Genomic DNA, 461,373 nt, shown 5'->3' on the forward strand with positions numbered 1-461,373 from the left:
ACTTTAAAGAGGTAAGCTTAAAATAAAAATAGAATTCAATAAAAGAGCTTCTTTAAGAAGCTCTTTTTTTATTTTGAGTTTATACTAAAGTTCTATAAGTCAAAAACTAATGATAATATAATATCTGTATTTTCAATATCTAAATTAGCAGTATTAGTTAAACCTATATTGTATAGACTATTACTTACAGATTGTTCAGATCTTTCAAAAGATAAATCTAATTTAAAATCTCCAAAACTGTAACCCAAACCTAAGGAATAACCTGTTAGATCACTCATAATATCTTCATCTAAATAAGGGCTGCCTTCAACTCTGTAACCACCTCTTAAACTAATTTGTTTAATTCTGTATTCACCACCAATACGGTAAGAATTTGCAACTGTTAAGGAGGTTCTTATGATCTCATTTTGAAATGCAAAATAGCCATCATTAGTAGGTCTAAATTCAGTATTAGCATAGTCTTTTCTTGAGTAATCAAGACTAATAAGCCCTTTTTTAGCAAAAATAAAAGCTAAACTACCTGTTAATTTACCAGGTGTTCTTAGCCTATACTCAGGATAAATATTAATGATATTAGGATCAATAATTTGAGATATATTAGAGCCGTTATCATCTCTAACGGTACCTAAAAATTGAGTAGTTTCTTCAGTAATTCTATACCAAGTAGGAGAGTCATAAGTAAAACCAATTCTCATTCCTTCATGTAATTTTAAAATTCCACCCAGTTGAAAAGAAACGCCTGAGCCTGTTGTAAGTAAACCATTGTCGAATTGAATTTGACTTACAGTAGCGTCAGAATTATTATTCGTTTCATCTAACAAGGTTGCACGTTCATAATTAATGAAGTGAGTATTTACGTTAATACCTAAAGATAATTGATTTTGGTATTGTGCAGCTGCATTAAAACTAAATTTACCATTATAACCAGTAGCTATATAGTTGTAGGTTTGATTAAACCCTCCAGTGCCAGTATTAGTGGTGTACAAGGTATTATCATCAGAATTCATATCAGGTTCTAAGATATAAGATTCGTAACCTAAGAATGCTTGTTGATGACCAAAACCATAAAAATTACCGATATCCGCATAAGCTTCACCAATAGTTTCTCCTGGAAATGCTGATATTTCATCGAGTCTTAATCCCTGTGCGTATGCTAAAAAGTATTCACTTATAGAATTAATATTATTATTGCCAGATGCTATCCATTCATCATCATAATTAGCTGTTTTATCATAGGCAATAGATAATACAAATTTATTCCATGAAGAATTATCATTATCATTTTTAAAAACAAATGAAGCTCCAGCTTGGTTGATGTCAAATTTAGAATCCGAAGTGTTACTAAGTCCATTAAAATAGGATACTTCATTATTTCTGTTAAAGCTAGCAAATGAAACGGAAGCATGACTTGTGCTAAATACAGCAGACCCAGCAGGATTGATACTTACAGCAGACATATCTCCACCTAAGGCTCCAAAGGCACCACTCATTGCCCTAAATCTAGCTGTTCCTTGTACTTCATTAAGGGAATACCTTACAGCATCTGTTATATCTTGAGCGTTACATATAGACATAGCAATTACTGCTATGAAAGTTAAACTTAACTTTTTCATACTTTAAATTTCTATAAAAATCAATTATTTATCTTCGACCACCTCTACTACTTCCACCTCTGGATGATGAACTTCCGGATGACCTAGATGATCCTGATGATCTAGACATGCTAGAACCACTACTTCTTGAAGAACTACTTCGTACTCCTGAAGACCTTGTTGTTCTAGTCGTTGATCTTGTTGATCTTGTTGATCTTGTTGTTGATCTCGTTGTTCTAGGTCTTGTCGTACTTCGTGTAGTATTTCTACCAGAATTTCTAGTTACATTTCTAGTGTTTCTTGTAACGTTTCTAGTGTTACGAGTTACATTTCTACCTGTGTTTCTAGTAAGCCCTGTATTTCTTCTCACCTGAGACCTGCTAGCTAGGCCAGTATTTCTTGTTGCAGTTCTTCTATTTAAAGCAGCGCTAGTTCTTCCTAGTCTAGAGTAACCATTGTATAAAGATCCACCTCTACGTCCATAATTATATGCTAAATTATTACCGTAAAAGTTGTTTCCATAAAAAGGAGGGCACCAAAAATTGTTCCAACCCCAACCGAGGCCTCCACCCCAACCAAATCCATTATTCCAACCCCAACCGAAGCCTCCGCCCCAGCCAAAACTATTATTCCAGCCCCAGCCAAAACCGTTATTTATTCCAAAGCCCCAACCCCAATTATTCCAATAAGGACCAAAAGCTCCCCAACCAAAATTGTTAAACCTCCAGTTGTGCCAACCCCAAGATCCAATCCAACCTGGTCTTGCCCAACCAGCACCAGCACCATAATAAATATTGATTTCTGTTGGTGCATTATAATCGTCGCCCCAACCACTAGTAACATATTCAACTGAGTCTACTTCTTGTTCAGGGTAACCTTCATAAGAATCTATATCAGTAAATATCTCACTCTCGTTAGCAATAGCATCATATTCATCTGATTTTTCAGAAAAATAATTTTTGAAATAGTTTGCGTCAGATACTGAAGATTCTCTTACAGTTTGTTCGTTAGTTTGTACAGGTTGTTTTTCTGAACCATAGATACCATCATTATCATAACCAATGTATTGGTATGATCCACAAGAAGCTAACACAAAAAGTGCGCTTAGTGCAACAAAAAATGGCAATTTCGATTTGAAGTAGTCTTTGAATTGCATATCTCTTTGGATTTAATTGTTGAACATTACAAAAATAACTAGTTTTGCTGAACTAATTTTTTATTTAACATAATCACAATTTTTGTGCCAAAACATTATAAATGGGTAAAAATCTTACAAAAAGAGCTGAAGATTATTCTAAATGGTATAATGAGCTAGTCGTAAAGGCAGATTTAGCTGAGAACTCAGCTGTTAGAGGATGCATGGTTATTAAACCTTATGGTTATGCTATTTGGGAAAAAATGCAAGCGGAATTGGACAAAATGTTTAAAGAAACAGGTCATCAAAATGCCTATTTCCCCTTATTTGTGCCCAAAAGTTTGTTTGAAGCCGAAGAAAAAAATGCAGAAGGCTTTGCAAAAGAATGCGCAGTTGTTACCCATTACAGATTACAAAATGATCCTGATAATGAAGGAAAACTTCGTGTTGACCCTGAAGCAAGGTTAGAAGAAGAGTTAGTGGTTAGACCTACTAGTGAAGCTATAATTTGGAACACTTATAAAGGATGGATACAAAGCTACAGAGATTTACCAATTTTGATAAATCAATGGGCAAATGTTGTGCGTTGGGAAATGCGTACACGATTGTTCTTGAGAACTGCAGAGTTTTTATGGCAAGAAGGTCATACAGCCCACGCTACCGAAGCTGAAGCTATTGCTGAGACTAAGCAAATGAATGATGTTTATGCAAAGTTTGCAGAGAATTTTATGGCTATCCCTGTTATTAAAGGGGTGAAAACGGAAAGTGAGCGTTTTGCTGGTGCCATAGATACCCACTGTATAGAAGCTTTAATGCAAGATGGAAAAGCATTGCAGGCTGGAACATCTCATTTTCTCGGACAAAATTTCGCAAAAGCATTTGATGTTAAATTCACCAATAATGAAGGTAAGCAAGATTATGTTTGGGCCACATCTTGGGGAGTTTCTACACGATTAATGGGAGCACTTATTATGACACATAGTGATGACCAAGGACTTGTATTGCCACCAAATTTAGCACCTATTCAAGTTGTTATTGTCCCAATTTATAAGAACGACGATCAGTTTAACGCTATTACTGTTGTGGTTAATAAAATTGCAGATCAATTGAGGGAATTAAATGTTAGTGTGAAGTTTGATAGTAGAACTACTCATAGACCAGGAGCAAAATTTGCGCAACATGAATTACAAGGTATACCATTAAGAATAGCCATAGGGCCAAAGGATTTAGAAAATGAAACAGTTGAACTTGCAAGAAGAGATAATTTAACAAAGCAAACTATTGCTATTGATGATATTACTAATGTCATTCCTCAATTACTTGCTCAAATTCAAGAAGATTTGTATACGAAAGCACTCAATTACAGAGATGATCATATTACAGAAGTGAATGATTTTGAAGAGTTTAAAAAAGTTTTGGAAACAAAAGGTGGTTTTATTTCGGCACATTGGGATGGAACTCCAGAAACTGAGCAAAAAATCAAAGAGTTAACAAAAGCTACAATTAGATGTATTCCTAATGATGGTATTGAAGAGGAAGGGAGATGTATTTACACTTCAACTAATTCAGCTCGTAGAGTCCTATTCGCAAAGGCATATTAAAAAAAATCAAAAAAAATTAGTTTGCAGTTGCAACATTTAAAAATAGTTGTATTTTTGCATCCGCAATGATAAGTTGCAAGTTCATTAAGTAATGGAATAAACAAAATGGCCCGTTCGTCTATCGGCTAGGACGCCAGGTTTTCATCCTGGTAAGAGGGGTTCGATTCCCCTACGGGCTACAATTTAAAAAACAAAGAAAAGACATGGCAAATCATAAGTCAGCTTTAAAAAGAATTAGAAGTAACGAAAAAAGACGTATCCTTAACAGATACCAGCACAAAACAACACGTAATGCTATTAAAAAATTACGTGAGTTAACAAATGCTAAAGAAGCACAAAAAATGTTTCCTTCTGTAGTTGCTATGATTGATAAATTAGCTAAGAAAAACGTAATACATACTAATAAAGCTGCTAACCTAAAATCTGGTTTGGCAAAGCATATTGCATCTTTATAGTATAGAGTTATAGAAACTTTAAAAGCCTTTTCATTGAAAAGGCTTTTTTTATGGTCTAACTTATTAAAGGAAAAGAAATGTAAAAACAAAACCCTCTAGACTTCTAGAGGGTTTTTTATAAGTTAAAGATGTTAATATTATCCATTCATTGAGATAAGAAACTCTTCATTATTTTTTGTTTGTTTAAATCTATCATTAATAAACTCCATAGCTTCAACCGGATTCATATCAGCAAGATACTTACGCATTACCCACATTCTTTGTATGGTTGTTTCATCTAATAAAATATCATCGCGTCTTGTACTCGAAGACGTAAGATCAATTGCTGGGAATATTCTACGATTAGAAATCTTACGATCTAATTGTAGTTCCATATTACCAGTTCCCTTGAATTCTTCAAAGATGACTTCATCCATTTTAGAACCAGTCTCAGTTAATGCTGTAGCAATAATGGTTAATGATCCTCCATTTTCAATATTTCGAGCAGCTCCAAAGAAACGCTTTGGTTTGTGTAAAGCATTCGCATCAACACCACCGCTTAATATTTTACCAGAAGCAGGTTGAACAGTATTATAAGCTCTAGCTAAACGTGTAATCGAATCTAGTAAGATAACAACATCATGTCCACATTCTACTAAACGTTTTGCTTTCTCTAAAACGATATTGGCAATTTTTACATGCTCGTGTGCTTCCTTATCAAAGGTAGAGGCAATTACCTCACCACGAACATTGCGTTGCATATCTGTAACTTCTTCAGGACGTTCATCAATCAATAATATCATTTGATATACTTCAGGATGATTTGCAGCAATAGCATTGGCTACGTCTTTAAGCAACATGGTTTTACCAGTTTTAGGTTGCGATACAATCATACCACGTTGACCTTTACCAATTGGAGAGAATAAATCCATAATCCTAGTAGATATAGTACTTTGCCTTTCGGCTAAGTTGAATTTCTCTCTTGGAAATAAAGGTGTAAGATGTTCAAAAGATACGCGATCTCTTACAACTTCTGGCTTTAAACCATTAATCTTACTCACTTTAATAAGAGGAAAATATTTTTCGCCTTCCTTTGGAGGTCTTACATGACCAAGAACTGTGTCACCAGTCTTTAAACCAAATAAGCGAATCTGAGATTGGGATACATAAATATCATCTGGAGAGGATAAATAATTGTAATCCGAAGATCTTAAAAATCCATAACCATCTTGCATAATATCTAACACGCCTTCACTTTCAATAATGGCATCAAATTCAAAATCGGGTTCTCTATAACGGTTTCGGTTGTCCTTATTACCATTGTTTTTATGATCCTTATTTTGGTTGTGTTGACGGTTCTGATTTTTATTTTGATTGTTTTGCCTGTTTTGATTATTGTTCTGATTTCTAGAATGATCCTTTTTTTGGTTAGAAGCACTGTCGTTAGATTTTGCTTCAGGTTCTTTATTTTCATTCTTTTCAGAGTTAGATTGGGTTTGCTGCCTTTTTTGCTCGTTTTGAGCAGTGTTTGGTGTTCGCTCTCTTCTCTGACGTTGTTGTCTTTGTTGTGGTGCTTTTGGCTTTTCCTCTGTGGCGCTTTCCTTTTTAACAACTGAAGGATTTGCTGCCTGATGATCTAAAATTCTGTAGACAAGGTCTAATTTTTTTAAACTCTTGTATTTAGTCATGTTTAGCTCTTTGGCTATATCCTGTAACTCAGGAAGCTTTTTTTCTTTTAATTCTGAAATTTCAAACATTGATATATAAAGTAGTATTTGATAATAAAATCTGAAAATGATTTAAACCGAAACTTTCAAAAGAAATTTAAGGGGAAAATCGTGTGATTAATTTTGAAGATTAACAACCTGAAAACCTTAGTTGTAACTGATTGTTAATGCAATAATACTAATTTTATTTTATAAATACGATTATGTTTTTAAAAATAAACACTTAATTTTGTCGTTCGATTTTAAAAAGAGATATGTTACAACGTATACAAACGGTTTACTTATTCATTGCTGCAGGAATTTCTGCAGGTTTAACCTTTGTATTTAATTTATGGACTACCAATGATAATGTATTGGTTTTTGCTAAAGACGATATGTTATTTCTTGGTTTGTTTTTAGGTTCTGCGTTATTATCGTTAATTTCAATTTTTAGTTTTAAAAATAGAAAGTCCCAGTTTATTCTAGGACGACTCAACATCATATTAAACTTTATTTTACTAGGAGTATTTGTGTATCAATCCCTAAATTTATCTGGAGAAGCAAAAGTTTCTGAGAAAGGTATTGGGATTCTTCTTCCTATTTTTTCTATCGTGTTTTTGGTTTTAGCTAATAAAGCCATAAAAAAGGATGAAGATCTTGTAAAATCTGTGGATCGTTTACGATAAACCTAACATCTTAGTAGTATTAGTGCGTAAAACCCAAAGTGAAAACTTTGGGTTTTATTTTAATAGTAATTTTTACTTTAGCAATGGTTTAAATTATCTCGGGAATTCAATAACTTCAAGGTTTTCAATTTTTTTTCCTTCTACAATAAATCTAAGCATTGTTCTTACCTTATGAAAACCATGCTTACCAACAGCACCTGGATTCATGTGTAAAAGGTTATATTTTTTGTCTGACATTACTTTTAAAATATGAGAATGCCCACAAATAAATAACTTTGGAGGATTTGCTTTAATATCTTCTCTAAATCTAGCGTTGTATTTTGGAGGATAACCACCAATATGAGTTATCCAAACATCGACACCTTCACACATAAATCTATTGTGTTCAGGAAATTCCACTCTCGCTCTGGCATCATCTATATTACCATAAACAGCACGTAATGGCTTTAAAGCTTTAATTTTATCGGTTACAACTAAATTACCTATGTCGCCAGCATGCCAAACTTCGTCAGATTGTTTTACATAATCTAAAATTCTATCATCGATATAACTATGTGTATCAGAAAGTAAGAGAATTTTAGTCATGTCTACCTTCCGCAAAAGCGGAAATCTTTTAATTATGTTAATCTAAAGCTGATTCCTGTAAAACTATTTACCTTTGTATATTAATAATTTCAAAAGTACAATTTCTTGCGTTATTTTATTGAGCTGAGTTATAAAGGAACTAATTATCATGGTTGGCAAAATCAGCCAAATGCTATATCTTTACAAGAGGTTATAGAAAATGCTCTCTCTACTCTCCTCAATTCAAAAATTCCAATAGTAGGAGCTGGAAGAACTGATGCTGGCGTCCATGCCAGACAAATGTTTGCTCATTTTGATTTTGAAACAGAATTTGATTATAAACAATTAGTCTTTAAACTCAATTCGTATTTACCCAAGGATATTGCAATTATAGATATTTTTCCTGTAGATAATGATACTCATGCACGTTTTAGCGCTACTGCAAGATCTTATATTTATAAAATAAGTAATGTAAAAAACCCTTTTAGCAATGAGTTATCTTACCAAATGCAATTACCTTTAAATATAGAAGCTATGAACATGGCTTGTAAAAAACTATTAGGTTATAAGGATTTTCAATGTTTTTCTAAGAGTAATACAGATGTAAAAACGTATAATTGTGATATTAAATATGCCTTATGGACTCAAAAAGATTCAGAATTAGAATTTAAAATTGAAGCTGATCGTTTTTTGAGAAATATGGTACGTGCAATAGTCGGAACTTTACTTAACATTGGTTTAGGTAAATTAGAAGTAAATGATTTAGATAGGATTTTAGAATCAAAAAATAGAAGTGAAGCAGGTTATTCGGTTCCAGCTCATGGATTATATTTAACTAAAGTAAACTACCCAGAATCTATTAAAACATAATATGGCAAAAGAGAAAACGAGTGTGTTTGATGTAACACTTTTTAAACGCTTATTAAAGTTTATTAAGCCCTACAAAACTGTATTTATTGGATCTTTATTTTTAGTGGTAGGACTTGCCATTTTTGGTGCTTTACGACCATATATATTACAGCAGGCAATTGATGTAAAAATAAAAGAGAAGATATACGATGGTTTCCTATTATATATGGCTGTTATGGTCGGCTTGTTGATTTTAGAAGTTATTTTTCAACTCCTTTTTATTTATTATGCCAATTGGCTTGGGCAAAGTGTTGTAAAAGATATAAGAGTTAAACTTTTTGACCACATGCTCGCTTTTAAAATGAAATACTATAACGATTCTTCTGTTGGTGTGCTCATTACTAGAGCAGTTACAGATATGGAGCGTATTGCAGATATTTTTGGACAAGGCTTATTTATGATATTTAGTGATATCCTAAAAATGTTGGTAGTTGGAGCTATTATGTTAGTTATGAATGTAAAGCTTAGCCTTATTGTTTTTACTACGCTTCCCATCATCATCTTTGCAACTAAGATTTTTCAGAAGTATATGAAAAAGGCTTTTGAAGATGTAAGAACAGAAGTATCCAATCTAAATTCTTTTGTACAAGAACGTGTTACAGGAATGAAAATATTACAGTTGTTCACCAGAGAAAATACAGAGTATAAAAAGTTTAAAGCTATAAATGAGCGTCATAAAAAAGGTTGGCTAAAAACAGTTTGGTATAACTCTATTTTTTTTCCAATTGCTGAATTGTTATCCTCTTTAACCTTAGGTGCAGTTGTTTGGTTTGGTGGATTGAGTGCGGTTACTTCTGGTATAGCTACAGAAGGACAATTATTTGCCTTTGTAATGATGATTCCTATGATGTTTAGACCATTAAACCAAATAGCTAATAAGTTTAACACACTACAAATGGGTATGGTTGCCGCAGATCGTGTCTTTAAAGTATTGGATACTACATCTCAGATAGATGATTCTGGACATAAAGAAAAAGCACAATTTCGTGGTGATATAGCATTTAAAGATGTTAGATTTTCTTATGTAAAAAACGAAGAAGTTTTAAAAGGCATCTCTTTTGAAGCTAAAACAGGAGAGACTATTGCTATTGTTGGCGCTACTGGAGCAGGAAAGTCTACCATAATTAATTTATTGAATCGTTTTTATGATATAGATTCGGGTGAAATTGCTATTGATAACCAAAATATTAAAGATTTTACTTTAACTTCATTAAGATCTCAGATTGCTGTTGTATTGCAAGATGTATTTCTTTTTGCTGATACTATTATGAGTAATATAACGCTTAATGATACTTCAATCTCTAGAGAGCAAGTCATTAATGCTTCAAAGGAAATAGGTATTCATGACTTTATATCTTCCTTGCCAAATGGTTATGATTACAATGTGAAAGAGCGTGGTGTTATGCTCTCATCAGGTCAGCGCCAGCTTATTTCATTTTTAAGAGCTTATGTTACTAATCCCAGTATTTTAGTTCTGGATGAAGCTACTTCTTCCGTAGATTCGTATTCAGAACAATTAATTCAAGATGCTACAGATAAAATTACAACAGGAAGAACCTCAATAATTATAGCTCATCGTTTAGCTACTATTCAGAAAGCAGATAAAATTATTGTCATGGATGCAGGTAAAATTGTAGAGCAAGGCACACATAATGAGCTTCTTAAAAAAGAGGATGGTTATTACAGAAATTTATATGAAGTACAATTTTTAAAGGCTGATGTAGCTTAATTAACTGAAGTACTATCTTTCAACGCTCTTTGTGCTTCAATCATTTGTTCCATATCACCATTTAGGTACATAAGTACTCCAACTAAAATACTAAAGAGTACAAACGCAACTGTAAGCACACCTAAGAATAGTATTGTTCGTAATGCGATTTGTCCTGTACTGAGTTTATAAATGCGCTTTAAACTATATATATAATAAAAGAATTGTATAGGTAAAACTACCATTCCTAAAGTTGTAAAAGACATTAAGTCTAATGGAATTACTATTGCTGTTAGTACTGCCAAACAAATAGATATTTGTGCTTGGGTATAAATAAAGATTACCAAGGTTTCTACATAGTTAAATAACTTAGTACCTAGAAAAACCACTCTTGCCATTAAGGCATAAATTGGAATATATAGCATAATCACCAGCGATTGATAATCATTACTGAATTTATAGATCTTTTCAAACATTGCTTGTTGTTGCTGGCCTATAGCAGTAGACGTATCATAAAACGTGATATCGGTTTGAAATTTCTGAATAATAAAGATTTGAATACCAGAAATCGTAAGTGCCAATGCGAAATAGCTAAACACATTAACATATCGTTTTCTTACACCATTAATATAGCCAACGATAACCTCTTCAGGTTTTATAAATAAATCAATAAATGTTCTAAGAAGTTTATTGTCATAGTTAAAGAAGGTTTCACTAACATGTTCAAATAAGTTTTTGAAAGTTAGCCTGTTTCTAATGATTTTCCCTCCACAGAGATTACAGTATTCGCTGCCATCAATTAATATATTATTACAATTCTTACAAGTCATTGTATAGGTTTAAATAGTTCAGGATGAAGCATACCATAGACTATACCTACTGCAAATACAAGTATTGTAATAATAAGTATTTGCATAATTAGAGCCAAAAGAATCCTAAAAAACGAGTTCAGAATAGACATATCATAGATTTTCATAAAACCATAAATCACATAACCATAACTAAATAAAGATGTAAATGTTATTAACCAGGTGAAAGGTAATCCTAAACTTAAGCCTACAATAGTTATTAAAGCTGTAGTAATTGTATATTGAGATGTTATGTAAATATTCATAACAATATGCTCTGTAAAATTATAATTCTTGTTACCAGAAAATAATAAATAGGTGAAAAAAGCGAGAATAGGAAGGGTTACTATTGTTATTATACCTAAATAATCAAAAACATATTCATTAATTTTTGCATTAAACTCATCAATTTGAGCATTTCCAGTTTGTGTAAAATCGGTTGTCATTACTTCAGGAAAGAACTCTTTGAAAATTAAGAATTGAAACCCTAAAAGTGTAATAGATAAAGCGAGATAAGGAATAGCATCTACATATTTTTTTCTTAAGCCTTCAATGTATCCAACGATAACATTCTGTGGTTTAATTAATAAATCAATAAATGTTCTAATTAATTTATTGTCTAAACTCAAGAACTCTCGATTTAGTTGGGCAAATAAAGTTTTTAGTGTCAGTCTATTTCTAATAACTCTTGCACCACATTGAGGACAATAACGTTCATTGCTTAAAGCTGTATTACAATTTTCACAGATCATCAACTGAGGTCATTTTTAATTTTTTCAATGAGCTCTGTAGTATCTTTATATAACTCAAATTCGCCATTTTTAATGTAAGAGGTCTGTCCTGTTTCTTCACTAACAACAATAGCTAAAGCATCTGTTTTTTCTGTTATGCCAATGGCTGCTCTATGTCGCAACCCAAAACGTTGCGGAATATTTTTCTCATTATTTACTGGTAAAATAACACGTGTGGCTTTTATTGTGTTATTATCAATGATAACAGCACCATCATGTAAAGGGCTATTTTTAAAAAAAATACTTTCAATGATAGCTTGCGAGACATTCATATTAGTTTCATCACCAGTTCCGGTTAAAAAATCCAAGTTATTATTACGTTCTAATACCATGAGAGCACCAGTATTTGTTATTCCCATCTTCATACAAGCTGCTATGATAGCATCAACATCTGTTTCGGTTTCAACTACTTTATTCACAAAGTTAAAACGCTTAAAAAAGCCACTTCTATTACCAATATTTGTGGAGCCTACCATAAGAAGGAATTTTCGTATTTCGGGTTGGAAAACAACAATAAGAGCAATAATTCCTACTTTAATAAATCCATCAAAAATACGATTAAGCATGTGCATATCTAGTAAATCTGTAATCCACCAAACACCATATATCACTAAAATACCAATGAAAATATTAACAGCAACTGTACCTCTTATAAGCTTATAGACATAGTACATAAGGATTGCGACCAAGAATACATCAATGAAATCTATAACCTGGAAATCTAAAAAGTTGAAGTTGTCCAAAAGCTTTTGCTATTTCTGTAAATTTAAAAAAATATGATTAATAATTAACTACTGGTTATGCAATGCATTATAAAGGGTGACACATTCCATGGCTTCTTTGACATCATGTACACGTAAAATCGATGTACCTTTCTCTAACGCAACCATATTTAGAGCTGTAGTTCCGTTTAAAGCCTCATTTGCGGAAAATTCTAAAGTATTATAAATCATTGATTTTCTAGAAATTCCAGAGAGGATAGGAAGATCCAAGCTTTTAAAGAGCTCAAGGTGGTTTAAGAGCTCAAAATTTTGAGCTTTGGTTTTAGCAAACCCAAAGCCTGGATCACATATTATATCAATAATACCATAAGATTTGGCTTTAGTAATGCGTTCAGAAAAATAGAACAGTATATCTTTTATTAAATCGTTATAATCCGTAAGAGTTTGCATGGTTTGTGGTGTGCCTCTCATGTGCATCATAATATAAGGCACCTTAAATTTAGCAATAGTGGAGAGCATGTTATTATCTAGTAATCCTGCAGAAATATCATTGATTATTGCAGCTCCAGCCTCGATACATTGTTTAGCAATTGAACTCCTAAAGGTATCGATAGAAATAACAATTTCAGGGAAACTATTGACTACCAAGTTAACAACTGATAGTATGCGACGCATCTCTTCATCTTCGCTAACATGTTTAGCATTTGGTTTAGAACTGTAAGCTCCAATATCTATAAAAGTAGCACCATCTTCAAGCATTTTATCCACCTGTCTCATCACAGATGAAGAATTTCTAAAGCGTCCACCATCGTAAAACGAATCTGGAGTAAGGTTTAAAATACCCATTACTTTAGGTGTGCTAAAATCAATAAGTCTACCGTTACAATTTATGGTTTTCAATTGGTACAAGATTCTAAAATTTCAATTCAAAGTAGTACTATATTCTGTTAAATCTTGAATTTAGAACTAAGAACTTTGAACTCTTAACTATTTATGCGAAATTTACGGAAATTTAAAGAGATTTAGATGCAAGATACTTCAAAACAGTATGATGCTGTTATAAAGACCTGTAGAGATTTGTTTACCAAAAAAATGAAAGATTATGGCTGTGCTTGGCGTATATTAAGACTTCCTTCATTAACGGATCAAATATTCATCAAAGCTCAACGTATAAGAGGATTGCAACAAAATGATGTGCATAAAGTGGACGAAGGTCAGGAAAGTGAATTTATAGGTATTATTAATTATTGCATCATGGCTCTTATACAACTAAAAAAGGGTGTTGTTGAGCAACCAGATTTAACTTTAAACCAAGCTATTGAATTTTATGATGTAGTAGTGGCAACTACTAAACAACTTATGGAAGATAAAAATCATGATTATGGTGAGGCTTGGCGAGATATGCGTGTAAGTTCGTTAACCGATCTAATCCTTCAGAAATTATTACGTGTAAAGCAAATTGAAGATAATGCAGGTAAGACTATAGTAAGTGAAGGTATTGATGCTAATTATCAGGATATGATAAATTATGCAGTTTTTGCCATGATTCATTTAAAAGAAGAAAAAAACTAGTTTGTCATTCCCACTAATGCGGAATCCTTATAGTACTAATAATTAATTAGATTAAAATAGCGGTCACTGAGGCTCTCGAAGTGACTGTAAATTAAATTAATGTGGCTTCGAGAGCCTCAGCCACAAATGATTTATGAAATATATAGTTCAAATAAGCAGAATATTCGTCGGTGTATTATTTATTATCTCAGGTTTTATAAAGCTTAATGATCCTTTAGGGTTCTCATACAAGCTTCAAGAATACTTTGGTGCTGATGTTTTAAACCTAACGTTTTTAGAACCTTTTGCTCTAGGAATCTCAGTATTTGTTGTGATTTTTGAAGTTGTTCTTGGTATGTTTCTTTTACTTGGATATAAACCAAAATTTACGATTTGGAGTTTATTGGGTATGATTGTATTCTTTACATTTTTAACGTTTTATTCAGCGTATTTTGATAAGGTAAAGGATTGTGGGTGTTTTGGAGATGCTCTAAAATTAACGCCATGGGAAAGCTTTACAAAAGATCTGATATTGTTAGTGCTAATACTTATAATATTTGCTGGTAGAAAACATATTAAACCCATCTTTGGAAAGCTAGGTTTAAGCGTTACAGCATTGGTAAGTTTTATTGCTTGTTTAGGGTTTGCTTATTATGTGCTTATGCATTTACCTGCTATAGATTTTAGAGCCTATAAAATTGGTAATAACATTACTGAAGGCATGAGTACACCAGAAAATGCGGCAAAGCCAGTGTTAGAGTATACCTGGACATTTAATGTTAATGGCGAGGAACAAGAATTTGTTACCAATGGCAGTTATCCTAGTGTTGATGGTGAGTATGTAGGTGTAGAAACTAAAACTTTAGATGAAGGCTATATTCCACCAATCCAAGATTTTTCGATAGAGTCTTTAGAAGAAGATTTAACACAAGACTATTTATATAAAGAAAATCTCATTATAGTTGCCATGTATGCTATTGATAAAGCAGAAGAGGAAGGCTTGCAAAAGTTAAAAGCATTCACGGATTCTGCAATTAGTAAAGACTATGTAGTAATCGGATTATCGTCTTCAGGTGAAGATGCTAAAATCTATCTAAAAGAAGAATACAATTTAAATTTTGATACGTACCTCTGTGATGAAAAAGCTATTAAAACTATAGTGCGCTCTAATCCAGGAATAGTTATATTGAATAAAGGTACTGTTATAAATAAAGCACATTGGAACGATATTGAAGATCTAGAATTGTAAGTGTTAAGAGCAAGTTATAAGTTGATAAATAAGAAGTGGTAAATTTTAAATATAAAGAACAATTTCATCTAACATCTAACATCTAACATCTAACATCTAACATCTAACATCTAACATCTAACATCTGCTAAACTACATCTTAAATAAAGCTTTTTACACTATACTCACTTTGTTTGGGGTAGTTACTGTTATTTTCTTTTTGTTTAACGTATTACCTGGAGATCCTGCACAAATGATGTTAGGTCAAAATGAAGATACTGAACAGCTAGCCATAGTGAAAGCCAAATATGGATTTGACAAACCTATATTCACTCAGTATTTGTATTACTTAAATGACCTGTCACCAATTTCATTTCATTCTAACTCTAAAGAGGATTATACCTATTTAAGTAATAATAAATATGATGCAGTTTCATTATTTAACATTGGTAACACCACAACAGCATTTAAATTTCCATACCTAAGAGAATCTTTTACAAAACAAGGAAAAAAAGTATCGCAAGTTATTGGAGAAACTTTACCAAACACCTTTGTTTTAGCTGTTTCAGCCATTATTATTGCATTAATTATAGGTTTAGCTTTAGGCGTTATTTCAGCCTTAAAAAAAGACACTTGGTTAGATAAGCTTATACAAGTGGTAAGTACATTTGGTATGAGCGTACCTTCATTTTTTAGTGCTATTCTTTTTGCTTGGTTATTTGGCTTTGTATTACATAAATACACCAATTTAGAAATGACAGGTAGCCTTTATGTTCTGGATGATTTTGGAGAGCGTATGCAAATACAATGGAAAAACTTGATCTTACCAGCTATCGTTTTAGGCATAAGACCCTTAGCAGTAGTTATTCAGTTAATGCGTAATTCCTTGTTAGAAGTAATGAGTCAAGATTATATTAGAACAGCAAGAGCTAAAGGCTTAAATGAGCTTAAGGTGATTAAAAACCATGCTCTTAAGAATGCTTTAAATCCTGTTGTTACTGCAATTTCCGGTTGGTTTGCATCGATGTTGGCTGGTGCGGTTTTTGTAGAATATATTTTCGGTTGGAATGGTTTAGGAAAAGAAATTGTTAATGCGCTTAATACTTTGGATTTGCCTGTTATTATGGGTTCTGTTTTAGTTATAGCCACATTGTTTGTAATCATTAATATTTTTGTCGACTTAATTTATAGATGGTTAGACCCAAAAGTTAAATTAAATTAATTATTGTTGTTGTAAATGCAGAGCACATTACAAATTCATTAGATTCATGAAAAAGATAATATTTCTATTTACAATAGCTGTGTTAAGTTCTAGTTGCGTGGAACCGCCTTTACAATTTACTGAGGCTGCTTTAAACGAAAAAGTCGTTACCATAAAAGGCTCGAAAACTACTCTTGGAGAAGTGATTAGGAAATCAAAAGGCAAAAAAATATTTATCGATGTTTGGGCATCTTGGTGTGCCGATTGTATTGAAGGAATGCCACAGGTTAAAGAAATTCAAAAAAAATACTCTAATACTGTGTACGTATTTCTATCAGTAGATAAAACTAAAGAAGCATGGAAAAGAGGTGTTACAAAATATGGTTTATCTGGCAGACATTATTTTTTACCACAAGGGCAAAAAGGCCCTTTTGGAGACTTTTTAAATTCTAATTGGATTCCTAGATATATGGTTTTAGATACCGATGGTTCAATAAAACTTTTTAAAGCAAAAAAAGCATCAGACGAGCGTATTGTAGAAGCATTGAAATAGTTATTTTTGTTATTCTTAAAACTATACTATGAGAAAGCATATTGTTGCAGGTAACTGGAAAATGAATAAAACAGCTGAAGAAACACTTCAGTTAATAAAAGATTTAAAAAGCAAAATAAAAACTTCTAATGCTGAGGTAATGATAGCACCAACAGCGGTAAATCTTTTAAGTGCTGTAAATTCTTGTAAAGACTCAGAAATTGAAGTTATTGCGCAAAACATGCATTTTGCTGAAAATGGAGCATACACAGGAGAAGTAAGTGCAGAAATGCTAAAATCTGTTGGTGTAAAAACAGTCATTCTTGGTCATAGCGAGCGTCGCGCCTACTTTAATGAAACTGACGAAAGTTTGGCTAAAAAAGTTGATCAAGCACTTAAGCAAAATATGCGAATCATTTTTTGTTTTGGAGAAGAATTGAGTGATAGAAAAGCTGGAAATGAAGAAACTGTTGTTGAAAGCCAGATTAAGAATGCTTTATTTCATTTAGATGCTTCCGCTTTTAAAAATATAGTTTTAGCTTACGAACCTGTTTGGGCTATTGGAACAGGAGAAACTGCATCTCCTGAGCAAGCGCAAGATATGCATGCGTTTATAAGAAAAACTTTAGGTGATACATATGGTAATTCAGTAGCTGATGATATGACGATTCTTTATGGAGGAAGTGTAAAACCTGCAAATGCAAAAGAAATATTTGGTAAGCCTGATGTTGATGGTGGACTTATTGGAGGAGCTTCTTTAAAGGCCGAAGATTTTTTTGCTATAGTTAATGCATTTTAAATTCTGTATCTTTTACTTTTTAAATCAAAGTAATTGAATTTTAATATTTTTAATAGTATAATTCTTGCTGGAGTTATTCAAGGAATAATTTTTGGTGCTGTTGTACTTTGGTCTAAAAAATACAAACACAAAAGTGTTTTTTTTCTTGCCTCACTAATTATTACTTACTCTTTAAGTAATTTTCAGTTTTACCTTCAAGACATAAGCTATTTAACTTACGAAGAACTCTTTAGAACTATTTATATGCCTTGGGCAGATTTAACACCTGCTCTTTTGTATTTCTATGTTATTTTTTATTTATATCCTAAACGTAAAATTTTAAAAAAAGAATATCTTTTGTTTTTGCCTTTTTCTTTTACAGTTGTTCTAGGAGTTTTATATAAAGTTTTTATTAGAGTTGAAAATAAAAGTGAACCTTTAATTTACGTTACAGCTTTTATTAGAAATTATGTTGCTTATTATACCGAAATAATTTCTGCAATTCTTTCGATAATAGTTATTGTAGTTTTATTGAATACTTTAAAAAAGTATAGGCAAGAGTTTAAGTATTTAGAATCAGAGAGCATACAGCTTCAATTAAGTTGGCTGAAAAACACACTTTTCATTTTAATGTTTATGGTTGTACTATGGATAACATCTGTACTTGTTGATTTGTATATAGATGAAATTTCATTTTACCCAGTTTGGTTAGGTGTTGCATTTTTAATTTACTGGCTAGGACATTTAGGAGTCTATAAATATGGTGTTTTCGAAGAACGAAAAGAAATTAGAAGAAGAAGAAACTCTAAAGTTGATTCAGTAAATTTCTCAAATACAAAACACATAATAATTGAACGATTAAAAATATTTCTTGAAGAAGAGAAACGTTTTCTTAATCCAGAATTATCACTAGAAAAAACAGCTGAAGCAATTGGTTTAAGTCAAGGTCATTTATCAAAAATTATTAATAGAGAGCTACAGATGAGTTATAAGGATTATTTGAATTCATTAAGAGTAAATGAAGCAAAATCATATCTCAAGAACTCAGAATTTTCAAATTATACATTAGTTGCTATAGGATTAGAAGCTGGTTTTAATTCAAAGTCGGCTTTCAATTCATCCTTTAAAAAACTTACAGGAGAAACGCCTTCTCAATTTAAAAAGCGACATATAAATTAGTCTTGTTTTTTCATAATCACATAAAATAGAACAATTAAGATTTCCATAGCTTTTAAATTTAAAATATAAATCTAGTTTATAGTTATGAAACAATTATTCATTCTTTTTTTTAGCCTCTTTTTTTGTGTTCAAAATTCTGTATCTCAAGGTTGGGGACAAACCCAAAAAATCACACCAGATGATAGGGCTTTAGCAGATGAATTTGGCTGGTCTGTTGTCATACAAGGTGATATTGCAGCCATAAGTGCTAGGTCAGAAGACGGAGCCAGTAGTGATTATGGTGCTGTTTATATTTTTGAAAAGGACGCTACTGATAATTGGATACAAACTCAAAAACTTCGCAATTCTGACGTTAGGCAATTTGATCGATTTGGACAATCTATAGACATGGAAGGCAATACTATGATCATTGGAGCACGTAGTCAAGATTATGACGAAAATGGAGGAGGTATGTTCTATGATTCTGGAGGTGCAGCTTATATTTTTGATAGAGATGTTAATGGTAATTGGATACAAACTCAAAAATTGGTATCGTCAGACAGAGGTGAAACCTTTCAAGCTTTGCTGGGAGAAACAGTAGCAATTAGTGGAGATTATGCAGTAGTTAATGCGCCTAGAGAGATTACAGGTTTAGATGGACAGCCAGACTTAACAAATGCAGGAGCTTGTTATATTTTTGAACGAGATACTAATGGTGTATGGAGCGAGGTGCAAAAAATTGTTTCTAGTGAGCGTTATGCTGAAGATAAATTTGGTGATTTTTCATTAGCAATTCAAGGAAATACAATAGCAGTTGGAACGTTTCGTCATGACTTTGATGAGAATGAGCAAGAAGAAGTTTTGAGCGCTGGAGCTGTTTATATTTTTGAGCGAGATATCAATGGAATATGGAATGAAATCCAAAAAATAGTTGTATCAGATAGAGAACAAGGTGAATGGTTTGGACGTTCTGTTGCTATAGAAGGTGACTTATTAATAGTAGGTGCATCCAATGAATATTTACAAGGTAATGTTAACACCCAATATGGAGCTGTCTATGTTTTTGAGCGAGATGGTAATGGAGTGTATAATGAAATTCAAAAAATAAGGCCAAATGCTTTATATCACCAATCTAAATTCGGACATTCAATTGATGTATCTGGAGATCGATTAGTAGTTGGAGCACCCCAAATGGACATAGGTAGTGTCTCTTTTGGAGGTTCAGCGTTTATTTTTGAACGAGATACTAATGGAATTTGGAATCAAACAGCAATTATGTATGATGAGCAAGTTAATTCAGGAGATGATTTTGGCTATAATGTTGCTATTAGTGGAGATTTTGCCTTTGTTGGTGCTTACGAGCAAGATGAAGATTCAGAAAGTCTAAACCCTTTATCTCAAGCAGGTGCAGCTTATGTGTTTAATATTAATGAACCAAACACCTTAGATCCTTTGTTAAGTATTCAAGAAAGTACAAATGCTATTATTCATGTGTTCCCAAATCCAACAAACGGCATCTTAAACCTCAATTTAGGGCAAACCTTTGAGCATTTAACAATTGAAGTGCATGATGTGTTAGGCAAGAAACTCTTCGATAAAATATACCATCATGTTCAAACTATTCAGTTAAATATTGATGTTCCAAAAGGCATCTATTTGCTAAAAGCTACCACAAATAATCAAGCAACTTCTATTTTTAAAATTGTAAAACGATAACAAGAGATAAATTACATGTAACTTTGCACTATAATAAAGTTTCATGTCCAACTCTGTATATCTTGGTTTTTATTTTAAGGTAAAACCACTAATTCCTGCTGTTGAAATATTAATTGCTGAATTGGGTAATGCTGGTTTTGAGAGTTTTGTAGAAACTCATGAAGGCGTTACAGCATATATTCAAAAAAAGGAATGGCGAGACGATATTCTTAAGGCTATTAATTGCCTAAAATCTAAAGAATTTAAAATCTCATATATTTCAGAAGAGATTGCACAAACTAACTGGAATGCCGAATGGGAAAAAAGCTTTCAGCCTATAGTAGTTGATAACCTTTGTGTGGTTAGAGCACCTTTTCATCCTAAGCAAGGTTCAAAATATGATATTGTTATAGAGCCAAAAATGAGTTTTGGTACAGGTCATCATGAAACTACACATATGATGATTCAGCATATACTTAAGAATGATTTTAATGGAAAATCAGTTTTGGATATGGGCTGTGGTACTGGTGTTTTAGCTATTCTTGCAGAAAAAAGAGGTGCTTCTAAAATAGACGCGATTGATATTGATAATTGGTGCTATATAAACAGTCTTGAAAATGCAGAGCGAAATGATTGCACAAATATTTCTGTTTTTGAAGGCAATGTTAGCTTACTCACTAATAAATCTTATGATACAGTGATAGCGAATATTAATAGAAATATATTACTTCAGGATTTAGAAGCATATATTCATTGTCTCAAACCTAATAGTGAATTGTATTTAAGCGGATTTTATAAAGATGATATACCTCTAATTAAAGAAAAATGCAATAGTTTAGGTTTTAAACACGTTGAAACTTTAGAAAAAAACCATTGGGTTGCCCTAAAATTTATAAATTAGTATTAGAATTGTGGCTATGATAAATACTAAAGAGAAAATTCAAGAAGAAGTATCTGTCTTAGAAGATGTTTTAAGACAGAATGAAATTGTATTGTACAATGATGATGTTAACACCTTTGACCATGTTATTGAAACTTTAATGCATGCTTGTGATCATACTCCAGAACAAGCTGAGCAATGTTCTATAATAGTACATTATAAAGGAAAATGTACAGTAAAAACAGGTGTTTATGATGAGTTAAAACCAAGATGCTCTATGCTATTAGATGCTGGTTTAAGTGCTGAGATTGTTTAATGCGTCGATGGGCAAACAAAATCTGTGGTAGCTAAATCTGTTTTTTTAATGGCACCAAAACCACCCGCAATATCCACTAAATTATGAAATCCTCTAGCCTTTAATATAGAAGCCGCGATTACCGAACGATAACCACCAGCGCAATGAATGTAATACGTGTTGTCTCTGTTTATTTCATTCATTTGGTTATTAATAAAATCTAATGCAAAATGCTGTGCATTTTCTAAATGCATTGCTTGCCATTCACCATCTTTTCTCACATCTAAAATATCTAGAGATTTTGTTTTGGATCGTTGTGCAAATTCTTCAGCAGTAATAGATTCTAGAGTATCAATATCTCTATCTGAATTTTCCCAAGCTTCAATACCTCCTTCCAAGAAACCTAAAGTGTTATCATAGCCAACACGAGATAACCTGGTTAACGCTTCTTCAGCTTTTTCTTCAGGAACAACGAGTAAAATAGGTTGTTTAATGTCTGTAATTAAAGCACCTACCCAAGGTGCAAATTGTCCGTTTAATCCAATAAATATAGAATTTGGAATATGACCTTTTATGAAGTCACTCTGAGGCCTAACATCGAGTATAAGAGCAGATTCATGATATACTAAGGTCTCAAACTCTTCAGGATTTAAAGCATTATTACCTTTTGATAGTATGTTATCAAAATTATCATAGCCCATTTTATTCATCATAGCATTTTTTGCAAAATACTGTGGAGGAGGAGCTATACCATCCAAAACTTCTTTTACAAATTCATCTTTTGTCATATTAGCTCTTAGAGCATAATTAGTTTTCTTTTGTTCACCTAAAATGCCTATGGTCTCCTTGCTCAAATTTTTACCACAAGCTGAGCCTGCTCCATGTGCAGGATAAACAATTACGTCATCAGCTAAAGGCATTATTTTATCACGTAAGGAATCGTAAAGCATTTTCGCTAAGTCTTCTTTAGTTAAATCAGATTTTATAGCCAAATCTGGTCTTCCAACATCACCAAGAAACAATGTGTCTCCCGAAAAAATAGCGTGGTCTTTTCCGTTTTCATCTATTAATAAATAGGTTGTAGATTCTAAAGTGTGTCCTGGAGTGTGGAGTGTTTTGATAGTTACTTTTCCTAGCTTAAACTCTTCGTTGTCCTTTGCAGAATGGATATTGTAGTTAGTTTCGGCACTAGGTCCAAAAATAATTTTTGCTCCAGTTTTTCTGGCTAAATCAACATGACCAGAGACAAAATCGGCATGAAAATGAGTTTCAAAAATATATTTTATTGTTGCATTTTCGGTAATAGCTTTGTTGATATATTGTTGTGTTTCTCTTAAAGGATCTATGATAGCAACTTCACCTTCAGATTCAATATAATAAGCACCTTGTGCTAAACATCCTGTATATAATTGTTCTATCTTCATCTTATTTTCCCATGAAATAGGGATTCTTTTTAATTCAACGTTTAATCTGATTCACAAAGGTACAAAACCCTTCAAATTTTAATTTATCATTCTAGACATTAAAGGAGCTCTTTAAAAATAATATAAATGGCCATTATTAAAGTGAACCAACCAAATCCTTTTTTTAGTTTTTTTCCACTAATAAGTTTACTCAAATAAATACCAAATAATATTCCTAAAATTGAGATAGAGGTAAAAGTTAAAAGAAATTTCCAGTCTATTGTAAGTGTTTGCACATCACCTAAAAAGCCAATTAACGATTTTACTGCAATAATAAGTAACGATGTGCCAACGGCTTTCTTCATAGGAAGTTTAGCTAATAAAACTAAAGCTGGAATGATTAAAAAGCCGCCTCCTGCACCTACAATACCAGTAAGAATTCCAACGCCAAAACCTTCAATAGCAATCATTGGATAATTATAAGTAATAATCTTTGGTAGTTCGTTTTCAGCTTTATGTCTACTAAAAATCATAGAGATACTTGCTAATAGCATGATAATAGCAAAGAAAATCATGATAAAAATATCTTTAGAAACTAGAAATGAATTTATTGAAAATAGTTCATCAGGAATTGCTGGTACAAGCCATCGTCTTGTTACATAAACTGCCATAAATGCTGGTATTGAAAAAATGATAGCCGTTTTTATATCAACTAATTTTTTTCTAAGATTTTGGAACGCTCCAATGGCTGAGGTAACACCAACAACAAAAAGAGAATAAGCAGTTGCAATTACTGGGTTTAATCCGAGCAAGTAGACTAAAATTGGAACCGTTAATATAGACCCACCACCTCCAATTAGACCTAAAACCAATCCAACAACTAGTGCGCCTAGATATGCTAAGATTTCAGAACCATCCATTAATGAGGAAGTTTATCTTTTAAAATACCATAGACATATGTTCCAAAAATTGCAGATGCAATAACAATAAGTATTGAGAATGCTCCTGTACCAATAAGAATATACATTGGTCCTGGACATGCTCCAGAAAGCGCCCAACCTAATCCAAAAATTAATCCTCCTAAAATATATCTTGTAAAACCTTTGTCTTTTTTAGGAACTTGAAGTTGTTCTTTTTCTAGAGAGTTTAGCTTAAACACTCTTGCTAATTGCAATAATAAAACTCCTGTGGCAATTGCTGACCCAATAATACCATACATATGAAAGGATTCAAATCGGAACATTTCGTAAATGCGATACCATGAAACGGCTTCTGATTTCACTAAAACAATTCCGAAAAATATGCCAACTAATAAAAATTTTAAGTATTTCATGGGTTTAAAAAATTAACGGAAAAATTAAATGAATCATAGCTAAACCTCCAGTAAAAAAACCAATAACAGCAATTAAAGAAGGTCTTTGTAAACTACTTAATCCTGTTATTGCATGACCAGAGGTACAACCTCCAGCATAACGTGTTCCAAAACCAACTAAGAAACCTCCAAGTATTAGTATGGCCAAACCTTTTATAGATTTTAATGCATCTAATCCGTAAAGTTCATCTGGTATTAATGACTTTCCACTATTTGCAAAGCCATAATGTTCTAATGATTCTACTGTAGTTGGATTTAATGTAATATTAGTTGGATTAGATAAATAATGATGTGCAATAAACCCACCAATAATGGCTCCGAGTACCACAACTAAATTCCAGCGTTGTGCTTTCCAATTGAAATTAAAAAATTCTGTTCTTTTACCTGCTCCACCAATAGCACACATGGTTCTAAGATTAGAAGACATACCAAAGGTTTTACCAAAGTAAAGTAGTAGGTACATAACCAATGCAATAAGAGGTCCTGAGATGTACCAAGGCCAAGGTTCTAAAATAAATTCCATTTTAAGTTAGTTTGAAGAACCTCAAAAATACGGATTTAGAAATTTGGAATAAATAGTTTGGTGGTTTTTTAATAAATGCCCTATATTTGCACCCAATTTTTAGGCCATGTGGCGCAACTGAATAGCGCACTTGATTACGGCTCAAGAGGTTGCAGGTTTGAATCCTGCCATGGTCACGATTAGACATAAAAAGCAAGCTAAATTAACGCTTGCTTTTTTTATTTACTTTTTTAAAATTTTTGAATCTCTGTAATAGATATAAAAAGATTTGTTACACGAGATGATTTTTAATCCAAAGCATTTTTAGTTACAAACGTCCGCCAACCAATAATTGCCATCTGTAGTTTGCTGGCTTTGGTTAGATCTAATTGTTTTTTAGAATAACTGGGAAGAATTACCTTATTAATTTTAGCTAGGATTTTGAAGAATGTTTTTTTCATTTAATAATTAACTACACTATACAAAAATAGTAAAACTTATTCTAGACTAAATTTTACTGTTTTTGAGTGTAAAGAATATTATTATCCAAGTAATATTCCAATTAATAATTTTGCTAATGTCATCATAACGTTTTGGTTTAATGGGTTAATATTTTACTTCGTTTTTTAATTGAGTTTTCAATATATGTCTAGGAGTAACTTTCTACCAAACAAAATGAATTAAAACAATATAATTGCATATTAATTTATAAGTAAAAAAGTAGATTGTATTACAGATATTTGTGACTTCTCTTGTTTAAAGTTTTAATATGTAATTTAATAATAGTAATTAAATTATAAAATGTAATAATTGAAGGGCGTTTTTTATGCATTTTTTTAAAAGCAAGGAGAAATCTATTTAAAAATGATGCTTTTTTTAGGATTCTATCTTTTATGAGTTGATAACCTGTTAATTATTACTTTACCATACCTTAACTAAGAATAAGACCAAATTATAGGTATTTTTGTAAAAATTGTAATCAGATGAAATTACACCTTATATTATGTTTCTTTTGCTTTAGTTTAGTTAGCTTTTCTCAAATACTTGTTATTAATGAGATAGACGTAGATACTCCAGGAATAGACGATAAAGAATTTATTGAACTAAAATCTGAATCACCAAACTTTGCCTTAGATGGTTATATACTAGTGTTTTTTAATGGTTCTAGTAGTGGTGACGATCGTAGTTATATGACTATAGATTTAGCTGGATCAGTAACTGATAGTAATGGATTGCTTCTTATAGGAAGTGCTAATGTTATTCCGTTTCCGCAATTTTTAATTTCAGAGAATGTAATTCAGAATGGTGCAGATGCTATTGGTATATATGAAGCTAGCATTTTTGATTTCCCTGAAGAAACTCTTGCAACGCAAACCAATTTAATTGATGCGCTCGTTTACGATACAAGTGATAGTGATGATGTTGCTCTCATGAATTTATTAGGTGTCACTGAGCAGATTAATGAAGGATCTAGTAATAACACAAATTCTATTCAACGTAATAATGATGGAACTTATTTTTCTGGAACACCATCACCAAGACAACTCAATGACGGAAGTGGAATAATTTTTAATGGTGTAACAATTGGTATTACAGAAAATCAATATAACGAAGGAGAATCTCTAAATATTACCTTCACTACTAATACCAATGTAACTTCAGATTTAAACTTTACAATTAATTTAGATAATAACGGATTTAATACTACTGACTACACTGGTAATATTTCGTTAACTATTCCTTCAGGAACTAATACAACAAGTACAATACTTAGTTTAACCGACGATTCTGATGATGAAGGTGATGAGGTGCTTATTATAAAACTATTAGACTTAGTAGAGCCTATTATTCCTTCAAATAATAATATAGCTGTACGCGTAGTTGATAATGATTTTACAATGGCACCTTGGGGAAAACCAATAACTCCAACATTTGGATTAGTGCAAAGTACACAGCCAGGAGGTTATTATGATAGCTTGGATGGTTTAGCAGATAGCGAATTAAGACAAGCATTACAAGATATTATTGCAGACCCAAATACAGTGCGTGCGCAAACTTATAATGATGTAACTGATATTTTGAAGGCAGCTGATCAAAATCCAGAAAACAGTAATGAAGTTTGGTTAGTATACACTGAACAAGGACGACCTAAGTTAGATTTTCAAACCACTTCTGATAATTCTGGTAAATGGAATAGAGAACATACATATCCAAGATCTAGAGGAGGATTTTTTAATATTGAAGAAGATGATGTTGTTGATGGTCCTGATATATTCTGGACTACTAAAGCAGATTCTCTTCGTCATGGAAATTCAGATGCACACGCGCTTAGAGCTGCTGATGGTGCTGAGAATAGTTTAAGAGGTAATCAGCATTATGGAGAGTATACAGGACCTTCTGGAACACTAGGTAGCTTTAGAGGTGACGTGGCTCGCAGTGTTTTGTATATGGAAATACGTTACAATGGATTAGAGGTTGTTAATGGGTTTCCTTCAACAAATAACGAACCTTTAGGCGATTTAGCAACGCTTTTAGATTGGCATAGAAACGATCCTCCAGATGATTTTGAAATGAATAGAAATAATGTGGTTTACACATGGCAGTTAAATAGAAATCCATTTATTGATCAGCCAGATTTAGTTGAATATATTTGGGGAACTAATGTTGGGCAGCAATGGGTACAACCATTAAGTGTTGTAGATAATTCATTAAATAATGTTCAAATTTTTCCTAATCCAATAGAAAACACCATTACAATTAATGGACTTACCCAAGACACTCAAATTACTATTTTCTCACTTCAAGGTCTTAAGGTTTACCAATCTAATGTAAATAATAATACTCCTTTTACTGTAGATTTGTTTAGCGGATTATACCTGTTGCAATTGAATGTAAACGATAAAATTTCAACTAGAAAGATTATCATTAAATAATAAAATCAATTTAATAACATCTAAAAACCCAGAGCCTAAGCTCTGGGTTTTCTAATTTAATAGCTATACATTAACACTAACCATCAACTATTATGTTAGCTATTAAATATTTTTTTATAGAAATCCTCCACTTCCAGATTTTTCATCATTATCTCTTTGCTTACGAGATTTTGCTCTGTACTTTCCTCCACCAAATCTGTATGCCAAACCTGCTAAAATAGTTCTGCTCTCCCAATTAAAATCTCCCGATTGTGGAAACGGTCTATCACCATCAAATCTAAACTGCATAGTGTTAAAAACATCATTGAAGCTTAAGCTAAAAGTGGCTCTATTATCTTCTAAAAAGTTATATCGCATTCCTAAATTGACAAAAGCGAAAACATCTTGTGTAAATTGAATTCCTTTATTTCTGCCTCTATATAATCCAAACACTGAGAATGATAAATCTTTATTTACTCTAAAGTTGTTAAACATCCTTAAGTTCCAAACCACATTTTCTACATTAAATTCTGCACTAGTTACATCATTCTGAGATGTAGGATTAGAAGCATTAGGGCTTAAAACTTCAGAAAAACTTCTTTGTGTTTGAGAGTACAAATCAAAACTACCGTTAATACTCCACCACTTTGTTGGTCTATAATTAGAACTTATTTCCACTCCATAGGCTGTAGTATTATCAAAATTGTCAAATGTGAGTAAAATTCCTACTAATTCAGGTTCGCTTCCTAAAGTACTAGGATCTATAAATACTGCTCTATTAATACCATCTTCTATAATTCTGTAAAACACTCCACCAGTAATACTTCCTTTTTCTAGTTGCCTTGTGTAATTGACTTCTAATGAGTTGGTAAATTGTGGTTGTAATTCTTGATTTCCAAAAGACGAAATAAGTGGTGTATTCCACTCTGGCAGAGGATTTACTTGGCCAACTCCTGGTCTATCTACACGCCTGCTATAACTTAATTGATACGAGTTTTTTTCAGAAGGATTATAGGTGAAAAATGCAGAAGGATAAACTTGTGTGTAATCATTTTCAAAAGGAATAGCAATAGCTTCATTGGTGTCTGTATTCGTTTGTAAAGCATCAGCTGTAACATCAACCGTTTCGGCTCTTAAACCTAATTGATAAGACCACTTTTCAAATGTTTTTCCATAAGTAACATAGGCTGAATAAATATTTCTTGAATAATCAAAATCGATTAAACCAGGAAATGGATTTCCAAATTGATCTCTTAAACGTGCATCAGAAAAATACGTAATATCATTATTAAATAAACGTGCTTGAAGACCTAATTCTAGTTTAGATTTTTCGGACAAAGGATTGACGTAATCTAGATTTATTGTAGTTCTATCCCGATCTGTTTCGTTGTCTTCAATAAAATCGGGTTGTATATTGAAATCATTATCTGTAAATGACTCAGAATCAAAAATATTATAATCCACTTCTAGTTCAATATTGTGTCCTTCTTTATCAAAATCGAGTTTATAATTAAAATTATATTGTCCTGATAGGTTTTTATTCTCATTAAATGCGGTTTGATTAATATTACCAATATTATTTGCAAATACCACATTAGTTCTAGAGTCTGTACCTCCATCAAAAAATGTTTGATTTGTAAATACTGATAATGTGTTTTTATCATTAATATAATAGTCAATTCCAAATTTAGCAAGGTTAGAAATATTACTAGTTTCACTATTAAAAAATTGAGCAGAATTAATATCTGATCTCAAAAGATTACCATAGTTTTCAACCGTTATGGAGCTATTATTATAATTACCATAGAAATTAAGTTTTCCATTTCTGTAGTTCATATCTATAGAACCGTTAAACTGAGGATTATCTTGATAGGCAAGGCTAACATTGGTATTTCCGTTAAAACCTATTTGTGTATTCTTGTGTAGTATAATATTAATAATTCCGCTTAAACCTTCAGGATTGTATTTAGCAGAAGGGTTGGTAATAAGTTCAATTTTCTTTATTGAGGTAGAAGGAATTTGCCTCAAAAGTTGCGCAGCAGGAATGTTTGAGAGTTTACCATCTACCATAACTTGTACGTTCTGATTACCTCTTAAACTGATTCCACCTGTTTGTTGATCCACGCTTACTGATGGCAAATTGTTCATAATATCACTAGCAGTTGGTCCACTAGTAGTTAAGTCCTTACCAACGTTTATAACTTTACGATCTACTTTTTGTTGAATTGTAGACACTTCGGCAACAACGGTAACTTCATCTAAAGCTTCAGCATCTTCTTCAAGATTGATATCACCTAGTTTTACATTGTAGCTATCTTTTCCTATAACAACATCTCTGGTAATCGTTTTATAGCCAATGTATGTTATGCTAACATTTACTTTGCCTTCAGGTATATCAACGACCTTAAACTTTCCATCATCATCTGTAATTCCGCCAGTAATAGTTTCTCCAGCAGAATTTAAAATGATAATATTGACGTAAGGTAGAGGTTCATTAATTTTTGCATCTATAACACGTCCAGAGATAGATCCATTTTTGATGTTGCTGTCTGCTAATGGTTGTGCAGAAATTAAAGAGCTGAAAAGTAAAGCTGCGATTAATGCTATTGTTTTCATTATTTTTTGATTGATTAATTGGTTGTCTAAGGATAGACGACTACTTTTATCTAATGTTACTCATTTTAACACTACTTAACATCACTTTAACAAAACACTAAAATTGAAGAAAAAAACCTTAGTAATTGGTGCTTCATTAAACCCAACAAGGTATTCGCACCTTGCCGTAAAACGGCTTATAGACTTTGGTCATAATGTTGTAGCATTTGGTTTGCGATCAGGTACTATTGAGACTGTTTCTATTGATACTGATCTTAAGGTATATACAGATATTAATACAGTTACACTTTATGTCGGACCTAAGCACCAAGATGCTTACATGGATTATATTGTAAGTCTTATACCAAAACGTGTCATTTTTAATCCAGGTACAGAAAATCCTAAATTTTATAAGTTGCTAAAAGAACACGATATTAACTTTGAAGAGGCTTGTACTTTGGTGCTACTTTCTACGAATCAATACTAAACCAATAAAAGTTAAAAGGCCATTAATTGGGAGTAATTCATAACCAACTTTATAACCATTTAAATATTCAGGTGGAATATTTGCAATCAAGGCTGTAATAATTACAGAGACAAGTGTAACAATCCAAACATAATTATCTTTAATTGGATATTTTGTAAATATGCCAAAGGCAAACAATCCTAGAAGTGGACCATAAGTATATCCAGCAACAGTAAGCAAGCTGTCTATGACATTTCGGTCTAAGACATGTTTAAAAATAATAATAACCACAACTAACAATAAACTCATTCCTATATGAACACGTTTACGTAAGGTTTTTTGAGTGTTACTTGGCTTCTTATCAATATCTAAAAAATCTACGCAATATGATGTAGTTAAAGAAGTAAGTGCACTGTCTGCACTGCTGTAAGCTGCTGCAACAAGACCTAACATAAAGGTTATGGCAACAGTAATTCCTAAACCACTATTAAGTGCAATTTCAGGAAAGAGTAAATCCGTTTTAGGTTTACCATCCATTAATGGTGTAGCAATATTAAATTTTTCAGCATAAATAAATAATAAGGCGCCTAAAAGCAAAAAGATGAAATTAACAACAACTAATACTAAGCTAAACGAAACCATGTTTTTTTGAGCGTCTTTTAAAGATCTACAAGTTAAATTCTTTTGCATCATATCTTGGTCTAAACCAGTCATACAAACAGCAATAAAAAGGCCACCAATAAAGGACTTAATAAAATGATTTTTTTCTAGGAAACTATCTGTGAAAATCATTTGGTTATAACTCTTTAACTCCTCAGAGGATAAAAATTCATTAAAACTCCAACCTAACTTATCATTAATAAAGTATATGGATAATCCAACAGCAACCAACATAAATAAGGTTTGTAACGTATCTGTCCAAACAATGGTTTTAATACCACCTTTAAAGGTGTAAATCCAGATGAGAAGAATTGAGAGTATAACAGTGACCTCAAATGGTATATTCCAAGCATTGAATACAAATTGTTGCAATACTATGGCAACTAAGAACAACCTAAATGAAGCACCAAGAACACGAGAAATAAAGAAGAAGAAAGCTCCAGTTTTATGACTTACGCTACCAAAACGTTGCAGCAAATATTCATAGATTGAGGTGACGTTAAGTTTGTAATAGATAGGCATTAAAACGTAAGCAATAATAAAATAACCAATTAAATAGCCAAATACTACCTGCATATAACTAAAACTCGCACCTTCTACCCATCCAGGAACCGAAATAAAAGTAACACCAGAAAGTGAAGCGCCTATCATCCCAAAAGCGACAACATACCAAGGTGCAGATTTGTTGGCTTTAAAAAAGGCATCATTTGTGTCTTCTTTACCAGTAAAATAAGAGATAAGAACTAGTATACCAAAATATCCAGCAATTAGTAATAGTATCATTAAAGGCGTCATGCTTTTAAGCGAATTTTAAGATTTAAGCTGAAAGTAGTATTTTTGGTAATGTTAAGAAAGAAAAAGAAAAATAAATTATGAAAAAGTTCTACATTTTAGTAGTTACGATATGTCTTAGTATAGCTTCTTGGTCTCAAGAATATCGTAGAATGATCGCTGTTGGAACGTACTCAGTGCAAGACATCCAGGCTGAAGCTGAAGCCTATTTTGAAACCGTTGGAAAAGAACGCGGAACAGGCTATAATCCATACAAGCGTTGGGAGTATTGGGCAATTCGTAAGGCCGATGAAAATGGGATGTTAAAATCACCAGAATTTTATTTTGAGGAATTAGAACGTTACAATGCATACATTAATGCTAATATAGATGAAGCAGCCAGAACCACAACAGGTGCATGGGAAGAGATGGGACCAACCGATTGGAATGGGACTAGTGGATGGAATCCTGGTGTAGGAAGAATAACATCTATTGCCATTGAAGAAACAGATACTAATCATATGATTGTTGGTGGAGAAACTGGTGGTGTTTGGAGAACAACAAATGGAGGTTCTAACTGGACTGTACTTACAGATAACTTATCTAATATGGTAGTATACGCATTAGCTATAGATCCAACAGACAATGAAACCTATTTTTGGGGAAGTTCTGGCGGTGTTATTTTTAAGTCTACAGACTCTGGTGCTACTTGGAATCCCCTTGGTAATGCAGGAGGTGGAACAGTAAATAAAATACTTATTGATCCTAACAATACTCAAAAAATGTATGCAAGTGTGCAAGGTAGTGGCGTTTATAAAAGTACTAATGGAGGTTTATCTTGGTCAAAAATTAATAATAATTCTACCACTGGTTATGATATTGAGTTTAAGCCAGACGATACTAATGTGATCTATGCTTCAGGAACAAGATTCTTCAGATCTGGTGATGGAGGAACTTCGTTTACCGAGTCAGTAAGTGCTTTTAATGGTGGTCCTAAAATGATTGGAGTCTCAGCAGATGATCCTTCAGTTGTTTACGTGCTAGAGTCTTCAGGTGGTTCGTTTAGTGGATTTTATAAATCTACAACACAAGGCCTAATTTTTACCGAATTAAATCATAATGGTAAAAACTATCTAGGCTACAGCTCTGATCCAAATGATCCAGGTGATGCTAACTCTGGTCAGGCTCCAAGAGATATGGATATTGTGGTTAACCCTAATAACGTCGAAGAGGTTCATATTGCTGGTATTAATACATGGATGTCTACAAGTGGAGGAACAACATTTAGTATTACGTCGCAATGGACACCAGGCGGTGCACAAAGTCAAAACATTGGCTATTGCCATGCAGATGTTGATATTTTAAAATACGTTAATGGTGCGCTGTATGTAGGTAGCGATGGAGGTGTCTTTAAAGCTGAAAATCCTATATTGGTTTCTTCAGATTATTACACAGATTTAACGCAAGGTATTGGTGTTAGACAATTTTATAAATTCGGTGTAAGCCAAACAATACCAGCAGTTGTAACAGGTGGATCTCAAGATAATGGTACGTCTTTTATGAACGGAAGCGGAGAATGGTCTGATTGGTTAGGAGCTGATGGTATGGAGTGTTTTGTAGATAAAAACGATGAAAAAATTATCTATGGAACTATTTATAATGGCAACTTGTACAAGTCATTAAATTCTGGTCAAACACTTACTTTTATTAGCTCTCCGCAAAATGACGGAAACTGGGTAACTCCTTTTGAACAAGACCCAATAGAGCAAGATGTCATTTACGCTGCTTATGATGAGTTGTATAAATCTGAAGATGGTGGTCAATCTTGGGTTTCTATTTCTAATAGTTTTGGCGAAAATATAGATAACCTTAAAATTGCTCCTTCCAACAATGATCATATTTATATGTCAATCAACGGTACTTTCTTAGCTTCAATTGATGGAGGTGATAATTACTTTCAATCCCCTTTTACAACGAGTTTTATAACTGAAATAGCAGTGCATCCTACAGAACCTAATCGTGTTGCAATTACAACAACAGACAGTGAAAGAATATATGTAAGCACAAATTCTGGTATTTCATTTACATCGTACAAAAACGATTTGCCTAACTTTAGTGCATCTGGTATTGCTTGGGATAGTAATGCTGATCATGGTTTGTATGTTGGTATGAACTATGGTGTTTACTATTTAGATGATACAACAAACAATCAATGGCAACCATTTAATAATGGATTACCAAATGTGTTTATAAGTGAATTAGAAATCAATTATATAGAAGGGAAGCTTTATGCTTCTACTTATGGTAGAGGTTTATGGCGAACTAATTTATTTAATCCTTTAAGCGTCAATGATTTTGAACTCAATGGAATTTCACTATATCCAAATACGGCTTCTAATCAATTTTTCTTGTCCTGGAACAAAGCCGATGAGGTTTCTGTTAGAATTTATAACACTGAAGGTAAGTTGATGCATTATGCTAAGAAGATACAGATTAACCAGCCTTATAAAATGGACATTTCTAATTATGCGTCTGGATTATACTTTGTAAAAGTAAATAACAGTAAGGGAGAAATTACCAAAAAACTCATAGTAGATTAAAGTTTAAATCATATAAAATAAAAAGTCCAGTAGTATAATCTCACTGGACTTTTTATTTTAAACCTTATTTTCGCAGTATGGAATTATCCTCAAAATTATTAGAGCGAGCTGTAGACGAAATGTCTCAATTACCTGGAATTGGTAAACGAACAGCATTACGCCTTGTATTGCACCTACTTAGACAGCCTAAAAGTCAAACCTATAGACTAACCGAAGCTTTAACAACAATAAAAGACCAAATAAAATTTTGTAATACATGCTTTAATATCAGCGATGCTGAGATTTGTAACATTTGCAATAATGTGCACAGAAATGATAAGATGATTTGTGTTGTTGAAGATATGAGAGATGTTATGGCAATTGAAAGCACTAGCTCCTACAGAGGATTGTACCATGTCTTAGGTGGTAAAATTTCACCTATGGATGGTATTGGTCCTAACGATTTAAACATTGAAGCTTTAGTACTGAGAATAAGAGAGTCTCAAATTGAAGAATTAATTTTTGCTTTAAGTCCAACCATGGAAGGCGATACGACTAATTTCTATATCTTTAAACAGATTCAGGATTTAGGTATAAAAGCCTCTACCATTGCCAGAGGAATTGCAGTTGGTAATGAGTTGGAATATGCTGATGAGGTAACATTAGGCAGAAGTATAGTCAATAGAATTCCTTTTGAAATTTCCTTGAAGTCTTAGCGCGTTTGAAACTATCCATTGTCATATTAAATTACAACGTTGAACATTTTTTAGAATTGTGTTTAAGTAGTGTTCTAAAAGCTACAACGCTTATTTCATCAGAGGTTATTGTGGTTGATAACAACTCATCGGATGGAAGTTGTGCTATGGTCAAACAAAAATTTCCTCAAGTTAAACTCATTGAAAATAAAGAGAATTCTGGTTTTTCAAAAGGTAATAATATAGGAGTAAATAATGCTAAAGGAGAATTTGTTTGCATCCTTAATCCAGATACAGTTGTAACAGAAGATACATTTACCAAATTAATTGACCATGCTGAATCCCTTCCAGATTTAGGGATTATAGGCTGTAAACTTATTGATGGTAAAGGACAATTTTTACCAGAAAGTAAACGTAACATACCAGTTGTAAAAGTTGCTCTTCAAAAAATGTTAGGCAATTCTAAACATTATTATGCTAATCATTTAAAGCCTACAGAGACAGGAGAAGTTGATATTTTGGTAGGTGCATTTATGTTTTTGAAAACAGAAGTTTATAAAGCTGTTGGTGGATTCGATGAAGACTATTTTATGTATGGAGAAGACATCGATTTGTCCTATAAAATTCTAAAAGCTGGCTATAAAAACTATTATTTTTCTGATTGTACTATTATTCATTTTAAAGGTGAAAGTACTTTAAAGGATAAGTCCTATGCTAAACGCTTTTTTGGTGCCATGCAACTCTTTTACAAAAAGCATTTTAAATCTAATGTCTTATTTGATACTATAGTGTCTATTGGAATTAAATTGGCCTATGTCTTTAGAAAAGAAGCTTTAGAGATTAAAAGTAGCCCAAACCATTACCTATTAGTTTCTGAAAATTTAGACTCTAAATTAGAAACGATTTTAAAGATTCCAATAATACTAACCAATGACATAACAGAAGTTGAGGCTAATTCTGAAATTATTTTTGATGCTAGTTTTATTACTTATAAGTCAATGATACAGATTATGTCTCAACCTAAAATTAATTCTAAATCTACCTTTAAGATTATTCCAGATAACTCAAAATTCCTAATAGGAAGTAATGACTCTAAGAATAGAGGAGAAGTAATTCACTTTTAGTCGAAATATTGAAAGTATCGCAATAGAGTTATCTATTTTTAATTAATTTTGCAACCGATAACCTAATTTACGGTATTGCACTAACAATATGGCAAAGTTTGAATTGAAGTTACCCAAAATGGGAGAGAGTGTTGCTGAAGCAACAATTACATCATGGTTAAAAGATGTAGGAGACATTATTGAAGCTGATGAAGCAGTTTTAGAAATAGCTACAGATAAGGTTGATAGTGAAGTTCCTAGTGAAGTTGATGGTGTACTTGTAGAAAAATTGTTTGATGTAGATGATGTTGTACAAGTTGGTCAGACCATAGCTGTTATTGAAATAGAAGGTGAAGGAACTGTAGAAGTAGAAGCGCCAAAACATGAAACTCCGAAAACTAAAGCTGAGCCTCAACCAGCTGTTGCTGAAGTAGCTAACACAGTTGTTGCAGCCAAAGAATCCGTAGCTTCTGTGTCTTCAGGAGATCGTTTTTACTCACCTTTAGTTAAAAATATTGCTAATAAAGAAGGTGTTTCTCAAGCTGAATTAGATGCTGTACACGGAACAGGTAAAGATGGTCGTGTAACTAAGAATGATATTCTAGCATATATAGAGAATAGACCTTCTCAGCCAACTTCTGTAGCCTCTATTAAAACATCGCAACCATTAGTTAGTAATTTAGAGTCATCAAAACCAAAGGAGAAAACTCCAGTAGTAGTCTCAGGTGATGACGAGATTATCGAAATGACAAGAATGGGTAAATTGGTTGCGCATCATATGGTAGAATCAGTGCAAACGTCTGCTCATGTTCAAAGTTTTATAGAAGCTGATGTTACCAAAATTTGGAATTGGCGTAAAAAAGTAAAAGATGAATTCTTTAAACGAGAAGGTGAGAATTTAACTTTTACACCAATTTTTATGGAAGCCGTTGCTAAAGCACTTCGCGATTTCCCAATGATGAATATCTCGCTTCAAGGTGATAGTATTATAAAAAAGAAAAATATAAATCTTGGAATGGCAGCAGCTTTACCAGATGGAAACCTTATTGTGCCAGTCATTAAAAATGCTGATCAGTTAAACCTTGTTGGTATGACCAAGCAAGTTAACGATTTAGCAGCACGAGCAAGAGAGAATCAATTAAAACCAGACGATATACAAGGCGGAACTTATACTGTAACCAATGTTGGAACCTTTGGTAGTATCATGGGAACTCCAATAATTAATCAACCACAAGTTGGTATTTTGGCACTAGGAGCTATTAGAAAAGTACCAGCTGTAGTAGAAACTGAAGAAGGCGATTTTATTGGAATTCGTTATAGAATGTTTATGTCGCATTCTTACGATCACAGAGTGGTTAATGGTGCTTTAGGAGGTATGTTTGTAAAAGCTGTTAAAGATTATTTAGAGGCTTGGGACTCTGATAGAGAAATATAATCTATTCTATTTCTGTTATACTAAAATCATTGTATAAAACACTCTCATCTCTAAGATCTTGTTCATTTATTAAACTCCTGTAAATTCCCCATTTTGGTCTCACAAATTCTGCATTAGGTCTCCAATTTATTATTGAAGAATTTGTATACGAAAATAAAACACTATTATCACTTATCTTCTTTATTTCTATCGCATAAGAACCAGAACTACTATAGGTAATTGTTTCTGTTACTTCAAGCCAAGTATCAATAAATGGTTCCAATTCAGTCTCTTCTAAAGTAATTTGACTGTCAGTTTCGGCGTAACGTAACTGAAGTTTGTCTGGTGTTCCTTTCCTTGTTGTAAGCGTATACATTGGCATACTTTCTAAATCTCCACCTACAGATTTTAACTGATGTATATGTGTAAAATTTGGTGAAGACTGGAAGCCAGATGGTAATTTAAACTTCCATGTGTAGACCACAGTTTCATTTTGTATTCCTAATAAATTATCTGGAGATTGGTTATATGATTTTATCTCATTTCGTTGTCGATCAAAATTTATACAACGATCATTATCAGGTAAAACATGGATGTGAAATCTAAATACATTATCATTAAGTTCTGAGTCGAAAAATTCATCTATATGCTCACCAAATGCCTCATGGCTACAATCTGGAGCCTCAATAGGATTATGGCCTGGAGCTAATACAGAATTGATTAGTTCATAAGTGTTACCTGGTCCATCAGCTTTTAATTCAATACCTTGAGGTGGAGCTTCCTCTTTGTTTAAATTTATAGTAACTGAATTATTTAAAGGGTTTAAATCTCTGTAGACATCTTGAAATTCAGTTTTAAATGCTATCGTAGCATTGACTTCTGAGGAGTCTATATTAAAAACCTGTTGTTTTTCTGTTTCGCTTTCTGAAGCCAATCCGTAACTGTAATTTAGTGCAGATTCTATAGATTGATTTAAATCTAAAGGTGTAACCCAACTAATTGAGTTTACAGATGTTGATACAGAAATATCAGTTGAAATTTGATTTGATGTTACTTCATCATTTTGATTACAACTACTCATAAAGATTGTAAGAGTCAATATTAAACTCAGATGAACGTAGTTTTTTAATTTAGAACACATAATTACTAGTTTAATCAGTAATAGCTGAAATTTTAATTGTTATTTACTCTAAAAACTCAATTTAAAACAAACGAAGTTAAATTATTAATGGCTTAAAGCCAAGTAGCATTACATTTTATCTCCATATCTTTGTTGTCGTTAAAAGTAAATTATGCAGTTAAACTTAAAAAAACCTATCTGTTTTTTTGATCTAGAAACCACAGGAATTAATATTTCTAAGGATAGAGTCGTAGAGATTGCTATCCTTAAAGTACATCCTAATGGAAAAGAAGAAAGCCATCGTTGGGTAGTAAATCCAACTGTGCCAATACCACCAGAAGTTTCTGCTATTCATGGTATTTGGGATAAAGATGTTGTTGATAAACCTACATTTGCTGAAATAGCAAAAGATGTTAATAGCATTATTAAAGATTCAGATTTAGGTGGTTTTAATTCCAATCGTTTTGATATTCCCTTATTAGCTGAAGAAATGCTTCGTGCAGATTTAGATTTTGATATGAAAAATAGGCTATCTGTAGATGTGCAAACCATATATCATAAAATGGAACAACGTAATTTAAGTGCTGCATATAAGTTTTATTGCGATAAAGATTTAACAGATGCTCATACTGCTGAAGCAGATACTTTGGCAACCTATGAAGTATTGAAAGCACAGGTAGAAAAATACGAAGATTTAGAAAATGATACCAAGTTTTTGGCAGAGTTTAGTTCGCGCAGAAAATTCGCAGATTTTGCTGGTTTTATAACCTTTAATAAAGAAGGTGAAGAATGTTTCTCTTTTGGAAAACATAAAGGAAGATTAGTTACCCAAATCCTAGAAAAAGAACCTGGTTATTTTGGATGGTTACTTAATGCCGATTTTCCGTTGTATACTAAAAAAGTGTTAACTGCAATTAAGCTTCGACAGTTTAATAATAAATTAGACTAGTTTATGAAACTCATTTGTATAGGAAGAAATTACACCAAGCATATTCAAGAATTAGAAAACGAAAGACCAGAAGAACCTGTAGTATTTTTAAAACCAGATACAGCTATTCTTCTAAAAAAGCAACCGTTCTTTATTCCTGATTTTTCAGACGATGTGCATCATGAGGTTGAGGTATTAGTTAAAATTAATCGTGTTGGCAAGCATATTGATAAGAAATTTGCACATAAATATTATAATGAAATTGGATTAGGTATTGATTTCACAGCTAGAGACCTACAAGCTAAATTAAAAGAAAAAGGATTGCCATGGGAACGTGCTAAAGCGTTTGATGGTGCTGCAGTCATTGGCAATTGGATAGATAAATCAGACGTAGAAAATATAAATGCTTTTCATTTTTCTTTAGAAAAAAATGGAGTTCTTGCGCAACAAGGTAATACAAGTCATATGCTGTGGAAGATAGATGAGCTTGTTGAATATGTTTCTAAATATTTTACATTAAAGATTGGAGATATTATATTTACAGGCACACCAGCAGGAGTTGGCAAGGTCATTGTTAATGATAAATTAAAAGGATTTATAGAAGACAGAGAAATGTTTTCAATAATAGTAAAATAAATGGAACAACATTACAAATTACATCGCGTTAAAGAATTAGCTGATAACGATGAGGAGTTTATTGCTGTGCTTGCAGCTACTTTTTTAGAAGAAGTGCCAGAAGATGCTGAACGTTTAAAAAATGCTGTCGCAGAGAACGATCACTACACAACATATCAAGCTGCACATAAAATGAAACCAACTATAGATTTATTTGAATTAGGTGTTTTAGCAGATTTAATTGAAGTGCAAGATTGGGGAAAATTTGAACAATCTCATGATATTAATGACAAACTATCCATTGTCTTAGAAGCTGTAGAAAACGCTTCTGCAGAAATCCGCGTAGATTTTAATCTGTAATGTTTGCAGAAATTATAACCATTGGCGATGAAATTCTCATTGGGCAAATAGTCGATACCAATTCAGCTTTCATTAGCAAAGCTTTAAATAAGATTGGTGTTTCGGTGTATCAAATTACCTCTGTTCAAGATGATAAATCACATATTTTAAAAGCGCTCAAAGAAGCAGAACAAAATGCTGATATAATAATTATCACTGGTGGACTAGGACCAACTAAAGATGATATTACAAAAAAAACTATAGCAGAATATTTTGATGATCATTTAGTACAAAGTAATGAGGTTTTAGATAATATTAAACGTATTTGGAAAGACTATATTAAAAAGCCCTTAGAACAAGTCAATATAGATCAGGCTTTAGTACCTTCTAAGTCTGAAGTTTTAATGAATCTTTATGGAAGTGCTCCAGGTATGTGGCTCAGAAAGGGCAATAAAGTATTTGTGTCATTACCTGGTGTGCCTTTTGAAATGAAAGGTTTAATAGATAACCAAGTAATTCCAAAGCTTAGACATTCTTTTAAGTTGCCTTTCATTAAGCATAAAACTATATTAACGTATGGTTTAGGGGAGAGTTCACTGGCAAAGCGCATTGAAGGTTGGGAAGATAGTTTGCCCAATTTTATAAAGCTTGCGTATTTACCCAATTTAGGTAGAGTGCGGTTAAGACTCTCAGGTAAGTTAGATCACAAGGAAAAATTAGAAACAGAGATAGAAAATCAAGTTAAAAGTCTATTACCTCAGATAGAGGATGTTTTTGTAGGATTTGAAGACGATGAGTCCATAGAAGTCATAATTGGTAAACACTTAACCAATCTTAATAGAACACTGGCCTTAGCTGAAAGTTGTACAGGCGGAAAAATTGCACAGTCACTAACGGCAAATCCAGGTGCTTCCAAGTATTTTAAAGGGAGTATTGTAAGTTATTCTACAGAGACAAAAACCATTGCTCTTAATGTAAGTAGTGATCTTATAAATAACTATTCTGTGGTAAGTGCAGAAGTTGCTGAAGCTATGGCAAAGAATGCATTAACGCTATTTAATACGGATTACGCTTTATCTACAACAGGTAATGCAGGTCCTACAAAAGGCGATTCAGATGTAGAGGTAGGTACTGTTTTTATTGCTATAGCTACTAAATACACAGTCTATTCTAAAGAGTTTAGCTTTGGTAACAACAGATTCAGAGTCATTCAGAAAGCCACTAATAAAGCCTTTGAAATGCTTCTAAAAGAAATTTCAAAAAAGTAGCAAATTGACTTGCTGGAAAGCCAAACTATTCTTAAATTTGCAGCCTGTTTTAAAATAATAGAATTAAAAGTAGAGAAGATGTCAAGAGTTTGTGAACTTACTGGAAAAAAAGCAATGGTTGGAAACAATGTATCTCACGCTATGAATAAAACTAAGCGTAAGTTCGATGCTAATCTTATTAAAAAACGTTTCTACATTCCTGAGGAAGATAAATGGGTAACGTTAAAAGTTTCTACTTCAGCTTTAAAGACTATCAATAAAATTGGTATCTCTGCAGCAATCAAAGAAGCAAGAGCTAAAGGGTTTTACAAATAATAGCCACATAATAAAAGATATTAAAAATGGCAAAGAAAGGAAATAGAATACAAGTGATTTTAGAATGTACTGAGCACAAAGCTTCTGGTCAGCCAGGAACATCGCGTTACATTACAACAAAAAATAAAAAGAATACGCCAGACAGAATGGAGATTAAAAAATTTAATCCTATCCTTAAGCGTATGACAGTTCATAAAGAGATAAAATAATAAGTCATGGCAAAGAAATCAGTAGCGTCGTTACAGACAGGATCAAAAAGATTAACAAAAGCTATTAAAATGGTAAAGTCACCAAAAACAGGATCTTACATGTTTGTAGAATCTGTAATGGCACCAGAATTTGTTAATGACTTTTTGAATAAAAAATAATCAATTTTTTAAATTGAATACCAAAACTGCTTTCATTTGAAAGCAGTTTTTTTATATCTATATTTGAAGCTAGACATGACAACATAGCAGTAAATTATTAAAGGCAAGATTGTTGTAATGAGCTAGCTGAATGTAATACAATCACACTGAGCTGTCACACTGAGCCTGTCGAAGTGCTGTCTAAGTGTTGACTGATAATTAAAAATAAATGAGTTTTTTTAAAAAGATATTTTCTTCAGAAAAGAAAGAAACACTAGATAAAGGGTTAGAGAAATCTAAATCCTCTTTCTTCAATAAATTAAATAAAGCGGTTGCAGGAAAATCTAAGGTAGATGATGATGTTTTAGATAACCTAGAAGAAGTCTTGGTAACAAGTGATGTTGGTGTAAATACAACCTTAAAAGTTATTGAGCGTATAGAAGAGCGTGTTTCTAAAGATAAATATTTAGGCACATCTGAACTCAATAAAATTCTAAGAGAAGAAATAGCAGGTTTACTTTCAGAAACCAATACTGGAGACGAGACTGAGTTTACGGTTCCAATGGATAAAAAGCCATATGTAATTATGGTTGTTGGTGTAAATGGTGTTGGTAAAACCACTACGATAGGAAAGTTAGCCTATCAGTTTAAAAAACAAGGTTTAAATGTAGTTTTAGGTGCTGCAGATACTTTTAGAGCTGCAGCCATTGATCAGTTACAAGTTTGGGCTGATCGTGTGGATGTTCCTATTGTAAAACAACAAATGGGAAGCGATCCTGCTTCTGTAGCTTTTGATACGTTACAAAGTGCGGTTAACCAAGAGGCTGATGTTGTCATTATAGATACTGCAGGGCGTTTACATAATAAAGTTAACCTTATGAATGAATTGACTAAGGTAAAACGCGTGATGCAAAAAGTGGTTGATGATACACCTAATGATGTATTATTAGTTTTAGATGGTTCTACTGGACAAAACGCTTTTGAACAAGCTAAACAATTTACAGCTGCAACTGAAGTAACATCATTAGCAGTAACAAAACTAGATGGTACAGCAAAAGGAGGTGTGGTGATTGGAATTTCTGATCAATTTCAAATTCCTGTAAAGTATATAGGTGTTGGTGAAGGTATTGAGGATTTACAGGTCTTTAATAAATATGAGTTTGTAGATTCTTTTTTTAAATAATAAACTAAAGTCTTATCAGGCTGAATTTATCAGCATTTTATTGATTTATCATACCTATTTTAGAATAGCAATAGCATTTCGTATTTTTATAAAAAATACTGACCATGCGATATTTCCTATTATTCCTTTTTTTCTCTTGTTTTTTGTCTTGCAAAAATGATACAGCTAAGCCTGTAGTTAAAGATGAATCCTCACAAGAGGATAAAGTCACAGAAAAATTAAAACCTGCTGACGACAAAAATGATATAAGTGCCATTTCTACAAAAGATTTTAGAGAGTTTAAGGTCTTAGACTCAAAATATTTGACTAATAAAGATATCTGGTCAGAATTAGCTTCGGAAATGGTTGATTTCACTGAAGAAGATTACGAAAGGCTCAAGCCTTACATATTAGAACAAGATATTCCTACTATACAGAAAAGCATAAGTGATGGTTATTTAAGCTACGAGCAACTTGCTAAATTCTATTTACATCGAATTAAAGTATTCGATAGAGAAAACCCAAAGGCACTTAATTCCGTAATTTCTTTAAATCCAGATGTTTTGAAACAGGCTAAAGCAATGGATTTTAATAAAAGTAATGCAGATCATCCCATTTACGGAATGCCAATTCTATTAAAAGATAACATCAATGCGTCAAATATGCCAACAACTGCCGGTGCTGTGGCTCTTCAGGATAATTATGCAGAAGATGCATTTATTGTAAAACAATTAAAATCTAAAGGTGCTTTAATCTTAGGAAAAGCTAACCTTAGTGAATGGGCTTATTTTTTCTGTGGCGATTGTCCAAGTGGTTATAGTGCCATTGGTGGACAAACCTTAAATCCGTATGGAAGACGTATTATAGATACAGGAGGATCAAGTTCAGGTAGTGGAGTGAGTGTTGCTGCTAATTTTTGCGCAGCAGCAGTTGGTAGTGAAACGTCTGGTTCTATTTTGTCACCAGCTAGTCAGAATTCTGCAGTAGGTTTAAAACCAACGGTTGGTCTGTTGAGCAGAAGCGGAATAGTACCAATTTCTTCAACGTTAGATACAGCAGGTCCAATTACTAAAAATGTAATTGATAATGCCATTATGTTAGACGCTATGTTTGGTGAGGATACTTCAGATTCTAAATCTTTGATGATATTATGGGAATCAGGTTTTTATACATCAGATTTAGAACAGTCTAGTTTACAAGGAAAACGTTTTGGCGCTCCAAAACGATTACTTTCAGACACTTTATATGCTCAAGCTCTAGAGGTTTTAAAACAGCAAGGAGCCGAAATTATTGAGATAGAAGAGCAACAACTTGGGTTACCTAACTTCCTTAGATTACTCAATATAGATATGAAAAATGATCTACCACAGTATATGGCAAATTATGCTAACAAAGATATTGAATGGCGAACGGTATCTGATATCATGGAGTTCAATATTAAAGATTCCATAAACAGTATGCCCTATGGTCAGAAATTATTTAAAGGAATAGCTGAAGATAGAGGTGATGCAGAATTCTTAGAACGTATAAAAGATACCCTTAAATTAAATGGGAAGCAATTTTTTGATGTACCAATGAACACTCAAAACTTAGATGGTTTTTTATCCATTAATAACTATCATGCTGGTTTTGCTGCTACTGCTGAATATCCTGCTTTAACAGTTCCAATGGGATATACTGAAGAAGGTGTGCCTAAAGGGCTTACGTTCATTGGAAGACGTTTACAAGAAAAAATGTTATTACAATGGGCTTATGCTTATGAAAAGGCTGCTAATATAAGAGTAGCTCCTACAGCTTACAACTAGTTAATTAGTGCATTAATTCGTAACCATAATTGATTATCAAAATCGGATAGTGCAAAGTTTACATTATCCGCTGCAGCTCCCATTCTAATAACTACTAGATTTTCACTAGGAACTATATAAATTTTCTGGTCGTCTCTACCAAGAGCACAAAATAAATCTGCTGGAGCATTTGGGATGAGTTCTCCGTTAAATTGAATCTGACTTTGAGGTAATCTGTATGTTGATTTACCGTTCAGCCACCACATATAACCATAAGCTTCATTAAGGTTTTGAGATGTGTTTACAGCATTATCTAAATAACTTGAAGGTATTATTTGATCTGTATTCCATTTACCATTGTTAGAAACTAATAAGCCAAAACGAGCCATACTTCTAGTCGTACTCCAATACACATTAAAATCATTATTCTGAATCCAAGCACCAGTCATACCAATTCTATTTTTTAATTTAGAATTGAAATAGCTAGTCCATGATTGATTACTAGCATGTGCAATGACATCTTGAAGTTTTACGTACACATTATGATAAGCCCAACGTGTGCCTGCATCAGCTATGTATTGTAAATTTTCGGAAGAAACATTATCACCCAAACTATCATCTAATCCAGAATTCATAGATAAGAGATTCTTACATGTAATTAAATTTTCTTTCTCAAGATTAGCGCTGGTCCAATTTGTTCCAAGATAATCAGATACTTTGTTATTAATACTAATTAAGCCCTCGTTTTCAGCAATGCCAACAATAGCAGTAGTTAATGTTTTTCCTGCACTAGCCCAATACCAAGGTGATGAGTCTGTATGACCATCAAAATAGGATTCAACAACAATTTTTCCGTTGTGAAGAATCATGAAGCTTTTAGAATTTTTATCTTCTAAATAATCCAGTAGGGGTTGAAGCTGATTTTCGTTCCAGTCTAACTCAGACACTGATTTATTTTCCCAAGTATTGGCATCTATAGGCGGAAAGTATAATTCTTCGCCAGAAGGATTCTCATCTTCTAATTCATTGATGTTATTGGTACTACAGGATAAGATTAATAGTAAACCAATGAGTATATAGTTCCGGAGCTTTATCATATAATCACATTCTTATTTAAGACACATAAATATACTAAAGGTTTAATTTAGATTGTATCTTTGCCAACTCATTTAAAGGCAGATGCGTACAAAATCACTAAAGAAGAATAAAATTAATGTTGTGACTCTTGGCTGTAGTAAAAATGTTTACGACAGCGAAGTACTGATGGGACAACTTAAAGCCAATGGCAAAGAAGTAGTCCATGAAGAAGAAGGTAATATTGTAGTTATAAACACATGTGGTTTTATAAATAATGCAAAAGAAGAAAGTGTAAATACCATTCTAGAATACATGCAGAAAAAGGAAGAAGGAGACGTTGATAAAGTCTTTGTTACTGGATGCCTTTCTGAACGTTATAAACCGGATTTACAAAAAGAAATTCCTAATGTAGATCAGTATTTTGGAACTACAGAATTACCAGGATTACTTAAGGCTTTAGGTGCTGACTATAAACACGAATTAATAGGAGAACGTTTAACAACAACGCCAAAGAATTATGCTTATTTAAAAATAGCAGAAGGATGTGATAGGCCTTGTAGTTTTTGTGCCATACCATTAATGCGAGGAAAGCACAAGAGTACACCTATAGAAGAGGTGGTTATAGAAGCTGAAAAACTAGCAGCTAATGGTGTAAAAGAATTAATCCTTATCGCTCAAGATTTAACGTATTATGGTCTCGATTTATACAAGAAACGTAACCTAGCAGAATTATTGGAGCGTCTAGTGAAAGTTGAAGGCATTGAATGGATTCGTTTGCATTATGCATTTCCCACGGGTTTTCCGATGGATGTATTGGATATTATGAATCGGGAACCCAAGATTTGTAATTACTTGGATATTCCTCTACAACATATTTCAGATAATATTTTAAAGAGTATGCGTCGTGGAACAACACAAGAAAAAACAACAAAATTGCTAAAGCAGTTTAGAGCTGCTGTGCCAGAAATGGCTATAAGAACTACACTTATTGTTGGTTATCCAGGCGAAACAGAAGAAGATTATGAAACCTTAAAGCAGTGGGTTACAGATATGCGTTTTGAGCGCTTAGGTTGTTTTACCTATTCTCATGAGGAAAATACGCACGCTTATAATTTAGAAGATGATGTGCCAGAAGAAGTAAAGCAACAGCGTGCCAATGAAATTATGGAAATTCAATCTCAAATTTCTTGGGAATTGAATCAAGAAAAAATAGGAAAAGAATTCAAAGTGGTCATTGATCGTAAAGAAGGCAATTACTTCATTGGTCGTACAGAATACGATTCTCCAGATGTTGATAATGAAGTTTTAATATCAGCAGAAAACACCTATTTAAAAACAGGTGATTTCTACACAATTAAAATTACAGACGCTGCAGATTTTGACCTTTATGGTGAGGTTGTAAACTAAAACGTTGTTTATTTAGCAACCATCTCTTGGGCCAAATGTAAATGCGAATTCTTGATCTATTTTTACGCCTTTAGCAGTTTCTGCAGGAATCCACTCTCCAGGTATGTTTTTCAAAAGCGTCATAAGTTTTTTGTCAATAGATTGGTAACCAGTCGTCATGGCATCATGTTTTACGTTTTTAACGATACCCTCTTTTGAGACAATAAATGATAGTTTAATTGCTCCAAGTTTATCACCTTTAATAACCTTCATACTCTCTTTACTATTCACTTTTAGATATTCGATTAATGCATCCTTCCCTTCAGAGTAAATAGCTTGCTTTTCTGGAACTACAGTGATATGTGGACCAAAAAAGCGTTCTTCTAATTTACCCGTTTCTTTGTTTTTTGCTTTAAATTCGGTTCGTACCGTAAAATGACTAAAATAATCTGTTGCTCTTAATATTTCCAATTGTGTATTAGTAAGTTGTTCGTTTGTACCATAGGCTTCTACATGAGAAAGTTGATTGTCTTTTACTATAGTGATTCTAACAAAATTGATATGTTCTATTTGATCCTTCTCTCCATCATTCAAGAAATCATAAATTGTTGATGCATTATGAACATCTACTTTTTTTACTGCTGCAAACCGAGTGTCTATACCATAGTATAAATCTGGAATTGAATTATCTTTTACAGCAATAGTAATAACTTCTGAAGATCTAATGTCACTTGTATTACTACTATTTAAATTTGTGAATCCGAAAATTAATACACAAATAATAAGAAGTGTAGTTACTATAATAATACGTTGCTTTTTCATATTTGATTTGTTTTAGATTAATGATAATCAAATATATTATAGCAGGAGTGTTAAGTAATTAAGTTAAATGTAAAAAAAGTGCAAAATTTGTGTGAACGCTGTTTTGTACTTAATATAATTTTGAAACTTTAAAACTTTATAGGTGTTTTGGATCTAACATATTATTCTATTATTATCAATCCTTGTTAATAGGTTTAGAGTTAATAAGTACAGGTTTACCAAAGCCTAAATCTTCTAATTTATCTAATTGTGTTTCTGCGTCACCAATTACTAAATAGATCATTTTATTCGGATTAATATATTGTTCTGCTAACGCCTTCACATCTTCAATAGTCATATCTTTAACTAATGCTTCACGTTGTTTAGCGTAATCATCATCTAATCCGTAACTGCTAATATTAGATAGCATATTTAGTTTTGCTCCTAAAGTTTCAAAAGCTCTTGCATTACTTTTAATCATGAAACCTTTAGTAACTTCTAGGTCATTTTCATTATAGTTTATCCCGTAATTTTCTAAAATCTCTTTAACTAAACTTGCAGATTCATAAGTAACATTAGAACGAACACCACTAGATATTGTAAAAGGGCCTTTGAATTCAGATCCAGAAAACCCAGAACGAATACCATAAGTATACCCTTTGCCTTCTCGTAATTGTTGTGTGAGCTGAGAGGCAAAGCCGCCACCTCCTAAACGATAGTTCATTACTTGAGCAGCATAATAATCATCATCTGTTGCTGCAAGCGCAGGATAGCCAAACCTAATCACCGATTGTTTTGCTCCAGGAACATCATAAAAATAAACTTTAGAAGTTTGAGGCTTATTTGGCTCAGGAACTTCAGGGAAAGCAACATTTACAGCGTTCCAGTTGTCGTTAATAACAGCTAAAGAGTTCTTAACCATTTTTTTAGAGACTTGCCCAACAACCTGATACTTTGTAATACTTGGAGATATTTTAGTACTGTAATAATCCTTTAAATCCTCCATAGTAATACTATTAACAGAAGTTTCTGTTCCTCTATTATCATGCGATAGTATGTGATTTTCACCATAAATAAGTTTTGCATATTCTTTGGCTGCAATACTATTAGGATTAGCTTGAGCACGCTGAATTCTACTAATTGTACTTTGCTTTAATAAATCAAACTCCTTATCATCCCAACGTGGCTCTAAGAGTATTTCGGTTACTAAATCCATTGTTGCATCATAATTTTTGGATAATGTATTGCCAGAAATAACAATAGACTCATCCGTAGCATAAGCATTTATAGAAGCACCCAAAGTTTCAATAGCATTTTCTAAAGTTTCTGGAGTTTTGTTTTTTGTGCCTTTAGTCATAAGATTTGCTAACAAATTAGAGACTCCTATTTTATTTTGATCTTCTAATAGTAAACCACCTTTAATTTCTAATTCAAATTGTACTAAAGGCACTTCGTTATTTTCAATACCGAAGACTTTAATACCTGAAGACAATTCATCTTTCCATACATTAGGTACAACCAAATCAGGGCTTTCACCATAAGGTGGTTCTATACTTCTATCAAAACTAGACTGCGTTTTTTCATAATTGGCAGCGATACTTGCATCAAATATTTCTTCTGCACCTTCAATAATTTTTTCTTCAACAACTTCTGCAAGTTGAGATCCTTCAAGTATTACATCTACTTTTCCTTTTGGTACAAAGCTCGTAGCTACATAATGCTTTTCTTTGATGTACGTATTGTAAACACGCATAACATCCTCTGGAGTTACTGCAAGAATCTTCTTAACATCTTCATTAATATAGCCAGGATCTCCTGCAAAAATCTCATATTGTGCTAACTGAAATCCTTTACCAAGAACACTAGACAAACTGTTATAAAAATTAGTTTCTTGTCCTGCTTTAATTCGGTCTAAATCTTCTTGTGAAATTCCATTAGCTTCAAAATTTAGCATAGCTTCATTAATAGCATCCTTAACAGTATTTAAATCTACATCATCATAAGCTGTAACAGAAAGCATAATTTGCCCTGCTAATTCAGCATTGTATTGATACATACTCGTATTATCTGTAACTTGTTTATCTTCTACCAAAACTTTGTAAAGAGGTGCTTTTTTACCTTGTGATAAATATTGCGATAATACAGCTAGAGCATAGGAGTCTTCATGATATTGATAAACGCCTGGCCAGGTCAGTGTTAATTGTGGTAATCGTGCAAAATTATCTTCGTAGTATAGTTTTTTTGTTTCTGAAAGTACTACAGGCTGTTTTGGCATATTTTCAATGGTTTCGCCACGCGGAATTTCATCAAAGTATTTTTTTACCCAATCTTTTGCCTGTTCCGTATCAAAATCACCAGCAATAGTTAAGGTTACATTATTAGGTACATACCAACGGTTATAAAAATCTTTAACATCTTGTAATGTTGCATTTTGTAAATCTTCGAGAGAACCAATAACAGTCCAACTATAAGGATGACCTTGAGGGTATAAGTTTTTGCCAATAACATAAGACGTATGACCATAAGGTCTGTTGTCCACACTTTGTCTTTTTTCGTTTTTAACTACTTGCTTTTCTTTGGCTAAAACAGGTTCAGTTACTGTATTTATAAAGAATCCGAGTTTATCTGCTTCTGCCCAAATCATTTTCTCTAAAGCATCCTTAGGAACCGTTTGATAGTAATTAGTACGATCTCTACTTGTAGAACCATTTGCACCAGAGCCTCCAATACGAGCACTCATTTTATCTAATCCACCTTTGCCCAAATTTTCAGATTCTAAAAACAAAAGATGTTCAAATAAATGTGCAAAGCCTGTTCTGCCTTCTTTTTCTCTAGCAGAACCAACATGGCTTGTTAAAGCAACAGCTACAACAGGATCAGAACGATCTATATGAAAGATAACTTGCAAACCATTGTCTAAAGTGAATTTTTCAAATTCGACATTAAATTCTTGTTCTTGAGCTATTTCTGACTGTTCAGTTTTACAACCTAAAAGTGTGATTAATAAAATTAGAATTAGAGAAGTTGATTTATGTAACGGTTTCATAATTTGTATTAGAGGTTTAAAGAAACATTTGTTAGTGGTATAAAGATAAGCATCTGTAAGACCAGGACGTATAATATAACAATATTTTAAGACTATAAATAGTATCTTTGATGCCTTTAAGACAATAACTATATATGCCAACGGAATCCATTTCATATAGAGACACAGGTTATTTTTCTGAGTTCATTTGTGATTATCTAGATGAAAATGAATTATTACAACCATTTTATAATAGATATCCAAGCCTTGAAAATTTTAAAGCTCAGATAGATGAAAAACAAATATCCGTTCGAGCGCAGTTGAGAACTACTTTGGTAGAGGTTTTAAAAAAACAATACTTTGAATTAGAAACATCAGAATTAACACTTCAAAACATTGAAGCTTTACAAGATCCTAAAACCTTTACAATTACTACTGGTCATCAGTTAAACTTATTTACTGGCCCGCTTTACTTTTTGTATAAAATTGTGTCTACGATTAATCTTGCTAAAGCATTAAAAGAAGCTTACCCAGAGTATAATTTTGTACCTGTCTATTGGATGGCAACTGAGGATCATGATTTTGAAGAGATTAATTATTTTAATTTTCGAGGTAAAAAAATCCAGTGGAATAGAAAAGCCTCTGGTGCTGTTGGTCAATTATCTACAGAAGGATTAGATGAGGTTTTAGAGGTGTTTTCTAAAGAGTTAGGTAACTCTCAAAACGCTAATACACTCAAAACACTATTTAAAAAGGCTTATGTAGAACATAATAATTTAGCGGACGCAACATTATTTTTGGCTAATACATTGTTTAAGGCTTATGGATTAGTCATTGTCGATGCCAATACCTCAGAGTTAAAGCGTCTGTTTATTCCATATATTGAAAAGGAATTAGTTAGTCAAGTATCTTATAAAGCGGTTTCTGAAACTTCGAACAGGCTTGATAAAGTTCAGGTTAATCCTCGAGAAATTAATTTGTTTTACATAAAAGATGGCTTGCGTGAGCGTATTGTGCTAGAAGGTCATATTTATAAAGTAAACAATACAAATATTCAATGGAGTTTGAGTGAGATGCTAAAACATCTCAATGAGATGCCAGAACGCTTTTCTCCAAATGTGATTATGCGTCCTTTGTACCAAGAAATTATTTTACCAAACCTCTGTTATATTGGAGGAGGAGGAGAGTTGTCGTATTGGTTACAACTCAAAGATTATTTTGATGCTGTAGATGTAACTTTTCCTATGTTGCTATTACGTAATTCTGTATTTATACAATCACAAAAGCAAAGTAAAAAGTTAGAAAATCTTCATATCACTACCCAAGATGTTTTCCTAAAACGAAATGCTTTTATCAATAAAAAGGTTAGAGAAATATCTAACATAAATATTGATTTTTCAGACCAAGAAAAGCATCTTCAGCAGCAATTTAAAGCTATGTACGATTTAGCTGAGCAAACTGATAAATCATTTTTAGGCGCTGTGAAAGCCCAAGAAATGAAGCAAATAAAAGGTCTAAAGCATCTAGAAAAACGCTTATTAAAGGCTCAAAAGAAAAAATTAGCAGATGAGGTTAATAGAATGACTGAGCTTCAAAATCAGTTATTTCCTAACCAAAGTTTACAAGAACGCTATACTAATTTTTCGGAATTGTATTTGGAATATGGAGAGGAATTGATACCAATTTTAGTTGAGCAATTAAATCCTTTATCATTTAGTTTTTCAGTGTTAACAATTTGAGATAAAAATTGCTAATTTCTTTTCGTAAATCTTAATTCCAATCTTTATTTTTGCGCATGCAACACGACAAGATTTTAATTCTAGATTTTGGCTCCCAATACACACAGCTTATTGGACGTAGAGTTAGAGAGCTCAATACCTATTCAGAAATAGTTCCATTCAATAAAATTCCTGAAGATATAGATAGTTATAAAGCTGTTATTTTATCTGGTAGCCCAAATTCAGTTAGAGGCGATGATGTACTTCATCCAGATTTATCTAAAATTAGAGGTCATAAACCTTTATTAGCGGTTTGCTATGGAGCACAATATTTGGCTCATTTTTCTGGTGGCGAGGTAGCACCTTCAAATACGAGAGAATATGGCAGAGCAAATCTTTCATATATTAAGAAAAATGAAGATTTTTTAAGTAATATTTCATTTGATAGTCAAGTTTGGATGAGTCATAGTGATACGATAAAACAACTACCGGAAAATGGTGTATTATTAGCCAGTACAAATGATGTTGAGAATGCAGCATATAAAATAGAAGGAGAACCGACCTTTGCCTTACAATTTCACCCAGAAGTATATCACTCTACTGATGGTAAAAAATTATTAGAGAACTTCTTAGTCAAAATAGCAGGCGTAAAGCAAGATTGGACGCCAAATGCTTTTGTTGAAGAGACCGTTGAAGGGCTTAAAACTAAACTAGGTGACGATAAAGTGGTGTTAGGTTTGTCTGGTGGTGTGGATTCTTCAGTTGCAGCTATGTTATTACACAAAGCAATTGGAAAAAACCTGTATTGCATCTTTGTAAATAATGGGTTACTGAGAAAAAATGAGTTTCAAGATGTGCTAGATCAGTATGAAGGTATGGGCTTAAACGTTAAAGGTGTCGATGCTTCGGCACGCTTTTTGGATGCTTTAGCAGGAAAGAGTGACCCTGAGGAAAAACGCAAAACGATAGGTCGTGTTTTTATTGAAGTTTTTGATGATGAAGCTAACGAGATTAAGGATGTAAAATGGTTAGCACAAGGTACTATTTATCCAGATGTGATAGAAAGTGTTTCGGCAACTGGTGGACCTAGTGCCACAATTAAGAGTCATCATAATGTAGGAGGTTTGCCAGATTTTATGAAACTTAAAATTGTTGAGCCTTTAAAAATGTTATTTAAAGACGAAGTAAGACGTGTAGGTGCATCTATGAATATGTATTCACAATTGCTTGGTAGACATCCTTTTCCTGGACCAGGATTAGCAATTAGGATTCTTGGAGATCTAACTGCTGAGAAAGTTCGTATATTACAAGAGGTGGATGCTATTTTTATAAATGGATTACGTGAGTGGGATTTATATAACAAAGTTTGGCAAGCAGGAGCAATACTATTACCAGTAAACAGTGTTGGTGTTATGGGAGATGAACGTACTTATGAAAAATGTGTTGCACTAAGAGCTGTTGAAAGTACAGATGGTATGACTGCTGATTGGGTAAATTTACCCTACGAGTTCTTACAAAAGGTATCTAACGATATAATAAACAAGGTTAAAGGCGTTAATAGAGTAGTCTATGATATTAGCTCCAAGCCACCTGCAACTATTGAGTGGGAATAGTGACTCTTAAATAGATAAAAGGGTCTTAATATTAAAATATATAAATGAAAAAAGTTGTATTAATAGCAATCCTGTTTTTTATAAATACGCTTGTTGCATTAGCACAAGGTCATAAAACTCATAAGGTTAAAGCAGGTGAGACTATTGAGTCTATTGCAAGTAAATATTTAGTAACTCCTTTTGATATTTTTGCTCTAAATCCTGATGCTAAATCTAAGTTTCAGGAAAATATGGTTCTTATTATTCCAAATTCTAGAGTTAAAAACTCTGATATTCCTTCAGAAACTAAAGAAGTAATTGGTTATAAAAATCACAAAGTAAAGCGTAAGGAAACCTTGTTTAGTATTTCTCAAAAATATAAGATTGAAATTGATGAGATTAAAAAATACAACACCTTTTTATATGCTGAGAATCTTAGAAAAGGCGATAAGCTCAGAATACCAAGATTTAAAACTATAGTTAATAAGGTAAGCTTAAAAAACACAGTAAAAAAGTATACTGTTTTACCTAAAGAAGGCAAATGGCGTGTTGCTTATAAATTCGGAATTACAGTAGATGAATTAGAAGCGCTTAATCCTAATATTAAAGAGCTGTTACAGCCTGGCGATGAGCTTAATGTTCCTAACATTGCAGATAATGAAGAACTTGCTACAGAGGAAAGTTTTAACTATTACGAAGTTTTACCCAAAGAAGGATTTTATCGATTAAAAATTAAGCTGGGTTTAACAGAAGAAGAATTAACCGCTTTAAATCCACAATTAAAAGACTTGGGTTTAAAAGCAGGTATGGTTTTGAAAATTCCAAGCTCTATAGAAAATGAAGGTGTTATAGATACAGCTGATATTGATAATATTAATCTAGTAAGCTCGCTGTCTAACTTTAATGAAAAGAAAATTGCAGTGTTATTACCATTTAAGCTCAATAGATTAGATATAGATACAATTGCTGAGGTTAAAGATATTATTAGAAAAGATCGTATGCTGTCTGTAGCTTTAGATTTTCATTCAGGTGTTTTAATGGCATTAGATTCTGCAAAACAATTAGGCATTTCAACTAGACTTAAAGTGTTTGACACTCAAAACCAAATTAGTAAAGTCTCTAACATATTAGATGCTCATGATTTTTCTCAATACGATGCTGTTATAGGTCCGTTAATGTCTAATAATTTTGATCGTATGGCAAATGCGCTCAAGAGTGATGGTATACCTGCTATTTCTCCATTAACATCACCAAAGAAGTTGTATGATAATGTTTTTCAAACTGTACCATCGCAAGAACTTTTAGAGCGTAAAATGGTTGAGTTTGTTCAAAACGATTCAACCAAAGTAGGTGTAGTAATTATTGCAGACCAAAACCACAGAGCTGTAAGTAATAGATTGAAATCTAAATTTCCAGAAGCCAAGCAATTATTTTCAAGAAAAAATAAAGAAGGCCAAGATAAATATCATATACTTATTAGAGATATAGAAGGTGTCTTCAAAAAAGGAAAAACCATTGTGTTTATTGAAACTGAAAATGAAGCATTTGTATCCAATATTACAAGTATGCTTAATGGTTTGGATTTTGAGTTATCTGCTAATTTAGCTCTCAAAAAAGATATAGAAGTCATACTTGTAACAACAGATAAAAATAGTGCTTTTGAAGGTCAGAGTGTATCTAACGTTCACTTATCTAATTTAAAATTTCATTATCCTTCACCAAACAAGGAGTATGACAATGAATCTAATGGTTTTGTTACTGCCTATAAGAAAATTTATAGTGTAGCACCAAATAAATATGCAGTACGTGGTTTCGATTTAACTTTAGATGTCTTATTACGCTTAGCCTCTAAAGAAAATTTGTATGAAGCTTCCGATAGCTCTATAGAGACTGAATATTTAGAAAATAAGTTTAGATATTCAAAAAAATTATTTGGAGGTTACTATAATGAATCAGCTTATGTTGTAAAATATGACAATCTAAAACTAGTAGAAGCAAAGCAATGACCTCTAAAGTAATATATCAAGGTAATCTCAGAACAGAAAGTACTCATCTTAAATCTGGTAATTCTTTTATTACAGATGCACCTACAGACAATAATGGTAAAGGCGAAGCGTTTTCACCTACAGATACTGTAGCCTCAGGATTAGCAAGTTGTATGTTAACGGTTATGGGAATTAAAGCACGCTCTTTGAATGTTGATATGACAGGAACTGTAGCACATGTTACTAAAACAATGACAAGCGATCCAAGACGTATTTCAAAGATTAAAGTTGTTATAGATTTACCATTTGAAGCTGATAAAAAAACTAGAGCTATCCTAGAGCGTACTGCAAATACTTGTCCTGTGCATTACAGCTTACATCCAGATATTGAAAAGGATGTTATGTTTAACTGGAAATAAACTAATTAGACTTATGATTTCACTAAAACATGTTTCGGTTTTACTATGTTTTGTGATGCTCTTAGGAAACACAGAACCTGAAACGATTTCATGGCAATCTTCTAGGAAATTAACGTGGTCAGATTTTAAAGCCAAACCTGTAACAGGAACCTCTGCTGTTGCATTAACAGCATCTGGTATAACATTTGGCTATTCTGTAGAAACTAGAGGTGATGATATCATTACTTTTGAAACACACGTGTTTTCTCATTTTTATCCCGAAAAATCTTGGGTAATTAAAGAAGATGCTAATGATCATATTTTAGGTCATGAGCAGCTTCACTTTGATATTACAGAATTATACGTTAGAAAATTTAGAGAAGGTATTTCCAAACTACAAGTCTCAAATAACATTAAATCACAATTAGCTGAACTTCATAAGCTAGTTAATGAGAAATTAAATGAGACTCAAAAAAAATATGATGCTCAAAGCAATCATTCTATAAATAAGGAAGCTCAAAAGCAATGGGAAATTTTTATAGATGTAGAGCTAAAAAATTTAGAGCACTTTGCTTCTAGATAAAGACGTCACTTCGAGTGATTCTGACCAAGGGGAAAGAATTGTATCGAGAAGTTATTAGTCTAAGTTCAAGATACGTTTTACGTTGTAAAATACTCGAACTGACAAACAGAAAATTAAATGCAACCTAACAAAGAAAAACTCATAGAGTTAGCACATTACAAGATGCCATTTGGTAAGTATAAAGGCGATTATCTTATAGACATACCAGAATATTACTATACATGGTTTAAGCAAAAAGGGTTCCCAGAAGGTAAGTTAGGTTTTATGATGCAACAAATGCATGAGATTAAAATTAATGGACTAGAAGAATTGATTTATACTATCAAGAAACAATTTTCTAAATAAACTTAGTTTAGTTCAATTTCTTCTGAGATTAATTGCTTTAGTTTTTTAGATGCTTCAACAATACCTTCTAGCTTATGTACCATCATGTTGCTATGACCTCTAACATAACCAATGTATTGTTTAAAAAATAGATAGTCTTTAGAGCTAGGATTAAAGATCCAAGGATTAATGGCAATTGCTCGCTCTTTATTCTGGCGATACAAAGCATTAAAATTAAACCAACCTTCAATACATTTTTCTTCTCTAATTAATATATCCTTACTCAATTCTAAATTATAAAAAGATTCTCTTTCACAAAGTTGATAATAATTTTGAATTGCACTTACCAAATTATCAGAGCCAATAGCATAAAGACTTCCCGTATTTTTTAGTTCTTCAAACACAGATGTATTGAGGTTAAGTGTAGCTGTGTAATAAATACGTTTACTGGTTAAGAAATCTAAATCATCAGCTGTGATGCCTTTATTTAAAATCACAAGAGCACTATCAGTAAATTTTAGTCGATCTTTAAACCCATTATTAACGGTATCTATAATATTACAACGCGCAATATTTTGATCTAGTTCTTTAGAGAGTTTAACTAGTAGTTCAGCATTACGTTGCTTATTTAAACGATTGCTATTCCAATTACTAATAGCAAGAGCAATGAGTATGCCTATAACCACTAGTATTATTTCGCCTATGGCATATTTAAAATATTTAGAGGATTTGTTTGTGCTCATAAGATCATAACGTATGCGTCTAAAGAATTTTAGCATCTTAGGATAATTAATAAACCTAAAAATACTAATTATGAATGTAAGTTCTTATTAAGAGTTTAACACATTTTTAAATGCAACAAGTATTTTCGTATTATCTTTAAGCTTTTAAAGCTAACTCATGAAATGAGAATAAATAAATTTATTTTTTTGCATACCAACCGAGAATAATTAATTTTTTGTGCGAAAGTGCAACGGTTGATCTAAGCATAAAATTTTTATTTATTTGATTCTCAGTAAAATAAAAATTTTCAAATAGATGAAATATTTACTATTATTTTTCTTGTCATTAAGTTTAACAATTAATGCGCAATCTGACGAGGACGTTCTAAAAATAATCTATTACCAAACACTTACTAACGGTAAAAGTTACCAATGGTTAGATTATTTATCCAATCAGATTGGTGGTCGATTATCTGGTTCGGTTAATGCTGAACTCGCTGTAGAATATACCAAAAAAGAACTCGAAGCCCTTGGCTTAGACAAAGTTTGGTTACAACCAGTTATGGTACCAAAATGGGTTAGAGGTACAAAGGAGTATGCTTACATTGAGGGAGCTTCAGGCAGAACAACTACAGTAAATATTTGTGCATTAGGAGGTTCTATTGCTACCAATCCAACTGGTCTCAAAGCAAATATTATTGAGGTTATGAATTTTGAGCAGTTAGAAGAACTTGGAAAGGAAAAAATTGAAGGCAAAATAGTATTCTACAACAGACCAATGCAACCCGATTTAATTCACACCTTCGAGGCTTATGGTGGTTGCGCAAATCAACGTTATGCAGGTGCTAGAGAAGCTGCTAAATATGGAGCAGCTGGTGTTATTGTGAGATCTCTGAATTTACGATTAGATGATTTTCCGCACACAGGAAGCATGTCTTATGGCGATATTGCTCCTCAAGATCGAATTCCAGCTGCAGCAATTAGTACCAATGATGCTGAGTTACTAAGCAGTATGTTGTCCTTAGATAATAATCTAAAGTTTTTTTTCCGTCAAAATTGTAAGCAGTTTCCAGATGTAGAATCCTATAATGTCATTGGTGAAATGACAGGTAGTGAGTTTCCTAATGACATTATTATTGTAGGAGGCCACTTAGATTCTTGGGATTTGGGAGATGGTTCACATGATGATGGTGCAGGAGTAGTACAATCGATGGATGTAATTCGTTTACTTAAAGAGAGTGGAATAAAACCAAAGCGCACTATACGAGTGGTTTTATTTATGAACGAAGAAAATGGCTTACGTGGAGGTCGTAAATATGCTGAAGAAGCTAGAGCTAAAGGTGAGAATCATATTTTTGCATTAGAAAGTGATTCAGGTGGTTTTACACCAAGAGGATTTTCTTTTGATTGTAGTGATAATAATTTTACTCAAGTAAAAGCCTGGGAACCCTTGTTTAAACCGTATTTAATTCACTACTTCGAAAAAGGTTATGGTGGTGCAGATATTAATCCATTAAAGGTTGATGGTACTGTTTTAGCTGGATTAAGACCAGATAGTCAGCGTTATTTTGATCATCATCATGCCAGTAACGACACGTTTGAACATGTTAACAAAAGAGAGCTGGAGCTCGGAGCAGGCACAATGACCGCTTTAGTGTACTTATTCGATAAATATGGTGTAAACCCAATTATGAAAACTAAGGAAGTGAAAAACTAAAAAGTATGAGATTTCCTATTTTCGTTTTTTTGGCTATAATTATTTGTTTTTCCTGTAAACAGGAAGACGTAATTACCTATGATGAGGTTGTATTAAAGTTTAATGAAACTTCTAATTCAATTCAAAAATTATCCTATAATGTAAGACGAATAGATAGTTTTCCATCTAGAGATGGAGGAGCTATAAATGTTTGGGATAATAATGGTAGTTCATTAATTGAAATTAATAATAAAGATGAGGTCTTTGGTTTTAATTTCTATGGTAAAATGAATAATAAACCTTTTACTACGATATATGATCAAGGCAATGTCTTTTATTTAGATGATGAAGAAAAAACCTATGAGCAAGACAAAGGAGGATATTTTGTCTTAGGGAGTCCTGGAGGTCAAATGGTATCCACATCTTTTTTTAAACTCGATTCTATTTTTGAAACTATCAAAGTTACGCCAAACAAATTGGGCTATAAAATTAACTACACTTTTGCTGATGATACAGTCTATTTAGTAACCAATAGAATTAAAATCGTACAATTAAACGAAGAATTTATACCTATTCATGTTCGAACTTCGTCTTATTCCCAAGGTGAGAAGCAAACAGGTGATTATGTTTTTACTGATATTAAAGTTAATGACGCTGTATCGGAAAACATAAGCGAAAAAAAAATGATACTAGCCTCTTACGAAAAAGAGGTACAAGAAGAAAGCTTACCTAGTCCGCTTTTAAATAAAAAGTTACCAGAACTAATTTTTAAAGATATTGTTACAGATGCTAATATTAAGTTGAATACTGATAAACTATTATTAATAGATTTTTGGGAAATATGGTGTGGATGGTGTATCAAAGCCTTCCCAAAAGTTGATGCATTAAATAATACATATTCTAAAGATCTTCAAATAATAGGTGTTGTTACAGAAAGTAGAGATAAGGCTATAGAGATGATAGAAGCTAAGCATAGTAAAATATCACATGGTTTTATGGATAAGTCTATTTTAGATAAGTTTCAAGTTAATTCATTTCCGAGATATTTTCTTGTAGATAAAAAGGGCATAGTACGTAAAGAATATTTTGGTTTTTCAGAAAACATAGAAAACGATATTAAATCATTAATTAATGAAACTAAATAATAGCATAGTTATCATTGCCTTACTTTTTACAATAAGTATAAACGCGCAAAAAGATAAGTTACTATACTACGAAATACCAGAAGCCTCAGAGAATTTTACAGCTGGTACAGTTGCAGCACGTTTAGTTGATGGTTTAGGATTTAGATATCATCATGCCTCAGAAGGTTTAACGGAAAAGGATTTAAAATTTTCGCCCAGTGAAGGAGCGCGTTCTGCTGAAGAAACTTTGCAGCATATTTATGACTTATCCAAGATCATAGTAAATGCGTGTTTACATAAACCTAATAACAGAGAAAAAGAAGCCCTTACTTACGCACAACTTAGAGCCAAAACACTTCAAAACTTTAAAACTGCAGCAGATATTCTAAGATCTAGTGACGATATTTCTGAGTTTACGCTCAATTTTGGTGACAATAAAATTCCGTTTTGGAATAATATAAATGGACCAATTGCCGATGCTATTTGGCATGCAGGACAATTGGCAACGATAAGACGAATGTCTGGCAATCCAATAAATTCTAAGGTTAATCATTTTAATGGAACAGTAAGGCAATAATATTATGAATAAAGCTTTTTTAAAACATGTTCATCCTGTGCTTCCTGTTAAGAATGTTACAGAAGCGATTAATTATTATATTGATCGTTTAGGTTTTAATTTAGCATTTAAAGATCTAGGAGACGATCCTAAATATGGAGGTGTTGTTAGAGATGGTATTGAGTTACATTTGCAATGGCATAGTGATGAAGAGTGGAAAGAAGGTTTAGATGCATTATCACTCAGAATTTATGTAGATGAAGTCGATTTACTTTTTGAAGAGTACCAAAACAAAAATGTTTTTCATGAGCATACATCTCTAAAAAATACACCTTGGAGAACGCGAGAATTTGCTTTTTACGATCTTAGTAAAAACGGACTTACTTTTTATAAAGATTTATAATTTACGTCTATAATATTTACCCTGTCTCAAAGGTTTTTTAGGATAGTCTATAAAGTATATTGGTATGGCTTCACTGCCATATTTCATGACTACAAAATGTAAATGAGGTGTTGTTGTAAACCCAGTAAACCCAGAAATTCCTATCGCTTGTTGAGCCTTAATGGAATCACCAACTTTTATAAGTACACCTTTATAATCTAAATGCACGTAATGTCCAAAAGTACCATCATCATGGTATACTATTATTTTATTGGCTTTACTCATAGCTTCGCGTCCTCCTCTTTCTTTAGAGTCATCTTTTGTGAAAATAACTACACCATTTCTAGCCGCAACAATAGTATCACCAATTTGAGTGCTAAAATCGTAAGCATATTTAGAGTGCTTTGCACTATGAGAAAATCGACCGTTAAATCCTTGAATAATTTTATATTTTTTACCTTTTGTCCATGGTAAAGTATAGCGATATTTTAGATTGGGTTTTGATTTTGGATCACCATATTGTCCACTAAAATTAATATACTTTTTACCTTCAATCTTTGCAGTATCCTTAACTATCTTCATAGGAATGCACATAACGTTAAAAATGGTATCATTTGGATACATTAAACCGTAGCTTTTAGCTTTTATTTTACCTTTCATAGAATCCTTAATACTCATCTTAATTTCTATAGGAGCCTTGAAGGGATTGATATAGCTTACATATAAAGTATCATCTTTAACTGTTTTAAACTGCTTTATTTTTTGAGCATAAACACCAATACAACTAAATAAACAAATAAGAAGTAACTTAATTTTCAGCATTTAATCGTTGATCAATAAGTTCTAATAAAGAAATCGCATCTTGTCTATATTGTTTTAAGACCGCTTGGTGGTTAGAGGTAGCTAAGATGTTGTTACCAACCACTCTATTTTTATAGTCTACACTTTCTCCAAAAAATGTTCTCATTGGGTTATTCAATTTGCCTTGCGACCAATCTACAAACCAAGGTTGTTTTTTAAAATGATTCAAATTTTCTAAAACTTCAGATTTAACCATGTCATTATTATTAGTGATAATGGCATCATATGCAGCATAAAATTGACTTAAATCTGTGAGCAATGAATCTGAAGATGAATTTGTAAATTCAGAATAATTTTGAAGTAAATTAAAGCCTTTCTTTTGCATGGTCATAGGTCTATAAATAGTAACTAGACTTCTACATATTGGAAAGCTATCGATATTGGTTTTTGTGATCTGACCCTTAGCGTACATTTGGCTGTACTTATTAACACTGTCATAAAATCTAATGATTTGAGCTGATACTAATGTGTCTGCTTTTAAATCTGCAGTAATGGCTTTTAGTGTTGTGTTTAATTGGCCTTTTACCTTTCGCTTTTCATTCCAATTATTAACTTGTAATGCTAATAAAATTCCTATCATCACAAGAACTATTTCTCCAATAGCATAAAGGAGATATTGTGTTTTTCTTCCTTTCATAAACGTGTTTTTTCGCAGATTTCTAAAGATTTTTATCATCTGAAGTTTCTTGGTTTTGGTCTTTTTTTAATTTAATATAACCTGTAACCAATCGTACACCTAATCTAGCAAATAGTATAATGGCAATGACCATTACAATATCAAATCCGTTCATTGTAGTTCTTTTTATATAGGTACAGTTTACAGCCTTAAAGTTACATAACAATTGGTAATGTTTTGTTAATTTGTTGTAAAGACCTCTACACTTAAATCTATAATCGATTTTGGAATAAGATTTTTGTAATTTAGTGATTCTAAACTGCTACTAAGTGAAATGGTATAGCCTGCTTTTATGGTGTTGTATAATTACTTTCCCTTTACAATTATTTTCTCAAGATGTAACACTCTACCAGCAATTTAATGGTAGATTCGATTATTTGGCTATTGGTAACACCATGAATTTAGTAGAGAATGGTCTGTTTGCGCCTTGTAAGATTAACACATCGTCTTCTGCAGATTTAAATCTTACAACTTCGCAAAATATAGAAGCTGCTTATTTGTATTGGGCAGGATCAGATAATGGTGATTTTGAAATATCATTAAATGGTATTGAAATTAATGCAGAACGTACTTTTAGTGACGCTATTGATGGTAATCGCAGTTTTTTTGCTGCTTTTGCTGATGTTACAGAAATTATTCAAGATCAAGGAAATACAACGTACACAGTTTCAGATTTAGATCTTTCCTCAGTTATTAGTTCTTACTGTCCATCTGGCACTAACTTTGCAGGTTGGGCTATGACAATAATCTATCAAGATGATAACTTGCCACTCAATCAGTTAAATGTTTATGATGGATTGCAGAGCGTTCCTGATGTTTTAAATATAACGCTAGATAATTTAAATGTATTAGATACTAATGGTGCAAAAATTGGTTTTATAGCTTGGGAAGGTGATTCATCTTTAGCGGTTAACGAGCAATTAACCATTAATGGTAATGTTATAGGTAATGCACCTTTAAATCCAGTTAACAACGCTTTTAACGGAACTAATAGTTTTACTGGACAGAACAATTTGTATAATATGGATATCGATGTATATAATATTCAAAATAACATCAATATCGGAGATACAACGGCTACCATTTCTCTAACTTCTGGACAAGATTTTGTAATGATTAATAATATCATCACTGTACTTAATAGTCAGTTGCCAGACGCTACAGTGGTTATAGATGCTACAACTAACAATTGTGGAGAAAATACTGTTAGCTTAGATTATACAGTTTTTAATCTAAATGCTACTGAGGTTTTACCAGCAAATACGCCAATATCATTTTATGTTGAAAATATGCTTATAGCTCAAAGTGCAACTACTGATATTATTTTAATTGGCGAATCAGAGTCTGGATCGATAAATCTTTTAATTCCTGATAACTTTCCGACAAATCTAGATATTGATGTTGTGGTAGATGACGATGGTACAGGATTAGGTCTTGTTACTGAGATTAATGAAATGAATAATTTTGATACCATTGAAATTGAACTTTTAGTTTTACCAGAAATTCAGACACTTGATGACGACTTACAATGCGATATTGGTTTTGATCGTGCTGAGTTTAATCTCGAAACCTTGGTCACAGATCAGATAAGTGTTAACCTAAACGATGTTACATTTTATGAATCTTTAGAAGATTTACAAACCTTTTCAAACACTATTCTAAATACACAAACTTTTGAGAATACTGTAAATCCACAGACAATTTATGTTCGTGTTGAGAGTAATCCTTGTTATTTTACTTACCAATTAGAGTTGAATGTTGAAAACTGTCCACCAACAGTACCACAAGGATTTTCGCCCAATTTAGATTCTAAAAATGACTGGTTTAATATACAAGGCTTATATGATATTTTCGAAGAGCATCAACTCCTTATTTTCAATAGGTATGGTGTTTTGATTTTTGAAGGTGATAATTCCAAACCTTGGTTAGGTAAAACCAATAGAGGCCTTAATCATAGAGGAGAATTAGTACCAGTTGGCACCTATTTTTATATTCTGAAGTTAAACGACCAAAATTTTAGCAACATACAAGGTTGGGTTTATGTGAATTATTAGTGGCTACTTTAATATTTTAAATGTTAAAATAAATTGCATTTCATCGATAATAATTGCATTTAATCTATTTAAAGTTTAGGTTTACAACTAATATTGAAGTTAGTTTTATTAGTAACCGTTTATAACGCTTCAATTTAGCCCTAAATATGAAAAGATTTAACCGCTACCTCGCTTTACTGTCGTGCCTTTTTGCCTTTGCTTTACAGGCTCAACAAATTACAATAGACAATACACAATCACCACAAAACCTTATTGAAAATAATCTAATTCAAGGTTGTGTTGAAGTTTCCAATATATCATCTGCTGTTAACGGATCTGTTAATGGTTTTGGTAGTTTTGGGTATTTTGATAGAGCCTCATCTAATTTCCCTTTTGATAATGGTATAGTCCTATCAACGGGTAATGCAACTTCTGGAGGGAATGGAGTTAATGATGCTATCCTAAATGAAGGTACATCAGCTTGGGGAGCAGATGCAGATTTAGAGACAGCTCTTGGATTGATAGGAACTCAGAATGCTACATCTATTGAGTTTGATGTCGTTTCTAGTGCTAATCAAATACAATTTAATTACATTTTAGCCTCAGAAGAATACTTTGGTAATTTTCCTTGTGAATATTCCGATGGTTTTGCATTTTTAATTAGAGAAGCAGGTTCTTCTGATCCCTATACTAATATTGCTGTAGTGCCTGGAACTTCAATTCCAGTTAATACAAATACCATACACGATGAAATTGTTGGGTTTTGTGATGCAGAAAATGAGCAATTCTTTGGTGGTTATAATGTAGGTGATACAAATTATAATGGTAGAACTACTGTTTTAACAGCCTCAGCTTCAATTACGCCAGATGTACTATATCATATTAAATTAGTCATAGCAGATGAACGCGATACAAACTATGATTCTGCTGTTTTTATTGAAGGTAATAGTTTTAGCGCTTCAGTAGACCTAGGAAATGACATTTCTACTTGTGCAGATGAAGTCACTTTAGATGGTGATATTGGTAATCCTAATGCAAGTTACTCTTGGTTTTATAACGGAACAGAAGTTTTAGGAGAAACGCAAAGTAATCTTTTAGTAACGCAATCTGGTACATACCAAGTGGTTATAGATTTACCTTTAGCTGGTACAACATGTACTATTGATGATACAGTAGAGGTCACCTTAAGTTCTACTCAAAACGCAGGACCAATAACAGATTTTGAACTCTGCGATACTAATATGGATGCTTTAGAAACCTTTGATTTGTCTACAAAAACAAATGAAATTTTGGCAACAGTTCCTGCAGCTAATTATAGTGTAACCTATCATTTAACATCTGCTCAAGCCCAAAATAATGTAAATGCAATTACTACTCCCATTCAGAATAGTACAAGTTCACAAACCATTTTTATAAGAATTGAAGACGTAGATACAGGTTGTTTAGCCTTTATAAGTTTTAATATCGTTGTTAATCCTCTGCCAATACTCACAGATCCAACACCTTTAGAGGTTTGTGATGATGGTTTAGCAGATGGTGTTACATCGATAGATCTGTCAGAAAAAGATGATGAAATAGTTAATGGTCAGCCTAACCTTAATGTTACGTACCATACATCTCAATCTGATGCAGATTCTGGAGCTAATCCAATAAGCTTGCCTTATACTAACACAACGCAAACTGAACTATTATTTGTAAATGTAACTCATACAGAAACAGGATGTGTTAGCACTACAACTTTAGAAATTAGAGTGCTTGATAATCCAGTAATTAACACCGAAGATTTATATATAGATGCTTGTGATGCAGACCATGATGGTTTTGCAACGTTTAACTTAAATGATAGGTTAAATGATATTTTACAAGGAATAACAGGAGTTACTGTAACTTACCACGAAACATTTGAGGATGCAGAAACAGGAGAGAATCCAATTCCTAATCCAGAAAACTATGCGAATATAGATTTTGAAGAACAACTCATCTATGTTAGAGTAGAGGATGACATTACTGGTTGTGCTTCAATTGCACCTATAGAAATCCATACAAATCTTCTGTTAACTGAAACAAATATTACTGATTTTGATCGTTGTGATGCAGATAATGATGAAATAGAAGTATTTAATCTAGAGGATATTGAGATTATTATTGCTAATCAATTACCAGATATTATAATTGAGTTTTATCTCACTGAAGAGGATCGTAATTTAGGAGTAAATGCTTTGGATAAAGCAGAGTTATTTGAGCCTGTATCTTATCCAACAACATTGTTTATTACAATTAGTAATACCACCTGTTCTGAAAATGCTCAGTTTGAGATTGATCTTAACCCAGTAATTCAATTTCCTGCAATTCCAGATCAGACTGTTTGTGATGCAGACCAAGATGGTTTAACTACTGTAGATTTATCTCAGTACGATGGTGTATCTACTCAAAGTACACCAGGATTTGGTGTAAGTTATTTTTTAACTGAGCAAGATGCTATTGATAACATTAATGTATTACCAACCTCTTATGTTAATTCAACCAATCCGTTTACTGTTTTTGCCAGAATCCAATCTCAAAACACAAATTGCTCTGATGTTAATTCATTTCAAATTGAAGTATTACCTGCACCAATTAGTACTGAACCTTCAGATATTGTTATTTGTGATGATGACCAAGATGGACTTTTTATAGTAGACTTAGATTCTAAAATTAATGAGATCGTTAGTTCAACTTCAGATAGAGTCATTACCTTTCATGAAACTTTAAACGATGCTAATATTAATGTATCTTCAATAGCAAACTCTAATGCATACGAAAGTGATACGCAAGATGTCTTTGTTAGAATTGAAAACACAATTACTGGATGCCACAGTACAGAAACACTTCAGATTATTGTAAATACATTGCCAGTATTTTCACAAATAGATAATTACAAAGTTTGTGAAGACAATAGCAATGGCTTTGCAGATTTTATATTTAATACAAAAGATGTTGAAATTTTAAATGGCCAAGTTGGAAAACAAGTTTTATATTTTGAAACTCAAAATGATGCTGATAACAGAGCAAACGTTATAGACAAAAATACAGCTTACCAAAACACAAGTAATCCACAAACTATCTTTGTTAGAGTAGAAAATTTAACTGATCAAAATTGTTATGGTACATCTAGCTTTACGATAGAAGTTGGCTCTAATCCAATGTATAATCCACCAGCAGATTGGTTTGTTTGTGATGATATTTCTAATGATGGTTTAGACACCTTCGATTTAAGTTTAAAAATTTCCGAAATAACAAATGGTATTACAGAAGCTTTAGATGTAACATTCTATACAACAGAAGATAATGCTATAAATAAAACAAATGCCATACCATTAGAATTTACCAATACAGTTAATCCACAAACAATTTTTGTTAATGTAGATAATGGAACTATTTGTGATGGTATTTCTTCTTTTGAACTTAATGTGGTGCAATCTCCAGAGGTAAGTCCTGCACAGCCTTTAGTATTGTGTGATGATAATTATGATGGTATTGTTCAAGTAGATTTAACCATTGTTGAAGTAGATATTTTAGATGTAAGACAAGATGATATTGTAGTCACTTATTTTGAAACAGAAGCAGATTTAGTTTCAGATTCTAATGCTATTTCAGATCCTGAAAACTATAGCACTATCACTAATCCTCAAACTGTTTTTGTTAAGATTACGAATACTATATCTAATTGTTACATACTCACACCAATTGATATTAGTATTAACCTACCACCTTTAGTTAACGATTTCCAAGTCTATGATACTTGTGATAATGCAAGTAGTAGTTTTGATTTAACTGAAATAAATGATGCTATCGTTGATGACAATACTGATGTATTATTTTCATATTATACAAATGATGCTGATGCACGAGCAAGTACTAACACATTAAATACAGATTATACTTATACAACCACAAACGATCAGATTTTTGTTAGAGTAGAATTTAGTACAACAGGTTGTTTCTATGTATATCCTTTCAATCTTAATATTAATCCATTACCACTAGCAATTCAGCCTAATGATATTATTGAATGTGATGATGATTTTGATGGTATTTTAGAAGTGGTTTTATCTCAACAAGATATGCAAGTTTTAGGAGGGCAAAACCCAACTAATTTCCAAGTTACCTATCATAGTTCTCAGGATGATGCCGAAACCAATTTTAACACTTTAGAACATAATTATTTTGCGCTCGATGGAGATGTTATTTTCGTTAGAGTAGAAAACTTAACTACAGGATGTTATAGCGTAACATCATTTACCATTACTATTAATCCTAGACCAGATGTAGATATTCCAGATCAGGTTATATGTTTAGATAATTTGCCATTATTGGTAAGTGCCAACACCAATATCATAGGAGATTCTTACATATGGTCAACAGGATCAGGAGCATCTGAAATTGAAATTACAGAAATTGGTGAATATTGGGTAACTGTAACCTCAGAATTTGGTTGCGAAACAACCTCGTTATTTTCTGTTATTGAATCTGAAGCAGCTACTATTGAAGTCACTGAAACCGTAGACTTTTCAGATCCTAATAATATTACAGTAACCATTAGTGGTATAGGGAACTATTTATATGTTTTAGACAATGGTCTTCCGCAAGAATCACCTGTGTTTGAAAATGTTACACTAGGTTATCACACTATAACCATTATAGATCTTAATGGCTGTTCAGAAGTTACTAAAGATGTCGTTGTTGTAGATGCACCTAAGTTTTTTACACCTAATGACGATAGTTTTAATGACACTTGGCATATTGCGGGTGTTGAGACATTACCAGGAACTACAATCTTTATATACGATCGTTACGGTAAACAAATTGCCTATTTAACGAGTGATTCTGAAGGTTGGGACGGAACCTATAATGGTGCTCTAATGCCATCTAATGATTATTGGTTCTCAGCTAACGTTGTTAAGGATGCTATAGAATTTGAAGTCAAAGGGCATTTTACTTTAAAAAGATAAGAGAATAACCCTTTTATCCTTGCAAAATAACTCTTTATCTTTAATATCGTTTAAGATCATATTTTTTTCATATTTTAATAGATTATAAATGGCTGTGCTGTGAGTCATTAATCTGTAAATGAAAAAGAAATCGTTATTACTTCTTATTAGTACGTTCTGTTGTGCATTATTATCTTATGCGCAACAAATATCAACCACTACTAATACCAGTTTACAAGAGCTTATAGAAAGTAATTTTGGTCAAGGTTGTGTTGAGATTTCAAATATTTCGTCTTCTATTAATGGTAATGTTATAGGATTATCTAGTTATGGATTTTTTGAAAGAGCTGGTTCAGAATTTCCATTTCAAGATGGTATAGTCTTAACTACAGGAAACGCTAATTCAGCTGGTAATGTATTAACCACTTCACCTTTAAATGATGGCGATTTATCTTGGGGAACAGATACAGACTTGGAAACAGCATTAGGTATTGATCAAACATTAAATGCTACGTCTATTCAATTTGATTTTGTCTCTGTGGCTAATCAGATTCAATTTAACTACATACTTGCATCAGAAGAATACCAACAAGAGTTTCCTTGTTTTTACTCAGATGGTTTTGCCTTTTTAATACGAGAAGCTGGTACTAATAATCCGTTCACCAATATAGCTTTGGTACCAGGAACAACTATTCCTGTTAATACAAATACTGTTCACGAAGAAATTGTAGAATTTTGTCCAGCTGAAAATCCTGAATATTTTGATGGATATAATGTTGGTGACACCAATTATAATGGTAGAACTGTTGTGTTATCTGCAACAGCAAGCATAGAGCCAAATGTTCAATATCAGATAAAGTTAGTTATTGCAGATCAAGGCGATCAAAATTACGATTCTGCGGTGTTTATTGAAGGTAATAGCTTTGAAGCGGTTGTAGATCTTGGTCCAGATATAGAAACTTGTGCGTCATCAGTAACCTTAAATGGAGATATTGAAAATGATATAGCGACTTACGAATGGTTTTTAAACGATACATCTATAGCAGGAGAAACTAATACAACGTTGGTTGCTGAAACCTCAGGAACATATAAAGTTGAAGTTTCAATTCCTATAAATAATTCGGTTTGTATTATTGAAGATGAAGTCGTTATTGCTTTAGAATCTGAACAAGCTATTGGTGAAATCACAGATATAGTTACTTGTGATGATCCTTCTAATGATGGAGTGGACTTCTTTATTTTCACTGATAAAACAGACGAAATTATTGCGTTGTTACCTGTATCTGATTATACGATCACTTACCATAGTTCAGAGACAGATGCCGAAAATGGAACTAATGCAATAGGTAACTTTTATCAGAATGTAGAAAATCCGCAAACTATCTATGTTAGAGTAGTAGATAACACAAGTGGTTGTTTGGCCTTTGGTGAGTTTAATCTTATTGTTAATCTACTTCCTGAGCCTTTAGACTTAACACCAATACAAGTCTGCGAAGCAGAAGATGCTACAGGAGCTGCATCCTTTTTCTTAGAGGATATTACTACGCAAGTAACAGCCAACAATCCTAATCTAATAGTCTCATATCACTTTAGCGAAACAGAAGCAGAGTTTGGTTTAAATCCTATTCCTTCACCTTACGATGGTATAAATCCTACACAACAACTTTTTGTAAGAATTATAAATTTAACTACAGGATGTATCTCTGTTTCAAATATTACTCTTGCAGTAATCTCTTTACCAAATATTAATACTGAAGATTTACATTGGATTGATGCTTGCGAGATTGATGATGATGGATTTGAAGTTTTCGATATAACCTCAGAAATAGATGATATTTTGCAAGGTACTACTGGTGTCAATGTTTCATATCATGAGCTATTCGTAGATGCTCAAACAGGTGATAATCCTATTCCAAATCCGGAGAATTTTCAGAATAATACACTTAATCTTCAGATTATATTTGTTCGTGTAGAAGATCAGAATACAGGTTGTGTTGCCATTGTACAAATAGAATTACATACAGATGTTACCGAAACAGGTTTTAATTTAGGACCACTGAGTATATGTGATAATCCACCCTTTGATGATATAGCTGATGTAGATTTAACTAACATCACAGATCGTATTATTGGTGAATATACAAACGACTATACTTTTACATATTATTTAACTGAGAATGATCAGCTGAATGATACTAATGCTGTAGATACCAGTATGCTTTTCACAGTTACTGATACAGAAACCTTTTTTATACGCGTTGTAAGAGATGGTTGTGAACAGTTTATAACGGTAGATATTGAGGTTAACCAAGCCATAGATATAGAACCTTTAGACCTTGAGTATTGTGATGATGAGACCAGTGATGGTATTGTGAGCATAGACCTTAATAGTTTTAACTTAGAAGTTATCCAAGGAACACCTGCAGCAAGTGTAAATTATTATCTTACAGAAGATGATGCTATTGCTAACGAAAACGACTTAGATCAATTTTTTACTAATTTTAGTAACCCTCAACAATTATGGGTTAGAGTTGTAAATACCCAAACAGACTGCTCAGACGTTGAGCCTATTTCTATCACTATTGTTCCTCTACCAGAAGTTACGTTACCAACAGATATTTTTGTTTGTTTAAACCATTCTAATGACATAGCAATGGTTGATTTAGAAGAAAATAATGAAGACATAGTTACTGATCCATCAAACTTTAATTTTACCTACTACGAAGATTTTTTCGATGCAGAAATTGCTGAAAATGAAATTTCTTCGCCATCAAATTTTAACGCAATAACTCAGACGGTCTATACTAGAGTAGAACATATTACTACAGGATGTTTTAGTATAGTTGAACAAAATATCATAGTTAGTACCTTACCTACTATTAATGTAATTTCAGATTTCGAAAACTGTCAGGGAAATATTGCCAATGTTACAGAATTTCTGTTTAGCGAAAAAGATGACGAAATCCTTAATGGCCAAATAGATATGGAAGTGCTCTATTTTGAAACTGAACTAGATGCTGAGAATAATACCAACCCAATAGATAAATTTACGGATTATCAAAATACATCAAGTCCTCAAACTATTTATGTGAGAGTTCAAAATGTGTCAGATGAAAATTGCTTCAATACTGCCTCTTTTGATATTAGAGTAGGATCGTTACCAATTTTTAATCCTCCTTCTGATATATTTGAATGTGATGACCCTTCTAATGATGAATTGTTAACGGTTGATCTTTCAGAAAAAATAGATGAAATTTCTAATAATACACCTTTGCCACTAGATATATCGTTTCATGAGTCTTTAATTGATGCTGAGGATAATACTAATGCTGTTCCGTTAACCTATACCAATTCTGTAAATCCGCAACAGTTATTTACTCGTATAGATAATGGTACAAATTGTGTAGCTATTGCGTCATTTGAAATTAACGTTATTCAAGTTCCAGTAATTAACGAGGCTTTACCATTAGAAGTTTGTGATGTAGATTATGATGGACAAGTGGTTTTTGATATTACACAGATTGAGTTTGAAATCCTTAACGTAAGACAAGATAATATTGTAGTAAGCTATCATCTTTCACAAGATGATGCAGAGGCTAATGAAAATGAAATACCAAATCCTGAAAATTATGCTAATATTTCAAATCCACAAACAGTTTATATAAGAATAACGAATACAATTTCTACATGTTATAGAGTTGTGCCTTTAGACTTAATCGTTAATCTACCACCAGAAATAAATACGTTTAGCGTTTATGAAATTTGTGATAATGATACCAATACATTTGATCTAACAACGATTAATAATGTTATAGTTAATGATAGTTCCGACACAGTATTCTCTTATTATTTAAGTGAAGATGATGCTCAAAATCAAGTCAATGCTTTAGATACTAACTATACTTATATAACGTCTAATGATCAACTTTTTGCTAGAGTAGAATTTAGCACTACCAATTGTTTTATTACGTACCCTTTTGAATTGATGGTTAATCCTCGTCCTGAAGCAAACCAACCTCCTAATCTTGAGGCTTGTGATGATGATTTTGATGGCTTTTTAGTATTTGATTTAAGTGCTCAAAACACCACAGTTTTAGGAAGTCAAAACCCTTTAGAATTTGCCATTACTTATCACAATACTGAAGCTAACGCTATAGACGGAATAAATTCATTAGATACTAATTATTCTAGTGCTGATGACGAAGATATCTATGTAAGAGTTACTAACAATGAAACAGGCTGTTTTGAGATTACTAATTTCTTAATTACAGTAAGACCAAGACCAGATGTGGCAATTCCAGATCAAGTCATTTGTTTAGATAACTTGCCATTAATAGTTAGTGCTGATACAGGCAATGTAAATGATGTTTACATTTGGTCAACAGGTTCTGGTGCTACCGAGATTCAGATTACAGAAATTGGTACATATTCAGTAACAGTTACCTCAGAATATGGTTGCCAAACAACCTCGACGTTTAATGTTATAGAATCTGAACCTGCTATGATTAATGTTGTAGAAACTGTAGATTTTTCTGATCCTAATAATATTACGATAACGATCAGTGGTATTGGAAATTATCTGTATCAGTTAGATGATGGTGTTCCACAGGAATCTAATGTGTTTCAAAATGTAACATTAGGTTATCATACCATTACCATTATAGATTTAAATGGCTGTTCAGAAGTCACAAGAGAGGTTGTTGTCGTAGATGCACCAAAATTCTTCACACCTAATGGTGATACCATCAAAGAAACTTGGCATATTGCTGGAGTTGAGACTTTACCAGGAACCACGATATATATATTTGATAGATACGGCAAACAAATTGCGTATTTAACCAGTACGTCTCGAGGTTGGGATGGTACCTACAATGGAAATAATATGCCAGCAACCGATTATTGGTTTTTAGCCAACGTGGTAAAAAATGGTATTCAGTTTGAAGTTAAAGGTCATTTTACATTAAGACGCTAATTATAGCCCTTTAACACTTTTTTCTAATATTTAGCCTTAGCTATCTCTATCTTTGCAGTTCCAAAATTGTAATGAAAAAATACATTCTTTATTTAATATTAAGTTGTAGTTATATATGTGCTGCCCAAAATGTTGTAGTAGATAGTCAAACCTATTCACCACAACAGCTTATTGAAGATATCTTAATTGATAGCGATTGTATTACAAACGTTCAAATTACCAATGTAGTAGGAGGTGATTTTGGAGGCTCAGATCAGAGTTATGGTTTTTTTGATGCGTCTGGTACAACGTTCCCTTTTCAAAGTGGCATCGTAATGAGTACAGGACGCTTGCAAAACGTACAAGGTCCAAATACGTTTTTAAGTGACGATGATGCTCCAGGTTGGTCTGGAGATAATGATCTTGAAGTTATTCTTAACGAATCAAATACTATTAACGCTACAATTTTAGAATTTGATTTTACGGCATTAGCTTCACAAGTAAGTTTTAGATATATTTTTGCTTCAGAAGAATACCAAGAAGGCAATCCCAATACCTGTCAGTTTTCAGATTTATTTGGGTTTTTAATTAGACCAGTTAATGAAACTCAGTATACCAATATTGCTTTAGTACCAGATACGCCAACACCAGTAAAAGTTACGACAGTGCATCCTGATATTCCAGCAGGTTGTGAAGCAGAAAATGAATTTTATTTTGAAAGTTTTAACGATACTACAGCACCAATTAATTTTAATGGACAAACTAAAGTACTAACTGCAATTGCTGACATTATTCCAAATGAAACCTATCATGTAAAATTGGTAATTGCAGATGAACAAAATTTCAGATATGATTCTGCTGTGTTTTTAGAAGCTGGAGGATTTCAATTAGCTACAGATTTAGGACCAGATCGTTTACTGTCTAATAATACAGCATTATGTGAAGGAGAGACTCTATTATTAAATGCACTGGTGCCTAATGGTCCTCATGTCTATTCTTGGTTTAAAGATGGTGTTTTGGTTGAAACCTCTCCACCTAATTGTTTAAACTGTAGTTTATTTACAGTTTCTGAGCCAGGAATTTACTCAGTAGAAGTTGATGTTCAAGGAAATTGTATTGCATATGGAGACGTAGTAATTGAATATGCCGAAAATCCTGTGGTAGTAGACTCAAATTTCATACAATGCGATATTGATATGGATGGATTAACCACTTACAACTTAACATCTACAGTCTTAGACATTGCTATAACAAATGGAGATAGTACGCTATTTATTATTGATTTTTTCTTAGCAGAAGAAGATGCAGAACACTATAACACGCCAATTAGTGATCCAGAATCATTCCAGAATACAGTTCCAAATCAAATGGTGTATGCTAGAGTAGAAAATCAGAATGGTTGTTATGCAATTGCCGAAGTCTCATTAGAAATATCTAATGTGAGCTTGTCTGTTCCGCCAGTTGAGGTTTGTGATGATGAGATTGTTGATGGTATAACTACATTTTCTTTATTAGATGTAAGAAACCAAATAGAAACTTTAGTACCAGATGATACATTAATTAGTTTTTACGCAACAGAAGAAGACGCCTTAAACAATGGTACGCAACTAGGAAATACGATTCAGAACTTTGAACCTTTTTCTGATACGATTTATGCTTACGTCTTTAACGATAATGGATGTTATGTTTTATTTCCAATTGAATTAAATGTACTGTACACACCACAATTATTGCCAGATGAAGAGGTCTATTATTGTTTAAATTCCTTTCCTGAAACTATTGAAATTCAAGGTGGTGTTTTAAATGATTCTCCCAGTAATTATTATTATGAATGGCTTTTTAATGGTGCTACAACAGAGGTAAATACATCCTTTAACATCATAAATGAAGCTGGAACTTATACAGTAATAGTCACAGATCCTAATGGTTGTAGCTCGCAACGAGATATTACAGTAGTAGCTTCAGATACTGCTACCATTGTAACTATTGGAATAGAGCAAAATAATTTAGGAACTATAGTTACTGTGAACATCTCTGGAGATGGTAATTATGAATATGCTCTAGATAATCCTGATACTACATATCAAGATTCAAATAGTTTCACAGAAGTAAGTTCTGGATTCCATACGGTTTACGTAAGAGATACCAATGGCTGTGGTGTGGTAGAAACGTTATTTTCAGTTTTAGGGTTTCCTAAATATTTTACACCAAATGATGATACTTTCAATGACAGATGGAAGCCAAAAGGCGTTAATGGCGATTTCAATTCTGGTATGAAGATTAAGATTTTTGATCGCTATGGTAAACTCCTTTCAGAACAAACTAGTGAAAGTCAAGGTTGGGATGGTACGCTTCAAGGTAATCCTATGCCAAGTACAGACTATTGGTTTTTAGCAACATTAGCAGATGGCCGAATGGTAAGAGGACATTTTGCTTTGAGACGATAAGTTCTCCAAATAAATATGTAACATATGTAATATCATATGCAACATATAATATATCACTTTTGTAATGGAGCGCATAGCTTTGAATCAACTAATTCAAAGCTATGCGCTTTTTTAATTTCTTAACTCATGAAAACATTTATCATTTTAATCATTTTAAGTATTAGTTGTCAAATAGACCTTTTGGCACAAACACCAGAACAAAAAAAACAGATAGAAGAAGCGAAGCGAAAAGCTGATAGCATCATGAACTTACCACATATAAAAGAAATGATGAAAAAAGCTAAAGACGCTGAAGCTGAATTTGAACGGCTTGAAAAAGAACGAAAAGCTAAAGAAAAACTTAAGCCAAAACCTAATAATAAGCCGAAAGTTGAAACTGCAAAAAGTAAACAAAGTGATTTTTACTGGTACAAGACTATGGCCTCAAATACAGATGGAATGTTTAAAGATTGGAACTATGGTGCTGCATCGTTGAGAGCAGGTTTCTATGATAGAAAAATACGAGACTATGTGTATGTGTCATTTGGTTCAATTTCTAAAGATGGTGAAGTAAATATAAACCTACCAACCTTAGATGAGGAAGCACTTCCTTTTAAACCAATTACAACGCCTTATAGTGATGGAGACATGCTATTTTATTTTAAACATTTAAATCTTGATAATGTCAAAACAGAATGGATATCAACAAGATTTATGTTAGAAGTACATCAAGGATATACTGTTTTGGGAACCATTAAAATGGGTAATGCTATCAAACCAGTCGTAAATCTTAATGCGCCATGTTGTACTGATAAAGCAGGTGATGGTTATACAGCCTCATACATTTATGTGAAATCACCAACTCAGGTAAGTGGTTCTGTAGATTCTAAAACAGGTGGAAAAATTACGCATGAAATTAATCTAAAAACAGGTTGGAATCTTATAAAAATAGAGGTTTCTGGTACAGTTGGAAATAATCAATGGAAAAATATGAAGCACACCTCACTATCGAGTATGCCAACAGATGCTAAGTATTATTTTTTAAAAAATTAGTCGAATGAAAACAATAGTAATTAAATATTTCATTTTTATAAGCTGTACTTTTTCATCTTTAGCTCAAACCCAATTGGGTAATGATGTTGATGGCGAAGCTGCAAGTGATTTTTTTGGATGGTCTACCGCTATTTCTTCAAGTGGTGAGACTATAATTGTCGGTGCACCAAATAATGATGAAATAGCAGATGAATCTGGTCATGCACGTATTTTTAGATGGAATGGTTCCAATTGGCAACAGCTAGGCAACGATATTGATGGCTCAGCAGACGATGACGCATTAGGTTGGTCTGTGGCTATATCTGCAGATGGAAACCGTTTTGCGGTTGGTGCAAAACAAGCGTTTGCATTTGATGTTGGTTATGTAAAGGTTTTTGATTGGGATGGTACATCGTGGAATCAAGTAGGCTCAACATTGACTGGAGATAATAATGGTGATGAGTTTGGCTATGCTGTTTCACTTTCTAGCGATGGTAATAGATTAGCCATAGGTGCAATAGGCACAGATGTAAATGGAGGCAGTTCTGGCGAGGGTAGTGTGTATGAATGGAATGGTAACAATTGGCAACAACTTGGTCAAAATATTAATGGTTCAAGTGTAGGTGTAAGACTTGGTGTTGCAATTGATATAAATGATATTGGAAACACCTTAATTGTTGGCGCAGAAGAATCTGACGGAAAAGGTTCTGTACAAATTTATGATTTTAATGGTACTAATTGGATTCAACGCGGAACTAAGCTTGAGGGAGATGCAGGTTTCAACCTTTTTGGAAGTACTTTAGAATTAACTGGTGATGGAAATCGTTTTATTGCCGGAGCATTGTTTAATGATGCAGCAGGTACTGATGCTGGTCAAGCCAAGATTTTTGAGTGGAACGGAACTAATTGGGATCAAGTAGGTTCAGATTTATTTGGAGAAAACTCTGAAGACCAATTTGGTTCTGCAGTTTCAATATCTTCAGATGGAAGTCGTATTGCTATTGGTGCACGATTTCATAGTACTATGGATGGTAATTTCTTTGGCAAAACATATACATATGATTGGAATGGTAGTTCTTGGTCACTATTTGGGAATACTATTCTTGGAGAAGCAGCTGGAAATGGTTCTGGTAATGCAATAGCCTTATCAAGTGATGGCAATCGACTTCTTATAGGAGCTACTGGTAACAGTGATGCTGGTAATCTAGCAGGTCATGTTAGAATATTTCAATTTTCAACACTTGCTATTGAAGAGTTTGATCAGCACTCTATTTCTGTTTATCCAAATCCTGTAACTAATAAGTTATATATAGAAGGATTTAAAAATACAATAGCGCGTATTTACAATATTCAAGGCCAACTCATTATATCCTCAAAAATATTGAGCAATTTCCTTGATATGTCAAACCTACCATCTGGACAATACTTGCTAAAACTTGAAAATAATGAGCAAGTTAGTATGAAAAAAATAATAAAAAATTAAGAGATGAAAAAAATAATATCACTAAGTATATTTTTACTATTAGTTTTAAATGCATCAGCACAAACCATCGTGTATGTAGAATCACATACAACTACTAAAGATAATTTAGCAGCTAAGATGGAACCATTAATTAAGCAAGGTAATCCTGATTATTGGTTTTTAGCAACATTAGCAGATGGCCTAATGGTAAGAGGACATTTTGCTTTGAGACGATAAGTAGCTTTTAGTTCATATATAATATTATAGCTACCTTTAAAGTGCTAAATCTTAAGTTTGAAAAAAATACTAAGCATTGCTCTTATTTGTTTGCCATTACTAAGTAATGCGCAGTATAATATTAATAAAGATAGCCTTAAAACTTATGTAGAAAAAGCACATGCCTTATACGATGCAGGTAAACGAGATAGTTCGTATTACTATGCTAAAATAGTATATAATTTAGCAAAGTCCAATCAGATAGATTCGATACAGACACGAATAGTTTCAACTTTAAGTTATCTAGAAGCAGATTTATCCAAAGCATTTTTTTATTTAGACGAATCTGAATTAGTTGCCATTAAAAACGGTAATTGTAAACGGTTGGCAATGATGTATCAAATTAGAGGTGCAAGGTATGGACATAATAATGATGATAAAAACGCACTCATTCATTTTTTAAAATTAGATTCTCTACTTAAAAAACACCATTGTAATCATTTTTTAGACGCGATGAACAAAGTAAATATTCTCAAGATTTTTAATGAATCTCGGAGTGTTAATGATACTAGTATATTTCCACAAATGGATAGACTGATTGATAATGGCTTAAAAATTAGTGATTCTTTTAAGTTAGAAGTTCCTGCCGCAATTCTTTATGAGTATAGAGCCAATTTATTTGAAGAACGTAAAGATTATAAAAACGCATTACAAAATTACGATTTAGCTCTTCAAAATACTTATACAAATAACAACCATTTAAGGCAATCTTCAATTTATTCAGGTATTGCTGCACTTTATGAAAAATTGAAACAACAAGATTCGGCCTTAGTATATTATGTTAAGCAGCTAGAATCTATGGAAAAGACTGTTGATACTATGCAAATGGGAATTGCAAATTTTAAAATGGCTGCGTTCTATAGTAAAACTTCTAAACCAAAATTGGCTATTAAGCATGTTAATAGATCCCTGAAACTTTTGGATGAGGGAGAATATATTAGAGATGAATATTTATACGAAATTAATATGACGCTATCTAGAGCTCATAGTGATTTAGGAGATTTTAAAACAGCTTTTGAAGCTTCACAAGAAGCTAATAGATTAATAGAAGCTATACAAGCCAAAAATAATGACGAAAACGTTTTTGAATTAGAAGCTAAATACGAAACCGAAAAAAAAGAACAAGAAATTAAGTTACTCAATTCGCAAAATCTACTTATAGAAAAACAGAAGAAAAACCAGCGAATTATTTTGCTCAGCGGACTAACAATCTCAGCTTTGGCAGCGTTATTTTTATTCTTTTTGTTTAAAAGCCGAAGAAAAGTCAATAATAAACTTCGAGAATTAGATACCGCAAAATCACGCTTTTTTGCTAACATATCGCATGAGTTTCGCACACCATTAACTTTGATCTCTAATCCTGTTAGTGAAGCTGCAGAAGATGAAACACTCCCTGAAGAAAAAAGAAAACAATTTGTAGTTGCGAAGCGTAATTCTAATAGGTTGTTAACCTTGGTAAATCAGTTGCTAGACTTGTCTAAAATAGATGCTAATCAATTAAAACTACATATCGAAAAAGGTGAGCTCTTAGCATTTATTGCAGCTTTGGTTGATACGTTTTCATACAGTGCACAGCAAAAGAAGATTAATTATCTGGCAGACACAAAATGCAATACTATTGAAGCTCACTTTGATAGAGATGCCGTAGAAAAAATAATAACCAACCTAGTAGCAAATGCGGTAAAATATACACCAAATGAAGGTGAAATTGTTGTAAGCTCTGCCATAATAGATGAGCAATTTTTGTTTGAGATTAAAAATTCTGGGTCGCATTTAACCCAAAAAGAAGTGGATGCTTTATTTAATCGTTTTTATCAAACCAGTGAAGATAATAGTGGTTCTGGTATTGGTTTAGCATTGGTTAAAGAATTGGTGGATTTGCACAAAGGCAATATTGAAGTTACTATTCCAGAAAATGGATGGATACGCTTTTTAGTCACACTTCCTGTGGATTACAATACTTACAAAAATGAAACCATTATAGAGGCATCAGAAAATTTGGTATTTCCAAAGCCAAATCTAGATGAAACAAATGATGAAGATGAAGCGGTTCTTCCAGCAGACAACGATGAGCCTATACTTTTAGTGGTAGAAGACAATAAAGATATTAGACATTTATTAAAGACTGAATTTAAATCTAGCTATAATATCATCACAGCTGCAAATGGAGAAGAAGGCGTAAACTTAGCAATTGAGCATGTGCCAGACATTATTATTTCTGATGTAATGATGCCCATAAAAGATGGTATTGCCTTAACACAACAGCTAAAAAACGATGTACGTACAAGTCATATTCCTTTAGTATTATTAACAGCTAAAGCAGGCGATGAAAATACATTACTAGGAGTAGAAGTAGGAGCAGATGACTATATCACCAAACCATTTAACTCTAAATTGCTTCAAGCAAAGGTGAGAAAGCTCATTGAGAATAGGCGATTATTACAAGAACGCTATAGCCAAGAGTTGGTATTGCTACCAAAAGATGTCGCTGTAACAAATGTTGATGAGCAATTTTCAGAAAGACTTCAAGTAGTATTAGATAACCATTTGGTAGAACCATCTTTTAATGCGTCTAATTTTTGCCAAGCATTAGGTATGAGTCGTATGCAACTACACAGAAAATTAAAAGCGCTTACTGGTTTGACAACCTCAGAGTTTATACGCTCACAACGTTTAAAATTGGCAGCGCAACTTTTAAAAAAATCTAATACTAATGTCTCTCAAATAGGATATAGTGTAGGCTTTAATAATCCTGCATATTTTAGTAAGAGTTTTAAAGAACTTTATAATTGCACACCAACGCAATATGCTAATACGAATTAGGCCTTGGAACGATTTACCCTTCTAATTTATTAAATGTAACATGTTACATTAGTTATTAACCTTGTTACAATATTGATATCCTTCTTTTTTAATTGCATCTACATTTACACAAAACAATTAGGCATAAGACTATGCGTATTGAACTATTGTGAAAAAAAAAGCCTATTCAGGACATATTGATAGTATAGGTGTAAAACAGATTTACATCAACATCAATCATCTAGATAAAGGCTATTATAAACTAAAAATTGTTTACAAAAATAAAGTTATTAAAAGCACACATTTTGTAAAAAAGTAAGTCATCATGAAATATCTAATTACACTTTTTGTAGTAACAATCTGTTTAATGCCATGCTTTGCACAAAATAGCACCATTAATTACAAAGCAATTATTAAGGATGATATTGGTAATGTTATTGCTAATCAAGAAATTAATGTGCGTTTTATAATTCGCAAGACTACAGGCAATAATTTTTATATAGAAAATCATACTACAACCACAGATTCTAATGGATTAATAATACTTAGCATTGGTGAGGGAGTAGCTGCTTTAGGTGATTTTGAGGAATTTGATTGGAGAGCCAATAATTATTCTCTTAGAGTTGGATTAGATATAGAGCAAGATGGTAGTTTTATATATATAGACGACGCTGAGTTTAAATCGGTTCCATATGCATTGAGTTCAGCAGATAATTTATGGCGAAAAAACGGAGACGATGCATACATTTTAGCAGATAAAATAGGTATTGGGACTCAGGAACCCAGTGCCCAATTATCAATACAAGATTCACTCATTTCTTCTATTAAATTGGTAACACCATTTTTTTATACAGAAGGAGAAATAGCTTTTGAAAATGGCTCTAAGGATGCAGAGTATACTTTTTTTAAAATTTCGAATAAGCAAGACCGCTTTTATATAGCTGCTGACAGTGATTTAATATCAACTACGGATTATGAAAATATTTTTGAGCTTTCACCACAAGGTAACATAATAACTCAAGGTTCACTAAGATTAGATAATGGCGTTTCAGTAAATGAATTTTCAAATGATGGTACATTATCTGGTAATAGTGATACTGTTGTACCTACAGAATCAGCCATTAAAGCTTATGTTGATAATGCAACAGCAACAGAAATTAGAAAAATTGCAATCCCTGGATCAGCTTTCCATTTACATCGAATAGATGATGAGTCTGTAGATGAAACCAAAATATTTTTTCCATTAACGGGAGGTGTAAATTTTATACCTCGAGAATTTAATATTATATCTCCTGATGCAGAGTATTATATATTGGCACCTCTCATTTTGCCTGCAAATAATATACTCACAAGTGTAAAGTATGTATTTAAGGATGATTTTCTTGGCTACAATTATAGATTTTCAATTATAAAGAACTGTAGTGTTACATCAGATTTATCAATCATTGTTAACTCGAGTTCATTTGAAATAAATTCTAATGAGGTTAATTTTAGAGATGTCAATTTTTTAGAACCAATTGATCCAGATTGCTCATACTCAATAATAATTGAGATGGAAGAGAATGGCATGCTCACAAATGGCGGAAATACGTATACAGAAACTTTTTATCATGCTATTATTACCTATATAGAAAACTAATCATCTTTGCAATGAAAACAAAACTTACGTTATTAACACTCTTAATTACTATAACAACCGTAGCTCAAAACGGCATTAACTATAAAGCATTAATTAAAGATGATTTGGGTAATTTGGTTGCAAGCCAAGATATAGATATACGATTCACCCTTCAAACTTTAGTTGGGCCAAATTTTATTCCTTCATATATAGAGATTCATCACACTACTACAGATGTTAATGGAGTTGCTATTGTAAATATAGGTGAAGGTGATGAAATTATAGCTGGAGACTTTCCAGATGGCTTTTGGTTTCCAAATATTACACTCAATATAGAGATAGATATAGAGCAAGATGGCACTTTTGTTGATTTTGGAGAATCAAGTTTTTCAAAAGTACCAATGGCAATACATGCAGATAATGTGTTTAGTGGAGATTATAATGATTTAACAAACCAACCTGCAACACCTACAGGTTTAGAAAAAGTAACAGACAGTATAGATTCTGCAACTAATCTTCCAATTTATGGTTGGAGAATGATTGGAGTAAATCCAGAAAGAAGAGGCAATATTGGTGAAAACTCTGTAGACTTAAGCCACTCTTTATTTATTTCTTCTACACATGGTCCGACTGGAGAAAATTCACTTACTACTGGTGAATCTACAAAAGCTTCAGGAGAAAATTCAACTGCAATGGGATTACAATCAACTGCTTCTGGAAATCGATCTGTTGCTATGGGATATGTTACAAAAGCAATTGGCTCTAATTCATTTGCAATGGGTAGTTTTTCAAACGCATCTGGAAACACTTCAATTGCTATTGGAAACTCTTCTAAAGCTTCAGGACTTGTTGCTACAGCTTTAGGTACAGGTAATGAAGCTAGAGGGAATTACTCAACTGCTATTGGTCGTAATACATCTGCTAGATCTTTTTCTGAAACTGTCATTGGCTCACATAATACTGATTATATTCCAATAGACTCTTTAGCTTGGGCAGAAACGGATCGTTTATTTGTTGTCGGTAATGGTATAAATGGATCTTTTAAGAGGGATGCCTTAACGGTTTTAAAAAATGGAACAATCACTGCACCAAGTTTTGACATTTCTGAAATTACTGATGATAAAGCGTTAATTACAAAGGAATATTTTGACAGCAATTATGAAGTCTCTTCTGGCCTAGAATATATTGATGAAACAGATGATAGTACAGATAATGGTGGTTGGCGATTAATAGGAGTAGATGCAGCTAATTATGGACCCATCGGTTTAAATGCTATTGATTTTAGCTCACAAAGTTCTAGTATGGACCCTAAAGGAGCAACTGGTAGCTATTCTACTTCATTTGGATCAGGTACAGAAGCTTCGGGTTCTAGGTCTTTTTCTGCCGGGTTTTCTTCAATTTCTACTGGTGATTACTCAATTGCAATTGGTTTTGGATCAACAGCTTCAAATACTTCTACAATAGCCATGGGTAATCAAGCTCAATCCTCTGGATTTGCTTCAGTTTCAATGGGAAATAATACGGTTTCAAGTGCCGATTATGCCTTGTCTATTGGTAATGATACTTGGGCCTCAGGAATATCTTCTACGGCTTTAGGTGAAAACACAAGAGCAATTGCATCAAATTCAACCGCAATGGGCTATAATACTTTTGCAGTGGTAAATTCAGGATTAACCATTGGTAGATATAATATTAATGACTTTGATGGATTATTTGTAGTTGGTAATGGACCTAATGATAGTAATAGAAACAATGCCTTTGTAATAAAGGAAAATGGTGATGCTAAATTTGATGGAGAAGTACATACTACTTTCACTGGCAATGCAAATATGATCCCTATTGCTTATGGTAGCTTTGATGGTGATGATGGTACAAATCCAAATGATATATTAAGTGGTACAGGAAACTTTACTGTAACCAGAGAAGTAGACTTTACCTATACAATTTCTGTCAATGGAGAGACCTTGAGTGCTTCTAATTCATCAGCTTCAGTAGTTGTGAGTACAGATTTTTTTAGAACAGCAAATGTTACCTATTCTGGTGGAGATATGAAGGTGCATATATTCAGTAGTACTTTTAATAAAGTACCAGCACCTTTTCAATTTATCATCTATAAAAACTAAGATCATGAAAATAAAAATACTACTGCTTATTATCTTGTTAACATCAATAACAAGTTACAGTCAAAACGGCATTAGTTATAAAGCGTTAATCAAAAACAATTTGGGTAATGTGGTTGCAAACCAAACAATCGATATACGCTTCACTATACTTGTAGATGGTGCTGCTGGAGATTATATTGAAAAGCACTCGATAGCTACAAATGCAAATGGTATTATAACAGTAACTATTGGGCAAGGAGATATGGTTTTACAAGGTGATTTTCTAACTATTGATTGGACGACTAATATCACCCTTTTAAAGACTGAAATTGATATAGAACAAGATGGTACTTATTTAGAAATGGGAATTGAACCCTTTAAGTTTGTGCCATATGCCATACAAGCCATTAGTGCCATAGAAGCAGATGTTGCTAAAAATGTTACTGGTTTAGAATACATAGACGAAACTGATGATGATGTAGATAATGGAGGTTGGCGTTTAGTAGGTGTTAATTCTGGATCACATGGCGATCTTGGTATTAACGCAGTTGATTTGAGCATACAATCGGTAGGCACTAACCAAGGCGCTACGGGAAATTATTCATTTGCTTTTGGAATTCATACCGAAGCATCCGGTTCTAATTCAGTTGCATTTGGAGACGCTTCAAAGGCTTTGGGCAGTAATTCTATTTCATTTGGATTAAGTAATGAAGCTTCAGGTTCAACTTCTATAGCTATTGGAAATAACTCTAAAGCACTTGGTTTTCACTCAATAGCTTTAGGTACTAGCGCTGAAGCTACAGTAAACTATGCAATTGCTTTAGGCAGAAATACAAAGTCAACAGGAACTCATTCAACAACCATGGGCAATGATACTGAAGCTTCGGGATTTTCATCTACTGCAATGGGTGAAAATACAATAGCTTCTGGAGATTATTCTACTGCTCTAGGACGTAATACAGTTGCTTTTGATCTTGAAACATTTGCGTCCGGAACAAGTACAATTGCGAGTGGTCCTTCTTCAACTGCTTTAGGAAACAATACTACAGCAGTAGGAACTAATTCAACAAGTATGGGAATCCATACTATAGCTACTGCTTACGCATCAACTGCTATTGGTAAGTTTAGTGAGGTTGATGCTAGCGGCTTATTTATAGTTGGTAATGGCACAAGTGAAGCAATAGCAGACAGACATAATGCATTTATTATAAAAACAGATGGAAAAGTTGGTGTTAATACAACAAATCCAGCAAGTCTTTTTGAGGTCTTACATGATAACGTACTGCCTACACCAGGCAATAGAGCCAATGCTTTAAGTATAAGAAATTCGAGTACAGCTAATTCAGTTCAATTAGCAACACACTCTAACGGCTCCTTAACATTGTATACTAACGGTAATTATTTGGGTTATTTTAATAATACGAGCGGAGCATATGTTGCTGTTTCTGATAGAAAATTAAAAAAAGACATTATAGTAATAGAGAATGGTACTCTTAATAAAGTACTGCAACTTAATCCAGTTACTTACCTTATGAAAGACCAAACTGATACTAATCGTAACCATGGCTTAATCTCTCAAGAAGTTAGAGAAATCTTTCCAAGTATTACTCACTATGTAAAAGAAAGTGATTTACTCACCTTGTCGTATACAGAATTGATACCAATTTTAATAAAAGCCATACAAGAGCAACAGGAGATTATTGAAACTCAACGTCTTTCAATTTCAGAAGAAAAGAATACAAATAAAAAGCAAAACGAAATGCTTCAAGCGCTTTTAACACGTATTGAAGTTGTAGAGAATAACATCTCTAACTAAAACGCATCTAAAAAATCATTTTTTTTGCGCACTGAAACTGGCAGACTATCGCCATTAGACATTACAAGGGTGCCACCTCGTCCTTTTAAATACTTTTTCACAAAGTTGATATTGACTAGGTACGAATTATGCACACGTACAAATTGGGAATCATTTAATTTCTCTTCTAAAAATTTTAGTTTTCTGGTCACAAGGATTTTCTGATTATTATCGAGATAAATTTCGGTGTAATTACCATCACTTTTGCAGTAAATAATAGCTTCTGTTTTAACAAAGTCTAAACCTTCCATAGAAGGCAGGCCAATTGAAGTAATTGATTTAGTATTCTTTTGTAAACGCTCAAATAGATCGGCAATATAATTTTGAGTATCATCACTTTGTAGTTGTTCACTCACCTTTATTACTGCCTGCTTTAACTCATCAGGATCAATAGGTTTAAGAAGATAATCTGCTGCTGCAGTTTTAAAAGCTTGTAGTGCATACTCATCATATGCAGTAGTAAAAATAACTTGAGACTTTTTATAACTAACTGAATTAAGAAGTGTAAACCCATCCATTCGAGGCATTGCTATATCTAAAAATAGAATTTCAGGTTTTAGATTGTTAATCAAATCAACAGCTTCTTCAGGATTTTTGGTTTTTCCTATAATTATAATATTAGAACAATGTTTGGTTAACATACGTTCTATAGCACTTAATGCCATAGGTTCATCATCAATTAAAAGTGCGGTAATCTTTGCGTCAATCATGCTTACTGTTGTTTAGGTAAAATTAGTTTAACCAAAGTTCCAGTTGCTTTTTCATTGTTGTATAAATCTACAATTTCTACACGTGCTTCGTTTCCATGAATACTTTTAAGAAGTTCTAATCTACGTTCTGTAAGTCCTACACCTTGTGATTTATGATTCTTTTTATGCACATTTTGTTTTGCACTAGCAACTCTACCAATACCGTTATCTACAATCTCACAAATTAAACTGTTGTTTTTTTCAAAAAAGCGAAGGTTTAATTTTCGATCACCATCTTTGGCCATTAATCCATGCCAAATGGCATTTTCAACAAATGGCTGAAGCATCATTGGTGGAATTAGCATTTCTTCTAAATTAATTGAATCTTTAATATTAAAAGTATAATCAATAGAATAATAAAAACGTAAACTTTCAAGCTCTAGGTATAATTTTAAAAGGTCTATTTCTTCTTTTAAAGTAACAAGTTTTCGTTTAGAATAATTTAGTGTAGATCGCATTAATCGAGAAAATTTCACCAAATAATTTGAAGCATCTTCACTGCTGTCATTTTGTATAAACTCATTAATGGAGTTAAGCGAGTTAAACATAAAATGCGGATTCATTTGCGAGCGTATTGAATTTAGTTCTGCTTCTATAGCTATACGCTCTTTATTACTAAGTTGTTCTTTGTACTGGCTAATTCGAAGTTTTTCTTTTTGATTTTTTTGGTAAAAAAAGAGACCTGTTAAAATAGCAATTATTAAAAAAGAATAAATGAGAATATTTCTAGTTTTTGCCGATTTAAAAACTTGTTGATTCAAAGCTTCGTTGGATTGTGTCAATTCTTCATTTTTATCAATGTAGCTGTCAATATCTAGTTCTATCATTGCTAAGGCAGCTTGCCTTTTAGCAATATTTCTATTCTCTGAAGCTTTTGATTTTTCTGACTTAGAAATATAATAGAGTGCCGAATCTAGAGCTTTTTTGGCTTCAAAAGATTTTGAGAGCCATAACTCAATTCTTCCTGTATAAAAGTTTCTTATACTACCTCTTAATTTATATGAAGAGGTGAGAAAGGTTAAGGCTTTGTCGGGTTCACTTTTATTAAGGTGAATTTTTGCCAATTCAATTGAAGACATTACTTCAATACGTTTGTTATTATGTTTTTTGGCAAGTTTATATGTTGTTAAAAAAACGTGCTGAGCCTCTTCGATTTTATTAGATTCTAATAGAATGGTTCCTTTATCAAAACTCTTGCTACTGTAGAAATAAAAATCACCATTAATACTATCAATCTTAAGACCTAAATTATTATAATATTTAGCTGAATCGAGTAGCTTAGAATTAATATATGCTTCGGTAGCCAGTTCGTAGAAATTACCAGGCGGGAAGCCTAAAGAGCGGTGACTATTTAGTAGAGGTTGTATGCGATTCCATATTTTAATGGCATTTTTACTATCATCAAAAGAATTAAACTCCACCATTAATTTTTTTAATGACATAATCATGTCAAGGGTATCATTATTTTTTTTTGCTATCTCAAAAGCTTTTTTATTATGGTAGAAGGATTCTTTATAGTTTGCTAACATGGCATTGTAATATTCAATATTAGAATGATAGTCTCCAATATATTTATCTACTTTGCTTTTTTCAGCATAATCTAAGCCTTTATATAAAACTTTGAGACCTTCTTTAAAACTAAAATTCTCTAAAGAAATATTGAGAGTGCTGTAGAATACTGTAGCAGACAATAATTCATAGTCAATAGGATGTACATTTAAGATATCTTGTTCTAGTTTTAAGTATACCTTGACTGCTTTATGGTATTTTTTGGTAACACGCAAATGTTCAGCTAGAGCAAATTGAATTACAAAATTGTTTTTATCTGCTTTCAGTATAGCATTAATTGAATCAATATGTATCTGCTTAACATGTTTATTTAATGTTTTTAGATATTCATACCTTTCATTATCTGTCTTTAAGCTTTCATAAATCTTGAAATGATCTGATATATTTGAAGTCGTTTTTTCTTGCCCAATTGCTTTAAAGAAAGTCAATAAGATAAAACTAATAGTCAGTATTTTTTTTATTTGTCTTAACAACAAGGATTAAATTAATTAAGAATTAGAAGGTAATTATAAGCATAAGGTTTCTTAGTTCATAAATGAAATGTATAAGTGTGACATTTCTTAACCGAAATGTATCCTTTTTTACACAATCTGAAAAACCTAAAAACATATCAATTAAAAGTATTTACACCTATACACTCAAATTTACGTATTCTGTAATAAAGAAACACACTTTTACATTCTACCTTTAAAATGTTAACCCAATAGAATAGTTTTATTCATAACATTAAATAATCAATTTGTTATGAGAACTATATATATAACTCTTTTTGTTTTTTTTAGCGTCTTTGGATTTGGGCAAGGTGGCATTAATTATAAAGCCATAGTAAAAGATAGTAATGGTAATGTTTTATCAAACGATTTAGTTACAATACAATTTACATTAATCCAAACCACAGAAAATGGTACAATTGTCTATCAAGAAACCCATACTCCTGCAACAGATGATAATGGTTTAATTATTGTAAATATAGGAGAAGGGACACCTTCTGCTGGGAATTTTGATATTATAGATTGGGGCGCCACATCTTATTTTTTAAACGTTCAAATAAATACAGGAAGTGGTTTAATTGATTTAGGAACTACAGCATTTAAGGAAGTACCTTATGCCAAACATGCGCTAGTTGCCAGTGAAGCTCGAAATTTATCCGGATTAGAAGCAATTGATGAAGGGAATAGTGATGGTTGGCGGCTTATTGGAGCTAACCCAAATAATTATGGTAACATTGGAGGCTTAGCTGTGGATTTGAGCAGAAATGATTTTGCTTCAACTACAGCAGGTGCAACTGGTTCTATAGCTATTTCAACTGGATTTAGAACCACAGCTTCAGGCGATTTTTCATTAGCCTCAAACTTTAGTACTAATGCTAATGCCTATGCCTCTACATCTTTTGGTCGCTATAATGTTGGAGGAGGTAATAGTGTTCAGTGGGAAGAAACAGATAAACTATTTGAGATTGGAAACGGTACTAATGATGCTAATAGGAATAATGCCTTTACAATATTAAAGAATGGCAAAGTTGGTATTAATGATGCTACTCCAGTTTATTTAATAGATATTGAAAATGATGATTTAGCATCAAGATCAATATTTATTGATCATAATAGTACTTCTTCAGGATCAGCACAATATGGATTATATATAGATTTAGATAAAAATAACTTTTCAAGTGTTCCTGCCTATGGAAGCTATAGTAGTGTTTTAAATACTGGTGGTACAAGTTATGGATCATATTCACGTGCAGATTCTGATGCAATTGATGACTCTGATGCTTATGGAGTTAGAGCAATAGCAGATAATGATAATGGCACAGGAAATACTTATGCTATTTATGCTTCTTTACTAGCCTCTAATGCTTCAGGAGATAAATACGCAGGTTACTTTGCTGGAGATGTATTTACAACTGGATCATATTTACCGTCTGACGAAAATTTGAAAACCAATATACATCTTACTCAAGACAGCGCTTTAAGTAAATTAATGGATTTGCCGATTGAAAATTACATATATAAAAATGATACTTATTGTGATATTAATTTACCAAAAGGTTTTCGTACTGGCTTTACAGCACAAAATGTTGAGCGAATTATGCCTGAACTAGTTAAAACTGCTACTCAACCAGCTCCAACAAAAGAAGAAATTGAAGCTGGAGCGCAACCAATGGATGATATTCAATTTAAGGCTGTGGATTATACAGGTATGGTACCTTATTTAGTAAAAGCCATACAAGAGTTAAAACGAGAGAATGATCTGCTAAAAGCTAGGGTCGAGGCTCTAGAAAACAACTAATGTTACATCTGTTATACATTTTGGTACATATGTTAAATCAGCTTTAAACCTAATTTTAGAATTTTGAAATATCAAATATTTAATGTTTACCTGTAATTACTCTAGACACTAATTAATATGAAGACAACATCAATCACATTAGGTTTATTACTGATAACTTCTTTTCTATATAGCCAAACCATAGAAAAATACAGTATTGATTCAGGAGGTGCATCAGCGACAGCTGGAGGCATAGAAGTTTTATATACCATTGGCGAGGTTGCTATAGCTGAGCGTTCAGTTTCTGGAGTCTCCCTCTCTGAAGGTTTTATCAATCCAGAATTTAGATTGCAGATTAATGCTCAGGTGCTCTTGCAAGGTCCAATACTTAATCCAGATACTGCTGGACTGATGAACGACGACCTAAGGAGCGGTGGATTGTTGCCGACCACGACACCTTATGCAGATGCAGCAACCTGTAATGCTTCTGTTCTTAATGCTACTGGCAATAATGCCATAGTGGATTGGGTGTGGATATCTATACGTTCTAATAACGACAATCAAAGACAAATACAAGGACGTTCTGCACTATTGCAACGAGATGGTGATATTGTAGATATAGATGGTACTTCTAATGTAGCCCTAAGCATTCCGCAGAACACCTATTACATTGCCATACAACATCGCAATCATTTGGGTGTGATGAGTGAAAATCCTGTTCAGTTTAGTGATGCCTCTGCTGTAACTATTGACTTTAAGGATTCAGGATTCTCAACCTTTGGTGCTAATGCACAAGTAGTGTTGGGCTCTGGTGATACAGCACTTTGGGCAGGTGATGCTAATGGTGATAAGTCTATACAATTCTCTGGAGGTTTAAGCGATGCTAATGCTATTAAGGATTACATCTTAGCAGATGTTGCTAACCTTTTCAATTTCATTACGTATTCATCAAGTGGTTATTTATCCTTTGATGTGGATTTAAGCAGCTTATCTAGATTCTCTGGAGCACCAAATGATAGTAATATTATTAAGGATAATGTACTAGCGTTTCCTGGTAATTTTTTCAATTTCCCAACCTATATCATAAACACTACAGTACCAACAATCAATAATTAAGAATTAAGAATTAAGAAAAATATTTATTATGAAAAAAAATTACACTTTACTGGTTTTTATGTTAATCTCCAGCCTTGGTTTTTCACAAGGTTATGAGTTTGCTCTACAGCACAATGGAGGCTACACCTTTTCTGTCATTGCTACACCAGATTTTGATGCCACAGATACTGACATATCAGATATAGGCTTTGCACTGATGCTACCTGCTGGTAATGCAGATGTAACCAATGTTAGTGATTTTAATGCTCGTGTTTGGGGAACAACAGAGTTCACTGCAGCACAGCTCACAGGTTTAGGCTTAGGTGATGGTACAAGAGATGGGTTTTTAATGAATCTGCCTCCAGGACAAACCATACTATCGCACAGTAATGGTGTACCTTTTACTTTGGTTAGCTTTGAAGTTAGCAACATGCCAACAGCTGGTGTATTAGAAATATTACTTAACACAGACCCAATTGCACAAGGCTTAGGTGGTGCTGTGGATAGTTTTTATAATGCTAACATAGATATGACTACGACGCAAAACTACTTTGCAGGTATAACCTCTGGTATGGAAAGTTTTATGTTCTCGCTATTAAACGTGGAGGAGGTTACCAACAACCTAGAGCTTAGTGTTTATCCTAATCCTACAAAAGACAGGGTAACCATACAAACCGAAATGTTACTCGATCATGTAGAGCTCTACGATATTACCGGAAAACGAATCGCTATATTTTATACTAAAGACATTAATGTATCTAACTTAAACTCTGGTGTATATTTAATGAAAATACGACTCGAAAATGCAACTGTAGTTAAACGAGTAGTGAAAGAGTAGTTATTGTTTAGTCAAAGGTAACTATGAAATAGTTTAGTTAGATGAAAGGTATATATGATTTAAAGTATATACCTTTTGTCTTATATTTAAGAAATCAATTTAATGATTAATAGTAATAAAACATTTTATAATATAGGGTTGTAACTATATGATTAAAAAACTATTGTTTTTATCTACTTTGTTGTGTTCAAACCTTATTCAAGGCCAAGCAGACATTGAGCCTACTTTTCAAAATTTCAATGAAATAAAACAAGAAATTTCTGGACAATGGATTTCTTCATTACTTCAAGATAAAGATGGCTTCATTTGGGTTGGTTCACAAGATGGATTATATAAATATGACGGAAAAAATTTTAAAGCCTTTCGTTATAATCCTACCAATAAAAATTCATTACCTGCAAACTGGGTACGCTCAATGCACCAAGATGAAAATGGTGTATTTTGGCTTGGAACTCATGGTGCAGGATTAGTGAAATTTGATGAAAAAACTTCAAAATTCACTAAAGTTGATATGTCTTCTACAGCAGAAAGTGATAGTCCTGTTTTGATTTTTGATGTTTTCACAACAAAAGCATCTACAATTTGGGTGGTCAGCGGAAGTGGATTATTTAGAAAGTCTCAAGAAGATTCAGAATTTTTAAAAATTAAAAAAGCAAGTCAAACAACGCGTGTTTATGAGCTAGATGATGGAACTGAAATTGTGGTTTTTGAGAACAAACTTTTTTCTTTTAATAAATCAACTGGTAGGCTTGATGAAGTGTTGAACAGTTTTTCAATAGATCAACTCATAGTCACAGGTGAAAAATCAATTATGTTTATTTCTGATGGTAAGTTATTTTATTATGATTTTAATAAAAATCCTTCAGAAATTAAAATGCCTAATAATGACATTATCACCACAATGTCTAATCTGCAAAATGGCAAATGTATTATCATAGGTGAAAAGAAAAATTACAGTTTTGATTCAGAAGCTAAAACCTTTGAAATTTACAATTATAACCTACAACAATTTCAACGCATAGGAATTAATAAATTACTTATAGATACCCAAAACCTATTATGGATAGCTACAAGCAGAGGTTTGTTTAAAGAAAGTTTATTGGGCAAAGTTTTTACAGGTTCAATAGATTATCATGCGAGGAAAATCTTAAAATACTCAGACACCATTTACATAGGTGGCGGAAAAGGCTTACATAGGATTATTAAGAATTCAAACAGAATCCTAAAGCAAGAAACACTTAATGATACCAGAGTAACTTCACTTTGTAAAACTAAAGATGGTTTGTGGTTTGGTCATTATTATGGTCGTGTTTTTTTTATTGATAAAAATGATAATATAACCTCTTTTGATTTGAGAAAAAATGGTAATGACGAATCACTTAGAATCTATGGTATTGTTGAAGATAAAAATAACAGAATTTGGGTTAGCACATGGAGAGGACTATACATGCTTAGTGCTAGCGGTGAAATTCATAACATCTATCGTTTAAAATCTAAGCATGATGGTAAAGACGTTAAAATACTAAGGTTGCAGATTGATAGAGATGACAATTTATGGGCAATTACTGTTGGAGATGGATTGTACAGAATTCCTAATGTCTCTAATATAGATGATGCAAAAGATGTATTCAATTATAAACATTATGCGCATAACAATACAACTAAAAATTCTATAAATTCTGATGTTGTTATGGAGATTCATCTCAATCAAAAAGGTGAAATTTGGATTGGTTCAGATTTTGGAATCAACGTTTATAACAGAGAAAAAGATAACTTCTTACCACTTATTGTCAATGGAAGTTTTTTTGATAAAAAAGTAATGGCAATAGAAACTGATGCTAATAATTTAATGTGGATTAGTACTATAACAGATGGTATTTATATATACGATAAAGCAAATAATAGATTGCTTAATCTTAGGGAAGAAGATGGTTTAATTTCTAATGCATGTTTATACTCATCAAGTACTAGAGATAACAATATACTCTATTTCGGAACAGATAAAGGTGTGCAGATTATTGACGCATCACGTTTTTCGTATCCAGAAGTTTTAAGCTTCCCAAAATTTACATCATTACAAATTATGGGAGAAAATTCTGAAGAAATTTTAGATTTTTCCAAAAAAAATCAACCAATTACTATTAATCATAATCAACCTAATTTTTCGGTAAGCTTTGCGATAACAGATTATCGTTTTCCTGATAAAATAAAATATTATTATAAACTAGATAATCATACTACGTGGACAAAATCTGACGACAACACTATTAATTTTAATAGCCTTAATTATGGGAATCATACGCTTTCAGTAAAAGCGGCATACCAAGCTAATGATAATGTGCCGATCACATCATTAGCATTAAAAATTAATCCACCCTGGCATCAATCCATCTTTGCATATATACTCATTTTTTTAGTACTGGCTTCGATCTTGTTCTATTTCTTTCAATTACGATACAGGCAAAAAGTAGCAACCACTAAGCTGAGAGCTATTGAAGAATTAGATGCAATAAAATCTAATTTATTCACCAATATTTCTCACGAACTAAGAACACCACTAACTTTAATTTCAGGGCCAATTGAGCATCAATTAACCAAAGAGCACATTAAACCAGAAGATAAAGAAGAACTACATTTAGTGAAGCAAAATGCAGATCGTCTTTTAGATCTGGTCAATCAACTTATGGATCTAGCTTTGATTGATTCTGGCCAATTAAAGTTAAACATTACTGAGGCTAATCTAAGCCTGCTTTTAAAACAATCGGTTGATGTGTTTCAATATCAAGCAGAAAAGAAATCACTCAAGATAGCATCGAGTATTAATCAGCTAGAATCTGTTTGGTTTGATAGTGATAGCGTAGAAAAAATTGTTTTTAATTTACTCTCTAACGCCATTAAATATGCCACACCAAATTCTACTATTTTATTTCAAGCGAGTCAACAAAATCAATCTTTTGTGCTATCAGTAGTAAATAAAACATATAAAAACGATAAAGATTTAACGGTTCTTTTTGATAGGTTTTATCAGCAAGATGCTTCAGCGCAAGGTGTTGGTGTTGGTTTAGCATTGGTAAAAGAGCTGGTGCAACTTAATAATGGAACCATATTAGCAAATAAGCTTGAGGATAATAAGATTCAGTTCACTGTAACCTTACCAATAACAGCAGCTGCTTTTTCTGCATCTGAGGTGATTCAAAAAGAGATTAAGACAGCGATTGCAGAAGAAAATACAGTTGAAACTACCAATGATGTTACCGTTATACTAGTTGTTGAAGATGATCATGATATTAGAAAGTTTGTAACTAAAACCTTTCAAAATCATTATAAAGTAATTGAGGCTAGTAATGGAGAAGAAGGCGTAAACCTAGCGTTGCAACACATTCCAGATTTAATCATTAGCGATGTCATGATGCCAATAAAAGATGGTGTTAGTCTATGTGAAGATTTAAAAACAAATCAGTTAACCAGTCATATACCTATTGTATTATTAACTGCAAAAGTAGGAGGAGACAACGAGATTAAAGGCTTAGAAATAGGAGCTGATGCCTACATCACCAAACCATTTAGTGTTGATCTACTCAAAACAAGAGTAAAAGCGTTGCTTGAGATTAGAAAACAACTGCAAGCATATTACAGTAATGGTTTTGCCCTAACTCCTAATGTTAAAATCACGACCACTGAAACAGATTTTTTAAAGCGTCTAAAGGAAATTCTTGAAATCAATCTCACAAGTTCAGAGTTTACTAGCGAACGTTTTGCTGAAGAAATGCTCATGAGCCGAACGCAATTACACAGAAAATTAAAAGCTATTGTTAACATGACGGCTTCAGAATTTTTGCGCCTAGAGCGTCTAAAATTAGCTGTTCAGTTTTTAAAAGAATCTGACAAAACAGTTACCGAAATTGCTTATCAAGTTGGCTTTAATTCACCTTCCTATTTTAGCCGATGTTTTAGAGAAACCTACGGCACATCGCCAAACGAATATCTTGCAAAAGCGTAAGTAAACCCTTCCATATTCTTCATTTCAGAAATTTTGACACATATTTTCATGACTCTGGAACATATTTAATAGTCACCAATATCTTGCTTAAATACATTTGTATTAGTTAAAAACACGTTGTGCGACAATGATAAAAAGTGCTAAAAAAAACACTGAGGATACAACCTCTAAAATATATATAAGCATAGATCACCTTAAAGAAGGATTCTATCAACTCAACGTATTAAAAGACAATAAAGTGATAAAGAAATTAAGTTTTAAAAAGTAAATATTATGAAGATTAAATTAACCCTTTTAACGCTATTTATACCTATAATGATTATAGCTCAAGTAGGTATTAACTATTCTGCCTTAGTCAAGGATACAAATGGTAATGTACTTAATAACACCAATATTATTGTACAATTTACTGTTGAAATTAGTGGTATTGCACAATATCAAGAAATACATAATACAACAACAGATGCTAATGGTATTATAAACTTAACTATAGGTTTTGGATCTGCTACTTTAGGAACTTATAGCGCAATTGATTGGGGTTTTGGGTTGGTTGACCTGAATGTTCAAATTGATTCAGGAAATGGATTTGAAGACCTTGGCACAACACTCTTTAAAGAGGTACCTTATGCTATTAAAGCTTCTAGAGCAACTGTTGCACAATCTGTTGAAAACATTGAAGGTTTAGAATATGCTTTAGAAAACGGGAATTTGGGTTGGAGATTGGCCGCAAAAGATCCTGATACTGCTGGAGACATTGGTGATAATGCTATTGATCTTTCATTTGCCACATTTGATAATACAACCTTAGGAGCAACAGGTAATTCTGCTATAGCATTAGGGGTAAATAGCGAAGCATCTGGATACTCATCCTTTGCCATGGGAGAAATAGCAACTGCCAGTGGAGAACAAGCCTTTTCCTTTGGTGATCAAAGTAGAGCAACGGGTGATTTTTCGGTTTCAATGGGCTTTAATAATGGAGGCTTTGGAGATTATACAGCTGCGTTTGGGCGTAGCAATTTGGTCTATGGAGATTACTCATTTTCCGCTGGTTCTAGCAACCAAATATCTAGTTCAAGTGAACGAGCTTTTGCTTTGGGTGAATCTAACTACATTGATGGATCAAGATCAGGAGCTTTTGGTTTTGATAATCGAGTTTTAGCATCTTCAGCTTATGCTTTTGGGAATGACAACTTAGTAGAATATTCTTATTCAGCTGCTTTTGGGCAAGAGCATACAATTTCAGGCTTTAATTCTTATGCTTTTGGTTATAATAATATTGTAGATAGATCAAGTTCTACTGCTTTTGGTTCTAGTTGTGAACTGTTAGGAAGATCGTCATACGCTTTCGGAGATAATTTAACGACTTATTCAGAAAATGAGATTGTTGTAGGGCAATATAATACATCATATAGCCCAGTTTCGGGCACTACAACATGGTCAAACTCAAATAGGTTATTCGTAGTTGCTAATGGATATAATGTCTTTGGATCAATTATTCGAAGAAACGCCTTAACAATTTTAAAAAATGGTAATGTTGGCATTGGTACAGATACACCACAAGCAGATTTGCATGTAGCTGGTGTTTTTAGAATAGGTACAGAAACTATTGAAGATGGTGGTAATAATAATTTACGTTTTAATGCTAGTTTATTTCCTGATAATGATGATGCAATGGGTTTAGGTAGTCCTAATTTACGATGGATTGGAGTTTGGGCTACAGATGGTACTATTAATACTTCAGATAGACGTGAAAAGAAAAATATTATTGAATTAGATTATGGTTTAGATGAAGTCTTACAAATGCAACCTGTAAGCTTTAATTGGAAAAACAGAGACAATAAAGACAAAAAGTTAGGCTTAATAGCACAAGATTTATTAAAACTAGTTCCAGAAGTTGTAAAAACCCACGACTGGGAAACTGATGAAGCTGGAAATAAAATTAAAACGGAATTAGATAGAATGGGAGTGTACTATTCAGATTTAGTACCAGTACTCATTAAAGCTTTGCAAGAACAGCAACAACTTATCAATAGCCAAAAAGTAAAAATTAACGATTTATCTGCTAATGTTGATAGCTTAAAAAATTTAGAAGCAAGAGTCAAGTATTTAGAATCCCTAATACAAGCCGCTAATAAGTAATCCCTAAAATGTAGTTAATGGCGTGAGGAATAACAACAATTAGCGTTGGCGTTATTCCTCTTATAAATGAGTAGTTAATCTCTTTTTTGATTTATACCTAAGCATTCAATAACTTTACTCAATGTATAAGCATCTTGTAAAGTTATGTTTTGTTTTACTATTTGCATGTTTTGAATTTGTAATTGCACAAAATCAAAAGCAGTATGCTTTCCGTAACCTAACCGTTAATGATGGTCTTTCACAAAATAGTGTAGTAAGTATTGCTCAGGACTCTGTTGGGTATATTTGGTTTGCTACTCAAGATGGATTGAATAAATATCAAGGTCATTCGTTTGAGTATTTCAATAAACAATTTCAAGACATTACAAGAGCAACCTATGCACAGTTAGGTCAAGTATATAGTGATAATTATGGCGATTTATGGTCCTATGCTTCAAAAGAAATAATAGAGCGTTATGACTATAATGCAGATGCTTTTGATAGTTTAGCTTCAATTAAAAATGGAACAGTTTTCTTCAGGAAAAATGAAAGGGAACTTTGGATGGGAACTTTGGATAACGGAATCTTTAGTATTGATTTAAGTACAAAGCAAACAAGGAAAGTCCATCAAGATAGTTTTAATGAACTGAGTGTTTTTGACATTCAGTATATCGATGATTCAATATTTGTTGGTACTTCTGACGGATTATTTAAAATAGAAAGTAATGATATTATTCATCATTTCAGCAATACAACCAGCTATAATATTAGTAGTATAGCTCAACAAGGTGTAGACCTTGTGTTAGGTACTTTTCAAAATGGGATTAAGATTTTTGATATTCAAAAAAACGAATATAAAGGAAGTTTTAGTGATCTACCATCAAACCTAAATATTCAGGATGTTTTTATGGATTCTAAAAATCGTCTATGGATAGCAACTTATGGTAGTGGTCTTTATTTAATTCAAGAAAATAGTGAGGTGCTACATTTCAAAGCAAATAAAGAAGATCCTTATGCATTACATTACAATGATATTTTAAAGATATATGAAGATAATACTGGAAACATTTGGTTTGGATCTGATGGTGCAGGATTGAGTTATTATGACGAGCACTTAGTAAAATTCAATGTATTAACCAGTAAACAAGTTCCTGAAGATATTCATGTAGATGTCACGAGAGCAATAACAGTCGATTCTCTAGATCAAGTGTGGCTTGGTACTTCAGGAAAAGGACTTTCTCGATTGGATTTAGATAGCAGAAACTATAAAACCTTTACACCATCCAACTCAAATTTGGCAAGTAATCGTATTATGAGTTTACTATATGATCAAGGTGCTATCTGGATTGGTCATCAAACAGAAGGCTTACAGATGTTAACAAATAACAACAAATTTCAGTCGTTTCCAGAACTGAAGGATTTAGGAATTTGGAAAATTTATAAAGATGACAGAGGTTTAATTTGGTTATGCACGCGTACTTCAGGATTGCTTCAGATCAATAAAAGAGGTGCAATCATAAATCAATTTAACACCAATAATTCTGGGCTTACTACAAATAATATTAGAACTGTTGAACAAGGAGATAAGAACAGCTTATGGATTGGTACAGAAGAAAACGGACTGTTTAAACTTGATAAGCAAAATTCTGAAATTGAAAAAATCACTCCTGTCAATGACAAAATAAAATCACTTAGATATTACAAGAACGACTTGTGGATAGGTACCAATGGTAACGGAATTAAGAAACTAGATGTACAATCACTAGTAGTGACTAGTTATGATGGCGATTATAGATTACCCAATAATGTTGTTTATGGTTTACTTCCTGATGACAATGGTAATTTTTGGGTAAGTACAAATAAAGGGGTTTCAAGATTTTCACCAGAACATCCAAGAAAGCAGTATGTGGAAGATTATACGCTTATAAATGGTTTGCAAGCCTATGAGTTTAATACTGGTGCGTATTACAAAGCACCTAACGGAACGTTATATTTTGGAGGAATTGAAGGAATAAACTGGTTCAACCCTTCAACAATAACCTACAATGAAGTAGCTCCCAAAACGGTGATTTCAAAATTTGAAGTATTCAATCAAGAATACAATATGAGTAGTTATCGCGAATTTGAACATACTGACAATACAGTGACATTTACCTTTGCTGGACTACATTTTTCGCATCCTGAAAAGAATTTTTATCGCTATCAATTAGAGGGTCTCAATGACAATTGGACTTCTCCTGAATATAATAATGTTGCGCGATATACTAGTTTGCCTCCAAATGAGTATACATTTAAAGTATTGTCTAGTAATTATGAAGGTATTTGGAATAAAGTACCTGCTACATACAGTTTTACTATTTTAAAACCTTGGTACAAAACTAATATAGCATATAGTATTTACCTGTTACTTTTTCTGTTAGCACTATATACGATTTATAGCTATTTTAAATTTAAATGGAAATTAGAAACCGATTTACAATTAGAGCACGCAGAAACAGAACGCTTAAAGCAATTAGATGAGTTTAAAAAGAAGCTTTACACCAATATTTCTCATGAATTTAGAACACCACTAACGCTTATTTCTGGACCTATAGATAAGCAATTGGCAAATGCAGATTTAAATGTAACTGAGCGTGATGCCTTAGAATTAGTCAAACAAAATGCCAATCGTTTATTAGGTCTAGTAAATCAAATGATGGATTTATCATTGCTAGATGCAGGACAGCTCAAACTGAAAGTAATTCAAGGTAATTTGGGTATTATCTTAAAGCAACTAGTGGCTGCTTTTCAGTTTAAGTCTGAAGAGAGAAATATAAAAATCATATCATCCATCGATCCATTAAAAAATTGTTGGTTTGATCAGGATATTATGGAGAAAATAAATTCAAACCTATTGACCAATGCCATAAAATATGCACCTGAAAATTCTGAGATTATCTATAATGTGAAGCAACAAGAGACTCAAGTTGTGATTTCTGTTATTAATCAAAATAATGAGATAAAAGCTGATAAATTAGGAAAACTGTTTGAACGATTTTATCAAAAAAATGAAGCATCAGATGGTATTGGTGTAGGTTTAGCCTTAGTAAAGGATTTGGTAACCCTTTCTAAAGGAACCATTTTAGCCAATACACTTGATGAAAATAAAATTCAGTTTAACGTAACTCTTCCATTACATCAAGAGGCTTTTGAAGCTTTTGAAAAAGTATCAAAGCATGTGTCTAAAATAGATGAAAATTTTAAAGGAAAGGTAACTAATACGAAAGAGGAGCCTACCATCTTAGTGGTTGATGATGAAGATGATATTCTAGAATTTGTAAGCTCATTATTTAAAGATACCTATCAAGTCTTTGCTCTTAACGATTCTCAAAAGGCTATGGAGATTGCTAAACAATCACTTCCAGATTTAATCATTAGCGACATTATGATGCCAGAAATTAGTGGCTTAGAACTCTGTAATCAGTTAAAAAAAGATCCTCTAACCAGTCATATTCCAATAATTTTATTAACGGCAAAAGTTACAAAAGACCAGCAAAGAGACGGCTTAGAAACTGGAGCTGATGCTTATGTAACAAAGCCTTTTGATACCGAGACTTTAAAAATTAGAGTTGCTAAACTCATTGAAAATAGAGAGCGCTTAAAACAACGTTTCAATGAGCAACCTATACTCACAAAAGCACTTGAAGTTACTACTGTAGAAGCCGAGTTTATGAAACGACTCAAAGAAGTACTTAATGAGTATTTAACCAATCCTGAATTCACATCAGATGCTTTTAGCAAATATATGCTTATGAGCAGAACGCAACTTCACAGAAAATTAAAAGCTGTTGTTGGTATGACCACATCAGAGTTTATTCGTTCACAACGTCTACTCTTGGCAAAAGATCTTTTAAAGAAACAGAAAGTAAACTCTTCTGAGGTAGCTTATCTGGTTGGTTTTAATTCCCCAAGTTATTTTATTAAGTGTTTTAAAGAGACTTATAACCAGACACCTTCTCAATTCCAATCTTCTAATTAACTAAAAATCAGTTGTTAATTACTAGTTGTAACATATGTTTTACCAATTGAAACATATGTAGTATAACTAAATCTACAACTAAAATAGTTTTGTAGAGGCAAGATCATAATTACATGCTAATGACTGAAAATAACACAACTACTGAAGTGGAGAATACACTGCCTTCACAACTTTATATAGCAGTAGACCATTTAAAAGATGGTATGTATCAATTAAACATCATGAATAATAATACAATAGTATCCTCAATACAATTTAAGAAATAACCCTATAAATAACATTATTATGAAAACATTAAAATCAAATTCAATTAAATTAATCACAGTGTTTTGCCTATCAGTTTTATTAAGCGCTTGTAGTAACGATGATGATTCATCATCTGGTGATCAGCAAACTACCTTAGAATTACTAACTTCTGACACTTGGTATCAAGAATCTAGAACACCAGGCACATTTACCGATTGTGAAAAAAACAGCTCATTTAAATTCAATAGCAATAATACATTAAATGTAGAATCTTTTGAAGATGATGCTGGCACATGTGAATCAACTGGTATGGTAAGTGCAACATATACATTAAGTGGAGATGATTTAACCATCATGCTGGGACCAGATACCATAATGGCAACGATAAATAGTGTTTCTGAAACAACGCTAAGTGTTACTGATGATGAGGGTGAAACGGTTGTTTTTGATAAAACACAAGGATAAACACCATGAAAAAATTAGTTTCACTTTTATTTATAATAGCTTTTACCTCTGTTGGCATTGCTCAAAACGGCATCAATTACAAAGCCCTCATTAAAGATGCTAATGGTAATGTGTTGTCTCAACAGCAGATTGACATAAAGTTTACGATTCAGTATGATAGTGGCTCAGTTTTTGGAATTGTAACAGAATATAGTGAAATACAAACCGTAACAACGGATCAAAATGGCATAATAGTAGTTGTTATAGGTCAAGGCAATGTAATAGCAGGTAATCTTTCAAATTCAAATTGGGGCGAAAATTTATATATGATTACTGAAATTGATATTGAACAAGATGGATCGTATATTAACTTTGGTAATGAATTTCTTAATACCGTACCTAAGTCGTATAGATCACAGATTTCGGATAGAGCAATTACTGCAATAACTGCTGAAAACATGAGTGGTTTAGAAGCTATTGATGAAGGGAATGGTATTGGTCATAGACTTATTGGTAGGGATCCAAATAATTATGGCAACATAGGTTTAGATGCCGTTGATTTGAGTATTAGTAGTTTTTCTTCAAATATTAGAGGTGCTTCAGGAGCAGCATCATTTAGTGTAGGTGATGCAACTATTTCTTCTGGTGCATACTCGTTAGCTGGTGGACAAAATAGTGTAGCTGAAGGTAATGTATCAATGGCATACGGTTTGTTTGTTAGGGCAGAGGGTCGATTTTCAGTGGCCTTTGGAGATGAAACACGCTCGGATGCAAGAAATACATTCACGATAGGTAGATTTAATATTGGTGGTGGTAATTCAGAATCTTGGATTTCTACAGATCCGCTTTTTGAGGTAGGCAATGGTACAACTAACGGTCTTCGCAATAACGCTTTAACCGTTTTAAAAAACGGAAATTTGGGTGTCAATACTGCTGAGCCAGAAGTTAAGCTTCATGTTACAGGTGGTACAGATGCAGGCTTAAATCAAGATGGAGGATATGTGGTGTTAGGAGATACCAATGGAAGACATATGGTATTTGATAATAATGAAATCATGGTTAAAGAAGGTAATCAACCCGAAACACTTTTTTTAAATAATGATGGAGGTTTTGTAAGTGTTGGCGGAACCATAATAAACAGTAGTGACCGCAGATTAAAAAAGGAAATAGAAAAATTGCCTTATGGATTGAATGAGGTACTTCAATTAACGCCAAAACAGTACTATTGGAAAAATCGTGGTGAACAAAACTACAAATCAATAGGTCTAATTGCCCAAGAAGTGCAACCTATTATAAACGAAATTGTACATAAAGCAAATAATGAAGATAAAACCCTAAGCGTAAGCTATATTGAATTAATACCAGTTTTAATCAATGCCATTCAAGAGCAACAAGAAATTATAAACAGTCTAAAAAATGATAATAAATTGCTGCAAGAAGAACTTCTTCAAGTCGTTAGTAATTATAATAATTTTTTGTCGCGCATAGAAAAATTAGAGGCACAATCATCAAATTAAAACACTATGAAAACCAATAATCTAATAGTCCTATTCCTCTTAATTTTTGGAATTGGTACTTCACAAAACGGCATCAATTACAAAGCACTTATAAAAGATGCCAATGGTAATATCATGCCTCTTAGCACTGTTGATATAGAATTTACGATACTAGAAAATTCAAATGTCGTCTATAAACAATTACAAAATTTATCTACAGACCAAAATGGAATTGTCATTACAACTATTGGAACTGGTTCACCAATTCTAGGTGATTTTAATGCGATCAATTGGTCAGAAGGCAATCATTACTTAAATGTTAAAGTGGATACAGGAAGTGGCTTTGTAGATATGGGAACAACCCAATTTACGCATGTACCTTATGCGTTAAATTCAGAAAAAGCTAGTAATGTTGCTCTTGAAATAGTTGAGGGAGATAATGGTTATAGAATTGCTGGCAGAGATCCAGATTTTTATGGAGACTTAGGACTAGATGCTATAGATTTTAGTTATTCAGTTCTCAATGACCAAGATTATGGAGCTATTGGAACTAGATCATTAGCAGTAGGAGCGCAAATTATAGCTTCAGGACAGGAGTCTTTTGCTACTGGAAGTGAGGCAACAGCTTTTGGAGACCAATCTATAGCTATGGGAAATAAGGTTGTAGCCACTGGAAATACATCTGTAGCTATGGGTAAAAATACTACAGCTTCAGCTTTAAATGCATTCGCAGTTGGGCAAAATACAGAAGCACTAGGAGAATCGTCATCAGCCTTAGGAATTTATACTAATGCAGAAGGCAAAGCTTCAGTGGCTTTAGGAAATGCTACAACGGCTTCTGGAGAGGCATCCATAGCTGTTGGTGATGGTACAACAGCGTCTGGTAATGCTTCTAGCGCAATTGGTAACCACGTAACTGCGCGCTCTTTTTCAGAGACTGTAATTGGAAGTTATAATAGAGATTACACACCAAACTCAGCTACGTCTTGGAATGCTAATGATCATCTCTTCGTTGTTGGCAATGGTACTGCTTCTGCTTCTGATAGAAGCAATGCCTTAACAGTACTTAAAAATGGAAAGATTGGTATTGAAACAATTAATCCTCAAACCAAGTTGCATATAACAGGTGGTAGTGATGTAAGTCTAGCTAATAACAATGGATATCTTTTATTGGGTGATACCAGCGATGGCAATATGGTAATAGATAACAATGAAATTATGGCTAAAAATAATGGAGCTGTTGCCAATTTATTATTACAAATTGAAGGTGGTGATGTTTTGGTTGGTGGAGAAATTAGAGTTAATGAAGTTGAAGATACTGGTGTTGCCATGCGTGTTAATGGTGATGAAGCGTTGTGGTATAATGGCACCTATTTCAGCTATGGCTTTGGAGGTGAAGCCAATTATTTTGCTGATAATATTGGTATAGGTACAACTACACCAGATTCTAGATTGCAAATTGTTGGAGGTTCAGATGTTCAGGTAGATAATGGTGCTGGATACTTAATTCTTGGTAATACAGATGGTAAAAATATAGCTCTTGATGAAAATGAAATTATGGCTAGAGATAATAATGGATTTTCCACGCTAAACCTTAATATTAATGGAGGTACAGTAGCTACAGGAAATAATCTTAGAATCGGAGAAACAGAACTTCTCGCAGTAAGCGATATATACCTTCGTACATCAACGACATTTACACCTTTGGGAGGAACCTCCCCAAGTTTAGGGAGTCAGCAACATCAATGGTGGGATGTGTGGGCTTTTTTTGGTTTTGCTACCACATCAGATAAGCGTAAAAAAACCAATATTCAAAAATTAAACTATGGTTTAGAGGACGTTATGAAGTTAGAACCTGTAAGTTATAATTTAAAAAATCACCCAAATACACCAACCAAAATAGGGTTTATTGCTCAAGATTTACTGGAAGTGTTACCAGAGGTTGTGGCTACCAAAGATACCAGCCCATTGACCTCACGTTCTAAGTCTAAAGATGCTTCTGACACCATGGCTGTTTACTATTCAGATATTATTCCTGTTTTAACAAGAGCTATTCAAGAACAACAGAAAATCATTGAATCGCAAAACGCTCGTATAAACAAATTAGAAACTCTAAGTAATGAATTAGCTGCACTTAAAGCAGAAATTGCTGCTATAAAAAAGAGTTTATAAAGACATTAAAGACGCTATTAATCATGTGGAGATTGAGGAAGCAACAAAAACTTTGGTTGGCGTTGTTTCCTCTTTTAGCTTCAGGTATGTAATAGTGCTACATTACTTGTTTTATCTATAAACCTAAACTATATCTCTAAGAGAAATTAAGAGATTCCTTAATGCGTTCGGAATGACAAATACATTGTCGTAACTTTGCCAAATGCGCTTTAATATTGAATCAGAATTTAATCCAACCGGAGATCAACCACAAGCTATTAAACAATTGGCTCAAGGCATAGATTCTGGCGAAGAATATCAAACCCTTTTAGGTGTTACAGGTTCTGGTAAAACTTTTACAGTTGCTAATGTAATTGAAGCAGTACAACGACCAACTTTGGTGTTAGCGCATAACAAAACTTTGGCAGCACAGCTCTATTCTGAGTTTAAACAGTTCTTTCCTAATAACGCTGTAGAGTATTTTGTATCGTATTATGACTATTATCAACCAGAGGCCTACATTCCAGTTTCAGGCGTTTATATAGAGAAAGACTTATCAATTAACGAAGAGATTGAAAAAATGCGATTAAGCACAACATCGTCTTTGCTTTCTGGTCGAAGAGATGTGTTGGTTGTGGCTTCAGTATCGTGTTTATATGGTATCGGAAACCCTGTGGAGTTTCAGAAAAATGTTATTTCTATAGAGCGTGATCAAGTTATTTCTCGTACCAAGTTATTGCATCAGTTGGTACAGAGTTTATATTCTAGAACAGAAGCCGATTTTAATAATGGAAACTTCAGAATAAAAGGAGATACAGTCGATGTGTTTCCAGGTTATGCAGATCATGCGTATCGCATTCACTTTTTTGGTGATGAGATTGAAGAGATAGAGGCATTTAATGAGCAGACCAACCAAATTATTGAAACCTATGATCGTTTGAATATTTATCCAGCCAATATGTTTGTTACTTCTCCAGAAGTTCTGCAAGGTGCTATTAAAGATATTCAGGATGATTTGGTAAAACAGCATGATTATTTTAAAGAAATAGGAAAACATTTAGAAGCAAAGCGTCTAAAAGAACGTACAGAGTTTGATTTAGAAATGATTCGCGAGTTAGGCTATTGCTCTGGCATTGAGAACTATTCTCGCTATTTAGATGGTAGAGCACCTGGAACACGACCATTCTGTTTACTAGACTATTTTCCGGATGATTTTTTAATGGTTGTAGATGAAAGTCATGTCACGATTTCCCAAGTACATGCAATGTATGGAGGCGATAGAAGTAGAAAAGAAAATTTAGTAGAATATGGTTTTAGATTGCCAGCTGCTATGGACAATAGACCATTAAAGTTCGAAGAGTTTGAAGCACTTCAAAACCAAGTTATTTATGTCAGTGCTACACCAGCAGATTACGAATTACAGAAAACAGATGGTGTTTATGTAGAGCAAATTATTAGACCAACAGGGTTATTAGATCCAGTTATAGAAGTAAGACCAAGTTTAAATCAGATTGATGATCTTATTGAAGAAATTCAGCAACGTGTAGAAAAAGATGAACGCACTTTAGTGACGACATTAACTAAGCGTATGGCTGAAGAACTAGTGAAGTACCTTACCAGAATTTCTATTCGTTGTCGTTATATTCATAGTGATGTAGATACTTTGGAGCGTGTAGAAATCATGCAAGATTTACGCAAAGGATTGTTTGACGTTTTGGTTGGCGTTAACTTATTACGAGAAGGTTTAGATTTACCAGAAGTCTCTTTGGTTGCTATTTTAGATGCTGATAAGGAAGGTTTTTTACGCTCAACGCGTTCATTGACACAAACCGTTGGTAGAGCAGCCAGAAATCTTAACGGTAAAGCGATTATGTATGCAGATAAGATTACCAAAAGCATGCAGAAAACAATTGATGAAACGGAGTATAGACGTGAAAAACAGATTGCCTACAATACAGAGCATAATATTACACCTACAGCATTGAATAAAAGTTTAGATAATGCGTTGACGAAAAACTCTGTAAGTACTTACTACTACGAATTAGAAGCTCAAAAAGCTGCAGAGCCAGAATCGGAATATTTAAGCAAACCTGAATTAGAAAAGAAAATTCGTGATAATAGAAAACACATGGAGCATGCAGCCAAAAACCTAGATTTTATGGAAGCTGCAAAGTTTAGAGACACCATAAAGATGTATCAAGATAAGTTAGAGAAATTAAAAGTGTAGTTTTCTAACTACTAACTACTAACTACTAACTACTAACTACTAACTACTAATTATACTGTACCTTAAAAATATCAATTAAAAAATCTGGCGGAACTACCTTATTAGGAAAACTCTCCATAAGGTCTAAAACTCTATTAATGGACTCGTGACTTAATCCCATTCTTAATCCAAAATTATGAAGTTTTACTAATTGTTTTGGTGTAATGTGTTTATCAACATTCATTAATAAGACTAACCTATGAAATTGTACAATACGTTCGCTATGAGATTTTAAGTGGACATAAGTCACTGGATGTTCAAAAAGATAATCAAAATCTTCTTGTGAGATATCTAACTGTTTAGCAACACCTAATAAAAATCTATATTCAATGGATTTTATGTTTTCGTCTGTCATTGCGAAAGCTATCATCTCTGATAACAAACTCAATTTTTCTACACGATTAATCATAGCGGAAGGGATTAAATTCTATGGTATAAAATTAAATAGAACAAATCGGTTGTTATCGTAGTTATAATGCGGCTTATCGAAAAATAATTAGTATTTAATCGGTTAAATTCAACAGTTATCAAAATGAAACTATGTAGTTGGTCGATGTTTTTTGAAATAAGTAATTGATTATTAGATATTTAGTAAATTAGTTTTAAACTATAAATTAACATAACCCTAAAATTCTAGCTGCATATTAATACTAGAATTTTTTGAAAGAAAATTCTAGTATCTTTAAATTATCATTATTTAATGATGACTTATTAATATGAATTCGATGTAATACTATAAACCCACTATGCTATTAATTAGGGAATATTTAGTGAAGGGTTAATAAACTGAGAGCTGTAATTTAAGCAGCTCTTTTTTTATTAATAATTATTCCGAATAATAAGATGAAGATAAATCCTAAAATCCAAAATACTAGATGAGATGATGTTTTAAAATTAATAGGAGAAGCATCACCTATTAAAATTAATCCAGCCCAATATTGTGGTACAATAGTTCGGCCTTCAGCACTAGCCATATAATTAAGTTTTGCTTGGCGTAGCGCTTCATCTTTTGGTAGTCCGTCATTTAGACCATTGTAAAACAACTCAATAATTTCTGTGCTAGATTGCTCATCTATTTTCCATAGGCTTGTGAGTATACTCTCGCTTCCAGCATAGTTAAATGCATGTGCCAAAGAAATCATGCCTTCACCTGCCTGATAGGTTGGTTTACCTGTTTCACAAGCGGTAAGAATGGCTAAATTAGCGTTTAGGTTGAGGTTATAAATTTCATAAGTATGCAGATAATTGTCATCTCTATTTGCACTTTTAGCAAAAATTAAACGAGATAATTCAGGTGATACATTATTAGATTCGGCATGTGTGCCAATATGAATAATCTTATGCTCATTAGCTTCGTTAGTAAAAACCTGTTTTGTTGCTTTGTCGTTTAAAAAAGTATGCCCTCCAAAAACACGAGAATATTCCTTGGCTAAATCTACACTTAAGGGTTGAGGTAATAAGGTTAGATAGATTTTATCAATAGTTACAGAATCTGAAATAGCTAATTTATAATCGTTTTTCATATCATCATTAAACTCTGGAGCAAATGCAATAAAATCATTGGAATAGTTAATAGTATTTTTGGATTCATCTAAAAGTAATAGACTATAATTATAAGAGATTTTGTGTTTTGCTAGTAAACTATTAATTGCTAAATCTTTAAAACTCTGTATTGGTTTTGGCGTAAGAGTTTCAAAACTTAGATTGAATAATTCAGCATCAGGAATTATAATAATTTTATCTGTCTTAATGTAACTTTCAAATGGTTTCCATATCTGGTTGTAAAGTTTATAATAGATCTTTGATAACTGTGTAATATTCTGTTGGTTTTCTGATAGTGTTTTAATTTGATCACTTAGACTAGTTGAATTTAATCTGACTAATGCTTTATCTGTTTTAGTAACGATAAAAGCATAAAGATTTTCTTCAATATATAAGTAACGAATTATGGTTGAATTATCTGGAATATTGTTTTGCAAATTGGCTGATGATTCTTCTAAAGTTGAATAACGCATTTGATAATATTTCGGATAATTTGTGCGTAATGAATCTCTAAAATTAACCCAGTTAGTTTGTGCAGAGAAGAAATCATCAATAGTATAATTGTTGCTTAAAGAAGAAGATAAGGTTCTTTTTAAGTCCTTTTCTCTTTTTAAGACGGATTCAGGAATATTGGCAAATGCAATGTCATCCTTTAAATTTAATCTAGATCTAATTCTGTTGTACAAAGCAGATTCGTGTAGTGTAATAATATCATCTAAATATCTTTTCTCTTTAGTGAGTTCATATAATTTAAGACGTAATTTTTTAGCAAAATTAAAGAGATCATTATGTTGAGAAATGAGTAAACTTACATCTTCATGTGATCCAATAATAGATTTCCGTTTTGCTATGAGCTCAATGCCATCTTCAATCTTTAATAATTCTTTTTTAATATCTTCTACCTTAGGATTTTCTAGTAATTCATAATTTGATTTTGCATTGATTAGTATTGCCAATGGTTTAGAATAATCCATAAGAACAGCATCTGCTGTTTGGCTGTTTTTAAGTATATTGTTATTAAAATTAATAACTTCATTACTGTATCTAATTGCAGCTTCATAGTTCTTTAACTTATAATTTATTTTTGCAATTGCAGTAGTAGATATTAAATCTTGCATAGTGTTTTTAAAGTCACCTTGCTTAATTTGAGTATATACTTCTTCTGCAAGTTCTAAAGCTTTTTCTTTGTATCCATTATCTGAATATGCTACAGCCATTGAGCTTAACTCATCTAGAAGATCTTTATTGTAATTGCCTTTATAATAAGAACGCATGTAACGCTCTCCAGTTTTGGTATAAGATAATGCTTCATTAAACCTACCTTGATTGCTCAATACCTTAGCTAGAGTACTATTGGCAGACATGTACCAATAAAGTACACGTTCTGGGTTGTCCTCCGAGCTTTCTATTGCACTTTTTAATAAAGTTTCAGCACCTTTTAAATCTTGTGTATTAATTTTTGCTTGCGCCAAAATTATTTTTGAAATAATAATATTTGGATCGTCTTCATTCAAGTCTTTTTTCTTCTGGTTAAACGAATACGTAATTAGCTCCTCAGCTTTACTAAATTCACCAATAGAATTGTAGAATACTCCAAGATTATCAATAGCAGCTAGTTGACTGCGTTTTGCACCACGTTTTTTTTGCTCATCCTTTCCTGTTCCTTGATAACGCTGAAAATTAGTAATGGCTTCTTTAGAATAAGAAATTGCATCAGAATTTTTACCCAAATTATTAGCTACTATAGCTAGATTCATACTTACCAAAGCAGGACGATAATAGAGATTAATAGGAGTTGGATCTGTTTTTTCTAATGCTTTTTTAGAGGCTTCAAAGTAATATAAACAGCTATCCATTTTAGCTTGATTCCACATAACACCACCAAGAGAATTATAGATTTGTTGATAAAACTCATAGTCTTGCTTATCACTTTGCTTTAAAAAAGCAAGGCTTTTTTTGTAGTGTTTATTTGATGCGGAAAAGTTCCCCATTGAAGACGCATAATAGCCAAGATTGTATTGTACTTCTGCTGTTACTTCATTTTTTCTCTCTGATAGTTGATTCGCAAACGTAAGTGCTGTTTCACTAGCTTTATATGCTAGGTCAGGATGACCAGCGTCTGAGTAAATCCAAGCTAAATTTTTATAAGCATAAAGCGAAATCTTAGGCGAGTTATACTCTATTAATTCCTGAACAAAAGCTTCAGAATTTTTTACAGCAGTATTCCAATTATCATTAGCTAGTACTTTGTGTCCAATATATTCTATGTATTGTGGTAAGGTATCGTAATCCTTAATACTTTTAAAATATTCAATCTGCTTATATAGCTCTTTTTTAGCTTCCTCAACGTTTTGCACTTTTAAAAGTGCATCTATTTTTGCAGGACCAACTAGAGTATCACTTTGAGCAAAGGAATTGAATACAATAAGTATTGATGTTAAGAGCAACATGTAAAAAGAATAGCAAGATATCTTCATTGTAAGGACCAGATTTTAGTCGTTGAGTTCAGATAGAAGGGCTTTACTATTAGCAATGGTACTCAAGTTAAGATATTTTTTAGCAAGTTCCATATTATTGGCTTGTAAATAAGCCAAGCCAAGGTAATAGTATGCTTCATTTTTAAAAGCGCTCCCTTCAGTTGTAGTAACATGCTCTAAGAGAGGAATTGCAGAATTAACATCCTTGTTAGCCATTTTTGCAACACCAACAAAATAATTTAATGTATCATTTTCTGTTTTGGTTTTAAGTAGTGCATTCCATTTAGAAATTGCAGTGGCATAATCACCTTGCTTGTAATTTACCATAGCATCATAAAACTCAAAATTAGTATCCTCAGTACCCATTAGAGTAGGTAAACCTGGATCAGCTTTAAAGTAGTTGGCATATAACGTTTCATGAGTATTTATATTAAAATACCACAAGCTACCAAGTCCCAATAAAATCACAACTGAAGCCGCTACACCGAATTTCCTATACCAAGGCAGCTTAATAACTTTAGTTGTATGTATATCATCATTTGTAAGAACTAAGTCTTCATAGAAAACATCTAATTTATCTTTTAAAGATTCTATTTCAATGCCATCCATAAGCGTTTTTACATCCTCTAGTTTTTGTTTTAAATTATTATCAATGGTTAGTTTTCGTTCAAAAACTTCCTTATCTCCACTTGGCATGGTATTGAGCAAATACTGCTCAATAGTGTTAAATTCTTCTTGCGATATAGTATTATCTTGGTTCATTTTTATTTAGTATTAAGATTTTGGGCTAGTTGTCTTAATTTTTGCATGCATCTGTATTTTTTATTTTTTACTGAGGCTGCATCAAGATTTAATTCTTCAGCCAAATCTTTCATTGATTTTTTATCAAAATAAAACGCTTTTAATAAGGATTTACAAGGCTCGCCTAACTGATCAAATGCAGACATAGCTAGTTTTAATTTTTCTTCAAACCTATGATCTTCCGTTGAAGGATGTACATGAAGCTTTGAGTCCTTTAAATCAAATAACTCGGTATTTCTAATGGTTTTTTTATATGTGTTAGATCGTAAATAATCCATCCATTTATGCTTTGCTATGGTATATAAATATCCATGTATTGACGATTCATTTTCTGGTATAAACTTATCCTGTTTTATGTTTTTCCAAACGGCTAAAAAAGCCTCTTGGTAAATGTCTTTTGCTTGGTCTTTAGTACCATTATTTTTAAGTACTAGAGTTTCTACCTTAAAATAATTATGATTATATAAAGACTTAAGCGTATCATTGTCATTAGCTTTTACCGCATTGATAATACTCGATTCGGTTGTGGGATGGTTAGATTTTAAATCGACCTTTTGCATATAACCAATAAAGATATATTAAAGATTCGAAGATTACAACCTATTTGGTTTTAGTAATGACTAGCTATTTTTAAATTTCTTTCATTCTAATATCTGCTTGTTTTTTTGAACATCGTAATTTTTATAAAAAAGTCATCATAGGTTTTTAATACTATCTTTGCAGTCTAAATTTAGATAATGCACAAAGCAGGTTTTGTAAATATTATTGGTAATCCTAATGTAGGTAAGTCAACGTTAATGAATGCCTTTGTAGGCGAGAAGCTATCCATTATTACCTCTAAAGCACAAACGACGAGGCATCGAATTCTTGGCATTGTAAATGGTGATGATTTTCAAATAGTTCTCAGTGATACACCAGGAATTATTAAGCCTGCCTATGAGTTGCAAGAAAACATGATGGACTTTGTAAAGTCTGCTTTTGATGATGCAGACGTTCTTGTTTACATGGTTGAAATTGGAGAAAAGGAATTAAAAGATGACGCTTTTTTTAATAAAATAACCAATTCTAAGATTCCTGTATTATTATTACTTAATAAGATTGATAAATCCAATCAAGAGCAATTAGAAGAGCAAGTTTCTATTTGGCAAACTAAAGTCCCTAATGCTGAAATTTTTGCTATTTCTGCATTACAAGGATTTAACGTTAAAGAGGTATTTCAGAGAATTATAGATATATTACCAGAGTCACCTCCTTTTTATCCAAAAGATCAATTAACAGATAAACCAGAGCGTTTCTTTGTTAATGAAACTATCAGAGAGAAAATACTAATGCATTATAAAAAAGAAATTCCGTATGCTGTTGAAGTAAATACTGAAGAATTTTTTGAAGAGGATACTATTATAAGAATGCGTTCAGTAATCATGGTAGAGCGCGATACCCAAAAAGGTATTATTATTGGTCATAAAGGTTCTGCATTGAAACGTGTAGGTGTCGAGGCAAGAAAAGACCTTGAAAAATTCTTTGGTAAGCAGATACATTTAGAGCTTTATGTCAAAGTAAATAAGAATTGGAGAAGTAACCTTAATCAACTCAAACGATTTGGTTACAATAAAAAGTAAAGTGATATCTTTGCGCGCTTAAATTTTTAAGAATATGAGTAATATCGTAGCCATTGTAGGTCGTCCAAATGTAGGGAAATCAACATTTTTTAATCGTCTAATTCAAAGACGAGAAGCTATCGTTGATGCTGTTAGTGGTGTAACGAGAGATCGACATTATGGAAAAAGTGATTGGAATGGAAAAGAATTTTCTCTCATTGATACAGGAGGCTATGTTGTTGGTAGTGACGATATTTTTGAAGCTGAAATCGACAAACAAGTTGAGCTAGCTATTGATGAAGCAGATGCTATTATTTTTATTGTTGATGTGGAAACTGGTGTTACAGGAATGGATGAAGATGTAGCACGATTACTTAGAAAAGTAAAAAAGCCAGTATTTTTAGCCGTAAATAAAGTAGATAATGCTAAACGTGCTGAAGATGCTGTAGAGTTTTATAACTTAGGTCTTGGCGATTATTATACGATAGCAAGTATTAACGGAAGCGGAACAGGAGATTTATTAGATGCACTTGTAGATGCTTTGCCTGAGCATGAAGATAAAGAAGAAACTGAGTTGCCACGTTTTGCAGTAGTTGGTCGTCCTAATGCAGGAAAATCATCTTTTATAAACGCATTAATTGGAGAAGATAGATATATCGTTACAGATATTGCAGGTACAACAAGAGATTCCATTGATACCAAATACAACCGTTTTGGATTTGAATTTAATTTAGTTGATACAGCAGGAATTAGACGAAAATCTAAGGTAAAAGAAGATCTTGAGTTTTATTCTGTAATGCGAAGCGTAAGAGCTATTGAGCATGCAGATGTTTGTCTTTTGGTTATGGATGCAACTAGAGGTTTTGATGGACAAGTACAAAACATATTTTGGCTCGCAGAGCGTAATCGAAAAGGTGTTGTTATTTTAGTGAACAAATGGGATTTGGTAGAGAAGGACAATAAAACTACCAACGAATTCGAAAAAATGATTAGAAAGCAAATAGAGCCCTTTACAGATGTACCCATAGTTTTTATTTCTGCATTAACCAAACAGCGTATTTTTAAAGCCATTGAAACAGCAGTAGAGGTATACAAAAATAGATCTAAGCGCATTAAAACAAGTGAACTTAATGATGTATTGTTACCAATCATAGAAAATTATCCACCACCAGCTTACAAAGGAAAATTTGTTAAGATTAAGTATATTATGCAGTTGCCAACGCCTCAACCGCAGTTTGCATTCTTCTGTAATTTACCGCAATATGTCAAGGAACCATACAAACGTTTTCTAGAAAACAAACTAAGAGATCATTTTAACTTTTACGGTGTTCCTGTAACGGTTTATATGCGAAAAAAATAGCTATCTTCGTAATTCTGTTTGCTAGAAAAAGAATTACGTTTTGAAACACAAGGTATTCATAATCATCTTATGGGTTTTACCATGGCTTTGTTTTAGCCAAGGCTCTAATTTAACACCTTCAATTACAGCTGAGGGTTTAATAGAGTTTTGTAGTGATAGCCCAATGCCAATTGTTACAAACGTATCGATAACACCTCCAACAAACTCTAATTCTTGGGATGAGGTCATCATACAAATTTCAGAAGGATTTACCTTAGGTCAAGACCAACTTCAACTTACAGGAATACATCCAAATATCTCAGGAACATGGAATGCAGCTTTAGGTCAATTAGTTTTAACAGGTCCTGCAACTTTTTCAGAATTTGAGGCAGCAATATTAGAGGTTGTGTATATAACCACACAGACTAATTTTACAGAAGATAAGCAGTTTTCAATAAATCTTGGTATAGCTAATTATTTACCATCTACAGGACATTATTATTTCTACATTCCTAGTGTTGGGATTACTTGGTCGCAAGCCTTTGCTGAAGCAGAAAGCCAAGAATATTTTGGCTTACAAGGCTATTTGGCAACAGTCACTACTATTGAAGAAGCACAATTATTAGGACAGCAAACAGCTGGTACAGGTTGGATTGGAGCTAGTGATGAAGAAACTGAAGGCATTTGGAAGTGGGTTAGTGGACCAGAGGATGGTACAGAATTTTATAATCAGAATACAGGATCACCAATAAATGGCGAATTTAATTTTTGGAATGTTGGTGAACCCAACGATTTTGGAGGAGAAGATTATGCTCATATCACTGATCCAAGTATTGGTAATTTAGGATCGTGGAACGATCTTGGTAACGAAGGAGATGCTGTAGGTTCTCCTTATCATCCTCAAGGCTATATTGTTGAGTTTGGAGGTTTGCCAGGAGAAGAGGAATTAAATCTATCGGCTAGTACAACTATTATTACACCTAAAATTGAATTTGAAATCCCAACAGTTTGTGGAGAAGAAAGTATTACAATTGAAGTCACTACAAATACACCTAATCTAGCCTGGTTTGAAACACCTTCTTCTACAGTGCTTTTAAGTACTGAATTATCGTATACTGTTACCTTATCAGAAACCACAACGTTTTGGGTAATTCCTTTATTTGATGGTTGTTCTGGTGGTGCCAGAACTCCAATTACAATTCAAGTTAATGATATTCCTGAAGTTATATCGACCAATCTATTTCAATGTGATGATATTGAGATGGATGGTATCACATCGTTTAATTTAAACCAGTCAATTCCATCAATCACTGGAGGAAACCCTAACCTAAGTGTGGACTTTTATGAAGATATTCAACTTAATGAAGTTATAGAAGATACTGATAACTATATTAATACATCTAATTTTCAGACAGTATTTGCTTTAGTTACCAATATACTTTCGGGTTGTCATAGTATTTCAGAAGTTACGCTTCAAGTAAGTGTTGCGTCTATGGTTAATACAGGAGTTCTAGAAGTCTGTGATGATAGCACTGAAGATGGCATTGGATTTTTTAATCTGTCAGATGCAGATAGCATAATACTTCAAGGCTTACCAACTGACTTAGAGGTTTCTTATTTTGAAAGCTATGATGATGCTTTGTTAGAAAATAATAGCTTAGGTCCTGGTTACAGTAATACTCAACCCTTTGAGCAAATTATTTATGCCAGAGTAGAACAGAATAACGCATGCTTTGCCATTACAGAACTAGAGTTAAATGTTGCTTCTGTACCTGGAATTAGAGAACAATCTGTATTGTATTGTCTCAATGAATTTCCTAATCCTATTACAATAAGTCCTGGAATAGCAGATAATATATCAAGCAATTTTTATTACAATTGGTCAACTGGAGAAACTACTAAGGATATAGAAGTTAATGAGCCAGGCACATACACTGTTATAGTTACCACTGTTTATGGTTGTTCTCAAACCAGAATCATAAAGGTAGAACCATCTAATATAGCTACAATAGAAACTGTTGAAATTGAAGATTTGACCTCAAATAATACCATTTCTATTTTAGTTACTGGAGAAGGCGAATATGAATATGCTTTAGATGATGAGTTATTTTATCAAACATCTAATACCTTTACTAATCTTCAAGCTGGACGTTATACTATATATGTAAAGGATATTAAAAATAATTGTGGTGTGGTCACCAAAGAGGTTTTTGTTGTAGGCTATCCTAAATTTTTCACACCAAATAATGATACAGTAAATGATGTTTGGTCTTTAAAAGGTATAGCTCCAGAATTTAGAGCATTTGTGAGTGTTAATATTTATGATAGGTATGGCAAATTGTTAAAAACACTTTGGTCTAATAACGATTTTTGGGATGGTACGTATAATGGTCTAGCTTTGCCTGCTAGTGACTATTGGTTTGTTGCAACCTTGCAAGATGGAAGAACGTTTAATGGTCATTTTGCGTTGAGGTTTTAGTGTAAATTTAAGTTGTTACCAACTACCAGAAGCGCCACCGCCTCCAAAACTTCCACCTCCAAAGCCTCCAGAAAAACCACCACCAAAACTACCACCTGAAGAAGAACTTCCACCACTAGACCAGCCACCAAAACCACCAGAGCTCCTTCTGTAACTCCCTTTTCCCATATTACTGAGAATTATCGCTTCTAAGATATCATTGGCTCCAGAATGTCTTTGACCACCATGTCCATTGCCTCCTCTTCTGTTTTTGGTTATGGCAATAATGAAAATGATGAAGAAAATAAATAAGACGATAAATACTTCTATAGGAAAACGAACTTCGTTATTAATTTTATCATTTTTAAATTCACCATTTAAGACCTCAAAAATAGCATCAGTTCCTTTATCTAAACCACCATAAAAATCACCTCTTTTAAACTCAGGAATTATAATTCTATTAATAACGCGCTCTGCCAAAATATCTGTAAGCCTATATTCTATACCATAACCTGTACTGATATCAATTTCGCGATCATCTTTAGCGAGTAAAATTACAATGCCATTATCTTCAGTAGCTTGACCAATTCCCCAACGTTCTCCCCATTCTGTTGCAACTAACGAAATATCATCGTTGTTTGTAGATTTAATAATAGCTACAAATATTTGTGTAGATGTAGAATCACTATATCTAATGAGCTTTTGTTCTAAGGCATTGTGCTGAGCCTTAGACAGAAGGTTAATATCATCGTAAAGACTAGTCTGATCTTCAGTACGTTTAGGTTTTTCAGGAATATCAAACTGTGCAAAGCTAAGTTTGCAACAACAAATCAATAGAATGAAAAAGACAATCTGTTGTTTCATTCTCCTTTAGATATTTGGTTGGGTAATTCATTAATATCTGTATGTTCCCAAGGAAAATGTTGCTCTAATTGTTTACCTGATTTTATAATACCTTCTATGAGTCCTTGCTTAAAATTACCCGAAATAAAATGGGTTTGGATTGCCTCTTTTGTGCTGTTCCAAAATTCCTTAGAAACGACCTTGTTAATACCTTGGTCACCATAAATCGAAAACTGTCTGTTGTTTACTGCAACATAAATAAGTACACCATTTTGCAGTTTGGTATTATCCATCTTAAGATAATGAAAAACGGCTTTAGTTCTATCTTCAATAGACTTATCGCAAGAGTTCTCTAAGTGTACTCGTATTTCTCCAGATGTATTTTTTTCAGCCTCGCGTATAGCTGCAATAACTTCTTGTTCTTCAGTGTATGATAAGAAGTTCTCTACTGCAGACATATCTTAATTTGATCTGTAATCATTGACGTCTACGCCATTTTCTGCACCTTTAACAGCGTTAAAACGCTCTTTTTTATCAAAACCAAAAATCATAGCATAAAGGTTATTTGGGAATGATCTAATCATCGTGTTGTAAGGTGTTATGGATTCATTAAAACGATCGCGTTCAACTTTAATACGTTTCTCAACACGATCTAATGAGTTCATTAATTCTTTGTAATTTTCATTAGCTTTTAAGTCTGGATAGCGTTCAAAAACAGCTAATAACCTTGATAAAGCAGAGGTCATTGAGCCTTGTACTTTTTTAAATTGCTCTAACTGTTCTGGTGTTATATTAGAAGGATCTATTTGTATACTAGTAGCTTTAGATCTGGCATCAGTAACAATTTTAAAGGTTTCTTGTTCGTATTCTGCATAACGTTCAGCTACTTTCATTAAATTAGGTATTAAATCTAATCGCAGTTGATAGGCACTTTCAACTTTAGACCATTGTTCGCTAATTTTTTCTTCTTCAGTAATGACATCATTATAGAATCCTTTACCACTAAATAATGTTATTGCTATAATAACAGCTAATATTAATAATACAACAAGCCCTTTTTTCATGATATAAATTTTATAGTTGATCTTTAATTTTCAGTAATTGATGCTTAACGCCTTCTAACTTGGCTATAATTTCAAAATTACTAAGTGTTTTTTTTCGTCCTTCCTTTAGGTGAGTTTTTGCACCTTCTAAAGTAAAGCCTCGTTCTTTTACTAAATGGTATATAAACTGAAGATTTTTAACATCATCTGGTGTGAATTTTCTATTACCTTTCGCATTTTTCTTAGGTTTAAGAGCATCAAACTCTTTTTCCCAAAAACGAATTAAAGATGTGTTTACGTTAAATGCCTTAGCAAGTTCACCAATACTATAATATCGTTTTTCAGGAAGATCTAAATGCATATTAATCTAAGGATTGGTTTTCTAAGGAAGCTTTTTGTAATAAACGTTCGTATTCTTTAGCAGAAAGGTTTCCGTAATAGAAGTTAATAGGATTTATACGTTCACCGTCTTTAAATACTTCGTAATGTAAATGTGGTGCTTCGGAGCGTCCTGTACTACCAACATAACCAATAAGGTCGCCACGCTTTACACGCTGATTTTTTCTAACATTGTACTTATATAAATGTGCGTATAAAGACACGTAGCCATAACCATGATCTATTCTAATATGCTTTCCGTAACCAGATGCGCTATTATCTGCTCTAGTAACAACACCATCTCCAGAGGCATAAATAGGTGTACCTCTTGGTGCTGTAAAATCCATACCATAGTGGAATTTTCTAACCTTGGTAAAAGGATCTGTTCTGTAACCATAACCAGAAGCCATACGAGTTAAATTCTCATTATTAACAGGCTGTATTGCAGGTATAGCTTGCAGAAATTTTTCCTTATCTGCTGCTAAGATTTTAATTTCGTCTAATGATTTAGATTGTACTACTATTGCTTTTTCTAAAATATCTAGTCTTTTATTACTTTCTCCAATGAGTTTAGAATTATCAAATCCTTCAAACTTTTTATATCTATTAATACCACCAAAGCCAGCACGTCGCTGTTCTTCAGGAATTGGGTTGGCTTCAAAATATAAACGATAAATTGCATTATCACGTTCCTCAACATTTTCAAGTGCAGCAAAGGCATCTTCCATACGTTGATTTAAAATATCGTATTGTAAAGCCATGTTCTGTAATTCTCTTTTAAGCTCTCGTTCTTTTGGAGACTCTATAAACTGGCTGGCAAGGATTACAAAAAAGAAACCAAACAGAGCAGAAGCCATAAGAAACAAAGCAATATACTTTACTGTTGTTCGTTTTTTTCGCTCAATTTTTCTGTAAGACAGTGTCTCGGAGTCGTAATAATATTTTACCTTACTCATGTTTTAAAATATGCTATTTTTGCTGAGAATTTTTCAAGATTATAATAGCAAACGAACAAATATAAAAATTGTTTCTCATTAAATGTTATTTATTAAGAAACAAGATACTAGATTAAACAGAATGAAATCTCAAGATATTCGTAATAAATTTTTAGAGTTTTTTAAATCCAAATCACACTTAATTGTGCCATCTGCTCCAATGGTGACTAAGGACGATCCTACCTTAATGTTTGTTAATTCTGGAATGGCACCATTTAAAGAATTCTTTCTTGGTCATGGTGAACCCAAAAAAAATAGAATAGCAGATACGCAGAAATGTCTCAGAGTATCTGGTAAGCATAATGATTTAGAGGAAGTTGGTTACGATACGTACCACCATACTTTGTTTGAAATGTTGGGTAATTGGAGTTTTGGTGATTACTTCAAAAAAGAAGCAATTGCTTGGGCTTGGGAGCTGTTAACCGAAGTCTATGGTATTGATAAAAATATACTATACGTTACTGTTTTTGAAGGTAGTGACGATGCTGATAATTTATCTATGGATACTGAGGCTTATGATTTCTGGAAGGCAATAATTCCTGAAGATCGTATTCTCATGGGAAATAAAAAGGATAACTTTTGGGAAATGGGAGAACAAGGACCTTGTGGACCTTGTAGCGAGATACATGTCGATATTCGTTCTGATGAAGAAAAGGCTAAGGTTGATGGTAAATCTCTTGTAAACATGGACCATCCACAGGTTGTAGAAATCTGGAATCTTGTTTTTATGCAATATAATCGTAAAGCAACAGGTGACTTAGAAATTTTACCTAACAAGCATATAGATACAGGAATGGGTTTTGAGCGTCTTTGTATGGTATTACAAGGCGTTACCTCTAATTATGATACTGATGTTTTTACACCAATTATTAGAGAAATTGAAGCCATTACTTATAAAGATTATGGTGAAGACGAAAAGGTCGATATTGCTATAAGAGTTATATCAGATCATTTAAGAGCTGTCGCTTTTGCCATTGCAGATGGTCAGTTACCTACCAATAATGGTGCAGGTTATGTGATACGTAGAATTCTAAGAAGAGCAGTTCGTTACGGATTTACATTTCTAGATAGAAAAGAACCATTTATTTTTCGTTTGGTTGATGTGCTAGCAAAAAAAATGGGTAAAGCTTTCCCAGAATTAAAAGCGCAAAAGCAGCTCATAGAAAACGTCATTAAAGAAGAGGAAGCCTCTTTTTTAAGAACATTAGAGCAAGGTTTAGTATTATTAGATCGAATAGTAGAAAATACCAAAGGTGAAACTGTATCTGGTGAGAAGGCTTTTGAATTGTATGATACGTATGGATTTCCTATAGATCTTACCTCTTTAATTCTCAGAGAAAGAGGATTGCAATTAGATGAAGAGGGTTTTAAATCTGAAATGGAAAAACAGAAAACCAGATCGCGTTCTGCGAGTGAAATGTCTACTGATGATTGGACTGTACTCCTAGAAGATGATATACAAGAGTTTATTGGCTATGATGCTTTAAATGCTAATGTTAAAATTACGAGATATAGAAAAGTAACGTCTAAAAAAGATGGCAAATTATATCAATTAGTGTTTAACCTTACACCATTTTATGCGGAAGGTGGAGGACAAGTAGGTGACAAAGGCTATTTGGAAGATTCTAAAGGTGATGTTGTTTACATTTTAGATACAAAAAAGGAAAACAATATCATTGTACATTACACCAAAAATTTACCTAAAAATTTAAAAGAGACGTTTAAGGCAACAGTAGATCAAAAACAACGAGAGCGCACAGAGAGTAACCATACTGCAACACATTTGTTGCATCAAGCTCTAAGAGAAGTTTTAGGAACTCACGTAGAGCAAAAAGGAAGTGCAGTGCACTCTAAATATTTGCGTTTCGATTTTTCGCATTTCTCAAAGTTAACTGTAGAGCAACTTAGAGATGTTGAGAATTTTGTAAATGCTCGTATCGATGGTAAGATACCTCTAGAAGAACAACGTAACATTCCTATGGATAAAGCTATAGAAGAAGGCGCTATGGCGTTGTTTGGAGAAAAATATGGCGATACTGTACGTACGATTCGTTTTGGGCAATCTATTGAATTGTGTGGAGGTACTCATGTAGATAATACCTCAGATATTTGGCATTTTAAAATTACATCTGAAGGCGCTGTTGCTGCAGGTATAAGACGTATTGAAGCGATTACAAAAGATGCTGTAAAAGATTTTTATTTTGAAAATAATAGAGCCTATTTTGAAATCAGAGATTTATTAAATAATACCAAAGAGCCTGTAAAAGCTGTTAAAGCTTTACAAGATGAAAACACAGATTTAAGAAAACAAATTGAGAGCTTATTAAAGGATAAGGCTAAAGTTTTAAAAGGTGAGCTTAAAAATGAAATCTCTGAAGTGAATGGTATTAATTTCCTCGCCAAAAAAGTAGATTTAGATGCTTCAGGAATTAAAGATTTATGTTTTAAGCTAGGAGGAGAATTCAATAATCTCTTTTTATTATTTGGAGCCGAACACAACGGAAAAGCTATTTTGTCCTGTTACATTTCTAAAGATTTAGTCGCTGAAAGAAACCTAAATGCAGGACAAATTGTTAGAGAATTAGGGAAGTATATTCAAGGTGGAGGTGGAGGACAAGCATTTTTTGCTACAGCAGGAGGAAAGAATCCAAATGGTATTGATGATGCCTTAAAAAGTGCAAAAAGTTATTTATAATAAGTGCCATATATGACTATGAAACTTATTGATTAATTATGAATCTTCAAACCAATATACCATTTTTAAAACAGCCGCATCATCAGATAGATTATGATTCTAATATCTTATTATTAGGCTCTTGTTTTTCAGAGCATATTGGAGAAAAGTTTAAGTATTTCAAATTTAAGTCTACAGTTAATCCGTTTGGTATAGTGTTTCATCCTCTTGCTATTGAGACATTAATTACTAATGCCATAAATGAACGTAAGTATTCAGATGAGGATCTTTTTCAACTTAATGATCAATGGTATTGTTTTGATACTCATTCTAGATTGAGTTCATCATCCAAAGAAAGCTTATTACATAATCTTAATGCTACAATCAATTCAACAGCTCAGCAACTACGTAATTCAACTCATATCATAATTACACTAGGTACAGCTTGGGTTTATAGACATATAGAAACAGATGTTATTGTTGCTAACTGTCATAAAGTACCACAAAAAAAGTTTTTAAAAGAACTATTGAGCGTTGAACAAATTGCCCAATCACTTGATGCTATTGTGACTCTATTACGAAATATAAATACTAAAGCGAACTTCATTTTTACGGTTTCACCAGTAAGACACCTCAAGGATGGTTTTGTTGAAAATACGCAGAGCAAAGCACATTTAATTAGTGGAATTCATCAGACTATAAAAGAAAATAGTTCTCTAAGCGAAAATGAAGTGTATTTCCCAGCATATGAAATTATGATGGATGAATTACGTGATTATCGTTTCTATACAGAGGATATGATTCATCCTAACATAACAGCTATCAACTATATATGGCATAAGTTTAAGACGCAATGGATCTCTAAGACTACCGAAGATATTATGGAGGATGTAGAGGCTATTCAAAAAAGTTTAGCTCACAAGCCTTTTAATCTAACTTCCGATAAGCATCAAAAATTTCTGCAAAATCTAAAACAGAAACAAGAAGCATTACAAAAAAGGGTGCCTCAAATACAATTTTAGATAATATAAATTATTAATTATCAATAAGTTGTATAAATATACGTAATATGCCGTATTGTTTGCTTAGTGCATAAACTACACTTTTGTTCTCGTTATAAATCAAATAAATAATTCAACAATGAGAACTTTAAAGAATTTTATGTTATTAGTAATGACGATGTCATTAGTATCATTAACATCATGTAAAAGTGATGATGATGGAGGAGGACCAGGAACTGCAGCTTCAGGAACTTTAGTAGCAACTGTAGATGGTGTTGCATATCAATCAGTAGATATAGCATCTTCTGCAACAATTGCAAACAGTGGACAGAATCTTATTATTATCGCTGCAAATAGTGAAGGTAATTCTTTTTCTATGACAATTGCAGGTTACAGTGGTCCAGGAACGTATCCATTAGGAGGTGGAGCTAACATTTTTAACGTAGGATCTTACCAAGAAACTATGGTAGATTTAGCAAATCCACAAAACTCTACAACAGAGATTTGGCAAGCACCTTATGATGACACTCAAGTAGGTGAAATCAATATTTCTGATGATACTGATAATGTCATTGGAACGTTTGAATTTTCTGCGCAAAATGTTGCTGGAGATCAGTCTATAAAGACTATTACAAACGGATCTTTTGATTTAACTAAGCAAGTAGTAAACTAAGATTGTTTATTATGAAAACGCTATTAATTCAAAGTAAACTTTTAGTGATGATTGTACTTTTATTAAGTACATCATCACTATTAGCACAAAAAGCAGAAACTCCAGATTACCAATATAATCTTGGAGCTAAGATAAATGATATGACCATCACTGAAGGTGGTACAATGGTTGTTGCTACTAACGATGGATTGGTAGGTGTTAAACCAGGAAGCAATGATTTACTATTTAACTTCACAGATTATGGAAAAGTAAAACCAGAAGAATTAAACTTTATACCAAGAGCACCATATGTGGTTGTTGGTCAAACAGGATTTGGAGGATTGCAAACAAAAAGTGCTGTTATAGATTATATGTCTGGTAAAGTATTATTTAGTACAGAAAAAAATGGTTGGAAAGCCATAGGAATGTCTAGAGTTCTTATGCCAGCGAACAAGTTAATTGTTAGTGGACAGAGAAAAGCTAAAGAAAAGTATGCCCAGGCCGTAGCCATTTACGATCTAAATACTGGAGAACAAATAAGCTTTTACAAATTTAAAGGATCAAGAACAGCAATGGGTACACCATTAGTCTTGTCAGATGGTGTTATTATACCAACTACCAAAGGTTTAATGAAAGTAAATATGTCTTCTGGTAATATACTTTGGGAAAATGAATTAAAATATATTGGTTGGATGGTTGCAAGTGAAGATGAAAAAGATATCTATGCCTTTGCTTCAACATCTAATAAAAAGAACACGAAAATTTATAAAATAAACGCTAATGGAGCTTCTGCTTGGGCAGATGAGAAAAAGGTGAAAGGAAATATTTCAAACTTTCAGATTTTACCTCAAGGTATTGCAGTAGTTAGTGATGTTACTGGAGGAAGTGGAACATTTGCTGCTAAATCTGAATCTAAAATAACCTTGCTAAGTGCAGCTACAGGAGATGATCTTTGGGATAAAGCACCAAAAACTAAAGGATACGTTCAGCATTTTTATATCATGGAGGATGGTATCTTATTTGGTATTAGAGAAGGTGGTATTAATAAAGTATCTTATGATGGTAAACCTTTATTCAAAAAGCCTTTAAAAACAGGTGAGAATATTTTAACGATGGCTTCCACACCACAAGGTCTTATTTACATTACATCTGAAGATGCTAATATTGTGAATCTTGAAACAGGTGATCAGGTATGGAAAAAGCCATTAAAGTTTAAAAGAGCAAATGTGGTTAGCTCTGATTATGATAAAAAGAATGATCGTTACTTAATAGCTGCTGATGAAAAATTATTTGCTATCGATGCCAATTCTGGAACATCAGAATTACTTATGGAAGCCGATTTTGAAGGTAAAGAAGATCCGACTTCAGTTGAGGTAAGAGATGGTGGCATTTTATTAACCTCTGATCAAAATATGATGTTTTTAGATTGGGAAGGACAATCTACTTGGCATGAGTACAAAAGAGCACCAGGAAAAAGTGCCTTTGGTGCTATTTTAGCTGGAGTTACAGCAGTAGCTACAGCAGCTGCTTCTGCTTCTGCTGCTTATGAAGCAGGAAGAGAGCGCAACTATCTTGGGCAATACACCGCAAGAGGTGATCGTCTTAATAATTTATCAAAAGGAATGGCTGCAGCCTCTGGAGCTTCAATTGCAGAAATGTTAAAACGATTTAATGCAACTTCTGCTACTCAAAATGCTCAATTTATACTTACCAAATTAGAAGATGGTGTAGGTTTAGTAAAATTGAATAAAGATACTGGAGCTTTAGAAAAAGAGATAGTTTTAAAAGACAAAAAGCCAACATATAAAGTTGATGAGTTTGGTGGTATATTATATTACAAACCAAATGATAAGACTATATATGCCTACGATCTTAACAAATAATCTTGTTGTTGAGATTTGTTGATTAGGCGTAATTTTATAGGGATTACGCTTAATCTTTTTTAATTGCCACTTATCGAAAAAAAAGAATTAGAACTCTGATATCGTTTATATTCGTTATGCTATTAATCAATTTTTTTAAAAAGGCGTCAGTGCATCAAATCACAGTACAGTGTGTTTTGTCTCTGATGCTTTTTTTGTTTCCTATCATGAAAAAACACCTTTTATTTATAAGTTTAATAACTTCTTTTTTGACTTTTAGTCAGGACAATATTAAAATTATTGATAGTATTATTAAAGTGGCTAAAAATCAGTCTAATGATTCTCTAGCTATTGAATCTTTGCATAAATCATTCTTTAATTATTGTTATGCTAAACCAGAAATCTCAAGAGCTATAGGCGATCAAAGTATCGCTTTAAGTAAGGACTTAAAAACAGATTATTTATTAATAAGATCTTACTTAAGAAAGGGAATTTACTATGATATAGTAAGCAAAAAGGATAGTGCTCTTTTAGTATATGATCAAGCCTTTAAAATTGCAGAGAAGAACAATGATTTACAGGCTATGGCATCGGTTTACAATAATAGAGGTTTAATTGATTGGGATAGAGAAAATTTTGAAAAGGCAATGGAAAATTACCTTGAGTCCTTAAAAATTTTTAAAACCCTTAGACAAGATAGAGGTCAAGCTAATAATCTCAATAACATAGGATTATTACTAACAGAGTTAGATCGTGTGAAAGAGTCTAATAATTATCACAGATTAGCTTTAAAGCTAAGACAAAAAATAGGTGATAAATATGGCGTTGGTGCTTCTCTAAGTAATTTATCTAAAAATTTTGGACTAGTTAAGCAGCATGATTCTAGTATATATTATTCTCATAAAGCTATTAAGGTTAAAGCGAATATAAATGATTTGAGAGGTCTTGGAATTACTTATAACCATTTGGGTTTAGATTATAAACGTTTAGAAGTATATGACTCAGCAGTTTATTATTTAAAAAAGGCAGATAAAATTTATACAGACTTAAAGAACAAACGATTAAAAAGCTCTAATAATTCAGCCTTAGGGTCTGTCTATGATAATATTGGACAATTTAAAAATGCAGCTGATCAGTATCAAATTGCTCTAGAAAATCTATCTGAAGAAGAAATTCTTTCTCAATACAAGATGCAACGATTAATAGCATTTGCTTATAAAAATTTAAATGAATACAAGGCTTCAAATGAACGTTTTGAAATCGCACTAGCATTAAGAGATTCTATAGCTAATGAAAATGAAAAAGTTGCAACTCAAGAGGTTTTTGAGAAATATCAATCTGCTGAAAAAGAAAAAGAAATTCTAATTCAGCGTGCCGAAATTGCAGAACAAAACGTTTTAATTCAAAAACGTAATTATCAAGTTTATGGTTTAATTGGATTAGCACTTATTCTGGGTTTAATTGGTTATTTGTTTTACAACCAGCAGAAGCTTAAAAATAATCAGCTTAAAAAAGAAAATGAACTCAAAGATGCCTTGCTAAAAATAGAAACCCAGAATAAACTACAAGAGCAACGTTTAAGAATTAGCAGGGATTTGCATGACAATATTGGCGCACAGCTTACGTTTATTATTTCGTCTTTAGATAATTTAAAGTATGCGTTTAATATTGAAGATAAAGCACTTACAACCAAATTAGAAACGATTAGTCAATTTACTTCTGGTACTATTTATGAGTTGCGAGATACCATTTGGGCCATGAATAAAGACACTATTAGTTTTGAGGATTTAAAATCTAGAATCACCAACTTTATTGATAAAGCAAACGAAATTTCTTCAGAAATCAATTTTGATTTTAGTATAGTCAATACAATAGATCAAAATAGAGAATTTACTTCGATTGAAGGTATAAACATCCATCGCGTTATACAAGAAGCGGTTAACAATAGTTTAAAGCATGCAAAAGCATCTAATATTTCTGTAGATATTGATAAGTTAGGCTCGGCAATTCAAATTAAAATAGCTGATAATGGTTCTGGGTTTGATGTTGCTGCAACAGAAAAAGGTAATGGGCTTTCTAATATGGAGAAGCGCATTAAATTATTAAATGGTAGCTATAATTTAAATTCTAAGCTTGGGGAAGGAACAACGGTTTTAATTACCATCTAAAGAAAATATAGTATCTTCCTGTCCATTATTCAAAGCTTATTTTCTTGGTATGAGAAATATTTTTTCAGGTATTTTGAGTCTGTTTCTAACAATCTCATTTGCACAAAATAACAACTCGGAGTTAGTAGATTCTATAATTGATCAATATCGAAAAAACCCTAAAGAATCCATTCCTTTAGTAAAAGAAAAGATTGCAAATTTAGATTCTAAAGACGCTTACCTCACAGCTAGATATAAAAGTTATTTGGCTGTTTTATATAGAGATTCTGGTTTGTTTACAGACTCCAAAGAATTATCTAATGAAGTTATTAATTCTACTAAAGATTCAATAATTCTTGGTTCTAGTTTTAATAATCTTGGAGCAGTGAACAGAAAATTAGGTGCTTATGAAGAAGCACTAGATAATTATATTAAAGCTTTAGCAATTTATGATCATCTTAATTTTAAACCAGAACAAGCTACAGTTAATAATAATATAGGTTTGGTTTATAGTTATTTGGGAGCAAATAAAAAGGCCATAGAATATCATTTAAAAGCCAAAGAAAGCTTTGAGTCTTTAGATAATAAGAAAGGAATTTCTGAGGTCTATAACAATATCGCAATTGTTTATGCCAATGATGGTGATTTAGAAAAATCTCTGGATTACTTTAAATATTCTTTACAAATAGAAGAGTCACTAAACGATATAAAAGGTATTGCAGAATCACAAAATAATGTTGGTGCAGTATTTTATTATCTACAAGAAATAGATTCAGCTTTAGTATATTTTAATAAATCTGCTGCTTTAGAACGAAGACTTAAAAACTTCCCTGGTGTTGCTGATAGTTATAATAATATAGCGCAAACACTCATTGAAACCAACAGAGTAAACGAATCAAAAGTATATATAGATAGTGCCTACTATTATTCTGAAAAGTACAATTTGGCAACAGGCTTGGAATCTGCCTTATATAATTACTCTAGTTATTTTGAAGAAAAAAATGATAATAAAAAAGCACTTCAATACTACAAAGAACTCACCAAATTTAGAGATAGCTTAGTTAGTGTAGAAACAGCGAGTAAAGTTGCAGAGATCGATGTAAAATATCAAACTGAAAAAAAGGAAAAAGAAATTTTAGCGCAGCGAGCAGAGATAGCAGAGCAAGAATTAGATATTAGTGAAAAGAAAAGTCAGATGTTAGGATTAGGTATTTTAGCTGTTGTACTCGGATTGCTAGGCTTTTTGTTTTACAACCAACAAAAACTGAAAAACAGACAATTGCAAAAAGAAAATGAGCTCAAAGATGCTTTGCTAAAAATTGAGACTCAAAATAAATTGCAAGAACAGCGCTTACGTATTAGTAGAGACTTGCACGATAACATAGGAGCACAATTAACCTTTATTATATCATCTTTAGATAATTTAAAATACGGTTTTAAGCTTCCAGATAAATTATCTAATAAGTTAAGTAGTATAAGTTCATTTACATCTAGTACTATTCAAGAATTAAGAGATACAATTTGGGCTATGAATAAAAATGATATCTCCTTTGAAGATTTAAAGGTACGTCTATCAAATTTTATTGAAAAAGCAGATAAAGTAAAAGATACTGTAGTTTTTGATTTTAAACTATCAAAAGCATTACCAGATCAATTAAGTTTTACCTCAGTAAAAGGGATGAATATTTATAGGATAATTCAAGAAGCGGTTAATAATGCCTTAAAGTATTCTGAAGCTTCAAAAATTAAAGTTTCAGTTGATAAAACTAAAGATGAGTTGTTATTTTCGGTAAATGATAACGGTAAAGGTTTTGATATAGAGAAGACGGATTTAGGCAATGGTTTAAACAATATGAAAAAGAGAGCAGAAGAGATAAAAGGTGTCTTAGATATTAAATCAAAAACTTCTGAAGGAACTGAAATTTTACTCAGATTTCAATATTAAAATAAGACATTTGCCTTAGTCTTTAATGATATACTAAGTTGTAAATTGTTTGCACTAATTTTAAGCTGATGAAAATAAAAATAGCCATAGTAGACGATAATACCTTTTTAATATCTGCAGTTAAAGAGAAACTATCATTTTTTGAAGATTTAAACTATAAGTTTTCTGCAATGCATGGTTCTGATCTCTTAGCTAAATTGGAAGATAATCACAATCTAGACCTCATTTTAATGGATATAGAAATGCCTGTACTCAATGGAATTGAGACTACAGAAATAGTGAAGCAAAAGTATCCACATATTAAAATTATAATGCTTACTGTCTTTGATAATGATGAAAATATTTTTAATGCTATTAGAGCTGGAGCAGATGGTTATTTGCTTAAAGATGTCGATGCTAAAACATTACACGATGGTATTGTTGAGACTTTAAATGGTGGTGCAGCAATGAACCCTTCAATTGCTTTAAAAACATTAAAACTACTCAGAAATCCAATAGATATAGAAAACCCTAAAGACAAAGAAGATATTCAATTAACCAATAGAGAAACTGAAGTTTTGGAGCATTTAAGTAAGGGCTTAAACTATAAACAAATAGCTGATAATCTTATTTTATCACCAAGTACAGTGCGTAAACACATTGAAAATATTTACAAGAAATTACAAGTCCACAATAAGCTTGAAGCTGTCCAAAAAGCAAAACGCAATAATTTAATTTAATCTCTTAGTTTTTAATTAGTTTGAGATTTTTTGTCTTTCCTTCTAAGGCAATGGAAACAACATAAAAACCATCTTGTAATTTTGAGATATCAATCGTTTCTGATTTGTTAAGTGAAGGAATATTTAAAACTGTTTGTCCATTAATACCTCTTATAGTTACTGAAATATTATTGTAATTAATACCATTAATTGTTACAAATGTTTTAGAAGGATTTGGACTTAATTTTAAATCTATAGTACTTAATTCAAAATCATTATTACTTAAAATATCATTTTCATTAAGCCTTGCAATTCCTGCTAATAGTCTAATATATGCTGCCTGATAGTATATGGCAGGTTCACTAATTTCCCAAGAATTATCTGGGTTACTCGTATTAAAATCTAAATAACTTTTTTGTAATGGCTGACCATAAGGAGGTGTAAGGTTTGTATTTGCAGTATAGTTTTGATTACATCCACCAGAAAGATATCCAGGTGCAGGACCATAAGCTGTGGTATCTTCATTATCCCATTGAGAACCATCTGCAAACCAAAAATGATAAATTTCTTTAAGACTATTTTCTGCTCCATAATCTTGCATAGAACTTAAATACACAATATCTAATGGATTTACTCCATGGAAATAATGAAGAATTTCCTTGGCTCTTAACCCAAAACTAGAACTTGCAGTAGTATTAATATTGTAATGTTTAAAAATTAAATTTAGATTACCCATTGACGCTCTAGACGAGTTGCTTCCCCAATGATAAGTCCAATCATTACAGTAACCTCTATATAAGTCTAAATTGTTAAACTGAAAGTAATTATTGTAGTTGTTAGAAGATGCAGTTTGTGCGGAGTTGAGAATCAAATTAACTGTAGAGTTATCTGCATTGTTAAGCGTGGTGTAGTGCAGCAACGCATCAATTTCTCTGATTGCATAATTTTCCCATTGATTATTATTAATTACCTCAGTATCGTTAATGTTATTAATGATATATTGGTTGTAAGAAGAATTTCCGGTAATATCGTAAAGATATATAGCAGCTGTTAATGCCATCTTTCTTTGGTCTGCTGAAGACCTGTCTGCATCTCCAGCGACTACTGAGCCATCATCACAATGTTCTTGTAAGGTATTGTTGTTTAAGAAAGGTAAAACCCATTGCCAACATAGCTCTGCTTTTTCTTCTAAAGTTTGAGCATAATTTGAAAGTGGTGGAAATTCTTTAAACACCCTGGAAGCATGTGATAGCATTGAAGCATTGGCAATAGCTGATGAGGTACAAACTGGAGCATAATAACGTATATCATTATTTAAACTTGGAGGTGTATTTACATTTTCTCCATAATTTCTATTACCAACTTTTATATGTACAGAACCATCAGCATTAATCATTTTTAATAACCAATCTGTTTCCCATTTAATTTCATCAATAATATCTGGTATTCCATTTCCAGATTCAGGAATATTAAAATCATCGCCAAACATATTAGGATTAATGGTGTAAGCCCAAAGTAAATCGTGTACAGCAGTTTCGGCAAAAGTAACATACTTGTTATTGTCACCAGCATCAAACCAACCGCCTCGCATATCTTTTGTTGTCAAAGTATTAGTTTGGTCGTAAACATCTCTAGCAAACTCATCTTGAGTAAATGATATTCCATCTACATATTCTGAGGAGACATAAGGTGTAGTTTTTTCAATATTAGCTCTATTGTAATAGAACATTTTGGTAGTAACTTTCAGAATATCATCATAAACAGCATCATTAATTTCAAAAATTGCTGAAGATTCACTAGTTGAAGGATCAAAAATATAATAACTACCAGGATTTGTTACAGACGAAAAATCAAACCACCAACCATTATCTCCAGATTGTGAGTGTACTCCACCATTATTCCAAGATGAAATTAAGCCTGTGAAAATAACAGTATTGGTATTTGCATCTCTAACTTCTAGACTGTTATTTGGTGTGTAGTTTAATGCGCTATTAAACCCAATTTGCGGATTGCTAATTACAGCAACCTTGGTGTTATTAACTCTGTAACCAAATTGGTCAACATGAATAAAATCACTGTGCTGCGCCAAACAAAATAGTGGTAAAAAAAACTGAAGTAGGTAAATCTTTTTCATTGTAGGTAGGTTTAGAAATGAGACTATACCTAAATATACGACAAGAATTAGATTTTAGATGTTTTAAACTGATACACTTTTAGGTACAAGTTTCGTGTAATCACCATTATGACGTATAACATCTCTTACAATTGAGGACGAAATATAAGATGTACTAGCTGCTGTTAAAAGAAACACAGTTTCTATAGGTGCAAGATCTCTGTTAGTATGTGCAATAGCCTTTTCAAATTCGAAATCTGCTGGATTACGAAGACCTCTAAGGATAAAATCTACATTATTTTTTTGACAAAAGTCAACGGTTAAACCTTTATAAGTAACCACAGAGACTTTGGGTTCATTTTTAAAGGCATTTTCAATAAATGCTTTACGTTGTTCTAAAGAGAACATGTATTTTTTATCAGCATTTATACCAATAGCTACGATAACTTCATCAAAAAGCTGTATACCACGTTTAATAATATCGTAATGTCCTAATGTAATGGGATCAAAAGAACCTGGAAAAACAGCACGTTTCATCTGTAGTTATATTTGATTATTGTTTCAAATATAACTATTAATTCTAGAAGTTTAGAACTAAAATTGAGATGTTACAACGTCAATATCTACTTAGTGCTAGAGAATAAAACAGTAGCAATAATTAATATGGTTAAGAAAGAAAAAAGATAATTAACGTATTTCAATTTTGCGTACGAAAACGTTCTAATAAAATTAGATTTCATAGTTTGTAGGTTAAGATTTGGTATCACTAATATAGAAATTATTTTTTAAATGCCTCTTCTATAGCATTTTCAAAGAGTTTTTTTAAGGAAATTCCAGCAGCTGCAGCTTGTTGTGGTAAGATACTTTCTTTAGTTAGCCCAGGCACTGTATTCATTTCTATAAGGTGTGGCTCACCATTTTTAAAAATATATTCGCTCCTGCTAAATCCAGTCATTTTTAAGATGTCATAGACGCGTTTGGCTACCTCATTAGCTTTATTTTCTAAATCCTTTGAAAGTCTTGCAGGTGTAATTTCTTGAGATTTTCCTAAGTACTTAGCTTCGTAATCAAAAAAATCGTTTTCACTAACAATTTCAGTTATTGGTAATACTTTAGTTTCACCTTGGTATGTTATAACACCTATAGATACTTCTGTGCCATCTAAAAATTCTTCAATAATAATCTCATTATCTTCTTTAAATGCAAAAGTAACAGCTTGTTGTATATCTTCTTTTTTAGATACTTTACTGATTCCAAAACTACTGCCAGCTTTATTAGCTTTTACAAAGCAAGGTAATCCTACTTTGGCTATTATAGCATCTTCATTAATAACATCTCCAAGATTTAGGTAATAACTCTTGGCCATTTTAATACCATAAGGTTTTAAGGTGGATAACAAGTCTCGTTTATTAAAGGACAATGCTGCATTGTACATACTGCAACTTGTATGTGGAATTTGTAATAACTCAAAATAAGATTGCATATAGCCATCCTCACCAGGAGAGCCATGAATGGCATTAAAAACACAATCAAATACTATTTTTTTTGATGCTATAGTTACGGAAAAATCATGTTTATCAATATCAAACTCGGTATTATTATCATCGACATAAACCCATTTATCTTTGAAAATATGAATCCTATACGTATTGTAGAGCAACTTATCTAAAGTTTCATAGACGACATTACCACTTTTAAGCGAAATTTTAAACTCGCTAGAGTAGCCTCCCATGATTATAGCTATATTTTTTTTCATAGTTTGCTCTGCAAAAGCAGGTGTTTTATTGTATTAAGTGTAACTCTAGTAATCTAAAGTTTATAATATTTCGTAAGTATATTGAGTTATGTTAAACTATCAACCCGAAAGCAAAACGATAAACGCATAGCTTTTTATATATTTGTCGAGAACTAAAGTACTAAATGAGTCTAATAAAATTCCTAACAAGTAAAGTTTTTTTTAAACAAGTTGCATTAGCCTTTGTGGCTGTTATTGTAATTTGTTTTTTATTGTTGCAATGGTTAAAGTCTACCACAAATCATGGTGAGTTTATCGTTGTGCCAGATCTTACAGGTAAATCTTTAGAAGTTGCAGATATAGAGCTAAAGGATAATGATCTAAGAATGGAGATACAGGATTCTGCTAATTATAATCCTAAATATCCCAAGTATTCTGTTATTGAGCAATACCCACTTGCTGGTGCAAAGGTAAAAGAAGATCGTAAAATTCAATTAATTTTAAATCCATCAGGTTACAGAAAAGTAGCTGTACCTAATATAGTTCGTAGAACATTTAGACAAGCCAAACCAACGCTTGAAGCTTTAGGGTTTGTGGTTGGTGATATAAGCTACCAAGATGATATAGGTAAGGACGAAGTACTCGCTGTAAGATATAAAGGAAAACCTATAAAAGCAGGTGAAAAACTACCTTTAAAATCTACTATAGATTTGGTGCTGGGCAATGGGAATAGATAATACAATATTTCCACTTTAAACCATGGAAGACCAACATAAAGATCAAAATCAACGTTATGAGCATCATTCGTTTATTGTAGAGCAAGGACAGCAACCTTTACGAATAGATAAATACGTCTTAAATTTTATTGAAAACGCTAACAGAAGTAAAATCCAAGCTGCTGCAAAACTTGGTAATGTATTAGTTAATGGAAATCCTGTTAAGCCTAGCTACAAGGTAAAAGCCAATGACAATATTAAGATATTATTTGAACATCCTACTCATGAAGGTTTGTTGGTAGGTGAAGATATTGCTATAGATATTGTTTATGAAGATGACGATTTATTGGTTGTAAATAAACCAGCAGGAATGGTTGTACATCCTGGCCATGGAAATTATTCTGGCACATTGATAAACGGATTAATTCATCATATTGCAAACCTTCCAAAAAACTCTAGTGATCGTCCTGGATTAGTTCATAGAATAGATAAAGATACCAGTGGATTATTAGTTGTTGCAAAAACGGAGCATGCTATGAATCATTTATCTAATCAATTCGCTGAAAAAACCAGTGAAAGAGAATATGTAGCTTTAGTTTGGGGAAATGTTGTAGATGATGAAGGAACTGTAAAAGGTAATATTGGTCGTCATCCTAAAAACCGATTACAGAATACAGTATTTTTAGATGATGAAGCAGATAAAGGAAAACCAGCTGTAACGCACTATAGAGTATTAGAACGATTTGGTTATGTAACCTTATTGAGTTGTAGATTAGAAACAGGTCGTACACATCAAATACGTGTACATATGAAGCATATAGGTCATACCTTATTTAATGACGAACGCTATGGAGGAGAAAAGATTTTAAAAGGAACAACGTTTACTAAATACAAGCAATTTGTAGATAACTGTTTTAAAATTTTACCACGACAAGCATTACATGCTAAGACCTTGGGTTTTGAACATCCTTCAACCAAAGAATGGAAATCTTTTACTTCTAAAGTTCCTAATGATATTGAAGCTTGTATTGAAAAATGGCGTAATTATGCCAAACATGTTAATGAATAAATTGTAATATGAAAATAGACTTAATTAAACATATACTATTTGCCTTTGTGCTCATCTCATGTGGTAATAATGATGATGAAACAGCTGTTTTAGTAGAAACTTGGAAGCTTCAATCCTTAGAAGCAGGAGATTTTTACGATTTTAATGGTGATTTAAATTTTTCTGAAGACATTGTAAATGAATTGAACTGCATGGATTTTGACACCTATTTTCTATACAGCGATGGAACTGGAGAGGAACAAGTTACTAAGAATATAGCTTTGTTTTTTGATGCTTCAACCAGCAGCGTGCAAGGTATTTGTGAAAACCTTTCAGAAACACAACGCATCCCTTTAACATGGTCTGTAAATGATAATACAAGAACATTCAATTTCCAAGGGCTTTCTGCAATGGGAACCATTATTGATAATCAACTTATTTTTGAGCAAATAGATTTTCCGTTGTACACAGATAATACGCTTACTAGTATAGAGTTATTTCAGTCTGCAAAATTTACGTATATCTTACAGGAATAGTCTTAATATTGATAGTGTTTATATAACTATCAATAATAGTTTTTATATTGAATATATCTATGTATTGTAACATTGTATTTTTGTACTATTAAATGTCCTTTTCCAGAAAAGAATAAAGAACTTATGAAACTAGTATTATCTCCAGCAAAATCTCTTAATTACGAAAGTGAATTACCAACCAATATTACCACAGAAGGTTGTTTTTTAGCAGAAGCAGAGCGTTTAAATAAATTGCTAAAAAAGAAATCAGCTAGGAGTTTATCTAAGCTTATGAAGATTTCGGACAATTTGGGTCAGCTAAATTATGAACGTAACCAAGATTGGAGTTTGCCCTTTAATAAAGATAATGCAAGACAAGCTGTGTATGCATTTAATGGTGATGTATATAGAGGATTAGACATTTATACTTTACCAAAAAACAAAATTGATAAACTTCAAAATACTGTTCGTATTATCTCAGGATTATATGGTGTATTAAAACCAATGGATCTAATACAACCTTATCGTTTAGAAATGGGAACTAAATTTCCGGTTGGTAAAACTAAAAACCTCTATCAGTTTTGGAAAACTAAAATTACTAAAGCGTTAAATGAAGAGTTAGCAGATGATGAGGTGTTCTTAAACTTAGCATCCAATGAGTACTTTAAAGCTATAGATACTAAAGCATTAAAAGTCCCTGTTATTACTGCAAATTTTAAAGAGTTTAAAAATGGTGAATACAAGATGATAGCCATTTTTGCAAAGATTGCTCGTGGTTTAATGGCACGATATGTTTTAGATACTAATGCCAATACAATTAAAGATATCAAAGGATTTAATTACGAAGGTTACGGCTTTAGTGATGAACTCTCTTCTGAAACTGAATTAGTATTTACGAGATAAATCAACTATTCTTCTCCAGTTATTTTTAACTGTCTCTTCAACAGAACTAATAAAGCTATACATGCCAAACATATACCTGTAATAATAAACCAAGTATTGTCATAGCCTAATGCATCTACCATTTGAAGTCCTATATTATGTCCAAAAATATGAGCAATAGAAAACGAAATGGTATATGCAGCCATATATTCTCCCATTTTTCCTTTTTTAGATAAATCTATCACTAGCGCATTAGAAAATGGAAAAGCGACCATTTCACCGAGAGTCATTAATAACATTGCAATAACTAATATACCAGACCAAGAACTGTAATTTAGTATAATAAAGCTTAATCCTGTGAGTAATGTACCTAACAAAATGAGTCCTGTTTTAGAATGTTTTTTGCCTTCTAGCCAACTTATAAGAGGCATTTCTAGTACAAAAATTACTAAACCATTCATTCCTAATAATAATCCAATCTCAAATTCGCTTAATTCATATCTGTCTCTATAGTACAAAGGCATTGTTGAGAAATATTGCAAGAAAGCTATACCAAATAACACCATAGCAAAAAAGAATATCCAAAAGGCTTTGTCTTTAAAAACCGACTGCGGATTTTCATTAATAACAGAATCTACAGCTTTTGCCTTTTTAGGATGTAATACATTGATTAAAAATAGTGTTGCTAAGAGGCAGGTAATACCATCTACCCAAAATAAACCATCATAACCTATTGTAGCAATTATTAATCCTCCAATAGCTGGTCCTGCAGAAAACCCAAGATTTATAGCCAAACGTATAAGTGTAACAGAACGTGTTTTGTTTTCTGGTTTACTGTATGCGCTCATAGCTACAAAAATGGCTGGTCTAAACATATCTGCTACGAGCATTACGAGAAAAATCCCAAGGCATATTAATTCAAAAGTTTTTAGGTATTGCAAACCAATAAAAAGAAAACCTGTGGTTAATAAACTTCTTACCATAACTTTATAATAGCCAATCTTGTCTGTTAGTTTTCCACCAAGCCAAGAGCCTACTACAGATCCAAGTCCAAAGGCAGACATAATCCATGCAACATTATTAAAGCTAAAGTTTAAATCTTCGGTTAGATATAAGGAGAGGAAAGGAATAACCATAGTACCAGCTCTATTAATAAATGTTATGAGAGCTAGCCACCAGATTTCTTTAGAAAGGCCTTTAAAAGTGTCTATATACGTATTAAATAATCGTTTCATAATCTTTTAAGTGGTTTATAACCAGGTGATTTATTTTAGTGTCGATTATCGACTAAAAGTAAAAAGTCCGACTGTGAAGTCGGACTTTTTTATATTGTTAGATTCTATATTTATATCATCATATCGTATAACAAGTCCGACCTCTAAATTTTGAGGTAGTACATTGTGAATATCTTACGATGATGTTGCGCATGTCTTATTTAATTTTACTCAAAACTAGGTAAAATATCTGTAAGTTGTATTTTTGAGAACTAAATATTTAATAATGAAACAATTTATAGTCTTTTTTTTGATGATTTCTACTCTAAGCTGTGCTCAGGATAAAACAGATATTAAAGTTGAAACACAATGGCAACGCGAAATAAATACTAACTTTAAGGATGCTTCAAAATCACCTTTAACAGCCAAAGGTCTTAAAAAGTTTAAAGGTTTGGATTTTTTTAGTTTTGATTCTTCGTATGTGGTAACAGCCAAGTTAAAATTAACACCAGACTCTAAACCTTTTAAGATGAAAACAACTACTGATCGTAGGCCATTATATCGTATTTTTGGTATTGCTACCTTTGAGTTAAATGGGAAAACACATCAATTAAATGTCTATCAGAATCTTGGATTATTAAATAAAAAAGGATACGAAGATTATTTATCTATTCCGTTTTATGATGATACTAATGGCGAAACTACTTATGGAGGAGGACGTTATGTAGAAGCACGAATCCCTGAAGGAGATCATTTAGTTATTAATTTTAACCAAGCTTATAATCCATATTGTGCTTATAGTGATCGCTATTCATGCACTTTGGTTCCAAGAGTTAATTATTTAGAAACTGCTGTAGAGGCTGGAGTAAAGGCTTATAAGAAGCCATAAATTACTTAGCCAAAGGACTGATAATTTTTACGTTAGAAAACGCAATAGCACCTCTTATTATACCAGATATCTCATTAAAAAGAGCATCAATGATATGCATTTTTAGTTCGCTTTTATGATATATTACACTAACTTCTCTGGCAGGAGAAGGGTCTTCGAAATGTATAAGATTAGATTCTAATTTATGTTGTACGTCTAAGGTGTGTAAATAAGGTAACAACGTCATACCAAGTCCTTCATTAGATAGTTTAATTAGTGTTTCTATACTACCACTTTCTAATTGAAAATTATCATCTATATGATCTTTAAATACTTTACATAGATTTATAACACCATCTCTAAGACAGTGACCATCTTCTAGAAGAAGCATGTCGTCTAAATCTAAATCACTTACACTTATAGCTTTTTTGTGTTTTAGTCTATGATTATTAGGTACATACGCTACAAATGGTTCGTAATACAATACACGTTCTTTTATAAATTCGTTCTCTAAAGGTGTAGCTGCAATAGCTGCATCTAGATGACCATCTTTTAGTCTTGAGATAATTTCTTCTGTGGTAAGTTCTTCTATTTTTAGTTTTACCTTAGGATATTTCTTAATAAAATTTTTTAAAAACATAGGTAGTAGTGTAGGCATAATTGTTGGGATGATTCCAAGTTTAAATTCTCCACCAATAAACCCTTTTTGCTGATCTACGATATCTTGAATTCTGTCAGATTCATTAACGATATTTCTAGCTTGCTTAACAATTTTTTTACCAACATCTGTAAGCTCAATGGGTTTTTTAGAGCGATCAAAAATTAAGATATCTAGTTGATCTTCTAGTTTCTGAACTTGTGTACTTAATGTAGGTTGTGTTACAAAGCAGTGCTCAGCTGCCTTAGTGAAGTTTTTATGCTCAGCAATAGCTAAAACATATTGTAGTTGTGTAATCGTCATTAGTATAAATTAAGACTATAAAATTACTAAAAACGATTTAGAAAACCTATTATAGGTTAAAGCCAAAAAACCTTCAGGTTTTGGCCTGAAGGTCTTTGCTAAATTAACCAATTTTTATTGTAAAGTTATTAATTAAAACCAATTTTAACTCTTAATTAATCACAGACTTTAGTTCCTAAGTAAGACTGGTCTATTGCTACTATGATTTCAGCATCACAATCAAATAAATTATAGGTATTGTTAAAATCATTGAATTCTTCAGTAATAGTTACTGTGTATCCTCCTGTAATAGGATCGATACCAATATTCCAATTGCCATTAGTAGTAAAACTCTCATCTTCATTTACTATTGTCAAAGTACCATCCTCAGTAAAGGTTAATAAATAAGGCTCATTAGAATTATTAGAAGCTAATATCCAAGGACATTCAACTAAGTTTTCTATGTAGTCTTCTTCAGAACAGTCGTTTCCATTATCATCTTCACACTCTACAAAACTTGTAAAGCCTTCACATTCTGCAATACATGCATTAAAAAACTCTATAACTTCACTTCCATTAGGTGTTTGTACTTCTACACAAACAGGATCATATTCTGTTGGGCAATCATCACAACCACCAACATTATTACAGTCTACAAAATTATTTTCAGTGAAACCTTCACATAATGCATAACATTCATTAGGGAAGACAATGACAAAGGTTTGTCCATCTTCTTCAATTTCAACACAAACAGGCTCACCATCATCTTCACAATCACAACCGTTATTATAATCATCATAACATTCATCAAGGACCTCATAAAAATCTTCAACATTGTTTATGGTAACAACTTCGCCATCTTCCGTGGTTACAGATAATGGATATTCAAAATCAAAGTAATAGGAGTTGTAAACTGCAGTATTTAATTCTTCATCAGAATTTACAGTAACACTAGTTCCGTTATCTGTTATAATAGTAATTGGATAATTAAACTCAAAGCATTCAAAACCACCATTTCCATTATAATCGTCTCCACAGTCGTCTAAGAAATCGTTTTCAGTAAAACCATCACATTCTGCCCAACATGCATTAGGATAGGTTAATGTAAAACTAACACCAGAAGGATCAGTTACTTCAACACAGACTGGTTCGTATACTTCATAACACTCACAATCTGGCACATCAAAATCACAACTTTCTATAATTGCAGCAAACTCCTCTTCGTTATTTACAGTAACTATTTCAATAGCATCTGTATCTTCATTGAAGACTTCAACATCAAAAGGAAAAGCTATACCATTAACGTATAAATCATCAGAAAAATTAATTAATACACTAATTAATTCGTCTAAGCTATTAACACTAACAGTTGTTCCGTTGTTGTAAGATAGATCTATTGGATAAACAAAATCAAAACAGAAATCGAAAACGATATTTCCGGCAGGATTTTGTGTAGACATTACATCTCCTTGAGATCCTAAACGAGAACCTAGTTCATTTAAAGCTGTAGTTATAGATTCACTTTCTTCTATTTGCTGTTCTTCAAAAACAGGTTCGTTATTAGTACAGGCGGAAAAGGCAAGTACGAGTAGTAAACTTAGTAAGGCAATTTTTATCTTTTTCATTTGGTATAAGGTTTAATTATTAAATTTTTCTTGATCAATTACTCTTTAGACAACTCCATTTTAAAAAACCCTACTTTTTTGTAAGTTTTTTTTTTGCTTAGTTTTGATTGCAGAAATTTTAAACTAACTAATGCTTAAAGATCTTAAAAAGATATGTGATCCAGAAGTATTTGAAGATGTATTCAATCTTTACGGAAAAGATTTAAGACGTTTTCTTTTTTTTAAAACTAAGGATATTGATACTGCTGAAGATATACTTCAAGATACTTTCATAAAATTATGGGAGAATTGTGACACTGTTAATTACAGTTCTGTTAAAGGATTTTTGTATACAGTAGCAAATAATTTATTCTTAAATTCAATAAAGAGAAATAAAGTTAAGCAAAACATTATAGCTCAATTAGGAAGTAATTACAATTTAGAAAGCCCTGATTTTGTCTTGGAAGAAAAGGAGTTTTTAATAAAAATAGAGCAAACCATTGCCTCTTTACCAGAAAAACAACGAGAGGTCTTTTTAATGAATAGAATAGAAAAAAAGAAATATAAAGAGATTTCTGAGCTTTTAGATATTTCTGTAAAAGCTGTAGAAAAACGTATGCATCAGGCTTTAATTATAATGCGAAAAGAAATAGGAAATGTATAACTTTAAAATTTAGGTAGGGTTTTTACAATTATAATTGTTTTTAGATATAGAAGATCATGAAAGATCAAAATAACATACATAACGACCAATATTTAGCGCAATGGATTGAGGGCCTAATTTCTGACTCAGAACTAAAAAAGTTAGTTTCTGAAGAGGAGTTTACAACCTTATTTAATATGCGCGAAAAGCTAAATACATACATTGAGCTTCAACAGCCATTAGATAGTATATTTGATTCTATTAAAAATAAAATTGGCCTAAAATCAAAACCACGCAAAGTAAAATGGAATTGGGCATTAGCTATAGCTGCTATTATAGTTTTATGTTTAAGCCTAGTAACGCTTCTTAATCCTAATGATAGAGTTTTTGAAACAGGTTTTGGTGAACAGAAATTAATAGCACTTGCAGATGGCACTGAAGTTATACTTAATGCTAAATCTTCGATAACATACAATGAGTCAGATTGGGAAGAAGAGCGTACCCTAAACTTAGTAGGTGAAGCTTATTTTAAAGTAAAAAAGGGAAGCACCTTTACAGTTAATACGCAGCGAGGTTCTGTTGAGGTTTTAGGTACAGAATTTAATGTTAATGTCAAAGATGAGTTATTAGAAGTCGTCTGTTATGAAGGCAGTGTTTTGGTTTCTCAATATGGTAAAAAAACGACTCTAAAATCAAATGATAATATTAGAAAGGTAAATGGTAACAATATAGAAACATGGACATCATCATTATCAAGACCTAATTGGGTTGATGGTGAGAGTACCTACAAAAGTATGCCTTTAAAATATGTGATTTTAGCTTTAGAAAATCAATATAACATAAAATTTGAAACAGATTTAATAGACAACTCAATGTTGTTTAGTGGTAGTTTTACACATACCAATCTAGAGATAGCATTACAAACAGTATTTGGTGCTCTAGAGATACATTATTATGAAAAAGAAAAAAATGTAGTAACACTAACGTCCAATTAATGAAATGGATTTATAGTATTATTATGGTATTACCACTAATGGCCTTTTCGCAAGAAGAGGCCACTTTTTATGTGCAATTAGATGATTTACCATTAGATGAAGCTTTGGTGATTATTGAAAAAACTTTTGATGTTAGATTCTCCTATCAAGATAAAGTTATTGACGATAAAACTTTTAATGTAGAAGGTGATTTTTATTCAATTTCAGAAATTCTTAATTTATTAACCACTAACACATCGCTTAAATATAATAGAGTCGATAATAGATATATTATTATAACAAAATCAAAGATTTTAAATATTCAAAAGCTCGAGGATATTATCATATATGGATTTTTAACTCAAGGAATTACCAAGAATAAAGATGCAAGCTATTCTATTTCACCTAAAGAGTTAGGAAATTTGCCAGGCTTAATCGAGCCAGATATTTTAGAAAGTATTCAACAATTACCAGGTGTTATAAGTCCTAATGAAACAGCAACAGGTTTAGTGGTAAGGGGAGGAACTGTAGACCAAAACCGATTAATTTGGGATGGTATTAATATGTATCATAAGGGACATTTGTTTGGAATGATTTCACCATTTAATCCAAATGCAGCTGATGATGTTGTCTTTATAAATAAAGGTACTAATCCAAGATTTGGAGAGCGTGTCTCTAGTGTTATTAATATAAAATCAAAATCTGAAATATCTAATACACTTAAAGCAAGTATTGGAATAAACGCATTAAACGCTGATGCATATCTGGAGTTGCCAATCATTGAAGATAAACTAAGTATTCAAACATCTGTTAGGAGAAGTTATACCGAATTATTTGAATCTTACACCTTCAATCAACTAGGAGATAAAGTATTTCAGAGCACAAAAATAGATTCTGAAAATAATACTGATGACGACTTTAGTTTTTTAGATTATAATATAAAAGTTAATTACCAGCATAATTTAAAAAATAAGTTTAGTCTTAGTTTAATAGCCATTGATAATAGATTAGATTTTTTCAATAGTGAATCCAATACTAATACAGATGTTAACGATATTTTAGATATTAAAAATGTAGGCTATAGTGCAACTTGGGATCGTATTTGGAGTAATAAATTATCACAGTCTACCAAGTTGTTTTTTTCAGATTATCAATTAAATTATAATCTCATTACCTCTAATAATGGTTTGCAGATTTCAGATTTTGATAAAAGAAATAAGATATTTGATTCTGGCGTTCTTACAGAATTCAATTTACAAACTAACTCTAGAGATGTTTTAAGTTTTGGATATGAATTTAACCTTAAGGATGTTAATTATGCTTTTATCAATACTACAGATTTATCATTTGTTTTAGATGCAGACAAAAATGTGGAAAGAACTCATAGTGTATTCGGAAATTATAACTTTAAAACATCTTGGTTAGACCTTAATTTGGGTTTTAGGACTAATTATTACAATGCATTAGATGCATTTAGATTTGAACCAAGACTTTTAGCTTACATTCCAATATGTAATCAATTGAAACTACAAGTTTCATCAGAACTAAAAAATCAGATCATTAGCGAAATAGATGAAACTGTTTTAAGTGATTTAACATTAGAGAATAGATTATGGAGATTGGCAAATGGAGAGGCCTTTCCAATAATAAATAGTCTTCAATCCTCTTTCGGCTTTATTTTTTCTAAAAATGGATGGCGAATAGATGTAGATAATTATTACAAACGTATTACTAATATTTCGGCTTTATCTTTAGGGTTTTTAAATCCAGAAAACAGTGGATTTAATATTGGAGATCGAAATATTATTGGTTCAGATATAGTTGTAGAAAAGCGTTATAAGAGATTTAAAACCTGGTTATCCTATTCTTATACATTTACAGAAAATAAGTATGATGGTATTAATAATAATGAATACTTTACCTCTAGTACTAATGTTAGACATGCCGTTAATCTCTCATTAACCTATAGTCATAAGCAATGGAATATTGCTGCAGGTTGGAGATTACAATCAGGAAAACCGTTTACAGAATCTATCATTAATACTAATGATGTGGAATTTCTTGGAGTAAATCAAGGTAGACTAAAAACATATCATCGACTAGATCTCTCAGCGACCTACAATTTTAATTTTTCAAAATTTAAAACTTTAAAAGGTAAAATAGGATGCTCAATTAGAAACGTTTATAATAGAAATAATCAATTGAGTAGAGAATATACAGGAAATAATAGCTTAAATGATCCTATTGAAGTTGTAGATAAATTTTCATTAGGCTTTACACCTAATATATTATTTAGAATATATTGGTAAATAAATCCCTAAAGCAATAAGCTTTAGGGATTTGATTGATTGATTGATGAAAGTGAACTTAAAACCTAATATTAAGATCTAAAGTTTTACCAGTAAATTCAAATTTAGCGTCAGAATACATTGGTGGTCCATAACTCATAGGATTGTTAGACATACCATAATTTTCTTTTGGCATTCCATTGTTTTCAAAATCCATTCTGTTGTTCTCGTTTTCATCATGTAACGCCATGATTGCATATTCTCCAGGTTTAACGTTTTCAAAAGTTATTGTTACTTTTCCGTCCGTAATTTTAGATTCAGAATTCATAATACCTTGACCTTTCATAAACGTATCTTTAGAATGTAAGGATAATAAAACCTTTCCGTTATTATTTTTAATGTTTTCAATAGTAACAGTAATCGAGTTTACGTCTTCATTTTGTGAGAATCCAAATGTTGTTGATAATGCTAATACAACTAAAAGTGCTAATGTTTTCATAATATTTGTTTTTATGGTTTTGTTTGTTTGATGAGACAAATATCATTCAGGTTCCTCAATTACAATAATTCATATTACCGAATTGTAGATTTTTATTACTGAAATGTAATTTATTTGCCATTAGTTTAAAATTATCCATGAGTCTATTTAAAATAACAGGGCAAGTTATACTTGGATTAAACATAATATCGTAAATTTGCTTGCGTTTTAAAAACGCATCATGACAACTACAACTAAATACATCTTTGTAACAGGAGGTGTAACATCTTCTCTAGGTAAAGGAATCATAGCAGCATCTCTAGCAAAGCTTTTACAGGCTCAAGGTTACAGAGTTACTATCCAAAAATTAGATCCTTACATTAACATAGATCCAGGGACTTTAAATCCTTATGAACATGGCGAATGCTATGTTACAGATGATGGTGCAGAAACCGATTTAGACTTAGGACATTATGAACGTTTTTTAAATGTACCTACAAGTCAGGCAAATAATGTTACAACAGGACGTATATACCAAAGCGTTATTAATAAAGAACGTCGTGGTGAGTTTTTAGGTAAAACAGTACAAGTTATTCCTCATATAACTGATGAGATTAAGCGTCGTATTCAAATTTTAGGAAAATCTGATGATTATGATATTGTTATTACAGAAATAGGCGGAACTGTCGGTGATATAGAGTCGTTACCCTATATTGAAGCTGTACGTCAGCTAGAGTGGGATTTAGGTGAAAATAATACATGTGTTATTCATTTAACCTTAGTACCTTACCTTTCTGCCGCTGGTGAGCTCAAAACCAAACCAACTCAACATAGTGTAAAAACTTTGATGGAGAGTGGAGTCCAAGCAGATGTTTTAGTATGTAGAACAGAACATCATTTAAGTGATAGTATAAAAACTAAATTAGCTCGTTTTTGTAATGTAAAGAAAGATGCTGTTATTCAATCTATAGATGCTTCAACGATATACGATGTGCCAAATCTTATGTTAGATGAAGGCTTAGATACTGTTGTGCTTAAAAAGCTAAATTTAAAGAGTGCAAAGCCTAATTTAGATCAATGGAATGCATTTTTACAACGTCATAAAAATCCAAATAACGAGGTCACAATTGGTCTAATTGGTAAGTATGTAGAACTTCAGGATTCCTATAAATCTATTTTAGAGTCCTTTATTCATGCTGGTGCAGCAAATGAAGTTAAGGTAAAAGTAGAGTCTATACATTCAGAGTATATTACTACAGATAATATAGAAGACAAATTAAAGCATTTGCATGGCGTTTTAGTAGCTCCTGGATTTGGTGAACGAGGAATTGAAGGTAAAATTTCTGCCATACAATACGTGAGAGAACATAATATTCCGTTTTTAGGAATTTGCTTAGGTATGCAAATGGCAGTGATTGAATATAGTAGAAATGTCCTTGGTTTAACCAATGCAAATTCTACCGAAATGAATGAAGAGACGGATCATCCAGTAATTAACTTAATGGAATCTCAAAAAGCAGTGATCAATAAAGGAGGTACTATGAGATTAGGATCTTGGGATTGCCAACTTTTAAAAGGAAGTATTACTCATAATGTCTATAAAACACAAAAAATAGAGGAGCGACATAGACATCGTTACGAGTTTAATAATGAATACTTAGAACAAATTGAAACGTCTGGAATGAAAGCAACTGGTATTAATCCAGATACAAAACTTGTTGAAGTTATTGAAATTCCAGATCATATGTGGTTTGTAGGTGTCCAATATCACCCAGAATATAAAAGTACAGTAGCTAATCCGCATCCTTTATTTGTAGCATTTGTTAAAGCTGCTTTAAATCACAGCAGTCAGCAAAACAGTGTCAGTTTGGCACAAAATTAATTTTGGACAACAATTTGATATAATAAAGTAAGCTCTCCAAAAAGAGTAACCAACAGTATATGGAAGAAAAAAAACTAGACTTAAACTCAATTATAGGATTCGTACTTATCTTCGGAATTCTATTATATATGTTCTATCAAAACGAACAAAAACGACAAGCTGAAGAGTTAGAAAATGCAAACCAAGAGCAGGTAGACCAAAATAGTCAGGTAAAAGCAGATTCACTAAATATTGCAAATGACACTAAATTAATACAAGAGAGTTCTGTAGAAGTAGTGTCAGATTCTATAAAGGCATTAGAGCTTCAGAATAAATTAGGTGCTTTTGCTTATGCGTCAACTTTACCATCAGCGCAAGACGATATAACAACTGTAAGTACTGATGTTTTTGATCTCAAATTCAAAAATAAAGGTGGATTTCTTTCAGAAGTAAAACTCAAACAATATGTTGATTACAAGGCTGAGCCTGTATTTCTTATTAAAGATGATAACACAGCATTTAACATAAACTTTGGTACAAGCGATAATAGAATCTTAAATACCGAAGATTTATTTTTTGAGCCATCTGTAACAAAAAATGGTGATAATACTGTGGTTTCTATGAAGCTCAAAGTGTCAGAAACTAGATACTTGGAGTATAGATACGAACTGAAGCCCAATGATTATATGATTAATTTTTCAATTAATTCTCAAGGGCTAAGTAATGTTATAAATAGCTCACAGGATATTAATTTAGATTGGTCACTTAAAGGTCTAAGACAAGCTAAAAGTATTACATACGAAAACAGATATACACGTTTAACATATCAGCACGATGGTGATAAAATTGATAAGTTAGGCCAAATGAGTGATGATAATGAAACAGAACAAGATGTTGCTTGGTTGTCTTTTAGACAACACTTTTTTAGTAGTATTTTAGTCCCCGATCAGCCTATAAAATCGGTTAACTTAACTTCTACAGATTTAGTTAAGGATGAAGAAGTTGATACAGTTTATACTAAAGCTTACAATTCTAAATTTGCTCTAGCAGTTAGTAATGGAGAATTAAAAAACAATTTTGGTTTTTATTATGGCCCAACAGATGCTAAGGTCTTAAAAACGTACGATAAAAATCTAGAGGAAAGTATACCTTTTGGATGGGGAATTTTTGGTTGGATTAATAAGGCTGTATTTATTCCTTTATTTGGGTTTTTGAGTGGGTTTTTACCTTATGGTATTGCAATTATTGTGATGACAATTTTGGTAAAAATATTACTCTCTTTTGTTCAGTATAAGCAGTTTTTATCACAGGCTAAAATGAGAATATTAAAGCCAGAATTAGATGCTATACGTGCAAAATATAAGGATAACAAACTTAAAGCTCAGCAAGAGACTATGGCTTTACAGAGTAAAGCAGGAGCAAGTCCTATGGCTGGCTGTTTACCTGGTTTAATGCAAATTCCTGTGTTTTATGCGTTGTTTATGTTTTTCCCAACAGCATTTGCATTACGACAAAAAAGTTTTCTTTGGGCAGAAGATCTATCTTCATTTGACTCCATTTATGATTTTCCTCCAGGTGTAAATATTCCATTCTATGGAGATCACGTTAGTTTATTTCCAATATTAGCAGCTATTGCTATTTTCTTCTATATGAAAATGACGACTGGACAACAAATGGCGAGCCAACCTACACAAGAAGGAATGCCAGATATGGGAAAAATGATGAAATACATGATTTATTTCTCTCCATTACTAATGTTAGTGTTTTTCAATCAGTATGCTTCTGGTTTAAGTTTGTATTACTTTATTTCAAACTTAATTAGTATTGGTATTATGTTGGTCATCAAAAAATATATTATTGATGAAGAAAAAGTTCTAGCTAAGATTGAGGTTAGTAAAAGCAAACCTAAAAAGCAGAATAAGTTTCAGAAAAAAATGCAACAAATGATGGAACAAGCTGAGCAGCAAAAACAAGCACAACAGCGTCGTAAAAAATAAATACTATTTACCTTCAAAAAAAAGCCTCTGAAATTATTTCAGAGGCTTTTAACAATTAACCAATTTATATATGAAGGGTATAAATTCTGTTTTAATCTGCAGCAGCTGGCCTGATAACTCTATCTACTACGTGTACTACACCATTAATACCTTGTATATCTACTAAAGTTGAAATAATACCAATCTCTCTGTCTAAGCTATCTGTTAGTGTTAATGTTGATGCATCAAGCGTAATGTCTCCACCTAAAGTTGGTACTGGACCAGAAGATAATTCACTAGAACGTACATTATCACCAACAACATGTACAAGTAATACAGCTTCTACAGTAGCAGGATCTAAATCTCCTAATCCTGTATTACCTGAAGGATCTAATTCTAATAGCAAAGCTCCAAAAGCATCATCAGTTGGTGCAAAAACTGTAAATGGACCATCACCAGATAAAGTTCCGATTAAATCTGTTCCAGGCTGAGAATCTGCAGACTGTAATGCTGCAACTAAATTAGATAATGCAGGATTTGCTAGTGCAAAATCTACGATAGTAGGTGGTAACAATACTTTATTTATTACGTGTACTGTACCATTTGTAGCTTCATTGTCAGGATCTGTAACATTAGCGCCTTTGTCAGCATTCATTCCACCATTCAATTCTACTGCGCCATTATTTACATTAAAATATAGACTTAGATTAGCATTATCAGGACCAATTGCAGCTGTTGACTGGTATCCTGAACCAGCAGTAATCAAAGTTGATGCATCAATAGTGTCTCCAATAATAACATGGTTTAATAAAATGTTTCTAACTAAAGCTTCTTCATCAGTAGACAGATTGTCTAAATCTAAACCAGTTGCATTTAGCAAAGCAGTAAATGCAGCATTATCTGGCGCAAATACAGTAAAAGGTCCTGTTCCCTGTAAAGTTGTAACTAAGTCTGTAGCTTCTAGGGCAGCGGCTAAAGATGTTAAGTTGTTTGCCAATGCAATGTCAACTACTGTTGTAGTCATTGCAACTGGTCCATCGTTGTTGTCATCATCGCTACACGCAGATAAACCTAAAACCAATAGAAATACTGGTAGCAATTTGATTGTTTTTGAAATAATTTTCATTTTTTTGAGTTTTTAAATTAATATAAAGTTCAAATCATTAATTTGTTTAACAAAAATATAAAATGATTAAACAAAAAAGACAAACAAGTATATACTTTAAAATAATTTTAACACTTTTTACCACAGCTTGTTTTTCTCAAGTATCTAAAAATCAGTTAGATATTAATGGGAAACGTCATGGTTATTGGTCTAAAAATTTTCACAAAACAAACCAGCCTAGATACGAAGGTCAGTTTAATCATGGTAAGGAAGATGGTTTGTTTAAATTTTACACACTTTACAAAGGTAAAAGTATACTTAGTGCTACTAAGCTTTTTTTAGAAGAATCAGATTCTGTAGATGTTAAGTTTTTATCCTCTAAAAGTAAGGTGCTTAGTGAAGGTAAAATGATAGGTAAGCTATTTGTAGGTAAATGGGTTTACTACCATAAAAATACAGATGCTGTAATGACAGTTGAACACTATAACGATCAAGGACAGTTGCATGGTGAGAAAGTAACTTACTACGTAAATGGTAAAATAGCTGAACTTATTAATTATAATAATGGAAAAAAAGAAGGCATTTCTAAAGTCTATTCTGAGGCTGATATTTTGTTAAAAGAAGTTACTTTTAAAGATGATGTCTTGGAAGGTAAAGCCATATATTATAATGCCTCTGGACAAAAAGCTTCAGAAGGCGAATATAAAGATGATAAGAAATTTGGGATTTGGAAACTTTATAAAAACGGGAAAGTAGATAAAGAAGAAGACTTTTCAAAAATACAAGTAAGACGCTTACCAAAAAAGCAACAATAGAACTTACCTATTTACATTATATGCATTAGTAATAGCAACAATTTTTTGTTGCTATTTTTATGATTAATTTTGCAGAATGAAAAGAGTAATCGTCGGACTTTCAGGTGGAGTAGATTCTAGTGTTGCAGCTTATTTATTAAAAGAGCAAGGCTATGAAGTTATAGGTTTGTTTATGAAAAACTGGCACGATGATTCTGTAACTATTTCAGATGAATGTCCTTGGTTAGATGATAGTAACGATGCAATGCTCGTAGCTGAAAAATTAAATATTCCTTTTCAAACTGTAGATTTAAGTGAGCAGTACAAAGAACGTATCGTTGATTATATGTTTAATGAATATGAAAGAGGGAGAACACCAAATCCAGATGTCTTGTGTAACAGAGAGATTAAGTTTGATGTTTTTATGAAAATTGCTTTAGATCTTGGTGCAGATTATGTCGCTACAGGTCATTATTGCAGAAAACGTATTTCAACTCTACATATTGAGCAAGAGGGTACTTCTAAAGAAATTTATAGTTTACTATCTGGAGTAGATACTAATAAGGATCAATCATATTTTTTGTGTCAATTGTCACAACATCAATTAGCAAAAGCACTATTTCCTATAGGTGAGTTGACAAAACCAGAAGTAAGAGCAATTGCTTCAAAATTAGATTTAATTACTGCTGAGAAAAAAGATAGTCAAGGTCTATGTTTCATTGGAAAGGTAAGATTACCAGAATTCTTGCAACAAAAGCTAAAACCAAAACAAGGTGATATTGTTGAGGTTTCAGATTCGAGCGAATTATACCAAAGAGAGATTTCAGAATTTCAGAATAAAACTGAAGAACTCATATACTTATCAAGAAAGTTAGACTATAAAAAAGAACATGGCTACGTTGTAGGACAACATCAAGGTGCACATTATTTTACAAAAGGTCAGCGCAAAGGATTAGCAGTTGGTGGCACTCCAGAACCACTTTTTGTTATTGACACTAATGTAAACGATAATATTATTTATACAGGACAAGGGAAAAACCATCCAGGTTTATTAAAACGAGCCTTATTCATCAAAGATGATGAGTTGCATTGGATTAGAGAAGACTTAGAGCTTAATACAGACGAAACTATGGCTACTAAAGTTAGAATTCGTTATAGACAACCCTTACAAGATGCTACACTTCATAAAGTAGAAGGTGGTTTATTTATTGAATTTAACAAAGTTCAGTCTGCAATAACCGAAGGGCAATTTGCCGCTTGGTACTTGGGTGATGAGTTGGTAGGTTCGGGAGTTATTTCGTAACTTGCAATATGAAAAAGACATTACTACTATGCCTAGGAATATTTTTAATTCCTATTATATCTTATGCACAAGAGCAAGATGCTTGGGTGTTTTTTACTGATAAGGAAAACGTTGATGCATCTATTTCAAATCCGATATCAATTTTAACACAACGTGCTATTGACAGAAAAACTAATGATGGTATTGCAATAGATGAACGCGATGTTCCTGTTAATGAAGTTTACATTACGCAAATAAAACAACAAACAGGTATTACTGTATTCGCAAAATCCAAATGGTTTAACGCATTACATGTTCGCGGAACAGAATCGGATATTACAGCCTTAGAAAGCCTTCCTTTTGTAAATAATATTGATTTTGCGGATAAAAGTTTAAATACATCTTCAAGAGCACAAGCAATTCAAGATAAATTCCAGATAGAAGATACCTCAGTAGTATTTAATTATGGTAATACACAAAATCAAGTAGAAATGATTAATGCAGATGACTTACATCTAGCAGATTACACAGGAGAAGGCGTTTTTGTTGCTGTTATGGATTCTGGATTTAGTAATGTAGATACTATGGATGGTTTTCAGCGATTAAGAAGTAATGGCGATTTATTAGGAGGTTATGATTTTGTTGATAAGACCAGTGATGTTTATGCATTTAATGGTAATGATCATGGTACAAAAGTATTAAGTGATATGGCAGGATTTGTTCAAGATGAATTTGTTGGAACTGCTCCAGATGCATCCTATTATTTATTTAGAACAGAAGATATTTTTAGTGAAAACCCTTTGGAAGAAAGCTACTGGGTTGAAGCTGCAGAACGTGCAGATAGCCTTGGCGTAGACCTTATTAACACATCCTTAGGCTATAGAGTTTTTGATAATCCTGCTTACGACTACACACCAGAACAAATGGATGGTGAAACCGCTTTTATTACACGTGGTGCATCTATTGCTGCAGAAAAAGGCATTGTCGTTGTAATATCTGCAGGTAATGCTGGAGCTACTGCTTGGTTAACAGTTGGTGCTCCTGCTGATGCAGCTAATGTGCTATCTATTGGTGCTGTTGATGCTGATGAAGTTTATGCTTCTTTTAGTTCTCAAGGATCAATTGCGCAACCAACTCAAAAACCAGATATAGTTGCCAGAGGAAGAGATACTTATGTTATTGCAGATAACGATGCCATTGTCCAAAATAATGGCACATCGTTTAGTGCACCAATAATGACTGGAGGCATTGCCAGTTTAATGCAAGCTTTGCCAGATGCAACACCTATGCAAATAAAACAATTTGTTATAGAGTCTGGTTCACAATTTTCAAATCCAGATAATTTATTAGGTCATGGCATACCAGATTTACAGTTGGCTTTAGATATTGGATTATCTGTGTTAGAACAAGAATTACAAGATTTTGAATTGTATCCTAACCCAGTTGAGAGTAACTTAACTGTAAGATTTCCATTTGGTATAGAAGCAGCTGAGTTGAGACTCTTTGATGTTTTAGGTAAACAAGTATTAAGTCTACCTATTACTAATTCAACTAATAGAATAAATACTTCTGCTTTTGCTTCTGGAATTTATTTGTTACAGATTAAGTCGGCTACAATATCAAAAACCATAAAATTAATTAAGTCTTAAATGACTAATAGAATCACAGAACTTTTTAAGATAGATTATCCTATCATCCAAGCTGGCATGATTTGGAATAGTGGTTGGCGTTTAGCATCTGCTGCAAGTAATGCAGGAATACTTGGTTTAATTGGTGCAGGCTCAATGTATCCTAATGTACTTAGAGAGCATATTCAAAAATGTAAAGCTGCTACAGATAAACCTTTTGGTGTTAATGTTCCTATGTTATATCCAAACATAGAAGAGATTATGAACATCATCGTTGACGAAGGTGTGAACATTGTATTCACTTCTGCCGGAAACCCTAAAACATGGACTTCTTGGTTACAAGATAAAGGTATCACAGTTGTGCATGTAGTAAGTAGTGTAAAGTTTGCTTTAAAAGCTCAAGATGCTGGAGTTGATGCTATTGTAGCTGAAGGTTTTGAAGCTGGTGGACACAACGGAAGAGATGAAACAACAACACTGACTCTAATTCCGATGGTTAAAGAACACTTAAAAATACCCTTAATAGCTGCAGGAGGAATAGCAACAGGAAGAGCAATGTTAGCAACAATGATTTTAGGAGCTGATGCTGTTCAAGTCGGTAGTCGTTTTGTAGCAAGCCATGAATCCTCAGCTCATGAAGCATTTAAACAAGTTGTAGTAGATGCTAAAGAAGGTGATACACAATTAACTTTAAAAGAATTAGCACCTGTACGTTTAATAAAGAATAAATTTTATAATGAAGTCCAAGAACTTTACAAAAAAGGCACTTCAGCAGAAGAGTTAAAAGAACTTTTAGGAAGAGCAAGAGCTAAACGGGGTATGTTTGAAGGCGATTTAGAGGATGGTGAGTTAGAAATCGGACAAATCTCTGGCTTAATACATAATGTTAAATCTGTACAAGATATTGTTGATGATATGCTAACAGAATTTGTTTTGGCAAAGAATTCCGTTAGTTTATTATAACTTAATAAAACAACTGTTATTAAACATAAAGAGGAGCAAAATGCTCCTCTTTAGTTTTAGAAACCAGAACTTATATTTATAATCCCTCTAAAATAATAGCTAAAGTTTCATTATGTTAATTTAAGTAAGTTGTTTATATCTTAATCAATTAACTACGTTAAAATTAGTAATAAAGACTTGTTAATGATAACATTATACTAAATTTTTATTAACAATTTTAAACTACAATAGATGTTTGATTATCCTTGAAACCAAACTACCTTTGCTCTTGAAATAATACTGCCTTGTTACAACAATACACTAAAGAATTTAATTACAATCTAAAATTAGCTACTCCAGTTATTTTAGGAATGCTTGGTCATACGTTTGTTAGTTTCATTGATAATATTATGGTTGGGCAGTTAGGTTCCGCAGAATTAGCAGCAGTCTCACTTGGTAATAGTTTTATTTTTATTGCAATGTCTTTAGGAATTGGTTTTTCAACAGCGATTACTCCATTAATTGCTGAAACAGATGCTGAAGGTAATTTTGTAAAAGGTAAATCATCTTTTAAACATGGTTTGTTTTTATGCACAGTGTTAAGTTTAGCCTTGTTTGGTTTACTACTGCTCTCTAAACCTTTAATGACTGTTATGGATCAACCTGAGGAGGTGGTAAAGTTAGCAATTCCGTATTTAGATTTGGTGGCTTTCTCATTAATTCCACTCATTATTTTTCAAGCTTTTAAGCAATTTAGTGATGGTATGTCTATGACAAAATATCCAATGTATGCAACCATTTTGGCTAATGTAGTTAATGTAGCGCTCAACTATATTTTAATTTTCGGAAAGTTTGGATGCCCTAAGCTAGGAATTGTTGGTGCTGCTATTGGTACTTTGGCTTCACGAGTAATAATGCTTCTGTTTTTATGGTATTTATTGGTAGGACATAAACGCACAAAAGCTTATGTAACCAATATTAATATCTTTGTTTTAGAATCTTCAATGCTAAAAAAAATATGGAATTTAGGTTTTCCAAGTGCTATGCAAATGTTTTTTGAAGTCGCCATATTTACTGCAGCTATTTGGTTAAGCGGTATTTTGGGTAAGAATCCACAAGCTGCAAATCAGATTGCTTTAAACTTATCTTCAATGACGTTTATGGTAGCTATGGGATTAGGTGTTGCTGCTATGATTAGAGTTGGTAATCAAAAAGGATTACAGAAATTTGTTGACTTAAAACGCATTGCTGTTTCTATCTTTTTATTAGGATTTATTTTTGCTGTTGCGTTTGGATTACTCTTCCTTTTGTTTCGTGAGCAATTACCTCATTTATATGTAGACGTAAACGATCCTAAAAATGCATTAGATAATGCTGAAGTTATTAAGATTGCTGCAACATTATTACTAGCTGCTTCGATTTTTCAGATAAGTGATAGTATACAAGTTATTGTACTTGGAGCATTGAGAGGTCTTCAAGATGTTTATATTCCAACCTTAATAACATTTATTGCATATTGGTTAGTTGGTTTTCCTATTAGTTATTATTTAGGAAAAGAAGATGCTTATGGAAGTCTAGGTATTTGGCTTGGATTATTAGCTGGTTTAACAACAGCTGCTATTTTGTTGTCTATACGATTCTATTATTTAACTAACAAATTGATCAATAAAAGTCATTCTGTAGATTAATATTTGATTAAGACACTAGAATTCATTTTAAGTATATTTGCTTTACTAATTTATTAAAGAATGCAACTTCCAAAATTTATATTAGGCGATAATACAGATTATCCTGATGCTATTTATATTGTCCATACAGAGTTTCCTAGATTTATCATTAATTTAGAAAATGATGAGGTAGAGTGGTTTGAAGAGTTTGATGATCACGATCAAAAAGAAATAGAAAATGAAATGGAAAACTTAGTACAATTAGCTACAGATTTTTATGATAGAGAAGTAAAACGATACGACGGTTAATGCTAGAGCAGCTCTTACAATATGATACAGAGTTATTTGTGTACCTTAATGCATTAGGTTCAGAATCTTGGGATGGCTTATGGTTGATTATTACTAATAAATGGTCATTTGTTCCATTATATACGATACTATTATTTTTAATTTATAAGAAAATTGGTCTAAAGCCAATGCTAATCATGATTGTGATTATTGTGTTAATGATAACCTTTACAGACCAAATTACTAACGTAGTTAAACGATCTGTTTTACGTTTTAGGCCTTGTGCATGTGATGAAATAAAAGAGACAATCAGATTTATTGCTGACTATTGTAGTACAAATCGTAGTTTCTTTTCTGGTCATGCATCTAATTCTATGGCAGCAGCTGTATTTGGAGGTTTAGTGTTACGTCCATATTTTAAGAATCTTATTTTCTTATTATTATTTTGGAGTTTTTTAGTGGCTTACAGTAGAATCTATGTTGGTGTACATTTTCCTTTAGATATCTTCTGTGGAATGAGTTTTGGTGCTTTGTCTGGTGTGTTATTTTATAAGATAAATAAAAAAGTTCAGAACAGATTTATTTCCGAGTAAGCTTATAAAGTTTGTTAACTAATCTATCTTTATATCCTCTGGTATCTTTTGATGGGAAATTAAGATCATAAGTTTCGATATATTCAATAGTGTAAATATCTCTTAGACGTCTAATTTTATTAGGATCTTCGATATTGGTAAGTAAGTGAAAGCTGTTTTCACTAGGTAATGCAATTCCATCTTCTTCTTTAATACTAGGAATTTTATTTCCATAATTATAAATAACCTCAGGAGCTAAATAATCCAGACTATATAAAGTTAAACTACTATACTCTGATAATTTAGATATAGGATTATAGTCAGATTGTGCTTGCATTCTAAGTAATGGTAAACCTAGCAATCCAATACTCATCATAAATGCCATAGTTACATAGAATACTGGTTTAATATTTTTAGCCTTTAAGTGTTTAAAAATGAAAATTCCAACACTTACTATAACTATAGAAGCTATTAAAAATTGTACTAAAACCAAACCTGTAAGATGATTACCTAATAAGAATCCTACCATAGGAAATAAAACAGCTAAAAACCCTACTAAACCAAATTGAACATAAACAGCAATAGATTCTGTCTTACTCATAGACGTTTTGAAAGCTCTAAAGATGTATTCAACATAAAAACCAATAGTTATAGCCAATGGTATTAGAACTGGCATGAGGTAACGCGATTTCTTTTCAGGAATTAAGGATAATAGAATCACAGCGATTAATGTCCAAAATAAACTAAACCTGTAAGCTTTTAAGTTAGAAACTCTAGACTTCATGTACGGATAAAGAAGGCTAATAAATGCAAATAAAGTCCATAAGCCACTTTGAGTAAAAAAGCTCCAATAGTAGTAAAAAGGTCTTACATTATAACTACTCCAGTTTGAAGTTTCTTTGGTAGCAATTTTTAAAAAAGTTTCAGGATCAGCACTCCTCACGTAGAGGTACCACCAAGCTCCTGTAGTAATTCCCAAAAGCAGTAAACTAAGCAGTTTTAAATGTTTTACAATACCTCCTTTAAATGAATATACAATACCATATGATATGATAAAAGGTAAAAATAAGGCATACAGTGATACAGGACCTTTGGACAAGATAGAAGCCGCAATGAAAATGATAAATAATAAGCTTCTTAGACTATTTAATGATCTGTTTTTAAATAATATAAAGAGTTGGTATAATGCCATAAGCATAAAACCATGTGTGTAAATATCCCAAGTTCCTTCTATGGTAATTCCGATAACATAGAAGGAAGTAAGTACAATAAAGCCATTAGCAATGCTTTGAGAATTATGATCTGTTATTTTTTTGGAGAGTAAATACGTAAAAACACCAATAGAGGAAGCGAAAAGTAAAGCAGGCCAACGCAATGCTAAAACCGATTTAATACCAAATATTAATCCAAAATAAGCTGTTATCCAAGTTGGTAAAGGTGGTTTTTCGTAACGTGGATGACCGTTCATTGTGGTAAGAATCCAATGATCATCCATAAGCATTTCTCTTGCCGAAATAAAATTTCGGGCTTCCATAATACTCACAGGAATAACATCTATTGTAAATCCAAGCATTAAGACTACAAATAATACTAAAGACGCTATCGGATATTTTTCAATGTATTTAAGCATCTTGCTTGTGGAGTATTACTAAGTTTCTAATATAGATGATGGTGCCAAATCCATGACCTACAAATAATACTGGATCTTTTCTAAAAACAGCATAGGTTAAAATCAATAATGCTCCTGTAACACTTAATAACCAAAATCCTAGAGGCAAAGACGATTCTTTTTTGTGTTCAGAATACAACCATTGGTAAACAAAGCGCAACGTAAAAATAACTTGAGAAATAATACCTAACCATAAGAGCCATTCTGGTATAGCCTCATTTTTAAATAAAACATCTCTATCTATAATATTATTATTAAAGTAGTAAACTACGATTCCGACAGGTATTACAAATAATGCTAATTGCAATATCTTAGGGAACTTTGCCCATTCACCTTGTAATTGAAGATTTCTTATGTATATAAAATAGGTTAAACTTTGCCCAAGCATAATGGCAAAATCGTCTCTTAAATAGCCATAAACAAATAATAGAAAAGACGCAATAAGACTAAGCGTCCAAAACAATGTTGGTGTAATAACTTTGCGTTGTTTCTCTGAGGTTATCCATTGAATAACTAAACGCGATGAGAAAAGTATCTGAGCAATAAAACCTATGCTATATATTATCCAATTACTCATTAACCTTTTTTAGCAACCTCGTAATTTATATACTTACGTTTCATCCATAAGTATGCAAAACAATCACTTAATGGACCAAGTAATCTATTCCATAAGCCAAACTTGGCTTCACCAGCTAATCTTGGGAAGTGTTGAACAGGTATTTGAGTAATTCTTCCATTTTGAAGAAGTATCATTGCAGGTAAAAAACGATGCAAGCCTTTAAACATTGGAATACGCTTAGCATATTCCGTTCGTATTACTTTTAAAGGACAACCTGTGTCATCCATACCATCTTTTGTAAAAGCTCGTCTAATGCCATTAGCTATTTTTGAGGACATATTTTTCACAAAGGAGTCTTTTCGATTTGCTCTAACACCTGTAACTAATTCAAAATTATCAATCTGTTCTAATAGTAAGTTAAAATCTTGTGGTGCAGTTTGTAAATCAGAATCTATATAACCAACTAAAGGTGCAGTAACATGATCAAAACCAGCTTTTATAGCTGCACTGAGACCTCTATTGTCTTTAAAGGAAATAAAATTAAAAGCTTCATTTCTATTACAAATGTCCTCAATTAGATCTTGGCTACTATCTTTTGAGCCATCATTTACAAAGAGAATTGATGTAGACATAATGGCTATGTCTAAATAATTACCAAGCTCTTTTTCAACTCGTTTAAGGTTATCTTCTTCATTATAGACAGGTACAACAATAGTGAATTGGTATATCATGACTTTGTTTGCTTTTGTTGTGCAAAAATATTCTTTTTATTGTTTACCTATTATAATTGTATTTGATAATTAAAAAAGATATTAACTTGCACTTATAAAAAAATAAGATCGTTTGAAAGTTTTAGTTACAGGAATTGCAGGATTTATTGGCTCGCATACAGCAGAGCGATTTGTTTCCCTAGGTTATACAGTTGTTGGAGTCGATAATTTTTCGCCATATTATAGTGTAGAATTAAAACAGCTTAATTGTAAAGATTTAATCGCTAAAGGTGTTACCATTATTGAGCACGATTTAAGAGAGCAAAATTTAGAAGATATCTTACCCTTAGATATTGATTATATTTTTCATTTTGCAGCACAACCAGGAATCTCTGCAACTTCTTCTTTTGAGGATTATTTTACAAATAATGTAATTGCTACAAAAAATCTTATTGATTATGCTTTACAATGTGATGATTTAAAGTTGTTTGTTAATATAGGAACCTCATCCATTTATGGTTTAGAGGCAACCTTTACAGAAGATATTGCACCAAAGCCTGCATCACATTATGGTGTTACAAAATTAGCAGCAGAACAATTAGTGCTTCAAAAGTCTAGAGAGCAACAACTTAAAGCTTGCTCATTGAGGTTGTATTCTGTTATTGGTCCACGAGAGCGTCCTGAAAAAATGTACACTAAACTCATTGCTAATGGTCTTAACAATAAGTCATTTCCGCTTTATGAGGGAAGTGATAAACATTTAAGGAGTTTTACCTATGTTGGTGATATTGTAGATGGTATAGTGAGTGTTATTGGTAAAGAGGCTATTGTAGATGGTGAGATTTTTAATCTGGGAACAGAAGTAGAGCATACCACACAAGATGGAATTGATGCTGTTGGTAAAGTTTTAGGAAAAGCTGTGACTACAGAAGTTGTGCCAAAACGTGCAGGAGATCAGTGGCGAACAAAAGCTAATATAGATAAAGCTAGGAGGTTATTAGGTTATAACCCTCAAACCACGTTATTAGAAAGTGTAAAGTCTCAAGTCGCTTGGTATAAAGAGAATTTTTAAAGTCCTAATAAATATTCTGCAGCTGCAAAAGGCGTAGTTTCTCCTTTTTCAATTAAGCAAAGCTGAGCTTTTACTCCCTTTTTAAATTCTGGTCTGTTATAAAAATCGGTTTTTAAACGGTCTTCAATGGTTTGTAATAGCCAATACTTTTGTTGTTCTAAACGTCGCGTATTAAAATATGAGTTAGCTTTTGTTTTAGATAAATAATCTTCAAACATTAGCCAAACCTCTTCAATACCTTTTTTATGAAGTGCACTACAAAGCTTAACTTTTGGAGACCAACCTGAGTCTTTTTCAGGATAGAGGTGTAGTGCTCTATTAAATTCTACTTTAGCAGTTTTAGCACGTTTAATATTATCACCATCAGCTTTATTTATAACTATAGCATCAGCCATTTCTATGATACCACGTTTAATACCTTGTAATTCATCACCAGCTCCTGCTAATTTTAATAACAAAAAGAAATCAACCATACTATGCACAGCAGTTTCACTCTGTCCAACACCTATGGTTTCAATAATAATTGTATCATAACCTGCAGCCTCACAAAGGATAATACTTTCACGAGTTTTTCTGGCAACACCACCAAGTGAACTCCCAGAAGCCGAAGGTCTAATAAAAGCGTTAGAATCTTTTACTAAATCGTCCATTCGTGTTTTATCTCCAAGAATACTCCCTTTACTTAGACTGCTGCTAGGATCTATGGCCAAAATGGCTATTTTATGTCCTTTACCAGTAAGATAAGTACCAAAGGCTTCAATAAAAGTACTTTTACCAACACCAGGAACTCCAGTAATTCCAATACGTTTAGATGGTTTGGTATGAGCTAGGCAACCTTTAATAATAGTTTCTGCTTTTTTAGAATGCTTAGGATTAGTACTCTCAATTAAAGTAATTGCTCTACTTAACGCAGTAACATCGCCTTTAATAATAGCATTAATAAGTGATTGGGCAGAAGGCTGTTTTTTACGTTTGTTCTTAATGTCTAAAATAGAACTAGAGCTTATACTTTCTGGTTCTATTATACCATTAATTTCTGTTAATGCAGAAGTTTCTTTATGTTCTTTTTTAGACAAACTTTAGTTGTTTTTGTCATTCATAACATTTAAAGGTACTGCAATTTTTATTTTATCCCAAGCCATGGTTAGTTTCAGATTATCTGTAGAGTTATCAAAAGCTATAGTAAACTGCTCAACAACATCATTTAAATGTTCTACTGGGACGTCAATTTCTAAAATATCATAATTTGGATCCCACATTGGCTGCATTTCCTCATCAACTCCCCAAGCATATTGCTTGGTATTAAAAATAACGTTCCATGTAGAATCTTGCGGAACAGTCCAAAGTGTGTATTTACCTTTTGGTAGATAAATACCTTGAATCATTAAATATTTATTGGTTTCAAAAGTCGTTGCCTCATTTGCACCAGTACGCCATACCTTATCGTATGGTACTAAACCACCAAAGATATCACGCTCCTTTTTAGAAGGTCTGTTGTAGAACACCTCAAGTTTTAAATCATTTAACCTAAACACAACAGTATCTTTAGGGCTTAATCTTGAAGAAAAAATATTTTCAACAAAATAAGAATAACAAAAAAGTCCTAACGCAATTAAAGCAAGTAAAACTATTGTTCGTTTTAAGAAGGTATTCATAGTAAATAGTTAAAGCTGCAAAGATATATTAAAAAGAAATTTATCTTAGAATCTTAACGATGATTTAGTAGAAATTCATATTCAGAATTTTTTTTTTCTAAATTATGCAACACATTAAAAAAAGTATCGTCCTTTAAAGGAACACAATCAAACCAAAAGACCACCAATCAAGATGTTTCAAGTTGAACTGATTGAAAAATGTAAACAAAACAATAGGCAAGCACAATTGCAACTGTATAACCAGTATTGTGATGGTATGTATGTTGTAGCTAATCGTTTTGTTAAAAATACCATGGAAGCCGAAGATATAGTGCAAGAGGCCTTTATAAAAGCCTTTACAAAACTAGATCAATATAAAGCTGAGGTAACTTTTGGAGCTTGGTTAAAACGTATCGTTATTAATAAAAGTATCGACCTACTAAAGTCTAAAAAACAATATTTTGACGACTTAAACGAGGTGCACCTTAAAGTAGTAGATACTCATTATGAAAACGAATGGTTAGTTGAAGATACAATAACTCTAGCGCAAGTAAAAGAAGCTATAAATGAACTTTCTGATAAATATAAGTACGTCGTTATGTTGTATTTAATTGAAGGTTATGATCATAAGGAAATATCTCAAATATTAGGTATTACTGAGGTAGCATCTAGAACACAACTCTCTAGAGGGAAAACTAAATTGAAAGAACTCTTAATTTTAGAAAGCAATGGCACAAGACATTAGAAAATTATTTAAAAACGAGGATAAACTCACCAATGAGAAAATGCCTCAAGGACATGAAGCACGATTTTTAAATAAACTAGATGAAGCATTACCAGAAACAAAACATGAAGGTTTCCGTTTTAACCTAATGAAAATTGCTGCAAGTGTTGTTATACTATTTGGATTAGGCTATGGAGCTTTTAAATTTATGAGACATCCAATTGAGAATACTGATCAACCACAAGATATAGTGCAACTTAAAACCTTAGGTGATATATCTCCAGATTTAAAAAAGGTGGAAGATTATTATTTAGCCAATATTAATTTAGAGTTGTCTAAAATTAAGCTTACACCTGCAAATAAAGAATTATTTGATAGTTATGTAAATCGTTTACAAGAGCTTAATGCAGAATACAAAGTACTATCTAAAGAACTAACAGAAGATGGGCCTAATGAGAGAACCGTAGACGCATTAATTAATAACTTAAAGTTTAGATTGGATTTATTGTATCGATTAAAAGAACAATTAAAAGACATCAGTAATGCTGGAATTTCAGAAACATCAGCATAGATCATCAAAAAACGAATTTTATCATAGGATTATGAAAACAAAATTGAAATTAATCTTGCTATGTATAGCCTTTACAAGTTTTGCAGCAGCACAGAAATTAAGTAAGATATCTAAATCTGTTAATGTTACTAAAGATGTAGCCATAGATTTAAATACGAGTTATGTACAGATTGAAATTGAAACTTGGGATAAAGATATCATTGAAGTAGAAGCTTATTTGGAGAGTAATAAATTGTCTAAAGAAGAGCTAAAAAAAGCCTTAGAAAATTGGGATATTGAAGTTGCAGGCTCTGGTGATTATGTATCCATTAACTCTAAAGGTTCTAGAAACTCTTGGAATAACATTGCAGGAGTTTATGTTACAGATTTAGATTACAGCGATGTACTTAAAGATTTAGAGTTACGCTTAGCAGAGATGCCAGAGATGCCAGAGATGCCAGAACTACCAGCCTTTGTTTTACCAGAAATTGCAGAGATGCCAGAACTACCTGCTCTCGCTGAAATGCCAGAATTTCCTGAGTTACCAGAATTACCTAAAGGTACTTATTCCATAAATTTTGATTACGATCAATATAAAAAGGATGGTGAAAAGTACTTAGAAAAATGGAGTAAAGAATACGAAGAAGAAGGTGGTAAAGAACTACAAGACAAAATGAAAGATTGGGCTAGACGTTTTGCCGAATCTGGTTACCATGAAAAGATGGAAAAATGGGGCGAAGAATTTGGTCAACGTTTTGAAGGTAAATGGGCTAAAGAAATGGAAGAATGGGGAGAAAAATTTGCTGAACAATGGGATAATGAAAATGGTGAAAAACTATCAAAAGAATGGGCAAAAAAAATGGAGAAATGGGGCCAAGAGTTTGGAAAACGTTTTGATACGAAATGGCAAAAAGATATGGAGAAATGGAGCAAGGAACTTGAGCAAGAACTTATAGATAAGTATGGAGAAGATTACAAAACTGATCTAAAGATTAGAGAAAAGCGATTAAAAGAAAGAGAAAAACGTAAGCAAGAGCTAGAACTTCTATTACAGGAGCGTAAAGAAGAACAGGCAGAACGTAGAGAGCGTTTAGATGAGCGTTTAGCCGAACGTGAAGCAGAAATGGCGAAACGACAAGAAGAAATCGCTAAGCGTTTGGAGCATGGAGGAGAACGTAATGTTAAGAAAACAATTAAGATTAAAATGCCTAAGGAAGCTAAGCTTAATCTTAACGTAAGACATGGAGAGTTAAAATTTAGTTCTGTTATTTATAATCTAAAAGCAGATGTATCGCACTCAACCTTATTAGCTAAAAGCATTGATGGAAATGACACTTCCATCAATGCTTCATATTCCTCTATTTTAGTGAACGATTGGAAATATGGTACATTAAATCTTAACTATGTAGAAGATGCATTACTTAAATCTGTAGATGCTTTAATGCTTAACGCTAATTCTTCAAATATTAATATCGATAACCTTAAGGGTAATAGTATTATTGATGGTAGTTTTGGAGAGTTAACAATACACAATATTTCAGATTCTTTCAATAATCTAAATATTATTTTGGAAAACAGTGAAGCCTTAGTTAAGTTACCAAAAACAGATTTTAATTTACAGTATAAAGGTAATCGCTCTAGGTTAACACATCCAGAAAACGTTAAAGGTAAATCTGTAGAAAGTTTTAGTTCTGGAGTTTTAAATAGTAACAAAACTATTATTGTAAATGCTAAGTTTAGTGATGTTATTATGCAATAAATTAATTGGTAATTTACTAGCTTTGTTGTATGATAACAACGCTAGAAAATGTATTAAAACGCACAACTTCTCACCCAGTTATTGATCCTTCAATAGAACACGAGTTTTACACACCATTAGATCTTTCAATAGATAATCCAAATCTTCTTTTAGTAGATGTTTCTTCTCCAGTCGGAATCCAAAATTATATAAATTCTCAATTGCAAAAACACAAGGCCAAGCTTGCCTTTGGTGGTTATTTAGAAGAACGCAGTATCTACAATCGCAGCAAATATTTTAATAACTCTGTTTTAGCGGTAAATCGTAATATACATTTAGGACTAGACCTTTGGATTTCAGCTGGTACAAGAGTGCATTCACCTTTAGATGGTATATTACATAGTTTTAAAAATAACACCAATTTTGGTGATTATGGACCTACTATAATTTTAGAACACAAATTAGAAGGTTATGTGTTTTATACTCTTTATGGTCATCTTAGTTTAGAGTCTTTAGAAGATAAGCAAATAGGCCAGGAAATTAGACAAGGACAAAATATAGCAACCTTAGGCGAAGCCTCTGTAAATGGAGAATATGCACCACATTTACATTTTCAGATTATTAAAGATTTACAAGGTAATAAAGGCGATTATCCTGGTGTTTCATCTAAACAAGATGTAGACTTTTATAAACTGAATTGTCCAGATCCTCAATTTTTATTGTTTTAATTTAATCTTTTTTAAACTGTACAGATCGTATTTGAATTTTTTGTCCTTCTGGCCCAGAGAAAATTAATGCAAGAGGAACCATGATAGTTTTCATATCAGCAGTTTTAAATTTGCTTGTTTCAATTTCATAAGTTTTCCAATCCTTGGTTAATTCTATATTAACTCTAGATTCTGACCCATCAGTTGGGTCATCTTTATCCTTTATGGTTATATCAAATCTTTCGTTTCCAACAGTACCTTTCATTTCTATAACTAATTTTGTATAGCCGGAAAAATCCATATCATTAACGCGTCCACCTAAAGCACTGACTTCAAAATAAGGTGAAGCCCAATCATATTTGTTTTCAGGATAATCAATATCAATAAAACCTTCTTTTTCAGTAATAAATTCTTCCCATAGATCTGAAGCAGCTGTTTTAATGGTAAAACCAGTAGGTAATTTACCATTTATGAGAATACTAATAATATCTGCATTTGCAAAAGAGTAGAGGATACCACTGAATTTAAGTTTAGTTTCTTCATCAAAGGAAGTTTCTGATTTTTCAATCATATCTACTATGGTATTACCCATTAGTATTTGTTCTTCGTAATAATCAATCATATAACGTTCGTAAAATCCAGAGCCCAAAACATTGCGAGTCGTTACATCTCGTAAGATCTCAAGGTATCTTTTTTCAAAAGAAGAGAATTCATCAAATGCATTCCATGGTCTTAGAAAAAAATCTTGATCATTTGAGTTGTTTCTATATTTATCAAACCATTCCTTATTTCTATTTTCTAATTGTTCATTATACTGCTCTTCATAATTTTTAATTTTTTCAGCATTTATATAATATGCACTTAATAAAGAGGCCAAATCTGTATTCTGAATCTTTCTATAGTATGTAGAGCTGCTTAATGAATTATAGGCGTTGAAATTTGATTTAAAATAGATTAAATTATTAATATCTTGTAAAGCAAATGCTATATAAGCTACTTCTTCTAGGCTGATAGAATCTCGTTCAGAATTAATTAAGTTTTTAAATATTTTATCGCTTTTTTCACCAATATTTGCTCTAGCAGTAATTAATAAATTTAGTTCTTTAATATCTGATTGTACGTTATTGCGAATGTTCTGTAATATGCCATTAATATCTAAGTTTTGTGCACGTTCTTCGTTCCAATTATTAATTTGTAATGCTAATAAAATACCAATAACAACAAGTATGATTTCACCTAATGCATAAAATAAATATTTGCTAAGTTTGTTTTTAGACAGAAGTCGTTTGCGAATATTTCTGAAGATTTTTATCATATATATGCCTTACGAAAGTGAGAGAATATAGAATTGTTATTGTTTCTGTGGTAACTTTATTTAGCACCAAATTTATGTCTTTTCTACTCGTAAAATTTTCTCTATTTTACGACCTTTTGCCAATTCATCGATAAGTTTTTCCATCTGCCTACATTGCTTATACACTTCAAATTCATCAGCTATATCTTCAATTCTATAACCACAAACTACACCTTTTATCATGTGCGCATTAGGGTGGATTTTTGCTTTCTCAAAGAACGTCCTAAAGGTTACTTTCTCATCAATAAGTGTTTGTAATTTATCTTCATCAAAACCAGTGAACCACTCTATTACTTTATGAAACTCTTCTTTTGTTCTATTATGCTTTTCTAATCTATTCCAGTATAGAGGATAAATAGATGCAAAGATCATATTAGCAACTTTTTCATTTTTTTCGGTTGTAACTTCCATTTTACTAGATTATAAATTAAGTTATGGCAAAGGTATTTAATAAGATATGTAACATATTTTAATTACTAAATTTAACAATAACTAGCCGAATAAAAAATCCATTTAGTCAATAAATATATCAAAATGAGTATTATTGAAAGTAATAAAATGGGCTTAGGTCACTTAGATTGCTTGAAGCGGCCGAAGTTTAGACGAGCACTAGTATTGAGTAACTAGTATTTATTATGATATTTCGTTTAATATTATTGAATCGTAGCTGAAATCTGTAAGTCAAGGAATATTTTAAGGGAATAAAAATTTTGTAGATGTGTTATATAAGTTATTTACAGTAAGTTTTTCATCATATCATTTGGTGTTAAGAATAGCTTTGGTATTTGCAATTAATTCAGAAATAAGTGTTTCATTATAGGCATCAGGATGTGCCTTACTGAACGTTCCTTTCGGATTTCCTTTATCATTATCAAAATAGGCTCCAGTAATGTCTTTATATTCATCTGAAATCGCCAAATCATATAAGATATCAGATCCTTTAGACGCTGGCGACCAATGTTGTCCATAAGCTTCATTAGCCATTCGTGTGTTCAATAACGACCCTGGATTCACAGCTATAATTGACATATCTTTAAATTGTTCAGCTAAATAAAAGCTCCACATGGTCAATGCCAATTTACTTTGCGCATACGCTTCACTTACATTTACCGAAGCTTCTCCATTTAAAGCTCCAATTCTAACCGTTGCTTGTGCTGCAGAGCTTAAATTAATGATTTTCTTATCATGTCCAGCTTCTAACAAAGAGAGCAATGCATTTGTTAAGATGTATGGTGCAAAATAATTCACTGCAAATCGAATATCCAATCCGTCATTAGTGGTATCAATCGGACTTTTAAAAATACCTGCATTATTTATTAAGATGTCAATACTTGATAGTTTGTTCAATACGTCTTTTGATATATTTTTTACAGCCTTCAGGTCTGAAAAATCTGCTACAAAACCATCAATATTACTATTATTTGAAGCGTCTTTCACTTCTGAAATCACCTTAGCCAGCTTTTCAGAATTACGTCCATGCAAATAGATGCTATGCCCTTCTTTAGCTAATTTGATGGCAGCTAATTTTCCGATGCCATCTGTACTTCCTGTTATTAGTATTGTTTTGCTCATGTGTTTATATTTTGTGTCATTTCAGAATGAAAATGTGGTACTATTTTTTCTGATAACTCCCTTAAAGTATCTTCTATTGTACGTGTATTAAACCGTAAATTAATGGCAACATGATTCACTCCAATATCTTCTAAATGCTGAAAATAATTCACCAAATGTTTCGCTCCAATTTTAAATCCGAGATGAATGGGTTCTGGCCGAAAGTCATCATCCTGATGTAAATCTACGTATAAAGGTTGCATAAAAGGTTTACTATGCTCTTGCGGAATGAGTTCGCGCCATTGTCTAATGGTATATTGCTGCTGATATAAATTTCGAGGATAATACATCCAACCATCACCATGCTCGGCATTCCATTCTAACTTTTGCTGACTATAACCTGTTATCAACATCGGATTTTGTGAGTTGTTGCTTTGGGTAGCACATCAATATGACCTGTTATCTTTCCGAAGTGATTATCTTCCAAAACAGGAAACTCCTCTTGAACCGTTCTCATATAATCAAAAGCGTCACGAAATAATTCGCCACGTTGTTCATAATTAACATTCATTGCTGGATATTCGTCATGACGATCACCAGAGGCAACTCCCAAAATAAGTCGACCTCCAGACAACTGATCAATTGTTGCCACAGATTTAAACGTATGAACAGGATGATGTAAAGGCAAGGCAATACTCGAAATACCCAAGGCAATTTTTGAGGTCTGTCCTGCCAAAAAACCTAAATAGGTAAACGGATCATAGGTTTGTCCTGCATCTCCAAATGAAGGCACGTGAAACGGCACATCTCTAACCCATAAGGCTTTGAAACCAAGCGTTTCTATTAGCTTTACACGTTCTAAATGATGTTGCATTGTTGGCACTGTACTATTGGCATAATTTTCAATAGGAACCACCACTCCAATACTCAACTTGTTTGGTTGAAACGTATTGTTAAATCCTTTATTTATGGTTTCAAAAGATACCATTGTTACAACTATCTTGTTCTAGAATTTATTTCCAAGTTACGATATCTTCTAAAGGTCGTCTTGTTTTAGCATGAGGTGGTTCAGCTTTACGATACCCAAAAGCTACCATATAAGAGAGTCCGTATTTATTCGTATCTATTCCAAATTTTTCTTGTAGCAAGGCGTTTACCTTATCTTCATGGAACCCTTCTATCGGACAACTATCAATGCCATTTAAAGCAGCAGATGTCATCATATTAGCTAAGGCAATATAGGTTTGTTTAGACGCCCAATCAAATAGTTTTTTATCAGAATCTAAATTGAAATCACGTTCTTGAAACTCTCTATAAAACTTAGAATACATCTCAATGACATCTTCAGGAAATTGCTTGACGTCTTTCATCATGTGCATGATATAGTCTGAATCCCATTTGGTCATTGGTGCTTTCATACTTAAACCCAAAATAAAATGACTCGCTGTATCTAATTTCAAAGGCGCTCCCCAAGCTACTGGTTTTAAAGCTTCACGCAATTCTGGATCTTGAACTACTACAAAATGCCAAGGTTCAAAACCAAATGAACTTGGTGATAAATTTGCAGTGCTTAAAATAAAATTGATGTCCTCATCTGTTAATTGTCGTGAGGCATCAAATTCTTTTGTTGCATGTCTGTACTGAAATGCGTTTAAAATAGCGTCTTTAGAAATGTTTGGAATGTTCATATATTTATAATTTTTAATTAACTATACTTTTTATAGTAGCAAAACTAAGTATAGTTTTTTATCTTTGCAATAACGGTCAAAAATGATAGTACTCATTTTAACAAACATTATGATGAAAGATACACTTCAGAATACATACACCTACAATGGCAAAGCATATCCTTGTTGCGCCAGTCTAACCATGGGAGTTATTGGTGGCAAATGGAAAACGGTCATTCTTTACCATTTAATTAATGGGAAGTTGCGTTATAACGAATTGCGTAAACTCATGCCTACAGTTACTGAGCGCACTTTGAGTTTACAACTCAAAAAATTAGAAGACGATCACATTATTGAACGCAAGGTTTTTACAAAAAAACCACCTTTAAAAGTCGAATATAAACTCACTGACTTAGGCGAAACTTTAATTCCGTTGATAGAATCGATTGCAAAATGGGGCGATTTTGTGGTTCAGAAATATTCCTAGATAGCTATCACTTTAATTAAATATGTTCTCTTGGTTTAGTTTCCATTTTGGCAGAAAATTCAATTCATTAATTCTAGTCTTTTAGTCGCTCTTTAAGTTTTTTGTTTAGTACATCTCATTTCCATATTAAAAAATCAAAGCTTTCAATGTTTGTAAGTGCATTATTTGCATTGTTTTTTTGCACGTATCCAAGTATTAAACATATTTGTCTTTAATCACTTTCATGTGATGTATTTCGTGTCCTGCAATGATAAATGCCAGCGCTAAAGGCGACGCTGGAGCATTACTCGCAGTACCTATCCTAGACAAGGCTTCATCATCTAAATTTTCAAATAAAGCTATGCTTGCCATTCTTACGACTCTATACTCACTCATAACGGATTCAGGGGAGCGATTAGTTGCATTCATAAAAGGAGCAAATTCATCTTGATCAAATCCTGGTAATGCTGTTGCATCATTTCGTGCAATACGAAGCGCTCTATAGGCCAAGATACGTTCTGCATCCATCATATGAATGAAGAGTTCTTTTATGGTCCATTTTCCTTCAGCGTAAGCATAATCCCATTTATTTTTAGGCCATGCTTTAAAAAACTGTTTTATATCTGTTAATTGATATTTTAAAGCAGCTACAATATTTTGGGTTTCCACCAAATTAATATAGCGTTTAAAATAGTCGCTAGATTCGTTAGCGTTTAGTTTTCTTGGTGTCATTATGTTTAGATATCGTGTACGTATAAGGTTTGTTTTTATTGGAGATCTAAGTTAACAAATACAAACCGAATAGAAAATTTCAAAGGATTTTCCTATATGAAGCAATGAGCTTTCAGAAGTTTATAAAAGTACATGTATTGAGCTAGCTTTTTACGTTACTGGCAGTGTGTTTTATAATTCCTCAACAAGTTGAATATTATTACCACATGTATCATTAAAAACCACAACTTTTACAGTACCCATTTCAGTTGGTTTCATACTAAATTCTACTCCAAGTTTTGTTAATCTTTCATATTCTTCTTCAACATTATCAACATCAAATTGCGTGTAAGGATATCCTGCTTCCATTAATGCATCTTGATAGACTTTACAAGGTTCAAAATGATTAGGAGCTGGTTCTAATAATAACTCGGGTCCATCTTGCCATTCTGCAGAAACTAAGGTTATCCATCTGTTGCCACCACCTAGTGGCAGATCTTTCTTTTTTAGAAAGCCTAATTTTTCTGTATAAAATTTTAAAGCTTTTTCTTGATCTCTAACGGGAATACTAATAAGTGTTACTTTCATATTAATTTAGTTATATTACAAATCTCAGAATTTTAAAGCTATTTTACTTCTTGAAAATTGCTCTTTTTTTGAAATTCTGTAGGTGATTTACTTGTTTTGGTTTTAAATAATGTACTAAACGAACTTAAACTTTCAAATCCAACAGCAAAACATGTTTCAGTCACAGATAGTCCTCTTGCAAGAAGCTTTTTAGATTTTTCAATTCGTTTATCAATTAAGTATTGTCGTGGTGTTTGTCCATAATATTTTTTAAACAATCGTAACATGTGATACTTTGAAACAAACTGAGTATTGGATAATACGTCCAAGTCTAATTTGGTATGATAATTCTTTTCGATATAGTTTCGAATTCTTATTACAGTACTAATTTGTTTGTCATTAGAATACACAATATCACGAATTCTAACGAGTTCTTTTTCGTAAAATGTCATCAGGTCTATTTCTTACTTTATACCAGCTTGTACTTTAAGTAGCTATTTTAATTAAAGATAGTAATCTATCACAAACTGAGTACAAATAGAGTAATTTTTAAACATGTTTTTGATTTTTCTTAAAACTCTAAATCCTCATAAACATACTCTTGAAAAATTTCTTTCACATTCCCAATATATTCTTTTCCTCTAAGTTTTCTTACGGTATGAAATTTTAACTCTTCTTCTGGAAATGATTGAATTAGTTTTTTAATTGATTTTTTATCTAATTCATCTTGTATAGGATTTAACCATTCATCTTCTAACTCTTCATTTAAAATCAGAGGCATTCTTGGGCCTTTTAATTTTGGGTTATTATGTATTTTTGTAATTAATGGATTTCCTTCAGTGGTAACTATGGAAAAAGAAATTATCGTACCATTAGTTACTGGGTTTTTCCATTCACTCCATAAACCACCTAAAACAATTGGTTTTTCGTCTTTGCGTTGAATAAAGAAAGGATAAGTTTTTTTATTGAAATGATGATGTTCGTAGAAACCATTTATATAAATTAAGCAACGATTGTTTATAGCTGATTCTCTAAAGGATGGTTTAACAAAAATAGTTTCTCCACGTGCATTAAGAGTATTATTCCAAATTTTTTTCATTTGTTCTTCATCATTGATCCAATGAGGAATAAGTCCCCAAGTTGCAACTTCTGGAAAATCTGGAGACCTGTCTGTATAAATTAATAATTCAGGATGACTAAATCCTGAGGTATGAAAGAGCGGTAAATCTGTAAATTCTTCAAGATTTTCTCGGATTTCATTTACCGCACTTAATCCAAACTTTCTGAATGCTCTTAAAGCTTGTGTTTGAGTACTTGTATTTATATCGTAGCACATATTGTTTTAATGTAAACTATTGGTTTTGACTATGATTTTCTAAGCCAGTTCGCTTTGCTCGAGTTGTTTCGAGTCTAAGCGCCTAATTTAGTAAATACAAACCGAATAGAAAATCCATGAGGATTTTCAGAAGTAGCTGACAACAAGCAATTACTTATAGCCATTGTTGTATGGCGTCTTTATTTTAATTTAAATTTCTGAACTCTATTTCCCAAAATATCTCCAACATAAATACTTCCTTCATCATCAATTTTAATATCGTGATATCTCGATATTGGACCTTCATAAAATCCAGTTCTACCAAACTGCATTTGTAGGTTTACATCTAAATCAAAGCGAAAAATATCAGAACCTTTAACAATAGTATCATTATCAATCCAGTAATCTATTCCAAAAAGATGGTTTTTCTGATTATCAATCGTTACGGAATACAATTGGTCAGTTGATTGGTTTTGCCAGAGCGTGATAAATTTTCCCTTACTATCAAACTTTTGAATTCGATTATTTTCTCGGTCAGCAACATAAACAAATCCATTTTTATCTAGATCAATTCCGTGCGGAATATTGAATTCCCCTTGTTTATTTCCGAATTTGCCCCATTCAAATAAGTATGTTCCGTCTTTTGAAAATTTAATAACTCTACTGTTGCCATATCCATCGCTTACATAAAAAGAGCCATCTGCAGACACAGCTACATCTGTAGGAAGATTGAAATGTTCTTTATCATTTCCAGCGACTTGAGCTTCTCCTAAAGTTAAAAGTAGAGTACCATCCGAACTGAATTTAAAAATTTGATGAAGGGCAACATCTGTTACCCAGATATTATTGTTTTTATCAATTTCTAATCCGTGTGGCATTATAAATAAATTCGCTCCCCAACTATTTAAGACTTTGCCTGTTAGTTTATCAATAACCGTAATGGTGTTTTCTTGAATTTTATCTTCCGGCATTGGTTCTTGCCAAACTCTACTGGCTCTATGAAAAACCACAATATTGTTGTCAGAGTTAATCCCGAGTCCAGTTGGATTTCCTAAAATGAGATCACTTGGTAAATTTGGCCATTCACGAACCAAAACATAAGAGTCAGATTTTTTAGTTTTTTGTTCCGGTTTGTTTTTTTCAGAGTCCTTACACCCTAAAAACACAAGTGCTAGAAGAAAAAAAAGAACAGTATTTTGTTTAAATTTCATCTTTTGGTTTTGGTTGGGTTAATTGGAGCATAGCGACAATGTAGCAACTTGAGTTCACCTTTAGGTGACCCGAGCGAAGCGAACAGATGAATACCTATATAATAAAAAATAAATTAATGAATAATTGTACATCATCGTGTTCGTGTATGAGTAGTAACGAGCTTATATGCCATACTTTTCGGAAAGTAAAATACAAAATAAAAAAAAGAATAGCGACTTGAATTAAGATTCAAATCGCTATTACTTATAAACGTTGTTGGCAATAGTTATTGGACTTCAACTTGACTCCAAATTCCTGTTTTAGCAGTTTTTTGTGCATATTCTAGAAATGTTTTTGATTTTCTGCCTAGAACTCGTTCAATATCATTAACCACTAATTGATTTTTAGGATTGGTTAAAACATGACTAAATAAATACTCAATTAACCATACTACATCACTTGGTATTTGCATTTGCTTCATACCATCAATATACTGTTCTAATGTGATGTCATAGAAGTTTAATTTTCTGTTACTAGTTTTTGAAATTATATTGATAATATCCTTGAAGGTGATTAATTCTGGACCAGTTACCTCAATAATTTCTCCGTTATAAGTGTCATCAAGTAAGACAGTTGCAGCTACTTCTGCAATATCATTGGCATCTACAAATGGAATTAAAACATCAGACATTGGTAATGCCACTTCTCCAGACAATATAGGATCCAAAAAGAAACTTTCGCTCCAATTCTGATTAAACCAAGATGCTCTAACAATTGTATAATCCATGCCAGAATTCATCACAATTTGTTCACAAGCTTCGGCTTCAGTTTCACCTTTTCCAGAGAGCAGTACCATTTTTTTAACACCTAATTCTTTTGCTAAATACGTTAAACTCTCTATAGCTTCTTTGGCCCCAGGAACAGCAAGGTCAGGATAATACGTAACATACATTTTTTCGATGCCACTTAAGGTTTCTATCCATGTTTCTTTATTATCCCAATCAAAGCTTGGTGATGAATTTCTTGAACCAATTCTTGGCTCAATTCCTTTGTTTTGTAATTGCTCTACTACTCGGCGACCAGTTTTTCCAGTTCCTCCGATTACTAAAATGTTTGTTTTCATAATGAATCGTTTTAAAATGTTTTTTGAATAAATATTGATATCAGTAATAGTATGAATGAAACTACACTTGAAATGGTTCTAATACTATGGTAATAATTCCAAGCACTTTCATAATAGGATCTAAAATTCTTTAGTTCTATTGCGTTAAGATTGGTAATAGTTAATGCTTCTAGTTCATTGTTTAAGGGCACATTTCCAAAAGCTGTAACACCAAAAGTGCCAATTAGATAGATGATTGTTGATGCCAATACTAACACAAAGACAGTATTGTTGTTGAACTGCAAAAAAGTAGTTGTTCCCAATGCAACTAAGCTTCCTAAGAACACAATGAAGAACACTGGATTCAAGATTTCTCTATTAATATTTTGCATGGTTTCCAAATAGGTTAAATGACCTACTTTGTTAGTGCCCAATATGACTGAAACAGACCAAGCGAAGAAAAAACCTGTGGAAAGTGCATTCAATAAAACCGTCATAAAAAAAACAATAGTTTTCATGCTTTGATTTTTTTATTGGTTAAATGTTTTCCGAAATAGTATACAATGAAATAAAACTCAACGACAATTGTGTAAAACATTGGATCTCCGAAAAATTCTGAATAACTTCCACCATTTGGAATTATAAATACAGGAACTGTAATTATTACATCTAGAAGCGTAGCCACCATAACGAAGGTAAGCCCCAATTTAGATGGTTTTATGTAACTTTTCGTATAGAACAGATATGTTCCTATATATGAGCTAGGTATAATGCCCAAAGCCAATGCGATATTAGATTGTAGTTCCGGATTTTCTAATATGGGAACATAAAAGGATAAGAGGTAAAAGCTAACACCTAAAATCCAAACGAGTATACCACATGCAATGCTAAATAAATTTTTACTGATCATAATCTTTAGTTTTTAAATTATGATACAAATCTATAGTAGCTGTCTTCCAGCGACTTATTCAGAAAGAATTATGATTTATTCGAAAAGAATTTTACACTTGGCTAGGTCTGTAGCCGAACTTTTTTTCAAAAGCGTTAGAGAAAGAACCCAAACTATCGTAACCTACAGTCCAAGCGGCTTCTTGAATTGTTTTCTGTTCGTTTTTAATCAAACTGTAGGCTTTTTTTAAACGTTCGTTTTGTAAGTATTTGAAAACAGGAACGCCAAATTGTGCTTTAAATTCTATTTTAAGGGTATTTGTGTTAGTACCAATTCTGTTGGCCAATTCTGTTAAGGAAGGTGGATTTTCTAAATCGGATAATAAAATGTCTTGAGCAAGATTGATTTTTTCTATTTGCGAAGTATCAAGTTTTGTGTTTTGTTGTTTTGCCAATTGTCCAAAATAATGAGAAAGTAAAGCTGTGATATGGCTTTTATAAAACATCATTTTAATCTCACCTTCGTAAGTATTGCTGAAGAACTGTTCAACTAATTGAAACATTTCTGGGCTCATATTAAATACAGGACCTTCAACATAATGGTCTTTTGGGTGAATTAATTGATATAAAAATTGTTCCAAGAATTGACCTTCACCATGAGGCAATTTGTCTATGTTTCTTAGTGTTGTAGCGATTACTAAACATTGCAGCGATTTTAGTTTAGAAACATGATGTTCAAACTCTACCATATTATCCGCATAAAATGATAGTACCATACCTTTGGTGTGATGGAACTCTTTGGTTTTTCCATCAAATTTTACGTTAAGACCAACATCACCTGCACCATAAAAGGCGATAGCTATTACAGGCTCGTCAAAAAAACATGAATCTATTAAATTATTTTCGGAGGAAGCCTCTTCCAACAAGATTGTGTAATCATTTATATCTATTATTTCACGATTCATTCTTATGAATTTATTAATCGAGTTTAATTATTGCAAACGGTTTTATATATCATTACACCGTAACCATAAATTTAGCAAAAAGACTCGAAATGCCGATCAGTAATTTAGCCACAATGGGCTATTCATGTTGTTGTGCTTTCGTTTATTTTTCATATTATTTAACTAAGGTTAATCTACTGAAGTTTCAAGAACTATTCGATTTATTAGTTGCTTAGCTTCGATTGAAAGAGCTTGCGCTTCGTGAAGAACAAATAGTTTATCGCCAATATAATTTTCGAATTGTGGATTCTGTAAAAGAGATAAATTGTCGATATTCAATTCAGAACGATCGTACGGAAAACTATCATTTAATGCATCGGCATTTCGCAATGAACCATGAATCTTTACAAATTTAATGATATCTAGGCTTCTTTCTTCCGTATGCATAGCTGTTTCTTTCATCTGATTATAAAAACGAGTCCATTGGAATAGTAATTTCTTCAGCTCCTTATTATTCAGTTTTGATAGTCCACCTGAGTTTTTAAGGTCATTTAAAACAAACTCACTTGGTCTCCATGTTTCGCTTGAGAACACTTTACCTAACAGACTGTCTAACGTTTTTGAAGCATATTGATTCTCTTCTTCACTAAACATCGAATACAAATGCTCCAAAGCATCTATTTGATTAGACAATCTCTCGTTAATGGAATCAAGATCCTTTAAATTATCTTGAAACTCATCATTAAGATTTGACAGTGTTATTTTTTCTTGGTTGGCTTCTTGTCGTTTTTCATTCCAATTATTGATTTGTAAGGCAATCAGAATACCGATAACCACTAAAACTATTTCACCAATAGCATATTTGAAATACTTTCCAGTTTTTCCTTCTGAAAGTAGAGATTTTCGGATATTTCTAAAGAACTTAATCATGTGTAGAACTATTGTTTTTTCCGCAAGCGGCTATCTCAACCAAATGTCCACAGGACATTTGATTTTGCTTAGCAAAATTGAGTTTCGATAATCTAAAGAATTTTATCATTGGTTAGCGGTTTCGGATAATTGAACACGTTGTTGGTTGTTCGTTTTTTAATACCTAAATACTTTGTCCAAAAGTCAATAGGTTACTATCTGGGTCAAGTAAGGCAAACTCTCTTTGTCCCCAAGGCTTATTCTCCAAAGGTCCATTTGGATGAATTTCTATTTTATTTTCAAGCATAGATTTATACAAATCGTCTATATTATCAGTTCTGATATAAATCATTCCATAATTCTCTTTTGGATTAAGTTCTTTATATTCAAAGAAGTGAATTTCTATGTCATCCTTCTTAACCATTAAATATCCTTCGTAGTCACCTAATTCTTGAAAACCTAGTTGGTTTACATAATAATTTCTTGTTTTAGATTTATTACGCATTGGTAATTTAGGGTTAATATCTGTTAACATAAATTTACTTTTAAATAGCACGTTTTCTTAAATGAGTGCTAACGGTCTAGTATAAGAATAGTAGCGAATTTTGAAACACGAACCATTCTGATTAAACCTGATTTTAAATATAAAAAAACGATTTAGATTAAGCACCTAAACCGCTATTATTTTTATACATTGATAGGTATAGTTATTTTTAATTTTTTAAATCCAGCTTATTTTCATTTTCTTTAATATGTTGTTTTTCTCGTTTCCAATTTCCTTTAAAATACTCAATCAACGGTAAGAAATTTAGTTTAATAGGGTTATTACTGTAAAATCCAGTTGTAACTCCATATTTTACTTTTTCAGTCTCTTTTTGATATGTACCAAATAATCGGTCGAAAATAATGAGTGTTCCACCATAATTTTTATCAATATATTTTTCGTTTGAACCGTGGTGAACTCGGTGAGCCGAAGGTGTATTGAAAAGCAACCCTTCAAAAACTCCCAATGTTTTCACAGCTTCTGTGTGCAAAAAATATTGGAAAAATAAGCCTGAAGTTATGCAGATTATAAGTATTTCAGGAGAAAAACCAAGTAAAACAAAAGGGATGTAAATAATTGGACTTACAAAAGCCCCAATCCAGTTTAACCGAACTGCAGTACTTAAGTTCATGTGCATACCAGAATGATGTGTGTGGTGCAATGTCCATAATAATGGTGTTTCATGGCTTAGGCGATGATACCAATAAAAACCTAATTCAGCAGCAAGAAAAGCTAGAATTATCGTAAATGCATTAGTAGGAATACTAAAAAAATGGTATTCTGCTACCCAGCCGAATACTAGATATTTCCAACCTAAAGAAATTGGTTTCATAATATTGTTGCCAATAAAAATTCCAAGATTACCCAGGCTTTCTTTTAGATTATAAACCGATTTGTTTTTAGTTTTCGACCAAATTATTTCAATGACTAAGGCAACCAAAACGATAACTGCAAAATAGTATTGAATGTTATTTATATTCATCTTAATTTTGTTTTTTCCATTCAACAGTTTTCTTCATCAATCCTGAATAAATGGTAATAATTAGTATGTTACTTTTTAGCTCAAATTTAGCCTTGTACCATTTTTTCTTTTTTACAACATATATTTTTCCTTCGTAAAAGCCATCACTTTGCTTAATGTCTTTGATTAGAAGTTTACCGATGGGTGCTTTTTTATTATCTGAAGAATCTAGAAACCCTTCAAACAAATCACCTGTTTTTATAATTTTAACGGTTGTGTTTTCTTTTCCTGTATTCCACAAGCTTTCAAAAGATTGTGCGTTCATGGCAATTATTCCAAAAAGGAGAAAAAAAATTGTTGCTATATTTTTCACTGTAAATGATTTTAATAGCACAAAAATAAAATAGATGAATTATACAACCACTTAACAAAAGATAAGAAATGAATAAGGGTTAGTCGTTCTTTGATACTATTCTAGATCTTATTCTACTCAAAGAAACTGGAGTTATACCAATTATATTAGCGATATACATGTCTGGTATTCTGTTGACAATATTTGGGTTGTCTTTGACAAATTTTTTGTAGCGTTCTTCTGGAGAAAGAAAAACAAATGATTCTGAGCGTTGGAATGCCCGCTTAATGATTCTTTTACCAAAATAGGTTCGATTCAATGCTAAAAGGTTTGGGTTTTTTGAAGTAATTTCCAAAAATAAATCATAATCAATAACATAAACTTTGGTCGCTTCTATAGCCTCATAAGTAAATTTCGAAGGTTCATTGAATAAAATAGAATGAACATTGGTAAATATGTTAGTTTCGGCATACACTTGAAATGTAACTTCTTCACCTTTTTCGTTAATAATATAACTACGTACTATTCCTTTTCGAATAAAAAAGATATTCTTTTCTTTAGAATTTACAGCAATAATTGCATCCTCTTTATCAAAGGATTTTATCTTAGAATTTCTGAATAACTTATATAAATTTTTCAGGTTCAAAATTATCTAAATCAGTTATTGGATTGTGGTTTTACAATTGTACATCGTGTTCGTGTATGGTTAGTTGCGTGTTTAAGCAACTAATTTAGTAAACAAAAAGAACGCGAGAAAATTCAGAAGGAATTTTCCAAATAAGCACATGCCAAAGCAATTAATTATACACATTGTTGGCAACTTTTTATTTTTCTTTGATTTTTATTTTTCCATCAACCCAATCTGGTAAATAAAAATTCATTCCTGTTTTTACTTCTATATCTATCAATTTATTTCTCAATTCCACAGACCTTAATCCAATTGCTTTTCTTGTTTTATTTATTTTGGAAATATTTGATACGTTAGGAGGGTTAAGGTAACCATAGGGAGATTCGTTCCACTCTGACGTAACTGTTTTTTTCCAATCTTCGACTAGAGCAATTTCATATGGAGATATATATCCTTTCTTTAAGGATTTAATCAATTCTGGTTTTATGAAATCGTACAAGGTGTCTTTTCTAACATAATCAGCTCCTTGGGAATTGTGATGACTTAAAATCGTTGAAACCCAGAAATCATTACCAATAAGAAATTCTCCTGGATAATCATTAATCTCCATAATTTCAATTAGATTAATCAATTGTTCTTCACTGTGTTTAGGGAAATTTTCTGAAATAAATTTTTCTTGTTCTTGTTCGTCTTCGATAATGTAGGCTTCATATGCGAGTTTCTGATCTTTTTCAATCATCAAGTTAATTCTATTTTTAAGTGTCGAATCAATTCTATTTAAGAACAGACTACGCAAATCTTTGTAATGGTTTTCAATGTTTTTCCAATCAGAATCAAGTAGATTTTCACTTAAGAATTTTTGTTCTTTTAGTTTTGTTAATCCCCAGCCATTGGATATAGCCTTCTTAATATAAATCAGCCCTTTTTCCTTTTCTCCAATTAGTAAAGAAATCTGAGAAGCGACTTTATAGTCACGAAGAAAAATGAAGTCATATTCGCTAAATAATTTTTCATATTTTAGTAATGCATCTTCAAATTTTTCTTGGCTAATTAATTCTTCTGCCAATATAGTTGCTGAATGGTATTTATTGTAATCAGTATCCTCTTTTATACTTTTGTCGCAAGCCGTTAAAGAACAAAGAAAGCTAGAGAGAATAATTAAGAATCTAATTTTCATTTTATTGAAATTGTTGCCAACGTGTTAGTGTATGGTTTGTTGCGGAAAATTAGTTCAAATTTTCCAATGAAATATAAATACGAATATTATCTAGATTTTCCACTTAACCAGCTTGCGCAGCAATTGACTATACACGTTGTTGTACTTAGTTTATACTATTTGAAATGCTCAATTAAAATGGAAGTATAAGCTAAAGAATCAATTAATAAATGTCCAATTATAGTAATAGTCAAATTTCTATATTTTATATAAAATAATTGGAATAAGGTTCCGACTATTATTACTAAAATCATGTGCTCAAATCCTTTTCTATAGTGCATTAAAACGAATGCAATTAGAGGCAAAAGAAAAACTAAAAATTTATTAGCTTTTAGCATTAATAATCTTTCAGTTGCATATCCTCTATAAATAACCTCTTCTGCTACTCCAGCAGTGATAACATTAAATATACCATAAACAAATATAAATTCAGGGCCAACAGTATCTATTCCTAAATTGTCATTTTGAGGAAAAGATTCGAAGCCAAATTCAAAGTAAGAAGCTAAAAATAATTTATGGATTACGATGTAAATCATACTCAATCCACCTAAAGCCATTCCTAATGAAAATGATTCAGAATTGATTTTTTTAATATTTAATGTGGATAGTTTATTTTTTTCTCCAAAGAGAATAAAGCATATGATTAGACCAACAAAAATCCAATCTACAAACTGCATCGAATAGTTCCTTAATTCAAAATCTTGCGATAAAACAGATTTATACACTGGTGGAAACCAAAATAGTATTGAGCCAATTAAAACTATGAATAGTCCTAAAATTATAGAATTTTTAGTCTTATTTGATTTTAGTTGATTCATTTAAATTAAGTACAACGGTTTCGTGTATGGATTAGTTACGCGAAAGGACGCGAGTCATTTTCCGATTAGTAGCTAAGTTAATTAATTAGTGTGGATTTCCGATTAGGAAATTCAGAAGTAATTAATTATTCACGTTGTTGTCTGCTGTTATTATTTTAATAGTCTTTCCTCAATCAAATAAGGCGCTTTTACATGATAATCCAAAGGTTTGTCTGTTTTCCATCTATGTGGCAAAAATTCCGAAGCATTTATTCCGAGTGCATTTATTAATTCGGGTTCATTCCATCTATACCACGTTCCGTTTACTGGGATATACACAGTATCCATTATTATAAAATCAAATGTCGTGGTGGTAATTGAAAAACTTGCACGCAATTCAGTCCCATTTTTTAATATTATCGTTCCTGCACACTTATATTCTCTTCCGTCAAGAGGAATTTTTCGTTTTTTCCAAGAAGATGCTGAACAAGGTCCAACAATAACCCAAGTTTCTCCTTTTTTATCACAAAAGGAAATTGGCAATTCATCTAAATCTTTTGGTGTAAATGGCATTATTTGTTTTCGGTTTTCTCTAATTGCATACAACGGTTTGGCTATGCGCAGTGTCCCGCAGGGCATTGCGTATAGGTTTTGTTGTGAGTAGTTGTTCGCTTCAACAAGGCCAGCTTATTTGATCTTGGCAGCACTGATTTCTGAGCCTTTGAAATGGATTGTCAGGCCTACAGGATTATTCTCACCGTTCATATCAAACTCACATCGGACTTCCTGACCTTCGATCCAAAACTTGGTTTGCTCAAACGGCAGAAGATTCATTCTTCTTCCAGATTCTTCCAAACTTTTTGTGCGCTCCAGAATAAGATTCTGGCCTGTTAACTCAATTTTTATAAAACTTTCAACATTGATTTTGTACGAACCAACATACCGCATCATTACGTCTTTTCCAAGTAAAATGGTGTCAACTCGGGTAAGTTCTTCGTTTGCATACTCCGCTTCGAATATCTTTTCACGCCCTTCATAGTAGCCGTCTTCATTAACGTTATACCAAATAGTCTTCGTGTCTTTCCCATAGGCAGGGGTGAATACATCTACTAATTGCGTGAAGCCATTTGGCATGATGGAATGGATGTTTCCTTCATCGGAAGTTAGAATACTGACATCGCCCCTTGAAATGATCGTGTTACTTGTTTCTATAATTGTAACTTTTTGCATTACTTCTTTTCGCCCATTGCTTACGATCTCTCGTGTTTCGGGCAGCAGCTCCTCTATTGAGTAATTCTTGGTCAGTGCATTTCCAGATACCACATTGATCACGCCCGTCATATCAGGGTGATCATGATGTGAGATGTACTCGCCATTCTCAAACTGAAACAAGCCCACTTGAAAATCTATTTCATTATGTAACCCTGTCGCTTCAAACATGTTGGGGTTTCGATTTTCATATGAATCCATTGCCTTTCTGACGTTCTCGAACTCGGGAAAATTGCATTGCAGAAGTAATTGCTTAACCTGGTGAGTATATATGTTTTGATCCCATGGCAATTCGTGTTGGGTCTTTGCTAATTGAGTTAGTTTCTCTAAAAAGGCGTCCCAATTTAGTTCGGTATCCGCATTCCATTTTCCAAAATGGCCATTGGCCTTTTGGGCATAAGCTGATATTGAATTAAGCTGCAAGGCAATGCCAGCAAAACCTAATGCGCTAAGCTTAATGAATTCTCTTCGTTTAAAATCGTCCATTTTTTATGCTACTGGTTTAATTACACACAACGCAGGGCTATGTGAAGCCACGTTTTGGATTTTAAATTTATGCAATTTATTGCATATAATTTACAAATACAGAATAAACGTGGACAGGTTGCATATAGCTAATGATATGTACAGTTATCCTCGAAGGCACCTCAAGGTGAATTTTACATCATCGTGTTCGTGTATGGTTTCGTTGCGATTCCACTAAGATAGCAAATAAACAGAAACCCATTGTTCAGAAGCGACAGAAATTCCGATAGGAATTTCCGAGCAATGAACTATACAAATTGTTGTACAACGTTTTTATTTAGGAAAATTTAATGTAAGTTTTTTTGATGATGTAAAACTCTTAATTAAAAAAGAAGCCTATTTTTCTAACCACCACATTCAGAACATATTAACTCTATATCAGAAAATGTACCACCACTTGCAGAATTATTTCCATTTGTAACATTAAAACTTCCAGAAATAATAATTGTATTAGAATTCGGTGATTGTAAATCATAATATGATATGCTTACAGTTCCAGATGATGCTTCATACAATGCAGTGTTATCCAAAATAGTTAAAGTTGCGTATACATTGTTCGATTGTGTATTATCGATTGAGAGCGTATTTCCAGATTGTATAGCTTGAGTATCGATGTCATTGTCAACTAAATTGATAGTTACCGTTATATCATTTGAATTATTTGTTGCAATTATTTGAGCAGATTCGGTATTCCCAGCTTCATAATTACTACCATTAACTGGACCACCAACATTCTCTAATATAATTTCTGGCACACCATTTACATTTAATGTTAAGTTTGGTTGGGATTCATTAGAAATTTCTGAACTATCATCATTAGAACAAGAAAAAACTCCGATTAGTAAGATAGCAAGTAAAATAAAATTTGTTTTCATAATTGTGTATTTTAACATACATCGGAAAACTAAGAATATGTCATCAAATTTTTTTATGGTAGGATTTAGCCGTAAATGTTGTACAACGGCTTCGTATAAGAATAGTAGCGGATTTTACGCACCTAGTTTTCAGATAAACACAGACCCTTTTATATTTACTTACTTTCGTTTTAGCGACTAAGCAGCTATTATTTTTATACATTGTTGGCGGTAGTTATTGTTTTGTAAAAATACTTTTTAGCACGATTTCTCTTATTTCTTTTTCGAAATGATAGACTATGTTCGGGTCTTCGTCATAGACGTTTTCCAATACAATAACATTTAACTGTTTGTCAGGCACGGAAAACTTGATGTTGGCAAATCCAATTCCTTTACCTGCGTGCCCAATAACCTTTAAAACCTCGCTATCATCAATTCTCACTCCATATCCATAACCTATCTTTTCTGTTCCAAATGCAGCATGAGGTCCTTTGATATTGTAGTTGGTCATTAATTCATAGCTTTTTGGTTTTAGTATTTTTCCGTTATGAAGTTGATGGTCCCAAATGTTTAAATCAATAGCGTTTGAAATTATGCCTCCAGTTGGAATAAAGTTCTGCCATCCCTCTGTTGTAATTCCACGTGAATAAAAATCAACTAATTCGTATCCATTACTCGAATTCAAATAGCCGTTTATTAGGTCTTGTTGGTTTTCACCAAATTCGTAGCAATAAGAATTGTTCATTCCCAAGTCTTTAAAGAGTCCATTTGCCAATTCCACATAGTTTTGTCCTGAAACCTTCTTTAGAATTTTGCCCAATAAACCATAACCAGCATTGCTATATCTGTAATCGCTACCTGGTTCAAAAGCCAATGGTTTATCAAGAGTGATTATTCCAGAAGACATATTTAGTAATTGATGAACTGCGACTGAATCTGCCCAAGATTGTTTTAAGTCAGGCAAATATTCCTTTATTGGGCTTTGAAGATTAATATTGCCTTTTTCTACTTCTTTTAAAATTAATACTGCGGTAATTTGCTTACTGTTTGATTGAATTCGGAAGTTTTCATTCAGACTAATTGGTGTTTTCTTCTCGAAATTTGAATAGCCATATTCTTTTGAATACTTGATTTCTCCATTCTGGGTTATCAAAATAACACCGTTAAATTTTCTTGGGGTTGTGGTTTGAATTAAGCTGTCAATTTTAGCAGAATAATCATCAGCAACTTCCTTTTCACTATCAGTATTCGGCTTGCTTTTTTTCTCGCCACAACCAAAAGTTATTAGCAAGGTTAAAAAAAATGAGATTCTGATTGCTTCTTTCATTAAAAAAATGTTTGGTCCTTTGTCTCTAATTACCGCCAACGGTTTTGTGTAAGCGTCAGTAACGGGAAAGTGCGCGAGTACTTTCCGCTGACATACCTAATTTAGCAAAACGAGTTGAATTTCCGATTAGGAAATTCAGCCGTTATTGCGCTTACACGTTGTTGGCATTAGTTTTTTATTCTTTTCGTTAATACTTCAATTTCCAATTCAGAGTTAATTCCTTTTTCAAAATGTTCATTTAACCAAAATTCAGCCGATTTGATATCTCCATTCCGTTTGTATAGAAAAGCAAGAATATATTCAGACGAGATTATTCTCTGTCCGATTTCAAATACAGGATTTTTTACATCATAAAGAAGTCCATTAATATTTTCTTCCAATGTTGATTTTCCTTCGAACCAACTTTTAATCTTCGGAACATTATTAAAAAGAACTCGTTCTAAACTATCTCGGAATTTTTGCTCATTAATCGTACTTATTCTGTCGGGATTAATTGGCTTGTTTTTCTCAAAACTTTCTTGCCATCCTTCTAAACGTTTGAAATAAATGATTTTTGTTGATTTGTCTGTTCGGTGATTTACAAGCTTTTTTCCAGAAATTGTAGGAACGAAATCAAAGCAATTGCCAAACGAAAATGAGCCTCCGAATCCTTTTAAAACATTGTATTCAACTACGTGTTTTATTCCCTCATTGTTGAAGTCACTAAACCAAATATATTTTCCATTCCAGTTTTTAAGTCCGATTTTAGATAACCTTGGCGAGACTACTCCTTGAAAAATTTCCAATCTTTTGTCCAGAAGAACTTCATCCAAATTCTCAACATCATCATAGAACTCATCTATGGCTTTTTGTCTGTCGATTAGGTTCTTTATTTTGTCAAAAATGTTCATTCTTCAAATTAATGCCAACGTGTTCGTGTATGGCTTGTTGTGGAAAATCAATATGATTTTCCGATTAAGGAAACAAGATAGCAAATTGCGCAAGAATTTCCGAGTAGGAAATTCAGAAGCAATGAGCTATACACGTTGTTAGGCAACGTTTTAGTCATACATAATGTTTTCCAAGTCACTTTTTTGTCCACTGTATAATTCAAAGAAGTCAATTGGTTTATTTGTAATTAATTTCACTCTTTCGTCGTGGTCGTGATTCAGTCGATAAATATTTCCTTTTTTATCCACTGCGATATAATTTCCATCTTCCATGTCCAAAATTGTATAGAAAAGCTTTTCATCATATTCGATTTCAAAACAATAGTCTAATTCCAAAAGTCCAAGTTGTTCTTTGGATAATGATTTAAGTGCTTTTTCAGCAATCTTTTGGTCTGGGTTTTCCATTTTCAGATGTTCCAATTCAATTCCGTTTTTCTGAATACGGTTCAAGTCAAATGTCTTGTGAAAAAACTCCGGATTTTCTATTTCAATTTTTGTCAGAGTATCGTAGTGATAATTTAGTTTGATAGGTTCGTATCTTTCTGATTTCCGATTCCAAACTGAAATTCCTGTTAAATTAAAAAGGGTTTTATGGTTTCGGTTTATTTCCTCAAATTGCTTTGTGTTGTAACCTCTCGAAATAAAAATTCCACTTGGTTTATTCATGAAACTTATTCCATGAATTCTTGAAATTCCAAGTGCAACTTTCAATTGAGGTAATTCGGTTTCCAAAAGGTTGGCGATTTTCAGGCCAAAATTGACAATGTGTTTCGTTTTTGTTTTTCGACTGAAAATGTTCATTTCAAATGTTGCCTAACTTGTTTGTGTATGATTTGTTGCGTTTAAGTGCGCGATTATTTTTCCGTTATGTAATATAGTGAATTGTAAGAAAAAATCCTGCTCTTAACCAGCAAACCGCAATTAATTATACACGGTGTTGTGCATAGTGTTTTTCACGTTCAGCTTGGTTTTCCGATGTTTGTTATTTAGTTCAAATGTGAGCGTTGGCAAGACATACTCTTTTACAGTTTGGGCGAAGCGTGGAAGATGCGACTGGAAATGTGTATGGCTTTTTGCGTTGGCAATTTTCTGCTAATTATTAAATCCATCGTCTCACTTTTTCTCTGTATTCAACATATTCATTTCCGAATTCACGTTTTAAAAATTCTTCTTCCAATCGTATTTGTGTATTTACACTTAAAGTAGATAATGAAATTATTAGTAATGTAAATGCATTAGGAATTACAAGGAATAACCCAATATTCGTAATCATTATTCCTAAAAATATAGGATTTCTTGAAATTGAAAATACTCCTTTTGTTACCAATTTGGTTTTGTTGTTTTCATCAATTCCGATTCTCCAAGAATTTGCCATTTGGCTTTGAGAATACCAAACTAAAATCAGCGATACCAACAAAAGTACCCAACCAATTTTCTGTAAAGTTTGATTTTCCAAATACCAAAAAGGAAGTAAATAGTCGTACCATTCATTTTTAAACGCATAAATTCCAACAACAATTAGTTCAAAAATTGTGATAAATGTAAAAACCTTTCCATTGTAATCGTGTGCATTATCTGTTTTTTCAAATGTAAATGGATTTATTCCAGTTTTTTTCCAAAGTAATACAGACCTTAAAACAAAGACCAATAAAAAGTATAATATGAGATAAGCGAATAATAACATAATTTCTAATTTTATGTAAAAATGCTACAATAACCAATGCAATGGAAGTGCATTTATTGTCCGCTACATTTATCGCAAATGCCTTTTACAACCAAGTTTACGTTTTCTGAAACAAATCCATCAGGCACTTTTATTTGAGGGATTTTATGTTCAGTTAAACAAATGGTTTCATTACAGTTATTACAATGAAAATGCAAATGCAAATCGGTTTCAATCTCACAATTACAACCCTTTTCGCACAAAGCATATTTCGTAATTCCTGTGCCATCGTCTATTTGATGCACAATCTCTTTTTCTTCAAATGTTTTAATAGTTCTGTACAATGTTGTTCTATCTGCTTTCTCAAAAGCATTTTCTATATCGCTTAACGTAACTGCAACTTGTTTTTCGGCAAGGAACTTATAAATTAATAAACGCATTGCAGTTACTCGAATATCTTTTGACTCTAAAAATTCTTCAATTGTTTTCATAATTAATCGTGGTCTTCGTTTCCAAACGGTTTAATAATAATACCAACGCTAAAAATAAAACCGTCTGTTGGTGCATAGATTTCTGGAAATTCTGGATTTTCGTGTGGTGGTAAAACCAAAGGTGAAAACCTACTTTGTCTTCTGTCTGTAAAATTTTCAAAGTTCACAAATGCACTACCAAATTTAAAATTACGCATTAATAGTAAACCCATAGTTACAAAATCTGTCGTTTCTGTTCCGTTTGATAAAAACTGTTTTCCTGTATAAAATGTTTCGTAGCCAATTCTCCATTTATCAGATTCGTACATCAATACACTTCCTGCGTTATGTTTTGCGGTTAGTGGTTTTTGTGGATTTCCTGCCAAATAGTTCAATTTAGTGTCTATAAGTGCATAATTTAAAAACCATCTAAAATCTTTATAAGTAAACTTTATATTTGTTTCTGCGCCTTTGCTTAAAATTTCATCAGTTGCATTTTCAAATGCAAACATTCCGCTGTCTGTACTATTTAACAGCAAACCGTTGTTTATAGCAGTAACGTAAAAAAGTTGATTAATAGAAAAACCTATGGTTTCAAATAAACGTGTTTGATAATTGAAATCTAAATTTACACCATAAGAACGTTCTGCTTTTAGTGAAGATTTGTTAATGCCAAGTACATTTTCAAAGTTTATAAATTCAGCCTCTTCTGTAAAAATATCTGGAATTTTGTAACCTAAACCACCACCAATTCTACTTGAAAATCCATTAGTATTTTTATAAAGCACAGAAATTCTTGGAAGCGGAAAAAAGCCAAAGTCAGTATTGTAATCTGCTCGTAAACCAGTTTCTAAAATCCAATTATCGGAAAGGTCGTAAATGTTATTAGCAAACATTCCATAAGTGATGTCTTTTTGGTCACGTTGCAAAGTTGCTTTATCATTTTCATCAAAGTTGGAAGTGTATAAATTTGCTCCAAAAATCCAATCCGCTTTTGAAGTTTCTCTTTGATAAGTGATTTCCGTAAATGTGTTGGTTTGCTTACCATCAAAACTAAAATCGGGAATCGTCAATTTTCTATCAAAAAAAGAAATACTATTTTTAATGTTGAAAGAACTTATAGAATCTATTTGAGTTTTATAAACTGCTTGACTGCTCAATCTTTTTGAAATGTTTTCCTCTGTATATTGATGAATTCCGTTTTCTCCACTTTCTATCTTTGTAATATCTCCACCAATTCTATCATCATACGTTCCGTTTAAACCAAACCAAAATGTTGTTTTGTCTGAAGGATAATAAAAGAATTTTGGGTTGAATGAAATAGAAGTCGTTTTCGGTAAATTACTAAAGCCATCATCTTCTGGGTCATAAGCTTTTTGATAGTGACCTGAACCGTAAAGCGAAATACCAAACTTTTCATTTCGTTTGCTGTAAAATACATTTGCAGTACTTCCCAATGCTTGTGTTTGTGTAAGCATAATGTCTAAAGCAGGTTCTTCGTCAGGTGTTTTTGACACCATATTTACCAATCCAGCGATTGCTCCACCACCATAAAGTGTTGAAGAACTTCCTTTAATAATTTCAAATTGTTGTAAGTCTAAAGGTGGAATTTGTAAAATACTCAAACCACTTGAAAAACCTCCATAAAGTGGAAATCCATCTCTCAAAAGTTGTGTGTAACGACCGTCAAGACCTTGAATTCTAATGTTTGTACTTCCACTACTTAAAGATGTTTGTTGCATTTGTATTCCTGTACTTTCTCGAAGCACCATAGAAATATTTGTTGGATTCATTATGGCTTTTTCTCCCAATTCCTCAACTCCAATAAATTCAATTCTTGTTGGAATTTTTTTTACGGTTCTTGTACTTCTTGAAGATTGTAATACAACTTCATCCAATTCATTTCCTCCGCTTTTTAATTTGAAAATCAAGTCTGAATTACTTGGGATTTTAATAGTTGTTTTTAGAGTTTCAAAGCCTAAAAAAGAAACTATGATAATATGTTCGCCATTCGGAATTTCGTTAAAAGTTGCAATTCCGTCAAAATCGGTTACTGCTCCTTGTTCTAATTCTTCAAAATAGACTGTTGCACCTAATAATGGCTCGTTTTCAGTTTCTGAAACTACTTTTATTTGTATGTTAGATGTTTGCGCTTTTATAGAAAAGCACGTTATAATTGTGAGCATTGCGCTCAATATGTATTTATTCATTGAAAATGTAAAAATTAATTAACTAATTTTTTTTGACTTTTGGTCGATAATTTTAGCTAATTAATTGTGGCGGTTGCCAGATATTGGAATGAAAATCAAATCTATAGATTGTTTGATAAACAGATAGGATTTCTGTAGAAATTTGATTGTTAATACCTAATTCAAAAGTTTGAATTGGTTGATATGTAATTGCGATTCCGCAACAATTACAAATACAAGTAATTGGACAAGTATCATCACTATCATGTTGATTGTGTTCAGCAGATATTTCGTTTTGGTGTTGGTCTTCGGCATTATTTCCGTCAGAACAAGGTTTGATTGATAAACCAAGAATTAATAATGATAGTATGATAGTTATAAATTTCATTGGCACAAAGATAAATAAATTTCAATGCAATGGTGTTGCAAAGTTTTTCATTCCGATTGGCAAGAACGGATTTAGCGTTTGCAAAGAAACAGCTCTTTTGTTTTTTTAAGCGTTGGCTTTTCGCATTGGCAAAAAAAATAAATGTGCTGTTTGCGCGTTGGCTTTTTTAGTTCAAATGTTGATGTTTAGAGCGATTTTCCGCATTATGCCCAACGGTCTCGGCTATGAGTAGTTGCGTGGTTTAGCACTAAACCTTGCAAGTACACACCAAACTGAAAATCCGCGAGGATTTTCAGAAGTAGGCGAGAACAAGCAATTACTTATAGCCATTGTTGTGTGCTGGCTTTTATTCCATAATGTTCCAACCAAGCCAGCGGTTCAGTCAGATTATGTTTATTAAATTCTAAATGTATTACTCGTCTTTTTTTTCCGTTCGTTGTTCTGTTCGAAGCGTGTAAAGTCAGAGGTTTCATTAGCATTACTCCGCCTTTTTCTACTTCACAAACATATTCGTCTTCTATATTCCAATCTTTCGAGTCAGCACGAACTATTCCTTTCATATGAGATTTCGGAATTACTTTTAGTGCTCCATTGCTTTTGTCTGTTTTGTCTAAATGAATTCGTACTGTTATTGTATCTTGTAAAATCTCAATTGGTGGTTGAACTCCATATTGTCCTTTTTTAAAAGTCCAATTTGTATAATTTTCTAATTCCGTTTTTTGGTCAACCGAAATGCTCAAATCTTGATGATAAGCAACGAACCAATTCGATTCGCTCGGTTTGTCAAAATAGATTGCTTTAGTCAAGAAATATTCGGATTCGGAAAGGTCAGAGATTAATTCAGTCAGTTTTTTATTAAACAACAAATCGGTCAATTCAGGCACATTTTTGATTAATTGTCTAATCGCAAACAAGTCTTTTGTTTTCATAAACGAATTTCCGCTTTGTTCAGCATTCTCGATACAAGCTATAATTTGACTTATTTCAATGTCCGAATACAAGTCGGCTAAAACGGAATATCCATTTTTTTCAAGTTCTATTTTGTTCTTTTCGTAGCTCATTTTTCAGCTTGCACACAACTTGTTTGTGTATGGTTTGTTGCGTTTAGGTATGCGATTATTTTTCCGCAGTAACAATATAGTAAAAAGTACGCAAAGTTCTTCGTCTGAGCCAACAGTAGCAATTGACTATACACGTTGTTGGCAACTGGCTTTTATTTAATCAGACGGCATTTTTGACGTTACGTAAATCAATTCATCATAATTGTCCGATGTAAATTCTTTTATTGCGCTCTGTTCCGTTATTGTTCCAACTCCAATTATTTTGCTTTGGTCAATTTTTTTATATTCATCGACAGATATTATTTCTCCGTCAAGAACATATAAAGTTTTCTTGTCCGACTTTGTATTTGCTATTTCTCTTTCTTGTAATTTGGTCGTTAATAAAACAACTCCGTTTTTACCTTTTCCTCCGTATATTTTTTCAGCGTTTTCTTTTTTCAAATACTTAACCTTTGAAATATCCTCTTCAAGTAACAGGAACCAACCGTCATTCATTGTTTCATATTCAACTGCATATCCATCGATAATTAGCAAAGGGTTTTCCGTAAGCGAATTATCGACTTTCACGGAATTAATATAATTCGCCAAGTAAGTTTTGTCAGATTTCTTTTGGTTGCAGGAAATACACACAAAAATCAGAAGTAATATTATGTTTTTTGTTATTCGGTTCATTTTTCAGCGTAATGTTTTTAGCTTGTTGCCAACTAGTTATATGATAATAAATATATACTTTTTTTAGTGATAATCACGGGATAACATAATATTTTCCTGATGTTTATCAGGATTTGAGATACGTTGTATCGCAACATCTAAAGGGTTTTCAATCTTCATTAAATCTTTGCGCTTTACATGCGTATAAATCATCGTAGTCTCTGGTCTTGAATGGCCTAGTAAAGATTGTATATAACGTATATCTACACCATTTTCTAATAAATGTGTAGCATAACTATGTCTCAAAGTATGTGGCGTAATCTGTTTGTTAATATTGGCACGCTTACAACTGCGCTTTAAAAATTGCCTAACAGAAGCAGCACTATATTTGTCGCCTTCTTGTCCTTCAACAAAATAAACTTTTGGGTTATAACTCATGTAATAATTAGATAATAAAGGCATAAAACTATCTGCTAAGCTTACATAACGGTCTTTACGACCTTTTCCTTGTCTAATAATAAGTTGTTTTCGTTGAATATTAAAATCTGTTAGCTTTAGATTTATCAGTTCACCTATTCTTAGACCGCAAGAATATAATAAAGCAATTATTGCTCTATGTTTTAAATTCTTAGTATGTCTTAGTATTAATATTATTTCTTCATAAGATAAAACTAAAGGTAATTTTTTAGATTTCTTTGGGCGCTCTAGTTTTAGATCATCAATAGATGTATTAGTGAAAAATTGTGTAAAAAGCTTTAAAGCACTAATAAACTGTCTATGCGAACTTATTGAATACCCTTTTTTTGCTAAAACATCTTGAGCAAAGCGTTCAACATGTGTGTTAGTGAAATCTTCTGCTTCTATATCGTTATTGTATGACACAAAATCTGCCATAAAACTAGTGTAAGTATGTATGGTACTTTGGCTATATCGTTTACCTTTTAAGTATTTGTAGTAGTTATTTAGTAATGTTTTTTGATGTGGCTTAAAATTATATGATTTTCGTACACCAAGACTTGTGCTGTCTTTAATTGATTTATCGAAGTTGATATCGTTTATAATTGCTTCTCCTGCTAAAATTTGTTTTAGGTTATATAAGTTAAAATGAGTATGCTTTATATACCAAGTTTTTTTAGAAGTACTCCATTTAGCATTAAGTTTTTCTTTAAGTAAAGATTTAATGGCATAGTTAAACTTAAAATCTATACCTATTTGTTGATGACCTCGATGTTTAAGGTTTTTTAAAGTTACTGTGATTGAGTTTTGCATAACGTTGATAATGAAAAAATTAACCATGTAAAATAGCTAAAAAAATCATCATTTCAAAACAAGGTTAACTCTTATTATACTATTTTGAAAAAATCAAGAAATACAAAACGTCCACTTTATACTTACAATAAAGCAGACGTTTATGACTTAAAACCAAATATGTATTTTTTAAAATTCTTCTGCTACCAAATCGGCCTGATTTCTAAATACTAAGGTATCATCGAAGGCATCTAATAGTATAATGCTATCTGTAGTTACTTTACCAGCTAATATTTCTTTACTTAAAGCATTAAGCACTTCTTTTTGGATCACTCGTTTTACAGGTCTGGCACCATACTCTGGTTCAAATCCTTTTTCGGCTAAATACGCTATGGCTTCTGCTGTGGCATCAAAAGTAATACCTTGTTGTGCTATCATCTTTGTAAGGCCTTTTAATTGTAAGCCTACAATAGCAATGATATCTGCTTTGCTTAATGGTGTAAATAGTATGGTATCGTCTATTCTATTTAAAAACTCTGGTCGTACACGCTGTTTTAGTAAGCCTAATACATCTACCTTAGAAGCCTCCATTGCAGTATCTATATCGTTTGTGGCTTCAAAGCGTTCTTGTATAATAGAACTTCCTATATTAGAAGTCATTATAATAATAGTGTTTTTAAAGTCGGCAACGCGGCCTTTGTTATCGGTTAAATGACCCTCGTCTAATACTTGTAATAAAAGATTAAAAGTATCCGGATGCGCTTTTTCAATTTCGTCTAACAATACCACTGAATAAGGCTTTCTGCGCACAGCTTCTGTGAGTTGTCCGCCTTCATCATAACCAACATAACCAGGAGGTGCACCAACCAATCTACTTACGGCATGGCGCTCTTGGTATTCGCTCATGTCAATCCTGGTCATAGCGTTTTCATCATCAAACATATAGTCTGCAAGAGCTTTGGCTAACTCTGTTTTACCAACACCTGTGCTGCCCAAAAACAAGAAAGTTCCTATGGGTTTGTCAGGGTTTTGTAAGCCAGCTCTAGAGCGTCTTACAGCATCACTAACAGCTACAATAGCGTCCTCTTGGCCTACAACACGTTTGTGTAGTTCCTCTTCAAGGTGTAGTAACTTTTCGCGTTCGCTCTGTATCATTTTGGTTACTGGTATACCAGTCCACTTAGCCACAACATCTGCAATATCCTCATAGGTTACTTCTTCTTTAATCAAAGCTGTTTCTTGTTGTGCTGCCAATTGTTTCTGATACCTTTCTAGCGCTTCGCTGGCATCTTTTATTGTACCATAGCGCAGTTCGGCTACCTTGCCATAGTCACCTTCACGCTCAGCACGTTCAGCCTCTAACTTGTAGTGTTCAATATCTTGTTTTATAGTTTGAATTTGGTCTACAACTTCTTTTTCAGATTTCCACTTAGCATTAATGGCGTTACGCTCTTCTTTTACATTGGCTAAATCAGCTCTAAGACTTTTTAATTTTGATTCATCCTTCTCACGTTTAATAGCTGCAATTTCAATCTCTAATTGCATAATTTTTCTATCTAATACATCTAACGCTTCGGGTTTAGAGTTGATTTCCATACGTAATTTTGAAGCGGCTTCGTCCATGAGATCTATAGCCTTGTCTGGAAGAAATCTATTGGTAATATACCTGTTTGAAAGTTCTACTGCACCAATAATAGCGTCATCCTTAATACGTACTTTATGATGGGTCTCATACTTTTCTTTAATGCCTCTTAGTATAGAAATAGCACTTTCTGTATCAGGTTCGTTGACTATTACGTTCTGAAAACGGCGCTCTAAGGCTTTATCTTGTTCAAAGTATTTCTGATATTCATCTAAAGTCGTAGCACCAATAGCTCTAAGTTCGCCTCTGGCTAAAGCTGGCTTTAAAATATTGGCTGCATCCATAGCACCTTGGCCACCACCAGCACCAACTAAGGTGTGTATTTCGTCTATAAATAGCACAATATCACCTTCGCTTGTAGTAACTTCCTTTATAACCGCTTTTAAGCGTTCTTCAAACTCACCTTTAAATTTGGCTCCAGCGATTAGTGCACCCATATCTAAGGCAAAAATTTGTTTGTCTACTAGGTTTTCAGGAATATCATCATCTATAATTCTATGTGCTAAACCTTCTGCAATGGCTGTTTTTCCAGTACCTGGTTCACCGACTAAAATGGGGTTGTTCTTTGTTCTCCGCGATAAAATTTGAAGAATACGTCGTATTTCTTCATCTCTACCAATAACAGGATCTAGCTTACCATCTTTAGCCAATTGGTTTAAATTTTTGGCATACTTGTTTAATGAGTTATAAGTCTCTTCCTGATTTTGTGAGGTAACCCTATCGCCTTTACGCAAATCCTCAATGCTACTAGTAATGGCGTTCTCTGTAACACCTTGATCTTTTAAAGCCTGAGCTATATTACTTTTAGACTTAAAAATGGCAAGAAATAAATGCGCTATAGACACAAAGTCATCATTCATTTTCTTTGCTAGGACTGAGGCATTGTTCAATGTTTGTCCAGCCTCTCTAGAAAGCATAATTTCTGTACCAGATACTTTAGAAAAACTTTGTAGTGCTTTGTCTAAAACCTGTTCTAACATAGCAGTGTTTACTTGCAGTTTTTTTAGCAAAAAGGGTAGTACGTTGTCATCAACCTCTAAAATACCTTTAAATAGGTGTTCGTTTTCTATCTGCTGATGTTCTAAGCTTTGAGCAAGCTGCTGTGCTTGTTGCACAGCGTCTTGTGATTTTATGGTATAAGTATTAAAGTTCATAATATGGCCACCCCTTTAGCGTGGTATCTTTTAATTGTTTGAATTCAGTTTATTTTCTTTTCCAAACACCTCAGTTCAACAATCCTACCAAGCAATGTTCTCAGACAAAATGTCTATAAAGCCTTGATTAATAGTGACTTTTTGTCAATTTAAAGCTGTGCAATTAATCAATTTAAGATCGTGTTGTGTCCTTGTATTGGTCACCAATTAGAAAATATCAACTATAGGTCGTATTTTTAAAAAAAAATTGCAATGCGTTTTCTGTGCTTACTTTTAGTCTTTTTATTGGCCTGTAATACAAATGCTCAAAATGTGCTTGATGATTTTGAAGGTAGTGGAGGTATTACAACCTGGTATGGCGATAACTGTTTAGTTAATACCAACAGAAATAATCCTTATCCTCAAGGTATTAACACCTCTAACAAAGTTTTAGAATACTTTGATAATGGAGGCCAATATGCTAACGTACGTTTTGATATGAGTACTAATTTAGACCTCATAACCAAAAACTCGTTTAGTATTAAAATATATGTACCATCTTCAGATATAACAGGTAGTCAGCCCAATCAGGTCTCTTTAAAATTGCAAGATGGTTCTTTGGCCGAACCATGGATTACCCAAACCGAAATTATTAAACCCATTGTTTTAAACCAATGGCAAGAACTCACCTTCGATTTTGAAAATGATCCTTTTATGAATTTAGACGGATCATCACCTGCACCATTGTTTAGAACAGATTTTAACAGAGTATTAATTCAAGTTAATGGCGAAAATAATAACGATAATGTTAGAGCCTACATCGATGATGTATCTCATTATGATACGGTAATAGATGATCCTATTTTTGATACCTTGGTATGGTCAGATGAGTTTGATGGTGCTTCTTTAGATGCTTCAAAATGGTGGCGACAAACGCAATTACCTCCTGGAGGAAGTTGGTATAACGGCGAAATACAGCATTATACCAATAGAGACGTTAACTCTAGTGTTAACAATGGTATTTTATCCATAAACGCTATAAAAGAGTTAGGTTATACTGATCAAGGATACTCTAAAGATTATACCTCGGCTCGTTTAAACTCTAAATTTGCATTTACCTACGGAAAAGTAGAAGTTAGGGCTAAATTACCAACAGGACCAGGGACTTGGCCAGCAATTTGGATGTTAGGAAAAAATATTAATGAAGATGGTGCCTATTGGGATAATCAAGGCTATGATACTACAGGTTGGCCAGCTTGTGGCGAAATTGATATTATGGAACATTGGGGAACAAACCAAAACTTTATACAAAGTGCCATGCATACACCATCTAGTTTCGGTAACACTGATAATAAAGGCGGACAAGTTATTCCAACAGTATCTAATGGTTTTCATGTATATTCTGTAGAGTGGACTCCAGAAAAAATGGTTTTTAGAGTAGATGGAGTAAAGCATTACGAATATAATCCTGCTATTAAAAACGCTAGTACTTGGCCTTTTGATGAGGAACAATATCTTCTTTTAAATGTAGCCATTTTACCCGAAATACACTCTAATTTTACCTCAAGTGCTATGGATATTGATTACGTTAGAGTATACCAACAAAGTACACTATCTAATCATGAGAATGGCTTAGATAGGGTAAGTATTTATCCAAACCCTGTGCGTAATGTGCTTAATCTGAAATTAAAAAACACAAGCCTGGCAATATCTAATTTAAGCATTACAGATCTTAATGGTCGTATTGTCTATGAAAATAATACTTATAATGCCATTCAAAATATGAGGTATAATTTAAGTGCTTTGCAATCTGGTGTTTATATAACTCAAGTGTCTTTTTCAAATGGCACAAAAGAAACGCATAAATTTATAAAGCAATAAAAAAAGCGACCAAATGGTCGCTTTCTTTTTAATTAGAGTTATACTTATTTGAATAGCGTTTCCAGAGTTTAGTCTGATGGGTTTCTAAACTAACATCTCTACCATCTATAAATGCACGTGTCAGTATATTCGTCCTCATATCTAAAGCATCACCTTCACTGATAAATAAAGTAGCACTTTTACCTTCTTCTAAGGAACCATACTCACTATCTATACCTAAAATTTTAGCTGTATTCAGTGTTATTAGCTGCAAGGCTTGTTCTTTAGTTAAACCATAAGCAACGGTTGTACCAGCATAAAACGGAAGGTTTCTAGAGTTCATTCGTTCCATTTGTCCATTGGCTTGTAAAGCTACTAAAACGCCTTGGTCTACTAATAGTTTAGCTAGTTTAAATGGCATATCGTAATCATGGTCTTCGTTACGTGGTCTACTATGTACTCTAGTTAATAGTACCGGAATATTATTAGACGTTAATAGGTTGGCAACTTTATACGCTTCATAGCCACCAACAACAACCATAGATTTAACACCTTGGGAGTTTGAGAAGTTGATAGCATCTGTAATACCTTTTTGATCGTTAACATTGATGTAGAGCTTTTTAGAGCCATCAAACAATCCTTTTAATGCTTTAAATGGTAGGTTAGTGGCACTGGTTTGGTTTTTAGCATCTACTTTACTCATGTTAAAAAAATCTGCTAATTCTGTAACCTGTTTTTTATAGTTTTTGTTTGGTTTTAAGCCAGGATCCTCACCAAGCCACCAACGTCCTCTGCTAAAACTATTGGGCCAATTAATATGTACACCATCATCTACTTTAACTACAGCATCTTCCCAGTTCCAAGCGTCAAATTGTACTACTGAAGAAGTACCAGAAATTCGTCCACTACGCGGTGTTACTTGTCCTAATAAAACGCCATTAGGTCTCATAGATTCTACGACTTTAGATTCAGAATTATAAGCAATAATACTTCGTATGTGTGGATTGTAACTTCCAGTTTCTGCATCATCATCAGTAGCTCTAACAGCATCAATTTCTACTAATCCTAATGTAGAATTAGGCACAATAAATCCTGGATATACATGTTTGCCATTAGCAGAAATAACTTCCATACCATTCAAATCCATTTTTACAACGGTACCATCTACAATGGTTTGTATTTTTCCATCTTTCAGAATAATAAGACTATTATCTATAATCTTTCCATTTCCTATATGTGCTGTAGCACCTACAATAGCAATATCCTTAGTTTGTTTAGGTGCTGGAGTTTGTTGTGCATAAACAGTAAAACAAACTGTTAAACAAAGAGCACCAAGTATATTATATAATTTTTTCATGTCTTTAATTTTTAAAATTGATGATCTTCGCTATCACAATGCATTAATTCTTTTGCTTTCTTTTTTATGGGTTGTGTTTTTAACCCTTTATTTTTTGCAGTCATCATCATATTAATAATTTCGGCTTTCTCTTTCTTAATCGTTGCTCTCATAGCACGATCTCTTTCAATATCAAAATAAGTAACCCCTTCAATAATAGTTTTTTCTGCTTTAGCATAAATAGATAACGGATGATCACTCCAGAGAACTAAGTCAGCATCTTTACCAACTTTTATACTACCAACTCTATCATCGATATGTAATAACTTTGCTGGATTTAAGGTTACAAACTTCCAAGCATCTTCTTCATTAACACCACCATATTTTACAGATTTAGCTGCCTCTTGGTTAAGACGCCTAGACATTTCGGCATCGTCACTATTAATTGCTGTTACCACACCTTGGTTATGCATAATGGCAGCATTGTAAGGAATCGCATCATTTACTTCGTACTTATAAGCCCACCAATCACTAAAGGTAGAACCTCCAACACCATGGGTTTTCATTTTATCAGCAACTTTATAGCCTTCTAAAATGTGTGTAAATGTATTAATGTTAAAATTGAAACGCTCTGCCACTTTCATTAGCATATTAATCTCACTTTGTACATAGGAGTGGCAAGAGATGTAACGTTCTTTATTTATAATTTCTGCCAATACCTCTAACTCAATATCTTTTCGGTAAGGTTTGCCACTTTTCTTTAAATCGTCATAGGCTTTTGCTCTACTAAAGTAATCCACATAGACTTGTTCTACTCCCATTCTGGTTTGAGGAAATCTATCGGTTTCTAAATCGCCCCAATTAGATTGCTTAACATTTTCACCTAATGCAAATTTTATAAACTTAGGACTGTTATCATAAACCAATTCTTGAGCAGATTGGCCCCATTTTAATTTAATAATGGCAGAGCGTCCACCTATTGGATTTGCCGAACCATGTAAAATTTGAATAGAAGTAACACCACCTGCCAGATTTCTATAAATATCAATATCTTCAGGATCTAAAACATCTTCAATAGATACTTCTGCCGTAGAATTGTGTCCAGATTCGTTTATGGAAGTTGCAGCAATATGAGAATGCTCATCTATAATCCCAGCTGTTAAATGTTTGCCAGTGGCATCAATGACTTTAGCACTAGAGTCTGATATATTTTTCCCAATCTTAGAAATTTTCCCATTTGTTACTAAAACATCAACATCATTTAAAATACCATCACTTTCATTAGTCCAAACGGTTGCATTTTTAAAGAGTAGATTTTCAGCTTTAGGAAGCGTGCTAAAACCATAAGCCATATTAGGATACGTTACAGGGAAAATTTTCTGATCCTTGTGGTCTTTAGATGTCTTAGCATTTTTTTCTTTAGACTTAGCCTCAGCCGTATCTTTTTTAGCCATAAAAGACATTTCGTTTCCGTTAGGATGTAAGGCTTTCCCTTTTAAATAACCATTATCTAAAACATTAGCAGTAACTCTAATAAACTCTTGTTTTGTAGAATCTTCAGTAGTGAAAGCTAAATTAATCCAATCGTTAGCAAAGGAGAGTTTAGAACCTCGTTTCTTATCATTACTTACAATTTCAGATTTTGGTTTGCTTGATGTACCACTAACCTTAAGCGTATAAGATTTACCACTGAGTTTAAATGTGTAAGCTCCTGTAATATCTTTAGTGCTCATGTCTTCGATTACATTTTTTTGACCTTGAACCCAATTTTCATATAGTTTAGTTTTAGAATCAAAAATATCACCAGAGGTAATTAATAAGTTAGCATAATTACCATTTTTAAGGCTTCCAATACTGTTAGATTTGCTTAGTATTTCAGCAGGAATTGTAGTAAGCGCTTCTAAAGCTTTAGTTTTATCAAATCCAAGAGTTATGGCTTGCATTAACTTAGATTTAAATTCTTTAGTCGATTTTAAAGCGTGTGTAGTTAAAGCAAATTTCACATTATTATCAGCCAGTACTTTAGGGTTGGTTGGTTCCTGATTCCAAGCTTTTAAATCTGCAAGAGCAAGAGAAGAACTTAAAAAAGTATTATCTACATCATAAGCTTTCCTGAAGTTTATAGGAATAATATAGGTGGCATTAGTAGATTTGATATCATTAATATTTTCGTATTCGTCACCACCACCAAGAATGATGTATTGAATGCCATACTCATCGCCAACTTTATCTGCTCTTAGTGCATTCATTTTACTACCTGCTGCAAATATTTGGGGTAAGGATTTGTTTTTGTTTAAAGCTTCTAAAGACATATCTTTTGTTGTTGAAGCACCAGTGGCATACCAATCGGCATCTAAATACATTTGTCTTAGTAAGGCCATACTTCCCATCATAGAGGTAGGATAGGATTGTCTAGAGGCAGCACTTTTACTAAAGGATAAGTATTGCGCAGAATTGGCATCAATTATTCTATCAGAGTTGGTTCCAGAAGAGTTAAGTGCAACTAAAACTCCAGAACCACGTACAATACCATCTTGCATGTGCGTATTTACAACTCCAAAACCAAGTTTTCTAAGTTCTGTTGCTTTTTTAGAATCAAATTGAAAGCTAGATATCCCTTTTTGTTCTGGCATAATATGGTCATTCCAATAATAACCAGATCTACTAGCATCATATTGAGGACCATTACCACGTTTGCGTTCCGGTTTTTTTATTCCGAAGTCCGTAAAAATATCAATAAATGAAGGGTAAATTGTTTTACCTTCTAAATCAACTACTGTACAATTTTCTGGTAAGTTAACACTTGTTCCTGAGGATACAACTTTTCTATCTTTAATAAGTAGTGTTCCTTTTTCAATAATAGAGGTCGGAGACACATAAATCTTAGCATTGGTAAATGCTGTGTAGTTAGTATTAGACGTTTTAACGCCTGTATTTTTTGGAAAATAGTCTTGTGCAGAGACTAACATAGTTCCAAAAAACAGAACTACAATACATAAAAATCTTGGCATAAAGGGTTAGTTAATAAGTTAAAGTCTTTAAAGATAGTAATTCTCTTTGAAGCTACATTTTTTAAAAAGATATTTAACGATTTAGAAGCTTAGATTGTTCAAAATAGTTAACATATAATGCAACGACATAACTATAACTTTTAATACCAGCAGACTGATTATTGGCTTTAAGAAAACCACTATAAGTTGTTTTAAATAAAGGTTCTAAAGGGTTTTTATAGCGCTCCCAAAACAGACTTACATCATTATAATTTTTTAAGACACCTGTATTAATTTGTTCTATGAATTTATCATACTGTTTTGGTGCTCTTTTGTAGAGTTCTCCAAGACAATGATTTAAAGCAAAAGCATAACCAGAATATCTGAAGTAAATATCTGGATGATGAATGGCAGCAAGGCTTCCAATAAAATTAGCTTCATTCTCTGCAGCATAACCTAATTGATGTGCTACCTCATGACTAGCTGTAGAAGGATACTTAAAACCAGGAATTAGACCATCAATTTGAGCCTCATTAGTAAATGGATTTAAGTAACCAGAAAAACCCATATACGTTAATGGAATACTATATAACGATCGTTTTATACTTTTTGTGTTGTAAGCTAAATGACTGTATTGTTTTGAAAGTTCTTGATAACCTAAAGGCACTTTGTTTAGCAACTCAGTTTTGTCAAAGTTATACTCTATTTTGAGTGTGTCTGAAAGACTTAAACTATTATGAATGCTATTAGTTCTATCAATTAAATTTTGTGTAACGTGCATTAAAGATTCAGTTGAGTAGGTAGCTTTTAATTGAAGGGATTGATGTAGCGGCAACCTGTAATAATTGAAAGCCCAAAGCGCATGAAAAGCAAAATATAAAATAGATATCGTAGATAAAATATCTATACTCCAATTAACAGTGTCTTTAAAAATTCGTTTTCTATGTAATATGAGCCATCGTATAATTAAGATTCCACCAACCGTGTAAAATAAATCACCAAACGAAAAAGGGAGCCATCCAAAGGCGTAATGCATTAATTGCGAAATCCATTTATAAATGCCATTACTGTAAACCGTCTCTACAAACTCCGGGAAATATTTTAAAAAACGTAATCCAATGATTTGTGCTACTAAACCAAAAGCTAAAATTATTTTAAGACGTTTGCTCATGGTTCAAATGTAGGAAATGTTTAAGACAATGATTTCTTAAAATAGAATCTCGTTTTTTACCTTTGCACTTCACTAAAATAAAAGTATGAGTTCAGAAATAAGAGCACTAGAACCAAAAGCCCTTTGGAATAAATTTGCAGATTTAAATGCTGTACCTAGGCCTTCAAAAAAAGAAGAGCATGTTATTCAGTTTATGCTAGACTTTGGTAATAACCTTGGATTAGATACTATGGTCGATGGTGTTGGAAACGTCATCATTAGAAAACCAGCTACATCTGGAATGGAAGATCGTAAAACTATTGTGATGCAATCGCATTTAGACATGGTGCACCAAAAAAATAATGACACTACATTTGATTTTGATAAGCAAGGCATCGAAATGTATGTAGAAGGCGATTGGGTAAAAGCAAAAGGTACAACGCTAGGTGCTGATAATGGATTAGGTGTTGCTACAATCATGGCAATTTTAGAAAGCGATTCTATTGCGCATCCTGCTATAGAAGCCTTATTTACCATTGATGAAGAAACAGGGATGACTGGTGCAATGGGACTAGAAGGTGGTATATTGAAAGGTGAAATTCTTTTGAATTTAGATACAGAAGAAGACGATGAAATTGGTGTTGGTTGTGCTGGTGGAATTGATGTTACGGCAACGCGTTCTTATAATGAAGAAGCTACACCAGAAACTAAAATTGGTTATAAGATTAAAGTTAAAGGCTTGCAAGGAGGACACTCTGGTATGCAAATACACGAAGGACTTGGCAATGCTAACAAAATTATGAATAGGTTACTATTTGATGGTTTCGAAAACTTTGGACTGAGAATTTCTGAAATAGATGGAGGAAGTTTAAGAAATGCTATTCCAAGAGAGAGTGTTGCTGTGGTAGCTTTAGATGCTATGCATGAAGATGTATTTAAAAATGAAACTCAGCAGCTTGCACAGACGATAAAGTCTGAATTTAAAACCATGGAACCAGGTTTAGATATTGAATTAGAACCAATAGATACACCAATAATGATTATGGATTTAGGTGTGCAAGAAGGCTTAACAAGAGCGATTTATGCAGCATGTAATGGTGTGTATAGAATGAGTGCAGATATTCCAGATTTGGTAGAAACCTCAAATAACATCGCTAGAGTAGTCGTTAAAGATGGTCATATAAAGATTGGTTGTCTTACACGCTCATCTGTAGAAAGTTCTAAACTAGATTTGGCAAATACGCTGAGAGCAACGTTTGAGCTCACTGGTTGTGAAGTTGAGTTTTCAGGTAGTTATCCTGGTTGGAAACCAAATATGGATTCTGATATTCTAAAAGTAATGGTGCCACTCTATAAGCAGCTCAATAATGGTGAGAAACCTCATGTTGCTGCATGTCATGCAGGATTGGAGTGTGGTATATTAGGAACTAATTATCCAGATATGGATATGATTAGTTTTGGCCCTAATATAAAAGGTGCGCACTCACCAGATGAACGCGCTCAAATCTCTTCAGCACAAAAGTATTGGAGATTTGTATTGGAGATATTAAAGAATATTCCTAAATCTTAAGTATAAAAAAAAGCAGCTCTTTGAGCTGCTTTTTTTATGTATTTACATTTTATTATTCTACTATTTCAAGCATTTCTATAATAAATACGACATCTGCATTAGGTGGAATAAAACCACCACCAGCTCCGCGTTCTCCCCAAGCAAGGTGAGAAGGTAATAGTAAATAGGCTTTATCACCAACACTCATTTGTGCAGCACCTTCTTTAAAACCTGCAACAACTCTTGCATCTGGTGAAATTTTCAGATCCATTGGTTTGTACATGCCTCTGGATACTTTTTGTGGATTTAACTCACCATAATGTTTCTTTTCAACATCTTCAAGGTTACTATCAAATAGACGACCATCAGTAAAATGACCTTGATAATTCAGTTTAACATTAGCGCCTTGAGCTGGTTTTGCACCTTCACCTTTGGTTATATAATGCATCTTTAAACCAGATGGCAATTCTATTAAATCTTTATTATACTCATCAAAAAGAACTTTCATATCAACACCAGCTAAGGCATTGGTCTCTTCTCTTAGTTTTTCAGCTTCTTCTGCTTTAGCTTTAGCTTCTTCTTTAAGTGCATTAAAATGATCTTCTACTTTAGGCATTTCCTCTTCAAAAACTTTAGGTGCATTAAAGGATTTGGCCGCAGAACCTTTTCGTATAATATTTAGATCTGTAATAATAACATCTTTAACTGGTTTGTGGTTTCTTGCTTGCGGATTTACTACTTCTACATTAGAAATAGAATCTTGTATTTCAATACCTTTTACTAATTCACCAAAAACGGAGTGACAACTAACACGTGGCTGATCACAAGGTTTTAAATTGCCATTGGCATCATAAATGTCTAAGCTTGGATATGGAACCTCTGTAATAAAAAATTGACTTCCGTTAGTGTTGATGCCACCACTATTAGCCATAGACAATAATCCAGGTCTATCGTGTTTTAAATCAGGATGAAAATCTGCTGCAAATCTATAGCCTGGTGTTCCTCCTCCTGTTGCAGTTGGATCACCACCTTGAATCATAAATTGATCCATAACTCTATGGAACGTAAGACTATCATAGAAAGGTTTCCCCTTGTATTTTTCATCAACCATAGGATGATTTCCTTCGGCTAAAGCCACGAAATTGGCTACAGTTACTGGTACTTTATCGTAAAATAGTTTAGCAACCATCGTACCTTTATTAGTAACGATTTCTGCATATATACCATCGTCTAAATCTGGATGTTGCGCTTTACATGAAGACACTAAAACTAGTGCAGCAATAACTAAGAATTTTAAGCTTTTATTAATCATTTTTGTTTTTGGGTTATTGAGTTTAAAGTTACTTTACAAACGAGAGGAATATTGGTTCCAATCTTATTGGTATCACCATAATAGCCATAGGCTTTTTGAGATGGAAATATAAAGATTACAGTTTCTGAGGGTTTCATTAATTTTAAACCTTCTCTTAATCCTGTAAATAATTCTTCTTGATCCATAGTGTATTGTTGTACACCAATTTCATTTTCAGAATAGATTTCTCTACCATCTAAATCTTTTACATTGTATTTAAATTGAATTAAATCACCAAAAGAGGGTTGGATAGAGTCTGCTTCAATTCTCGTATGGTAATAATACCAAAAACCACTTTCTGAAGCAATATAATTGTGTTCTGTATCCTTGTCTATGAGTTGCTTAATGTAGCTACGTTCTTTTTCATTTAACTTTTTGTTACGTTCTGCAGATTCTTGTATAAATGAACCAGAAGAAACGCTAATAGGTAAACGGGCTTCTGGTGGTTTGCATGATACCATAATTAAAGCAATGATTAGTAAGTTAAGGACCTGTTTCATGGAGTTAGGGCATTTTTATAGTCAGGTAATATACTAATAAATTTTTCAATGGTTTTAGTTAAAGTTAATTCACTCTTTCCACCAGCTGCATTGGTATGTCCACCTCCATTAAAGTGTGCTCTAGAGAATTCATTAACCGAAAAATCACCTTTACTTCTTAATGAAATTTTGATAATACTTTCTTGAGAGCTTTCAATAAATATGGCAGCAAACACTATTCCTTTTAATGATAAGGCATAATTTACTACACCTTCAGTATCTCCTTTTTGAAAATTAAAGGTGTCTAATTCCTGTTGAGTTAAACTTATATATGCTGTATTGTATTCAGGTAAAACCTTCATGTTGCTCAAGGCTGTGCCTAACAATTGTAAGCGCTCGTATCTATTAGTATCGTAGATAGCATTATGTATTTCAGAATTATGAGCACCTTTATCTATAAGATTAGCAATAACTCTGTGTGTTCTACTTGTTGTTGATGGAAAACGAAATGATCCTGTGTCTGTCATTATTCCTGTATAAAGGCAAGATGCGATAGCACTATTAATTTGTTCAGAATCTCCTAAAAATTCAATAAAATTATAAACCATTTCACAGGTTGAAGACATACTAACATCAGAGTACATATATTTAGCATAATCAGCTGGTTGTTGATGATGATCTATCATTATTTTTAAACCGTTTGAAGTATTGAGCACATCTTCCATGTCACCAGTTCTAAATAAGGCGTTAAAATCTAAAGTAAATATAAGATCAGCATTATGTATTAATATATCTGCTTTATCCTTATTAGTATCATAATGTAGAATTTTGTTTTCACTTGGCATCCATTTTAAAAACGACGGATAGTCATTAGGAGCAATGATTGTAATGTTATGCTTGTATTGGAGCAAATAATGATAAAGTCCTAAGCTAGATCCTATGGCATCACCATCAGGATTTTTATGAGGAACTATAACTATAGATTTGGGTGAACTTAAAAGTGCTTTTATTTCTGAAATTTCAGTCTTTGTCATAGGCAACTAAGATACAATTTTTAATATGCTTTAGCGTGGTTTTTTATACATAAAAATGTTACTTTTGCACGCAAATTCGCTAAGTCGAGAAAAAACAATAAAACAAAAACATGGCAACGAACAGAACATTTACAATGCTAAAACCAGATGCAGTTGAAAAAGGGCATATTGGTGCAATACTAGAAAAAATAACAGCTTCAGGTTTTAGAATAGTAGCAATGAAGCTCACACAAATGACAACAGCAGACGCTCAGACATTTTACGCTATTCACAAAGAACGTCCGTTTTTTGGTGAGTTAGTAGAGTATATGACTAGAGGTCCAATAGTTGCTGCAATCTTAGAAAAAGAGAATGCTGTAGAAGATTTTAGAACTTTAATTGGTGCTACAAATCCTGCAGATGCTGCTGAAGGAACTATCCGTAAATTATATGCTGCTTCAATTGGTGAAAATGCAGTACATGGTAGTGATAGTGATGATAACGCTGCTATTGAAGGAGCTTTTCATTTTTCAGGAAGAGAGCAATTCTAAAATAACGTTTCATAATACCATTCAAAGCAACTCTTACGAGTTGCTTTTTTTTGCTTAAACACATAATTAATAAAGAATATTACAGATTATGTAATGTATTAACAGATTTGTTGACAAAAACAGTGTTTTTTAATGAGGAAATTTTAAATATCAGTTGTTATATGTATAATTGCACACCTTAAAAAGAAGAATTCATGAAAAAGATCTTAACCATCATTACTTCCCTATTGGTCTTCTGTACAGTATTTGGACAGAATAAATCAGAAAAATTATCTCAGTTATTTAGACTTACCAAAGCTAAAATAACACTTAACCAGAGTACGCAAGTTCCAAACTTTATAAAATTTAATCCTAATAGCTCATTACAATTAAGAGGGACTAGTGTACAAGATAAGGCCTTATCGTTTTTAGAAGATTATAAAGCCATATATGGTATCTCAGAGGTGAGTGCTAACTTGAGGTTAGCTGACGTTAAGGTTGATAATTATGGTATGAAAAGGGTAATCTTAAAACAAGAGCATGATAATGTACCTGTTTTTGATTCAGAATTACGTTTTCACTTCAATACTAATAATGATTTAACAGCTATTAATGGAAACTTTATGCCTAATATTAAACTTAATGCTACACCTTCAATACCTAAAAGTCAGGCTAATACCATTGCTTTAAATACCATTAGTGGCACCAATTTAGAAGTTTACAAGAGTACATTATTTGTGTTTCCTAAGGGCTTAGTAGAAGGTTATGTTTCTGGTTATCATTTAGTATATGAAGTTGAGGTTGTGAATTATTCAGATGTTAGAGAATTTATTTATGTAAATGCTCATAATGGTTCTATTGTTCAGCAATTTACAGGAATAGCACATGCTTTAGATAGAGTAGTGTCTGAAAATAACGATGGTAATGTTGTGTGGGAAGAAGGTGATGCTTTTCCTGGTATATTAGATTTATGGCAGCAGAATGAAGTCGTGGTATCTGCTCACATGTATAACTTCTTTAAAAATGCATTTAACTATGTATCATATGATGGTGCAGATGCGCAAATGCGAACTGTAAATAATAATGTTAATATACCATGTCCTAATGCGACTTGGAATGGGTTTACAGCAAATTTTTGTGATGGTACAGCCTCTGATGATGTTATTGCGCACGAATGGGGACACGCTTACACTCAATTTACTAATAATTTAATATACGCCTTTCAGTCTGGTGCAATTAACGAAGCCTACTCTGACATTTGGGGAGAAACCATTGATATTTTAAATAATTATGAAGATGATGATGAAGATTTATCATTAAGAACAGGATGTAATAGTTCTGAACGTTGGATTATGGGTGAGGATGCTACAGCAATTGCTGGTGGTAATGGTTTAAGAGACTTATGGGATCCAACCTGTAGAAATGATCCAGGTAAAGTCACAGATGGTGAGTATTCTTGTGGTAATTTTGATTTAGGCGGTGTACATATTAATTCAGGAATACCAAATCATGCTTATGCGTTATTGGTAGATGGTGGAAACTTTAATGGTTTTGATGTTGGTGGAATTGGATTTACAAAGACAGCACATATTTTTTGGAGAGCTCAGAGCACCTATTTAACTGCTACTAGTGATTTTGAAGATTTAGCTGATGCCTTAGAAGCATCTGCACAAGATTTATTAGGTATAAACTTAGAGGGTTTAACAACAGAAGAAGTTCCTGCAGGTCCTTCAGGAGAGGTTATTATTCCTAGAGATATAGATCAAGTCATTGCTGCAATATTTGCAGTAGAAATGCGCATAAATCCAGATGCCTGTGGCTATGAACCTTTACTTGGTCCTACAGATCCTTTATGTGGAGCAGCGTCAACAGGTCAGATTTTCTTTGAAGATTGGGAAGCTGGTATAGGTTTATGGACCGTAGAGCAATTACCAGTAAATGCTAGTACTTGGACACCAAGAGATTGGGAAGTAGTTTCAGGTTTACCAGATGGAAGACTAGGTAGCGCAATTTTTGCAGCAGATCCTATTATTGGAAATTGTGGTAGTGATCTAGAAAATGGTCTTATGCGTTTGAACAGTCCTGTTATGACAATGCCAGATTTTAGTGATGGAATCTACGAAATGGCTTTTGACCATTATGTGCTTACCGAATTTCTTTGGGATGGTGGAAACATTAAATATAGTTTAGATGGAGGTGATTGGACGCTTGTACCAAGTGCTTCATTTTTAACAAACCCTTACAATACAGATCTTAATGCAGCTTCTGCAGGTAACGATAATCCTATTGCTGGTGAACCTAGTTTTACAGGCCAAGATGGTGGAACCGTTTCTAGTAGTTGGGGACAAAGTAGTATAGATTTATCATCTTTAGGAGTTACAGCAAATTCATCTATTCAGTTTAGATTTGAGTTTGGATCAGATGGTTGTAATGGTCGCTTAGGCTGGTTTGTGGATGAGATCGTCGTTTACAATTGTGCTTTAGAAAGTTTATCTGTAGATGAAGAAAACCTTTTAGCGAGTACTTTACAAGTCTATCCTAATCCTTCAAACGGATTGTTTACGCTAAAGAAAACTACTTTAATTGAACTAGAACGTACTGAGGTTTATGATATTAATGGCAGAGTGGTTAAAGCCCTAAGTTTAAAAGGAATGGGTTCTGAGAAACAAATTGACTTAACAAATGCTGCTTCTGGTATTTATTTTATGAGAGTACAAACCGAAACTGCGAGTAAAACGTTTAAATTAATTAAACAATAAGTATTTAATATATAAAAAAAGCCTCTCAGAAATGAGAGGCTTTTTTTATCGTAGTACTATTTTTTTAATGATATCTTTTTTCAAGGCTTCATTAAGCATGGTCATTATTTTTTCTTTACCATAACTTAATTCTTCTCGTAACACAGAAGAGCTGAGTTGTACATATAAGATATCTCCTTTTAATTGAATATCTGTGGTGTAATTATTTACGCCATTTCCCATAAGGTTTTGCCAGGCTTCTTTTACGTTAACCTTATCTAAGCCATGTTCTAGTTTATTAGATTCTACAAAGGCTTTTAGGAGATCTTCCATGGAAGAGTGGTCGTTATGTCGTTTACTCATTCGTTTATGTTTATACCTTCAAAACGTTTGTAAATATATTGAGTGCCTAAGTCATTAACAATAATCATTTGCGTTTCATTAGCAGAAGCAATGGTTTCTTGCCATTCATCATAAAGCGTTTTATAGTTAATCATTATTTCACCTTCATTAACTAGTAATGTAAAGGGTTCTTTATCATCTGAGGTTTCGTAACCACCATTAAAATTTGGTTTTAATTTTTTTCTAAATCCCTCTAAACTATCATTAACAATAAAATAATCTATAACTTGGTTAACAGTGTAAGTCCTTTCCTCGTTATTAGCATTAATTACTTTTTCTATTTCCCAATAACCAGTTATATGCGGAATCATGGCCTTGGCATCTTTTTTACAGCTAAAAACACATGCAATAATTACAAAAAGCAGAGTGTATTTTGTTAGTTGATGCTTCATGTTGTTTATAGTTTAAATATTTTGTAAGATTGATGCGTTTCTTTAACAACGGCTTCTGTACGTTCAGCATGTGTGTCGCTAATAAATAATTGTCCAAAATGAGCATCATCTACTAATTTAATAATTTGCGCTACGCGATTTTCATCTAGTTTATCAAAAACATCATCTAATAATAAAATAGGAGCAACACCACTTTGTTGTTTCAAAAAATCAAACTGTGCGAGTTTTAAGGCTACTAAAAATGATTTTTGTTGCCCTTGACTTCCAAATTTTTTAACAGGATAATCTTCAATTAAAAATTGTAAATCGTCTTTATGGATACCAACAGACGTGTATTGCAGTGCCTTATCTTTATTAATGTTATCCTCTAAAAGTTGTTTTAGGCTGTTTTCAAATAAATCGCTCTTGTATTTTAACTGTACTGTTTCATTAGCATTACTGATGGCAACATAATGTTCTTGAAATATTGGAATAAATTCCTTTAAAAAAGCATCTCGTACTTTAAATAGTTCTGAGCCAAATACTTCTAATTGCGTATTGTAAATATCTAAAGTCTCAGCATTAAAGGTGTTATTTAGTGCAAAGTATTTTAATAATGCGTTGCGTTGCGATAGTATTTTATTGTAATTAATGAGGTTACTTAAATACGTTTTGTTACTCTGAGAGATAACGCTATCTATAAATTTTCGCCTAGTATCACTGCCTTCAATAATGAGATCTCTATCAGCTGGAGAAATAATAACTAATGGAATAAAACCAATATGATCACTAAATCTGTCGTAGGCTTTAGCGTTTCTTTTAATTATTTTTTTCTGACCACGTTTTAAAGACACAATAATTTTTTCTTCATTTTCATGCTTGTTAAAAACACCATCTACAACAAAAAAATCGGTATTATGCTTAATATTCTGGCTAGATATAGGATTAAAATAACTCTTTCCAAAAGCTAAATGATAGATAGCATCAAGGACATTGGTTTTACCAATACCATTAGCGCCAACAAAACAATTTATCTTCTCATCGAAGCTAAAAGTCTTGCTTTCAAAATTTTTATAATTGATCAAAGAGAGTTGATCGAGTTTCATAGTATTATAACGAGATTCTTAGCTATCACTTAAAGAACCTGCAAATTATCGAAAAATATCAAATAATAAGCCTTTTAAATCCCAATAAATATTATATTTTTGCGGCGCATAAATTGAGAATGTATGGCAACGTATAAGAAAAGAGGATATAAAAAACCAACACCTAAAGTTAAAGGTGAGAAGGAAGAAATTTTTGATGGAGAGTCAACTACTAAAGAAGTTTTTGAAACCTTAGATAATACAGCATCTAAAGCAGAAGACTTCGTTGTAAAAAACCAAAATGTAATTTTTGGAATTATAGCAGTAGTTGCTTTGGCTGTTTTAGGATATCTAGGTTATGAGCGTTATATAGCTACACCAAAACATCAAGAAGCTATGAACGAAATGTTTACAGCGCAACAATATTTTGATCAGGCAGTTAATGGAGCAGATAAAGATTCGCTTTACACGTTATCTTTAAAAGGTGGTGAAGGAAAATTAGGCATGATTGATATTATAGATCAGTACAGTGGTACAGATGCTGCTAATATTGCTAGTTATTATGCTGGTACTGCTTATTTGAATTTGAAAGATTACGAAAATGCAATTAAATATTTAAGCGATTTCTCTAGTGATGATAAAATGTTGGGTCCTATTGCACTTGGTGGTATTGGAGATGCATTTGTGCAGCTTAATCAACCTAATGAAGCCTTAGAATATTACGAAAAAGCGGTTAACCATAATACTAACGATTACACAACACCAATGTATTTGTTAAAAGCGGCTAATGTAGCAATGACAGTAGAGGATAACTCTAAAGCTTTAAATTATTTAAAGCGTATTAGTGATGAGTTTTCAAAATCTACAGAAGCGAGCCAGGTTGAAGTACTCATTGGTAAAGCGGAAGAAAGTTTATAAGATATGGCTACGGCTAACCATAATTTATCTAATTACGATAAAACAACAATCCCAAATGCAGCTAGTCTGAGATTTGGGATTGTTGTTTCTGAATGGAATGAAACCATAACAGAAGGTCTCTTTAAAGGTGCAAAATCTACACTAATTGATTGTGGTGCTAAAGAAGACAACATTATACGTTGGAATGTTCCCGGAAGTTTCGAGCTTATTTATGGCTCTAAAAAAATGATGGAACAAGATGTTGATGTTGTTATTGCTATTGGTTGTGTTATCCAAGGAGAAACCAAGCATTTTGATTTTGTTTGTGATGGCGTAACTCAAGGTATCAAGGAACTAAATTTACAAGGTACTAAGCCTGTGATTTTCTGTGTACTAACAGATAATACCAGAGAACAATCTTTAGCACGATCTGGAGGAGAACATGGTAATAAAGGTGTAGAAGCTGCCATTACAGCGATTAAAATGGCTTTTTTAGGTTAAGGCTGAAATTGTAGACCAAGTCGAACTTGAAATAGAATTCGAATTTAATATCTAGAATTTGGATTTGTTAATCGGTTTTTATTTTCCACTAACCACTAAAACTGTTAACATTTTTTAGGAGATGACCACCTGTAATGTCTTGTATTTTCTGTATTTTTGATAGTGTAACAGCAATTTAAGTACGTGCCTTTATTTCATCAAAGAAAACCCAAACGATTTCGATATAAATCTAGAAGAGATCAAGACAATTTGCCAGATAAAGAACGCTTTGAGGAACAATGGCAAAACTTAAGAGGCGAACGTAAATCTAAAAAAGGAAAACTGTCAAGTATGTCAGTTTTAATGATACTTTTCATTATGGTATTAATATTGATGTATGTTCTAAGAAGTTATGAATAAGTTAAGCTATGGGATTATTTAAACAGCGTGCAAATAAACGATTCGATTACAAACCAAGATATTATAAAGGTGATGGTAATCCTTATGAAATTAAACACAAATTCGATGAGTTTAGAACTACAGTAGGTACTAATTCTGGCATTAAGAATAAGTTTAATAAGGCTATGGATGATCATAAAAATAATCCAAATGAATCTGCAAATAGAAGAGTAGCCATTATTATTGGTTTATTAATCCTTATTTTTTTAGTTATTATTGAATTTGATTTATCTATATTTCTCTCTTAAAATTAATGGCAGATATCATTCAATTATTACCAGACCATGTTGCCAATCAGATAGCAGCAGGTGAAGTTGTGCAGCGTCCAGCATCAGTAGTTAAAGAGCTACTAGAAAATGCTATAGATGCTCAGTCTGATGCTATTACATTAATTATTAAAGATGCTGGTAAAACGCTTATACAAGTTATTGATAATGGTATTGGAATGAGCGAAACTGATGCACGACTCAGTTTTGAGCGTCATGCAACATCTAAGATTAAAACTGCTGAAGATTTATTTCAACTCAATACCAAAGGCTTTAGAGGAGAAGCTCTAGCAAGTATAGCAGCTATTGCACATGCAGAGTTAAAAACTAAAAAAGAGAATGCAGAACTAGGTGTAGCCATTACTATAGAAGGTAGTGAGGTAAAATCGCAAGAGGTGGTGGTTACGCCAAAAGGAACCTCTATTGCTGTTAAAAACCTGTTTTATAATATACCAGCTCGACGTAATTTTTTAAAGTCTGATGCTGTAGAGTTACGACATATTATTGATGAGTTTCATCGTGTTGCTTTAATTCACTATGGAATTAATTTTAAATTAATCCATAACGGAAGTGAGTTATTTAACCTACCTGAAAGTAATCAGCGACAACGTATCGTTAATATTTTTGGCGGAAAAACGAATGAGAAACTAGTACCTATTAACGAAGACACTGAGGTGTTGAAACTCTCAGGGTTTGTTGGTAAGCCTCAGTTTGCCAAGAAGACCAGATCAGAACAGTTTTTCTTTGTAAATAATAGGTTTATTAAAAGTGCTTATCTAAATCACGCGGTTAATTCGGCCTTTGAAGGTTTAATGAAGGATGGTTATCATCCATCGTATTTTTTAAATTTACAAGTTGATCCAAAAACTATTGATATTAATATTCATCCTACAAAAACCGAAATAAAATTTGATGATGAACATACGCTTTATGCTATTATGCGTTCTGCAATTAAACATAGTTTAGGACAGTTTAATATTTCACCTGTTTTAGATTTTAATAGAGATCATAATTTAGATACACCTTACAGTTACCAAGAAAAACACGCTAGTACACCAACGGTTGAAGTAGATCGTTCATACAACCCTTTTAAAGCAGACGTGGATGTTGCTTCAAAATCTAGAGGATTTCACTCCAAAACCAAAGGCGCAAAGTCTTGGGAAAGTTTATATGTTGGTTTAAAAGATGATTCTGAAAGCACAGATAAGATTAATATTGAAAACGAACAGCAAGTACAATCTTTGTTTTCTGAAAGCTCAGACATATCCCAAAATCAATCCACATTTCAGCTTCAAAATAAATACATAGTTAGTACTATAAAATCTGGATTATTAATCATAGATCAGTATAGAGCGCATCAGCGTATCTTGTACGAAAATTTGTTAAAGAGTATTACCATCAGTGAAGCTGTAAGCCAACAATTGTTGTTTCCGTTGCAATTACAATTTTCTAAACAAGAGCTCATTATTCTTAAAGATTTGAAATCAGATTTGGAGTGTACAGGATTCGTGTTTAAAACATTTACAGAAGACAGTGTTGAGGTTACAGGTGTTCCAATGCACGTATCTGAAAGCGAAGTATCTATTGTATTAGAACAACTTGTAAGCGATGTAGAACACCAAATACCAGATCATAGCTTTAGTGTTACAGATTTGGTAGCAAAATCCTTAGCAAAAAGTTTAGCCATTAGACGAGGTCAAAAATTAACTCATGAAGAGCAAGACCATTTAATTAATCGATTATTTGCCTGTAAAGAACCATCAGTATCACCAACCAATAAAGCCACTTTTGTAATGATGGATGCAAGTGAGTTAGATAAGAAATTTATTTAAATTATGAGACTAGGAATTACAGATGCTGTAAAGCATTTACTCATTATTAACGTTATTATGTTCATTGGTAAAATTTACATTGGACAGGGTTTATTGTTCGATGAGTGGTTTACTATGTATTTTCCAAGTAATGATTTATTTAAGCCTTGGCAAGTTATAACACATATGTTTATGCATGGTGATGGTATGCATTTGTTGTTTAATATGTTTGCGCTTTGGATGTTTGGAACTCCTGTGGAGCAAAGACTTGGAACAAAAAAGTTTTTGTTTATTTATTTTTCTGCAGGTTTTGGAGCTTTGTTATTTCAATTGGGATATTACTACATAGACTTTTTCCCTCAAATGCAAGAGATAGCAAGTTTAAATATTAATAAAGATTTGCTAAATGATATATTGAATATAGATGCTTTTAGGAATAATGCGTACCAACCACAAATTTTTATAGATGCTGCAAATGAAAAATTTAGATTAGCAAACTTTACTGGATCCACGCTTACAGACCCTCAAACGTATGCATTAATTGAAATGAATATTACAACTCAATCAGGTATGTTAGGTGCATCTGGTTGTATCATGGGAATATTGGCAGCCTTTGGAATGATGAACCCTAATGCAAAACTCATGATGATATTTTTGCCAATACCTATAAAGGCAAAATATTTTATACCAGGAATTATCATCCTTGATATTATTTCTGCCTTTACAGGACAATCATTCTTTAGTCCAAGTAATACTGCTTACATGGCTCACGTTGGTGGCGCTGTTGTTGGTTTCCTTATTATGTGGTTTTGGAGGAAAAACAGTATGGATAAATACCGTTGGAACTAAATGACATCTCTAACCCAAGACATACAAGATAAACTTAAAAGGCTCAATGTTTTTGAAAAAATAATTGTCCTTAATATTCTCATATATCTTATTGGTTTTATCCTTCAACACATCGTTAAGATTGCATCACCTTTGCATTGGTTTAGTTTACCAAGAGAGTTTATGGAAGTCATCATGATGCCATGGACCATACTTACGTATGGCTTTGTACACTACGATTTTATACATATTTTATTTAATATGTTGGTGTTATACATGATCGCTAAAATGCTACTCAATTTATTCTCCACTAAGATGTGTCTTAATATTTATTTTCTTGGTATAATCTGCGGAGGCTTAGCATTTGTTTTGGTTTATAATCTATTACCAAGTTCTTTCTTAAAACCTGCTGGAGTATTAGTAGGTGCTTCAGCTGGAGTAAGAGCGTTGCTTATTTTTTTATGTGCTTATTTCCCATCTAAAGACATTAGGATTATAACTTTTAATATACAACTCATGTATATTGGTTTGGTGCTTGTTGCTATAGATATTTTAGGATTATTTTCAGATAATCAAGGAGGAAATGTAGCGCATTTAGGTGGTGCCTTATTAGGATATATCTACGCTGTTCAGCTTAAAAAAGGAACTGATATTGGTAAAGGATTTGAAAAACTAATGGATAAAGTAACAAGTTGGTTTAATACAAGCGGCAACTCACCATTAAAAACTGTACACAAAAAGAAAACAACATCTAAGTTTGCTGGTCATACTAAAACAGAATTCAACGAGTTTAATAAACAGAAACAAATAGATCTCATATTAGAGAAGATAAGTAAAAGTGGCTACGAAAGCCTTACTAAGGCTGAAAAAGAATTTTTGTTTAAGGCAGGTAAAGATTAATCCATAATGAAACGACTAAAGCTTTTTGATAAGGTTTTGTTTTTTGTAAATAGTGTTGTAGCAGCGATGTTATTACTATCATATTTACTGCCTTATTTAGAGCCTAAAAAATTTGCTGCGCTCTCAGTATTGAGTTTGGCTGTTCCGGTTTTAATTATCTTAAATGTTTTATTTGTAGTCTATTGGTTACTCAAAGTTAAACGCCAATTAACATTGTCTCTTATTGTACTTATTGTTGGCTATAGCTATGTATTTTCATTGTATAAATTTTCTTCATCAAAACAGATAAAAGACGCGGCTAATATTTCTGTGATGAATTATAATGTGCGTTTATTTAATTTGTTTAATTGGATTGAAAAAGGCAATGTAAAAAATGAGATTGCTAGTTTTATTACAACCGAAAGTCCTGATATTATATGTTTTCAAGAATACCATTCTACTGAAGAGCTAGTTTTAGAAGGGTATTACAAGTTTGAAGATCTTTCAGGAGATAAAGTAAAAAGTGGACAAGCCATATATTCTAAGTTTCCTATCCTAAACTCTGGATCAGTAGAATTTCCTAAATCCTCTAACAATGCTATTTTTATTGATGCATTAATTGCAGAAGATACTCTTAGAATTTATAATGTTCACCTACAATCTTCTGGTATAAATACCAAGGTTGAGAACTTAAAAAAAGAGTCTTCAGAAAACCTTTTTAAACGTGTTAGGAAAACCTTTAAAACGCAACAAATGCAAATGGAATTGTTCTTAAAACATAAGAATAAAACCCAACATAAAATGGTTGTATGTGGTGACTTTAATAATACGGCTTACTCTTATGTCTATAAAGAGATAAAAGATGATTTACAAGATACTTTTGAAGTAGCTGGTAATGGATTTGGTAGAACCTTCGATTTTAAATTATTTCCTGTACGTATAGATTTTATATTGGCTGATCCTTCATTTACTGTTAATAGTTTTAAAACCTATGATGTAGAACTTTCAGATCATTATCCTATTAAAACTGAATTAAAACTTAACTAGATTTACAGATTGTCTTTCTAAATATGTTAGTGTGTTTGGACCCTCGTTGCATAATAAATCTATAATACTCAAATTAGGAATAAAGCCATATTTAGCATCAAAAACTTGAGTATAAGTTTCAAATTGCTGAGGTATCTCTTTCTTACATTGTACTAATGGTCTAAAATCTTGTACTGTATTAGCTGAAGTGTTGTACTGCTTAGTTTTTGTATAGTTTAAGCTTAACTGTAAGCATTCAATAATAGTTTCTAAACACTTAAAATTAAAGTCCATAAGATATTCTATTTTCACCTCAAATAAAGGTTTAAGTTCATCTTCATAATACTCAAAAAATGGTGATGTTTTATAAGCCGATTCTAAGGATTTAAAATGTTGTATTTGCCACTTGTAATCGTTAGCAATCTTAACATCTTTGTATAGCTGTCGCTCTTTTTGTGTATGGTTAACAGGTATGTTGAGCTGTAATTTACCATTGGCTCCATAAATACAAGTCCTATTTCTATAGGTTTGTTTGGTATAATTATCACAAACTTCAAATACCGAAGATTTACCTTGTACTAATGCTGTAAAATGAGCAATGTTTGGGAAGTAGGCTAGATGAAGAATCGATTTCATTACAATCCAAAATCCCAATTAAGTATCAAATTTAATGAGTTTGTCTTTAGAGAACCATCATCAACTATCTCTACTTTACTAATATTATTTAAGCCCAAATTATTTCTCAGCTCTAGGTTGATAGTACTGTTGTCATTAACAGGAAAACTCATTCCAATTCCTGCAGAAATACCAAAATCACTGTTTTGAAATAATGAATCACTCTCGTTATCGTCAACTGTATTGCCATCAACCTTTGTTTTTACGTTTCTGAAAGCCGCATAGTAAGGTCCACCATTTACAAAAAAACGTTGGTCTTTACCAAAACGATATTTGAGCATTACAGGAATGGCAACATAGTTTAAGGATAATGATAATGAACTTGTTTCTAGCAAGGGATCAAATCCACCTAAATTGCTAAATTCGTTAGTTACTCTTTTAGATTCAAAATTAATATCCATTTTTAAAGATAAACGATCTTTAAGTGGTAGTTCAAAGGATGCACCAAACAGTATATCTAAAGCAGCTTTATTTTCTTCAGCTACAGGATTACCTCTGAGGCTAGAGTAGGTACCTCCAATATTTATACCAATTCTAAATTTGTCTTGTGCCATAACAAGTTGCGAGATGCATAATACAGCAATGAGGCAGTAGGTTAGTTTTGTAGTTTTCATAGATTAGTTTTATTTAGCTTTTTTTCGTTTTCTTATTCTGCTAAAAATATTCCATCCTACTAGGAGTACTAAAAACGGAATTAGGTACGATACTCGCTCTCCAGAACCATGTACTGTGGTGAAAATTCTGCTCCAACGTGGTCGCCAATTTTTGAAGCCATCATTAAAATTATCTATACTCATCCAAATAAAAACAGGTTTACCAACCACATGATTATAAGGTACAAATCCCCATCTTCTTGCATCAATAGAATTATGCCTATTATCTCCCATCATCCAATAATAATCTTGCTTAAACGTGTAAGAGGTTGTTGGTTCTTCATTAATAATTATTTGATTACCTCTAGTAACCACACTATTGCCTTCATATTCCGTAATTAAACGATTATATATAGGCAAATTATCTAAAGTGAGTTCTATAGTTTTACCAGCTTCAGGAATGTAAACAGGACCAAAAAAATCAGTATTCCAGTTAATGCTTGGATCTTGTGGAAAAATAGCATCTTCTCGCTCTCCTTTAATTCGAGTTAACTTTGTAATAGATTTAATATTACTATCATTAGATAATTTATTGAAAGCATTATCAGTAATGTTTAGAGTATATTGATTTGTTGTTTTTAGTCCATATCGAGCTATTACGCTTCTTGCAATATTTTTATGAGTAGGAAATACTAACATTATTTGAGCGTTAATATTATCACCTTCTATTGCAGACAAAGGGAAATTATCAGATAGATATTTGTCAATTTTACTTCTTTCTATTTTATAATAACGATAATATTCAGTACAGTTTAATGATCTTATAAAGTCATCGGTTAAATAATTAATTGATTTTACATCACTCTGAAATAATAGCTCAGCTCTATCTGGTAAGACATTTTTCTCACCATTAATATATACATAACCACCTTTTACTTCTAAGGTATCACCAGAGATACCAACACAGCGTTTTACAAGATTAGTTTTTTTATCTATGGGTTTATAATAATTACGATCTGGATGAAAGTTATTCATATCCAATAGCGTATCTGCTGGCTGGTTAAAGACTACAATTTCATTTCGGTCAATATTATCCCAACCAGGTAATCTAAAGTATGGTAATTGTAACTTATTTTTCCATGATGTTTCTCGTTTATCGTGCTCATCGCTGAATAGATAAGATTTTTTCTTTAGTAACGGAATAGTATCATGGACCATTGGTGCAGCAACTGTAGTCATTGGAGTACGAGCTCCATAATGCATTTTACTTACTATTAAAAAATCACCTATCAGCAACGATTTTTCTAATGATGAAGAAGGTATAACATAGGGTTGAAAAAAATACGTATGCACAATTGTAGCAGCTACGATAGCAAATAGTATAGAGCTTATCCATTCACCAGCTGATGTAACAGGATTTAAGTCTCTTTCTTTAACGTATTCTGCGTTTGTAGCATAACTTATGTAGTAACTGTAAAAACCAAATGTAATCACTGCCAACAGCGTATCTACTAATGAGTTTTTACCAAAACTTCTTGCGGTTTCTACCCAAACTGCAGGTAACATTATTAGATTTACAATAGGAAGAAAAAGAAGAATAGTCCACCACCAAGGTCTATTTATTATTTTCATTAGTATATAAGCATTATATACTGGTACAAATGCTTCCCAAGGTTTTCTGCCTGCTTTAACATATAATTTCCATGTACCTAGTCCATGAATAACTTGAATTATAAGAAAGAAAATTAGCCACTGTGTCCAATTCATAATATGATGTTTAATCTAGTGTAAGTTGTAATATGTTGTAATTTGTTTCAAATGTTTAGCAAATTAACCAATGTTTAACACATCGTTCATAGTAAAAACGCCTTTTTTTGTAGCAATCCATTCTGCTGCAACAATAGCACCTAATGCAAAGCCTTTTCTATTGTGAGCTGTGTGTTTTATTTCTATAGAATCTATTTTAGAATCATAAGTAACAGAATGTGTTCCTGGAACATTTTCAATACGTTTGGCATTAATCTTAATTTCTGATAAGGCTGGTTTTTTTAAGGTCCAATTATTATAGTCAGTTTGTCCAATAATAGTATTAGCTATTGTAATTGCTGTTCCGCTTGGCGCATCTAATTTTTGGGTATGATGAATTTCTTCTAAGGATACCTTATAATCAGATCTTTTAGCCATGAGCTGACTCAATTTTTTATTAAGCTCAAAAAAGATATTGACACCTAAACTAAAATTTGAAGCATATAAAAATGTGCCATTTTTTGCATTACATAGTTTAACAATGTCTTCATAGTTATGGAGCCATCCTGTTGTACCAGAAATTACAGGTGTGTTTTGTTCTATGCATGTTTTTATATTAACGTATGCTGCACTTGGTATACTAAAATCTATCGCAACATCAGCTTTGGTTAAATCAATAGTATCATCACTACTTGTTGTTTTAAGCACAACAGTATGATTACGCTCTTGGGCAATTTTTTCAATTGTCTTTCCCATTTTGCCATAACCAAGTAATGCAATATTCATGCTTAGAATTTGAAATTTAGTGTTAATCCAACATCAGAAGAATTTTCTAATTCGTTGTATTGATAGTGTGGTCGTATAGCTAAATTATCATCGACATTATATTGCAGTAAATGGGCATCAACATTAGCGTCTATAATATTTAAGGCATAGAGTCCTATAGTTATTAATAGGGAGAGTTCTTTATTTTTTCTGAACTGTTCTTGAGCACGCTGAAGACCATCGTTTGAAACTCTTGGTGATGCTAATGGATTACCGTCAATATCAACACCCCAAAATTCATCTGTATTAAACCCTGCTAATCGACTTTTAAAAGCACTTCTGTAACGTTTAAACTGATTGTTATTGTTGATGTAAAAATAAACTCCTGTACCAATAGCAGCATAAACGATAGGAATTTTCCAATACTTTTTATTGTAAGCCTGTCCTAAACCAGGTAAAATAGCAGAAAAGAAAGCAGCTTTAGATGGACGTAAGGGATCTATTGGTCCTCTTGCAATAGTATCTTTAATTATGATTAAGTCATTATCTGTTTTTACAGAGATACTGTCCTTTTTATTTTGAGTAAACCCAAAATTAATTGACAACATGCCTAAACAAAAACATAATAATTTAATACTATTTGGCACTACGTATTAGTTTTTTTATACGATTAAAATCTTCTTCAGAATGAAAAGGGATAGTGATTTTTCCACTTCCGTTTTTAGATACTTTAACGTCTATTTTATGCCCAAAGTATTCAGAAAACTCTTTTAACCCTTTCTTAATATGTTTTGGTAACGACGCTTCTTTTTTTGAAGACTGAGAAGGCGTTTCTGTTCTGTAGCTTTTAACAAGGGCTTCAGTGGCTCTTACAGATAGTTTATTGCTTAAAATTTGTTCGTAAATATCAAGTTGATTGTCTTGGTTTTCTATAGTGATTATTGCTCTGCCATGACCCATTGATATGAAGCCATCTCGCATTCCTGTTTGTATTATTGGGTCTAATTTTAGGAGTCGTAAATAATTGGCAATGGTAGAGCGTTTTTTACCAACACGCTCACTCATTTGCTCTTGTGTTAAATTAATTTCTTCAATTAAACGCTGGTAAGACAAAGCAATTTCAATAGGATCTAAATCTTGGCGTTGAATGTTTTCAACCAAAGCCATTTCTAAAGATTCTTGATCATTTGCTGTTCTTATATATGCAGGAATTGTAGTATTACCAATAAGTTTAGAGGCTCTAAAGCGTCGCTCACCAGAAACTAATTGGTAGGTGTTATTTGTAAGCTTTCTAACGGTTATAGGTTGGATAACACCTAGCTCTTTTATTGAACTCGCTAGTTCTCGCAAAGTTTCTTCATTAAAGCTAGTTCTTGGTTGGAAAGGATTAACCTCAATCGTATTAAGATCTATCTCTACAATACTTCCAATAACTTTATCTGTAGTATTATGAGAAGATTTTATGTCTTTATCAGGATCCTTAAGAAGTGCAGAAAGCCCTCTTCCTAAAGCTTGTTTTTTTGTTGCCTTCGCCATTACATATCATTTTTACTAATGATTTCTTTTGCCAAACTTAAATAATTTGAAGCACCTTTACTGCCAACATCATAATTTATTATACTTTCTCCAAAACTTGGTGCTTCTCCAAGTCTTACATTACGTTGTATTATAGTTTCAAAAACCATATCGTTAAAGTGTTTCTGTACTTCTTCAACAACTTGGTTAGATAAGCGTAACCTAGAATCAAACATGGTGAGTAAAAGCCCTTCGATATCTAAATTTTCATTATGAATTTTTTGAACACTTTTAATAGTATTCAGTAATTTACCAAGACCTTCGAGAGCAAAATATTCACACTGAATAGGAATGATAACAGCATCTGAAGCGGTTAAAGCGTTCAAGGTTAATAAGCCAAGAGAAGGAGCACAATCTATTAAAATATAATCGTATGTATCTTTTAAATTTTCAATAGCCTTTTTGAGCATATACTCACGTTCTTCTTTATCTACCAATTCTATCTCAATGGCAACAAGATCTATGTGAGCAGGTATAATATCAACGTTAGGAGAATTGGTCGAAATAATACAGTCTTTACTCGTAGCAGTATGCTCTAAAAGTTGATAACTGCCAACTTCTACAGCATCTACATCGATGCCTAATCCAGAGGTAGCATTAGCTTGTGGATCTGCATCAATAAGTAGAACTTTTTTTTCTAAAACACCAAGTGAAGCTGCGAGATTCACAGACGTTGTTGTTTTGCCAACTCCTCCTTTTTGATTGGCAATTGCAATGATTTTACCCATTAAATGATTTGGTTTTTATAGAAGTTAAAAATACGATTATTTGCGAGAGAATAAAGTATAACTTGTTAACATTTGGTCAACAAAATAGGTCATAATTATTTATTCTTTTTAGCTCTAATCATAGCTTCTAGCTGATCCCATAGTTCTTCAGGAATTGCCTCAAGTAAGTTAAACTCACCAGCGCCTTTTAACCATTCTCCACCATCTATGGTTACTACTTCTCCATTTACATAGGCTGAGAAATCAGATACTAAATAGGCGGCTAAATTGGCTAATTCTTGGTGTTCTCCAACACGATTAAGAGGTACTTTTTTAGCCATATCAAACTTATCTTTGAGGTTTCCAGGCATTAATCTATCCCAAGCACCTTCTGTAGGAAATGGACCAGGTGCAATGGCATTAAAACGCATACCATATTTAGCCCATTCTACTGCTAAACTTCTCGTCATAGCCAGTACACCAGCTTTTGCAGCAGCACTTGGTACAACGTAACCAGATCCTGTCCAAGCATAAGTTGTTACAATATTTAAAACTGTGGTATTGGTGTATTTGGTATCAATCCAATGTTTACCAAAGGCAAGCGTGCAGTTTTTTGTACCTTTTAATACAATATCAATAATAACATCAAAAGCATTGGCAGATAATCGCTCAGTTGGTGATATAAAGTTTCCTGCAGCATTATTGAGAAGCACATCCACTTTTCCTAAAGTGTCAATTACCTGTTTGTGCATAGCTTCTACTTGGTCATAATGTCGCACATCGCATTGTAGAGGCAAACAGGTTCCGCCAGTGTCTTGTTCTAATTCTTGAGCAGTATTTTTTAGTTTATCTAAATTACGAGACGAGATGGCAACTTTTGCACCAAGTTCTAAAAAGTATTTAGTCATGGCTTTTCCTAAACCACTTCCGCCTCCAGTAACAACAATTACTTTTCCTTTTAAAGCGTCTTCACGCAACATTTTTTGGGTATGCATCATAGTTATTTTGGTTTTAGGTAAAGTTAGGTATTTCTAGATATAAGAATGTGAATTTTTTAACATCAATTTAAAGTCTTAATCTTTAACTTTACATCTATAAACAATTTAACAACAAACATGAAAACTAATTTGCGCACAACATTAATTTTAATGCTTGCTTTATGCATGTCAGTCTTAGCAGAAGCACAGCCTAAACAGACTGCTTCAGTCGAAGGTATTACGGAGTATATGTTAGATAATGGTTTAAAGGTGTTATTATTTCCAGATAATTCATCTCAAACTATTACGGTAAACATTACCTATAAAGTAGGATCTAGACACGAAGGTTATGGAGAAAAGGGTATGGCTCATTTACTAGAGCACCTAGTTTTTAAAGGCACACCTAATCATCCAGATATTCCTAAAGAGCTCACAGCTCGTGGAGCAAGACCTAACGGAACAACTTGGTATGATCGTACTAATTATTTTGAAACGTTTAATGCCACAGATGATAATTTAGAATGGGCTCTAGATTTAGAAGCTGATCGTATGGTTAACTCATACATTGCTAAAAAAGATTTGGATTCTGAATTTTCAGTAGTTAGAAATGAGTTTGAATCTGGTGAGAATGATCCTACTGGAGTTTTGATGGAGAAGGTTATTAGTTCTGCTTTTTTATGGCATAACTATGGTCAATCTACTATTGGTAATAAATCTGATATAGAACGCGTACCTATTGAAAACTTAAAGGCATTTTACAAGAAATATTACAGACCAGATAATGCGGTCTTAATGGTTACTGGAAAGTTTGAAACAGATAAAACTTTAGATTTAATTGAAAAGAAATTTGGAGTGCTAAAAAATCCAGCTACTCCTTTAAATGATGTGCCAACTGTTGAGCCACCTCAGGATGGAGAGAAGCGTGTTGAGCTAAGTAGAGTAGGTGATTTGCAATTAGTTTCTGCATTATATCATACACCTGCAGGATCTCATGTAGACTATGCACCAATGGCACTTGTAGAAAATATTTTAACAGATCAGCCATCTGGTCGTTTATATAAGGCCTTAGTTGAAGGTGAAAAAGCATCTTCTATTTGGAGTTTTTCTCCGTTTACTAAGGAACCTGGCTTTATGTATTTTAATGTTGATGTGCCTTCAGATAAATCTTTGGCTGATGCAGAAACAACACTTCTAAATGCTTTAGATGGTTTAAGACAAAATCCAATTACCGAAGACGAATTAAAACGTGCTAAGGCAAATATGGTAAAGCAAATGGATCAGATTATGAGAAATTCCTCATACCTAGGAACCTTTACTAGTGAGTTTATTGGAGCAGGAGATTGGCGTTTAATGTTTATTCATAGAGATCGTATAGAATCTGCAACATTAGAGCAAGTTAATGATGTTATGAGTCGTTATTTTATAAATACAAACAGAACGGTTGGAAATTTTGTACCAACAAAAACACCAATGCGTATTGAGATTCCTCATACTGAAGGGTTAGAGGATTTAGTGACATCATATAAAGGAAAAGAAGCTATGGATGCTGGTGAAGCGTTTGATGTGTCTTATGAAAATATTCAAAACAGGCTAGAATCAGGAATGCTTTCAGGAGCTAATATTGAATATGGTTTTATCAATAAAAATAATAGAGGTGAAACGGTTAATATATCCTTTACTTTCAGAAATGGAAGCGTTGATGATTTAATGAACAAAGGAAGCGTAGCCAATTACACAGCAAGAATGCTTAATAAAGGAACAAAAACTAAAACAAGACAAGAGATAGAAGACAAGTTGAGCGAACTAAAGTCGTCTATTAGTTTTAGTGGCTCTAATGGTCGAACTTCTGCTTATATAGGTTCTACTAAAGAGCATCTTATGGAAACTATAGCCTTAATGACTGAGATGCTAAAATCACCAGCTTTTGATCAGGCTGAGTTAGATAAATTAAAAACACAAGACATTGCTAATATAGAGCGTAATAAAACTGAACCTCAGTATTTAGTACAAAAACGTTTAGGAGAAATTAATCAGAATTTCAAAAAAGGCCATCCAATGTATAATATGACCATGGAAGAAGAAGTTGCAGCAATTAATAATGTGACTGTTGCAGATATGCAAGCCTATTATGATGAATTTTATGGTATTTCTAACAATGCCACTTTAGTAGCCATTGGTAATATGGACCAAAAAGCTGTAATGGCTTATTTTGAAAAAGAATTTTCTGATTTTAAATCAGACTTAGCTTATTCTGAAATTAAAAACCCATATTCTGGAAACAAACCAACAAACGAGAAAATTAAAACTCCAGATAAAAAGAATGCCTTTACACTTGGATTCTTAAATTTTGAGTGTAGCCAATATGATAAAGATTATGCAGCGTTACAAGTTGCTGGTTCTGTGTTTGGAGGTGGATTTTTAAACTCTCGTATAGCAACACGCTTGCGTCAGCAAGATGGTGTAAGCTATGGTGCTGGTGGAGGTGTTAATGTAGATAGTGATAAAGCCGATAAAAACTCCGTCATGTATATCTACGCTATTTACGCACCAGAGAATGAAGTTAAAGTGCAAAAAGGATTTAAAGAAGAAATTGCACGTTTTATTGAAGGCGGAATTACACAGCAAGAACTAGATGATGCTGTAAAAGGTTGGGTACAAGCACAAAGTGTATCTAGAGCAAAAGACAACGAATTAGCAAGTACAATTAATAACAACTTGTATTTTGATAGAGATATGATGTTTCAAAAGAACATTGAAGAACAAGTTAAAAGTTTAACTGTAGAGGATGTCAATAGAGCTATTAAAACGTATTTTAAAACCGTAGAAAATTGGTCTGTTGTTAATGGTGGTGATTTTGAGAACTATGAGATTAAAAAAGAAGATAAGAAAGTTGATGATTAATTCTCTTTCATTTTAAATTATAAAGCCCTTCAATGTTGAAGGGCTTTTTTTATGGTTAATTACCAATCTTTTGTTTGCTTACAGTTAAGATTTTATTTAAAGTTCATGTGCAAGCATGAACTATACACGGTGTTGTAGCACGTTTTTTATTCATTATGGTAATACTTTTGGTCCAATTATATACATCCAAAGGACAAATCCACTTATTCCTCCTATAAATCCACTTAGAATAAAAGTCAGGCGAATTTTTTTAGGCAATATTCTAAATATTACATAAAGAGAAAAAACGAAACCTATAGTTGCTAAAATTAAAGGAATTGTTCCATCCCAAAGATTCAAACTTTGTGAAATACCTAATTCATCTCCACCAAACCAAGTTCCATTTGGTGAAATTAATTCTCCAGAAATTGAAGTAAATATGTTAAAGACTTCTCTTAACCAAAACAGAGATAAGAAAACGGCAAGCCAATCTATAATCTTTAACCCAATGTTGTAAATAGACTTTCTACGAATAAACAATATTATGAGTCCGATAGTTCCTGTTACAATGGTTTGTAAAGGACCGCCAATTGTAATCAGTATGTTACTTTTGGATTCATTATAAGGATATCGTTCTGATAGAATTTTAGTGTAATGTTCCACTTTTTGTTTTGCTGCTTCTGACCAATTATTATACTCTGTAGACTTATATTCGAGAGATAATTTATTTAGAGCTTTATAATTTTCATCTTCCAAATAGCCTTTTGGATAATAGCTCATTGCTCCATAATGCAAAACTGTATCGTAACCATTTAGTTTGGCTGCAGCAATATGTCCATATTCGTGACTTAATGTTCCGATTACTGTGAACATTGCAAATCCGATTGTTAGAATTAAAAGAGTTTTTATATTTATCGAGAGGTTCATTCAAATGTGCTACAACGGTTTTGTGTATGGCTCGTTGCGGAAAATCAGCTATGATTTTTCGCCGTAACCGAAAGATAGTAAATTGCAAATGATTTCGTTTAAGGAAGCCGCTCGCAATTAATTATACACATTGTTAGCCTTGCGTTATTTATTTAGTTCTTCATTAATCAGTTCCAGAATTCTTTGACTTTCCATATAATGTCTTTCCATTATATTTGAGAACCATATTCTTTGAACGTCCGTTTTATGGATAAGTGCTATGAAATATTGATTTTTTAAAAGACTTTCCAGATCAAATGCCTTGTAGGTTATTCCTCCCTTATTCGGTATCTGAATAAAGTTTTCGTCCACAAATTTCTCTCTGTTTACCCTATCAATTGTTCCCCAGTTTAAATCAGCTTGTAGGTGTGGTTGGGTATCTTCAAAAAAAACCATCATTTCTTTTTTTAAGACTTGGTTTTTGATAATTTCAAACCCATTATTCTTTATTACATTATAACCAACTTCTGATAGTCCAACATCCGATGTACCCATTAAAGCTTGATGAAAGTAATTCCCCAAAGAATCGCGTTCAATCAACTTGGTTTCTATGGCTGAAATAATGATGGATCCCGATTTACGATAATAATCAATTGATTGGATTCGCCTTTTTAGCTTATCGCAGTTTTGTTCCAGATTCTCAGCTAAATTCTCCAGCATGTATTTTTCAAGCGCCTTGTTTTTCTGATCTTCATTCCAATTATTAATCTGAAGTGCAATCAAAATTCCAATAACAACAAGAATGATTTCGCCAATGGCGTACTTTAAATACTTTCCTGTTTTACCCTCTGAAAGCAAATTTTGTCTAATTTTTCTGAAGAATTTTATCATTGGTTTTTATTTGTTCTAATGAAGGCTAACGCAGGGCTATGTGAAGCCACGTTTTGGATTTTAAATTTATGCAATTTATTGCATATAATTTATAAATACAGCTTAAACGTGGACAGGTGGCATATAGCTAATGATATGTACAGTTATCCTCGAAGGCACCTCAAGGTGAATGTTAGCTATAATCCTAACTCATACACCTTATGCAAACTGGCATAGCCCTGCGATGATGTACAAATCTCAAGGGGTGAGAATTGGAGCATAGCGACAATGTAGCAACTTGAGTTCACCTTTAGGTGAATTGTACATCATCTTGTTTGTGTATGGTTAGTTGCGTTTAAGTACGCGATTGATTTTCCGTTATACAATATAGTGAATTGTAAGAAAAGATCCTTCGTTTAAACACTAGCGAAGCAATTGACTATACACGTTGTTGGCAGTAGTTATTCATTGATTTTACGGGTTAAAAATTGTACAAAGTTTTCATTATTGGAATTATCATACAAAATCGGATTCCCATAAATCGTTATATTGGGTACACCTGCAGCGTCAGCAAATTCTTTAATTTCTCTCGCGTGGAAAGGATGGTGATTAAAACTACTTGTTGTCATAGGTTCGTTGTTGTGTCCACCTGTATTTTTTACCCACATTTCTGGGTCGTCTGCTGAAAGTAAAGAAAGCATATCTACCTCTTGACGGTATGTTTCAATTTCAGTAGTTTCATATTCGGCATGATTGCTAACTCCATAAAAACTATATACAGTTCCAGTTCCGAATTCTTGAATTATATCATCTAGAGTATTTCCAAATTCTATGAAAACATCTCCAAGCCATCGTGTTTCAATATCCAAACTTGATTGTGTAGCGTTTAAAGCAATTCCTTTTACTCTTGTACTTTCTTGAAATACTGCATCCGAACTATTTATGTGCTTTAAATCATCGTTAGTAGCTAACCATAATGCTGTGGAAGCTCCGGCAGAAGAGCCAAACAAACAAATTTTTTCCTTATTTATATTCAATTCGTTATGTATATATCTTATGTATTGTAACGCTCTTTTAGAGTCGTGCAAGCTTTTCAATACGCCTTCATTATCATTGGTGGATATGAGTCTGTAATTAATCGTCGCAACTGCAATATCGTTACTTAATAGCTCAACAATTTCATTTTTGTAATTATCATTGTATATAAATGTTTTATCACCTCCTGTGAATCCACCACCGTGAATAAAAATAACTAAACCTGTTGGTGTAGTACTGCTAGGTAAAAAAACATCAAACTTGGTTTTATCATACTCGTCATATGGTATGTTGGACGCAAACATGGCTTGTATGCCTTGAAGTTCAATTGGTGAGTTGGTGAATTGTAACTCTACTAATGGTTCTAAAGAATCTATAGGCTCCACCACTGAATCATCTTTACTGCAAGAAACAATTGTCATGAAGACTAATAAGTAAAATGCTAATAATTTATTCATTTTTGGTTTTTCCTTTTTTGACTACTATAAATACAAATAGTTTAATTGAGTCTAATTACTGCCAACGGTCTCGGCTATGATTTCGTTGTGGAATCATCCGCAGGATTATTCCGCCTAGAAATCAAGCTTTTTTTATAAATTAAACTTTGTTTTAACTCTCTGCCACAATGAATTATAGCCATTGTTAGGTGCAGTTTTTTTCTCTCTAAACTTTTCAACCACTTCCTTAGTCGAAAGCCCCATTGCTTGCGTTGCGTTATATGCAACTAAATAATCCTTATGTTCTCTATAACCATTCAGCATTGAGTCAATTCTTTCGTCTTTGAATATTGGTAAAAGATAAAGCATATGTATAATTTCAGTCCAATGTTTTAGTTTAGGCATTTCTGTCAGGACGATGTCTGTCATTTCCTCATCTTCTGATATTTGAAAAATTGAATGTGCTATTGAAATTTTCATTCCTTTTTTACTCTTTTCAAGTAAGTCATAAAGTTTTGGTAGTGCCTTTTTAGATTTTATATGTCCAAGTCCATTAATTGGCCAGTCATCTTTTAAATCCAAATTTTCTATTAACTCGTTTTCCGCAATTTCAAGTTCTTCATTTGTCAAATTGTCAAGAAGGTCAAGAGGTACTCCGTCTTTTCTTTGAGCCCAAGAGTTGGCGTTCAAAAATTCCTTTCTAAATATTTCAAGTTTATTTGACGGCATTGTTAATTTCGTTCTAATTGCACCTAACGGTCTCGGCTATGAGTAGTTGCGTGGGTTAGTACTTAACTTGACAAGTACACACCAAGTTGGAAATTCCGCAGGAATTTCCAAAGTAGGCGAGAACAAGCAATTACTTATAGCCATTGTTGTGCTTTCGTTATTTTTTATTTCTAAAGTTTAATTTTTCTCGTTCCAAAAGACTATCTAAACTTCTCATTTGTTTTTCTAAATTCTGATAGTTATTTAATTGCCCTTGAAAATTGTACAGCTTTTCTCTAATTATATTAATAATAAAGAGGTCCTCTTTATAATCTTGTAAGGTTTTGGCTGGAATTGCAAAGCTTTCTATATCTGCTGAATAAAACTCAGAAATATTGAATTTATCAGCACTTAACTGGGCAACTTCAGACTTTTGTTTATCTGGCACAAAATCAAACTTTAATAAGTAAGGGGCAATTATATTTCGGGTATATTCTCGTTGTGCATTGTCCCAGCCTTTATAATCAAATGTGTAGTAATTTACAATACTATTAGATAAAGATTTGTTAGTGATAAGTTCTAGTTTTCCAGAAGATACCAAGTTGTTAAATGTGGTTTTATTATGGTCAAAATAAGTAAGAGCTAAGATGCTTGAGAATTTAGCTATGAACTCTTCTTTGGTCGCTGTTTTCTTGTTGCCCAAGACATCCAAACAGTAGATGTAATTTTTAATTTTTAGTTGTAAGCCTTTTTGTGATATAGCGATATTTTTAATATCTGTTGCGATATCAGATTGTAACTTATTTAAGATAAAATACTGTTCTTTTTCATTCTTACGATTTTCATTCCAGTTATTAATCTGTAATGCAATCAAAATTCCAATAACGACAAGAACAATTTCTCCGATTGCATATTTAAAATACTTTCCAGTTTTATTTTCCATTAGCAAGTTTTGTCTAATTTTTCGAAAGAATTTTATCATTGGTTAGAGGTTGGTTATAATGAAGCACAACGTGTTTGTGTATGGCTCGTTGCGGAAAATCAGCTATGATTTTCCGCCTTAACCGTAAGATAGCAAATTGCAATGAATTCCGATTAGGAATTCAGCCGCAATGAGCTATACACGTTGTTGTGCTTTCGTTATTTTTTGATTTCATTATCAATTGAAATTTGAATCTTTTTACAACTCACTAAAACTTCATTGATAATTGAATTAATACTATTATTACTTAATTTTAAAATTTTGAGGACGTTGTATAATTCTAAATTGGTTTTCAGTTCTTCAGTATTATTTGGCTCCATATTCCCAAGTTCTCCTTTAACTTTAAATTTTGTTCTTGCTATTGGTCTCCCATAATCGAGAATGTTTTGTCTGTAGTTTTCATAGACAAAATTTAAATGCGAATATTCAATATTATATAAATTCAAAATTTGATTCTTTAAACCGTCATTTGAAATCAAATCAATTCCTTTCGATTCCAATACTCTGAATGTTGAATTTTGAGGCCTAAATATTTTAGATTGCCCAGTTCTTGTTATGATAGGGAAATGATTAGTCAATGTGTCATTGTAAATTACTTCGCTATCAAGCCAGTTTATTAAGATGTCAGCGCTTACAATATCTTCTTCGCCTTGCATAAAGAGGGAATTGAGCTGTTGTATGTCTTGCGATATGGAATTCTTAAGTTCCTTAAGCAGACTAATTTCTTCTTTTGCCATTTTTTGTTGCTCATTCCAATTATTAATTGATAATGCAATTAAAATTCCAATAACGACAAGAATAATTTCTCCTAATGCATATGTAAAATATTTTCCGAATTTGTTTTCAGAGAGTAGATTCTTTCTGATTTTTCTAAAGAATTTTATCATTGGTTAGGGGTTTTTCATAATGAAGCACAACGTGTTTGTGTATGGTTTGTTGCGGATTGAGCCGAAGCTATTTTTAGCTTTGGTGAGACAGATTTGTACAATCTGGCGAAAAATCCGCGGGAGAAAAATAGCAAGGCTCTGACTTGTAATTTTTCGGTTAGTTAAAGTTACAAATATTATCTCGATCTTCCACTTAACCAGCTTGCGCAGCAATTGACTATACACCTTGTTGTGCTTTCGTTATTTAATATTTTTTAATTCTGGATAGTTATCTTCCATATAATTAATCAATTGAATTGCTTCTGCTGATAGATCCTCAAAAAAATTAGTATTGAATTGACAAGTTTTTAAAATAGATAACAGATGTTCATAAACCTCATCATTATTTAAATACTCCCTAATATACGCGGCAGTTAATTTGGAATTTTCATTTTCATATTTAAAGTCATTTGCAGTTCCTAATGGGAACGCAGCTCTTCGTAAATCCATTCTAATTTGAAGAGGGAATTCTTTGAAATTCAAGATTCGAATATCAAAATTTTTATAAAAATTGTCTAACAAGTTAGATAAAGAATCATTTTTGAGTAATGCACTCTGCCCTGAACTTTTTAATTTATCGAATGTGTTTAGATCTCTGTCTATAATAAATAATCTAGTGGTAGCCCATTGATTTTTAGTAAACTGGACAGTATCTCTTATTTCTTTAAATTCTGATTCAAAATAAGACAGTACATCTTTAGTAGCGTTATATTGATTTTGTAAACTTAGAAGAATATCATCAATATTTGAATTCTCAATTTTTAATTCTTTATATATTTCATTAACATACTCTTTACCCTTATTCTCAACTTTTCTCTTCTCATTCCAATTATTTATTTGCAATGCAATTAAAATTCCAATTACTACAAGAATTATTTCACCAATTGCATAAATTAGGTACTTACTGAATTTGTTTTCAGATAGTAGTTTTTGACGAATTTTGCGAAAGAACTTTATCATTTAATATTTGATTCTATGAGTTTTAAAGTGTCATTTAGGTAGGCCTCTATTTTTTTATAATTATCTAAAATATAAACTATGTTCAAGGCGTTGTTATAAACTTCATTTTCAAATTCGAGTGTCCTAAGAGTTTTATTATAATCTAATTTAAATTTTGAACGGGAAACTTGAGGTATATCTAACCGTTTCATTAAGAAACCAGGTACAGCTGTATTTCTTAAAGTGGTTTTATTTGATAATGACGGAATTAAAAAATTGAACATATAGTCGTAGTAAATTTCAATATCGTCTTCTGTATCTGCCACGATGAAAGACCAATTAGAAATATGCTCTCTTAGTTTCACATCCTTTATAATATTAAGGGACCCAGTGTTTATTATTTCATCTATTGAGGCCGAATAAAGATCTAACGAAAAAAAGCCATTGATTATAGAATTGAGAAGCAATTCAATTTCTTCAGAATTAATTGGGCTATCATCTTTAATAATTTCTAAAAGGCGTACCGATGATCTATACGACTCTTCTGAGCCGTCATAAATTCTTTGTAACTCAGTTAAATTATCATTAAATTCTGTAAGTAAATTTTTTAGGATGGTTTGCTCCCGTTTAGCTTCAAGTCTACTGTCATTCCAGTTGTTTACTTGTAAGGCTAATAAAATACCTATCATAACAAGAAGTATCTCACCAATGGCATATCTGAAATATTTTCCAGTTTTTCCTTCGGAAAGTAACTTTTGTCTAATCTTTCTATAAAATTTCATCATTGGTTAGCAGTTCTAATAATGAAGCACAACGTGTTCGTGTATGGTTAGTTGCGTTGGCTAGAACTAAATTAGCAAAAAGAAACGAACCAGAGGGAAATCCGTAGGATTTTCCGAGTACACAACGAACTAGCAATTGGCTATACACGTTGTTGTGCTTTCGTTATTCTTTAATTTCGAATTCTAATTGTTGGAATAACTCCTGCATGCTTAATTCCAGTTTTTTATATTCGAACATTTGGCCTTCCATAGTGTTTATTTTACTTCGAAGCATGTTTAAAATAAATAGATCATTTTTATAATCGTCAATAGTTTTAGGTTTAATTCTTGATTTGGCTATATCTACCTGAGTAAAAGGTTGAGAGACTTGGCCTCGATGACTCGTATTCGGGATATTTGGTTTATGGTCAAATTGCATTATGTATGGTCCATAGAAGTTTCTAGTATAATTAATTAAAGCAGTATCCCAACCTATATCGCTTCCCTCATTATAATACTTAATAATGTTATTAGTTAAATCCTTATTTTGAAGCAAATCCATTTGACCAGAGGACACAATATTATCAAATGTCGTACGGTTTGGTTTATAATATAATATGGTAGTTATAGAACTAAAGTTATCCATAAACTCTTCTCTAGTTGCCTCTCTTTCATTTAATAGTACTTCAATACAGAATACATATTGTTTTCTAAATGTTTCAGATTTTTCCATCTGATAAGAAATTAATTCAATATCTGAAGCTAAATCGTTTTTAAGACGTTCAAGAATAAATTGCTCTTGGTTTTTATCTTTTCTTTGCTGGTTCCAATTATTAATCTGTAACGCAATTAAAATTCCAATTACTACAAGAATAATTTCTCCAATTGCATACTTAAAATACTTTCCAGTTTTACTTTCAATAAGTAAGTTTCGACGAATTTTTCTAAAGAATTTTATCATTGGTTAGCGGTTTCTGATAATGAAGCACAACGTTCAGTATAAGAAATCGTAGGGCAGGTGATAAGCACTATCGTTTCGGTTTATTACTTAGCTAAATATAAATATTTTGCTTTTATCTTTTTTACTATAAATGCCAAATTTTATATTTAGCGGAATTTGTAATAGACACAGACCTTTCGGTTTAGCACAAACGCCCTATGTTTTTTATACATTGTTGTGTTTTCGTACTTTATTTTCCGTTTTGCTGTGAGCGTTGGCAAGACATAATCTTTTGCAATTTTTGGCGTAGCGTTGGCTTTAGCGAATTGCAAATGTGTATGGCTTTAAGCGTTGGTTTTTAGTATCCTTTTCTTAAAAACTTCCGCTCTCTTTCCCTATCTCCACTTTGTAAACAGTTTTCTATTTGTTTGTTAATGTAATTTTTGATTGGGATTAGTTTTATTCCCAAAGTAGATTTATTTGCAATTGATAGTAGGTTTCTCCATTCTGAAGCTTGAATATCTCCAATTATTACATCTCCTGAATATGTTCCTCCATTTCCTCTCCACATTAATTTTCCAAAAATCTCAATATCTTGATTTAATGAAATAAAAAGCAAAAAGATTTCTTCAAATAATTCTTTCCTTGAGTGTCGTATCAAATCTACAATGATTTGCATTTTATTATAATCTTGATTGTTGTCAATCACGTATTGTCTAATAAAATCATCTGCTCTTTTTTTCTGCTCTTCTTCCTTTGGGTTTCTAAAGAAAACATTACAATAATGCTCCAAAATGCCAAAATATAAGTCTTTTTCAATTATTAAGTCGAATACTTGGATTAACGTCTCTTCAATATTTTCGATATTCCAAACATAACTCATATCACTATGGTCGCCTCCAAGACTATGTCTATCAGTTGCAGAATATAAACTCTCAACAAATTCTATTAAGAAGTTTTTATCAATTTTCAATATTTCTAGAAACCCTTTTCCTTCATAGTCAAAATGATTTTGAATCAAGTATTGTTGGATGTAAGCTTTTTTAATCAACTCTATATCGTCTCCAAGATTTTCAAAATGCTTACTAAAGAAATCCATCCAAACTTGTAATCGTGTATTTTGTCTTTCATTTTTATCTGTAATGGTTTTTAAAATTATTTGAAACAAGTTTGGTTCTATAGTTAAAAAACGTTTAAGTCTGTCAAAATGAATAGTATTAGGATTACTCATCTTTGTTATTGTATTCACTAATGATAAGGCAAAATCTTTGTTTATTAGAGTATCATCTATATACTCATAGAATGACAATTCCCAAAGTTCTTTTAAGTCAAACTCTTTTCCTTGAATAATTCCCCAAATTTGATTTGCCTTACTATCAGTTTTTATTTGATTTTTAAAAACATTTCTTGGGATATATTTTATTTCATTTCCTTTTTCTATGACTTTATTGAGCAAAGCAAGTCCAATATCAAAATCTCTTAAGCAATTCTCATCAATAACAAAATCGAGTGTATTGTTATAGTTCCAATTATTCTTTGCTGAATTTTTTAGTAAAATAAAAGTGTCGTAAAATTCATTAATTTCTTCAATATTGGTCAATATGAAAGAGGTTCTTATTTCAGCTTCTTTTAATCTCTCATACTCTCGAAAATCGTCAAATTCATACATTTCTTTATCTCTAAACCTATCCCAATCTATTTTTAGGAATGTCAAGTATATTTCGTTAACAAACCTATTTGTGAAATTTGAAAATTCTGGTAAATCAAAATCGTGTCTTTTGAACCATCTGATTTGGTCTTGAACATACTTACAATGTTCAAAATTTTCATTGTTTAAATGTTTGTCAATAATATTTAGAACAAATGGGATGTCGAATTCCATTATTTCATTATTAACGTCTGGATGAACTCGCGAATAATTTTTTAATAATCTGAAAGCCATTTCAGGACGAGATGTAAAACTATTATCTAATGTATCCCATATTTTTGTTCTAAATTCTTGAATAGTTTTATTGTTGGGAACTGGATATTGATAGTGAACAAAACTGTTATTTCTACCTCCTTTAAATTGCTGAAATTTATACGACAAGAAAGTTTTTGATAGTTCATAAAATGATGTAGAAAGTAATTTGTCATCATTGTTCACACCACTAATTAATATGTCAAAAAGAGTCTTTTGTCTATAAAAATCAAAGCGTTCATCATCTCTGTCGAAAATTAATAATTCTCTAATTTTATGAATAAGCTCTGGTAATTTTTCAGGTTTTCGAGTTGCATATTCAAATAATAATTCAATTGAATCTTTAAGGTATTTGCTGTTTAGACGAAAAAAATTACCCAATAATTCAATTAAATTATCCTTGTTATAATTGAATTGATTGTTTTCGTATGACGTGTCATAGTCAGCTTTTTCTGTCTTTGGGAATGTTTCTATTTGCTGATATGTAAATTCTAAAGTTTGGTCTTGTAAATAAAACCAAAATGAATTGAGGAAGTCAAAAGATTTATCATTTCCTACTTGGATAATGTTCCAATAATTAACTAAATCAGGTTTGATTTTGTCCATTACATTTTGTGGCCCAAATGTATTATTAGCAGGAACAATAGTATCTGTGAACCTATTTTGATAATTTTCAAAATAGTTGTTTAATAGGATTTGAAAGGACAGTAAGTTGTCTTTTATAAATGCTTTGTAAAAGAAAAATGTAGCAAGATTTTGTTCTGGTACTTTTACGTGTTCAAATTGAATTTCTGCTAATTCTAATTTATCAAGTTTATCAATTGTGTCTATAAAATCGTTGTATGATATTTCAAATTTTTCTAGAATCGATTCTGTAACTTCTTTATTCTTATATGGAATAGTATAGAAGAAAGAAATAATTCCTAGACATCTAATGTTTAAGGGATTTTCGAACTCACCATCATCTTTGATGAACGTTGAAAAATACTTTTCAAATAAATCGGAAACATTATGTAAAGCATATAAATTCTGTTCCTTTTTAGCTAAAAGTGAAGTCATTATAGCTAATCTTGGGTTTCCATCTGAGATTCTAATTATTTCTTTATGGTAATCAGGATTTAGAATTTCAAATGGTTCAGACTTTATTATGTCAATAATTTGTTCATCTGTAAATTTATGTAAATCTATTCTTTGAGTAGAAAACTCTTGACATTTTCTTCCTATTTCTTGAAATGCATAATCTCTTACAGTAATTATTATTTTTAGTTTACCATTTCTATTAGCTTTAAAAAAACCTGTTATTTGTTCAAATGCATCAATTCTATTTGCATCATCAACAAAAAGTAAATAGTCTTTTTCTACATCAAAATATTGATACAAATCTTCAAGTAAAGTATGACTTTTATATGAAACACAATATGCTTGGTACGATTCATTGTTTGCTAAATAATTATTGATAATTTCAATTGCCAACTTTGTTTTTCCAACTCCAGGAGCTCCTGTAAGTATTATAAAATCGTGACTATCTATAGCATTACTTAATTGTTCTAATTCTGTTTCTCTGTGTAAAAAAGTGTTGTTCAAAGGAGTAGCAATACCTTTAGAAGCTCTGTCATATTCTTTGATAAAGTTGTCAATTGAAACTATTTGACCAGTATCTAAAGGTAAGCCCAAATAATGATGTGCTAAATCTCTATGATGTATGTGAAGTTCTAATGCCAATTCTTGTAGCATTAAATAGCGGATTCTAATATCAGCGTTAAAACTTTGGGCTAATGTATTTAATTCATTTATTTTTTCTTGGTCTATGTTCCAATTGAAACAAAGAACGATTTCTTGAATTTTTTCAATAGGGATTTTAGTCTTATTTGGGTCAAAACAAGCTCTTATATCATTAGCTAACTTATTTTTTGTACTCGTATCAGTTGTAATTTCTGAATATAAAAAGTTGCCGTTTGGCAATTGAAAGAATGTGTCAGGAGTTCCTTTTTTTGTTTTTTGTTTTCCCGTTTGGCTTCCTGTTCTAGATATAGCCAAATAGTTATTATCTCTAATAGTTAAATAACTATCGCAAAGCTCTTGAAAAACAGTTCCATTTATTTCTTTTAGTCGATTTTCTATTGTTTGGAGTCTGCTCATATTATTCAATTTCTTCAAGCGTTGGCAAAAAACAGCTCTTTTGGTTTTTCAGCGTTGGCTGTTGTGTCGGAAAAAACCAAATGTGCTGTTTGTGCGGTTGGCTTTTTTGGTATGAAACACAACGGTTTTGTGTATGGCTCGTTGCGGAAAATCAACTATGATTTTCCGCCATAACCAAGAGATAGCAAATTGCAATGAATTCCGATTAGGAATTCAGCCGCAATGAACTATACACGTTGTTGGTGGTTCGTTTTTCCTCTCTGGATTTTAAATAATTTAGTTTCGATTTATGCAAAATTAACGATATATAGAACTTACTACATTTGAAGGATGAATATGCACTATTTTCCATGTATCATTGTTTTTCCCAAGAACAATAGTTCTCCTTGAAAGTGATTTACCATTTTCTAAATGAAAAGTTACTATTGCTGCTTCTTTAAGCATTGTAATTTTTAAATCTTTAGGTTCGAGTTTCATAAAAGGTGGTTGTTTTCCACTTTCACGTATGCTATTTATAACCTGTTTCATTTGAGGGTCTAGCCCATTTATTCGCCTATAATTAACATTATCAATAGGTCCTAATGAATCATTTGACATTATAGCTCTTGGAAAAATATATGCGTCATTAGTCATTGAAGCCTCCATTGTTTCAAAATCTCCGTTCTCAAAAGCGCGGAGAAATTTATCGAGTGCAGCCATTACTTCTTTTTCCTCATCTACGCTTTGCCCAGTTGAATTACAAGAAGTTTGAAAAATACCTATTGTGAACAATGCACTTATAATTATCAATATTTGGATTTTTTTCATAATTCTACTATTCAAATGACTTATAAGTTTTATCATATGTTTCGTTTTTTTTTAAATGACCACCAACGGTTGCGTGTATGATTTTTGCGGAATGTTCCGAAGGATTATTCCGATGGAAATCATATTTGATTAAAAGTAAGAAATTTTCCTTGTCTTAACCAACTCAAGCAATTAATTATACACGTTGTTGTACACTGGCTTTTTACCATTTTTTAATTCCGTATTTTTTATTTTCAGAGTTCTTTATTTTAAATTTTAATCTATCAACTCTTTGGCTCGTACAGGCAATTCCAACTGTATCAACTAATTTTAGATATATTGAGTCATTTTTAATTTCAATATCTCCAGCATATTGTCCACAAGCATTAACTATAGACAAGTAAGAAATATATATAAAGTCATTTTCAAATCGGATCGTGTCGGTTTTCAAATTAAATTTTTCCAAATTTAAATTCTGATAATTTTCCTCTCCAGAATCAACTAACTCATCCATATCCATTATTGTTTGTCTATGAAATTCAATCAGATTTTCATTGGGAATAAATTCCGTTTTCTTGACACAAGAGGTCAAAAGTCCGATTAATAATATAAGTCCGATTTTTTTCATCGATTGTAAATTCAGAATTGAGTTTGTTTTCAGCTTGTGTACAACGGTTGCGTGTATGGATTAGTTACGGAAAAGGACGCGAATCATTTTCCGATTAGCAACTAATTTAATTAAAAAGTATGAATTTCCGTTTAGGAAATTCAGAAGTAATTAATTATACACGTTGTTGTGCGTAGGCTTATATAGTTATTATATACTTCTTTGTACTTAATAATAGTCTTTTTCATCATCTTTATAAATTCAGGAATGTGTTTAATCAAAACGTGATTTTGGTCATATTGATTTATAGGGTTACTTTCATTTTCGATTGAAGGATATCTTGTTGATTGTTCATGAGGTGAAGTTATCAAAGACAAATTAATCCACACATAAGAAATATATCCAAATTTTCTTTCTCTAATTCTCTCTTGTTTATGGATTTTGACCTTATTTTTTGCAATTTCATTACTGTTTTTAATCAAGTCTTCTGATATTGATTTAATATTCTCATCTCCTTTAAAATATTCAATCATGTGTTCATGAGTTTTAACAAAATCATCTTTTGTTTCAGCGAAAAGTTTGTCGTCATCAAAAGTTGGTTCGGCCTCAAGCTCTTCTGAACTCTTAATGAATTTTTTAATATCTTTAATCTCAACTAGATTTTTTTTATTCAGTTCTGCGAAATTTAGTATTTCAGAGCGCATTTTTTTTAAACTTTCTACATTTTCTTTCACCTTACTTTTTCCTCTCTGATGTGGCGGAACCATATCGGGAATTAATAAAGGTGTTCCGCTATATTTAGATAATTCATCTATTTGTCTTTGATATAGTCTAGTAAAAACTTTATGTGGTAAATGATTAATTTTCTTTGCAATATCTTTTGATTCAATAACTTCTGTTTTAAGACCAAACGATTTTACAAATTTTTCTACTGATTGTTGAAGCTGAAATAAGGCAAGATTGTATTGTCCTGAATTGTACAACAATTCAACAGAATCCAAATCTTGTTTTGCTGTCTCAAATAATCTTTCGGAAATAGTCACTTTATAGGTCGAAATTTTTTTTAGCTTACGTACAACGGTCTAGTGTATGATTTCGTTGCGTTTTTAAGCCTTAAAGTTAGCAAATAATCACGGATAGAAAATTCCAGCGGAATTTTCGTAAGTAAGCTTTTACTAGCAATGAATTATACACATTGTTGTGTGTAGTATTTTGTAGGCTTAGAGGTAAATAGGATTATCATCATGATCTTCTAAAACTTTATTGTCGTCTAGACTATAAGTTTCTCCAACTGCTGTAGCTTCTCCAAGAATTCCAATTGCCTTAATAGTTGTAAGCGTTTTAGCTTCATTCCAGCATCTTGATAAAAATTCGCTTAAGAACTGAACTTCAGAATTATAAAATTCTGTTCGGTCGTCAAATAGTTCGTCATCAATTAATGATTCAATATCTAATTCATCCCATAATTCCTCAAATAAATCATAAAGTAAAAGATTCAAATCTCCTGAATCAGCAGTTTTTAAACCTAAGTTAGGAAAAGACTCATATTCATGATATGGTTTAATACCAATTGAAAAATATTGTAGTATGTAGTAATAAACAAAGTATATTTTTTCATTAAACTTTGAAGGCTTTTTTAACTTAAAATCAGTCTTTAAAGCTTTTACAAAGGCTTCAATAATATCATCTTTAATTGGGGTCAGAACAAATTTCGGGTAGACATTGTTCCAATGTTTTAAAGTAACATCATAAAGTGAATAAAAAAATGTTCGAGAGTCAATTTCATCTTCTGTTTCCAGTTTTAGATTATAATCAGTAATTAGTCCTTTATAGGATAGATAGGTTGGATAAATTACATCGAAATTGTTATTTAGTAGTTCAGATTTAAACTTAAAATTTTCCGATTTTTCCATATTCTAGGTTAATATTACACACAACGTGTTTGTGTATGATTTCGTTGCGTGATTAAGCATTAAATTTAGCAAATACAAACCGAATAGAAAATCCGCGAGGATTTTCGTAAGTAGGCGAGTACTAGCAATGAATTATACACGGTGTTAGCCATAGTTTTTTATTTCCTAAATATTACTTTATGTACTTTTAATTCAACTTTCGTTCCGCCAATTCCTGTTCTTTCCATAAAATGCGTTCCCATTGGTTTTCCAATGTCAATTTTTTCAATTCTCGAAAAGTAATACTCAGCGTCTCTTTCCGAAAATCTCGAAAGAGAACCTAATTTTAAATCACGAATTTTTTTCGCAAACTCTTTTCCATTTATCGGTTCTATTTCTTTTACAATTCCAATTTCAGTAGGCAATTCCGATTCAGTTCCGTTAAAGAAGTGCATACTTTTCCTAACTCTCTTTTTTGGTTTAAATCCAAATGGTGCTGGAATTAATAATTCTCCATTTTTCGTGTAATTATTATGGTCGTATTCAGAACTCGAAAATAGTGCTTTTGTATAAACTTTATTTTCGGTCTGTTGAAAATTCAGCGGTATTTTGAAAGGATTTTTAAAGTCCATTTCTTTGTTTTCGGACTCTAATTCTAAATCACAACCTTCCGGTAAATTAAATGTTACTTCGCAATCACAAAATCCACCATTCGATTCCAAAACGTCAATTAGGTCAGACTTATCAATTCCATTTTTTTCAGCCCATTCAAAAGTGTATTTCAACGAGTGGTCACAACCGATTTTTTCTATTCGATTTTCTATAAAAACACAAAGTTCAGTTACTTGATTTTCTGTTAATATTGTCATTTCTTAAATTATGGCTAACGTGTTCGTGTATGGTTAGTTGCGTTGGCAAGAACTAAGTTAGCAAAAGAAAACGTACCAGAGGAAAATCCGTAGGATTTTCCGAATACACACAGACCAAGCAATTGATTATACACGTTGTTGTAACACGTTTTTTATATTAATTTCGAGATTCGTTCAATTTCATCTCTCATATTTGATTTAGTATTTTCCTCTATTAAATAATCCTCTGCAACAATTTCAAAACATCTATCGTGGAAGAAGAATATGAAATGCTCGTATTTCTCAAATAGCTCATCTTTATGGTATGGATGAACAGAATTCATTTTTGTAAGTTCCTTAATCCATTCTGAATCGATTACTTTTTGAATAGAATATGGTTCAAGACCCAATTCATAGAGTGGATGTCCATTAATCGCTTCATCATTTGGACTTCCAAATTTAAATTGCTCAAATCGGTCAAATTTGATAGTTACAATTCCGTCATCTTTGTCGGTTCGCATATGTACTGATGTTCCGTCCCAATTCGGGTCAACATTACTCACGTAAAAAATTAAATACAGATTATGCTCGTTTGAGAGAATTGTTGGTGTTGGTGCACCAACGTCAATTTGAAATTTTTCTGTTATCTGTTCAATTCTCATTATCCTTTTAAATCTTTTATATATTTCAAGAAATTCACAAGATGTTGCTCGGAATGAATTCTCATTAAATCACAAAAATGCCATTTTGCGTTTTTCTCGTTTGTATTATCAAATCTCCATTTAACTTCGAGTAAATCCTTTATAATATCTGTTAAATCGTCAATCGAGTCTTCAGTTACTAAATCCGCATCAGAAATTATTTTATGAGATTCCCAAACGGAATGATACCAACCAAATTCAGGAAAATTAGCTTCGACATTTTTCTTTATCGATTCATAGTCAAAATTTGGTTCTTCATCAAAATCAGAGTCGTCAAATTCAGCACTCAGATTTAGATATTCAGAGTAGATTCCTACAAGTAATTTTTGGATTTCGTCCGTTTTATTTTCAGATTCCACATTTGGATTTATTCCAAATTCTGTAATTCGATTTATGAGGTTTTTTAGTTTGCTCAAAGTTTGTTCTCAAATGTGTTACAACTAGTTTTATGAGTATAAATATAAACTATAACCACTTATTATTTCGGGATAACAAAACATTTTTATGTGGTTTACCCTTTTCTGGTTTAGCATGGCCTAATAATGCTTGTGGATGCCGCAACCCAACGTTGTTCTCTAGCAAAAGAGGGTATTCAGGTCAAACCCAGAGAAAACTAAGGTCTAATTCAGGTCTAAGCCAGGTCTAATTCAGGTCAGGCATCGAAAATTCCTACAAACAGGTGAAGGATAAAACACCATAACAAAAGAAAGACACTAATCAATTAAAATCTCTAGGATTTGTATGGCAGCATCGCTAATTTTTGTACCTGGTCCAAAAACAGCTACTGCTCCAGCATCAAATAAAAATTGATAATCTTGTTTTGGGATCACGCCACCAACTATAACCATAATATCATCGCGTCCATAAGACTGTAATTCTTTAATGACTTGTGGCACCAATGTTTTATGTCCTGCTGCGAGTGAGGATACACCAAGAATGTGCACGTCATTTTCTACGGCTTGTTTTGCAGCTTCTTTAGGTGTTTGAAACAATGGTCCTATATCTACATCAAAACCTACATCTGCATAACCTGTAGCCACGACTTTAGCACCACGATCATGGCCATCTTGTCCCATTTTTGCAATCATAATACGAGGTCTACGACCATCTTGTTCTGCAAAGGTATCTGCAAGCTCTCTTGCTTTTTTAAAGGAACTATCGTCTTTTATTTCTTTACTATACACACCAGAAAAGGATTTTATTTGCGCTTTATAACGTCCAAATTCGGCTTCTAAAGCATCACTTATTTCGCCTAATGTTGCACGTTTACGAGCTGCATCTACTGCTAAAGCTAATAAATTTTCTTGACCAGATTTAGCTGCTTCAGTTAATTTTTTAAGTGCAGCATTAACTAGATCATTATCTCTTGAGCTTTTAATACGGTTTAAACGTTCTATTTGTTGGTTACGAACGGTTTCGTTGTCTACCTCTAAAATATGAAGCGGATCTTCTTCTTTAAGTCTGTATTTGTTTACACCAACAATGATATCTTGCCCAGAATCTATTCGTGCTTGTTTACGAGCTGCAGCTTCTTCTATACGAAGCTTTGGAATACCAGCTTCAATGGCTTTGGTCATTCCGCCAAGCTCTTCAACTTCTTCGATAAGTGACCAAGCCTTTTGTGCTATATCATCTGTTAGTTTTTCTACATAATAGCTACCAGCCCAAGGATCTACTGTCTTTGTAATATGTGTTTCTTGTTGTAAATATATTTGTGTATTACGAGCTATACGTGCAGAGAAATCTGTAGGTAAAGCAATGGCTTCATCTAAAGCATTAGTATGTAAACTCTGTGTACCTCCAAAAGCAGCAGCAGTGGCTTCTATGGTGGTTCTTGCAACATTATTAAATGGATCTTGTTCTGTTAAACTCCAACCAGAGGTTTGGCAATGCGTACGTAAGGCTAGTGATTTTGGATTTTTTGGATTAAACTGTTTTACTAATTTAGACCAAAGCATACGAGCAGCTCGCATTTTTGCAATTTCCATAAAATGATTCATGCCAATAGCCCAAAAGAAGGACAAGCGTGGTGCAAAAGTGTCTATGTCCATACCAGCTTCCAATCCTTTTCTTATGTATTCTAATCCATCAGCTAGTGTGTAAGCCAATTCAATATCACAGGTGGCACCAGCTTCTTGCATATGATATCCAGAAATACTAATGCTATTAAACTTTGGCATGTTTTTACTGGTATATTCAAAAATATCTGAGATAATTTTCATGGATGGTGTAGGAGGATAGATGTACGTATTCCTAACCATAAATTCTTTTAAAATATCATTTTGAATGGTACCTGCTAGTTGTTCTGGCTTTACACCTTGCTCTTCTGCAGCTACAATGTAAAACGCCATTATTGGTAATACTGCACCATTCATAGTCATGGATACAGACATTTTATCTAACGGAATTTGATCGAATAGAATTTTCATGTCTTCTACTGAATCGATAGCAACTCCTGCTTTACCAACATCGCCTTCTACACGTTCGTGATCAGAATCATAACCACGATGTGTTGCCAAATCAAATGCTACAGATAATCCTTTTTGTCCTGCAGCTAAATTACGTCTGTAAAATGCATTACTTTCTTCTGCTGTAGAGAAACCAGCATATTGTCGTATGGTCCAAGGTCTTCTAACATACATGGTTGAATAAGGACCTCTGAGATTTGGCGCAATACCTGCTACAAAGTTGAGGTGTTTACAATCTTCAATGTCTTTTTTGGAATATTGAGATTTAATAGTAATATCCTCTGCTGAGGTAAAAGTCTCATGTTTGTGAACAGTGGTTTCTTCTGTTATTTTTTTTATAGATATGTGTTGTAGATCTCTTCTGGACATTACAGAATAAATTTTTTGAAATAAGGATCAAAATCTACTTCATAACCCGTTGTGAGTTTTATAAAAAATGTTTTACTATCTGTACTTACAAAATAATTACTCTGATAGGTTTCGGTATTGTCTTTAGGATTAGAGATCTTGAAGACACCTTTAAATACTTGAAGCTTCGTGGTTGAGCTATAACTAGCTTTTAGTTTTTCGAACTTTAAGTTTGTACCTTTTAACATGGTTTCATTAGATTGGCGTACTATGCCTAATAACATTTGAGCATCTTCTTTTTGCAAAGGCATAAACGGTAAGGTATTAACCGTGAATGTTGAACGAGTAACGTCATCAAAATAAATGTAAAAATTCCCTTTTAATTCTCTTAAAGTTTTGAGTCTATTAATTTCAGTTTCAAAGTCTTTTTTACTAACTAAGGAGTCTAATACATTTTCATATTCTGCAGTAGAATAGCGTTTAAATACTTCAGGAAGAAATACTTTAATACCATCATTCTCAAGAATATGATAGGAGCCAAGCACCTCTGAAGTTTCATCAACGTCTACCCAACTTTTTACTTCGGTTGAAATATCTTTACAGCTCATTATTATTAATAAAACTGAAAGTGTTACAGTAAGCTTTATATATGGTTTATTCATGTTTTAATCGTTCTAGTTCTATAGCTTCAGACAAACGTCTTTCTATGATAGGTTCAATTAGTGTTTTACGAGTTTTCTTTTCTAAAAAAGGGTGTAATTCCAAATCTTGTTTCATTTTATCATTAGGATTTGGATGTTTATTTGTGCCTAATAATACTATGTCATTAGCATTAAATTGTTCTTGTTCTTTTTGTGCCGATTCCTTTATTTTTTTTTGAATGACACCATCTTTTAATTGCTTTAAAAATCCACCAGCCTGTTCAATTGCTTTAAAAACATCTAGTGCTTTATGGGCTAATTGATCTGTTAGGCTTTCTATATAGTAAGCACCATCAGACGGATTAGAAACCTTATCAAAATAGCTTTCGTGTTTTAAAACTAATAGTTGATTTCTAGATATACGATCGCCAAACTCATTTTGGTTGTGATACAGTACATCATAAGGCAAATTAAAGACTTCATTGGCTCCACCTAAGACTGCGCTCATACACTCGGTTGTGGTACGAAGCATATTGGTGTTGTAGTCGTAAATTGTTTTGTTTCGTTTAGAGGGTTCTGCTACGATGATGCAGTTTGTGTTAAATTTATACTCACCTGCAAGCGTTTTCCATAATAAACGTAACGCTCTTAGTTTAGCAATTTCGAAAAAGTAATTTGTACCTACCGAAACGTTAAATATTACTTTTAGAGATGCTTTGGATTTGTCTGATAATATTGAACTTAGGTGATTTAAATATTCATTGGCATGTGCTAGAGCATAACTTAATTGCTGAACAATCGTAGCACCTGAGTTTTGATATAAGTTACTATTAATTGTAATTTGGTTACACTTTTTTACAAGTTCTTCAAAATTATGATGATCATCTTTTAGGTTGTGATACCAATTTCCTGTTTTAGCTAAATGTCCGATGATGTCATTATTAACATTGGTTTCAGCAATATCAGTATGTATTAAAGTTTCTTCTGCTTCTATGTGAACAGATATGGCTTTGGTATCGATACCTTTAATTAATGCATCTATGTTGATTTGATTGTTAACTGAAATAAATCGAATGGCTTCTACACCTCGATCTATTGCGTCTAGAGCTTTTGTATTTGCTTCCGTTTCATCAGTTACCTTGATAACTTGACCTATTTTCCAAGTTGTTGAGGCATTTGTAATATTATGAAAATGTTCAAAGTCATCAGCATGGTAAAAAGGTTTAACATCGATACCTTCGTTTGTATTCCAAATGAGTGTATCATTGTAATCAGCACCTTTTAAATCTACTTGAATTTTCTGCTTCCATTGTTTAGAAGACACCTCAGGAAAATCTGAAAATAATGGTTTAGTCATTGGTCTTCTTTTTAGCAACGCTGTCTTCGTATTCTATAATATAAATTTCTTCATTTTCCTTTTTCATGTAGTATTTTTCTCTTGCTAATTTCTCTATACCTTCTTCTGTGCTTAGTTCTTTTATTGCTTTATTATCCTTAGTAATTTCATTTTTATAATAGTCTTTTTCTGCTTCTAAATCATCAATATCTGCATTAAGATCTCTGTGAATTAGTAGAGAATTGGCATCAAAGAAAAGCATCCAAATAGCGAAGCATGTAAATATAACCAAGAATATATTTTTAAATAGTTTTAGCATTAACTAAGTCGTTCGTTAATTATTGTTCGTACTATATCAACAGCAACAGTATTGTATTTATTGTTAGGTATAATAATATCTGCATACTCTTTCATAGGTTCTATAAACTGTTCGTGCATAGGTTTAAGCGTAGTTTGATAACGCAATAAAACTTCATCAATATCTCTTCCTCTTTCTTTGATATCTCTTTTTAGACGACGTATTAAGCGTTCATCACTATCTGCGTGTACAAAGATTTTAATATCGAACATGTCTCTTAATTCTTTATTTGTGAGAATTAAGATACCTTCCACGATCATTACTTTTCTCGGTTTGGTTAAAATTGTATCTCCAGTTCTGTTATGCTTTACAAAAGAATATACAGGCTGTTCTATTGTTTTGCCTTCTTTTAAATCTTTTAAATGCTGTTCTAATAATTTAAAATCTATAGATCTTGGGTGGTCAAAATTAATCTTTACACGTTCTTCATAACTTAAATGCGATGTTTCTTGGTAATAAGAATCTTGAGAAATAACACCTACTTCACCTTCTGGTAGTTCGTTAAGTATCTGATTTACAACAGTTGTTTTTCCACAACCTGTTCCGCCAGCTATTCCTATTATTAGCATAAATTATTAATTGTTATGTGCTGCAAATTTAATTATTTACCAATGAATTTATGGTGCTATTTTTAAAACTTCTTCTGGCGTTATAAATGATCCAAAATTATTTTCCCAACTATTATTAATATAGTTCATAACATCTGCAATTTCATTATTTGTGAGGCCTAGTGCTGCCATATTAGTATTATATGTAATACCATTGACAACGATAACCTCATTCATACCATACTTTAATCCTTTAATGGATTTAGTTTGATTATTCTTTAAAAAGTCAGAGTTTGCAAGAGGTGGAAATACTTTGGTTACACCTTCTCCATTGTCTAAGTGGCAAGTTATACATAGATCGTTGTAAACCACCTTACCAGCAATATAACTAGCTGTAAAATCTTTTTGATTTACAGGATTTTTCTTTTCTGAATTACAAGAAAAAATGAGCAGTATTATTGCAATTGTGCTTAACTTTAATCTAATCATTCCTAAGTAATTTTACAATTCCTAAACCTTCAATTCCAACATAAATATAACCATCTGGTCCTTGATTAATAGAACGTATTCTGCCACTGCCTTCTAATAATTTTGTTTCACTAATAATCGTATCGTCTTTTATTTTACAGTTAGAAATGTACTGAAATTTTAATGAGCCAACTAGAAGATTTCCTTTCCAATCTCCATATTTATCACTTGAAATAAAAGCCATACCACTTGGAGCAATGGAAGGTGTCCAATAATGAATCGGTTGCTCCATACCATCTCTCTCTGTGAGATCTGTAAATTTACTTCCGCTATAATTAACACCATAACTTATTACTGGCCAACCATAATTTTTACCTGCTTCAATAATGTTTATTTCATCTCCACCTTTTGGTCCATGCTCGTGAGTCCAGATTTTATAAGTTTCTGGATGTAATGTCATGCCTTGAGGGTTTCTATGACCATATGAATAAATAGCTTTTTTAGCATTAGGAGTATTTATAAAGGGATTATCTTCTGGGATAGTTCCATCATCATTAAGGCGATAAATTTTTCCACAATCTCTCGTGATATCTTGTGGATTTACATCTCTATTACCACGATCTCCAATTGAAAAATATAAGTAGTCATCATTATCAAATGCTAGTCTACAACCAAAATGTTGTCCTCTTCTAGAGTTTGGGTTTGCTTTATACAATACATCTTGGTTAATTAAACGATTGTCTTCTAGTTTTGCCCTCATAATAGTAGTGTTTCCACCTTCTCCTTCGCCTTGACTAGAAGCATAAGACATATAAATCCAACCGTTAGTTTTATAATCTGGATGAATTATAATATCCATTAAACCACCTTGACCTCTAACATAAATTTTTGGTAAGCCATTGATCTCTTTTAGAGAGTTGTCTTTAAAGTGAAATAGCTGACCAGTTTTCTCAGTAATCAGCATAGAGTTATCTGGTAAGAAAGTAAAACCCCATGGTATATCTATACCTGGTACAACAACTTCATAGTTGATTGACAAATCTGAATCTGATGCTTTTTTACTTTGCGCACAACTTGTAAGTGTTAGGCAAAAAAAGAATAATATTTTTATGGATTTGGGTCTCAATATAATAGGATTTATAATGAACTTAAAAATAAGAAATAAATGTTGTTTGTGATGTTATAAAAATCATATATTTGCAATCCTTAAAATGATAACCATTTCGGGGTGTAGCGTAGCCCGGTTATCGCGCCGCGTTTGGGACGCGGAGGTCGCAGGTTCGAATCCTGCCACCCCGACTTTAAAGCTCAACCATTGGTTGGGCTTTTTTTTATATTAATCCTCTTGCTTTTATCTCTAGATACTTATTAATAGTATTTATTGTAAGCTGTTCAGGAGACGTTAAAATACTTTGAATTCCATGTTTTTGAAGTTCATTAACGATTAGTTTCTTTTCGTAAATGAATTTTTCTGCAATTGTTTTTTCGAAAATCTCATAGGTATTAGAAGATTCTTTCTTGGTAAGCTTATCTAATTCTGTGTTTTCAAAAAAGATTACAACTAACAAATGATTTTTTGCAATAGCTTGTAAGTATGGTAGTTGCCTGTAAAGTGCATCTAAGGTTTCAAAATTTGTATACAATAATATAAGACTACGCTGATTTAGGTTTCGTTTTACATCTATGTATAATCTTGCAAAATCAGACTCAGCAAAATCAGTATTAAGATTATAAAGTGTTTCTAAAATTTGATTCATCTGTGATGGTCGACGTTCTGCAGCAACTCTATTTTCAACTTTTCTTGAAAAAGAAAACATACCAGCTTTATCTTGTTTGTATAATGCAACATTACTAATCACTAAAGTTGAGTTAACTGCATAATCTAGTAAGCTTAAGCCTTCAAAAGGCATTTTCATTGAACGGCCTTTGTCTATAACATTATAAATAGGTTGTGATTTTTCATCTTGATATTGGTTAACCATCAATTGATTTCGCTTAGCAGTAGCCTTCCAATTGATATTACGAATATCATCTCCAATGACATAATCCTTAATCTGTTCAAACTCCATAGTATGACCAATTCTTCTTATTTTTTTTAGGCCAAATTCAAACAATTTATTTGAAAATGCCATGAGCATATACTTTCTTAACTGTAAAAAAGAGGGATAGTTAGGTACCATGGCATCTTTTCCGAATTGGAATCTTTTAGCAACAAAATTTATAGGAGATGAAATGTAGGTGTTGAGATTGCCAAAATGATATTCTCCACGTTCTAATGGTCGGAGTGTGTATGTTATTTTCTTTTTCTCTTCAGCCTTTACCTCAGTATTAATTTCAAAATCTCTTTTTTGATATTGAAACGGAAGTTCATCAATTAGTTTTAAGTGAGTTTTAAAATTGAATAGATTCTGTATTTCAAGTTCAATAGGATTGTCATCACCATTACTTAGCTTTTCTGGTAGAATCCTTTTTACAACAATTCCTTTTTTATGGTGTAATAGAATAAGATCAAAAACAGTTAGACCTACTGCAACGAGTGTTAACATTTGTGTGATGATGAAGAGACCACTAAACTGGTAGGATAACACAAATAATAATACGAGGATTATTACAGCAATAAAAAATCGCTTTTGTAAATAAGTATGTTTAAAAAAGGATTTCAATCTATCTCGGAATCTCTATAGTTTCTAAAATTTGATCGATCACTTTTTCCACTGTAAATGCTTCCATTTCTCGTTCTGGAGTTAATACTAATCTATGGTTTAACACAGCCTTTGTACAGCGTTTAATGTCATCTGGAGTAACAAAATCTCGTCCATTAATTGCAGCATTGGCTTTAGCTGCATTAAGAATAGCTATGGATGCTCTTGGCGATGCTCCTAAATATAAATTAGCATTAGTCCTAGTGTTGTGAACTATTGAAGCGATGTAATTTAATAAGTGGTCCTCTACTAAAATTTGCTTAATTAAATCTTGATAATTACTAATGTCTTTAGCTTTTAAGACAGCCTTAATAGTATTAAAATCAATAGTGTCTTTACGTTCATGGTTTTCTGATAGTATTTGAACTTCATCCTCTAGTGAAGGATAATCTACATCTATTTTAAATAGAAAACGATCTAATTGAGCTTCTGGCAAACGGTAAGTACCTTCTTGTTCAATTGGGTTTTGTGTTGCAAATACTAAAAAAGGTGCTTCCATAATGTTTTTAGTACCATCTATTGTAATTTGTCGTTCTGCCATAACTTCGAATAAAGCAGCCTGTGTTTTAGCAGGTGCTCTATTGATCTCATCAATTAATACAATATTTGAAAAAATAGGTCCTGGTTTAAATTCAAACTCTGTAGTTTTCTGATTAAATACTGAAGTGCCTAAAATATCACTTGGCATTAAATCTGGTGTGAATTGTATTCTGCTAAAATCTACATCTAGTGTTTTGGCCAGAAGTTTTGCTGTTACAGTTTTGGCAACTCCAGGAACACCTTCTATTAAGGAGTGACCATTGGCTAGGATTGAGATAATTAGGAGTTCAACCATATTATGCTGCCCAACAATGACTTTTCCTATTTCTTGTTTTATGGCTTCTACAGCATCTTGAAGCGGTTTTAAGTCTAACCTACTTTCAAAATTCATTGGTGTATTGTCTTGCTGCTCTTTTTCGTTTTGTTGCTCTTGTTCTGGCTGTTGTTCTTCCATTATTATTGGGTTTTTGTAAACGATTCAATTTTTTTATTTAACTCTATTAGGTCATTTTCATTCAAAGTGTTTTTAGACTTTAAATGGATAATGAAATCAATAATATCTTTGGTTGTTGCTTTTGTGTTAGATGATTTCAAAGCTAATTTGTCTATGAAATTCTGATTTAATTCACTGGTTTCTAAATAAAAACGTGTTCTTGTATATTCTAAAAAATAAGTGATTTTCTTTTCAATGATACTTTTGTAATTCCCGTTTTGGTAATATAAGTCTCCGATGATTTGTGTAAATTCTACTGTTGTGTTTTTTACAGGATCAATTACAGGAATAATTCGCTGCGTTCGTTTGCCTTTGAATATCACAAACAATACTAATGCTAATAATGCAACATAAAATGCCCATTTTAGAGCAGTATTTGTTAATATAAATCGTAGTGGACTTTTAATAATTTTTCGCCCAGACTTTTTATAATTATCCCAAATGAGTTGCTGTTTTGGTAGAAAGGATAAAACGGTAGCTGCATAATCTTCATTATCATTTAGCATATGATAATTGGTAAATGCAAAAGGATTGGAATGTAAATAGAAATATCCTCCATTATCTCCATATTTAATTTTTATAAAATTAGCGTAAGTTAAAATTTCACCACCTTCAATTTCGTCTTCTATATCATCAATCTCTAGAGTAACTGTTCCTAAAACAGTTGTGTTTAAAGTATCTATAGAGGTGAAATAACTAGTTTCTATAACATCTTTAAAAAGTTTTTTATTCTTATTTAGAGTAGGACTTGTAAAGCTACTTGTGGCACCTTTTTTGAAAAAACCTGAGTTTCTTCTTTCTAAATATGTATTTAAGGAGTCTATGACATTACCATAAAAATAATTTGAGCTAATAAAAACGGAGTTACCATTATCTACATAATCAGCAAGGCTTTTGGATTCTTCTTCATCTAGACTAATCCAATCATTAATAAGCAATAATGTAGTTTTAGAATCCTCAGGTACATCCTTTAAGTAACTGTAAAGAGTTTCTGTTGAGGTTAAAATGTCTTCATCTGAGTAATCTTCTAACTCATTAAATAACACATAACAACCTAATGGTATTTTATCAGCAGCAGAGTAGGAGTCTCGCCAGTTAATAGCAGCTGGTTTAGTAACTTCAGCGACCATCATTAATATAATGATGACTACAATGGTGTACAATGCTATTTTAGATCGTTTACCCATTAGATACAGCTTTTTTTAGGTTTTTAAAATCTGATGAATTAGTATTAAATCCGGCTTCATCAATTGGAAATTCTCCATACCATACGTAATCATAGATATAAGAGATACGTTTAAATAGTGTTTTAATAGAGTTATCTTTAATTTCTGTAATATAATCTGAGTTGGTTTTATCGTAATGCCAATCTATGATATTATTATTTGTAAGATGTTTTAAGGAGCTTAAATACAAATAACGTGTGGCAAGTCTGTAGTCTTTATTATTGATAGCATCTTTTATAAGATTTTCAAAATTTATTTCTTTTAGGTTTTCTTCAATATATTTAAAACCATCGATCTGTTTTTCTGGGTTTCTAAAAACAGAGGTTGCTGTAGACTGCAGTAAAAAATTAATGAGTAAATATAATGCTCCAAGACCAAGTAGACCATATACAATATATTCTAAGGTTTTGTAGTCAATAAAATCGACATCAAAACCAAATAGATTACCAATCCATCTAAAAAACTTTCTAAGCGCACCTTGTATTAGATTAACACCACCAGTATCATTAATAGAATAATTAAAATCATCTCCTGGATAGCGTTCTTGTATTTGGTCTTTAAAATAAGTAACGTCGTGAGTCGAAGAATCCACTTTTACGCCTTCAAGTTGAGCAAAACTAAAAACGTTAGTAGAGAGGAATATTAAAATAATGATATGTTTAATCCATCTATTCATCTACACCTATTTGTTCTATTTTTTGTTGTAAAAAAGTATTGTGTTTTTCTTCGTGTAAATTATAGAAGAGTACACCAAATGCTAGCTGAGTTAAGGCTTGTGAATAAATAAAAGCTAGTATGTATATTGCAAAACCAAATGTAAAAAGCACTTTTGCAAACCCACTGGTGAAAATTTCTATTTCACTTTCTGCAGAGAAATAAATGTAAAAACCTATAATATAACTTGGAATAGAGATTATTACTAAAGTTATAAGAAAATTTAATATTCCAATTACTAGAGCAAATAGCATTACCTTAAGAAAATTTGAGAATGTAAAATTCCAACCATCACTGATAGCTTCTCCTATTTGATTTCTACCTACAAATAAGGCCATAAATGTGAGTCCAAAAAGACCTGAAACCAAAAAGCTTAATGCAAATCTAAATATATAGCCCAAAAAAGGAACAATCGCTGCAACGGTTGATATTATAAGGTATACCACATAAATAACGGCACCTAATAAAATAAGAACAACAATCGACCAGAATTTCTTTTTTATTGATGACCATATGTTTCTGGCTTTTACATCTCCTTTTGCATTTACATATTCTGAAATATAAGCACTAGAAAAACTATAGTTTATAGCAGAAGTAATAAACACAGTAAACAAAAGAACAGCTACTCCAATACCAAAATAAAATTCGTTATTGGTGTCCTCTGTCATTCCAAACCGGAAATCCCTACTCGCTAATCCCATGAAACCGGTTACTAAAAGGTAAGAAGCACCTAAAGCTAATAAAATACTTAAAGCGTTGTATCTTAGGTATAAATTAGTATAAGCCTGAAAGTTACGTTTAAGAAATTGAAAGTAGTTATCTATTATATCACCAAAAGTATTCCTGGTGCGAAGTTCTATATAAGGTTTTTTCAAGTTGTAGTTATTTGAGGATTTGGAATACGATCTGCTTTATGAAGCAAAATAGGGTAAATAATGTAATAATATACTATGATAAATGCAGACAAAAATATGATACCATAAGCAATTACTCTTGGCATTTGTTCGCCGTATCTAGTAATAAATCCCTCGATAAATCCAGCCATAATAAAAAAGGGAATAGTACTCACTACAATCTTTAATCCATCTTTAGCTCCTCTCATAAAGGAGACACGTCTTGAAAATGTTTTGGGAAATATAAAACTGTTGCCCATAACCAAACCAGCACAACCAGCAATTACAATTACAGATATTTCTATAGTGCCATGAAGCCAAACGGTTGAAGTATTCTCTATTAACCCTAACTTGTAAAAGAAGGTAATAAATGAGCCTAACAGAATACCATTTAAAAATAGAATATATATAGTGCCAACACTAAAAATTACTCCAAAAGCAAAAGCTAAAATGGCCACTCGTATATTATTAATTGTAATACCTAGAAAAGAACCTATACTACTTCCGCTTTTATATACTGCCATAGGTTCTCCGTTTTCAATATTCTCTAGTGTCATATTTACATAACCATCTCCAAGGATAAGCCTAACAAAGCTATCATCATTTAGGGTAGAAATACTTCCGATGGAAACAGCAGTCATAAAAAACAAAAAGGTATATAAAAGGGTTTTATGATATTGTTTAAAAAATAAAGGAAATTCGTATTTCCAGAAGGCTACTATTTTATTTTTTGATTCTTTTTTAGTTCTATAAATTTTTTGATGTGCTTGTGATGCTAATGAGTTTAAGTACAGAAGTGTTTTACTATCAGGATAGTAGGTCTGTGCGTAAGAAAGATCATTGGTAAGTTGAATATAATAAGAAGCGAGATCATCCGGATTTATTTTCATATTATTATGAAGTGCTTTTTCAAAACCAATCCATTTTTCTTTATTTTGCTTCACAAATGAGGCCTCTCTCATAAACAACTTAAATTAGGTAAACGAATATACATTCCTATGAGCAAATTAGCAATTAACACTGCACAAAATGTAAACTTAGATTATAAACTTATTGGTATAGGAGAACGTTTTGTAGCTTTTCTAATTGATGCGATTTTACTATTTACGTATTTAACCATAATGGAAAATCTTATGGATATCTCCAGAGTTTTTGATGATGCAGATGGTTGGACTAGACGAGGTATTTATGGCTTGTTAACATTACCTGCACTATTCTACTCTGTAATTTGTCATATAATTTTTAGCGGTCAGACCATTGGTAAAATGCTGATGAAGATTAGAGTTGTTCGCTATGATGGTACACCAACGCAATGGTATAATTTATTTGTAAGATGGATGTTAAGATTTATTGATATTTGGATGTTCTTCTCATCTGTTGGAGTATTGAGTATTTTAATGTCTGATAAAAAGCAACGTGTTGGTGATGCTGCTGCAGGTACTGTAGTGATTAGTGCTAAAAAGAAACACAAAATTGAGAGTACCATTTTAGAAGATATTACAGTTGATTACGAACCAAAATTCTCTAATGTTACTGAATTAAGTGATAAAGACGTTAGGATCATTAAGGAGACATTTACAATATCTAATAAAGCCAATGACTATAAAACACTAAAACTTCTTAGAACCAAAATTTGTACACTTTTAAATATAGAATCTAATTTATATGATAAAGAATTAATTGATATTGTATTAAAAGATTATAATTACTACACGCAAAACATGTAAGCAGAGAACCACTTTTTTTGATTTTTAAAAGTGTGTGTATCGCTTACAATGAGCGAAGTCGAAGTGTATAATAAACTAATTTTATCAATTTAAGTGTTAAACTGAATTTCTTATACTGATTTAATATGTTTTTCCAAACCATAGATATACTAGGTACTATTGCTTTTACAATTTCTGGAGTTCTTGTGGCTTTAGATAAGAAAATGGATCCTTTTGGTGTGGTTATTATTGGGTTTGTCACAGCAGTTGGAGGCGGAACTTTACGTGATGTCCTCATTGGAGAAACTCCAGTATTTTGGATGAATAACATGACGTTTATCTACGTTATTATTGCTACAACTGTGATTACAATACTCATTAAAAAGTACATTAATTACTTGCGTACATCCTTATTTTTATTTGATACTATTGGTATTGGATTATATACTGTTGTTGGCATTGAAAAAGGATTACTCATTGATTTGCATCCTATAATATGTATTGCTTTAGGTACTATGTCTGCATGTTTTGGTGGTGTAATACGTGATATTTTATGTAACGAAATCCCTGTTATTTTTAGAAAAGAAATTTATGCTACTGCATGCATTGTTGGAGGATTGGTTTTCTTTATTCTTAGAAAATTTTCGGCAGACCAGAATTTTAATTTCGTTATCGCTGGTTTGGTTGTTATTGTATTGAGATTACTGGTTGTAAAGTTTAAGATTAGTTTGCCTTCACTTTATAAATAAAAAGAGCTTCTAAAATATTAGAAGCTCTTTAGAATATATATTTAACCTTTACTATTGCTTTATAAATCGCTTCGTAAGGGTTGCAGAATCTGTTGATACTTTTACTAAATAGACACCACTATTCCATTTAGAGACGTTAATTGAAGATCTTAGCTCAGTTAATTCTTGCGATAATAATTTTTTCCCTAAAACATCAAAGACCTCTACAATTACTTTTTCTGTGATTAGTGGTAATGTAATATTAAGGTAATTTTTTGATGGGTTTGGTGAAATTCTAAACTCGTTAAATTGAACTTCAGACTGAGATAGTGTAATACCAGCTGTTAGTATTCCTCTATGTTCTGGACCATGCCAATCTAATAAATAATCTGTACCATCACCATCGATATCTCTTGCTGATGCCCAAACTAAATCAATATTTGTGTCAGAAGTAGAAAACACATAATCTCCAGGATTTCCTGTATCTAAATCTCTTGTAGCGACTAATGTTCTTACACCACTATTAACATCGTTAGTTTCTATAGTCCAATCTTCTCTTTCATCTATTGAAGGAACAATGCCTTGTGCACTCTGGCCTTCCATTTGTCCTGGGAAACCAAAATAACGATCTGTAAATTCATCTTGACTAGAATCATCTAAACGAAAAATAACAACATCATTTCCGCTTACCATTCCTGCTTGGAATCCACCTGTAGTATTTGGATTACCAAAACCTAGTCCAAGCCATTTTCCAGCAGGACCAATCATTGTTAATGTTACTTCTGTAGAAGTAACATCTATTTGAATGGAGTATTCTGAACCTGTTGCGTTAGATAGTTCAACAAGTCCTGTAGAGAATGTTTGTGCATTCAAACAGGTAAATGTTAGTACTAAACTAAACAACATTAAAGTAATTTTTTTCATGAGCTTTTCTTTTTCAAAAGTTTTATTATAGCCTCTTCACCAGAAATCTTTGCATAGTCTAAGGCTGTTTTTCCTCTATTATCTTTAAGTAAAACATTAGCACCATAATTCACTAAATATTTCACAATAATTTCATTTCTATTAATAACGGCATAATGTAACGCACTCGTTCCGTTAGCATCTACTGTGTTTACTTTAACTTTACGTTCTAATAACACTTTAACGATTGCGTCATAGTTTTTGTAAACAGCTGCCATTAATGGTGTTCCAAATTTGCTAGATCCATTAATATCATTTGCTGTATTTGCTAAAAAAAACGCTACTTTAGTATTACCTCTGTAACAAGCAAGTGTTAATGGGTCATAACCATTTTTATCTTTAATATTTATGGTATCTGGATTAATTTTCATTAACTCCTTGATATCATTTACATTACCAGAACGTGCAACATCAAAAATATTTTGTTGAGAAAAACCACAAATCGAGAATAATAAAAATACGAGTCGTAGATTTTTCAACATTTAACAATAGATTTGAGTAGCGAATTTAGCACATTTCTGTTTAAATAAGTATGTAGTTCGTCGAAAAAAAGCTCTATTTGCTCAAATACATCTTACGTCTGGAGTACAAATCGTAAAAATCATCGTCTTTTAAACTCTCAATAAATAAAATGCTTTCGCCTGTACTCTTCATTTCTGGACCTAGTTTTTTGTTCACATTAGGGAATTTATTAAATGAAAACACAGGTTGTTTTATAGCAAATCCGTCTAATTCTGGTTTAAAATCAAAATCAGTGACTTTGTTATGACCTAGCATTACTTTTGTTGCATAATTCACATATGGTTCCTTGTAAGCTTTAGCTATAAAAGGTACAGTACGAGATGCTCTTGGATTAGCTTCAATGATGTAAACTTTATCATCCTTAACAGCAAACTGAATGTTAATTAAACCTACAGTATTGAGCTCTAATGCAATCTTTTTGGTGTGATCTTTTATTTGTTGTAATACAAATTCTCCTAGATTAAAAGGTGGTAATGTGGCATTACTGTCGCCAGAGTGTATACCACAAGGCTCAATATGTTCCATAATACCAATGATATACACATTTTCACCATCACAAATGGCATCTGCTTCTGCTTCAATGGCACCATCTAAATAATGATCTAGTAGTAACTTGTTGTTAGGTATTTTACGCAGTAAATCAACAACATGCTCCTCTAGTTCTTGTTTGTTGATAACAATCTTCATGCCTTGACCACCTAAAACATAAGATGGTCTTACTAATATTGGAAAATCTAATTTATCTGCAACTGCAAGTGCTTCATCGGCAGTTTCGGCAGTATCAAACTCTGGATAAGGAATATTATTATCTTTTAACAGTGTTGAAAATGCACCTCTATCTTCCGCTAAATCAAGAGATTGATAGGTGGTTCCTAGAATCTTAACACCATATCTATCTAATTTTTCTGCTAGTTTTAATGCTGTTTGGCCACCGAGTTGTACAATAACACCTTCAGGTTTTTCGTGCTGTATAATATCATAGATGTGTTCCCAGAATACAGGTTCAAAATAGAGTTTGTCTGCAATATCAAAATCTGTGGAAACGGTTTCAGGATTACAATTAATCATTATGGTTTCGTAACCACATTCTGAAGCTGCTAATACACCATGTACACAACAATAATCAAACTCAATACCTTGACCAATTCTATTTGGTCCAGAACCTAATACTATTACTTTCTTTCTATCTGAAACAACACTTTCATTAGCTATAGATACACCTTCTGTGTTCTCTATTTCATTCTCAAAAGTAGAGTAGTAGTATGGTGTCATAGCTCTAAACTCTGCTGCGCAAGTATCTACTAATTTATAAGTACGCTTAATTTTTAATTCTTCACGTTTATTATACACTTCGCTTTCTAAACAGCTTAGCATATGTGCTATTTGTCTATCGCCATAACCCTTTTGCTTAGCTTCTAATAAAAGCTCTTTATCTATAGTGTCTATAGTAAAGGTTGAAATTTCTTTTTCTAATTGATATAGCTCTTCATATTGTTTTAAGAACCACATATCGATTTTTGTAATCTCATGGATACGACTTAATGGAATTCCCATTTGTATAGCGTCGTAAATGACGAACACACGATCCCAACTTGCATGCGTTAATTTATCGATAATTTGATCATAATCCTTATAACCTTTACCATCTGCACCTAAACCGTTACGCTTAATTTCTAAAGATTGTGTTGCTTTATGTAATGCTTCTTGGAAGCAACGACCTATTGCCATAACCTCACCAACAGCTTTCATTTGTAGGCCTAAGGTCCTGTCTGATCCTTCAAACTTATCAAAATTCCAACGTGGAATTTTGACTACGACATAGTCTAAAGTTGGCTCAAATAACGCTGAGGTTGATTTTGTGATTTGATTATCTAATTCATCTAAAGTATACCCAATAGCAAGCTTAGCTGCGATTTTTGCAATAGGATAACCAGTAGCCTTACTTGCTAAAGCTGAAGATCTTGAAACTCTTGGATTAATCTCAATAGCAATGATATCTTCGTTTTCATCTGGACTAACTGCAAATTGCACATTACAACCACCAGCAAAATCACCAATACTTCGCATCATATGTATAGCCAAGTCTCGCATACGTTGAAATGTTGTATCAGATAGAGTCATCGCTGGAGCTATGGTAATGGAATCACCAGTATGTATTCCCATAGGATCCATATTTTCAATAGTACAGATAATAACCACATTATCATTAGAATCTCTTAAGAGTTCTAATTCATATTCTTTCCAACCCATCATGGCCTTATCTATCATGACCTCATGGATAGGTGAAATTTCTAATCCTCTGGTTAAAGATTCTTCAAATTCTTTTTCATCATAAACAATAGAGGCTCCTGCTCCACCTAACGTAAAGGAAGCTCTAATACAAAGCGGAAACCCAAATTCTTGTGCTATCTCTTTACCTTTTAAATATGATGTTGCTGTAGCTTGTGGTGCCATACTTACACCTATCTTATCCATGAGTTCTCTAAACTGCTCTCTATCTTCAGTGATATTAATGGCATCGATGTCTACACCAATAATTTCAACACCGAAATCATTCCAAATCCCTTTTTCATCTGCCTCAATACAAAGGTTTAATGCTGTTTGTCCACCCATTGTTGGCAGTACAGCATCAATCTGAGGATGTTCTTTTAAAATTTTAACTATAGATTTTGTTGTTAATGGTAACAAGTATACATGATCAGCCATCGTTGGGTCAGTCATTATAGTTGCAGGATTAGAGTTTATGAGGATGGTTTCAATTCCATCTTCTCTTAAAGATCTTAATGCTTGTGATCCAGAATAGTCAAATTCACAGGCTTGTCCTATGATGATAGGTCCTGATCCAATTAACAAAATCGATTTTAAGTTTTTATTTTTAGGCATATGTTAGATGAATTTTGCGTGCAAAAATAGGTATCAATTAGGTATAAAAAAAGGTGTTACACCTAAGTAACACCTTTAAAATATTAACAATTGTTAATCATTATTTCTTATGTCTTGTTTCTGAAGATACAGACAATCTCTTTCTTCCTTTAGCTCGTCTACGAGCAAGTACTTTTCTTCCGTTTACAGAAGCCATTCTTTCTCTAAAACCGTGCTTATTTCTTCTCTTACGTTTTGACGGTTGAAATGTTCTTTTACTCATCGTCTTATATCTTCTTTAAAATCTTTATTTTAATCTTGAAATTTTTGAGAATAGTTCACTGCTCAAAAACTGGGTGCAAATATACAAAGAGTTTTTACTTAGACAAGTTTACTTTTGAAATATTTTTTGATAAAAATTTAGTTTCTTTGTAGCCCAAAATTAATCAAATGAAAACTATTACTACAAGTTTGTTATTATGTATCGTTTTGATGTGTAATACAATACATGCGCAAAGTGTTTTACAGTATAATCTAAGCTTAGGAGATACGTATACAATACAACAGTCTGCAGAACAAGATATCACTCAAGATATGAATGGTTCTAAACATGATATGAGAAACGAAATCAATGCTAGCTATATTTTTACAGTAAAAGCAGTTAACGATAGTTTAATTACTATGGACTTTAGGTTTGATTCTTTTAAAATGAAATCCACCTCTAATTTAATGGGAGAACTCATCTCTGTAAATACAAAAGATTCCATTTCTGATGATGATATTGAAGGTAAAATATTTTCTGGACTTACTAAAAGCACCTTAACTATGACCATGTATAAAAATGGAAAGATTAAAGAGCTGAGTGGTACAGAAGAACTCATAATGAAAATGGTTGAAGGTGCAGGAGATTTTGATGAATTTACTAAAGAACTTATGAAAGAGTCTATGAAAGGTGAATTTGGTAACGAAAGTCTTGTGGAAAGTTTTGAACAAATGACTTATATTTATTCTAAAGATAAAGTATCTATTGGAGATACTTGGACAAATAGATTTAGAGGTGATTTAAGTGCGGAAAATGTTTGGACTTTAATGAGTATGGATGATACTAAAAATACCATTTCTGGTAAAAGCGATGTAATGTTCAATACTGAAGAAGATACTATAACTATGAAGTTAAGTGGTACAATGGATTCTAATCTATCTGTTAACTCAAATACAGGTTTCATTGATGAAATGACTACGAGTTCTACTGCTAAAGGAATTTCGGTTTTAAAACAGATGAATAATCTAGAGGTCCCAACGACTATTATATCTAATGTATCTTATAAAATAACTAAGAATGTTCAATAAAAATATAAAACTTATTATTGCAGCTGGTATTATTGGCTATGCTATTTACCAGTTTACAGAAGGATATATTGGTAATGGAATTATGTTCATTCTATTATCACTAATATTTATTTTCTTATACTTTAAGAACGAATTTATTCTTTTAGCTTTTTTGAGATTACGAAAACAAGATTTTGAAGGTGCTACAAAATGGTTAAATAAAATTAAGAATCCTTCAGCTGCTCTAGTTAAAAAACAAGAAGGCTATTACAATTACCTTCATGGTATTATGGTATCTCAAACTAATATGAATGACGCTGAAAAGTATTTTAAAAAGGCTATGGATTTAGGTTTGTCTATGGATCATGATTTAGCTATGGCTAAATTAAATATGGCAGGTATTGCTTTTAGTAAGCGTAGACCACAAGAAGCTAAAAAGTTAATTTCTGAAGCTGAAAAATTAGATAAGCGAGGTATGCTTAGTGACCAAATAAAGATGATGAAACAGCAAATGAAAAAGGCATCAATACCTAAACAACATTATGGAGGTAATCGTCAAATGAGACGTAGTAAACAACGTTAATAAAAAAAAGGCTCACAATACTGTGAGCCTTTTTTTAAACTTATAAATGATATTATTTTCCTTTATTAACTATGGGAGGAGCACTAAGCTTTTTGCTCATTTCCATAGAAATAGCAGAACGTTCAAATTTCATTTTCCCTGCCATTGTTTCGATTACACAGCTATTGTCTTTATCATTGAGATCTACAACTTTACCATGCATTCCACTTTTAGTAATAACTCTATCACCACGTTTTAATTCGCTTGCAAATTTCTTTTCTTGCTTAGCGCGTTTCATTTGTGGTGCAATCATAAAAAAGTACACCACAGCAAACATAGCTAGAATAGGTAAAAATTCCATGTAATCTTATTTGTATAGATTAGTGATTGTGTCCTGCGTGAGGATCAGCTTTAGTTGCTGTAGCAGGTGTAACCTTATTTACAGTAGCTGCACCAGCTTTCTTTGCAGGAGCGTTAGGATCTTTTTCTACAAAAGCTTTAATCTTAACTGCTTCCTTACCTTTTTCAGTATTTGTAGTCAACGTTACTGTTTTTGATACTTGGTTACCGTTACCTTTACCATTAAACTTTACGTTAAACTCTCCTGTTTCACCTGGAGCAACTTCTTTGGTCCAGTTAGAAGGTACTGTACATCCACAAGTACTTTTTATGTTACTCACTACTAGCATAGATTTACCAGTATTAGTGTATTTAAAAACAGTTTCAACTGGAGTACCATTTTCGATAGTTCCGAAGTCGTGCTCTACTTTGTCAAATTCAATGCTAGGAAATTCACCAGCAGTTGCATCTCTTTGTGCAGCTTCAGCCACATTTTCAGATTTTACTTTAGCAGCTGCATCTTCTTTACAAGATGTGAAAGCTACCATACATAAAGCACTTAATCCTAAAATAACTTTTTTCATGATTTTAATTTTTATGTTTATACGATTTGTTGCGTTCAATCTGCAAATCTAGCATTTTTTTTGAGCTATAAAAATTTTATTTGCGTCTTAACGTTTGATTTAACAAGGGATAGACTACATTAAACCTCTTCCGATTTTGTTTAATTTACCTTCAGATTGGTATTCTTTTACTGTTTTATCGAGTACACCATTTATAAAAATACTGCTCTTTGGTGTAGAGTATTCTTTGGCTATTTCAAGATATTCGTTTATGGTAACTTTGACAGGAATAGAGGGGAATTTTTGAAATTCGCACAAAGCCATACGTAGCATTACTGCATCCAAACTTGCTATACGATCAGAATCCCAATTGGTTGTCTTTTTTCCGATTTCGTCATCAAAAGTGCTTTTATTTAGAAGCGATTTTTGAAAAAGTTCAACAGCAAATTCTTTGTCCTCATTGTCTTTGTAGAGTTTTGGTAATAGGTGTTGTTCTTTTGAATTTGGCTTTAGCTTTCTCAGTATTTTTAGCAAATTTGTATTAACAATAGGCAGATCATCTATCCAAGTAATTTTCTTATCTTCAATATAATCGTATAACTTGTCGTTAGGTGCAATGACCTCTTTGTACATGTCGATTACAAATTCTTTATCTTCTTTAAAAGACGAAACTTTTTTAGACATATAGTTGTTATATACGTCACTTTTCAGAATGGCTTTTAGTAAAATATCTACATACTCAAAATCTAAATCCCAAAAATTTAATTTTTTTGATGTAATAACATCATTTAAGGCTTTGTTTTCACTTAAAAGCTTTAAAACTTCATTATTTACAAATTTTCTATTAGGATTCTTTTCTTCACTAGTAGCCAGAATTTTTTGTTGAGTTTTTTCAAGTCTGTCTTCTGCTTTTTTATGAATTTCTATGAGAAGAGCTAAAAGGACTAGGTATAAATCATACATACCATCAAGACTTTTGAGGAGAAAGGTTTTATCTGCTTTAAAGTCATCACCTTCGTTGCGTTTAAAGGCATATAATGTTTGCATAACCTTAATTCGAATATGTCTTCTATTTAGCATGCTTAAGAACTTTACTTTAATATTTTAAAAAGCGATTGATTACTCAATCGCTTGCAAAAATACTATTAAAGATGAAACTATGACATCTATTTTAAATTATTTAGAATTCTCAATTTTACGTTCCTCAATGCGTTCTAAAGCAATTGCTAATGCTGCATCGTTAGAGGTTATATTGTATTGTTTTGAACGTTCTAGTATTTCTAAACACGTGTTATAAATATTTTCTGTTTTACGCATTATTTCTTGTTTACCATAGTTTTCTAACTCAGCGTATACATTAATGATTCCGCCAGCATTAATTAAAAAATCTGGAGCATATACAATGCCACGTTCTTGTAATAATTTGCCATGTTTATTTTCTGAGGCTAATTGATTATTAGCTGCACCTGCAATAATTTCTGCTTTTATTTTGTATATGGTATCATCATTTATGGTAGCTCCAAGAGCGCAAGGAGCATAAATATCCATGTCTTCACTATAAATATCACTACCTCTATAGATGGACACATCGTATTTTTTACTCACAAGGTCTAAACGCTCCTCATTAATATCTGAAATAACAACATGAGCACCTTCACAGGATAAATGTTCAACTAAAGCTTCACCTACATGACCAATTCCTTGAACCACTACTTTTTTACCTTCTAAAACATCTGTACCATACTTAAATTTTGCAGCAGCTTTCATTCCCATAAAAACACCATAGGCTGTTATTGGAGAAGGATTACCAGCACCACCTTTACTTTCTGATATACCAGTAACATATGGTGTGACTTCTCTTACTAAATCCATATCAGATGTTTCCATACCAACATCCTCAGCGGTAATATATTTTCCGCTTAAGGAATTTACAAACTCACCAAAACGTTTCATTAGTTCTGGTGTTTTCATGGTTTTAGAGTCACCAATAATTACGGCTTTACCACCACCTAAATTTAATCCAGTTATGGCAGATTTAAAGGTCATACCACGAGATAGTCTTAGTACATCATTAAGGGCTTCCCATTCACTGTTGTAGCTCCACATTCTTGTACCACCTAAAGCTGGTCCTAAAACTGTATTATGGATTCCTATTATTGCTTTTAAACCAGTATCTTTGTCATTGCAAAACACAATTTGTTCATGGTTATCAAACGAGTTTTGCCCAAAAACTGGGTCTATTTTTGTAAGCTCTTTAGAGCTGATAGTATCTATTGTCATTAAAATTCTAATTACTTAAGTTTTTACATAATGCGTAAAAACAGCATGTAAAAATAATTGATAATTAGATTTTTTTCAAAAATAAGTGCTTAAAAATGAGATTTTGATAATAAACCCAGCTTTAAAGGCCTTCTAAATGAAAGAACTAAAACGCTTAAATAAATACTTTAAAAAGTATAAATACAGATTACTACTAGGTGTCACAATTACCATTTTAGCAAAGGTATTTGCTTTATTTACACCTAAGCTTATAGGTAATTCCATTAATGTTGTAGCAAAAAAGCTAGAAGAAGGCGATTTATACACGACTTTTAAAGCAGATCTAGGACTAAATATTTTATACCTAATTGGAGCTGCTATGGTTGCGGGATTTTTTACATTTTTAATGAGGCAAACCATTATTAATGTATCTAGATATGTGGAGTATGATCTTAAAAATGAAATCTATCAGCAGTATCAACGGTTAAGCCTTAACTTTTACAAGTCTAACAGAACTGGTGATCTTATGAGTAGAATTACCGAAGATGTTTCCAAAGTTCGTATGTATTTTGGTCCTGCTATAATGTATAGTTTAAATATGATTACGCTATTTGTAGTTGCTTTAATTTACATGCTTAATAAAGCACCATTACTTACATTATATACCATTTTGCCACTTCCTATTTTATCAATTTCAATTTATTTCCTTAGTAAAGCTATTCATAAAAGGAGTACACTTGTACAGGAAAATTTATCTAAATTATCTGCTTACACTCAAGAGGCTTTTAGTGGAATTTCTGTTATTAAGGCGTACACTTTAGAGCCAAGAATAAATGAATCTTTTAATGCTATTTCTGTTGACCAAAGACAGAAATATATTAACCTGACTAAAATTCAGGCTTTCTTTTTTCCTTTGATGATTTTACTCATTGGAGTTAGTAATTTATTAGTAATATACATAGGAGGTACACAATATATTAATGGTGAAATTACTGAGATTGGTACTATTGCAGAATTTATTATTTACGTAAATATGCTTACTTGGCCAGTAGCAGCTATAGGTTGGGTTACATCTCTAGTACAAGAGGCTGAGGCTTCTCAAAAACGAATTAACTCGTTCTTAGAATTAGAACCAGAAATTCAAAATACGGTTGATGAAACAACTCAAATTCATGGAACGATAGCATTTAATAATGTAACATTCACCTATCCAGACACTAATATAACAGCATTAAATAAACTGAGTTTCAATATTAAGCTTGGAGAAACGCTTGCAATCTTAGGTAAAACAGGATCAGGAAAGTCTACAATTTTAGATTTAATTGGTAGACTTTATGATGCAGATTCTGGTACGATTTTAATTGATGATAAACCTATTGATAAACTAAATCTTTTTAATTTAAGAGATAGCATTGGTTATGTACCTCAGGATGCCTTTTTATTTTCTGATACTATAAAAAATAATATTAGATTTGGTAAAGAAGATGCTAGTGATGAACAGGTCATTGAAGCAGCTAAAAATGCTTATGTACATGAAAATATTGTTGGTTTTAGTAAAGATTATGATACCATACTTGGTGAACGAGGCTTAACGCTTTCTGGAGGACAGAAGCAACGTATATCTATTGCTAGAGCTATAATTAAATCGCCTCAAATATTATTATTTGATGATTGTTTATCTGCAGTTGATACAGAAACAGAAGAGCAAATACTTAAAAATTTAGATAAAGTTTCTAAAAGTAAAACTACTATTATTGTGAGTCATAGAATCTCTTCTGCGAAAAATGCCGATCAAATAATTGTACTCGAAGATGGAAAAATTATCCAAGAAGGAAATCATGTAAGTCTCATTAATACAGAGGGTTACTACAAGGATTTATACCTCAAACAGCTTAGTGAAAAAGAAATATCATAAAATGTTGGTTACTTTCCTTTTTTTTTAGATTTTTGGTGAAGTAAAAAAACAAAAAAGATAAATGAGCGATAACGGCATGATGGAAAAAGAAGAAATATTTTCAAAAGTATTAAGAGCAGGAAGACGTACCTATTTTTTTGATGTAAGAGCAACAAAAGCTGGTGATTATTACTTAACAATAACTGAAAGTAAAAAGTTTACAAATGATGATGGTTCTTTTCACTACAAAAAGCACAAAATTTATTTGTACAAAGAAGATTTTAATGAGTTCAGGTCTATTTTAGGAGAAATGACTGATTATATCTTTAATGAAAAAGGCGATGAAGTTATTAGTGAACGTCATCAAAAAGACTTTAAAAAAGAAGAGTATAACTCTAATGAGGAGGCTACTTCAGAACCTACCTCTGATGCTTCAGCAGAAAGTTTTACAGATGTCAATTTTGAAGATATTTAAAATCTAAATTGTTAAATTATACAGAAACCGTTACCATTCGTAACGGTTTTTTTATTTTTAAGAACTAACGAATTCAACTATGAGATTTTTATACGCTTTTTTATGTTTATGTATTACCAGTTTTTCTTTCGCTCAAGATAACCTAAAGTATTACTTGCCAGCTAACATCAGCTACAATTCATCTATACCAAAACCTGAGTCAGTTATTAGACACCAAGTAGGAGAGTGGCATATAACACATGATAAGCTAGTGCAATATATGTATGCTATTGCCAATGCATCAGATCGAGTTACTATCCAAGATAGAGGTGAAACTTTTGAAGGAAAACCACTTGTATTACTTACGATTACATCAAAAGACAATCATAACCGTTTAGATGTAATAAAAGCAAATCATAGTAAAAATACCAATTCAGATAATTTTAAGTCAGATCAACCCATCGTGGTTTATCAAGGATTCTCTATTCATGGTAACGAAGCAAGTGGATCTAATGCAACGTTGGTTTTAGCATATCACTTAGCAGCTGCACAAGGTAATGAAATTGACGCTTTATTAAAGAATACAGTTATTTTATTAGATCCTAGTTTTAATCCTGATGGATTGCAGCGTTTTGCGTATTGGGCCAATACAAATCGCAGTATTAATTTAAATCCAGATCCAAACGATCGTGAGTACAGTGAAGTTTGGCCAGGAGGAAGAACTAATCACTACTGGTTTGATATGAATAGAGATTGGTTACCAGTACAATTACCAGAATCTAGGGTACGTATTAAAACGTTTCATGAATGGAAACCAAATATTTTAACAGATCATCATGAGATGGGAACCAATGCAACGTTCTTCTTTCAGCCTGGTATACCATCAAGAACACATCCATTAACACCACAATTAAATCAGAGGTTAACAGCAGATATTGGAAAGTACCATGCTAAAGCATTAGATAAAATAGGCTCGCTCTATTATACAGAAGAGAGTTTTGACGATTTTTATTATGGCAAGGGTTCTACGTTTCCAGATATTAATGGAGGTATCGGCATTTTATTTGAACAAGCAAGTTCTCGAGGTCATATCCAAGAGAGTAGTAATGGTATTCTTACGTTTCCATTTACGATTCGTAATCAGTTTATAGCAGCTCTTTCTACACTAGAAGCAGCTCAAGGTATGCGAGAGGAGATTTTGCGTTATCAGCATGATTTTTACAAGAAAGCTAGGCAAGAAGCTTCTGCGGAACAACAAAATGCCATTGTATTTGGAGACCCAAAAGATGCAGCTAGAACCTATCATTTAGCCGAGATATTAGATAGACATGGCATAACGTTTCATGAGCTAAAATCAGATATTTCTATTAAGGGTAAAGACTATAAAAAAGGTTATAGTTATGTGGTGCCTAAGAATCAGAGAAATACACGACTAATTAATGCTATGTTTGAGAAACGTACCAAGTTTCAAGATAGTTTATTTTATGATGTCTCTGCTTGGACCTTTCCTTTAGCTTTTAATTTAAATTATGACGAAACAATTTCAACATCTATTGCAGGTGATAAAGTAGAAGATTTAAAAAAGAAAACAGGTTCTGTGCTTAGTAAAAGTAGCTACGCTTATCTTATGGAATGGCACGAGTATTATTCACCAAAAGCCTTAAACACTATTTTAGAGAAAGGACTACGAGCTAAAGTAGCCATGAAACCTTTTAATGTAGATGGAAGAGATTACGATTATGGCACTATTTTAATTCCTATTCAAAATCAGAAATTAGATAAAGACCAACTCTATGACTTTTTAACCACTGTTGCCACTGGTAGCGCTATCAATATTTATGGTGTTACTACAGGTTTAACACAAGGTATAGATTTAGGAAGCAATCAGTTTAGAGCTCTGTCTACACCAAAAGTTGGGTTATTAGTTGGTAATGGCGTACGTAGTTATGATGCTGGTGAAATTTGGCATTTATTTGACACACGCTATAACATGAAACTCTCAAAACTTGATGTAGGTAGAATAAATAGAATGGATTTAAGTCGTTATAATGTTATTATTGCACCATCGTCTGGAGGTTTTAATGGAGGCGTTGTTAAAGCTTTAAAATCTTGGACTGAGAAAGGTGGAACCTTAGTAGGTTTTAGGAGTACTATTAATTGGTTAAAAGCCAAGAAATTTATCAATCTAGAATTAAAAACTAGTGATAGAGTAGCAAAAGATATAACCTACGAGCAACGTGGAAATTATTCTGGAGCGCAAGTTATTGGAGGTGCTATTTTTGAAGTTGAACAAGATCGTTCTCATCCTATAAACTTTGGTTATACTAACAGTAAAATTCCTATGTTTAGAAACAATACCATGTTTATGAAAGCTGATAAGCAAAGTTATAATAACCCATTACGTTACAGTAAAAACCCATTATTAAGTGGTTATATTTCTAAACCAAATTTAGATAGTTTAGCAGAAACAGTGCCTTACAAATCAAAGCGATTAAAAGGAGGGAAAGTTGTTGTGTTTACAGACAACACTAACTTTAGAGCGTTTTGGTATGGTACTAATAAACTACTTATGAACGCCATATTTTTTAGAAATCAGCTTTAAAGAATGGTAAAGACCTCTCTTAGATTATGTTTTCTTTTCTTAGTTATAGTAATAATGCTATGCTCTTGTAAAGACGATAAAACATCTAGAACCCAAGCCTCTCAATATATTATAGATTCTATTTACAGCAAGTATTTATCGGAATATAGAAAGCATGATATCTATTTGCCTCAAGATTTTAATGAGGATCTCAATTATCCTATTATTTATGGTACTGATGGCAGTTCAAATGTGTCAGATCTTAAGTCAATATTAGATTCTTTAATAGGTAATGCTATAATTAAACCTGTAATTTTTGTAGCAAGCCACTCTAATGGAAAGGTTGCGGATAGCACTACTGCTAAGCGTGGCGATGGTACGTCATTAAGTTTAGCCTATCGCTATTTTGAGTATACAAATCAGTATTATGCACAGGATAGCAGTTATGTGCATTTGAAGCATCGTTTTGCTAATCATATGGACTATTTCTCTGAAGAATTTATCCCTCAGTTTGAAACCAAATATAAACAAGAAGCAACAAATAACAGTCGCTTTTTTTATGGCGTTTCTAATGGAGCAGGCTTTGGAATGAGTTTACTCAATACACATCCTAATCGTATTGGTACGTATTTATGTTTTTCAATATTTGGAGGAGATATTCAAACCAATACTTGGAATAGTAACACCAGTTATCCTAATTTATATATACGATATGGAAGTGAAGAACCTTTCTTTTTAAAAGATAATGCTGAGTTTTTACAAACTAAGTATCAAGAATTAAATCGTTTTATAGATGTCAAGACTTTTAATGGAGGACATAGCGATAAATTTTGGAAACAAGAGTTTATTAATATTCTAAGTGAAGTCTTAAAAAAAGAGTGATCTCTTAATTTACTTGAGCGCCATTTTCAACACGAGTTTCAGGATTAAGAAGTACAACGTCTTTGCCATCTACAGCACCAAGAACTAAACATTCACTCATAAACTTACCTATCTGCTTTTTAGAAAAGTTGACCACAGCCAAGATCTGCTTATTTAAAAGATCAGCTTTGGTATATAACGTTGTAATTTGAGCCGAAGAATTTTTAATACCTAAATCTCCAAAATCTATAGTGAGTTGATATGCAGGATTGCGTGCTTCAGGGAAATCATTAACTTCAATGATAGTCCCAACTCTAATATCAACTTTAGTAAAATCTTCAAATGCTATTGTGTTGTCCATAGCCTTAAAAATAGCTAATTTTATAAAAAATACAAGACTCATGGCAAGAACACCATCTAATATGATTCCTTTAGGAACCAAAGCACCAGATTTTAACCTCTTAGATACAGTGTCTCATCAACATAAATCATTGGGAGAACTAAAAGGTGGACAAGGAACAGTAATTATGTTTATCTGTAATCACTGTCCATTTGTAATTCATGTGAATCCAGAACTGGTAAAGTTAGCGAATGATTATAATGCAAAAGGCGTTTCTTTCATAGCTATTTCTAGTAATGATGTAGATAACTATCCACAAGATGGACCAGAGCTGATGACTAAAAACGCCATAGAAAACAACTATCCTTTTCCATATTTATATGATGAAACTCAAGAGGTCGCTAAAGCCTATGATGCAGCTTGCACACCAGATTTATATCTTTTTAATACTGATTTAGAATTGGTGTATCGTGGTCAGTTAGATGATTCCAGACCAGGAAATGGGATTCCTGTAACAGGAAAGGATATGAGATATGCCTTGGATAGGATATTGCAAGGCAAAGCGATTAGCGCAGCCCAGAAACCAAGCATTGGTTGTAATATTAAGTGGAAATAAAAAAATCCTGAAGCTCCAAACTTCAGGATTTTTGTTCAACAATCAATAAAATCTGAAATAATTATACTAGCGTTTGGAGCGCTTTTGTTTTTTCATCTTCTTTGTTTCTCCATTTCTTCTGTAATAATAGAAATCATCATCCCAATCTTGTCCTAAATCATCATCATTCCAATTATTATTAAAATCATTCAAAGAACCATCTATGCCAAAGATGCCATTACCTTGGTTACTAAAGTTAACAAATCCGTTAGTGCCAATCATATCACCTCTTCGGTTGTATTGTATATGTAATCCACCAACTTGCTTTAATAAACCATGTCTGTATCTCATATAAACAGACCCAACACGTTTTACTCTACTATGTCTATCGTAGTTAATAAATACATTACCTACGCGTCTTACTCGACCAGATCGATCATGTGTTACCAAAACACCTCGTGGTCTACTATAATCATAGTATCCACGTCCTGGTGCACCAAAGGTACTGTTAACAGAACCTCGTCTGTTACGTCTGTAATATACACTTGTGGTTTGTGATGTAGTATTAAAATCGGTGTTGAAGTCAAAACTTCCATCAGGAAAGATTAAGAACTCCACACCGCGTTCCACAAACAAAATAGGCTGTGTATAACGATAGCGTGTATTATCTAAATCTGTTCCTTGTGTTGCAGAACTCGTTTCTGCTGCTGTTACAGTTGTTAATCCCATTAACAATCCTGTAAAAAGTAAAACTAATTTTTTCATAGTTATAAGGTTTTAGATTTTGCCTACTCTTTAGCTTTTCGGCTTACGCTACTATGGTTATAAGTTTTCAATTAGCGTGCCAAAAAATGTAATAATCAGATAGTGAGATGTTTATATAGATATTACTATGTAACAAGGATTAGTTATGCTTTAGAAAAAATGGATTTAACTATAAACTATTATTTAGTATGTGACTAAGAATTAGACAATTAATTAAAATAATAGACGTTTTGTAATAAAACTAATCATCATGAAACGACTTTTTTTTCTATTCATTCTAAGTGCATTATTTTGTTTTGAAATTGGTGAAGCCCAACAGCAAAATAATATTGAACATTCGTTACAATCTTCAGTTTTTAATAAAGAGCGCAGGGTTAGAGTGCATTTACCAGATAGGTATTTTAGAGATTCTACAACAACATATCCAGTAGTATATGTCTTAGATGCCCAATCCAATAGTTTTTGGAATATTGCAAAAGGTAATATTGGATATTTAGCTAATAACTATGCTATAATGCCTATGATTGTCGTTGGTATAGTTTCAGATAATAGAGGAAGTGATTTTAATCCGCCCGCAACTAATTTGCAAAATCATTTTAGAAATGAAGTATTTCCTTTAATAGAAAAGAATTATAGAACAGATGGTTATAGAGCAATTATAGGTCATTCTTGGGGAGGTGCTTTTGTTGGTACTACATTGTTTAGTGAAAACAATGATTTATTTGATGGTTATATTGGGATAAGTCCTTCTTTTGGTGATGAAGATAATATCATAATAAAAGATGCAGCAAGAATGCTAAAAAATGGTGAATCCTTTAAAAAGTACTTGTATTTCTCTAATGGTGACGTAGGAAGGCGTGAAAAAGAGTTTGAAGGTTATGTTAAGGACATAGACTCTCTTTTAAAAGTTTATCCAAATAAAACACTTGTCTACCAACCTCGATTAATAGAACGCGTAGATCATTGGCAAATAGTTGGACCATCGTTTTGTGATGGGCTTATTAGTTTAAGTAGAAACTATTTTGCCGACCAAAAAGTTATGGAAGATCTTGCCAAAAACACAGAGTTAGATCTAAAAACACAGATCAAAAACTTTAATGCTACAACAAAAGAAAAATTTGGTTATGTCCATAAAGCTAGCTCTGGATATTTAAATTTTGTAGCCAATGATTTTAGAGACATGGATGACTACAAAACCGCATTAGTAATTTATGGTTTAGCTTTAGAAAAATCACCTAAAGATGTTAAAGTATATGTAAACATGTTTGATCTCTACGATAAAATGGGAGATCATAAAACTGCAAAACCTATGCTAGTTTCTACAATTGCTTTATTAAAAGAGCAGAAAGAAAACGTTAGTGAGGCTTATTATAGAGATGTCTTAAAATGGCTTCAGGAAAAATTAGAGGGTTATAACTAGTTAAAGCGTATAACCAATAAAGAAATTATCACACCTAAGTTAAAGAATAATATACGACCTAGCCGTATTAAAAATTTATAGGATAGTTTTAATCGTTTTCTTACATTAAGTTGTTGTTTTTTAGAGTTTAGATTATATATGGGAAGTATTATATTAGACTATTGATTTTGTAGTATTAAAAATCTAATTTCGCTTAACGTCCGATAAAGACAATTAAAAAAGTCCTTTTCTAACATAAAACGTAACTCCAAAAAAAATAATTAAAACTATATCTTCTTAGCAATCACCTCTCGCATTGCAGGTGTAAAAATTGTAGCTTCTGGTCTTTGTTCTAAGGTAATAAAGTCTAGTAGTGCGTCGTCTACTTCGGTTTGTGTTAAATAGCCAGCACCAACGAGTTTTGGAAAGTAAATATGGAAAAAACTTTTAGGCCATTGCCATGCAAATTCCTTTGGTGTTACCATTTTAGTTAAAGGTCTTGTGTGTATAACTTCATAACCACAGTCTCTAAAATAAACAGGGAGATTTCTGCCAATATCAATCATGCCATTTTGGTCTTGAAAACTTTGTAAAGCAGCTTTTATGGCTTTAGTTAGCCTAGGAAAATTAGGTTCGGTTTGTAAGGTAGACCAATCAAAATACTCTTGTGTAACCACTTTAGCACCTGGTTTTAGGGCTGTATGTAATTGTTTTAAAACAGATTTTGGATTATTTACCCAAGCTAAAGCCCAACGGTCAAAAACTCCATCAATACTATTGGGTTGTAAGTCCATGTCTTCAAAATCACAACATTGTGTTTCTATGTTGAGGTTAAACTGCTTAGAGACAACGTTTAAAAATGTGATGTAATGTGCCGATTTATCAATACCAATAACTTTGCCGTCTTGCCCTGTAATATAAGCTAATTCTTTAGTGCAGAATCCTGGACCACAACCCAAATCTAATAAGGTTTGTCCTGCTGTAAAACCTGCAAGTTCCCAACCTTTAATGGCCTCGCTAGACCAAACTTGATGTTGTAAGCCAAGACGATGAAGTTCTGCAGTTTCGGTTCCTAAAATATACGCGTTAGTTTCTTGTTGTGACATTATGATTATAATAAAAATGTAAGTTATAAAATATCTACTAACTTAAAATACAACACAAAATGTTAAAGTGATATTTAGAACTATTTAAAATGTATATTTTGGTAAGTACAATATATTTAAGTGAAGAAAATACTTAGTACATTTTTTTTCTACAAAACGGCAGCCATACCATCACTAATTATCTCTATTGGACTTGGAAGCTTAACTTGGTTAACATCTGGTCAATTTTCATTTCAAAATTCAGGATTAGCTTTTGTGTTTTTAACACCTTTATTTCATTATTTTATTTACGAAATTAGAAATCCAAACACCTATTTTTTCTATTATAATCTAGGATTTAGTAAACGTTTTCTGTGGCTGTTTACTGTAATTGCAAGTTGTATTCTTGGTTTAATCTTAATGTGTTTATGAGTACCCTACATGTAGATAGTATAATGAAACGTTATGGCAATAACCAAGTGTTGTCAGATGTTTTTATGTCTTGTTCTACAGGTGGCATTATCGGATTATTAGGCAGAAATGGATCTGGTAAATCTACACTTCTAAAAATTATTTTTGGAGCTTTACATACAGATAACAAATTTGTTAAAGTCGATGATGACATTATAAACGCTACTAAAGATACAGTTGGACGCATTGCCTATTTACCACAAGATAATTTTTTGCCCAATCATATAAAAATTAAAACACTTATTGTATTGTTATGTGAAACAGAATCTATTCAATTTATAAAAGATCACCAGCTCATATCACCTTTTTTAAATAGATATGTTAAAGCACTATCTGGAGGTGAACGACGTATTTTAGAGGTGTTTTTAATTATATTTTCAAGAGCTAAATTTATTTTAATTGACGAACCCTTTAATGGTATAGCTCCAATTTATAAAGATGAAATTAAAGATCTTATTAGAAGGCAAACCAAACATAAAGGTTTTATCATTACTGATCATGATTATAGTAATGTGTTAGATTTAGCCTCTAAGGTAGTTCTGTTGCACAATGGTAGTACGAGACCCATTAAAAATATAAAGGAACTTGAACAATTTGGGTATTTACCTTAGCATTGTAACATTTAATTTTATAAATACTGTAACAAATTTACCTTAAAAGCTACCTATAGATAAACAGGTTAATTCATTAAAAAACAAAATGTTATGATTTATAGAATAGTATTAGGCGTATTAGCAGGAGCAGCAGCAGGTGTATTGTTAGCACCAGATAAAGGCAGTAAAACAAGAGATAAGTTAAAGAAAGAAGGGACAGCAGTGAAAGACCAGTTGGTAGATGATTTTACAGAGGTTAAAGACGATGTCTCTAAAGCTGCAAGTTCTGGTAAGGACAAGCTTAAAGCAGAAATTAAAGATATTGCATCCAAAACCAGTTACCAAACGGAAAAGGCGATTACCTTTTTAGAAAAACAATTGGCTATTCTTAAAGAGAAGAATAAAACATTGCAACAGTCTAGCTAAAAATTTTTAAAAATGGTCGCTTTTATTTGCGGCCATTCTTCTTTTAAAATGCCATAACAACAGGTAGATCGTTTAAAGCCATCTTGCATTAAAGTGTCTTTACGTAAAATACCTTCTAGAGTTCCTCCAATCTTTTCCACAGCTTTACGAGAACGTATATTACGTTCATCTATTCTAAATTCTACTTTATCAAATTTAAGGGTTTCAAAAGCATATTGTAACATTAAAAACTTTATAGATGTATTTAATCCACTGCCTTGAAGTGGTTTGCTAATCCAGGTCCAGCCAATATGCAATACTTTGTTTTTACGATTTATGAGTCCAAAACGAGTGCTTCCAACATAAGACTCTGAATTTTTATCGTAGATAATAAATGGAATTGTGGTGTTGTGATAATAACCGTCAACAGCAATTTGTACGTAAGATTTCAAATCTTCAGGAGTGTCAATTTTACTTGGTGAGAATTGTATTAAATCGTTTTCTTGAGCGACAGGTAACAGGTGCTGATAATTACTAAGATCTAGTAATGTTAATTTTACGCGTTCGTTTTCTAAAGTTGGTGTATTCATAGTTATTTCCCATGAAAACGGGAATCTTTTATATTTTAATATTCCAATTTGGATTCCTACCTGCGCAGTAATGACAATGTTACTGTTTTTGTCATTCCGCACTGCGATGCGGAATCTAGTGTAATGAGATCCTGAATCACGTTCAGGATGACACTATATTATATCAAATCAAATTAGTTATCAAATCAACATTGACAACATGCTTACCATCAAACGGAATGATGGTTGCTTTATCTCCAAATAATTCATGAATGCGGTTGGTTTCGTAAGCCATGCGTTCGTTATCTAAATATTCATCTTTAGTGCCATAAATCATAGTGATCTTGGCCTTTAAAAAATGAAAATCTTCAGTTTTAAATTCCTTCGGAATACCTCCAGAATGTAATACTAATTGGCTGCATTGTAATTGTCTGAATGCTACATACCGCATGGCAACAGAAACCCCTTGAGAGTAACCAAAAACAATAAGGTTGAGGTGTTTTGGAATTTGCTCAGCTTCAAAAATAGCATCGAAATAACGCATAATGTTCTCAGTACCTTGGGCAGTATTGTCTTTAGTAAGCCAGTTAGCACCAACATGAAATTTGGGCTGTATGTAATATTTACTTGGTGCTTGTGGAGCAATGATGTAATTGTTTTCAGCATTTAATTCTTTAAAATATTTAAGAAAGTATTTACTTAAATAACCCATGCCATGACATACAAACCAGACGTTTTTAGTTTTGTCACTTAAAGTATTTAAAGTAGAGTAGGTGTTATTAGAAGTATATGTAATATCTTTTTCTGTAGAATTCATTTCGTACCTTTGTTTTGAAGACTTAAAAATACATTTTTTTAAATGCAATTATCCAAAAAAGACATTCTTAAAAGAGCAAATGACGCTAGTAAAAACACACTTTTAGAAACGCTAGATATACAAATGGTGGATTTTGGTGATGATTACCTTATTGCTAGAATGCCAGTAACACCAAAAGTTCATCAACCAGATGGTGTGCTACATGGAGGAGCTACAGCAGCATTGGCAGAAACCTGTGGAAGCTTTGCTGCACATCTTTTTACAGATACCTCTAAAAATTTTGTGAGAGGATTAGAGATTACTGCAAATCATTTAAAAGCAGTTAAAGATGGTTTTGTTTATGCTAAAGCTACATTTATACATAAAGGAAGAACAACACAGTTACTAGATATACGTGTTACAGATGAAGATGATAATCTTATTTCAGTTTGTCGTTTATCTACGATTACACTTCCAATGAAAGCATAAGCAATTGGATAATTTCTTTGATCAAATAACTCAGCATTTTTTAGACAAACGACCTCTTGTGGTTTATAGTAAGCCAGATTCTAAAATCGTAAAGGCCTTACTTCAAAATGATAAATCGATTAATTATACAAGGGATTACAATGAATCTGGTTTTGTGTTTGCACCTTTTGATAGTAAAGAACAATCGGTTTTAATTCCATTACATCTATCAGAACAAGTTGTGTCAGAAATTAGTATGAAAACTAAAGTTGAATCGCCTAATTCAGTATTGAAGTACTCATCAAACAAAAATCAGCATATTGAATTAGTTGACAAAGGTATTAGCGCAATTAATAATTTTGAGCTTAAAAAAGTAGTCCTGTCTAGAGTAGAAACTATTGAAGGACACTTTAACGCAATTACTATTTTTAAAACTCTTTTACAAGCTTATCCTAGTGCATTTGTCTATTGTTTTTATCATCCAAAAATTGGCCTATGGTTAGGTGCTACTCCTGAAACATTAATGCAAGTTGAAGGTAATATCCTTAATACAATGGCTTTAGCAGGAACTCAAACATATAAAGGCACACGAGACGTTTTTTGGGACACTAAAGACATTGAAGAGCAGAAATTTGTTACAAAATATATTATCAATGCTCTAAAATCTAATACTAAATCATTAAATGTATCTGAAGTAAAAACGGTTAGAGCAGGAACTTTACTGCATTTGCAAACAGATATTGAAGCTATAGTTAATAAACGTTCTGTAGACTTAAAATCCGTTATTGAAACCTTGCATCCAACACCAGCGATTTGTGGTTTACCGAGAGAGGAGGCTAGGGATTTTATTTTTAAACACGAAGCTTATGAACGTGAGTTTTATACTGGATTTTTAGGCGAATTAAATATCACAACATCTACTTCTAGAAACGCAAATAAAAGAAATGTAGAAAACAATGCTTACAGAGCTGTCAGAAAAACTTCGGAATTATTTGTGAATTTACGGTGTATGCAATTGAAGCAAAATAATAAAGCTTTGATTTATGTTGGTGGCGGAATTACCAAAGATTCCAGACCTGAACACGAATGGCAAGAGACAGTGAAAAAATTGGAGACAATGGCTTCTGTTATTACTAATTTATAGTTGTTTAGTATCGCTCCAAAACACTGTTTTTCTAAAATCTTTGGATTCTTTTTCGTTTAAAAGTTTTAAAGCGCCATGTGCTTTTATCAATTCCTGAAAACGCGCTTCTCTCTTCTCAAATTGAAATTTATTAGTATAAGTAGTTTGCAGTATAAGATTAAATTCCGCATTGGTATTGATCACTTTTAAAAGTTTATAACTTTTAATATAACCTTTTTCAAGTGCTTTTATACGCAGTTGTTTCCAGTTGTTCTCATAATAGTATAGGGCTTCTTCTGTATTGTCGTTGAGGATTTTCACATAATCAATCGAGGTTATTTCATTAGCTTCTTGCGCTGAAATAATTCCGTAATTGCTAGAGAAAAGAATTAATGATAGGAGTATGAGTCTCATATAAAAATAGAATTTAGAATAAAAAAACGCTTCAAAATTCTAGTTTCACTGACAACTTTTGAAGCGTTTATAGCTATGAATGTTCCCTTAGTCCATGCTATAGAAAAATTGTTCATTGGTGATTTTACCGTCTTTTACCTCAAATACGACAACCTCTTCCATTTGTTGCCTGCCTCTGTCTTTAAACGTGCAATCAAAAGTCATTTTGGTTGTAAAATGATTTCCGGCTACAATTGGATTACTAATTTCGCCACCATGCCATTCTTCAACATTATCTAACCATTCCTTATTTTTATTCCAAACATTTTCTCTACCTGAAACTATTTCTCCTGGCATTCCAGGCATTTCTCTACTAGTTACATTCTCCGCATAAAGTGCGTTAATACAGTCTAAATTTTGTCCTTCACGGCACATTTCTGCCCATTTATTGGCTACGTCTTGTGTATTCATAATGTAATTTATTTTTAAGTTAGACTTAAAAGTAAAGAAATTATTAGCTTCTATATATTAAGAAAATGTTAGAATTTTATTATGTCATTCCGCACTATGATGCGGAACCTATTTTTAAGTCAATTCAATAGGTTTGTTTAATAATTGATAGAGATTTACCCTAACTAATTTAAAGCAGCTTTATAAACTTTGAGACAGCGTTCTCTGGCAAATTTATGATCCACCATTTCTTCGGGATACGTTAACTCCTGAAAATCTGGAACCCATTTTTTAATATACTCTAAATCCTTGTCGAATTTTTTAATTTGAGTTGTTGGGTTGAAAATTCTAAAATAAGGCGCAGCATCTACACCACAACCTGCAACCCATTGCCAATTACCAACATTACTTGCCATATCATAATCATGAAGTTTCTCAGCAAAATAAGCTTCTCCAAGACGCCAATCAATGAGTAAATGTTTACATAAAAAACTACCAACAAGCATACGCACACGATTGTGCATAAAACCAGTTTGATTGAGTTGACGCATACCAGCATCAACTAGTGGATAACCTGTTTCACCTTTGCACCAACGCTCAAAATCCTCAGGTGCATTTCGCCATTCAATTCTATCGTATTTGGGTTTAAATGCTTTATCCATAGTATGTGGAAAATGCCAAAGGATTTGTATAAAGAATTCGCGCCAAACGAGTTCTTTTAAAAACGTTTTATTGTCTTGTCTATTTGCTCGCAAAACCATAGCTCTGGTACTTACTGTGCCAAAACGTAAATGAGGACCAAGACGAGATGTATTATCCATTGCTGGGTAATTTCTAGTATCCTCATAGTCCTTTATGAGATTAGAATTTACATCGTAAGACTTTACTTTAGTAGAAGAAGACCCAAAGCCTATGTCGTTTAAGGCCATGAGCTTATATTCGTGTTTGTGAAGATGATTTAAATGTTTTTCAGAAGGTAATTGTACAAGACCATCCTCTTTAAATTTTGCTAACCATTTTCTTGAGTATGGTGTATAAACTTTATAAGGATCACCATCATCTTTTACAACCTCTTTTTCTTCAAAAATCACATGATCTTTGAATGTTTTAAACTCAATCTGTTGTGCATGTAGATAGTCTGAAATTTCTTTGTCGCGTTGTAATGCGTAAGGTTCATAATCCTTGTTTGTAAACACTGTAACGATTTTAAACTGATCAGTAAGTAATTTATAAGCGTCTAAAGGTGAGTTATAAAAGCCTTTAATCCCAGAATTAAAGGCTGCAAGAGTAGTATTTAAATTCTTAATTGTATCATAAATAAACTGAACTCTGGCGTCATCTTTAGGGAGTTTATCTAATATATTTTTATCAAAAATAAAGATTGGTAATACTGGTAATTCTGAATTTAATGCATAATATAAGCCTATATTATCCTCTAATCTTAAATCTCGTCTAAACCAAAAAATATTTATTTTAGATTTACTCATTGTTTAGTATTAAATAGTTGTATTTTGAGTTAGTGTAAAGATAAGGAGAATAAGAGTTTTTCTTTTATTATGATCAAAGCAATATAGCATGACAAATAATGATATTTTTAAAAAGTTAAGAGTTGCCCATCAATTACGTGATGATCAAATTGTAGAAATTTTAGCACTAGTAGACTTTAGAATCAGTAAAAGCGAGCTAGGCGCTTTTTTTAGACGAGAAGATCATCCTAAATATGTGGAGTGTGGTGATCAGATTTTAAGAAATTTTCTTAATGGATTAATCATTCATTTAAGAGGTCCAATGCCAAAAAATAAAAAATAACACCTTCTTTTTATCAATTCTTCAAAATGCATATAGATTATTTTTTAAAAGACCAAGTTATAGTACCTTGCTAGCCTTTAAGAAAATATAATGTTTGAAATATCTCCAAAATCTAATAAATCTCCTTTTATTTCTAAATCTGAAATTGAAGCACTTAATCATAAGTATAAAAATCTAACTGCAAGAGAACGTATCTCAGAATTATACCAAGATTTTGAAGTTGGAGATGTTATGCTTACAAGCTCATTTGCAGCGACATCAGCATTTTTCTTAAAATTATTTTCTGAAGTTAATAAAGCACAAACTGTATTTTTTATTGATACAGGTTATCATTTCTCTGAAACGCTTGATTATTTAGAACAGCTAAAAGCACATTATGGCTTAAATGTAAAATCTATTAAAGCGCTTAAGGCAGAGCATGAGTTTACTACAACCGATGAAACATGGCGTAAAAACCCTGATTTTTGCTGTAGCATTAACAAGGTAAAACCTTTAGATACAATTAAAACTAAGTATAAGGTTTGGGCTTCTGGACTAATGAAATGGCAAAGTGACCACAGAGCAACTTTAGATTTTTTTGAAATGCGAGGAGAGATCTTAAAATTTTATCCTTTACTTGATATCACTAAAGAAGAACGCGATGTGTATATTAAAGAGCATCAATTGCCTTTTCATCCTTTAGTGGCTAAAGGTTACCATTCTATAGGATGCAGGCATTGTACTATTCCTGGTGAGGATAGAAGTGGACGCTGGAATAATAATCCTAAAACTGAATGCGGATTACATTTGTAAATTGAAATTTATTCTACTTTAATATACTTTTCTACACAAGGTTCTATACATATATAGCTAAAAAACAATTCTGAGTTAATTATTTCATAACTACCTGTGAAAGGTTGTATTTGACAACCTGAAATAGTATAAGTCGAATCTAACTCTGAATATGTACCATTTGAAGCGTCTCCAGTTTCCGAAAATAGTTGACATAAATCTGCATTAGAACTAAGAGATCCATCAGCATTAAATTCTATGGTTTTGTCACTTACTATTGGTATAAAATTTACAACACCATTTCCTGGATCAGCATAATATTCAATAAGTTTCCAAGTCCCAACAATATCTGTTACTTGAGAATTGTTAGTGTCATCATTATTGCACGCTATAAAAAACACACAAAGCATACATAGTATAACTACATTTTTCATAATAAAGATTTCTTATTAGATGTCAATTTGTAAAAAAGGTTGCGTCTACAAACATAAAAAGCTCTCAATATTTGAGAGCTTTTTTAAAAAATAACTAAATGCTAATTAGCAAGCATCTTTAATGGAAGCTTAAATGTTTTGTTCTTGTCCTTAAAGTTAAAGGATAATTTTTTGTAATTCAATCTGTTCTTTACAAACGTTTCTAGATCTTTATTGTAACCTTCAACATCTAATACTACAATTTCATTGTCATTATTTACAATGATTTCAACTGTTGTATTAATATTATAATCTAATTTAAATGTTGGGTTCTTTAATAAGTTTCCAATTGTCTTTTCAATAGTTGGTTCTTCTTTCTTAACCTTTTCTTTTTTTGGTATTGTTGTAGCTGAAGCTACTGAACTGATTCCGAAGGCAAAGATTAATGCCAAAACTTTAATTGTTTTACTCACGCCAAGTATATTGACATTTTTGAGCTTGTGATTTTTTTTTGAAAAATTCATAATTATTCGTTTTTAATGATTGTTACCTAATAGACGTCATTAAAAACAAGATGTTACTATGATTTTAATAACATAACACTAATTAACGTTGATTAATATTTGCTTAACGTTAGTAGAAATAAAAAAAAGACGCTCTTAAAAGGAGCGTCTTTTTTTATATAAGGTAATAATTTTTTATCCTAGAACTGATTGTACTTTATCCGCAGCTTCTTGGAATTCTGTGGCACTTAATACGTCTAATCCAGAATTGTCTATGAGTTCTTTTGCTATATCTGCATTAGTTCCTTGTAGTCTTACAATAATTGGAACATTGATAGTTCCCATATTTTTATAGGCATCAATCACACCTTGAGCTACACGATCACAACGAACAATACCACCAAAAATATTTATTAAAATCGCTTTTACAGCTGGATCTCTTAAAATTAGTTCAAAAGCAATTTCCACTCTAGCAGCATCAGCAGTACCACCAACATCTAAGAAGTTTGCAGGTTCTCCACCAGCTTGCTTAATTAAATCCATTGTTGCCATGGCTAATCCAGCTCCATTGACCATACAGCCAACATTTCCATCTAGATCAACATAATTTAATCCATGCTCTCCAGCCTCAACTTCTACAGGGTTTTCTTCACGTAAATCACGTAGTTCCGCTAAATCTTTGTGTCTAAATAAGGCATTGTCATCTAAAGATACTTTAGCATCTACTGCCATAATTTTATCATCACTAGTTTTTAATACTGGATTGATTTCAAATAAAGACGAATCTGATTTTACGTATGCAGTGTATAAAGCTGTAACAAACTTAGTCATGTCTTTAAAAGCAGCTCCAGATAAGCCTAAATTAAAAGCCACTTTACGTGCTTGGAAGGGTAAAATACCTGTAGCAGGATCGATTTCCTCTGTGAAAATTAAATGTGGTGTTTCTTCTGCAACGGTTTCTATGTCCATTCCACCTTCTGTTGAATACATAATCATATTACGACCGTTAGAACGGTTTAATAATACAGACATGTAATATTCTTCTGGTTCAGAATCTCCTGGATAGTAAACATCTTCAGCAACTAATACTTGGTGTACACGTTTTCCTTCAGCAGAGGTTTGAGGTGTAACCAAATCCATTCCTATAATTTGATCTGCAATTGTTTTTACATCATCTAAACTTTTTGCTAGCTTAACGCCTCCACCTTTACCACGTCCACCAGCATGAACTTGTGCTTTAATTACATGCCATCCTGTACCTGTATCTTCGGTTAGTTTTTTTGCTGCATTAACGGCTTCATCTGCAGTTTGAGCAACAATTCCGCGTTGGATTCTTACACCAAAACTGCTTAATAATTCTTTTCCTTGATATTCGTGTAAATTCATATATAGTCAGATGATTATTTTCGTTGCGCAAAAATAAGCATAGTTAAGCGTTTCTCAAATATTTTTATTCATAGAATTAGGCAATATAGTCTTACTCCATTTTTCTGTTTTGTAATGGAGAATTAATAATATAATTTTCATTACCAGAATTTGAGTTTATAGTAGATTTCTTTAAAGATTTATTCTTAAAGATTAGCTTTAAATTTTCATTTGGAGTATTACTGTCAAAAACTTCCTGAACGAAGTATTCTCTAAATTGATAACCTATACGCTTTACTGGAATGTAGATTTCTCTTCCTTCTTTATCATTAATATTTTTTATTGTGAATTCTATATTTTTCATACTATCTTTTTTGATGTTAATAAGATCCTCATCATAATCTTGTATATAGAGTCTGATGGTACGTTTATCTTCTACTACTAATGACTTTATTAAAATTCGTCTATCATTATGTTTTATTTTAAACCGACTCTTTTTTAATGTTTTTTCATCGAAATCACTATTAAAAGTCACTTCAAAATATTTATAATATTTATTGTTAAAAATGACTTTTTCTTCTTTAAAAACATCCAAATCAGCAATTGTAAACCGATTGTTAAAAGTGATATAGTTTAAGTACATGTTCTCATTTTGTGCTCTGTATTCAATTTTAATATTAAACAAAGGATTTCGTTTATCATAGTCGTATACATAGTAGTTAAAACTGTGAATAGCAAAATCTTTAAGCGATATATTTATATCACCAACGACTCTGTGAGAGTAACTTGTAAGCTTGGATTTGTTTTTAAATCTAATTCTAATGATGGGTTCATTATCTATAAATTGTATCTCATCTTTTCTGAATTCATGATTTTGTAAAAATTCTTTGTTTAAACGATACACATAGGAGAAGCTTTGCTTATCATAGTTTCGTATCGGATTATGAACATTAAGAATACTTAATTCATTACCTCCAAATCCTTTTATATCTGCGTTATCTACAAATTTTGTACTGTCATTGTATTCTATAGAGTATAACTCTTTTGTTTCAAAATCTGAATTTTGTTTAAACGAATAAAGTGCAGCACTATTAGATTTCCCAAATACTTTATTGGTTAAAATTCCTGCGTCAAATTGCTCTACAATGCCCTCATTGAGGTTGTAATATTTTGAGTCTACTATTTGGTAATCTCTATAATAGCCAATGTAAGAATGAGACTTATTATTTAAGTTTGTTTTTATTGAATTTACTGCTCTGTATACAATACCATAAGCCAACATTTTTCTACTTTCTTTTATGTATTGCCTCGTTTCTTTTTTAGTATTAGAATTTATGATTACTGCATCTAAACTCTCAATTTGAGGCTTCATTTTTACGATTGTAAGAGTGTTTAAAGTAATCTCACTCGTAATAACTTCTAACGATTCATATCCTATAGAAGTTATAAGTAAAACTGGTATATCATTTATTTGAGATGATGGGATTCTAAACTGACCATTATAGTCTGCAATTAAACCTCTATTAGTACCTTTAAACCTTACAGTAGCATAAGATATCTGTTCTGAGGTTTCTGAATCCCTGATTTCAATTTGAAGCTCTGATTGTGAATAAACTAAACAGGAAAATAGTGAAGCAATAACAAAAAATAATCTAATTTTTAGTTCCACAGTTAAGAAATTTATCGTCATAAAAGATATGATTTTACTTACATGTTTTCACTACTGTTAACATTATATTATTAGTTAATTATTTAAGTAATTCTTAATATTTAAAATCTAGAATTCGTATTACATTTGTAGCTTAATTTATTTTTAATTTAAAAATGGAAAACAAAACCTTATTACAAATTGCCGAGGACTTTGGAAGTCCTGTTTATGTGTACAACGCTGAAACGATAACAAATCAGTATAAACGCTTAACATCTGCATTTAATAAGGTGAAACAGCTACGCATTAATTATGCTGTTAAAGCGCTTTCTAATATTTCTATTTTAAAATTGCTAAGATCTTTAGGTTCTGGCTTGGATACAGTCTCAATTCAGGAGGTTAAATTAGGTTTAGCAGCAGGTTTTGAGCCTAGTCAAATAATATTTACACCAAATGGTGTGTCTTTAGAAGAAATTGAGGAGGCTTCGGATTTAGGAGTTCAGATTAATATTGACAACCTGTCTATACTTGAGCAATTTGGAACAAAGTTTCCAAATATACCTGTATGTATTCGTATAAATCCGCATGTAATGGCTGGAGGAAATACTAATATTTCTGTTGGCCATATAGATAGTAAGTTCGGAATTTCAATACATCAAATTCCACATATTTTAAGAATAGTCGACAATACTGCAATGACCATTAATGGCATACATATGCATACAGGAAGTGATATTTTGGACATTGATGTGTTCTTATATGCAAGCGAGATTTTATTTGAAACAGCCAAGAATTTTAGTAACCTAGAATTTATAGATTTTGGCTCAGGATTTAAAGTACCCTATAAAGAAGGTGATATTGAAACAAATATTGAAGAGTTAGGAGAAAAATTGACAAAACGTTTTAATGAGTTCTGTAAAGACTATGGTAAGCAATTAACACTTGCTTTTGAACCAGGAAAATTTTTAGTTAGCGAAGCAGGTTTCTTTTTAGCAAAAGTTAATGTAGTAAAACAGACCACATCAACAGTATTTGCACAAATAGATTCAGGATTTAATCATCTCATTAGACCAATGTTATATGGTTCTCAGCATAAAATAAGCAACATTTCTAATCCAAACGGAAGAGAACGATTTTACTCAGTGGTTGGTTATATCTGTGAAACAGATACGTTTGCAAACAATAGACGTATTAATGAAATTAGTGAAGATGATATTTTAGCATTTGGTAATGCTGGTGCTTATTGCTTTACTATGGCAAGTAATTACAACTCACGTTTTAGACCTGCTGAAGTATTATGGCATAACAATAAAGCTCATTTGATAAGACAACGAGAAACCTTTGATGATATTCTACGAAATCAGGTAGAGATCAATTTAAATTAGAGTAAAGCGGAAGAGGAATCTTCCGCTTTTTAATTATATTTAGGTAAAATCTTAGTAATATGTCACAACTAGAATGGAGCTCCTTTGAAAAGAAAATCTACCTTAAATATCCTTTAGAAAAATTATATTGGCTTTGGTCAACTAAGGCAGGAATTACTTCATGGTTTTTAAGTGATGCTAAATTTTTTAATAGTTTAGGCGAGGAACGATCTACTGAAGAGTTCATTAAAACTGGCGATACTTACTCATGGTTTTGGCACAATTGGGATGGCCAAGAAGATGGTAAAGTATTACAAGCTAATGGTAAGGATTTTTTACAGTTTGAGTTTGGAGGATCGTTGCTAGATATTCATTTTAAAGAGCAAAATGGTATTGTAATATTAAATCTCAAACAACATCAAATTCCTACAGATGAGGATAGTAAATTAAAGATTCATTTTGGATGTAGTAATGGTTGGACATTTTGGCTTACTAATTTAAAAGCCTTTGTAGAACATGGTATTTTACTCAATGAAACAGAAATTGATTTGAGAGGTCATGAGCTTTCTGGATATGTTTTCGTTAATATGTGATTTAAATTCACTATATTTAAGTGGTTCGTAGTCATAAGTTGAGCCCTCCTAATTGAACTTCGCTATTTATTAATTGGATTAACCGAAAAACCAAACCATATGAAAACGCAGTTATTTTTAGGAGTACTACTACTAGGTATAGTCTCTTGCCAAAATTCAAATCGTTACACCCAAGAATCACCAGAAATTGAAATTGTAAAGGAAGTGTTAACCAATTATGATTATCAAGATTGGGAAAAAATGGTAACGCATTATGCAGATACAGCTAAGATTTATCATAACACTAGAGTTAATGTTTTAGTTCCTGAAGATCTGCCAGAATATTTTCAGAAAAATGATGTGAGTTTTTCCACTAGAGCTTTTGAAGATGAAAATAGAGAATATGAGATGATAGTTGATGATAATGGAAACAAATGGGTGAATTTTTGGGGACTTTGGAAAGGAAATTTAGTTGCTAATAATAAAGAAATCGTCATACCAGTTCATATTACTACGCAATTTGTAGATGGTAAAATAGTAAAGGAATATGGCTATTGGAACAGAGGAGAGCTTGTTCTAGAGATTCAATCTATAGTTAATAAAAGTATAGAAGAAGATTCCTTAGATATTGAAGAATAAGTAATATCGATTTACGTTTTTAAAAAACAGTAAGACTTTAATATAAGGTTTTACTGTTTTTTGTTAAAGTCTAATTAAGTGATGTATTGATTTATAATAAAAACCTATTTTAAGCCTTCAACCAACAAATACATGCAATGTAATGGATCAAGTTAAATCAACTAGAATTGAATCTATAGATATATTACGTGGCCTAGTCATGGTTATTATGGCATTAGATCATGTTAGAGATTATACCAATACAGGTTATATGTTTATTGATCCAACAAATTTAGATAATACTACTCCAGGATTATTTTTAACACGTTGGATAACACATTTTTGCGCGCCAGTTTTTGTGTTTTTAGCAGGAACGTCTGCATTTTTATATGGTCGTAAAAAAACATCAAAAAACTCCCTAGCTAAGTTTTTGTTTACCAGAGGGCTTTGGCTTGTTTTTATTGAGCTTACTGTAGTTAATTTCTCATGGACTTTTGATATCTCTCTTGGAGTCCATATTTTTCAGGTGATTTGGGCTATTGGTATTTGTATGATGCTATTGGCTGCATTAATCTATATTCCAGGACGGTTACTTTTAGTGTTAGGTGCTTTAATTGTTATAGGTCATAATGCTTTAGATGGTTTTGTTTCACAAGGTAATGAGCCACTTTCTATGCTTTGGTATTTTACACATCAACATAATTTTCAGGTTATTAATGATGGTCAAGGTATGTTGGCCATTGCTTATCCATTTTTGCCATGGTTAGGCATTATGATTTTAGGCTACTGTTTTGGATATTATTATCAAAAAGGTTTTGATACTCAAATTAGAAAAAAATGGTTGTTAAGATTTGGAATTGGCGCCATAGTATTATTCTTTATATTGAGGTTTGCAAATGTATATGGAGATCTTAAACCTTGGGAAACCAAAGATTCGGCTACATATACCGTATTGTCATTTATAAATGTTACCAAATATCCACCATCCTTAATTTATGTTTTAATGACATTAGGTCCAGCTTTATTATTTTTAAATGTAATAGAATCTGTTAAGAATAGAATTACTTCTGTATTGGTAACTATCGGTAGAGTTCCTTTCTTTTACTATATCATTCACTTATATGTTATTCATCTTATTGGAATGTTTGGATTAGAATTTATGGGAGAAAATTGGCAAGAACTTATATTAACGGTCGATCGTTTTAAGAGTGGTTACCTATTTAATATTGGATTTGATCTTTGGGTTACCTATTTGGTTTGGATACTTGTAGTTGTATTACTGTATCCATTGTGTAAAGCTTATATGAAATATAAGGCGAACAATAGAGATAAATGGTGGCTAAGTTATTTGTAATAACTACTTAATCTCAAACCTCCAACCATGAAGATCTTCGGCTTCATTATGCTGAATATTTAAAATACCTTGTTTAAATAACGAAGCGTAAGACTCTTCAATGTCATCGATTTCAAAAACATCACCAGCATGTTCAAATGCTGAGATAGGACTGATAACTGCAGCAGTACCAGCTCCAAAAATTTCTTTTAAACTACCATCTTGTGCAGCTGCTCTTATTTCTTTAACACTAACACGTCTTACCTCACATTCAATCCCTAGATCTTTAGCAAGTTGAATAACACTTTTACGTGTAATCCCATCTAATATTCTATCATTATTAGGTGCAGTAATTAATGTATTACCGATTCTAAAAAAAATATTCATGGTACCAGCTTCTTCAAGATATTCATGAGTACTAGCGTCTGTCCATATTATTTGTTGAAACCCTTTTTTCTGAGCCAGACTCGTTGGGTAAAACTGAGCACCATAGTTTCCTGCTGCTTTTGCAAAACCAACACCACCATCTGCAGATCTGCTAAATTTCTCAGCAAATAATACACGTACCTTTCCTTTATAATACGCTTTTGCAGGAGAACAAATAATCATAAAACGATAGGTCTCTGATGGAGCTGCTGAAATAGCAGGTTCAGTTGCTATAACAAAAGGTCTTAAGTATAAGGAGTTGCCTATACCTGGTTTAATCCAATCTTTATCTAAGTTTAATAATTCACTTAAACCCTTAAAGAAATAGTCTTTAGGAAACTCAGGTATGGCCATTCTGGCAGCCGATTTATTAATCCTTCTGTGGTTATCTTCAGGTCTAAATAAAAACACACGATCGTTCTCATCTTTGTAAGCCTTCATACCTTCAAAAACAGCCTGACCATAATGAAACACTCTTGCAGAAGGCTCAATAGTCATAGCTTGGTAAGGTATTATCTTAGGAGTTTGCCATTTACCATCTTCAAAATCACAAACGAACATATGATCTGTAAACGTTTTTCCGAAAGCAAGATTGTTAAAATCAACCTTTTCAATTTTAGACGTTTTAGCTTTTACTATATCGATTTCGTTTATTGGACTTTCTATCATTTTTTGTTTGGTGTTTTAGCGATGCAAAAGTACTTAATTTAAGCCGTATAAAAAATAGAATGGTTACTTAAAAAAATGTTATATTTTTGTTTAAAATTTATCAAAAAAAACATATTAAAAATGAAAAAAATACTATTCATATTTTGCTTAGTGTGCTTAGTTACATCTTGCAAAGAAGACAAAAAAGAAGTTGCAAATGATTATGAAATTGAGCAGACCAAAGACTTGGCTTATGCATCATTTGGCATGGAAATTAATGATAACGATGCTTTAGAATCAGAGAGTATGGCTAAGCATTACAAAACAATTAAGGCAGGAGATTCCATAAACTCTAAATTTAGAGGAACAATAAAAGAAGTTTGTTCTAAAAAAGGATGCTGGATGACACTAGATATTGGTGACGAAGAAGAAGTAATGGTTCGTTTTAAAGACTATGGTTTTTTTATGCCACTAAATGCTGAAGGAGAGGTTGTGATTAATGGAAAAGCATTTGTTAAAGAAACCTCTGTTGAAGAGTTAAGACATTACGCTGAAGATGCAGGAAAATCTGAAGAAGAAATCAATGCTATAACTGAGCCAGAACGAACTTTAGCATTTGAAGCCGATGGCGTATTGCTCAAACAATAACATAATCGTTTTTTGTTGCTTAGTTTTATTTTCAACATTAAGTTGTAAGCAGAAGGTATATAAAGAAGTAAAGCCAAAAGAAGAACTTATTATGTATAAATCTTCAGAAATGGCAACACTTATGAATGCCTTTTATACTTATAATGAAGCCTTAAAAGCTGCCATAGAATCTAATAGTACATTACCAGAAATGCCAGAATCATTCAATAGTATACACACGGCTAAAATGACTGATGTTAATGGACGTACACCAATTTTTCAGAGCTTTGCACCTTTATATTTAGAAGCGCAAAAATCCATCCACTATAGTTTAGATACTATGACGAAAAAAACGCATTATAATTCTGTAATTAATCTTTGTATATCCTGTCATAAAACAGAATGTGTTGGGCCAATTCCACGTATTAAGAAATTGATGATCGAATAAGTAAGTTTGAAACGAAAAATAATAACTACTAATGATGGTTCTAAAACCATACACATAGAGGATTGGAATGAGCAGTATCATTCCGTTCATGGCGCTATACAAGAAGCAAATCATGTGTTTATAAAACATGGTTTGCTTTTTTATTTTGAAAATTACTGTCATTCGGAGCAAAGCGAAGAATCTAAATTAAACCAAGTTGCAATTCTTGAAATAGGATTTGGTACTGGTCTTAATGCGTTTCTAACCTTAATAGAATCTGAAAAGCTTAAAGCAACTATTAGTTATACTGGAGTTGAAGCATTTCCTGTATCAGAAAGCGAATTAAATCAACTAAATTACACAAGCTTATTGCCAGTTGATTACACTGAGCAATTTAAGATAATGCACTCAGAACCTTGGGAAACTAACACACAAATCACCAAAGAGTTTAGGTTAAAAAAAGAAAAAAAATATTTTAAAGATATTAGATCTGAAAATGAATTTAATATCATTTATTTTGATGCCTTTGGTGCTAGAGTACAACCAGAACTTTGGACAGAAGCTATATTTAAAATAATGTTTAAAGCTTTAAAACCTCAAGGTGTTTTAGTAACCTATTCTGCTAAAGGTAGCGTTAGGCGTGCTATGCAAACTGTTGGTTTTACAGTAGAACGTTTGCCAGGACCACCAGGAAAACGAGAGATGTTAAGAGCAGTTAAAAGTTTGAATTAACAACATAAAGGTTAGTTAAACAATTCCTAAGATTTTAAAAGTGCTTTAATCCCTTTGTATCTTTACAAAATGAAAGTACTTATTACAGGAGCCACTGGTTTAGTTGGTAGTGAAATTGTTAACGTATGCCATGTTAAAGGCATTGATGTACATTATTTAACGACATCTAAGCATAAAATATCTAATAAGCCCAATTACAAAGGCTTTTATTGGAACCCTTCAGTTTATGAGATTGATATTGCCTGTTTTGAAGGTGTAGACGCTGTTGTAAATTTAGCTGGAGCTTCAATTTCTAAACGCTGGACAAAAAGCTATAAGCAAGAGGTTTTAGATAGTCGTTTACAATCTTTAGAGTTATTGTATGATAGTGTTTCAAAAAATGGCATAAAAATTAAGCAGTTTATTTCAGCAAGTGCCATTGGTATATATCCAGACTCTGATATAAATTACTATGAGGAGGATTATAAAGAGTATTCATTTACATTTTTAGGAAAAGTTGTGACGCATTGGGAGAAAGCTGTTGATGCTTTTAAAGAGCTCAATTTTAATGTTGCTAAAATTAGAATAGGATTAGTGTTATCTGCAAAAGGAGGTGCACTCACTGAGATTATTAAACCTATGAAGTTTGGACTAGGTGCGGCTTTTGGAGATGGTAAACAATGGCAATCTTGGATTCATGTTAAAGATTTAGCAGAACTCTTTGTGCATTGTATAGAGCAAAATCTTTCTGGCATTTATAATGGTGTAGCGCCAAACCCTGTCTCTAATAATGAACTTACAAAGGCTGCAGCAAAGGCTTTAGGTAAGCCTTTGTTTTTACCGAATATTCCTAAAGCAATTATGGCTTTAACATTAGGAGAAATGCATATCTTATTATTTGAAAGTCAGCGCGTAAGTGCACAAAAGATAGAAAGTACAGGTTTCGATTTTCAATTTCCAAATCTTCAACTTGCATTAGAAGATATTTTATAAGTACACATTACTTATTAATCTTGAAACTGTTGGATGGTCATTACCACCTAAAGGTTCAATAGTAATATTTAGAGATTCGGCATTATCTATGTAAGTCATTGCTATCATACCTTTACTTTTCGGAATTAATCCCATATTTATCATTTCACCATCAACGTCTGCCCACATTTGGTAATCATGATTCTGATCGAGTTCTGGTAAAAGTTCAGCATTAATAACGACTGATTTTTCTTCATGATTAACATAACTTACAATCTTAGCCTCTGGTGATAAATCGTTTCCTTTTAAAATAAATTGTTCAGCGTTAGGATCAGAAATGATATCATACCAATTAATAAGATCATCATAATTATTAGCCATATTATTTAGATCTTTCATTAACATATCCTTTTCATTAGAAACCATTTCTAAGTCAGACTTTACATTTTGTAGCTCTGCATATAAAAAATAAGTACTTATTAATAAAAACGCAGCGATACTAGCAGCAATACCTAAGTACCACTTGTTTGAAGATTTATTTTCGTTAGATAAAGAGACTACCTTGGTGTTATTAGAAATTTCTGATAAGAGATTTGATTTTACAACCTTAGGAGGAGTAATAGCATTATCTATGGCTAAATTTTCAAAGCCTTTTTCTATCTCTAATACATAGTCAGCGAGTTCTTCATCTGACTTTAATAGTAATTCTATTTCTAATTGTTGAGCAGCATCAAGCTCGCCTAAAACGTATTGTTCAAGCAGTCCAGTTTCTTTAATTTTTGTCTTGTCCGTCATCGCATTACTTCAATTAAAATCAACATTAACACTAGTGCAATAGAATAACTTTCTTTAAGCTTTTTTAAGGCTTGTCTTAAATAAGATTTAAATGTTCCTAAAGGAACGTCCATTTCCTTGTGAGCTTCTCTATGCGTTAATCCATTAAAATAAACCAGTTCAATAGCACGTTTGTGATGCGCCTCAAGTTTATTTATAGAACCTTTAAGTGCTAATTCACTATCATTAGACAATTCAATAGCTTCTTTATTTTTATATACACTTAAATCTTCAGTTTGGATGAGCTTTTTTGGTTTACGCAGAATATTTAACACTTTATTTTTAGCAATTCTGTAAGACCATGTATAAAAGCGACCTTTCTCAGGATCGTAGGCATCAGGTTTTTCCCAAATAGTCATAAAGGTATCTTGTAAAACTTCTTGTGCAATACCTTCGTCTTTGCATAGTCTTAGAATAACACCAAAAATAGCAGGTGCGTATTTATCATATAATAAAGCTAAGGCCTTTTCGTCCTTCGTCTTTAATCTAGAAATTAGAATACTATCGTCTTGCATTAATGTTAAAGATTTCCCAAAATTAATTTGAGCTCATCCAAAGATAGTAAACCTGTGTAAATAATTATGAAAGCGCTTAAAACTTAAAACACATTAATAATTAAAATTTAAAATCATGAAAAAAGTATTATTTGTATTCGTAACTATTACTGCATTAGCAATCAGTCAAATGGCAACAGCTCAAAAAACGATAGTAGATGTAGCAGTTGGTAATGAAGATTTCTCAACTTTAGTAGCTGCTCTTAAAGCAGCTGATTTAGTAGGAGCATTACAAGGAGATGGACCATTTACAGTATTTGCACCAACCAATTCTGCCTTCGGAAAAATAGACTCTAAAACGTTAAATTCGCTTTTAGAGCCTAAAAATAAAAAAGCACTAGCTAACATTTTAACATACCATGTTATACCATCTAAATTAATGGCAAATGATGTGGTAGCTGCTTTAAAAAAGGGTAAGGGAAAAGTAGATGTTAAAGCTTTAAATGGCCAAACTTTGACAGTTTTGTCTAAGAATGGAAAAATATGGTTGAAAGACCAAAATGGAAATTACAGTGAAATAGTGGCAACAGATGTAAAAGGATCTAATGGAGTAATTCACGTAATTGACTCAGTAGTAATGCCAAAATAAGTGAAGTTAGAACGGTATTGCTATGAAAAAGAAAGCCTCGTCTATGACGAGGTTTTTTTATGTCTAATTTTTTTGATGACATTTTGACATTTTATGAATATTGGCAGTACTTTTGCCAACCATAAATCGAAGATTTAACACAAGTGTTCTAAAAATGAGCAAAAAAAATAAAAAACAAGAGGTTGTAGAGCCTCAAGTAGAAGAAAAAGAAGTGGAAGACACTCAAGAAAACGAGTTGACAGCAGAAGAAAAGCTGCAAGAAGAACTTGCAAAAGAGAAGGACAAATTTATGCGTCTTTTCGCTGAATTTGAAAATTATAAAAAGCGCACCTCAAAAGAACGTGTAGAGTTATTTAAGACCGCTGGTGAAGAAGTAATGCAATCATTATTACCTGTTTTAGATGATTTTGAACGTGCACTAACTCATATTGAAGATGATAAAGAAGCTGAAGAGTTAAGAAAAGGAGTTTTGCTTATATACCAAAAACTACTCACTACATTAGAGCAAAAAGGGCTTTCTGCTATTGAGGTAAATTCTGGTGATACTTTTGATGCAGAAGATCATCAGGCGATAACGCAAATTCCAGCACCAACTGACGATATGAAAGGAAAAGTCATTGATATTGTAGAGAAAGGATATAAACTTGGAGACAAAGTGATACGATATCCTAAAGTAGTGGTAGGACAATAAAGTTAAAGTTCTCATTTAGAACATTGAATAAACAAGATGGCAAAACAAGATTATTACGACATATTAGGAGTTAGCAAAGGTGCATCTGATGCAGAAATAAAAAAGGCATACAGAAAGATGGCTTTAAAATATCATCCTGATAAAAATCCAGATGATAAAGAAGCCGAGGAGAAGTTTAAAAAGGCAGCTGAAGCTTATGAAGTTTTAAGCAACGCTGATAAAAAGGCGAAATATGATCAATTTGGTCATGCTGCGTTTGATGGTTCAGGTGGCTTTGGAGGAGGAGGAATGAATATGGATGACATTTTTAGCCAGTTTGGTGATATTTTTGGAGGTGCTTTCGGTGGTGGTTTTGGTGGTTTTGGTGGCCAAGGTAGACGCATGGTAAAAGGAAGTAATTTGAGGATACGCGTAAGGCTTACTCTAGAAGAGGTTGCTAATGGTGTAGAAAAGAAAATAAAAGTTAAGCGTAAAGTCCAAGCAGAAGGCACAACCTATAAAACATGTACTACTTGTAATGGATCAGGACAAGTTACAAGAATAAGTAATACTATTCTTGGTCGTATGCAAACTTCTGCGCCTTGTAATGTTTGTGGAGGAGCAGGACAAATTATTGATCAAAAACCTTCAGGTGCAGATGCACAAGGTTTAATGGTTTCGGAAGAAACAGTTTCTGTAAAGATTCCTGCTGGTGTTGTCGATGGTATGCAACTTAAAGTTACAGGAAAAGGTAACGATGCTCCAGGAAATGGGATTTCTGGAGATTTACTTGTGGCAATCCAAGAAGAGAATCATGAAACATTAAAGCGTGAAGGTGATAATTTGCATTACGATCTTTATGTAAGTTTACCAGATGCTGTATTAGGAACGTCTACAGAAATAGATACTGTAACAGGTAAAGTGCGTATAAAAATAGAATCAGGAGTGCAATCTGGAAAGATTTTAAGACTTAGAGGTAAGGGAATTCCTAGTATTAATGGTTATGGTAAAGGTGATTTATTAGTGCATGTTAATGTTTGGACACCTAAAACATTAAACAAAACTCAAAAGGAATTTTTTGAAAGTATGAGAAATGATGAGCATTTTGAGCCCAAGCCACAAAGCGGTGACAAATCTTTTTTTGAAAAGGTAAAAGATATGTTCTCTTAAAAAAGCGTTGTTTTACTAAAAAACATTATATTTGAATTATCACTAATTCATTTTAGTGGTAATTTTTCTTTTTCATAGCAATTTTTTCCCATCCTTATCTAATAAGGGTGGGTTTTGTTTTTTTAAACTATTTTATTTAATCTTTTTTTCTTGATTGTAGTATAGTTTTATTTCATTATTTACACTTCTGTGAGTGTAACATTTGGTATCTTTACAACACTTATACACAGAACTAACACATTTCTTTTTATGAATGATTTATTAGTTGCCGAATCGGTTTCTAAAAACTTTGGAGCGTTTAAAGCTTTAAATAATGTTTCAATTAATGTTCCTAGAGGAAGCATCTTTGGGCTTCTAGGTCCTAATGGTGCAGGAAAAACTACATTAATTAGAATTATTAATCAGATAACTCTTCCAGATACTGGTAAAGTAATTTTAGATGGAAATCCTTTAGTTGCAGATCATATAAAGGATATTGGCTATTTACCAGAAGAAAGAGGGCTTTACAAATCTATGAAAGTTGGCGAACAGGCTTTATATTTAGCTCAACTTAAAGGCTTAACTAAGTCTGAAGCGAAAAAACGCCTTAAGCATTGGTTTGATAAATTAGATATAGGCGATTGGTGGAATAAGAAAATACAAGAGTTAAGTAAAGGACAGGCACAAAAAATTCAGTTTATAGTAACTGTTTTGCACAGACCTAAGCTCCTTATTTTTGATGAACCTTTTTCAGGTTTCGATCCAATTAATGCTACACTCATTAAAGACGAAATCCTGCAACTAAGAGAAGAAGGTGCCACAGTAATATTTTCAACACACCGAATGGAGTCTGTTGAAGAGTTATGTGATCATATTGCCTTAATCCATAAGTCTAATAAAATATTGGATGGTAAACTAACAGATATTAAACGTAAGTTTAAGTCTAATACCTTTGAAGTTGGATTACAAACAACAAATTCAAATGAAGTTTTAGAGTTGATAAAATCAAAATACGAGGTATTTCCTGCAACCTTTAAAAACCTTAATGATGATGTAAAATTAAATGTTAAACTTAATGGTAACGATTCTTCAAATGACCTTCTGAAATTCTTAACCTCTAAAGCCGAAGTGCATCATTTTGTTGAAGTTATTCCATCTGCTAATGACATTTTTATTCAAACTGTACAAAACAATTAACGATGAATCATCTTCCCTTAATTATAAAGCGTGAATATTTAACTAAAGTTAAGAATAAGTCATTCATTATCATGACTATATTAAGCCCATTGATAATGATAGCTTTAATAACAGTTGTTGCTTATTTATCTCAGTTAAATAATAATAAAAAGCGTACAATTTCTATTCTTGATGAAACAGGATTAGTTAACGAAATTTTTAAAAATACAGAAAATACCTCTTATAATATTTTAACTGATATTAGTTTATATGATGCAAAACTGTTGGTTAAAAACAACGAAGAATATGGTCTCTTACATATCGCTAAAAAAGAGGATATAAGTGAAATCTCCAAACAAATAAAATTTTACTCAGAAGATACACCTTCACTGACTTTAATTTCTGGTTTAGAAAATAAATTAGAGAAAAAGCTGACAGATATAAAACTACTAAATCAAGGCGTAGATTTAGAAATGATTAAATCATCTCAACTAGATGTTGATATAGCTCAAGAAAGTTTTGCTGGTGAAAAAACGTCTAAAATAGATAATATTGTAAAGCTAGCTTTTGGCGGTATTGCTGGTTACTTGCTATTTATGTTTATCATCATTTATGGTAACATGATTATGCGAAGCGTAATTGAGGAGAAAACGAGTAGAATTATAGAAGTAATTATATCTTCTGTGAAACCTATTCAGTTGATGATGGGTAAAATTATTGGTACATCATTAGCAGGAATAACACAATTTGTAATTTGGGTTATCCTTGGAGGTATTGCTTTAACTGCAGTCACAGCAATTTTAGGAATTGATGTTAGTGCAGCACAAACACCACAACAAGAAATTGTAAACCAAGCCATGCAATCACAAGGTGCAGAAGATATGATGCAATCTATGATGACTGCTATTTTTAATTTGCCTATAGCTAACTTAATAGTTGCATTTATATTTTTCTTTATTGGAGGCTATTTACTATATAGTTCTCTTTATGCTGCCATTGGTGCGGCAGTTGACAATGAAACTGATACACAGCAATTTATGCTACCTATATTAATGCCATTAATATTGGCGGTTTATGTTGGTGTATTTACGGTTATAGAAGATCCTCATGGTACAGTATCCACTGTATTTTCATTCATACCATTTACATCTCCAGTAGTGATGTTAATGAGAATTCCATTTGGAGTTCCGCTTTGGCAGCAAGGACTTTCTCTTGCTTTACTTGTTGGAACTTTTATGTTTACAGTTTGGTTTGCTGCCAAAATATATAGAGTAGGTATATTAATGTATGGTAAAAAACCAAGTTATAAAGAATTATTTAAGTGGTTGAAGTACTAGAATGGAAAAAATAACTAAATTTTTAAACTACGAAATCACTGTTGGAGAAGGCTTTCATCTTTCAATAAGAGCAATATTAATAGTTATTGTATTACTTATAGTTACTGCAATAATTTTAAAAGCCTTAAAAAAGCTAATCACAAAAAAAATACCACAAGAAGATAAGCCTAAATTTAATTCTGTTTTCACGTTTACTAAGTTCTTTGTTTACCTAGTTATTGTACTAATAACTCTTCAAAATAGCGGTATACAATTAACAGCTATATTAACGGCGTCTGCTGCTTTGCTAGTTGGTATTGGTTTGGCACTACAGACTTTTTTTCAAGATATAATTTCTGGAATTTTTATACTTGTTGATCAATCTATACATGTTGGCGATATTCTTGAGATTGATGGTAAGGTTGGTCGCATAAGTGAAATTAGATTAAGAACAACCAGAGCTGTTACTATTGATAATAAAGTACTTATTATTCCTAACCACAAGTATTTAACTAATATTATTTACAACTGGACGGAAAACGGAATAGAAACCAGAGAGAGTGTTTCTGTTGGCGTAGCTTATGGGTCTGATATTGAATTAGTTAAGCAATTGCTTACCGAAGCAGCAAAGTCTCATCCATCTGTTTTAAGTAAGCCAGCACCTATGGTGTTGTTTACAGATTTTGCTGATAGTTCATTAAACTTCAAGCTAGTATTTACTTTAAATAATAGTTTTGAAGCTGTGATACCAAAAAGCGAGATCCGTTTTAAAATCAATGAACTATTCAAAGAACGCAATATTAGTATACCATTTCCACAAAGAGATGTACATTTATATTCAAAATAAAAAACGATATGTCAAAAATATTAATCATTGAAGATGAAGCTGCAATAAGGCGAGTATTAGTTAAAATACTCTCTGAGGAGAATGATACGTATAATGTTGAAGAAGCCGAAGATGGTTTAGTAGGAATTGAAAAAATTAAAAAAGAAGACTACGATCTTGTACTTTGTGATATTAAAATGCCTAAAATGGATGGAGTTGAAGTCCTTGAGGCTGTAAAAAAAATTAAACCAGAAACACCAATTGTTATGATTTCTGGTCATGGAGATTTAGATACTGCTGTAAATACAATGCGTATGGGTGCTTTTGATTATATCTCTAAACCGCCAGATTTAAATAGACTTCTCAATACTGTTCGTATTGCTTTAGATAGAAAAGAACTTGTAGTTGAGAATAAAATGCTTAAGAAAAAGGTAAGCAAAAATTATGAAATGATTGGCGAGAGTAAAGAAATTGCTCAGATTAAAAATATTATAGATAAGGTTGCTCCAACTGATGCCAGAGTACTTATTACTGGTCCTAATGGAACAGGTAAAGAACTTGTTGCGCATTGGCTTCATCAGAAGAGTGAACGTTCTAAAGGACCAATGATTGAAGTTAATTGTGCAGCAATTCCAAGTGAATTAATAGAAAGTGAGTTATTTGGTCATGTTAAAGGCGCATTTACCTCTGCTAATAAAGATAGAGCAGGTAAATTTGAAGCTGCCAATGGAGGCACTATTTTTTTAGATGAAATAGGTGATATGAGCCTATCAGCTCAAGCAAAAGTTTTAAGAGCGCTACAAGAAAGTAGAATACAACGTGTTGGTAGTGACAAGGATATTAAAGTCGATGTTAGAGTAGTTGCAGCAACAAATAAAAATCTTAAGAAGGAAATAGAAGAAGGAAAATTTCGAGAAGATTTATACCATAGATTAGCTGTAATATTAATAAAAGTTCCTGCATTAAATGATAGAAGAGATGATATTCCATTATTAATTGAATACTTCACTAATAAAATTGCAAGCGAACAAGGCACAGCTAAAAAGTCTTTCTCAGTTAAAGCCATTAAACTTCTCCAAAACTATGATTGGACAGGCAATATTAGAGAATTACGTAATGTTGTAGAACGCCTCATTATACTTGGTGAGAAGGAAGTTAGTGAAAGCGACGTAAAACTATTTGCTAGTAAATAAATAGATAACAAAATGAAAGTTATAGAAATAGATGACTTTAAAGTATCTTCACAAATAAATTTAAAATATAGGTCTACCTTATTAGATTTAGGAGTAGAGGAAGACGAAGTAAAAAAACAACTTAAAAAATTAAGAAAGAAGCTAGGTAAGCTTCAAGATACCATGTACGCTCATGGAAAGTATGCAGCTCTTATTTGCTTGCAAGGTATGGATACTGCGGGAAAAGATAGTCTAATAAGAGAGGTGTTTAAAGACTTTAATGTTAGAGGTGTTGAAGTGCATAGTTTTAAAGTACCTACTGAATTAGAATTAAAACATGATTACTTGTGGCGTCATTATATTGCACTGCCAGCTCGTGGAAAATTTGGTGTTTTTAATCGTACCCATTACGAAAATGTTCTCGTAACTAGAGTACATCCTTATTACATTATGTCTGAAAATATTCCTGGAATCAACGATGTTTCTGATATTGATGAGGCTTTTTGGGATAAGCGTTTTGAAGAAATTAATAATTTTGAAAAACACCTAGCAGATAATGGAACTCTAGTTTTTAAATTCTTCTTAAATTTATCTAAAGAGGAACAAAAAAATAGATTACTAAGGCGTCTTAATCTAAAAGAAAAGAACTGGAAGTTTTCATCTGGTGATCTAAAAGAGCGAAAGCTATGGGACAAATACCAAGACTGTTATGAGGATGCAATTAATAGAACCTCTAAGCCACATGCTCCATGGTTTACAATACCTGCCGATAATAAACCAACAGCGCGCTATATTGTAGCTAAAATATTACACGATAGTTTAAAAGAGTACAGTGATATTAAAGAACCTGAATTAGGTGAAGAAGAACAATCGAATATTCAAAAGTATAAAGACGAACTAAACAGTGAATAAAAAAGGCGACCAAATGGTCGCCTTTTTTATTGTTTTATTAATTTTTTGGTAAAAGATCGCCCACCACTATTAAGCTTTATAAGATAAATACCACTATTAAGATTAGAAATATCTATTGTGCTAGTGTTTGCTCCTACAGTTTTACTGAATACTATTTTACCTAGTACATCGTAGATTTCTAAATTTAAATTTTGAGTTGTTTCAACCGTGAAAGAATTATTTGTTACAGGATTCGGATAAAGTTTAACTGTCTCTAGGCTATTTTCTTCAATACTCAGTTCTGTATAACACGTCCATGATAAATCATCTATAGCAACTCTATCTCCATCTGGTGTATCTTCAGTGATAACTAAAACAATATCACCCTCAACATTAATATTAGGTAGAGAAGAGTTTTGTACAGTATCATCATAAGCTATTGTGCCGACTAAATTTCCGTTTACATAGATGCTTAAATCTCCAGTTCCACCACTAAATTTCCGTTGAGTGGTTAAAGTAAGGTCACCAATTCCGCCTGAGATTGAGGGCGAAGTTAAAACCGCTTCGGAAGAACCTCGCATATCCAGTGTTAAAGCTCTACTACCATTAATGTCTTGATCGGTTCTTGCTTCTGTGGCATTCCAGGTTAATCCATTGTCTCCAGTCCACATTCTATCTGTATAAGAGCCATTATTAGCAGGTATAGCCTCAAAGGTTTCATTAGCGCATTCTGCACCAGAGCCATTATCTGTAGTGGTTTCGCAATCTTCATTACTTAACCCTGAAACATTATTTGCTGCATCTTTAGCTGTTATTCTAAAGCAGTAATTGGTGTTTGCTACTAGTCCAGTTACAGTAAATGATGTGTTGGTTGTATTAAATGAATTTACACCATCTGCATAAACATCATATGAGGTAACAGCAATATTATCTGTAGAAGCTGTCCAGTTTAAATCTATACTTGTGTCTGATGGGTTAGAAGCCACAAGATTTGTAGGATCACTTGGTGCTTCTGTATCTGGATTAGGATTCCAAATAAGATTAGCATATTCAGGATGATTAACAAAAGGGTTAGCATTGCCCTGATAATTGTAGGCAGCATTATTTCTAATAATTTCTCTATTATCTACAGGATCGATATTGTAGTGCCAATCTAGAAGCATATCTATTGCCCATGTTTCAAATACTTGATCTTCTGTACCATTAAACATTTCAAATCCGTAAGTATCAACATTATTTTGATAACGAACAGCAAAGTAAAGAATAGCTCTAGCAATATCGCCTTTAAATTCATCAATAGGCTCAAAAACGGTTCCAGAATAGCCAGGAACTCCGCTTGATCCTCGTTTAGAACCATTATCCGATGTATAATCTGCAGTAGCTACAATTCCAAAAGGAACGCTTCCTCGTGCACCATTTACAAAGCCATCGCTTGGTATAACGTGATGTATATCATTTTGCATTGGCGAAGCACTATTAAAAGCAGATTGTGGTACAATGTGTTCTCTATTATGGCAAATGCCTTCTTGATTATAATTTCCGCATTGATTACTACCATGAAAATATTGGTAAGAGTCAGCTCCATTAGGATTTTCAGTGTAAAACAATAAAACAGAGTTGTTATTCTCGTAACCAGTTTCGGCTATGTTATCCGAGTGAGTAGTCTCGTATCCTGTATATAATGCTGAATATCCTTGATCGACATGACCATTAGTTATAATATCTCTTAATTCGGTTTTAAGAGTAAACCCAGAAAGTCCATTAGCACTATTGTAATAGTTAGCAGGAACTTGTGCGTAAACTATTGTAGAAATAAGAATGAAAAAAATGTAAATATGTTTCATAGTGTTTTATAAAATCAATGTAGTCTATTGTTTTGTTAGTAATGCCATATAAAATCCATCGTATCCAGATTTATGAGCAAAAACCTTATTGTCTTTTACAAAGGTAAATGCTTTTCCGGATTCAGAGTTTAAGAAATTATCAACTTGGTTATTGTTTTCAGATGGTAAAACAGAACAAGTTGCATAAACCATTTGTCCGCCTGATTTTACCATTTTAGAATATTGTTCTAAACAGTCTTGTTGTACACTTTTAATTTTATCAATAAATTCTGGTTGTAATTTCCATTTAGAATCCGGATTACGTCTTAAGACGCCTAATCCAGAACATGGTGCATCAATTAATACTCTATCAGCTTTATTGTGTAATTTTTTTATTGGTTTAGTAGAATCTATAACTCTCATATCTACATTATGAACACCATTACGTCTTGCTCTAATTTTTAGCTTTTTAAGTTTACTTTCATAAATATCCATTGCTATTATCTGACCCTTATTTTGCATTAAAGACGCTAGATGCAAGGTTTTTCCTCCTGCACCTGCACATACATCAACAACTTTCATGCCTGGTTTTACATTTAAGTAAGCAGCTACTAATTGAGATGATGCATCTTGTACCTCAAAAAAACCTTGTTTAAAAGCTTCAGTTCTAAATACATTAGCACGTTCAGATAATTTTAAAGCCGAGTCGTAGCCTTTGATGAATTCAGTATTAATGTCTTCATCATAAAGAAGACCTTGAAGTTTTTCCTTAGTTATTTTTAGAGTATTTACACGCAAAATAACATCAGCTTGCTCATTTAATTTGGTTAACTCATTAGTCCATAATCTTTCGCCAAGTTCAGAAACAGCAAGAGCGTCCATCCAATCAGGTATAGATTCTCTGAAAACACGTATTTTGGAGAGTTCATCAAAACGACCTTTTATTTTACGTGATGGTGTCTCTGTAAAGTATTTCCAATCAGGTAATTTTATACCTTTTAGTGTTGCCCAAACGGCAAATATTCTCCATAAATCATCTCTTGAAAAAGGAGATTTTACAGCTGCTATCTCACCATATAATCGTTTGTATCTAACAATTTCATATGTAGTCTCTGCAATAAATCCTCGATCTCTACTTCCCCAACGCTTGTCTCGTCTTAAAAGTGATTGAACAACTTTATCAGCATAAGCATCTTCATTGAAGATTTGATGTAAACCATCAATAACTGCAAAACATAAATTTCTGTGTAAGCGCATGTCATTAAAAATCAGCGTGCAAAGTTACATTAAAAGTTGGGATTATTGGTGTATTAAATTAAAGTGTTACTTTTAATTATATAGCACAAGTTTTATATTTTAATAACATCTAAACTATCTATAATGTAGTTTAATTTTAGATTTCTTGAAAGACACTGACTTTATTAAGCAATTAAAAAATCAAAGTAGAGATGCTTACAGTAAGCTGCTTGATGACTTTCAGGATAAAGTATTTGGTACTTGTATTTCTTTTGTACCAAATAAAGAAGATGCTCAAGACATAGCACAGGAAGTTTTTGTAGAGGTGTTTAAATCAATTTCAAAATTTAAAGGTGATTCTAAATTATCAACTTGGATTTATAGAATAACTACTAATAAATGCTTGGAATTTATTAGAAAGCGAAATACTAAAAAGCGATTTGCTTTTTTACAATCTATAACTGGACAACATTTTATTATTGATAAGACTCAGTATTTTACTGAAATGAATCATCCTGGTGTAATCCTTGAAAATAAAGAGAAAAGTAAGGCTTTATTTGCTGCTATAAATGACTTGCCAGAAACGCAATGCTTAGTCTTTACATTACATAAGATAGACGGAAAGAGCTATCAGGAAATTGCCGAAATTACTAATAAAACTATATCATCAGTAGAGTCATTAATGTTTAGAGCTAAGAAAAATCTACAGAAAATATTAGAACACTATTATAAGAAAAATTTATAACGCAAGTTTTAAAAAAGAATAACATCTAAAAAACTACAATGAAAACACAAAACAATATACAAGATGAAATTGATGAGGTTTTAAACCTATCAAATTTAGTTGCTAAAGTTAAAGCTCCACCTTTTTTTAAGGATAGGACTATGCAATCTTTATTTTCAGAGAACACCATAGAACATAGTTCGTTTTTTTGGTTTACACCAAAGTTTCAGATGGCTACTTTATTAGTATTCATTTTTCTTAATGTAGCGGCTTTTATTCAATATAATACAACTAACTATAATGAACAGTTAGATAGTTTTGCAGAGCGCTATGGCATCTATGATACCGAAACCTTAATTCAATTAAATTAATTATGAAAAAGAATTCTCTAATTTATTCACTCCTAGCTTTTTTAGTAATTGCCAATGGTTTTTTTCTCTTTCATTTTGTTAAAGGGCCTAAAAAAAGAGATCAAAAACCAGAACTGTTTATGGTTAAGCAGTTAGATTTTAATGACAATCAGTTAGAAGAATATAAAATCATTAGCGATTTACATTTTGAAAAAATGAAAACAACTTCAAAAGCTATAAGAAGTTTAAAGGATCAATTATTCACAAAAGTTTCAAATGCTAATATTGAAAGTAATTTTATTGACTCTATTACAACACTGATTGGAAACTATGAAAAAGATAAAGACTATGAGTTGTTTTTTCACCTACAAAAAGTAAGATCTATTTGTAATGATAAACAAAAAGAAAAGTTTGAAGCTATTATGAAAAAAACCCTAAAGAGAGGCGAAAGACAAAAACGAAGACATTAATTAAAGTAGCTTAGGTGAGAATATCATAATTCTTACGCAAGTTTTTAAAACTAAACACATCCTAATAATAACAACCTTTAACTTTTTTAATCATGAAATACTTTACAGTAGTTTGCTGCCTAATACTAATGAGTTGTAATAGCAAAGTAAATAGAATAGCTGAGGTACATCGTCATAGTAATGCGCAAACTCATAATCATGACAATTACTTTGGTGATTATGTTTTAAAGGATGAAAACTATGGTACAAATACTGTAGTTAATATAGATGATAATTTAAGGATTATGGTTACAAATGCCTTACCAAATCATAAAACAGGAGATTTTCCAAATCAAGGTAATCCAAATAGTATTTCTGAGCAAAATAGGACTTATACATTTCCAATAAGCCCAAAATTTACAGGTAAAGCGCAATGGATGAGAGAACCTGGTGTAGCATTAAATGGTGTAAAGTTTGAACCTGGTACGGCTGAGGTTGTAGCTTGCGATACAGGAGAAAATTTCAGAGTAGAGGCTTTACAAGATGTTATTGATTTAGGTTTAGATTTTAATTATGCACATGTACAACCAACAGGTGCTTATCATTATCATGGTACACCAACATCAGTAATAAAAGATTTTGATTCTGGTGAAGATTTAGTTCACATAGGTTTTGCACATGATGGTTTTCCGATGTATTACTCTAAAAGCGGAAAATACAAGCCTAGTTACAGAGCTATAAAAGGCAATAGAGAAGGAGAAGATTGTACATATACTAATCCTCATCAGTCTTTAGATATTTCTGTTGGAGGACATCATGATGGTACATTTACTTCAGATTTTGAATATGTAGAAGGCGAAGGAGATTTAGATGAATGTAACGGAATCATAGTAGATGGTAATTACATGTACTTGGTTACAAAAGAGTTTCCTTACGTAAGTCGCTGTTTAATGGGAGAAGTCTCTCAAAATCAACGCCAAGAACCTCCTAATACTAGAGGTAGAGATGGTGAAGAAGGAAGACGAGGAGGACCTCCAAGTTTTGCGGATCTTTTGGAAATGATGGATAAAAATAATGATGGAAAATTAAGTGCATCTGAAGTGGAAGGGCCTTTGAAAAATGATTTTGATAAAGTAGATAAAAATGATGATGGATTTATAACCGAAAATGAGCTAAAATCTTTAAAAAGATCAAACCAAAAGGGACAACGACCACCAAGAAGAAGACAGTAAAACGTTACAATTAATTAATAAAATAAATCGATTCAAAATGAAAATAGTTTTAAAATTTATACCATGTATACTACTAATTGTAGTATTCATAATGGCTTGTTCATCAGATAATGAAGCTGAAAATTTAGAAAATTCTAATCCTTCAGCATTTACAGTAACAGTTAGTTCTATAACAGAATCTTCAGCAGTTTTAAATTGGACAAGTTCTAATGATGTAGATGGTGATGAAGTTACCTATACAGTAACCTTAAATGGTATTGAAATTGTATCTAATATATCTAGTTTATTATTATCACTAACTGATTTAGAATTAGATACGTTATATTCTGGAAGTATAACTGCAAATGATGGAAATGGAGGTAGCGCATCTGCGAATTTTGATTTCACAACATTAGCTGAAGCACCTACATTACATCCTGCATATGCCGATTTTGATGTAGATTATACGGATATTTATTTAGATGGTTCTAACGTTATAATTGAAACTATTGGTGAGCCTAATCATTTAACACCTTATTATAGTACATCTCATCCACTATATACGCCACCAACAGTTACTAATGTAGCACAAATGACACCAACACGAATTGATACTGCTAACCGAGATTATAATGCTACTTTAACGGTCTCTACAAATCCTCAAATGGCAAATTCAACCTCTGCCACTCAACTGGGTTCAATTGGTATTGCAGTAAGTGGTGCATTTATCTATAACGATCAAGAAGGTAATGGACCTTTAGATTCAGCAGCAGGTAGTTTAGATTATGCTGGTGCACATATAGGACCTTCAAATTACCATTACCATTTAGAGCCTTTAGCTTTTACAAATGATGATCAAAACTTAGTAGGTATCATCTCTGATGGCTTCTTTATCTATGGTAGAAAATGTAATTCAACAGGTACATATCCTACAGATCTAGATGCATCAGGTGGTCACACAAGTACAACTCAACATGCAGATGATGCAGAATATCACTATCACATTATTAATGAAGTCTATGGTTCGCTTGGTAGATATTTAGTTTTTGCAGGACCTTATCAAGGTACACCAAATGCGATTAATTAATTATAGATACATATTAATTTTTATTGTGTTTTACAATTGTAACAATTCATCAAAAAAAGATGTACAAGTTCAATTGTATAATGAAATAAAAACTACTACAATTGAAAAAATCCAGTTATCATTAAACTCATCAAAAGGGCAATGGTTTTATAATAATAAGCCTTTTAATGGCTATGCTGTTAAATACTATAAAAATGATTCTGTAGCAGAAAAAACAGGATATTTTAATGGTAAAAGAGAAGGAGAATCTCTTGCATATTACTATAACGGAAAACTGAAAAAACATGCCTATTATTCTAATAATAAGCTCAATGGTAAAAAGTTGAATTATTATGAGGATGGCAAAATTGTATCAGAATTTAATTATATAAATGGCATACCACATGGCATACAAAAAACTTGGTATGCTAATGGTCAATTAGCTAAAAGGAAAAATTTAATTCATGGTAAAGAAGACGGCTTGCAACAAGCTTGGTTAGAAAATGGAACATTATATGTTAATTACGAAACTAAAGATGGACGTGTTTATGGTTTGAGACGAGCTACTCTATGTTATAAACTAGAAGATGAAAAAGTTATTAAAAAATAGAATAGTTAAAGTATTAATATTAAGCCTGCTTGTAATTAACGTTGTTAGCTGTAAAAAAAGCACGAAGGAAGACACTAATATTTCTGAAAATGCTGAGCAAATTAAGTATTTACCTTATTATAAGGATGAATCTTTCACACCTTATTGGATAAAACCTAATACAGATGAAGAACGTAATTTTCATAAAATACCTAATTTTAGATTAGTTAATCAATTAGGAGATACAATTACTCAAAAAACTTTTAATGATAAAATTTATATTACTGATTTCTTCTTTGCTAGTTGCCCAGGTATATGCCCTCAAATGACTGGGAATATGCTAAAACTCCAAGAAAAACTTATTAATGATAATGATATTCTTTTTCTATCACATACAGTTACACCATCTCGAGATTCTGTATCAGTTTTAAAAAACTATGCTAAAATGCATGGTGTTATAGATAATAAATGGCATTTAGTAACAGGAGATAAAGAGGATATATATAACTTAGGTAGACATCATTATTTTGTGGAAAATGATTTGGGTGAAAAAAAAGATATAAATGATTTTTTGCATACCGAGAACTTCTTATTAATTGATAAAAACAAACATATTCGTGGTATTTATAATGGTTTAAATAGAGCTTCATTGGCTCAATTGATAATAGATGTAGAAATATTACAATTAGAGAAAAATTAATGCTGATTTATTTGTTAATTTGAAAAGCTTCATAGTTCTATATTGTGAAGCTTTTCTATTTTTACAAAAACTTAGTTTATGAAAGTCTACTCTTTAATTATCATGCTGTCTATTATTCTATGCTCTTGTAAAAAAGATTTTTCTCCTAGAAATTTCTCTAAAGTAGAAATAGAGACCATTGCTGAGGATTCTACTTATTCCATAAGAGCTTTGGAGTTTGATGATCAGTATATCTATTATGGCAGTGCAGATCATTTTGGTAAGCAGGATTTAGATGGAGAAAATAAAATAGACCTATCAGAATTTAAATTTAGTAAAGCAAAGCATCATACCAAATTTGAGTTTAAAAACCAAGACGGTAACTTTCTTCATTTTAGAGCCATAGCTGTAGTGGAAGGCACTATGTTTGCTATCTCGATTGCTAATCCTGCTAAACTTTATAAATTACATAGAAAAGCTAAGCGTGCTACATTAGTTTACGAAGAAATTAATGATACTGTTTTTTATGATGCTATGGCATTTTGGAATGAAAAGGAAGGTATTAGTATTGGTGATAGTGTTGATGGTTGTTTATCTATAATAATTACCAGAGATGGAGGAAACTCATGGACTAAATTAACCTGTGATCAATTACCTAAAGGTATGGAAGGCGAAGGTGCTTTTGCTGCCAGCGATACTAATATAGCTACTGTAGGCAATAAAACTTGGGTAGCTACAACAGCAGGACGTATTTATTATTCCGATGATAAAGGCAATTCTTGGACAGTTATAGACACACCAATAGTTAAAGAAAAAGAAACTGAAGGTATTTATTCTATAGATTTTTACAATGAGAAGATTGGATATGGAATAGGTGGTGATTACCTTAAACCTGCAGATAGTTCAGCTAATAAAATAAAAACTATTGATGGCGGAAAAACATGGCAATTAGCTGCTAATAATCAAAGTCCTGGTTACAGAAGTTGTTTACAATATTTACCACACGGTGAAGGTGAAGAGTTAGTTGCTGTTGGTTTTAAAGGTGTAGATTATAGTAATGATGGTGGAGAGACATGGACACATTTAAGTGACGAAAGTTTTTATACCATCAGATTTATTAATGAAGAAGAAGCTTATGCAGCTGGCAGAGGTCGTATTTGTAAGTTAACTTTTAAAGAATAAAAAAACAGGCCTAAATAAGCTTGTTTTTAATATAATCTTTCTAGGAATTAATTTCCTCTAGCGCCTCGCTTTTCTCTAAACTTTTTCAATTTATCTAACAATTGTCTGTTAAAGGCGTCTTCAGCCATTTTCAACTTAATGATTTTTTGTGGACTTAGAATATTCTTTAAATCGCTAACCAATTGTTTTTTGGCATCTAATAATTGAGCTTCGGTAATGAGGTAATTATCTAAAGCCTTTTGAGCATCAGCATCAGACAAAGAACCATTTTTTAAAGATTGCCTGATACTTTTAAAATCACTTTTTCTTAAACCCTCTACTTTATCTTCAAATGCGTTATAAACTGGCCAGAATTGCTGAGCTTCATCACTTGTAAGATTGAGTTGATTTGTAATAAAAGTTGCTTTTTGTGCTTTAATACGCTCTCTCATTTTTTCACCGCCAGGCTGAGCGAAAGCAGTAAATGATAGTAGCATTACAATTGCAGGAATAATTAATGTTTTCATGGGTATTATTGTTCTATAATGTCTTGTATATTAACGTTATCAAGCAAATAAGACTCTAAGTCTGATTCGTTTATTTGTTCTTCAATGATACTAAAATCCTCATCTAGAAGTTGAACTTCATTTAATAATGATGCCAGCTCATATGTGCCTAAATCTTGTTCTTCTAAGTATAACTCTACCATTTCAGAATCTATTTCAAAAGTCTCTTCTTTAGAAGTAAAAATACTGAACATTAAAACTAAAGCAGCTGCAATGCCAGAAATGTAAAGTAGATTTTTACGATTAAACAGGTTTACCACTTTAGATTGGTCACTAGAAACTTTAGATATAACATGGTCTTCTAAGGTGTTAAAGTAATCATCAGGCACTTTAAATCCTGAACGCATTGAATCTTTCAATTTAGGTTTTGAATTCAACGATTTTAATACCTTATCATCAAGCGACTCAAAGTAGTTATCAGGTGTTTTAAATCCTGTTGTTTTAATGTTATGTAAATCTTTGTTAATCATTATCTATTGGACTAAAAGTTACGTAAAAGGTTTAATCTGAAGTTAAAAAGCTTTCTATTTTTTTTACTGCGATGTGATACGATGCTTTTAATGCACCTTCACTTGTTTCTAAAATTTCAGATATTTCCTTGTATTTTAAGTCGTCAAAGTATTTCATGTTAAAGACTAATTGTTGTTTTTGTGGTAAAGTTGCGATGGCTTGTTGTAATTTTAACTGAATAGTTTCACCTTCAAAATATGTGTCAGCCTTTAAATTGTTTACAGCATGTTGCTGAATTTCTTCATTAGTAATTTGAAGACGTTTAGCGTTTTTATTAATATGTGTAATAGATTCATTGGTGGCAATTCTATACATCCAAGAATATAATTTGCTATCACCTTTAAACTTATCAATACTCCTAAATACTTTTATAAACGTGTTTTGTAATACATCATCAGCATCATCGTGGCTTATTACAATTTTTCTAATATGCCAATATAAGCGTTCCTTATAAAGCGTCATTAACGTTTTAAAAGCTTGCTCTTTATGGGTTTTGGATTGTAATTGCTGTACTAAATCGGTTTCGTTTTGCAAGTGATTAGGGTTTGCTTATTAAGACTATTATGGCTTAAAAAGGTTTAATCAAATATCGCAAATTTTAAGCTAATAATTAAATGTCTTAAAATCAAATAGTTAAATTTAAATAATCGATAAAGTGTTTAATAATAACGATAAAATACATATTTTTCTTGTATAATATAAAAATATAGTATATGTTTACACCAGCTTAACCTATTTGTATTACCAGTTCCCCAAATCTGGTGATATAACGAGAAGGCGACCGAGAGGTCGCCTTCTTATTTTTATGTTGTTAATATTTAATCAAAGCTCTGCATATCTACTAGCTTTTTATACATACCATTTTTAGTAATTAGCTCTTGGTGTGTGCCTTTCTCAACAATTTCACCTTTTTGCATCACTACAATAGTATCTGCATTTTGTATAGTAGATAATCTATGTGCTATAACAATAGAGGTTCTGTTTTTCATCATGTTTTCTAAAGCTACTTGTACCAAACGCTCACTCTCAGTATCTAGAGCAGAAGTTGCTTCATCTAAAATCATAATTGGTGGATTCTTTAGTACAGCTCTTGCTATACTTAATCGTTGTTTTTGTCCTCCTGATAAATTAGAACCAGAATCACCAATATTAAAATCTAACTGACCTTTAAGATCTTTAACAAACTCCCATGCATTTGCAATTTTTAAGGCTTCAATAACTTGTTCATCTGAAGCATCTTTATCGCCTAATAAAACATTTTGTCTTACACTATCATTAAATAATATTGAATCTTGGGTAACTAAGCCCATAAGTTGTCTTAGCGACTGTTTTTTTAGGTCTTTAATATCTATACCATCTATAGTAATACTACCATCATTTACATCGTAAAAACGTGTTACTAAATTAGCTATGGTACTTTTACCACTACCAGATTGACCAACAAGTGCTACACTTTTTCCTTTAGGAACGTTAAGAGAAAAGTTCTTTAATACGAGATCATCTTTATACTTAAAGGAAATATTATTAACACCAATATTAGATTTAAAAACGTCTTTAGATAAAGCATCTGGTTTATCTTCTAAAGGCGATTCTGTTTTCAAGATTTCTAGCACACGTTCAGCCGCAGCATTACCACGTTTTACACTGTAACTAGCTTTACTAATTGCTTTTGCAGGAGTTAATATATTATATGCTAATCCCATATAAGCAATAAAGGAACTACCATCTAGAGTACCATCTACAAGAACCATTTTACCACCATACCATAACAAAATTGCAATAACTGTAATGCCTAAAAACTCACTAGTAGGTGATGCTAAATTTTGTCTATTTAAAAGCGTGTTAGAAAATTTAAAAAACCGATTTGTAGAACTCTTAAACTTGTTGTTAAATAATTGTTCAGCATTAAAACCTTTAATGACTTTAAGACCTCCTAAGGTTTCTTCTAAAGTTGATAGAAAAATACCTTGCTCTTTCTGTACGCTATCTGAGCTCTTTTTTAATGATTTTCCAATTCTTGAAATAATAAATCCAGAGATTGGAATAAAAATAAACACAAAGATGGTGAGCTTAGCACTGATTAAAAGCATCATTGCTATTGTGAAAATTATAGTTAATGGTTCCCTAAAAAATAGTTCAAGAATCGAAAGAAAGGAATGTTGTATCTCTAAAACATCTGTACCTAATCGTGCCATAATATCACCTTTTCGTTTCTCAGAAAAAAAAGAAATAGGTAAGTCTACTGTTTTTCGATATAAATCATCTCTTAAATCTCTAAGAACTCCATTTCTGAGGAAGGTGATAAAGTACATAGCTAGATAGCTAAATACATTTTTAAGTAAAAACAGAATAATAACTAATCCAATAACAAGCAACAATGATTTTGAAGGATCATCTTGTGCATATTGATCTACTTGGTATGCTAAATAATCTTTATAATAATCTTTTAAACTAGAAATTCCCTCGTAAACAGGCTTAGTTATAACCTTGGCCTTTTTATCTTGTTCAAATAAAATATCTAGCATTGGTATTAATGCCACAAACGATAATGCACTAAATAAGGCATAAAATACATTGCAAACTATGTTTAATATACCATAGCCTTTGTAAGGTAAAGCATAGCGAATTATCTGTTTAAAATAATACATTAACTAAGGTTTAAGTCTTTTAAAATAGCGTCTATTTTATATTCAGCATCTGTATTTTTTGAGCTAAATTCTGAGCTATCGTTAAGTTGAGTATTAACACTGATATAATATTTAATTTTAGGTTCTGTTCCGCTTGGTCGTAAAGCTATTTTACTACCATCTTCAGTGTAATAAATTAAGACATTAGATTTAGGAATAAGTATCGTTTCTTCTACATTATCTTTAGTGTTTTTTGCTATAGAAAGTTTATAATCTTCTATTCTAATCACTTTTGATCCATTTATTTCTGTTAAGGGTTTTTCTCGGACATCTATCATCATTTGCTTAATCTCTTGAGCACCTTCGATTCCTTTTTTAGTTAAGGACACTAAACGTTCTTTATATAAACCATGCTTTGTATAGAGATTTACTAATTCTTTGTAAAAAGAACGTCCTTTATTTTTAGCTTGAGCAGCAATTTCACAGGCTAAAAGTGCTGAGGTCACAGCATCTTTATCTCGTACAAAATCGCCAACCATAAATCCAAAACTTTCCTCACCACCACCAACAAAATCTAAATCAGGGAAATCTTTTATCATTTTAGCAATCCATTTAAAACCTGTTAATCCAATTTTACATTCTACGTTATAAGATTTTGCTAATTCTAATAGCATTGGTGTAGATACAATTGTTGAACCAATGAACTCATTACCATCTATTTTACCATTACTATGCCATTGTTGCAGTAAAAAGTCTGTCATAACAACCATCGTTTGGTTACCATTAAGGATAGTCATGTTATTGTTAAGGTCTCTAACAGCAATACCCAAACGATCACTATCTGGATCTGTTCCTATGACAATATCAGCATCTATAGTTTCAGCTAAATCTAATGCCATTTTTAAGGCTTCAGGCTCTTCTGGGTTTGGCGATAGTACTGTTGGAAAATCTCCGTTAGGTTCTTCTTGTTCCTTAACAATGTTAATATTTGTGTAACCAGCTCGTTTTAAGGTTTCTGGTATAGCAGTAATAGACGTTCCATGCAACGATGTAAATACAATAGATAGGTTCTCTCTAGCTTCAGTAGATGTATTAAAAGATCCATTAGTAACTGATGCGTTAATAAAGACATCGTCAACATTATTACCTATGTATTCAATACGGCTAGAATCTGCTTCAAATTTAATTTCAGAATATTTTAAACTATTTATTTCTTTAATGATTTCAGCATCTTGAGGTGGTACAAGCTGTCCGCCATCTTGCCAATACACCTTGTAACCATTATATTCTGGTGGATTATGAGACGCTGTTAACACAATACCACAATGACAATTAAGATGCTTAACAGCAAAGGATAATTCTGGAGTAGGACGAAGGTCTTCAAATAAATAGACATGTATACCATTTGCAGAGAACACATCTGTAACGACTTTTGCTAAAGATTTACTATTATGTCTACAGTCATAAGCAATGGCTACTTTAAGATGCTCAGAAGGGAAAGTTTGGTGTAAATAATTACTTAGACCTTGAGTATTTTTTCCAAGCGTATATTTATTTATACGATTGGTTCCTGGTCCCATAACACCTCGCATTCCACCAGTGCCAAATTCTAAATCCTTGTAGAAACTTTCTTTAAGTTCTTTTGGATTTGAAGCAATCATGTGCTTTATAGTCTGTTGTATTTCAGGATCAAAGGTTGGTGTAAGCCAACCATTAACACGTTCTAAAATTTCAGGTTCTATGTATATCATTGTAATAATCTGTAATTAGATTGCAAAAGTAATAATTTAGCAGCCAGAACGCCTTAAAGCATTGATGAAAATTACTTATAGGTTTATTTCTTCCTTAACTAGGTAGCGCTGTTTTTCGCGTTTAGTTCTTAGAATAAGTTCACCTAAAAATCCAGCCACAAAAAATTGAGTTCCGATAATCATGGTTGCCAAAGCAATATAAAACTGAGGACGATCTGTTATTAAACGACCAGTTGGATTAAGATACAGTTTGTCTATACCAAGGTAGAATGAAAATCCAAAACCAATAATAAACATAAGACCACCTAATGCACCAAATAAATGCATCGGACGCTTAGCAAATTTTGAAATAAACCAAATGGTTACTAAATCTAAAAATCCATGTATAAATCTATTCATACCAAATTTAGTTTTTCCGTATTTTCTGGCTTGATGCTGCACTACTTTTTCACCAATATGAGTAAAGCCAGCATCTTTAGCTAATACAGGAATATAGCGATGCATTTCGCCATAAACATCAATATTTTTAATAACCTCATTGCTATAAGCCTTGAGTCCACAATTAAAATCGTGAAGCTTGATACCTGAGGTTTTACGTGCAGCCCAATTAAATAATTTTGAAGGTAGGTTTTTGGCAATTACAGAATCATAACGCTTTTTCTTCCAACCGGAAACTAAATCATAATTTTGTTCAGTAACCATATGATATAACTCAGGAATTTCCTTTGGATTATCTTGTAAATCTGCATCCATAGTTATGACCACATCACCTTCTGCTTTTGCAAAACCAGCATGGAGCGCTTGAGATTTACCGAAATTTTTTAAAAAACAAATCCCTTTTATATTAGCATTACTTTCTGAAAGTTCAGTGATAACCTGCCAAGAATTATCAGTGCTACCATCATCTATAAAAAGAATTTCGTAAGAAAACGAATTGGATTGCATCACTGATACAATCCAATCGTGTAATTCTTGTAATGAGTCTTGTTCGTTAAGTAGTGGTATTACTACTGATACTTGCATCTATTAATATTCTGAATTCTGTGATTCAAAAGTAAAGAAATAAATTAAAGTATTATTACTGATCACTTCTCATAATTAAACCAGCAATAAGCGATACTATTAAACCAAATATTAAAGATCCAATAACAGACATTAAACTAAAAAAAGTAGATGTCATAAACATACTACTCATACTCATAGCTTGATCTATCTGTTCTTGTGTCATATTAGGATTTCTTTCTAGCATTTGTTCTCTTGCAGTATCCATTTGCATATCAATAAATTCCGGATAAATAAACTCATAATGCACATAAGAGTAAATCGCAGAAATTAGTCCTCCAACTACAGCGATTGCCAAGCCAACTTTTACAGCTTGTCCAATACTAAGCATATTAGAATTAGAGAGTTTATAAGCTTTGATGCCATAAACAAAAACTAATACACCAAGAACGAAGCTGGCTATTGATAAAATCCAACTTTTATCAAGGTTAGCTACATACATAATAATGAGAACTACAATACTGATTAAAGCAGAATACAATCCGTAAGTGTAAGCAATAGGTTTAATAGGTGCTGTTTCGTGTTCCATAAATATTTATTTTTGATTAGTTGTTTAGTTAGTGTATAAAATTAAACATTTGTTACAATGAGTTAAAATTATTATTAATTTGTTATCAGCAATCCTATTAACAATGATTTTTAATTCAGTTAATAATTTTGAATAAAAGCATTGTAGGTTTGTAAAAATTATTTAAATTTGCACCTCCAAAAAAGAAACGATTTTAAAGGATAAAGTGATGAAAAAAGGTATACATCCAGAAAATTATAGACTTGTAGCATTTAAAGATATGTCTAACGATGATGTATTTTTAACTAAGTCTACTGCAGATACTGCCGAAACTATTGAGGTTGATGGTGTTGAGTATCCATTAGTAAAATTAGAAATTTCTAGAACGTCTCATCCATATTACACTGGTAAATCTAAGCTAGTAGATACAGCTGGACGTATTGACAAGTTTAAAAACAAATACGCTAAATTCAAAAAGTAATTTAGTATACACAATACTGTGAAGCCTTTCTAATTCAGAAAGGCTTTTTTTATTCTTTTATTTTAGGTTACTTTTGAAAAGCATAATTTACGCTTCCAGAAATGAATTATATACTTTTCGATGGTCCTTCACGCAATACCTTATTGCCATTTACCTATACAAGACCAGTTGCAGATATAAGAATTGGTATCCTTACCATACGAGAAAAGTGGGAAAGTTACTTAGGATATATTACCACGACTATCACAGAAGATTATTTATCAGATAAATTTCCTATGGTAGAAATGGAAGAAAATATTATGATTAATGCGTCTTATCTTCCTAATTCTGAGTTAACCGAACTGATCAAACATTTAGAGCATAACCAAGCTATTTTCTACAACGAAGATGTTATTGCTTTTTTTGCAAAAGAAGGACAAGATGATATTAATTTCGAAACTTTTGAGAGTATTGAATATTCAGGAGAAGTTTTAAAAGTAGAGTATACTTGGGATATTTTTTCTAAGAATGGACAAGCTATAAAGGATGATTTTCAATTGATTACCAAAGACAAAACATCTCAAGAAATTCCTAGCACTATAAATGTAATTAATCCAGAGCAGATTTTTATAGAGTCTGGTGCGACATTAAATTTTGCCACACTAAATGCAAGTTCTGGACCAATATATATTGGAAAAAATGCAGAAGTTATGGAAGGTAGTGTTATTAGAGGACCATTTGCTCTGTGCGATGGAGCTACAGTTAAACTAAGTACCAAAATTTATGGACCAACGACTATTGGTCCTTTTAGTAAGGTAGGAGGTGAGGTTAATAATTCGGTGTTATTTGGGTATTCTAACAAAGGACATGATGGCTTTTTAGGGAATTCTGTGTTAGGAGAGTGGTGTAATCTAGGAGCAGATACTAATAACTCTAATCTTAAAAATAACTATGCTGAGGTTAAACTTTGGGATTATCAATCCGAACGTTTTACTAAAACGGGATTACAGTTTTGTGGTTTAATGATGGGAGATCACAGTAAATGTGGTATTAACACTATGTTTAATACAGGAACAGTAGTTGGTGTAAGTGCTAATATTTTTGGTAGTGGTTTTCCTAGAAATTTTGTTGCTAGTTTTTCTTGGGGTGGAAATTCAGGATTTACCACATATCTTACTAAAAAAGCATTTGAAGTTGCTAAAGTTGTTATGGCGAGACGTCATGTTGAGTTTACCGAAACTGATGCATCAATTTTAGAACATGTTTTTAAAGAGACTAAAAAGTTTAGACGAGATTAATTAGATTTCTTAACGTATCTAAGGTCTAAAAGATTTGTAGGATTTATACCTAACCCATTAACGTTTTTTCTTGTAAAACGAATAACCTCATCATAATATAATGGTACAATTGCAGCTTTAGACATTACTAAAGAGTCCATTTTGGTATATAATTGTTCGCGTTGAGAAGTATTGGTTTCTAAGTAGGAATTATCAAACCATTCATCAAATGTCGCATTCTTAAAATGTGTATAATTTGGTCCAGAAGGCGCAAAATTGTGACTACTAAAAAGTGATAAATAGTTTTCAGCATCAGGATAATCTGCAACCCAACTTGCTCTAAAGATATCTAGTTTGCCATTAGCTTTAGCAGACTTTAAGGTAGAAGCAGGAATAACATCTACAGAAACTCCTAAACCTATTTTACTTAATTCGCGTTGAATAAACTCACAGAAATTAAGATAGTTACTTGTTGTGGTAATGGTTATTTCAGGTTTATAGATACCAGTTTCAGCTTTAAACTGGCTAATAAGTTCTTTTGCTTTTTCAGGTTGGTAGGTGTAACCAATTTCTGCATTAAATCCAGGCAGTCCTTTTGGTATAAAGCCACCAGTAGCAGGTATACCAATACCATTTCTAAGATAGAGCATCATTTTTTTTCTGTCAAAACCATGGTTTATGGCTTTTCGGAGTAACTCAGATTGTAATACAGAAAGCTCAGAATCGAGGTAGAAAGCTAAATATTCTGTGTTTAAATAAGGTCCTCTAATAACATCAATATCAGCTACATATTTAGATCTTAACGAACCTTTTGTGGTTAATAAATCATCTTGATAAGATGCATCTAAAGAATTTAAAAAATCTAAATTTCCTTGAATAAACTGTAAATATTCACTCTGCTTATCTGGTAAAAATGTAACTGCTACAGCTTCTAAATAGGGTAAGCTTTGACCATTTTTATCCTTCTGAAAATAGTTATGATTCTTTCTTAATACAAGTTTAATATTTTCTTCCCAACGTTTAAATTTAAAGGGTCCAGTACCAACTGGGTTTGCTCTAAAATCACTACCAAAATGTTCCACAATTTCTTTGGGAACAACTGAGCAGTATTTCATAGTTAACAAGCCTAAAAATGCAGGAAAAGGTTGTTTTAATGTTATAACAAAAGTAGAATCGTTTTTTGCTTTAAAGCCTTGTACTTTATTTAAAACCCAGCGACCAGGAGAAGCCACTTTTGGATCTAATAACCTATTAAAACTATATTCAAAATCTGAGGCTATTACTTGTCTAGTTGAGTCTTTGCCAAAACGTTCATTTTTATGGAAATACACATCATTTCGTAAGGTAAAAGTATAATTTAAGGCGTCTTCGGAAACTGAGTAATATTTTGCTATAGAAGGCAAAACATTGAGGTTGTTATCCATTTCTAATAAACCGTTAAACAATTGATTAGTTGCCCAAATGTCTGCATTGTCTTTAGAAAATGCTGGATCTAATGAGCTTATGTTTTTATGCTCATTATATCTAAATACCAGACTATTGTCTATAGTATTAGGATTTGAACACCCTAAAAAACACAAGATTATAATAAATACAAAATAATCTTTAATACGATTCAATGGTAGAGTATTTTATTGGTTTAATCGATAAAAACATGAAAGTTAACTAAAAAAGCTATCTTTATTTATTATTAATTAATCAAAAACTTTTTCAATATGAAAAAAAACTACACAATTTTAGTCGTTATTTTAACGCTTTGCGCTTCTTTGTCAGCGCAAACGGTTCTATTTGATCAGCCCTCTATTGGCGGAAACGGAATCGTATCTGATGTTTTTACAGATATACCTGGTGCTGTTTATTCTACAGATGATTTTGAATTAACATCAACTTCTAGAGTAGAAGAAATTACAGCCTATGGTTTTCAGAATTTAGGTACATTTTCAACACTTGCAACTGGTTTAGATGTATACATTTATACTGATGCTTCTGGTGTACCTTCTTCAGACCCTTTCTCTCCAGGTACTGGAGTTTTAGAAATAATAAACCTAGATATTGCTGATCCATCACTTACAATTAATGATGATACAGCTTCAGGATCTGTAGATATTACTATTGATGTAACTGCAGCTAATGGTGGAGATTTAGTTCTCTCTGCTGGAACATATTGGTTAGTTGTAGCACCAGTTATGACTATGGATGATGCTGATGGAGACGAGCGTTGGAACTGGTTTACTGCTGCAGCACCTACAGTTCTTTCAGAAGCTCACCTCATAGATAATGGTGTTTTTGGAATTTCTACTTGGACTTCTTTTTCTGGTTTAGGTTTAACTTTTTTTTCAACAGCTTTTACAATTAGTGGAACCCCTAATTTAAGTGTTGGTGACGAAAATTTAAGTACTGTTGAAGTTTTCCCTAATCCTGCTAAAGATGTTATAAATATCGAAAGCGTTAATGAGTTAACTAACATTGAGTTATTTTCTGTACTAGGAAAACAAGTATACAAAGGTACAAACGAAAGAACTATAGATATATCCAACCTTAATACAGGTGTTTACTTATTAAAGTTAAGTAATGACTCAGGAAGCGTTACCAAACGTATTGTTAAGGAATAATAAATCTTATTAGCATAACGAAAAGCTCCTTAGTTACTAAGGAGCTTTTTTTGTTATCTTTGCCAACCTTTTCAGTGGAAAGATCATGGAACGAAAAAAAGTCGCATTTTATACTTTAGGTTGTAAGCTTAACTTCTCTGAAACCTCTACAATTGCCAGACGTTTTATAGACGAAGGGTTTGATCGTGTAGACTTTAAATCAGCAGCAGATATTTATGTTATTAATACTTGTTCTGTAACCGAAAATGCAGATAAGCGTTTTAAAACCATTGTAAAACAAGCACAGAAAATTAATCCAGGAGCTTTTGTGGTTGCAGTAGGTTGTTATGCTCAACTCAAACCACAAGAATTAGCAGATGTTAATGGTGTAGATTTGGTTTTAGGTGCAACGGAGAAGTTTAAGATTACAGATTATATCAATGACCTTACTAAAAACGATTATGGCGAAATTCACTCTTGCGAAATTGAAGAAGCCGATTTCTATGTTGGTAGCTACTCAATAGGAGACCGAACTAGAGCCTTTTTAAAAGTCCAAGATGGTTGCGATTATAAATGCACCTACTGTACAATTCCTTTAGCACGAGGTATTTCTAGAAGTGATACCTTAGAAAACGTTCTTAAGAATGCTCAGGAAATATCTGAAAAAGGAATTAAAGAAATCGTATTAACTGGAGTAAACATAGGTGACTATGGAAAAGGTGAGTTTGGTAATAAAAAACACGAACACACGTTTTTTGAACTTGTTACCGAATTGGATAAAGTACAAGGTATTGAACGACTAAGAATATCATCAATAGAGCCCAACTTACTTAAAAATGAAACTATAGATTTTGTGGCTACAAGCCATAGTTTTGTGCCTCATTTTCATATACCATTACAGAGTGGTAGTAATACTTTACTTAAATTGATGAGACGACGTTACTTGAGAGAATTGTACCAAGATCGTGTTCATAAAATTAAAACCGTAATGCCAAATGCTTGTATAGGTGTTGATGTTATTGTTGGTTTCCCTGGAGAAACAGACGACTTATTCTTAGAAACCTATAATTTTCTAAACGAATTAAATATATCCTATTTACATGTATTTACCTATTCTGAGCGTGAGAATACTATGGCAGCTGAAATGGAAGGCGTAGTTCCTAAAAATGTTAGAGCAAAACGAAGTAAAATGCTAAGAGGTTTATCTGCTAAAAAACGAAGAGCATTCTACGAAAGTCAGATAGGTAATACACTTACAGTGTTATTTGAAGGCGAAAACAAAGAAGGGTACATACATGGTTTTACAGAAAATTATGTAAAAGTTAAAGCACCTTGGAATCCAGATCTAGTTAACACATTACATGATGTAGAACTAACTAAAATAGACGACGATGGATTGGTAAGGTTTGAGTTTATCCATGAATTAGTCTGATTATTTGCGTCTTACATCAAAATTATAGGTAGTTCAACTAATTTATTGAGCCAGAGAAGATTTCCTAGATAGATTTACATCTGTAATTAAAGCCCCAAATTATGAAATCTTTTAATTATTGCCTTTTACTGCTTGCTATCGTATGCTCTAGTTGTTCTAAAAACGACACTATTGAAGATGTTTCTATTATTGGAGAATGGGAATTAACCGAGTGGAGAGTAGGATTAGAAGCAGATATTAATAAAGATGGTGTTTTTAATCTAAACTTATTAGATGAAGTTGATTGTGATAACAGTGAAATTATCACTTTTGATGCTGATAATACTATATCCTTAGTTATTGAATACAATCCTAAAATTTATGTAACATCTAATGAAAATACTGGCGATTATCAATTTCATCTTAGATGTGATGAAGGCATTATAGGAGCATCTTCTACTTATGTAGTTAGCAATAATACTATAGAAGCTTTTGGAGGAACATATTATAAAGACAATAATTTACTTATAGTAACAACAGGTTATGCAATTGAGGTATATAACGAAGATCTTACTGAAATCATTGGAGTTTTAACCTCTGAGAAAACATATACTAAGTTGTAACAAAAGAATGATCCATAAAAAAAGCCTCAATACTATTGAGGCTTTTTTTATTTGATTTTTTTTAATGCTTAAATACGTACACCAACTGGTAACATACGTTTGTAAGCTCTATTACGTCTTACAAATTTAGCAATCTGTGGACTTGTTGGTACCACGCTAATGTTACGCTCTTTAATGTTATCAAATACAAGTTTTAAAAAATCTTCTTCAAATCCTTCATCGTTAATCCCTTCAGGGATTTCTAGTTTAGTTAAAAAGATTTTTCGTTCTTGTAACGAGTATTCAATTTTTGCAAGTTTGTCGTCAATTTTTAATTCAAATTGGCGTAGAAAATCGTTGTCAATTAATTCAGCAGCTTCTGTCATTATAATTAGTTTTAATCCAACGGTCGGTTAGGAGAGAATCTATAGTTTCTATAGATTTGCAGTGCAAAAGTACGAAAAAATATACTAAGATTAAAGTTTTACTCCTGTAAATCCTTATGAGTCAAGATATCATACACCTTTATTTAATGCCAGGAATGGCTGCAAATCCAACAATTTTTGAGCACATTAAATTGCCTGAAAGTCAGTTTAAAATTCTTTGGTTAGATTGGCTAATACCAGAACCTAATGAACATATAAAAGCTTATGCACAGAGAATGAACGCTCGTATAACAGAATCTAATGCTGCGTTGCTTGGTGTATCATTTGGAGGTATTTTAGTCCAAGAGATGAGTAAACTTAGAGACTTTAAAACAGTTATTGTTGTCTCTAGTGTAAAATCTAAACACGAGCTTCCTAAACGCATGAAACTTGTAAAATTAACCAAGGCATATAAGATTCTTCCAACACAGTTGGTTAAAAATATCGACTATTTAGCTAAATATGCCTTTGGCGAAACCATTACCAAGCGTTTAGAATTATATAAGAAATATTTGTCTGTTACAAATAAACGTTATTTAGATTGGGCCATTAAAGAAGTTGTGTGTTGGGAACAAAATGAGCCTTTAAAAGGTGTAATTTATATACATGGCGATAAAGACCCTGTATTTCCGCATTCCTGTACAGAAGATACTCTGGTTGTAAAAGGCGGAACTCATATAATGATCATTAATAAATACAAGTGGTTTAACGAGAATCTTCCGAGTCTTCTTGTTAATTAAATTTGCTTACGACCAATAATTTATTACATTTAAAAAAAATTCTACTTATGACCTTAATAAAGAACGCTTTAGCAGCAATCGGATTACTATGTTTATCTGGTCTTTTTATTTTTGCTGTACAAAAAGCACCCTCAGACGCTAGTGTTAAAAAAGAACAACCTTTAGTTAATGATTATAATGTGTACGCCTTAACTGTACCTGAAAATTTAGACTTTGCAGGCGAAGCAATGCCACTTCAAAATCCAGATATATTAGAACGTATGGATAGAGAGCTGCTTGTAAACACCTATTGGCAATCTAATGGTTTATTAATGTTTAAACGTTCTAAAAAGTATTTTCCAATTATAGAGCCAATTCTTGAAGAATATGATATACCTAATGATTTTAAATATTTGGCTGTAATAGAAAGTGGATTAACAAATGCAGTGTCTCCTGCTGGAGCAAGAGGTGTTTGGCAAATAATGAAAACTACAGGTCGTGAAAATGGACTTGAAGTTAATACTAATGTAGATGAACGTTATCACCTAGAAAAAGCCACACGAGTAGCTTGTAAGTACTTATTAAAAGCCAAAGAGCGTTTAGGGTCTTGGACACTTGCTGCTGCAGCTTATAATGGTGGTAATGCAGGAATTTCGAGACGATTAAAACAACAAGATGTTAGCGATTACTATGATTTATTATTAGGCGAAGAAACTGGTCGTTATGTGTTTAGAATTGTGGCGCTAAAAGAGATATTAAGCAACCCTTCAAAATATGGTTTTAATTTCCAAGAGAAGGATTTATACACCTATATTCCAACTATTAAAGTTGCAGTAGATACAGCAGTAACTGACTTTTCTAAATTTGCTCAGAAATTTGGGATTAACTATAAAATTTTAAAAATTCATAATCCTTGGTTACGCGAGAAGCATTTAAATAATAAAAGTAGAAAACAATATTATATAGATATACCAAAAGAAGGCTATTATTCTAAGCCTTAACAGTTTCTATATTTATCATTTAAACCAATGCCTTGAAGAATCATTGGTATAATTTTTTCTAAACGCGATTGCTTTGTAGCATCGCGTTTTGCTGTTGTAATATACTCACAATATTCTCGCTGTTTAAAAGGCGTTAATACTGCAAAGCCATTTTTTAAATCGGGTTGATTATCTAATTCTGTTTGTAATATAGGTGGAATAACAGTTGCCTTTTTTTTACGATTTGGTTTTACCTCCAACCCTTGTTTTTGATTGTCTATAGCCTCTTTAATATAGTTTAGAATAAGTGGTTCGTTAAGCTCAGAAATAGCAGCAAAACGCCATTGACGCATACCTTTTGTTTTCCCTTCTTGCGCATTTATTAAGACTTGCTCTTTATCTTTTAAAAACACACCATTAAAAAACCATAACCCAAAATACTCTTTAAAGGCTCCAATACCAATAACATTTTTGTTATTAACGGTGTAAGTAGGTATACTCCATTTTATGGTTTCTACCAATTCTGTTTTGAGCAGTATGTTACGCAATGCCGTTAAGGCCTCTGCCCATTTTGGGTGTAATTCTAAGTATTCTTCTACAGCGTATATTTTTTGCATGGATAAACCTAATACTAAAACCTTACTTTACATTTCTTAGGAAGCCAAGACTTAATCTTTTCAACATCAGCTTCAGAGATCTTGGTTTTCTTAATATTAAGAACTTTCAAGTTTTTTAAGTTTTTGATGCTCTCAGGTAAAGAAGAAATTTGAGTTCTACTTAAGTTGAGTCGTTTTAGGTTAGTTAAATTTCCTATTTCATCTGGTACACTTGTAATAGAACTATCCATAAGATTAATTTGTTCAAGGTTGGTCATATTCCCAATTTCTGCTGGCAAACGTGTAAAAGAATAACCACCTGTAAATACGATACCTTTTACATTGAGTTGTGTAACTTCAACCGGAAACTCAGTTAAATCACCATCAAAAACACTCATCATTACTAAGGTAGGACCATATTGACCTTGATTAATATTACTTTTGTAAATACTTCCACCACTTGCTGCAATAGAAGCCTCTTTTTTTGCATCTTTAGCATAAAAATGATGTTCTCCTGCCAATTCATCAGCTTTATTTTCTCCTAAGTCTTTTACTGTAATATTAATTTTATCATTAGCCATAGCTGTTTTATTTAAGGCTGTAAAATCAATAGAGATATTTGGATTTGCTGCCATACCTTTTTGCTGATTTGTTATAAGCTGCGATAAATTTATAACCTCTGGGCTAGTGCCTCTAGATACAGCATTATTATAGGTATCTGCATGTAGTCCAAGATATTCCATAGCTTTATCAAAATCGAACATCTGATAGTGTGCTGTCGCTAAATTTATATATAAACCACGCACAACTCTATCATTAATCTTTGCTCTATTATTATCTGTATTATAGTCTTTTACATGTGTTAACCAGGTGTTCACAGCGATCATCAATTCATCCAAAGATTGCTGATTAATGTTACCTTGCTTGTGCATACTGTCATAAGCAGATATGGCTAGTTGCTGAGCTTTATCTAAAGCGCTATAGTCATAGTCTTTACCACCTTTACCTGTATATACATTAAGTGAATAGCTAACATAACCCATTTTAAACGCGTTTTCAGCTCTACTTTGTGCGTCTTCAAATGTGCTACTTTTAATTCTATTATGTTGCTCTTTTAGCCAAGTCTCATTATCTTTTTCCCAGGCCTCTTCTAGTACCTGAGGATGCCAATAGCACTCATCTTTACCGTAGACAAAATTTACAGGATCACTAAAAATGCTAGTTGTTGTTTTATAGTTATTAAACGCTTCGGCGTATAAAATATCTCCAGAAGATGATTTAATAATGAGGTAAGCATCTGGTACATCTGCAGTAACTCTATATTGATATACAGTTATGTTCTTAGCATCTTTTAATACATTTTTACTACCAGAAGCCACGCATACATTTTCTCCCTTAAACTGCTCAGGCGAATTAAAATTGGTCATAGGCATAGCAAAGCTATAAGTAAAATCATTTGGATTAGAACTTGCTATATCATAAGATGGGATTGCAAAATAGACTGATGAGGCTGACTCTGCCTTAGCTCTTTGCGCTTGTAATGTGATGCTGAAAAGGCTTAAAACAAGTAAGGTGATAATAAATCGGTACAATGACATGGTTAGTGTTTTTTAGTGTAATGCCAAATGTAATAAATTTTATAAAAGTGTGTAACTAAATTTTGGTGATGCGCTTAAGGATTGATAATCGAAGTTAGCTTTTAATATGTACAAAGTCAATACGTAAGTTTACATATAAAAAAATCCTGAGGTTTAGCTCAGGATTTTTAATTTTCTATAGAAAAGTATGATACTGTTATTCCTCAACCAAAACCCATTCGCCTTTAGCAATTAGAGGTTCTGCTTGTTTGTATTTAACCGTTTTGTTTTCGCCACTAATGACATGTTTTATGGTAACACGATCGTTACGACCAATTTTTGGACGCTCTCTAACAATAGTCTCAACCACTTGTTGTTGCTGTCTAGAAGTACCTGCTCCTGCAGCTCTGCTCTGTGCTGCACGCTCATCCATGTTTGGAATTTCGTCTTTCTGCGTTTGTAATTTTTCTTGTTTACGTGCTCCTGCTTCTCTAATGGTGTTTTGTGTTTCTGTTGGAATTTCGCCTTTAAATAAGAATGAAATCACATCTTTATTCACTTGGTCTATCATAGATTTAAACAACTCAAACGCTTCAAACTTATAAATAAGTAAAGGATCTTTTTGTTCGTGTACTGCTAATTGAACTGATTGCTTTAACTCATCCATTTTACGTAAATGCGTTTTCCAAGCATCATCTACAATAGCTAATGTTATATTTTTTTCAAAATCATTAATTAACTGAGTTCCTTTAGTTTCATAAGCTTTTTCTAGGTCTGTAACCACTTGTAGATTCTTTACACCATCTGTAAAAGGCACAACGATACGCTTGTATTTATCGCGCTGATTTTCATAAACGTTCTCTATAACAGGGAAAGCCAATTCTGCATTACGTTGCATTTTATCTCTGTAATGTGCAAAGGCAGCTTTATAAATTGTTCCTGCAATCTCTTGAGGCGCCATCTTTTTAAATTCGGCCTCAGAAATTGGTGAACTCATTGAGAAATATCGAATCAACTCAAACTCAAAGTTCTTGAAATCGTCTGCTTCTTTATTGGTGTTTGCAATACCTTCTGAGGTATCAAAAATCATGTTTGCTAAATCTACACGAAGACGCTCTCCGTGTAAGGCATGACGACGACGTTTGTAAACAACCTCACGTTGAGCATTCATAACATCATCATATTCTAATAATCGTTTACGAACACCAAAGTTATTTTCTTCAACTTTCTTCTGAGCACGCTCTATAGATTTTGAAATCATAGAATGCTGTATAACTTCGCCTTCTTTTAATCCCATTCTATCCATCATCTTGGCAATACGCTCACTACCAAACAAGCGCATTAAATTATCTTCTAAAGACACATAAAACTGCGAACTTCCTGGATCTCCTTGTCTACCAGCTCTACCTCGCAACTGACGGTCTACACGACGAGAATCGTGACGCTCTGTACCAACAATGGCTAATCCACCAGCGGCTTTTACTTCATCTGATAGTTTAATATCTGTACCACGACCAGCCATATTAGTTGCAATAGTTACTTGACCGCTTCTACCAGCTTCATCTACAATCTCTGCTTCTTTTTTATGTTGCTTTGCATTAAGTACGTTATGAGGAATTTTTCTGATGCTTAGCATCTTACCAAGTAGCTCACTGATTTCAACGTTAGTAGTACCAATAAGTACAGGTCTACCAGCATTAGACATGTTAACCACATCGTCAATAACAGCGTTATATTTTTCGCGCTTTGTTTTGTAAACTAAATCTTGTCTGTCGTCTCTTGCAATTGGTCTATTGGTAGGAATTTCAACTACATCTAATTTATAGATTTCCCAAAATTCACCTGCTTCAGTTACTGCTGTACCTGTCATTCCAGACAGTTTACGGTACATTCTAAAATAGTTCTGTAACGTAACTGTGGCAAAGGTTTGTGTAGCATCTTCGATCTTTACATTTTCCTTGGCTTCAATGGCTTGGTGTAATCCGTCACTATAACGACGACCATCCATAATACGACCAGTTTGCTCGTCTACAATCATCACCTTGTTTTCCATAACCACATACTGAATGTCTTTTTCAAACAAAGCATAGGCTTTTAATAACTGGTTAAGTGTATGTATACGTTCAGACTTTACACTGAAGTCTCTAAACAGTTCTTCTTTTTTCTCAGCTTCTTCTTCTTTAGATAATCCTGCATCTTCAATTTTAGCAACTTCAATTCCCATTTCTGGCATAACGAAGAAATCTGGATTGTCTTTACCAGAGAGGAATTCTACACCTTTATCTGAAAGTTCTACCTGATTATTTTTTTCATCGATAACGTAGTAGAGTTCTGCATCAATTTTTGGCATTTCTCTGTTGTTATCTTGCATGTAAAAATTCTCAGTTTTTTGAAGTAAGAGTTTAATTCCTTCTTCACTCAAGAATTTTATTAAGGCTTTATTTTTTGGTATACCTCTAAATACACGTAGAAGTTTAAAACCGCCTTCTTTAGTATCACCTTCAGCGATTAGTTTTTTAGCTTCGGCTAAAACACCAACGAGGTATTTACGTTGTACTTCAACTAGCTCACTAACCTTAGGTTTTAATTCTGTAAACTCATGCTCATCACCTTTAGGAATAGGACCAGAGATGATTAAAGGTGTACGTGCATCATCTACTAATACAGAATCGACCTCATCTACAATAGCGTAATGGTGAGGACGTTGTACTAAATCGTCTGGTGAGTGTGACATGTTATCGCGTAAATAATCAAAACCAAACTCGTTATTTGTACCGTAAGTAATATCTGCATTATATGCTTTTTTACGAGCTGCAGAGTTAGGTTGGTGATAATCTATACAGTCTACACTTAAGCCATGAAACTCAAAAATTGGAGCCATCCATGCACTATCTCGTTTGGCTAAGTAATCATTTACTGTTACTAAGTGTACACCTTTACCTGCTAAGGCATTAAGATACACAGGAAGCGTTGCTACAAGTGTTTTACCTTCACCAGTTTGCATTTCTGCAATCTTACCTTGGTGTAAGGCTACACCACCAATAAGCTGAACATCATAATGAATCATGTCCCAAGTTATAGGCTTACCAGCTGCATCCCAAGAATTTGCCCAAGTAGCACTATCACCATCAAGCGTAACATAATCTTTTGAGCCCGAAATTTCTCTATCAAAGGCATTGGCTTGCACTGTAATAGTGGTATTATGAACAAAACGTTTTGCTGTTTCTTTGACTACAGCAAAAGCTTCTGGTAAGATGTCGTTAAGTACATCTTCAGTAATGGCATAAACCTCGTCATTAATACGGTCTATTTCTAAATAAATATCTTCTCGCTCATCAATATCTTCTGTTGTTTCTGCCTTAGTTTTAAGCTCATCAATTTTAGCGTGAAGTGGTTGACGTGCCTCTGCTATTTTTGTTTTAAACTCCTGGGTTTTATCTCTAAGCGCATCATGTGATAAACTCTCGAGTTTAGACTCAAAAGATTTTACCTGTTCTACAATAGGCATAATGCCTTTTACATCTTGTTTTGATTTGTCTCCGACAAATACTTTTAATACAGAATTTAGTAAACTCATCTGTTGGTATATTTTGGTTTTTAGTGCTTAATGATATGCCTTTAGCACTAGCTTTTTATTTTAAATCTTATGAATAACCATTAAGGTACCCAAAGATACATTTTGTGTTAGGTCTATGAAAGATAGCCACAAAAAAAAGTCTCTATTAGAGACTTTTTTTTACTATTCTTTTTATTATTTAATATTCGTCCTCATTCCAGAGGTAATCTTCGTCTGTTGGATAATCTGCCCAGATTTCTTCGATAGAGTCATAAGAGTCGCCTTCGTCTTCAATAGCTTGTAGGTTTTCAACCACTTCTAATGGAGATCCGGTTCTAATAGCGTAATCTATCAATTCGTCCTTTGTAGCTGGCCAAGGTGCATCACTTAAATAAGATGCTAATTCTAATGTCCAATACATTCTTTATTCGTTTTAATTTTTTGCAAAAATAAATTTTTAGTTTAAAAAGTCAAGAAAAAAATGAATTAATTAATCATTAATATAAAGAGCGTTTAATTTTCTCCTACACTTATAGTGTTTAAAAGGAGTTTGAGAAAATAAATAATCACTTAAAAATAACTATGATTCCTTTTTAGGAATCCACTTTATTTCTTCTGCTTGTAAATCGTAGGTCAACTTCCGTGCCAATACAAAAAGATAATCTGAAAGGCGGTTAATATACATCAATGTTTCAGCTTGAAAAGGCTCTAATTCATTGAGTGCAGAAGCTAAACGCTCACCTCTTCTGCAAACACAACGTGCTATGTGACAGAATGACACAGTTTGATGTCCACCTGGTAATACAAAATGCGTCATTTGAGGTAATTGAGCATTCATAGCATCCATTTCTTTTTCTAAGAGCTCAATATCATCATTAGATATTTTAGGAATATTTAAGCGTTGTTTGCCACTTTTTAGTAAAGCTTTCTCAGGATCTGTTGCTAAAATTGCACCAACAGTGAATAAACGATTCTGAATTTCCATGAGAATAGACTTATGATGTTTATCTATTTCTTGGTCTCGGATGAGTCCAATGTATGAATTTAGTTCGTCTATGGTACCATAACTATCAATACGAATATGATGCTTTGGTACACGTGTTCCGCCAAATAGGGCAGTAGTTCCTCTATCTCCTGTTTTAGTATAAATTTTCATATTGTAAAGATAACTCTTAAAAGAGAAAGGCTAAAAATGTTGAAGCTATTAATTGTTGAAATGTTTAGGCTTTAGCTGTAAGCAATAGGCTTTGAGTATTCCTTGTAATTAATAAACTCCACTAACCACTAACCACTAACCACTAACAACTAACCACTAACCACTAACCACTAACCACTAACCACTAACTACTGCCTCGTATCACTTTCTATAATACCATCACGTAATCTTATAACACGCTTGGCATGCGCAGCAATATCTTCTTCATGTGTTACCATAATTACTGTGTTCCCAGCTTTATGGATTTCATCAAAAAGATTCATTATTTCGAAACCTGTTTTAGAATCTAAGTTACCAGTCGGCTCATCTGCCAAGATTATTGAAGGTTTATTAACCAAAGCTCTACCTACAGCTACACGTTGTCGCTGACCACCTGAAAGCTGGTTTGGTTTATGATCCATTCTGTCTGCTAAACCAACATCTGTAAGAACTTCTTCAGCTCTAATAACACGTTGTTTTTTTGAAGCTCCTGCATATATCATAGGTAAAGCAACATTGTCTAAAGCAGTTGTTCTTGGTAATAAGTTAAAGGTTTGGAATACGAAACCTATTTCTGTATTTCTTATATCAGCTAGTTCATCATCAGTCATTTGGCTAACGTCATTTCCGTTTAGAATATAAGAACCAGCAGTGGGAGTATCTAAACAACCCAAAAGATTCATTAGTGTAGATTTACCAGAACCAGATGGTCCCATTATGGCAACATACTCACCACGATCAATATCTAAGTCAATACCTTTAAGTACATGAACGGTTTCTTGCCCTAATTGAAAATCTCTAATGATTCCTCTTATTTTAATAACGTTACTCATAGACGCAATTTTTATTGGTTGATAAGATACATTGCAAGATACTAGATTTTGCTCTTAATAAGACGTTAAACTTTACGACTTGTTACACTCTTATTTTAAAATGTTGTTTGGGTTGTTCTTGCCTAAAAAAGACAAATCCCCAAAAAAATGTATCAATACTTAGGGTAACCTTAGGATGAGCTTTAATTATATTCCAAGCTTTTGTCATGCCTTTAGACCAATAAATATCGTCAAAAATAAAAACTGAGTTATTAGTAGCTTTTGCTAGAAGCATTTCAAAATAATCTATTGTAGCGGCTTTATTATGGTGACCATCAAAGAAAATAAAATCAAAATGAGTTTGAGTTAAAGTTGGAATTACGTCTTTAAAATGACCACTTAAAAAATTGACATTATTTAGGCTTTTACAGAGTGAATTTTTGGTGAAATCTGAAGTTTGTGGGCATCCTTCTATAGTAGTTATCTCACTTTCTGTATGTCCAAGTGCCATAGCATTAGTTGCTACACCTAATGACGTACCAAGTTCTAGAGCGATATTTGGTTTAAAATAATCGAATATACGATACATTAAATACATACTTTTATCTAAACTCGCAGAAGTCTTTGCAATATTTGAAACTGCTCTTGAGTTGGTTTTAAAAGTTTTTGATCCTTCACCCAAATCATTTACATTAATAGTCTCATTAGAATTGATTAATGAAGTTTTATAGGATTGAAGTATAGAATAATCTTTGTTTTTAGAGGTGTTATAAAAACATTTAGTTAACAAATCGTAAACGAATGGCGAATGCACACCATGTTGGTTGGTTGATTTTATTAAGAATTTTAAATAGGCTAGTGTTTGATACATATTAAGATTCAAATTTTTCAGAAAGCTCAAACCAACGCAACTCTTTGGTTTCAATCATAGATATAATTACTTGCAATTCTTCAGATAAATTATTGATATCGTCTTGGCTTAATGTGGCATCATTAAATTTTGCTTCAAGCGCTTTTTTATCGAGCTCTAGTGATCGTATTTTACTCTCTAAATTTTTAAGTTCTTTTTGTTCATTGTAAGAAAGTTTGTTTTCTTTATTTTGTTTAGAACTGTTATTATTATTGTTGAATTTGGTTTCATTGATTTTAGGTGTGCTTTTTTTGTACTCACGATAATCTGAATAATTACCAGGAAAATCTGAGACTACACCATCACCTTCGAATACAAATAAATGATCTACGATTTTATCCATAAAATAACGATCATGTGATACCACAAGTAAACACCCTGGAAAATCTAATAGAAAGCTTTCTAGAATGTTTAATGTTACAATATCTAAATCGTTTGTAGGCTCATCAAGAATTAAAAAGTTAGGATTCTGAATCAAAACTGTGCATAAATACAATCGTTTGCGTTCTCCACCACTGAGCTTTTCAACATAGTCGTACTGTTTTTTTCTGTCAAATAAAAAACGCTCCAGTAACTGTTGCGCGCTTATTTGCCTGCCTTTTGCTAAAGGTATATAATCTCCAAACTCTCTGATGACTTCGATGACTTTTTGCTGAGGTTTAATAATAATACCATCCTGATTGTAATAACCAAACTTAACAGTATCACCAACGACAACTTTTCCAGAATCGGGTTCAAATTGTTTAGTTAAGATATTAAGAAATGTGGTTTTGCCAGTTCCGTTTTTACCAATAATACCAATGCGTTCCCCTTTTTTAAATGTGTAGTCAAACCCCTTTAATATAGACTTATCTTCAAATGTTTTTGATACATTATGAAGCTCTAAGATTTTACTACCTAAACGCTTCATATTTATTTCTAATTGTATCTCATGATCCTTACGTCTTTGATGCGCTCTAGATTTAATATCATGAAAATCGTCTATCCTAGATTTAGATTTAGTAGTGCGCGCTTTTGGTTGTCTGCGCATCCACTGCAGTTCTTTTTTGTACAATTGTTTGGCTTTACCAGTTTCAATGGCCTCTTGTGTTATACGTGCTTCTTTTTTTTCGAGGAAGTAAGAGTAATTACCTTTATAAGTGTACAAATGCCCTTGGTCTAGCTCTATAATGGTATCACAAACACGTTCTAAGAAATAACGATCGTGTGTAACCATAAACAAAGTCATTTGAGCCGATTTAAAATACTCTTCTAACCACTCTATCATTTCTAAATCCAAGTGATTAGTTGGCTCATCTAATATTAAAACATCTGGATTACTTATTAAAGTTTGTGCTAAGGCTAAGCGTTTTTTTTGCCCACCAGACATAGTTTTTACCTTCTGATGGATGTCGTTGAGCTTTAATTGTGATAATATTTGTTTGTATTGTGTGTCAAATTCCCATGCATTATTGCGATCCATAGCTTCGAAGGCTTCTTGATAACTGTCCTGGTCATCAGGATTTAATAAAGCCTTTTCGTAGTTGGAAATTAGTTTTAGTATTGGGAGATCTGAACTAAAAATAACCTCTTCAATCGTATTGTTTTCATTGAACTTGGGCTCTTGAGATAAAAACGTAAACTGGATTCCTTTTCTAAAAACAACCTGACCAGAATCGGTTTGGTCATGACCAGAGAGTATTTTTAGAATAGAAGTTTTACCACTACCATTTTTTGCGATGAAGGCAATTTTTTGATCTTTATGAATACTAAAGGATAAGTTGCTAAATAACTCTAGTTCTCCATAAGATTTAGAAATGTTTTCAACTGTAAGGTAGTTCACTCTTTTTTTTTACAAATAACGGAAATAAACCAAAAACCTAATCTTTAGTTTTTATATTATTTTGGTTGCGTTATATTTGTGACTTACAGAAATTTTTATGAAGCACCTTTCTATATTACTTATACTTGCTGTTTGTTTGGTTTCTTCATCATGTATACCTCTAAAAGATCAAGTGTATTACCAAAATAAATCGGGGAGTTTAGACTCTATTTCTAGGGTTATTGAACAATCTAAACCTTATCGAGTTCAGATTAATGACATTTTAAATATTAGAATAAAAGTTTTAGACCAAGAGAATGTTGAGATTTTTAATCCAATAGGTGAAAAGAATCTGAATGCAGAATCAGCAGAACGTGCATATTTTGATGGCTTTACAGTTGATTTGGGTGGTAATATACGCATACCAGAGCTTGGAGAGCTTAACGTGCTTGGATTTACGACAAAAGAGATTGGAGAGGAAATAGAGAATAAATTATTAGAGGATCAATTTAAAGAAACGGCTAATATTTTTGTGACTGTTAAGCTCGCTGGGTTACGTTACACAACAAGTGGAGAAATGGGTAGTACTGGTACACAAGTAGTTTTCACAGACAGATTAAATATTTATGAGGCTATAGCCAATGCTGGAGAGATTAAGATAACAGGTGACCGTAAAGATGTGATGATTATTAGACAATATCCTCATGGTCAGCAAATTCATCATATTGATTTAACTAATATTAATGCGATGTACTCACCTTATTATTATATCCAACCCAATGATATGATTTATGTTAAGCCTTTAAAGCAAAAAGTTTGGGGTACTGGTGTTACTGGACAACAAACGTTTACTTCAATAGTTGCAATTACTACTTTTATTACTACTACTATTTTGCTAATTGATCGTCTATAAATTATGTCTGAAGAATTTGAATTAAATGATGAGTCAAAAGGCAAAATTGCTTTCGATTTCCGCGGATATTTGTTTAAAGTATTAAATCTTTGGAAACTAGTTGTTTTTTCTATTGGTGTTGCTCTTTTAATTGCCTATTTAATTAATGTAAGAAAGCAAAATGTATATCGTTTAGAGTCCTTAATTAATGTAGAAAGCGAACAAAATCCTTTTTTCACAGCAAATACGAGTATTTCATTTAATTGGGGCGGCGTTTCTGGTAAAGTAGGAAAAGTGATAACTGCTATTAAAACTAGAACGCATAATGAGGCAGTAGTTGATTCCTTAGAGTTTTATATGAATTACTATGTACAAGGAAAATATAGATTAATAGATATATACAAAGAGGCGCCTTTTGTATTTGAGATTAATAAATCCTATGGTCAAATCTTAGGGACACCAATACTAATAAAATTTAAGGGTTCTGATCAATTCGAAATTTCTATACCCAATACGCTTAATACCTTTATGGTTCAACGTTACAAAGATAAACAAAGGTACAGAATTGATAACGTTAATAATACTTACAAAGCAACCTACAGTTTTAATGATTCTATAAAGCTTCCATTTTTAAATGGTATTATTAAACAAAGAACAAACAAAGTCGTAAGTAAGGATTCAGAATATTTTCTTCAGTTCTCAAATTTCGATGGTGTCGTAAATTCATATAAGACTACTATAGCAATACGACCATTCAGTTCTTCATCATCAGTGTTACAATTATCTCTATCGGGTACAAATAAGGCAAAAATTGTAGACTATTTAAACGCTACTGCATCTGTTTTAAGTAAGGTAGAATTAAAACGAAAAAATTTATACGCCTCTAATACTATAAAGTTTATAGATAGCAGTTTAGAGGCCGTAAATATGAATTTAAAGGGATTTTCTGATGAAATGAACGACTTTAGAAAAAAGAATAAAGTCTTTGATGTAAATGAAGAGATGCTGAATTTATCTGAAAAACTTAAGAATTATGATTTGCAAAAAGAGGACGAAAATACCAAACTTCAATATTTAAATCGTTTAGAAGACTACTTGCAATCAAAAACAGATTACACTAATATTGCAGCACCATCATCTGTTGGAATTTCAGAAAATAATATAGCAGCGAGTGTATCTAAAATCATAGGGTTATCTATAGATCGGCAACGTTTAGAGTATACTACCAAAGAGAGTTCGCCATTATTTAAGGATTTAGATCGACAAATAAGTGCAGAAAAAAATGTGTTATTAGAAAATATTACTTCAACGCGCAGCACCATCAGTTTACAATTAAATTCTATATCTAGAAAAATAGCCAATCTAGAAGCTCAATTACAAGGTTTACCAGAAGATCAGCAAGAATACCTTAAGATTCAACGTAAAATGAATATAAGCCAAGAGGCTTATGATGTCTATTTGGCAAAACGAAGTGAGGCCGCTATTGTTAAAGCAGCAAATGTCTCAGATATTGCTATTATTGATGAAGCTAAGGATATTGGAGGTGGCAAAATAGGACCTAATAAGTCCTTAAATTATATGATGGCTTTGATGATGGGCTTTTTTATTCCAATGTTTTTCATTTTTGTGATTTATCTTTTGGATAATACCATTCATGGTTCAGATGAAGTAGAGCAATTATCCACCATACCCATTTTAGGTTTAATTGGTAAGTATAATTACAAAAATAACTTAGTGGTTTTTGAGAAACCAAAATCTGCAGTTGCAGAGTCTTTCAGATCTATGCGTTCTAGTTTACAATTTATTTTCAAAAATCAAGGTTTTGAGAATAGAGGTAAAGCATTAATGATAACCTCTTCTGTTAGTGGTGAAGGCAAAACGTTTTGCTCTATAAACATGTCTACAGCCTATGCACTCTCAGGTAAAAAAACGATATTACTAGGGTTAGATTTAAGAAAGCCTAAAATTTTTGGAGATTTTGATATTACCAATGATAAAGGTGTGGTTAATTACCTAATAGACGATGTTAGTTTAGACGATATTATTTTTAAATCTCACATTCCTAATTTAGATATTATTCCATCAGGACCAGTACCACCCAATCCTTCCGAGCTACTCATGAGTAACAGAATGCGTGATTTAATGACGCGTTTAAAAGAAGATTATGATATGTTGGTACTAGATACACCGCCTTTGGGTCTTGTTACAGATGCCTTTGAGATTTCTAACTATGCTGATGCCTCTCTATTCATGATACGTTTAGATTACACAAAAAAAGGGATGTTATCACTAGTTAATGCTAAACATCGTGCTGGAGAAATTAAGAATATTAGTTTTGTACTGAATTTTTACAAGCATAAAACAAACCATAATTATGGTTATGGTTATGGTTATGGTTATGGTTATGGCTATGGCTATGGTATTTATGGTGAAGCTTATCATGAAAATGATAAAAAATCAATTTTTAGAAGAGTTAGACGCTTTTTAAAACGAATTTAACCGTATTATTAGTTGTATAAACCACTTAAAGGATAAGAGTTAACATACATCGATTTTATATAAAAAAAAATTAAAGGTTGTAGTTTTTACTTAGATTTGCCCACGTTATATCATAATAACATAGAATATGAAAATGCCCACAAATATTGCAATAATCGGTTTAGGATATGTAGGTTTACCTTTAGCTGTTGAGTTTGCAAAACATTATAACACCTTAGGTTTTGATATTAATCAGAAACGTGTAGATGATTTAAGTACTGGTATAGATACCACTTTAGAAGTTGATACTATGTCTTTGAAAAAGGTTTTGGTATTTAACTATAATCAAGATAAAGGATTATTTATAACAACCAGAAACGATGAGCTAAAAAACGCTACAACGTTTATTGTTACAGTGCCAACACCTACAGATCACCTTAATAAACCCGTTTTTACACCATTAATTAAAGCAAGTGAAACAGTTAGTAAAGCTTTAAAAAAAGGGGATATCGTCATTTATGAATCTACAGTATATCCTGGAGCCACTGAGGATGTATGTGTACCTGTGTTAGAGCAATTTTCAGGTCTTAAATTTAACGAAGATTTTTTTGTAGGTTATTCACCAGAACGAATTAATCCAGGAGATAAAGAACATACCGTAACAAAAATATTGAAAGTAACTTCTGGCTCAACACCTCAAGTTGCCGAAATTGTAGATAATCTCTATAAATCTGTAATTACAGCAGGTACACACTTGGCGCCTTCAATAAAAGTTGCTGAAGCCGCAAAGGTTATAGAAAATTCACAACGCGATATTAACATTGCTTTTGTTAATGAACTATCTAAAATATTTAGACTATTAGATATTGATACTAAGGCGGTTTTAGAAGCAGCAGGTACCAAATGGAATTTCCTAAAATTTTCTCCAGGTTTAGTTGGCGGACATTGTATAGGAGTAGATCCATATTATCTGGCGCAGAAAGCTATAGAGTCTGGTTATAACCCAGAAATTATCTTAGCTGGTCGAAAAATGAATGATAGCATGGGAGCTTATGTAGCACAAGAAACTGTAAAGCTAATGATAAAGAAGGGTGCACGTATAAAAAAATCGAAAGCTCTCGTATTAGGAATTACATTTAAGGAGAATTGTCCGGATATACGAAACTCTAGAGCTATTGATATTATAAGAGAATTAGAAACGTATCATATAAATGTTGATGTATATGATCCTTGGGCTAACTATGCCGAAGTTAAACATGAGTATTCTTTAGATCTAATAACCGATAAAAACCTTATACAAGATAATTATGATGCGATTATACTAGCAGTATCACATAAAGAGTTTTTGCAATTAGATCTAAAATCTTTAAAATCGGATAGTTGTGTGATTTTTGATGTTAAATCGTTATTACCTGCAGATCAAGTAGATGCAAGATTATGATGTATACCAAAGCTTATCATACAATAGATTTATCTAATTACAGTTTTTTAATTACAGGTGGCGCTGGATTTATAGGGTCTAATCTTGTGGAATATTTATTAAAATACAATGCTAAAACCGTACGTGTACTCGATAATTTTTCTAATGGTTACAAAGATAACCTTGATGAATTTATGGATAACCCTTCTTTTGAATTATTAGAAGGTGATATTAGAGATTTAGATACCTGTAAATCTGCTATGAATGGTATAGATTTCGTATCGCACCAAGCAGCATTGGGTTCTGTACCACGTTCTATAAATGATCCTAGAACATCAAATGATGTTAATATCACTGGGTTTTTAAATATGCTTATTGCACTAAAAGAAACTAGTTCAGTAAAACGTATGGTCTATGCAGCATCTAGTTCTACGTATGGCGATAGTAAAGTGTTACCAAAAGTAGAAGATCAGATTGGTAAACCTTTATCGCCCTATGCAGTGACTAAGTATGTTAATGAATTGTATGCTGATGTCTTTGGAAAAACCTATAACACAGATGTCATAGGTTTGCGTTATTTTAATGTCTTTGGACCAAAACAAAGTCCAAATGGAGCCTATGCAGCAGTTATTCCATTGTTTATGCAGGCTCTAAAAGATGCAAAATCACCAACTATAAATGGAGATGGAGGACAGACAAGAGATTTCACTTTCGTTGATAATGCAGTACAAGCTAATATCAAAAGCTTTTTTGCAGGCAAGGAAGCTGCAAACGAAGTATTTAATGTAGCTTGTGGCGAACGTATAGATGTAAATTACTTGTGGAATTCGCTAAGAGATTCAGCAAACTCTACTATAGAAGCTAATTATGGCCCACCAAGACAAGGTGATGTAAGAGATTCATTAGCCAATATATCTAAAGCAAACAGCTTGCTAAAGTACAAACCAGAGTTTACAGTAAAAGAAGGTTTAAAAATCACTTGGCATTGGTTTTTAAAACAGTAATTCTTAGACTTAAAAGTAAGATTTAGTGTCAGTTTTGGTGCATAAAATTTTACATTCTTTGTCCTAATGTTATTATGGTTTTAGTATATTGGTCTAACCAAAAAAAAGACCTTCTTGAGCTCTACTAAATCAGAAAATTGGCTTTATACCATATCCTCAAAAAGGAAACTCATTGACTTTAATTTTAAGGAAATTTGGAGGTATCGCGATCTACTCGTCCTATTCGTGAAGCGCGATGTAGTTACAGTCTATAAACAAACTATTTTAGGGCCATTATGGTATTTAATTCAACCATTATTTACAGCACTAACATTTACTTTAATATTTAATAAAGTTGCTAAAATTGAAACTGGTAGCATTCCACCATTCTTATTCAATTTAGCAGGAATTTCTATATGGAATTATTTTAAAACCTGTTTAAATGCAACTAGTAATACCTTTAAGAGTAATTCCGGAATCTTTGGTAAAGTCTATTTTCCTCGTATTATTCTACCATTATCTATAATTATCTCTAACTTAGTGAAGTTTGCTATACAGATGCTCATTTTTATTATATTTTATATTTATTATGCGGCTAAAGGAGCAGATATCCAAATAAATTCAAGTATTGTATTTTTTCCAGTGCTCATAGTTTTAATGGGACTACTTGGCTTAGGATTAGGCATGCTAATTTCTAGCTTGGTTACTAAATACAGAGATTTAACCTTTTTGTTAAATTTTGGAGTACAACTATTAATGTACATTTCGGCAGTAATGTATCCTTTAGCCTTAGTAAGACAGGAGTTACCCAAGTTTGCTTGGATTGTAGAGTATAATGCTTTAGCTTATGTTGTAGAAACTGCACGATATATGCTCCTTGGAGAAGGTGTGGTTAAACCATTTGGTATTGTATATACAGTTGTGGTCACATTTGTTGTATTATTTTTGGGCATTATTATCTTTAATCGTACAGAAAAAACATTTATAGATTCCGTTTAGTTATGAGTAATGTTATTTTAAAAGCAGAACATATTTCTAAACAATACCGACTAGGTTTAGTTGGTACAGGTACCTTAAACGATGATTTAAAGCGTTGGTGGTACAGACTGCGTGGTAAAGAAGATCCGTTCTTAAAGATTGGTGCTGTAAATGATCGGAGTACAGCTGCAGAAAGCGATTATGTTTGGGCACTGCAGGATATTAATTTTGAAGTTAAACGTGGTGAGGTTCTAGGAATTATTGGTAAAAATGGTGCTGGTAAAAGCACATTGCTTAAAATTTTATCTCGCGTTACAGCACCAACCACAGGTGAAATTAAAACCAAAGGACGTATTGCTAGTTTATTGGAGGTTGGTACAGGGTTTCATCCAGAATTAACTGGTCGAGAGAATATATACTTAAATGGCGCCATTTTGGGTATGACCAAAGCCGAAATTCGAATAAAAGAAGAGGAGATTATAGATTTTAGTGGTTGCCAACGCTATATAGATACACCAGTAAAGCGTTACAGTTCTGGTATGCGCGTACGTTTGGCTTTTGCAGTTGCAGCGCATTTAGAACCAGATGTCTTGGTTATTGATGAGGTTTTGGCAGTTGGTGATGCTGAATTTCAGAAAAAAGCTATTGGTAAAATGCAAGATATTAGCCAAGGTGAAGGTAGAACCGTGTTATTTGTGAGTCATAATATGGCCGCTGTTCAGGATTTATGTACAAGAGTTGTCGTTTTAGACAATGGTAGTTTTACATTTGATGGGGAAGTTACAGAAGGTGTAAACTTATATTTGAACACTAAAAAAATTCATAGTGGGAGTATAGTATTTGATCAATCTGATTCGTTTTTTAAATCAAGATTTTACAGTTTTGAAATTATAAATTCTTCAAATAAAATTACTACAGAGTTTAATTCTGGTGATGTAATGAAATTTAACGTAAATATTCAGGTTAATTCAGAAATTAGAAATCCTGTTTTTAGTCTAAGACTAAGTGATATTAATAATGTGAATGTTATTACATGGCGCAGTAATGATTTTGTTGAAGAACCATTACCAAAAAACAAGAGATCTAATTTTAGTATAGAGTTGGTTTCTAAGAATTTGTTTTTGCTTGATAGTGTCTATAGTATTTCTATTAGTTTTTTAGATGGAAAAGAACTTTTGGATTATAAAGATAAATTTATTCATTTTGAAGTTTCACCAAATAAGCCCAGTGAAAAATATTATTCCATTACTAAGAAAAAAGCATCAAATAGTATAGTATATGCTGAGGCAGACTGGATAGTTAACTAATAATTATTATAATGAAAGTATGTGTGATCTCAGGAAGACATCCAAAGACTAAATTTGAATCTTCAATTAACCATAAAATTTATGCTGAGAAGCATCAATATTCCTATATTCATTGTGATTTTCCTACTAAGGCCAAAAATCCCTATTTTAATAAAATTTATTACATATTATCCTATTTAGATCTTTTTGAATATATAATTTGGATTGATGATGATGCTTTTTTCTTGAATTTTGATAAAGATATTATGGATTATCTACCTACAGGGAATAATTTCATTTCTTTTTGTAAAAGTCCAGATTTCAAAAAATTAAAAACATATTTAAGTTCTGGTCAATTTATTTTGAAAAGTAATAAATTATCTAAATCATTTTTAAATGATGTACTTAAGGTAAATTTAAAAGATGTAAAAAAATGGTGGTATGATGATTTAGGTTATTTTTCTAATGGAGATCAAGATGCAATAATATTCTTATTAAAAACTAATACTGATTATAATAATAAATATATGTTGTTTAATTATAAAGAGTTTAATAGTAGGCCAGAAAATTTATTTGGTATTGATACTCATAAACCTTTAATTCTTCATTTTACAGGAAAACCTAACATTAAGAAAAAAAAATATTTAAAAGTTCAAACTGAATATAAATTGTCACCCTCACTAGTCCAGGAGAAATATTTAAAGGATTATAAAATTATTCCTAATAAGAAAAATAGAAAAAAAAAATTAGTAAGTAAGTTATATAAATGGTTGTCCTCTTAAAAAAGTGTTTTAAAGAAAAAATCCCAGCAGAAATTAATGAAATATTTTCTAAATATGCCTATGTGTTTAATCCAAGTTTTATTAGACATAAAAACAAATCATTTTTAGCAATTAGAGCTTATGATAATGAACAGGATTCAATTGAAGCCCTACTAGTAATTTGGGGAGATTATTTTGAAACAAAAATCATAAAATTATCAGATTATTTCTCAGAAAAACTAAATTTAAACAAAATAGCTGACCCAAAATTATGTATTATTAATGATACAGTTTGGGGCTCTTTTAATACAGGATATTCACAAAAAGATAATAATAAGCTTGTTTTATTTAGTGTTGAAAAATTTAATATAAATAATTACTATTTATGTAATTATTATAATCGTAAAAAAGTAGAAAAAAATTGGGCTTTTTTTAGTGAAAACGAAAATATTTATGTCCTATATGGTATAAATCCTTTGATTATTTTAAAATTAGTAAAAACGGATTTATGTAATATGTATTTTGAAGATTACCAAACATTCAAATCATTGTCATATAAAAATTATACTATTGGTACTCCTTTAGTTAAAATTAATGGAGAATATTTTTTTATAGGCCACAGAAAATTTGTGAGAAAAGGTAAAAGATTATATTTAGGAAAGCCATTTAGGTTTGTTTTTTCAGAGCAAATAAAACTGAAATCAGAGAATAAATACTTACTACATTCAATAAAGGATTTGTTGGGGAGTAAGTATAAATTTAATAAAAACTTAATTTCCTGTACTTATTTTTCTGGAATAGATTTTTTTAATAATAACTTATATATTAGTTACGGAATTAATGATGTTAGATGGAATATTGTTAGAATAAGAATGAAAAAAATATGGCGTTAAGGACTTATTATTGGAATACTAGAAAAGTTTCGTTATTAAATTTCTATAAAAACAAATATTTCTACCCTGAAAAAAAAGTATTTAAGTATGGAAATGCTGGAGATATTTTAAATATAGATTTGATTAAATATTTATATCAAGAAGAGCCAGTAAATATAATTGATAAATCTAATAGATTATTATTAGTTGGATCTATTATGTCTATTATCCAAAATAAAGATGTAATTGCAGGAATTGGATGGAAAGGGAATGATTTATCTAAAAAACAAGAAGTTATAGAAAAGTCCAATGTTTATGGCGTTAGAGGTCCACTTACAAGAAATCTTTTTGAAAAGTATGGAGCAGATTTATCTAATCTTAAATTTGAATATGATCCAGGATTATTAATTAAAGAAATCTATAATATTGATGAGAATAATTGTAAGAATCAAAACATTATTTTTATTCCGCATTACAGAGATCTTTGGATATATAAAACTTATCCAAAAGGAATTAAAGTTGTAAACATTGATAACCATCCAAAAAAAATAATAAAAGAAATATTAAATGCAAAACTGGTATATTCAGCTTCATTGCATGGGATTATTTTTAGTCATGCATTAAACAAAGAATGTATTTTTGTTAAACCACAGTCTGATGAACCAATGTTTAAATATGAAGATTACTTTTTATCAATTGGATTAAACTTTCCTGAGCCAATCAAAAGTATAAATTCTATTAATTACTATTTAAATGAAGGAACTTTATTAAATAAAAAAATTTGTCTTGATGATTTTTGTTTTCCTGAGGTTGATTTTCTTAAGAGATCCAAGATAATTGTATAATACATTTAAATTGAAGATATTTATTCCAGCCCAGAAAGATGCAAACCTATTTTTTGATGAAGTAATTACTAATTCAAAACACACTTATGATTTTAATAATTTTGATAAATACAATCCGACATACAAGATAGTATTAATTCATTGGCCAGAACAAATTTTTAATTGGAAAGAACCTTTAGACCAAGAATTAATAGCCTTAAGAAAAGCTATAAAAGTATGGAAAAAAAAATCGAGAATATTTTATGTAGTTCATAACCTTGAACGTCATCTAGGAATGACACCTAATTTCAAAGCATTATATGATTTAATAATCTATAATGCCGATGAATTTATTCATTTAGGCTCTTTTAGTGAAGAGTTATTTAAGACAATATATCCGTTAAAAAAACATTCTGTTATTTTTCACCCTTTATATAAAAATTCATTTGAACAATATTGTAAAAGCCTAGCACGGCAAAAATTAGGTATTTCAGAAAATTCCCTAGTAGTAATTTCTCCTGGAAAAATAAGATCACATGAAGAAGCGACTCTGTTAAAAGATACTTTTAATGAAGTAAAAAGAAAAGATAAGATTTTATTAGTGCCAAACATGTATAAAAAAGAACTAAAATTGGAATTTAAGGGTAGGTATTTACTCAAGAAAATAATAGATATTAAAAAAATAATAGAATATTTTCATAATGGATTACATTTAAAGAAATTCAGATTTAGTTTTTCTTTTGTGGACCGATTAACTTTAAGTTTAATGATGTCTGCTTCAGATGTTGTCTTTATTCCAAGAATAAAGAGTTTAAATTCGGGTAATATATTTTTGGGATTAACTTTTAAAAAAATAGTTGTGGGACCTAACATTGGTAATATAGGTGAGTTTTTAGATTTATTTGATTTTCCAAAATTTAATCCTAAAAATATTGAGGAAAGTAAAGTTGCTTTAAAGTCAGCAATAGAACTTTACGAATCTAATAGTTATAAATATATAAATGAAAAACTAGAGAATTTTTATCCTATAAACGTTGCAAAAAAATGGGACATGTTATTTAATGAAAGTTTAAAATAATGCAATCATTAGTATCAGTAATAATTCCAACTTTTAATCGAGCTCATTTAATTAGTGAGACTTTAAATAGTTTAATTAAACAAACTTATGATAATTGGGAATGTATTTTAGTGGATGATGGTTCTGCAGATCAGACAAAACATATCGTTTCTAGCTATGTAAAACAAGATTCTAGATTTAAATATTATTTAAGACCAGATAATTATTTATCAGGAGGGAATGGAGCTAGAAATTATGGTTTTCATTTATCTAAAGGTGAATATATTCAATGGTTTGATGATGATGATATTATGCTTAGCAATTATTTAGAATTTAAAGTTAGAGAATTTGATAACAATTCAGATTTTGTTATATGTACAGGTAAATATTTTAAAAATAATATAATTGATGATAATTCTATTCTTATTGATGTAAACAAAAATTTATTTTATGATTATATCTTGTTTCGATCTAAAATATTCACACCTTCAGTAATGTTTAGAAAAAAGTTTTTGAAAGATAAGTCTTTATTTAATCCAAATATCTTACGAGGTCAAGAGACAGAGTTTTTTTCTAGACTGTTTTTCAAAATAAAAAATGATCAATATCGAATTATCAAAATACCTCTGTTCTTATATAGGCAACATTTACAAACTAAATCATATTTAAATGAAGAATATGTTAGCATATTCAAAACTTCTGAAATATTTGTTACACTAGAAAATTTCAAAAGAGGATTATTAATAAAAGATTTAGAATTAATTCAATATTTTTATAGAGCGATAGTTAATATTCTTTTTAGAGCTATTGAAAATAAAGATTATACTAATATAAATTATATTTTTAAAGAACTAATACCCATATTAAATCCCATTAATAAAAGCTTAGCCATACAGTTAAAAATAATAGGTAAATGTTTTTTGATTCTTGGGCGTAGTATATATAGAATAGAAATGTATTTTAAAACTTATAAAATTAAAAGTGTCTGAAGATCCATTAGTTTCTGTAATTATCCCAACTTTTAATCGAGCTATGTATATAACTGATACTCTTGATAGTATTATTAACCAAACCTATACAAATTGGGAATGTCTTGTTGTTGATGATGGCTCTACAGATAATACAAAAGAATTAGTTTTAAAGTATACAGAAAAAGATTACAGAATTAAGTATCTAAAGAGAACAAAAGAGTTTTCAAAAGGGAGCAATGGTTCTAGAAACTATGGTTTGTCTCAATCTAAGGGTGAATATATTGCATTTTCGGATGACGATGATTTTTGGTTGAAAAATAAGTTAGAAAGGCAAATACCAATATTCAAGAAATACCCTGACGTAGGATTAGTTACTTGTGATATTGAATATGTTAATAGAGATGGTCTTCGTTCGGGACGTGTTATTTGTCAAACCGGAAATCATGGTTATATTTTTGAACAAATTTTATTTAAAAATAGGTTGTCTATGGTTACACCAATATTAAAACGTGAAGTTTTTAATAAAGTTGGTGAGTTTAATACAAATTTTTCAATATATGAAGATTGGGATTATTGGAGACGAGTAGCTTATTATTATCCATTTTACTCAGTAAAAGAGGTGTTAGCATGTTATCGTCTTCATGATAGTAATACAATGCTAAAAGTTAATAAGAATCCTTTTGAACAATATTATCGCTATAGAGCACTTACAAAAGCTTTATTAGAATGGGGAGATAATCGTTTTAAAAAATCAGATTATAAGTTAATTGCCCGAGTAGAATGGAAACGCTATAAACAGATACTAAATAACCATTGCCCAGGCTATATTAATAAATTAAAGCTTATACTTAAGATTAGTATATCTAATTTAGTCGAGGGTTTAAAGTTTATTGGCTTATTTTTACGATATGAGCTTTTAAATAATGATTAAATTTTTATATATGAATGAATAAAAGAATCTACAAATTTTCATTAATTTTTAATACTTTATTTATTATAATATCTCTGCTGTTCATATATAGATATAAGGAATATATCATCCAGAAATTAATCAAAAAATCAGGAGAAGCCGAAATAGTATTATTTGGCGACTCTATAATAAAAGGTGGTGATTGGACTGAATTATTGAATAGAAATGATGTTAAAAATAGTGGCTTCCCAGTATATACTACCTCACACTTAACAAGGATAATTAAAAGGAATGTTATAGAATATAATCCAAAAATATGCATTATTGGAGCTGGTATTAATGATATTAATGTAGGTGTTCCAATACAAAGGATAATGATTAACTATCAGAGTATGATAGATACATTACTAACTCATAATATAAAACCAATAATACAATCTACATTATATCAAGAAAATAACCCACATAATAAAATTTTAGTCGATAGTTTAAACTATTTTTTATATAATTATTGTAAGAAAAAATCGCTACACTATTTAGATATTAATTCAGAGTTATCATCAAAAGATGGATTAAAATCTGAATTTACCATAGATGGAACACACCTTACCAGAAATGCCTACATAATTTGGGGAAATAAAATTAAAGAATTATTGATAGAAATTGAAAGTTCAAGTGTTGCATATTGATTATTATTACTTAATGAAAGAAATTAAAACCTTAAGGTAAATCTAATTATGTGGGACAATAGTATTTAATACTAATGAGTGATAAAGAATTAACAACTAAAAAATATTGGGAAGCATACTATAAAAATAGTCATGTAAACAAACAACATATATTAACTGTTTGTTCTTATTATTCTCCAATTTGGGAAATTTTTATTTCAAATAGTGAAGTATCTAAAAGTCTTATTGAGATAGGAGGATTCCCTGGCCGCTATTTAGCTTATTTAGCTAATAGGTACAATATTGAACCAACCTGTCTAGACTATAATTCAGATCTTACTCAAATTGAAGGATCATTTATGGAAATGGATGTTCAACATTATCATATTATTAAAGAGGATTTTATAAAATTTAAACCGAAATTGAAATATGATTATGTAATGTCTAATGGGTTTATTGAACACTTTAAAAATTACGATGATATTTTAGATTTACATGTCAAATATATGTCAGAAAACGGTCGCTTATTGGTAATGATACCAAATATGAAAGGCTATATTCAGTTTTATAAATATTTAGTTGACTACAAAAATTTGAAGATCCATAATTTAAAATGTATGAAACTTAAAGTTTTTGAAGACTTTGCTGAAAGACATAATCTTTCCATCCTGCATTTAGGTTATTATGGTGGTTTCCCTCTAGGTATACATCAAAAAATCAATTTTTTGCAAAAGATTATTTATAAATTACATCGCTTAGTTTTTAAATATTTTGCTAATGATAAGTTAAAAAAATATCCTTCTAAATATTTTTCATCTGCGATAGTAGGTGTTTTTGAAAAGCAATAATATATGTGTGGATTCCTAACAGAATTTTGTTTTAAAGATACGATCTCTACAGAAGCAAATTGTTTTAAAGATATTTTAGCACTTTCAAAACATAGAGGTCCAGATGCAAGCCACGTTATAAGTGAATCCTATTTTCAATTAGGTTTTAACAGATTAGCGATACTAGATTTATCTGAGAATGGAAATCAGCCAAAGCAAAGTAAATCTGGTCGTTACCATGTTGTTTTTAATGGTGAGATATACAACTTTAAAGCCTTAGCTAAGCACTATAGTTTGTCAAGTATAAATTCTGCTTCTGACACAGAAGTACTTATCGATTTATTAGATGCAATAGGTATAAAGCAAACCATTAAAAACCTAAACGGAATGTTTGCCATTAGTATAGTAGATACAGTAACAAAACAGCTGTATTTAGCGAGAGATTTTGCAGGTATAAAACCTCTATTTTATGGTAAATCTAAGCATGGTATTGTAGCTGCTTCACAGTTTAACCAAGTATTTAAACACCAATGGCATAGCGATCAATCATTAAGATTAGATGTTGTAAAAGAGTATTTTGCATTTGGCTATATGCAAGCACCTAATACCATTTATAAAAATATATTTCAGGTTAATCCAGGAGAATTAGTTGAAATTAATATTTCTGGAGATATTAAAACTAAGACATTACTAAAGTTTCCTAAGACCACTGAGCATAAATCTATTGATTACTCTAGATTAGATAAAGCTATTAGTGATGCTGTAAATAGACAATTGGTAAGTGATGTACCTTTGGCTACGTTTTTAAGTGGAGGTATTGATAGTCCTTTAGTAAGTGCTTACGCAAAAGCCTCTAGGACCAATATTGAAGCGTTTACACTAAAGGTAAATGATAAAGGATTAAACGAAAGTGAATTAGCAAAGTCATATGCAGAGGCTTTAGAAATAAAACAACATATTATCTCTGTAGAAGAAAACAGTATTATAGATAGTATTAATGCTCATTTTAAAGCATTTTCAGAGCCCTTTGGAGATTATTCAAGTATTCCAACGTATGTGATTTCAAAAGAATCAAAGAAAAAACATACAGTAATGTTATCTGGTGATGGAGGAGATGAGTTATTTTTTGGGTATCCTAGAATGTTAGATGTTATAAATAAAAAGCATTGGTTTATACTGCCTAGAATTATTAGAAAACCTCTTATTAGAATTACAAATAAACTGGGTATTACCAATACATGGTCACCTTATTTAGATAGTTTCAATGAATTTATAATAAATAAACACACCCATTTGCCAAGCCAAGTTTTAGATAACGCAATACCTAAAACGGTTTTTTCAGATAGTTTAAAAATACTATATACTATTACTAATGGTAAAAAAGCTGCTATTTTACAACAGCTACGATGGAATGAATTTTATGCGCATTTACAACGTGTTCTTATTAAAGTAGATAGAGCTAGTATGATTAATAGTTTGGAAGTAAGAGTGCCTTTACTAGATAAAAATGTCATTGAAAACGCTTGGCAAACCACTGAAAACTTAAAATCTAAATCAGATTTAAAAAGGCCTTTAAAACAACTGTTATCTAAAAAAGTACCCGAAAATTTAGTTACAAAACAAAAAAAAGGATTTGCTGTACCATTGCATAAATGGCTTCAAAACGATTTAAAGAACGATGTTTTGGACATCGTTAATAAAACTAAATTTTATGGAGATGACGTATTTAATGCTCAATATTTAAGGCAGTATGTTAAAGACTATTACAATGCAAAGCATAATAATTTCTGGGGTGTTTGGCATATTTATGCTTGGCAAAAATGGGCGAAATTGCATTTGAATTAATTTATTAGTCACCAAAGTTCTTATATTCGTGTAGTAATGAATAAAGAGCTTAACATCCCTATATTACCCAAAGAACATCAATTTGCAAAAGTAAAGGCTACTCACGAATTGAATTTAGAGGCAATTTGCATTTTTATGGCAACCGGTTTTTTTTTAGATGATGATACGTATTGGCGAGATAATGTATGTCTTTTACCAGGTCATAATCACATTCTAGATGAGAATAATTTATTAATAGAAAGTAAATCGTGGTTTAATTGGCATTATAGTCCGAGAGATATTTCCTTTAATGATGCGCTCGGAGAATATAAGTATTTATTGCATACAATAGTAAAAGAGCAAGTGGGAGATTCTCCAGTTATTTTGCCACTTTCTGGAGGTTTAGATAGTAGAAGCCAAGCATTAATATTAAAAGATTTAAATAATCCTGTACATGCTTTTAGCTATTCATTTAAAGGAGGCTTTCCAGAACATAAAATTAGTAAACAGATAGCAGCGTTATTTGGATTTTCTTTTGAATATTTTCAAATCCAAAAAGGATATTTATGGGACGTGATTGATGAATTAGCAACAATCAATAATTGTTATTCAGAATTTACTCATCCAAGACAGATGTCAGTTCTTAAAGAATTAAGACAAATGAAAGGAATTTTTTCTCTCGGACATTGGGGAGATGTGTTGTTTGATAGAGGAGTTCCAGAAGGTACATTAGAAGAAGATGTTATGCCATTATTGTTGAAGAAAATGTTGAAACCTAAAGGCTTAGAACTAGCTGAGCAATTATGGAAAACTTGGCAACTTAAAGGTGATTTTATAAGCTATTTTACTTACAGAGTTGAAAAATCATTGGCCAAAATTAAAGTAGATAATATTAGTGCTAGAATACGAGCCTTTAAGACTTCCCAATGGGCACATCGTTGGACTACAACCAATTTAAGTGTTTTTGAAGCTGCTCATCCAATTACCTTACCTTATTACGATAATCGAATGTGTGAATTTATTTGCACGATTCCTGAAGAATTTTTAGCGGATAGACGCTTGCAAATTGCGCATTTACAAGAAAATAAAGTATTATCTAAGATTGTATGGCAAGAACAAAAACCGTTTAATTTAACAAATTATAAGTTTAATAAATCACCATATAATCTGCTTTATCGAACAGTAAATAAAGTACAGAGAGAGTTTAGATCAATATTTGGCAATCCATATATTCAACGTAATTTTGAATTACAATTTCAAGGTAAAGAAAACAATAAAATATTAAAACAATATTTGTTTAGTGTAGGTATGCAAAGTTTAGTTCCTAAGGAGATAGTCAAATATTTTTTTGATTCTTTCAACAGCAAAAATTATGTAGCTTATTCTCATCCAATAAGCATGTTATTAACGTTAGCTGTTTGGCAGCAAAAATTTAGAAAGTAACGTGAAATTATCTATAATAGTACCAGTTTATAATGGTGAAAAGTTTATTAATAGAGCCTATCAATCTATTATAAATCAAAAATTAGATGATATTGCTTATGAAATAATTTTTGTAGACAATAATTCTACTGATAATTCTTACAAGTTAATTAAAGAACTAAAAACTATTGATTCAAAGATTAGACTGGTAAAACAACCTCATCAAGGTGAAGCCAACGCGAGAAATAAAGGTGTGGCAGAATCTAAAGGTAACTATGTGTATCAATTAGATGTTGATGATGAGATTTATCCTGATGCCTTGAGAAAATTGATGGCCGTTTTAGATAATAATGAAGAAATTCATGCTGTTTTTGGAAAAATGGTAAAATCTACTAAAAGCCTTGATGAAACTGTTAAACCGGAAGATGAAACAAATGAAGTTATTTTAAAGCAGAAACCATTCTGGGGAATGGAATGGTTTTTAAAATTACAGACGGTTGTAGGTGAAGCTGCATTTATGCATAGAAGGATTGTATTTGATAATATAGGAAATTACAATACAAAAATATCTATGGGAACAGACACCGTATTTGATATTGAGTTAGGAATGACTCATAATGTGGCATTTATTGATACCTACATATATCTATATTACAAACATGCAGATTCAATAACTGAACAATCTAAAAGACAAATTAGTCAAGTATTTCATTTATGGTCAAGACTGGTTGAATATCACCTTCCATATTATTTAGCTAATGAAGTTCCCTTGGAATATAAATCACATCTTTTTAATCAGCTATTCAGCACACCTGCCAAAATTTTATACCATACTCCAAAATTTAGAGATAGAACGTTATTATTAAAGCAAATAAAAAAGCAAATATTACCTTATAAATTGACTTTTTTAATTCGATCATATTTAACGCTTATGGTTTATTGGCCAAATAAATATTTATTAAAATACTATGTTTATCGTTTGTCAAAAAGATATGTGAGAACACATTTTGATACGTTTTAGTAATTAATCTTTAGTATGCACTATTCATGATACGTCTATTTAAACATGCTTATAAAAAGTTAATTCTTAATATGTTGTATAACAAACATGTAAAGGATAATACTCTCATTATTAGCGATATAGATCAGGTTATAAGTGTACGTGGCTGCGCTGCAAAACCAAAAACGGTTAGAAAAAAGTTTGAACATTTAATGTTTTATTATCCAGATGCCGCGTTTATTTTTTTCTGGAGAATAGGATCAATTAGTAAATGGCCTTCAAAGTTATTTACCAAAAATTTCAATTGTAAAATATTTGGTAGCACTAAGATAGAAGGAGGTCTTCACTGCTTTCATCCATTTGGAACAGTGATTAATGCAAAAAGTATTGGTAAGAATTTTCAATTTAGAAATGGTTTAACCATTGGAAATAAAAACAATGATAATACTCAATTACCTATAATTGGAGATAATGTTACTGTTGGAGCAAATGTTGTAATAATAGGTGCTATTAATATTGGTAATAATACCGTAATTGGTGCAGGATCAGTGGTAGTAAAAGATGTGCCTGACAATGCCGTTGTTGCAGGAAATCCAGCAAAAATAATCAAGACGTTGTCACATGAATAAACGTATTCGCATTTTATTTACAATTTCTAACTTCAATACAGCAGGAAGTGGTAAGGTAGTTTATGACTTGGTTAGTGGCCTTGATAAAAATAAATTTGATGTAGAGATTGCTTGTGGTAGTGATGAAGGTGATTTTTTTAAAATTGTAAAAGCATTAGGATTGCCTATTAATATCTGTAAAACTAAAACTCCATTAAGACCATATTATTCATTAATACCTAGGATTTTAAAAATAGCTAGGTTTTATAAAAAACAGAATTATCATATTATTCATTCTTGGGAATGGAGTAGTGACTGGACAGAAGTTTTAGCTGCACGCTTTGCAGGAGTAAAATGGCTATATACTAAAAAAGCTATGGGTTTTAAAAGTAAACATTGGAAGATAAAAAGCTATCTGGCAGATTTTATAATAACTATAAATGATGAAATGCAAAACTATTTTCCCTACAAGAAAGCACAAGAATTAATCCCTTTAGGCATAGATTCTGAGTATTATTCTCCTACTTTTTTTGGTAATAAAATTTCTAGTATTAGTTCAAATTTTGAAATAATAACAGTGGCAAATTTAGTACCTGTAAAGGGGATTGAAGTATTAATACGTGCCTTACACAATTTAAATGATTCAACTTATCAACTTACTATACTCGGAGATTACAAAAATGATTATGGTACAGAATTAATACAATTAGTAGAAAAACTAAATTTGGAGCATCAAGTACATTTTAAAGGTAAGCTATTGGATGTAAGACAAAGCATTTCGGAGTCTAATTTATATGTTATTCCTACTTTAAATCAAGGGCGAAAAGAAGGAATGCCAATGGCTCTTGTAGAGGCTATGTGTATGGGTATTCCAGTGCTTGGTTCTGATATTTCAGGTATTAATTATGTACTTAAAGAGTATACGGATTTATTGTTTTCGCCAGGAGATAGTAAAGATTTAAGTTTGAAAATTAAAAATATCAGACAAATGTCTATTAACGAAAGAGCACAATTAGGTGAATCACTAAGAGACTATTGTCTTACTAATTTTTCGATGAATAGTTTTATCAAAAGTCATGAACTACTTTACAAAAGGCTTCTTAAGAGATAAATTATGATATTTAATTCCTTAGATTTTGCCTTATTTCTGCCAATTGTATTCACACTTTATTGGTTGATTCAAAACTATAACTTAAAGCTGCAAAACTTACTCATTGTTGTAGCAAGTTATATTTTTTATGGATGGTGGGATTGGCGTTTTTTAAGTCTTATTTTATTTAGCACTTTAGTTGATTATTCAATAGGCATTTATCTCAATAAAACAAGCGATAAGACTAAACGAAAAATGATGCTTTATACCAGTGTTTTAGTAAATATTGGTCTGCTTGGGTTTTTTAAGTATTACAATTTTTTTGTAAGTAATTTTGTTGATTCTTTCGCTTTTTTTGGAGCTAAAATAAAGCCTAACACCCTTAACATCATATTACCAGTTGGAATTAGTTTTTATACGTTTCAAACGCTGAGTTACACTATTGATATTTACAAGAATAAATTAGCGCCAACTAAGGACTTCATAAGTTTCGCAGCTTTTGTTAGTTTCTTTCCTCAACTAGTGGCTGGACCTATAGAAAGAGCTACAAATTTATTGCCACAATTTTATACTAAAAGAAATTTTGATGCAAAGAAATCGATGGATGGTTTTCGTCAGATTCTTTGGGGTTTATTCAAAAAGGTAGTTATTGCTGACAATTGTGCCAGATACGTTAACCTTATCTTTGATAATTATGAAGCATACTCCGGAAGCACCTTATTTTTAGGAGCGATGTTATTTGCTTTTCAAATTTATGGTGATTTTTCTGGTTACAGTGATATTGCTATAGGTGTTTCTCGATTATTTGGTTTTAATTTAAAGCAAAACTTTGCCTTTCCTTATTTTTCAAGGGATATAGCAGAATTTTGGAGAAGGTGGCATATTTCATTATCAACGTGGTTTCGAGACTATGTATACATACCATTAGGTGGATCAAGAGGTTCTAGATGCAATAAAATAAGAAACGTATTTATTATTTTTATTGTAAGCGGTTTTTGGCATGGAGCGAATTGGACTTTTATTGTTTGGGGAGCTTTAAATGCACTGTATTTTTTACCACTATTATTGCTTAACAGAAATCGCGTAAATACCAATGTGGTAGCAGAACACAGTATTTTACCAAGTTTTACTGAAAGTTTCAAGATGTTGATCACTTTTCTACTTACTACCTTAACATGGGTTTTCTTTAGGTCAGATTCTGTAGCTTCAGCAATTGATTATTTATCGAACATTTGTAATGCATCAATTTTCAGTAAACCTCTTGCGCTAGAGTCTTATCTATATATATTTATCTTGTTATTCATATTAATAGAGTGGAGAGGAAGAAGGGAACAATACGGTATAGAGAAGCTTTGGTTAAATAAACCTTGGCCTCTACAATGGGCTTTTTACTATATGCTTGCAATGCTTATTTTTCTGTATGGTGGAGAAGCCCAAGAATTTATTTATTTTCAGTTCTAGTTATGAAATATTTTGTTTTTAAAATAGCCTTGTTCTTTTTTACAATTTTATTGTCTATTATTTTCTTGATTGATAAACGAACTAGTTTTTTTGTACAGGATTTTAAATCAGCAACAGGTAAATATGATATTGTTAATTTAGGAACGTCACATGGAGGAGGAATAAAGTATGATGTTATCAACGATTCTGTTTTTAGAGGGCACGGTTTTCAACGAGCGGGAAATACCTTGTATTATGATCTTCAAAATTATAAGTTCCTTAAGCCATACTTAAAAAAGGAAGCAATTGTAATTATTCCTCTGTCTTATTTTTCTTTTGGGCTGGATGAAAATAGAACAGATTATAGAGATCCAAGTTCATTTGTTAATGAGTTTTATTTTTATTTACCTAAAGAGTCTATTTATAACTATACGCATAGAAAAAAAGTAGAAGCCTATTTAAATAAAGCAAAGGCAAATTATAATAGCGTAGTAAATGAACGTTTTTTTATTCGAGAACCTAGTCCAGCTAGTTTACTAAATATTCATGAGCATGTTGATTTTGCTGTTCAAAAGCATAGAAGAATGGGTGATTATAGTGATTCAGAAAAAAATGTTGCTTATTTAGGTGCATTATTGGAAGATATTTTACAAAATAATTTTAAACCAGTAATATTAACAACTCCTTATTTTGAAGGATATAATTCTCAATTTGGAGACGTTTGGTTAAAGGCTAATTATTATGATTTTATAGATTTGATATTAAAAAAATATGATGTAAAATATTTAAATTATTCTAATGACCAAAGAATTTCTAATAATGTCAACCTTTTCCATAATTCAGATCATTTGAATCAGAAAGGGGCAAGATATTTTAGTAGAATTTTATTTCAAGATTTAAAAGATTTAGGAATTTTGAAAAGAGAATAATAAAGCTTTTTGAAAAAGTATAAACCCATAGAATAAAGATGTATTTAAAGTAAATTAAACATGCTATTCAATTCCTTAGATTTTATTGTTTTTTTACCAATAGTCTTCATAACATATTGGTTAGTAATTCATAAATCTTTACAGTATCAAAATTTATTTTTAGTGATTTCCAGCTATGTATTTTATGCTTGGTGGGATTATCGATTTTTAGCACTAATAGTTTTAAGTACATTAGTAGATTTCATTGTTGCCAAAAAAATTAATTCTCAATCTCAAAAATCGGTCGCTAAAAAATGGTTACTGTTAAGTGTTGCCGTTAATCTAGGCTTGCTTGGATTTTTTAAATACTGTAATTTTTTTATAGAGAGTTGGGTTGATGCTTGGGAAATTTTAGGTGTAGATATGCAAGCTTCAACGCTCAATATTATCTTGCCTGTTGGTATATCGTTTTATACGTTTCAAACATTAAGCTACACTATTGATGTATATAGAAAAAAGATAGAACCAGTATCAGATGTTGTTCAGTTTGCTGCTTTTGTGTCTTTTTTTCCGCAACTTGTGGCTGGTCCAATAGAACGTGCTAAAAATTTACTACCACAATTTGGCGTAAGTAGAGTATTTAATACCAAGTTTGCCTTAAGTGGTTTTTATTTAATTATTTGGGGATTATTCAAAAAAGTAGTTGTTGCAGATAATTGCGCGTTTTTTGTAAATCAAATTTTCGAAAACCCAGAATTGTATTCTTCGGTAGAATTATTGTTAGGATCTATCTTATTTGCTTTTCAAATTTATGGTGATTTTTCTGGGTATTCAGATATTGCTATTGGTGTAGCTCGTTTATTTGGTTTTTCATTAATGGTTAATTTTTCATTTCCTTACTTCTCAAGAGATATTGCTGAATTTTGGAGGCGATGGCACATTTCATTATCTACATGGTTTAGAGACTATGTTTATATACCTTTAGGAGGCTCTAGAGGGCAAAAATTTAATCAGTTTAGAAATGTTATGCTAGTTTTCTTGATAAGTGGTTTTTGGCATGGAGCAAACTGGACTTTCATAGTTTGGGGTGCAATACACGCTTTATTGTTTCTGCCACTAATGTTTACTGATACTAATAGAAAATATACAAAGACTACAAAGATGGTAGTTTACAACATTCCGAGTATACTAATGACCTTTATTTTGGTTTGTTTAGCTTGGGTATTCTTTAGGGCAGACTCAATGAGTATAGCCACTAATTATTTGGTGCAAATGTTTAGTTTTATAGACTTTAGTTATGATGTATTTATTAAAAATTCTAAATCTTTTCTCTTCAGTATAATTTGTATTATTAGTATTTTAATTATGTTAGGTTTTGAACTTGTTAGTGTGCAAAACAACCAAAAGGAGGTAAGATTGAAACCTTATACAGCTATTTTTGTAATCTTGTTAATAACATTTATGGGTGTATTTAAGAACCCTTCAAACTTTATTTATTTTCAATTTTAGATGAAGCAATTTTTTAGAAAAATATTTGTAGTAGTTCTGATATCATTATTGTTGCTTTTGGTGATATCAAAACTTAGTTTATGGTCGCTAAAAAAATCAACCTTTTATAAACCTGCTTTCGTAACTAATGGACTAATGTATAATGAGTACGATTATATTATTCTAGGTTCTAGTACTGGTTTAACTACAATAAATACTATTCAAATAGATTCTCTTATTAAAACAAAAGGTGTTAATCTGTCTATGGATGATACAGCTATGTCCACTCAATATTTAATGCTTCAGCATTTTTTGGTAGAAGGTCATACCACCAAGCTTTGTATTATATCACCAAGCAATTCAGCTTATAATACATTACATACTAAATTGAATACTAATGATTATAGATTTTTAAGCCATATAGATAGACCTTATGTGTATGATTATTATGAGCAGTTTAATGATAGTGAGTCAAAGATTTTAAGTGTATCTAAATGGCTACCATTTGTTGGTGTAGGCTATTATAATGCAGAATTATTTTATCCTTCATTGCTAAGTGCAATTAAACCTATAAGAAAAAATAAATTTGATGAATATGGTAATTATACCTATCCAAATAACACTAATGCTAAAAACTTTATAACTCAAAAAGTAAATATGGATATAAACTTTTCTAATCCATATTTAAATAAAATTTTAAAGCTATGTAATGATAATAACATTAAGCTTATTTATTACATATCGCCAATGAAAGATAAATCAGTCAAAATTAAAGAAACATACAATAGCATTATAAATCATTCAAATGTTTTAAAAACCTCAAATCTGTTTTATGATAACATTCATGTAACAAAACAAGGTCGAGAAAAATGTAGTAGTTTTTTAGCTAAAGAGTTAAAAGCTATGCTTAACAATTAAACTTGAAAACAAAGACACTAAAAATAGCAATCTATTCTGGTAAGATACCTAGCACTACATTTATTGAGCGTTTAATTGTTGGGCTTTCGGAGCAGAAACACTGTATATATTTATACGGCTTATTAAATTTTAAACCTAATTATCCTAATTTAGTATCTATTAGAGGTTATAACTCTAAGTTTTCAAAATTATACACTCTAGTAAAGTATACTTTTTTATTAACTGTTTTTAAAAAAGGTGATAAGAAAAAATTAGATGCTATATTAAAATCGCAGTCTAGATATAAATTATACAATAGAGTTAAATATTATCCTGTTCTTTGGGATAAACCAGATATTTTTCACCTACAATGGGCAAAAGGAATAAATGAATGGATTTGGGTAAGGGAGTTTGGTATTAAGTTTATAGTTAGTTTAAGAGGAGCTCATATTAACTATTCTCCTCTGGCCAATAACAAACTAGCCGAAACTTACAAATTATTATTTCCTAAAGTAGATCATTTTCATGCAGTTTCTAAAGCTATTGCCGAAGAAGCAGAAAAATATGGAGCAAATGCTAAAAAAATAGATGTTATTTATAGTGGATTAGACGTCGTAAGTTCTACATCTAAACATTCAGAAACTTCGTATAGTAATATAAAATTAATATCTGTAGGACGTTCTCATTGGAAAAAAGGCTACCAATATGCTTTAGATGCCTGTAAGCTTTTAAAAGATGAAGGTCTTCATTTTACCTATACCATTGTAGGTGTGCTTAAAGATGTAGAACTTTTATATCAAATTGAAGATTTAGGACTGCAAAGCAATGTTAATCTCATAGGTCCTATTGATTACAGTGAAGTTGAGGACTATATAAGCAAAGCAGATGTTTTAATTTTACCGAGTGTAGAAGAAGGTATTGCTAATGTTGTTTTAGAGGCTATGGCAAGTGATACACTTGTTATTACTACAGACTGTGGAGGTATGCCTGAAGTAATAGCAGATAATCAAAATGGATTTATAGTTCCAGTACGAAACCCAGAAGCTATTGCTTTAGCAGTTAAGCAAATCATTAAATTAAGTAATACAGACCTTGAGATCATAAAAAAAGCGGCCAAAAGAACAATAGTTTCGCAGCATAGCAAGCAAACTATGATTAATGGAATGGTAGATATGTACAATAGTACACTAATTAAGTTGTGATTTTTTAAAGATGACAAAAGCGAGTAATAACAAAATAACCATTGGTATTGTACTATCCTCAATACCTAAATACTCCGAAACGTTTTTTAGAAATAAAATTAAAGGTTTACAAGAATCTGGTTTTAATGTTATCTTGTTTGTAGAATATGCAAATAATTCAGATTTAGATTATAAGTGTAAAGTTGTTGTTGCTCCTTTAGTAAAAAAGAGTAGAGTTTCTTCAATTTTTACAAGCTCTATGATTTTTATAAAAGGATTAGTTTTAAGACCCAAAAAATGCTTAAAATTATTCCTCTTAAATAAAAAAGACAATCTGTCTACTCTTCAGAATGTTAAGAATATTATCCTCAACCAATTTATATTAAAAGAAGATTTAGATTGGTTGCATTTTGGTTATGGAATGTTGGCCATAAACCGAGAGAATATTGCAGCTGCAATGAATGCAAAAATGGCTTTAAGTTTTAGAGGAGCAGATTTGTACTTAACACCTCTAAAACATTCTGGATGTTATGATAGATTATGGAAAAAGGCTATTAAGTACCACGTGCTTTCAGAAGAAATGCAACAAACACTAATTGAAAACTATAAAATTAATGATGCCGAAATAAAGGTAATAACACCAGCAATAAATACAGAACAATTTAGATGTGAAGCAAGCTCAAATAGAGATAACAAAACGCTTAAAATGGTTACCGTTGCTCGCTTACATTGGAAAAAAGGCTTAGAGTATACTCTTGAAGCACTAGCATTATTAAAACAACAAGATATTAAGTTTCATTACACAATTATTGGAGAAGGTGATGATTATGAACGTCTTATTTTTGCTGCACATCAGTTAAAAATAAATGATAATGTTGAATTTACAGGTAAGTTAAACCAAGGTAAAGTTAAAAACCACTTACAAAATGCTGATATATATTTACAATATAGTATACAAGAAGGCTTTTGTAATGCTCTTTTAGAAGCACAAGCCATGCGATTGTTATGCATAGCATCAGATGCAGAAGGGCTTCAAGAGAACATAATAAATGAACAAACAGGTTGGATTGTTCCTAAACGAAACCCTAAACAATTTTCCAGTAAAATCATAGAAGTCAACAACTTATCTACATCTAAAAAAGAAATAATAAAGCAAAAAGCAATGCTTAGAGTGAAACAAAATTTTAATTTAGAAATGCAAAAGAAACGCTTTGTTAACTTTTACTCACACTAAAATGTTTGATAAACTTTCAGCTTTTTAGTATTCAATAGGTTTTCTAAAGTGTAATATTTATTATTGTATAAAATATCATTGATGACTACATATGAGTTTTTTCGTTGGATTACATTTTCTATAATGCCAACGCATTTGGTTACAGTTCGTAATGATATAAAACAATTGCTAAAATCATCAAATACTAACAATAGACTTTCGCTTTTAGATGTTGGTGGACGTAAATCTCCTTACACTATAAATTTACCAGTAAACGTTACCTTATTAGATGTACCACAAGAAACTGGTGACAAAGAAGCATTGCATCTTGGTTTTACAGATACTATTTTGTCAACGATAAAAAAAAAGCGTAGTAATATATCTGAAATTATAATACAAGACATGACAGCATCTACTTTAAAAGACGAAACTTTTGATGCAGTCGCGTGTATCGAAGTTATTGAACATGTAGAGCAAGATGATGTTTTTGTAAAAAATATATCTAAAGTTATTAAACCAAACGGTTGGGCTTATTTTACAACACCCAATGGTGACTATATTAAAAATGAAGGTCCAAATAAAAATCCAGATCATGTTAGGCACTACACCAAAATGGAGCTTACTACATTGCTAGAAAAATATTTTGATACCGTTGAGGTGCATTATGCTGTAAGTACAGGAAAGCATAGAGTGCAAGGTTTAAAAAGCTACAGCATAAGTAATCCGTTTGAAACACTAAAATCAATAATATCTAACATTATTAACAGATTTCAGTCTAAAAGGGTAAATAATATATCTCAAGAAACAGCACATTTAATTGCGGTAGTATACAAGTAAATTTAATTAAATATGCAGGATATATCAAGTAAGTTTAGGTTTTTTAAATTAAGAAAAAAAATATGGCGAAGTAAGCCATATAGACTCTATTTGAAAATTTATGATATATTCTTAAAAGGAGTTTTAAAGCTGAATAAAAAGCAAACTACAATTATTTTTATTAATGGAATGAGACGATCTGGGAATCATTACCTCATGAAAACTTTAATGGACTCTTCGTCAGCTTCTGTTATTTTTTATAATAATCAAAACTATTATAGCAGTTTAGATATTAGAAAGGGATTACAAACTAAGTTTAGATTTACTTACAAGATTTTACTCTTAATTGGTTATGAAGATTTAAGTATTAATGACTTCTATAAAACATGTGATTATTTCAAGCAAGGTTATCTCAAAGAATTAAAAACTTTAAAATTAATTGTAGTTAGAGATTTACGAAATATAATGGCTAGCAGATTAAATCATGCTCATTTAGCAAAACTTTTAAGAAAAGATAGAAAAGTTTTAGAGCATACTAGATTATTATGGAGAAACCATCATGAAGATTATGGTGATTCAAAATCGAATATAATTAGATATAGTAATTTGGTTAAAGACCTAAATCAGTTAGATCTTAGTTTGTTTTTTATTCCTAATTTAAAAGAATCTAAAAAGGTGCTAAATAGATATGGAGGAGGAAGCAGTTTTAATAATAAGCATTTTAATTCTAGATATCTAGAATTTGAAAATGATAAAACATTCTTAGAATTAATAGACGGTTTAAAAAAACATGATGAGTTTGTACATGGAAAATGGTAATTACCTAATAAGGTTTTTAATTTAATAAAAATACAATATCAATAATTTTAACTAAATCATTATGTTTAATAATGTAATTATAATAATAAAAAAAAGCATAAATTATTTTATAAAAAGCAGACAAGAAAAAAGGCATTCTTTAGTTGGTGCTGGAAATTTGTGGAAGATGAAGCAACAGTTTCAGATAGATTTTTTGATAAAACAAGGATTAAATAAATCAGATATATTATTGGATATAGGTTGTGGAACCCTAAGAGGAGGATTGCCAATGATATCTTTTTTAGATGTAAGTAATTATTATGGATTAGAGGTAAGAAAACATGTTCTTGAAGAAGGAAAAAAAGAATTAAAGAAACAGAAATTAGATTATAAGATGCCCAATTTGATTTCATTTATTCGTTTTGATGAGATAAAGTTAGACGTTAAATATGATATGATTTTTGCATTTTCAGTGTTAATTCATTTCAACGATCAAATAGCTAATCAGTGTTTTAACTTTGTTAGTAAATACCTGAAATCTGATGGAGTTTTTTTTGCTAATGTGAATATTGGAGATCACCCTGACGGATACTGGGAAGGTTTTCCAGTAGTTTTTAGAAAAATTAGCTTTTATGAAACCTTAGCTAATAAAAATGGAATTGAATTAGAACAGTTAGGAAGCCTAAAATCTTTAGGGCACAATTCTGGAATCCCTGGGTCTGATCAGCAAATTATGTTGAAAATGATAAAGATTTAATTTTGGATTAAGTGATGTTGCTTATTTAATAAAAAACTCATATGCTAATACTAATATTTAAAAAATCACTTAAGAATTGAGAATACTCATTCTATATACATATAATAAAGGGTTACTTTCTAACTTTTTTCAGGAATTATCTTCTAAATTGAATAAAGATGGTTTGGAGGTCCACAATTATTACCTAAAGCATAGAAAGGAAGCTTTTGTTCAGGATGGTGTGCAAATCTATGGTGATAAAAGAGGTGGGTATTTTTTCAATTATGTTAATATTTTTAAAATAATATTAAGGGTAAAACCAGATATAGTAATCTCAAATTTCAGTTATGTTAACCCAGCACTTCTATTTGGTAAATTATTAAGAGTAAAATCTAATATTGTTTGGTTTCATACAGTTTATGGTCATAATAAACCCAATAAGTTAAAAATTTGGATTAAGAAACAGTTTTTGAAATTGGCTGATAAGATCATCACAAATTCTTTGATATTACAAGGTGAAGTTCATACCATTTATAAAGTACAAAAGCACAAGATATTTAGTATTCCTTTTTGGACTAATATTCAAAATTATTCAAAAAGTACTATCTCTGCTACATTAATAAATAATAAATCAGTTTTTACTATTGGATGTCCAGGACGACTACTTGCAGATAAAAATCATGAAATAGTAATACGAGCTGTTCACAAATTAAAAGCCAAAGGACATACCGTTAAATTATTTATTGCTGGATGGGGAGATTACAAAAAAAAATTAGAGCAAATAGTTAAAGAGCTCAACCTACATGTTGAGGTTGAATTTTTAGGACTCTTAAATGTTCATGAAATGGTAGTTTTTTATAAAAAAATGGATGTTTTGGTTTTACCAAGCTTGAATGAGGCCTTTGGTTTAGTTTTTATTGAAGCAATTGCACTTGGTAGTCCAGTAATTGTCTCTTCAAAATTTGGTTCATTAAGTTTTATTGATCAAAAGAAGTATAATATAGTCGATTTTACTTTTAATCCAGATTCTGAAGAAGAATTGATTTTAAAGTTATTAGAGTATATTAATAAAAGAGGTTTAAACTCAATATTTTTTAAACAACTTTATGCAGAAACTTTTGATAAAGAAAAGATATATAAATCTATTAAAGATATAATTATAGGTAATGATTAAATTAAGACTTATTTTATAGCTATAATTGTATTAGAATCGAAGTTGTTAATTGTAATAAATAATGCCATTTTTTTTTCTAAGATATTTACAACCAACACATTATTTCCAACGCTTTACTAATGATGGCAAGTCTATTTTTCCAATCATTGATGCTTTACCTAATTCTGTAAAAGAGAAGCTAGAGATTGATAATAATTACAAGTCACAGCATGCTGTAGACTATGACTTATCTTGGCAAGCCATTAATAAAGGATATATAGGAGACGTTTTAACTTATGAAAAGTTTAATCCTATTCCTATTGAAGATAACTACCGATTTATAAGAAGAAATTTTCATAGTGCTTGGGTATTTTATGTTTTAATTTTAAGATTATGTTCTTTCAAAAATCCTATCAAAGAAATAAGAGCATGGTTTATATCTCGAAATACAAAGCGATTAAATTTCTCAAAAACTTCTTTTTTTGATTCAGAATATTATAGTTTTAATTCTAAACTAATTGAAGACTCTCCTAAAGTAAGTGTAATCATTCCAACACTCAACAGGTATATTTATTTAAAGGATGTTTTAAAAGATTTAGAGCAACAAGATTATAAAAATTTTGAGGTTATAGTTGTTGATCAATCAGAGCCATTTAATGAAGATTTTTATAAAGCTTTTAATTTAGATTTTAATATCATTAAACAACAAGAAAAAGCTTTATGGTTGGCTAGAAATACTGCGATTAAAATTGCAAATGGTGATTTAATTGCTTTATCAGAAGATGATGTTAGAGTTCAATCTAGTTGGTTAAGACATCATTTAAAATGCCTAGATTTTTTTAATGCACAAGTCTCAGCTGGCGTGTTTTATCCTCAAGGAAAGGCCATTCCAAAAGAGCGATCTTTCTTTGCTTTAGCATCACAGTTCGCAACAGGAAATGCCATGTTGTATAAAGATGTATTTAGTAAAATAGGATTGTTTGATAGACAATTTGAAAAGCAACGTATGGGAGATGGTGAGTTTGGAATGCGAGTTTACTTAAATGATATCAAAAGTGTTTCAAATCCTTTAGCATCTTGTATTGATGTAAAAGCAAATACTGGAGGTTTACGAGAAATGGGAAGTTGGGACGCCTTTAGACCCTCTAATTTTTTTGCGCCAAGACCAATTCCTAGTGTACTCTATTTTTTTAGACGCTATTTTGGAAAAAAAGCTTCAATCTTAGCAATGCTAAGAACTGTACCAATTTCCGTATTTCCTTATCAGTTTAAAAAAAATAAACCCTTGCTAGTTTTTGGTTCGTTTATTACGCTATTATTATTTCCAATTATATTTTGCCAAGTAATGATCTCATGGCAGAGAGCAACAAAAAAAATAAACAAAGGGACTATAATTGAAATTTTAGATTGAACCATCTTAACAAACATATCGTTATTGTTTCATCAGAGTTTCCTCCTCAGCCAGGAGGCATAGGGAATCATGCTTTCAACTTGGCGTTATACCTTACCAAGGCACACTATGAGGTTTCAGTTATTACAGACCAACGTTCCATTAGCGGAGCAGATGAACATAATTTTGATAGAGCACAACCCTTTTCAGTTTATAGAGTTAAAAGATATAGCTTTAGGATTATAATGTATCTAAGGCGAATAATTAAAACCTATAAGAGTTTAAAAAAAGCAGATTATGTTATAGCTACAGGTAAATTTTCACTTTGGAATGTTGCTTTCTTAAGTCTTTTTCGTAAAGTAAAATCCATTGCTGTTATTCATGGTACAGAGGTTAATTTTAAACCAACTCTGTTAAGAAAATCTATAGACTTTGCATTAAAACGTATGGATCATATAATTGCTGTATCTCATTACACAAAGACTCTCATTTCTCATCTGAATCTTGAGGTTTCAGTAATTCCTAACGGAATTAATTTAGAATCATGGACTAAAAATGAATTGACTGAGATAGAATTAAAAGGGCATCCAACCTTAACCACAGTAGGTAGAGTAAGTTCTAGGAAAGGTCAATTAAACGTTATTAAACAGTTACCAGAATTAATTAATAAATTTCCAAATATTCATTATCACTGTGTTGGAATTCCTACCGAGGCCCATAACTTTTTTAATATTGCGAAGCAACATAAGGTTGAAACGCACATCACTTTTCATGGCAATGTTGATCAAAAACATTTACAACACATTTTAAAAGCTACTGATATTTTTGTGATGCTAAGCTCTGAGAGTAAAACAGGTGATGTAGAAGGATTTGGAATAGCTATATTAGAGGCTAATGCTCTAGGAATACCAGCTATTGGTTCAAAAGGTTGTGGCATTGAAGATGCAATTGATGATAAAACGTCTGGTGTTTTAATAGAGTCAAATAATCCTAAAGCATTAATTAACGCTATAGAATTAATTAATAACAATACATTGAGATTTAAAAAGGAAGCTAGAAATTGGGCAAAATCACATGATTGGTCTCATATTATATTACCATATACTGAATTGCTGAATTAAAAAAATGAAAACTCTAACTATAATTTCTCATACAGAGCATTATAAAAAATCCAATGGAAATATTGTAGGATTAGGCTCTACAGTTACAGAAATTAATAAATTACTAGCAGTTTTTGAAGAGATTATTCATGTAGCAATGTTGCATAATGATGAAGCACCATCAAGCAGTTTACCTTATATTTCAGATAAAATAACGTTTGTTCCTATTCCTGCTTTAGGAGGACATACGATTGGAAGTAAATGGTCTATTATTTGGAAAATGCCTTCAGTGTTAAAAACAGTTAGCTCAGCTATTTCTAAATCTGATTATTTTCAATTTAGAGCACCAACAGGAATAGGTGTTTTTGTAATTCCATATTTAGTATTGTTTTCATCAAAAAAAGGATGGTTTAAATACGCAGGAAACTGGAAACAGAATAATGCACCATTGGCTTATCGATTTCAGAAATGGATGTTGAAAAAACAAAAACGAAAAGTAACTATAAATGGGTTTTGGGATGATCAACCAAAGCACTGTTTGTCTTTTGAAAACCCTTGTCTCACTGATGAAGAGTTTATTGAAGGAGCCAAAGTTATAGAATCAAGAACAATGTTTGCTCATAATATTGAAATTTGTTTTGTTGGCAGGCTTGAGGCTCAAAAAGGTTTAGATTTACTTATTGATGCTCTTAATGATTTAAATGAAATGTATTGTAATAAAATATCAAAAATTCATGTAGTTGGCAATGGTAATATAACTTACTATAAAAGCATAGTAAAACATAATCCTTTGGATTTTATTTTTCATGGAACGCTATCAAGAGCTGAAGTGCATGATATCTATAAACGCTCCCATATCATTGTTTTGCCTTCACAATCTGAGGGATTTCCTAAAGTAATTACAGAAGCATTAAATTATGGATGTCTTCCAATAGTAACTAAATTTCATGCTATAACAGATTATATTGAGCATAATAGAAACGGGTTTTTAATAGAAGAGCTGAGTATTACATGTTTAAGAGCGTTAATTGAAGTTTTCATTAGTGTGTCAGAAAACAATTACCTTTCTATGATTAATTATTCTAAATCTTTTTTGCAAAAATTCACCTATGGTTATTTCAATAATAAATTGAAAAATAGGATTATAATTTAAAATAAAAAGATAAATTTAGCCTTTGTAAAGACTTGTCTAAGATGCTGTTGAAAAAAATAGTATGGTTATTTAAACGCCATCCCTTTTTATACTTAATCCGATTTAAATTATTATCTAAAAATACAGATCCTAAAAGTATTGAAACATTAGACTATAACATAACTAATGGTGTTAAGGACATTCCTAAACTTTTTGTTGATATTAATGATAAAATCTTTTGTGAAGGGAAGCCAAAATCTGAACTTGAACAGGCAAAGACAATAAGCACTTGGCTTTATCAAAATATCAAAGGAGGTCCTGGTCTAAGTGAACCCTCAGAAAAAGCATTAGAAATTATGCTTTCAGGGCAAGGTGGTGTTTGTAGTGATATGGCTCAAATATTTAATAATTTTTGTGTTATAAATAACATACGAGTTAGAGAATGGGGAACGACAAGAATTCCTTTTGATAAACTTTACGGTGGACATTCTTTTAATGAAATTTATTGTAATACATTAAAAAAATGGGTATTAATAGACGTGTCTTATTGTGCCCTTTTTCAATTTAATAATAGTATACCGATATCTGTAGACGAATTGTATAGTAAAAAAGAGAAAGTTAAAATTAGGCATAATTTTTTCTCTGAAGTTGATGCAAAATTAGAGCAAAGTGTTGTTAAAAACTATTATCACTTGGATAATGTATCTTTTCTAGTACATAATTATTCGAATAAAATATATGATACTTATTTGAATAGATTTAAACCTTTCTTACCAGTTTTTTTTATTCATTTCTTAGTCTATATACAAAGAAAAAGTTACAGATATTTGTTCCCATATAATGATTTCTCAAAATTATTTTCTTAATAATTATCAATCGCTTGAAAACTAATATCACTTATATATCTGCAATTGCCTTACATGTAGCAATTGGTGTATTAATCTACCTAAATGAAAACCTAGCGAAGCTGTATTTTTTGATAGTGATATTTATCTTTATTTATAGGATAGTTATATCTACTAATAAATTTAGGGTGTTTGAAGTACTTAAAGCTTGTGCCTACATTGTTGGTGCTGAGGTTTTTCTTAGAACAACAAAAGGGTCTATTTCTTATGAGGCCGGAAAATATGTGGTGATATTTTTTGTGCTTATGGGCATTTTATATAAAGGTATATCTGGAAAAGGTTATCCATATTTTATGTATATCATGTTTTTGATACCATCCATATTTGTGGCTTCAACCACATTGAGTTTTGATGCTAATTTTAGAACTAATATTGCTTTTGTTCTCAGTGGGCCAATATGTTTAGGCTTTGCTGCATTATTTTGCTACGATACAAAGGTGACATTTAATCAAATGTCAACAATATTGTTATATATGTTATTACCTATAATAATGCATACCACTTATATCTACTTTTATACTCCCGATCTTAAAGAGGTTTTATCTAGTACTGCCTCAAACAGAGCAGCAGCAGGTGGATGGGGAGCTAATCAAGTTTCTGCAGTTCTGGGTTTAGGCATGTTTATTGCAGCGATAAGACTATTTACAAAATCATCAACGACACCCTTAAAATTTTTAAATACTTTAGTTCTTTGTTTAATATCCTTTAGAGCGATAACAACATTAAGTAGAGGCGGTGTATTAACAGCTGTAGCCACTATAATCGTTTTTTTGTTTTTTTATTATGCAAAAGTGTCTTTTAAAAGGAAAAATCAAGTCATAGGATTATTTTTAATATTATGTGTCAGCCTTGCCACTACGTGGTTCGTAAGCGTAAATCAAACAGATGGTATTACTAATTTAAGATATGCAAATAAAGATCATTTAGGACGAGATAAAGAAAATTTAACCACAGGACGATTGGAGTTGTTTACAGAAGAGTTAAGTGGATTTATAGATAACCCTTTTTTTGGTATAGGATCAAGTAGAGCAAAGGATCAGAGGAAGGAGATTGTGGGGCAAGGTACAACTTCGCATAGTGAATTTAGCCGAACTTTAGCCGAACATGGAATATTTGGTGTATTTATATTACTAATATTAGTATTTAAACCTTTAGATATTAGAGCAAAAAACAAAAATAATTATTACTTTTTTGCTTTTTTAACGTTTTGGTTTCTTACTATTAATCATATGTCTATGCGAATTGCTATGCCTGCTTTTATTTATGCTCTAGCATTACTCAAAATTACTCATGAAAAACGTCCTTTACATAGGAAACAAATTAAACAAGCTTAACTCTAATAGTTCCTATAATGAAACCCTAGGTTTTTTATTAGAAAATGAAGGCTATAACTTGAGTTATGCATCTTCAAAATCTAATAAATTAATTAGATTAATAGATATGCTCATTAGTGTTTTTAAGAATAGGGAAATGGTTGATTTTATTCTTATTGATACTTACAGTACTCTCAATTTTTATTATGCTTTTTTTGTAAGCCAGTTAAGTAGAGTTTTTAAACTATCTTGCATCCCAATACTACATGGAGGAAATCTACCTAAAAGATTAAAAAATAATCCTTTGCTATGTAAGCTAATATTTAATAATTCCTATGTAAATATATCACCTTCTATTTATCTATTTGAAACTTTTAAGGCCAATGGTTATCAAAATGTATTATTTATTCCTAACACCATAGAAATTGAAAATTACAGATTCCTTGAGCGAAATGATCAGAATATTAAACTACTCTGGGTACGTTCTTTCTCTAAAATATATAACCCTAAAATGGCTATTCATGTATTAGATAAGTTGATTACTGGAGGTTACGAGGTTAGCTTATGTATGGTTGGTCCTGATAGTGATGGTAGTTTAGAAGAAGTAAAAGCATTAGCAGCCCAAAAAAAACTAAATGTGAAATTTACTGGGAAGTTAACCAAGCAAGAATGGATCACACTTTCTAAAGACTATACTATTTTTTTAAATACTACAAATTTTGATAATATGCCTGTAAGTGTTATCGAGGCTATGGCTTTAGGCTTACCTATAGTGTCCACTAATGTTGGTGGAATACCTTATTTAATAGAAAATGACATAGAAGGTATGTTAGTGGAACAGAACAATCCTGATGCAATGTCAGAGGCTATCATTACCTTATTTAAAGATCCAACCCTTTATAAGACATTAGCCTATAATGCTAGAGCTAAAGTGGAACAGTTTGACTGGCAGATTATTAAACACAAGTGGTTTGAGGTTTTAAACTAGGATTTTAATAGATAGTTAGTATATTTAACCACTAACCAAAATTCTATGACATCAAAGAAAGGAATTCATTTCGAAGTTTCTGAACGTAAACTATTACTTAGATTAATGGATATACTCATGGTCTTTTTAGGTATTTATGTTTTAGACTTATGCTTTGATTTTGAATATATTCAGTTTACTACTGAATTTGTTATCCCTTTATTCGTTTTGGCTTTTTATCTTATCGCTTTTGGTACGGTTTTCGAAATTTATGATCTACAGCAAGCTAGTAAATTAGATGTCACATTTAAAAATATTGTACTTACAACTTCATTAACAGTACTTTTTTACCTTTTAACACCTTTCTACACACCTTTTCTACCAGAAAATAGACTCCAAATAGTATATTTTTATCTGGTTTTAATACTAGCTATATTTCTTTGGAGATTAGCTTATTTAACATTTATACAATCGCCTCGTTTTTTTAAACGTGTATTATTAATAGGTGAAGTATCTAATATAGATCAGATTGTAAAGACATTGAATGTTTCTGATCCAAACTATAAAGTCATAGGATTTATAAATTCTGAGGAAGAATATGAAGATCCCATAAAATTTAGAGGCTTAAAGGAGTTTAATAAAAAAGATCTCATTAATGTTATTAGGCAAGAAAAAATTTCTGAAGTACTGATAAGTAGTTTAAACCCAGAAACAATTACCTCTGATGTATATCATAACCTTATTGCATTATTAGAAACAGGCTTTAGCATAAGAGAATTTACTCAAGTATATGAAGAAATTACGTATAGAGTTCCTATACAATTTGTAGGTAAAGATTTTTATAAATATTTCCCATTTAGTAGAAGCAATCAAAACAAACTCTATTTAGTATCTCATCGATTTTTTGATATAGTATTTTCATGTATAGGCTTATTATTTGGCCTTTTGCTTTTACCAATAATTATTATTGGTAATGCATTAGGTAATAGAGGTCCTCTTTTTTATACCCAAGAACGTGTTGGAAGACATGGTAAATTATTCAGCATATTAAAATTGAGAAGCATGATAAAAAATGCAGAATCTGATGGTATGCAATGGGCTTCTAAAAATGATAGCAGAGTAACTGTTTTTGGTAAATTTTTAAGACGTTCTCGATTAGATGAAATCCCTCAGTTTATAAATATCATAAAAGGCGATATGAGTATTATTGGTCCACGTCCAGAACGACATTTTTTTGTAAAAGAATTATCTAAAAGTATTCCTTTTTATGAAACAAGACATATTATTAAACCAGGTTTAACAGGTTGGGCTCAAGTAAAATCTAGATATGGTGGTTCAGTAGATGAGAGTCTTATAAAATTGCAATATGATTTATACTACATTAAGCATCGTAGTATCTTCTTAGATCTTAATATTATTGTTAAAACAATGAGTACTGTATTGTACTATAGAGGTCAATAATTAGTGATGATTTAAGCTTTTAGATAGTAGATTAGGTATATATATCTAATGCAAAGTGCTAAAAGTATAGGTATTAAGGCTAAAGCATAAACTTGCACACCTAATAACCAATGTAACGATAGCAAGCAAAGCATAATCACTAAAAACTTTATAAACCCTAAAACCCATTTTTTAATGTTCTTTTTAAGTAATACCCAAACTAAGATTAAATTAAATGGAAAAGCCCAAAGTAAATTGTAATTATTAGCTGTAGCCGAATGATCTGTTGCAAACCAAAGCAGAAGAACTGATATGCCAATAGCTCCAGTAATTAAAAAAATTAAGGCATCTAACCATTTAGAACGCTTTTTTAATTTATAATCTCTAATAGTAAGGATTATGATAATCCAAGCTATGATGTTTAAAATAAACATAGGACTTGATAAAAAAGATTGTTTTGTAGGTCTCACATTTTCTTCATATAATACTTTTGTAGAGCTCACTAAGGCTTCACCAGATGCCAATGTTGCATTTGCAAAAAATGTATGAATATACTTAGGTAAAAACATATATTCATTGGGTTTGGCTTCAATATCTATAACAGAGCCTAGAGCTATATCTATGCCCAAACTACCCCAAGAATTTTTATCTACATGGTCGTAAATAAGCTGTCTAAATGTTTTATGCTCTAAATCCTTTGGAGCATTAAATTCCACTAAGTTATTAGTAGCATTATTAACAACATCTCGTATTTTGGTAGCACAATTATCATAAAAGAAATCGTATAAATAGCGTCTGTTTTCAGGTAAATGGTTTACTCTAAGAATATCAAATAATTGTTGACGTTGTTCTTTAGTTAAGTTTAGTTTTTGTTGGTTTATAGTTCTATCCTGATTCTTATAATTGGCATAGAATTTATCAAAAGGATCTAAACCTATAAGGTAATTTAATTTCCCTTGTGCAAATTTGAGATAGAAATTTGGAGTCTGAAAATCATAAACACCATAATTGTAAACAATATCTAACCTAAACATTGGATCTTTAACTCTAAATGCAGAGTGTCCAAAAGCATCGTTTAATATATCTCCTGGACCAATAGTTAAAACACTAATTTCAGCAAATTCAGATAATTGTAATTGTTGAGCTAAATTACTCTTGTAAATAAAAAAACTGAGAAGTAAGAATAGTAGTTTTTGTTTCATAGCCAAGCTTAGACTATCTAAAGATACTTAAATCTAACTTTAACGAAAATACATTAGAGTAAAGTGCTGCGCTCTGGTCTCCAATATCTGTGAATGCGTAATCTATATAAATGCCTTTGTATTTAAATCCAACACCAAAAGTAGGTTGAAATGTAAGATCTTCAGAGTTGTCAATTTGTAATTCATTCTGAAAGTTACCAACACCAGTTCTCAAATACACTAAGTCAATATATCCAAACTCAAAACCAAGTGCTGGATTTATACTAGCAAATGAGGTAGAAAAGATATCATTATTTTCTTCGAACCTTACATTTAAGTTAAAAGCGCCTTCTAAAGTATAGTCATAATGAAACGTCCATTTTTTAGACATTCCTATTTGAAGTTTTGGTATAGTAATTTCAGTGGTCTCAGGTAATTCTTGATTTTGTCCATCTATAGCACCACTAATTTGAGCAAATTTATCTTCATTAATAGTCCAAGCATTATAGGTCGTAGTAATGTCTCTTGCCATTAAACCAAACTTCCAATCGTTTTTCCCTTGATACTGTATGCCAAAGTCTAAACCAAATCCCCAAGAATTAGCAAAATCTCCTATAATACGACGTATCACTTTTGCATTAACACCATAACTTAAACCATCTACTAGCAATACTTTTCTAGAATAAGAAAATATTAAACCATAGTCAGCAGTTGAGAAAGTATTAATCCTATCAAAATTAATATTGCCTTGATCATCAATAAGCTGAGTTGTATCTAAAATATCATCAACACCAAATCTAATTAATGAAACACCAATAGAGCTTTGTTTATCTAAAGGCATGCCAAAGGCTGCATAATTGTAATTGGCAATATTAGCAAAGTAACTAGAGTGCATTAAGGCTATTTGGTTACTTTCTAAGTTTACCAAACCAGCAGGATTCCAATACCCAGAATTAACATCACCAGATTGAGATACTACAGCATTACTCATACCAAGAGCAGCAGCATCTACACCAATATTCATAAATTCATTAGAATACTTTCTGGTGGTTTGAGCTGTACTTAATAGGCTAACTAAAGTTAGGCATACGAGTACGTAATTTTTCAAAAGCAAAATTTTTTACAAAGATGCACAATATTTTTCTTTCTATTAAACTATAAATTACCTTAGATATTGCATCTTTTTTATATTTAGACGTAATACTTTTATATTTTTACATAATTAATTTAAAAGCTTTGATAAAGCATATTCCTAACCTAGTAACTTTACTAAACTTATTCTGTGGTTGCATTGCTACTATATTTGCAGTCTACAACAATTTTGTTGCGGCAGCTCTCTTTGTAAGCTTAGGTATTTTCTTTGATTTTTTTGATGGATTTTTAGCTCGAATATTAAAGGCTCAAAGCCCTCTAGGACTTCAGCTAGACTCTCTAGCAGATATGGTTACAAGTGGCGTAGTGCCAGGCATTGTAATGTTTAAGCTAATTTCTATGACTGTTGATGCACCTAGTTTTGCATCGCATAATGATACGTGGAATTCCTTTATAAATTGGCAAGGTTTTAAACTATCTGTATTTCCGCTTTTAGGGTTTTTTATAACACTTGCTTCAGCATATAGATTGGCAAAATTCAACATAGATGAAGATCAGCAAGACTATTTTAAAGGACTTCCTGTACCAGCTAATACATTATTAATACTATCATTTCCATTAATTTTAGAATTTCAGAATAGTACACTAATTACAAAACTAATGATGAGTACACCATTTTTACTTATCCTAACCCTTGTTTCGTGTTACTTATTAAACTCTAACATTAAATTATTTGCACTAAAGTTTAAGAGCTGGGATTTTAAATCTAATATTGAAAAATATGGACTAATCATTACTAGTATTGTACTCCTAATAAGTTTTAAATTTATTGCTATCCCTATAATTATTCTTTTGTACATTATGATATCGCTAATTAAAAATTTTACAAACAAATAAAATCGTATGGCTGAAATTATTTTCACTTTGTTAATGCTTGTGATGCTGCAAGCAGTTTTAGGTTTCGATAATTTACTTTACATCTCTTTAGAGTCTAAAAAGGCACCATTAGCAGATCAAAAACGCGTTAGAAAAGTAGGGATTTTAATTGCTATTGCACTGCGTATTGTTCTATTGTTTCTTCTAGTTTCAATTATAGATTATTTTCAAGAACCTTTTTCTTTTTTAACAGGTCATATCGAAGATGTACTAGATTTTGCTTTTAATGGCCATAGTTTAATTGTACTAGCAGGAGGAGGGTTTATTATTTACACAGCTATTAAAGAAATATGGCATATGATATCTACTCATGATTTAAGCCATGACGTAGAAGGTGGGAATAAAAGATCTAAGTCTGCTAACGCTGCTATAGTAAGCATAGTTATTATGAATTTAGTATTCTCTTTTGATTCAATATTAGCTGCGATTGGTTTAACTAGTGAAATTGAAAATTCAACAACAGCCTTTATTGTCATGGCTATTGCTATTGTGGTAAGTGGTTTATTAATGTTGTTTTTAGCGGATAGAATTTCAGTATTTTTAGCTAAAAATAGAATGTATGAAGTCTTAGGTCTGTTTATTCTATTTATAGTTGGTATTATGTTGGTGACTGAAGGTGGTCATCTAGCACATTTGAAAATCTTTGGCAATGAGATTGTACCAATGAGCAAAACGACGTTTTATTTTGTTATCGTAGTTTTAGTCATAGTAGATGTTGTACAGAGTAAGTATCAGAAAAAGTTAATAAAAGAGGAGCTTACAGAAACATCTAATCACACAGACGAATCTAATGTATAGCTTTTAAAACTCCAACTTCTTTTTACGAAGTTCAAAGTTCTGACCTAAATAGACTTTACGTACCATTTCATCTGCAGCTAGTTCTTCGGGTTTGCCAGCTTTTAAAATACTACCTTCAAACATTAAGTAGGTTCTATCAGTAATAGCTAACGTTTCTTGTACGTTATGGTCAGTAATTAAAATACCAATATTTTTTTTAGTGAGTTTAGCTATAATACGCTGAATGTCTTCAACGGCTACAGGATCAACTCCAGCAAAAGGTTCATCTAATAAAATAAAATTAGGATCTGTAGCTAAGGCACGAGCAATTTCTGTTCTTCGTCGCTCACCACCAGAAAGTAAATCACCTCGATTTTTTCTAATATGTCCAAGACCAAATTCTTCTATAAGAGACTCCATCTTATCACGCTGTTGTGTCTTATTTAACTTGGTAAGTTGTAATACACTAAGAATATTATCTTCTATACTTAATTTTCTAAATACAGAGGCTTCTTGCGCTAAATAACCTATGCCATTTTGAGCACGTTTGTACATAGGATATTTAGTAATCTCAGTATGTTCTAAAAAGATACTTCCACCATTTGGTTTAATTAAACCTACTATCATGTAAAACGATGTGGTTTTACCAGCTCCATTTGGTCCAAGAAGTCCAACAATTTCACCTTGATTTACCTCAAGAGAAACATCTTTAACAACTTTTCTTCCGTTGTAAGACTTCATTAAATGCTCTGCGCGTAACTTCATTGTGGTAAATTCGTTTAGATAAAAATAACTAATTCTTAATCAATTTAGTATTAGGTTCTGCGTTTTAAGTAATTATTAACGTGATGTTTCTAAAATCTCCCAATACTCATAAGCACGTCTTAAATGAGGAATTACAATGGTTCCACCAACAAGTGTAGCTATACTCATAGCTTCTGCAACCTGATCTTTACTAAGCCCTTCTTTATGTGAAGTTTCTAAATGGTATTTTACACAGTCATCACAACGTAATACCAAAGAAGCGACCAAGCCTAATAATTCTTTTGTTTTCTTATCGAGAACACCTTCAGAAAAGGCATTAGTATCTAGGTTAAATATTCTCTTAATGATTTTGTTATTATCTGCTAAAATTTTGTCGTTCATTTTAGCACGATAGGCATTAAATTCTTCTACACTATTTGACATGTTGTTTTTTGTTTTGTCTTTTAATTACTAAAGCAGAAATATAAATACTAGCTTGGTATAAGATTAATATAGGTATAGCAACAATTACCTGACTTGTAATATCTGGAGGAGTAATTATTGCAGAAATTATAAGTACTATAACTAAAGCAAACTTGCGGTACTTTCTTAAAAATTTTGGTGTTACTAATCCTATTTTTGTAAGGAAGAAAATAAGTATTGGTAACTCAAAAACGATACCTGAAGCTAAAGAAGAAGATCGCACAGCTGCTATAACAGAACTTGCATCAAACTCATTAGATATTTTATCACTTATGCTATAATTAGCAAGGAAATTTAATGATAAAGGTGTTACAACATAATAACCAAAAAGGACACCAATAAAAAATAGTAAAGAGGCTATAATTATAAAACCTCTAGAGCTTTTTCGTTCGTTAGTTCTCATTCCTGGACTAATAAAACTCCATAATTGGTAAAGTACATAAGGAAATGCTAATATAAACCCTGCATAAATTGAAGTCCATATGTGAGCTGAAAATTGTCCTGCAACAGTTCTATTTTGAATAATAAAAGGAAATTCTGTGGCACAAAATGTAGTCTCTTCAATACCAATTAATTGAGACATGCTACATAACCATTTATAAGTTGGAAAACTCATATTAGTTGGTCCAAAAATAATAGTATCAAAAACAAAACTCTTAAAAATAAAGGCTAACGTAGCAGCAATCAAAATACCAACAGTAGCTCTTATAAGATGCCATCTTAAGTCCTCTAAATGATCGAGGAAAGACATTTGATTGACGTCTTTTTTTGCCATTAAATAATGCCTTCTTTAATTAAGTCGTGTAAGTGTACAACACCAGCGTATGTACCATTGTCTTCCACTAAGAGTTGCGAAATACCATTTTCTTCCATCATTTCCATAGCGTCAACAGCCATGGCGTTTATGTTGATACGTTTAGGTGCTTTTCCCATAATGTCTTTGGCTTTTAAATGTACAAAGGCATCAGAATTAGTAAGCATACGTCTTATATCGCCATCAGTGATAATACCTACTATTTTTTGGTTACTAACAACTGCAGTAACACCAAGCATTTTTTCAGAAATTTCAACAATGACATTTTTTATATCTGTATCAGGATGCACTTCTGGCTTCATATTTTGAGTAGACAAATCACTTACCCTTAAATATAATCGCTTTCCTAGCGAACCACCTGGATGATATTTGGCAAAGTCATTACTAGAGAATCCTCTCAGTTCCAATAAACATACTGCCAAAGCATCACCAATAACCAATTGCGCTGTTGTGCTAGTAGTCGGAGCTAAATTATTTGGACAAGCTTCTTGACTCACAAATGTATTAAGAACATAATCAGCTTGCTGTCCTAAAAAGGATTCCGTATTCCCTGTAATCGCTATCATTTTATTATTGGCGTTCTTAATCAAAGGAACAAGAACTTTTATTTCAGGTGTATTACCACTTTTAGAAATACAAATAACAACATCGTCCTCGAGAATAAGACCTAAATCACCATGAATAGCATCAGCTGCGTGCATAAAAACTGCAGGAGTTCCTGTGGAATTCAGTGTCGCTACAATTTTATTAGCTATTATGGCACTTTTACCAATACCTGTAATAATTACTCTACCTTTAGAGTTATACATTAATTCTACAGTATCAGCAAAATCTGATGTTAATAACGTAGATAAGTTAGAAATGGCTTTGCTTTCTAATTGAATGGTCTTTTTGGCGATATCTAAGATAGATTGTTTAGTGTTCAAAACTTAACAATTTTTGGATTTGATGCATTTAAAGATTTTGTTATCTTTAAGCTTCTGCAAATGTATATAAAATACTAATAGGGATTAATGAGTATAACAGAAATTGATTTGCATTCAGCATTAAAAAAGTACTTTGGCTTTTCTGCTTTTAAAGGATTGCAAGAGCAAGTTATTGAAAGTGTACTTTCAAACGAAAATACCTTTGTTATTATGCCAACAGGTGGTGGTAAATCTTTGTGCTACCAATTACCAGCATTAATGAAAGAAGGAACTGCCATTGTAGTATCGCCTTTAATTGCTTTAATGAAGAACCAAGTTGACGCAATAAGAGGTGTGTCTGAACAGGAAGGTATTGCACATGTTTTAAATTCGTCATTAAATAAAACCGAAGTAAGACGTGTAAAAGACGACATTACTAATGGTATTACTAAGTTGCTTTACGTGGCTCCTGAGTCATTAACAAAAGAGGAGTATGTAGAATTCTTAAAAGGTGTTACTATCTCGTTTATGGCTGTAGATGAAGCGCATTGTATAAGTGAATGGGGACACGATTTCAGACCTGAATATAGAAACCTTAAAAAAATTATCCAACGTATTGGTGATGATATTTCTATCATAGGTTTAACTGCAACAGCAACTCCAAAAGTTCAAGAAGATATCCTGAAAAGTTTAGGAATGTCTGATGCTACAACCTATAAAGCGTCTTTTAACAGACCAAATTTGTACTATGAAGTAAGACCTAAAACTAAAAATGTAGATGCAGATATTATTCGTTTTGTTAAACAAAATGATGGTAAGTCTGGAATTGTATATTGTCTAAGTAGAAAACGTGTTGAAGAATTAGCTCAAGTACTCCAAGTAAATGGCGTTAAGGCAGTACCTTATCATGCAGGATTAGACGCAAAAACTAGAGTAAAGCATCAAGATATGTTTTTGATGGAAGATGCAGATGTGGTTGTTGCAACCATAGCTTTTGGTATGGGAATTGATAAGCCAGATGTTAGATTTGTAATTCACCACGATATTCCTAAGAGTATTGAAAGCTATTACCAAGAAACTGGTAGAGCTGGACGCGATGGTGGAGAAGGTCACTGTTTAGCATTTTATGCCTATAAAGACATAGAAAAATTAGAAAAATTTATGTCAGGTAAACCTGTTGCTGAACAAGAAATTGGTCATGCTTTACTACAAGAGGTTGTAGCCTATGCAGAAACTTCTATGTCTAGACGAAAATTTATATTACATTATTTTGGTGAAGAGTTTGATAATGATACTGGTGATGGAGGCGATATGGATGATAATATTAGAAATCCAAAAAAACAAAATGAAGCTAAGGATGAAGTTTCTATTCTTTTAGATACAGTTAATAAAACCAACCAGAAATATAAATCTAAAGATCTAGTACAAGTTTTAATAGGAAAACCTAATGCTTTAATTTCTTCACATAAAACAGATTTACAACCCTTTTTTGGAGTTGGTAAAGCTAATGATTCTAGATATTGGATGGCTTTAATTAGACAGGTCTTAGTTGCTGGTTTATTACGAAAAGATATAGAAACCTACGGTGTACTAAGATTAACCGAAAATGGATTAGCATTTATTGATAAGCCTAAGTCTTTTATGATGACAGAGGATCATGTTTTTGATGAAATTAATGACGATTCTATAATTACAGCAGGTAAATCTGGTGGAGCTGCAGCAGATGAGACCTTAATGAAAATGCTAAAAGATTTAAGAAAGCGAAATGCTAAATCTCTAGGTGTACCACCATTTGTAATATTTCAGGATCCATCGTTAGAAGATATGGCATTAAAGTATCCAATATCTCTCGAAGAATTAAGTAATGTCCATGGTGTAGGTGACGGAAAAGCTAAAAAATACGGAAAGGATTTTGTAGCTTTAATTGCTAGTTATGTAGAAGAAAATGATATCATTAGGCCAGAAGATATGATTGTAAAATCTACAGGAAGTAACTCTGCTTTAAAGTTGTATATGATTCAGAATATTGATAGAAAACTGCCATTAGATGATATAGCATCTTCTAAAGGAATGACTATGACAGATCTAATTAAAGAGATGGAAGCAATTGTTTATTCTGGTACAAGACTTAGTATTAATTATTGGATTGATGAGGTCTTGGACGAAGATCAGCAAGAAGAAATTCATGAATATTTTATGGATTCTGAAACCGATAAAATTTCTGATGCTATTGAAGAGTTCGATGGCGATTATGAAGAAGAAGAACTACGTCTTTATAGAATTAAATTTATTAGTGAAGTTGCTAATTAAATCTTCTTTTTATATAAAGTAAAACTTACACTCTGTTTTTTTGAAGTGAGTTTAATTTCTGAAATCTTAGACGTTTGTATGATTTTTAAGTCTTGTTTCTCAATCTGAAAATCAATTTTAGAAATACTCCTATTTGATACATTAGAATATTCAGATTCTAGTTCCATCATATCAGAATTAAGCTTAATATGAAGATTTTCAGCATTAATTTCTAGTGTAGCACCTTTAAAAGTTTTTACATGAAAACGACCAATTACAATGGTTTGCATAAAGTAATAACCACCTAGCTCATTAAAGCCAGCATAAAGTACATTGTCATCAGAAACCGCAAAAGGTTCTTGATCAAAATCGTTGATTATAGCTTCAGTATGGTCATCTACATGTAGTTTTTCCATGGCTCTTGGATTACCAAAAGCAGCCTTTAATTTGGTAAGTGAAAATTTCATATGGTAAAAATAGCTAAAACAAAAAACTAAAGATAATTTTTAGTAGTGCATGTTGAGATTACTTTTTCAAAATTTACTGATACAAGACGTATCTAGGAGGCGTAAAACCATTTAACCTCATGTAAACAAGCATTTGAGCCCTATGATGCGTAATATGGTCTGTTAGTAAAAGTAAGATTTGTCGTTTAGTTCTACTTAAACCAAAGTAGTCTAGTTTGTCGTTAAGTTTATTTGTGTCAAAATTTGTTATTAGTTGTATAGCTTCTTCAAATGTTTTCTCTAACAAGGTAATCATTTCTTTTTTAGATTTATCGACAACTTTAAATATGGTATCAGTCTTCCAATCTCTGGATGCTCTACCACCAAGTAATGACTGACTATGCCAATCCATAGCATAGCCTATATGTAATAGATTTTCTGCAAAAGTTAATGATTCTGGTGATGCTTTAAAGTTATATTTATCCTGAGGCATTGTCTCTGCAACAAGGATTAAGTATTTTTTTGAGTTTTCTAATCGCTCTATATAATCTGATATAAAATTTTGATCTTGAGCGTAAATAGATAAAGAACTACTAGCTAGTATTATTATGGTTAATACTGTAAAATTTTTTTTCATAATATTCTTTTATTTTAGGTTATTAATTCTAAAGAATAGATCTATTCATTTAAAATTTTCAAAAATCTTATTTTTCTTTAAAAATACACAATAGATAATTGAGTATATCTACTATCTTTGCAGCTTTAAACAAAAAAATAAATCATGAAAGACGGATTGTACGCAAAATTTAATACATCAAAAGGAGAAATCCTAGTTAGCTTAGAATTTGAGAAAACACCAGGAACTGTAGGTAACTTTGTTGCATTAGCCGAAGGAAATCTAGAAAACTCAGCTAAGCCACAAGGAAACCCTTATTATAATGGTTTAAAATTCCATAGAGTTATTCCAGATTTTATGATTCAAGGTGGTTGTCCTCAAGGCACAGGAAGTGGAAATCCTGGCTACCAATTTGATGATGAGTTTCATCCAGATTTAAAACATAATCAACCAGGTATATTATCAATGGCCAATGCTGGACCAGGAACAAACGGAAGTCAGTTTTTTATTACGCACGTAGAAACTCCATGGTTAGATAATAAACATACTGTTTTTGGTAAAGTGAAAGAAGGTCAAGATGTTGTTGATATGATTGCTCAAGGTGATTCTATTGAGAGTTTAAACATTGTGAGGGTAGGTGAGGCTGCAGAAAACTTTAATGCTATTGAAGCGTTTAGAACCTTTGAAGGCGCAAGAGAAAGACGAATTGCAGCAGAGCGCGAAGCTAAAAAAGCACAGCTAGATAAATTAGCTGATGGTTTTGATGAAACAGAGAGTGGTTTGCGTTACCAAATTATACAAAAAGGGAATGGTGCAAAAGCTGAAAAAGGTAGTACAGTTTCTGTACACTATAAAGGTCAGTTAGCAGACGGAACTGTTTTTGATTCGTCTTATAAAAGAAACCAACCATTAGATTTTCAGGTAGGTATAGGACAAGTCATTGCAGGTTGGGATGAAGGTATTAGTCTCTTAAATGTTGGTGATAAAGCACGTTTGGTAATTCCAAGTAATTTAGGTTATGGAGCAAGAGGAGCAGGTGGTGTCATTCCACCAGATGCAACTTTAGTATTTGATGTTGAATTAATGGATGTTAAATAAAACAGGCAAGATCTTAATGAGATACTATGAATATTGTTGTAACATAAAATAAAAAAAATCGTCTCATTTATAATGAGACTTTTTTTGCTCAAAACTATAACCAATCTTGTTTCTACTATGAAATCTAAAGTATCTTTTATTCTAATTACAGTTACTATGATTAGCTTCAGTTGTTCTAAAAATATAAACTATTCAGAGCAGTTTAAATCTGAAACTGCAGGACGATATTTATATCATGCAGACGATATCATTGATATTTATTACGAAGATAACACGTTGATGTTAAGATGGCGAGAAGGTAAAATAAAGCCAGTGGTTTTAGATGAGAACACTTTTTTTGTAAGTGATATGTATAAAAAGCTTGAATTTACTAAGCATCTTGAGACTAATAAACGATATCTTTCTATTGTGCCAGAAAATGCTGAAAAGAGTTCAACATACGATTATTTAAAAGTTGATAGCAATTATAAAACACCTAGTATGCATTTAAAGGATAAAAATTATCAAAAAGCATTTGAGGGTTACTTAGCCATAAAACAACAGGATTCTACAAGCGAGTTAATCAATGAATGGGAATTTAATAGAATTGGTTATGATTTTATGCGCCAAAAAGATTATGAAAATGCACTTGGTATTTTTAAAATGAATGCAGCATTATTTCCTACGAGTGATAATGTTTATGATAGTTTGGCCGACGCTTATTTGCGCTCTGGAGATAGTATAAATGCTTATGAAAACTACGTTAAAGCTTTAGACTTAAATTCTAGAAATAAACGAGCGGAAAAGTTTATTGAAAATTATAAGGTTAAAGTAGATTAGGTACAATTTTAGTTGATTAAATAGGTGCTTTTAGTTAACACTAGGTTTTTCATTTCGTTTATCAATCTCTATTGCTTTCTTGTAGAAAGCTCTAAAATCAACTTTGTTATACTTTACTCGCATTGCAGAAAGTACATCAGATAATCCTAAGCTGCACCAATCCCAAAGCATAGTGTCAAAGTTGTACTTATACATTTGCTCTCCAACTTCTGTTCTTAATTGATCAATTTCTAAGCTTGTAATTCCGTTCTCATGCAAATGTTTTAAAACGCGTTGTTCATTATCCTTAGTAAATTCTGTATCTAGATAAGGTTCTAATATCCAATCCCAATTCCAGCTATGTTGTATCAACCCTATACTATTATTTTGAGCAAAAGTTTTCAAGGCTTCTTTTTTTTCATTCGATATAAAAATAATATCATCTGAAACATAGATTCTACAAACTCCAAAATCTATGCTTATTGCAATAATTTCTGATGCTTTAATTGCTGAATTGGGATAAGCTATAGAAGGTTCAAATGGATAATCAGAAATAACAATATCATTAACCCTAATTTTAGATGTACCTATGCCACATAATAGCTGATTCATTTCAGATTCAGTTGCATTGAAAAAAGCTCCTGTTAAAGATTCTTTTTTGTTTTGTTTAAAGATGTTTTTTATAAAATTCAATCTAATTATTAGTTATTTGACAAAGCATTTTAATTGGTAACACTCTCTAAACTCAAATCATGCAAAAATATGCGTATTATTATTCAGTCTTTCGTTTAGCTACAAACGTACCATTAGGCTGTATAGCTTTTGCTGCAACTATAGCTCCATCTTCTTCAACAAATTCTACTTTAAAACCTTCTAAAGTTTTAAAACTAAATAAGTGTTTTTTAGTTGGAATAAGTTCGTATTCTGGTTGTCCTGGTACAAATAAGTAAAGTGTGTTTTCATTTTTAACATAAACCTTAATGGTTGTTCCAGATAACTCATATTCACCTGTATAAGAGTTTAAGGTTTTAACATCTATATCTAAACTATTTGGTGTACGCTTAAAGTTAATAGCATCTAGAGTAGGTTCTATTTGTAATGCAGCATCAGAAATGTCACCAGCAGTATTTGTTATAAATTTAATTTTTAAGCCTTCTCCATACTCTAAAGTATCAGGTTTATGGTCTCTGTAGGTTATCATTTCAAAAGTATCATAATGATAATGATGTAAATAAATATCACTTTTTGGAGATTTTGAAAATAACGAATCATTTCTCATGGTAACTTCAAAAGTGCCATACCCTTTATTAGTGTAAGATCCAGTATAATCCATATTTACATGTGATAGTCTGGTATTTTTGACTTTAGCTTCATCAGTATCACTCTTTACTTCTTTTTCGGCTTCTTTTGCTTTTGCAACACCATCAGCATAGCGTTGAACCCAATCTGTTTTTTCTCCTTCTAGCATTCGGTCTGCAATTGTGTTTCTTACTAAACCTGTAACTGCAGATCCATTCTGGTTAGTAAGTACCACAATACCTAATTTATCTGTTGGAAAAAAGGCTACACTTGCAGAGAAACCGTCAATATTTCCACCATGTTCCACACGATAATGTCCTCTGTACGATTGAAGCATCCAACCATAACCATAATTTGCAAAGTGCATATCTGGTAATTCTTCATCTGGTAAAGCTGCATTTATGACCATTTGAGAACTCATAGCCTCTCTTACATAAGGTTCTGGAATAATCTGTTCTTCGCCATATTTACCATTATTTATCCAAGTTATTAGCCATTTGGTCATATCATTAACACTACTATTAATGCTTCCTGCAGGAGACATTCCTGCAATGTCGTAGTAATCCATTTTTTTAATTTCATCATTAGATGATAGTTCGTAACCTAAAGCAGCATTAGTTGCAGATTTCATTTCAGCTATAGTCACATTACTTCGCTCCATGCCTAAAGGTATTAAGAAGTGTTCTCTAATATTATCTTCCCAACTTTTACCTGTGATTTTTTCGGCAATAATACCTTGTGCTAAAAACATAAAGTTGTTGTAATACCATTGCTGACGTATACCTGTAAAGGGTTCTTGATAAGCTATGCGTTGTAATAAGCTGTCTTTATCATGTGTTTGGAAGAAGTACCATGAACCATCATGTCTTGGTAATCCTGTACTGTGGCGCATTAAATCTTTAATGATCACATTATTATTAAGATCATCATTATAAAATTTAAGCTCAGGAATATATTCCCTAGGATTATCGTTAAAAGACAATTTATCATCTTCTCTAAGCTTTCCTAAGATAGCTGAAGTAAAGGCTTTTGTAGAGGATCCTATGGCAAACAGCGTATTAGCATCAACAGGAATTTTATTTTCGTAATCTCTAAAACCAAATCCTTTGGCATAGATCACCTTATCTCCTTCTACTACAGCTACGGCGAAACCTGGCGCTTTAGTAACTTCTAGTACAGCATTGAGTTCATTTTCAATACCTTTTAGGCGCTTGTCTTTTTGAGAATAAGCAGAAATAAAGATTATTAAGGCTAAAACTGATAGTACTACTTTTTTCATTTTGATTGATTTAGTTTTGTTTGTATACGGTTATGATTAATAAGTAGCTTAGGATAGGTATAAGTTACCAAATTTTTAAAAAACTTTGGAAATTTTTATTTGAACATATCTAATCCTGGAATGTTTGGCATACCTTCTTTAGCAACAGCACCAAGCTCTGTTTCGTTTACTTGTTTAGCACGCTCAACAGCTTTATTAATTGTGAGGATAAGATAATCCTCTAGCATGTCTTTATCTGAGAGTAACTCGTCGTCTATAGAAATAGCCTTAATAGTTCTATTGGCAGTTAGTGTTACTTTAAGTTTATTATCAGAGCTAGATTCATCAATTAGAACCGTATCTAGACGTCGTTTTGTAGCTTCAACTTTTTCTTGGGTTTCTTTGATTTTATTCATCATACCCATCATATCTCCAAACATAATATTAAATTTTAATTAATTGTAAAATTACAAATTAGACCTAAAAGTTTAGCCTTATTCATTGATTTAAAGATGTATTTTAAATGTTATTTTTGCACTCTATCAAAACAAAATTCTAGATGCAAGCACCTGTAGCTAAAAAAATACCAAAGGTTTTAGAAAAACACAATGATAAACGTGTAGATGACTATTTCTGGTTAAATGATAGAAACGATCCTCAGGTTATTCAATATTTAAAGGCTGAAAATGAATTTTATGAGCATGAAACTAAGCATAACAATACTTTAAAGGCAGATTTATTTGAGGAAATGAAAGCTAGGATAAAGGAGGATGACAGTTCTGTACCATATAAATACAATGGCTATTGGTATATTGTAAAGTTTGAAACTGGTAAAAATTACCCTATTTATACAAGGCGTAAAGAAACCTTAAATGCCGAAGAGCAAATTCTATTTGATTGCAATATTATGGCAGAAGGATTTAGCTATTTTAAGTTAGTAGGTTTAAATGTCAGTCCTGATAATACTAAAATTGCTTTTGGATTAGATACAATTGGTAGACGAGAATACACCCTTTTAGTAAAAGATCTTAATACTAATGTAATTAGAAAAGAAGAGATTACAAAAACCACAGGATCCTCGGCTTGGGCTAATGATAACAGAACGTTATTCTATACAAAAAAGGATGAAAAAACATTGCGATCAGATAGGGTTTATAAGCATGTATTGGGAACAACAAGTGATAAAGATGTACTGGTCTATAAAGAAGATGATGAAACTTTTGGTACAGCAGTCTATAAATCTAAATCTAGAGATTATATAATTATAGCCTCTTACAGTACAACAACAAATGAATATCGTTACATTAAAGCTGATGAGCCTAATGCAGTTTTTAAATTGTTTCAAGAACGTATTAGAGGATTAGAATATAGTATTTCGCATTATAAAGACCATTTTTATATTGTCACCAATTATAATGGTGCTACTAATTTTAAACTAATGCGTACATCTAAAGATTCTACAAATCTTAAAAATTGGAAAGATCTGATTCCGCACAGAGATGATACATTGATAGAGGATATCGATATTTTTAAAGATTACTTAGTCGTTAGTGAACGTACTAATGGATTAAATACTATTAGAATTTTAACTTGGGATTTTAAGACGGAATACTATTTACCTTTTGATAATGAAACTTACACAGTCTACACAGGAACTAACGTAGATTTTGATACTGAAATATTACGATATGGCTATAATTCCCTAACAACTCCAGCTTCAGTAATTGATTTTAACATGAAAACAAAGGAGAAATCAATTAAAAAAGAGCAAGAAATTTTAGGCGGAGCGTTTAAGAAAGAAAATTATAAATCTGAACGTATTTGGGCAACAGCCCAAGACGGAACCAAAGTTCCTATATCTCTGGTTTACAACGTAAATTTAAAGAAAACTGATGGTAACCCTTTGCTTCAATATGCTTATGGCTCTTATGGTTCTACAGTAGATCCATATTTTTCAAGTCTTAGATTGAGTCTTTTAGATAGAGGCTTCATTTTCGCTATAACACATGTTAGAGGAGGAGAATATTTAGGTAGACCATGGTATGATAATGGTAAGCTCCTTAATAAAAAAAATACATTTTCCGATTTTATATCGTGCTCAAAATTTTTAATTTCTGAAGGTTATACAACCGCAAATCAACTCTATGCCATGGGAGGAAGTGCTGGAGGATTATTAATGGGAGCAATAATAAATGATGCTTCAGAATTGTATAACGGAGTAATTGCTGCTGTACCTTTTGTAGATGTTGTTACTACAATGTTAGACGATTCTATACCGCTTACTACAGGTGAGTATGATGAATGGGGAAATCCTAATGAAAAGTCCTTTTATGATTATATGAAATCCTATTCTCCCTATGATAATATAGAAGCGAAGGTTTATCCAAATATATTGGTTACTGCTGGATTGCACGATTCTCAAGTTCAGTATTGGGAACCTGCAAAATGGGTTGCAAAACTGAGAGAACTTAAATTAGATAACAACAAATTATACTTAAAAACAAATATGGAAGCTGGTCATGGTGGAGCATCAGGTAGATTTGATGCTATAAAAGAAGATGCTGAAGAATATGCGTTTTTACTAGATTTAGAGGGAATTTGCCAATAATTACGAAAAAAATGTTAATTTTGCTCGGTTTTAGACCTATTTGTTGTGGTTGATAAATAGCATTTATGAAAAACAAAAAAGTGTATAATAATGTGTTAGACCTAATTGGCGAAACACCTCTTATTAAACTAAATAAATTAACTTCTAACTTTGAAGGTGATTTTTTTGCAAAAGTGGAAGCCTTTAATCCAGGACATTCTTCCAAAGATCGTATAGCACTCCATATCATAGAAGAAGCTGAGCGTCAGGGTATATTAACTCCAGGAGATACTATTATAGAAACTACCTCTGGTAATACAGGCTTTAGTATTGCTATGGTAAGTATTATTAAAGGTTACGAGTGTATTTTAGCTGTAAGTTCAAAATCATCAGCAGATAAGATAGATATGTTAAAATCTATGGGAGCGCATGTATATGTGTGTCCTGCTCATGTTAGTGCAGACGACCAAAGATCATATTATCAAGTTGCAAAACGCTTACACAGTGAAATAAAAGGCTCTGTTTATATAAATCAGTACTTTAATCAGTTAAATATTGATGCACATTATAAAAGCACTGGACCAGAGATTTGGGAACAAACAGAAGGAAAAATAACACATCTGGTAGCGTGTAGTGGAACAGGTGGAACAATTTCCGGAACAGCTAAATACTTAAAAGAGCAAAATCCAGATATTAAAGTTATAGGTGTTGATGCTTATGGTTCTGTATTAAAAAAGTATCATGAAACCAAAGAGTTTGATGAGAAAGAAATTTATCCATACAGAATAGAAGGTTTAGGTAAAAACTTAATACCTACAGCTACAGATTTCGATATTATTGATGCTTTTGTGAAAGTTACAGATGAAGAAAGTGCACATACTGCAAGAGAAATTTCGAGTAAAGAAGGCTTGTTTGTAGGTTACACAAGTGGTGCAGCAATGCAAGCATTGAAGCAACTAAATGAAGAAGGCGAGTTCAAATCAACAGATAGAGTTGTTGTTATATTTCCTGATCATGGTTCTCGATACATGAGTAAAATTTATAATGATAAGTGGATGCAAGCTCAAGGATTTTTTGATAGTGAGCACAGTACTATAGAAGAAATACAGTATATTAAATAACGAATTAATAAAGAATTTATAGCCTGTTATAACACGTTGTTGTAACAGGTTTTTTTTATTAGCATTAGTTAATAATTAAATTATGCATTCATAATATTATTACCTAATTTTGCCACAACTAATAAGACTAATAGTAGCGAGTATTGATGAAGGATTTATTTGAAAAAATATACAGAGATAAAGGACCTTTAGGAAAATGGGCTTCACATGCAGAAGGGTATTTTGTATTCCCAAAATTAGAAGGTGAAATCTCTAACAGAATGAAGTTTCAAGGTAAAGAGGTAATTACTTGGAGTATAAACGATTATCTAGGATTAGCAAATCACCCAGAAGTAAGAAAAGTAGATGCCGAAGCTGCTGCACAATATGGTTCTGCTTACCCAATGGGAGCACGAATGATGTCTGGTCACACAGCTCTTCACGAACAGCTTCAAAACGAATTAGCTGCTTTTGTTAACAAAGAAGCAGCATACTTATTAAACTTTGGATACCAAGGTATGGTATCTACAGTTGATGCTTTAGTATCTAAAGACGATATTATTGTGTATGATGTAGATGCTCATGCTTGTATTATAGATGGTGTTCGTTTGCATATGGGAAAACGTTTCACTTATAAGCATAACGATGTAGAAAGCTTAGAGAAGAATTTAGAGAGAGCCACTAAAATGGCAGAGCAAACAGGAGGTGGAATTTTAGTGATTTCTGAAGGTGTTTTTGGTATGCGTGGTGAACAAGGAAGATTAAAAGAAATCGTTGCTTTAAAAAAGAGATTTAATTTTAGATTGTTTGTAGATGACGCTCATGGTTTTGGAACTTTAGGTGCAACAGGAGCAGGAGCAGGAGAAGAACAAGGTGTACAAGATGAAATTGATGTATACTTTGCAACCTTTGCCAAGTCATTAGCAAGTACTGGAGCATTTATTGCGGCAGACCAAGAAATAATAGATTATTTAAAGTATAATTTACGTTCTCAAATGTTCGCTAAATCGTTACAGATGCAACTTGTTGTAGGTGCATTAAAACGATTAGATATGTTGAGGACGATGCCAGAATTAAAAGAAAATCTTTGGACTATTGTAAACGCTTTACAATCTGGTTTAAAAGAACGTGGATTTGATATTGGTACGACGCAAAGTTGTGTTACTCCTGTATATTTAAAAGGTAGTATTCCTGAAGCAATGGCTTTAGTGAAAGATCTTAGAGAAAATTATGGAATATTCTGTTCTATAGTGGTTTATCCTGTCATACCTAAAGGATTAATTTTATTAAGAATGATACCTACTGCCACACATACACTACAAGATGTTGAAGAAACTTTAAATGCATTTTCAGCCATTAGAGATCGTCTAGAAAACGGAACTTACAAGAGATTGTCTGCTGCTGTTTTAGCTGCAATGGGTGAGTAAAATTTTCTAAACTAATATTATATAAAATTCAAAAGCCACAAGAAAGTGGCTTTTTTTACGCGATATTTTTTTTGAATGTACAACGTCTTTTGTGTGTTACTGGCTTAAAGTTTTTCCATAGTTTTTGAATAGCTTCATTGTCATCTAATTCAGGACCTCTGACACACAACTCAATACCTTTGGCATTAAACGTTTGCCAAAACTCTTCAAAAATGATGGCAGTTACACCTTTGTTTTGATACTCAGGTAAAACACCAATAAGATAGAACGTTACAGTTTTAGCTTTTTTCTTTGCCTGTAATAAATGCATAAAACCAAACGGAAATAGTTTACCATTCATTTTTTGCAAGGCTTTAGCATAAGAAGGTGTTACAATACCAAAACCTACTAATTTATTCTCTTTATCAAGAACAAACTTTACATATTCAGGATTTAAAAAACCTATAAATTTCTTTTTAAAATAGTCTTGTTGATCTTGGTTTATTTCTACAAACGAGGATAATACTGCATGAGATTTAGAAAATACTTCAAACATCTCATCTGCATAGGTCATAATATCTTTATTATCAGTAAAATTAAGAGCTCTCAGCTGATAGCGTTTTTTAACCAAAGTCTGAATACGAGTAAAGAATTTTTGATGTATATTCTTAAACTCCATTTTATTTTCAGAGTAGGTTTTACCTACAGAGTAGCCTAATGTTTTAAAATGCTCAGCATAATAAGGATGATTATGCCACGTAATCATACTTCCTATTTCGTTAAAACCTTCTGTAAGAATACCAACTTTATCCAAATTAGAAAAACCAACAGGGCCTTCTACGTAATTTAAATCTTTAGATTTACCAATGTCATGTACTTTTTCTAGCAATAGTCTAGTAACTTCAACATCATCAATAACATCAAACCAACCAAAACGCATTTTCTTTTCATTCTGTCCATTAACTTCCAACCAGTTAATTATTGCAGCAATTCTACCAATAATCTCATTATTCTTGTAGGCTAAAAAATAACGCGCTTCTGCATCTTTAAACACAGGATTAACATCCTTATCTAGTGTTTTTATTTCTTCAGAAATAATAGGAGGAACCCAATATTTCGATCCTTTATAGAGTTTAAAAGGAAACGTAACAAATTGTTTGAGTTGTTTCTTGGAAGTGGCTTCAGTAATCTTAATCATATAAGAATACCAGTATTATCTTTCATCTTTATAATCATCAAAATCGTCAGTTTTTTTCTTCTTTTTCTTACGCTTTCTAGCTTGTCTTTTATATTCATCTTCTGCAGAATCTCCATTATCTGGGTCTGTATGAAAATCGAATCTATATGAAGCTCCAAAATTAAAATTGAAAATTGAAGGTGTATCCTTGGTGTTAAAAGCAATATTAGCATCTAGCTGAAAGTCTTTGTTAAGTAAATAACCAGCACCAACTCTAAATATATTATCTGCATAAAAGTCACTACTAATACCTTGAGCTTCTCCAAATATTGCCCATTTAGGGTTAAAGGAGTGAGTTAGTGTTACTATATACTGAAAGTCTGAAAATTCAGACCCAATTCTGTCTTTTATTAAATTAAGTACCAACACCCAACCACCAGCAAAATTATTTTGTGTAGCAATCATTACCTTTGGACTTATGCCTTCTACATCTGGCGCTGTGTAAGGATTGTTTTCAGTATCAAAATTTGCACCAACATATACTGATACTGCTGGTATGAGGCTCTTCCATTTAAAGGCTCTGTTTGCTTTCCAGCTGTAAAGATTAGGCTTATCTTCTCCAGCATTTTTGTAAGGATCGTAAACTAAATATTTTGCTCCAATGGTAAACCGCTTAAAGTTACTCCTACCTTCTTCTGTGCTAATATTAGATATGTTATTGGTGAAGGTATCATTTTGATAGACGCCATCTAAAATAATCTCTAATTCCTCAAAAAGTAAACCGTATCTGGCTGCAAAATCAACAGCAAAACCAGAAACTTCATATTGTAATGGTGTGTGCTCTTCTTTTATTATTGAGGGTCCTAATTCAAACTGAAGTACATTTTTACCTACAGCAAAAGCACTTTGAGACACTCCTGGTCTGTTAGAATTAATAACATCTGTATACTGAGCTGAGGCTAAAAAACTTATTAATAGTAATATTGATGTTAACTTAGTTTGTAAGGATATCATAATGTAGGTGTTTAGGTTCAAATATATGATTTTATATTTTTTTTAAGTATTTATAACTCAATTTAAGCGTTGTTAATTGTATTTTTGAATAAATTTTTATTAATGATACAAACCGCGTCTCTTGTGGGATTCCTTAGAACGATACTCATTATCATGTTAATATGGTATGGTTTGAAGATTTTGTCGCGACTATTTGCACCTTATTTGGCAAAATATGTTGTGAAAAAAGCTGAACAACGTTTTGGTCAACAATTTGGTGATTTCCAAAACCAAGCTAAGCAAAAGCAAAGAAAGGAAGGTGAGACAATAATTGATAAAATGCCAAATTCTAATACTTCATCAAGTAAGAATGTTGGCGAATACATAGATTATGAAGAATTGGAGTAATCTAACTCAGTTTGTATTTTTATCTTACTACCTTTAATTTTTCATTTCAACTATTAATGTTTATTTTTCCACAACAAAATTCCTAATTCTTTATTATGTTTTTAAAGCTTAAGAATCTATTGCCACATACTCTAGTTATTCTAGGATTTGTTGTAATAGCATTAGCTTATTTTCATCCTGTGCTTTCTGGTAAACAAATTTTCCAGAATGATATTAAACATTACATTGGGATGGCTCAACAGCAAAAAGAATATAAAGCCGAAACAGGTAAAGAAACCTATTGGACTAATAGTGCTTTTGGTGGCATGCCAACCTATCAGCTTGGTGCAAGATACCCTCATAACTACATTAAAAAATTAGACTCGGTTTTACGTTTTTTACCTAGACCAGCAGATTACTTATTTCTCTATTTTATTGGTTTCTACATTTTATTTTTAGCTTTAAAAGTCGATTATAGAATTGGTGCTTTAGGTGCTTTAGCTTTTGGGTTTTCTACTTATCTCATTATTATTTTAGGTGTAGGACACAATAGTAAGGCACATGCTATTGCTTATATGCCACTGGTTTTAGGTGGTATTTTATTAGCGTTTCAGAAGCGATATATATTAGGATTTTTAGTTACAGCTGTGGCTATGGCTCTTGAGATTGGAGCCAATCATTTTCAGATGACCTATTACCTAATGCTACTCGTTCTTATTATTGGTTTTGTGTATCTTTTAGATGCTTACAAGAAAAAGGAGCTGCCTCATTTTTTTAAAACAGTTGGTGTTTTAATGGCTGCAGTAGTCCTATCTATAGGCTTAAATGCAACCAATATTATGGCAACCCAAGAGTATGTTAAAGAAAGTACTCGAGGTAAAAGTGAGTTAACTATAAATGCTGATGGTTCTAAAAAAATAGCATCATCAGGCCTAAGTAAAGATTATATTACAGAGTATAGTTATGGTCAGTTAGAAAGTTTAAACCTCTTTATACCTCGTTTTATGGGTGGAGGAACTTATGAAAATGTTGGTAAAAATTCTGAGACTTACTCTTATTTTAAAAGTATAGGTGCAACTCCTGTACAATCCTTAAATGAAGTAAGGCAAACACCTACATATTGGGGAGAACAGCCTATTGTAGAAGGTCCTGCGTATGTTGGAGCTGTAATTTTATTTTTGTTTGTTTTTGCCTTGTTTTTAGTTAGAGGACGATTAAAATGGTGGCTTTTAGGAGGCGTCTTGTTATCGCTATTTTTGTCTTGGGGAAAAAATTTAGGCTTTTTGACAAATTTCTTTATCGATTACATACCATTATATAATAAGTTTAGAGCTGTAAGTTCTATACAAGTTATTTTAGAATTGTGTGTACCAATATTAGCTATGTTTGGATTAGTAAGACTTTTTAATGATTTTGAAAAGAATGACGAAAAACTTAAAGCACTTAAGTATACGTTTGTAATTACAGTTGGTTTAGCATTATTATTCACGGTTTTTGGATCTTCAATATTTGATTTTGTTAGTCCTCGTGATGGAAGATTCGTTCAGATGTATGGTGAAATCGGTCCAGAATATATTGATAATGTGCGTAAAGATAGAGCCTCATTTTTCTTTAATGATAGTTTAAGAACTTTAATTTTAGTGGTATTATCTGCGGGTTTAATATTCTTATTTCTTAAGAAAAAGTTATCAGAAAACTTAATGGTTGTAGCTTTTGGGTTACTCATTGTTTTTGATTTGGTTGGAGTAGATATTCGTTATGTTGATCCTTCAGATAAAGACCAGTTTAAGCCAGCAAGGGAAGTTGTGAAGCCTTATATAGCAAGCGCAGTTGATCAAGAAATATTAAAAGATAAATCTAATTTTAGAGTGTTTGATGTTTCTGCAAGATCTGGTCAAGAACCAACAAGAGCAGCGTATTTTCATAACTCATTAACAGGTTATCATGCTGCTAAATTAGGTCGTTATGATGAGCTTCTAGATTTTCATATCTATAAGTTTAATCTTGAAGTATTAAATATGCTTAATACTAAATACATTATTCAAGATGATGAGCAAGGACGACCTGTACCTTATGTTAATGACGAAGCCAATGGTAATGCTTGGTTTATTGAGCAAATAAACCTAGTTGCAACTGCAAACCAAGAGATTAAAGCCTTAGATAGTTTAAGCACTAAAAAAGAAGCAGTAATGCTCAATAATTTTGATGTAACTACCACTATTATTGATAGATTTAAAGTAGATTCTATAACTAGTATTCAACTTAAAGAAGCTAAACCTAACTATCTAAAATACCAATCTAGTAATACTAATGATGGTTTTGCAGTGTTTTCAGAAATCTATTACAAGAATGGCTGGAATGCATATATAGATGGTAAATTAGAGCCACATAATCGGGTAAATTACGTATTAAGAGGTATGGCAATACCAAAAGGAAATCATACTATTGAGTTTAAATTTGAACCCAAAGTTGTTAAGACAGGAAGTACAATTGCTCTCGGAAGTAGTCTGCTATTTGTATTGCTTTTAATAGGAGCTGTTTATATTGAAACTAAAAAGAAGTAATTGTCTAAAAAGGTTCTCATAATAACCTATTATTGGCCACCAGCAGGAGGTCCTGGAGTTCAGCGTTGGTTAAAATTCGTAAAATATCTTCCTCAATTTGGTATAGAACCTATGGTTTATGTACCTGCAAATCCGAGTTATCCTATAATTGATGAAACGTTATTATCTGAAATACCTGATGGTATTTCTGTTTTAAAGCAACCTATTTTAGAACCGTATAAAATAGCATCCTTCTTTTCTTTAAAGAAAGTCAAAACTATAGCCAAGGGCATAATTAACGACAAAGCTAAACAAGGTTGGAAAGAACGATTTTTGTTAGCTATTAGAGGTAATTTATTTATACCAGATGCACGAAAATCTTGGGTTAAACCTTCGGTTAGATATTTATCTACTTTAATTGAAGACTTTGGTATTGATACTGTTATCTCAACAGGACCACCACATAGTATGCACCTTATTGGTTATAAATTAAAATTAAAACACAGCATACAGTGGATTGCAGATTTTAGAGACCCTTGGACTACTATAGGATACCATAAACAATTAAAGCTACTATCTCCAGCCAAAAAAAAGCATATAAGATTAGAATCTGAAGTGCTAAATAAAGCTGATAAAATAATTGTAACGAGTCATAAGACCTTAGAAGAATTTGAGAGTAAAACAACGACACCTGTTAAAGTCATTACTAATGGGTTTGATGACCATGGTATAATTAAACCAAAAAAAGAAGCCAAATTTACATTATCGCATATTGGATCTTTATTGTCTGAACGAAATCCTGAGGTTTTATGGAAAGTACTTTCAGAATTAGTAAAAGAAAATGAAGACTTTAAGTTACATTTTCAGCTACACCTCTACGGAACAGTTAGCGAAAGTATTATAGATAGTTTAACAGAATATGGTTTAAAAGGTTTTGTGACGAGTCATGGTTATGTAAGTCATGAAGAAGCAATCAAGGCTCAAATGGTCTCACAAGTACTATTGTTGATAGAAATTGATTCAGAAGATACTAAAGCAATAATTCCTGGAAAACTATTTGAATATTTAGCATCTGGTACACCAATTTTAAGTATTGGACCAAAAAATTCTGAGGTAGAAACAATTCTTAAAGTTACAAATACAGGAAACTATTTTAATTACACATCGTATTCAGAATTAAAAAATCAAATTTTGTTGTATTTTGAATCTTACAAAACTGGTACTTTGCAAACACAACCAGTTGGAGTGGAACGTTATAGCAGAAAAGCACTAACAAAGACATTGACTGAATACATGTCATGGGAATTGTAATAAATCAATCATTTAAAAATACCATTAGTACCTATTTGGGTTTCGGCTTAGGTGCTATCAATGTATTATTTCTCTACACCAATTTTTTAAGTGATACCTACTATGGCTTGGTTGCCTTTATATTATCTACTGCAAATATTCTAATGCCTTTAATGGCTTTTGGTGTCCATAATACAATCATTAAATTTTATTCTTCTTATAAAACCAAGCAGTCCATAAGTAGTTTTTTAACCTTGATGCTGTTTTTACCCTTACTTTTAGTTATTCCGCTAGGACTAATAACTTTATGTTTTTATGAGACTATTGCAGAGTTATTATCTCATAAAAATACTATCATACATGATTATGTATGGCATATTTTTATTGCAGCATTAGCAATGGCCTATTTTGAAATATTTTACGCATGGTCAAAAACTCAGTTACAATCAGTCTTTGGAAATCTGATGAAGGAGGTGTTTCATAGAATAGGAATTATGCTGCTTTTGTTTGCTGTATATTTTAAGTGGTTAACCGTTAACGAGTTTATTTATGGCGTTATTGGTGTTTATGTATTACGAATGTTAATTATGAAGCTGTATGCATTTAGTATTCGTTTCCCAAGCTTTACTATAAAACGAATAGATAATATTAAATCTGTTATTGCGTATGCATCATTAATTATTGTAGCTGGTTCTATAGCGACCATGATTTTAGATATTGATAAGTTTATGATAGGAGAGATGCTACAAATAGAAGAAGTGGCCTATTACAGTGTTGCTGTTTTTATTGGTACTGTTATAGCTGTTCCGCAACGAGCTATGCATCAAATAATGTCTCCATTAACTGCACAATTTCTAAACAATAATCTACATGATGAACTTAAAGATTTATACCAACGGAGTTCGTTAACTCTTCTCGTTATTAGTGGTTTTATTTTTTTGTTGGTAGTGCTTAATATCAATCAGTTGTATTTAATCATTCCGCAACAATTCTCAGAAGGTCTAATTGTTGTATTCTTAATCAGTTTAGCTAAGCTCTACGATAATATGTTAGGAAATAATAATGCTATTTTATTTAATAGTAATTATTACAGGATGGTTTTAGTTTTTGGTGTTTTATTGGCGTTTTTAGCTGTAGTATTAAATTTTATACTTATACCAATTTATGGTATTGAAGGATCTGCATTAGCAACCTTTTTAGCTGTTTTTATTTATAATACTACTAAAGTTATTTATGTAAAACATAAGTTTAAAATCTCACCATTTACAAAGCAATCTTACCTAATGGTGGTTTTAATTACGCTGTTAATCATTGTATTTTATTTTTGGGACTTTCAATTTCATCCAATACTCAATATTGCTTTAAAATCTCTACTATTAGGTATTGCTTATATAGTATTATTACTAAGACTAGATATTTCAGAAGATATAAGTACACTGCTAAAAAAATACATTAAGTTTTAATTTAAAAAAAGAAATTCCTGCTTTCACAGGAATTCTTAAACGGGAAAATCCCACAAGGTGCTTTGAGGCATACGTCTTGCAGGACTTTCCAACTAACCAACCAAAAAATTATTTATCTCGTTCGCCTAGAGTTACCTCTAGTGCTTCTATTTTGTGTTTTAGTTTTTGTAGATTTATTTACCGTTCTACGACTATTACTATTCTGTTTTACGGTATTTTGTGATCTACTTTTAGTATATGTACGTTTCTGAGTAGCTTTTGGTTTTCTAACCGTTCTATTGGTACTACTCTTTACAGTATTAGACACACTATTTCTACTTTTGGTCACTTTATTTTGTGACCTATTTGCCACTGTAGATCTTTGTCTTACAGTTTTTGATCTAGTACTGTTTGATCGTGTTGTTCTAGGTGTTGTTGCTACTGTATTTCTACTTCTAGTTTCAGAACGTGTTCCTCTAGTATCGTTATTTCTTGTGCTTCTAGTTGTAACACTTCGTCTTGGTGTAGACTCTTGTCTGTAACGGTTACTAATACTGCTATTACGTCTCCCTGAAGTTTGTGCAATTGCTCCACGTCTACTATTTGTTCTTACAGTCTGTCTAAAATTGTTTCTGTAAGGTCTGTAAAACGTATGTCTAATAGGTGTATAAAATTGTCTGTAAGGTCTTGGACTTACAATACAAAAGTTCACAGCTGGTATAGCATAGAACCTGTGCCAAGGTCTAAATACATAAGCTCTGTTGTAAATATTTATAAAGCCTGTATAGTGTGAAAATGCTCTATTTCTATAATGAATAAATAATCCACCAATTCTATTTATTCTGCCAAACCCATTGTATACAATGTTAATGTTTCCAACCTGAGTAACTCTACCGAAGTAGTCATAAAATATTGGAGTATTTTCAATCTGTACAATAGCTCCAAAGTCATCATATTGTACATAAGGATTATAATCAAAACCACCATTAAAACTCAATGTAAAGCCAGGAGTGTAAATACCTACATTTACATTAGGACCATAACTAGGAATGTAAAAATCAAACTGACCATCTGGAAAAACAGAAAATTCAATTCCTGCTTCCATGAAGATGAACGAATTGCCATAACCTCTCACAAAATTATGATGCGCATTCGTCGCGTCTGAAGTTGTGTTAGTTGCATTTACTGTGGTTACTAAAAGTAACATTGCTGTAAAAAATAAAGCTATTCGTTTCATAATATTGATGTTTTAAATTAAACTCAGTTGTTATAAAACAAACAGCATGCCAAAAAAAATAATTTATTGTATTGTGTTGATTATTAGTTATATAAATATTAAAAAGGTTTATGTAGGTGTAATCAGTAAACAACCAAGGCAGTAGTATCTATTATAAATTATCTAACTGATTATCCTTTCCATCCTCACTAATGGTCCAAAAGAAGCCAATAAAGAAAAACTGATCTGCTGCTGGTCGTAGCGCTCTTCTGTTAAAAGTTCCGTTAATGTCTGGTGAGTTTGCATACTGGTAACCATTTATATTGTTAAACCCTAATACATTGTTTACTGACATATAGAGTATTTTCTGCTGACTTAATAGATAAGCCCAGTTTAAACTTAAACTATTAAAGCCTTTGGTTTTCTCACCTAAGAATGCATCTGTGTTAGGATTAGTAAAAGGTCTGCCAGATCCGTATTGATAACTAAAACCAATTTGGCTCTTCCAGTTTTCTATCCAATATTTAGCCACTAACGATAAATTGTGTGTATTAGCAAAATTTGGCTGTGCGCTTTCAGGATAGTTTAGGTAGTTACGCTCAGTATCTAAATATGAATAGCTAAACCAATAATCTACATTTTTAATACTTTTATTATCTCTCCAAAACAGATCGATACCCTGAGCAAATCCATTACCAGAATTATTAAAATTAGAATTGATAGTAGCAAATTCAGTATCAAATTTAACTAAGCCATCATATACTTTTTTATATGCTTCTAATCTAAAAATCTTGCCGTCATTGACGTATTGGTAATTTAGTATAAAGTGTTCAGCGTTTTGTGGAGCTAAGTTTTGAGAGAATTTTAAAGAGGCATTAGTAGGTCTTTGAAAAAAGTTTCCATAAGCTAGAGATACTTGACCATTTTTAGAACTCTTATAAGCCAAAGATACTCTTGGAGCTATCGTCCATTCATTAAATAAATTGTAATAATCGCCTCTTACACCTGCCTTAAGTGCCAATTTGGTGCTGAAAATTATATCTGATTCTGCAAAAGCAGATGTGATATGATTGGTAAAGCCATAGTCAATTCTTTCAATATTAGGATTTGAAAATTCCTCTTCAAAATCTGTAATAAAATGTTCTACTCCAAAGTTCAATTTTAGCCTACTACTAAATCGTTTTTTAAATTTTAATTTAGCATGAACAGAATTTTCAATATCCTTAATATCACTATCTATAATTCCTACACGTGTGTTAGAGTTGGTGTAACTAAGACCAGTAAGCATAGACCAACCATTATTTAAAACACCTTGATAAGATGCATTTGTGTAGAAGTTGGTGTTATTTAGCTTATAATCTAGCCCTTCTTCTAAGTTTATATCTTCTTGTGTGAGTTCAAAATCCGAAGCATCAAAGGCAGCATAGAATTTTAGCATTCCGGAGTTAAGTTTCTGTCTAAAAACAGCTTCGCCTTGCGCTCCTCTGTATGGTGTTTTCCAGTCATTTCTATCTTCATAAACAGCGAGATAAGGTGCTAAGTTGATATAAGATGCATTAATACTTAAAGAGGTTTTCTCCCATTTTTGAGTGTTACCTAAAGATCCACCAACACTCATAATACCAATATCTGTTTTTTCTTGATCTGGTTCATCTATAGTATTTAATAAAAGAACACTAGATAAAGCTTGTCCATATTCTGCTGAATAACCACCAGTGGAAAATGTAATACCATCAAATAAAAAAGGAGAGTAGCGCCCTCTTGTTGGAATATTGTTAGTCGTTGGCGAATATGGTGTGAACACTCTAATGCCATCAATGAAAATTTGTGTCTCGTCTGCATCACCACCTCTAACAAATAAACGACCATCTTCAGCAACAGTAGTTGTGCCTGGTAAAGTTTGTAAGGCACCTACAAAATCACCTAGTGCACTTGCAGTCGTTACAACATCTAAGGGCTTTAAAACAGAAACTTTGCTATTATCATTGGCTTCAAACGTACCAGCAGACAAAATAACAGTATCTAAGGCATCAACATCTTCTCTAAGTCTAATATTAAGGTCTTTCATTTCTGAAACCTTCTTAACGATTGTAGCTGTTTCGTATGAAAGAAAGGAAACTATGAGAACTTGTGTTTCCTTTTCTTCTGTAGTAAAAGAGAACTCGCCTTTAGGATTTGTAGTAGTTCCATTATAAGTACCTTCAATGTATACATTAGCTCCTTCTAATGGTTGACCTTTAGAGTCGGTAACTTTTCCACTCACAGTATTTTGAGAAAATGTTAGTTGAATGACTATTAGAGCAATGATAAGTGCAAAATGTTTCATAATATAAATATCTGTTCGTTTGTTTTTGATTGATGAAACAAATGTGCTGACTATTACATAGATTTCTAATTAGAAGTTTCTGAATTGTTAATAATTAATGATGAATTGAATATATTTGATCCACTATGGATTTTTGAAAAGTTGATAATCGAAAATGCCTTAGATAATTATCACCTAATTTTTTAAAATGCTCACAAAAACCGAAAAACATTTTAGTATTCTATTTTTTGTTATTGTTCTTATAGAACTCTTAATAGGAAGCTTAGAATCTTTTCAAAGTTTGCATTACTTTGCTAAACCAGCTATTGTACTGAGTCTTATTCTTTTTTTCGTAAAGGCATCTAAGTCGCTTTCTAAATTCATAAAAAATCTTACGCTTTTGGCGTTAATATTCTCATTATTTGGAGATATATTATTAATGTTTGTAGATAAATCGCCTCATTTTTTCACGTTTGGCTTAGTAAGTTTCCTGATAGCTCACATTATGTATATTATGGTTTTCTTAAAGCACAGAAATAGGAGCATGTCTTTTATAGGTTTTATGATCTTTTTGCTGATTTATGCTGTAGGTCTATTTTATCTATTAAAGGATGGATTAGGAGACATGTTGGTCCCAGTAATTATCTATATGTTGGTGATTTTAAGCATGTCTACCTCTGCTTATTTACGAAGAGCTAAGGTTGAAAACGTAAGTTATTATTTAGTTTTATTTGGTGCTGTTTTATTTATGATTTCAGATAGTATATTGGCACTCAATAAGTTTTATCAAACTATTCCTATGTCAAATTTTAGTATTATGATAACTTATGCTTTAGCACAATATTTAATCATTCTAGGAATTTTAAAAATAACTGTAACAAACTCTAAAGTATAACTACTTATAGAATAACTAACCGATAAAATTTGAACAAAGAACTCGAACATAATTTTGTTGAACTCTTAAAACAACATCAAAATATTGTGCATAAAGTATGTAGGCTTTATACCAATAATAAAGATGAACATAATGATTTGTTTCAAGAGATTACTATACAGTTATGGCGTGCATTTCCTAAGTTTAGAGGAGACTCTAAATTTAGTACTTGGATGTATAGAGTAGGTTTAAATACAGCCATTACTTTATATAGAAAGTCTAAACGTCGTATAAAAACTTACGAGTTAGAACCTTTACAGTTTAAACTTAAAAGTGATGAGTATGATGATACAGAAGAAGAGCAGTTAAAGGCCTTGTATAAAGCCGTACATCAATTAAATGATATTGAAAAGGCTTTAGTATTACTGTACTTAGAAGATAAAGACTATAGAGAAATAAGTGAAACTTTGGGTATTACAGAAGTAAATGCTAGAGTTAAAATGAATAGAGTTAAAACAAAACTCAGAACAATATTAAATCCTTAGTAACTATGGATGAATTAGAATTATTAAAAAAGGATTGGAAGAATAAAGAGAACGATTATCCTACATTGTCTTATGATGAAATTTATAAGATGATCCATTCCAAATCATCAAGTATTGTAAAATGGATCTTTATTATTAGTATGATAGAACTTGGCCTTGGTTTGTTATTAGCATTATTAAATCCTAATATCGATACAAAAATTAAGTTACCAGATTGGACTACTACGCTTACCTATCTTAGTTATCCTATTATTTTATTTTTCATCTATAGGTTTTACATAAATTATAAAACTATATCTGCAACAGATAATGTAAAAAAGCTCATAGCTAATATTATTAAAACCAGAAGGACTGTAAAATATTACGTACTCTTTAATGTTGTCTTTGGAGCTATCATTTTTGCAGTAGGTCTTTATTTAGGTTTTGGAAATTCTCCAGAAGTAATTGAAAACTTAAATACTACAGCATCCTCAAAAAAGTACTTAGTTATTATTGCTACAGTTGTTATTGCTACAGCGCTATTTGTAGGGTTAATTTTAGCTATTTATTATTTATTATACGGTTTATTACTAAGAAGACTTAATAGAAACTACAAAGAGCTTAAAAAAATACAACAATAGCGTTCTACCATTCGCGCTTTTTGTTCAGTTCTTCATAAGCTAATAATTCTTCCTGCGGAATTACTTTTAAAAACGAAGGATGTTGCTCAATAGCATATTCAATTTTCTCAACAATTTCTGGAATGGTTTCATTCTCGTAATCTATTTGTAGTGGTTCTTTTACTTCAAATGATTGATATACATTTTTCTTTTTTATACGCAATCCTTTTTTATCAAAAGAACGTCTAAAACCGTCAATAACAATAGGTACAACTATTGGTTTATACTGTTTAATTATATGTGCTGTTCCTTTTCTAATAGGTTTAAAAGGTGTTGTAGTACCTTGAGGAAAAGTTACAACCCAGCCATCATCTAATGCTTTTTTAATATTACTAATGTCGCTCATTTTCACCTGTCTATTAACTTCTTCACCTTTAGAGCGCCAAGTACGCTCAATACTAATAGAACCTGTATAAGCAAAAATCTTTGGTATTAACCCAGATTTCATAGTTTCCTTGGCTGCAACATAGTACATGTTAAGTTTAGGATTCCATAAATAACCAACATTTTTTATGTTATCAAGCCTACCACTTAAGCTCGCATTAAATACATGAAACATAGCAATAACATCTGCAAAATAAGTTTGATGATTAGAGATAAAGAGTACATTAGTATCAGGAAGATTCTTAATGATTTCGGATCCTTCAATTTGTAATTCATTAAAACCTCTAAAACGACGATGTGTTAGTAATCCAAGGATTCTAATCAGCCATTTTTTTACAAATAAAATATGTCCGAAAGGATTTTTTTTAAATAATCCCATAAATTAGTTTTAGTTAGTATAGCTGCAAAAATAATAAACAAGACTCATTACAGCACTTGTTTTAACAAGTCTTTGATTTCGCTAAGCATCATAGCTGTAGCGCCCCAAATAATCTGATCCTTTAATTTAAAAGCAGGAACGTTAACAGCGACCTTGTATGATGTGGATACTGAGGTTGATATTACATTACTATCATTGAGTATATCCTGTAAAGGTATTTCTATAATTTGTTCCACCTCTTTATCCTCTTTTTTAAATATTGGAGTACTATTTAAAACCCCTAAAAATGGATGTACTACAAAATTGCTTGGAGGAATATATATAGAGGTCATAGACTTTAAAATAGTAATTGATGATTTTGAAACACCAATCTCCTCTTCAGTTTCTCTTAGTGCAGTATCTTTTAAAGATGTATCTAATTCTTCAGTTTTTCCGCCAGGAAAACCTATTTGACCAGAGTGAACGCCTTTGTAGGTTTTTCTTAATATAAAAACCATCATTGTTTTATTATTTTGGTTAGGATAACACAATGCTAATACTGCAGATTGCTTGGCGTTCTTAATATTATTTTGCTGAAGTTTTATAAGCTCTCTACGAAAAGGAGGCGACATTTTTAGTTGCGATTCTTGACCAGAAACAGGTATTTGTTCTATTTTTGAAATACAATTAAGGAACTCATTAAATGTCATACGTTAGACTAATCTGTTTTTGTGTTTTGTTTTTGGCTTGTGAAGATAAAAAATCCTCACAACAAATACCTTTAAAAGATCCAGATACTACTGTTATTACTGAAACTAAAAAAGAAAAGCCCAATAAACCTGATCGAGAATTTCCAAAGTTAAATAGTAAAAATGCTATGGACTTTTTTTTGGAATACGATAAGGAACATAAAGAAGACAAGATTCGTATAACAACAAGTATGGGAATTATTGATGTGCAGTTGTTTGAGACCACAAAGTTTCATCGCTCTAATTTTATTTTTCTTACAAAGCAAGGTTATTTTGATGGCACTCAGTTTCATAGAGTGGTAAAGAATTTTATTATCCAAGGCGGAAGTACAGACAACCCAAAAATAGGAAAGCGTAGACGATACATTGGTAAATACTTATTGCCACCAGATACAAAGCGAGGTTTTAAGCACCATAGAGGTGTTATTTCTATGCCAAGTAGTGAGATTGAGAATGCTTACAAATTGGCTTCACCTTATGAATTTTTCATTGTTCAGAACCCTAAAGGTGCGTACCATTTAGATGGAAAATATACAGCCTTTGGTAAAGTTATAAGAGGTATGGATGTGGTCGATAAAATTAATAATGTAAAAACCGATAGATCAGATTGGCCAATGACTAATGTCTATATTACCAATGTAGAAATACTTGATTAAGATATAGTTTATAAAGATTTAGATTTTAGTTACAGGACTTTTTATTGATAGTTCTTTACACCAATCATAACGTTTATTAACTTGCTTTTGAATTTCTTTTATACGCGACGCTAACACCTTCTTGTCTTGAAATAGTTTAGAAAACCGCTTCTCCATATTTAAATAGCTTTCTATATGAATTGTAGGTGTTCCAGAATCTAATTGAAATGGATGTTCTTTTCGAGGATCATTACTATACAAGATCCATTGCCCAGAATCTACTGCAGCTTTATGATATTGACTTGGATTTTTCATGTTTATACCATGAGATGAACTGTGTGTATAAGCAATTATTATAGATGGACCATTAAAGCTTTCTGCTTCATTAAAGGCTTTTAGCGTTTGTTCTTGATTTGCACCTATCGCTACTGAAGCGACATACACCTTGTCATAAGTCATCGCTAATCTGCCCAAATCTTTTTTCTGTTTTTGTTTTCCAGAAAAAGCAAATTTTCCTGATGCACCAAAAGGTGTGGCTTTAGATGCTTGACCTCCTGTGTTATCATATACTTCATTATCTAATATTAAAATATTTACATTTTCACCTGAAGCGATTACATGATCTAAGCCTCCATAACCTATATCATAAGCCCAACCGTCTCCACCAATTATCCAGATACTTTTTTCAACTAAACAGTCAGCAATATTGAGTAATTGTACTGCTTCTTGAGATGCTATAGTAGTAAGCTGCTTCTTTAAAAGTGCAACTCGATTTTTTTGTTTACTAATCTCTTCTTCAGAATTTTGAGTGGCATTAAGGATGTCATGAACTAAGTCAAGCTTTATCTCTGGCACTAACTTTTTCAACAATACTTTGGCTTGCTGCTCTTGTTGATTTATCGACAGTCTATAACCTAATCCAAATTCAGCGTTATCTTCAAACAGCGAGTTAGACCAAGCTGGTCCTTCTCCGTTTTTATTTTTTGACCAAGGTGTTGTGGGTAAAGCGCCTCCAAAAATAGAACTTGCTCCAGTTGCATTTGCAACCATCAATCTATCTCCAAACAATTGAGAGACAAGTTTTAAGTAAGGCGCTTCTCCACAACCTTCAACACCAATTGAATATTTAAATAAAGGCTCTTGCAACTGTTGTTGACTTACCTTTTGGATATTTATTTTTTCGCGATCAAATTCAGGTATATTCTTAAAGTGATTCCAATTTTCGCTTTCCGAGGTATAGACTTCTGAAATTGGTTTCATGGTTAATGCTTTTGCTGGACAAGCATCAACACAATTGTTACAACCATTGCATTGATCAGGATTATTTTGAATGGTAAAATTCATTAAGTCAAATTCTTCTGAAAAGATGTGTTTAAATTTAGAAGATGAGCCTTCCAAATTTGAATCATCATATACTTTTATACGAAGCGAACCTTGTGGGCAAGCCATACTACAAGCACCACATTGTGTACATAAATCAGTATTCCAAATAGGCAGTTCCTCTGCTTGAGATATTGAATTATATTGAGATGTATTTGTTGGGTATGTGCCATCTACTGGAAGCATGCTTACTGGAATATCATTTCCGTTATTTGCTAATAATTGCCCTAATAATGTTTTAGAAAATTCTGAATCAGGTTCTGAGCCAATGTATTCTGTTTTGTAGTTAGAAGTATCTACTTTATAGATATATTCTTTTAAATCTATAATGTCATCAGAAGCCAAGGCATCATTTTTTAATGCTAAAAAACAGGCATAAGCCTCAGAGATTTCTTTACTATTAATTTTCAAATCACTTTGTAATTCTTGGAAGTTCACCACATAGACATTTAATTCTTTTTTACGAATTTGGTCTCGTGTGTTAATCGATTGTGCTTGCCAAAATGCTTTAGAAGTAAGCGAGGAGTTAACCAAAAGAGTTCCTTTAGATTTTATGTTTTTTATTACGTTGTACTTTTTAATGAAGTTGGCATTTTCACAAGCAATAAAATCAGCTTTTTCTATTAAATAAGGCGCTTTTATTTCTTTTCTAGAAAGGCGTAAATGGACTACATTTCTAGAGTTTGATTTTTTATAATCACAGTCAATATATCCTTGAACAAAACTATTTAAGTTGTTTGCGATTATTGTCATAGTATTGTTAAGCCCTTGAGTATTCTCCCTGCATTTTTTTTGATAAAAGACAGCTTGATATAGTTCAGAGTTCAGTTCAACTTTTTTAGAAATATCTAAACTCAAATTTGTGATATCATCATTAATACCAACAGTAAAATTGTTCTTTGGATGCTCTAATTTTAAGTTTTCAAAAATTGCATTTACCATTGAAGGTGTAAACTCTTTTGATGAAAGTCCGTAACGACCTCCAACAATTCTTGGAAATGTTTCTAATGTGTTGGTTTGAAAACTTTCAGATAGCGATTGAACAATATCTAGATATAATGGTTCACCTGTAGAACCTGGTTCTTTAGTTCTGTCTAAAACTGCAATACATTTAACCGTTTTTGGAAGTGCTTTAATAAGATGATCTGTGCTAAAAGGTCTAAACAGACGTACTTTTATTAAACCATACCTGTTTCCGTTTTTATTTAATTGATTTATTGTTGTTTCGATAGTTTCTGTAGAAGAAGCCATCGAAATGATAATATGTTCTGCTTCAGGATGACCAACATAATCAAAAAGATTATAGGCTCTTCCTGTAAGTTTTGCAAACTCATCCATTTTGTTTTGAACAATATCTGGACATGCATTATAGAATGAATTTTGAGCTTCACGACTTTGAAAAAAGACATCAGCTCCTTGTGATGTACCTCTTAATACAGGATTATTAGGATTTAAAGATCTATTTCTATGTTCTGCAATTAGCTTTGATTCTATGATTTTGGTAATGATATTATCAGAAATAGTCTCAATGGTATTTAATTCATGAGAAGTTCTAAAACCATCGAAAAAATGCACAAAAGGGACCCTAGATTTTAAGGTTGCAGCCTGAGCAATCAAAGCAAAATCTTGAGCTTCTTGAGCAGATGCACTTCCTAGAAAGGCGTATCCTGATTGACGTACAGCCATAATATCACTATGGTCTCCAAAAACAGATAAGGCGTGTGTTGCAATACTTCGTGTTGCAACGTGAATAACGTTAGGAGTTAGTTCACCAGCAATCTTATACATATTTGGTAGCATTAATAACAAGCCTTGCGATGCTGTAAACGTAGAAGAAAGGCTTCCTGTTTGTAAAGCACCATGCATTGCTCCAGCTACACCAGCTTCACTTTGCATTTCAAAAGCTGTAGGCACTGTGTTCAACATGTTTTGTTTTCGCTCTGCACTCCATTGTTCAACCAATTCGCTCATTTCTGAAGCTGGTGTAATAGGATAAATAGGGAAGACCTCATTTGTCTTATAAGCCATTTTAGCTACTGCTTGATTAGCTGTTAATATGTTGTGCTTTTTTATCATTGGTGGTGTTGAATTGAAGAAATAAAAAGTGGCTAACCGTTAAAGAGAAGCCACTTTTTTAATTTTAAACTTAATCCTTTACTATCTCAATAGAAATTGGAGTTGGGTTTGTAATCATATCAAATACTGGTGAAAACTTTGCAAAGTTTTCTAACTGCTCTACAGAAGCATCTGATTTTACTTTAAGTTTAAAAGTAATACCATCAAATCCCATACGTACCTCAGGATCTAATCCTAAGAATCCGTGAAGGTCGCATCCACCTTCTAATGAAGAAGACGCACTTTCTATAGTAGCACCATTTGCAGCTGCATGATAAACCATAGCACCTGTTAAACAAGATCCTAATGAGTGTAATAAAACTTCTGGTGGAGTTGCTGCTTCATCTTCTCCTAATAATACATTTGGATGGCTACATTCCATGGTAAAAGTTTCCTGACGTGAAGTATCTTCTGCGCCAACACCATAAAAGCTTTTAATGCTTGATACACAATGTCCACCATTGATCCAATTGTTTTTTGCTCTGAATTTGAATTTTGCTAATTCAGGTTGTGCTTGAACGTGCTCAATAGTTTCTACTAATTGGTCTACGTTTACACCGTTTTTAATGTTTGCTGTTGTAATCATTGTTTCTAATTTTTAAAATTTAATTAATAATTATTTTTTGTTTGACTTTTTTAATGCGATTGCTATGCCAAACTATATAAATAATTAAATATCAAATAGTTATAATTATTTTGAGTAAATAAAATAGTAATGAAAAATCGTAAAATAACGAAATGTCGTTATTTAATTTATGAGATGTCGTGAATTTTAAATCGGACGTTCAATGGCTAATGCTTTTATTCGCGATGCCAAAGTTGTGGGTTTCATCTTTAATAACTCGGCCGCTCCATTTTTACCTGAAATTTTCCAGTGAGTCAATCGTAAGGCTTTTAAAATATTGTCTTTTTCAAGTTGAACTAACTGTTTAGTGGTCAGTATTTTTTCTTGTGCTTGATCAATATTATTTTCGATTATGTTAGATTCTGCAGGTATTATTGATTGCCAATTTATACGACCATCTTGCGAAACAATAAGTGCACGTTCAACTAAATTTTGTAATTCACGTACATTACCTGGCCAATGATAGGAGGTTAGTAATCTTTTTGCAGATTCTGATAATTCTAAATACGGTTTGTTTAGTTTACTAGACAATTGTTGGATCATCTCAGTAGCAATATGGCATACATCATTTCCGCGATTGCGCAAAGCAGGAACTTCTATAGGGAATACATTTAATCGATAATACAAATCTTCTCTAAACTTACCATTTTGAGCATGTTGCAATAAGTTGCGATGAGTCGCAGCTATAATTCTCACATCTACTTTAATTGTTTTAGAACTTCCCACTGGATCAAATTCTCCTTCTTGTATTACACGTAATAATTTTGGTTGTAAATCTAATGGCATTTCACCAATTTCATCTAAAAATATAGTGCCTTTATCTGCTAATAAAAAGCGTCCTTTCCTGTCTGAAGTAGCTCCAGTAAACGCACCTTTTTTATGTCCGAATAGTTCACTTTCAATAAGATTATGCGGAATCGCACCACAATTAATTCTGATTAAGGCTTTGTCATTTCTAGTGCTATTTTTATGAATGGCTCTAGCTATTAGTTCTTTTCCGGTTCCAGTTTCGCCAGTGACTAAAACAGTTGCATTCGTTTTAGCGACTTGGTCAATTTGTTTTAGAACACTTTTCATAGAATTATCTTCAGCAGTAATACCATGGTCATTGGTTAAAAATCTTATTTCTTCTGTAAGATATTCTGTCTGTTTTGTAAGTAAATTAATTTTTTCTTCAGCTTTAAGACGTTCATTGATATTTCTTAGAATTAAAGTATAGAAGGTTTCATTTTCAGTACCATATTGGCTAATAGTTCCTTCATTTAAGGTCTCAGTTTCATTTGAGCCAATAACTTTTAGAATTTCTGGTAAATGATTATCTAAGAGTGTTTTATCTTCAGAACTTATAATTGATTCAATTATTTTGGCGCTTGGTTCATCAAAAAAGAAAAGTATATTTCGTTGTATAGTGTCATTATTCTCTAATAATTCGTTGGCTGAAGGGTTGGTTAAAACAATTCTAAACTTACTATCAAACATAATAATAGCATCCATGGCACCTTCAATAAGACCTTTCGTTTTTGAACTAGCAAGTTCTAAAGCTCTATTAGAATTTGTTAATAGTTCTTGTATATCATCTAACTCACGATGACGTTTTATAAGTAATGACAAAACACCTTTAACAAGATTCTTGTCTTTATGAAGTAAATCCATAAAATGATGATGTTCTATTTTTAAAAGTGTTAAAGGTTTAGTGGCTGTAATAGATGCAGAACGTACATCATTATCTATTAATGCATATTCTCCAAAACAATCACCTTCATTAAGATGTGTATAAATATGATCTTTGACATGAACCTTAACCTGTCCTTGAACAATTACATACATAGCGTCACCTTCATCATCTTTATTGAAAACTACTTCATTATTTTTAAAGGATTCCTCTGTAACAAACTGACTTAAATGGAATAGTGAAGATTCGGAAACTTCAGAAAAAAAAGTGGAATGAGATAATAATCTTATAATTTTTTCAGAAGCAATTTGAGCCATTACCTGTGTTGTTGATTAACTTAATTGAGTTAAATATAGTTAATATTCCTATTTTTAAAGGATTGATATACCTTAATATCATACTTATTTAGCAAAATGTTTAATTTAGTACATCTAACAAATTAATTCAGAATGACTCAAGAGCGACAGCTTGCAGCTATTATGTTTACTGACATAGAAGGCTACACAGCATTAATGCAGAAAGATGAGGCTAATGCTGTAGCAATTAGAGCACGTTTAAGAAGTACTTTTGAAACGACTATAGAAGCATTTAACGGAAAAGTAATTCAGTATTTTGGTGATGGTACTTTGAGTACATTTAGAAGTACTATTGATGCAGTAGAATGTGCTATTGAATTGCAAGTAGTTTTCTTATCTGAACCAAAAATACCTGTTAGAATAGGTATTCATGTTGGTGATATCATTCATACTGAAGATGATATTATTGGAGATGCTGTTAATGTTGCAGCAAGAATAGAGTCTTGTGCTATACCAGGCAGTATTTTAATTTCTGATAAAGTCCATGATCAAACAAGGAATCATACTCATATTAAATCAAAGTTTTTAGATGCTTATGAATTGAAAAATGTTGAAGAAGCTATACCGCTTTTTGCAATTGCTAATGATAGTTTAATTGTTCCAAAGGCTGAAGATATTAAAGGTAAGCTCAAAGTTCATAACAACAAATCTGAACAGGTTAAATCTAAAAAACGTATTACAATATTGGTAGGTGTATTAATAGCGTTACTGCTACTTATTTTTTTACATTTTCAATTTAATCATAAATCGATTGAAATAAACGATTATTCAATAGCTGTGTTGCCGTTTGAAAATTTAAGTACTGATGATGATGCTGAGATTTTTAGAGATGGAATGACAGAAGATATACTTACTCATTTATCAAAGATTAAAGAATTACATGTTATTTCACGAACCTCTGTAATGCGTTATAAGAAAACTAATAAATCTATACCTCTAATAGCTGAAGAGCTAGGAGTTTCATTAATATTAGAAGGTAGTATAAGAAAATATGGTAATAAGTTAAGGGTCACAGCTCAACTTATTGATGCTAAAACTGATGAGCATATTTGGGCAGAAAACTATGATAGAACACTTACAGATATTTTTGATATACAATCAGAACTCTCTAAAGAAATAGTTAGTGCGTTAGAAATTAATATTACTGTTGAAGAGGAAACTTATTTAGCTCAGATACCAACCAAAAATGTAGAAGCCTATAAATTATTTTTACAAGGAAGGAAAGAAGCTGATAAACGAAATGCTAAAAGTTTAGCAAAAAGTATAGAGTTATACGAAAAGGCTATAGGCTTAGACCCAAAATATGCTGAAGCTTATGCTGAAATTGCTAATTCAATTTATCTTGAGACATATTATTCTGCTAGAAACCCTGGAGAAGCATCGCAATTAGCTAATGATTATTTAGATGAAGCTATAAAAATAAATGATAAAGTATCTAGAATTTATTCTGTTAGAGGTTTAATTTATAACATTAAAGGTAAGCACGATGAGGCTAAAACTTCTTTTGAAAGAGCAATTAAATTGTCACCTAATGATGTTACAGCAAGGCATCAATTTTCTACATTTTACTATTATACTCAGCAATATGAAGCACAATTAGAGCAAGCAGAAATTGCCTATAAGTTAGATCCATTATCTTTTGCTACTGCTAATACCTATTTTACTGCACTTATGTCTAATAGTAAATATGAGGAGGCTGAAGCATTAATGAAAAAAATTGAGAAAGAAGATTTGGGTTATAATAAGTTTGTGATAAACAGATCTTTTTTTAGGTTATATATGGATCAAAACAAATACAATGAAGCTATTGAGCCATTAAAAAAAATGGTACCTAAAGAAAATGTATTTAATAGGTTCTTAGGATTTTGTTATACAAAAGTTGGAGATACTTTAAGCACATACAGAATAATTGATTCAATTCATAAAAATAGTAGTGATAGAGAAAAAAGTCATCAGTTAGCAGTAGTGTACTCAAGCTTAGAGATGACAGATAGTGTGCTTTATCATTTAGATACCATTCGTAATAAACAGACAAGAACTTTAAAAAGGGAATATGAAGATTTTTTCAGATATTTAAAAGATGATCAAAGATTTATTAATGCATTACATAAACATGGAATAAAACTAAATAATAATTAAAAAATTGTAACAAATTATCTTCTTTAGCGTCCTATAAGCATCAAAATAAATACGTTACAACATGATGCGCGAAGACAATCAATTATTAATGATCACTCACCTTAGTCAGTTATTATTGTATATAACTGCAGTAGGAAGTCTTATAGTTCCTTTAATTATTTGGGTAACCCAAAAAGATAAAGTATACCAAATGGATGAGCATGGCAAACGTATTATAAATTTTCAAATTAGTTTAATAGTTTACTCTATTATTTGTGTGCCACTGATACTGCTTTTTGGCTTAGGTTTATTAGGTTTTATTTTTCTTGGAATTATAGCCTTAATATTTCCTATAATGAATGCTGTTAGAGCAAGTAATGGTGAGCCACCATCGTATCCCTTATCTCTTAATTTTATTAGTTAGTTAGTTTTTCTCCATGAGGATGGAGAGTTTTAGAGAGGTAATGCAAAAACGCTCACTTTTATTAAAGTGAGCGTTTTTAATAGTATATAAATTATGAAACTATTAATTATTTAACATCACTGGCATAACAAGCATGGTAACATGCTCACCTTCATCTAAACCATCTATTGGTGTTAAAATACCAGCTCTATTTGGTAAACTCATTTCTAATTGTACTTCGTCTGAGCTTAAATTAGTAATCATTTCTGTTAAGAAACGTGAGTTAAATCCTATTTGAATATCATCGCCTTGATAATCACAGCTTAAACGCTCTTCGGCTTTATTACTGTAATCTATATCTTCCGCAGAGATATTTAGTTCTGCTCCAGCAATCTTTAAACGGATTTGATGTGTAGTTTTATTAGAGAAAATAGACACACGTTTTACAGAATTCAAAAATTGATTTCTTTGAATATTTAATTTATTAGGATTCTCTTTTGGAATTACAGCTTCATAGTTAGGATATTTTCCATCTATAAGTCTACAAACTAGTTCAGAGTTATTAAATGTAAACTTGGCGTTAGAATCATTGTATTCTATGGTAACATCATCTTCAGAGCCTGCTAAAATACCTTTAAGAAGATTTAAAGGTTTTTTAGGCATAATAAATTCTGCCACCTGATTTGCCTTTATATCTTCTCTAGTATACTTAACCAGTTTATGAGCATCTGTGGCTACAAAGGTTAAACCTTCTGTTGAAAACTGAAAAAACACACCACTCATTACAGGACGTAAATCGTCATTACCAGCAGCAAAAATTGTTTTAGCAATTGCAGTAGCAAGGATATCTCCCATTATTGTTGTTGTGCTTGGATCTTCTAAAGCAACAGCTTTAGGAAACTCATTGCCATCTGCATATGCTAATGCATATTTACCATGATTAGAGCTTATTTCTACAGTATTGTTGTCTTCAACTACAAAAGTTAATGGCTGTTCTGGGAATGTTTTAAGTGTATCTAATAATAACCTTGCAGGTAATGCAATACTTCCTTTGGCATCACTTTCTACATCTATTGTAGAAGACATGGTAGTCTCTAAATCACTAGCAGAAACGGTAAGTTTAGCATGGTCTAATTCAAATAAAAAGTTATCTAAAATAGGCAAGGTGTTAGAGTTGTTAATGACGCCTCCTAAAACTTGTAATTGCTTTAACAAATATGTACTCGATACTATGAATTTCATCTAAAATTTGATCTAAAAAATTGTCCTACAAATATATCTTAATAGAGTTGTTTAATAAAACAAACTTATTAACAACTTTTAGCTGTATTGTCTTCGTCTTAAATAATTAAATCCGAAGGCAAAAAGGGCAAGTAACACAATGGGTAATAAAAGATTAATAAATTGCCATTTTGTACGCTCATCAACACTACGTTGCTCGTCTAAAAAGGCTATAGCTATATCTTTAGATCTAATGTTCATTAATCCATTATCATCTAAAAGGTAATTTACAGCATTGAGCAAAAACTCTTTGTTTCCTAAAGTTTTTCCTGTCCATTTATCAAAACCTAATTCTTGAGGTTGATTTCTTAGCACACCATTCTGTATAACATTACCATCTGAGATAATAATCATTTTTGAAGCAATACCATTGTCTTTGGCATCTGAAAGTTGAAACGGTTTTATTCTATTTTTATAAACAGAGGTAAAAGAGCCTTCAAGTAAAACAGCAAGATGTTGTGGACCTTTATTAAATGTAGAAGGATCAGGTTCTTGTGTCACTAAATCTAAACTAATTGATGTTGGTACACCTTGCAGCTTTGATAATTTTGAGCTTTGTAATAGAATAGTTTTATCAATATTATTTTTTAGTGTATCAATCTGACTAGCAAAATCAAAACGTACTAAATTAATATTCTTACTTATTGGGTGATTAGTTTCGCTCTTAGCTAATGGTGAGTATGGCCATCGTAAGGGTTGAAATTGCGCCTTACTTCCTTCGCCTAATGCTAACCAAATAGGAGCAGAATACATGTCGTTTACAATTACAGGGTTAATTCTAACACCATATTTAAAAAAGAAATCGTTGAGGTTAAGATCTTTTAAAACAGCAATATTACTTCCAGATGCATTTTTTAAACTATCTTCTTCAATGATAACAGATTCGGTCAGCCATAGACTTTTTCCACCTCTTATGGTATATTGGTCTAATACAAACTTTTCTTCTTCAGAAAACGCTTGCGTAGGTTTAGCTGAAATAATTAAGTCGTATTCACTTAGCTGCTTTAGTGTTTTTTTAGGATTTGTTGCAACACTATCTAATGTAAATTTTGCAATTCTGTAGTAGTCACTTAATGTGTTTAGAAAGTCTGCAATATAAATATCATTGAGTTGACCATTACCTTTTAATACGGCAATTTGTTTTGTTTTATTCTGAGTTATTTTTCTAAAAGCATCTGCGAAAGCATATTCTAAATTCTGAATAGAATTTGATACTTTCTCTTGTAGAGAACTACTAATATCATCTTTTAAAAGTGGAATTTTAGTGATGTTATTATCACCAAAACTTGCAAAAGCCCAAGGGAAAATTAGTTCTTTAGAAACTTTAGAATTACTAGCTTTACTATTGACATATGGTTTTAAACCGCTTTTTGTTAGTTCTTCAATATTTCTGTCTTTGGTTTCTTCATCTGCGAGCACATCTATATAGTTAACTTTTATTAAAGGATTAGTTAATCTAAATTCTTCTAGTAATTGCTTGGTTTCTGAGCGTAATCGTCTAAATTCTGAAGGTAAATCGCCTTCTAAAAATAGATCAATAATTAGTGGCGAATCAATAGTGTTTAAAAGTTGTTCTGTAGACTCTGAAATAGTAAATCGTTTATCTGAAGTGAGATCAAAACGCTGATATACCCTAGAGCTAATGACATTAATAGCTATGATGATTATTAATGAAAAGCCTAGATATTTTAAATAATTTGTTCTATTCATCTTCAAAGACTATTTGTTCTTGAAATCGTTTTAATTCAAAAACTTTATCGTTTTTAAATACTAGCGTTAAACATTCTTTATCATCATTAAAAGCACCTGGTAATAAACCCATGCCATAATTCCATAGGTTTTCATCATGCTGCTTTTTAGCATCATCCCAACTTAGCCATTCGTATTTACCTAGTAAGGCTTCAATTTCAGATTTATCTTTACCAATTAAAAATTTAGAATCGGTTATGTCTTTTACCATCTCATAACGCAAACCCGGTTTTTTTGTCCAAGCTTCACTATTAAAGTGTTTTTGATGATGAAAAGGGACTATGATATTTAAAAATGGATAGAACATATAAAAATAAACTAAAGGTGTTAGAACCAAACTTACAAGTAGAGTAAGCCACTTTCTTTTATCAATTGTTCTTATAAATAGAAAGACTAGCACAAACACCAGAATCATAAATACAACTAAAAGAGTAGTAATAATCATATTTAACTGTTCTGAATATTTAATTTGGTTAAAACTATGAATAGAGCAGATATGCTTAAAAAATATATAATATCTCTCGTATCCAAAACGCCTCTACTCATACTTTTAAAATGTGCGTCCATACCAAGATTTTCTAGATAAAAAGTATCGCCTAAAAAATTATAGTTTGAAATACCTTGAAAACCAAAATAGAAAAAGAAACAAATAAAAACCGCAATAATAAATGCCACAATTTGGTTATTAGAAAGGGTTGATGCAAAAACACCAATTGCAGTATAAGCTCCAATTAGAAAGAGTAATCCAAAATATGATCCAAGAGTACTTCCAATATCCAAATTACCTACAGTTTGCCCTAATTGATATACAGTAAATACATAAAGTAATGTTGGTATAAGAGCAATAATAATGAGTATGCATGCACCAAAATATTTACCTAAAACTATGTTTAAATGCGATATTGGTTTTGTGAGTAATAGTTCTAAAGTGCCTTGCTTTTTTTCATCAGAGAAACTTCGCATGGTAACAGCTGGTACCAGAAAAATAAGAATCCAAGGTGCTAACAAGAAAAAGCCAGATAGATCCGCAAAACCACTGTCTATAATATTAAAGTCACCTTCAAAAACCCATAGAAATAAACCATTTAAAACAAGAAAAACAGCAATGACTAAATAGCCAATTGGTGAGGTGAAAAATGTATTTATTTCTTTTTTGAGAATTGCTAGCATGTTAAATTTAGGTATTCAGTATGTACTTTAATTATATTAGCTTCAATTTTTAATGATGGCAGATACTATAATATCTAATATTGGTTACTATAAAGTCTCTGCTTCATTACTTAAGCGATATTAAACTATCAATATACTATTTATTTCTTTTCACTAACCATAAATCACTTTAGCGTAGCAACCTTATCCACAGTCCAAGCTTCAGGTTTTGCATTAAATAATGGTTTTGTTTTTGCCCAAACCATTTTAAATAAATCAGAATGTCTATATCGTTCTAAATCCTCTTCAGATTTCCAGTAACTGTAGGTGAAAAAAATAGCTGAATTGGTTTTGTCTTGATACAGTTCTAGGAATTCACATCCTTCAAACGTTCTTATTTTATCTTTGTTGTGGTTAAAATTTTTTAAAAACACATCAATTTTAGAAACCTCAAAACTCATTTTAACTATGCGTACAATCATCTTTAGACCTTTAAGAAATTTACAGTAATTGTATCTCTCATACTTAGTCCCATTAAACTAGAGGCACTACCAACCGTTTCCATATTACTTCTATAAACAGCAATTTCTAGGTAGTCTGATGAGTTAAAAACCACCATACCACGACCTTCGTCATTGCGTTTCTCTTCAGGAATTTCAAAGTTAATAATATCACTATAGCGCTCATATATACGCTTAAATTTGTAGTTACGAGCCGAAATTTCAAAAGGTCTAGTTTTTTGCACAGATTCAAAAAATTTACGTCTTATATTAGTTACAACATTCCCATAATGATCAATGTAAATAATACTGCCAATAATCTGGCTCTTTTCATCATTTACAAATGGTATTAAATTTTTAATCGGTTTAATGTTGTTGATAACTTTTCCTATCACCTCCAAAGTTCCACCTCGAGCAATATGGCAAGCAGCTTTTACAAAAATGTCTAAAACCGGAAAACTAGAAGCTACTTTATCATGTATATTAATTTCAACTATTTTTTCTGGAGCTATTTCTGAGCATATCATACTCATAATACCATTATTTGCACATACAAAATAATGATCGTCTAATTTTACTGCAATGTGTTTGTTTTCAGGATTTAACTCAGAGTCTATTCCAATGATATGAATAGTTCCTTTAGGAAAACTACTATAAGCATTTTGTATAATATAAGCGGCTTCTGGGATGCTGAATGGTGATACTGAATGTGAAATATCAACAATTTTCACTTCGGGTTGCTCACTATAAATAGCTCCTTTTATGGCACCAGCAAAGTGATCTTTTTCTCCAAAATCAGTTGTTAATGTGATGATTGCCATGAGCCAATTGTTGATATTTTTTTAATACAGACCTCTGTAATTTTATGTAGATTTGTTAAACACAAAACTAATAAAACAAACATAAATTCTAGTAGCTTTTGAACGAACTTATCATTGAACTTGAAGAAATCACTCCAAAGGAATTTTTTGGAGCACAAAATGTTAATATAGAACTCCTTAAAACCTATTTTCCAAAACTTAAAATTGTTGCTAGAGGCAATAAAATTAAAGCCTATGGCGATGAGGATCTTTTAGAAGAATTTGATCGTCGAATGAATATGCTTATGAAGCATTTTGCTAAATATAATAAGTTAGACGAAAATGTTATAGAGCGTGTTTTAACAAGTGCAAGTAGTCAAGATTACACAACTTCAGACAAATCTGGAGCAGTTATAGTTCATGGTGTTGGTGGAAAACTCATAAAAGCGCAAACAGCTAATCAGCGTAAATTAGTTGATGCTGTAAAGAAGAATGATATGGTTTTTGCTATTGGTCCTGCAGGAACAGGTAAAACCTACACAGGAGTTGCCTTAGCAGTACAAGCCCTTAAAAACAAAGAGGTTAAGCGTATTATTTTAACAAGACCAGCTGTTGAGGCTGGAGAGAATCTTGGATTTCTACCAGGAGATTTAAAAGAAAAATTAGATCCTTACATGCAACCATTATACGATGCATTACGCGATATGATTCCTGCTGAAAAATTAGAAACCTTTATTGAAAATGGAACAGTGCAAATTGCACCATTGGCATTTATGAGAGGTCGTACTTTAGATAATGCATTTGTGATTTTAGACGAAGGACAAAATACAACACATGCGCAGATGAAGATGTTTTTAACCAGAATGGGAAAGAACGCAAAGTTTCTGTTAACAGGAGATCCTGGTCAGATCGATTTACCTAGACGTACAATTTCTGGGCTTAAAGAGGCGCTCTTAATACTCAAGAATATTAATGGTGTTGGTATTGTGTTCTTAGATGATAAAGATGTTATTAGACATAAACTGGTTAAGAAAGTTATTGAAGCTTATAAAAGCATAGAGAATAGAGATTGATGAATACAATAATAGATACTAATTTCGATTTTCCAAATCAAACAAGCCTCTATAAAGGCAAGGTTAGAGAAGTTTATAATATCAACAATGAGCAATTAGTAATGATTGCAACAGATCGATTAAGTGCTTTTGATGTTGTTATGCCTAAAGGAATTCCTTACAAAGGTCAAATCTTAAACCAAATTGCAACCAAAATGATGAAAGCCACAGAAGATTTGGTGCCAAATTGGTTAGTAGCCACTCCAGATCCAAATGTAGCTATTGGTCATTTATGCAAACCATTTAAAGTGGAAATGGTTATTAGAGGTTATATGTCTGGTCATGCTGCACGCGAATATAAGTTAGGAAAACGAATGCTATGTGGTGTGCCAATGCCAGAAGGTATGAAAGAAAATGATAAATTTCCTGAACCTATTATAACACCTGCAACTAAAGCAGAAATGGGAGATCATGACGAAGATATTTCTAGAGAAGACATTTTAAAACGAGGGATTGTTTCAGAGCAAGACTATCGTGTTTTAGAGGATTACACAAGAAAATTATTTCAAAGAGGTTCAGAGATCGCTGCGTCTAGAGGTTTAATCTTAGTAGATACAAAATATGAGTTTGGTAAAACTAACGATGGACAAATTGTTTTGATAGATGAAATCCATACACCAGATTCTTCGCGTTATTTTTATGCTGAAGGTTATCAAGAGCGTCAGGATAGAGGAGAAGCACAGAAGCAGCTGTCTAAAGAGTTTGTGAGGCAATGGCTTATTGCAAATGGTTTTCAAGGTCATGAAGGGCAAACGGTACCAGAAATGTCTGATGATTATATTGAATCTGTAAGTGAGCGCTACATAGAGTTATATGAGAATATTACTGGTGATACGTTTGTAAAAGCGGATCTGTCCAATATTCAAGAGCGCATTGAAGCTAATGTTTTGGAATTTTTTAAATAGATGTGGATGGTTGGTTTCAGAATTTTTTAATGTTTTAAGTATTGTTTTGGGATTTTATACCTTTCGTTTTCCGCAGCCCAAAACATAGACATTATCCAATAACGTTCTCCATCAAAAAATAAATTATAACTGGTAATCCCTTTATTGGCTGGTATACTATTATCTTCAGCTCTAAAAGTATAAGTGCTAAATACTTGTGTAACTGCACTAAATGAATGCATAATGTTGCTAATCTCGTGTTCGTAAAACCCCTTTTTATCTAAATAATCTAGTTTATTAATAAAATCTTCAAGAGTATTAAAAACCATTAGATTAGCTTTAGTTGATCCTTCATTCCAATAACTATATATAAGTCTAGCTTCAGGATGAAATAAGTTTCTTAAACGATCAAAATCTCTTTGTTCACCTATTGGACCAGAAATACAATCGTAGTAAGCATCTAGTATACTCTGAGCACTTTCAGAATCTTTATAGAATACATTAGATTTTGTTTTGGTTTGCGCATTAATAGAGCATAGTATTGCAATTACAGTAAGAATCGTAATATATACTTTACTTAAGTCTTTCATTTTCATTATTTTAAGTTAGCTGATATAGTTCCAAATATTTATGTATTTACTTAATTGTCTGTAAGTATTAAGAATCACCCTGTTTTCAGAATGAGAAAGCGATGGATCCTTTTTTAATAATTGTTGTGCGCAATAGCGTGCATGCTGCAAAATAGCCTTATCCTTAACTATATTGGCTATTTTTAAATTAAGTACGCCACTTTGTTGCGTGCCCATAATATCACCAGGACCTCTAAGTTTTAGATCTACTTCAGCAATTTCGAAGCCATCACTAGAGTTAACCATAGTTTGGAGTCTGGTTTTACTATTTTCACCAAGTTTATGGCTAGTCATCAGTATACAGTAGCTTTGCTCTGAACCTCTACCAACACGACCTCTAAGTTGATGCAATTGAGAAAGACCAAAGCGTTCTGCACTTTCTATAACCATAACAGAAGCGTTTGGCACATTAACACCAACCTCAATAACAGTAGTTGCAACCATAATATTAGTTTCTCCCTTTACAAAGCGCTGCATCTCATAATCTTTGTCTTCTGGTTTCATTTTTCCATGAACTATAGATATTTGATACTCAGGAGTAGGAAAATCTCTAGAAATACTTTCGTAACCATCCATAAGATCTTTGTAATCCATTTTTTCACTTTCTTGAATTAATGGATACACAACATAAACTTGCCTTCCTTTAGTAATTTCATCTCTGATAAATCTGAATACTTTAAGTCGATTATTGTCATATCTGTGTACCGTTTTTATGGGCTGTCTACCAGCTGGTAATTCGTCAATTATTGAGATATCTAAATCACCATAAACAGACATGGCTAAGGTTCTTGGAATAGGTGTTGCAGTCATCACAAGTATGTGTGGAGGAGAGGTGTTTTTTTTCCAAAGTTTACTTCGTTGCGCGACTCCAAATCGATGCTGTTCATCGATAATGGCGAGGCCTAAATTTTTAAATTTCACCTTGTCTTCGAGTAGAGCATGAGTGCCAATAAGGAGTTGTAGTTGACCATTTTCTAGATTTTCATGAATTTCCTTACGTTTTGAAGTTTTAGTTGAACCTGTTAATATTTCTATACTGATATTCAATTTATTACATAATTCTAATAATCCATTATAGTGCTGAACTGACAAAATTTCAGTCGGCGCCATTAAACAACATTGAAAACCATTGTCAAGTCCTATGAGCATTGACATGAAGGCAACTATGGTTTTTCCAGAACCTACATCACCTTGCAATAAACGATTCATTTGAGCATTACTCCCAAAATCATGACGAATTTCTTTTAGGACTCGTTTCTGTGCATTGGTTAATTCGAAGGGTAAATGATCATTGAAAAAGGTGTTAAAGTAGTCGCCAACTTTTTCAAAAACGAAACCTTTTATCTTTGATTTATGGATCAAATTTTTTAGAATTAGTTGTAATTGAATGTAAAATAATTCTTCAAATTTTAATCTAAATTCTGCCTTAGAAAGTAGTTCAGAATTTTTAGGAAAGTGGATATTTAAAAGCGCATCTGATTTAGAAATTAATCGTTGTGTTTTTAATACATTATCAGATAGTGTTTCTACAAATTCACCCTTAGTTTCCAAAAATAAATTTTGCATTACAGAACTTATAACTTTATTGGTAATACCCTTATTTGATAATTTTTCTGTAGAAGGATAAATAGGTTGCATAGAAGAGCGTAAACTTTTTTTATGGTCTTCTGCTAATTCTAGGTCTGGATGAGGCATACTAAATAGACCATTAAACCAGTTTATTTTGCCAAAAATGACATAATCCGTATTTAATTTTAAACTTTCTCGTATCCATTTCTGACCTCTAAACCATACCAGTTCCATAATGCCACTCTCGTCTCTAAAAGTTGCTACTAAACGTTTACCACGTTTTTGAGCTACTTCTCTCAGTGCAGTTATTTGACCAATAATTTGTACTTCGGCAGAATGGCGTTGTAATTGATTTATTTTATAGAACTGTGTTCTATCTATATAACGGTTAGGGAATAAATTGATGAGGTCTTGATAGGTATGAATACCTAATTCTGTGCGCAACAAATCAGCTCGATTTGGCCCAACACCTTTTAAATAATCTATTGGTGTTTGAAGGTTAATACTCATAACAACGAAATTAATGGATTTCGTTTAAAGCAGAAACCTTAAAAAATACTATTTTGGAGCAATACTTGTTATTATTGTTGTATGAAATATCTTTATTTCTTTTTTATTCTGTGTTTTGGACACATTGTATTTGCCCAACAAACCGAATATATTGATTTTACAAAAGCAGAAGGTCTAGTTATTATCAAAACAGATAGTTTAGGTATTGATATAAATCCAAAAATTATTGGACAGATTAATTATACGTTCAAAACTAAAAGTGCTATTAATTCTGTCTATATAGATGCTGTTAATATGGATTTTAAAGAAATTAAATTTTTTAAACCTAATGGAGAAAGGATAAAAGATATTGAATATTCATATGACACTAAACGTTTGACGTTTCACTTAAAATTAAAAAGAAATCAGAAGTATAAATTTCATTTGTATTATGTAGCTAAACCAGAAAAGGCAATTTATTTTTTAAAAAGGAAAGGTGATATTCAGATTTGGACTCAAGGTCAAGGTAAATACACGAGCCATTGGTTGCCTAGTTTTGATGATGTTAACGAGAAAGTTGAATTTGATTTATGGATTAACTACAATAATAAATATGAAGTTGTTTCTAATGGTAAAATCAAAACTGCATTAGAGGGCTCTTTAGAAACTACCTTTCATTATGATATGAATCAACCAATGTCCAGCTATCTCGTTGCTCTTGCCATTGGTAAGTATAATAAAATCACAGAAACTTCTAAAAGTGGTATTCCATTAGAGTATTACTATTATCCAGAAGATTCAGCTAAGGTAGAGCCAACCTATCGTTACACAAAGCGTATGTTTGATTTTCTAGAAAGTGAAATAGATTATCCTTATCCTTGGCAGAATTATAAGCAAGTTCCTGTTCACGACTTTTTATACTCTGGTATGGAGAATACAAGTCTTACTATTTTCTCTGATGCTTTTGTGATCGATTCTATCGCTTTTAATGATAAAAACTATGTGAATGTAAATGCTCATGAGTTAGCACATCAATGGTTTGGCGATTTGGTTACTGCTAAATCTGGAGAGCATCATTGGTTGCAAGAGGGTTTTGCTACTTACTATGCGTTATTAGCTGAGCGTGAGATTTTTGGAGACCATTATTTTTATTGGAAACTCTATAATTCTGCTCAAGACTTAGCTTCGCAAGATTTAGCCAAGCAAGGTTCTAAGCTACTCAATCCTAAAGCCAGTAGTTTAACGTTTTATGAGCATGGTGCTTGGGCTTTATATGCTCTACGTGAACAAGTTGGAGACGAGGCTTTTAAAACTGCAGTAAAACGCTACTTAGAGCAACATCAATTTGCAAATGTAGAGACTCAAGATTTTATTAGTGAAGTTGAAAAGGCTTCAAATCAAGACCTTTCTGGTTTTGCATCGACCTGGTTAACAGCAGAAACATTTCCTTTTAATAAGGCTCTAGAGTTATTGAAGAACAATTCTTTCTTTATTCAAGAATATGAAATGGTAGATTGTGAAGCTAAAAATGCTCGTTGCGACTATTATTTAACATCAACAATTTCTGATGAGGCTAAATCCAAGATCATTGCGCAAGTTCCAGAACGTGTTACCAAAGAGGTTTTTAATAGCTCATTAAAGGTGAGACAGGCTATTGCACAACATGTGCAAACGATACCAAAAGATTTGAAAGATCATTATGAAACTTTATTAAACGATGCATCATATGTAACTATTGAAGCTGCGTTGTATAATTTATGGAATAACTTTTCTGAAGACAGATATACTTATCTAGACCAAACCAAAGATGTAGTGGGTTTTAACGATAAAAATATAAGACAGTTATGGTTAGCACTCGCTTTAAATACCTTTGGATATGAAGATGGGAATAAGCAAGCGTATTATGAAGAGTTGGTACATTATACCACGTCAGATTTTCATTTTGAAACTCGACAATTAGCATTCACTTACCTCAATAGCTTAAAAGCTTTTAATGAGAATGCTCTCGCAAGTTTAAAAGATGCTACAACACATCATAATTGGCGATTTAAAAAATATGCTAAAGAACTTGTAGAGGCGCTTTCAAAACATCCAGACTATAAAGTAATTTTAGATAGATACTAGGATCTCATAGAAATCCTTGGTCTAATTAAGATAATTTCTGCATCTTTATCTTCTAATTAAAGCTAATTAATATGCGAGCTCTCGTTATTTCTGGTGGTGGCAGTAAAGGTGCTTTTGCAGGAGGTGTGGCACAATACCTTATGGAAGACCTTGGTAGAGAGTACGACATGTTTTTAGGTACGTCTACAGGGAGTCTTCTTATTCCGCATTTAGCATGTAATAAAGTAGCTAAGGTATATGATATTTTTACTAACGTACAGCAACATGATATTTTTAGCATCAGCCCTTTTGTTCAACGTAAAAAAGGAGATAGAGAATTTGTCTCTATAGATTTTGTGAATTCCTTATGGCAATTTATAAGGATGAAACGGACTTTTGGTGAGAGTAAGGCTCTAAGACGCAACATAAAAAAAAGATTTCATAGAGAAGAATTTGATAGGATAAAAGAAATTCGTCATGATGTTGTGGTTACTGTTTCTAATTTATCCAAGAATAGTGTAGAGTATAAGTCTATTAATGATTGTACTTATGAAGAATTCTGCGATTGGATTTGGATATCGTGTAATTACATACCATTTATGTCTTTAGTAAAAAGAAATGGTTATGAATATGCAGATGGTGGTTTGGGTTGTGTGGTTCCAATTCGCGAAGCTATACAGCGTGGTGCAACAGAAGTAGATGCTATTGTTTTAGAATCTGAAAACCTTGAGAAACAAAAGGTGTTAGGTAAGAATCCTTTTTCATTGATGCTTAATTTATTTGGTCATTTAATGAATCAGGTAGAACGTAGTGACATTACTATTGGAAAGTTAGCTGCAAAAACTAAAGATGCTCAGCTAAATTTATACTATACACCAACGACGCTAACTGAGAACTCACTAATTTTTAGCAAACGCCTTATGGTAAAATGGTGGAAACAAGGGTATGAACATGCTAAACAAAAACACGAAAGTGGATTAGATATTGGCGAACTACCACATTAATTCTTTCTAAATAAAATAAGCGATAACTACAGCAGCAATTATGGTTAATAATTTGGCAATATTAAATTTATGACCTTCGCTACTTTCAAAAAGAATAATGGTTGAAATGTGTAGGAATATACCAATGACGAGAGCATTGATATAAATTGTGTAGTTTCCAAGCTCAGGAACTTCATTAGATAACCATGTGCCAAGTGGTGTCATTAGTGCAAAAACGGTTAGAAAAATAATAATCTGCTGTTTGCTAAATTTTGCATTAACCAAAAATCCAGTCACAATCATAGCGATAGGAATTTTATGAATAAGTACACCATAAACCATATCGTTATGCTGATGAATAGGAAATCCTTCTAATACGCTATGTATACATAGACTAATAAATAATAACCAAGGAAATTTATGTGATGTACCATGATTATGAATATGACCATGTTCAGCACCTTTAGAAAGTGTTTCTAAAAATATTTGCAAGACAATACCACACATTATTAAAAGGCCTGTCCACTTTGCTTCTAAATGACTATAAACATCTGGTAACAATTCAAATAAGGTTATCGCTAAAAGAAAAGCACCACTAAAGGAGAGTAGTAATTTAGAATTTTTAGGATTCTTATTCTTATTAAGAAGAACCAGAAGTATTCCTAAAACAACTGCATATATTGGGAATAAGAATTTGTTCAAGTATTATTTATTTAAAGATTAAAATGAGACGTTCTGAAGTTTTACTATTAAATCTATTCAAATTATAATCTCCATAAACTTCTAAAAGGTCAACATCTGCTTTTTTAAAGAGTAATTTAAAATCGTCTAGAGTAAATGCTCTAACACGTTCTTCAAAATGATACGCTTCCCCTTCATGCATAAAGGAAATATCTTTAAAAATATAGCCATTTTCTAATCGTCGCTTAAGTAAGAAATCAATGCCATCAACTGTTTTGGTATTCTCATCAACTAAATTATCAATAACATATTCAGAATTCATAAAATCAATAACACCAAATCCATAGTTATTTAAATTCGCTTTAATAGACTTAATAGTGTTGATGTTATTTTCATCGTCTTCAAAATAACCAAAGCTTGTAAACAAATTAAAAACAGCATCAAAAGTACTGCCAAAAGGTTGACACATATCATGTACTTTAAACTCTAAAGTCTCATTTTCAAATTGTTTAGCATGCGCAATACTATTTTCAGATAAATCTACTCCAGTAACGTTATAACCTAATCTGTTTAGGAAAATAGAATGACGACCTTTACCACAGGCTAAATCTAGAATTCGAGACTGCTCTGGTAAGCTTAAATGCTGAGTAATATTAGACATAAATAATTCTGCCTCTTCATAATCTCTATCTTTATAGAGCGTATGATAAAACGGTGTATCAAACCAAGACGCATACCAAGTGGATTGTTCTTTGAGCATAAGTTAGCAGTTACCTTGCAAAAATAGCTATTTTTGCAACCGATTAGACGTATAGTATGGACAATAATTTTAAGATGGTCGCAAAGACCTTATATGGTTTTGAAGAACTTTTATCTAAAGAGTTGTTGCAATTAGGTGCTCAAGAGATAAAAAAAGGTGTTAGAAATGTAAGTTTTGTAGGTGATAAAGGCTTTATGTACAAAGCCAATATGGGATTACGTACTGCGATTAAGATTTTAAAACCCATTAAGACGTTTAGAATATCAAACGAGAAAGATTTGTACAACCAAGTGTATAAAATCAATTGGGAAACGTATTTAAAACCAGAAGGATCCTTGGCAGTAGATGCAACTGTACATTCACATGTGTTTACACACTCAAAATTCATTGCGCTTAAAACTAAAGATGCTATTGTAGATCGTTTTAGAGATTCTGCAGGTGTAAGACCTAATGTAGATTTACGATTTCCAGATTTAAAGATAAATGTTCATATTGACAGGCAATTGTGCACCATTTCGTTAGACACCTCTGGTGAGTCATTACATAAACGAGGTTATAAAACCGCAACTAATATTGCACCAATTAATGAAGTTTTGGCAGCGGGTTTAATTATGCTTTCTGGTTGGGATGGACAAACCGATTTTATGGATCCTATGTGTGGTAGTGGTACGGTTTTAGCTGAAGCTGCTATGATTGCGTGTAATATTCCACCCAATTTAATGCGAAAAGAGTTTGCTTTCGAACGTTGGCAAGATTGGGATGTAGATCTATTTGAAAAAATAGAAGAGAGCTTGCTCAAAAAGACTAGAGATTTTCATTATAAAATTTTGGGTTATGATAAATCGCCATCAGCAGTACGTAAAGCTACTGATAATATAAAGAATGCACATTTAGATGAGTTTATAACCATTAAGCACGAGGATTTCTTTAAGACTCAAAAATCAGGAACAGATACATTGCACATGGTGTTTAATCCACCTTATGGCGAACGATTAGAAAATCTTAATGTAGAAGAGTTTTATGGTAATATTGGTACGACTCTAAAACATGGTTACCCTAAAACCAATGCTTGGTTAATTACCTCTAACCTTGAAGCGTTAAAATCTGTTGGATTAAGACCATCCCGAAAAATTAAAGTATTTAATGCTAAATTAGAAAGTCGTTTAGTAAAGTACGAAATGTATGAAGGGAGTAAAAAAGCGAAGAAGAATTTGTAGTTAGATCATTGGCTTTTTTCATTCTGCACATAGATACAGAATCCATTTGCCACTATAAATGTTGAATTAAGTAAAAGATTAGTAAAGTACCAAGATGTACTATGATTTGTGTTTGTTTTTAATCTTCCTTGATGGATAACCATTCCTCATAAGTCACTACACGTTTTTCTTCATTAGATTTTGACTTACCAGGTAAAATTCCAATAAATTCTAGATCGTGTCCATCTGGATCATTGAAATAAATTGATATGGCAGGCATCCAACAAAAAACCATGGGTTGTTCTTTATCGTTGTTTAAAAAATTCCAAAAATTAAGCTGTTTAGATTTAAGAAATTCAACAGAGTGTTTTAAAACCCATTCTGGATCACATTGAAATGCAAAGTGACGTATATCAATCTCTTCTTTAGGTTTTTCCCATAGTCCAAGCATAAACTGTTTATCTTCTCCTATCCAAAAAAAAGCAGTTCTACGTTCTGTGCCAAGACGACATTGTTTTAGTCCAAGAGTTTCTGAGTAAAAAGCAATAGAGCGTTCTAAATTTTCTACAAATAAATGAGTTTCATAAAGTCCTTTGATCATAATCGTTATTTTTCAAATACAATTTTACCTTCCTTTATTGTTTTCAGGACTTGAATATCTTTTATGTTTTTTGGTTCTACTGTCAATGGGTTTTTATCTAAAATCACAAAATCGGCTAGTTTTCCGATTTCTAGACTTCCTTTTTTATCTTCCTCATAATGTTGGTATGCCGACCAGATGGTTATGGCTTGTAAAGCTTCATATGGAGTTAATCGTTCATCAGGACCAATGACTCCACCTGAGCGAGAAGTACGTTCTACAGCAGTCCATAATACACGCATTAAATTTGGAAGTGCAACTGGCGCATCTGTATGAATGGTAATTTTCATACCTTTATTTAATGCCGTTTTTACTGGGCTTATATTTTGAACTAATGAATCACCTATTAATTCCTTATGCCAATCTCCCCAATAAAACGTATGTAATGGAAATAAAGATGCAATCATATTCATTTCTTTTGCCTCGTCTAGTTGATCTTCACGTATATACTGCCCATGAATAATTACATCACGCCTATGGTCTTTACCATATTTTTCTTGTAATGGTTTTAATGTTCTTATAAATTGGTCAATGGCTGCATCACCATTTGTATGTGATAAAATTTGCCAATTATTTTCAAAACCTTTTTCGAATATAGATGTAAGGACACTGTCATTTGGTATTGCTGGGTAACCACTATAATTATGAGGCATTCCATCAGGAGACAAAAGGTAAGGCTCCGTTCTCCAAGCAGTTCTGCCTTGTGGGGAACCATCTAAGGTTACTTTCATTCCGCCAATCCTGTACCTATTTGTATACGTTCTACTATTCCATTTACTATCCATGTATTTATCTACAAACGCATAGTCTATATAGCTTATTACATCAATTTTGTATTTATCCTTTTCTGCCATGGCCACTAGCATTTCATGATTTTGCATCGCTCTTCCTTCTTGAGCAGTTGTATAACCGTAAGACAAGGCCATTTCCTGCCCAGCTTCGAAAAATCGTACTAAAGCCTCTTCAGACTTAGGTGCTATCGCTTGTAATATGTAAGGGATTGCAGCCAGTTCTTCCAAAACTCCATTGGGTTCTGTAGACTTATTTTCGCGTCTAATAAGCCCACCTTCTGGGTCCTTACTGTTTTTATCAATGCCTAACTTTTCCAATCCTTTTGAGTTTACTACGGCAAAGTGTCCAGAAATATGAGTGATTATAATAGGAAATTCCGTGCTGACTTTATCCAAGTCGTGTTTGGTAGGAAATCGTTTTTCTATCAAAATAGAATCATCGAAGCCCGTACCAAATATCCAACCTGTTAAGGCTCTATTTTCTGATGTATTCCATGTTTTTAAGACCGAAATTAAAGTTTCTATATCATTAACATTAGCGTCAGGCGATGCCAACAATTGTGCACCAATCGCTTGGGCTCCAAAATTAGCAAAATGCGCATGGCCATCTATTAATCCAGGAACAAGCGTATTGCCGTCTAGATTTATCATTTTATGACCTTTGCCTGCAATCTTCATTGCTTCTTCGCTCGAGCCTGTAAAAACTATCTTGCCTTGTTTTTCAACAATCGCTTCAACATAATTTGGCGTGTCTCCAACCATAGTAATAATATCTCCATTGTAATAGACTATTGGTGAGTTAGTGTTTTCATAGTTATTACAAGAAAAAAACAGTGATAATCCTAGAATTAAAAGAAAGAGTTTTTTGGTCATTATTGAGTTTTTATTATTCTGTATTTATGCTTAAGCTTTGGTATATTATTTAAGACTAAGATAATTAAAAGTTATATTTTAAGATAGTGATAATCGATTCGATTTTTTCTTTTTTATACCATTAATCATAGTTTTCCATTAAAGTTTTAGTATGATGTTGCACGTGGTAAGCAGTCCACATAATAATTTCACGCACTGGCATTTTACCTAGTAATGGATGAGGAAGAATAAGATGATCTAAATCCTTATCCTTTAAACGTTGAGTTTTTACTTGTAATTTTTTTTGTTCTACTTGTAGTCTAGTCAATATATAGCTCTTATCATTAAAGGAAGGTAGTTTCATGTTCTGAGATCCTTTAAAGGTTTTACCTTTAGCTTCAATTAAACGGTCTTGGTAGCGTTTAACAACAGCATCATAAGCTCTAACTGGTCTGTTGGCTTTTCCAAATTTATATTTTAGCAAAAATTTAGGCATACTTAGAGCAGTGTTGAGAGGTTTTATAGACTGTAATAAATGTAAGGCATGTTGTCCTGTGGTCCATTTGCCTTTAGGTCCAGAGGTCCATTGTTCGGGGTTTTTGGAGTCTAAAACTTTAAATAAGTCTTGATGCTTTTCTTCTAATAATTCTACGATGGCTTCTTTATCCATGAGATTTTGAAATTATTAGAATAATATAATGAATTTTGATTGAAGTAAAAAGTTGATAATTACTATTCTTCACCGATTACCTTAACGGTTTTATCCTTTTTAAAAATAGGTATTAAGTATGATATGTTATAACCAAAGCCTACACCAAAACGTCCACTATCAAAGGTTTTGTTGAAACCAGGTATGTAAACATTTTCAAAATTTGAAGGCTCGTCTAGGCTAACTAAACCTTTAAGCTGAACATTTAATCCCATGTAAAGATTATTAAGTACTTCGGCTTTCATGCCAAAAAGAACTTCTACCCAAATTGCTGTTAAGCCATTAAATTCTTGTCCAACAACAGAGGAGTATTGTCCAAAAAGTGTATTGTTAACATCGTAAATTGTAAAGCTATCTAACTGTTGCTTAAAAGAAGATACACCAACTCTAAAACCACCAAATAGCATGTTTTCCATGTTGAGCCAATTACGATAAAAGTTATAATCTACACCAGCTTTAAAATAACTTCCTGTTGTGGTAACGTCTAAAAAATCTGTGGTTGTTCTTTTATCCTCTGTACCCAATTCTCCTGCCAAGTACCAACGTTTAGTTAACCTGTAATCACCATTAATTTCAAAACCTGTATAATCGTCATCTACTACTGTACGTACTAATTTATAAATATCACCACCTAAGCGAAAGCCATAGTCCTGCTTATAAACTATAGAATCAGTTTTGGTTTCTTGTGCCATAAGTGTAGAACAGCACAGTAATATAAGCATTAACTTAGTGGTAAATAAGAATGTGCGTTTCATTAGTGTTGTCTATAGTAAAGTTTTGTATAGCAAAATTAGTAATCCAAAGATCACCATCATCTATGATATTAAAAGCAGTATTAAAGGTAGATTCTAAATTAAAAATACTTTTATAACCACAAGCTCTTGATACATATATAAACTCTGTC

At 32.0% G+C, this 461,373-nt stretch carries 421 protein-coding genes and 3 tRNA genes (1 of these 424 only partly in view); 217 read left to right on the forward strand and 207 right to left on the reverse strand.

Features of this window, described 5'->3' with window-relative positions:
- Nucleotides 1-92: 92 nt before the first annotated feature.
- Together RM697_RS00005 and RM697_RS00010 are read right to left on the reverse strand one after the other, a co-directional pair.
- Entirely contained in the window at nucleotides 93-1,613 is a 1,521-nt protein-coding gene (locus RM697_RS00005; RefSeq protein ID WP_311425786.1) for an OmpP1/FadL family transporter, read from the reverse strand.
- Between the two features lie 28 nt (nucleotides 1,614-1,641).
- The gene (locus tag RM697_RS00010) at nucleotides 1,642-2,748 is read right to left on the reverse strand and encodes a hypothetical protein (RefSeq protein WP_311425787.1); all 1,107 of its coding nucleotides are present in this window, start codon (nucleotides 2,746-2,748) and stop codon (nucleotides 1,642-1,644) included.
- A 101-nt stretch (nucleotides 2,749-2,849) separates the two neighbouring features.
- Here RM697_RS00010 and proS point away from each other — a divergent pair, with 101 nt between their 5' ends.
- From proS to rpsT, 3 genes are all read left to right on the forward strand, one after another.
- Nucleotides 2,850-4,328 carry a proline--tRNA ligase gene (gene proS, locus RM697_RS00015; RefSeq protein ID WP_311425788.1) on the forward strand — a complete coding sequence of 493 codons (1,479 nt, stop codon included), beginning with the start codon at nucleotides 2,850-2,852 and terminating at the stop codon, nucleotides 4,326-4,328.
- A 107-nt stretch (nucleotides 4,329-4,435) separates the two neighbouring features.
- Nucleotides 4,436-4,507, forward strand: a tRNA-Glu gene (locus tag RM697_RS00020).
- Nucleotides 4,508-4,531: 24 nt separating this feature from the next.
- Nucleotides 4,532-4,783 carry a 30S ribosomal protein S20 gene (gene rpsT / locus RM697_RS00025; RefSeq protein WP_311425789.1) on the forward strand — a complete coding sequence of 84 codons (252 nt, stop codon included), beginning with the start codon at nucleotides 4,532-4,534 and terminating at the stop codon, nucleotides 4,781-4,783.
- A gap of 137 nt (nucleotides 4,784-4,920) precedes the next feature.
- On the opposite strand, the gene rho is transcribed toward rpsT, so the two are convergent.
- Nucleotides 4,921-6,519, reverse strand: coding sequence for a transcription termination factor Rho (gene rho / locus RM697_RS00030; protein WP_311425790.1), 1,599 nt, complete (start codon nucleotides 6,517-6,519; stop codon nucleotides 4,921-4,923).
- Between the two features lie 224 nt (nucleotides 6,520-6,743).
- Between rho and RM697_RS00035 the strand changes: the two genes are divergently transcribed.
- Entirely contained in the window at nucleotides 6,744-7,154 is a 411-nt protein-coding gene (locus RM697_RS00035) for a DUF4293 domain-containing protein (protein ID WP_311425791.1), read from the forward strand.
- Between the two features lie 93 nt (nucleotides 7,155-7,247).
- Here the strand turns inward: RM697_RS00035 and RM697_RS00040 are convergent, their stop codons facing one another.
- Complete coding sequence (locus tag RM697_RS00040; protein ID WP_311425792.1) at nucleotides 7,248-7,739, reverse strand: metallophosphoesterase family protein; 492 nt, start codon at nucleotides 7,737-7,739, stop codon at nucleotides 7,248-7,250.
- A gap of 105 nt (nucleotides 7,740-7,844) precedes the next feature.
- Between RM697_RS00040 and truA the strand changes: the two genes are divergently transcribed.
- Nucleotides 7,845-8,588 carry a tRNA pseudouridine(38-40) synthase TruA gene (gene truA / locus RM697_RS00045; RefSeq protein WP_311425793.1) on the forward strand — a complete coding sequence of 248 codons (744 nt, stop codon included), beginning with the start codon at nucleotides 7,845-7,847 and terminating at the stop codon, nucleotides 8,586-8,588.
- Between the two features lies 1 nt (nucleotide 8,589).
- Nucleotides 8,590-10,356, forward strand: coding sequence for an ABC transporter ATP-binding protein (locus tag RM697_RS00050; protein ID WP_311425794.1), 1,767 nt, complete (start codon nucleotides 8,590-8,592; stop codon nucleotides 10,354-10,356).
- Here the strand turns inward: RM697_RS00050 and RM697_RS00055 are convergent.
- The 4 genes from RM697_RS00055 to folP are packed head-to-tail and all read right to left on the reverse strand — an operon-like array spanning nucleotide 10,353 to nucleotide 13,542.
- A complete protein-coding gene (locus RM697_RS00055) occupies nucleotides 10,353-11,165 on the reverse strand; it encodes a DUF3667 domain-containing protein (RefSeq protein WP_311425795.1) in 813 nt (270 codons plus the stop codon). The two genes, RM697_RS00050 and RM697_RS00055, sit on opposite strands and share 4 nt — an antisense overlap.
- On the reverse strand, nucleotides 11,162-11,935 hold the full coding sequence (locus RM697_RS00060) for a DUF3667 domain-containing protein (protein WP_311426457.1): 774 nt from the start codon (nucleotides 11,933-11,935) through the stop codon (nucleotides 11,162-11,164). The genes RM697_RS00055 and RM697_RS00060 overlap by 4 nt, the downstream gene beginning before the upstream one ends.
- Complete coding sequence (cdaA, locus tag RM697_RS00065) at nucleotides 11,935-12,717, reverse strand: diadenylate cyclase CdaA (RefSeq protein WP_311425796.1); 783 nt, start codon at nucleotides 12,715-12,717, stop codon at nucleotides 11,935-11,937. Before cdaA ends, RM697_RS00060 begins: the two co-directional genes overlap by 1 nt.
- 48 nt (nucleotides 12,718-12,765) lie before the next feature.
- Nucleotides 12,766-13,542 (reverse strand): dihydropteroate synthase, encoded by a 777-nt coding sequence (gene folP, locus RM697_RS00070; RefSeq protein WP_311426458.1) that lies wholly within the window; start codon nucleotides 13,540-13,542, stop codon nucleotides 12,766-12,768.
- Between the two features lie 180 nt (nucleotides 13,543-13,722).
- Between folP and RM697_RS00075 the strand changes: the two genes are divergently transcribed.
- The 9 genes from RM697_RS00075 (at nucleotide 13,723) to RM697_RS00115 (ending at nucleotide 22,035) form a co-directional block, all read left to right on the forward strand.
- Nucleotides 13,723-14,268: a DUF1599 domain-containing protein gene (locus tag RM697_RS00075; protein WP_311425797.1), complete on the forward strand. Its 546-nt coding sequence runs from the start codon at nucleotides 13,723-13,725 to the stop codon at nucleotides 14,266-14,268.
- A gap of 133 nt (nucleotides 14,269-14,401) precedes the next feature.
- Nucleotides 14,402-15,496 (forward strand): BT_3928 family protein, encoded by a 1,095-nt coding sequence (locus tag RM697_RS00080; RefSeq protein ID WP_311425798.1) that lies wholly within the window; start codon nucleotides 14,402-14,404, stop codon nucleotides 15,494-15,496.
- A gap of 124 nt (nucleotides 15,497-15,620) precedes the next feature.
- On the forward strand, nucleotides 15,621-16,697 hold the full coding sequence (locus RM697_RS00085) for an ABC transporter permease (protein ID WP_311426459.1): 1,077 nt from the start codon (nucleotides 15,621-15,623) through the stop codon (nucleotides 16,695-16,697).
- A 46-nt stretch (nucleotides 16,698-16,743) separates the two neighbouring features.
- The gene (locus RM697_RS00090) at nucleotides 16,744-17,229 is read left to right on the forward strand and encodes a TlpA family protein disulfide reductase (protein ID WP_311425799.1); all 486 of its coding nucleotides are present in this window, start codon (nucleotides 16,744-16,746) and stop codon (nucleotides 17,227-17,229) included.
- Between the two features lie 28 nt (nucleotides 17,230-17,257).
- Nucleotides 17,258-18,007, forward strand: a complete 750-nt coding sequence (tpiA, locus tag RM697_RS00095; protein ID WP_311425800.1) for a triose-phosphate isomerase — start codon at nucleotides 17,258-17,260, stop codon at nucleotides 18,005-18,007.
- 33 nt (nucleotides 18,008-18,040) lie between these two features.
- The gene (locus RM697_RS00100; RefSeq protein WP_311425801.1) at nucleotides 18,041-19,165 is read left to right on the forward strand and encodes a helix-turn-helix domain-containing protein; all 1,125 of its coding nucleotides are present in this window, start codon (nucleotides 18,041-18,043) and stop codon (nucleotides 19,163-19,165) included.
- 84 nt (nucleotides 19,166-19,249) lie between these two features.
- A complete protein-coding gene (locus tag RM697_RS00105) occupies nucleotides 19,250-20,860 on the forward strand; it encodes a T9SS type A sorting domain-containing protein (RefSeq protein WP_311425802.1) in 1,611 nt (536 codons plus the stop codon).
- A gap of 43 nt (nucleotides 20,861-20,903) precedes the next feature.
- A complete protein-coding gene (gene prmA, locus RM697_RS00110; RefSeq protein WP_311425803.1) occupies nucleotides 20,904-21,740 on the forward strand; it encodes a 50S ribosomal protein L11 methyltransferase in 837 nt (278 codons plus the stop codon).
- A 19-nt stretch (nucleotides 21,741-21,759) separates the two neighbouring features.
- Nucleotides 21,760-22,035 (forward strand): ATP-dependent Clp protease adaptor ClpS, encoded by a 276-nt coding sequence (locus tag RM697_RS00115; protein ID WP_311426460.1) that lies wholly within the window; start codon nucleotides 21,760-21,762, stop codon nucleotides 22,033-22,035.
- Here the strand turns inward: RM697_RS00115 and RM697_RS00120 are convergent.
- The 4 genes from RM697_RS00120 to RM697_RS00135 all read right to left on the reverse strand — a co-directional run bounded on the left by RM697_RS00120 (nucleotide 22,032) and on the right by RM697_RS00135 (nucleotide 25,312).
- Entirely contained in the window at nucleotides 22,032-23,438 is a 1,407-nt protein-coding gene (locus RM697_RS00120; RefSeq protein WP_311425804.1) for an MBL fold metallo-hydrolase, read from the reverse strand. The genes RM697_RS00115 and RM697_RS00120 overlap by 4 nt on opposite strands.
- Before the next feature lie 98 nt (nucleotides 23,439-23,536).
- Nucleotides 23,537-24,337, reverse strand: a complete 801-nt coding sequence (locus RM697_RS00125) for a sulfite exporter TauE/SafE family protein (protein WP_311425805.1) — start codon at nucleotides 24,335-24,337, stop codon at nucleotides 23,537-23,539.
- Nucleotides 24,337-24,750: a DUF6691 family protein gene (locus RM697_RS00130; protein ID WP_311425806.1), complete on the reverse strand. Its 414-nt coding sequence runs from the start codon at nucleotides 24,748-24,750 to the stop codon at nucleotides 24,337-24,339. Before RM697_RS00130 ends, RM697_RS00125 begins: the two co-directional genes overlap by 1 nt.
- 4 nt (nucleotides 24,751-24,754) lie before the next feature.
- The gene (locus RM697_RS00135) at nucleotides 24,755-25,312 is read right to left on the reverse strand and encodes a YeeE/YedE family protein (protein ID WP_311425807.1); all 558 of its coding nucleotides are present in this window, start codon (nucleotides 25,310-25,312) and stop codon (nucleotides 24,755-24,757) included.
- Between the two features lie 102 nt (nucleotides 25,313-25,414).
- On the opposite strand from RM697_RS00135, the gene RM697_RS00140 reads away from it, so the two are divergent.
- Nucleotides 25,415-25,488 (forward strand) — tRNA-Arg (locus RM697_RS00140).
- A gap of 111 nt (nucleotides 25,489-25,599) precedes the next feature.
- On the opposite strand, the gene RM697_RS00145 is transcribed toward RM697_RS00140, so the two are convergent.
- The gene (locus RM697_RS00145; RefSeq protein WP_311425808.1) at nucleotides 25,600-25,752 is read right to left on the reverse strand and encodes an SsrA-binding protein; all 153 of its coding nucleotides are present in this window, start codon (nucleotides 25,750-25,752) and stop codon (nucleotides 25,600-25,602) included.
- Nucleotides 25,753-26,274: 522 nt separating this feature from the next.
- On the opposite strand from RM697_RS00145, the gene RM697_RS00150 reads away from it, so the two are divergent.
- Nucleotides 26,275-28,224, forward strand: coding sequence for an endonuclease (locus RM697_RS00150; RefSeq protein WP_311425809.1), 1,950 nt, complete (start codon nucleotides 26,275-26,277; stop codon nucleotides 28,222-28,224).
- A 114-nt stretch (nucleotides 28,225-28,338) separates the two neighbouring features.
- Here the strand turns inward: RM697_RS00150 and RM697_RS00155 are convergent, their stop codons facing one another.
- Nucleotides 28,339-30,819 (reverse strand): TonB-dependent receptor domain-containing protein, encoded by a 2,481-nt coding sequence (locus RM697_RS00155; RefSeq protein WP_311425810.1) that lies wholly within the window; start codon nucleotides 30,817-30,819, stop codon nucleotides 28,339-28,341.
- A 103-nt stretch (nucleotides 30,820-30,922) separates the two neighbouring features.
- Here RM697_RS00155 and RM697_RS00160 point away from each other — a divergent pair, with 103 nt between their 5' ends.
- Nucleotides 30,923-31,285, forward strand: a complete 363-nt coding sequence (locus tag RM697_RS00160) for a CoA-binding protein (RefSeq protein ID WP_311425811.1) — start codon at nucleotides 30,923-30,925, stop codon at nucleotides 31,283-31,285.
- Here RM697_RS00160 and RM697_RS00165 read toward each other — a convergent pair.
- On the reverse strand, nucleotides 31,262-32,719 hold the full coding sequence (locus RM697_RS00165; protein WP_311425812.1) for a sodium:solute symporter: 1,458 nt from the start codon (nucleotides 32,717-32,719) through the stop codon (nucleotides 31,262-31,264). The two genes, RM697_RS00160 and RM697_RS00165, sit on opposite strands and share 24 nt — an antisense overlap.
- A 77-nt stretch (nucleotides 32,720-32,796) precedes the next feature.
- Between RM697_RS00165 and RM697_RS00170 the strand changes: the two genes are divergently transcribed.
- The 4 genes from RM697_RS00170 (at nucleotide 32,797) to RM697_RS00185 (ending at nucleotide 38,507) form a co-directional block, all read left to right on the forward strand.
- Nucleotides 32,797-35,295, forward strand: a complete 2,499-nt coding sequence (locus tag RM697_RS00170) for a T9SS type A sorting domain-containing protein (RefSeq protein WP_311425813.1) — start codon at nucleotides 32,797-32,799, stop codon at nucleotides 35,293-35,295.
- A gap of 77 nt (nucleotides 35,296-35,372) precedes the next feature.
- Entirely contained in the window at nucleotides 35,373-35,990 is a 618-nt protein-coding gene (gene recR / locus RM697_RS00175) for a recombination mediator RecR (protein ID WP_311425814.1), read from the forward strand.
- Nucleotides 35,991-35,995: 5 nt separating this feature from the next.
- The gene (locus tag RM697_RS00180) at nucleotides 35,996-37,093 is read left to right on the forward strand and encodes a glycosyltransferase family 2 protein (protein WP_311425815.1); all 1,098 of its coding nucleotides are present in this window, start codon (nucleotides 35,996-35,998) and stop codon (nucleotides 37,091-37,093) included.
- Between the two features lie 88 nt (nucleotides 37,094-37,181).
- A complete protein-coding gene (locus tag RM697_RS00185) occupies nucleotides 37,182-38,507 on the forward strand; it encodes a dihydrolipoamide acetyltransferase family protein (protein ID WP_311425816.1) in 1,326 nt (441 codons plus the stop codon).
- A gap of 1 nt (nucleotide 38,508) precedes the next feature.
- On the opposite strand, the gene RM697_RS00190 is transcribed toward RM697_RS00185, so the two are convergent.
- Nucleotides 38,509-39,567, reverse strand: a complete 1,059-nt coding sequence (locus tag RM697_RS00190; RefSeq protein WP_311425817.1) for a polysaccharide lyase family protein — start codon at nucleotides 39,565-39,567, stop codon at nucleotides 38,509-38,511.
- A 211-nt stretch (nucleotides 39,568-39,778) separates the two neighbouring features.
- Here RM697_RS00190 and RM697_RS00195 point away from each other — a divergent pair, with 211 nt between their 5' ends.
- The 9 genes from RM697_RS00195 (at nucleotide 39,779) to RM697_RS00235 (ending at nucleotide 46,385) form a co-directional block, all read left to right on the forward strand.
- On the forward strand, nucleotides 39,779-40,555 hold the full coding sequence (locus RM697_RS00195; protein WP_311425818.1) for an exonuclease domain-containing protein: 777 nt from the start codon (nucleotides 39,779-39,781) through the stop codon (nucleotides 40,553-40,555).
- A 3-nt stretch (nucleotides 40,556-40,558) separates the two neighbouring features.
- Complete coding sequence (locus RM697_RS00200) at nucleotides 40,559-41,170, forward strand: fumarylacetoacetate hydrolase family protein (RefSeq protein WP_311425819.1); 612 nt, start codon at nucleotides 40,559-40,561, stop codon at nucleotides 41,168-41,170.
- Complete coding sequence (locus tag RM697_RS00205; protein WP_311425820.1) at nucleotides 41,171-41,509, forward strand: Hpt domain-containing protein; 339 nt, start codon at nucleotides 41,171-41,173, stop codon at nucleotides 41,507-41,509.
- Nucleotides 41,509-42,756: a competence/damage-inducible protein A gene (locus RM697_RS00210; RefSeq protein WP_311425821.1), complete on the forward strand. Its 1,248-nt coding sequence runs from the start codon at nucleotides 41,509-41,511 to the stop codon at nucleotides 42,754-42,756. The genes RM697_RS00205 and RM697_RS00210 overlap by 1 nt, the downstream gene beginning before the upstream one ends.
- 78 nt (nucleotides 42,757-42,834) lie before the next feature.
- Nucleotides 42,835-43,071, forward strand: a complete 237-nt coding sequence (gene rpmB, locus RM697_RS00215; protein ID WP_311425822.1) for a 50S ribosomal protein L28 — start codon at nucleotides 42,835-42,837, stop codon at nucleotides 43,069-43,071.
- A 26-nt stretch (nucleotides 43,072-43,097) separates the two neighbouring features.
- Nucleotides 43,098-43,280 (forward strand): 50S ribosomal protein L33, encoded by a 183-nt coding sequence (rpmG, locus tag RM697_RS00220; RefSeq protein WP_008271040.1) that lies wholly within the window; start codon nucleotides 43,098-43,100, stop codon nucleotides 43,278-43,280.
- A 6-nt stretch (nucleotides 43,281-43,286) separates the two neighbouring features.
- Nucleotides 43,287-43,439, forward strand: coding sequence for a DUF4295 domain-containing protein (locus RM697_RS00225; RefSeq protein WP_155089338.1), 153 nt, complete (start codon nucleotides 43,287-43,289; stop codon nucleotides 43,437-43,439).
- Between the two features lie 208 nt (nucleotides 43,440-43,647).
- A complete protein-coding gene (ftsY, locus tag RM697_RS00230) occupies nucleotides 43,648-44,601 on the forward strand; it encodes a signal recognition particle-docking protein FtsY (RefSeq protein ID WP_311425823.1) in 954 nt (317 codons plus the stop codon).
- A 104-nt stretch (nucleotides 44,602-44,705) separates the two neighbouring features.
- A complete protein-coding gene (locus tag RM697_RS00235) occupies nucleotides 44,706-46,385 on the forward strand; it encodes an amidase family protein (RefSeq protein WP_311425824.1) in 1,680 nt (559 codons plus the stop codon).
- On the opposite strand, the gene RM697_RS00240 is transcribed toward RM697_RS00235, so the two are convergent.
- The gene (locus RM697_RS00240) at nucleotides 46,382-47,461 is read right to left on the reverse strand and encodes a serine hydrolase domain-containing protein (protein ID WP_311425825.1); all 1,080 of its coding nucleotides are present in this window, start codon (nucleotides 47,459-47,461) and stop codon (nucleotides 46,382-46,384) included. The two genes, RM697_RS00235 and RM697_RS00240, sit on opposite strands and share 4 nt — an antisense overlap.
- Nucleotides 47,462-47,543: 82 nt before the next feature.
- Here RM697_RS00240 and rimO point away from each other — a divergent pair, with 82 nt between their 5' ends.
- Entirely contained in the window at nucleotides 47,544-48,848 is a 1,305-nt protein-coding gene (gene rimO / locus RM697_RS00245; protein WP_311425826.1) for a 30S ribosomal protein S12 methylthiotransferase RimO, read from the forward strand.
- A gap of 12 nt (nucleotides 48,849-48,860) precedes the next feature.
- On the opposite strand, the gene RM697_RS00250 is transcribed toward rimO, so the two are convergent.
- Both RM697_RS00250 and RM697_RS00255 read right to left on the reverse strand, forming a co-directional pair.
- On the reverse strand, nucleotides 48,861-49,649 hold the full coding sequence (locus RM697_RS00250) for a hypothetical protein (protein ID WP_311425827.1): 789 nt from the start codon (nucleotides 49,647-49,649) through the stop codon (nucleotides 48,861-48,863).
- Nucleotides 49,650-49,824: 175 nt separating this feature from the next.
- Nucleotides 49,825-52,674: a M16 family metallopeptidase gene (locus RM697_RS00255; protein ID WP_311425828.1), complete on the reverse strand. Its 2,850-nt coding sequence runs from the start codon at nucleotides 52,672-52,674 to the stop codon at nucleotides 49,825-49,827.
- 134 nt (nucleotides 52,675-52,808) lie between these two features.
- Here RM697_RS00255 and bshC point away from each other — a divergent pair, with 134 nt between their 5' ends.
- From bshC to RM697_RS00285, 6 genes are all read left to right on the forward strand, one after another.
- A complete protein-coding gene (bshC, locus tag RM697_RS00260) occupies nucleotides 52,809-54,392 on the forward strand; it encodes a bacillithiol biosynthesis cysteine-adding enzyme BshC (protein WP_311425829.1) in 1,584 nt (527 codons plus the stop codon).
- A gap of 56 nt (nucleotides 54,393-54,448) precedes the next feature.
- On the forward strand, nucleotides 54,449-55,984 hold the full coding sequence (gene guaA / locus RM697_RS00265) for a glutamine-hydrolyzing GMP synthase (RefSeq protein WP_311425830.1): 1,536 nt from the start codon (nucleotides 54,449-54,451) through the stop codon (nucleotides 55,982-55,984).
- 44 nt (nucleotides 55,985-56,028) lie between these two features.
- Complete coding sequence (locus tag RM697_RS00270) at nucleotides 56,029-57,969, forward strand: PBP1 and LysM peptidoglycan-binding domain-containing protein (RefSeq protein ID WP_311425831.1); 1,941 nt, start codon at nucleotides 56,029-56,031, stop codon at nucleotides 57,967-57,969.
- Complete coding sequence (locus RM697_RS00275; protein WP_311425832.1) at nucleotides 57,966-58,367, forward strand: OsmC family protein; 402 nt, start codon at nucleotides 57,966-57,968, stop codon at nucleotides 58,365-58,367. Before RM697_RS00270 ends, RM697_RS00275 begins: the two co-directional genes overlap by 4 nt.
- Nucleotides 58,368-58,380: 13 nt before the next feature.
- Complete coding sequence (locus tag RM697_RS00280; protein WP_311425833.1) at nucleotides 58,381-58,929, forward strand: DUF922 domain-containing protein; 549 nt, start codon at nucleotides 58,381-58,383, stop codon at nucleotides 58,927-58,929.
- A gap of 117 nt (nucleotides 58,930-59,046) precedes the next feature.
- Entirely contained in the window at nucleotides 59,047-59,274 is a 228-nt protein-coding gene (locus RM697_RS00285) for a DUF3820 family protein (protein ID WP_311425834.1), read from the forward strand.
- Nucleotides 59,275-59,276: 2 nt separating this feature from the next.
- On the opposite strand, the gene RM697_RS00290 is transcribed toward RM697_RS00285, so the two are convergent.
- Complete coding sequence (locus RM697_RS00290; RefSeq protein WP_311425835.1) at nucleotides 59,277-60,032, reverse strand: hypothetical protein; 756 nt, start codon at nucleotides 60,030-60,032, stop codon at nucleotides 59,277-59,279.
- Between the two features lie 259 nt (nucleotides 60,033-60,291).
- Between RM697_RS00290 and RM697_RS00295 the strand changes: the two genes are divergently transcribed.
- Genes RM697_RS00295 through RM697_RS00310 form a run of 4 tightly spaced genes read left to right on the forward strand, consistent with a single transcriptional unit; the run spans nucleotide 60,292 to nucleotide 63,754 of the window.
- Complete coding sequence (locus RM697_RS00295; protein WP_311425836.1) at nucleotides 60,292-61,692, forward strand: M20/M25/M40 family metallo-hydrolase; 1,401 nt, start codon at nucleotides 60,292-60,294, stop codon at nucleotides 61,690-61,692.
- Between the two features lie 5 nt (nucleotides 61,693-61,697).
- Nucleotides 61,698-62,816, forward strand: coding sequence for a TlpA family protein disulfide reductase (locus tag RM697_RS00300; protein WP_311425837.1), 1,119 nt, complete (start codon nucleotides 61,698-61,700; stop codon nucleotides 62,814-62,816).
- Entirely contained in the window at nucleotides 62,803-63,372 is a 570-nt protein-coding gene (locus tag RM697_RS00305) for a DinB family protein (protein WP_311425838.1), read from the forward strand. The genes RM697_RS00300 and RM697_RS00305 overlap by 14 nt, the downstream gene beginning before the upstream one ends.
- A gap of 4 nt (nucleotides 63,373-63,376) precedes the next feature.
- Nucleotides 63,377-63,754, forward strand: coding sequence for a VOC family protein (locus RM697_RS00310; protein ID WP_311425839.1), 378 nt, complete (start codon nucleotides 63,377-63,379; stop codon nucleotides 63,752-63,754).
- Here the strand turns inward: RM697_RS00310 and RM697_RS00315 are convergent.
- From RM697_RS00315 to RM697_RS00325, 3 genes are read right to left on the reverse strand one after another with little or no spacing between them, the layout of a single operon-like run.
- On the reverse strand, nucleotides 63,749-64,555 hold the full coding sequence (locus RM697_RS00315; protein ID WP_311425840.1) for a M23 family metallopeptidase: 807 nt from the start codon (nucleotides 64,553-64,555) through the stop codon (nucleotides 63,749-63,751). The genes RM697_RS00310 and RM697_RS00315 overlap by 6 nt on opposite strands.
- Nucleotides 64,542-65,270, reverse strand: a complete 729-nt coding sequence (locus RM697_RS00320; protein ID WP_311425841.1) for a DUF6090 family protein — start codon at nucleotides 65,268-65,270, stop codon at nucleotides 64,542-64,544. Before RM697_RS00320 ends, RM697_RS00315 begins: the two co-directional genes overlap by 14 nt.
- Complete coding sequence (locus RM697_RS00325; RefSeq protein WP_311425842.1) at nucleotides 65,254-65,385, reverse strand: hypothetical protein; 132 nt, start codon at nucleotides 65,383-65,385, stop codon at nucleotides 65,254-65,256. The genes RM697_RS00320 and RM697_RS00325 overlap by 17 nt, the downstream gene beginning before the upstream one ends.
- 154 nt (nucleotides 65,386-65,539) lie before the next feature.
- On the opposite strand from RM697_RS00325, the gene RM697_RS00330 reads away from it, so the two are divergent.
- The 11 genes from RM697_RS00330 to RM697_RS00380 all read left to right on the forward strand — a co-directional run bounded on the left by RM697_RS00330 (nucleotide 65,540) and on the right by RM697_RS00380 (nucleotide 90,758).
- A complete protein-coding gene (locus tag RM697_RS00330; RefSeq protein ID WP_311425843.1) occupies nucleotides 65,540-67,324 on the forward strand; it encodes a T9SS type B sorting domain-containing protein in 1,785 nt (594 codons plus the stop codon).
- A gap of 146 nt (nucleotides 67,325-67,470) precedes the next feature.
- Nucleotides 67,471-72,294 carry a choice-of-anchor L domain-containing protein gene (locus RM697_RS00335; RefSeq protein WP_311425844.1) on the forward strand — a complete coding sequence of 1,608 codons (4,824 nt, stop codon included), beginning with the start codon at nucleotides 67,471-67,473 and terminating at the stop codon, nucleotides 72,292-72,294.
- Between the two features lie 118 nt (nucleotides 72,295-72,412).
- A complete protein-coding gene (locus RM697_RS00340; RefSeq protein WP_311425845.1) occupies nucleotides 72,413-77,245 on the forward strand; it encodes a choice-of-anchor L domain-containing protein in 4,833 nt (1,610 codons plus the stop codon).
- A 71-nt stretch (nucleotides 77,246-77,316) separates the two neighbouring features.
- Nucleotides 77,317-79,671 (forward strand): choice-of-anchor L domain-containing protein, encoded by a 2,355-nt coding sequence (locus RM697_RS00345; RefSeq protein ID WP_311425846.1) that lies wholly within the window; start codon nucleotides 77,317-77,319, stop codon nucleotides 79,669-79,671.
- A gap of 126 nt (nucleotides 79,672-79,797) precedes the next feature.
- Nucleotides 79,798-80,703 (forward strand): hypothetical protein, encoded by a 906-nt coding sequence (locus RM697_RS00350; protein WP_311425847.1) that lies wholly within the window; start codon nucleotides 79,798-79,800, stop codon nucleotides 80,701-80,703.
- Nucleotides 80,704-80,707: 4 nt separating this feature from the next.
- Entirely contained in the window at nucleotides 80,708-82,165 is a 1,458-nt protein-coding gene (locus RM697_RS00355) for a T9SS type A sorting domain-containing protein (protein ID WP_311425848.1), read from the forward strand.
- 3 nt (nucleotides 82,166-82,168) lie between these two features.
- Nucleotides 82,169-82,381, forward strand: a complete 213-nt coding sequence (locus RM697_RS00360) for a T9SS type B sorting domain-containing protein (RefSeq protein WP_311425849.1) — start codon at nucleotides 82,169-82,171, stop codon at nucleotides 82,379-82,381.
- A 57-nt stretch (nucleotides 82,382-82,438) separates the two neighbouring features.
- Nucleotides 82,439-85,243, forward strand: coding sequence for a response regulator (locus tag RM697_RS00365; protein WP_311425850.1), 2,805 nt, complete (start codon nucleotides 82,439-82,441; stop codon nucleotides 85,241-85,243).
- Between the two features lie 304 nt (nucleotides 85,244-85,547).
- On the forward strand, nucleotides 85,548-86,861 hold the full coding sequence (locus RM697_RS00370; protein ID WP_311425851.1) for an Ig-like domain-containing protein: 1,314 nt from the start codon (nucleotides 85,548-85,550) through the stop codon (nucleotides 86,859-86,861).
- Nucleotides 86,862-86,872: 11 nt separating this feature from the next.
- Nucleotides 86,873-88,963, forward strand: coding sequence for a hypothetical protein (locus RM697_RS00375; RefSeq protein ID WP_311425852.1), 2,091 nt, complete (start codon nucleotides 86,873-86,875; stop codon nucleotides 88,961-88,963).
- Nucleotides 88,964-88,967: 4 nt separating this feature from the next.
- Nucleotides 88,968-90,758, forward strand: a complete 1,791-nt coding sequence (locus RM697_RS00380) for a tail fiber domain-containing protein (protein ID WP_311425853.1) — start codon at nucleotides 88,968-88,970, stop codon at nucleotides 90,756-90,758.
- Here RM697_RS00380 and RM697_RS00385 read toward each other — a convergent pair.
- Nucleotides 90,755-91,507 carry a LytR/AlgR family response regulator transcription factor gene (locus RM697_RS00385; RefSeq protein ID WP_311425854.1) on the reverse strand — a complete coding sequence of 251 codons (753 nt, stop codon included), beginning with the start codon at nucleotides 91,505-91,507 and terminating at the stop codon, nucleotides 90,755-90,757. The genes RM697_RS00380 and RM697_RS00385 overlap by 4 nt on opposite strands.
- Nucleotides 91,508-91,509: 2 nt before the next feature.
- Nucleotides 91,510-93,543 (reverse strand): sensor histidine kinase, encoded by a 2,034-nt coding sequence (locus RM697_RS00390; RefSeq protein ID WP_311425855.1) that lies wholly within the window; start codon nucleotides 93,541-93,543, stop codon nucleotides 91,510-91,512.
- 316 nt (nucleotides 93,544-93,859) lie between these two features.
- On the opposite strand from RM697_RS00390, the gene RM697_RS00395 reads away from it, so the two are divergent.
- From RM697_RS00395 to uvrB, 11 genes are all read left to right on the forward strand, one after another.
- A complete protein-coding gene (locus RM697_RS00395) occupies nucleotides 93,860-95,404 on the forward strand; it encodes a DUF8740 domain-containing protein (RefSeq protein ID WP_311425856.1) in 1,545 nt (514 codons plus the stop codon).
- Nucleotides 95,405-95,521: 117 nt separating this feature from the next.
- Nucleotides 95,522-96,499, forward strand: coding sequence for a hemagglutinin protein (locus tag RM697_RS00400; protein ID WP_311425857.1), 978 nt, complete (start codon nucleotides 95,522-95,524; stop codon nucleotides 96,497-96,499).
- Nucleotides 96,500-96,527: 28 nt separating this feature from the next.
- Entirely contained in the window at nucleotides 96,528-97,316 is a 789-nt protein-coding gene (locus tag RM697_RS00405; protein ID WP_311425858.1) for a T9SS type A sorting domain-containing protein, read from the forward strand.
- 148 nt (nucleotides 97,317-97,464) lie between these two features.
- A complete protein-coding gene (locus RM697_RS00410; RefSeq protein WP_311425859.1) occupies nucleotides 97,465-101,316 on the forward strand; it encodes a two-component regulator propeller domain-containing protein in 3,852 nt (1,283 codons plus the stop codon).
- A 273-nt stretch (nucleotides 101,317-101,589) separates the two neighbouring features.
- Nucleotides 101,590-103,455, forward strand: a complete 1,866-nt coding sequence (locus RM697_RS00415; RefSeq protein ID WP_311425860.1) for a tail fiber domain-containing protein — start codon at nucleotides 101,590-101,592, stop codon at nucleotides 103,453-103,455.
- A 121-nt stretch (nucleotides 103,456-103,576) separates the two neighbouring features.
- Entirely contained in the window at nucleotides 103,577-107,452 is a 3,876-nt protein-coding gene (locus tag RM697_RS00420) for a two-component regulator propeller domain-containing protein (protein WP_311425861.1), read from the forward strand.
- A 119-nt stretch (nucleotides 107,453-107,571) separates the two neighbouring features.
- On the forward strand, nucleotides 107,572-107,718 hold the full coding sequence (locus tag RM697_RS00425) for a hypothetical protein (RefSeq protein WP_311425862.1): 147 nt from the start codon (nucleotides 107,572-107,574) through the stop codon (nucleotides 107,716-107,718).
- Between the two features lie 19 nt (nucleotides 107,719-107,737).
- Nucleotides 107,738-108,163: a lipocalin-like domain-containing protein gene (locus RM697_RS00430; protein WP_311425863.1), complete on the forward strand. Its 426-nt coding sequence runs from the start codon at nucleotides 107,738-107,740 to the stop codon at nucleotides 108,161-108,163.
- A gap of 5 nt (nucleotides 108,164-108,168) precedes the next feature.
- Nucleotides 108,169-109,659 (forward strand): tail fiber domain-containing protein, encoded by a 1,491-nt coding sequence (locus RM697_RS00435; protein WP_311425864.1) that lies wholly within the window; start codon nucleotides 108,169-108,171, stop codon nucleotides 109,657-109,659.
- Nucleotides 109,660-109,665: 6 nt separating this feature from the next.
- The gene (locus RM697_RS00440; RefSeq protein WP_311425865.1) at nucleotides 109,666-111,810 is read left to right on the forward strand and encodes a tail fiber domain-containing protein; all 2,145 of its coding nucleotides are present in this window, start codon (nucleotides 109,666-109,668) and stop codon (nucleotides 111,808-111,810) included.
- A gap of 202 nt (nucleotides 111,811-112,012) precedes the next feature.
- Nucleotides 112,013-114,016, forward strand: coding sequence for an excinuclease ABC subunit UvrB (gene uvrB / locus RM697_RS00445; RefSeq protein ID WP_311425866.1), 2,004 nt, complete (start codon nucleotides 112,013-112,015; stop codon nucleotides 114,014-114,016).
- 46 nt (nucleotides 114,017-114,062) lie between these two features.
- On the opposite strand, the gene RM697_RS00450 is transcribed toward uvrB, so the two are convergent.
- The 4 genes from RM697_RS00450 to RM697_RS00465 form a co-directional block, all read right to left on the reverse strand.
- The gene (locus RM697_RS00450) at nucleotides 114,063-114,464 is read right to left on the reverse strand and encodes a TerB family tellurite resistance protein (RefSeq protein WP_311425867.1); all 402 of its coding nucleotides are present in this window, start codon (nucleotides 114,462-114,464) and stop codon (nucleotides 114,063-114,065) included.
- 391 nt (nucleotides 114,465-114,855) lie between these two features.
- Entirely contained in the window at nucleotides 114,856-118,047 is a 3,192-nt protein-coding gene (locus RM697_RS00455; protein WP_311425868.1) for a CHAT domain-containing protein, read from the reverse strand.
- Between the two features lie 42 nt (nucleotides 118,048-118,089).
- Nucleotides 118,090-118,836 (reverse strand): tetratricopeptide repeat protein, encoded by a 747-nt coding sequence (locus RM697_RS00460; protein WP_311425869.1) that lies wholly within the window; start codon nucleotides 118,834-118,836, stop codon nucleotides 118,090-118,092.
- Nucleotides 118,837-118,838: 2 nt separating this feature from the next.
- Nucleotides 118,839-119,435: an RNA polymerase sigma factor gene (locus RM697_RS00465; protein WP_311425870.1), complete on the reverse strand. Its 597-nt coding sequence runs from the start codon at nucleotides 119,433-119,435 to the stop codon at nucleotides 118,839-118,841.
- A gap of 174 nt (nucleotides 119,436-119,609) precedes the next feature.
- Between RM697_RS00465 and era the strand changes: the two genes are divergently transcribed.
- Genes era through RM697_RS00480 form a run of 3 tightly spaced genes read left to right on the forward strand, consistent with a single transcriptional unit; the run spans nucleotide 119,610 to nucleotide 124,291 of the window.
- On the forward strand, nucleotides 119,610-120,494 hold the full coding sequence (gene era / locus RM697_RS00470) for a GTPase Era (RefSeq protein ID WP_311426461.1): 885 nt from the start codon (nucleotides 119,610-119,612) through the stop codon (nucleotides 120,492-120,494).
- Between the two features lie 34 nt (nucleotides 120,495-120,528).
- Complete coding sequence (der, locus tag RM697_RS00475; protein ID WP_311425871.1) at nucleotides 120,529-121,833, forward strand: ribosome biogenesis GTPase Der; 1,305 nt, start codon at nucleotides 120,529-120,531, stop codon at nucleotides 121,831-121,833.
- A gap of 40 nt (nucleotides 121,834-121,873) precedes the next feature.
- Entirely contained in the window at nucleotides 121,874-124,291 is a 2,418-nt protein-coding gene (locus RM697_RS00480) for a T9SS type B sorting domain-containing protein (protein WP_311425872.1), read from the forward strand.
- 15 nt (nucleotides 124,292-124,306) lie between these two features.
- Here RM697_RS00480 and RM697_RS00485 read toward each other — a convergent pair whose 3' ends face one another.
- The 5 genes from RM697_RS00485 to RM697_RS00505 are packed head-to-tail and all read right to left on the reverse strand — an operon-like array spanning nucleotide 124,307 to nucleotide 127,490.
- Nucleotides 124,307-125,134 (reverse strand): TPM domain-containing protein, encoded by an 828-nt coding sequence (locus tag RM697_RS00485; RefSeq protein WP_311425873.1) that lies wholly within the window; start codon nucleotides 125,132-125,134, stop codon nucleotides 124,307-124,309.
- On the reverse strand, nucleotides 125,131-125,571 hold the full coding sequence (locus RM697_RS00490; RefSeq protein ID WP_311425874.1) for a TPM domain-containing protein: 441 nt from the start codon (nucleotides 125,569-125,571) through the stop codon (nucleotides 125,131-125,133). The genes RM697_RS00485 and RM697_RS00490 overlap by 4 nt, the downstream gene beginning before the upstream one ends.
- Nucleotides 125,572-125,574: 3 nt before the next feature.
- Nucleotides 125,575-126,177 (reverse strand): LemA family protein, encoded by a 603-nt coding sequence (locus tag RM697_RS00495; protein ID WP_311425875.1) that lies wholly within the window; start codon nucleotides 126,175-126,177, stop codon nucleotides 125,575-125,577.
- Nucleotides 126,178-126,187: 10 nt separating this feature from the next.
- Nucleotides 126,188-126,517, reverse strand: coding sequence for a MerR family transcriptional regulator (locus tag RM697_RS00500; RefSeq protein ID WP_311425876.1), 330 nt, complete (start codon nucleotides 126,515-126,517; stop codon nucleotides 126,188-126,190).
- A gap of 1 nt (nucleotide 126,518) precedes the next feature.
- The gene (locus RM697_RS00505; RefSeq protein WP_311425877.1) at nucleotides 126,519-127,490 is read right to left on the reverse strand and encodes a M23 family metallopeptidase; all 972 of its coding nucleotides are present in this window, start codon (nucleotides 127,488-127,490) and stop codon (nucleotides 126,519-126,521) included.
- A gap of 121 nt (nucleotides 127,491-127,611) precedes the next feature.
- On the opposite strand from RM697_RS00505, the gene alaS reads away from it, so the two are divergent.
- The 7 genes from alaS (at nucleotide 127,612) to RM697_RS00540 (ending at nucleotide 138,529) form a co-directional block, all read left to right on the forward strand.
- Nucleotides 127,612-130,224 (forward strand): alanine--tRNA ligase, encoded by a 2,613-nt coding sequence (alaS, locus tag RM697_RS00510; protein WP_311425878.1) that lies wholly within the window; start codon nucleotides 127,612-127,614, stop codon nucleotides 130,222-130,224.
- A gap of 38 nt (nucleotides 130,225-130,262) precedes the next feature.
- Nucleotides 130,263-131,225, forward strand: coding sequence for a GSCFA domain-containing protein (locus tag RM697_RS00515; RefSeq protein WP_311425879.1), 963 nt, complete (start codon nucleotides 130,263-130,265; stop codon nucleotides 131,223-131,225).
- Nucleotides 131,226-131,343: 118 nt separating this feature from the next.
- On the forward strand, nucleotides 131,344-131,877 hold the full coding sequence (locus RM697_RS00520; RefSeq protein WP_311425880.1) for a DUF6252 domain-containing protein: 534 nt from the start codon (nucleotides 131,344-131,346) through the stop codon (nucleotides 131,875-131,877).
- Between the two features lie 11 nt (nucleotides 131,878-131,888).
- On the forward strand, nucleotides 131,889-133,739 hold the full coding sequence (locus RM697_RS00525; RefSeq protein ID WP_311425881.1) for an outer membrane protein assembly factor BamB family protein: 1,851 nt from the start codon (nucleotides 131,889-131,891) through the stop codon (nucleotides 133,737-133,739).
- A 248-nt stretch (nucleotides 133,740-133,987) separates the two neighbouring features.
- Nucleotides 133,988-135,886: a tetratricopeptide repeat-containing sensor histidine kinase gene (locus RM697_RS00530; protein WP_311425882.1), complete on the forward strand. Its 1,899-nt coding sequence runs from the start codon at nucleotides 133,988-133,990 to the stop codon at nucleotides 135,884-135,886.
- A gap of 49 nt (nucleotides 135,887-135,935) precedes the next feature.
- A complete protein-coding gene (locus tag RM697_RS00535; RefSeq protein WP_311425883.1) occupies nucleotides 135,936-137,810 on the forward strand; it encodes a tetratricopeptide repeat-containing sensor histidine kinase in 1,875 nt (624 codons plus the stop codon).
- Between the two features lie 68 nt (nucleotides 137,811-137,878).
- Entirely contained in the window at nucleotides 137,879-138,529 is a 651-nt protein-coding gene (locus tag RM697_RS00540; protein WP_311425884.1) for a response regulator transcription factor, read from the forward strand.
- Nucleotides 138,530-138,533: 4 nt separating this feature from the next.
- Here the strand turns inward: RM697_RS00540 and RM697_RS00545 are convergent, their stop codons facing one another.
- The 3 genes from RM697_RS00545 to RM697_RS00555 all read right to left on the reverse strand — a co-directional run bounded on the left by RM697_RS00545 (nucleotide 138,534) and on the right by RM697_RS00555 (nucleotide 142,377).
- Complete coding sequence (locus RM697_RS00545; RefSeq protein ID WP_311425885.1) at nucleotides 138,534-140,642, reverse strand: glycoside hydrolase family 9 protein; 2,109 nt, start codon at nucleotides 140,640-140,642, stop codon at nucleotides 138,534-138,536.
- Between the two features lie 63 nt (nucleotides 140,643-140,705).
- A complete protein-coding gene (coaD, locus tag RM697_RS00550) occupies nucleotides 140,706-141,158 on the reverse strand; it encodes a pantetheine-phosphate adenylyltransferase (protein WP_311425886.1) in 453 nt (150 codons plus the stop codon).
- Between the two features lie 241 nt (nucleotides 141,159-141,399).
- The gene (locus tag RM697_RS00555) at nucleotides 141,400-142,377 is read right to left on the reverse strand and encodes a D-alanine--D-alanine ligase (protein WP_311425887.1); all 978 of its coding nucleotides are present in this window, start codon (nucleotides 142,375-142,377) and stop codon (nucleotides 141,400-141,402) included.
- 164 nt (nucleotides 142,378-142,541) lie between these two features.
- Here RM697_RS00555 and RM697_RS00560 point away from each other — a divergent pair, with 164 nt between their 5' ends.
- The 4 genes from RM697_RS00560 (at nucleotide 142,542) to yaaA (ending at nucleotide 145,538) form a co-directional block, all read left to right on the forward strand.
- A complete protein-coding gene (locus tag RM697_RS00560) occupies nucleotides 142,542-143,093 on the forward strand; it encodes a PASTA domain-containing protein (RefSeq protein ID WP_311425888.1) in 552 nt (183 codons plus the stop codon).
- A 22-nt stretch (nucleotides 143,094-143,115) separates the two neighbouring features.
- On the forward strand, nucleotides 143,116-144,141 hold the full coding sequence (locus tag RM697_RS00565; protein WP_311425889.1) for an RluA family pseudouridine synthase: 1,026 nt from the start codon (nucleotides 143,116-143,118) through the stop codon (nucleotides 144,139-144,141).
- A gap of 8 nt (nucleotides 144,142-144,149) precedes the next feature.
- The gene (locus RM697_RS00570; RefSeq protein WP_311425890.1) at nucleotides 144,150-144,656 is read left to right on the forward strand and encodes a hypothetical protein; all 507 of its coding nucleotides are present in this window, start codon (nucleotides 144,150-144,152) and stop codon (nucleotides 144,654-144,656) included.
- Nucleotides 144,657-144,779: 123 nt separating this feature from the next.
- The gene (gene yaaA, locus RM697_RS00575) at nucleotides 144,780-145,538 is read left to right on the forward strand and encodes a peroxide stress protein YaaA (RefSeq protein WP_311425891.1); all 759 of its coding nucleotides are present in this window, start codon (nucleotides 144,780-144,782) and stop codon (nucleotides 145,536-145,538) included.
- A gap of 5 nt (nucleotides 145,539-145,543) precedes the next feature.
- Here the strand turns inward: yaaA and RM697_RS00580 are convergent, their stop codons facing one another.
- Nucleotides 145,544-146,752 carry an MDR family MFS transporter gene (locus RM697_RS00580; protein WP_311425892.1) on the reverse strand — a complete coding sequence of 403 codons (1,209 nt, stop codon included), beginning with the start codon at nucleotides 146,750-146,752 and terminating at the stop codon, nucleotides 145,544-145,546.
- Nucleotides 146,753-147,017: 265 nt separating this feature from the next.
- Here RM697_RS00580 and RM697_RS00585 point away from each other — a divergent pair, with 265 nt between their 5' ends.
- Nucleotides 147,018-147,620, forward strand: coding sequence for a DUF1684 domain-containing protein (locus tag RM697_RS00585; RefSeq protein WP_311425893.1), 603 nt, complete (start codon nucleotides 147,018-147,020; stop codon nucleotides 147,618-147,620).
- 1 nt (nucleotide 147,621) lies between these two features.
- Here the strand turns inward: RM697_RS00585 and RM697_RS00590 are convergent, their stop codons facing one another.
- A complete protein-coding gene (locus RM697_RS00590; protein WP_311425894.1) occupies nucleotides 147,622-148,560 on the reverse strand; it encodes a LysR family transcriptional regulator in 939 nt (312 codons plus the stop codon).
- A 155-nt stretch (nucleotides 148,561-148,715) separates the two neighbouring features.
- On the reverse strand, nucleotides 148,716-150,164 hold the full coding sequence (locus RM697_RS00595; protein ID WP_311425895.1) for a hypothetical protein: 1,449 nt from the start codon (nucleotides 150,162-150,164) through the stop codon (nucleotides 148,716-148,718).
- A 130-nt stretch (nucleotides 150,165-150,294) separates the two neighbouring features.
- Between RM697_RS00595 and RM697_RS00600 the strand changes: the two genes are divergently transcribed.
- Genes RM697_RS00600 through RM697_RS00610 form a run of 3 tightly spaced genes read left to right on the forward strand, consistent with a single transcriptional unit; the run spans nucleotide 150,295 to nucleotide 154,069 of the window.
- Nucleotides 150,295-150,807 carry an RNA polymerase sigma factor gene (locus RM697_RS00600; RefSeq protein ID WP_311425896.1) on the forward strand — a complete coding sequence of 171 codons (513 nt, stop codon included), beginning with the start codon at nucleotides 150,295-150,297 and terminating at the stop codon, nucleotides 150,805-150,807.
- Nucleotides 150,808-150,863: 56 nt separating this feature from the next.
- Nucleotides 150,864-151,781, forward strand: coding sequence for a FecR family protein (locus RM697_RS00605; protein WP_311425897.1), 918 nt, complete (start codon nucleotides 150,864-150,866; stop codon nucleotides 151,779-151,781).
- Nucleotides 151,781-154,069, forward strand: a complete 2,289-nt coding sequence (locus RM697_RS00610; protein WP_311425898.1) for a FecR domain-containing protein — start codon at nucleotides 151,781-151,783, stop codon at nucleotides 154,067-154,069. The genes RM697_RS00605 and RM697_RS00610 overlap by 1 nt, the downstream gene beginning before the upstream one ends.
- A gap of 58 nt (nucleotides 154,070-154,127) precedes the next feature.
- Here RM697_RS00610 and RM697_RS00615 read toward each other — a convergent pair whose 3' ends face one another.
- The gene (locus tag RM697_RS00615) at nucleotides 154,128-154,547 is read right to left on the reverse strand and encodes a DUF2141 domain-containing protein (RefSeq protein WP_311425899.1); all 420 of its coding nucleotides are present in this window, start codon (nucleotides 154,545-154,547) and stop codon (nucleotides 154,128-154,130) included.
- Nucleotides 154,548-154,767: 220 nt separating this feature from the next.
- Here RM697_RS00615 and pyrG point away from each other — a divergent pair, with 220 nt between their 5' ends.
- On the forward strand, nucleotides 154,768-156,408 hold the full coding sequence (gene pyrG / locus RM697_RS00620) for a CTP synthase (RefSeq protein WP_311425900.1): 1,641 nt from the start codon (nucleotides 154,768-154,770) through the stop codon (nucleotides 156,406-156,408).
- A 59-nt stretch (nucleotides 156,409-156,467) separates the two neighbouring features.
- Nucleotides 156,468-158,384, forward strand: coding sequence for a membrane protein insertase YidC (gene yidC / locus RM697_RS00625; RefSeq protein WP_311425901.1), 1,917 nt, complete (start codon nucleotides 156,468-156,470; stop codon nucleotides 158,382-158,384).
- 91 nt (nucleotides 158,385-158,475) lie between these two features.
- On the opposite strand, the gene RM697_RS00630 is transcribed toward yidC, so the two are convergent.
- A complete protein-coding gene (locus RM697_RS00630) occupies nucleotides 158,476-159,489 on the reverse strand; it encodes a fasciclin domain-containing protein (RefSeq protein WP_311425902.1) in 1,014 nt (337 codons plus the stop codon).
- A 62-nt stretch (nucleotides 159,490-159,551) separates the two neighbouring features.
- Here RM697_RS00630 and RM697_RS00635 point away from each other — a divergent pair, with 62 nt between their 5' ends.
- The 7 genes from RM697_RS00635 to RM697_RS00665 all read left to right on the forward strand — a co-directional run bounded on the left by RM697_RS00635 (nucleotide 159,552) and on the right by RM697_RS00665 (nucleotide 166,662).
- Nucleotides 159,552-160,283, forward strand: coding sequence for a toxin-antitoxin system YwqK family antitoxin (locus RM697_RS00635; protein ID WP_311425903.1), 732 nt, complete (start codon nucleotides 159,552-159,554; stop codon nucleotides 160,281-160,283).
- A gap of 76 nt (nucleotides 160,284-160,359) precedes the next feature.
- Nucleotides 160,360-161,565 carry a tRNA 2-thiouridine(34) synthase MnmA gene (gene mnmA / locus RM697_RS00640; RefSeq protein ID WP_311425904.1) on the forward strand — a complete coding sequence of 402 codons (1,206 nt, stop codon included), beginning with the start codon at nucleotides 160,360-160,362 and terminating at the stop codon, nucleotides 161,563-161,565.
- A gap of 8 nt (nucleotides 161,566-161,573) precedes the next feature.
- Nucleotides 161,574-163,193 carry a S8 family serine peptidase gene (locus tag RM697_RS00645; RefSeq protein ID WP_311425905.1) on the forward strand — a complete coding sequence of 540 codons (1,620 nt, stop codon included), beginning with the start codon at nucleotides 161,574-161,576 and terminating at the stop codon, nucleotides 163,191-163,193.
- Nucleotides 163,194-164,135, forward strand: a complete 942-nt coding sequence (locus RM697_RS00650) for an NAD(P)H-dependent flavin oxidoreductase (protein WP_311425906.1) — start codon at nucleotides 163,194-163,196, stop codon at nucleotides 164,133-164,135.
- Between the two features lie 284 nt (nucleotides 164,136-164,419).
- Nucleotides 164,420-165,802 (forward strand): MATE family efflux transporter, encoded by a 1,383-nt coding sequence (locus RM697_RS00655; protein WP_311425907.1) that lies wholly within the window; start codon nucleotides 164,420-164,422, stop codon nucleotides 165,800-165,802.
- Nucleotides 165,803-165,862: 60 nt separating this feature from the next.
- Nucleotides 165,863-166,090 carry a DUF8828 family protein gene (locus tag RM697_RS00660; protein ID WP_311425908.1) on the forward strand — a complete coding sequence of 76 codons (228 nt, stop codon included), beginning with the start codon at nucleotides 165,863-165,865 and terminating at the stop codon, nucleotides 166,088-166,090.
- Complete coding sequence (locus tag RM697_RS00665; protein ID WP_311425909.1) at nucleotides 166,090-166,662, forward strand: phosphatase PAP2 family protein; 573 nt, start codon at nucleotides 166,090-166,092, stop codon at nucleotides 166,660-166,662. The genes RM697_RS00660 and RM697_RS00665 overlap by 1 nt, the downstream gene beginning before the upstream one ends.
- Here the strand turns inward: RM697_RS00665 and RM697_RS00670 are convergent.
- From RM697_RS00670 to RM697_RS00680, 3 genes are read right to left on the reverse strand one after another with little or no spacing between them, the layout of a single operon-like run.
- The gene (locus RM697_RS00670; RefSeq protein WP_311425910.1) at nucleotides 166,649-168,271 is read right to left on the reverse strand and encodes an ArnT family glycosyltransferase; all 1,623 of its coding nucleotides are present in this window, start codon (nucleotides 168,269-168,271) and stop codon (nucleotides 166,649-166,651) included. The two genes, RM697_RS00665 and RM697_RS00670, sit on opposite strands and share 14 nt — an antisense overlap.
- A complete protein-coding gene (locus RM697_RS00675; protein WP_311425911.1) occupies nucleotides 168,264-168,887 on the reverse strand; it encodes a lipid-A-disaccharide synthase N-terminal domain-containing protein in 624 nt (207 codons plus the stop codon). The genes RM697_RS00670 and RM697_RS00675 overlap by 8 nt, the downstream gene beginning before the upstream one ends.
- The gene (locus tag RM697_RS00680; protein WP_311425912.1) at nucleotides 168,887-169,600 is read right to left on the reverse strand and encodes a glycosyltransferase family 2 protein; all 714 of its coding nucleotides are present in this window, start codon (nucleotides 169,598-169,600) and stop codon (nucleotides 168,887-168,889) included. Before RM697_RS00680 ends, RM697_RS00675 begins: the two co-directional genes overlap by 1 nt.
- Nucleotides 169,601-169,712: 112 nt before the next feature.
- On the opposite strand from RM697_RS00680, the gene RM697_RS00685 reads away from it, so the two are divergent.
- Nucleotides 169,713-170,651: an NAD-dependent epimerase/dehydratase family protein gene (locus tag RM697_RS00685; RefSeq protein WP_311425913.1), complete on the forward strand. Its 939-nt coding sequence runs from the start codon at nucleotides 169,713-169,715 to the stop codon at nucleotides 170,649-170,651.
- Here RM697_RS00685 and meaB read toward each other — a convergent pair.
- Nucleotides 170,648-171,727 (reverse strand): methylmalonyl Co-A mutase-associated GTPase MeaB, encoded by a 1,080-nt coding sequence (gene meaB / locus RM697_RS00690; RefSeq protein WP_311425914.1) that lies wholly within the window; start codon nucleotides 171,725-171,727, stop codon nucleotides 170,648-170,650. The genes RM697_RS00685 and meaB overlap by 4 nt on opposite strands.
- Before the next feature lie 3 nt (nucleotides 171,728-171,730).
- The gene (locus RM697_RS00695) at nucleotides 171,731-172,306 is read right to left on the reverse strand and encodes a DUF2911 domain-containing protein (RefSeq protein WP_311425915.1); all 576 of its coding nucleotides are present in this window, start codon (nucleotides 172,304-172,306) and stop codon (nucleotides 171,731-171,733) included.
- A 172-nt stretch (nucleotides 172,307-172,478) separates the two neighbouring features.
- Between RM697_RS00695 and RM697_RS00700 the strand changes: the two genes are divergently transcribed.
- Genes RM697_RS00700 through RM697_RS00715 form a run of 4 tightly spaced genes read left to right on the forward strand, consistent with a single transcriptional unit; the run spans nucleotide 172,479 to nucleotide 176,025 of the window.
- On the forward strand, nucleotides 172,479-173,030 hold the full coding sequence (locus tag RM697_RS00700; protein WP_311425916.1) for an RNA polymerase sigma factor: 552 nt from the start codon (nucleotides 172,479-172,481) through the stop codon (nucleotides 173,028-173,030).
- Entirely contained in the window at nucleotides 173,014-173,580 is a 567-nt protein-coding gene (locus RM697_RS00705) for a hypothetical protein (protein ID WP_311425917.1), read from the forward strand. Before RM697_RS00700 ends, RM697_RS00705 begins: the two co-directional genes overlap by 17 nt.
- A gap of 31 nt (nucleotides 173,581-173,611) precedes the next feature.
- Nucleotides 173,612-175,318 carry a hypothetical protein gene (locus tag RM697_RS00710; RefSeq protein WP_311425918.1) on the forward strand — a complete coding sequence of 569 codons (1,707 nt, stop codon included), beginning with the start codon at nucleotides 173,612-173,614 and terminating at the stop codon, nucleotides 175,316-175,318.
- Nucleotides 175,319-175,347: 29 nt separating this feature from the next.
- A complete protein-coding gene (locus RM697_RS00715) occupies nucleotides 175,348-176,025 on the forward strand; it encodes a peptidoglycan DD-metalloendopeptidase family protein (RefSeq protein WP_311425919.1) in 678 nt (225 codons plus the stop codon).
- Between the two features lies 1 nt (nucleotide 176,026).
- On the opposite strand, the gene RM697_RS00720 is transcribed toward RM697_RS00715, so the two are convergent.
- The 6 genes from RM697_RS00720 to RM697_RS00745 form a co-directional block, all read right to left on the reverse strand.
- The gene (locus tag RM697_RS00720; RefSeq protein WP_311425920.1) at nucleotides 176,027-177,319 is read right to left on the reverse strand and encodes a DUF6090 family protein; all 1,293 of its coding nucleotides are present in this window, start codon (nucleotides 177,317-177,319) and stop codon (nucleotides 176,027-176,029) included.
- A gap of 72 nt (nucleotides 177,320-177,391) precedes the next feature.
- On the reverse strand, nucleotides 177,392-177,769 hold the full coding sequence (locus tag RM697_RS00725; protein WP_311425921.1) for a DUF2200 domain-containing protein: 378 nt from the start codon (nucleotides 177,767-177,769) through the stop codon (nucleotides 177,392-177,394).
- A 345-nt stretch (nucleotides 177,770-178,114) separates the two neighbouring features.
- Nucleotides 178,115-178,930: an SDR family NAD(P)-dependent oxidoreductase gene (locus tag RM697_RS00730; protein ID WP_311425922.1), complete on the reverse strand. Its 816-nt coding sequence runs from the start codon at nucleotides 178,928-178,930 to the stop codon at nucleotides 178,115-178,117.
- A complete protein-coding gene (locus RM697_RS00735) occupies nucleotides 178,927-179,322 on the reverse strand; it encodes an LLM class oxidoreductase (protein ID WP_311425923.1) in 396 nt (131 codons plus the stop codon). The genes RM697_RS00730 and RM697_RS00735 overlap by 4 nt, the downstream gene beginning before the upstream one ends.
- Complete coding sequence (locus RM697_RS00740; RefSeq protein WP_311425924.1) at nucleotides 179,316-179,897, reverse strand: LLM class flavin-dependent oxidoreductase; 582 nt, start codon at nucleotides 179,895-179,897, stop codon at nucleotides 179,316-179,318. Before RM697_RS00740 ends, RM697_RS00735 begins: the two co-directional genes overlap by 7 nt.
- A 25-nt stretch (nucleotides 179,898-179,922) precedes the next feature.
- Nucleotides 179,923-180,597 carry an NAD(P)H-dependent oxidoreductase gene (locus RM697_RS00745; RefSeq protein WP_311425925.1) on the reverse strand — a complete coding sequence of 225 codons (675 nt, stop codon included), beginning with the start codon at nucleotides 180,595-180,597 and terminating at the stop codon, nucleotides 179,923-179,925.
- Nucleotides 180,598-180,709: 112 nt separating this feature from the next.
- On the opposite strand from RM697_RS00745, the gene RM697_RS00750 reads away from it, so the two are divergent.
- Nucleotides 180,710-181,063, forward strand: coding sequence for a winged helix-turn-helix transcriptional regulator (locus tag RM697_RS00750; RefSeq protein WP_311426462.1), 354 nt, complete (start codon nucleotides 180,710-180,712; stop codon nucleotides 181,061-181,063).
- A gap of 195 nt (nucleotides 181,064-181,258) precedes the next feature.
- Here the strand turns inward: RM697_RS00750 and RM697_RS00755 are convergent, their stop codons facing one another.
- The 30 genes from RM697_RS00755 to clpB all read right to left on the reverse strand — a co-directional run bounded on the left by RM697_RS00755 (nucleotide 181,259) and on the right by clpB (nucleotide 208,537).
- On the reverse strand, nucleotides 181,259-181,774 hold the full coding sequence (locus RM697_RS00755; protein WP_311425926.1) for a DinB family protein: 516 nt from the start codon (nucleotides 181,772-181,774) through the stop codon (nucleotides 181,259-181,261).
- Nucleotides 181,775-181,945: 171 nt separating this feature from the next.
- Nucleotides 181,946-182,341 (reverse strand): VOC family protein, encoded by a 396-nt coding sequence (locus RM697_RS00760; RefSeq protein WP_311425927.1) that lies wholly within the window; start codon nucleotides 182,339-182,341, stop codon nucleotides 181,946-181,948.
- Between the two features lie 38 nt (nucleotides 182,342-182,379).
- The gene (locus RM697_RS00765) at nucleotides 182,380-182,772 is read right to left on the reverse strand and encodes an AraC family transcriptional regulator (protein ID WP_311425928.1); all 393 of its coding nucleotides are present in this window, start codon (nucleotides 182,770-182,772) and stop codon (nucleotides 182,380-182,382) included.
- A 119-nt stretch (nucleotides 182,773-182,891) separates the two neighbouring features.
- Nucleotides 182,892-183,656 (reverse strand): SOS response-associated peptidase, encoded by a 765-nt coding sequence (locus RM697_RS00770; protein WP_311425929.1) that lies wholly within the window; start codon nucleotides 183,654-183,656, stop codon nucleotides 182,892-182,894.
- A gap of 179 nt (nucleotides 183,657-183,835) precedes the next feature.
- A complete protein-coding gene (locus RM697_RS00775) occupies nucleotides 183,836-184,846 on the reverse strand; it encodes a peptidyl-alpha-hydroxyglycine alpha-amidating lyase family protein (protein WP_311425930.1) in 1,011 nt (336 codons plus the stop codon).
- Between the two features lie 266 nt (nucleotides 184,847-185,112).
- Entirely contained in the window at nucleotides 185,113-185,949 is an 837-nt protein-coding gene (locus RM697_RS00780) for an SDR family oxidoreductase (RefSeq protein ID WP_311425931.1), read from the reverse strand.
- A gap of 11 nt (nucleotides 185,950-185,960) precedes the next feature.
- Nucleotides 185,961-186,446 (reverse strand): anthrone oxygenase family protein, encoded by a 486-nt coding sequence (locus tag RM697_RS00785; RefSeq protein WP_311425932.1) that lies wholly within the window; start codon nucleotides 186,444-186,446, stop codon nucleotides 185,961-185,963.
- A complete protein-coding gene (locus tag RM697_RS00790) occupies nucleotides 186,443-186,838 on the reverse strand; it encodes a DUF5367 family protein (RefSeq protein ID WP_311425933.1) in 396 nt (131 codons plus the stop codon). The genes RM697_RS00785 and RM697_RS00790 overlap by 4 nt, the downstream gene beginning before the upstream one ends.
- 91 nt (nucleotides 186,839-186,929) lie before the next feature.
- Nucleotides 186,930-187,781, reverse strand: a complete 852-nt coding sequence (locus tag RM697_RS00795) for a helix-turn-helix domain-containing protein (protein WP_311425934.1) — start codon at nucleotides 187,779-187,781, stop codon at nucleotides 186,930-186,932.
- 168 nt (nucleotides 187,782-187,949) lie between these two features.
- A complete protein-coding gene (locus tag RM697_RS00800) occupies nucleotides 187,950-188,690 on the reverse strand; it encodes a DUF6090 family protein (protein WP_311425935.1) in 741 nt (246 codons plus the stop codon).
- A 163-nt stretch (nucleotides 188,691-188,853) separates the two neighbouring features.
- A complete protein-coding gene (locus tag RM697_RS00805) occupies nucleotides 188,854-189,204 on the reverse strand; it encodes a bleomycin resistance protein (protein ID WP_311425936.1) in 351 nt (116 codons plus the stop codon).
- A 178-nt stretch (nucleotides 189,205-189,382) separates the two neighbouring features.
- Nucleotides 189,383-190,195, reverse strand: coding sequence for a sterol desaturase family protein (locus tag RM697_RS00810; protein WP_311425937.1), 813 nt, complete (start codon nucleotides 190,193-190,195; stop codon nucleotides 189,383-189,385).
- A gap of 1 nt (nucleotide 190,196) precedes the next feature.
- Nucleotides 190,197-190,547 (reverse strand): hypothetical protein, encoded by a 351-nt coding sequence (locus RM697_RS00815; RefSeq protein WP_311425938.1) that lies wholly within the window; start codon nucleotides 190,545-190,547, stop codon nucleotides 190,197-190,199.
- A 79-nt stretch (nucleotides 190,548-190,626) separates the two neighbouring features.
- On the reverse strand, nucleotides 190,627-191,172 hold the full coding sequence (locus tag RM697_RS00820; protein WP_311425939.1) for a Crp/Fnr family transcriptional regulator: 546 nt from the start codon (nucleotides 191,170-191,172) through the stop codon (nucleotides 190,627-190,629).
- A gap of 178 nt (nucleotides 191,173-191,350) precedes the next feature.
- The gene (locus RM697_RS00825; protein WP_311425940.1) at nucleotides 191,351-192,331 is read right to left on the reverse strand and encodes a hypothetical protein; all 981 of its coding nucleotides are present in this window, start codon (nucleotides 192,329-192,331) and stop codon (nucleotides 191,351-191,353) included.
- 155 nt (nucleotides 192,332-192,486) lie between these two features.
- Nucleotides 192,487-193,188, reverse strand: coding sequence for a CPBP family intramembrane glutamic endopeptidase (locus RM697_RS00830; RefSeq protein WP_311425941.1), 702 nt, complete (start codon nucleotides 193,186-193,188; stop codon nucleotides 192,487-192,489).
- 150 nt (nucleotides 193,189-193,338) lie between these two features.
- Nucleotides 193,339-193,806 carry a hypothetical protein gene (locus tag RM697_RS00835; RefSeq protein ID WP_311425942.1) on the reverse strand — a complete coding sequence of 156 codons (468 nt, stop codon included), beginning with the start codon at nucleotides 193,804-193,806 and terminating at the stop codon, nucleotides 193,339-193,341.
- 48 nt (nucleotides 193,807-193,854) lie between these two features.
- Nucleotides 193,855-194,922: a cupin domain-containing protein gene (locus RM697_RS00840; protein ID WP_311425943.1), complete on the reverse strand. Its 1,068-nt coding sequence runs from the start codon at nucleotides 194,920-194,922 to the stop codon at nucleotides 193,855-193,857.
- 383 nt (nucleotides 194,923-195,305) lie between these two features.
- A complete protein-coding gene (locus RM697_RS00845; RefSeq protein ID WP_311425944.1) occupies nucleotides 195,306-195,836 on the reverse strand; it encodes a hypothetical protein in 531 nt (176 codons plus the stop codon).
- A gap of 214 nt (nucleotides 195,837-196,050) precedes the next feature.
- Nucleotides 196,051-197,142, reverse strand: coding sequence for a serine hydrolase domain-containing protein (locus RM697_RS00850; RefSeq protein WP_311425945.1), 1,092 nt, complete (start codon nucleotides 197,140-197,142; stop codon nucleotides 196,051-196,053).
- Nucleotides 197,143-197,309: 167 nt separating this feature from the next.
- A complete protein-coding gene (locus tag RM697_RS00855; protein WP_311425946.1) occupies nucleotides 197,310-198,032 on the reverse strand; it encodes a hypothetical protein in 723 nt (240 codons plus the stop codon).
- Between the two features lie 150 nt (nucleotides 198,033-198,182).
- Nucleotides 198,183-198,872 (reverse strand): hypothetical protein, encoded by a 690-nt coding sequence (locus tag RM697_RS00860; RefSeq protein WP_311425947.1) that lies wholly within the window; start codon nucleotides 198,870-198,872, stop codon nucleotides 198,183-198,185.
- Between the two features lie 298 nt (nucleotides 198,873-199,170).
- Complete coding sequence (locus RM697_RS00865; RefSeq protein WP_311425948.1) at nucleotides 199,171-199,755, reverse strand: methyltransferase family protein; 585 nt, start codon at nucleotides 199,753-199,755, stop codon at nucleotides 199,171-199,173.
- Nucleotides 199,756-199,808: 53 nt separating this feature from the next.
- Nucleotides 199,809-200,225, reverse strand: a complete 417-nt coding sequence (locus tag RM697_RS00870) for a Fur family transcriptional regulator (RefSeq protein ID WP_303403036.1) — start codon at nucleotides 200,223-200,225, stop codon at nucleotides 199,809-199,811.
- A 2-nt stretch (nucleotides 200,226-200,227) separates the two neighbouring features.
- Entirely contained in the window at nucleotides 200,228-202,414 is a 2,187-nt protein-coding gene (locus RM697_RS00875; protein WP_311425949.1) for a TonB-dependent receptor, read from the reverse strand.
- Nucleotides 202,415-202,466: 52 nt separating this feature from the next.
- Nucleotides 202,467-202,781: a DUF6660 family protein gene (locus tag RM697_RS00880; protein WP_311425950.1), complete on the reverse strand. Its 315-nt coding sequence runs from the start codon at nucleotides 202,779-202,781 to the stop codon at nucleotides 202,467-202,469.
- A 320-nt stretch (nucleotides 202,782-203,101) separates the two neighbouring features.
- Nucleotides 203,102-203,842: a phytanoyl-CoA dioxygenase family protein gene (locus tag RM697_RS00885; RefSeq protein ID WP_311425951.1), complete on the reverse strand. Its 741-nt coding sequence runs from the start codon at nucleotides 203,840-203,842 to the stop codon at nucleotides 203,102-203,104.
- Between the two features lie 156 nt (nucleotides 203,843-203,998).
- Nucleotides 203,999-204,409: a hypothetical protein gene (locus RM697_RS00890; protein WP_311425952.1), complete on the reverse strand. Its 411-nt coding sequence runs from the start codon at nucleotides 204,407-204,409 to the stop codon at nucleotides 203,999-204,001.
- Between the two features lie 168 nt (nucleotides 204,410-204,577).
- On the reverse strand, nucleotides 204,578-205,789 hold the full coding sequence (locus RM697_RS00895; RefSeq protein WP_311425953.1) for a tyrosine-type recombinase/integrase: 1,212 nt from the start codon (nucleotides 205,787-205,789) through the stop codon (nucleotides 204,578-204,580).
- Nucleotides 205,790-205,930: 141 nt separating this feature from the next.
- Nucleotides 205,931-208,537 carry an ATP-dependent chaperone ClpB gene (gene clpB / locus RM697_RS00900; protein WP_311425954.1) on the reverse strand — a complete coding sequence of 869 codons (2,607 nt, stop codon included), beginning with the start codon at nucleotides 208,535-208,537 and terminating at the stop codon, nucleotides 205,931-205,933.
- 285 nt (nucleotides 208,538-208,822) lie between these two features.
- Between clpB and RM697_RS00905 the strand changes: the two genes are divergently transcribed.
- On the forward strand, nucleotides 208,823-210,397 hold the full coding sequence (locus RM697_RS00905) for a glycoside hydrolase family 16 protein (protein ID WP_311425955.1): 1,575 nt from the start codon (nucleotides 208,823-208,825) through the stop codon (nucleotides 210,395-210,397).
- 28 nt (nucleotides 210,398-210,425) lie between these two features.
- Here RM697_RS00905 and RM697_RS00910 read toward each other — a convergent pair whose 3' ends face one another.
- The 3 genes from RM697_RS00910 to RM697_RS00920 form a co-directional block, all read right to left on the reverse strand.
- Entirely contained in the window at nucleotides 210,426-211,733 is a 1,308-nt protein-coding gene (locus tag RM697_RS00910) for an amidohydrolase family protein (RefSeq protein WP_311425956.1), read from the reverse strand.
- 11 nt (nucleotides 211,734-211,744) lie between these two features.
- Nucleotides 211,745-214,723, reverse strand: coding sequence for an amidohydrolase family protein (locus tag RM697_RS00915; RefSeq protein WP_311425957.1), 2,979 nt, complete (start codon nucleotides 214,721-214,723; stop codon nucleotides 211,745-211,747).
- A gap of 73 nt (nucleotides 214,724-214,796) precedes the next feature.
- A complete protein-coding gene (locus RM697_RS00920; RefSeq protein ID WP_311425958.1) occupies nucleotides 214,797-215,873 on the reverse strand; it encodes a DUF3810 domain-containing protein in 1,077 nt (358 codons plus the stop codon).
- Between the two features lie 85 nt (nucleotides 215,874-215,958).
- Between RM697_RS00920 and RM697_RS00925 the strand changes: the two genes are divergently transcribed.
- Entirely contained in the window at nucleotides 215,959-217,422 is a 1,464-nt protein-coding gene (locus RM697_RS00925; RefSeq protein ID WP_311425959.1) for an aminoacyl-histidine dipeptidase, read from the forward strand.
- 52 nt (nucleotides 217,423-217,474) lie between these two features.
- Here the strand turns inward: RM697_RS00925 and RM697_RS00930 are convergent, their stop codons facing one another.
- From RM697_RS00930 to RM697_RS00940, 3 genes are read right to left on the reverse strand one after another with little or no spacing between them, the layout of a single operon-like run.
- Entirely contained in the window at nucleotides 217,475-218,713 is a 1,239-nt protein-coding gene (locus tag RM697_RS00930; RefSeq protein WP_311425960.1) for a peptidylprolyl isomerase, read from the reverse strand.
- The gene (gene gldI, locus RM697_RS00935) at nucleotides 218,710-219,252 is read right to left on the reverse strand and encodes a gliding motility-associated peptidyl-prolyl isomerase GldI (protein WP_311425961.1); all 543 of its coding nucleotides are present in this window, start codon (nucleotides 219,250-219,252) and stop codon (nucleotides 218,710-218,712) included. The genes RM697_RS00930 and gldI overlap by 4 nt, the downstream gene beginning before the upstream one ends.
- Nucleotides 219,249-220,265 (reverse strand): DHH family phosphoesterase, encoded by a 1,017-nt coding sequence (locus RM697_RS00940; RefSeq protein ID WP_311425962.1) that lies wholly within the window; start codon nucleotides 220,263-220,265, stop codon nucleotides 219,249-219,251. Before RM697_RS00940 ends, gldI begins: the two co-directional genes overlap by 4 nt.
- 110 nt (nucleotides 220,266-220,375) lie before the next feature.
- Here RM697_RS00940 and RM697_RS00945 point away from each other — a divergent pair, with 110 nt between their 5' ends.
- Together RM697_RS00945 and RM697_RS00950 are read left to right on the forward strand one after the other, a co-directional pair.
- Complete coding sequence (locus tag RM697_RS00945; RefSeq protein ID WP_311425963.1) at nucleotides 220,376-220,795, forward strand: nucleoside-diphosphate kinase; 420 nt, start codon at nucleotides 220,376-220,378, stop codon at nucleotides 220,793-220,795.
- Between the two features lie 194 nt (nucleotides 220,796-220,989).
- Nucleotides 220,990-223,533, forward strand: a complete 2,544-nt coding sequence (locus RM697_RS00950) for a M4 family metallopeptidase (protein ID WP_311425964.1) — start codon at nucleotides 220,990-220,992, stop codon at nucleotides 223,531-223,533.
- 45 nt (nucleotides 223,534-223,578) lie between these two features.
- On the opposite strand, the gene RM697_RS00955 is transcribed toward RM697_RS00950, so the two are convergent.
- Genes RM697_RS00955 through recF form a run of 3 tightly spaced genes read right to left on the reverse strand, consistent with a single transcriptional unit; the run spans nucleotide 223,579 to nucleotide 225,391 of the window.
- A complete protein-coding gene (locus tag RM697_RS00955; RefSeq protein WP_311425965.1) occupies nucleotides 223,579-223,875 on the reverse strand; it encodes a DciA family protein in 297 nt (98 codons plus the stop codon).
- On the reverse strand, nucleotides 223,872-224,306 hold the full coding sequence (locus tag RM697_RS00960) for a lipocalin family protein (RefSeq protein ID WP_311425966.1): 435 nt from the start codon (nucleotides 224,304-224,306) through the stop codon (nucleotides 223,872-223,874). The genes RM697_RS00955 and RM697_RS00960 overlap by 4 nt, the downstream gene beginning before the upstream one ends.
- Before the next feature lie 5 nt (nucleotides 224,307-224,311).
- On the reverse strand, nucleotides 224,312-225,391 hold the full coding sequence (gene recF, locus RM697_RS00965) for a DNA replication/repair protein RecF (protein ID WP_311425967.1): 1,080 nt from the start codon (nucleotides 225,389-225,391) through the stop codon (nucleotides 224,312-224,314).
- Between the two features lie 123 nt (nucleotides 225,392-225,514).
- On the opposite strand from recF, the gene RM697_RS00970 reads away from it, so the two are divergent.
- The 7 genes from RM697_RS00970 to RM697_RS01000 all read left to right on the forward strand — a co-directional run bounded on the left by RM697_RS00970 (nucleotide 225,515) and on the right by RM697_RS01000 (nucleotide 232,037).
- Nucleotides 225,515-226,288 carry a tetratricopeptide repeat protein gene (locus tag RM697_RS00970; RefSeq protein ID WP_311425968.1) on the forward strand — a complete coding sequence of 258 codons (774 nt, stop codon included), beginning with the start codon at nucleotides 225,515-225,517 and terminating at the stop codon, nucleotides 226,286-226,288.
- 3 nt (nucleotides 226,289-226,291) lie between these two features.
- Nucleotides 226,292-226,768, forward strand: a complete 477-nt coding sequence (ribH, locus tag RM697_RS00975; protein ID WP_311425969.1) for a 6,7-dimethyl-8-ribityllumazine synthase — start codon at nucleotides 226,292-226,294, stop codon at nucleotides 226,766-226,768.
- Between the two features lie 407 nt (nucleotides 226,769-227,175).
- Nucleotides 227,176-227,454, forward strand: coding sequence for a riboflavin synthase subunit beta (locus RM697_RS00980; protein ID WP_311425970.1), 279 nt, complete (start codon nucleotides 227,176-227,178; stop codon nucleotides 227,452-227,454).
- Nucleotides 227,455-227,459: 5 nt separating this feature from the next.
- The gene (gene mutL / locus RM697_RS00985) at nucleotides 227,460-229,304 is read left to right on the forward strand and encodes a DNA mismatch repair endonuclease MutL (RefSeq protein WP_311425971.1); all 1,845 of its coding nucleotides are present in this window, start codon (nucleotides 227,460-227,462) and stop codon (nucleotides 229,302-229,304) included.
- Between the two features lie 3 nt (nucleotides 229,305-229,307).
- A complete protein-coding gene (locus tag RM697_RS00990) occupies nucleotides 229,308-230,132 on the forward strand; it encodes a rhomboid family intramembrane serine protease (RefSeq protein WP_311425972.1) in 825 nt (274 codons plus the stop codon).
- A complete protein-coding gene (locus RM697_RS00995; RefSeq protein ID WP_311425973.1) occupies nucleotides 230,133-231,011 on the forward strand; it encodes a rhomboid family intramembrane serine protease in 879 nt (292 codons plus the stop codon).
- A gap of 6 nt (nucleotides 231,012-231,017) precedes the next feature.
- Entirely contained in the window at nucleotides 231,018-232,037 is a 1,020-nt protein-coding gene (locus RM697_RS01000) for an endonuclease/exonuclease/phosphatase family protein (RefSeq protein ID WP_311425974.1), read from the forward strand.
- Here RM697_RS01000 and RM697_RS01005 read toward each other — a convergent pair.
- The 8 genes from RM697_RS01005 to RM697_RS01040 all read right to left on the reverse strand — a co-directional run bounded on the left by RM697_RS01005 (nucleotide 232,023) and on the right by RM697_RS01040 (nucleotide 239,075).
- Nucleotides 232,023-232,670: a WbqC family protein gene (locus tag RM697_RS01005; protein ID WP_311425975.1), complete on the reverse strand. Its 648-nt coding sequence runs from the start codon at nucleotides 232,668-232,670 to the stop codon at nucleotides 232,023-232,025. The genes RM697_RS01000 and RM697_RS01005 overlap by 15 nt on opposite strands.
- A complete protein-coding gene (locus RM697_RS01010; protein WP_311425976.1) occupies nucleotides 232,652-233,305 on the reverse strand; it encodes a porin family protein in 654 nt (217 codons plus the stop codon). The genes RM697_RS01005 and RM697_RS01010 overlap by 19 nt, the downstream gene beginning before the upstream one ends.
- A gap of 9 nt (nucleotides 233,306-233,314) precedes the next feature.
- The gene (gene lepB, locus RM697_RS01015) at nucleotides 233,315-235,051 is read right to left on the reverse strand and encodes a signal peptidase I (protein ID WP_311425977.1); all 1,737 of its coding nucleotides are present in this window, start codon (nucleotides 235,049-235,051) and stop codon (nucleotides 233,315-233,317) included.
- A gap of 63 nt (nucleotides 235,052-235,114) precedes the next feature.
- Nucleotides 235,115-235,816 (reverse strand): 4-hydroxy-tetrahydrodipicolinate reductase, encoded by a 702-nt coding sequence (gene dapB / locus RM697_RS01020; RefSeq protein ID WP_311425978.1) that lies wholly within the window; start codon nucleotides 235,814-235,816, stop codon nucleotides 235,115-235,117.
- Nucleotides 235,817-235,818: 2 nt separating this feature from the next.
- Nucleotides 235,819-236,403 carry a DUF5683 domain-containing protein gene (locus RM697_RS01025; RefSeq protein ID WP_311425979.1) on the reverse strand — a complete coding sequence of 195 codons (585 nt, stop codon included), beginning with the start codon at nucleotides 236,401-236,403 and terminating at the stop codon, nucleotides 235,819-235,821.
- Nucleotides 236,404-236,431: 28 nt separating this feature from the next.
- Entirely contained in the window at nucleotides 236,432-237,331 is a 900-nt protein-coding gene (locus RM697_RS01030) for a ParB/RepB/Spo0J family partition protein (protein ID WP_311425980.1), read from the reverse strand.
- Entirely contained in the window at nucleotides 237,331-238,098 is a 768-nt protein-coding gene (locus tag RM697_RS01035) for a ParA family protein (RefSeq protein WP_311425981.1), read from the reverse strand. The genes RM697_RS01030 and RM697_RS01035 overlap by 1 nt, the downstream gene beginning before the upstream one ends.
- Nucleotides 238,099-238,193: 95 nt before the next feature.
- On the reverse strand, nucleotides 238,194-239,075 hold the full coding sequence (locus tag RM697_RS01040; RefSeq protein ID WP_311425982.1) for an SDR family oxidoreductase: 882 nt from the start codon (nucleotides 239,073-239,075) through the stop codon (nucleotides 238,194-238,196).
- Nucleotides 239,076-239,192: 117 nt separating this feature from the next.
- Between RM697_RS01040 and RM697_RS01045 the strand changes: the two genes are divergently transcribed.
- Nucleotides 239,193-241,955: a M16 family metallopeptidase gene (locus tag RM697_RS01045; protein WP_311425983.1), complete on the forward strand. Its 2,763-nt coding sequence runs from the start codon at nucleotides 239,193-239,195 to the stop codon at nucleotides 241,953-241,955.
- Nucleotides 241,956-242,108: 153 nt separating this feature from the next.
- Here the strand turns inward: RM697_RS01045 and RM697_RS01050 are convergent, their stop codons facing one another.
- The 24 genes from RM697_RS01050 to RM697_RS01165 form a co-directional block, all read right to left on the reverse strand.
- Nucleotides 242,109-242,807, reverse strand: coding sequence for a hypothetical protein (locus RM697_RS01050; RefSeq protein WP_311425984.1), 699 nt, complete (start codon nucleotides 242,805-242,807; stop codon nucleotides 242,109-242,111).
- Nucleotides 242,808-243,005: 198 nt separating this feature from the next.
- Nucleotides 243,006-243,731: a DUF6090 family protein gene (locus RM697_RS01055; RefSeq protein WP_311425985.1), complete on the reverse strand. Its 726-nt coding sequence runs from the start codon at nucleotides 243,729-243,731 to the stop codon at nucleotides 243,006-243,008.
- A 440-nt stretch (nucleotides 243,732-244,171) separates the two neighbouring features.
- Nucleotides 244,172-245,203, reverse strand: coding sequence for a carboxylesterase family protein (locus RM697_RS01060; protein WP_311425986.1), 1,032 nt, complete (start codon nucleotides 245,201-245,203; stop codon nucleotides 244,172-244,174).
- 132 nt (nucleotides 245,204-245,335) lie between these two features.
- Complete coding sequence (locus RM697_RS01065; protein ID WP_311425987.1) at nucleotides 245,336-245,911, reverse strand: hypothetical protein; 576 nt, start codon at nucleotides 245,909-245,911, stop codon at nucleotides 245,336-245,338.
- A 157-nt stretch (nucleotides 245,912-246,068) separates the two neighbouring features.
- A complete protein-coding gene (locus tag RM697_RS01070; RefSeq protein WP_311425988.1) occupies nucleotides 246,069-246,833 on the reverse strand; it encodes a DUF6090 family protein in 765 nt (254 codons plus the stop codon).
- Between the two features lie 197 nt (nucleotides 246,834-247,030).
- On the reverse strand, nucleotides 247,031-247,759 hold the full coding sequence (locus RM697_RS01075) for a DUF6090 family protein (protein ID WP_311425989.1): 729 nt from the start codon (nucleotides 247,757-247,759) through the stop codon (nucleotides 247,031-247,033).
- 240 nt (nucleotides 247,760-247,999) lie between these two features.
- Nucleotides 248,000-248,758: a DUF6090 family protein gene (locus RM697_RS01080; protein ID WP_311425990.1), complete on the reverse strand. Its 759-nt coding sequence runs from the start codon at nucleotides 248,756-248,758 to the stop codon at nucleotides 248,000-248,002.
- A complete protein-coding gene (locus tag RM697_RS01085; RefSeq protein WP_311425991.1) occupies nucleotides 248,755-249,522 on the reverse strand; it encodes a DUF6090 family protein in 768 nt (255 codons plus the stop codon). Before RM697_RS01085 ends, RM697_RS01080 begins: the two co-directional genes overlap by 4 nt.
- A gap of 160 nt (nucleotides 249,523-249,682) precedes the next feature.
- Nucleotides 249,683-250,459: a DUF6090 family protein gene (locus RM697_RS01090; protein WP_311425992.1), complete on the reverse strand. Its 777-nt coding sequence runs from the start codon at nucleotides 250,457-250,459 to the stop codon at nucleotides 249,683-249,685.
- A gap of 337 nt (nucleotides 250,460-250,796) precedes the next feature.
- Nucleotides 250,797-254,537: an nSTAND3 domain-containing NTPase gene (locus tag RM697_RS01095; protein ID WP_311425993.1), complete on the reverse strand. Its 3,741-nt coding sequence runs from the start codon at nucleotides 254,535-254,537 to the stop codon at nucleotides 250,797-250,799.
- 297 nt (nucleotides 254,538-254,834) lie between these two features.
- Nucleotides 254,835-255,380: a YybH family protein gene (locus RM697_RS01100; protein WP_311425994.1), complete on the reverse strand. Its 546-nt coding sequence runs from the start codon at nucleotides 255,378-255,380 to the stop codon at nucleotides 254,835-254,837.
- 166 nt (nucleotides 255,381-255,546) lie between these two features.
- A complete protein-coding gene (locus RM697_RS01105; RefSeq protein WP_311425995.1) occupies nucleotides 255,547-255,951 on the reverse strand; it encodes a hypothetical protein in 405 nt (134 codons plus the stop codon).
- Nucleotides 255,952-256,091: 140 nt separating this feature from the next.
- Nucleotides 256,092-256,973: a HEPN domain-containing protein gene (locus RM697_RS01110; RefSeq protein ID WP_311425996.1), complete on the reverse strand. Its 882-nt coding sequence runs from the start codon at nucleotides 256,971-256,973 to the stop codon at nucleotides 256,092-256,094.
- Between the two features lie 177 nt (nucleotides 256,974-257,150).
- A complete protein-coding gene (locus RM697_RS01115) occupies nucleotides 257,151-257,843 on the reverse strand; it encodes a hypothetical protein (RefSeq protein WP_311425997.1) in 693 nt (230 codons plus the stop codon).
- 158 nt (nucleotides 257,844-258,001) lie between these two features.
- Nucleotides 258,002-258,691, reverse strand: a complete 690-nt coding sequence (locus RM697_RS01120) for a DUF2695 domain-containing protein (protein WP_311425998.1) — start codon at nucleotides 258,689-258,691, stop codon at nucleotides 258,002-258,004.
- Nucleotides 258,692-258,843: 152 nt separating this feature from the next.
- The gene (locus tag RM697_RS01125) at nucleotides 258,844-259,332 is read right to left on the reverse strand and encodes a hypothetical protein (RefSeq protein WP_311425999.1); all 489 of its coding nucleotides are present in this window, start codon (nucleotides 259,330-259,332) and stop codon (nucleotides 258,844-258,846) included.
- Nucleotides 259,332-259,787: a DUF5063 domain-containing protein gene (locus tag RM697_RS01130; protein WP_311426000.1), complete on the reverse strand. Its 456-nt coding sequence runs from the start codon at nucleotides 259,785-259,787 to the stop codon at nucleotides 259,332-259,334. The genes RM697_RS01125 and RM697_RS01130 overlap by 1 nt, the downstream gene beginning before the upstream one ends.
- Nucleotides 259,788-260,084: 297 nt before the next feature.
- Nucleotides 260,085-262,208, reverse strand: a complete 2,124-nt coding sequence (scpA, locus tag RM697_RS01135; RefSeq protein ID WP_311426001.1) for a methylmalonyl-CoA mutase — start codon at nucleotides 262,206-262,208, stop codon at nucleotides 260,085-260,087.
- Nucleotides 262,208-262,849 carry a hypothetical protein gene (locus tag RM697_RS01140; protein WP_311426002.1) on the reverse strand — a complete coding sequence of 214 codons (642 nt, stop codon included), beginning with the start codon at nucleotides 262,847-262,849 and terminating at the stop codon, nucleotides 262,208-262,210. The genes scpA and RM697_RS01140 overlap by 1 nt, the downstream gene beginning before the upstream one ends.
- The gene (locus tag RM697_RS01145) at nucleotides 262,842-264,185 is read right to left on the reverse strand and encodes a methylmalonyl-CoA mutase subunit beta (protein ID WP_311426003.1); all 1,344 of its coding nucleotides are present in this window, start codon (nucleotides 264,183-264,185) and stop codon (nucleotides 262,842-262,844) included. The genes RM697_RS01140 and RM697_RS01145 overlap by 8 nt, the downstream gene beginning before the upstream one ends.
- Nucleotides 264,178-264,483 (reverse strand): FtsB family cell division protein, encoded by a 306-nt coding sequence (locus RM697_RS01150; RefSeq protein WP_311426004.1) that lies wholly within the window; start codon nucleotides 264,481-264,483, stop codon nucleotides 264,178-264,180. The genes RM697_RS01145 and RM697_RS01150 overlap by 8 nt, the downstream gene beginning before the upstream one ends.
- Nucleotides 264,483-265,091 (reverse strand): uridine kinase, encoded by a 609-nt coding sequence (gene udk, locus RM697_RS01155; RefSeq protein WP_311426005.1) that lies wholly within the window; start codon nucleotides 265,089-265,091, stop codon nucleotides 264,483-264,485. The genes RM697_RS01150 and udk overlap by 1 nt, the downstream gene beginning before the upstream one ends.
- Before the next feature lie 48 nt (nucleotides 265,092-265,139).
- Nucleotides 265,140-265,559: a c-type cytochrome gene (locus RM697_RS01160; protein ID WP_311426006.1), complete on the reverse strand. Its 420-nt coding sequence runs from the start codon at nucleotides 265,557-265,559 to the stop codon at nucleotides 265,140-265,142.
- On the reverse strand, nucleotides 265,552-266,664 hold the full coding sequence (locus RM697_RS01165; RefSeq protein WP_311426007.1) for a PQQ-dependent sugar dehydrogenase: 1,113 nt from the start codon (nucleotides 266,662-266,664) through the stop codon (nucleotides 265,552-265,554). The genes RM697_RS01160 and RM697_RS01165 overlap by 8 nt, the downstream gene beginning before the upstream one ends.
- A 98-nt stretch (nucleotides 266,665-266,762) precedes the next feature.
- Between RM697_RS01165 and RM697_RS01170 the strand changes: the two genes are divergently transcribed.
- Nucleotides 266,763-266,837: transfer RNA gene (locus tag RM697_RS01170), tRNA-Pro, on the forward strand.
- Nucleotides 266,838-266,869: 32 nt separating this feature from the next.
- On the opposite strand, the gene RM697_RS01175 is transcribed toward RM697_RS01170, so the two are convergent.
- The 6 genes from RM697_RS01175 to RM697_RS01200 all read right to left on the reverse strand — a co-directional run bounded on the left by RM697_RS01175 (nucleotide 266,870) and on the right by RM697_RS01200 (nucleotide 273,068).
- On the reverse strand, nucleotides 266,870-268,084 hold the full coding sequence (locus tag RM697_RS01175; protein WP_311426008.1) for a DUF58 domain-containing protein: 1,215 nt from the start codon (nucleotides 268,082-268,084) through the stop codon (nucleotides 266,870-266,872).
- 118 nt (nucleotides 268,085-268,202) lie between these two features.
- Nucleotides 268,203-269,234, reverse strand: coding sequence for an AAA family ATPase (locus RM697_RS01180; RefSeq protein WP_311426009.1), 1,032 nt, complete (start codon nucleotides 269,232-269,234; stop codon nucleotides 268,203-268,205).
- A 2-nt stretch (nucleotides 269,235-269,236) separates the two neighbouring features.
- A complete protein-coding gene (locus RM697_RS01185; RefSeq protein WP_311426010.1) occupies nucleotides 269,237-270,460 on the reverse strand; it encodes a DUF4350 domain-containing protein in 1,224 nt (407 codons plus the stop codon).
- The gene (locus RM697_RS01190) at nucleotides 270,453-271,175 is read right to left on the reverse strand and encodes a DUF4129 domain-containing protein (RefSeq protein ID WP_311426011.1); all 723 of its coding nucleotides are present in this window, start codon (nucleotides 271,173-271,175) and stop codon (nucleotides 270,453-270,455) included. The genes RM697_RS01185 and RM697_RS01190 overlap by 8 nt, the downstream gene beginning before the upstream one ends.
- The gene (locus RM697_RS01195; RefSeq protein WP_311426012.1) at nucleotides 271,168-272,088 is read right to left on the reverse strand and encodes a hypothetical protein; all 921 of its coding nucleotides are present in this window, start codon (nucleotides 272,086-272,088) and stop codon (nucleotides 271,168-271,170) included. Before RM697_RS01195 ends, RM697_RS01190 begins: the two co-directional genes overlap by 8 nt.
- A complete protein-coding gene (locus RM697_RS01200) occupies nucleotides 272,085-273,068 on the reverse strand; it encodes a stage II sporulation protein M (RefSeq protein ID WP_311426013.1) in 984 nt (327 codons plus the stop codon). The genes RM697_RS01195 and RM697_RS01200 overlap by 4 nt, the downstream gene beginning before the upstream one ends.
- A gap of 36 nt (nucleotides 273,069-273,104) precedes the next feature.
- Between RM697_RS01200 and RM697_RS01205 the strand changes: the two genes are divergently transcribed.
- Both RM697_RS01205 and RM697_RS01210 read left to right on the forward strand, forming a co-directional pair.
- Nucleotides 273,105-273,833 carry an RDD family protein gene (locus tag RM697_RS01205; RefSeq protein ID WP_311426014.1) on the forward strand — a complete coding sequence of 243 codons (729 nt, stop codon included), beginning with the start codon at nucleotides 273,105-273,107 and terminating at the stop codon, nucleotides 273,831-273,833.
- Nucleotides 273,834-273,958: 125 nt separating this feature from the next.
- The gene (locus RM697_RS01210; protein ID WP_311426015.1) at nucleotides 273,959-274,561 is read left to right on the forward strand and encodes a trimeric intracellular cation channel family protein; all 603 of its coding nucleotides are present in this window, start codon (nucleotides 273,959-273,961) and stop codon (nucleotides 274,559-274,561) included.
- 51 nt (nucleotides 274,562-274,612) lie between these two features.
- Here RM697_RS01210 and RM697_RS01215 read toward each other — a convergent pair whose 3' ends face one another.
- The 4 genes from RM697_RS01215 to rpmH all read right to left on the reverse strand — a co-directional run bounded on the left by RM697_RS01215 (nucleotide 274,613) and on the right by rpmH (nucleotide 279,170).
- A complete protein-coding gene (locus tag RM697_RS01215; RefSeq protein ID WP_311426016.1) occupies nucleotides 274,613-275,464 on the reverse strand; it encodes a T9SS type A sorting domain-containing protein in 852 nt (283 codons plus the stop codon).
- A complete protein-coding gene (locus RM697_RS01220; protein ID WP_311426017.1) occupies nucleotides 275,461-275,985 on the reverse strand; it encodes an ankyrin repeat domain-containing protein in 525 nt (174 codons plus the stop codon). The genes RM697_RS01215 and RM697_RS01220 overlap by 4 nt, the downstream gene beginning before the upstream one ends.
- A gap of 73 nt (nucleotides 275,986-276,058) precedes the next feature.
- The gene (gene carB / locus RM697_RS01225; protein WP_311426018.1) at nucleotides 276,059-278,908 is read right to left on the reverse strand and encodes a carbamoyl-phosphate synthase large subunit; all 2,850 of its coding nucleotides are present in this window, start codon (nucleotides 278,906-278,908) and stop codon (nucleotides 276,059-276,061) included.
- A 100-nt stretch (nucleotides 278,909-279,008) separates the two neighbouring features.
- Nucleotides 279,009-279,170, reverse strand: coding sequence for a 50S ribosomal protein L34 (gene rpmH / locus RM697_RS01230; protein ID WP_311426019.1), 162 nt, complete (start codon nucleotides 279,168-279,170; stop codon nucleotides 279,009-279,011).
- A gap of 167 nt (nucleotides 279,171-279,337) precedes the next feature.
- Here rpmH and RM697_RS01235 point away from each other — a divergent pair, with 167 nt between their 5' ends.
- Together RM697_RS01235 and RM697_RS01240 are read left to right on the forward strand one after the other, a co-directional pair.
- On the forward strand, nucleotides 279,338-280,237 hold the full coding sequence (locus RM697_RS01235; protein WP_311426020.1) for a DUF6263 family protein: 900 nt from the start codon (nucleotides 279,338-279,340) through the stop codon (nucleotides 280,235-280,237).
- On the forward strand, nucleotides 280,227-280,799 hold the full coding sequence (locus RM697_RS01240) for a tetratricopeptide repeat protein (protein WP_311426021.1): 573 nt from the start codon (nucleotides 280,227-280,229) through the stop codon (nucleotides 280,797-280,799). The genes RM697_RS01235 and RM697_RS01240 overlap by 11 nt, the downstream gene beginning before the upstream one ends.
- A gap of 52 nt (nucleotides 280,800-280,851) precedes the next feature.
- On the opposite strand, the gene yajC is transcribed toward RM697_RS01240, so the two are convergent.
- From yajC to RM697_RS01260, 4 genes are all read right to left on the reverse strand, one after another.
- A complete protein-coding gene (gene yajC, locus RM697_RS01245) occupies nucleotides 280,852-281,139 on the reverse strand; it encodes a preprotein translocase subunit YajC (RefSeq protein WP_311426022.1) in 288 nt (95 codons plus the stop codon).
- A 19-nt stretch (nucleotides 281,140-281,158) separates the two neighbouring features.
- Entirely contained in the window at nucleotides 281,159-281,701 is a 543-nt protein-coding gene (locus RM697_RS01250; RefSeq protein ID WP_311426023.1) for a DUF1573 domain-containing protein, read from the reverse strand.
- Between the two features lie 114 nt (nucleotides 281,702-281,815).
- Nucleotides 281,816-282,727: a transcription antitermination factor NusB gene (gene nusB / locus RM697_RS01255; RefSeq protein WP_311426024.1), complete on the reverse strand. Its 912-nt coding sequence runs from the start codon at nucleotides 282,725-282,727 to the stop codon at nucleotides 281,816-281,818.
- A gap of 129 nt (nucleotides 282,728-282,856) precedes the next feature.
- Nucleotides 282,857-283,960 (reverse strand): Glu/Leu/Phe/Val family dehydrogenase, encoded by a 1,104-nt coding sequence (locus tag RM697_RS01260; RefSeq protein WP_311426025.1) that lies wholly within the window; start codon nucleotides 283,958-283,960, stop codon nucleotides 282,857-282,859.
- A gap of 136 nt (nucleotides 283,961-284,096) precedes the next feature.
- Here RM697_RS01260 and RM697_RS01265 point away from each other — a divergent pair, with 136 nt between their 5' ends.
- The 4 genes from RM697_RS01265 to RM697_RS01280 all read left to right on the forward strand — a co-directional run bounded on the left by RM697_RS01265 (nucleotide 284,097) and on the right by RM697_RS01280 (nucleotide 289,750).
- On the forward strand, nucleotides 284,097-285,854 hold the full coding sequence (locus RM697_RS01265; protein WP_311426026.1) for an ABC transporter ATP-binding protein: 1,758 nt from the start codon (nucleotides 284,097-284,099) through the stop codon (nucleotides 285,852-285,854).
- Between the two features lie 61 nt (nucleotides 285,855-285,915).
- Nucleotides 285,916-286,308, forward strand: a complete 393-nt coding sequence (locus RM697_RS01270) for a PUR family DNA/RNA-binding protein (RefSeq protein WP_311426027.1) — start codon at nucleotides 285,916-285,918, stop codon at nucleotides 286,306-286,308.
- A 79-nt stretch (nucleotides 286,309-286,387) separates the two neighbouring features.
- Nucleotides 286,388-288,889 carry a M14 family metallopeptidase gene (locus RM697_RS01275; protein ID WP_311426028.1) on the forward strand — a complete coding sequence of 834 codons (2,502 nt, stop codon included), beginning with the start codon at nucleotides 286,388-286,390 and terminating at the stop codon, nucleotides 288,887-288,889.
- Between the two features lie 3 nt (nucleotides 288,890-288,892).
- Entirely contained in the window at nucleotides 288,893-289,750 is an 858-nt protein-coding gene (locus RM697_RS01280) for an alpha/beta hydrolase (protein ID WP_311426029.1), read from the forward strand.
- Between the two features lie 4 nt (nucleotides 289,751-289,754).
- On the opposite strand, the gene RM697_RS01285 is transcribed toward RM697_RS01280, so the two are convergent.
- Nucleotides 289,755-290,090, reverse strand: coding sequence for a tRNA-binding protein (locus RM697_RS01285; RefSeq protein ID WP_311426030.1), 336 nt, complete (start codon nucleotides 290,088-290,090; stop codon nucleotides 289,755-289,757).
- Between the two features lie 40 nt (nucleotides 290,091-290,130).
- On the opposite strand from RM697_RS01285, the gene RM697_RS01290 reads away from it, so the two are divergent.
- Entirely contained in the window at nucleotides 290,131-290,685 is a 555-nt protein-coding gene (locus RM697_RS01290) for a thioredoxin family protein (protein WP_311426031.1), read from the forward strand.
- Nucleotides 290,686-290,751: 66 nt separating this feature from the next.
- Here the strand turns inward: RM697_RS01290 and RM697_RS01295 are convergent, their stop codons facing one another.
- Nucleotides 290,752-291,429 (reverse strand): hypothetical protein, encoded by a 678-nt coding sequence (locus RM697_RS01295; protein WP_311426032.1) that lies wholly within the window; start codon nucleotides 291,427-291,429, stop codon nucleotides 290,752-290,754.
- A gap of 250 nt (nucleotides 291,430-291,679) precedes the next feature.
- On the opposite strand from RM697_RS01295, the gene RM697_RS01300 reads away from it, so the two are divergent.
- On the forward strand, nucleotides 291,680-292,849 hold the full coding sequence (locus tag RM697_RS01300; RefSeq protein ID WP_311426033.1) for an alpha/beta hydrolase-fold protein: 1,170 nt from the start codon (nucleotides 291,680-291,682) through the stop codon (nucleotides 292,847-292,849).
- A gap of 266 nt (nucleotides 292,850-293,115) precedes the next feature.
- On the opposite strand, the gene RM697_RS01305 is transcribed toward RM697_RS01300, so the two are convergent.
- Complete coding sequence (locus RM697_RS01305) at nucleotides 293,116-293,934, reverse strand: methyltransferase domain-containing protein (RefSeq protein WP_311426034.1); 819 nt, start codon at nucleotides 293,932-293,934, stop codon at nucleotides 293,116-293,118.
- Nucleotides 293,935-294,054: 120 nt separating this feature from the next.
- On the opposite strand from RM697_RS01305, the gene RM697_RS01310 reads away from it, so the two are divergent.
- The 3 genes from RM697_RS01310 (at nucleotide 294,055) to RM697_RS01320 (ending at nucleotide 295,403) form a co-directional block, all read left to right on the forward strand.
- Nucleotides 294,055-294,345 carry a hypothetical protein gene (locus tag RM697_RS01310; protein ID WP_311426035.1) on the forward strand — a complete coding sequence of 97 codons (291 nt, stop codon included), beginning with the start codon at nucleotides 294,055-294,057 and terminating at the stop codon, nucleotides 294,343-294,345.
- Nucleotides 294,342-294,995, forward strand: coding sequence for an ATP-binding cassette domain-containing protein (locus tag RM697_RS01315; protein ID WP_311426036.1), 654 nt, complete (start codon nucleotides 294,342-294,344; stop codon nucleotides 294,993-294,995). Before RM697_RS01310 ends, RM697_RS01315 begins: the two co-directional genes overlap by 4 nt.
- 93 nt (nucleotides 294,996-295,088) lie before the next feature.
- Entirely contained in the window at nucleotides 295,089-295,403 is a 315-nt protein-coding gene (locus RM697_RS01320; RefSeq protein ID WP_311426037.1) for a YtxH domain-containing protein, read from the forward strand.
- On the opposite strand, the gene RM697_RS01325 is transcribed toward RM697_RS01320, so the two are convergent.
- Nucleotides 295,400-295,972, reverse strand: a complete 573-nt coding sequence (locus tag RM697_RS01325) for a GNAT family N-acetyltransferase (protein WP_311426038.1) — start codon at nucleotides 295,970-295,972, stop codon at nucleotides 295,400-295,402. The genes RM697_RS01320 and RM697_RS01325 overlap by 4 nt on opposite strands.
- 163 nt (nucleotides 295,973-296,135) lie before the next feature.
- Nucleotides 296,136-296,768 carry an alpha/beta hydrolase gene (locus RM697_RS01330; RefSeq protein ID WP_311426039.1) on the reverse strand — a complete coding sequence of 211 codons (633 nt, stop codon included), beginning with the start codon at nucleotides 296,766-296,768 and terminating at the stop codon, nucleotides 296,136-296,138.
- Between the two features lie 42 nt (nucleotides 296,769-296,810).
- Here RM697_RS01330 and RM697_RS01335 point away from each other — a divergent pair, with 42 nt between their 5' ends.
- Both RM697_RS01335 and RM697_RS01340 read left to right on the forward strand, forming a co-directional pair.
- A complete protein-coding gene (locus RM697_RS01335; RefSeq protein ID WP_311426040.1) occupies nucleotides 296,811-297,236 on the forward strand; it encodes a PaaI family thioesterase in 426 nt (141 codons plus the stop codon).
- A gap of 4 nt (nucleotides 297,237-297,240) precedes the next feature.
- Nucleotides 297,241-298,359 carry a chorismate-binding protein gene (locus tag RM697_RS01340; RefSeq protein WP_311426041.1) on the forward strand — a complete coding sequence of 373 codons (1,119 nt, stop codon included), beginning with the start codon at nucleotides 297,241-297,243 and terminating at the stop codon, nucleotides 298,357-298,359.
- Here the strand turns inward: RM697_RS01340 and RM697_RS01345 are convergent.
- From RM697_RS01345 to RM697_RS01355, 3 genes are all read right to left on the reverse strand, one after another.
- On the reverse strand, nucleotides 298,354-298,752 hold the full coding sequence (locus RM697_RS01345; RefSeq protein ID WP_311426042.1) for a hypothetical protein: 399 nt from the start codon (nucleotides 298,750-298,752) through the stop codon (nucleotides 298,354-298,356). The two genes, RM697_RS01340 and RM697_RS01345, sit on opposite strands and share 6 nt — an antisense overlap.
- Nucleotides 298,753-298,839: 87 nt before the next feature.
- Nucleotides 298,840-299,202 (reverse strand): SnoaL-like domain-containing protein, encoded by a 363-nt coding sequence (locus RM697_RS01350; protein WP_311426043.1) that lies wholly within the window; start codon nucleotides 299,200-299,202, stop codon nucleotides 298,840-298,842.
- A gap of 164 nt (nucleotides 299,203-299,366) precedes the next feature.
- Nucleotides 299,367-300,668 carry a cryptochrome/photolyase family protein gene (locus RM697_RS01355; RefSeq protein WP_311426044.1) on the reverse strand — a complete coding sequence of 434 codons (1,302 nt, stop codon included), beginning with the start codon at nucleotides 300,666-300,668 and terminating at the stop codon, nucleotides 299,367-299,369.
- A gap of 88 nt (nucleotides 300,669-300,756) precedes the next feature.
- On the opposite strand from RM697_RS01355, the gene RM697_RS01360 reads away from it, so the two are divergent.
- Complete coding sequence (locus tag RM697_RS01360; RefSeq protein ID WP_311426045.1) at nucleotides 300,757-300,990, forward strand: DUF1456 family protein; 234 nt, start codon at nucleotides 300,757-300,759, stop codon at nucleotides 300,988-300,990.
- 90 nt (nucleotides 300,991-301,080) lie between these two features.
- Entirely contained in the window at nucleotides 301,081-301,782 is a 702-nt protein-coding gene (locus RM697_RS01365; RefSeq protein ID WP_311426046.1) for a phosphoadenylyl-sulfate reductase, read from the forward strand.
- Between the two features lie 8 nt (nucleotides 301,783-301,790).
- On the opposite strand, the gene RM697_RS01370 is transcribed toward RM697_RS01365, so the two are convergent.
- From RM697_RS01370 to RM697_RS01385, 4 genes are all read right to left on the reverse strand, one after another.
- Nucleotides 301,791-302,195, reverse strand: a complete 405-nt coding sequence (locus RM697_RS01370) for a lipocalin family protein (protein WP_311426047.1) — start codon at nucleotides 302,193-302,195, stop codon at nucleotides 301,791-301,793.
- Between the two features lie 101 nt (nucleotides 302,196-302,296).
- The gene (locus RM697_RS01375; protein WP_311426048.1) at nucleotides 302,297-302,698 is read right to left on the reverse strand and encodes a hypothetical protein; all 402 of its coding nucleotides are present in this window, start codon (nucleotides 302,696-302,698) and stop codon (nucleotides 302,297-302,299) included.
- A gap of 174 nt (nucleotides 302,699-302,872) precedes the next feature.
- Nucleotides 302,873-304,063, reverse strand: coding sequence for an ADP-forming succinate--CoA ligase subunit beta (gene sucC / locus RM697_RS01380; protein WP_311426049.1), 1,191 nt, complete (start codon nucleotides 304,061-304,063; stop codon nucleotides 302,873-302,875).
- 91 nt (nucleotides 304,064-304,154) lie between these two features.
- Nucleotides 304,155-305,711: a carboxypeptidase-like regulatory domain-containing protein gene (locus RM697_RS01385; RefSeq protein WP_311426050.1), complete on the reverse strand. Its 1,557-nt coding sequence runs from the start codon at nucleotides 305,709-305,711 to the stop codon at nucleotides 304,155-304,157.
- Nucleotides 305,712-305,866: 155 nt separating this feature from the next.
- On the opposite strand from RM697_RS01385, the gene lysA reads away from it, so the two are divergent.
- From lysA to RM697_RS01405, 4 genes are all read left to right on the forward strand, one after another.
- Nucleotides 305,867-307,075, forward strand: coding sequence for a diaminopimelate decarboxylase (gene lysA / locus RM697_RS01390; protein WP_311426051.1), 1,209 nt, complete (start codon nucleotides 305,867-305,869; stop codon nucleotides 307,073-307,075).
- A 59-nt stretch (nucleotides 307,076-307,134) separates the two neighbouring features.
- The gene (locus RM697_RS01395) at nucleotides 307,135-307,647 is read left to right on the forward strand and encodes an SRPBCC family protein (protein ID WP_311426052.1); all 513 of its coding nucleotides are present in this window, start codon (nucleotides 307,135-307,137) and stop codon (nucleotides 307,645-307,647) included.
- Between the two features lie 99 nt (nucleotides 307,648-307,746).
- The gene (locus RM697_RS01400; RefSeq protein ID WP_311426053.1) at nucleotides 307,747-308,265 is read left to right on the forward strand and encodes a nuclear transport factor 2 family protein; all 519 of its coding nucleotides are present in this window, start codon (nucleotides 307,747-307,749) and stop codon (nucleotides 308,263-308,265) included.
- A 142-nt stretch (nucleotides 308,266-308,407) separates the two neighbouring features.
- Nucleotides 308,408-309,598 carry an acetyltransferase domain-containing protein gene (locus RM697_RS01405; RefSeq protein ID WP_311426054.1) on the forward strand — a complete coding sequence of 397 codons (1,191 nt, stop codon included), beginning with the start codon at nucleotides 308,408-308,410 and terminating at the stop codon, nucleotides 309,596-309,598.
- A 3-nt stretch (nucleotides 309,599-309,601) separates the two neighbouring features.
- On the opposite strand, the gene RM697_RS01410 is transcribed toward RM697_RS01405, so the two are convergent.
- Nucleotides 309,602-310,672, reverse strand: coding sequence for a branched-chain amino acid aminotransferase (locus tag RM697_RS01410; protein ID WP_311426055.1), 1,071 nt, complete (start codon nucleotides 310,670-310,672; stop codon nucleotides 309,602-309,604).
- A gap of 120 nt (nucleotides 310,673-310,792) precedes the next feature.
- On the opposite strand from RM697_RS01410, the gene RM697_RS01415 reads away from it, so the two are divergent.
- From RM697_RS01415 to RM697_RS01430, 4 genes are all read left to right on the forward strand, one after another.
- Nucleotides 310,793-311,299 (forward strand): DUF4920 domain-containing protein, encoded by a 507-nt coding sequence (locus tag RM697_RS01415; protein ID WP_311426056.1) that lies wholly within the window; start codon nucleotides 310,793-310,795, stop codon nucleotides 311,297-311,299.
- A gap of 91 nt (nucleotides 311,300-311,390) precedes the next feature.
- Complete coding sequence (locus tag RM697_RS01420) at nucleotides 311,391-311,726, forward strand: hypothetical protein (RefSeq protein ID WP_311426057.1); 336 nt, start codon at nucleotides 311,391-311,393, stop codon at nucleotides 311,724-311,726.
- A gap of 6 nt (nucleotides 311,727-311,732) precedes the next feature.
- Complete coding sequence (mnmC2, locus tag RM697_RS01425; RefSeq protein WP_311426058.1) at nucleotides 311,733-312,437, forward strand: tRNA (5-methylaminomethyl-2-thiouridine)(34)-methyltransferase MnmC2; 705 nt, start codon at nucleotides 311,733-311,735, stop codon at nucleotides 312,435-312,437.
- Nucleotides 312,438-312,506: 69 nt separating this feature from the next.
- The gene (locus RM697_RS01430; protein ID WP_311426059.1) at nucleotides 312,507-313,409 is read left to right on the forward strand and encodes a TIGR01777 family oxidoreductase; all 903 of its coding nucleotides are present in this window, start codon (nucleotides 312,507-312,509) and stop codon (nucleotides 313,407-313,409) included.
- On the opposite strand, the gene RM697_RS01435 is transcribed toward RM697_RS01430, so the two are convergent.
- Both RM697_RS01435 and RM697_RS01440 read right to left on the reverse strand, forming a co-directional pair.
- The gene (locus tag RM697_RS01435) at nucleotides 313,404-314,183 is read right to left on the reverse strand and encodes an anti-sigma factor (RefSeq protein ID WP_311426060.1); all 780 of its coding nucleotides are present in this window, start codon (nucleotides 314,181-314,183) and stop codon (nucleotides 313,404-313,406) included. The genes RM697_RS01430 and RM697_RS01435 overlap by 6 nt on opposite strands.
- Nucleotides 314,180-314,737: an RNA polymerase sigma factor gene (locus tag RM697_RS01440; protein ID WP_311426061.1), complete on the reverse strand. Its 558-nt coding sequence runs from the start codon at nucleotides 314,735-314,737 to the stop codon at nucleotides 314,180-314,182. The genes RM697_RS01435 and RM697_RS01440 overlap by 4 nt, the downstream gene beginning before the upstream one ends.
- Nucleotides 314,738-314,852: 115 nt before the next feature.
- On the opposite strand from RM697_RS01440, the gene RM697_RS01445 reads away from it, so the two are divergent.
- From RM697_RS01445 to RM697_RS01480, 8 genes are all read left to right on the forward strand, one after another.
- Complete coding sequence (locus RM697_RS01445) at nucleotides 314,853-315,365, forward strand: fasciclin domain-containing protein (RefSeq protein ID WP_311426062.1); 513 nt, start codon at nucleotides 314,853-314,855, stop codon at nucleotides 315,363-315,365.
- A 154-nt stretch (nucleotides 315,366-315,519) separates the two neighbouring features.
- Nucleotides 315,520-316,056, forward strand: a complete 537-nt coding sequence (locus RM697_RS01450) for a nucleotide exchange factor GrpE (RefSeq protein ID WP_311426063.1) — start codon at nucleotides 315,520-315,522, stop codon at nucleotides 316,054-316,056.
- Nucleotides 316,057-316,092: 36 nt separating this feature from the next.
- A complete protein-coding gene (dnaJ, locus tag RM697_RS01455) occupies nucleotides 316,093-317,205 on the forward strand; it encodes a molecular chaperone DnaJ (protein WP_311426064.1) in 1,113 nt (370 codons plus the stop codon).
- A 249-nt stretch (nucleotides 317,206-317,454) separates the two neighbouring features.
- Nucleotides 317,455-318,381, forward strand: a complete 927-nt coding sequence (locus RM697_RS01460) for an ABC transporter ATP-binding protein (RefSeq protein ID WP_311426065.1) — start codon at nucleotides 317,455-317,457, stop codon at nucleotides 318,379-318,381.
- Nucleotides 318,382-318,383: 2 nt separating this feature from the next.
- A complete protein-coding gene (locus tag RM697_RS01465; RefSeq protein WP_311426066.1) occupies nucleotides 318,384-319,697 on the forward strand; it encodes an ABC transporter permease in 1,314 nt (437 codons plus the stop codon).
- Between the two features lies 1 nt (nucleotide 319,698).
- A complete protein-coding gene (locus RM697_RS01470; RefSeq protein WP_311426067.1) occupies nucleotides 319,699-320,523 on the forward strand; it encodes a mechanosensitive ion channel family protein in 825 nt (274 codons plus the stop codon).
- An 8-nt stretch (nucleotides 320,524-320,531) separates the two neighbouring features.
- Nucleotides 320,532-321,695 carry a sigma-54-dependent transcriptional regulator gene (locus tag RM697_RS01475; RefSeq protein ID WP_311426068.1) on the forward strand — a complete coding sequence of 388 codons (1,164 nt, stop codon included), beginning with the start codon at nucleotides 320,532-320,534 and terminating at the stop codon, nucleotides 321,693-321,695.
- Nucleotides 321,696-321,707: 12 nt separating this feature from the next.
- Nucleotides 321,708-322,586 (forward strand): PPK2 family polyphosphate kinase, encoded by an 879-nt coding sequence (locus RM697_RS01480; protein WP_311426069.1) that lies wholly within the window; start codon nucleotides 321,708-321,710, stop codon nucleotides 322,584-322,586.
- Nucleotides 322,587-322,612: 26 nt separating this feature from the next.
- Here RM697_RS01480 and RM697_RS01485 read toward each other — a convergent pair whose 3' ends face one another.
- Together RM697_RS01485 and RM697_RS01490 are read right to left on the reverse strand one after the other, a co-directional pair.
- Nucleotides 322,613-324,409 carry an endonuclease gene (locus RM697_RS01485; protein ID WP_311426070.1) on the reverse strand — a complete coding sequence of 599 codons (1,797 nt, stop codon included), beginning with the start codon at nucleotides 324,407-324,409 and terminating at the stop codon, nucleotides 322,613-322,615.
- Between the two features lie 24 nt (nucleotides 324,410-324,433).
- Entirely contained in the window at nucleotides 324,434-325,645 is a 1,212-nt protein-coding gene (locus RM697_RS01490; RefSeq protein ID WP_311426071.1) for an RsmB/NOP family class I SAM-dependent RNA methyltransferase, read from the reverse strand.
- 145 nt (nucleotides 325,646-325,790) lie between these two features.
- On the opposite strand from RM697_RS01490, the gene RM697_RS01495 reads away from it, so the two are divergent.
- From RM697_RS01495 to RM697_RS01530, 8 genes are all read left to right on the forward strand, one after another.
- Nucleotides 325,791-326,369, forward strand: a complete 579-nt coding sequence (locus RM697_RS01495; RefSeq protein ID WP_311426072.1) for an RNA polymerase sigma factor — start codon at nucleotides 325,791-325,793, stop codon at nucleotides 326,367-326,369.
- Between the two features lie 38 nt (nucleotides 326,370-326,407).
- A complete protein-coding gene (locus RM697_RS01500) occupies nucleotides 326,408-326,719 on the forward strand; it encodes a hypothetical protein (protein WP_311426073.1) in 312 nt (103 codons plus the stop codon).
- Between the two features lie 2 nt (nucleotides 326,720-326,721).
- Entirely contained in the window at nucleotides 326,722-327,168 is a 447-nt protein-coding gene (locus RM697_RS01505) for a Z-ring associated ZapG family protein (protein WP_311426074.1), read from the forward strand.
- A 92-nt stretch (nucleotides 327,169-327,260) separates the two neighbouring features.
- Entirely contained in the window at nucleotides 327,261-328,379 is a 1,119-nt protein-coding gene (locus RM697_RS01510; protein ID WP_311426075.1) for a YHYH protein, read from the forward strand.
- 37 nt (nucleotides 328,380-328,416) lie between these two features.
- Nucleotides 328,417-329,445, forward strand: coding sequence for a YHYH protein (locus RM697_RS01515; protein WP_311426076.1), 1,029 nt, complete (start codon nucleotides 328,417-328,419; stop codon nucleotides 329,443-329,445).
- Nucleotides 329,432-330,034 (forward strand): toxin-antitoxin system YwqK family antitoxin, encoded by a 603-nt coding sequence (locus tag RM697_RS01520; RefSeq protein WP_311426077.1) that lies wholly within the window; start codon nucleotides 329,432-329,434, stop codon nucleotides 330,032-330,034. The genes RM697_RS01515 and RM697_RS01520 overlap by 14 nt, the downstream gene beginning before the upstream one ends.
- Nucleotides 330,012-330,713 carry an SCO family protein gene (locus RM697_RS01525; protein WP_311426078.1) on the forward strand — a complete coding sequence of 234 codons (702 nt, stop codon included), beginning with the start codon at nucleotides 330,012-330,014 and terminating at the stop codon, nucleotides 330,711-330,713. Before RM697_RS01520 ends, RM697_RS01525 begins: the two co-directional genes overlap by 23 nt.
- Before the next feature lie 78 nt (nucleotides 330,714-330,791).
- The gene (locus tag RM697_RS01530) at nucleotides 330,792-331,874 is read left to right on the forward strand and encodes a WD40/YVTN/BNR-like repeat-containing protein (protein ID WP_311426079.1); all 1,083 of its coding nucleotides are present in this window, start codon (nucleotides 330,792-330,794) and stop codon (nucleotides 331,872-331,874) included.
- Between the two features lie 47 nt (nucleotides 331,875-331,921).
- On the opposite strand, the gene RM697_RS01535 is transcribed toward RM697_RS01530, so the two are convergent.
- The 7 genes from RM697_RS01535 to RM697_RS01565 all read right to left on the reverse strand — a co-directional run bounded on the left by RM697_RS01535 (nucleotide 331,922) and on the right by RM697_RS01565 (nucleotide 338,898).
- Nucleotides 331,922-332,380 (reverse strand): sensor of ECF-type sigma factor, encoded by a 459-nt coding sequence (locus RM697_RS01535; protein WP_311426080.1) that lies wholly within the window; start codon nucleotides 332,378-332,380, stop codon nucleotides 331,922-331,924.
- 5 nt (nucleotides 332,381-332,385) lie between these two features.
- Nucleotides 332,386-332,889, reverse strand: a complete 504-nt coding sequence (locus RM697_RS01540) for a hypothetical protein (protein ID WP_311426081.1) — start codon at nucleotides 332,887-332,889, stop codon at nucleotides 332,386-332,388.
- 31 nt (nucleotides 332,890-332,920) lie between these two features.
- Nucleotides 332,921-333,463 carry an RNA polymerase sigma factor gene (locus RM697_RS01545; protein WP_311426082.1) on the reverse strand — a complete coding sequence of 181 codons (543 nt, stop codon included), beginning with the start codon at nucleotides 333,461-333,463 and terminating at the stop codon, nucleotides 332,921-332,923.
- Nucleotides 333,464-333,747: 284 nt separating this feature from the next.
- Nucleotides 333,748-335,577 carry an ABC transporter ATP-binding protein gene (locus tag RM697_RS01550; protein ID WP_311426083.1) on the reverse strand — a complete coding sequence of 610 codons (1,830 nt, stop codon included), beginning with the start codon at nucleotides 335,575-335,577 and terminating at the stop codon, nucleotides 333,748-333,750.
- Entirely contained in the window at nucleotides 335,577-337,307 is a 1,731-nt protein-coding gene (locus RM697_RS01555) for a phospho-sugar mutase (protein ID WP_311426084.1), read from the reverse strand. The genes RM697_RS01550 and RM697_RS01555 overlap by 1 nt, the downstream gene beginning before the upstream one ends.
- 75 nt (nucleotides 337,308-337,382) lie before the next feature.
- Entirely contained in the window at nucleotides 337,383-338,330 is a 948-nt protein-coding gene (locus RM697_RS01560) for a glycosyltransferase family 2 protein (protein WP_311426085.1), read from the reverse strand.
- Nucleotides 338,331-338,385: 55 nt separating this feature from the next.
- Nucleotides 338,386-338,898, reverse strand: a complete 513-nt coding sequence (locus RM697_RS01565; protein ID WP_311426086.1) for a DUF4199 domain-containing protein — start codon at nucleotides 338,896-338,898, stop codon at nucleotides 338,386-338,388.
- A gap of 208 nt (nucleotides 338,899-339,106) precedes the next feature.
- Here RM697_RS01565 and RM697_RS01570 point away from each other — a divergent pair, with 208 nt between their 5' ends.
- Together RM697_RS01570 and RM697_RS01575 are read left to right on the forward strand one after the other, a co-directional pair.
- A complete protein-coding gene (locus RM697_RS01570; protein WP_311426087.1) occupies nucleotides 339,107-339,358 on the forward strand; it encodes a type B 50S ribosomal protein L31 in 252 nt (83 codons plus the stop codon).
- A 101-nt stretch (nucleotides 339,359-339,459) separates the two neighbouring features.
- A complete protein-coding gene (locus tag RM697_RS01575; RefSeq protein ID WP_311426088.1) occupies nucleotides 339,460-340,635 on the forward strand; it encodes a GlmU family protein in 1,176 nt (391 codons plus the stop codon).
- On the opposite strand, the gene RM697_RS01580 is transcribed toward RM697_RS01575, so the two are convergent.
- Nucleotides 340,632-342,233, reverse strand: a complete 1,602-nt coding sequence (locus tag RM697_RS01580; protein ID WP_432277873.1) for an ABC transporter substrate-binding protein — start codon at nucleotides 342,231-342,233, stop codon at nucleotides 340,632-340,634. The two genes, RM697_RS01575 and RM697_RS01580, sit on opposite strands and share 4 nt — an antisense overlap.
- A gap of 96 nt (nucleotides 342,234-342,329) precedes the next feature.
- Between RM697_RS01580 and RM697_RS01585 the strand changes: the two genes are divergently transcribed.
- The 3 genes from RM697_RS01585 (at nucleotide 342,330) to RM697_RS01595 (ending at nucleotide 345,239) form a co-directional block, all read left to right on the forward strand.
- Nucleotides 342,330-343,226: a T9SS type A sorting domain-containing protein gene (locus tag RM697_RS01585; protein ID WP_311426089.1), complete on the forward strand. Its 897-nt coding sequence runs from the start codon at nucleotides 342,330-342,332 to the stop codon at nucleotides 343,224-343,226.
- Between the two features lie 85 nt (nucleotides 343,227-343,311).
- Nucleotides 343,312-344,637, forward strand: a complete 1,326-nt coding sequence (gene mtaB / locus RM697_RS01590) for a tRNA (N(6)-L-threonylcarbamoyladenosine(37)-C(2))-methylthiotransferase MtaB (RefSeq protein ID WP_311426090.1) — start codon at nucleotides 343,312-343,314, stop codon at nucleotides 344,635-344,637.
- Nucleotides 344,638-344,738: 101 nt separating this feature from the next.
- Complete coding sequence (locus RM697_RS01595) at nucleotides 344,739-345,239, forward strand: hypothetical protein (protein ID WP_311426091.1); 501 nt, start codon at nucleotides 344,739-344,741, stop codon at nucleotides 345,237-345,239.
- Between the two features lie 68 nt (nucleotides 345,240-345,307).
- On the opposite strand, the gene RM697_RS01600 is transcribed toward RM697_RS01595, so the two are convergent.
- Complete coding sequence (locus RM697_RS01600; RefSeq protein ID WP_311426092.1) at nucleotides 345,308-345,604, reverse strand: N-acetyltransferase; 297 nt, start codon at nucleotides 345,602-345,604, stop codon at nucleotides 345,308-345,310.
- A 116-nt stretch (nucleotides 345,605-345,720) separates the two neighbouring features.
- Between RM697_RS01600 and RM697_RS01605 the strand changes: the two genes are divergently transcribed.
- Entirely contained in the window at nucleotides 345,721-346,383 is a 663-nt protein-coding gene (locus RM697_RS01605; RefSeq protein ID WP_311426093.1) for an alpha/beta hydrolase family protein, read from the forward strand.
- A gap of 47 nt (nucleotides 346,384-346,430) precedes the next feature.
- Nucleotides 346,431-347,363: a lytic transglycosylase domain-containing protein gene (locus RM697_RS01610; RefSeq protein ID WP_311426094.1), complete on the forward strand. Its 933-nt coding sequence runs from the start codon at nucleotides 346,431-346,433 to the stop codon at nucleotides 347,361-347,363.
- On the opposite strand, the gene RM697_RS01615 is transcribed toward RM697_RS01610, so the two are convergent.
- The 8 genes from RM697_RS01615 to RM697_RS01650 all read right to left on the reverse strand — a co-directional run bounded on the left by RM697_RS01615 (nucleotide 347,360) and on the right by RM697_RS01650 (nucleotide 357,810).
- Entirely contained in the window at nucleotides 347,360-347,959 is a 600-nt protein-coding gene (locus RM697_RS01615) for a YdeI/OmpD-associated family protein (RefSeq protein WP_311426095.1), read from the reverse strand. The genes RM697_RS01610 and RM697_RS01615 overlap by 4 nt on opposite strands.
- A 14-nt stretch (nucleotides 347,960-347,973) precedes the next feature.
- Nucleotides 347,974-349,536 carry a leucine-rich repeat domain-containing protein gene (locus tag RM697_RS01620; protein ID WP_311426096.1) on the reverse strand — a complete coding sequence of 521 codons (1,563 nt, stop codon included), beginning with the start codon at nucleotides 349,534-349,536 and terminating at the stop codon, nucleotides 347,974-347,976.
- Nucleotides 349,537-349,732: 196 nt separating this feature from the next.
- Nucleotides 349,733-353,092: a preprotein translocase subunit SecA gene (gene secA / locus RM697_RS01625; protein WP_311426097.1), complete on the reverse strand. Its 3,360-nt coding sequence runs from the start codon at nucleotides 353,090-353,092 to the stop codon at nucleotides 349,733-349,735.
- A gap of 178 nt (nucleotides 353,093-353,270) precedes the next feature.
- Nucleotides 353,271-353,492, reverse strand: a complete 222-nt coding sequence (locus tag RM697_RS01630; RefSeq protein ID WP_311426098.1) for a DUF2795 domain-containing protein — start codon at nucleotides 353,490-353,492, stop codon at nucleotides 353,271-353,273.
- Nucleotides 353,493-353,651: 159 nt separating this feature from the next.
- Nucleotides 353,652-354,227 carry a cob(I)yrinic acid a,c-diamide adenosyltransferase gene (locus RM697_RS01635; RefSeq protein WP_311426099.1) on the reverse strand — a complete coding sequence of 192 codons (576 nt, stop codon included), beginning with the start codon at nucleotides 354,225-354,227 and terminating at the stop codon, nucleotides 353,652-353,654.
- A 188-nt stretch (nucleotides 354,228-354,415) separates the two neighbouring features.
- Nucleotides 354,416-355,099 carry an ABC transporter ATP-binding protein gene (locus tag RM697_RS01640; RefSeq protein WP_311426100.1) on the reverse strand — a complete coding sequence of 228 codons (684 nt, stop codon included), beginning with the start codon at nucleotides 355,097-355,099 and terminating at the stop codon, nucleotides 354,416-354,418.
- Nucleotides 355,100-355,181: 82 nt separating this feature from the next.
- Nucleotides 355,182-355,949: an O-methyltransferase gene (locus RM697_RS01645; protein ID WP_311426101.1), complete on the reverse strand. Its 768-nt coding sequence runs from the start codon at nucleotides 355,947-355,949 to the stop codon at nucleotides 355,182-355,184.
- Between the two features lies 1 nt (nucleotide 355,950).
- Complete coding sequence (locus tag RM697_RS01650) at nucleotides 355,951-357,810, reverse strand: ABC-F family ATP-binding cassette domain-containing protein (protein ID WP_311426102.1); 1,860 nt, start codon at nucleotides 357,808-357,810, stop codon at nucleotides 355,951-355,953.
- Between the two features lie 97 nt (nucleotides 357,811-357,907).
- Between RM697_RS01650 and RM697_RS01655 the strand changes: the two genes are divergently transcribed.
- The 36 genes from RM697_RS01655 (at nucleotide 357,908) to RM697_RS01830 (ending at nucleotide 397,558) form a co-directional block, all read left to right on the forward strand.
- Nucleotides 357,908-358,702 carry a polysaccharide biosynthesis/export family protein gene (locus RM697_RS01655; protein ID WP_311426103.1) on the forward strand — a complete coding sequence of 265 codons (795 nt, stop codon included), beginning with the start codon at nucleotides 357,908-357,910 and terminating at the stop codon, nucleotides 358,700-358,702.
- 3 nt (nucleotides 358,703-358,705) lie between these two features.
- Entirely contained in the window at nucleotides 358,706-361,180 is a 2,475-nt protein-coding gene (locus RM697_RS01660; RefSeq protein WP_311426104.1) for a polysaccharide biosynthesis tyrosine autokinase, read from the forward strand.
- Nucleotides 361,181-361,307: 127 nt separating this feature from the next.
- Nucleotides 361,308-362,600, forward strand: a complete 1,293-nt coding sequence (locus RM697_RS01665; protein ID WP_432277874.1) for a nucleotide sugar dehydrogenase — start codon at nucleotides 361,308-361,310, stop codon at nucleotides 362,598-362,600.
- The gene (locus RM697_RS01670; protein ID WP_311426465.1) at nucleotides 362,600-363,583 is read left to right on the forward strand and encodes an SDR family oxidoreductase; all 984 of its coding nucleotides are present in this window, start codon (nucleotides 362,600-362,602) and stop codon (nucleotides 363,581-363,583) included. Before RM697_RS01665 ends, RM697_RS01670 begins: the two co-directional genes overlap by 1 nt.
- 114 nt (nucleotides 363,584-363,697) lie before the next feature.
- Nucleotides 363,698-364,561, forward strand: a complete 864-nt coding sequence (locus RM697_RS01675) for an ABC transporter permease (RefSeq protein WP_311426105.1) — start codon at nucleotides 363,698-363,700, stop codon at nucleotides 364,559-364,561.
- A 2-nt stretch (nucleotides 364,562-364,563) separates the two neighbouring features.
- The gene (locus RM697_RS01680) at nucleotides 364,564-365,847 is read left to right on the forward strand and encodes an ABC transporter ATP-binding protein (RefSeq protein ID WP_311426106.1); all 1,284 of its coding nucleotides are present in this window, start codon (nucleotides 364,564-364,566) and stop codon (nucleotides 365,845-365,847) included.
- An 11-nt stretch (nucleotides 365,848-365,858) separates the two neighbouring features.
- On the forward strand, nucleotides 365,859-366,608 hold the full coding sequence (locus tag RM697_RS01685; RefSeq protein WP_311426107.1) for a putative nucleotide-diphospho-sugar transferase: 750 nt from the start codon (nucleotides 365,859-365,861) through the stop codon (nucleotides 366,606-366,608).
- Nucleotides 366,593-367,480 carry a hypothetical protein gene (locus RM697_RS01690; protein ID WP_311426108.1) on the forward strand — a complete coding sequence of 296 codons (888 nt, stop codon included), beginning with the start codon at nucleotides 366,593-366,595 and terminating at the stop codon, nucleotides 367,478-367,480. The genes RM697_RS01685 and RM697_RS01690 overlap by 16 nt, the downstream gene beginning before the upstream one ends.
- Entirely contained in the window at nucleotides 367,471-368,304 is an 834-nt protein-coding gene (locus RM697_RS01695) for a polysaccharide pyruvyl transferase family protein (protein WP_311426109.1), read from the forward strand. Before RM697_RS01690 ends, RM697_RS01695 begins: the two co-directional genes overlap by 10 nt.
- A gap of 10 nt (nucleotides 368,305-368,314) precedes the next feature.
- Entirely contained in the window at nucleotides 368,315-369,361 is a 1,047-nt protein-coding gene (locus RM697_RS01700; RefSeq protein WP_311426110.1) for a hypothetical protein, read from the forward strand.
- A complete protein-coding gene (locus RM697_RS01705) occupies nucleotides 369,361-370,329 on the forward strand; it encodes a glycosyltransferase family 2 protein (protein ID WP_311426111.1) in 969 nt (322 codons plus the stop codon). Before RM697_RS01700 ends, RM697_RS01705 begins: the two co-directional genes overlap by 1 nt.
- The gene (locus RM697_RS01710; protein ID WP_311426112.1) at nucleotides 370,322-371,242 is read left to right on the forward strand and encodes a glycosyltransferase family 2 protein; all 921 of its coding nucleotides are present in this window, start codon (nucleotides 370,322-370,324) and stop codon (nucleotides 371,240-371,242) included. Before RM697_RS01705 ends, RM697_RS01710 begins: the two co-directional genes overlap by 8 nt.
- Nucleotides 371,243-371,256: 14 nt before the next feature.
- On the forward strand, nucleotides 371,257-371,910 hold the full coding sequence (locus tag RM697_RS01715; RefSeq protein WP_311426113.1) for a GDSL-type esterase/lipase family protein: 654 nt from the start codon (nucleotides 371,257-371,259) through the stop codon (nucleotides 371,908-371,910).
- Between the two features lie 74 nt (nucleotides 371,911-371,984).
- The gene (locus tag RM697_RS01720; protein WP_311426114.1) at nucleotides 371,985-372,737 is read left to right on the forward strand and encodes a class I SAM-dependent methyltransferase; all 753 of its coding nucleotides are present in this window, start codon (nucleotides 371,985-371,987) and stop codon (nucleotides 372,735-372,737) included.
- Between the two features lie 3 nt (nucleotides 372,738-372,740).
- Nucleotides 372,741-374,561 (forward strand): asparagine synthase (glutamine-hydrolyzing), encoded by a 1,821-nt coding sequence (asnB, locus tag RM697_RS01725; protein WP_311426115.1) that lies wholly within the window; start codon nucleotides 372,741-372,743, stop codon nucleotides 374,559-374,561.
- 36 nt (nucleotides 374,562-374,597) lie between these two features.
- On the forward strand, nucleotides 374,598-375,983 hold the full coding sequence (locus tag RM697_RS01730; RefSeq protein ID WP_311426116.1) for an asparagine synthase-related protein: 1,386 nt from the start codon (nucleotides 374,598-374,600) through the stop codon (nucleotides 375,981-375,983).
- Between the two features lies 1 nt (nucleotide 375,984).
- Nucleotides 375,985-376,983, forward strand: coding sequence for a glycosyltransferase family 2 protein (locus RM697_RS01735; protein WP_311426117.1), 999 nt, complete (start codon nucleotides 375,985-375,987; stop codon nucleotides 376,981-376,983).
- A 26-nt stretch (nucleotides 376,984-377,009) separates the two neighbouring features.
- Nucleotides 377,010-377,591: a serine acetyltransferase gene (locus tag RM697_RS01740; protein ID WP_311426118.1), complete on the forward strand. Its 582-nt coding sequence runs from the start codon at nucleotides 377,010-377,012 to the stop codon at nucleotides 377,589-377,591.
- Nucleotides 377,584-378,681 carry a glycosyltransferase gene (locus RM697_RS01745; RefSeq protein WP_311426119.1) on the forward strand — a complete coding sequence of 366 codons (1,098 nt, stop codon included), beginning with the start codon at nucleotides 377,584-377,586 and terminating at the stop codon, nucleotides 378,679-378,681. The genes RM697_RS01740 and RM697_RS01745 overlap by 8 nt, the downstream gene beginning before the upstream one ends.
- Before the next feature lie 3 nt (nucleotides 378,682-378,684).
- Nucleotides 378,685-380,121, forward strand: coding sequence for an MBOAT family O-acyltransferase (locus RM697_RS01750; protein WP_311426120.1), 1,437 nt, complete (start codon nucleotides 378,685-378,687; stop codon nucleotides 380,119-380,121).
- Nucleotides 380,122-380,123: 2 nt separating this feature from the next.
- The gene (locus RM697_RS01755; protein ID WP_311426121.1) at nucleotides 380,124-381,029 is read left to right on the forward strand and encodes a hypothetical protein; all 906 of its coding nucleotides are present in this window, start codon (nucleotides 380,124-380,126) and stop codon (nucleotides 381,027-381,029) included.
- A 60-nt stretch (nucleotides 381,030-381,089) separates the two neighbouring features.
- Nucleotides 381,090-382,517: an MBOAT family O-acyltransferase gene (locus RM697_RS01760; RefSeq protein WP_311426122.1), complete on the forward strand. Its 1,428-nt coding sequence runs from the start codon at nucleotides 381,090-381,092 to the stop codon at nucleotides 382,515-382,517.
- 135 nt (nucleotides 382,518-382,652) lie between these two features.
- Nucleotides 382,653-383,414: a hypothetical protein gene (locus tag RM697_RS01765; RefSeq protein ID WP_311426123.1), complete on the forward strand. Its 762-nt coding sequence runs from the start codon at nucleotides 382,653-382,655 to the stop codon at nucleotides 383,412-383,414.
- A gap of 2 nt (nucleotides 383,415-383,416) precedes the next feature.
- On the forward strand, nucleotides 383,417-384,595 hold the full coding sequence (locus RM697_RS01770; protein WP_311426124.1) for a glycosyltransferase family 4 protein: 1,179 nt from the start codon (nucleotides 383,417-383,419) through the stop codon (nucleotides 384,593-384,595).
- Between the two features lie 10 nt (nucleotides 384,596-384,605).
- Nucleotides 384,606-385,808 carry a glycosyltransferase family 4 protein gene (locus RM697_RS01775; RefSeq protein WP_311426125.1) on the forward strand — a complete coding sequence of 401 codons (1,203 nt, stop codon included), beginning with the start codon at nucleotides 384,606-384,608 and terminating at the stop codon, nucleotides 385,806-385,808.
- 81 nt (nucleotides 385,809-385,889) lie between these two features.
- Nucleotides 385,890-386,624, forward strand: a complete 735-nt coding sequence (locus tag RM697_RS01780) for a methyltransferase domain-containing protein (protein WP_311426126.1) — start codon at nucleotides 385,890-385,892, stop codon at nucleotides 386,622-386,624.
- A gap of 12 nt (nucleotides 386,625-386,636) precedes the next feature.
- Nucleotides 386,637-387,422 carry a hypothetical protein gene (locus RM697_RS01785; protein ID WP_311426127.1) on the forward strand — a complete coding sequence of 262 codons (786 nt, stop codon included), beginning with the start codon at nucleotides 386,637-386,639 and terminating at the stop codon, nucleotides 387,420-387,422.
- A gap of 61 nt (nucleotides 387,423-387,483) precedes the next feature.
- Nucleotides 387,484-388,158: a class I SAM-dependent methyltransferase gene (locus RM697_RS01790; RefSeq protein ID WP_311426128.1), complete on the forward strand. Its 675-nt coding sequence runs from the start codon at nucleotides 387,484-387,486 to the stop codon at nucleotides 388,156-388,158.
- Between the two features lie 76 nt (nucleotides 388,159-388,234).
- Complete coding sequence (locus RM697_RS01795) at nucleotides 388,235-389,311, forward strand: glycosyltransferase family 4 protein (RefSeq protein WP_311426129.1); 1,077 nt, start codon at nucleotides 388,235-388,237, stop codon at nucleotides 389,309-389,311.
- A gap of 61 nt (nucleotides 389,312-389,372) precedes the next feature.
- Nucleotides 389,373-390,701, forward strand: a complete 1,329-nt coding sequence (locus RM697_RS01800) for a glycosyltransferase family 2 protein (protein WP_311426130.1) — start codon at nucleotides 389,373-389,375, stop codon at nucleotides 390,699-390,701.
- Nucleotides 390,698-391,801 carry a glycosyltransferase family 4 protein gene (locus tag RM697_RS01805; protein WP_311426131.1) on the forward strand — a complete coding sequence of 368 codons (1,104 nt, stop codon included), beginning with the start codon at nucleotides 390,698-390,700 and terminating at the stop codon, nucleotides 391,799-391,801. Before RM697_RS01800 ends, RM697_RS01805 begins: the two co-directional genes overlap by 4 nt.
- Nucleotides 391,802-391,805: 4 nt before the next feature.
- Nucleotides 391,806-392,933 (forward strand): glycosyltransferase, encoded by a 1,128-nt coding sequence (locus tag RM697_RS01810; RefSeq protein WP_311426132.1) that lies wholly within the window; start codon nucleotides 391,806-391,808, stop codon nucleotides 392,931-392,933.
- Between the two features lie 41 nt (nucleotides 392,934-392,974).
- Nucleotides 392,975-393,778: a transglutaminase domain-containing protein gene (locus tag RM697_RS01815; RefSeq protein WP_311426133.1), complete on the forward strand. Its 804-nt coding sequence runs from the start codon at nucleotides 392,975-392,977 to the stop codon at nucleotides 393,776-393,778.
- 167 nt (nucleotides 393,779-393,945) lie between these two features.
- Nucleotides 393,946-395,151: an O-antigen ligase family protein gene (locus RM697_RS01820; protein ID WP_311426134.1), complete on the forward strand. Its 1,206-nt coding sequence runs from the start codon at nucleotides 393,946-393,948 to the stop codon at nucleotides 395,149-395,151.
- Entirely contained in the window at nucleotides 395,108-396,118 is a 1,011-nt protein-coding gene (locus RM697_RS01825) for a glycosyltransferase family 4 protein (protein ID WP_311426135.1), read from the forward strand. The genes RM697_RS01820 and RM697_RS01825 overlap by 44 nt, the downstream gene beginning before the upstream one ends.
- Before the next feature lie 45 nt (nucleotides 396,119-396,163).
- Nucleotides 396,164-397,558, forward strand: coding sequence for an exopolysaccharide biosynthesis polyprenyl glycosylphosphotransferase (locus RM697_RS01830; protein WP_311426136.1), 1,395 nt, complete (start codon nucleotides 396,164-396,166; stop codon nucleotides 397,556-397,558).
- Between the two features lie 11 nt (nucleotides 397,559-397,569).
- Here RM697_RS01830 and RM697_RS01835 read toward each other — a convergent pair whose 3' ends face one another.
- Nucleotides 397,570-398,739, reverse strand: coding sequence for a lipoprotein N-acyltransferase Lnb domain-containing protein (locus RM697_RS01835; protein WP_311426137.1), 1,170 nt, complete (start codon nucleotides 398,737-398,739; stop codon nucleotides 397,570-397,572).
- 13 nt (nucleotides 398,740-398,752) lie between these two features.
- Nucleotides 398,753-399,826, reverse strand: coding sequence for a putative type IX sorting system protein PorV2 (locus tag RM697_RS01840; RefSeq protein ID WP_311426138.1), 1,074 nt, complete (start codon nucleotides 399,824-399,826; stop codon nucleotides 398,753-398,755).
- A 128-nt stretch (nucleotides 399,827-399,954) separates the two neighbouring features.
- Here RM697_RS01840 and RM697_RS01845 point away from each other — a divergent pair, with 128 nt between their 5' ends.
- Both RM697_RS01845 and RM697_RS01850 read left to right on the forward strand, forming a co-directional pair.
- Nucleotides 399,955-400,707 carry a CDP-alcohol phosphatidyltransferase family protein gene (locus tag RM697_RS01845; RefSeq protein WP_311426139.1) on the forward strand — a complete coding sequence of 251 codons (753 nt, stop codon included), beginning with the start codon at nucleotides 399,955-399,957 and terminating at the stop codon, nucleotides 400,705-400,707.
- Between the two features lie 6 nt (nucleotides 400,708-400,713).
- Nucleotides 400,714-401,544, forward strand: coding sequence for a TerC family protein (locus RM697_RS01850; protein ID WP_311426140.1), 831 nt, complete (start codon nucleotides 400,714-400,716; stop codon nucleotides 401,542-401,544).
- Between the two features lie 3 nt (nucleotides 401,545-401,547).
- On the opposite strand, the gene lptB is transcribed toward RM697_RS01850, so the two are convergent.
- From lptB to RM697_RS01870, 4 genes are all read right to left on the reverse strand, one after another.
- Entirely contained in the window at nucleotides 401,548-402,288 is a 741-nt protein-coding gene (lptB, locus tag RM697_RS01855) for an LPS export ABC transporter ATP-binding protein (protein WP_311426141.1), read from the reverse strand.
- Between the two features lie 75 nt (nucleotides 402,289-402,363).
- Entirely contained in the window at nucleotides 402,364-402,711 is a 348-nt protein-coding gene (locus RM697_RS01860; RefSeq protein WP_311426142.1) for a carboxymuconolactone decarboxylase family protein, read from the reverse strand.
- Nucleotides 402,701-403,525: a twin-arginine translocase subunit TatC gene (tatC, locus tag RM697_RS01865; RefSeq protein ID WP_311426143.1), complete on the reverse strand. Its 825-nt coding sequence runs from the start codon at nucleotides 403,523-403,525 to the stop codon at nucleotides 402,701-402,703. The genes RM697_RS01860 and tatC overlap by 11 nt, the downstream gene beginning before the upstream one ends.
- Nucleotides 403,525-404,490: a KpsF/GutQ family sugar-phosphate isomerase gene (locus RM697_RS01870; RefSeq protein ID WP_311426144.1), complete on the reverse strand. Its 966-nt coding sequence runs from the start codon at nucleotides 404,488-404,490 to the stop codon at nucleotides 403,525-403,527. The genes tatC and RM697_RS01870 overlap by 1 nt, the downstream gene beginning before the upstream one ends.
- Nucleotides 404,491-404,577: 87 nt before the next feature.
- On the opposite strand from RM697_RS01870, the gene RM697_RS01875 reads away from it, so the two are divergent.
- The gene (locus RM697_RS01875) at nucleotides 404,578-406,779 is read left to right on the forward strand and encodes a RecQ family ATP-dependent DNA helicase (protein WP_311426145.1); all 2,202 of its coding nucleotides are present in this window, start codon (nucleotides 404,578-404,580) and stop codon (nucleotides 406,777-406,779) included.
- Here the strand turns inward: RM697_RS01875 and RM697_RS01880 are convergent.
- Together RM697_RS01880 and RM697_RS01885 are read right to left on the reverse strand one after the other, a co-directional pair.
- A complete protein-coding gene (locus RM697_RS01880; protein ID WP_311426146.1) occupies nucleotides 406,776-407,225 on the reverse strand; it encodes a hypothetical protein in 450 nt (149 codons plus the stop codon). The two genes, RM697_RS01875 and RM697_RS01880, sit on opposite strands and share 4 nt — an antisense overlap.
- Before the next feature lie 73 nt (nucleotides 407,226-407,298).
- Nucleotides 407,299-407,841, reverse strand: coding sequence for a DinB family protein (locus tag RM697_RS01885; protein ID WP_311426147.1), 543 nt, complete (start codon nucleotides 407,839-407,841; stop codon nucleotides 407,299-407,301).
- Nucleotides 407,842-407,985: 144 nt separating this feature from the next.
- Here RM697_RS01885 and RM697_RS01890 point away from each other — a divergent pair, with 144 nt between their 5' ends.
- Together RM697_RS01890 and RM697_RS01895 are read left to right on the forward strand one after the other, a co-directional pair.
- Nucleotides 407,986-408,918, forward strand: coding sequence for a peptidylprolyl isomerase (locus RM697_RS01890; RefSeq protein WP_311426148.1), 933 nt, complete (start codon nucleotides 407,986-407,988; stop codon nucleotides 408,916-408,918).
- Between the two features lie 117 nt (nucleotides 408,919-409,035).
- Nucleotides 409,036-409,737 carry a tetratricopeptide repeat protein gene (locus tag RM697_RS01895; protein ID WP_311426149.1) on the forward strand — a complete coding sequence of 234 codons (702 nt, stop codon included), beginning with the start codon at nucleotides 409,036-409,038 and terminating at the stop codon, nucleotides 409,735-409,737.
- A 30-nt stretch (nucleotides 409,738-409,767) separates the two neighbouring features.
- Here the strand turns inward: RM697_RS01895 and RM697_RS01900 are convergent, their stop codons facing one another.
- From RM697_RS01900 to RM697_RS01910, 3 genes are all read right to left on the reverse strand, one after another.
- Complete coding sequence (locus tag RM697_RS01900; RefSeq protein WP_311426150.1) at nucleotides 409,768-410,409, reverse strand: hypothetical protein; 642 nt, start codon at nucleotides 410,407-410,409, stop codon at nucleotides 409,768-409,770.
- A 79-nt stretch (nucleotides 410,410-410,488) separates the two neighbouring features.
- Complete coding sequence (locus RM697_RS01905) at nucleotides 410,489-412,294, reverse strand: serine hydrolase (protein WP_311426151.1); 1,806 nt, start codon at nucleotides 412,292-412,294, stop codon at nucleotides 410,489-410,491.
- A 95-nt stretch (nucleotides 412,295-412,389) separates the two neighbouring features.
- Nucleotides 412,390-412,713 (reverse strand): YbaB/EbfC family nucleoid-associated protein, encoded by a 324-nt coding sequence (locus tag RM697_RS01910; RefSeq protein ID WP_311426152.1) that lies wholly within the window; start codon nucleotides 412,711-412,713, stop codon nucleotides 412,390-412,392.
- A 119-nt stretch (nucleotides 412,714-412,832) separates the two neighbouring features.
- Between RM697_RS01910 and RM697_RS01915 the strand changes: the two genes are divergently transcribed.
- The 3 genes from RM697_RS01915 to capB all read left to right on the forward strand — a co-directional run bounded on the left by RM697_RS01915 (nucleotide 412,833) and on the right by capB (nucleotide 417,387).
- Complete coding sequence (locus tag RM697_RS01915; RefSeq protein ID WP_311426153.1) at nucleotides 412,833-414,881, forward strand: S9 family peptidase; 2,049 nt, start codon at nucleotides 412,833-412,835, stop codon at nucleotides 414,879-414,881.
- A gap of 65 nt (nucleotides 414,882-414,946) precedes the next feature.
- The gene (capA, locus tag RM697_RS01920; RefSeq protein ID WP_311426154.1) at nucleotides 414,947-415,981 is read left to right on the forward strand and encodes a cysteate synthase; all 1,035 of its coding nucleotides are present in this window, start codon (nucleotides 414,947-414,949) and stop codon (nucleotides 415,979-415,981) included.
- A 146-nt stretch (nucleotides 415,982-416,127) separates the two neighbouring features.
- Entirely contained in the window at nucleotides 416,128-417,387 is a 1,260-nt protein-coding gene (capB, locus tag RM697_RS01925) for a cysteate-C-fatty acyltransferase (protein WP_311426155.1), read from the forward strand.
- Between the two features lie 55 nt (nucleotides 417,388-417,442).
- Here the strand turns inward: capB and RM697_RS01930 are convergent, their stop codons facing one another.
- Nucleotides 417,443-418,564, reverse strand: coding sequence for a GTP cyclohydrolase (locus RM697_RS01930; protein WP_311426156.1), 1,122 nt, complete (start codon nucleotides 418,562-418,564; stop codon nucleotides 417,443-417,445).
- Nucleotides 418,565-418,579: 15 nt separating this feature from the next.
- Complete coding sequence (locus tag RM697_RS01935) at nucleotides 418,580-419,557, reverse strand: transporter (protein ID WP_311426157.1); 978 nt, start codon at nucleotides 419,555-419,557, stop codon at nucleotides 418,580-418,582.
- A 102-nt stretch (nucleotides 419,558-419,659) separates the two neighbouring features.
- On the opposite strand from RM697_RS01935, the gene RM697_RS01940 reads away from it, so the two are divergent.
- From RM697_RS01940 to RM697_RS01955, 4 genes are all read left to right on the forward strand, one after another.
- On the forward strand, nucleotides 419,660-419,944 hold the full coding sequence (locus RM697_RS01940) for a DUF4834 family protein (RefSeq protein ID WP_311426158.1): 285 nt from the start codon (nucleotides 419,660-419,662) through the stop codon (nucleotides 419,942-419,944).
- A 95-nt stretch (nucleotides 419,945-420,039) separates the two neighbouring features.
- Complete coding sequence (locus RM697_RS01945) at nucleotides 420,040-422,487, forward strand: YfhO family protein (protein ID WP_311426159.1); 2,448 nt, start codon at nucleotides 420,040-420,042, stop codon at nucleotides 422,485-422,487.
- Nucleotides 422,488-423,777, forward strand: coding sequence for a glycosyltransferase family 4 protein (locus RM697_RS01950; protein ID WP_311426160.1), 1,290 nt, complete (start codon nucleotides 422,488-422,490; stop codon nucleotides 423,775-423,777).
- A complete protein-coding gene (locus RM697_RS01955) occupies nucleotides 423,765-425,219 on the forward strand; it encodes an oligosaccharide flippase family protein (protein WP_311426161.1) in 1,455 nt (484 codons plus the stop codon). Before RM697_RS01950 ends, RM697_RS01955 begins: the two co-directional genes overlap by 13 nt.
- A 112-nt stretch (nucleotides 425,220-425,331) precedes the next feature.
- Here RM697_RS01955 and RM697_RS01960 read toward each other — a convergent pair whose 3' ends face one another.
- Both RM697_RS01960 and RM697_RS01965 read right to left on the reverse strand, forming a co-directional pair.
- Nucleotides 425,332-426,435, reverse strand: coding sequence for a hypothetical protein (locus RM697_RS01960; RefSeq protein ID WP_311426162.1), 1,104 nt, complete (start codon nucleotides 426,433-426,435; stop codon nucleotides 425,332-425,334).
- 151 nt (nucleotides 426,436-426,586) lie between these two features.
- Complete coding sequence (locus tag RM697_RS01965; protein WP_311426163.1) at nucleotides 426,587-428,740, reverse strand: TonB-dependent receptor; 2,154 nt, start codon at nucleotides 428,738-428,740, stop codon at nucleotides 426,587-426,589.
- Nucleotides 428,741-428,927: 187 nt separating this feature from the next.
- Between RM697_RS01965 and RM697_RS01970 the strand changes: the two genes are divergently transcribed.
- The 3 genes from RM697_RS01970 to RM697_RS01980 are packed head-to-tail and all read left to right on the forward strand — an operon-like array spanning nucleotide 428,928 to nucleotide 430,758.
- A complete protein-coding gene (locus tag RM697_RS01970) occupies nucleotides 428,928-429,614 on the forward strand; it encodes a lysoplasmalogenase (protein WP_311426164.1) in 687 nt (228 codons plus the stop codon).
- A 29-nt stretch (nucleotides 429,615-429,643) separates the two neighbouring features.
- Complete coding sequence (locus RM697_RS01975; RefSeq protein WP_311426165.1) at nucleotides 429,644-430,138, forward strand: RNA polymerase sigma factor; 495 nt, start codon at nucleotides 429,644-429,646, stop codon at nucleotides 430,136-430,138.
- Between the two features lie 5 nt (nucleotides 430,139-430,143).
- Nucleotides 430,144-430,758 carry a DUF8845 family protein gene (locus tag RM697_RS01980; protein ID WP_311426166.1) on the forward strand — a complete coding sequence of 205 codons (615 nt, stop codon included), beginning with the start codon at nucleotides 430,144-430,146 and terminating at the stop codon, nucleotides 430,756-430,758.
- A gap of 4 nt (nucleotides 430,759-430,762) precedes the next feature.
- Here RM697_RS01980 and RM697_RS01985 read toward each other — a convergent pair whose 3' ends face one another.
- The gene (locus tag RM697_RS01985) at nucleotides 430,763-431,560 is read right to left on the reverse strand and encodes a lysophospholipid acyltransferase family protein (RefSeq protein ID WP_311426167.1); all 798 of its coding nucleotides are present in this window, start codon (nucleotides 431,558-431,560) and stop codon (nucleotides 430,763-430,765) included.
- Between the two features lie 47 nt (nucleotides 431,561-431,607).
- Nucleotides 431,608-432,249, reverse strand: coding sequence for an NUDIX hydrolase (locus RM697_RS01990; RefSeq protein ID WP_311426168.1), 642 nt, complete (start codon nucleotides 432,247-432,249; stop codon nucleotides 431,608-431,610).
- Here RM697_RS01990 and RM697_RS01995 point away from each other — a divergent pair.
- Nucleotides 432,243-432,944, forward strand: a complete 702-nt coding sequence (locus RM697_RS01995; RefSeq protein ID WP_311426169.1) for a peptidylprolyl isomerase — start codon at nucleotides 432,243-432,245, stop codon at nucleotides 432,942-432,944. The genes RM697_RS01990 and RM697_RS01995 overlap by 7 nt on opposite strands.
- Before the next feature lie 18 nt (nucleotides 432,945-432,962).
- Here RM697_RS01995 and RM697_RS02000 read toward each other — a convergent pair whose 3' ends face one another.
- From RM697_RS02000 to RM697_RS02010, 3 genes are all read right to left on the reverse strand, one after another.
- Complete coding sequence (locus RM697_RS02000; protein ID WP_311426170.1) at nucleotides 432,963-436,379, reverse strand: 4Fe-4S binding protein; 3,417 nt, start codon at nucleotides 436,377-436,379, stop codon at nucleotides 432,963-432,965.
- A gap of 70 nt (nucleotides 436,380-436,449) precedes the next feature.
- The gene (locus tag RM697_RS02005) at nucleotides 436,450-437,004 is read right to left on the reverse strand and encodes an OsmC family protein (RefSeq protein ID WP_311426171.1); all 555 of its coding nucleotides are present in this window, start codon (nucleotides 437,002-437,004) and stop codon (nucleotides 436,450-436,452) included.
- Nucleotides 437,005-437,190: 186 nt separating this feature from the next.
- Nucleotides 437,191-439,032 (reverse strand): sigma 54-interacting transcriptional regulator, encoded by a 1,842-nt coding sequence (locus tag RM697_RS02010; protein WP_311426172.1) that lies wholly within the window; start codon nucleotides 439,030-439,032, stop codon nucleotides 437,191-437,193.
- A gap of 132 nt (nucleotides 439,033-439,164) precedes the next feature.
- Between RM697_RS02010 and RM697_RS02015 the strand changes: the two genes are divergently transcribed.
- Together RM697_RS02015 and RM697_RS02020 are read left to right on the forward strand one after the other, a co-directional pair.
- Entirely contained in the window at nucleotides 439,165-441,210 is a 2,046-nt protein-coding gene (locus RM697_RS02015) for an adenylate/guanylate cyclase domain-containing protein (protein WP_311426173.1), read from the forward strand.
- Between the two features lie 64 nt (nucleotides 441,211-441,274).
- Nucleotides 441,275-441,613, forward strand: coding sequence for a DUF4870 domain-containing protein (locus RM697_RS02020; protein WP_311426466.1), 339 nt, complete (start codon nucleotides 441,275-441,277; stop codon nucleotides 441,611-441,613).
- Nucleotides 441,614-441,715: 102 nt separating this feature from the next.
- Here the strand turns inward: RM697_RS02020 and dnaN are convergent, their stop codons facing one another.
- The 6 genes from dnaN to RM697_RS02050 form a co-directional block, all read right to left on the reverse strand.
- Nucleotides 441,716-442,834, reverse strand: coding sequence for a DNA polymerase III subunit beta (dnaN, locus tag RM697_RS02025; RefSeq protein WP_311426174.1), 1,119 nt, complete (start codon nucleotides 442,832-442,834; stop codon nucleotides 441,716-441,718).
- Nucleotides 442,835-442,912: 78 nt separating this feature from the next.
- Nucleotides 442,913-444,583 carry a gliding motility-associated ABC transporter substrate-binding protein GldG gene (gene gldG, locus RM697_RS02030; protein ID WP_311426175.1) on the reverse strand — a complete coding sequence of 557 codons (1,671 nt, stop codon included), beginning with the start codon at nucleotides 444,581-444,583 and terminating at the stop codon, nucleotides 442,913-442,915.
- Nucleotides 444,576-445,067 carry a hypothetical protein gene (locus tag RM697_RS02035; protein WP_311426176.1) on the reverse strand — a complete coding sequence of 164 codons (492 nt, stop codon included), beginning with the start codon at nucleotides 445,065-445,067 and terminating at the stop codon, nucleotides 444,576-444,578. The genes gldG and RM697_RS02035 overlap by 8 nt, the downstream gene beginning before the upstream one ends.
- Nucleotides 445,068-445,069: 2 nt before the next feature.
- Nucleotides 445,070-445,792, reverse strand: a complete 723-nt coding sequence (gene gldF, locus RM697_RS02040; RefSeq protein ID WP_311426177.1) for a gliding motility-associated ABC transporter permease subunit GldF — start codon at nucleotides 445,790-445,792, stop codon at nucleotides 445,070-445,072.
- A gap of 164 nt (nucleotides 445,793-445,956) precedes the next feature.
- The gene (locus RM697_RS02045) at nucleotides 445,957-446,253 is read right to left on the reverse strand and encodes a putative quinol monooxygenase (protein WP_311426178.1); all 297 of its coding nucleotides are present in this window, start codon (nucleotides 446,251-446,253) and stop codon (nucleotides 445,957-445,959) included.
- 2 nt (nucleotides 446,254-446,255) lie between these two features.
- Nucleotides 446,256-447,092: an SAM hydrolase/SAM-dependent halogenase family protein gene (locus RM697_RS02050; RefSeq protein WP_311426179.1), complete on the reverse strand. Its 837-nt coding sequence runs from the start codon at nucleotides 447,090-447,092 to the stop codon at nucleotides 446,256-446,258.
- A 98-nt stretch (nucleotides 447,093-447,190) separates the two neighbouring features.
- Between RM697_RS02050 and RM697_RS02055 the strand changes: the two genes are divergently transcribed.
- Entirely contained in the window at nucleotides 447,191-448,144 is a 954-nt protein-coding gene (locus RM697_RS02055; protein WP_311426180.1) for a PhoH family protein, read from the forward strand.
- Entirely contained in the window at nucleotides 448,144-449,088 is a 945-nt protein-coding gene (locus RM697_RS02060) for a phosphoribosylaminoimidazolesuccinocarboxamide synthase (RefSeq protein ID WP_311426181.1), read from the forward strand. Before RM697_RS02055 ends, RM697_RS02060 begins: the two co-directional genes overlap by 1 nt.
- Before the next feature lie 26 nt (nucleotides 449,089-449,114).
- On the opposite strand, the gene RM697_RS02065 is transcribed toward RM697_RS02060, so the two are convergent.
- Complete coding sequence (locus RM697_RS02065; protein WP_311426182.1) at nucleotides 449,115-449,657, reverse strand: hypothetical protein; 543 nt, start codon at nucleotides 449,655-449,657, stop codon at nucleotides 449,115-449,117.
- Nucleotides 449,658-449,672: 15 nt separating this feature from the next.
- Nucleotides 449,673-451,775, reverse strand: coding sequence for an ATP-dependent DNA helicase RecG (gene recG / locus RM697_RS02070; protein ID WP_311426183.1), 2,103 nt, complete (start codon nucleotides 451,773-451,775; stop codon nucleotides 449,673-449,675).
- A gap of 81 nt (nucleotides 451,776-451,856) precedes the next feature.
- On the opposite strand from recG, the gene RM697_RS02075 reads away from it, so the two are divergent.
- Nucleotides 451,857-453,878, forward strand: coding sequence for a M1 family metallopeptidase (locus tag RM697_RS02075; RefSeq protein ID WP_311426184.1), 2,022 nt, complete (start codon nucleotides 451,857-451,859; stop codon nucleotides 453,876-453,878).
- A gap of 71 nt (nucleotides 453,879-453,949) precedes the next feature.
- A complete protein-coding gene (locus RM697_RS02080) occupies nucleotides 453,950-454,861 on the forward strand; it encodes a patatin-like phospholipase family protein (protein ID WP_311426185.1) in 912 nt (303 codons plus the stop codon).
- A gap of 6 nt (nucleotides 454,862-454,867) precedes the next feature.
- On the opposite strand, the gene RM697_RS02085 is transcribed toward RM697_RS02080, so the two are convergent.
- Nucleotides 454,868-455,542, reverse strand: a complete 675-nt coding sequence (locus RM697_RS02085) for a ZIP family metal transporter (RefSeq protein WP_311426186.1) — start codon at nucleotides 455,540-455,542, stop codon at nucleotides 454,868-454,870.
- Between the two features lie 7 nt (nucleotides 455,543-455,549).
- Nucleotides 455,550-456,281 (reverse strand): methyltransferase domain-containing protein, encoded by a 732-nt coding sequence (locus RM697_RS02090; protein ID WP_311426187.1) that lies wholly within the window; start codon nucleotides 456,279-456,281, stop codon nucleotides 455,550-455,552.
- Between the two features lie 56 nt (nucleotides 456,282-456,337).
- Between RM697_RS02090 and RM697_RS02095 the strand changes: the two genes are divergently transcribed.
- Complete coding sequence (locus RM697_RS02095) at nucleotides 456,338-457,498, forward strand: THUMP domain-containing class I SAM-dependent RNA methyltransferase (protein WP_311426188.1); 1,161 nt, start codon at nucleotides 456,338-456,340, stop codon at nucleotides 457,496-457,498.
- 118 nt (nucleotides 457,499-457,616) lie between these two features.
- Here the strand turns inward: RM697_RS02095 and RM697_RS02100 are convergent, their stop codons facing one another.
- From RM697_RS02100 to RM697_RS02120, 5 genes are all read right to left on the reverse strand, one after another.
- The gene (locus RM697_RS02100) at nucleotides 457,617-458,078 is read right to left on the reverse strand and encodes a VOC family protein (protein ID WP_311426189.1); all 462 of its coding nucleotides are present in this window, start codon (nucleotides 458,076-458,078) and stop codon (nucleotides 457,617-457,619) included.
- 5 nt (nucleotides 458,079-458,083) lie between these two features.
- Nucleotides 458,084-459,781, reverse strand: coding sequence for an amidohydrolase (locus RM697_RS02105; RefSeq protein WP_311426190.1), 1,698 nt, complete (start codon nucleotides 459,779-459,781; stop codon nucleotides 458,084-458,086).
- Between the two features lie 121 nt (nucleotides 459,782-459,902).
- A complete protein-coding gene (locus RM697_RS02110) occupies nucleotides 459,903-460,430 on the reverse strand; it encodes a DinB family protein (protein ID WP_311426191.1) in 528 nt (175 codons plus the stop codon).
- Nucleotides 460,431-460,492: 62 nt separating this feature from the next.
- The gene (locus tag RM697_RS02115) at nucleotides 460,493-461,224 is read right to left on the reverse strand and encodes a DUF6048 family protein (RefSeq protein ID WP_311426192.1); all 732 of its coding nucleotides are present in this window, start codon (nucleotides 461,222-461,224) and stop codon (nucleotides 460,493-460,495) included.
- Nucleotides 461,196-461,373 carry the final stretch of a DUF6452 family protein gene (locus tag RM697_RS02120; protein ID WP_311426193.1) on the reverse strand. 371 nt of this gene lie beyond the right edge of the window, so the window shows 178 of its 549 coding nt (coding positions 372-549); its start codon lies beyond the right edge, outside the window; its stop codon occupies nucleotides 461,196-461,198. The genes RM697_RS02115 and RM697_RS02120 overlap by 29 nt, the downstream gene beginning before the upstream one ends.

Origin of the sequence: Microcosmobacter mediterraneus (genome assembly GCF_031846265.1) — a bacterium.
GTDB classification, from domain to species: domain Bacteria; phylum Bacteroidota; class Bacteroidia; order Flavobacteriales; family Flavobacteriaceae; genus Microcosmobacter; species Microcosmobacter mediterraneus.

What these genes read in the sequence shown, in the direction of transcription:
- RM697_RS00005 (WP_311425786.1), bottom strand. Translation starts at nt 1,613, where the DNA reads ATGAAAAAGTTAAGTTTAACTTTCATAGCAGTAATTGCTATGTCTATA.
- RM697_RS00010 (WP_311425787.1), bottom strand. Translation starts at nt 2,748, where the DNA reads ATGCAATTCAAAGACTACTTCAAATCGAAATTGCCATTTTTTGTTGCA.
- proS (WP_311425788.1), top strand. Translation starts at nt 2,850, where the DNA reads ATGGGTAAAAATCTTACAAAAAGAGCTGAAGATTATTCTAAATGGTAT.
- rpsT (WP_311425789.1), top strand. Translation starts at nt 4,532, where the DNA reads ATGGCAAATCATAAGTCAGCTTTAAAAAGAATTAGAAGTAACGAAAAA.
- rho (WP_311425790.1), bottom strand. Translation starts at nt 6,519, where the DNA reads ATGTTTGAAATTTCAGAATTAAAAGAAAAAAAGCTTCCTGAGTTACAG.
- RM697_RS00035 (WP_311425791.1), top strand. Translation starts at nt 6,744, where the DNA reads ATGTTACAACGTATACAAACGGTTTACTTATTCATTGCTGCAGGAATT.
- RM697_RS00040 (WP_311425792.1), bottom strand. Translation starts at nt 7,739, where the DNA reads ATGACTAAAATTCTCTTACTTTCTGATACACATAGTTATATCGATGAT.
- RM697_RS00050 (WP_311425794.1), top strand. Translation starts at nt 8,590, where the DNA reads ATGGCAAAAGAGAAAACGAGTGTGTTTGATGTAACACTTTTTAAACGC.
- RM697_RS00055 (WP_311425795.1), bottom strand. Translation starts at nt 11,165, where the DNA reads ATGACTTGTAAGAATTGTAATAATATATTAATTGATGGCAGCGAATAC.
- RM697_RS00060 (WP_311426457.1), bottom strand. Translation starts at nt 11,935, where the DNA reads ATGATCTGTGAAAATTGTAATACAGCTTTAAGCAATGAACGTTATTGT.
- folP (WP_311426458.1), bottom strand. Translation starts at nt 13,542, where the DNA reads ATGGGTATTTTAAACCTTACTCCAGATTCGTTTTACGATGGTGGACGC.
- RM697_RS00075 (WP_311425797.1), top strand. Translation starts at nt 13,723, where the DNA reads ATGCAAGATACTTCAAAACAGTATGATGCTGTTATAAAGACCTGTAGA.
- RM697_RS00080 (WP_311425798.1), top strand. Translation starts at nt 14,402, where the DNA reads ATGAAATATATAGTTCAAATAAGCAGAATATTCGTCGGTGTATTATTT.
- RM697_RS00090 (WP_311425799.1), top strand. Translation starts at nt 16,744, where the DNA reads ATGAAAAAGATAATATTTCTATTTACAATAGCTGTGTTAAGTTCTAGT.
- tpiA (WP_311425800.1), top strand. Translation starts at nt 17,258, where the DNA reads ATGAGAAAGCATATTGTTGCAGGTAACTGGAAAATGAATAAAACAGCT.
- RM697_RS00105 (WP_311425802.1), top strand. Translation starts at nt 19,250, where the DNA reads ATGAAACAATTATTCATTCTTTTTTTTAGCCTCTTTTTTTGTGTTCAA.
- prmA (WP_311425803.1), top strand. Translation starts at nt 20,904, where the DNA reads ATGTCCAACTCTGTATATCTTGGTTTTTATTTTAAGGTAAAACCACTA.
- RM697_RS00120 (WP_311425804.1), bottom strand. Translation starts at nt 23,438, where the DNA reads ATGAAGATAGAACAATTATATACAGGATGTTTAGCACAAGGTGCTTAT.
- RM697_RS00125 (WP_311425805.1), bottom strand. Translation starts at nt 24,337, where the DNA reads ATGGATGGTTCTGAAATCTTAGCATATCTAGGCGCACTAGTTGTTGGA.
- RM697_RS00130 (WP_311425806.1), bottom strand. Translation starts at nt 24,750, where the DNA reads ATGAAATACTTAAAATTTTTATTAGTTGGCATATTTTTCGGAATTGTT.
- RM697_RS00135 (WP_311425807.1), bottom strand. Translation starts at nt 25,312, where the DNA reads ATGGAATTTATTTTAGAACCTTGGCCTTGGTACATCTCAGGACCTCTT.
- RM697_RS00145 (WP_311425808.1), bottom strand. Translation starts at nt 25,752, where the DNA reads ATGAAAAAAACATTCTTCAAAATCCTAGCTAAAATTAATAAGGTAATT.
- RM697_RS00150 (WP_311425809.1), top strand. Translation starts at nt 26,275, where the DNA reads ATGAAATTACACCTTATATTATGTTTCTTTTGCTTTAGTTTAGTTAGC.
- RM697_RS00155 (WP_311425810.1), bottom strand. Translation starts at nt 30,819, where the DNA reads ATGAAAACAATAGCATTAATCGCAGCTTTACTTTTCAGCTCTTTAATT.
- RM697_RS00165 (WP_311425812.1), bottom strand. Translation starts at nt 32,719, where the DNA reads ATGACGCCTTTAATGATACTATTACTAATTGCTGGATATTTTGGTATA.
- RM697_RS00170 (WP_311425813.1), top strand. Translation starts at nt 32,797, where the DNA reads ATGAAAAAGTTCTACATTTTAGTAGTTACGATATGTCTTAGTATAGCT.
- recR (WP_311425814.1), top strand. Translation starts at nt 35,373, where the DNA reads ATGGAATTATCCTCAAAATTATTAGAGCGAGCTGTAGACGAAATGTCT.
- RM697_RS00185 (WP_311425816.1), top strand. Translation starts at nt 37,182, where the DNA reads ATGGCAAAGTTTGAATTGAAGTTACCCAAAATGGGAGAGAGTGTTGCT.
- RM697_RS00190 (WP_311425817.1), bottom strand. Translation starts at nt 39,567, where the DNA reads ATGAGTAGTTGTAATCAAAATGATGAAGTAACATCAAATCAAATTTCA.
- RM697_RS00195 (WP_311425818.1), top strand. Translation starts at nt 39,779, where the DNA reads ATGCAGTTAAACTTAAAAAAACCTATCTGTTTTTTTGATCTAGAAACC.
- RM697_RS00200 (WP_311425819.1), top strand. Translation starts at nt 40,559, where the DNA reads ATGAAACTCATTTGTATAGGAAGAAATTACACCAAGCATATTCAAGAA.
- RM697_RS00205 (WP_311425820.1), top strand. Translation starts at nt 41,171, where the DNA reads ATGGAACAACATTACAAATTACATCGCGTTAAAGAATTAGCTGATAAC.
- RM697_RS00210 (WP_311425821.1), top strand. Translation starts at nt 41,509, where the DNA reads ATGTTTGCAGAAATTATAACCATTGGCGATGAAATTCTCATTGGGCAA.
- rpmB (WP_311425822.1), top strand. Translation starts at nt 42,835, where the DNA reads ATGTCAAGAGTTTGTGAACTTACTGGAAAAAAAGCAATGGTTGGAAAC.
- rpmG (WP_008271040.1), top strand. Translation starts at nt 43,098, where the DNA reads ATGGCAAAGAAAGGAAATAGAATACAAGTGATTTTAGAATGTACTGAG.
- RM697_RS00225 (WP_155089338.1), top strand. Translation starts at nt 43,287, where the DNA reads ATGGCAAAGAAATCAGTAGCGTCGTTACAGACAGGATCAAAAAGATTA.
- ftsY (WP_311425823.1), top strand. Translation starts at nt 43,648, where the DNA reads ATGAGTTTTTTTAAAAAGATATTTTCTTCAGAAAAGAAAGAAACACTA.
- RM697_RS00235 (WP_311425824.1), top strand. Translation starts at nt 44,706, where the DNA reads ATGCGATATTTCCTATTATTCCTTTTTTTCTCTTGTTTTTTGTCTTGC.
- RM697_RS00240 (WP_311425825.1), bottom strand. Translation starts at nt 47,461, where the DNA reads ATGATAAAGCTCCGGAACTATATACTCATTGGTTTACTATTAATCTTA.
- rimO (WP_311425826.1), top strand. Translation starts at nt 47,544, where the DNA reads ATGCGTACAAAATCACTAAAGAAGAATAAAATTAATGTTGTGACTCTT.
- RM697_RS00250 (WP_311425827.1), bottom strand. Translation starts at nt 49,649, where the DNA reads ATGAAAAAGCAACGTATTATTATAGTAACTACACTTCTTATTATTTGT.
- RM697_RS00255 (WP_311425828.1), bottom strand. Translation starts at nt 52,674, where the DNA reads ATGAAACCGTTACATAAATCAACTTCTCTAATTCTAATTTTATTAATC.
- bshC (WP_311425829.1), top strand. Translation starts at nt 52,809, where the DNA reads ATGCCAACGGAATCCATTTCATATAGAGACACAGGTTATTTTTCTGAG.
- guaA (WP_311425830.1), top strand. Translation starts at nt 54,449, where the DNA reads ATGCAACACGACAAGATTTTAATTCTAGATTTTGGCTCCCAATACACA.
- RM697_RS00270 (WP_311425831.1), top strand. Translation starts at nt 56,029, where the DNA reads ATGAAAAAAGTTGTATTAATAGCAATCCTGTTTTTTATAAATACGCTT.
- RM697_RS00275 (WP_311425832.1), top strand. Translation starts at nt 57,966, where the DNA reads ATGACCTCTAAAGTAATATATCAAGGTAATCTCAGAACAGAAAGTACT.
- RM697_RS00280 (WP_311425833.1), top strand. Translation starts at nt 58,381, where the DNA reads ATGATTTCACTAAAACATGTTTCGGTTTTACTATGTTTTGTGATGCTC.
- RM697_RS00285 (WP_311425834.1), top strand. Translation starts at nt 59,047, where the DNA reads ATGCAACCTAACAAAGAAAAACTCATAGAGTTAGCACATTACAAGATG.
- RM697_RS00290 (WP_311425835.1), bottom strand. Translation starts at nt 60,032, where the DNA reads ATGCTAAAATTCTTTAGACGCATACGTTATGATCTTATGAGCACAAAC.
- RM697_RS00295 (WP_311425836.1), top strand. Translation starts at nt 60,292, where the DNA reads ATGAAATATTTACTATTATTTTTCTTGTCATTAAGTTTAACAATTAAT.
- RM697_RS00300 (WP_311425837.1), top strand. Translation starts at nt 61,698, where the DNA reads ATGAGATTTCCTATTTTCGTTTTTTTGGCTATAATTATTTGTTTTTCC.
- RM697_RS00305 (WP_311425838.1), top strand. Translation starts at nt 62,803, where the DNA reads ATGAAACTAAATAATAGCATAGTTATCATTGCCTTACTTTTTACAATA.
- RM697_RS00310 (WP_311425839.1), top strand. Translation starts at nt 63,377, where the DNA reads ATGAATAAAGCTTTTTTAAAACATGTTCATCCTGTGCTTCCTGTTAAG.
- RM697_RS00315 (WP_311425840.1), bottom strand. Translation starts at nt 64,555, where the DNA reads ATGCTGAAAATTAAGTTACTTCTTATTTGTTTATTTAGTTGTATTGGT.
- RM697_RS00320 (WP_311425841.1), bottom strand. Translation starts at nt 65,270, where the DNA reads ATGATAAAAATCTTTAGAAATCTGCGAAAAAACACGTTTATGAAAGGA.
- RM697_RS00325 (WP_311425842.1), bottom strand. Translation starts at nt 65,385, where the DNA reads ATGAACGGATTTGATATTGTAATGGTCATTGCCATTATACTATTTGCT.
- RM697_RS00335 (WP_311425844.1), top strand. Translation starts at nt 67,471, where the DNA reads ATGAAAAGATTTAACCGCTACCTCGCTTTACTGTCGTGCCTTTTTGCC.
- RM697_RS00340 (WP_311425845.1), top strand. Translation starts at nt 72,413, where the DNA reads ATGAAAAAGAAATCGTTATTACTTCTTATTAGTACGTTCTGTTGTGCA.
- RM697_RS00345 (WP_311425846.1), top strand. Translation starts at nt 77,317, where the DNA reads ATGAAAAAATACATTCTTTATTTAATATTAAGTTGTAGTTATATATGT.
- RM697_RS00350 (WP_311425847.1), top strand. Translation starts at nt 79,798, where the DNA reads ATGAAAACATTTATCATTTTAATCATTTTAAGTATTAGTTGTCAAATA.
- RM697_RS00355 (WP_311425848.1), top strand. Translation starts at nt 80,708, where the DNA reads ATGAAAACAATAGTAATTAAATATTTCATTTTTATAAGCTGTACTTTT.
- RM697_RS00360 (WP_311425849.1), top strand. Translation starts at nt 82,169, where the DNA reads ATGAAAAAAATAATATCACTAAGTATATTTTTACTATTAGTTTTAAAT.
- RM697_RS00370 (WP_311425851.1), top strand. Translation starts at nt 85,548, where the DNA reads ATGAAATATCTAATTACACTTTTTGTAGTAACAATCTGTTTAATGCCA.
- RM697_RS00375 (WP_311425852.1), top strand. Translation starts at nt 86,873, where the DNA reads ATGAAAACAAAACTTACGTTATTAACACTCTTAATTACTATAACAACC.
- RM697_RS00380 (WP_311425853.1), top strand. Translation starts at nt 88,968, where the DNA reads ATGAAAATAAAAATACTACTGCTTATTATCTTGTTAACATCAATAACA.
- RM697_RS00385 (WP_311425854.1), bottom strand. Translation starts at nt 91,507, where the DNA reads ATGATTGACGCAAAGATTACCGCACTTTTAATTGATGATGAACCTATG.
- RM697_RS00395 (WP_311425856.1), top strand. Translation starts at nt 93,860, where the DNA reads ATGAGAACTATATATATAACTCTTTTTGTTTTTTTTAGCGTCTTTGGA.
- RM697_RS00400 (WP_311425857.1), top strand. Translation starts at nt 95,522, where the DNA reads ATGAAGACAACATCAATCACATTAGGTTTATTACTGATAACTTCTTTT.
- RM697_RS00405 (WP_311425858.1), top strand. Translation starts at nt 96,528, where the DNA reads ATGAAAAAAAATTACACTTTACTGGTTTTTATGTTAATCTCCAGCCTT.
- RM697_RS00410 (WP_311425859.1), top strand. Translation starts at nt 97,465, where the DNA reads ATGATTAAAAAACTATTGTTTTTATCTACTTTGTTGTGTTCAAACCTT.
- RM697_RS00415 (WP_311425860.1), top strand. Translation starts at nt 101,590, where the DNA reads ATGAAGATTAAATTAACCCTTTTAACGCTATTTATACCTATAATGATT.
- RM697_RS00420 (WP_311425861.1), top strand. Translation starts at nt 103,577, where the DNA reads ATGTATAAGCATCTTGTAAAGTTATGTTTTGTTTTACTATTTGCATGT.
- RM697_RS00425 (WP_311425862.1), top strand. Translation starts at nt 107,572, where the DNA reads ATGACTGAAAATAACACAACTACTGAAGTGGAGAATACACTGCCTTCA.
- RM697_RS00430 (WP_311425863.1), top strand. Translation starts at nt 107,738, where the DNA reads ATGAAAACATTAAAATCAAATTCAATTAAATTAATCACAGTGTTTTGC.
- RM697_RS00435 (WP_311425864.1), top strand. Translation starts at nt 108,169, where the DNA reads ATGAAAAAATTAGTTTCACTTTTATTTATAATAGCTTTTACCTCTGTT.
- RM697_RS00440 (WP_311425865.1), top strand. Translation starts at nt 109,666, where the DNA reads ATGAAAACCAATAATCTAATAGTCCTATTCCTCTTAATTTTTGGAATT.
- uvrB (WP_311425866.1), top strand. Translation starts at nt 112,013, where the DNA reads ATGCGCTTTAATATTGAATCAGAATTTAATCCAACCGGAGATCAACCA.
- RM697_RS00450 (WP_311425867.1), bottom strand. Translation starts at nt 114,464, where the DNA reads ATGATTAATCGTGTAGAAAAATTGAGTTTGTTATCAGAGATGATAGCT.
- RM697_RS00455 (WP_311425868.1), bottom strand. Translation starts at nt 118,047, where the DNA reads ATGTTGCTCTTAACATCAATACTTATTGTATTCAATTCCTTTGCTCAA.
- RM697_RS00460 (WP_311425869.1), bottom strand. Translation starts at nt 118,836, where the DNA reads ATGAACCAAGATAATACTATATCGCAAGAAGAATTTAACACTATTGAG.
- RM697_RS00465 (WP_311425870.1), bottom strand. Translation starts at nt 119,435, where the DNA reads ATGCAAAAGGTCGATTTAAAATCTAACCATCCCACAACCGAATCGAGT.
- der (WP_311425871.1), top strand. Translation starts at nt 120,529, where the DNA reads ATGAGTAATATCGTAGCCATTGTAGGTCGTCCAAATGTAGGGAAATCA.
- RM697_RS00485 (WP_311425873.1), bottom strand. Translation starts at nt 125,134, where the DNA reads ATGAAACAACAGATTGTCTTTTTCATTCTATTGATTTGTTGTTGCAAA.
- RM697_RS00490 (WP_311425874.1), bottom strand. Translation starts at nt 125,571, where the DNA reads ATGTCTGCAGTAGAGAACTTCTTATCATACACTGAAGAACAAGAAGTT.
- RM697_RS00495 (WP_311425875.1), bottom strand. Translation starts at nt 126,177, where the DNA reads ATGAAAAAAGGGCTTGTTGTATTATTAATATTAGCTGTTATTATAGCA.
- RM697_RS00500 (WP_311425876.1), bottom strand. Translation starts at nt 126,517, where the DNA reads ATGCATTTAGATCTTCCTGAAAAACGATATTATAGTATTGGTGAACTT.
- RM697_RS00505 (WP_311425877.1), bottom strand. Translation starts at nt 127,490, where the DNA reads ATGAGTAAGGTAAAATATTATTACGACTCCGAGACACTGTCTTACAGA.
- alaS (WP_311425878.1), top strand. Translation starts at nt 127,612, where the DNA reads ATGAAATCTCAAGATATTCGTAATAAATTTTTAGAGTTTTTTAAATCC.
- RM697_RS00515 (WP_311425879.1), top strand. Translation starts at nt 130,263, where the DNA reads ATGAATCTTCAAACCAATATACCATTTTTAAAACAGCCGCATCATCAG.
- RM697_RS00520 (WP_311425880.1), top strand. Translation starts at nt 131,344, where the DNA reads ATGAGAACTTTAAAGAATTTTATGTTATTAGTAATGACGATGTCATTA.
- RM697_RS00525 (WP_311425881.1), top strand. Translation starts at nt 131,889, where the DNA reads ATGAAAACGCTATTAATTCAAAGTAAACTTTTAGTGATGATTGTACTT.
- RM697_RS00535 (WP_311425883.1), top strand. Translation starts at nt 135,936, where the DNA reads ATGAGAAATATTTTTTCAGGTATTTTGAGTCTGTTTCTAACAATCTCA.
- RM697_RS00540 (WP_311425884.1), top strand. Translation starts at nt 137,879, where the DNA reads ATGAAAATAAAAATAGCCATAGTAGACGATAATACCTTTTTAATATCT.
- RM697_RS00545 (WP_311425885.1), bottom strand. Translation starts at nt 140,642, where the DNA reads ATGAAAAAGATTTACCTACTTCAGTTTTTTTTACCACTATTTTGTTTG.
- coaD (WP_311425886.1), bottom strand. Translation starts at nt 141,158, where the DNA reads ATGAAACGTGCTGTTTTTCCAGGTTCTTTTGATCCCATTACATTAGGA.
- RM697_RS00555 (WP_311425887.1), bottom strand. Translation starts at nt 142,377, where the DNA reads ATGAAAAAAAATATAGCTATAATCATGGGAGGCTACTCTAGCGAGTTT.
- RM697_RS00560 (WP_311425888.1), top strand. Translation starts at nt 142,542, where the DNA reads ATGAGTCTAATAAAATTCCTAACAAGTAAAGTTTTTTTTAAACAAGTT.
- RM697_RS00565 (WP_311425889.1), top strand. Translation starts at nt 143,116, where the DNA reads ATGGAAGACCAACATAAAGATCAAAATCAACGTTATGAGCATCATTCG.
- RM697_RS00570 (WP_311425890.1), top strand. Translation starts at nt 144,150, where the DNA reads ATGAAAATAGACTTAATTAAACATATACTATTTGCCTTTGTGCTCATC.
- yaaA (WP_311425891.1), top strand. Translation starts at nt 144,780, where the DNA reads ATGAAACTAGTATTATCTCCAGCAAAATCTCTTAATTACGAAAGTGAA.
- RM697_RS00580 (WP_311425892.1), bottom strand. Translation starts at nt 146,752, where the DNA reads ATGAAACGATTATTTAATACGTATATAGACACTTTTAAAGGCCTTTCT.
- RM697_RS00585 (WP_311425893.1), top strand. Translation starts at nt 147,018, where the DNA reads ATGAAACAATTTATAGTCTTTTTTTTGATGATTTCTACTCTAAGCTGT.
- RM697_RS00590 (WP_311425894.1), bottom strand. Translation starts at nt 148,560, where the DNA reads ATGACGATTACACAACTACAATATGTTTTAGCTATTGCTGAGCATAAA.
- RM697_RS00595 (WP_311425895.1), bottom strand. Translation starts at nt 150,164, where the DNA reads ATGAAAAAGATAAAAATTGCCTTACTAAGTTTACTACTCGTACTTGCC.
- RM697_RS00600 (WP_311425896.1), top strand. Translation starts at nt 150,295, where the DNA reads ATGCTTAAAGATCTTAAAAAGATATGTGATCCAGAAGTATTTGAAGAT.
- RM697_RS00605 (WP_311425897.1), top strand. Translation starts at nt 150,864, where the DNA reads ATGAAAGATCAAAATAACATACATAACGACCAATATTTAGCGCAATGG.
- RM697_RS00610 (WP_311425898.1), top strand. Translation starts at nt 151,781, where the DNA reads ATGAAATGGATTTATAGTATTATTATGGTATTACCACTAATGGCCTTT.
- RM697_RS00615 (WP_311425899.1), bottom strand. Translation starts at nt 154,547, where the DNA reads ATGAAAACATTAGCACTTTTAGTTGTATTAGCATTATCAACAACATTT.
- pyrG (WP_311425900.1), top strand. Translation starts at nt 154,768, where the DNA reads ATGACAACTACAACTAAATACATCTTTGTAACAGGAGGTGTAACATCT.
- yidC (WP_311425901.1), top strand. Translation starts at nt 156,468, where the DNA reads ATGGAAGAAAAAAAACTAGACTTAAACTCAATTATAGGATTCGTACTT.
- RM697_RS00630 (WP_311425902.1), bottom strand. Translation starts at nt 159,489, where the DNA reads ATGAAAATTATTTCAAAAACAATCAAATTGCTACCAGTATTTCTATTG.
- RM697_RS00635 (WP_311425903.1), top strand. Translation starts at nt 159,552, where the DNA reads ATGATTAAACAAAAAAGACAAACAAGTATATACTTTAAAATAATTTTA.
- mnmA (WP_311425904.1), top strand. Translation starts at nt 160,360, where the DNA reads ATGAAAAGAGTAATCGTCGGACTTTCAGGTGGAGTAGATTCTAGTGTT.
- RM697_RS00645 (WP_311425905.1), top strand. Translation starts at nt 161,574, where the DNA reads ATGAAAAAGACATTACTACTATGCCTAGGAATATTTTTAATTCCTATT.
- RM697_RS00650 (WP_311425906.1), top strand. Translation starts at nt 163,194, where the DNA reads ATGACTAATAGAATCACAGAACTTTTTAAGATAGATTATCCTATCATC.
- RM697_RS00660 (WP_311425908.1), top strand. Translation starts at nt 165,863, where the DNA reads ATGCAACTTCCAAAATTTATATTAGGCGATAATACAGATTATCCTGAT.
- RM697_RS00665 (WP_311425909.1), top strand. Translation starts at nt 166,090, where the DNA reads ATGCTAGAGCAGCTCTTACAATATGATACAGAGTTATTTGTGTACCTT.
- RM697_RS00670 (WP_311425910.1), bottom strand. Translation starts at nt 168,271, where the DNA reads ATGCTTAAATACATTGAAAAATATCCGATAGCGTCTTTAGTATTATTT.
- RM697_RS00675 (WP_311425911.1), bottom strand. Translation starts at nt 168,887, where the DNA reads ATGAGTAATTGGATAATATATAGCATAGGTTTTATTGCTCAGATACTT.
- RM697_RS00680 (WP_311425912.1), bottom strand. Translation starts at nt 169,600, where the DNA reads ATGATATACCAATTCACTATTGTTGTACCTGTCTATAATGAAGAAGAT.
- RM697_RS00695 (WP_311425915.1), bottom strand. Translation starts at nt 172,306, where the DNA reads ATGAATACCTTCTTAAAACGAACAATAGTTTTACTTGCTTTAATTGCG.
- RM697_RS00700 (WP_311425916.1), top strand. Translation starts at nt 172,479, where the DNA reads ATGTTTCAAGTTGAACTGATTGAAAAATGTAAACAAAACAATAGGCAA.
- RM697_RS00705 (WP_311425917.1), top strand. Translation starts at nt 173,014, where the DNA reads ATGGCACAAGACATTAGAAAATTATTTAAAAACGAGGATAAACTCACC.
- RM697_RS00710 (WP_311425918.1), top strand. Translation starts at nt 173,612, where the DNA reads ATGAAAACAAAATTGAAATTAATCTTGCTATGTATAGCCTTTACAAGT.
- RM697_RS00715 (WP_311425919.1), top strand. Translation starts at nt 175,348, where the DNA reads ATGATAACAACGCTAGAAAATGTATTAAAACGCACAACTTCTCACCCA.
- RM697_RS00720 (WP_311425920.1), bottom strand. Translation starts at nt 177,319, where the DNA reads ATGATAAAAATCTTCAGAAATATTCGCAAACGACTTCTGTCTAAAAAC.
- RM697_RS00725 (WP_311425921.1), bottom strand. Translation starts at nt 177,769, where the DNA reads ATGGAAGTTACAACCGAAAAAAATGAAAAAGTTGCTAATATGATCTTT.
- RM697_RS00730 (WP_311425922.1), bottom strand. Translation starts at nt 178,930, where the DNA reads ATGAGCAAAACAATACTAATAACAGGAAGTACAGATGGCATCGGAAAA.
- RM697_RS00735 (WP_311425923.1), bottom strand. Translation starts at nt 179,322, where the DNA reads ATGTTGATAACAGGTTATAGTCAGCAAAAGTTAGAATGGAATGCCGAG.
- RM697_RS00740 (WP_311425924.1), bottom strand. Translation starts at nt 179,897, where the DNA reads ATGGTATCTTTTGAAACCATAAATAAAGGATTTAACAATACGTTTCAA.
- RM697_RS00745 (WP_311425925.1), bottom strand. Translation starts at nt 180,597, where the DNA reads ATGAACATTCCAAACATTTCTAAAGACGCTATTTTAAACGCATTTCAG.
- RM697_RS00750 (WP_311426462.1), top strand. Translation starts at nt 180,710, where the DNA reads ATGAAAGATACACTTCAGAATACATACACCTACAATGGCAAAGCATAT.
- RM697_RS00755 (WP_311425926.1), bottom strand. Translation starts at nt 181,774, where the DNA reads ATGACACCAAGAAAACTAAACGCTAACGAATCTAGCGACTATTTTAAA.
- RM697_RS00760 (WP_311425927.1), bottom strand. Translation starts at nt 182,341, where the DNA reads ATGAAAGTAACACTTATTAGTATTCCCGTTAGAGATCAAGAAAAAGCT.
- RM697_RS00765 (WP_311425928.1), bottom strand. Translation starts at nt 182,772, where the DNA reads ATGACATTTTACGAAAAAGAACTCGTTAGAATTCGTGATATTGTGTAT.
- RM697_RS00770 (WP_311425929.1), bottom strand. Translation starts at nt 183,656, where the DNA reads ATGTGCTACGATATAAATACAAGTACTCAAACACAAGCTTTAAGAGCA.
- RM697_RS00775 (WP_311425930.1), bottom strand. Translation starts at nt 184,846, where the DNA reads ATGAAATTTAAACAAAATACTGTTCTTTTTTTTCTTCTAGCACTTGTG.
- RM697_RS00780 (WP_311425931.1), bottom strand. Translation starts at nt 185,949, where the DNA reads ATGAAAACAAACATTTTAGTAATCGGAGGAACTGGAAAAACTGGTCGC.
- RM697_RS00785 (WP_311425932.1), bottom strand. Translation starts at nt 186,446, where the DNA reads ATGAAAACTATTGTTTTTTTTATGACGGTTTTATTGAATGCACTTTCC.
- RM697_RS00790 (WP_311425933.1), bottom strand. Translation starts at nt 186,838, where the DNA reads ATGATCAGTAAAAATTTATTTAGCATTGCATGTGGTATACTCGTTTGG.
- RM697_RS00795 (WP_311425934.1), bottom strand. Translation starts at nt 187,781, where the DNA reads ATGAATCGTGAAATAATAGATATAAATGATTACACAATCTTGTTGGAA.
- RM697_RS00800 (WP_311425935.1), bottom strand. Translation starts at nt 188,690, where the DNA reads ATGATTAAGTTCTTTAGAAATATCCGAAAATCTCTACTTTCAGAAGGA.
- RM697_RS00805 (WP_311425936.1), bottom strand. Translation starts at nt 189,204, where the DNA reads ATGTTAACAGATATTAACCCTAAATTACCAATGCGTAATAAATCTAAA.
- RM697_RS00810 (WP_311425937.1), bottom strand. Translation starts at nt 190,195, where the DNA reads ATGAATATAAATAACATTCAATACTATTTTGCAGTTATCGTTTTGGTT.
- RM697_RS00825 (WP_311425940.1), bottom strand. Translation starts at nt 192,331, where the DNA reads ATGAAAATTAGATTCTTAATTATTCTCTCTAGCTTTCTTTGTTCTTTA.
- RM697_RS00830 (WP_311425941.1), bottom strand. Translation starts at nt 193,188, where the DNA reads ATGAATCAACTAAAATCAAATAAGACTAAAAATTCTATAATTTTAGGA.
- RM697_RS00835 (WP_311425942.1), bottom strand. Translation starts at nt 193,806, where the DNA reads ATGCCCTGCGGGACACTGCGCATAGCCAAACCGTTGTATGCAATTAGA.
- RM697_RS00840 (WP_311425943.1), bottom strand. Translation starts at nt 194,922, where the DNA reads ATGGACGATTTTAAACGAAGAGAATTCATTAAGCTTAGCGCATTAGGT.
- RM697_RS00845 (WP_311425944.1), bottom strand. Translation starts at nt 195,836, where the DNA reads ATGAAAACAAATTTTATTTTACTTGCTATCTTACTAATCGGAGTTTTT.
- RM697_RS00850 (WP_311425945.1), bottom strand. Translation starts at nt 197,142, where the DNA reads ATGAAAGAAGCAATCAGAATCTCATTTTTTTTAACCTTGCTAATAACT.
- RM697_RS00855 (WP_311425946.1), bottom strand. Translation starts at nt 198,032, where the DNA reads ATGAACATTTTTGACAAAATAAAGAACCTAATCGACAGACAAAAAGCC.
- RM697_RS00860 (WP_311425947.1), bottom strand. Translation starts at nt 198,872, where the DNA reads ATGAACATTTTCAGTCGAAAAACAAAAACGAAACACATTGTCAATTTT.
- RM697_RS00865 (WP_311425948.1), bottom strand. Translation starts at nt 199,755, where the DNA reads ATGTTATTATTCGCTTATCTCATATTATACTTTTTATTGGTCTTTGTT.
- RM697_RS00870 (WP_303403036.1), bottom strand. Translation starts at nt 200,225, where the DNA reads ATGAAAACAATTGAAGAATTTTTAGAGTCAAAAGATATTCGAGTAACT.
- RM697_RS00875 (WP_311425949.1), bottom strand. Translation starts at nt 202,414, where the DNA reads ATGAATAAATACATATTGAGCGCAATGCTCACAATTATAACGTGCTTT.
- RM697_RS00880 (WP_311425950.1), bottom strand. Translation starts at nt 202,781, where the DNA reads ATGAAATTTATAACTATCATACTATCATTATTAATTCTTGGTTTATCA.
- RM697_RS00885 (WP_311425951.1), bottom strand. Translation starts at nt 203,842, where the DNA reads ATGAGCTACGAAAAGAACAAAATAGAACTTGAAAAAAATGGATATTCC.
- RM697_RS00895 (WP_311425953.1), bottom strand. Translation starts at nt 205,789, where the DNA reads ATGGTTAATTTTTTCATTATCAACGTTATGCAAAACTCAATCACAGTA.
- clpB (WP_311425954.1), bottom strand. Translation starts at nt 208,537, where the DNA reads ATGAACTTTAATACTTATACCATAAAATCACAAGACGCTGTGCAACAA.
- RM697_RS00910 (WP_311425956.1), bottom strand. Translation starts at nt 211,733, where the DNA reads ATGAAAAAATTATATAATATACTTGGTGCTCTTTGTTTAACAGTTTGT.
- RM697_RS00915 (WP_311425957.1), bottom strand. Translation starts at nt 214,723, where the DNA reads ATGCCAAGATTTTTATGTATTGTAGTTCTGTTTTTTGGAACTATGTTA.
- RM697_RS00920 (WP_311425958.1), bottom strand. Translation starts at nt 215,873, where the DNA reads ATGAGCAAACGTCTTAAAATAATTTTAGCTTTTGGTTTAGTAGCACAA.
- RM697_RS00925 (WP_311425959.1), top strand. Translation starts at nt 215,959, where the DNA reads ATGAGTTCAGAAATAAGAGCACTAGAACCAAAAGCCCTTTGGAATAAA.
- RM697_RS00930 (WP_311425960.1), bottom strand. Translation starts at nt 218,713, where the DNA reads ATGATTAATAAAAGCTTAAAATTCTTAGTTATTGCTGCACTAGTTTTA.
- gldI (WP_311425961.1), bottom strand. Translation starts at nt 219,252, where the DNA reads ATGAAACAGGTCCTTAACTTACTAATCATTGCTTTAATTATGGTATCA.
- RM697_RS00940 (WP_311425962.1), bottom strand. Translation starts at nt 220,265, where the DNA reads ATGACAAAGACTGAAATTTCAGAAATAAAAGCACTTTTAAGTTCACCC.
- RM697_RS00945 (WP_311425963.1), top strand. Translation starts at nt 220,376, where the DNA reads ATGGCAACGAACAGAACATTTACAATGCTAAAACCAGATGCAGTTGAA.
- RM697_RS00950 (WP_311425964.1), top strand. Translation starts at nt 220,990, where the DNA reads ATGAAAAAGATCTTAACCATCATTACTTCCCTATTGGTCTTCTGTACA.
- RM697_RS00955 (WP_311425965.1), bottom strand. Translation starts at nt 223,875, where the DNA reads ATGAGTAAACGACATAACGACCACTCTTCCATGGAAGATCTCCTAAAA.
- RM697_RS00960 (WP_311425966.1), bottom strand. Translation starts at nt 224,306, where the DNA reads ATGAAGCATCAACTAACAAAATACACTCTGCTTTTTGTAATTATTGCA.
- recF (WP_311425967.1), bottom strand. Translation starts at nt 225,391, where the DNA reads ATGAAACTCGATCAACTCTCTTTGATCAATTATAAAAATTTTGAAAGC.
- RM697_RS00970 (WP_311425968.1), top strand. Translation starts at nt 225,515, where the DNA reads ATGGCAACGTATAAGAAAAGAGGATATAAAAAACCAACACCTAAAGTT.
- ribH (WP_311425969.1), top strand. Translation starts at nt 226,292, where the DNA reads ATGGCTACGGCTAACCATAATTTATCTAATTACGATAAAACAACAATC.
- RM697_RS00980 (WP_311425970.1), top strand. Translation starts at nt 227,176, where the DNA reads ATGGGATTATTTAAACAGCGTGCAAATAAACGATTCGATTACAAACCA.
- mutL (WP_311425971.1), top strand. Translation starts at nt 227,460, where the DNA reads ATGGCAGATATCATTCAATTATTACCAGACCATGTTGCCAATCAGATA.
- RM697_RS00990 (WP_311425972.1), top strand. Translation starts at nt 229,308, where the DNA reads ATGAGACTAGGAATTACAGATGCTGTAAAGCATTTACTCATTATTAAC.
- RM697_RS00995 (WP_311425973.1), top strand. Translation starts at nt 230,133, where the DNA reads ATGACATCTCTAACCCAAGACATACAAGATAAACTTAAAAGGCTCAAT.
- RM697_RS01000 (WP_311425974.1), top strand. Translation starts at nt 231,018, where the DNA reads ATGAAACGACTAAAGCTTTTTGATAAGGTTTTGTTTTTTGTAAATAGT.
- RM697_RS01010 (WP_311425976.1), bottom strand. Translation starts at nt 233,305, where the DNA reads ATGAAAACTACAAAACTAACCTACTGCCTCATTGCTGTATTATGCATC.
- lepB (WP_311425977.1), bottom strand. Translation starts at nt 235,051, where the DNA reads ATGAATTGGACACAGTGGCTAATTTTCTTTCTTATAATTCAAGTTATT.
- dapB (WP_311425978.1), bottom strand. Translation starts at nt 235,816, where the DNA reads ATGAATATTGCATTACTTGGTTATGGCAAAATGGGAAAGACAATTGAA.
- RM697_RS01025 (WP_311425979.1), bottom strand. Translation starts at nt 236,403, where the DNA reads ATGTTGTCAATTAATTTTGGGTTTACTCAAAATAAAAAGGACAGTATC.
- RM697_RS01030 (WP_311425980.1), bottom strand. Translation starts at nt 237,331, where the DNA reads ATGGCGAAGGCAACAAAAAAACAAGCTTTAGGAAGAGGGCTTTCTGCA.
- RM697_RS01035 (WP_311425981.1), bottom strand. Translation starts at nt 238,098, where the DNA reads ATGGGTAAAATCATTGCAATTGCCAATCAAAAAGGAGGAGTTGGCAAA.
- RM697_RS01040 (WP_311425982.1), bottom strand. Translation starts at nt 239,075, where the DNA reads ATGATGCATACCCAAAAAATGTTGCGTGAAGACGCTTTAAAAGGAAAA.
- RM697_RS01045 (WP_311425983.1), top strand. Translation starts at nt 239,193, where the DNA reads ATGAAAACTAATTTGCGCACAACATTAATTTTAATGCTTGCTTTATGC.
- RM697_RS01050 (WP_311425984.1), bottom strand. Translation starts at nt 242,807, where the DNA reads ATGTTCACAGTAATCGGAACATTAAGTCACGAATATGGACATATTGCT.
- RM697_RS01055 (WP_311425985.1), bottom strand. Translation starts at nt 243,731, where the DNA reads ATGATAAAATTCTTCAGAAAAATTAGACAAAATTTGCTTTCAGAGGGT.
- RM697_RS01060 (WP_311425986.1), bottom strand. Translation starts at nt 245,203, where the DNA reads ATGAATAAATTATTAGCATTTTACTTATTAGTCTTCATGACAATTGTT.
- RM697_RS01065 (WP_311425987.1), bottom strand. Translation starts at nt 245,911, where the DNA reads ATGCCGTCAAATAAACTTGAAATATTTAGAAAGGAATTTTTGAACGCC.
- RM697_RS01070 (WP_311425988.1), bottom strand. Translation starts at nt 246,833, where the DNA reads ATGGAAAATAAAACTGGAAAGTATTTTAAATATGCAATCGGAGAAATT.
- RM697_RS01075 (WP_311425989.1), bottom strand. Translation starts at nt 247,759, where the DNA reads ATGATAAAATTCTTTAGAAAAATCAGAAAGAATCTACTCTCTGAAAAC.
- RM697_RS01080 (WP_311425990.1), bottom strand. Translation starts at nt 248,758, where the DNA reads ATGATAAAGTTCTTTCGCAAAATTCGTCAAAAACTACTATCTGAAAAC.
- RM697_RS01085 (WP_311425991.1), bottom strand. Translation starts at nt 249,522, where the DNA reads ATGATGAAATTTTATAGAAAGATTAGACAAAAGTTACTTTCCGAAGGA.
- RM697_RS01090 (WP_311425992.1), bottom strand. Translation starts at nt 250,459, where the DNA reads ATGATAAAATTCTTTAGAAAAATTCGTCGAAACTTACTTATTGAAAGT.
- RM697_RS01095 (WP_311425993.1), bottom strand. Translation starts at nt 254,537, where the DNA reads ATGAGCAGACTCCAAACAATAGAAAATCGACTAAAAGAAATAAATGGA.
- RM697_RS01100 (WP_311425994.1), bottom strand. Translation starts at nt 255,380, where the DNA reads ATGATAAAACTTATAAGTCATTTGAATAGTAGAATTATGAAAAAAATC.
- RM697_RS01105 (WP_311425995.1), bottom strand. Translation starts at nt 255,951, where the DNA reads ATGAAAAAAATCGGACTTATATTATTAATCGGACTTTTGACCTCTTGT.
- RM697_RS01115 (WP_311425997.1), bottom strand. Translation starts at nt 257,843, where the DNA reads ATGGAAAAATCGGAAAATTTTAAGTTTAAATCTGAACTACTAAATAAC.
- RM697_RS01120 (WP_311425998.1), bottom strand. Translation starts at nt 258,691, where the DNA reads ATGACAATATTAACAGAAAATCAAGTAACTGAACTTTGTGTTTTTATA.
- RM697_RS01125 (WP_311425999.1), bottom strand. Translation starts at nt 259,332, where the DNA reads ATGAGAATTGAACAGATAACAGAAAAATTTCAAATTGACGTTGGTGCA.
- scpA (WP_311426001.1), bottom strand. Translation starts at nt 262,208, where the DNA reads ATGTCCAGAAGAGATCTACAACACATATCTATAAAAAAAATAACAGAA.
- RM697_RS01140 (WP_311426002.1), bottom strand. Translation starts at nt 262,849, where the DNA reads ATGAATAAACCATATATAAAGCTTACTGTAACACTTTCAGTTTTATTA.
- RM697_RS01145 (WP_311426003.1), bottom strand. Translation starts at nt 264,185, where the DNA reads ATGACTAAACCATTATTTTCAGATTTTCCTGAGGTGTCTTCTAAACAA.
- RM697_RS01150 (WP_311426004.1), bottom strand. Translation starts at nt 264,483, where the DNA reads ATGCTAAAACTATTTAAAAATATATTCTTGGTTATATTTACATGCTTC.
- udk (WP_311426005.1), bottom strand. Translation starts at nt 265,091, where the DNA reads ATGCTAATAATAGGAATAGCTGGCGGAACAGGTTGTGGAAAAACAACT.
- RM697_RS01160 (WP_311426006.1), bottom strand. Translation starts at nt 265,559, where the DNA reads ATGATTAGATTAAAGTTAAGCACAATTGCAATAATACTGCTCATTTTT.
- RM697_RS01175 (WP_311426008.1), bottom strand. Translation starts at nt 268,084, where the DNA reads ATGTTAACACTCGTTGCAGTAGGTCTAACTGTTTTTGATCTTATTCTA.
- RM697_RS01180 (WP_311426009.1), bottom strand. Translation starts at nt 269,234, where the DNA reads ATGGAAGAACAACAGCCAGAACAAGAGCAACAAAACGAAAAAGAGCAG.
- RM697_RS01185 (WP_311426010.1), bottom strand. Translation starts at nt 270,460, where the DNA reads ATGGGTAAACGATCTAAAATAGCATTGTACACCATTGTAGTCATCATT.
- RM697_RS01190 (WP_311426011.1), bottom strand. Translation starts at nt 271,175, where the DNA reads ATGAATAGATGGATTAAACATATCATTATTTTAATATTCCTCTCTACT.
- RM697_RS01200 (WP_311426013.1), bottom strand. Translation starts at nt 273,068, where the DNA reads ATGAGAGAGGCCTCATTTGTGAAGCAAAATAAAGAAAAATGGATTGGT.
- RM697_RS01205 (WP_311426014.1), top strand. Translation starts at nt 273,105, where the DNA reads ATGAGCAAATTAGCAATTAACACTGCACAAAATGTAAACTTAGATTAT.
- RM697_RS01210 (WP_311426015.1), top strand. Translation starts at nt 273,959, where the DNA reads ATGTTTTTCCAAACCATAGATATACTAGGTACTATTGCTTTTACAATT.
- RM697_RS01215 (WP_311426016.1), bottom strand. Translation starts at nt 275,464, where the DNA reads ATGAAAAAAATTACTTTAATGTTGTTTAGTTTAGTACTAACATTTACC.
- RM697_RS01220 (WP_311426017.1), bottom strand. Translation starts at nt 275,985, where the DNA reads ATGTTGAAAAATCTACGACTCGTATTTTTATTATTCTCGATTTGTGGT.
- carB (WP_311426018.1), bottom strand. Translation starts at nt 278,908, where the DNA reads ATGCCTAAAAATAAAAACTTAAAATCGATTTTGTTAATTGGATCAGGA.
- rpmH (WP_311426019.1), bottom strand. Translation starts at nt 279,170, where the DNA reads ATGAGTAAAAGAACATTTCAACCGTCAAAACGTAAGAGAAGAAATAAG.
- RM697_RS01235 (WP_311426020.1), top strand. Translation starts at nt 279,338, where the DNA reads ATGAAAACTATTACTACAAGTTTGTTATTATGTATCGTTTTGATGTGT.
- RM697_RS01240 (WP_311426021.1), top strand. Translation starts at nt 280,227, where the DNA reads ATGTTCAATAAAAATATAAAACTTATTATTGCAGCTGGTATTATTGGC.
- yajC (WP_311426022.1), bottom strand. Translation starts at nt 281,139, where the DNA reads ATGGAATTTTTACCTATTCTAGCTATGTTTGCTGTGGTGTACTTTTTT.
- RM697_RS01250 (WP_311426023.1), bottom strand. Translation starts at nt 281,701, where the DNA reads ATGAAAAAAGTTATTTTAGGATTAAGTGCTTTATGTATGGTAGCTTTC.
- nusB (WP_311426024.1), bottom strand. Translation starts at nt 282,727, where the DNA reads ATGCAAACATTATATGCCTTTAAACGCAACGAAGGTGATGACTTTAAA.
- RM697_RS01260 (WP_311426025.1), bottom strand. Translation starts at nt 283,960, where the DNA reads ATGACAATAGATACTATCAGCTCTAAAGAGCTTACAAAAATAGACCCA.
- RM697_RS01265 (WP_311426026.1), top strand. Translation starts at nt 284,097, where the DNA reads ATGAAAGAACTAAAACGCTTAAATAAATACTTTAAAAAGTATAAATAC.
- RM697_RS01270 (WP_311426027.1), top strand. Translation starts at nt 285,916, where the DNA reads ATGAGCGATAACGGCATGATGGAAAAAGAAGAAATATTTTCAAAAGTA.
- RM697_RS01275 (WP_311426028.1), top strand. Translation starts at nt 286,388, where the DNA reads ATGAGATTTTTATACGCTTTTTTATGTTTATGTATTACCAGTTTTTCT.
- RM697_RS01280 (WP_311426029.1), top strand. Translation starts at nt 288,893, where the DNA reads ATGGTAAAGACCTCTCTTAGATTATGTTTTCTTTTCTTAGTTATAGTA.
- RM697_RS01285 (WP_311426030.1), bottom strand. Translation starts at nt 290,090, where the DNA reads ATGGACAACACAATAGCATTTGAAGATTTTACTAAAGTTGATATTAGA.
- RM697_RS01290 (WP_311426031.1), top strand. Translation starts at nt 290,131, where the DNA reads ATGGCAAGAACACCATCTAATATGATTCCTTTAGGAACCAAAGCACCA.
- RM697_RS01295 (WP_311426032.1), bottom strand. Translation starts at nt 291,429, where the DNA reads ATGAAAAAATTAGTTTTACTTTTTACAGGATTGTTAATGGGATTAACA.
- RM697_RS01300 (WP_311426033.1), top strand. Translation starts at nt 291,680, where the DNA reads ATGAAACGACTTTTTTTTCTATTCATTCTAAGTGCATTATTTTGTTTT.
- RM697_RS01305 (WP_311426034.1), bottom strand. Translation starts at nt 293,934, where the DNA reads ATGTCACAACAAGAAACTAACGCGTATATTTTAGGAACCGAAACTGCA.
- RM697_RS01315 (WP_311426036.1), top strand. Translation starts at nt 294,342, where the DNA reads ATGAGTACCCTACATGTAGATAGTATAATGAAACGTTATGGCAATAAC.
- RM697_RS01320 (WP_311426037.1), top strand. Translation starts at nt 295,089, where the DNA reads ATGATTTATAGAATAGTATTAGGCGTATTAGCAGGAGCAGCAGCAGGT.
- RM697_RS01325 (WP_311426038.1), bottom strand. Translation starts at nt 295,972, where the DNA reads ATGAATACACCAACTTTAGAAAACGAACGCGTAAAATTAACATTACTA.
- RM697_RS01330 (WP_311426039.1), bottom strand. Translation starts at nt 296,768, where the DNA reads ATGAATTCTACAGAAAAAGATATTACATATACTTCTAATAACACCTAC.
- RM697_RS01335 (WP_311426040.1), top strand. Translation starts at nt 296,811, where the DNA reads ATGCAATTATCCAAAAAAGACATTCTTAAAAGAGCAAATGACGCTAGT.
- RM697_RS01345 (WP_311426042.1), bottom strand. Translation starts at nt 298,752, where the DNA reads ATGAGACTCATACTCCTATCATTAATTCTTTTCTCTAGCAATTACGGA.
- RM697_RS01350 (WP_311426043.1), bottom strand. Translation starts at nt 299,202, where the DNA reads ATGAATACACAAGACGTAGCCAATAAATGGGCAGAAATGTGCCGTGAA.
- RM697_RS01355 (WP_311426044.1), bottom strand. Translation starts at nt 300,668, where the DNA reads ATGAGTAAATCTAAAATAAATATTTTTTGGTTTAGACGAGATTTAAGA.
- RM697_RS01360 (WP_311426045.1), top strand. Translation starts at nt 300,757, where the DNA reads ATGACAAATAATGATATTTTTAAAAAGTTAAGAGTTGCCCATCAATTA.
- RM697_RS01365 (WP_311426046.1), top strand. Translation starts at nt 301,081, where the DNA reads ATGTTTGAAATATCTCCAAAATCTAATAAATCTCCTTTTATTTCTAAA.
- RM697_RS01370 (WP_311426047.1), bottom strand. Translation starts at nt 302,195, where the DNA reads ATGAAAAATGTAGTTATACTATGTATGCTTTGTGTGTTTTTTATAGCG.
- RM697_RS01375 (WP_311426048.1), bottom strand. Translation starts at nt 302,698, where the DNA reads ATGAATTTTTCAAAAAAAAATCACAAGCTCAAAAATGTCAATATACTT.
- sucC (WP_311426049.1), bottom strand. Translation starts at nt 304,063, where the DNA reads ATGAATTTACACGAATATCAAGGAAAAGAATTATTAAGCAGTTTTGGT.
- lysA (WP_311426051.1), top strand. Translation starts at nt 305,867, where the DNA reads ATGGAAAACAAAACCTTATTACAAATTGCCGAGGACTTTGGAAGTCCT.
- RM697_RS01395 (WP_311426052.1), top strand. Translation starts at nt 307,135, where the DNA reads ATGTCACAACTAGAATGGAGCTCCTTTGAAAAGAAAATCTACCTTAAA.
- RM697_RS01400 (WP_311426053.1), top strand. Translation starts at nt 307,747, where the DNA reads ATGAAAACGCAGTTATTTTTAGGAGTACTACTACTAGGTATAGTCTCT.
- RM697_RS01405 (WP_311426054.1), top strand. Translation starts at nt 308,408, where the DNA reads ATGGATCAAGTTAAATCAACTAGAATTGAATCTATAGATATATTACGT.
- RM697_RS01410 (WP_311426055.1), bottom strand. Translation starts at nt 310,672, where the DNA reads ATGATAGAAAGTCCAATAAACGAAATCGATATAGTAAAAGCTAAAACG.
- RM697_RS01415 (WP_311426056.1), top strand. Translation starts at nt 310,793, where the DNA reads ATGAAAAAAATACTATTCATATTTTGCTTAGTGTGCTTAGTTACATCT.
- RM697_RS01420 (WP_311426057.1), top strand. Translation starts at nt 311,391, where the DNA reads ATGTATAAATCTTCAGAAATGGCAACACTTATGAATGCCTTTTATACT.
- RM697_RS01430 (WP_311426059.1), top strand. Translation starts at nt 312,507, where the DNA reads ATGAAAGTACTTATTACAGGAGCCACTGGTTTAGTTGGTAGTGAAATT.
- RM697_RS01435 (WP_311426060.1), bottom strand. Translation starts at nt 314,183, where the DNA reads ATGACGGACAAGACAAAAATTAAAGAAACTGGACTGCTTGAACAATAC.
- RM697_RS01440 (WP_311426061.1), bottom strand. Translation starts at nt 314,737, where the DNA reads ATGCAAGACGATAGTATTCTAATTTCTAGATTAAAGACGAAGGACGAA.
- RM697_RS01445 (WP_311426062.1), top strand. Translation starts at nt 314,853, where the DNA reads ATGAAAAAAGTATTATTTGTATTCGTAACTATTACTGCATTAGCAATC.
- RM697_RS01450 (WP_311426063.1), top strand. Translation starts at nt 315,520, where the DNA reads ATGAGCAAAAAAAATAAAAAACAAGAGGTTGTAGAGCCTCAAGTAGAA.
- dnaJ (WP_311426064.1), top strand. Translation starts at nt 316,093, where the DNA reads ATGGCAAAACAAGATTATTACGACATATTAGGAGTTAGCAAAGGTGCA.
- RM697_RS01460 (WP_311426065.1), top strand. Translation starts at nt 317,455, where the DNA reads ATGAATGATTTATTAGTTGCCGAATCGGTTTCTAAAAACTTTGGAGCG.
- RM697_RS01465 (WP_311426066.1), top strand. Translation starts at nt 318,384, where the DNA reads ATGAATCATCTTCCCTTAATTATAAAGCGTGAATATTTAACTAAAGTT.
- RM697_RS01470 (WP_311426067.1), top strand. Translation starts at nt 319,699, where the DNA reads ATGGAAAAAATAACTAAATTTTTAAACTACGAAATCACTGTTGGAGAA.
- RM697_RS01475 (WP_311426068.1), top strand. Translation starts at nt 320,532, where the DNA reads ATGTCAAAAATATTAATCATTGAAGATGAAGCTGCAATAAGGCGAGTA.
- RM697_RS01480 (WP_311426069.1), top strand. Translation starts at nt 321,708, where the DNA reads ATGAAAGTTATAGAAATAGATGACTTTAAAGTATCTTCACAAATAAAT.
- RM697_RS01485 (WP_311426070.1), bottom strand. Translation starts at nt 324,409, where the DNA reads ATGAAACATATTTACATTTTTTTCATTCTTATTTCTACAATAGTTTAC.
- RM697_RS01490 (WP_311426071.1), bottom strand. Translation starts at nt 325,645, where the DNA reads ATGCGCTTACACAGAAATTTATGTTTTGCAGTTATTGATGGTTTACAT.
- RM697_RS01500 (WP_311426073.1), top strand. Translation starts at nt 326,408, where the DNA reads ATGAAAACACAAAACAATATACAAGATGAAATTGATGAGGTTTTAAAC.
- RM697_RS01505 (WP_311426074.1), top strand. Translation starts at nt 326,722, where the DNA reads ATGAAAAAGAATTCTCTAATTTATTCACTCCTAGCTTTTTTAGTAATT.
- RM697_RS01510 (WP_311426075.1), top strand. Translation starts at nt 327,261, where the DNA reads ATGAAATACTTTACAGTAGTTTGCTGCCTAATACTAATGAGTTGTAAT.
- RM697_RS01515 (WP_311426076.1), top strand. Translation starts at nt 328,417, where the DNA reads ATGAAAATAGTTTTAAAATTTATACCATGTATACTACTAATTGTAGTA.
- RM697_RS01520 (WP_311426077.1), top strand. Translation starts at nt 329,432, where the DNA reads ATGCGATTAATTAATTATAGATACATATTAATTTTTATTGTGTTTTAC.
- RM697_RS01525 (WP_311426078.1), top strand. Translation starts at nt 330,012, where the DNA reads ATGAAAAAGTTATTAAAAAATAGAATAGTTAAAGTATTAATATTAAGC.
- RM697_RS01530 (WP_311426079.1), top strand. Translation starts at nt 330,792, where the DNA reads ATGAAAGTCTACTCTTTAATTATCATGCTGTCTATTATTCTATGCTCT.
- RM697_RS01535 (WP_311426080.1), bottom strand. Translation starts at nt 332,380, where the DNA reads ATGAAAACATTAATTATTCCTGCAATTGTAATGCTACTATCATTTACT.
- RM697_RS01540 (WP_311426081.1), bottom strand. Translation starts at nt 332,889, where the DNA reads ATGATTAACAAAGATTTACATAACATTAAAACAACAGGATTTAAAACA.
- RM697_RS01550 (WP_311426083.1), bottom strand. Translation starts at nt 335,577, where the DNA reads ATGTATTATTTTAAACAGATAATTCGCTATGCTTTACCTTACAAAGGC.
- RM697_RS01555 (WP_311426084.1), bottom strand. Translation starts at nt 337,307, where the DNA reads ATGATATACATAGAACCTGAAATTTTAGAACGTGTTAATGGTTGGCTT.
- RM697_RS01560 (WP_311426085.1), bottom strand. Translation starts at nt 338,330, where the DNA reads ATGCAAGTATCAGTAGTAATACCACTACTTAACGAACAAGACTCATTA.
- RM697_RS01565 (WP_311426086.1), bottom strand. Translation starts at nt 338,898, where the DNA reads ATGGAACACGAAACAGCACCTATTAAACCTATTGCTTACACTTACGGA.
- RM697_RS01570 (WP_311426087.1), top strand. Translation starts at nt 339,107, where the DNA reads ATGAAAAAAGGTATACATCCAGAAAATTATAGACTTGTAGCATTTAAA.
- RM697_RS01575 (WP_311426088.1), top strand. Translation starts at nt 339,460, where the DNA reads ATGAATTATATACTTTTCGATGGTCCTTCACGCAATACCTTATTGCCA.
- RM697_RS01585 (WP_311426089.1), top strand. Translation starts at nt 342,330, where the DNA reads ATGAAAAAAAACTACACAATTTTAGTCGTTATTTTAACGCTTTGCGCT.
- mtaB (WP_311426090.1), top strand. Translation starts at nt 343,312, where the DNA reads ATGGAACGAAAAAAAGTCGCATTTTATACTTTAGGTTGTAAGCTTAAC.
- RM697_RS01595 (WP_311426091.1), top strand. Translation starts at nt 344,739, where the DNA reads ATGAAATCTTTTAATTATTGCCTTTTACTGCTTGCTATCGTATGCTCT.
- RM697_RS01600 (WP_311426092.1), bottom strand. Translation starts at nt 345,604, where the DNA reads ATGACAGAAGCTGCTGAATTAATTGACAACGATTTTCTACGCCAATTT.
- RM697_RS01605 (WP_311426093.1), top strand. Translation starts at nt 345,721, where the DNA reads ATGAGTCAAGATATCATACACCTTTATTTAATGCCAGGAATGGCTGCA.
- RM697_RS01610 (WP_311426094.1), top strand. Translation starts at nt 346,431, where the DNA reads ATGACCTTAATAAAGAACGCTTTAGCAGCAATCGGATTACTATGTTTA.
- RM697_RS01615 (WP_311426095.1), bottom strand. Translation starts at nt 347,959, where the DNA reads ATGCAAAAAATATACGCTGTAGAAGAATACTTAGAATTACACCCAAAA.
- RM697_RS01620 (WP_311426096.1), bottom strand. Translation starts at nt 349,536, where the DNA reads ATGTCATTGTACCGATTTATTATCACCTTACTTGTTTTAAGCCTTTTC.
- secA (WP_311426097.1), bottom strand. Translation starts at nt 353,092, where the DNA reads ATGAGTTTACTAAATTCTGTATTAAAAGTATTTGTCGGAGACAAATCA.
- RM697_RS01630 (WP_311426098.1), bottom strand. Translation starts at nt 353,492, where the DNA reads ATGTATTGGACATTAGAATTAGCATCTTATTTAAGTGATGCACCTTGG.
- RM697_RS01635 (WP_311426099.1), bottom strand. Translation starts at nt 354,227, where the DNA reads ATGAAAATTTATACTAAAACAGGAGATAGAGGAACTACTGCCCTATTT.
- RM697_RS01640 (WP_311426100.1), bottom strand. Translation starts at nt 355,099, where the DNA reads ATGAGTAACGTTATTAAAATAAGAGGAATCATTAGAGATTTTCAATTA.
- RM697_RS01645 (WP_311426101.1), bottom strand. Translation starts at nt 355,949, where the DNA reads ATGTATCAAACACTAGCCTATTTAAAATTCTTAATAAAATCAACCAAC.
- RM697_RS01655 (WP_311426103.1), top strand. Translation starts at nt 357,908, where the DNA reads ATGAAGCACCTTTCTATATTACTTATACTTGCTGTTTGTTTGGTTTCT.
- RM697_RS01660 (WP_311426104.1), top strand. Translation starts at nt 358,706, where the DNA reads ATGTCTGAAGAATTTGAATTAAATGATGAGTCAAAAGGCAAAATTGCT.
- RM697_RS01665 (WP_432277874.1), top strand. Translation starts at nt 361,308, where the DNA reads ATGAAAATGCCCACAAATATTGCAATAATCGGTTTAGGATATGTAGGT.
- RM697_RS01670 (WP_311426465.1), top strand. Translation starts at nt 362,600, where the DNA reads ATGTATACCAAAGCTTATCATACAATAGATTTATCTAATTACAGTTTT.
- RM697_RS01680 (WP_311426106.1), top strand. Translation starts at nt 364,564, where the DNA reads ATGAGTAATGTTATTTTAAAAGCAGAACATATTTCTAAACAATACCGA.
- RM697_RS01685 (WP_311426107.1), top strand. Translation starts at nt 365,859, where the DNA reads ATGAAAGTATGTGTGATCTCAGGAAGACATCCAAAGACTAAATTTGAA.
- RM697_RS01690 (WP_311426108.1), top strand. Translation starts at nt 366,593, where the DNA reads ATGGTTGTCCTCTTAAAAAAGTGTTTTAAAGAAAAAATCCCAGCAGAA.
- RM697_RS01695 (WP_311426109.1), top strand. Translation starts at nt 367,471, where the DNA reads ATGGCGTTAAGGACTTATTATTGGAATACTAGAAAAGTTTCGTTATTA.
- RM697_RS01705 (WP_311426111.1), top strand. Translation starts at nt 369,361, where the DNA reads ATGCAATCATTAGTATCAGTAATAATTCCAACTTTTAATCGAGCTCAT.
- RM697_RS01715 (WP_311426113.1), top strand. Translation starts at nt 371,257, where the DNA reads ATGAATAAAAGAATCTACAAATTTTCATTAATTTTTAATACTTTATTT.
- RM697_RS01720 (WP_311426114.1), top strand. Translation starts at nt 371,985, where the DNA reads ATGAGTGATAAAGAATTAACAACTAAAAAATATTGGGAAGCATACTAT.
- asnB (WP_311426115.1), top strand. Translation starts at nt 372,741, where the DNA reads ATGTGTGGATTCCTAACAGAATTTTGTTTTAAAGATACGATCTCTACA.
- RM697_RS01730 (WP_311426116.1), top strand. Translation starts at nt 374,598, where the DNA reads ATGAATAAAGAGCTTAACATCCCTATATTACCCAAAGAACATCAATTT.
- RM697_RS01740 (WP_311426118.1), top strand. Translation starts at nt 377,010, where the DNA reads ATGATACGTCTATTTAAACATGCTTATAAAAAGTTAATTCTTAATATG.
- RM697_RS01745 (WP_311426119.1), top strand. Translation starts at nt 377,584, where the DNA reads ATGAATAAACGTATTCGCATTTTATTTACAATTTCTAACTTCAATACA.
- RM697_RS01750 (WP_311426120.1), top strand. Translation starts at nt 378,685, where the DNA reads ATGATATTTAATTCCTTAGATTTTGCCTTATTTCTGCCAATTGTATTC.
- RM697_RS01755 (WP_311426121.1), top strand. Translation starts at nt 380,124, where the DNA reads ATGAAATATTTTGTTTTTAAAATAGCCTTGTTCTTTTTTACAATTTTA.
- RM697_RS01760 (WP_311426122.1), top strand. Translation starts at nt 381,090, where the DNA reads ATGCTATTCAATTCCTTAGATTTTATTGTTTTTTTACCAATAGTCTTC.
- RM697_RS01765 (WP_311426123.1), top strand. Translation starts at nt 382,653, where the DNA reads ATGTATAATGAGTACGATTATATTATTCTAGGTTCTAGTACTGGTTTA.
- RM697_RS01775 (WP_311426125.1), top strand. Translation starts at nt 384,606, where the DNA reads ATGACAAAAGCGAGTAATAACAAAATAACCATTGGTATTGTACTATCC.
- RM697_RS01780 (WP_311426126.1), top strand. Translation starts at nt 385,890, where the DNA reads ATGACTACATATGAGTTTTTTCGTTGGATTACATTTTCTATAATGCCA.
- RM697_RS01785 (WP_311426127.1), top strand. Translation starts at nt 386,637, where the DNA reads ATGCAGGATATATCAAGTAAGTTTAGGTTTTTTAAATTAAGAAAAAAA.
- RM697_RS01790 (WP_311426128.1), top strand. Translation starts at nt 387,484, where the DNA reads ATGTTTAATAATGTAATTATAATAATAAAAAAAAGCATAAATTATTTT.
- RM697_RS01800 (WP_311426130.1), top strand. Translation starts at nt 389,373, where the DNA reads ATGCCATTTTTTTTTCTAAGATATTTACAACCAACACATTATTTCCAA.
- RM697_RS01810 (WP_311426132.1), top strand. Translation starts at nt 391,806, where the DNA reads ATGAAAACTCTAACTATAATTTCTCATACAGAGCATTATAAAAAATCC.
- RM697_RS01815 (WP_311426133.1), top strand. Translation starts at nt 392,975, where the DNA reads ATGCTGTTGAAAAAAATAGTATGGTTATTTAAACGCCATCCCTTTTTA.
- RM697_RS01825 (WP_311426135.1), top strand. Translation starts at nt 395,108, where the DNA reads ATGAAAAACGTCCTTTACATAGGAAACAAATTAAACAAGCTTAACTCT.
- RM697_RS01830 (WP_311426136.1), top strand. Translation starts at nt 396,164, where the DNA reads ATGACATCAAAGAAAGGAATTCATTTCGAAGTTTCTGAACGTAAACTA.
- RM697_RS01835 (WP_311426137.1), bottom strand. Translation starts at nt 398,739, where the DNA reads ATGAAACAAAAACTACTATTCTTACTTCTCAGTTTTTTTATTTACAAG.
- RM697_RS01850 (WP_311426140.1), top strand. Translation starts at nt 400,714, where the DNA reads ATGGCTGAAATTATTTTCACTTTGTTAATGCTTGTGATGCTGCAAGCA.
- lptB (WP_311426141.1), bottom strand. Translation starts at nt 402,288, where the DNA reads ATGAAGTTACGCGCAGAGCATTTAATGAAGTCTTACAACGGAAGAAAA.
- RM697_RS01860 (WP_311426142.1), bottom strand. Translation starts at nt 402,711, where the DNA reads ATGTCAAATAGTGTAGAAGAATTTAATGCCTATCGTGCTAAAATGAAC.
- tatC (WP_311426143.1), bottom strand. Translation starts at nt 403,525, where the DNA reads ATGGCAAAAAAAGACGTCAATCAAATGTCTTTCCTCGATCATTTAGAG.
- RM697_RS01875 (WP_311426145.1), top strand. Translation starts at nt 404,578, where the DNA reads ATGAGTATAACAGAAATTGATTTGCATTCAGCATTAAAAAAGTACTTT.
- RM697_RS01880 (WP_311426146.1), bottom strand. Translation starts at nt 407,225, where the DNA reads ATGAAATTTTCACTTACCAAATTAAAGGCTGCTTTTGGTAATCCAAGA.
- RM697_RS01885 (WP_311426147.1), bottom strand. Translation starts at nt 407,841, where the DNA reads ATGAAAAAAAATTTTACAGTATTAACCATAATAATACTAGCTAGTAGT.
- RM697_RS01890 (WP_311426148.1), top strand. Translation starts at nt 407,986, where the DNA reads ATGAAAGACGGATTGTACGCAAAATTTAATACATCAAAAGGAGAAATC.
- RM697_RS01895 (WP_311426149.1), top strand. Translation starts at nt 409,036, where the DNA reads ATGAAATCTAAAGTATCTTTTATTCTAATTACAGTTACTATGATTAGC.
- RM697_RS01905 (WP_311426151.1), bottom strand. Translation starts at nt 412,294, where the DNA reads ATGAAAAAAGTAGTACTATCAGTTTTAGCCTTAATAATCTTTATTTCT.
- RM697_RS01910 (WP_311426152.1), bottom strand. Translation starts at nt 412,713, where the DNA reads ATGTTTGGAGATATGATGGGTATGATGAATAAAATCAAAGAAACCCAA.
- RM697_RS01915 (WP_311426153.1), top strand. Translation starts at nt 412,833, where the DNA reads ATGCAAGCACCTGTAGCTAAAAAAATACCAAAGGTTTTAGAAAAACAC.
- capA (WP_311426154.1), top strand. Translation starts at nt 414,947, where the DNA reads ATGAAAAACAAAAAAGTGTATAATAATGTGTTAGACCTAATTGGCGAA.
- capB (WP_311426155.1), top strand. Translation starts at nt 416,128, where the DNA reads ATGAAGGATTTATTTGAAAAAATATACAGAGATAAAGGACCTTTAGGA.
- RM697_RS01930 (WP_311426156.1), bottom strand. Translation starts at nt 418,564, where the DNA reads ATGATTAAGATTACTGAAGCCACTTCCAAGAAACAACTCAAACAATTT.
- RM697_RS01935 (WP_311426157.1), bottom strand. Translation starts at nt 419,557, where the DNA reads ATGATATCCTTACAAACTAAGTTAACATCAATATTACTATTAATAAGT.
- RM697_RS01940 (WP_311426158.1), top strand. Translation starts at nt 419,660, where the DNA reads ATGATACAAACCGCGTCTCTTGTGGGATTCCTTAGAACGATACTCATT.
- RM697_RS01945 (WP_311426159.1), top strand. Translation starts at nt 420,040, where the DNA reads ATGTTTTTAAAGCTTAAGAATCTATTGCCACATACTCTAGTTATTCTA.
- RM697_RS01955 (WP_311426161.1), top strand. Translation starts at nt 423,765, where the DNA reads ATGGGAATTGTAATAAATCAATCATTTAAAAATACCATTAGTACCTAT.
- RM697_RS01960 (WP_311426162.1), bottom strand. Translation starts at nt 426,435, where the DNA reads ATGAAACGAATAGCTTTATTTTTTACAGCAATGTTACTTTTAGTAACC.
- RM697_RS01965 (WP_311426163.1), bottom strand. Translation starts at nt 428,740, where the DNA reads ATGAAACATTTTGCACTTATCATTGCTCTAATAGTCATTCAACTAACA.
- RM697_RS01970 (WP_311426164.1), top strand. Translation starts at nt 428,928, where the DNA reads ATGCTCACAAAAACCGAAAAACATTTTAGTATTCTATTTTTTGTTATT.
- RM697_RS01980 (WP_311426166.1), top strand. Translation starts at nt 430,144, where the DNA reads ATGGATGAATTAGAATTATTAAAAAAGGATTGGAAGAATAAAGAGAAC.
- RM697_RS01985 (WP_311426167.1), bottom strand. Translation starts at nt 431,560, where the DNA reads ATGGGATTATTTAAAAAAAATCCTTTCGGACATATTTTATTTGTAAAA.
- RM697_RS01995 (WP_311426169.1), top strand. Translation starts at nt 432,243, where the DNA reads ATGTCATACGTTAGACTAATCTGTTTTTGTGTTTTGTTTTTGGCTTGT.
- RM697_RS01990 (WP_311426168.1), bottom strand. Translation starts at nt 432,249, where the DNA reads ATGACATTTAATGAGTTCCTTAATTGTATTTCAAAAATAGAACAAATA.
- RM697_RS02000 (WP_311426170.1), bottom strand. Translation starts at nt 436,379, where the DNA reads ATGATAAAAAAGCACAACATATTAACAGCTAATCAAGCAGTAGCTAAA.
- RM697_RS02005 (WP_311426171.1), bottom strand. Translation starts at nt 437,004, where the DNA reads ATGATTACAACAGCAAACATTAAAAACGGTGTAAACGTAGACCAATTA.
- RM697_RS02010 (WP_311426172.1), bottom strand. Translation starts at nt 439,032, where the DNA reads ATGGCTCAAATTGCTTCTGAAAAAATTATAAGATTATTATCTCATTCC.
- RM697_RS02015 (WP_311426173.1), top strand. Translation starts at nt 439,165, where the DNA reads ATGACTCAAGAGCGACAGCTTGCAGCTATTATGTTTACTGACATAGAA.
- RM697_RS02020 (WP_311426466.1), top strand. Translation starts at nt 441,275, where the DNA reads ATGCGCGAAGACAATCAATTATTAATGATCACTCACCTTAGTCAGTTA.
- dnaN (WP_311426174.1), bottom strand. Translation starts at nt 442,834, where the DNA reads ATGAAATTCATAGTATCGAGTACATATTTGTTAAAGCAATTACAAGTT.
- gldG (WP_311426175.1), bottom strand. Translation starts at nt 444,583, where the DNA reads ATGAATAGAACAAATTATTTAAAATATCTAGGCTTTTCATTAATAATC.
- RM697_RS02035 (WP_311426176.1), bottom strand. Translation starts at nt 445,067, where the DNA reads ATGATTATTACTACTCTTTTAGTTGTATTTATGATTCTGGTGTTTGTG.
- gldF (WP_311426177.1), bottom strand. Translation starts at nt 445,792, where the DNA reads ATGCTAGCAATTCTCAAAAAAGAAATAAATACATTTTTCACCTCACCA.
- RM697_RS02045 (WP_311426178.1), bottom strand. Translation starts at nt 446,253, where the DNA reads ATGATTGTACGCATAGTTAAAATGAGTTTTGAGGTTTCTAAAATTGAT.
- RM697_RS02050 (WP_311426179.1), bottom strand. Translation starts at nt 447,092, where the DNA reads ATGGCAATCATCACATTAACAACTGATTTTGGAGAAAAAGATCACTTT.
- RM697_RS02060 (WP_311426181.1), top strand. Translation starts at nt 448,144, where the DNA reads ATGAATACAATAATAGATACTAATTTCGATTTTCCAAATCAAACAAGC.
- RM697_RS02065 (WP_311426182.1), bottom strand. Translation starts at nt 449,657, where the DNA reads ATGAAAGACTTAAGTAAAGTATATATTACGATTCTTACTGTAATTGCA.
- recG (WP_311426183.1), bottom strand. Translation starts at nt 451,775, where the DNA reads ATGAGTATTAACCTTCAAACACCAATAGATTATTTAAAAGGTGTTGGG.
- RM697_RS02075 (WP_311426184.1), top strand. Translation starts at nt 451,857, where the DNA reads ATGAAATATCTTTATTTCTTTTTTATTCTGTGTTTTGGACACATTGTA.
- RM697_RS02080 (WP_311426185.1), top strand. Translation starts at nt 453,950, where the DNA reads ATGCGAGCTCTCGTTATTTCTGGTGGTGGCAGTAAAGGTGCTTTTGCA.
- RM697_RS02090 (WP_311426187.1), bottom strand. Translation starts at nt 456,281, where the DNA reads ATGCTCAAAGAACAATCCACTTGGTATGCGTCTTGGTTTGATACACCG.
- RM697_RS02095 (WP_311426188.1), top strand. Translation starts at nt 456,338, where the DNA reads ATGGACAATAATTTTAAGATGGTCGCAAAGACCTTATATGGTTTTGAA.
- RM697_RS02100 (WP_311426189.1), bottom strand. Translation starts at nt 458,078, where the DNA reads ATGATCAAAGGACTTTATGAAACTCATTTATTTGTAGAAAATTTAGAA.
- RM697_RS02105 (WP_311426190.1), bottom strand. Translation starts at nt 459,781, where the DNA reads ATGACCAAAAAACTCTTTCTTTTAATTCTAGGATTATCACTGTTTTTT.
- RM697_RS02110 (WP_311426191.1), bottom strand. Translation starts at nt 460,430, where the DNA reads ATGGATAAAGAAGCCATCGTAGAATTATTAGAAGAAAAGCATCAAGAC.
- RM697_RS02115 (WP_311426192.1), bottom strand. Translation starts at nt 461,224, where the DNA reads ATGAAACGCACATTCTTATTTACCACTAAGTTAATGCTTATATTACTG.